Source organism: Curtobacterium sp. 320 (assembly GCF_031455235.1).
Taxonomy (GTDB): Bacteria; Actinomycetota; Actinomycetes; order Actinomycetales; family Microbacteriaceae; genus Curtobacterium.
Map to the genome: position 1 here is coordinate 282,358 of NZ_JAVDSI010000001.1, position 401,244 is coordinate 683,601.

Annotated in this window: 365 protein-coding genes, 7 tRNA genes, 1 other RNA gene, 2 pseudogenes and 1 riboswitch (1 of these 376 only partly in view); of the genes and pseudogenes, 223 read left to right on the top strand and 152 right to left on the bottom strand. The window is 71.9% G+C overall.

What is annotated here, in order from left to right; all coding sequences use genetic code 11:
• Positions 1-895: the 3' portion of an ROK family protein gene (locus tag J2X60_RS01375; protein ID WP_309886281.1), read on the top strand. It extends 272 nt beyond the left edge of the window; 895 of the gene's 1,167 nt are visible here — the last part of the coding sequence; its start codon lies beyond the left edge, outside the window; the stop codon is at positions 893-895.
• Between the two features lie 36 nt (positions 896-931).
• Here the strand turns inward: J2X60_RS01375 and J2X60_RS01380 are convergent, their stop codons facing one another.
• The gene (locus J2X60_RS01380; protein ID WP_309886282.1) at positions 932-1,369 is read right to left on the bottom strand and encodes a hypothetical protein; all 438 of its coding nucleotides are present in this window, start codon (positions 1,367-1,369) and stop codon (positions 932-934) included.
• Between the two features lie 59 nt (positions 1,370-1,428).
• On the opposite strand from J2X60_RS01380, the gene J2X60_RS01385 reads away from it, so the two are divergent.
• A complete protein-coding gene (locus tag J2X60_RS01385; RefSeq protein WP_309886283.1) occupies positions 1,429-1,962 on the top strand; it encodes a hypothetical protein in 534 nt (177 codons plus the stop codon).
• A 147-nt stretch (positions 1,963-2,109) separates the two neighbouring features.
• Here the strand turns inward: J2X60_RS01385 and J2X60_RS01390 are convergent, their stop codons facing one another.
• The 10 genes from J2X60_RS01390 to J2X60_RS01435 all read right to left on the bottom strand — a co-directional run bounded on the left by J2X60_RS01390 (position 2,110) and on the right by J2X60_RS01435 (position 16,911).
• On the bottom strand, positions 2,110-3,303 hold the full coding sequence (locus J2X60_RS01390) for an alpha-hydroxy acid oxidase (protein WP_309886476.1): 1,194 nt from the start codon (positions 3,301-3,303) through the stop codon (positions 2,110-2,112).
• A 128-nt stretch (positions 3,304-3,431) separates the two neighbouring features.
• On the bottom strand, positions 3,432-4,907 hold the full coding sequence (locus J2X60_RS01395; RefSeq protein ID WP_309886284.1) for a rhamnulokinase family protein: 1,476 nt from the start codon (positions 4,905-4,907) through the stop codon (positions 3,432-3,434).
• Between the two features lie 22 nt (positions 4,908-4,929).
• Positions 4,930-7,017, bottom strand: coding sequence for a bifunctional aldolase/short-chain dehydrogenase (locus J2X60_RS01400; RefSeq protein WP_396127770.1), 2,088 nt, complete (start codon positions 7,015-7,017; stop codon positions 4,930-4,932).
• 5 nt (positions 7,018-7,022) lie between these two features.
• Complete coding sequence (gene rhaI, locus J2X60_RS01405) at positions 7,023-8,192, bottom strand: L-rhamnose isomerase (RefSeq protein WP_309886286.1); 1,170 nt, start codon at positions 8,190-8,192, stop codon at positions 7,023-7,025.
• 273 nt (positions 8,193-8,465) lie between these two features.
• Positions 8,466-10,781: a family 78 glycoside hydrolase catalytic domain gene (locus J2X60_RS01410; RefSeq protein ID WP_309886287.1), complete on the bottom strand. Its 2,316-nt coding sequence runs from the start codon at positions 10,779-10,781 to the stop codon at positions 8,466-8,468.
• Positions 10,782-10,901: 120 nt separating this feature from the next.
• Complete coding sequence (locus tag J2X60_RS01415) at positions 10,902-11,768, bottom strand: carbohydrate ABC transporter permease (RefSeq protein ID WP_309886477.1); 867 nt, start codon at positions 11,766-11,768, stop codon at positions 10,902-10,904.
• Between the two features lie 5 nt (positions 11,769-11,773).
• On the bottom strand, positions 11,774-12,703 hold the full coding sequence (locus J2X60_RS01420) for a sugar ABC transporter permease (RefSeq protein ID WP_309886288.1): 930 nt from the start codon (positions 12,701-12,703) through the stop codon (positions 11,774-11,776).
• Positions 12,704-12,707: 4 nt separating this feature from the next.
• Positions 12,708-14,030, bottom strand: a complete 1,323-nt coding sequence (locus J2X60_RS01425) for an extracellular solute-binding protein (RefSeq protein WP_309886289.1) — start codon at positions 14,028-14,030, stop codon at positions 12,708-12,710.
• 423 nt (positions 14,031-14,453) lie between these two features.
• Positions 14,454-15,548, bottom strand: coding sequence for a LacI family DNA-binding transcriptional regulator (locus J2X60_RS01430; RefSeq protein WP_309886290.1), 1,095 nt, complete (start codon positions 15,546-15,548; stop codon positions 14,454-14,456).
• 352 nt (positions 15,549-15,900) lie between these two features.
• Positions 15,901-16,911: a LacI family DNA-binding transcriptional regulator gene (locus tag J2X60_RS01435; RefSeq protein ID WP_309780148.1), complete on the bottom strand. Its 1,011-nt coding sequence runs from the start codon at positions 16,909-16,911 to the stop codon at positions 15,901-15,903.
• 123 nt (positions 16,912-17,034) lie between these two features.
• Between J2X60_RS01435 and J2X60_RS01440 the strand changes: the two genes are divergently transcribed.
• From J2X60_RS01440 to J2X60_RS01455, 4 genes are all read left to right on the top strand, one after another.
• Complete coding sequence (locus J2X60_RS01440) at positions 17,035-18,396, top strand: MFS transporter (protein ID WP_309886291.1); 1,362 nt, start codon at positions 17,035-17,037, stop codon at positions 18,394-18,396.
• 116 nt (positions 18,397-18,512) lie between these two features.
• Positions 18,513-18,851, top strand: a complete 339-nt coding sequence (locus J2X60_RS01445) for an L-rhamnose mutarotase (protein ID WP_309886292.1) — start codon at positions 18,513-18,515, stop codon at positions 18,849-18,851.
• 50 nt (positions 18,852-18,901) lie between these two features.
• A complete protein-coding gene (locus J2X60_RS01450) occupies positions 18,902-19,816 on the top strand; it encodes a metallophosphoesterase (RefSeq protein ID WP_309886293.1) in 915 nt (304 codons plus the stop codon).
• A 147-nt stretch (positions 19,817-19,963) separates the two neighbouring features.
• Complete coding sequence (locus tag J2X60_RS01455; RefSeq protein ID WP_309886294.1) at positions 19,964-21,025, top strand: NADP-dependent oxidoreductase; 1,062 nt, start codon at positions 19,964-19,966, stop codon at positions 21,023-21,025.
• On the opposite strand, the gene J2X60_RS01460 is transcribed toward J2X60_RS01455, so the two are convergent.
• From J2X60_RS01460 to J2X60_RS01470, 3 genes are read right to left on the bottom strand one after another with little or no spacing between them, the layout of a single operon-like run.
• Positions 21,022-21,912, bottom strand: a complete 891-nt coding sequence (locus J2X60_RS01460) for an ABC transporter permease (RefSeq protein WP_309886295.1) — start codon at positions 21,910-21,912, stop codon at positions 21,022-21,024. The two genes, J2X60_RS01455 and J2X60_RS01460, sit on opposite strands and share 4 nt — an antisense overlap.
• Complete coding sequence (locus J2X60_RS01465) at positions 21,899-22,849, bottom strand: ATP-binding cassette domain-containing protein (RefSeq protein WP_309780143.1); 951 nt, start codon at positions 22,847-22,849, stop codon at positions 21,899-21,901. Before J2X60_RS01465 ends, J2X60_RS01460 begins: the two co-directional genes overlap by 14 nt.
• Positions 22,846-23,916 carry a sigma-E factor regulatory protein RseB domain-containing protein gene (locus J2X60_RS01470; RefSeq protein ID WP_309780142.1) on the bottom strand — a complete coding sequence of 357 codons (1,071 nt, stop codon included), beginning with the start codon at positions 23,914-23,916 and terminating at the stop codon, positions 22,846-22,848. Before J2X60_RS01470 ends, J2X60_RS01465 begins: the two co-directional genes overlap by 4 nt.
• 122 nt (positions 23,917-24,038) lie before the next feature.
• On the opposite strand from J2X60_RS01470, the gene J2X60_RS01475 reads away from it, so the two are divergent.
• Positions 24,039-25,517 (top strand): FGGY family carbohydrate kinase, encoded by a 1,479-nt coding sequence (locus J2X60_RS01475; protein ID WP_309886296.1) that lies wholly within the window; start codon positions 24,039-24,041, stop codon positions 25,515-25,517.
• Positions 25,518-25,600: 83 nt separating this feature from the next.
• Here J2X60_RS01475 and J2X60_RS01480 read toward each other — a convergent pair whose 3' ends face one another.
• The 4 genes from J2X60_RS01480 to J2X60_RS01495 form a co-directional block, all read right to left on the bottom strand.
• Complete coding sequence (locus J2X60_RS01480) at positions 25,601-26,089, bottom strand: ribose-5-phosphate isomerase (protein WP_309886297.1); 489 nt, start codon at positions 26,087-26,089, stop codon at positions 25,601-25,603.
• Positions 26,086-27,828, bottom strand: a complete 1,743-nt coding sequence (locus J2X60_RS01485; RefSeq protein WP_309886298.1) for a dihydroxyacetone kinase family protein — start codon at positions 27,826-27,828, stop codon at positions 26,086-26,088. The genes J2X60_RS01480 and J2X60_RS01485 overlap by 4 nt, the downstream gene beginning before the upstream one ends.
• Positions 27,829-27,899: 71 nt before the next feature.
• A complete protein-coding gene (locus J2X60_RS01490; protein WP_309886299.1) occupies positions 27,900-29,213 on the bottom strand; it encodes an MFS transporter in 1,314 nt (437 codons plus the stop codon).
• Positions 29,214-29,241: 28 nt separating this feature from the next.
• Positions 29,242-30,378, bottom strand: a complete 1,137-nt coding sequence (locus tag J2X60_RS01495) for a zinc-binding dehydrogenase (RefSeq protein WP_309886300.1) — start codon at positions 30,376-30,378, stop codon at positions 29,242-29,244.
• Between the two features lie 105 nt (positions 30,379-30,483).
• Here J2X60_RS01495 and J2X60_RS01500 point away from each other — a divergent pair, with 105 nt between their 5' ends.
• Positions 30,484-31,290, top strand: a complete 807-nt coding sequence (locus tag J2X60_RS01500) for a GolD/DthD family dehydrogenase (RefSeq protein WP_309886301.1) — start codon at positions 30,484-30,486, stop codon at positions 31,288-31,290.
• A 25-nt stretch (positions 31,291-31,315) separates the two neighbouring features.
• On the top strand, positions 31,316-32,278 hold the full coding sequence (locus tag J2X60_RS01505; protein ID WP_070418254.1) for a sugar-binding transcriptional regulator: 963 nt from the start codon (positions 31,316-31,318) through the stop codon (positions 32,276-32,278).
• A gap of 72 nt (positions 32,279-32,350) precedes the next feature.
• Here J2X60_RS01505 and J2X60_RS01510 read toward each other — a convergent pair whose 3' ends face one another.
• On the bottom strand, positions 32,351-32,875 hold the full coding sequence (locus J2X60_RS01510; protein WP_309780133.1) for a DinB family protein: 525 nt from the start codon (positions 32,873-32,875) through the stop codon (positions 32,351-32,353).
• 196 nt (positions 32,876-33,071) lie between these two features.
• Positions 33,072-34,094, bottom strand: coding sequence for a GTP-binding protein (locus J2X60_RS01515; protein ID WP_309886302.1), 1,023 nt, complete (start codon positions 34,092-34,094; stop codon positions 33,072-33,074).
• Positions 34,095-34,155: 61 nt separating this feature from the next.
• On the opposite strand from J2X60_RS01515, the gene ykgO reads away from it, so the two are divergent.
• Together ykgO and J2X60_RS01525 are read left to right on the top strand one after the other, a co-directional pair.
• Positions 34,156-34,278 (top strand): type B 50S ribosomal protein L36, encoded by a 123-nt coding sequence (ykgO, locus tag J2X60_RS01520; protein WP_022905672.1) that lies wholly within the window; start codon positions 34,156-34,158, stop codon positions 34,276-34,278.
• Positions 34,279-34,306: 28 nt separating this feature from the next.
• Complete coding sequence (locus J2X60_RS01525) at positions 34,307-34,963, top strand: histidine phosphatase family protein (protein ID WP_309886303.1); 657 nt, start codon at positions 34,307-34,309, stop codon at positions 34,961-34,963.
• Between the two features lie 73 nt (positions 34,964-35,036).
• Here the strand turns inward: J2X60_RS01525 and J2X60_RS01530 are convergent, their stop codons facing one another.
• Positions 35,037-36,779: a glycerol-3-phosphate dehydrogenase/oxidase gene (locus tag J2X60_RS01530; protein ID WP_309886304.1), complete on the bottom strand. Its 1,743-nt coding sequence runs from the start codon at positions 36,777-36,779 to the stop codon at positions 35,037-35,039.
• 180 nt (positions 36,780-36,959) lie between these two features.
• Between J2X60_RS01530 and J2X60_RS01535 the strand changes: the two genes are divergently transcribed.
• The 4 genes from J2X60_RS01535 (at position 36,960) to ald (ending at position 41,578) form a co-directional block, all read left to right on the top strand.
• Positions 36,960-37,922, top strand: a complete 963-nt coding sequence (locus J2X60_RS01535) for a sugar-binding transcriptional regulator (RefSeq protein ID WP_022905765.1) — start codon at positions 36,960-36,962, stop codon at positions 37,920-37,922.
• Between the two features lie 50 nt (positions 37,923-37,972).
• Positions 37,973-38,959: a helix-turn-helix domain-containing protein gene (locus J2X60_RS01540; protein WP_309886305.1), complete on the top strand. Its 987-nt coding sequence runs from the start codon at positions 37,973-37,975 to the stop codon at positions 38,957-38,959.
• Between the two features lie 9 nt (positions 38,960-38,968).
• Positions 38,969-40,357 (top strand): FAD-linked oxidase C-terminal domain-containing protein, encoded by a 1,389-nt coding sequence (locus tag J2X60_RS01545; RefSeq protein WP_309886306.1) that lies wholly within the window; start codon positions 38,969-38,971, stop codon positions 40,355-40,357.
• Between the two features lie 120 nt (positions 40,358-40,477).
• Complete coding sequence (gene ald / locus J2X60_RS01550; protein ID WP_092386195.1) at positions 40,478-41,578, top strand: alanine dehydrogenase; 1,101 nt, start codon at positions 40,478-40,480, stop codon at positions 41,576-41,578.
• A gap of 149 nt (positions 41,579-41,727) precedes the next feature.
• On the opposite strand, the gene J2X60_RS01555 is transcribed toward ald, so the two are convergent.
• The gene (locus tag J2X60_RS01555; protein WP_309886307.1) at positions 41,728-42,531 is read right to left on the bottom strand and encodes a tryptophan-rich sensory protein; all 804 of its coding nucleotides are present in this window, start codon (positions 42,529-42,531) and stop codon (positions 41,728-41,730) included.
• 189 nt (positions 42,532-42,720) lie between these two features.
• Here J2X60_RS01555 and J2X60_RS01560 point away from each other — a divergent pair, with 189 nt between their 5' ends.
• The 8 genes from J2X60_RS01560 to J2X60_RS01595 all read left to right on the top strand — a co-directional run bounded on the left by J2X60_RS01560 (position 42,721) and on the right by J2X60_RS01595 (position 51,581).
• Complete coding sequence (locus J2X60_RS01560; protein ID WP_309780126.1) at positions 42,721-43,704, top strand: magnesium and cobalt transport protein CorA; 984 nt, start codon at positions 42,721-42,723, stop codon at positions 43,702-43,704.
• A gap of 81 nt (positions 43,705-43,785) precedes the next feature.
• Complete coding sequence (locus tag J2X60_RS01565) at positions 43,786-45,942, top strand: alpha-galactosidase (protein ID WP_309886308.1); 2,157 nt, start codon at positions 43,786-43,788, stop codon at positions 45,940-45,942.
• Positions 45,943-46,040: 98 nt separating this feature from the next.
• A complete protein-coding gene (locus tag J2X60_RS01570; RefSeq protein WP_309780124.1) occupies positions 46,041-47,333 on the top strand; it encodes a chloride channel protein in 1,293 nt (430 codons plus the stop codon).
• Positions 47,334-47,430: 97 nt separating this feature from the next.
• The gene (locus tag J2X60_RS01575) at positions 47,431-47,643 is read left to right on the top strand and encodes an antitoxin (protein ID WP_070418268.1); all 213 of its coding nucleotides are present in this window, start codon (positions 47,431-47,433) and stop codon (positions 47,641-47,643) included.
• Positions 47,644-47,764: 121 nt separating this feature from the next.
• Positions 47,765-49,057: a SufS family cysteine desulfurase gene (locus J2X60_RS01580; protein WP_309886478.1), complete on the top strand. Its 1,293-nt coding sequence runs from the start codon at positions 47,765-47,767 to the stop codon at positions 49,055-49,057.
• A complete protein-coding gene (gene sufU / locus J2X60_RS01585) occupies positions 49,054-49,503 on the top strand; it encodes a Fe-S cluster assembly sulfur transfer protein SufU (RefSeq protein WP_092386206.1) in 450 nt (149 codons plus the stop codon). Before J2X60_RS01580 ends, sufU begins: the two co-directional genes overlap by 4 nt.
• 124 nt (positions 49,504-49,627) lie before the next feature.
• Positions 49,628-51,031: an LLM class flavin-dependent oxidoreductase gene (locus J2X60_RS01590; RefSeq protein WP_071294584.1), complete on the top strand. Its 1,404-nt coding sequence runs from the start codon at positions 49,628-49,630 to the stop codon at positions 51,029-51,031.
• 4 nt (positions 51,032-51,035) lie between these two features.
• Positions 51,036-51,581, top strand: a complete 546-nt coding sequence (locus J2X60_RS01595) for a GNAT family N-acetyltransferase (RefSeq protein ID WP_309886309.1) — start codon at positions 51,036-51,038, stop codon at positions 51,579-51,581.
• Between the two features lie 4 nt (positions 51,582-51,585).
• On the opposite strand, the gene J2X60_RS01600 is transcribed toward J2X60_RS01595, so the two are convergent.
• A complete protein-coding gene (locus tag J2X60_RS01600; RefSeq protein WP_309780121.1) occupies positions 51,586-52,167 on the bottom strand; it encodes a VOC family protein in 582 nt (193 codons plus the stop codon).
• A gap of 179 nt (positions 52,168-52,346) precedes the next feature.
• Here J2X60_RS01600 and J2X60_RS01605 point away from each other — a divergent pair, with 179 nt between their 5' ends.
• The 7 genes from J2X60_RS01605 to J2X60_RS01635 all read left to right on the top strand — a co-directional run bounded on the left by J2X60_RS01605 (position 52,347) and on the right by J2X60_RS01635 (position 60,369).
• Positions 52,347-53,066 (top strand): VIT1/CCC1 transporter family protein, encoded by a 720-nt coding sequence (locus tag J2X60_RS01605; protein ID WP_309886310.1) that lies wholly within the window; start codon positions 52,347-52,349, stop codon positions 53,064-53,066.
• A 167-nt stretch (positions 53,067-53,233) separates the two neighbouring features.
• A complete protein-coding gene (locus J2X60_RS01610; protein WP_309886311.1) occupies positions 53,234-54,793 on the top strand; it encodes an NCS1 family nucleobase:cation symporter-1 in 1,560 nt (519 codons plus the stop codon).
• A 58-nt stretch (positions 54,794-54,851) separates the two neighbouring features.
• Entirely contained in the window at positions 54,852-55,604 is a 753-nt protein-coding gene (locus J2X60_RS01615) for an aspartate/glutamate racemase family protein (RefSeq protein WP_309886312.1), read from the top strand.
• Positions 55,601-56,998: an allantoinase AllB gene (allB, locus tag J2X60_RS01620; RefSeq protein ID WP_309886313.1), complete on the top strand. Its 1,398-nt coding sequence runs from the start codon at positions 55,601-55,603 to the stop codon at positions 56,996-56,998. Before J2X60_RS01615 ends, allB begins: the two co-directional genes overlap by 4 nt.
• 43 nt (positions 56,999-57,041) lie before the next feature.
• Positions 57,042-58,283 carry an alanine--glyoxylate aminotransferase family protein gene (locus tag J2X60_RS01625; protein WP_309886314.1) on the top strand — a complete coding sequence of 414 codons (1,242 nt, stop codon included), beginning with the start codon at positions 57,042-57,044 and terminating at the stop codon, positions 58,281-58,283.
• A complete protein-coding gene (locus J2X60_RS01630; RefSeq protein WP_309886315.1) occupies positions 58,280-59,539 on the top strand; it encodes an allantoate amidohydrolase in 1,260 nt (419 codons plus the stop codon). The genes J2X60_RS01625 and J2X60_RS01630 overlap by 4 nt, the downstream gene beginning before the upstream one ends.
• A complete protein-coding gene (locus J2X60_RS01635) occupies positions 59,536-60,369 on the top strand; it encodes a MurR/RpiR family transcriptional regulator (protein ID WP_070418280.1) in 834 nt (277 codons plus the stop codon). Before J2X60_RS01630 ends, J2X60_RS01635 begins: the two co-directional genes overlap by 4 nt.
• Here the strand turns inward: J2X60_RS01635 and J2X60_RS01640 are convergent.
• Positions 60,336-60,863, bottom strand: a complete 528-nt coding sequence (locus J2X60_RS01640; RefSeq protein ID WP_309886316.1) for an SRPBCC family protein — start codon at positions 60,861-60,863, stop codon at positions 60,336-60,338. The genes J2X60_RS01635 and J2X60_RS01640 overlap by 34 nt on opposite strands.
• On the bottom strand, positions 60,860-61,435 hold the full coding sequence (locus J2X60_RS01645) for a GNAT family protein (protein ID WP_309886317.1): 576 nt from the start codon (positions 61,433-61,435) through the stop codon (positions 60,860-60,862). The genes J2X60_RS01640 and J2X60_RS01645 overlap by 4 nt, the downstream gene beginning before the upstream one ends.
• Before the next feature lie 44 nt (positions 61,436-61,479).
• On the opposite strand from J2X60_RS01645, the gene J2X60_RS01650 reads away from it, so the two are divergent.
• Positions 61,480-62,517 carry a dipeptidase gene (locus tag J2X60_RS01650; RefSeq protein WP_309886318.1) on the top strand — a complete coding sequence of 346 codons (1,038 nt, stop codon included), beginning with the start codon at positions 61,480-61,482 and terminating at the stop codon, positions 62,515-62,517.
• A gap of 12 nt (positions 62,518-62,529) precedes the next feature.
• Here the strand turns inward: J2X60_RS01650 and J2X60_RS01655 are convergent, their stop codons facing one another.
• Positions 62,530-63,201: a DUF899 family protein gene (locus J2X60_RS01655; protein ID WP_309780111.1), complete on the bottom strand. Its 672-nt coding sequence runs from the start codon at positions 63,199-63,201 to the stop codon at positions 62,530-62,532.
• 194 nt (positions 63,202-63,395) lie between these two features.
• Between J2X60_RS01655 and cysK the strand changes: the two genes are divergently transcribed.
• Together cysK and epsC are read left to right on the top strand one after the other, a co-directional pair.
• Entirely contained in the window at positions 63,396-64,334 is a 939-nt protein-coding gene (gene cysK, locus J2X60_RS01660; protein ID WP_071294571.1) for a cysteine synthase A, read from the top strand.
• Complete coding sequence (epsC, locus tag J2X60_RS01665) at positions 64,331-64,915, top strand: serine O-acetyltransferase EpsC (protein WP_229086908.1); 585 nt, start codon at positions 64,331-64,333, stop codon at positions 64,913-64,915. The genes cysK and epsC overlap by 4 nt, the downstream gene beginning before the upstream one ends.
• A gap of 9 nt (positions 64,916-64,924) precedes the next feature.
• On the opposite strand, the gene J2X60_RS01670 is transcribed toward epsC, so the two are convergent.
• Positions 64,925-65,224: an excalibur calcium-binding domain-containing protein gene (locus tag J2X60_RS01670; protein ID WP_139201839.1), complete on the bottom strand. Its 300-nt coding sequence runs from the start codon at positions 65,222-65,224 to the stop codon at positions 64,925-64,927.
• A gap of 83 nt (positions 65,225-65,307) precedes the next feature.
• Here J2X60_RS01670 and J2X60_RS01675 point away from each other — a divergent pair, with 83 nt between their 5' ends.
• Positions 65,308-65,691, top strand: a complete 384-nt coding sequence (locus J2X60_RS01675; RefSeq protein ID WP_309886319.1) for an MmcQ/YjbR family DNA-binding protein — start codon at positions 65,308-65,310, stop codon at positions 65,689-65,691.
• Positions 65,692-65,716: 25 nt separating this feature from the next.
• Here the strand turns inward: J2X60_RS01675 and J2X60_RS01680 are convergent, their stop codons facing one another.
• Positions 65,717-66,382 carry an MOSC domain-containing protein gene (locus J2X60_RS01680; RefSeq protein ID WP_309886320.1) on the bottom strand — a complete coding sequence of 222 codons (666 nt, stop codon included), beginning with the start codon at positions 66,380-66,382 and terminating at the stop codon, positions 65,717-65,719.
• 96 nt (positions 66,383-66,478) lie between these two features.
• Here J2X60_RS01680 and J2X60_RS01685 point away from each other — a divergent pair, with 96 nt between their 5' ends.
• Genes J2X60_RS01685 through J2X60_RS01700 form a run of 4 tightly spaced genes read left to right on the top strand, consistent with a single transcriptional unit; the run spans position 66,479 to position 68,185 of the window.
• Positions 66,479-66,640 (top strand): hypothetical protein, encoded by a 162-nt coding sequence (locus tag J2X60_RS01685; RefSeq protein WP_175473682.1) that lies wholly within the window; start codon positions 66,479-66,481, stop codon positions 66,638-66,640.
• 56 nt (positions 66,641-66,696) lie between these two features.
• Complete coding sequence (locus J2X60_RS01690) at positions 66,697-67,251, top strand: sigma-70 family RNA polymerase sigma factor (RefSeq protein WP_309780108.1); 555 nt, start codon at positions 66,697-66,699, stop codon at positions 67,249-67,251.
• A complete protein-coding gene (locus tag J2X60_RS01695) occupies positions 67,248-67,880 on the top strand; it encodes a hypothetical protein (RefSeq protein WP_309886321.1) in 633 nt (210 codons plus the stop codon). Before J2X60_RS01690 ends, J2X60_RS01695 begins: the two co-directional genes overlap by 4 nt.
• Complete coding sequence (locus J2X60_RS01700) at positions 67,877-68,185, top strand: hypothetical protein (RefSeq protein ID WP_309780106.1); 309 nt, start codon at positions 67,877-67,879, stop codon at positions 68,183-68,185. Before J2X60_RS01695 ends, J2X60_RS01700 begins: the two co-directional genes overlap by 4 nt.
• A 101-nt stretch (positions 68,186-68,286) precedes the next feature.
• On the opposite strand, the gene J2X60_RS01705 is transcribed toward J2X60_RS01700, so the two are convergent.
• The 8 genes from J2X60_RS01705 to J2X60_RS01740 form a co-directional block, all read right to left on the bottom strand.
• The gene (locus J2X60_RS01705; protein ID WP_309886322.1) at positions 68,287-69,435 is read right to left on the bottom strand and encodes a low temperature requirement protein A; all 1,149 of its coding nucleotides are present in this window, start codon (positions 69,433-69,435) and stop codon (positions 68,287-68,289) included.
• A gap of 74 nt (positions 69,436-69,509) precedes the next feature.
• Entirely contained in the window at positions 69,510-70,373 is an 864-nt protein-coding gene (locus tag J2X60_RS01710; RefSeq protein WP_229086898.1) for a phospholipase, read from the bottom strand.
• Between the two features lie 284 nt (positions 70,374-70,657).
• Positions 70,658-71,119, bottom strand: coding sequence for a MarR family winged helix-turn-helix transcriptional regulator (locus J2X60_RS01715; protein ID WP_070418288.1), 462 nt, complete (start codon positions 71,117-71,119; stop codon positions 70,658-70,660).
• 175 nt (positions 71,120-71,294) lie between these two features.
• On the bottom strand, positions 71,295-71,945 hold the full coding sequence (locus J2X60_RS01720; protein ID WP_071294568.1) for a GntR family transcriptional regulator: 651 nt from the start codon (positions 71,943-71,945) through the stop codon (positions 71,295-71,297).
• A 108-nt stretch (positions 71,946-72,053) separates the two neighbouring features.
• Positions 72,054-72,518, bottom strand: coding sequence for a DUF1810 domain-containing protein (locus tag J2X60_RS01725; protein WP_309886323.1), 465 nt, complete (start codon positions 72,516-72,518; stop codon positions 72,054-72,056).
• Positions 72,515-73,360: a DUF2071 domain-containing protein gene (locus J2X60_RS01730; protein WP_309886324.1), complete on the bottom strand. Its 846-nt coding sequence runs from the start codon at positions 73,358-73,360 to the stop codon at positions 72,515-72,517. The genes J2X60_RS01725 and J2X60_RS01730 overlap by 4 nt, the downstream gene beginning before the upstream one ends.
• Positions 73,357-73,755: a hypothetical protein gene (locus J2X60_RS01735; protein ID WP_071294565.1), complete on the bottom strand. Its 399-nt coding sequence runs from the start codon at positions 73,753-73,755 to the stop codon at positions 73,357-73,359. The genes J2X60_RS01730 and J2X60_RS01735 overlap by 4 nt, the downstream gene beginning before the upstream one ends.
• Positions 73,756-73,819: 64 nt before the next feature.
• A complete protein-coding gene (locus J2X60_RS01740; RefSeq protein ID WP_309886479.1) occupies positions 73,820-75,166 on the bottom strand; it encodes a bifunctional phosphopantothenoylcysteine decarboxylase/phosphopantothenate synthase in 1,347 nt (448 codons plus the stop codon).
• A 65-nt stretch (positions 75,167-75,231) separates the two neighbouring features.
• Here J2X60_RS01740 and J2X60_RS01745 point away from each other — a divergent pair, with 65 nt between their 5' ends.
• Both J2X60_RS01745 and J2X60_RS01750 read left to right on the top strand, forming a co-directional pair.
• On the top strand, positions 75,232-76,020 hold the full coding sequence (locus J2X60_RS01745) for an NRDE family protein (RefSeq protein ID WP_309886325.1): 789 nt from the start codon (positions 75,232-75,234) through the stop codon (positions 76,018-76,020).
• Between the two features lie 101 nt (positions 76,021-76,121).
• Complete coding sequence (locus J2X60_RS01750) at positions 76,122-76,832, top strand: SGNH/GDSL hydrolase family protein (RefSeq protein WP_309886326.1); 711 nt, start codon at positions 76,122-76,124, stop codon at positions 76,830-76,832.
• A 48-nt stretch (positions 76,833-76,880) separates the two neighbouring features.
• On the opposite strand, the gene J2X60_RS01755 is transcribed toward J2X60_RS01750, so the two are convergent.
• Entirely contained in the window at positions 76,881-77,789 is a 909-nt protein-coding gene (locus J2X60_RS01755; RefSeq protein ID WP_309886327.1) for an SDR family oxidoreductase, read from the bottom strand.
• 110 nt (positions 77,790-77,899) lie between these two features.
• Here J2X60_RS01755 and J2X60_RS01760 point away from each other — a divergent pair, with 110 nt between their 5' ends.
• The 3 genes from J2X60_RS01760 (at position 77,900) to J2X60_RS01770 (ending at position 80,605) form a co-directional block, all read left to right on the top strand.
• Positions 77,900-79,009, top strand: coding sequence for an LLM class flavin-dependent oxidoreductase (locus tag J2X60_RS01760; RefSeq protein WP_083295248.1), 1,110 nt, complete (start codon positions 77,900-77,902; stop codon positions 79,007-79,009).
• A gap of 144 nt (positions 79,010-79,153) precedes the next feature.
• Positions 79,154-79,777, top strand: coding sequence for a hypothetical protein (locus tag J2X60_RS01765; RefSeq protein ID WP_309886328.1), 624 nt, complete (start codon positions 79,154-79,156; stop codon positions 79,775-79,777).
• A gap of 336 nt (positions 79,778-80,113) precedes the next feature.
• Positions 80,114-80,605, top strand: a complete 492-nt coding sequence (locus tag J2X60_RS01770; protein ID WP_070418296.1) for a pyridoxamine 5'-phosphate oxidase family protein — start codon at positions 80,114-80,116, stop codon at positions 80,603-80,605.
• A gap of 70 nt (positions 80,606-80,675) precedes the next feature.
• Here J2X60_RS01770 and J2X60_RS01775 read toward each other — a convergent pair whose 3' ends face one another.
• Positions 80,676-81,920 carry a hypothetical protein gene (locus J2X60_RS01775; RefSeq protein WP_309886329.1) on the bottom strand — a complete coding sequence of 415 codons (1,245 nt, stop codon included), beginning with the start codon at positions 81,918-81,920 and terminating at the stop codon, positions 80,676-80,678.
• Between the two features lie 249 nt (positions 81,921-82,169).
• Between J2X60_RS01775 and J2X60_RS01780 the strand changes: the two genes are divergently transcribed.
• A complete protein-coding gene (locus J2X60_RS01780; protein WP_070418297.1) occupies positions 82,170-82,559 on the top strand; it encodes a RidA family protein in 390 nt (129 codons plus the stop codon).
• 48 nt (positions 82,560-82,607) lie between these two features.
• On the opposite strand, the gene J2X60_RS01785 is transcribed toward J2X60_RS01780, so the two are convergent.
• From J2X60_RS01785 to J2X60_RS01805, 5 genes are read right to left on the bottom strand one after another with little or no spacing between them, the layout of a single operon-like run.
• On the bottom strand, positions 82,608-84,221 hold the full coding sequence (locus J2X60_RS01785; protein ID WP_309886330.1) for an amidohydrolase family protein: 1,614 nt from the start codon (positions 84,219-84,221) through the stop codon (positions 82,608-82,610).
• Complete coding sequence (locus tag J2X60_RS01790; protein ID WP_309886331.1) at positions 84,218-84,880, bottom strand: bifunctional 4-hydroxy-2-oxoglutarate aldolase/2-dehydro-3-deoxy-phosphogluconate aldolase; 663 nt, start codon at positions 84,878-84,880, stop codon at positions 84,218-84,220. Before J2X60_RS01790 ends, J2X60_RS01785 begins: the two co-directional genes overlap by 4 nt.
• 17 nt (positions 84,881-84,897) lie before the next feature.
• Positions 84,898-85,875, bottom strand: coding sequence for a sugar kinase (locus J2X60_RS01795; protein WP_309886332.1), 978 nt, complete (start codon positions 85,873-85,875; stop codon positions 84,898-84,900).
• Positions 85,872-86,714, bottom strand: a complete 843-nt coding sequence (locus J2X60_RS01800) for an IclR family transcriptional regulator (protein ID WP_071294560.1) — start codon at positions 86,712-86,714, stop codon at positions 85,872-85,874. Before J2X60_RS01800 ends, J2X60_RS01795 begins: the two co-directional genes overlap by 4 nt.
• Positions 86,714-87,937 carry an alanine racemase gene (locus J2X60_RS01805; RefSeq protein WP_309886333.1) on the bottom strand — a complete coding sequence of 408 codons (1,224 nt, stop codon included), beginning with the start codon at positions 87,935-87,937 and terminating at the stop codon, positions 86,714-86,716. The genes J2X60_RS01800 and J2X60_RS01805 overlap by 1 nt, the downstream gene beginning before the upstream one ends.
• A 156-nt stretch (positions 87,938-88,093) precedes the next feature.
• On the opposite strand from J2X60_RS01805, the gene J2X60_RS01810 reads away from it, so the two are divergent.
• Positions 88,094-89,497, top strand: coding sequence for an MFS transporter (locus J2X60_RS01810; RefSeq protein WP_071294558.1), 1,404 nt, complete (start codon positions 88,094-88,096; stop codon positions 89,495-89,497).
• Between the two features lie 134 nt (positions 89,498-89,631).
• Positions 89,632-90,408 carry an endonuclease/exonuclease/phosphatase family protein gene (locus J2X60_RS01815; protein ID WP_083403156.1) on the top strand — a complete coding sequence of 259 codons (777 nt, stop codon included), beginning with the start codon at positions 89,632-89,634 and terminating at the stop codon, positions 90,406-90,408.
• A gap of 591 nt (positions 90,409-90,999) precedes the next feature.
• Here the strand turns inward: J2X60_RS01815 and J2X60_RS01820 are convergent.
• The 3 genes from J2X60_RS01820 to J2X60_RS01830 are packed head-to-tail and all read right to left on the bottom strand — an operon-like array spanning position 91,000 to position 93,658.
• Positions 91,000-91,671: a methionine ABC transporter permease gene (locus J2X60_RS01820; RefSeq protein WP_217642545.1), complete on the bottom strand. Its 672-nt coding sequence runs from the start codon at positions 91,669-91,671 to the stop codon at positions 91,000-91,002.
• Complete coding sequence (locus J2X60_RS01825; RefSeq protein WP_071302673.1) at positions 91,668-92,708, bottom strand: methionine ABC transporter ATP-binding protein; 1,041 nt, start codon at positions 92,706-92,708, stop codon at positions 91,668-91,670. The genes J2X60_RS01820 and J2X60_RS01825 overlap by 4 nt, the downstream gene beginning before the upstream one ends.
• Complete coding sequence (locus J2X60_RS01830) at positions 92,708-93,658, bottom strand: MetQ/NlpA family ABC transporter substrate-binding protein (RefSeq protein ID WP_309886334.1); 951 nt, start codon at positions 93,656-93,658, stop codon at positions 92,708-92,710. Before J2X60_RS01830 ends, J2X60_RS01825 begins: the two co-directional genes overlap by 1 nt.
• A 143-nt stretch (positions 93,659-93,801) precedes the next feature.
• Here J2X60_RS01830 and J2X60_RS01835 point away from each other — a divergent pair, with 143 nt between their 5' ends.
• Complete coding sequence (locus tag J2X60_RS01835) at positions 93,802-94,290, top strand: 2'-5' RNA ligase family protein (protein WP_309780086.1); 489 nt, start codon at positions 93,802-93,804, stop codon at positions 94,288-94,290.
• A gap of 50 nt (positions 94,291-94,340) precedes the next feature.
• Here the strand turns inward: J2X60_RS01835 and J2X60_RS01840 are convergent, their stop codons facing one another.
• The 3 genes from J2X60_RS01840 to J2X60_RS01850 all read right to left on the bottom strand — a co-directional run bounded on the left by J2X60_RS01840 (position 94,341) and on the right by J2X60_RS01850 (position 97,502).
• Complete coding sequence (locus tag J2X60_RS01840; protein WP_309780085.1) at positions 94,341-95,588, bottom strand: D-arabinono-1,4-lactone oxidase; 1,248 nt, start codon at positions 95,586-95,588, stop codon at positions 94,341-94,343.
• Positions 95,589-95,631: 43 nt separating this feature from the next.
• Positions 95,632-97,110 carry an MDR family MFS transporter gene (locus J2X60_RS01845; protein ID WP_309886335.1) on the bottom strand — a complete coding sequence of 493 codons (1,479 nt, stop codon included), beginning with the start codon at positions 97,108-97,110 and terminating at the stop codon, positions 95,632-95,634.
• A 128-nt stretch (positions 97,111-97,238) separates the two neighbouring features.
• The gene (locus J2X60_RS01850) at positions 97,239-97,502 is read right to left on the bottom strand and encodes an acylphosphatase (protein WP_083403155.1); all 264 of its coding nucleotides are present in this window, start codon (positions 97,500-97,502) and stop codon (positions 97,239-97,241) included.
• Positions 97,503-97,624: 122 nt separating this feature from the next.
• Here J2X60_RS01850 and J2X60_RS01855 point away from each other — a divergent pair, with 122 nt between their 5' ends.
• The 7 genes from J2X60_RS01855 (at position 97,625) to J2X60_RS01885 (ending at position 104,148) form a co-directional block, all read left to right on the top strand.
• On the top strand, positions 97,625-98,323 hold the full coding sequence (locus J2X60_RS01855) for an NrtR DNA-binding winged helix domain-containing protein (RefSeq protein ID WP_070418308.1): 699 nt from the start codon (positions 97,625-97,627) through the stop codon (positions 98,321-98,323).
• A gap of 16 nt (positions 98,324-98,339) precedes the next feature.
• Entirely contained in the window at positions 98,340-99,611 is a 1,272-nt protein-coding gene (nadA, locus tag J2X60_RS01860) for a quinolinate synthase NadA (protein WP_071294552.1), read from the top strand.
• A gap of 2 nt (positions 99,612-99,613) precedes the next feature.
• Positions 99,614-101,233 carry an L-aspartate oxidase gene (gene nadB / locus J2X60_RS01865; protein WP_309886336.1) on the top strand — a complete coding sequence of 540 codons (1,620 nt, stop codon included), beginning with the start codon at positions 99,614-99,616 and terminating at the stop codon, positions 101,231-101,233.
• Positions 101,230-102,114, top strand: a complete 885-nt coding sequence (gene nadC, locus J2X60_RS01870; protein ID WP_309886337.1) for a carboxylating nicotinate-nucleotide diphosphorylase — start codon at positions 101,230-101,232, stop codon at positions 102,112-102,114. Before nadB ends, nadC begins: the two co-directional genes overlap by 4 nt.
• Before the next feature lies 1 nt (position 102,115).
• Positions 102,116-103,255 carry a cysteine desulfurase family protein gene (locus tag J2X60_RS01875; protein ID WP_309886338.1) on the top strand — a complete coding sequence of 380 codons (1,140 nt, stop codon included), beginning with the start codon at positions 102,116-102,118 and terminating at the stop codon, positions 103,253-103,255.
• A gap of 90 nt (positions 103,256-103,345) precedes the next feature.
• A complete protein-coding gene (locus tag J2X60_RS01880) occupies positions 103,346-103,612 on the top strand; it encodes a hypothetical protein (RefSeq protein ID WP_070418313.1) in 267 nt (88 codons plus the stop codon).
• 245 nt (positions 103,613-103,857) lie between these two features.
• Positions 103,858-104,148 carry a hypothetical protein gene (locus tag J2X60_RS01885; RefSeq protein ID WP_309886339.1) on the top strand — a complete coding sequence of 97 codons (291 nt, stop codon included), beginning with the start codon at positions 103,858-103,860 and terminating at the stop codon, positions 104,146-104,148.
• A 21-nt stretch (positions 104,149-104,169) separates the two neighbouring features.
• Here J2X60_RS01885 and J2X60_RS01890 read toward each other — a convergent pair whose 3' ends face one another.
• Positions 104,170-104,631: an MSMEG_6728 family protein gene (locus J2X60_RS01890; protein ID WP_261647219.1), complete on the bottom strand. Its 462-nt coding sequence runs from the start codon at positions 104,629-104,631 to the stop codon at positions 104,170-104,172.
• 88 nt (positions 104,632-104,719) lie between these two features.
• Between J2X60_RS01890 and J2X60_RS01895 the strand changes: the two genes are divergently transcribed.
• Entirely contained in the window at positions 104,720-105,316 is a 597-nt protein-coding gene (locus J2X60_RS01895) for an NAD(P)H-dependent oxidoreductase (RefSeq protein WP_309886340.1), read from the top strand.
• Positions 105,317-105,483: 167 nt separating this feature from the next.
• On the opposite strand, the gene aroQ is transcribed toward J2X60_RS01895, so the two are convergent.
• Positions 105,484-105,927, bottom strand: a complete 444-nt coding sequence (gene aroQ / locus J2X60_RS01900) for a type II 3-dehydroquinate dehydratase (protein ID WP_070418316.1) — start codon at positions 105,925-105,927, stop codon at positions 105,484-105,486.
• A gap of 139 nt (positions 105,928-106,066) precedes the next feature.
• Between aroQ and J2X60_RS01905 the strand changes: the two genes are divergently transcribed.
• Positions 106,067-107,737 carry a sodium:solute symporter family protein gene (locus J2X60_RS01905; protein ID WP_071294544.1) on the top strand — a complete coding sequence of 557 codons (1,671 nt, stop codon included), beginning with the start codon at positions 106,067-106,069 and terminating at the stop codon, positions 107,735-107,737.
• Positions 107,738-107,767: 30 nt separating this feature from the next.
• Entirely contained in the window at positions 107,768-108,097 is a 330-nt protein-coding gene (locus tag J2X60_RS01910; protein ID WP_309886341.1) for a hypothetical protein, read from the top strand.
• A gap of 215 nt (positions 108,098-108,312) precedes the next feature.
• Here the strand turns inward: J2X60_RS01910 and J2X60_RS01915 are convergent, their stop codons facing one another.
• The gene (locus J2X60_RS01915; RefSeq protein WP_309886342.1) at positions 108,313-108,846 is read right to left on the bottom strand and encodes a DUF3800 domain-containing protein; all 534 of its coding nucleotides are present in this window, start codon (positions 108,844-108,846) and stop codon (positions 108,313-108,315) included.
• 96 nt (positions 108,847-108,942) lie between these two features.
• On the opposite strand from J2X60_RS01915, the gene J2X60_RS01920 reads away from it, so the two are divergent.
• The 3 genes from J2X60_RS01920 to J2X60_RS01930 are packed head-to-tail and all read left to right on the top strand — an operon-like array spanning position 108,943 to position 110,864.
• Positions 108,943-109,359, top strand: coding sequence for a VOC family protein (locus J2X60_RS01920; protein WP_309780072.1), 417 nt, complete (start codon positions 108,943-108,945; stop codon positions 109,357-109,359).
• Between the two features lie 39 nt (positions 109,360-109,398).
• The gene (locus J2X60_RS01925; protein WP_309780071.1) at positions 109,399-110,016 is read left to right on the top strand and encodes a DNA-3-methyladenine glycosylase I; all 618 of its coding nucleotides are present in this window, start codon (positions 109,399-109,401) and stop codon (positions 110,014-110,016) included.
• 38 nt (positions 110,017-110,054) lie between these two features.
• Positions 110,055-110,864 carry a DJ-1/PfpI family protein gene (locus J2X60_RS01930; protein WP_229086308.1) on the top strand — a complete coding sequence of 270 codons (810 nt, stop codon included), beginning with the start codon at positions 110,055-110,057 and terminating at the stop codon, positions 110,862-110,864.
• Between the two features lies 1 nt (position 110,865).
• Here J2X60_RS01930 and J2X60_RS01935 read toward each other — a convergent pair whose 3' ends face one another.
• Both J2X60_RS01935 and J2X60_RS01940 read right to left on the bottom strand, forming a co-directional pair.
• Positions 110,866-111,336, bottom strand: a complete 471-nt coding sequence (locus tag J2X60_RS01935) for a GNAT family N-acetyltransferase (protein WP_309780070.1) — start codon at positions 111,334-111,336, stop codon at positions 110,866-110,868.
• Complete coding sequence (locus J2X60_RS01940; protein WP_309886343.1) at positions 111,333-112,094, bottom strand: LysR family transcriptional regulator substrate-binding protein; 762 nt, start codon at positions 112,092-112,094, stop codon at positions 111,333-111,335. Before J2X60_RS01940 ends, J2X60_RS01935 begins: the two co-directional genes overlap by 4 nt.
• A gap of 33 nt (positions 112,095-112,127) precedes the next feature.
• Between J2X60_RS01940 and J2X60_RS01945 the strand changes: the two genes are divergently transcribed.
• Positions 112,128-112,517, top strand: a complete 390-nt coding sequence (locus J2X60_RS01945; protein ID WP_070418322.1) for a DUF5997 family protein — start codon at positions 112,128-112,130, stop codon at positions 112,515-112,517.
• A 36-nt stretch (positions 112,518-112,553) separates the two neighbouring features.
• Positions 112,554-113,060, top strand: a complete 507-nt coding sequence (locus tag J2X60_RS01950; RefSeq protein ID WP_309780068.1) for a hypothetical protein — start codon at positions 112,554-112,556, stop codon at positions 113,058-113,060.
• Here J2X60_RS01950 and J2X60_RS01955 read toward each other — a convergent pair whose 3' ends face one another.
• A complete protein-coding gene (locus tag J2X60_RS01955) occupies positions 113,061-113,471 on the bottom strand; it encodes a phage holin family protein (RefSeq protein WP_309886344.1) in 411 nt (136 codons plus the stop codon).
• A gap of 376 nt (positions 113,472-113,847) precedes the next feature.
• Between J2X60_RS01955 and J2X60_RS01960 the strand changes: the two genes are divergently transcribed.
• Positions 113,848-114,375: an Lrp/AsnC family transcriptional regulator gene (locus J2X60_RS01960; protein WP_309886345.1), complete on the top strand. Its 528-nt coding sequence runs from the start codon at positions 113,848-113,850 to the stop codon at positions 114,373-114,375.
• A gap of 1 nt (position 114,376) precedes the next feature.
• On the opposite strand, the gene J2X60_RS01965 is transcribed toward J2X60_RS01960, so the two are convergent.
• A complete protein-coding gene (locus J2X60_RS01965) occupies positions 114,377-114,808 on the bottom strand; it encodes a GNAT family N-acetyltransferase (RefSeq protein ID WP_070418328.1) in 432 nt (143 codons plus the stop codon).
• Between the two features lie 111 nt (positions 114,809-114,919).
• On the opposite strand from J2X60_RS01965, the gene J2X60_RS01970 reads away from it, so the two are divergent.
• The 7 genes from J2X60_RS01970 to ribH all read left to right on the top strand — a co-directional run bounded on the left by J2X60_RS01970 (position 114,920) and on the right by ribH (position 124,290).
• Positions 114,920-116,275, top strand: a complete 1,356-nt coding sequence (locus tag J2X60_RS01970; RefSeq protein ID WP_309886346.1) for a hypothetical protein — start codon at positions 114,920-114,922, stop codon at positions 116,273-116,275.
• A 90-nt stretch (positions 116,276-116,365) separates the two neighbouring features.
• On the top strand, positions 116,366-118,012 hold the full coding sequence (locus tag J2X60_RS01975; RefSeq protein WP_309886347.1) for a chaplin family protein: 1,647 nt from the start codon (positions 116,366-116,368) through the stop codon (positions 118,010-118,012).
• A 173-nt stretch (positions 118,013-118,185) separates the two neighbouring features.
• Positions 118,186-119,499 (top strand): alpha/beta hydrolase-fold protein, encoded by a 1,314-nt coding sequence (locus tag J2X60_RS01980; RefSeq protein ID WP_309886348.1) that lies wholly within the window; start codon positions 118,186-118,188, stop codon positions 119,497-119,499.
• Positions 119,496-121,919, top strand: a complete 2,424-nt coding sequence (locus J2X60_RS01985; protein WP_309886349.1) for a DUF2156 domain-containing protein — start codon at positions 119,496-119,498, stop codon at positions 121,917-121,919. The genes J2X60_RS01980 and J2X60_RS01985 overlap by 4 nt, the downstream gene beginning before the upstream one ends.
• A gap of 197 nt (positions 121,920-122,116) precedes the next feature.
• Positions 122,117-122,251: riboswitch (FMN riboswitch) on the top strand.
• Positions 122,252-122,342: 91 nt separating this feature from the next.
• A complete protein-coding gene (locus J2X60_RS01990) occupies positions 122,343-123,044 on the top strand; it encodes a riboflavin synthase (RefSeq protein ID WP_309886350.1) in 702 nt (233 codons plus the stop codon).
• The gene (gene ribB / locus J2X60_RS01995; protein WP_309886351.1) at positions 123,044-123,814 is read left to right on the top strand and encodes a 3,4-dihydroxy-2-butanone-4-phosphate synthase; all 771 of its coding nucleotides are present in this window, start codon (positions 123,044-123,046) and stop codon (positions 123,812-123,814) included. The genes J2X60_RS01990 and ribB overlap by 1 nt, the downstream gene beginning before the upstream one ends.
• Entirely contained in the window at positions 123,811-124,290 is a 480-nt protein-coding gene (gene ribH / locus J2X60_RS02000; RefSeq protein WP_070418333.1) for a 6,7-dimethyl-8-ribityllumazine synthase, read from the top strand. The genes ribB and ribH overlap by 4 nt, the downstream gene beginning before the upstream one ends.
• A 164-nt stretch (positions 124,291-124,454) precedes the next feature.
• Here the strand turns inward: ribH and J2X60_RS02005 are convergent, their stop codons facing one another.
• The 5 genes from J2X60_RS02005 to J2X60_RS02025 form a co-directional block, all read right to left on the bottom strand.
• A complete protein-coding gene (locus tag J2X60_RS02005) occupies positions 124,455-124,625 on the bottom strand; it encodes a hypothetical protein (protein ID WP_156794867.1) in 171 nt (56 codons plus the stop codon).
• A gap of 65 nt (positions 124,626-124,690) precedes the next feature.
• Complete coding sequence (locus J2X60_RS02010) at positions 124,691-125,239, bottom strand: TetR/AcrR family transcriptional regulator (RefSeq protein WP_070418334.1); 549 nt, start codon at positions 125,237-125,239, stop codon at positions 124,691-124,693.
• A 103-nt stretch (positions 125,240-125,342) separates the two neighbouring features.
• Positions 125,343-126,266, bottom strand: coding sequence for a carbohydrate ABC transporter permease (locus tag J2X60_RS02015; RefSeq protein WP_309886352.1), 924 nt, complete (start codon positions 126,264-126,266; stop codon positions 125,343-125,345).
• Positions 126,263-127,303, bottom strand: a complete 1,041-nt coding sequence (locus J2X60_RS02020; RefSeq protein ID WP_309886353.1) for a sugar ABC transporter permease — start codon at positions 127,301-127,303, stop codon at positions 126,263-126,265. Before J2X60_RS02020 ends, J2X60_RS02015 begins: the two co-directional genes overlap by 4 nt.
• The gene (locus J2X60_RS02025) at positions 127,300-128,601 is read right to left on the bottom strand and encodes an ABC transporter substrate-binding protein (RefSeq protein WP_309886354.1); all 1,302 of its coding nucleotides are present in this window, start codon (positions 128,599-128,601) and stop codon (positions 127,300-127,302) included. The genes J2X60_RS02020 and J2X60_RS02025 overlap by 4 nt, the downstream gene beginning before the upstream one ends.
• 183 nt (positions 128,602-128,784) lie before the next feature.
• Between J2X60_RS02025 and J2X60_RS02030 the strand changes: the two genes are divergently transcribed.
• The 5 genes from J2X60_RS02030 to J2X60_RS02050 all read left to right on the top strand — a co-directional run bounded on the left by J2X60_RS02030 (position 128,785) and on the right by J2X60_RS02050 (position 134,913).
• On the top strand, positions 128,785-130,845 hold the full coding sequence (locus tag J2X60_RS02030; RefSeq protein ID WP_309886355.1) for an aldo/keto reductase: 2,061 nt from the start codon (positions 128,785-128,787) through the stop codon (positions 130,843-130,845).
• Positions 130,824-131,846, top strand: coding sequence for a LacI family DNA-binding transcriptional regulator (locus tag J2X60_RS02035; protein WP_071296384.1), 1,023 nt, complete (start codon positions 130,824-130,826; stop codon positions 131,844-131,846). Before J2X60_RS02030 ends, J2X60_RS02035 begins: the two co-directional genes overlap by 22 nt.
• Positions 131,847-132,066: 220 nt before the next feature.
• Positions 132,067-133,590, top strand: coding sequence for an MFS transporter (locus tag J2X60_RS02040; protein ID WP_070418338.1), 1,524 nt, complete (start codon positions 132,067-132,069; stop codon positions 133,588-133,590).
• A gap of 154 nt (positions 133,591-133,744) precedes the next feature.
• Positions 133,745-134,254, top strand: coding sequence for a flavin reductase family protein (locus tag J2X60_RS02045; RefSeq protein WP_070418339.1), 510 nt, complete (start codon positions 133,745-133,747; stop codon positions 134,252-134,254).
• A gap of 44 nt (positions 134,255-134,298) precedes the next feature.
• Positions 134,299-134,913, top strand: a complete 615-nt coding sequence (locus J2X60_RS02050) for a superoxide dismutase (protein ID WP_070418340.1) — start codon at positions 134,299-134,301, stop codon at positions 134,911-134,913.
• Positions 134,914-135,013: 100 nt separating this feature from the next.
• On the opposite strand, the gene J2X60_RS02055 is transcribed toward J2X60_RS02050, so the two are convergent.
• Positions 135,014-135,589: a TetR/AcrR family transcriptional regulator gene (locus J2X60_RS02055; protein WP_309780054.1), complete on the bottom strand. Its 576-nt coding sequence runs from the start codon at positions 135,587-135,589 to the stop codon at positions 135,014-135,016.
• A gap of 161 nt (positions 135,590-135,750) precedes the next feature.
• Between J2X60_RS02055 and J2X60_RS02060 the strand changes: the two genes are divergently transcribed.
• Positions 135,751-136,725 (top strand): PfkB family carbohydrate kinase, encoded by a 975-nt coding sequence (locus J2X60_RS02060; protein ID WP_309780053.1) that lies wholly within the window; start codon positions 135,751-135,753, stop codon positions 136,723-136,725.
• A gap of 51 nt (positions 136,726-136,776) precedes the next feature.
• Here J2X60_RS02060 and J2X60_RS02065 read toward each other — a convergent pair whose 3' ends face one another.
• From J2X60_RS02065 to upp, 5 genes are all read right to left on the bottom strand, one after another.
• A complete protein-coding gene (locus J2X60_RS02065) occupies positions 136,777-138,222 on the bottom strand; it encodes a serine hydrolase domain-containing protein (protein WP_309886356.1) in 1,446 nt (481 codons plus the stop codon).
• Positions 138,219-139,568 (bottom strand): deoxyribodipyrimidine photo-lyase, encoded by a 1,350-nt coding sequence (locus J2X60_RS02070; RefSeq protein ID WP_309780051.1) that lies wholly within the window; start codon positions 139,566-139,568, stop codon positions 138,219-138,221. Before J2X60_RS02070 ends, J2X60_RS02065 begins: the two co-directional genes overlap by 4 nt.
• Positions 139,565-140,077, bottom strand: a complete 513-nt coding sequence (locus J2X60_RS02075; RefSeq protein WP_309780050.1) for a MarR family winged helix-turn-helix transcriptional regulator — start codon at positions 140,075-140,077, stop codon at positions 139,565-139,567. Before J2X60_RS02075 ends, J2X60_RS02070 begins: the two co-directional genes overlap by 4 nt.
• A 282-nt stretch (positions 140,078-140,359) precedes the next feature.
• Positions 140,360-141,130 carry a winged helix-turn-helix domain-containing protein gene (locus tag J2X60_RS02080; RefSeq protein ID WP_070418345.1) on the bottom strand — a complete coding sequence of 257 codons (771 nt, stop codon included), beginning with the start codon at positions 141,128-141,130 and terminating at the stop codon, positions 140,360-140,362.
• A 587-nt stretch (positions 141,131-141,717) separates the two neighbouring features.
• Positions 141,718-142,353 carry a uracil phosphoribosyltransferase gene (gene upp, locus J2X60_RS02085; RefSeq protein WP_070418346.1) on the bottom strand — a complete coding sequence of 212 codons (636 nt, stop codon included), beginning with the start codon at positions 142,351-142,353 and terminating at the stop codon, positions 141,718-141,720.
• A 76-nt stretch (positions 142,354-142,429) separates the two neighbouring features.
• Between upp and J2X60_RS02090 the strand changes: the two genes are divergently transcribed.
• Complete coding sequence (locus J2X60_RS02090; RefSeq protein WP_229086398.1) at positions 142,430-142,861, top strand: nucleoside deaminase; 432 nt, start codon at positions 142,430-142,432, stop codon at positions 142,859-142,861.
• A 10-nt stretch (positions 142,862-142,871) separates the two neighbouring features.
• Here J2X60_RS02090 and J2X60_RS02095 read toward each other — a convergent pair whose 3' ends face one another.
• The gene (locus tag J2X60_RS02095) at positions 142,872-143,249 is read right to left on the bottom strand and encodes a hypothetical protein (RefSeq protein WP_071296693.1); all 378 of its coding nucleotides are present in this window, start codon (positions 143,247-143,249) and stop codon (positions 142,872-142,874) included.
• Positions 143,250-143,309: 60 nt separating this feature from the next.
• Positions 143,310-144,266: a cation diffusion facilitator family transporter gene (locus tag J2X60_RS02100; protein ID WP_309780047.1), complete on the bottom strand. Its 957-nt coding sequence runs from the start codon at positions 144,264-144,266 to the stop codon at positions 143,310-143,312.
• Positions 144,267-144,330: 64 nt separating this feature from the next.
• Here J2X60_RS02100 and proC point away from each other — a divergent pair, with 64 nt between their 5' ends.
• Positions 144,331-145,161, top strand: a complete 831-nt coding sequence (proC, locus tag J2X60_RS02105) for a pyrroline-5-carboxylate reductase (RefSeq protein WP_309886357.1) — start codon at positions 144,331-144,333, stop codon at positions 145,159-145,161.
• 196 nt (positions 145,162-145,357) lie between these two features.
• Here proC and J2X60_RS02110 read toward each other — a convergent pair.
• Positions 145,358-146,593: pseudogene (locus J2X60_RS02110) on the bottom strand (MFS transporter); the annotation flags it as partial.
• A gap of 51 nt (positions 146,594-146,644) precedes the next feature.
• Between J2X60_RS02110 and J2X60_RS02115 the strand changes: the two are divergent.
• Positions 146,645-147,232 carry a TetR/AcrR family transcriptional regulator gene (locus tag J2X60_RS02115; RefSeq protein ID WP_309886358.1) on the top strand — a complete coding sequence of 196 codons (588 nt, stop codon included), beginning with the start codon at positions 146,645-146,647 and terminating at the stop codon, positions 147,230-147,232.
• Between the two features lie 60 nt (positions 147,233-147,292).
• Here J2X60_RS02115 and J2X60_RS02120 read toward each other — a convergent pair whose 3' ends face one another.
• Entirely contained in the window at positions 147,293-147,985 is a 693-nt protein-coding gene (locus J2X60_RS02120; protein WP_175473676.1) for a TrkA family potassium uptake protein, read from the bottom strand.
• Positions 147,978-149,411: a potassium transporter TrkG gene (locus tag J2X60_RS02125; protein WP_309886359.1), complete on the bottom strand. Its 1,434-nt coding sequence runs from the start codon at positions 149,409-149,411 to the stop codon at positions 147,978-147,980. Before J2X60_RS02125 ends, J2X60_RS02120 begins: the two co-directional genes overlap by 8 nt.
• Positions 149,412-149,483: 72 nt before the next feature.
• On the opposite strand from J2X60_RS02125, the gene J2X60_RS02130 reads away from it, so the two are divergent.
• The 5 genes from J2X60_RS02130 (at position 149,484) to J2X60_RS02150 (ending at position 151,110) form a co-directional block, all read left to right on the top strand.
• Entirely contained in the window at positions 149,484-149,999 is a 516-nt protein-coding gene (locus J2X60_RS02130) for a metalloregulator ArsR/SmtB family transcription factor (protein WP_309886360.1), read from the top strand.
• Between the two features lie 82 nt (positions 150,000-150,081).
• On the top strand, positions 150,082-150,276 hold the full coding sequence (locus J2X60_RS02135) for a helix-turn-helix domain-containing protein (protein WP_022902482.1): 195 nt from the start codon (positions 150,082-150,084) through the stop codon (positions 150,274-150,276).
• A gap of 118 nt (positions 150,277-150,394) precedes the next feature.
• The gene (locus J2X60_RS02140; protein ID WP_003792170.1) at positions 150,395-150,493 is read left to right on the top strand and encodes a 30S ribosomal protein bS22; all 99 of its coding nucleotides are present in this window, start codon (positions 150,395-150,397) and stop codon (positions 150,491-150,493) included.
• Between the two features lie 72 nt (positions 150,494-150,565).
• Positions 150,566-150,820 carry a glutaredoxin family protein gene (locus tag J2X60_RS02145; protein ID WP_071296698.1) on the top strand — a complete coding sequence of 85 codons (255 nt, stop codon included), beginning with the start codon at positions 150,566-150,568 and terminating at the stop codon, positions 150,818-150,820.
• Positions 150,817-151,110, top strand: a complete 294-nt coding sequence (locus J2X60_RS02150; protein ID WP_071296699.1) for a Dabb family protein — start codon at positions 150,817-150,819, stop codon at positions 151,108-151,110. Before J2X60_RS02145 ends, J2X60_RS02150 begins: the two co-directional genes overlap by 4 nt.
• Positions 151,111-151,189: 79 nt before the next feature.
• Here the strand turns inward: J2X60_RS02150 and aspS are convergent, their stop codons facing one another.
• Positions 151,190-152,530 carry an aspartate--tRNA(Asn) ligase gene (gene aspS, locus J2X60_RS02155; RefSeq protein WP_309780043.1) on the bottom strand — a complete coding sequence of 447 codons (1,341 nt, stop codon included), beginning with the start codon at positions 152,528-152,530 and terminating at the stop codon, positions 151,190-151,192.
• A gap of 227 nt (positions 152,531-152,757) precedes the next feature.
• On the bottom strand, positions 152,758-153,132 hold the full coding sequence (locus tag J2X60_RS02160; RefSeq protein ID WP_261647099.1) for a MerR family transcriptional regulator: 375 nt from the start codon (positions 153,130-153,132) through the stop codon (positions 152,758-152,760).
• 53 nt (positions 153,133-153,185) lie between these two features.
• On the opposite strand from J2X60_RS02160, the gene J2X60_RS02165 reads away from it, so the two are divergent.
• The 6 genes from J2X60_RS02165 (at position 153,186) to ccsB (ending at position 159,426) form a co-directional block, all read left to right on the top strand.
• A complete protein-coding gene (locus J2X60_RS02165; RefSeq protein ID WP_309886361.1) occupies positions 153,186-154,676 on the top strand; it encodes a SulP family inorganic anion transporter in 1,491 nt (496 codons plus the stop codon).
• Positions 154,677-154,744: 68 nt separating this feature from the next.
• A complete protein-coding gene (locus J2X60_RS02170) occupies positions 154,745-155,401 on the top strand; it encodes a histidine phosphatase family protein (RefSeq protein WP_309886362.1) in 657 nt (218 codons plus the stop codon).
• Complete coding sequence (locus tag J2X60_RS02175; RefSeq protein ID WP_083413893.1) at positions 155,398-156,015, top strand: TlpA disulfide reductase family protein; 618 nt, start codon at positions 155,398-155,400, stop codon at positions 156,013-156,015. Before J2X60_RS02170 ends, J2X60_RS02175 begins: the two co-directional genes overlap by 4 nt.
• Before the next feature lie 45 nt (positions 156,016-156,060).
• Entirely contained in the window at positions 156,061-156,759 is a 699-nt protein-coding gene (locus J2X60_RS02180) for a cytochrome c biogenesis protein CcdA (protein WP_309886480.1), read from the top strand.
• Positions 156,743-158,434, top strand: coding sequence for a cytochrome c biogenesis protein ResB (locus tag J2X60_RS02185; protein WP_261647093.1), 1,692 nt, complete (start codon positions 156,743-156,745; stop codon positions 158,432-158,434). Before J2X60_RS02180 ends, J2X60_RS02185 begins: the two co-directional genes overlap by 17 nt.
• Before the next feature lie 5 nt (positions 158,435-158,439).
• The gene (gene ccsB, locus J2X60_RS02190; RefSeq protein ID WP_309780458.1) at positions 158,440-159,426 is read left to right on the top strand and encodes a c-type cytochrome biogenesis protein CcsB; all 987 of its coding nucleotides are present in this window, start codon (positions 158,440-158,442) and stop codon (positions 159,424-159,426) included.
• 256 nt (positions 159,427-159,682) lie between these two features.
• Here the strand turns inward: ccsB and J2X60_RS02195 are convergent, their stop codons facing one another.
• Positions 159,683-160,660, bottom strand: a complete 978-nt coding sequence (locus J2X60_RS02195; RefSeq protein ID WP_309886363.1) for an o-succinylbenzoate synthase — start codon at positions 160,658-160,660, stop codon at positions 159,683-159,685.
• A 162-nt stretch (positions 160,661-160,822) separates the two neighbouring features.
• Here J2X60_RS02195 and J2X60_RS02200 point away from each other — a divergent pair, with 162 nt between their 5' ends.
• From J2X60_RS02200 to J2X60_RS02215, 4 genes are all read left to right on the top strand, one after another.
• Entirely contained in the window at positions 160,823-161,344 is a 522-nt protein-coding gene (locus J2X60_RS02200; protein WP_309886364.1) for a hypothetical protein, read from the top strand.
• Positions 161,345-161,366: 22 nt separating this feature from the next.
• Positions 161,367-162,296: a 1,4-dihydroxy-2-naphthoyl-CoA synthase gene (locus J2X60_RS02205; protein ID WP_309886365.1), complete on the top strand. Its 930-nt coding sequence runs from the start codon at positions 161,367-161,369 to the stop codon at positions 162,294-162,296.
• On the top strand, positions 162,296-163,432 hold the full coding sequence (locus tag J2X60_RS02210) for an AMP-binding protein (RefSeq protein ID WP_309886366.1): 1,137 nt from the start codon (positions 162,296-162,298) through the stop codon (positions 163,430-163,432). Before J2X60_RS02205 ends, J2X60_RS02210 begins: the two co-directional genes overlap by 1 nt.
• Before the next feature lie 86 nt (positions 163,433-163,518).
• On the top strand, positions 163,519-164,514 hold the full coding sequence (locus J2X60_RS02215) for a 1,4-dihydroxy-2-naphthoate polyprenyltransferase (RefSeq protein ID WP_254790973.1): 996 nt from the start codon (positions 163,519-163,521) through the stop codon (positions 164,512-164,514).
• 9 nt (positions 164,515-164,523) lie between these two features.
• Here J2X60_RS02215 and J2X60_RS02220 read toward each other — a convergent pair whose 3' ends face one another.
• Positions 164,524-164,850, bottom strand: a complete 327-nt coding sequence (locus J2X60_RS02220; protein WP_309886367.1) for a DUF4229 domain-containing protein — start codon at positions 164,848-164,850, stop codon at positions 164,524-164,526.
• A 65-nt stretch (positions 164,851-164,915) separates the two neighbouring features.
• On the opposite strand from J2X60_RS02220, the gene J2X60_RS02225 reads away from it, so the two are divergent.
• On the top strand, positions 164,916-165,314 hold the full coding sequence (locus J2X60_RS02225) for a PLDc N-terminal domain-containing protein (RefSeq protein WP_309886368.1): 399 nt from the start codon (positions 164,916-164,918) through the stop codon (positions 165,312-165,314).
• Complete coding sequence (menD, locus tag J2X60_RS02230; RefSeq protein ID WP_309886481.1) at positions 165,307-167,055, top strand: 2-succinyl-5-enolpyruvyl-6-hydroxy-3-cyclohexene-1-carboxylic-acid synthase; 1,749 nt, start codon at positions 165,307-165,309, stop codon at positions 167,053-167,055. The genes J2X60_RS02225 and menD overlap by 8 nt, the downstream gene beginning before the upstream one ends.
• Positions 167,056-167,111: 56 nt before the next feature.
• On the opposite strand, the gene J2X60_RS02235 is transcribed toward menD, so the two are convergent.
• The gene (locus J2X60_RS02235; RefSeq protein WP_309886369.1) at positions 167,112-168,371 is read right to left on the bottom strand and encodes an isochorismate synthase; all 1,260 of its coding nucleotides are present in this window, start codon (positions 168,369-168,371) and stop codon (positions 167,112-167,114) included.
• A gap of 59 nt (positions 168,372-168,430) precedes the next feature.
• Here J2X60_RS02235 and J2X60_RS02240 point away from each other — a divergent pair, with 59 nt between their 5' ends.
• The 4 genes from J2X60_RS02240 (at position 168,431) to J2X60_RS02255 (ending at position 172,938) form a co-directional block, all read left to right on the top strand.
• On the top strand, positions 168,431-169,222 hold the full coding sequence (locus tag J2X60_RS02240; RefSeq protein ID WP_070419487.1) for a demethylmenaquinone methyltransferase: 792 nt from the start codon (positions 168,431-168,433) through the stop codon (positions 169,220-169,222).
• Between the two features lie 33 nt (positions 169,223-169,255).
• The gene (locus tag J2X60_RS02245) at positions 169,256-170,335 is read left to right on the top strand and encodes a polyprenyl synthetase family protein (RefSeq protein ID WP_070418365.1); all 1,080 of its coding nucleotides are present in this window, start codon (positions 169,256-169,258) and stop codon (positions 170,333-170,335) included.
• Positions 170,336-170,417: 82 nt separating this feature from the next.
• Complete coding sequence (locus tag J2X60_RS02250; RefSeq protein WP_309886370.1) at positions 170,418-171,800, top strand: FAD-dependent oxidoreductase; 1,383 nt, start codon at positions 170,418-170,420, stop codon at positions 171,798-171,800.
• 19 nt (positions 171,801-171,819) lie between these two features.
• Positions 171,820-172,938, top strand: a complete 1,119-nt coding sequence (locus J2X60_RS02255; RefSeq protein WP_309886371.1) for a heparan-alpha-glucosaminide N-acetyltransferase domain-containing protein — start codon at positions 171,820-171,822, stop codon at positions 172,936-172,938.
• A gap of 143 nt (positions 172,939-173,081) precedes the next feature.
• Here the strand turns inward: J2X60_RS02255 and cls are convergent, their stop codons facing one another.
• Positions 173,082-174,542, bottom strand: a complete 1,461-nt coding sequence (cls, locus tag J2X60_RS02260; RefSeq protein ID WP_070418368.1) for a cardiolipin synthase — start codon at positions 174,540-174,542, stop codon at positions 173,082-173,084.
• 16 nt (positions 174,543-174,558) lie between these two features.
• Positions 174,559-175,047, bottom strand: coding sequence for a YajQ family cyclic di-GMP-binding protein (locus tag J2X60_RS02265; protein WP_069712130.1), 489 nt, complete (start codon positions 175,045-175,047; stop codon positions 174,559-174,561).
• A gap of 139 nt (positions 175,048-175,186) precedes the next feature.
• Between J2X60_RS02265 and J2X60_RS02270 the strand changes: the two genes are divergently transcribed.
• The 5 genes from J2X60_RS02270 (at position 175,187) to J2X60_RS02290 (ending at position 177,786) form a co-directional block, all read left to right on the top strand.
• Positions 175,187-175,271, top strand: a tRNA-Tyr gene (locus J2X60_RS02270).
• Between the two features lie 57 nt (positions 175,272-175,328).
• Positions 175,329-176,150 (top strand): inositol monophosphatase family protein, encoded by an 822-nt coding sequence (locus tag J2X60_RS02275; protein ID WP_309886372.1) that lies wholly within the window; start codon positions 175,329-175,331, stop codon positions 176,148-176,150.
• A 113-nt stretch (positions 176,151-176,263) separates the two neighbouring features.
• A complete protein-coding gene (locus J2X60_RS02280; protein WP_309886373.1) occupies positions 176,264-177,517 on the top strand; it encodes a M23 family metallopeptidase in 1,254 nt (417 codons plus the stop codon).
• 91 nt (positions 177,518-177,608) lie between these two features.
• Positions 177,609-177,680: transfer RNA gene (locus J2X60_RS02285), tRNA-Thr, on the top strand.
• 32 nt (positions 177,681-177,712) lie between these two features.
• A tRNA-Met gene (locus J2X60_RS02290) sits at positions 177,713-177,786 on the top strand.
• Between the two features lie 735 nt (positions 177,787-178,521).
• On the opposite strand, the gene J2X60_RS02295 is transcribed toward J2X60_RS02290, so the two are convergent.
• Positions 178,522-178,893: a hypothetical protein gene (locus J2X60_RS02295; RefSeq protein WP_309886374.1), complete on the bottom strand. Its 372-nt coding sequence runs from the start codon at positions 178,891-178,893 to the stop codon at positions 178,522-178,524.
• 116 nt (positions 178,894-179,009) lie between these two features.
• On the opposite strand from J2X60_RS02295, the gene J2X60_RS02300 reads away from it, so the two are divergent.
• From J2X60_RS02300 to J2X60_RS02310, 3 genes are read left to right on the top strand one after another with little or no spacing between them, the layout of a single operon-like run.
• Entirely contained in the window at positions 179,010-179,459 is a 450-nt protein-coding gene (locus J2X60_RS02300; protein ID WP_083295268.1) for a MaoC family dehydratase N-terminal domain-containing protein, read from the top strand.
• Positions 179,456-179,881: a MaoC/PaaZ C-terminal domain-containing protein gene (locus tag J2X60_RS02305; protein WP_309780028.1), complete on the top strand. Its 426-nt coding sequence runs from the start codon at positions 179,456-179,458 to the stop codon at positions 179,879-179,881. Before J2X60_RS02300 ends, J2X60_RS02305 begins: the two co-directional genes overlap by 4 nt.
• A 2-nt stretch (positions 179,882-179,883) precedes the next feature.
• On the top strand, positions 179,884-180,912 hold the full coding sequence (locus J2X60_RS02310) for a UDP-N-acetylmuramate dehydrogenase (RefSeq protein ID WP_309886375.1): 1,029 nt from the start codon (positions 179,884-179,886) through the stop codon (positions 180,910-180,912).
• 76 nt (positions 180,913-180,988) lie between these two features.
• Here J2X60_RS02310 and J2X60_RS02315 read toward each other — a convergent pair whose 3' ends face one another.
• The gene (locus J2X60_RS02315; RefSeq protein WP_309886482.1) at positions 180,989-182,170 is read right to left on the bottom strand and encodes a pyridoxal phosphate-dependent aminotransferase; all 1,182 of its coding nucleotides are present in this window, start codon (positions 182,168-182,170) and stop codon (positions 180,989-180,991) included.
• 181 nt (positions 182,171-182,351) lie between these two features.
• Here J2X60_RS02315 and J2X60_RS02320 point away from each other — a divergent pair.
• From J2X60_RS02320 to J2X60_RS02345, 6 genes are all read left to right on the top strand, one after another.
• Positions 182,352-182,424 (top strand) — tRNA-Trp (locus tag J2X60_RS02320).
• 35 nt (positions 182,425-182,459) lie between these two features.
• Entirely contained in the window at positions 182,460-182,723 is a 264-nt protein-coding gene (secE, locus tag J2X60_RS02325; RefSeq protein WP_370871658.1) for a preprotein translocase subunit SecE, read from the top strand.
• A 119-nt stretch (positions 182,724-182,842) separates the two neighbouring features.
• Positions 182,843-183,892: a transcription termination/antitermination protein NusG gene (nusG, locus tag J2X60_RS02330; protein WP_309886376.1), complete on the top strand. Its 1,050-nt coding sequence runs from the start codon at positions 182,843-182,845 to the stop codon at positions 183,890-183,892.
• A 142-nt stretch (positions 183,893-184,034) separates the two neighbouring features.
• Positions 184,035-184,466, top strand: a complete 432-nt coding sequence (rplK, locus tag J2X60_RS02335; RefSeq protein ID WP_022906459.1) for a 50S ribosomal protein L11 — start codon at positions 184,035-184,037, stop codon at positions 184,464-184,466.
• An 88-nt stretch (positions 184,467-184,554) separates the two neighbouring features.
• Positions 184,555-185,244 (top strand): 50S ribosomal protein L1, encoded by a 690-nt coding sequence (rplA, locus tag J2X60_RS02340; RefSeq protein WP_070418374.1) that lies wholly within the window; start codon positions 184,555-184,557, stop codon positions 185,242-185,244.
• A 74-nt stretch (positions 185,245-185,318) separates the two neighbouring features.
• Positions 185,319-185,927 carry a Pr6Pr family membrane protein gene (locus tag J2X60_RS02345; protein WP_156794870.1) on the top strand — a complete coding sequence of 203 codons (609 nt, stop codon included), beginning with the start codon at positions 185,319-185,321 and terminating at the stop codon, positions 185,925-185,927.
• Here the strand turns inward: J2X60_RS02345 and J2X60_RS02350 are convergent.
• A complete protein-coding gene (locus J2X60_RS02350) occupies positions 185,924-186,643 on the bottom strand; it encodes a YqaJ viral recombinase family protein (protein WP_396127771.1) in 720 nt (239 codons plus the stop codon). The two genes, J2X60_RS02345 and J2X60_RS02350, sit on opposite strands and share 4 nt — an antisense overlap.
• A 110-nt stretch (positions 186,644-186,753) precedes the next feature.
• A complete protein-coding gene (locus tag J2X60_RS02355) occupies positions 186,754-187,965 on the bottom strand; it encodes an ROK family protein (RefSeq protein WP_309780024.1) in 1,212 nt (403 codons plus the stop codon).
• 145 nt (positions 187,966-188,110) lie between these two features.
• Here J2X60_RS02355 and J2X60_RS02360 point away from each other — a divergent pair, with 145 nt between their 5' ends.
• The 6 genes from J2X60_RS02360 (at position 188,111) to J2X60_RS02385 (ending at position 194,622) form a co-directional block, all read left to right on the top strand.
• Positions 188,111-188,857, top strand: a complete 747-nt coding sequence (locus J2X60_RS02360; RefSeq protein ID WP_309780023.1) for a sugar phosphate isomerase/epimerase — start codon at positions 188,111-188,113, stop codon at positions 188,855-188,857.
• Positions 188,854-190,011: a Gfo/Idh/MocA family oxidoreductase gene (locus J2X60_RS02365; RefSeq protein WP_309780021.1), complete on the top strand. Its 1,158-nt coding sequence runs from the start codon at positions 188,854-188,856 to the stop codon at positions 190,009-190,011. The genes J2X60_RS02360 and J2X60_RS02365 overlap by 4 nt, the downstream gene beginning before the upstream one ends.
• A gap of 92 nt (positions 190,012-190,103) precedes the next feature.
• Positions 190,104-191,405 (top strand): ABC transporter substrate-binding protein, encoded by a 1,302-nt coding sequence (locus J2X60_RS02370; protein ID WP_070418380.1) that lies wholly within the window; start codon positions 190,104-190,106, stop codon positions 191,403-191,405.
• Between the two features lie 263 nt (positions 191,406-191,668).
• A complete protein-coding gene (locus tag J2X60_RS02375) occupies positions 191,669-192,664 on the top strand; it encodes a carbohydrate ABC transporter permease (protein ID WP_092386365.1) in 996 nt (331 codons plus the stop codon).
• The gene (locus J2X60_RS02380) at positions 192,657-193,496 is read left to right on the top strand and encodes a carbohydrate ABC transporter permease (RefSeq protein ID WP_309886377.1); all 840 of its coding nucleotides are present in this window, start codon (positions 192,657-192,659) and stop codon (positions 193,494-193,496) included. The genes J2X60_RS02375 and J2X60_RS02380 overlap by 8 nt, the downstream gene beginning before the upstream one ends.
• Positions 193,497-193,686: 190 nt before the next feature.
• Entirely contained in the window at positions 193,687-194,622 is a 936-nt protein-coding gene (locus J2X60_RS02385; RefSeq protein ID WP_309886378.1) for a biopolymer transporter Tol, read from the top strand.
• A 94-nt stretch (positions 194,623-194,716) separates the two neighbouring features.
• On the opposite strand, the gene J2X60_RS02390 is transcribed toward J2X60_RS02385, so the two are convergent.
• The 5 genes from J2X60_RS02390 to J2X60_RS02410 form a co-directional block, all read right to left on the bottom strand.
• Complete coding sequence (locus J2X60_RS02390) at positions 194,717-195,448, bottom strand: ABC transporter ATP-binding protein (protein WP_309886379.1); 732 nt, start codon at positions 195,446-195,448, stop codon at positions 194,717-194,719.
• An 83-nt stretch (positions 195,449-195,531) separates the two neighbouring features.
• Complete coding sequence (locus tag J2X60_RS02395) at positions 195,532-197,067, bottom strand: FtsX-like permease family protein (protein WP_309886380.1); 1,536 nt, start codon at positions 197,065-197,067, stop codon at positions 195,532-195,534.
• Between the two features lie 87 nt (positions 197,068-197,154).
• Positions 197,155-197,883, bottom strand: coding sequence for a glycosyltransferase (locus J2X60_RS02400; RefSeq protein ID WP_309886381.1), 729 nt, complete (start codon positions 197,881-197,883; stop codon positions 197,155-197,157).
• On the bottom strand, positions 197,880-199,241 hold the full coding sequence (locus tag J2X60_RS02405) for a bifunctional PIG-L family deacetylase/class I SAM-dependent methyltransferase (RefSeq protein ID WP_309886382.1): 1,362 nt from the start codon (positions 199,239-199,241) through the stop codon (positions 197,880-197,882). Before J2X60_RS02405 ends, J2X60_RS02400 begins: the two co-directional genes overlap by 4 nt.
• Entirely contained in the window at positions 199,235-200,311 is a 1,077-nt protein-coding gene (locus tag J2X60_RS02410) for an acyl-CoA dehydrogenase (RefSeq protein WP_309886383.1), read from the bottom strand. Before J2X60_RS02410 ends, J2X60_RS02405 begins: the two co-directional genes overlap by 7 nt.
• Positions 200,312-200,416: 105 nt before the next feature.
• On the opposite strand from J2X60_RS02410, the gene J2X60_RS02415 reads away from it, so the two are divergent.
• The 5 genes from J2X60_RS02415 (at position 200,417) to J2X60_RS02435 (ending at position 205,210) form a co-directional block, all read left to right on the top strand.
• A complete protein-coding gene (locus tag J2X60_RS02415; protein WP_031274250.1) occupies positions 200,417-201,157 on the top strand; it encodes a response regulator transcription factor in 741 nt (246 codons plus the stop codon).
• A gap of 10 nt (positions 201,158-201,167) precedes the next feature.
• Positions 201,168-202,766, top strand: a complete 1,599-nt coding sequence (locus J2X60_RS02420) for an ATP-binding protein (protein ID WP_309886384.1) — start codon at positions 201,168-201,170, stop codon at positions 202,764-202,766.
• A 270-nt stretch (positions 202,767-203,036) separates the two neighbouring features.
• Complete coding sequence (gene rplJ, locus J2X60_RS02425) at positions 203,037-203,552, top strand: 50S ribosomal protein L10 (protein ID WP_070418388.1); 516 nt, start codon at positions 203,037-203,039, stop codon at positions 203,550-203,552.
• Between the two features lie 51 nt (positions 203,553-203,603).
• Positions 203,604-203,987: a 50S ribosomal protein L7/L12 gene (gene rplL, locus J2X60_RS02430; protein WP_022907351.1), complete on the top strand. Its 384-nt coding sequence runs from the start codon at positions 203,604-203,606 to the stop codon at positions 203,985-203,987.
• Between the two features lie 866 nt (positions 203,988-204,853).
• Positions 204,854-205,210, top strand: coding sequence for a hypothetical protein (locus J2X60_RS02435; protein WP_309886385.1), 357 nt, complete (start codon positions 204,854-204,856; stop codon positions 205,208-205,210).
• A gap of 148 nt (positions 205,211-205,358) precedes the next feature.
• Here the strand turns inward: J2X60_RS02435 and J2X60_RS02440 are convergent, their stop codons facing one another.
• Positions 205,359-206,828 (bottom strand): amino acid permease, encoded by a 1,470-nt coding sequence (locus J2X60_RS02440; RefSeq protein ID WP_396127772.1) that lies wholly within the window; start codon positions 206,826-206,828, stop codon positions 205,359-205,361.
• A gap of 92 nt (positions 206,829-206,920) precedes the next feature.
• Here J2X60_RS02440 and J2X60_RS02445 point away from each other — a divergent pair, with 92 nt between their 5' ends.
• The 7 genes from J2X60_RS02445 to J2X60_RS02475 all read left to right on the top strand — a co-directional run bounded on the left by J2X60_RS02445 (position 206,921) and on the right by J2X60_RS02475 (position 217,252).
• Positions 206,921-208,804: an ABC transporter ATP-binding protein gene (locus J2X60_RS02445; protein ID WP_309886484.1), complete on the top strand. Its 1,884-nt coding sequence runs from the start codon at positions 206,921-206,923 to the stop codon at positions 208,802-208,804.
• A gap of 239 nt (positions 208,805-209,043) precedes the next feature.
• Complete coding sequence (locus J2X60_RS02450) at positions 209,044-211,269, top strand: adenylate/guanylate cyclase domain-containing protein (RefSeq protein WP_309886387.1); 2,226 nt, start codon at positions 209,044-209,046, stop codon at positions 211,267-211,269.
• Positions 211,266-212,699, top strand: coding sequence for a mechanosensitive ion channel domain-containing protein (locus tag J2X60_RS02455; RefSeq protein ID WP_309886388.1), 1,434 nt, complete (start codon positions 211,266-211,268; stop codon positions 212,697-212,699). The genes J2X60_RS02450 and J2X60_RS02455 overlap by 4 nt, the downstream gene beginning before the upstream one ends.
• 10 nt (positions 212,700-212,709) lie before the next feature.
• Positions 212,710-214,074: a cystathionine beta-synthase gene (locus J2X60_RS02460; RefSeq protein WP_070418392.1), complete on the top strand. Its 1,365-nt coding sequence runs from the start codon at positions 212,710-212,712 to the stop codon at positions 214,072-214,074.
• A gap of 47 nt (positions 214,075-214,121) precedes the next feature.
• A complete protein-coding gene (locus J2X60_RS02465) occupies positions 214,122-215,267 on the top strand; it encodes a cystathionine gamma-synthase (RefSeq protein ID WP_309886389.1) in 1,146 nt (381 codons plus the stop codon).
• Positions 215,268-215,307: 40 nt separating this feature from the next.
• Positions 215,308-216,696, top strand: a complete 1,389-nt coding sequence (locus J2X60_RS02470) for an MFS transporter (RefSeq protein WP_309886390.1) — start codon at positions 215,308-215,310, stop codon at positions 216,694-216,696.
• Between the two features lie 10 nt (positions 216,697-216,706).
• A complete protein-coding gene (locus J2X60_RS02475) occupies positions 216,707-217,252 on the top strand; it encodes a substrate-binding domain-containing protein (RefSeq protein ID WP_175496048.1) in 546 nt (181 codons plus the stop codon).
• 19 nt (positions 217,253-217,271) lie between these two features.
• On the opposite strand, the gene J2X60_RS02480 is transcribed toward J2X60_RS02475, so the two are convergent.
• The gene (locus J2X60_RS02480; protein ID WP_070418395.1) at positions 217,272-217,853 is read right to left on the bottom strand and encodes a TetR/AcrR family transcriptional regulator; all 582 of its coding nucleotides are present in this window, start codon (positions 217,851-217,853) and stop codon (positions 217,272-217,274) included.
• Between the two features lie 271 nt (positions 217,854-218,124).
• On the opposite strand from J2X60_RS02480, the gene J2X60_RS02485 reads away from it, so the two are divergent.
• Together J2X60_RS02485 and J2X60_RS02490 are read left to right on the top strand one after the other, a co-directional pair.
• Positions 218,125-219,381 carry a multidrug effflux MFS transporter gene (locus J2X60_RS02485; protein WP_070419497.1) on the top strand — a complete coding sequence of 419 codons (1,257 nt, stop codon included), beginning with the start codon at positions 218,125-218,127 and terminating at the stop codon, positions 219,379-219,381.
• Between the two features lie 62 nt (positions 219,382-219,443).
• Positions 219,444-221,417 (top strand): helicase HerA-like domain-containing protein, encoded by a 1,974-nt coding sequence (locus J2X60_RS02490; protein WP_309886391.1) that lies wholly within the window; start codon positions 219,444-219,446, stop codon positions 221,415-221,417.
• A gap of 4 nt (positions 221,418-221,421) precedes the next feature.
• Here the strand turns inward: J2X60_RS02490 and J2X60_RS02495 are convergent, their stop codons facing one another.
• Together J2X60_RS02495 and J2X60_RS02500 are read right to left on the bottom strand one after the other, a co-directional pair.
• A complete protein-coding gene (locus J2X60_RS02495; RefSeq protein WP_070418396.1) occupies positions 221,422-222,063 on the bottom strand; it encodes a hypothetical protein in 642 nt (213 codons plus the stop codon).
• Between the two features lie 300 nt (positions 222,064-222,363).
• Positions 222,364-222,451: transfer RNA gene (locus J2X60_RS02500), tRNA-Ser, on the bottom strand.
• 120 nt (positions 222,452-222,571) lie between these two features.
• Here J2X60_RS02500 and pta point away from each other — a divergent pair.
• Both pta and J2X60_RS02510 read left to right on the top strand, forming a co-directional pair.
• Positions 222,572-224,680, top strand: coding sequence for a phosphate acetyltransferase (gene pta / locus J2X60_RS02505; protein ID WP_309886392.1), 2,109 nt, complete (start codon positions 222,572-222,574; stop codon positions 224,678-224,680).
• Between the two features lie 52 nt (positions 224,681-224,732).
• On the top strand, positions 224,733-225,929 hold the full coding sequence (locus J2X60_RS02510) for an acetate/propionate family kinase (protein ID WP_092386391.1): 1,197 nt from the start codon (positions 224,733-224,735) through the stop codon (positions 225,927-225,929).
• A 168-nt stretch (positions 225,930-226,097) separates the two neighbouring features.
• On the opposite strand, the gene J2X60_RS02515 is transcribed toward J2X60_RS02510, so the two are convergent.
• A complete protein-coding gene (locus J2X60_RS02515) occupies positions 226,098-226,772 on the bottom strand; it encodes an SDR family oxidoreductase (RefSeq protein ID WP_071302619.1) in 675 nt (224 codons plus the stop codon).
• Between the two features lie 37 nt (positions 226,773-226,809).
• Here J2X60_RS02515 and ffs point away from each other — a divergent pair.
• The 13 genes from ffs (at position 226,810) to J2X60_RS02580 (ending at position 248,604) form a co-directional block, all read left to right on the top strand.
• Positions 226,810-226,906, top strand: an RNA gene (gene ffs / locus J2X60_RS02520) — signal recognition particle sRNA small type.
• A gap of 163 nt (positions 226,907-227,069) precedes the next feature.
• Complete coding sequence (locus tag J2X60_RS02525) at positions 227,070-234,620, top strand: choice-of-anchor G family protein (protein WP_309886393.1); 7,551 nt, start codon at positions 227,070-227,072, stop codon at positions 234,618-234,620.
• 142 nt (positions 234,621-234,762) lie between these two features.
• On the top strand, positions 234,763-237,630 hold the full coding sequence (locus J2X60_RS02530) for a DNA polymerase III subunit gamma and tau (RefSeq protein ID WP_309886394.1): 2,868 nt from the start codon (positions 234,763-234,765) through the stop codon (positions 237,628-237,630).
• A complete protein-coding gene (recR, locus tag J2X60_RS02535) occupies positions 237,630-238,229 on the top strand; it encodes a recombination mediator RecR (protein WP_070418402.1) in 600 nt (199 codons plus the stop codon). Before J2X60_RS02530 ends, recR begins: the two co-directional genes overlap by 1 nt.
• A 131-nt stretch (positions 238,230-238,360) precedes the next feature.
• Positions 238,361-239,626 carry an aspartate kinase gene (locus J2X60_RS02540; RefSeq protein WP_070418403.1) on the top strand — a complete coding sequence of 422 codons (1,266 nt, stop codon included), beginning with the start codon at positions 238,361-238,363 and terminating at the stop codon, positions 239,624-239,626.
• Positions 239,627-239,643: 17 nt separating this feature from the next.
• Positions 239,644-240,696, top strand: a complete 1,053-nt coding sequence (locus J2X60_RS02545; protein WP_309886395.1) for an aspartate-semialdehyde dehydrogenase — start codon at positions 239,644-239,646, stop codon at positions 240,694-240,696.
• A gap of 93 nt (positions 240,697-240,789) precedes the next feature.
• Positions 240,790-242,277 (top strand): malate:quinone oxidoreductase, encoded by a 1,488-nt coding sequence (locus J2X60_RS02550; RefSeq protein WP_309886396.1) that lies wholly within the window; start codon positions 240,790-240,792, stop codon positions 242,275-242,277.
• 46 nt (positions 242,278-242,323) lie between these two features.
• Entirely contained in the window at positions 242,324-243,487 is a 1,164-nt protein-coding gene (locus J2X60_RS02555; protein WP_309779993.1) for an Rv2578c family radical SAM protein, read from the top strand.
• 170 nt (positions 243,488-243,657) lie between these two features.
• Entirely contained in the window at positions 243,658-244,881 is a 1,224-nt protein-coding gene (locus J2X60_RS02560; RefSeq protein ID WP_309886397.1) for an ATP-binding protein, read from the top strand.
• On the top strand, positions 244,878-246,116 hold the full coding sequence (locus J2X60_RS02565) for a hypothetical protein (protein WP_309886398.1): 1,239 nt from the start codon (positions 244,878-244,880) through the stop codon (positions 246,114-246,116). Before J2X60_RS02560 ends, J2X60_RS02565 begins: the two co-directional genes overlap by 4 nt.
• Complete coding sequence (locus J2X60_RS02570; protein ID WP_229086463.1) at positions 246,103-246,804, top strand: response regulator transcription factor; 702 nt, start codon at positions 246,103-246,105, stop codon at positions 246,802-246,804. The genes J2X60_RS02565 and J2X60_RS02570 overlap by 14 nt, the downstream gene beginning before the upstream one ends.
• Complete coding sequence (locus J2X60_RS02575; RefSeq protein WP_309886399.1) at positions 246,804-247,430, top strand: thymidine kinase; 627 nt, start codon at positions 246,804-246,806, stop codon at positions 247,428-247,430. Before J2X60_RS02570 ends, J2X60_RS02575 begins: the two co-directional genes overlap by 1 nt.
• A 130-nt stretch (positions 247,431-247,560) precedes the next feature.
• Entirely contained in the window at positions 247,561-248,604 is a 1,044-nt protein-coding gene (locus J2X60_RS02580; protein ID WP_309886400.1) for an LLM class flavin-dependent oxidoreductase, read from the top strand.
• 17 nt (positions 248,605-248,621) lie between these two features.
• Here J2X60_RS02580 and J2X60_RS02585 read toward each other — a convergent pair whose 3' ends face one another.
• The 6 genes from J2X60_RS02585 to J2X60_RS02610 all read right to left on the bottom strand — a co-directional run bounded on the left by J2X60_RS02585 (position 248,622) and on the right by J2X60_RS02610 (position 254,499).
• Complete coding sequence (locus J2X60_RS02585) at positions 248,622-249,245, bottom strand: response regulator transcription factor (protein ID WP_309886401.1); 624 nt, start codon at positions 249,243-249,245, stop codon at positions 248,622-248,624.
• The gene (locus J2X60_RS02590) at positions 249,242-250,270 is read right to left on the bottom strand and encodes an ATP-binding protein (RefSeq protein WP_309886402.1); all 1,029 of its coding nucleotides are present in this window, start codon (positions 250,268-250,270) and stop codon (positions 249,242-249,244) included. The genes J2X60_RS02585 and J2X60_RS02590 overlap by 4 nt, the downstream gene beginning before the upstream one ends.
• A 114-nt stretch (positions 250,271-250,384) precedes the next feature.
• Positions 250,385-250,870: a hypothetical protein gene (locus J2X60_RS02595; RefSeq protein WP_309886403.1), complete on the bottom strand. Its 486-nt coding sequence runs from the start codon at positions 250,868-250,870 to the stop codon at positions 250,385-250,387.
• A 5-nt stretch (positions 250,871-250,875) separates the two neighbouring features.
• Positions 250,876-253,200 carry a glycoside hydrolase domain-containing protein gene (locus J2X60_RS02600; protein WP_309886404.1) on the bottom strand — a complete coding sequence of 775 codons (2,325 nt, stop codon included), beginning with the start codon at positions 253,198-253,200 and terminating at the stop codon, positions 250,876-250,878.
• Positions 253,200-254,186, bottom strand: coding sequence for a hypothetical protein (locus tag J2X60_RS02605; RefSeq protein WP_309886405.1), 987 nt, complete (start codon positions 254,184-254,186; stop codon positions 253,200-253,202). The genes J2X60_RS02600 and J2X60_RS02605 overlap by 1 nt, the downstream gene beginning before the upstream one ends.
• A 239-nt stretch (positions 254,187-254,425) precedes the next feature.
• Positions 254,426-254,499 (bottom strand) — tRNA-Pro (locus tag J2X60_RS02610).
• A 307-nt stretch (positions 254,500-254,806) separates the two neighbouring features.
• Between J2X60_RS02610 and J2X60_RS02615 the strand changes: the two genes are divergently transcribed.
• A complete protein-coding gene (locus J2X60_RS02615; RefSeq protein ID WP_309886406.1) occupies positions 254,807-255,196 on the top strand; it encodes a hypothetical protein in 390 nt (129 codons plus the stop codon).
• A gap of 106 nt (positions 255,197-255,302) precedes the next feature.
• On the opposite strand, the gene J2X60_RS02620 is transcribed toward J2X60_RS02615, so the two are convergent.
• Together J2X60_RS02620 and J2X60_RS02625 are read right to left on the bottom strand one after the other, a co-directional pair.
• A complete protein-coding gene (locus J2X60_RS02620; protein ID WP_309886407.1) occupies positions 255,303-256,256 on the bottom strand; it encodes a metallophosphoesterase in 954 nt (317 codons plus the stop codon).
• The gene (locus J2X60_RS02625) at positions 256,253-258,811 is read right to left on the bottom strand and encodes a transglycosylase domain-containing protein (RefSeq protein WP_309779982.1); all 2,559 of its coding nucleotides are present in this window, start codon (positions 258,809-258,811) and stop codon (positions 256,253-256,255) included. The genes J2X60_RS02620 and J2X60_RS02625 overlap by 4 nt, the downstream gene beginning before the upstream one ends.
• A 50-nt stretch (positions 258,812-258,861) precedes the next feature.
• On the opposite strand from J2X60_RS02625, the gene J2X60_RS02630 reads away from it, so the two are divergent.
• Positions 258,862-259,020: a hypothetical protein gene (locus tag J2X60_RS02630; RefSeq protein WP_022907077.1), complete on the top strand. Its 159-nt coding sequence runs from the start codon at positions 258,862-258,864 to the stop codon at positions 259,018-259,020.
• Complete coding sequence (locus tag J2X60_RS02635; protein WP_309886408.1) at positions 259,017-259,478, top strand: RidA family protein; 462 nt, start codon at positions 259,017-259,019, stop codon at positions 259,476-259,478. Before J2X60_RS02630 ends, J2X60_RS02635 begins: the two co-directional genes overlap by 4 nt.
• A gap of 78 nt (positions 259,479-259,556) precedes the next feature.
• On the opposite strand, the gene acs is transcribed toward J2X60_RS02635, so the two are convergent.
• Positions 259,557-261,545, bottom strand: coding sequence for an acetate--CoA ligase (gene acs, locus J2X60_RS02640; protein ID WP_309886409.1), 1,989 nt, complete (start codon positions 261,543-261,545; stop codon positions 259,557-259,559).
• A gap of 604 nt (positions 261,546-262,149) precedes the next feature.
• Here acs and J2X60_RS02645 point away from each other — a divergent pair.
• From J2X60_RS02645 to J2X60_RS02685, 9 genes are all read left to right on the top strand, one after another.
• Positions 262,150-263,148, top strand: a complete 999-nt coding sequence (locus J2X60_RS02645; protein ID WP_309886410.1) for a TadA family conjugal transfer-associated ATPase — start codon at positions 262,150-262,152, stop codon at positions 263,146-263,148.
• A gap of 14 nt (positions 263,149-263,162) precedes the next feature.
• Complete coding sequence (locus J2X60_RS02650; RefSeq protein ID WP_309886411.1) at positions 263,163-263,999, top strand: hypothetical protein; 837 nt, start codon at positions 263,163-263,165, stop codon at positions 263,997-263,999.
• A 101-nt stretch (positions 264,000-264,100) separates the two neighbouring features.
• On the top strand, positions 264,101-264,307 hold the full coding sequence (locus tag J2X60_RS02655; protein WP_309886412.1) for a DUF4244 domain-containing protein: 207 nt from the start codon (positions 264,101-264,103) through the stop codon (positions 264,305-264,307).
• 34 nt (positions 264,308-264,341) lie between these two features.
• Positions 264,342-264,647 carry a TadE family type IV pilus minor pilin gene (locus J2X60_RS02660; RefSeq protein WP_309779978.1) on the top strand — a complete coding sequence of 102 codons (306 nt, stop codon included), beginning with the start codon at positions 264,342-264,344 and terminating at the stop codon, positions 264,645-264,647.
• A 440-nt stretch (positions 264,648-265,087) separates the two neighbouring features.
• On the top strand, positions 265,088-267,880 hold the full coding sequence (gene topA / locus J2X60_RS02665; protein ID WP_309886485.1) for a type I DNA topoisomerase: 2,793 nt from the start codon (positions 265,088-265,090) through the stop codon (positions 267,878-267,880).
• Positions 267,877-268,512, top strand: coding sequence for a dTMP kinase (tmk, locus tag J2X60_RS02670; protein ID WP_309886413.1), 636 nt, complete (start codon positions 267,877-267,879; stop codon positions 268,510-268,512). The genes topA and tmk overlap by 4 nt, the downstream gene beginning before the upstream one ends.
• A gap of 25 nt (positions 268,513-268,537) precedes the next feature.
• The gene (locus J2X60_RS02675) at positions 268,538-269,680 is read left to right on the top strand and encodes a DNA polymerase III subunit delta' (RefSeq protein WP_071302639.1); all 1,143 of its coding nucleotides are present in this window, start codon (positions 268,538-268,540) and stop codon (positions 269,678-269,680) included.
• A 134-nt stretch (positions 269,681-269,814) separates the two neighbouring features.
• Positions 269,815-270,459 (top strand): helix-turn-helix domain-containing protein, encoded by a 645-nt coding sequence (locus J2X60_RS02680; RefSeq protein ID WP_309886414.1) that lies wholly within the window; start codon positions 269,815-269,817, stop codon positions 270,457-270,459.
• A gap of 44 nt (positions 270,460-270,503) precedes the next feature.
• Positions 270,504-270,576: transfer RNA gene (locus tag J2X60_RS02685), tRNA-Thr, on the top strand.
• A gap of 205 nt (positions 270,577-270,781) precedes the next feature.
• On the opposite strand, the gene J2X60_RS02690 is transcribed toward J2X60_RS02685, so the two are convergent.
• Complete coding sequence (locus J2X60_RS02690) at positions 270,782-272,461, bottom strand: HAD family acid phosphatase (RefSeq protein WP_309886415.1); 1,680 nt, start codon at positions 272,459-272,461, stop codon at positions 270,782-270,784.
• A 168-nt stretch (positions 272,462-272,629) separates the two neighbouring features.
• On the opposite strand from J2X60_RS02690, the gene J2X60_RS02695 reads away from it, so the two are divergent.
• From J2X60_RS02695 to J2X60_RS02705, 3 genes are all read left to right on the top strand, one after another.
• Positions 272,630-273,610: a Gfo/Idh/MocA family oxidoreductase gene (locus J2X60_RS02695; protein ID WP_309886416.1), complete on the top strand. Its 981-nt coding sequence runs from the start codon at positions 272,630-272,632 to the stop codon at positions 273,608-273,610.
• 95 nt (positions 273,611-273,705) lie between these two features.
• Entirely contained in the window at positions 273,706-275,199 is a 1,494-nt protein-coding gene (gene dacB, locus J2X60_RS02700) for a D-alanyl-D-alanine carboxypeptidase/D-alanyl-D-alanine-endopeptidase (protein ID WP_309886417.1), read from the top strand.
• A gap of 23 nt (positions 275,200-275,222) precedes the next feature.
• Positions 275,223-275,843 carry an isochorismatase family protein gene (locus tag J2X60_RS02705; RefSeq protein WP_309886418.1) on the top strand — a complete coding sequence of 207 codons (621 nt, stop codon included), beginning with the start codon at positions 275,223-275,225 and terminating at the stop codon, positions 275,841-275,843.
• Positions 275,844-275,880: 37 nt separating this feature from the next.
• Here J2X60_RS02705 and J2X60_RS02710 read toward each other — a convergent pair whose 3' ends face one another.
• The 8 genes and pseudogenes from J2X60_RS02710 to J2X60_RS02745 form a co-directional block, all read right to left on the bottom strand.
• Complete coding sequence (locus J2X60_RS02710; RefSeq protein WP_309886419.1) at positions 275,881-277,701, bottom strand: ABC transporter ATP-binding protein; 1,821 nt, start codon at positions 277,699-277,701, stop codon at positions 275,881-275,883.
• Positions 277,702-277,708: 7 nt separating this feature from the next.
• A complete protein-coding gene (locus J2X60_RS02715) occupies positions 277,709-277,924 on the bottom strand; it encodes a hypothetical protein (RefSeq protein ID WP_022907338.1) in 216 nt (71 codons plus the stop codon).
• A 108-nt stretch (positions 277,925-278,032) separates the two neighbouring features.
• On the bottom strand, positions 278,033-279,445 hold the full coding sequence (locus J2X60_RS02720) for an MFS transporter (protein WP_070418423.1): 1,413 nt from the start codon (positions 279,443-279,445) through the stop codon (positions 278,033-278,035).
• A 218-nt stretch (positions 279,446-279,663) separates the two neighbouring features.
• Positions 279,664-280,290: pseudogene (gene ribA / locus J2X60_RS02725) on the bottom strand (GTP cyclohydrolase II); the annotation flags it as partial.
• A 29-nt stretch (positions 280,291-280,319) separates the two neighbouring features.
• On the bottom strand, positions 280,320-281,372 hold the full coding sequence (gene ribD / locus J2X60_RS02730) for a bifunctional diaminohydroxyphosphoribosylaminopyrimidine deaminase/5-amino-6-(5-phosphoribosylamino)uracil reductase RibD (RefSeq protein WP_309886486.1): 1,053 nt from the start codon (positions 281,370-281,372) through the stop codon (positions 280,320-280,322).
• A 90-nt stretch (positions 281,373-281,462) separates the two neighbouring features.
• On the bottom strand, positions 281,463-282,062 hold the full coding sequence (locus tag J2X60_RS02735) for a GNAT family N-acetyltransferase (RefSeq protein ID WP_175496049.1): 600 nt from the start codon (positions 282,060-282,062) through the stop codon (positions 281,463-281,465).
• 2 nt (positions 282,063-282,064) lie between these two features.
• Positions 282,065-283,075: a tryptophan--tRNA ligase gene (gene trpS, locus J2X60_RS02740; RefSeq protein ID WP_309886420.1), complete on the bottom strand. Its 1,011-nt coding sequence runs from the start codon at positions 283,073-283,075 to the stop codon at positions 282,065-282,067.
• A gap of 37 nt (positions 283,076-283,112) precedes the next feature.
• Positions 283,113-283,955 carry an exodeoxyribonuclease III gene (locus tag J2X60_RS02745; protein ID WP_071296540.1) on the bottom strand — a complete coding sequence of 281 codons (843 nt, stop codon included), beginning with the start codon at positions 283,953-283,955 and terminating at the stop codon, positions 283,113-283,115.
• A 56-nt stretch (positions 283,956-284,011) separates the two neighbouring features.
• Between J2X60_RS02745 and J2X60_RS02750 the strand changes: the two genes are divergently transcribed.
• A complete protein-coding gene (locus J2X60_RS02750; protein ID WP_309886421.1) occupies positions 284,012-284,341 on the top strand; it encodes a hypothetical protein in 330 nt (109 codons plus the stop codon).
• A 66-nt stretch (positions 284,342-284,407) separates the two neighbouring features.
• On the opposite strand, the gene J2X60_RS02755 is transcribed toward J2X60_RS02750, so the two are convergent.
• Together J2X60_RS02755 and J2X60_RS02760 are read right to left on the bottom strand one after the other, a co-directional pair.
• Complete coding sequence (locus tag J2X60_RS02755) at positions 284,408-284,680, bottom strand: HPr family phosphocarrier protein (protein ID WP_070418429.1); 273 nt, start codon at positions 284,678-284,680, stop codon at positions 284,408-284,410.
• A 76-nt stretch (positions 284,681-284,756) separates the two neighbouring features.
• Positions 284,757-285,527 (bottom strand): DeoR/GlpR family DNA-binding transcription regulator, encoded by a 771-nt coding sequence (locus tag J2X60_RS02760; protein WP_071303090.1) that lies wholly within the window; start codon positions 285,525-285,527, stop codon positions 284,757-284,759.
• A gap of 266 nt (positions 285,528-285,793) precedes the next feature.
• Here J2X60_RS02760 and ptsP point away from each other — a divergent pair, with 266 nt between their 5' ends.
• The 4 genes from ptsP to J2X60_RS02780 all read left to right on the top strand — a co-directional run bounded on the left by ptsP (position 285,794) and on the right by J2X60_RS02780 (position 290,748).
• The gene (gene ptsP / locus J2X60_RS02765; RefSeq protein ID WP_083295279.1) at positions 285,794-287,449 is read left to right on the top strand and encodes a phosphoenolpyruvate--protein phosphotransferase; all 1,656 of its coding nucleotides are present in this window, start codon (positions 285,794-285,796) and stop codon (positions 287,447-287,449) included.
• A 65-nt stretch (positions 287,450-287,514) separates the two neighbouring features.
• Positions 287,515-289,071: a PTS mannitol transporter subunit IICB gene (locus tag J2X60_RS02770; protein ID WP_309779970.1), complete on the top strand. Its 1,557-nt coding sequence runs from the start codon at positions 287,515-287,517 to the stop codon at positions 289,069-289,071.
• 85 nt (positions 289,072-289,156) lie between these two features.
• The gene (locus J2X60_RS02775) at positions 289,157-289,594 is read left to right on the top strand and encodes a PTS sugar transporter subunit IIA (RefSeq protein ID WP_022907882.1); all 438 of its coding nucleotides are present in this window, start codon (positions 289,157-289,159) and stop codon (positions 289,592-289,594) included.
• Entirely contained in the window at positions 289,591-290,748 is a 1,158-nt protein-coding gene (locus tag J2X60_RS02780; RefSeq protein WP_071294737.1) for a mannitol-1-phosphate 5-dehydrogenase, read from the top strand. The genes J2X60_RS02775 and J2X60_RS02780 overlap by 4 nt, the downstream gene beginning before the upstream one ends.
• A 92-nt stretch (positions 290,749-290,840) precedes the next feature.
• Here J2X60_RS02780 and J2X60_RS02785 read toward each other — a convergent pair whose 3' ends face one another.
• Positions 290,841-291,839: a diacylglycerol kinase family protein gene (locus J2X60_RS02785; RefSeq protein WP_309886422.1), complete on the bottom strand. Its 999-nt coding sequence runs from the start codon at positions 291,837-291,839 to the stop codon at positions 290,841-290,843.
• Between the two features lie 186 nt (positions 291,840-292,025).
• Between J2X60_RS02785 and J2X60_RS02790 the strand changes: the two genes are divergently transcribed.
• From J2X60_RS02790 to J2X60_RS02805, 4 genes are all read left to right on the top strand, one after another.
• Positions 292,026-293,288, top strand: a complete 1,263-nt coding sequence (locus tag J2X60_RS02790) for an ice-binding family protein (protein WP_309886423.1) — start codon at positions 292,026-292,028, stop codon at positions 293,286-293,288.
• Between the two features lie 10 nt (positions 293,289-293,298).
• Positions 293,299-294,243 carry an NADP-dependent oxidoreductase gene (locus J2X60_RS02795; RefSeq protein WP_229086425.1) on the top strand — a complete coding sequence of 315 codons (945 nt, stop codon included), beginning with the start codon at positions 293,299-293,301 and terminating at the stop codon, positions 294,241-294,243.
• A gap of 72 nt (positions 294,244-294,315) precedes the next feature.
• A complete protein-coding gene (locus J2X60_RS02800; protein ID WP_309886424.1) occupies positions 294,316-294,840 on the top strand; it encodes a DUF805 domain-containing protein in 525 nt (174 codons plus the stop codon).
• On the top strand, positions 294,837-295,502 hold the full coding sequence (locus tag J2X60_RS02805; protein ID WP_309886425.1) for a DUF805 domain-containing protein: 666 nt from the start codon (positions 294,837-294,839) through the stop codon (positions 295,500-295,502). The genes J2X60_RS02800 and J2X60_RS02805 overlap by 4 nt, the downstream gene beginning before the upstream one ends.
• Positions 295,503-295,576: 74 nt before the next feature.
• On the opposite strand, the gene J2X60_RS02810 is transcribed toward J2X60_RS02805, so the two are convergent.
• The 6 genes from J2X60_RS02810 to J2X60_RS02835 all read right to left on the bottom strand — a co-directional run bounded on the left by J2X60_RS02810 (position 295,577) and on the right by J2X60_RS02835 (position 301,160).
• A complete protein-coding gene (locus J2X60_RS02810; RefSeq protein WP_070418435.1) occupies positions 295,577-296,221 on the bottom strand; it encodes a TNT domain-containing protein in 645 nt (214 codons plus the stop codon).
• A gap of 75 nt (positions 296,222-296,296) precedes the next feature.
• Entirely contained in the window at positions 296,297-297,070 is a 774-nt protein-coding gene (locus J2X60_RS02815) for a succinate dehydrogenase iron-sulfur subunit (RefSeq protein WP_071295792.1), read from the bottom strand.
• Position 297,071: 1 nt separating this feature from the next.
• Positions 297,072-298,865 carry a succinate dehydrogenase flavoprotein subunit gene (sdhA, locus tag J2X60_RS02820; protein WP_070418437.1) on the bottom strand — a complete coding sequence of 598 codons (1,794 nt, stop codon included), beginning with the start codon at positions 298,863-298,865 and terminating at the stop codon, positions 297,072-297,074.
• A 70-nt stretch (positions 298,866-298,935) separates the two neighbouring features.
• Positions 298,936-299,382, bottom strand: coding sequence for a succinate dehydrogenase, hydrophobic membrane anchor protein (gene sdhD / locus J2X60_RS02825; protein ID WP_070418438.1), 447 nt, complete (start codon positions 299,380-299,382; stop codon positions 298,936-298,938).
• Between the two features lie 11 nt (positions 299,383-299,393).
• Positions 299,394-299,843 carry a succinate dehydrogenase, cytochrome b556 subunit gene (gene sdhC / locus J2X60_RS02830; protein ID WP_083414140.1) on the bottom strand — a complete coding sequence of 150 codons (450 nt, stop codon included), beginning with the start codon at positions 299,841-299,843 and terminating at the stop codon, positions 299,394-299,396.
• Between the two features lie 78 nt (positions 299,844-299,921).
• Positions 299,922-301,160 carry a glycosyltransferase family 1 protein gene (locus tag J2X60_RS02835; RefSeq protein WP_309886426.1) on the bottom strand — a complete coding sequence of 413 codons (1,239 nt, stop codon included), beginning with the start codon at positions 301,158-301,160 and terminating at the stop codon, positions 299,922-299,924.
• 256 nt (positions 301,161-301,416) lie between these two features.
• Between J2X60_RS02835 and J2X60_RS02840 the strand changes: the two genes are divergently transcribed.
• The 13 genes from J2X60_RS02840 to J2X60_RS02900 all read left to right on the top strand — a co-directional run bounded on the left by J2X60_RS02840 (position 301,417) and on the right by J2X60_RS02900 (position 315,564).
• Positions 301,417-302,532, top strand: a complete 1,116-nt coding sequence (locus J2X60_RS02840) for a mannose-1-phosphate guanylyltransferase (RefSeq protein WP_070418440.1) — start codon at positions 301,417-301,419, stop codon at positions 302,530-302,532.
• 209 nt (positions 302,533-302,741) lie between these two features.
• Positions 302,742-303,818, top strand: coding sequence for a BMP family protein (locus tag J2X60_RS02845; RefSeq protein ID WP_070418441.1), 1,077 nt, complete (start codon positions 302,742-302,744; stop codon positions 303,816-303,818).
• 75 nt (positions 303,819-303,893) lie between these two features.
• Positions 303,894-305,414 carry an ABC transporter ATP-binding protein gene (locus J2X60_RS02850; protein WP_309886427.1) on the top strand — a complete coding sequence of 507 codons (1,521 nt, stop codon included), beginning with the start codon at positions 303,894-303,896 and terminating at the stop codon, positions 305,412-305,414.
• Entirely contained in the window at positions 305,411-306,769 is a 1,359-nt protein-coding gene (locus tag J2X60_RS02855; protein WP_396127773.1) for an ABC transporter permease, read from the top strand. Before J2X60_RS02850 ends, J2X60_RS02855 begins: the two co-directional genes overlap by 4 nt.
• Positions 306,766-308,055: an ABC transporter permease gene (locus J2X60_RS02860; RefSeq protein WP_070418443.1), complete on the top strand. Its 1,290-nt coding sequence runs from the start codon at positions 306,766-306,768 to the stop codon at positions 308,053-308,055. Before J2X60_RS02855 ends, J2X60_RS02860 begins: the two co-directional genes overlap by 4 nt.
• 163 nt (positions 308,056-308,218) lie before the next feature.
• Positions 308,219-308,617: a cytidine deaminase gene (locus J2X60_RS02865; protein WP_070419511.1), complete on the top strand. Its 399-nt coding sequence runs from the start codon at positions 308,219-308,221 to the stop codon at positions 308,615-308,617.
• Between the two features lie 5 nt (positions 308,618-308,622).
• Positions 308,623-309,912: a thymidine phosphorylase gene (locus J2X60_RS02870; protein ID WP_309886428.1), complete on the top strand. Its 1,290-nt coding sequence runs from the start codon at positions 308,623-308,625 to the stop codon at positions 309,910-309,912.
• 132 nt (positions 309,913-310,044) lie between these two features.
• A complete protein-coding gene (locus J2X60_RS02875; protein ID WP_309886429.1) occupies positions 310,045-311,157 on the top strand; it encodes an adenosine deaminase in 1,113 nt (370 codons plus the stop codon).
• Positions 311,158-311,160: 3 nt separating this feature from the next.
• A complete protein-coding gene (locus tag J2X60_RS02880) occupies positions 311,161-311,607 on the top strand; it encodes a PTS sugar transporter subunit IIA (protein ID WP_070418446.1) in 447 nt (148 codons plus the stop codon).
• Positions 311,604-311,882, top strand: a complete 279-nt coding sequence (locus J2X60_RS02885; RefSeq protein WP_070418447.1) for a PTS sugar transporter subunit IIB — start codon at positions 311,604-311,606, stop codon at positions 311,880-311,882. The genes J2X60_RS02880 and J2X60_RS02885 overlap by 4 nt, the downstream gene beginning before the upstream one ends.
• Positions 311,883-311,912: 30 nt before the next feature.
• Entirely contained in the window at positions 311,913-312,752 is an 840-nt protein-coding gene (locus J2X60_RS02890) for a purine-nucleoside phosphorylase (protein WP_309886430.1), read from the top strand.
• Positions 312,749-314,413: a phospho-sugar mutase gene (locus tag J2X60_RS02895; RefSeq protein WP_309886431.1), complete on the top strand. Its 1,665-nt coding sequence runs from the start codon at positions 312,749-312,751 to the stop codon at positions 314,411-314,413. Before J2X60_RS02890 ends, J2X60_RS02895 begins: the two co-directional genes overlap by 4 nt.
• Positions 314,414-314,610: 197 nt before the next feature.
• Positions 314,611-315,564, top strand: a complete 954-nt coding sequence (locus J2X60_RS02900) for a hypothetical protein (protein ID WP_309886432.1) — start codon at positions 314,611-314,613, stop codon at positions 315,562-315,564.
• A 120-nt stretch (positions 315,565-315,684) separates the two neighbouring features.
• Here the strand turns inward: J2X60_RS02900 and J2X60_RS02905 are convergent, their stop codons facing one another.
• Together J2X60_RS02905 and J2X60_RS02910 are read right to left on the bottom strand one after the other, a co-directional pair.
• Positions 315,685-317,463, bottom strand: coding sequence for a biotin carboxylase N-terminal domain-containing protein (locus tag J2X60_RS02905; RefSeq protein WP_309886433.1), 1,779 nt, complete (start codon positions 317,461-317,463; stop codon positions 315,685-315,687).
• Positions 317,464-317,542: 79 nt separating this feature from the next.
• The gene (locus J2X60_RS02910) at positions 317,543-318,370 is read right to left on the bottom strand and encodes a Maf family protein (RefSeq protein WP_309779953.1); all 828 of its coding nucleotides are present in this window, start codon (positions 318,368-318,370) and stop codon (positions 317,543-317,545) included.
• A gap of 14 nt (positions 318,371-318,384) precedes the next feature.
• Between J2X60_RS02910 and J2X60_RS02915 the strand changes: the two genes are divergently transcribed.
• From J2X60_RS02915 to J2X60_RS02930, 4 genes are all read left to right on the top strand, one after another.
• Complete coding sequence (locus tag J2X60_RS02915) at positions 318,385-319,644, top strand: class I SAM-dependent RNA methyltransferase (protein WP_070418453.1); 1,260 nt, start codon at positions 318,385-318,387, stop codon at positions 319,642-319,644.
• Positions 319,645-319,816: 172 nt separating this feature from the next.
• Complete coding sequence (locus J2X60_RS02920; RefSeq protein WP_374115184.1) at positions 319,817-320,581, top strand: response regulator; 765 nt, start codon at positions 319,817-319,819, stop codon at positions 320,579-320,581.
• A gap of 5 nt (positions 320,582-320,586) precedes the next feature.
• A complete protein-coding gene (locus J2X60_RS02925; protein ID WP_309886434.1) occupies positions 320,587-321,897 on the top strand; it encodes an ATP-binding protein in 1,311 nt (436 codons plus the stop codon).
• A complete protein-coding gene (locus J2X60_RS02930; RefSeq protein ID WP_309886435.1) occupies positions 321,894-322,943 on the top strand; it encodes a hypothetical protein in 1,050 nt (349 codons plus the stop codon). Before J2X60_RS02925 ends, J2X60_RS02930 begins: the two co-directional genes overlap by 4 nt.
• 410 nt (positions 322,944-323,353) lie before the next feature.
• Here J2X60_RS02930 and J2X60_RS02935 read toward each other — a convergent pair whose 3' ends face one another.
• Positions 323,354-323,620: an acyl-CoA carboxylase subunit epsilon gene (locus J2X60_RS02935; RefSeq protein ID WP_309779949.1), complete on the bottom strand. Its 267-nt coding sequence runs from the start codon at positions 323,618-323,620 to the stop codon at positions 323,354-323,356.
• Positions 323,621-323,633: 13 nt separating this feature from the next.
• Entirely contained in the window at positions 323,634-325,229 is a 1,596-nt protein-coding gene (locus tag J2X60_RS02940) for an acyl-CoA carboxylase subunit beta (RefSeq protein WP_070418456.1), read from the bottom strand.
• Positions 325,230-325,302: 73 nt separating this feature from the next.
• On the opposite strand from J2X60_RS02940, the gene J2X60_RS02945 reads away from it, so the two are divergent.
• The 4 genes from J2X60_RS02945 (at position 325,303) to J2X60_RS02960 (ending at position 329,924) form a co-directional block, all read left to right on the top strand.
• Complete coding sequence (locus J2X60_RS02945) at positions 325,303-326,103, top strand: biotin--[acetyl-CoA-carboxylase] ligase (RefSeq protein ID WP_309886436.1); 801 nt, start codon at positions 325,303-325,305, stop codon at positions 326,101-326,103.
• A gap of 4 nt (positions 326,104-326,107) precedes the next feature.
• Positions 326,108-326,656: a PH domain-containing protein gene (locus J2X60_RS02950; protein WP_309886437.1), complete on the top strand. Its 549-nt coding sequence runs from the start codon at positions 326,108-326,110 to the stop codon at positions 326,654-326,656.
• A gap of 62 nt (positions 326,657-326,718) precedes the next feature.
• Positions 326,719-328,026 carry a UDP-glucose/GDP-mannose dehydrogenase family protein gene (locus J2X60_RS02955; RefSeq protein WP_309886438.1) on the top strand — a complete coding sequence of 436 codons (1,308 nt, stop codon included), beginning with the start codon at positions 326,719-326,721 and terminating at the stop codon, positions 328,024-328,026.
• Between the two features lie 20 nt (positions 328,027-328,046).
• Positions 328,047-329,924 carry a hypothetical protein gene (locus J2X60_RS02960; protein WP_070418459.1) on the top strand — a complete coding sequence of 626 codons (1,878 nt, stop codon included), beginning with the start codon at positions 328,047-328,049 and terminating at the stop codon, positions 329,922-329,924.
• Here J2X60_RS02960 and J2X60_RS02965 read toward each other — a convergent pair.
• Together J2X60_RS02965 and J2X60_RS02970 are read right to left on the bottom strand one after the other, a co-directional pair.
• Entirely contained in the window at positions 329,905-331,452 is a 1,548-nt protein-coding gene (locus J2X60_RS02965) for a DUF2142 domain-containing protein (protein WP_309886439.1), read from the bottom strand. The genes J2X60_RS02960 and J2X60_RS02965 overlap by 20 nt on opposite strands.
• A 52-nt stretch (positions 331,453-331,504) precedes the next feature.
• Positions 331,505-331,987, bottom strand: coding sequence for a GtrA family protein (locus tag J2X60_RS02970; RefSeq protein ID WP_254789528.1), 483 nt, complete (start codon positions 331,985-331,987; stop codon positions 331,505-331,507).
• Between the two features lie 153 nt (positions 331,988-332,140).
• Between J2X60_RS02970 and J2X60_RS02975 the strand changes: the two genes are divergently transcribed.
• From J2X60_RS02975 to purE, 4 genes are all read left to right on the top strand, one after another.
• Entirely contained in the window at positions 332,141-333,277 is a 1,137-nt protein-coding gene (locus tag J2X60_RS02975; RefSeq protein ID WP_070418462.1) for a 5-(carboxyamino)imidazole ribonucleotide synthase, read from the top strand.
• A 147-nt stretch (positions 333,278-333,424) separates the two neighbouring features.
• Positions 333,425-334,789, top strand: coding sequence for a glycoside hydrolase family 6 protein (locus tag J2X60_RS02980; RefSeq protein ID WP_309886440.1), 1,365 nt, complete (start codon positions 333,425-333,427; stop codon positions 334,787-334,789).
• A gap of 28 nt (positions 334,790-334,817) precedes the next feature.
• The gene (locus tag J2X60_RS02985; RefSeq protein ID WP_309886441.1) at positions 334,818-335,930 is read left to right on the top strand and encodes a hypothetical protein; all 1,113 of its coding nucleotides are present in this window, start codon (positions 334,818-334,820) and stop codon (positions 335,928-335,930) included.
• A 9-nt stretch (positions 335,931-335,939) separates the two neighbouring features.
• Positions 335,940-336,452 (top strand): 5-(carboxyamino)imidazole ribonucleotide mutase, encoded by a 513-nt coding sequence (gene purE / locus J2X60_RS02990; protein WP_309886442.1) that lies wholly within the window; start codon positions 335,940-335,942, stop codon positions 336,450-336,452.
• Between the two features lie 31 nt (positions 336,453-336,483).
• Here the strand turns inward: purE and J2X60_RS02995 are convergent, their stop codons facing one another.
• Together J2X60_RS02995 and J2X60_RS03000 are read right to left on the bottom strand one after the other, a co-directional pair.
• The gene (locus tag J2X60_RS02995) at positions 336,484-337,626 is read right to left on the bottom strand and encodes a glycosyltransferase family 1 protein (protein ID WP_071303777.1); all 1,143 of its coding nucleotides are present in this window, start codon (positions 337,624-337,626) and stop codon (positions 336,484-336,486) included.
• Between the two features lie 57 nt (positions 337,627-337,683).
• Positions 337,684-338,739, bottom strand: a complete 1,056-nt coding sequence (locus J2X60_RS03000) for a YbhN family protein (RefSeq protein ID WP_083295289.1) — start codon at positions 338,737-338,739, stop codon at positions 337,684-337,686.
• Positions 338,740-338,768: 29 nt separating this feature from the next.
• Between J2X60_RS03000 and J2X60_RS03005 the strand changes: the two genes are divergently transcribed.
• Positions 338,769-339,947, top strand: a complete 1,179-nt coding sequence (locus tag J2X60_RS03005; RefSeq protein ID WP_309886443.1) for a glycosyltransferase — start codon at positions 338,769-338,771, stop codon at positions 339,945-339,947.
• 124 nt (positions 339,948-340,071) lie between these two features.
• Here the strand turns inward: J2X60_RS03005 and J2X60_RS03010 are convergent, their stop codons facing one another.
• The 6 genes from J2X60_RS03010 to J2X60_RS03035 are packed head-to-tail and all read right to left on the bottom strand — an operon-like array spanning position 340,072 to position 347,559.
• Positions 340,072-342,201 (bottom strand): acyltransferase family protein, encoded by a 2,130-nt coding sequence (locus J2X60_RS03010; RefSeq protein ID WP_309886444.1) that lies wholly within the window; start codon positions 342,199-342,201, stop codon positions 340,072-340,074.
• A gap of 59 nt (positions 342,202-342,260) precedes the next feature.
• On the bottom strand, positions 342,261-343,199 hold the full coding sequence (locus J2X60_RS03015) for an NAD-dependent epimerase/dehydratase family protein (RefSeq protein ID WP_309886445.1): 939 nt from the start codon (positions 343,197-343,199) through the stop codon (positions 342,261-342,263).
• On the bottom strand, positions 343,196-344,047 hold the full coding sequence (gene rfbD / locus J2X60_RS03020) for a dTDP-4-dehydrorhamnose reductase (protein WP_071303781.1): 852 nt from the start codon (positions 344,045-344,047) through the stop codon (positions 343,196-343,198). The genes J2X60_RS03015 and rfbD overlap by 4 nt, the downstream gene beginning before the upstream one ends.
• Positions 344,048-344,061: 14 nt before the next feature.
• Positions 344,062-345,048, bottom strand: a complete 987-nt coding sequence (rfbB, locus tag J2X60_RS03025; RefSeq protein ID WP_070418472.1) for a dTDP-glucose 4,6-dehydratase — start codon at positions 345,046-345,048, stop codon at positions 344,062-344,064.
• Positions 345,045-346,628, bottom strand: a complete 1,584-nt coding sequence (locus J2X60_RS03030; RefSeq protein WP_309886446.1) for a DUF2142 domain-containing protein — start codon at positions 346,626-346,628, stop codon at positions 345,045-345,047. Before J2X60_RS03030 ends, rfbB begins: the two co-directional genes overlap by 4 nt.
• Positions 346,618-347,559: a glycosyltransferase family 2 protein gene (locus tag J2X60_RS03035; protein WP_070418474.1), complete on the bottom strand. Its 942-nt coding sequence runs from the start codon at positions 347,557-347,559 to the stop codon at positions 346,618-346,620. Before J2X60_RS03035 ends, J2X60_RS03030 begins: the two co-directional genes overlap by 11 nt.
• An 85-nt stretch (positions 347,560-347,644) precedes the next feature.
• Between J2X60_RS03035 and J2X60_RS03040 the strand changes: the two genes are divergently transcribed.
• The 3 genes from J2X60_RS03040 (at position 347,645) to J2X60_RS03050 (ending at position 351,012) form a co-directional block, all read left to right on the top strand.
• On the top strand, positions 347,645-348,253 hold the full coding sequence (locus J2X60_RS03040; RefSeq protein WP_070418475.1) for a dTDP-4-dehydrorhamnose 3,5-epimerase family protein: 609 nt from the start codon (positions 347,645-347,647) through the stop codon (positions 348,251-348,253).
• Positions 348,254-348,272: 19 nt separating this feature from the next.
• Entirely contained in the window at positions 348,273-349,136 is an 864-nt protein-coding gene (gene rfbA / locus J2X60_RS03045; protein WP_071295765.1) for a glucose-1-phosphate thymidylyltransferase RfbA, read from the top strand.
• Positions 349,137-349,260: 124 nt separating this feature from the next.
• On the top strand, positions 349,261-351,012 hold the full coding sequence (locus J2X60_RS03050) for a glycosyltransferase (RefSeq protein ID WP_309886447.1): 1,752 nt from the start codon (positions 349,261-349,263) through the stop codon (positions 351,010-351,012).
• Positions 351,013-351,472: 460 nt separating this feature from the next.
• Here the strand turns inward: J2X60_RS03050 and J2X60_RS03055 are convergent, their stop codons facing one another.
• The 5 genes from J2X60_RS03055 to J2X60_RS03075 all read right to left on the bottom strand — a co-directional run bounded on the left by J2X60_RS03055 (position 351,473) and on the right by J2X60_RS03075 (position 356,741).
• Positions 351,473-352,327, bottom strand: a complete 855-nt coding sequence (locus J2X60_RS03055; RefSeq protein WP_309886448.1) for a glycosyltransferase family 2 protein — start codon at positions 352,325-352,327, stop codon at positions 351,473-351,475.
• Positions 352,324-353,499: a glycosyltransferase family 1 protein gene (locus J2X60_RS03060; RefSeq protein ID WP_309886449.1), complete on the bottom strand. Its 1,176-nt coding sequence runs from the start codon at positions 353,497-353,499 to the stop codon at positions 352,324-352,326. Before J2X60_RS03060 ends, J2X60_RS03055 begins: the two co-directional genes overlap by 4 nt.
• 74 nt (positions 353,500-353,573) lie before the next feature.
• The gene (locus J2X60_RS03065) at positions 353,574-354,686 is read right to left on the bottom strand and encodes a glycosyltransferase family 2 protein (RefSeq protein ID WP_309886450.1); all 1,113 of its coding nucleotides are present in this window, start codon (positions 354,684-354,686) and stop codon (positions 353,574-353,576) included.
• Positions 354,605-355,834, bottom strand: coding sequence for an ABC transporter ATP-binding protein (locus J2X60_RS03070; protein ID WP_309886451.1), 1,230 nt, complete (start codon positions 355,832-355,834; stop codon positions 354,605-354,607). The genes J2X60_RS03065 and J2X60_RS03070 overlap by 82 nt, the downstream gene beginning before the upstream one ends.
• Positions 355,835-355,838: 4 nt before the next feature.
• Positions 355,839-356,741 carry an ABC transporter permease gene (locus J2X60_RS03075; protein ID WP_070418482.1) on the bottom strand — a complete coding sequence of 301 codons (903 nt, stop codon included), beginning with the start codon at positions 356,739-356,741 and terminating at the stop codon, positions 355,839-355,841.
• Positions 356,742-356,947: 206 nt separating this feature from the next.
• Here J2X60_RS03075 and J2X60_RS03080 point away from each other — a divergent pair, with 206 nt between their 5' ends.
• Both J2X60_RS03080 and J2X60_RS03085 read left to right on the top strand, forming a co-directional pair.
• Complete coding sequence (locus J2X60_RS03080; protein WP_071295758.1) at positions 356,948-357,511, top strand: hypothetical protein; 564 nt, start codon at positions 356,948-356,950, stop codon at positions 357,509-357,511.
• Positions 357,511-359,949, top strand: coding sequence for a hypothetical protein (locus J2X60_RS03085; protein ID WP_309886452.1), 2,439 nt, complete (start codon positions 357,511-357,513; stop codon positions 359,947-359,949). Before J2X60_RS03080 ends, J2X60_RS03085 begins: the two co-directional genes overlap by 1 nt.
• Before the next feature lie 86 nt (positions 359,950-360,035).
• Here the strand turns inward: J2X60_RS03085 and J2X60_RS03090 are convergent, their stop codons facing one another.
• Positions 360,036-361,334, bottom strand: coding sequence for a glycosyltransferase (locus J2X60_RS03090; protein WP_092386509.1), 1,299 nt, complete (start codon positions 361,332-361,334; stop codon positions 360,036-360,038).
• Between the two features lie 136 nt (positions 361,335-361,470).
• Between J2X60_RS03090 and J2X60_RS03095 the strand changes: the two genes are divergently transcribed.
• Positions 361,471-363,960 carry a glycosyltransferase gene (locus J2X60_RS03095; protein WP_309886453.1) on the top strand — a complete coding sequence of 830 codons (2,490 nt, stop codon included), beginning with the start codon at positions 361,471-361,473 and terminating at the stop codon, positions 363,958-363,960.
• Positions 363,957-364,706 (top strand): polyprenol monophosphomannose synthase, encoded by a 750-nt coding sequence (locus J2X60_RS03100; RefSeq protein WP_309779920.1) that lies wholly within the window; start codon positions 363,957-363,959, stop codon positions 364,704-364,706. Before J2X60_RS03095 ends, J2X60_RS03100 begins: the two co-directional genes overlap by 4 nt.
• Before the next feature lie 376 nt (positions 364,707-365,082).
• On the opposite strand, the gene J2X60_RS03105 is transcribed toward J2X60_RS03100, so the two are convergent.
• Both J2X60_RS03105 and J2X60_RS03110 read right to left on the bottom strand, forming a co-directional pair.
• The gene (locus tag J2X60_RS03105) at positions 365,083-366,951 is read right to left on the bottom strand and encodes a hypothetical protein (RefSeq protein WP_309886454.1); all 1,869 of its coding nucleotides are present in this window, start codon (positions 366,949-366,951) and stop codon (positions 365,083-365,085) included.
• A 112-nt stretch (positions 366,952-367,063) separates the two neighbouring features.
• Positions 367,064-368,350 (bottom strand): exopolysaccharide production protein, encoded by a 1,287-nt coding sequence (locus J2X60_RS03110; RefSeq protein WP_309779917.1) that lies wholly within the window; start codon positions 368,348-368,350, stop codon positions 367,064-367,066.
• A 175-nt stretch (positions 368,351-368,525) separates the two neighbouring features.
• Here J2X60_RS03110 and J2X60_RS03115 point away from each other — a divergent pair, with 175 nt between their 5' ends.
• Positions 368,526-369,917: a hypothetical protein gene (locus J2X60_RS03115; RefSeq protein ID WP_309886455.1), complete on the top strand. Its 1,392-nt coding sequence runs from the start codon at positions 368,526-368,528 to the stop codon at positions 369,915-369,917.
• 37 nt (positions 369,918-369,954) lie between these two features.
• On the opposite strand, the gene J2X60_RS03120 is transcribed toward J2X60_RS03115, so the two are convergent.
• Positions 369,955-371,334: an O-antigen ligase family protein gene (locus tag J2X60_RS03120; RefSeq protein WP_309886456.1), complete on the bottom strand. Its 1,380-nt coding sequence runs from the start codon at positions 371,332-371,334 to the stop codon at positions 369,955-369,957.
• A gap of 51 nt (positions 371,335-371,385) precedes the next feature.
• Here J2X60_RS03120 and manA point away from each other — a divergent pair, with 51 nt between their 5' ends.
• From manA to J2X60_RS03145, 5 genes are all read left to right on the top strand, one after another.
• Positions 371,386-372,594, top strand: coding sequence for a mannose-6-phosphate isomerase, class I (gene manA, locus J2X60_RS03125; RefSeq protein WP_309886457.1), 1,209 nt, complete (start codon positions 371,386-371,388; stop codon positions 372,592-372,594).
• 53 nt (positions 372,595-372,647) lie between these two features.
• Entirely contained in the window at positions 372,648-373,610 is a 963-nt protein-coding gene (gene galE, locus J2X60_RS03130; protein ID WP_309779913.1) for a UDP-glucose 4-epimerase GalE, read from the top strand.
• 202 nt (positions 373,611-373,812) lie between these two features.
• Positions 373,813-374,145 carry a WhiB family transcriptional regulator gene (locus J2X60_RS03135; protein WP_083295294.1) on the top strand — a complete coding sequence of 111 codons (333 nt, stop codon included), beginning with the start codon at positions 373,813-373,815 and terminating at the stop codon, positions 374,143-374,145.
• 133 nt (positions 374,146-374,278) lie between these two features.
• Positions 374,279-377,116: a glycosyltransferase family 2 protein gene (locus J2X60_RS03140; protein ID WP_071303825.1), complete on the top strand. Its 2,838-nt coding sequence runs from the start codon at positions 374,279-374,281 to the stop codon at positions 377,114-377,116.
• A complete protein-coding gene (locus J2X60_RS03145; protein WP_070418492.1) occupies positions 377,113-378,516 on the top strand; it encodes a DUF5719 family protein in 1,404 nt (467 codons plus the stop codon). The genes J2X60_RS03140 and J2X60_RS03145 overlap by 4 nt, the downstream gene beginning before the upstream one ends.
• A gap of 16 nt (positions 378,517-378,532) precedes the next feature.
• Here J2X60_RS03145 and J2X60_RS03150 read toward each other — a convergent pair whose 3' ends face one another.
• Positions 378,533-378,892 carry a metallopeptidase family protein gene (locus J2X60_RS03150; RefSeq protein WP_254789530.1) on the bottom strand — a complete coding sequence of 120 codons (360 nt, stop codon included), beginning with the start codon at positions 378,890-378,892 and terminating at the stop codon, positions 378,533-378,535.
• A 139-nt stretch (positions 378,893-379,031) separates the two neighbouring features.
• On the opposite strand from J2X60_RS03150, the gene J2X60_RS03155 reads away from it, so the two are divergent.
• Together J2X60_RS03155 and ahcY are read left to right on the top strand one after the other, a co-directional pair.
• Entirely contained in the window at positions 379,032-379,247 is a 216-nt protein-coding gene (locus J2X60_RS03155; RefSeq protein WP_309886458.1) for a DUF3499 family protein, read from the top strand.
• 103 nt (positions 379,248-379,350) lie between these two features.
• Positions 379,351-380,829, top strand: coding sequence for an adenosylhomocysteinase (gene ahcY, locus J2X60_RS03160; protein ID WP_309886459.1), 1,479 nt, complete (start codon positions 379,351-379,353; stop codon positions 380,827-380,829).
• Between the two features lie 267 nt (positions 380,830-381,096).
• On the opposite strand, the gene J2X60_RS03165 is transcribed toward ahcY, so the two are convergent.
• Positions 381,097-381,966, bottom strand: coding sequence for an RDD family protein (locus J2X60_RS03165; protein WP_309886460.1), 870 nt, complete (start codon positions 381,964-381,966; stop codon positions 381,097-381,099).
• Positions 381,967-382,046: 80 nt separating this feature from the next.
• On the opposite strand from J2X60_RS03165, the gene J2X60_RS03170 reads away from it, so the two are divergent.
• Positions 382,047-383,042, top strand: a complete 996-nt coding sequence (locus J2X60_RS03170; RefSeq protein WP_309886461.1) for a stage II sporulation protein M — start codon at positions 382,047-382,049, stop codon at positions 383,040-383,042.
• 7 nt (positions 383,043-383,049) lie between these two features.
• Here the strand turns inward: J2X60_RS03170 and J2X60_RS03175 are convergent, their stop codons facing one another.
• The 5 genes from J2X60_RS03175 to J2X60_RS03195 are packed head-to-tail and all read right to left on the bottom strand — an operon-like array spanning position 383,050 to position 388,718.
• Positions 383,050-384,402: a DUF58 domain-containing protein gene (locus tag J2X60_RS03175; protein ID WP_309886462.1), complete on the bottom strand. Its 1,353-nt coding sequence runs from the start codon at positions 384,400-384,402 to the stop codon at positions 383,050-383,052.
• Positions 384,402-385,397, bottom strand: a complete 996-nt coding sequence (locus J2X60_RS03180) for an AAA family ATPase (RefSeq protein ID WP_396127774.1) — start codon at positions 385,395-385,397, stop codon at positions 384,402-384,404. The genes J2X60_RS03175 and J2X60_RS03180 overlap by 1 nt, the downstream gene beginning before the upstream one ends.
• On the bottom strand, positions 385,394-386,638 hold the full coding sequence (locus J2X60_RS03185) for a DUF4350 domain-containing protein (RefSeq protein WP_309886463.1): 1,245 nt from the start codon (positions 386,636-386,638) through the stop codon (positions 385,394-385,396). The genes J2X60_RS03180 and J2X60_RS03185 overlap by 4 nt, the downstream gene beginning before the upstream one ends.
• The gene (locus J2X60_RS03190; protein WP_309886464.1) at positions 386,635-387,273 is read right to left on the bottom strand and encodes a DUF4129 domain-containing protein; all 639 of its coding nucleotides are present in this window, start codon (positions 387,271-387,273) and stop codon (positions 386,635-386,637) included. The genes J2X60_RS03185 and J2X60_RS03190 overlap by 4 nt, the downstream gene beginning before the upstream one ends.
• The gene (locus tag J2X60_RS03195; protein ID WP_309886465.1) at positions 387,270-388,718 is read right to left on the bottom strand and encodes a glycerophosphoryl diester phosphodiesterase membrane domain-containing protein; all 1,449 of its coding nucleotides are present in this window, start codon (positions 388,716-388,718) and stop codon (positions 387,270-387,272) included. Before J2X60_RS03195 ends, J2X60_RS03190 begins: the two co-directional genes overlap by 4 nt.
• Positions 388,719-388,866: 148 nt before the next feature.
• Between J2X60_RS03195 and mtrA the strand changes: the two genes are divergently transcribed.
• From mtrA to secA, 6 genes are all read left to right on the top strand, one after another.
• Positions 388,867-389,541, top strand: a complete 675-nt coding sequence (mtrA, locus tag J2X60_RS03200; RefSeq protein ID WP_070418502.1) for an MtrAB system response regulator MtrA — start codon at positions 388,867-388,869, stop codon at positions 389,539-389,541.
• A gap of 5 nt (positions 389,542-389,546) precedes the next feature.
• Positions 389,547-391,229, top strand: coding sequence for an MtrAB system histidine kinase MtrB (gene mtrB, locus J2X60_RS03205; RefSeq protein ID WP_309886466.1), 1,683 nt, complete (start codon positions 389,547-389,549; stop codon positions 391,227-391,229).
• Complete coding sequence (locus J2X60_RS03210; RefSeq protein ID WP_071294916.1) at positions 391,229-392,911, top strand: LpqB family beta-propeller domain-containing protein; 1,683 nt, start codon at positions 391,229-391,231, stop codon at positions 392,909-392,911. Before mtrB ends, J2X60_RS03210 begins: the two co-directional genes overlap by 1 nt.
• Positions 392,912-393,006: 95 nt before the next feature.
• Positions 393,007-393,741 carry a phosphoribosyltransferase family protein gene (locus J2X60_RS03215; RefSeq protein WP_309886467.1) on the top strand — a complete coding sequence of 245 codons (735 nt, stop codon included), beginning with the start codon at positions 393,007-393,009 and terminating at the stop codon, positions 393,739-393,741.
• A gap of 184 nt (positions 393,742-393,925) precedes the next feature.
• On the top strand, positions 393,926-394,633 hold the full coding sequence (hpf, locus tag J2X60_RS03220; protein ID WP_070418505.1) for a ribosome hibernation-promoting factor, HPF/YfiA family: 708 nt from the start codon (positions 393,926-393,928) through the stop codon (positions 394,631-394,633).
• Between the two features lie 158 nt (positions 394,634-394,791).
• A complete protein-coding gene (secA, locus tag J2X60_RS03225) occupies positions 394,792-397,572 on the top strand; it encodes a preprotein translocase subunit SecA (protein WP_071294918.1) in 2,781 nt (926 codons plus the stop codon).
• Positions 397,573-397,650: 78 nt separating this feature from the next.
• On the opposite strand, the gene J2X60_RS03230 is transcribed toward secA, so the two are convergent.
• Positions 397,651-398,064, bottom strand: coding sequence for an Rv3235 family protein (locus J2X60_RS03230; protein ID WP_309886468.1), 414 nt, complete (start codon positions 398,062-398,064; stop codon positions 397,651-397,653).
• Between the two features lie 117 nt (positions 398,065-398,181).
• Between J2X60_RS03230 and J2X60_RS03235 the strand changes: the two genes are divergently transcribed.
• Positions 398,182-399,690, top strand: coding sequence for a histidine kinase N-terminal domain-containing protein (locus tag J2X60_RS03235; RefSeq protein WP_309886469.1), 1,509 nt, complete (start codon positions 398,182-398,184; stop codon positions 399,688-399,690).
• A gap of 489 nt (positions 399,691-400,179) precedes the next feature.
• On the opposite strand, the gene J2X60_RS03240 is transcribed toward J2X60_RS03235, so the two are convergent.
• On the bottom strand, positions 400,180-400,428 hold the full coding sequence (locus tag J2X60_RS03240) for a WhiB family transcriptional regulator (protein WP_022904217.1): 249 nt from the start codon (positions 400,426-400,428) through the stop codon (positions 400,180-400,182).
• Positions 400,429-400,688: 260 nt separating this feature from the next.
• Between J2X60_RS03240 and J2X60_RS03245 the strand changes: the two genes are divergently transcribed.
• Complete coding sequence (locus J2X60_RS03245; RefSeq protein WP_309886470.1) at positions 400,689-401,111, top strand: hypothetical protein; 423 nt, start codon at positions 400,689-400,691, stop codon at positions 401,109-401,111.
• Positions 401,112-401,244: the final 133 nt, after the last annotated feature.

Sequence of the window (401,244 nt, forward strand, 5' to 3'; positions counted from 1 at the left end):
GACCGTGCTCGTCGCCGATCTGCGCGGCACCGTGCTCGGCCGCGCCGAAGGGGCACTCGGCGACTCCGGTCTCGACGTCCCGGTCCGGCTCGGGGTCGTCGGCGAGACCGTCGCCGCCGCACTGCTCGACGCCGGGGTCGACCCGCTGCGGGTGCTCGTCTCCGTCGTCGGCATCCCCGCCCCCGTGGACGCCGGCGGCGCGTCACCCGGCGACGGCGGGTTCTGGGACCGGATGAACCCGGGCTTCGCCGACGCCGTTCCGGGGCACCGGGTCGTGGTCGAGAACGACGCCAACCTCGCCGCGCTCGCCGAACGGCCGTCCTCGGGTGATGCCTCGTTCGCAGCCCTGCTCTCCGGCGAGCGGTTCGGCAGCGGGCTCGTCGTCGACGGGGTCCTGCTCCGGGGCGCCCACGGCGGCGCGGGGGAGATGCGCGTGCTCGACCTCGTCGAGGGCGTCGGGTCGTCCGACGGCATCGGTGCCACCGCCCGCCGGCTCGTCGCCGAGGCGCTCGCCGCGGGCGACGTCCCGCCGGACAGCCCCCTCGCCGCGGACGCCGACGCCTCCGTCCTGTTCCGCGCGGCGCACGACGGGGACCCGGTCGCCCTCGGCATCGTCGACCGCCTGGGGGACCGGTTGGCCCGCGTCTGCGTCCTGCTCGTCAGCCTGCTCGACATCGACCGCGTGGTCGTCGCGGGGGCCATCGCCGAGCCCGCCGGTGCCGTGATCGACCGGGCCCGCGCGTGGCTCGACGGCGCGGGGTTCGACCCGGTGCCCGAGATCGTCGCGTCGACGCTGGGTGCCGACGTCGTCGTGCTCGGTGCGGTCGCGCACGCGGTCGACGCGGTCCGGGCGGCGCCGCTGTCCTTCTCCGTCCGCCCCGCCCTCGCGTCGTGACCGCGGGCGGGCGCTGCGCGGAGCAGTGCTGACAGGTCAGCTGGCGCCGTCCGCACTGATCGTCACCGGCAGGGTCGCGCCGGACCCGTCGCCGTCATGGCTGGTCACCGCGAGGACGGCGTCGCCCACCGGCAGGTCGTCGGGCAGGTCGAAGCGCCCGGCGACGGTGAACTGCTCGCCCTGCGGGGTCGGCCGCCCGAGCAGCACCGGGTCACCGGTCGACGCGGGCGTGATGGTCACCGTGACGTCGTCGGACGCGCGGAACGTGCCGCCGGTGTCCTCGCAGTCGCGGTAGAGCCAGTCGACGTGCAGGTCGACCGTGCCGCCGGGGCGCAGGTCCGAGTCGCCGAGGTCGATCGAGGTTCCGGCGCAGGACGCGGCGGCTCCGCTCTGCACGCCGCAACCCGAGAGCACCCCGCCGACCAGCAGCACCACGACCATCCCCGTCACCGCACGACCCTGTCCCCACCGCATGACGGCATTCCACCACCTCCGAGCGGTCCATCGGGTCACGATCTCGGTACGTTCGGAGCGTGGGGAACGAACGATCAGCTGACCAGACCGAGCCGGAGCACGACCCGTACGCCCGGCGCCCGGGCTACGTCACCGCCATCGACGGCCGGACCGACCGGGTCACGACTGCGGCGGCGGTCGGCGTGGGCGTCGGCCTCGTCACGTCCTGGGTGCTCGGCTTCTTCCAAGCGCCCGAATGGGTCGTGTGGGCGGGGGCCATCGCCGTCGGTGTGACGACGTGGCTGCTGCTGCGCGCTCGACAACGTCGCCGCGACCGAAGTGAAGGCCGCGCGCCCGGCGCGGTCGCCCGTGCCCGCGACCGTGCCATCGCCGACGCGAACGGCGGCCGACGCTTCTTCGTCGCCCCGAACCCGGTCATCCTGATCGTGATGGGCGGGATCTTCATCGCGCTCGCCGTCGGCACGCTCGGGCTCGGGAGCATGTCGGTCCTCACCGTGATCCGGACGATCGTCCTGGTCGGCGGTGGCGCGTACTTCGTCGTCCAGGGCATCGGGACCCTCGTCGTGCGCCGCCGCCCGCCCGACCCTCGCTGACCCGCGCCGCCGCGTCCGCGCCGAACCACGAATCCGACATCGAACCAGCGGCGCTGCCTGGTTCGACGTCGGATTCGTGGTTCGACGTCCACATCGGCCACGTCGGCCACGTCGGACCGTCGGACCGCCGGCGTGACCGCGCGCCGGTCAGCCCCGCGCGACCGGCGTCAACCGCTGCAACTGCGTCACGTGCCCCGGCTCGAGCTCGTCGAGCGAGGCCACCCCGAGCAGCCGCATCGTCCGCTCGATCTGCTCGGACAGGATCTGGATCATCCGGTCGACGCCGGCCTCGCCACCCGCCATCAGGCCGTACAGGTACGCCCGACCGACCATCGTGAACTTCGCGCCGAGCGCCACGGCGGCGACGATGTCGGCGCCGGACATGATGCCCGTGTCGAGGTGCACCTCGGTGTCCTTGCCGACCTCGCGGACGACGGAGGGGAGCAGGTGGAACGGGACGGGAGCGCGGTCGAGCTGCCGGCCGCCGTGGTTCGACAGCGTGATCCCGTCGACGCCCATGTCCGCCAGACGCTTCGCGTCCGCCAGTGACTGCACGCCCTTGACGACGACCTTGCCCTTCCACTGCGACCGGATCCACTCGAGGTCCTCGTAGGTGACGGTCGGGTCGAACATGTGGTCGAGGAGCTCGCCGACGGTGCCGGACCAGCGGTCGAGCGACGCGAACGCCAACGGTTCGGTGGTGAGGAAGTCGAACCACCACCAGGGCCGCGGGATCGCGTTCAGCACGGTGCGGGCGCTCAGCTGCGGCGGGATGGAGAACCCGTTGCGCTTGTCACGCAGCCGGGCACCGGCGACGGGCACGTCCACGGTGACGAGCAGCGTGTCGAACCCGGCCTTCTCGGCGCGGGAGACGAGCGCCATCGACTTCTCGCGGTCCTTCCACATGTAGAGCTGGAACCAGTTGCGGCCCGACGGGTTGGCGTCGCGGACGTCCTCGATCGCGGTGGTCCCCATCGTCGAGAGCGAGAACGGGATGCCGGCACGGCCCGCTGCCCGGGCTCCGGCGCGCTCGCCCTCGGTCTGCATCATGCGCGTGAACCCGGTCGGGGCGATGCCGAACGGGTACGCGACGGGCGCGCCGAGCACGTCGCGCGACGTGTCGACCTTGGAGACGTCCCGCAGGATCGCGGGCGTGAACTCGATGTCCTCGAACGCCTGACGGGCGCGGGCGAGGGAGATCTCGGCCTCGGCGGCGCCCTCGGTGTAGTCGAACGCGGCCTTCGGCGTGCGCCGGGCGGCGATGTCGCGCAGGTCCCAGATCGTCAGCGCCGACTCGAGACGCTGTCGCCGACCCGGCAGCGACGGCTTCTTGAACTGCATGAGCGGCGCGAGGTCGCGCACGGTCGGCAGCTGCCGCTTGATCGGTGTGCGCCGGGCCGACGGCGCCCCGGGGGTCGCTGCCGGAGCGCCCGTCGCGGGGTCGACGCGGTGCTGGTCGTCGGTCGAGGTCATACAGACATCCTACGTCTCGGGGTGGATCGATGGGTGGAGTGATCGGCTCGAGGGGTGTAGCGAACAGGCTCGACGGAACGGGCGATCGTCGAGCGCAGGGCCTCGAGCGAGGCGCCACCGAGACCGCCGAGCCCGACGGCCCGCGCCTGCGCGAGGACGTTGCCGAGCGCGGTCGCCTCGACCGGCCCGGCGAGCACGGGGAGCCCGGTGCGGTCGGCGGTGAGCTGGCAGAGGAGCCGGTTCTGCGATCCTCCGCCGACGACGTGCACCTGTCGGACGTCTCGGCCCGTGACGGCGATGATCGTCTCGAGGGTCGAGGCGTACGCCGAGGCGAGCGACTCGAGGATCGACCGCACGGTCTCGGCCCGCGACGCCGGGGCGGCGAGTCCGTGCGCACCGCACCAGGCGGCGATCCGTGCCGGCATGTCACCCGGCGCGGTGAACGTGTCGTCCGCGACGTCGAAGACGGGGACCGGGGCGGTGACGTCCGCTGCGGAGGCGAGCAGCGCCTCCAGGTCGACGCGCTCGCCACCGCGCTCCCAGGTGCGGACGCTCTCGGAGAGCAGCCACAGTCCGGACACGTTCTTCAGGAACCGGACGCGTCCGTCGACGCCGCCCTCGTTGGTGCAGTTGGCCTCGCGAGCCGCGTCCGACAGGACGGGTGCGTCGAGCTCGACGCCGACGAGCGACCAGGTGCCGGACGAGATGTACGCGAAGTCCGGGTCGGTGGCCGGTACCGCCACCACGGCCGAGGCCGTGTCGTGGGAGCCGACGAGCGTGACCGGCGCGGTGCCGCCGACCGCCTCGGCGACGGCGGGCAGCAGGGGACCGAGTCGGTCGCCCGGGTCGCGCAGGGTGGGCAGGAGTCCGCTCGGGAGGCGCGCAGCAGCCCGCAACGCCGGGTCCCACCCGCGGGTGGTCGCGTTCAGGACCCCGGTCGTCGAGGCGTTCGTGCGCTCGGCCGCCTCGACGCCGGTCAGCCAGTAGCCGAGCAGGTCGGGCACGAGGAGCGCTCGTTGCGCGAGCTGCAGGGACGGGTCGGCGGCGAACTGGAACAGGGTGTTGAACGGCAGGTGCTGCAGGCCGTTCCGGGCGTACAGCTCGGCGGCGGAGAGTCGCTCGTGCACGGTCGCGACGCCGCCTTCGTGTCGTGCGTCGCGGTAGTGGGACGGCAGCCCGAGCAGCCGCCCGCCACGGAGCAGCCCGTAGTCGACCGCCCACGAGTCGATGCCGAGGCTGGCGATGTCCGGGTTCCGGGCGAAGGCGTCGCCGAGGCCCGCGGTGACCTGCCGGTACAGCTCGACGACGTCCCAGTGCAGGGCTTCGCGGTCGCCCTCGTGGAGCGCGACCGGGCCGTTGGGGAACCGGGCGACGTGCTCCATCCGGACGCCGTCGGTGTCGACGTGGCCGACGATCACCCGCCCGCTCGTGGCGCCGAGGTCGACGGCGGCGACGCTGCCGCTGTTCGTCACGCTGCTGCCCCTGTCCCGGACATCAGCGCAGGAACGCTGCCGCGACCCCGGCGTCCACGGGGACGTGCAGGCCGGTCGTGTGCGAGAAGTCGTCGGTGCAGATGGCGTACACGGCGTTGGCGACGTTCTCGGGCACGACCTCGCGCTTGAGGATCGTGCGCTGGGCGTAGAACTTGCCGAGGTCCTGCTCCTCGATGCCGTACGTCTTCGCCCGGTTCGCACCCCAGCCGGACGCGAAGATGCCCGAGCCACGGACCACGCCGTCGGGGTTGATGCCGTTGACGCGCACCCCGTGCTCACCGAGTTCGGCCGCCAGCAGTCGGACCTGGTGCGCCTGGTCGGCCTTGGTCGCCGAGTACGCGATGTTGTTCGGGCCGGCGAACACCGAGTTCTTCGACGAGATGTACACGATGTCGCCGCCGAGGCCCTGCTCGATGAGGACCTTCGCGGCCGCCTTCGACACCAGGAACGAGCCCTTCGCCATGACGTCGTGCTGCAGGTCCCAGTCCTGCTCGGTGGTCTCGAGCAGGCTCTTGCTGAGGCTCAGCCCGGCGTTGTTCACGACGAGGTCGAGGCCGCCGAAGTGCAGGAGCGTCTGCTGGACCGCGTGGTCGATCGCGTCGGCGTCCGTCACGTTCGCGGCGACGCCGATCGCCGTGTCGGTGTTCCCGATCTCGGCCGCGGCCTCCTGCGCCTTGGCGAGGTCGAGGTCCGCGATGACGACCGCGGCGCCCTCGGCCGCCAGGCGCTTCGCGATGGCCTTGCCGATGCCGCTCGCGGCTCCCGTGACGAGGGCGATGCGCGTGGCGAGCTTCTTCGGTGCGGGCATCCGCTGGAGCTTCGCCTCCTCGAGGGCCCAGTACTCGATGCGGAACTTCTCGGCCTCGTCGATGGGGGCGTAGGTGCTGAGGGACTCCGCGCCGCGCATGACGTTGATGGCGTTCACGTAGAACTCGCCGGCGACGCGGGCGGTCTGGGCGTCCTTGCCGTAGGAGAACATCCCGATGCCCGGGACGAGCACGATGAGCGGGTCGGCGCCGCGGATCGCCGGGCTCGTCTCGTCGGCGTGCCGGTCGTAGTACGCCTGGTAGTCGACGCGGTACTGCTCGTGGAGCTCGTGCAGGCGCGCGGTCTGGTCCTCGACCGTCGCCGTGGCGGGCAGGTCGAGGATGAGCGGCTTCACCTTGGTGCGGAGGAAGTGGTCCGGGCAGCTCGTCCCGAGGGCCGCGAGCTCCTCTGCCCGTGCCGACGCGAGGAAGTCGAGCACGACGTCGCTGTCGGTGAAGTGACCCACCACCGGCTTGTCGTGCCCGGCGATGCCCCGGATCGTCGGGGCGAGGGCTGCGGCGCGCGCGCGGCGTTCGTCCGTCGGCAGCGCCTCGAAGCCGCGGCGGACGGGGCCGAACGGCTGGTCCTTCCCGTGCTCGGCGATGAAGGCCTCTGCCGTGTCGATGATCCAGCGGGAGTTCGCCTCGGCCTCGGCGCTGGTGTCGCCCCAGGCGGTGATGCCGTGGCCGCCGAGGATCGTGCCGATCGCCGCGGGGTGGTCCCGCTTGACCGCCGCGATGTCGAGCCCGAGCTGGAACCCCGGTCGGCGCCACGGCACCCAGACCACCTTGTCGCCGAAGACCTGCTCGGTCAGGGCCGGACCGTCGGCGGCGGTCGCGATGGCGATGCCGGCGTCCGGGTGCAGGTGGTCGACGTGCGCGGTGTCGACGAGGGCGTGCATCGCGGTGTCGATGGAGGGTGCTGCGCCACCGCGACCGAACAGGGTGTGGTCGAACGCGGCGACCATCTCGTCCTCGCGCTCCACGCCGGGGTAGACGTCCTGCAGTGCGCGGACGCGGTCGACGCGCAGGACTGCGAGGCCCGCCGGGGTGAGGGTACCGAGGTCGCCCCCGGAGCCCTTCACCCAGAGCAGCTCTACCGGTTCGCCCGTGACCGGGTCGGTGTCGGTGCCCTTGGCGGAGGTGTTGCCGCCCGCGTAGTTCGTGATCCGCGGATCCGAGCCGAGCGCGTTCGAACGTGCGATGAGCGCACTGATCGTCGTGTCTGCGTCGGTGCCGTGCGTTGCGGGGTCCACCCGTGCCTCCAGTCCTGTGCTTGTCATGATGTCTACGCGCCCCAGCCGGCCTGGACGCCGCCGACCCGGTCCTCGGCGATCTGCCGCTGGTAACCGGAGTCGAGGTAAGCGCGCATCGGGTTCACGGGGAGACCGCGGGATTCGCGCCAGGCGGCGAGGTCGGCGCGGACGTCGGTCTGGTACGCGTCCATGAAGATCTCGTTCGCGCCGAGGACGTCGTGCGCTTCCTGTGCGGCGGTCAGTGCGACGCGGTCGAGGAGCAGTGCTCGGGCCGTCATCTCCTGGACGTTGAGCACCGAGCGGATCTGCCCGGGGATCTTGTCCTCGATGTTGTGGCACTGGTCGAGCATGAACGCGACGTCGGGGTTGTCGTAGCCGCCGCCGCGGATGACCTCGACGAGGATGCGGAACAGCTGGAACGGGTCGGCGGCGCCCACGATCAGGTCGTCGTCGGCGTAGAAGCGCGAGTTGAAGTCGAAGCTGCCGAGCTTGCCGAGGCGCAGGAGCTGCATGACGATGAACTCGATGTTCGTGCCGGGAGCGTGGTGGCCGGTGTCGAGGCAGACCATCGCCTTGTCGCCGAGCGCGGCCGTCTGCACGTAGCTCGTGCCCCAGTCCGGGACGTCCGTGTGGTAGAACGACGGCTCGAAGAACTTGTACTCGAGCACGAGGCGCTGGTCCGGGCCGAGGCGGTCGTAGATCGTGGTCAGCGAGTCGTGGAGGCGGTCCTGGCGGGAGCGCATGTCCTCCTGCCCGGGGTAGTTCGAGCCCTCTGCGAGCCAGATCTTCAGGTCACGGGAACCGGTGGCGTCCATCACGTCGATGCAGCGCAGGTGGTGGTCGATCGCCTTCTGCCGGATCGTCTCGTCGACGTGGGTCAGGGCGCCGAACTTGTAGTCGTCGTCCTGGAAGGTGTTCGAGTTGACGGTGCCGAGGGAGACGCCGTGCTCCTCCGCGTGGCGCTTCAGGTCGGCGAAGTCGTCGACGAGGTCCCACGGGATGTGGAGCGCGACGGTCGGAGCGAGCCCGGTGTACCGGTGGACCTGGGCGGCGTCGGCGATCTTCTCGTAGGGGTCGCGCGGGGTGCCGGGGGTCCCGAACACCTTGAAGCGGGTGCCGGAGTTGCCGAACGCCCAGCTCGGGAGCTCGATCGCCTGCCGGGCCAGCTGGCCGGCGACGGAGCTGAAGCTCGCTGATGTCATCGTGTCACTTCCTCGTGTCGATTGAATCGTTTCATACGGTACGTGCTGCGCGGGGTTCGCGCAAGCCGGGGTCTGGTCGCGCTCCGTGGTGGCGGTTCGGGGCGGTGCTGCACAACCACAGTGCGTTCGAACCGCGCGATCGCGCGGCGCAACGTGACTTTGGTTGTGCGCCGCCGCGGCCGCCGCGGCCGCCGCGGCGGGAGCGGGCGGCGGAGCCGGCCGGGAGCGGGCCGGGCGGCGGGCGGTGGCGCCCGCCGCCGCGCGCCGCCGCCGCTACCCCGCGGGGACCGCGGCCGGCGCGCGCAGCTCGTGCGTGCCTCCCGACACGCGCTGCTCCGCAGCACCCGGCAGCCGCACCACCGCGGTGACGCCCTCGGGCACGGTCACCCCAACGAGCAGCTCCCCGTCGACGAGCTCCCACCGCACGGCGACGTGCCCGTGCACGGTGTCGAGCGAGGTCGACGCCCACGTGAGACCGCCTCCGGGCTGCGGCGCCACGAGCACCGACTCGTACCCGGGCGTCAACGGCGCGAGACCACCGACCACGCGGTGCATCCAGTCCGCCACGGCACCGAGCGCGTAGTGGTTGAACGACGTCATCTGGCCCGGGTTGATCGTGCCGTCCGGCAGCATCGAGTCCCACCGCTCCCACACCGTCGTCGCGCCCATCGTCACCGGGTACAGCCACGACGGGCACTCGGTCTGCAGCAGCAGCCGGTACGCGTCCTCGAGGTGTCCGGTCTGCGTCAGCGCATCCGTGATGAACGGCGTCCCGGCGAAGCCCGTCGAGATCCGGTACCCGGACTGCTCGACGAGCTCCGCCAGACGGTCGCCGGCCGTGGCCCGCTCCGCCTCGGACAGGATCCCGAACACGATCGCGAGCGTGTACACGGTCGTGCAGTCGGACAGGATCCGACCGTCGTCCTGCAGGTAGTGGGTCCGGAAGCCGGCCTGGAGGCGCGACGCGAGTTCCCGGAACTCGCTCGCTTCCGCCTCGTGGCCGCCCAACAGCTCGGCCGCGTCCGCCGCGATGGTGGCGGACCGGTACGCGCAGATCGTCGCGACGACGCCCTTGTCGGCCTTCGCCGCCGCGGGGTCCTCCGGCGGGGCGTCCGGGTCCAGCCAGTCGCCGAACTGGAACACGGTGTCCCACAGGTCCTCGGGGGAGAGGTGGTCGCGGACCCGCCGGAGGTGCGCGGCCATGGACGGGAACTGCTCCTCGAGCACCGCGGTGTCGCCGTACGCCTGGTAGAGCGTCCAGGGCACCCACACCCCGGCGTCCGACCAGACTGCGGTGGCGTCGGGCTTGCCGAAGTCCTCGGCGGGGGAGTACTTCAGCACGTCCGGCACGACGAAGGGGATGACGCCGTCGGCGTGCTGCTGCTCGAGCCACACGTCGCGGAGCCAGTCGCCGAGGAACGCCCGCGTGTCGAACAGGTACGAGGCCGTCGGTGCGAACGCCGCGATGTCGCCGGTCCACCCGAGTCGTTCGTCGCGCTGGGGGCAGTCGGTCGGCACGCTGAGGAAGTTCCCCTGCATGCCCCGCACCACGTTGTCGTGGAAGGTGTTCAGCAGCTCGTGGCTCGACTCGAACGTGCCGGTGCGGGGGAGGTCCGACCCGACCTGCACCGCGGTGAGGGCGGTGCGGAGCTCGTCGAGCGTGCCGGGCCACCCGTCGACCTGGGCGTACCGGAAGCCGTGGAACGTGAAGCGCGGCTCGAAGACGTCCTGGCCGTCCCCGCTGAGGGTGAAGTGGTCGGTGGCCTTCGCGGTGCGCAGGGGGCGCGTGCCGAGCTCGTCGTGCTCGAGGACCTCGGCGTGCTGCAGGGTCAGGGCCGTCCCCGCCGGGCCGGACGCGGTCACCCGGATCCAGCCGACGAGGTTCACGCCGAAGTCGACCAGCGTGGCGCCGGCGGGGCTCGTCCAGACCTCGACCGGGGCGATCTCGGCGAGCGGTCGGACGGGCGGCACGGTGTCGGCGACGAGCTCGCGCTCCCCGAGGTCCACCGTGTGCACCGTGCTCGTGCGGCCCTCGTGTCCGTCCACGCTCGGCACCGTCACGTTACCGGGCGTGAGGAAGGATCCGTCGCGCAGGCGGGCGTCGACGTCCTCGCCGTCGTAGAGCTGGTCGGCCGTGATCGCGCTCGACAGCGCCTGCCAGTCGGTGTCGGTCGCGACGAGCTGTTCGTGGCCGTCGGCGAACGTGAGGCGGAGTTCGGCGAACCCGGCGACCTCGTCGGCGTACCAGCCGCCACCGCCGCCCCATGCGAGGCGTCCGGCGGCCCAGCCCTTGCCGAGGACGAGCGCGAGGACGGCGGCGCCAGCCGGCTCGGCATCGGTGAGGTGTGCCGTGACGTCGTGCGAGACGACGCGGACGCGCCACTCGTAGCTCGTCCACCCCGGTTCCAGCAGGTGGTCGGAGACGCGCTGCCCGCCGAGCCAGGCCTCGACGACGCCGAGGGCGCTGACGTCGAGGGTCGCGCTCGTCACGGCGCCGTGGCCGTCGTCGAGGGTGAACTCCCGGCGCAGGATCGGTGCGCTCCCGAGGTCGGCGTCGCTCGCGATGAACGGTGCTGTCCAGGCGGTCATGTGGTGTGTCCTTTCACGCGACCGGTCGTCGTCGACCGGTGCGGGGTCGTGGGCCCGGCCACCCGCCCGCGGGGGCGGGGTGGTGGAGGCGGGTCGCGCCTCCAGGCCGTGGATCGGGCGTCAGCCCTTGACGGCGCCGCTCGTCATGCCGGCGACGATCTGACGGTTGAAGAAGATGTAGAGGATCAGCGGCGGGATCGTGATGAGCAGCACGTCCGTGAACAGCAGGTTCAGCTGGCTGACCGACTGGCTCTGGAACGTGTACAGCGTCTGCTGCACCGTCGCGTTCTCGGAACCAGGCAGGAAGTACAGCGGGTTCGTGAAGTCGTTGAACACCGTCACCGACTGCACGAGCACGACCGTGATGATGACCGGTTTGAGCAGCGGCAGGACGACCCCGAAGAACAGGCGGATCGGACCGGCGCCGTCGAGGACGGCTGCCTCGTCAAGCTCCTTGGGGATCGTCGCGACGAACGCCCGGAAGAGCAGGATGCAGAACGAGAGGCCGAAGGTCGCCTCGATGAGGATCATCCCGCCCATGGTCTTGAACAGGTTGAGCCCCTGCAGCACCCAGATCGTCGGGACGATCGCGGGCGGGACGATGAGGCCGGCCAGGACGAAGAAGTTGATCAGGCCGTTCCACTTGCTCGGCCGCCGTTGCAGGACGTAGCCGACCATCGCGGAGAACACCACCATGATGATGACGCTCCCCACGGTGAGCACGGCGCTGTTCAGGAACGAGCGCAGGATCCCGCCGTCGCCGGTCTGCATGACCACCACGAGGTTCTGCCACAGCTGCCACTGGGTCGGCAGGCTGAAGCCGAGCTGGTTGGCCTCGGCCGGGCTCTTCGCGGCCTGCAGCAGGACGAAGACGAACGGCACGAGGAAGACCACGAAGCTGACGACGATCGCGACGATGCCGATGACCCACTTGCGTGCGGTGTTGCGGCTCCGGGCTCGTGTGGGGGTCAGCCGCTGGCTGGTGATCGCGGTCACAGGTCCGCCTCCTTGCGGTTGATGAGCCAGGAGATGGGGACCATGATCGCCGTCACCACGATGAACAACACGACGTTGCCGGCGGTCGACAGCCCGTAGAACCCGGCCTGGTACTGCTTGTAGATCACGCTCGCGATGACGTCGCTCGTGAAGCCGGGTCCGCCGCCGGTCATCGCCCAGATGAGGTCGAACGACCGCAGGCCGCCGATGAGCGACAGGATGATGACCGTCCCCATCGCCGGGCGGGACAGCGGCAGTGTGATGTTCTTGAAGATCGTCCACGCGCTGGCGCCGTCGACCCGGGCGGCCTCGAAGTACTCCTGCGGGATCGCCACGATGCCGGCGATGAAGATGAGCGTCGCGATGCCGACGCCCTTCCAGACGTCCACCGCGGCGACGCTCCAGAGGGCGAGGGCCGGGTCGGTCAGCCACCCCGGAGTGGGGAGGCCGACCGCCCCGAGGGCGCCGTTGATGATCCCGTGGAAGGGGTCCATCAGCGCCTTGAACGTGATGCCGATGCCGATGGTCGACACCAGCACGGGGAAGAACACCACCGCTCGGAGGTACCCGCGCCCGAGCACGGGGCTCGTGAGGAGCAGGGCGAGGGCGAGTCCGAGGACCACCTTCGCCGCGCTCGTCACGAACCCGTACTCGAACGTGTGCACGAACCCGGAGACGAGCTGCGGGTCCTGGAAGAACCGGACGAAGTTGTCGAAGCCGATGAAGGTCTGGTCGAACAGCGTCCAGCGGGTGAGCGAGAAGTAGAACCCCGCGAAGGTCGGGACCGCGAAGAACACGACGTAGAGCGCGATCGCCGGGATGAAGAACCAAGCCGGGTAGAACGAACGCATCCGCCTGCGGGCCGGGCCGGGGCCCGTCTTCGTGGTCTGCGGCGGGGCCACCGCCGTCGTGAGTGTCGCGGTCACCGGATCACCAGCCCTTGATGCCGAGCTGCTGGGCCTGCTGGACGACGTCGTCGTCGTACTGGTCAGCGCCCTTCGCCGCGTTCGTGATGCCCGAGCCGACCTGCACGCAGATCTTCTCGAGGTTCGGGCCCTTGATCGGGGAGAGGAACTCGAGTGCCGGGCTCGCCTTGCCGTCGTCGAGGTACTTCTGCAGGTCGCCGATCATCGGCGGGACGGAATCGGGCAGGGTGCAGGTCGAGATCACGTACGGGCCGCCGGGGGTGCCGGTGTCGTTCTGCACCTTGCAGCCCTCGGACGAGTTCGCGAAGGCGACGAACTTCTTGGCGGCCGCGAGCTTGTCACCCGTGGTCGTCTTCGGGATGTAGAGGCCGTTCGGCTCCCAGATGGTGAGGTTCGTGTCGTCCGCGTTCTCCGCCGGCAACGCGAAGGCACCGATGTCGTTCACCGCGTCGGGCGAATCCTGCTGGATCGCCGAGATCGCGTTGGTCAGCATCGGGTACTGGGCACCCTTGCCCTCGGCGAGCATCTTCAGGCCGTTCGCCTGCGTGGCCGAGGCGTAGTCCTCGTTGTAGAGGTCCTTGTCCTTGCCCTCCTGGAGGTGCTGGAACCCGGCGAGTGCGGGCTGCTCCGCATAGGACTCCTTGTGCTTCGTGTACTGCGTCGCCCAGTTCTTCTGCTGCGCGGTGATGTTCGCGAAGTCGCCGAGGACGAACAGCTGGCTGGTCCAGGTGTCGCCGTACGTCTGGATGATCGGCGCGATGCCGACGTCCTTGATCTTCTCGCTGTTGCTGATGAACTCCGACCACGTGGTCGGGACGCTCAGCCCGAGCTTCTCGTAGACCTTCTTGTTGTAGAGGACCGCGCCGCCGAAGCTGGTGCCGAACGGGGCGCCGTACATGCCCTTGTCGGTGCTGACGACCTTGGTGAACTGCGGGTCGACGTCTTTCGCCCAGCTCTCCTTCGAGAGGTCGACGAGGGTGTTGTCCGGGTTGAGCGCCTGCATGAGCGAGCCGGAGTTGTAGTTGAAGACGTCGGCCATCTCGCCGGTCGACAGCCGGGTCTTCACCAGATTGTCGCCGTCGGTGCCCTGCGGCTTCGTGTCGAACTTGACGGTGATGTCGGGGTTCGCCTTCTCGAACGCGGCGATGAGCGGCTTCGCGGTGGCGGCGGTGGCCTCGGCGTTGTCGGCGAGGTACGTGATCGTGACCTTGCCGCCGCCGCTGCCGGTGTCGGCGGAGCCGCCCGACGAGCACGCGGCCAGGCTGCCGATGAGGACCGCGGCGCCGCCGATGGCGAGCAACCTGGTGGTCAGGGGACGAGCTGACATTCCTTACCTCCTCGTAAGGCCCGGGACTGGGGGAACCCGGGTGAAACGGACCCGGTCACCGCGCCGATGCGGTTCCCGGTGGTGCTGTTTAGAACGTTTCAATCGGAATGGAACCATGCGGATTGAAGCGTGTCAATCACCGATTCTGATTCGTTACGCAAGTGCGCGGTCCCGCCGCCCGCGGGAGCCGGGAGGCGCGGGGCGGGCCCCGGCGGGCGGGGCGCGCTGGGCGGGCGGTCGCGAGGTTTCGCGCTGGCCGACAGTTCACGGGGCCGGCGGCGCGTGAGGTGTCGCACAGCGCGAAACCTCACGCGCCCGGACGGCCGCGCGAGACTCGCCCCGGCGGACACTTTCGCGGCTCCGCGCCCGCGAAAGTGTCCGCCGAGGCGAGACTCGGGAACGCCGAGCGCCGCGCGCGCCGCGTCAGGCCTCGGTACGCCTCGGGTCGCTCGGCGCCGTCCGGGCCGCCGCCTCGGCCGCCCCCGCCCGCCCGAGCGTGCTCTCGCGCGGCACGAGTTCGCTCCCGAGCACCACCGTCCGGTGCACGTGCTCCGCGGGGTCCTCGTCGAGCTCGGCCAGCAGGAGGTCGACCGCCACCGAGCCCATCTCCGACCCGTGCATCGTCACCGAGGTCAGCGGCACGGCACCACCCCAGGCGATCGAGTTGTGGTCGCAGCCCGTGACCGGGATGTCCTCCGGCACGCGCAACCCCGCCGCCCGCAGCTCCGTCACCACCGCCATCGCGAGGAGGTCCGTCACCCCGAGCACCCCGTCCGGCCGCGACTCCGCCGACATCGCCGCGATCCGGGCGCCGGCGTCGGTGCCTCCCGGCGGGTCGATGTCACCGGCGTCGACGTCCACGAGTTCGACCCCCGGGTGCTCCGCGATCGCCCGCAGCAGCCCCTGCCGTCGACGCGCCACGGGCTGGAGGTCCGGACGAGCACTCACGAACCCGATCCGCCGGCACCCCTGCTCGATGAGGTGCGTCGTCGCGACGTACCCTGCCTGCTCGTTGTCGACCACGACCGAGCAGGCGTCGACCTCGGCGGGTTCGTAGTTGACGTACACGACGGGCAGCCCGTGCTTGCGGACGGTCTCGACCTGTTCCTTCGAGGTCGTCATCGACGCCAGCAGGATCCCCGACACCCGTGTGCTCTCCAGGAACGCGAGGTGTTCTGCCTGCGCGTCGAGGTCGTTGTCGCTGTTCGTCACGAGCAGGGTGTTGCCCCGCGCCCGCGCCGTTGTCTGCGCCCCGCTCACCATGTCCGTGAAGAGCGAGTTCCGCAGCGAGGTCACGACGAGCCCGATCGCCCGCGTGCTCCCCGAGACGAGTGCCCGCGCGTTGCGGTTCGGCGTGTACCCGAGGTCGGTGATCGCGGCACGGACCCGTGCTGCGGTCGCGTCGGCCACGCGTTCCGGGTGGTTCAGCACGTTCGAGACCGTCGCGAGCGAGACGCCCGCCCGAGCGGCGACGTGGTGCACGCTCGGCGGTCCGTCGCGCCGGGGGACATGCACCATGCTCCGATCGTAGGCGGACCGGCGCTCCCTCCCGGCCATCCGCCGGACAGGCCGGCGCACCGACGCGTCCACCCGGCCATCCGTCGGACGGGAGGTGGGCCCCACCAGCCGGTTCCGGCGCACCGCGCCAGCGGGGCGACGGCCGTGACTGGAGGGACGGTGCGGCGCCGACCCGCGCCTCCCGTCCGACGCGGCTCGCCGCCCCGTTCGCGAAAGCGACGGTGTGCCGCGAACGGTTGCCGGGGGTCTGTCGCTCTGCCGTCACGGACGCCACGGCATGCCTGTGTCCTGTCGCTCCGGCGGCACGGTCACGGGCACGACCACGGACGCGCGGCGAAGCGCGCAGCGCCCCTCAGCGCTCGGCGACGGTGGACTGCCGCACGACGAGCTCGGGCGTGAACTCCACGTGCAGCTGGTCCGTGCCCAGCCCCTGGTCCACCTGGGCGAGCAGCAGTTCGATCGCTCGCCGCCCGAGGTCCTGCGCCGGCTGCCGCACCGAGGTGAGCGGGACGACCGCGGCCTCGGCGAACGCGATGTCGTCGTACCCGACGATCGCGATCTCCTCCGGCACGCGGATCGACCCGCGCATGATGAACGCCTGTTCGAGGCCGACGGCGAGCAGGTCGTTCGCCGCGAACACCGCGTCCGGGCGTTCGGCGGCCGGGCGGGCCTGGATCTCCTCGCCGACGCGCCGGCCCTCGAGGACCGAGAGCGACGTGGTCGGGATCACCTCGAGTGCCGCACCCGCCGCCCCGGCCGCGGCGACCGCGCCGGTGTGGCGGTCGGTGACCTGCCGGATGCCGAACGGGCCGCCGACGAAGGCGATCCGCCGGCGTCCGATCGCGGTGAGGTGTGCGACGGCGATGCGGCCTCCGGCGACGTCGTCGACGGAGACGGACGCGAAGTGCTCGTCGTCGGCGCGGCGGTCCACCAGGACCACGGCGGTGCCCTGGTCGCGGAGTCGCTCGAGGCGGCCGAGGTCGTCCCCGGCGGGGGAGATGAGGAGTCCGGCGACGCGGCGCTCCTCGAAGAGGTCGACGTAGGTGTGCTCGCGGTCGACCGACTCGTCGGAGTTCCCGACGAGGACGGCCAGGCCCTTCTGCATCGCCGCGTCCTCGGCGCCGCGGGCGACGTCGGTGAAGAACGGGTTGCCGCCGTCGAGCACGATGAGCCCGACGGTCGAACTGCGGCCGGCGCGGAGCTGGCGGGCGGAGTCGTTGCGGACGAACCCGAGTTCGGCGATCGCGGACTGCACGCGTTCGACGGTCCCCGGTGCCACCTTGTCGGGACGGTTCAGCACGTTCGAGACGGTGCCGAGTGACACGCCAGCGAGCGCTGCGACGTCCCGAACGCTCACTGCCATGGGGTCATCCTGACATCGGGGTGGCCGTTCCGGTGGAGCGACTTGCCCTCCGGCCGAACGACGAGTACCGTCTCCGCAGCACCGTTGAAACGATTCACAGTCGAACACGCGAACGGAGGACCAATGGCGGTCCGTATCGGAGCCCGCAACACCACGGGCTGGAAGGCGACGATCTCGGTCGCCATGTCGAACTACATCGAGTCGGGGTCGATCATCGCGATCGCCACGAGCCTCAGCCTCTGGCAGGCGCAGTTCCACGTCGGGGACCTGCAGGTCGGGCTCCTCGCCAGCCTGTCCGCGAACGCGTTCGGCGCAGCGGCCGGCGCCATCATCGGCGGCCCCCTGTGCGACCGCTACGGCCGGAAGTTCATCTACACCTACGACCTGCTGCTGTACATGCTCGGGATCCTGCTCGCGGTGTTCGCCGGCAGCTACGGCATGCTCCTCGTCGGGTTCATCCTCACCGGCATCGCGGTCGGCGCGGGCGTCCCCGCGAGCTGGACCTACATCGCCGAACAGGCCCCGGCCGACAAGCGCGCGGCCCACGTCGGCACCGCGCAGCTCGCCTGGTCGATCGGCCCCATGGTCGGCTTCGCCCTGGCCATCGCCGCCGCGCCGCTCGGGCTCCTCGGCAGCCGCCTGATCTTCGCGCACCTGTTCGTCGTCGCCGCGATCGTGTGGTGGCTGCGACGCGGCCTGCCCGAGTCCACGATCTGGAAGGACGAGCGCGCGGCCACCGGCTCCGCGAACTTCTTCCACGGCTTCACCCAGCTGTTCAGCCGCCGCAAGAACCTCACCGCGATGCTGTTCCTGTTCGGCGTCTACGCGCTCTGGAACACCGTGGCCGGGCAGGCCGGCATCTTCCAGCCCCGCGTCTACTCCGCCACCGGCGTGACGAGCGTCACCGAGCAGTACGGGTTGCAGATCCTCGTGTGGGGCTGCACCGTCGCCGCGACGTACTTCGGGTTCATGCGCTTCGCCGACCGGATGAGCCGGAGGCTGCTCTACGCGATCGGCGCCGCGCTCGCGGTCGTCGCCTGGGCCGTCCTCATCTACGCGCCCGCGAACCTCGGCACGCTGCTGTTCTTCGCGATCGCGTGGGGCATCTCGTCGGGCATCGGCGCGCAGGCGTTCTACGGGCTCTGGACGAGCGAGCTGTTCGCGACCCGGTACCGGGCGAGCGCGCAGGGCGTCCTGTTCCTCGCCGCGCGGGTCATGGTCGGCCTGCTGAGCATCTGGTTCCCGCTCCTGCTCTCCGACATCGGGCTCCGTGCACTCGGCGGGCTCATCCTCGGCCTGCTCGCGCTGTCGTTCCTGGTCGGGACGATCTGGGCGCCGCGGACGCAGGGCAAGACCCTCGAGGAGATCGAGGCCGAACGCTACGGCACCGTCACCAGCGCGACCGGCACGGTCCGCACGCCCGAGGAGCACGCCGCGCGTCAACAGACGCTGCGGGGTGCGCGAGACGAGCGGACGCCACGGTGAGCGACGCGGACCAGCGTGATGCGCGCCTCTCCCCACCGGCACGGCCGGAACGCCGCTGGCGCGTCGTCCCGGAACCGGCGGCGTGGGCCCTGGACGGCACTGGAGGCGCGGATCACGTGACCCGCGTCTGCTTCCGCCTGCAGGTGGGGACCGAGCACCTCGACGCCTACCGCGAGCGGCACGCCGCGGTCTGGCCGGCGATGCTGCGGGCGATAGCGGCCGCGGGACGTCGGAACTACTCGCTGTTCCTCGACGACGACGGCCTGCTCATCGGGTACTACGAGACGGACTCGGTGGCGGATGCCGACGCGTCGCTCGCCGCGTCCGAGGTGGCCGCCGCGTGGGAGGCACACATGCAGGACCTGTTCGACGGCGCGACCGGGCGGGCGGACCAGGCGGCGCGTGTACTGCCGGAGGTCTTCAACCTCGACGACCAGCTCGCCGCCGCGACCTGACCCGCCCGCGGGCACCGGGGACTGCAAGGCACCCTCGCTACCGTGGGGCCATGCAGCAGCCCGCAGCCGGGACCCTCCGCGTCCTCCACCTGTCCGACACCCACCTCACGGGCGACGGTGCCCTGCACCAGGGATCCGTCGACACGACCGCCGCGCTCGAGGGTGTGCTCGCCCGGGTCGACGGCGTCCCGGGGATCGGGCTCGTGGTGGTGTCCGGCGACGTCTCCGAGGACGGCTCCCCGGAGTCCTACGCCGCGGTGCTCGAGCGCGTCGGCGGCTGGGCGGAACGCCACGGTGCGGCGCTCGTCACCGTCCCGGGCAACCACGACCTCCGCGAGGGGTTCCGCCAGGTGCTCGCGAACGGCCACGTCCTCGGCGAGGGCGGCCGGCCGCTCATGCACACCATGGAGTACCACCCGCCGACCGTGCCGGTCTGGGGGCAGTCGATCGTCGCGGGTCGGCGGATCGTCACGGTCGACACGAGCGTCCCCGGGGTCGGCTACGGCGAGATCGCCGAGGCGTCGCTCGAACGACTCCGCGCCGCGCTCGCCGGCGACCACGCGCCGCACGGCACCGTCGTCGTGCTGCACCACCCGCCGTTGCCGGCACCGACCGCGCTGCACGAAGCCCTGCGACTCCGCAACCCGGAGGCGCTCGCCGACGCGATCCGCGGCTCCGACGTCCGGGTCGTGCTCGCGGGGCACTACCACCACCACTTCGCCGGGACCCTCGCGGGCGTGCCCGTGCTCGTCGCGCCCGGTGTCGCGAACGACACCGACGTCACCGGCGCCTACGAGGAGGAGTCCGCGTACGTCGACTCCGGAGCGCTCGTCGTCGACGTCGCCGAGGACGGCTCGGTCTGGTCGACACCGGTCCGCGTGCCGCGGCCGGACGCGGATCCGCTCGCGTTCGCGCTCGACGCGGACACCGTGGCGCGCGTCATCGAGGCGTCCACCGGGCAGTAGACGCACCGTTCGTTGAACGGGAGGGACGGTGCGGGCCCGCACCGTCCCTCCCGTCCGTCGTGTGCGGACGCCGGTACCCCGCGCGTTCGGGTTGCAGTCGGGAACTCCGAGTAGGCCGGTGGCACACCTGGAGCGAAGGAGCACCCCATGCGGATCGGCAGTGCAGTGCAGTACGACCGGTACGGCGACTTCGACGTCGTCGAGCTCGTCCCGCAGGAACGCCCGGAAGCGGGTCCCGGCGAGATCGTCGTCGAGATCGTCGCGGCGGGGCTCAACCACATCGAACGGTTCCTGCGGGAGGGCAAGCTCCAGGACCACATCGAGCTCACGTTCCCGGCTCGTCAGGGCGTCGACTTCGCCGGCATCGTCCGGGCACGCGGCGACGGGGTCAAGGACCTGCGCGTCGGCGACGAGGTGATGGGGCACGCACCGAACGGCGGGTCGCACGCCACCTGGCTCGTCGTGCCGCGCGCTGCCGTCATCAAGAAGCCGGAGCACGTCGGCTGGGAGGTCGCCGGCGGCCTCTACCTGGCCGGGTGCACCGCGGTGTCGGTCGTCCGCAGCCTCAAGCTCGGACCGGAGGACACCGTCGTCATCACCGCCGCGGCCGGCGGCGTCGGGCACATCGAGTGCCAGCTCGCGCACGACGCCGGGGCGACCGTCATCGCGCTCGGCAGTGCGCGCAACCACGACTACCTCCGCCAGATCGGCACCCTGCCCGTCGTGTACGGCGAGGGCGAGGAGGAACGCATCCGTGCTATCGCGGACGGTCGCCCGATCACCGCGTTCATCGACAACCACGGGGAGAGCCGGGCCGAGGAACTCGCGGAACGCCTCGGCGTCGCATCGGGGCGGTTCGTGTCGTCCGAGGCGCGGCGCGACATCGAGATCCGGTTCCTGCGGGCGCCCGCGGAGGACGAGGAGACCCGGGAGCTCCTGACCCTCCTGGCGAAGGCCGTGCAGGACCGTCGGGTGCAGGTGCTCATCTCCGGGTTCTACCCGTTCGAGTACATCGTCGAGGCGTACGAGGACCTCGCCGAGATGAAGTCCCGCGGCAAGGTCGTGATCGGGATGCAGACCGTCGAGACCGGTGCACGGATGGACTGGTACCGCTCGGAGAAGGCCCGTGACCTGCGCGACCGGTACGCCGACGCGCGGGGGACCGATTCCGAGACGATGGCGGGCGGGTCGGCGAGTCCGAGCGCCTAGCTCAGGACGTCCTTCGTGGTGAACCGGCTGTACGCCAGCGCGCCGAAGACGACGACGTAGCCGAGCTGGAGCACGGCGTTCGACCCGAACGAGTCGAACGCGATCGGGTCGCGGAGCAGATCACCGAACCCGAGCCACTGGTGCGAGAACAGGTACGGGTGCAACCAGTCGAGCTGCGGCAGCTGGTCGAGCACCTGGGACGCCCCGGCGAGCACCACCGTCGCGGCCATCGCACCGACCGGCACGCTCGTCAGGGTCGAGGCGAACAGCCCGATCGCCGACAGCCCGAGCATCGACAGCGTCACGTAGAGCGCGAGCAGCACGGCCCGGCCGGCGTAGGACCAGCCGTCGACTTGCGTGCCCGAGAGCAGGGTCACCGGGCCGATCGGGAACAGCACGGCACCGATCGCGGCCCCGACCAGGACGATGAGGAGCGTCGCGGCGAGGCAGAACGCCACCGCCCCCGCGTACTTGACGAGGATGAACCGCACGCGCCCGGTCGGGGCCACGAGCAGGTAGCGGATGGTGCCGTGGCTGGCCTCGCCCGCGACGGTGTCACCCGCGACCACGCCCACGGTGAGCGGCAGGAACAGCGGGATCGACACGGTCAGCGCGGTGAACGCCACGAACAGCCCGTTGTTCGTGATGTCGCCGAGGAACGCGGGGCCGCCGGAGTCGTCGCCGGTCGTCAGCCGGACGGCGACGGCGATGAGGATCGGCACGAGGGCGAGCGCCCCGAGCATCGCCCACGTGCGGCGGCGTCGGAAGACGAGGGCGAGCTCGGAGCCGAGGAGTGCGAAGGGGCGCTGGCGGGGACGCGGGGAGGCGCGGACGTCGTGCGACTGCGGGTCGTCCGTCGGCACGGTGGCGGCGTCAGGCTGCGACATCGAAGCCCTCTCCGGTGAGGGCGACGAAGAGGTCTTCGAGGGTGCCGCCGCCGACGGTGAGCCCGCGCACCCGGACGTCGGCGCGGACGAGCTCGGTCGTGATGGTCTCGGGCAGGACCTCTGGTGGCAGGTCGGCCACGAGGACGTCGGCGCCGCCCTCGTGCCGCGGGGTCAGACCGAGACGGCTCAGCACGGTGCCGGCCTGCCCGAGGTCGGGCGTCCGGACCGTGACCGTCCGGGCACCGGCGGCGCGGAGCTCGTCGAGCGGCCCCTGCGCGACGAGCTTGCCGGTCCGCATCACGGCGGCGTGCGTGCACACCTGCTCGATCTCGGCGAGCAGGTGGCTCGAGACGAACACCGTGGTGCCGTCGTCGGCGAGGGAGCGGATGAGGTTGCGGACCTCGCGCGTGCCCTGGGGGTCGAGGCCGTTCGTCGGTTCGTCGAGCACGAGGAGGTCCCGCGGGGCGAGCAGGGCGTTCGCGAGCCCGAGCCGCTGCTTCATGCCGAGCGAGTACGCGTGCGCCTTCTTGTCGGCCGCGTGCGCGAGCCCGACGCGGTCGAGGGCGCTCGCCACCCGGGTCTTGCGGGTCCGTGGGTCGGAGGTGGGGTCGGCGGCGTCGAACCGGAACAGGTTCGCGCGGCCGGAGAGGTACGGGTAGAACGCCGGACCCTCGACGAGTGCACCGACGCGCGGCAGCACGTCGTGGAGGGCCTTCGGCATCGGTTCGCCGAGCACCTCGATCGTGCCGCCCGTCGCGCTGGAGAGCCCGAGGAGCATGCGGATCGTCGTCGTCTTGCCGGAGCCGTTCGGACCGAGGAAGCCGAACACCGCGCCGCGCGGGACGGCGAGGTCGATCCCGTCGACCGCGCGCTGCTTGCGGAATACCTTCGCCAGTCCGGTGGTGCGGATCGCGAGGGCTGCGTCGGGCGTGCTCACTCGGCTGCGGCGACCAGCGCCGACACCGGGACCGCGCCCGCGAGGACCCGGCCGTCGTCGGTGAGGTAGACCGAGACGAGCGAGGTCTGCACCGCACGGCCGCCGTCGACCGAACGGGTCAGCTGGTCGAGCAGTCCACTGGCGTCGTCGCCGAGCGCGGTCTGGTCGACCGAGCCCTTCGGCAGTTCGGCGATGGTGCTCCAGCCCGTCCCCGTGAACGTCGGCTCGTCGCCGGCGCGTCCGTGTCGGTGCTGCGCGTCGCCCGCGCCGTGGGCTGCCGCGTCGGAGAGGTCCTTCGCCTCGACCGTCGCGCCCGTGGGCGGCGTGAAGTCGAACAGGCGTGCGGCCGGCGCTCCGTACTGCAGGCTCGTGAAGCCGACCTCGACGGCGGGGTCGGACTGGCCCTTCGCCGCGATCGTGGCGCGCAGCGGCAGGCCGGTCTGCTGGTCGACCGCCAGGCGCACGGACCCGACGAGCGTGCCCGTCGACTTCGGCGTGAGGGTGATCTGCCAGGCGTCGTGGCCGGCGACCCGGACGTCCTCCGGCTTCGACACCGTGGTGCTCGGCGTGATCGCGTCGATCGCCTGCTTGGCGATGTCGGACGGCGTCGCGGCGCCGGACTCCGGCGTCCGGGCGTCCTTCGGGAGGGTGACGTGCGTCGCCGTGCGCTCCTTCGAGTCCCAGGTCCAGACGTCGGACCCGTTCCGGACGAGGTCCTGCTCGGCGAGCTGCTGCGTCAGCTGGACGCGCTGCTTGTCGGGGCCGTCGACGTAGACGCGGGCGGTGTGCGACGAGGTGAGGAGGCCGAGCGCGTCCGAGGCGTCGCCCTCGAGCGAGGAGCCGCCGGACCCGGTCGGGAGCTCCGGCAGGCCGAGGTCGCTCGTCTGCACGAGCTTGCCGGAGTACTTCGCGTCGGACGACCCCGCGATGCTGGCGATGACGTCCGCCGCGCTCGGGTTCGTCCCCGCGACCGGGTCGCTCGACGCGTTCGCGATCATCGGCGCTGCGACGGCGCCGGCGACGACGACCGGTGCGATGACGGCGGGCAGCCAGGCTGACTTCTTCATCGGTTTCCCCTCGGTGGAGCATTCGGAGTCGGCAGTACGGTACGTCGGCCCGCCGACAGTGGGCTGGGCGTTCGTAGACTCGGGGGCGACCGACGCGGGTCGGCGGCGGCGAAGGAGGCGGCATGCGGGCGGTGCTCGGTCTGGACATCGGGACGTCGAGCACGAAGGCGCTGCTCGCGCGGTTCGACGGCACGGTGATCGCCGAGGTCGGACGACGGCACGAGGTCGACCGGCCGGAGCAGGGGCTCGTCGAGATGGACGCCGCGGTGTGGTGGGACGAGTTCACCGCCCTGACCCGTGAGCTGCTCGAGCGGGTGCCGGACGCCGAGGTCGAGGCCGTCGGCGTGAGCGGCATCGGCCCGTGCGTGCTCCTCACCGACGACGCCGGGGAACCGCTGCGGCCCGCGATCCTGTACGGCGTCGACACCCGGACGGCCGAGATGCTCCCCGCCGTGACGGCCGAGCTCGGCGGCGAGGACGCGGTCCGTTCCCGGTGCGGCTCCGCCCTCAGCACGCAGGCGGCTGGGGTGAAGCTCGCCTGGGTCGCCCGGCACGAACCCGACGTGTGGGCGCGTGCGGCGCGGTTCACGATGCCGTCGTCACGCGTGGTGGAGCTGCTGACGGGGGAGTACGTCCTCGACCACCACTCGGCGAGCCAGTGCACACCGCTCTACGACGTGCACGAGGACACGTGGATCGACGCGTGGTGCGAACGGCTCGCACCGGGGCTCGCCATGCCGCGACTGGTCTGGTCGGGTGACCGGGCCGGCGCCGTGACGGCCGCTGCGGCCGCGGCCACGGGCCTCCCGGTCGGCATCCCCGTGACGGCCGGGACCATCGACGCCTGGGCCGAGGGCGTGAGCGTCGGAGCCGCGGTACCCGGTCGGATGTTCCTGCAGTACGGGACGACGATGTTCATGATCGCGCCGACCGACGAGCCGGTCTCGGTGCCCGGGATGTGGACCACCGTCGGCACCCGTCCGGGGCAGCCGAGCGTCGCCGGTGGGATGGCGACCTCCGGGGCGATCACCGACTGGCTCCGGCGGCTCGTCGACGGCGAGTGGTCGACGATGCTCGAGGAGGCTCGCTGCGCCGGCATCGGTGCGCACGGCCTGCTGATGCTGCCGTACTTCGCGGGGGAGCGGACCCCGATCGCGGACCCGGACGCACGCGGGGTGATCGCGGGCCTCACGGTGCGGCACACCCGCGGTGACCTGTACCGGGCGACGCTCGAGGCGACGGCCTACGCGGTGCGGCACAACGTCGAGGTGCTGCGCGAGGCCGGGGTGGAGGTCCACGAGCTCGTCGGCGCCGGCGGCGGACTGCTCGGACGGCTCTGGCCGACGATCGTCTCGGACGTCACCGGGCTGCCGCAGACGGTCCCGAGCGTGACGATCGGTGCGTGCTACGGGTCGGCGTTCCTCGCAGCCGGGCTCGTCGAGGACGTGGACGTCACCGCGTGGAACCCCCCGGCCGCGCGCATCGATCCCGATCCCGCGGCGACGGCGGCGTACGAGCCGGGCTACCGCGACTACCGCGAGCTGTACGAGGCGACGAAGGCCGTCGTGCACCGGTTGGCCGCGCGCGGTCGCTCGCACTGACGAACCACGAATCCGACATCGAACCAGGCTCGGCGGCAGGTTCGATGTCGGATTCGTGGTTCGGAGCGCCCTACGCGAGCGCCCTACGCGGAAGCGGACGCGTCCACGCCCGCCGGCGCGGAGCCGTCGTACTCGCAGATCGCCTGCACCTTCGACGCGCTCGCGGACGAGCGGTCGAACTCGTAGCCCAACCACTCGCGAGCCATGCGCCGGGCGACCTCGACGCCGACGACCCGCTGGCCCATGCAGAGGACCTGGGCGTCGTTCGACAGGATCGAGCGCTCGACGCTGAACGAGTCGTGCGCCGTGACGGCCCGGATGCCGGGGACCTTGTTCGCGCTGATCGCGACGCCGAGTCCGGTGCCGCAGATCAGGATCGCCCGGTCCGCGTCACCGTTCGCGACGAGCCGTGCGGCGTCGACGGCGACGTGCGGGTAGGCGGTGTGCCCGTCCGCGTCGACCCCCACGTCCACCACGGACTCCACCCGTGGATCGGCGAGCAGGTCGGCCTTGATGATCTCCTTGTAGTCGAACCCTGCGTCGTCCGAACCGACCACGAGACGGTACGTCATGCGTGTGTCCCTTCCTTGTCTGCTGCACGGGTGGCGAGGACCTCGCCGACCCGCGTGAGGATCATCCCCATCGAGGTGGCACCCGCGTCGGGTGTCCCCAGGCTCTTCTCCGCCAGCGGTCGGGCACGCCCGACCTTCGGCTTGAGGTCTGCGGTCGCAGCGGCTTCCGTGACCGCGACCTGCGCGGCAGCCTGCCACGCCTCGGTGAGCGGCGTGCCAGCCTCGACGCCGCTCCGCAGCTCGTCGACGAACGGGAGCAGCGCGTCGAGCAGCGTCTTGTCCCCGCGGGACGCCCCGCCGAGGTGCACGATCGAGTCCGCGAACGCCTGCGCCGCCTCGACGACGTCGGACGTCTCGTACGCGGAACGGTCGTCGCGGAGCGACCGGCCGAACGCCTCGAGCGCCGCACCCCACAGGACCCCGGAGGTGCCGCCCGCGAACTCGGCCCACGCGTCACCGGCGCGTCCGAGGACGAAGGCGACCCCTGCCTCCTGGCCCGCCCGGTCGACCGCCTTGCGGGCCGCACCGATCCCCTTCACCATGCCGCGTCCGTGGTCGCCGTCCCCGGCGACCGCGTCGATGCGGCCGAGCTCCTCCTCGTGCTCCCGCAGGAGCGCGTCGACCGCCTCGATCGCGGCGCGTGCCGTCTGCGCGGCCTGCCTGGAGGCACCACTCGCGTCCGGCACGACCGTCGCCTCGTCCTCGGCTGCGTCCACGGCGTCGGCCGGCACGAGTGCCGCGACCGGCGCCGCCACCTTGCGGTACGCGGGCGTGTACGCGTCGGCCCTCCACAGCGTCTCGAGCTCGTCGTCGAGCCACTGCAGGGTGAGCGAGCAGCCGCCCATGTCGAGGCTCGTGACGAGTTCACCGACCTCGGGCTCGACGACCTCGATCCCGGCGTCCTGCAGGAGCGGGAGCACACGGCCCCAGAGCAGGAAGAGCTCCTCGTACTTGGTGTCGCCGAGACCGTTCAGGATCGGCGCGACCCGGGTGCCGGCGGCGTCCGGGCGGTCCGCGAGCAGCCGCTCGACGAGGAGCGACGCGAGTTCGGTCGCACGGAGGAGCGGGACGTCCTCGATGCCCGGCTCGCCGTGGATGCCGAGCCCGAGGCCGAGGTGGCCCTCGGGGACGGTGAAGAGCGGCTCGGTCGCGCCGGGCATCGTGCAGCCGGAGAACGCGACGCCGATGGTGCGCGTAGCCCGGTTGGATGCGGTGCCGATGCGCTCGACCTCGTCGAGGTCGGCTCCGGCGGCCGCCGCGGCACCCATGGCCTTGAAGACCGAGAAGTCACCGGCGATGCCGCGGCGCTTCGACTCCTCGTCGGCGCTGGCGATGTCGTCGGTGACGACCACGATGCGGGTGTCGATGCCCTCGGCGTTGAGCCGCTCGGCCGCGAGCCCGAAGTTCATCGTGTCGCCGGCGTAGTTGCCGAACGACAGCACGACGCCCTTCCCCTGGTCCGCCGCCTTGGCGACCGAGTAGACCTGCGCCGTGGACGGCGACGTGAAGATGTTGCCGACGACGGCCCCGGTGGCGAACCCCGGCCCGACCACGCCGCAGAACGCGGGGTAGTGGCCGGAACCGCCGCCGACGACGACCGCGACCTGCGGCTCGGCCCCCTCCGTCGGCAGGGCGACGACGCCGCCGTGGACGCCGCGGACCCGGTCGGCGTAGAGGGCGAGCCAGCCCGCGAGCTGGTCCTCGGCGAACTCCTCCGGGTCGTCGTGGATCGTGGTCATGGTGCTTGTCCTTCGCATCGAGTGGGGGTGGTGCACCGGGCGACGGCGGGACGGCCGCCGTCGCCCGGGGTTCAGTGTCCTCGGTCTCCCTGCGGGACCTTGAGGAAGTGGATCATCACGAACGCGCAGGCGTACAGGCCGACGAACGTCCAGGTCACGGCCTGGCCGCCACCGCCCAGGGCGAGGACCGCGGCGACGACGCCCGTGCCGAGGAACGCGGCGCCGCCGGCGGCCGTGGTGTACATCGCCATCGCGGCACCCTTGTGCTCGGGGGCGAGCGCCGGCATGATCGCGCCCATCGGGACGAAGCCCGCGAGCAGGCAGCCGAACACGCAGCCGGCGACGACGGAGAGCACGTAGCCCCAGTCGGACCCGGCGGGGACGAGCTGCGGGACGTACCACCAGGCGATGAGCCCGAGGGCGGACCCGACGATGCCGAACCACTTGACGGTGCGCTGCCAGCCGATCTTGTCGCCGACCCAGCCGAACAGGGCGTTCACGAGGATGTTCGTCGCGTAGACGCACACCGTCATGAGCAGCCACCGGCTCTGGCCCCAGCCGCGCTCGTTCGCGATCACGGCCGGGAGGATGACGAACATGCCGAACTCCGGCGCGGTGTTGATCAGACGGACGAGGAAGCCCATCAGGATCTTCGGTCGCGTGGCCGTCAGGCGGATGCCGCTCGTCAGCACGCGCCAGGCGCTCTCGCCCTCCGGTGCGATGCGGGAGAACCCGTTCGGCAGGCGCACCCCGAACAGCAGGATGAGGAACCCGATCACGACGAGGCCGATCGAGGCGATCATCGCGCCGGTCTCACCCACCGTGCCGCCGCCGAACACCGGGATGGCGCCGATCGCGAACAGCGAGCCGAGCGTGGGCAGGCCGCCGGTGAAGGCGACGTAGAACCAGCCGACGGCCGAGCCGTTGCGCTCCACGGGCGTCGTGATGTTCACCCAGACCAGGAACGCGAAGGCGAACAGCGGGTACCCGAAGCCGCGGATCGCGTAGGCGACGGCGGCGAACGGCACGCTGCCGAGTCCGAGGGCGATGAGGAACAGGACCTCGAACACGACCCAGACGGCGAACCCCAGGATCATCACCCGTCGCGGACCGATCAGGTCGGCGAGTGCGCCGGAGACGTAGCTCCCCACCAGGGCGGCGAGGCTGTAGAACGTGACGATCGTCGCGACCGTGGCCTCGGGGGAGCCGAGGACCGCGACCATGTGCGGCGTGATGAAGTTCGACTCGACGCCGTTGCCGGTCATGAAGACCAGGACGGCGAGGAAGCCGAGGGCGAGCGGGCGGGGGATGCCCATCTTGTCGAGCCGGCCCTCGGTACGGGGCATCGTCGGCGCACCGGTGGTGCGCTGTGTCGTCGTTGACATGCTTGCTGACTCCTGTGGTGGCTGCGGCTCAGGCCTGCAGGGACGGGATGATCGAGACCTTGACGCTCGCGCCCGCGGAGTCGCCGACGAGGTCGAGGGCCTCCTGGAAGCGCTCGAGCGGGAACTGGTGCGTGCAGATCTCCGACATCGGCAGGGTCTCGGCCTCGAGCAGCTTGATCGCCGCCGGCCAGGTGTGCGGGCCGAGGTGGGCACCGCGGACGTCGAGCTCCTTGTCGTCCGAGATGATCGACCAGTCGACGGACACGTTGTCCTTGAAGACCGAGTACTCGACGAACGTGCCGAGCTTGCGGAGCAGGTTGAGTCCCTGCGGGACCGCGGACGGGTGCCCGGTCGCCTCGATGTAGACGTCGGCGCCGTACCCGTCGGTGAGTTCCTTGACCCGGGCGACCGCGTCGTCCTGGGCGATGTTGATCGTGATGTCGGCACCGACCTTGCGGGCGAGTTCGAGCTTGTCCTCGACGACGTCGAGCGCGATGATCCGCAGCGGGTTCTTCTGGCGGGCACCGGCGATCGCGGAGAGCCCGATCGGCCCGGCGCCCGCGATGACCACCGTGTCGCCGAACTTGATGTCGCCCCGCTCGACGGCGTGGAACGCGCACGAGAGCGGCTCGGCGAAGGCGGCTACCTGCCCGGGGAGGGCGCTCGACACCGGGTGGGTCAGGGCCTTCGCCGGCACCAGGACGTACTCGGCCATCGCGCCGTCGTAGCCCTTGAAGCCGAACATGTCGTGCACGTTGCACATCCAGTACGCGCCCTCGAGGCAGTAGCGGCACTCCCAGCACGGCACGATCTGCTCGCAGGCGATCCGGTCGCCCACGGACACCCCGCGCTTGGCGAGGGCAGCGTCGTCACCGGCGACGATCGTGCCGACGAACTCGTGGCCGGGGATCCGGTCGGTGTCGGCCCAGGCGGGGCGGTTCTCGTCGCCCCAGAACTTCGCGGCGCCGTGGTAGCACTTCAGGTCGCTCGCGCAGATGCCGACGGCGTCGGTGCGGAGCAGGAGTTCGCCGGGTCCGGGGGTCGGCACGGGGCGGGTCTCGAGGCGGTAGTCCTCTGGGCCGTGGACCACGACGGCGCGCATCGTGGTCGGGATCTCGGTGGGCGTCGCGGCCGTGGTGGTCGCGTTCTCGGTCGTCGTCGACATGAGCTGCTCCTTCGTCGGGGTGCTTCGGCGACGACTGTACACCTCACGGAACGTTTGTCCAGAACACAATTTCTGGTACGGTCGGCGCAACGCAAGGGAGCGAACATGACCACCGACTTCGCCGCAGCCCTCCGACCGGGCCCGGACACGATCGACCTGACGAACGACTTCAGCGGCCGCACGGCGGTGGTCACGGGCGGGGCGTCCGGCATCGGCAACGCGATCTCCGTGGCCCTCGCGTCCCGCGGCGCCCGGGTCGCCATCGTCGACGTGCGGGCGGACGGCGCAGCAGCCGCCGCGGCAGCGCTGCCGACCGCCGGCGCACCGGCCCACCTCGGCCTCGGCTGCGACGTCACGGACGAGACGTCGGTGGCCCGCGCGGTCGCCGCCGTCACCGGTGCCGCCGGCAGGATCGACGTCCTCGTGAACTGCGCCGGCGTCGCGCTGCTCGCCCCCGCCGAGGACCTCGACCCCGGCGCCTGGGCCACGACCATCGACGTCAACCTCACCGGCACCCACCGTGTCGCCCAGGCCGTCGGGCGGCACATGCTCGCCGCCGGGTACGGCCGGATCGTGAACATCGCCTCGCAGGCAGCGCACGTCGGCATCGACGGCCACGCGGCGTACTGCGCGTCGAAGGCCGGCGTCATCGGGCTCACCCGCGTGCTCGCGCTCGAGTGGGGCGGACGGGGCGTCACCGTCAACACCGTGTCACCGACGGTCGTGCTGACCGACCTCGGCCGCGGGGCGTGGGCGAACGAGAAGGGCCTGCGCCACCAGGACGAGATCCCCAGCGGACGGTTCGCGACACCCGACGAGATCGCCGCCGCCGTCCTGTTCCTCGCCGGGGAGTCGAGCGCCATGGTGAACGGCGCCGACCTCCGCGTGGACGGCGGGTTCACGATCCGCTGACGCGTGCCAGGGCTACGATCGCCCCATGTCCGCCGAGAACCCCGCCGCCGAGGGTGCCCGGACCCGCTTCCCGCTCGACACCGTCTACCAGGCCGCGCGGATGTACTACCTCGAGGACGCCACCCAGGTCGAGATCGCCTCGCGCCTCGGGGTGTCCCGTCCGACGGTCAGCCGGCTCGTCGCCGAGGCGCGGAAGGCCGGCCTGGTCCGGATCGAGGTCGTCGACCCGTTCCAGGACGAGACCGTCGCGCTCGCCGAACGGCTGCAGGTGGTGCTCGGACTCCGTGCCGTCCACCTCGCCGCGGTGACGCACACCGCCACGCTCGGCGCCGACCTCGCCGCCCCGCTCGCCGCCGCGGTCGAGGGGATGGGGCTCGTGCCGGGTGACGCCGTGCTCATGTCGTCGGGTCGGACGGTGTACGACGTCGCGCACGCCGGCATGCCGCAGCTGCCGGGCGTGCAGCTCGTCCCGACGGTCGGCGGGCAGGCCGACCCGATGCCGTGGTTCCAGACGAACGAGATCACCCGCGCCGCCGCCGAGCACTCCGGCGCGATCCCGGCGTTCCTGTTCGCGCAGGCCCTGCCGTCACCGGCGATGCGGTCCTCGCTCGACGAGGACCCCGCGTTCCAGCACGTCGTCGGCCTGTGGGGTCGGGCGAAGGGCGCCATCCTCGGCATCGGCGCGCCGACCCCGACCCGGGACGCACTCGCGCGGGGCGTCCCGGTCGAGGACGCCGTCTTCGACCAGGCGGCGGGTGACGTCTGCCTCAACTTCTACGCCGCGGACGGCTCGGCGATCGAGTTCCCGGGCAGCGACCGGATGGTGCGCACCTCCCGCGAGGTCCTCTCCGCCGTCCCGCACGCGATCGGCGTCGCGGTCGGTGCCGCGAAGGTGTCGAGCATCGTCGGGGCCGTCCGCGGGCGTCTCGTCAACGAGTTGGTCACCGACGCGGCCACGGCGCGCGCCCTGCTGGACGCGCTCGCCTGAGCGGTTCCCACCTGTGGGCCCGGAGGCGCGGTGCCAGCCCGCACCGCGCCTCCAGGCCCACAGGTGGTGCGTCTACTGCGTGCGCCGCACGTCCCACAGATGGTGCACCGGGTCGTGCGCGTAGTAGGTGGCGAGCGTGGCGACGGTGAACGCGCTGCCGTCCGACCGGAGGCCGGTGCGTCCCAGCTGGTCCTCCCGGACGTCGTCGAATGCCCGGGCAGCACGGTGCGCGGCCTCGCCGAGCTCCCGCACGACGGTGGCGGGGTCCTGCTCGCCGTAGCGGTCCTCGACAGCCGTGGCGTCCTGGTCCCAGTTCGGGAAGGTCGGGGCGTCCTCGGTGAGCATGAGCGTCAACCGCTCCGCCATCTTCCGGTGGACGTCACGCACGTGCGCGGCGTACTCGAGCGGTGACCAGGTGTGGTCGTCGGGGCGGTCACGCACGTCCGCACGGTCGAGGACCGCCGGCCACGCCGAGGTGTTCGCGTCGATGATCCCCGGGACGTCGCGGATCGTGACCGTGCTGCCGTCGTAGCCGCACTCGGGGCACGCGGACTCGATGACCCACGTCCAGTTCTTCGTCTCGGGTTCGATCGCCATGACTGGATCGTACGGCCTGGTCGCGGTCCGTCTTGATCCGCGTCCCCGCGTCCGTCGACGCGGAACGACGAGGTCGATGTCGTACGACGTCGACCTCGTCGTTCGTTGCACGCGCCGGTCGTTGCACGGAGGTGGGAACGACATCGCGGTCGTCGTACGACGTCGAGGATGTCGTTCGGGGTCGGACGCAGCGGCGTCACTCGTGCCGGTGCTCCTCCGACGGGTCGAGCGCCGGCCACACCGGGAACGGGTCGGCCCACGTGCGCCACACCTCCGGCCCCGCGAGCAGCTCGTCCGGCGTGAGGAGCGCCCCGTCCAGCGCCCGCTCGATCGCCGGCACGTCCAACCGCTCGCCGACGAACCAGAGCGCCTGACCGATCGGCGCGTCCGCGTCCCACGACGGGTTCGCCGTCGGGTCGAGCGCCAGCATCGCCCCGAAGCTCGACCACGACCCGACGTGGTCCGGCCGGGAGGCGAGCCGGAAGAACCCCCGGGACCGCAGCACCCGGCCGTTCCGCCCCGCGGCCAGCTCCCGCTCGATCACCGACGCCAGGCGGCCGGGGTGGAAGGGCAGCGGCTCCCGGTAGCGCAGCGCGACCAGGCCGTCCCGCGGGTCCCGTCCGACCGAGCCCGAGAGCGCCCGCATCCATCCCGCTCCCTGGGCGAGGACCCGCGCCGCCCCGCCGTTCGACGCGGGCAGGTCGGCCGCGCTCCGGATCGACGAGAGCGCCACGACGACCGCCTGCGGGGCCAACCGGTGGAGCAGCGCGAGCAGACCGCGGCGGCGCTCCAGCGGCACCGGGCCGACCCGGTCGAGGACGATCACCGTGGCGTACTCGACGAGCGACGCCACGCGGTCGGCCGCGACGAACGCGTCGTCGACCTCGGACCAGAGCAGGTGCGCCACGTCGTCGGCGCGCAGCACGCTCACCACGTGGCGGAGCACCCGGTCGTCGCCCGTCTCCGCGCGCGCGGCGTTGGCGAGCATCATCCCCACCGCCCGGGTGTCGGCGCCCGGCGGGAGCGTGACGACGAGTCCGTGGTCGGCATCCGGCCCGCAGACCCGGTCGAGGTGCTCGGCGCGGTCGGCGACGGCCCGGACCGCGGCGACGGCGTTCGCGGGCGCGTGCATCCGGTGACCGGTCGTGAGCCGGACGGCCACGCGGTCGGCGTCGACGTCGTGCAGGGCGGAGACGAGGGTGATGGCGGCGGGACGCATGTCGGCTAATGTACATGATCATCGTTCTCAACAATGAGGACACTGACGCAGGAGGTCGCTCGTGAAGGTCCGCAACTCGCTCAAGGCGCTCAAGAAGATCCCGGGGTCGCAGGTGGTCCGCCGCCGCGGCCGTGTCTACGTCATCAACAAGCAGAACCCCCGGTGGAACACCCGGCAGGGGTGACGTCACCGGCGTTCCGTAGGGTGGCTCCATGCGACTGCTGCTCATCCGCCACGGCCAGACCCCAGCGAACGTGAACGGCGTGCTCGACGCCGTCGTCCCCGGACCGGGCCTGACCGAACTCGGGCAGCAGCAGGCCGATGCCCTGCCGGCAGCGCTCGCCGACCGGGGGATCGAGCGGCTGTTCGTCTCGACGATGGTCCGCACGCAGATCACCGCGGCGCCCCTCGCCACGTCGCTCGGCCTCGAGCCGGTTGTGCTGCCGGGCCTCCGCGAGATCGAGGCCGGCGACACCCAGGGCAAGCGCGACCAGGTGTCCGTGCAGACGTACATCTCGACCGTGCACGGCTGGTCGCTCGGGGACCGCACCACCCGGATGCCCGGAGCCGAGAGCGGGACCGAGTTCTTCGCGCGCTACGACGACGCGGTCCGGCAGATCCTCGAGACCGGTGTCGACGTGGCGGCCGCGGTCAGCCACGGAGCCGCCATCCGGACGTGGGCGAGTGCCGCGGCCCACAACACGCCGGACCACTTCGGCACGAAGCGCCACCTCGAGAACACCGGGATCGTCGAGCTCGAGGGGTCGTTCGACGACGGCTGGCGCCTCGTCGACTGGGAGGGCGAGCCCGTCGGCGGCGAGCAGCTCATCGACCGGACGGCGCAGGACCCGACCGGCGAGCGGTTCTGACGCGACCAGCAGACAGACGGGAGGCGCGGTGCCAGCTGGCACCGCGCCTCCCGTCCGTGGTCGGTCGCGCGGACTACGCGAGCTGCGAGGCGGACGTCAGCGGCACGATCACCCGGTGCGCTTCGCGCAGGACGTCGAGCGTCTGCTGGACCTCGTCCGCACGCTCCTCGGGCGTCCAGCCGAGCGACCCGGCGAGCACGTCGGCCAGCTCGTCGAGCAGGTCGATCGTGACGCCGCCCACGAACGCGAGGTTCGTGCGGCGCAGCACCACGTCGACCAGGTGCACGGCCTGCTCGTGCTCCGCGAAGTACGCGACCTCGGCGCGGGTCAGCGCCGGGTCCGACTCGAGGGGCTCGACCGGTCCGTCGACCAGGACGTCGACGACCTCGGCGGCACGGGTGCCGTAGCGCTCGAGCAGTCCCTCGACGACGGATGCGTCGAGACCGTCGCGGTGCGATTTGATCCAGAGGGCGCGCTGGGCGTCCGTGGTCGGGAAGTCCTTGCCGCCGCCGATCGCCATGCCGGTCGTGTCGACCGTCCGGGTGATGCCGAGCTTCGTCGTGACGTCGGTGGAGAGGTGCGCGGCGAGGGCGCGGAACGTGGTCCACTTGCCGCCGACGAGCGACAGCACCGTGGTCCGCGGCAGCCCGGCGATCGGGGTGTCCACGATCCGGTAGTCACGCGAGACGAAGCCGGGGGCGGTGTCCTCGTGCCGGGGGAGCGGGCGGATGCCGGAGTAGCTGTAGACGATGTGGTCGCGGGTGAGCGCGATCTGCGGGAAGACGTGCGCCACCAGGCCGAAGAAGTAGTCGATCTCCTCGTCGGTGGTGGTGACGGGCTTCGCCGGGTCGGCGTCGATGTCCGTCGTGCCGATGAGCACCCGGCCCTTGAGCGGGTAGATGAGCACGATGCGGCCGTCGTTGTTCTCGAAGAACAGCTCGCGGCCCTTCGTCGCCTCGAGCAGCTCGGGGTTGTCGACGACGATGTGGGAGCCCTTCGTGCCGCCCATGAACTTCGTCTCGCCGCCGAACGCCTGGTTCGTGAGGTCGGTCCAGGGGCCGGACGCGTTCACGACGACGTCCGCCGTGAAGACGAACTCCTCGCCGGTCTCACGGTCGCGGAGCAGGACGCCACCGTCGCGGGTCCCGGCGGCCTCGACGTAGTTCACCGCACGGGCGGTCGACGCCGCGCCCTCGCCCGTCCCCGCGGCGAGGCCGTCCTTGAGCACGTCGAGCGCCAGGCGCTCCGGCTCGTGCACCGAGGCGTCGTAGTACGTGCCCGTGTACTTGAGGTCCTTGTTGAGCGCCGGCATGTCCGCGAGTGCGGCCTTCTTCGTGAGGAAGCGGTGCTTCGGGACCGAACCGCCGTCGCGCGAGAAGGAGTCGTAGATCGTCATGCCGATCTTGATGAGCGCGGCACCGCGCTCCTTCGTCGAGCGCTGCTTGTGCGTGAGCATCCGCAGCGGGGCGTTCATGATGCCCGAGAACGTCGAGAAGATCGGCATCGTGGTCTGCAGCGGCTTGACGTAGTGCGGGGCGATGCGGATGAGGCCGTTGCGCTCCTGCACGCTCTCGCGGACGAGGCGGAACTCGCCGTTCTCGAGGTACCGGATGCCGCCGTGGATCATGTGGCTCGACGCGGCGGACGCGCCCGAGGCGTAGTCGCCGCGCTCGACGAGGGCCACGTCGACCCCCTGCAGGGCGAGGTCGCGGAAGGTGGCGATGCCGTTGATGCCGCCACCGACCACGAGGACCTGTGCATTCGGGCGCTCCGTGAGCGCGTTCACCGTGTTCCGGGGCTGCGTCTTCTTCGACATTGCTGCGTCGCTTCCTTCGTGGGTTCCGTGGTGGTTCGACATCGATCGTGCGCCTCCGTGAGAAGGCGGGCAACTCGCGTGCACGAACGTGCAGCACACGTGTCCGGCCGGGCCGATCGAGGGTCGGGAGGCGCGACAGGGGTTGCAGAGGCCGTGCACGTCCGTGCATGCTCGGTTCCCATGAGTGACGCAGCGCAGCCCATGCGCACGCAGCAGGCGCTGCGCGCCGCGCATCTGTACTACCTGCAGGACCTGACGATGGACGCGATCGCCGACGAACTCGGCACCTCGCGGTCGTCGGTCTCCCGCCTGCTGAAGTACGCGCGGGACACCGGACTCGTCGACATCCAGATCCGCTCGCCCCTCGACCAGGCCGCGGCGCTCAGCCGGAGCATCCGATCCCGCTTCGGGGTGCACGCGCACGTCGTGCCGGTGCCGGACCACACGAGTGACGTCGACCGACTCGAACGCGTCGCCCTGTCCGCTGCGCGCATCCTGACGCAGTACGTCGAGTCGAACATGGTGATCGGGATCTCGTGGGGCTCGACCGTCAGCGCGGTGAGCCGTTACCTCGTGCCGAAGACCACGCACGGCTCCACGGTGGTGCAGATCAACGGCGCCGCGAACACCCGGACGACGGGCATCGTCTACGCGTCCGAGATCTTGCGGCGGTTCGGCGAGGCGTACGGCGCGTTCGTGCAGCAGTTCCCGGTCCCGGCGTTCTTCGACGACCCGGCCACGAAGCAGGCGCTCTTCCGGGAGCGTTCGATCCGCCGGGTGCTCGACCTGCACGAGCGCATGGACCTCGTCGTGTTCGGTGTCGGAGCGCCCCAGGCCCCGGTCCCCTCGCACGTGTACTCCGGCGGGTACCTCGACCCGTCCGACCGCGACGAGCTGACCAAGGCCCAGGTCGTCGGTGACGTCTCGACGGTGTTCTACCGCGCGGACGGCTCGTGGAAGGACATCGGGGTGAACGCCCGCGCCGGGGCTCCGGACCTCGACACGATCAAGCGTGCGCCGCGCCGGGTCTGCGTCGTGGCAGGACGCTCGAAGGCCGCGTCGCTGAAGGGCGCCCTCGCCGCCGGGTTGATCACCGACCTCATCCTCGACGAGAGCGTCGGGCAGGCGATCCTGCAGCCCTGACCCCGGGGGCGCGGTCCGGTTTGTCGGTGGTGCCCCGTAGGTTCTCGACCATGGTTGCCACGATGGACACCCGCCACTCCGGTGACGCCTGCAGCGTCGGGGACACGCGGTACTCGCGGCGGATCGCCGGCACCGACGTCGACCAGGCGCTCGCCTTCTTCACCGGGGACTACGACTTCCGCTCGCCCGCGGTCCGACGGACCCACCGCGACACCCGCTGGGACTTCGCCGGAGTGGGCGACGAGCTGTTGTCACTCCGGTCCTCGCGCTTCCTGGTCGACCTGCGGAGCGACAGCCGTGTCGACGACGCGTTCCTGGTCGCCTGGATGCGCAGCGGGTCGAGCACGATCACGTACGGCGGGAGCTCCCACGAGCTCGAACCGGGCGTCCCGGTCGTGCTGCCCTTCGCCGACACGTACGAACTGCACCACCGCGACATCGGCCTCAACCTGGTGCACCTCGACGCCGCGTTCGTGCGCTCGATCGTCGGCGAGGACGACTTCGCCTTCGAAGCGCTCCGCCGACCGACCGCCGACGGCATGCGGGCGTGGCAGTCGGTGGTTCGGGCGCACTCGTCGACCTGGCTGGACGTCGGGCACGAGCTCAGTGCGGTGACGCAGCGTGACATCGCCGAGGCGTTCGCGAAAGCGGCGGTCGCGGCCTTCCCCGAGCGGAGCCGCTGGCGCACGACGGTCACCGGCAGCGGGCCCGAGCACGAGCGGGTCCGCCGTGCGCTCGAGTACGTCCACGAGCACGCGCGCGACGCGATCGGGACGCCGGAGATCGCCGCGGCGGCGGGGCTCAGCCCGCGTGGTCTGCAGCAGTCCCTCCGCCGGCACCTCGACCAGACGCCGGGCGACCTGCTCCGCAGCGTCCGGCTCGACGGTGCCCGTGCCGACCTGCTTCGTGGCGATCGCGACGACACCTCGGTGGCCGACATCGCCCGGGCGTGGGGCTTCGGGCACCTCGGGCGCTTCTCGGCCACGTACCGGGCGCGGTTCGGGGAACTGCCGAGCGAGTCCCTCCGCGCTCGGTAGCGTGGCGGGATGGACACCGTCGTCACCGCCCTCCGTTCCGCGCTCGCCGACCCGGACGGCGTGCTCGTCCGGACGGAGCGCGGTGTGCTCGACGCGGCACGGACGGACAAGTCCGGCTGGATCGCCCCGGGTGGCCCCGTCGCCGTGGTCGAGGCCCGGACGGTCGAGCACGTGCAGGCGACCCTCCGGACGTGTTCCGGGCTCGGCGTCCCGGTCGTCCCGCGTGGCGCCGGCACCGGGCTCGCAGGCGGGGCGAACGGCACCGAGGGCACCGTCGTCCTGAGCGTGGCGCGCATGGACCGCATCGTCGCGGTCTCGACGGAGGACGAGTACGCCGTGGTGGAGCCCGGCGTGCTGAACGGCGACCTGAACGCAGCCGTCGCCGAACACGGCCTGCGGTTCGCTCCGGACCCGGCGAGTGCGGCCATCGCGAGCGTCGGCGGGAACATCGCCACGAACGCCGGCGGCCTGCGGTGCGTGAAGTACGGCGTCACGAGAGAGGCAGTGCTCGGCCTCGACGTCGTCCTCGCGGACGGGCGGCTCGTCGCCACCGGGCACCGCACCGTCAAGGGCGTCACCGGCCTCGACCTCACGGCGCTGCTCGTCGGGTCGGAGGGCACGCTCGGGGTGATCGTCGGCGCGACCGTCCGGCTCGTGCCGATCCCGGCGGGGGAGCCGGCCACCCTCGGCGCCGTGTACCCGACCGTCCAGGCCGCCGCCCGCGCCGCGGCGTCCGTCGTCGCCGGGGCAGAGCGTCCGTCGACTGTCGAGCTGCTCGACGCCGCAGCACTCGAGGGGATCGCGGCCCACCTCGGGCCGCAGGTGATCGCCGAGACGGTGGGGAGCACCGCGGCGGGCGGGGTGTTCCTCCTCGTGGAGTACGACGGGCCGGGTGCGACGGAGGCGGCGCTCGGAGCCGTGCCGCGCCTCCAGGCCGAGGGCGGGACCGTGCACCTGGCCGGGTCGGCGGCGGAACGCGACCGCCTGCTGACGATCCGCCGGTCGTTCCACCCGGCCATGGAGGCGCGTGGCCGGGTCCTCATCGAGGACGTCGCGGTGCCACGCAGTCGGCTCGCCGAGATGTTCGCGCGCGTCGAGGCCATCGGGGAGCAGTACGGCATCGCGATCCCCACCGTCGCGCACGCCGGTGACGGCAACCTGCACCCGAACTTCGTGTTCGAGGGCGACGAGGTGCCGCAGCACGTGTGGGACGCGGCCGACGCGATGTTCCGGGCGGCGATCGAGCTCGGCGGGACGCTGACGGGGGAGCACGGCGTGGGGGTGCTCAAGCGGCGGTGGATCGGCGACGAGCTCGGCGACGACGTGCTCGAGCTGCAGCGGGGGATCCGACGGGTGTTCGACCCCGCGGGGATCCTCAACCCGGGCAAGGTGTTCTGACGCCGAATCTCGGCGCACGGAACCGGGTCACATTGCTCAGATGTTCGGCCGAAACAGTCCTGTAACGAACCTCGGCGCATCGTGGGTGTCGAACGCGCACCGCCCACGAAGGAGTCAGTGATGCTGATCGGCGTCCCCACCGAAGTCAAGAACAACGAGTTCCGCGTCGCCGCGACACCCGCCGGTGTCGCCGAGCTGGCGCTGCACGGACACGAGGTGCTCGTGCAGTCTGGAGCCGGTGACGGGTCGTCCTTCCCGGACGCCGAGTACGCCGCGGCCGGGGCCACCATCGTCCCGACGGCCGCCGAGGTCTGGGCGCGCGCCGAGATGATCCTGAAGGTCAAGGAGCCGGTCGCCGCCGAGTACGCCTCGATCCGACCCGGGCAGGTCCTGTTCACCTACCTGCACCTCGCCGCGGACCGGCCGCTGACCGATGCGCTCGTCGAGTCCGGAGCGACGGCGATCGCGTACGAGACCGTGCAGCTGCCGGACCGGTCGCTGCCCCTGCTGTCGCCGATGTCCGAGATCGCCGGGCGGTTGTCGGCGCAGGTCGGCGCGAACCACCTGATGCGGGCGAACGGCGGGCGCGGGCTCCTGCTCGGCGGCGTGCCCGGCACCCCGAAGGGCCGCGTCGTCGTGATCGGCGGCGGGGTCGCGGGCGAGCACGCGGCGACGATGGCGCTCGGCCTCGGCGCCGAGGTCACCGTGTTCGACATCAGCCTGCCGCGCCTGCGCGCGCTGGACGCCCGGTTCGACGGACGCATCACGACGCTGCGGTCCTCGGCGCACGCGATCGCCTCGGCCCTGCGCGAGGCCGACCTCGTCATCGGGTCGGTGCTCATCCCCGGGGCCTCGGCGCCGAAGCTCGTGACCGACGCCATGGTGGCGGACATGCAGCCGGGGTCGGTGCTCGTCGACATCGCGATCGACCAGGGCGGGTGCTTCGAGGGCTCGCACCCGACCACGCACGACGACCCGACGTTCGCCGTGCACGACACCGTCTTCTACTGCGTGGCGAACATGCCGGGAGCGGTGCCTCGCACCTCGACGATCTCGCTGACGAACGCGACGCTGCCCTACGCCGTGGCGATCGCGAACCAGGGGTGGGAGGCGGCGACCGCTGCCGACCCGGCCCTGGCGCTCGGGGTGAACGTGCACGCGGGGCAGGTCGTGAACGCCGCCGTGGCGGCGGCGCACGGCCTGGCGGCCGCCGCGCGCTGAGCGCGGGCGCGCCGCCGCGCCGCGCGCCGCGCGCGGCGCGCCGCTCCGCCGAGACTCGGCCCGACGGACGGTTTCGCGGCGCCCAGCCCGCGAAGGTGTCCGCCCAGCCGAGTCTCGGCTGCCCCCGCGCGGCCCGCGCGGCGCGCCGCTCAGGCGGCCGCGACGCGCGCCGGCGCAGCCGCGCCGCGCCACCCCGCGCGAGCCCGCACCACGAGCGTCACGACGACCGCCGCAGCCGCGGCCACCACCGCCGCGACCGCGGTCGGCGTCGACACGAGCGGCCCGTCGAGCCGAGCGACCGCGACCCACGCCAACCCCCACGCGAGCGACGCCGTCGGCGCCAGGCGTCCCCGGTCCCACACCGCGAGGAGCACCCCGACGAGCCCGGCCACGAGCGCGATCACCACGCCCCAGACGTCCAGCGACAGCCCGAAGCCCCGGAAGCCCGCGGCCGTCAGCACCGCGGCCGTGTTCGCCGCCGTCGCGACGCACACCCACCCCAGGTAGAGCCCGAACGTGCCGTCGGTGACGATCGCCTCGACGATCCCGGACGGCGTCGACCGCCGCAGCAGCACGAACGTCCACACCAGCACGGCGAGCAGCGCGACGATGATCGGCTCGCTCGACCACAGGAACCCGAACTGCACGCTCAGGATCCACGCCGCGTTGAGCAGGAGCGAGAGCACCGCCGGCACGGTCAGCCGCGCGTGCCGGTCGTCGTCGGCGGTGCGGAAGCACTGGCGGATCGCGTAGGCGAGCAGCCCGACGTAGATGACGCTCCAGATCGAGAAGGCCGGCCCGTCCGGCGCGATCGCCGTCGACGAGGCCGAGAGTGCTCCGCCGGCAGCGTCCTGGATCGGCGTCCCGCCGGCAGCTCCCGAGCCGACGAACGCGCCGACCACCGCGACGACCGCGCTCACCGCGACTGCGATCCGCTTCCAGATCCTCTTCATGTCAGCCCCTTTCGTCAGCATGCTGATGACCTGCACCGTAGGCGCGTGGCCGGGCCCGGCGCGCAGCGCACGTCCAGCAGACGGGGGACGGGCCGGACTGGAGGCGCGGTGCGGGCCCGACCCGCGCCTCCTGGCCCGCACCTCGGTCGCGTCCGTCCCCCGCACGCTCGCCCTGCGTACGGTGGTGACGTGTCTGTCGAACTGAACACCGTCTACGTCGACCGGATCGCCCCGATCCCGAGTCCCTCGCTCGACGACACCTTCCGCATGCTCGAGGACCAGGGAGCGAGCGCGTGCATCGTGCTCCACCAGCCCGACGCCGAGGAGCTCGGCGACGTCGCGGTCGCCCTCGGCCTGCACGAACTCGCGGTCGAGGACTCCGCCGAGGGGCACCAGCGCCCGAAGCTCGAGCGCTACGGCTCGACGCTCTTCGTGGTCCTCAAGCCCGCGCTGTACAACGACCAGCAGGAGGAGGTCGCGTTCGGCGAGGTGCACGCCTTCGTCGGGGAGGACTTCTTCCTCGTGGTCGTGAAGGCCGACCCCCGTGGCAAGCAGACCGTCCCGCGGGCACTCCAGCGGATGAGCGGCAAGCCGGGACTCGTGACGGTGGGCCCGCAGGCGCAGCTCTGGGCCCTGATGGACTCGATCGTCGACGGGTACGTGCCGGTGATCGACGGCCTCGAGGAGGACATCAACCAGATCGAGGACCAGCTCTTCGCGGGCGAGGCCGGGGTCTCCCGTCGCATCTACGAGCTGTTCGGCGAGGTCGTGGACTTCCAGCGCGCCGCCCGACCGCTCATCCACATCATCGAGAACCTGCACCGCGGGGCGGAGAAGTACCACCTCCCGGTGGAGATGCAGCGCCGGTTCCGCGACGTGCTCGACCACGCGATCCGCACGGTGGAGCGCCTCGACACGTTCCGGCAGCTGCTGCAGAACGCGCTGACGGTCGACTCGACCCTCGCGGCGCAGAAGCAGAACGACGACACGAAGAAGATCTCGGGCTGGGCGGCGATCCTCTTCGCCCCGACGCTCATCGCGGCGATCTACGGCATGAACTTCACGCACATGCCCGAGCTCTCCTGGACGTGGGGGTACCCGCTGTCGATCGTGGCGATGATCGTGTTCGCGGCGGTCCTGTGGGTGGTGTTCAAGGTCAAGCGCTGGTTCTGACGTGTTCGACCGCGCGCCCCGGCTTGCGGACGGACACCCGGACCCGCCAGGCTCGGGACGTCCCCGCCGACTGGAGCACCGATGCCGCACGACCTCGTCCACCTGACCGCCGGGGGCGTCTCCCTCGTCCTCGACTGCCGCGACCGTGCCCTGCCCGCGGTTGTGCACTGGGGCGCGGCGCTCGGTCCGCTCGACGACGCGGAGCTCGCTGCCCTGGCCGAGGCGGACGTGGCACCGGTCGCGCCGAACGAGGCGGACGTGCCGGTCCGGTTGGCGATCCTGCCCGAGCCGCACCGGGGGTGGACCGGGCGACCGGGGCTGTCCGGGCACCGGGACGGGCGCGACTGGTCCCCGGCGTTCACGGTCACCGAGCTCGAGGTGACCGCCGCCGCCGGCACCGCGGGCACCGCCGACACGGGCACCCCCGCCCCCGGCACCGTCACCGCCCACGCCGTGGACGCCACCGCCGGCCTCGCCCTGCGCCTCACCGTCGAGATGCTCCCCTCGGGCCTCGTCCGCACCCGCGCCGCCGTCACCAACACGGCCGCCGGCACCTACACCGTCGACGACCTCACCCCGGCCCTCCCGGTCCCGTCGCACGCCCGCGAGGTCCTCGACTTCGCCGGCCGCTGGGGCAAGGAACGCACCCCGCAGCGCCGCGAGCTCGTCGTCGGCACCCACGAGCGCGAGGGCCGGAAGGGCCGGACGGGCGCCGACGCCGCCACGGTCCTGAGCGTCGGCGTCCCCGGGTTCGGCTTCGCCCACGGCGAGGTCTGGGGCGTGCACACGGCGTGGAGCGGCAACCACCGGCACCTCGCGGAACGCCTCGCCACCGGCCGCCAGGTCGTCGGGGGCGGCGAACTCCTGCTCCCCGGCGAGGTGCGCCTCGGCACCGGGGACAGCTACGAGGGGCCGTGGGTGTACGCCGCGTACGGGGACGGCCTCGACGATCAGGCCCGCCGATTCCACCGGTGGCTCCGCAGCCGCCCGCAGCACCCGAGGACGCCCCGCCCGGTGACGCTCAACGTCTGGGAGGCGGTCTACTTCGACCACGACCTCGCCCGACTGACCGACCTCGCCGAGCGCGCCGCACGGCTCGGGGTCGAGCGGTACGTGCTCGACGACGGGTGGTTCCGGCACCGTCGTGACGACCACGCCGGCCTCGGAGACTGGTACGTCGACGAGGACGTCTGGCCGGACGGCCTCGGTCCGATCGTCGACCGGGTGCGGGCGCTCGGCATGCAGTTCGGCCTGTGGTTCGAGCCCGAGATGGTCAACGAGGACAGCGACCTCGCCCGAGCCCACCCGGAGTGGATCCTGCAGGCGGACGGTCGCCTGCCGGTGCGGTCCCGGGACCAGCAGGTGCTGAACCTCGCGATCCCCGAGGCGTTCGCGTACCTGCTCGAGCGGATGACCGCGGTCATCGGCGAGTACGGCGTCGACTACGTCAAGTGGGACCACAACCGCGACCTCGTCGAGGCGGGCCACCCCGGCGGCGGCGCAGCGGTCCACGAGCAGACCCTGGCGGCGTACCGGCTCATGGCGACGCTGAAGGAGCGGTTCCCGGCGCTCGAGATCGAGTCGTGCTCGTCGGGTGGCGCCCGCGTGGACCTCGGCGTGATCGAGCACACCGACCGCGTCTGGGTGTCGGACGACATCGACCCGCTCGAGCGCCAGCAGATGCACCGGTGGACGCAGCAGCTCCTGCCCCCGGAACTGCTCGGCTCCCACGTCGCGAGCGGCCGGAACCACACGACCGGCCGGGTGCACGACCTGGCGTTCCGTGCCGGGACCGCGATCGTCGGGCACTTCGGCATCGAGTGGGACCTCGCGCAGGCGACGGACGCCGAGGAGACGGCGCTCGCCGAGTGGATCGCGCTCCACAAGGAGTGGCGGGGCCTGCTGCACGGCGGCGACCTCGTGCGCGTCGACGAGGTCGACGAGACCCGGCTCGTGTCCGGCACGGTCGCCGCCGACAAGCAGCAGGCGCTGTTCTTCTTCGTCAGCACCGGCCGGTCCGAGGTGTCGGGAACCGGCCGCGTCACCTTCCGCGACCTCGACCCGGACACCGCGTACCGGGTCGACCCGGTCGTGGTCGGCGACGGGCACGGCATCGTGCCGCCCCCGTGGTGGTCGGGGGACCGGCTGTTCCGCGGGCGCGCGCTCGAGACGGTCGGCCTGCAGCCGCCGCTCGTGCCGGCCGACTGCGTGGTGCCGTACCGGCTCACGGCCGTCTGACGGCAGCGGGTGCGGCCACCGCCCAGGAGGCGCGGCTCGGCCCGGCAGCGTCCGCCCGGTCGCGGGGGCGGTGCCGGTGTGCCGATAGGCTTCCGGTCATGCCGCACCCTGGACACGCGACACGTGCGACCCCGGTCTGGGCACTCAAGCTCGCCGTCGTCACCGGACTGGTGGGGGTGGCAGGCGGCATCGCCGGCATCTCGGTGTGGCTCGCGCTGCAGCTCATCCAGTTCGTCGCGTTCGGGTACCCGTTCGGCGGCCACCTCGAGGCCGCGGACGCACCGAGTGCCCTGAACCGCTTCCTCGCCCTCGTCGCCGCCGGCCTCCTGACCGGCGTCGCCTGGTGGGCGCTCCGACGCTGGGGCCGCCCGGTCGTCTCCGTGCCCGCAGCCGTCGGCGGGAAGCGGATGCCCGCCCTCGCGACGGTGGCGAACGCGGGCGTGCAGATCCTGGCCGTGGGGCTCGGCGCCTCGATCGGCAAGGAGGTGGCGCCGCGCGAGATCGGGGCGTGGCTGTCCCAGCTCGTGACGGCACGGGCCGGCCTGACCGCCCGCGAGACGAAGATCCTCGTCGCCTGCGGTGCCGCCGCCGGTCTGGCCGCGGTCTACGACGTCCCGCTCGGGGGCGCCCTGTTCGCGGTCGAGGTGCTGCTCGGCGAGCTCACCTTCGCGACCGCGCTGCCGGCCTTCGCGACGAGTGCGGTCGCGGCGTTCGTCGCACGCCTCGTGATCCCGGACGAGGTGCTCTACCACGTGCCGGCGATGCACCTCTCGTCGTCGCTGCTCGTCTGGGCGGTGATCGTCGGGCCGGTCCTCGGGTTCGCGGGCGTCGGCTTCGTGAAGCTCACGAACCGGCTGCAGGGCCTCGCGCCGAAGGGGTGGCGGCTCATCGTCGTGCTGCCCGTCGTCTTCGCCATGGTCGGGCTCATCGCCGTGCCCTTCCCCGAGATCCTCGGCAACGGGCGGGCGCTCGGTGTCCTCGCGATGAACGCCTCGCTCGAGGACGGCTCCGTCGCCGGGCTCTCGCCGATCCTGTTCCTGCTCGCGCTCGGTGTCATCCGCACGATCACGACCTCGGCCACGATCGGTGCCGGGGCCGTCGGCGGCACGCTCACCCCGTCGATCGCGATCGGCTCCGCGGTCGGCGGTGGACTCGGTGGCCTCTGGCTGCTGCTCTGGCCGACCGACGGGCCGAGCCTCACGGCGTTCGCGTTCATCGGCGCCGCAGCCTTCCTCGCGACGACGATGCGGGCGCCCTTCACGGCCCTCGTGCTCGTCGTCGAGTTCACCCAGCAGGGGACCGACATCCTCATCCCCTCGCTCCTGGCGGTGTCCGGGTCGGTCGCCGTCGGCTACGTGCTCGCCCGCCGACGCAGCGCGCAGATGGTGTGAACACTTCGTCACGATCCGGCACACCCGGCGTGCCACCGGCCTACGATCGGCCGCACGACGGGGCACCGGGCCCCGTACCGGCGACGAGGAGCAACCGATGGCGGGGTTCGACGACATCACGAAGAAGGCCCAGGACTTCCTGCAGGACAACAAGGTCCAGGACGCCCTGAAGAGCGAGAAGGCCGAGGACATCAGCGACAAGGTGCTCGGCGGTGTCGCCGACGCCGTCAAGAAGGCCACGGGCGGCAAGTACGACGACAAGATCGACGGCGCCCGTGACGCCGCGGACAAGCAGATCGGCAACGAGTGACGCGGTTCCCGCGCACCGTACGGACGGCCCCGGACCACGTGTCCGGGGCCGTTCGCCGTCAGCGGTACCCGTCCGACTGGACTCCGGGCCGCGAGCAGACCACCATTGTGTGGTGACTGTCGTGGCGCCCAACCAACCGCTCACCGAGTCCGAGGTCGAGGCGATCAAACGGGACTTCCCGATCCTCCAGCAGGAGGTGAACGGGTTCCCCCTCGCCTACCTCGACTCCGGGGCCACCGCCGAACGACCCCGCCAGGTGCTCGACGCCGAGCGACGCTTCCTCGAGCACGACAACGCCGCCGTGCACCGCGGCGCGCACACCCTCGCCGCGCTGAGCACCGACGCGTACGAGGACGCCCGTGCCACCGTCGCCGGGTTCGTCGGGGCCGCGTCACCGTCCGAGGTCGTGTGGACCGCGAACGCCACCGACGCCCTCAACCTCGTGGCGTACGGCATCGCGAACGCCAGCCGCGGCCGTGGGGGACCGGACGCCGAGCGCTTCCGCATCGGACCCGGCGACGAGGTCCTCGTCACCGAGGCCGAGCACCACGCCAACCTCGTCCCGTGGCAGGAGCTCGCCGCGCTGACCGGTGCGACGCTCCGCTGGGTCCCCGTCGCGGACGACGGCACCTGGACGGCCGAGGACGCCGTCGCCCTGGTCTCCGACCGCACGAAGGTCGTCGCCTTCGCCCACGTCTCGAACGCCACCGGCATGGTCGCCCCGGTGTCCGCCGTCGTCGCGGCCGCCCACGCGCACGGTGCCCTCGTCGTCCTCGACGCCTGCCAGTCCGCACCGCACCGGCCGCTCGACGTGCAGGCGCTCGGCGTCGACTTCGCGGCGTTCTCCGGGCACAAGATGCTCGGGCCGAACGGCATCGGCGTGCTCTGGGGCCGCCACGAACTGCTCGACGCCCTGCCTCCGTTCCGGACCGGCGGCTCGATGATCACCACGGTGACGATGGAGCACACCGACTTCATGCCGGCACCCGAGCGGTTCGAGGCCGGCACCCAGCCCGTGTCGCAGGCCGTGGCGCTCGCCGAGGCGGTCCGTTACCTGCAGGGCATCGGCATGGAGCGGGTCCGTGCGCACGAGGAGCACCTGGCCGAGCGCATGCTCACCGGACTCGCCGCGATCCCGGGCGTCCACGTCGTCGGTCCGCCCGCCGGCGTGCCGCGGTCCGGTCTCGTGTCGTTCGACGTCGACGGCGTGCACGCCCACGACGTCTCGCAGTACCTCGACGCGCAGGGCATCGCGGTGCGCTCCGGCCACCACTGCGCCCAACCGCTGCACCGTCGGCTCGGCCTCGTCGCCACCAGCCGCGCGAGCACGTACGTCTACACGACCGAGCAGGACGTCGACCGGTTCCTCACGGCCGTCGGCGAGGTCCGCGACTACTTCGGAGCGATCGCATGAGCGCCCTCGACTCCCTCTACCAGCAGGTCATCCTCGACCACGCGAAGGCCCGGCACGGCGACGGCGAGCTGCCCGACGCCGACGCCGAGCACTTCGAGCGCAACCCCACCTGCGGCGACGAGATCACCGTGCGCGTGCGCCTCGAGCCCGGCACCGACCGCATCGCCGGTCTCGCGTGGCAGGGCGACGGTTGCTCGATCTCGATGGCGTCGGCGTCGGTCCTCACGGACATGGCGGTCGGTCGCACGGTGCCCGAGCTGCTCGCGCTCACCGAGGAGTTCCGCACGATGATGCGGTCCCGCGGCGCCGGCGAACCCGACGAGGACGTGCTCGAGGACCTCGTCGCGTTCCACGGCGTCTCGAAGTTCGTCATGCGGGTCAAGTGCGGGATGCTCGCGTGGGTCGCGGCCGAGGCGGCCGCGCGCGAGGCGACCACGCGCTCCTGACGCGACCGGTCTGCGGTCCCGGAGGCGCGGTGCGGGCCCGCACCGTCCCTCCCGGCCCGCAGTCCCACGTCACGGTTCGTCACCTTGCGCCGTCCGCCCCGGGACGGCACGTACCGTCACGCTCGTGAGCACGAGCAGCGAGCACCGTCAGATCCGGTTCAACGCCTTCGACATGAACTGCGTGGCGCACCAGTCCTCCGGGCTCTGGCGGCATCCGCGGGACCGGTCCCGGCACTACAACGACCTGTCGTACTGGACCGACCTCGCGCAGCTGCTCGAGCGGGGCAACTTCGACGGGATCTTCATCGCCGACGTGCTCGGGACCTACGACGTCTACGGCGACTCGAACGAGGCCGCGCTCCGCACCGGGTCGCAGGTCCCCGTGAACGACCCGATCCTGCTGGTGTCCGCGATGGCGTCGGTGACCGAGCACCTCGGCTTCGGGATCACGGCGGGGACCGCGTACGAGCACCCGTACCCGTTCGCCCGGCGCATCTCGACGCTCGACCACCTCACGAAGGGCCGCATCGGCTGGAACGTCGTGACCGGGTACCTGCCGAGTGCCGCGCGGAACATGGGGCAGACCGACCAGCTCTCGCACGACGACCGGTACGACGTCGCCGACGAGTACCTCGAGGTCCTCTACAAGCTGTGGGAGGGCTCGTGGGAGGACGACGCCGTGGTCGAGGACCGCGAGACCGGCGTCTTCACCGACCCCGCGAAGGTCCACCCGATCGAGCACCACGGCACGCACTTCGACGTCCCGGGCATCCACCTGTCCGAGCCGTCGGTCCAGCGGTCGCCCGTGATCTACCAGGCCGGGGCCTCGCCGCGCGGCATCCGGTTCGCGGCCGAGAACGCCGAGGCGGTGTTCGTGGGCGCACCGACCGTCGAGCAGCTCGCGTCGACCGTCCGGAAGGTCCGTGACGCCCTGGAGGCTGCTGGTCGCGACCGGTACGCCGCCCGGGTCTACACGTTGCTCACCGTCATCACCGACGCCACCGACGAGCTCGCCCAGGCCAAGTACGAGGACTACCTGTCCTACGCCTCGGAGCTCGGCGCGCTCGTGCTCAACTCCGGCTGGATGGGCGTCGACCTGTCGCAGTGGGACCTCGACGAGCCGCTCGGCGACGTCGAGTCGAACGCGATCCAGTCCGCGGCGGCGAACATCGCGGCGGCCACCGGGTCCGACGGGTCGAAGTGGACGATCCGGGACCTCGCGCGGCACACGGCGATCGGCGGCCTCGGCCCGGTCGCGGTCGGCGGCGGGGCGACCATCGCCGACCGGCTCGTCGAGATCCAGGAGCAGACGGACGTCGACGGGTTCAACCTCGCCTACGCGGTGACCCCGGGGACGTGGGAGGACGTCATCGAGTTCGTCGTGCCGGAGCTCCGTGCCCGCGGCGTCTACCCCGAGGGCTACGAGCCCGGATCGCTGCGGCACAAGCTCCACGGCCGCGGTGACCGGCTGCCGGCGGAGCACCGCGGGGCGTCGTTCCGGGTGGGGCAGTCCGCAGCCGTACGCTGAACGGGTGATCGGGTCCTCGTTCGTCGTGCGAGCCGCCGTCGAGGACGAGGCCACCGCGTGCGTCGACCTGTGGACGCGCGCCGTCGCGACCCGTGACGGCGTGCCCGAGTCGGACGCGGTGCGGGAACGCGCCCGGTCGAAGTTCGCGGTGCCCCGCGTCGCGCTCGTCGTGGCGTCGACGGAGCCGGTCCGTGGTGCGGCCGCGGCGATCGCCGGGTTCGCGCTCGTCACCGCTCCGGGGACGGGGCGTCCGGGGGACCCGGAGGACGCGGCCTACCTCTCGCTCCTCGCCGTCGACCCGCGGGCCCAGGGGCACGGACTCGGACGGTCCCTGCTGCTGGGAGCCGTCGCCGAGGCCGGAGCCGCGGGCCACCGCCGAGCCCTGCTGCACGCGCTGGACGACAACGCGCCGGCGCTCCGGCTGTACCGCAGCGCGGGGTTCCGTCCCGTGGGCGACCCCTTCGCGCACGCACTGAGCGGTCGGCCGACCCGGGTCTGGGTCGCCGACGGCGTCGACGCTGCCGAGGGTGTCGTCGCTGCCGACGACTGACCCGTCAGGACGGCTGGGGCTCCGGCTCCGGCTCCGGCTGGGGAACGGGCAGCGCGTCCGCCGCGCTCGGCCACGGCGCCCACTTTGCCCGTGGTGCGACGAGCAGGTACGGCTGCGGCGTCGGGTAGGAGACGAGTTCGAGCGTCGAGCCCCACGGGGTCCGGGTGTACACGAACCGGTTCCCCTCGCCGACCTCGAGGCCGCGGAGGTCCCGAGGATCCGAGTTGCGGGTGCCCCCGGCCGCCTCGATGCGGGCGAGCGTGCCGTCGAGGTCGTCCGTGTACATCGCGAGGTGCTGCCACCCGAGGTCCGCGGGGTGCACGGGACGGTGCTGGTCCGGTCCGTGGTACTCGAACAGCTCGAGACCCGGTCCGTCCGGCAGTGCGAGCATCCGCATCGCGCCCTGTGCCATCGTCGACGGGATCCCCAGGTAGCGGTGCGCCTCGGCCGTCGCGTTCGGTTCTTCGGTGCGGCAGCGCATGTCGTACAGCACGACGGCGTCGAACGCCGCCTCGAAGAACGCCGTGGCGGCATCGATGTCCGGCACCGTGACGCCCACGTGGTCGATCCTGATTCCCGCGCTCATGGGCCGATCCTGACATCCGGGCGCCCGCACGTTCCGCCCGGGTGTCGAGGGTGCGGTGCCGATGCGGCTTCCCGCACGCCGCAGACCGGTGAGGTGAGGCTGCCCTCATCCGAAAACCCCTGATCAGGATAGCCTCACCATGCTGGCGCCGACCCGCGCCGAGTGGCATCCTGACTCGCATGTCGACCGCTGCGGACCTCGTCCTGCCCTCCACGGACCACGACGCCACGAGCGCCGCCCGGCTCAACTGGCTGCGCGCCGGCCTGCTCGGGGCCAACGACGGCATCGTCTCGGTCGCGGCGGTGCTCGTCGGCGTCGCGGGAGCCGGCGCGGGGACCGGTCCGGTCATCGCGGCGGGCACCGCGGCCCTCGTCGGCGGTGCGGTCTCGATGGCCCTCGGCGAGTACGTGTCCGTCAGCGGTGCCCGTGACGCCCAGCGCACCGGCCAGGCCGCCCACCAGGCCGAGCTCGAGGCGGAGTCGGAGGACGCCGGCACGATCGCCGCCCACTACCGGAGCCTCGGCGTCGACCCGGCCGTCGCGAGCGCCGTCGCCGACGAGCTCGTCCGACCCGAGGTGCGCCGTCGACGGGCAGCGGTCGCGCTCCGCGATGCCGAGGACGAGGTGGTGAGCCCGTGGCGTGCCGCGTGGGTGTCGGCGGCGACCTTCACGACCGGTGCCGCGCTGCCGTTCCTCGCGATGCTCCTCAGCCCCGAGCCGGCCCGCGTGGCGGTGACGGTCGTCGCGGTGCTCGTCGCGCTCGCCGCCACCGGGACGACCGGTGCCACGCTCGGTGGTGCGCCGCGCGCGCGGGCGACGATCCGTGTCGTGACTGGTGGAGCGCTGGCCCTGGCCGCGACGTACGCGGCCGGGGCGGTCCTCGGGGCGCACGCGCTCTGAGCGGGCGGACGGCGATCGGTGTCGGTGTCCGTGTCGGAACGATCGTTCCAGGACGGACGTCACGACACACGACCGTTACACGGGGGTAACGGGCCGGGCGCAGTGTCTCCGTAGCGTCGTGGCAGAGGCGGGCACCGCTCGCCCTTCCCACTCCTTCGGAGGACGCCATGGCAACAGAGATCCAGCCCCCGGTCGCCGCGCCCCACGCCCCCCGCACGACACCAGCACCCGCCGGTGCCGGCGTCGTCCGCCCCGGGTACGACCCGGCGCTCACCAACGAGGACCTCGCTCCGCTCCGCAAGCAGACCTGGACGAGCTACAACATCTTCGCGTTCTGGATGTCGGACGTGCACTCGGTCGGCGGCTACGTCACCGCCGGGTCGCTCTTCGCCCTGGGCATCGCCAGCTGGCAGGTGCTCATCGCCCTGGTGGTCGGCATCCTCATCGTGCAGGTGTTCGCGAACCTCGTCGCCAAGCCGTCCCAGCGCACCGGTGTGCCGTACCCGGTGATCAACCGCGCGATGTTCGGCGTGCTCGGGGCGAACGTGCCCGCCATCATCCGCGGGCTCATCGCGATGGCCTGGTACGGCGTGCAGACCTTCCTCGCCGCCCAGTCGCTCAACATCGTCTTCCTCAAGTTCATCCCCGCCTCGGCGGGACTCCTCGAGCACTCGTTCCTCGGGCTCTCCGCGCTCGGCTGGATCTCGTACGCCATCCTGTGGGTCGCACAGGGCGCCCTCTTCTGGATGGGCATGGACGCGATCCGGCGGTTCATCGACTGGGCCGGCCCCGCGGTCTACGTCATCATGATCGCCCTCGCGATCTACCTCGTCAGCCGTGCCGGCATCGGGAACATCTCGTTCACACTGTCCGCCGGTGCGCCGCTGTCGTTCGGCGCGAGCATCCCGGTGATGCTGTCCGCGATCGCCCTCGTGGTGAGCTACTTCTCCGGCCCGATGCTGAACTTCGGCGACTTCTCCCGCTACGCGAAGTCGTTCGACGCGGTGAAGCGCGGCAACCTCTGGGGCCTGCCGATCAACTTCCTGTTCTTCTCGGTGCTCACCGTCCTCTGCGCCAGCGCCACGGTGCCGGTGTTCGGCAAGCTCATCACCGACCCGATCGAGACCGTGCAGGCGATCGGGGCGCCGTTCGCGATCCTCCTCGGCGGGTTGACCTTCGTCACCGCGACCGTCGGCATCAACATCGTCGCGAACTTCATCAGCCCCGCGTTCGACTTCTCGAACGTGGCCCCGCGGAAGATCAGCTGGCGGGCGGGCGGCATGATCGCGGCCGTCGGCTCCGTCCTCCTCACCCCGTGGAACTGGTACGGCAACGACCAGGCGATCCTGTACACGCTGGGGGTCCTCGGCGCCCTGATCGGCCCGCTGTTCGGGATCCTCATCGCCGGCTACTACATCGTCGCGAAGCAGCGCATCGCGGTCGACGACATGTACACGAAGGACCCCGCGGCCCGGTACTGGTACGTCAAGGGCTTCAACCCGAACGCCATCTGGACGCTCGTCGTCACCGGTGCGGTGTCGGTCGCCAGTGCGGTCCTGCCGTCGGCGCTCGGCGTCGTCCCGTGGCTGTCGAACTACAGCTGGTTCATCGGGTGCGCCCTCGGCCTCGTCGTCTTCGTCGGGATGGAGCGCCTGCGTCCGAGCATGCCCGTGCTGGCCGCCGACGACCCGTCCGTCGACGACGGCGCCGCGGTCGGCCGGGCCTGACCGACCGAGCCGCACCACCCGCACCACCCGCACCACCCGCACCACCGGAAGGAACTCGATGCGCATCCGCGTCGTCAACCCCAACACCACCTCCTCGATGACCGCGGCGATCGGCAGCGCCGCCGCCGCGGTCGCCGGGCCCGGGACGATCGTCGAGGCCGTCAACCCCACCATGGGGCCGGCGTCGATCGAGAGCCACTACGAGGAGGCGCTGGCCGTCCCCGGGCTCCTCGAGCAGATCGCGCTCGGCGAGCAGGACGGTGTCGACGCGTACGTGGTCGCGTGCTTCGGGGACCCCGGGCTCGACGCGGCACGCGAGGTCGCGTCCGGACCCGTCATCGGCATCGCGGAGGCGGCCTTCCACGCCGCCGCGATGCTCGGGCGCCGGTTCGGCGTGGTGACCACCCTGAGCCGGACCACCGGCCGGGCGCACGAGCTCGCCGAACGGTACGGGTTCGCGTCGCTCGTGACCGAGGTCCGGGCGTGCGAGGTCCCCGTGCTCCGCCTGGAGGACCCGGACTCCGACGCCCGGGCACTCGTCGTGGAGGAGTGCCGGGCCGTGCTCGCCGGCGGCGCCGACGCCGTGGTGCTCGGCTGCGCCGGCATGGCGGACTTCTGCGCCGAGGTGTCCCGGGCCGTCGGGGCGCCGGTCGTGGACGGTGTCGCTGCGGCCACCGTGCTCGCCGAGTCGCTCGTGCGCCTCGGGCTCACGACCGGGCGACGCGGCGAGTACGCGCCACCCCCGGCCAAGCCGATGGCGGGACTGCTCTCGGGGTTCGAACGCCGGCCGATGGTCGGGGCGGGCGCATGACGCGCCTCCAGGGCCCCGCCGGCGACACGACGGCCGCACCCGCGCCCGCTGACCTGGTCCTGCGCGCCGGCCGCGCCTGGATCGACGGCGCCTTCCGACCCGCAGCCGTCGTCGTCCGCGACGGGCGGGTCGACGCCGTCGTGGCCGTGGACGAGCCCATCGACGCCGTCGAGGACCGCGCCGTGCCCGATGCGCACGTCCTGCTCCCGGGCCTGGTCGACACGCACGTGCACGTGAACGAGCCCGGCCGCACCGAGTGGGAGGGCTTCGCCTCGGCGACCCGTGCAGCCGCACTCGGTGGCGTCACCACGATCATCGACATGCCGCTCAACTCGATCCCCGCGACGACGACCGTCGAGGCGCTCGAGGTCAAGCGCGCGAGCGCCGCGGGCCGCGTCGCCGTCGACGTCGGGTTCTGGGGCGGTGCCGTCCCGGCGAACCTCGGGTCGCTCGACGGTCTGCACGACGCCGGCGTGTTCGGCTTCAAGTGCTTCACCGCGCCGTCCGGGGTCGACGAGTTCCCGCACCTCGACGCACCGCAGCTGCGCGCGGCGATCGAGGAGGTCGCCCGCATCGACGCCCTGCTCATCGTGCACGCCGAGGACCCCGAGTTCCTGGTCGACCACGCGGCGCTCGGCGGACGCTACGAGGACTTCCTCGCCACCCGCCCGGTCGACGCCGAGCGGTCCGCGATCGCCCGAGTGGTCGAGGGTGCCCGCGAGACGGGCGCTCGCGTGCACGTCCTGCACCTGTCGGACGCCGGCGCGCTGCCGATGATCCGCGCCGCGAAGGACGACGGCGTGCGGATCACGGTCGAGACCTGCCCGCACTACCTCGCCTTCGAGGCCGGCACGATCCCCGACGGGGCGACCGAGTTCAAGTGCTGCCCGCCGATCCGCGACGACGCCAACCGCGACGCGCTCTGGGCCGGGGTCCTGGACGGGACGATCGACATGATCGTGTCCGACCACTCGCCCTCCACCGCGGACCTCAAGACCGACGACTGGGGGACCGCCTGGGGCGGGATCGCCGGACTGCAGGTCGGCTTCCGTGCCGTGTGGACGGAGGCCCAGCGCCGCGGTGTCGCGTTCGAGCAGCTGCTGCCGCACTTCACGACCGGCCCGGCGGGGCTCGCCGGCTTCGCCGACCGCGGGCGCATCGCGCCGGGCGCACTCGCGCACTTCGCGGTGTTCGACCCGACCGCCTCGGCGGTCGTCGACGCGGCCGGGCTCGCGCACCGCAACCCCGTCTCGGCGTTCGCCGGCCTGGAGGCGCGGGGCAGCGTCACCGAGACCTGGTTGCGCGGGCGGCTGGTCGCGACCGCGGACGGCGGCGTCACGTCCGTCAGCGGGGCGCTCGTCGACCGACCCGTGCTCGCGGGAACACCACTGTAACGATCGTTCCGATACGATCTCCACCGGAACGAGAGGACCGAACATGCTCCCTGTGAACCCGCCCGCCCGTCTACTCATGGGACCGGGGCCGATCACCGCCGACCCGCGGGTGCTCCGTGCCCTGTCGACACCGCTCGTCGGGCAGTACGACCCGTGGATGACCACCACGATGAACGAGACGCAGGAGCTGTACCGGCGGGTGTTCGGCACCACGAACGAGGCGACCGTCCTCGTCGACGGGACCTCCCGCGCCGGCATCGAGGCGGCGCTCGTGTCCCTGCTCGCCCCGGGGGACCGCGTGCTCGTGCCGGTGTTCGGGCGCTTCGGGCACCTGCTCGCCGAGATCGCCGGGCGTGCCGGGGCCGAGGTCCACACGATCGAGACCGAGTGGGGGCAGGTGTTCACCCCGTCGGCGATCGAGGACGCGATCGCGCAGGTGCGCCCGAAGGTCCTGGCGATCGTGCAGGGCGACACCTCGACCACGATGAACCAGCCGCTCGACGAGCTCGGAGCGATCTGCGAACGGTACGGCGTGCTGTTCTACACCGACGCGACCGCCACCGTCGGGGGCAACCCGCTCGAGGTCGACGCATGGGGCATCGACGCCGTGAGCGCGGGGCTGCAGAAGTGCCTGGGCGGACCGTCCGGCAGCGCGCCGCTCACCGTCTCGCCGCGGGCCGTCGCCGTGCTCGACCAGCGGCGCAGCGTCGAGGCGGGCATCCGCGAACCCGGGGACGAGGTCGCCGACGAACCCATCCGGTCGAACTACCTCGACCTCGCGATGATCCTCGACTACTGGGGCCCGCGACGGCTCAACCACCACACCGAGGCCGCGTCGATGCTCTACGCCGCGAACGAGTGCGCCCGGATCCTGCTGGAGGAGGGCCGCGACGCCGTGGTCGCACGCCACGAGACCGCCGGCCGCGCGATGACCGCCGGGGTGCAGGCACTCGGGCTCGGCGTCTTCGGCGACCTCGGGCACAAGATGCACAACGTCGTCGCGGTCGAGATCCCGTCGGACGTCGTCGGCGACCAGGTCCGTGCCGCGATGCTCGACGACCACGGCATCGAGATCGGCACGTCGTTCGGGCCGCTGCACGGACGGGTCTGGCGGATCGGCACCATGGGCTACAACGCGCGCAAGGACACCGTCGTGACGACCCTCGCCGCGCTCGAGCACGCCCTGCGCCGGGCCGGGCACGCGGTGCCGTCCGGCGGTGGCGTGGACGCGGCGCTCGACGTCTACGCCGGCGCAGGCGTCGTCGCTGCCGGGGTGTCGGCGTGAGCGCGCCGTCCGCGGTCCGGGCCTCCGCGACCGCCACCGCCGACGCGACGCTGATCGCCGGGTGGTGCGACGAACTCGCGACCGTCACCGAGGAGCCCGGCCGGATCACCCGCGTCTACCTCTCGCCGGAGCACGCACGGGTCAACGCGATCGTCGCCGGCTGGATGCGCGACGCCGGCCTCAGCACCTGGCAGGACGCGGCGGGCAACCTGCACGGCCGCGTCGACGGTACGACCCCCGACGCCCCCGTGCTGCTGCTCGGGTCGCACCTCGACACCGTGGTGGACGCCGGCCGGTACGACGGGATCGTCGGGGTCCTCATGGCCATCCGGACGGTGGCGCGGGTGACCGCCGACGGCCCGCTCCCCGTCGCGCTCGAGGTCATCGCGTTCTCCGACGAGGAGGGCACCCGCTTCGGCAAGGCGCTGCTCGGGTCCTCCGCGGTCGCCGGTGTCTGGGACGAGTCCTGGTGGGACCTCGCCGACGGCGACGGGGTCACCCTCCGCGACGCCTTCACCCGCTTCGGGCTCGACCCGTCGCGCGTGCACGAGGCCGCGGTCGAACCGTCGGCGCTCGCCGGCTACCTCGAGGCGCACATCGAGCAGGGGCCGTACCTCGAACAGGCCGGTCAGGCGCTCGGCGTCGTCACGAGCATCGCGAGCGCGCGGCGGTTCACCGTCGAGGCCGTCGGCGAGGCGCGGCACGCCGGCGGCACCCCCTACGACCGACGGCACGACGCCCTGCTCGCCGCCGCAGAGGCCGCCCTCGCCGTCGAACGGATCTGCCGGGCATCGCAGCACGTCGGCACGGTCGGCACCATGACCGTCGAACCCGGCGCGGTGAACGTCGTCCCGGGGCTGGCACGGTTCTCGGTCGACCTGCGCGGGGAGTTCGACGAGGGACGCGACGCCGTGTGGGACGAGATCACGAAGGCGTTCGCGCTCATCGGGGAGCGCCGTGGCGTCAGCGTCGAGCCGACCGAGGTCCACCGTGCGCCGGCGGTGTTCTGCGCACCGCGGCTGATGGACGCCGTCCGGGCGGGCATCGAGTCGACGGGGGAGCCCCGTCCGATCGAGCTGTTCTCCCGCGCGGGACACGACGCCATGTCGCTCGGGCTCGTGACCGACGTCGCGATGCTCTTCCTCCGCAACCCGGACGGCATCAGCCACCACCCCGACGAGTTCGTCTCCACCGAGGACATCGCCCTCGGGCTCGACGCGCTCGCGGTCGCGGTCGGACGGGTGGCCGTAGCGTGAGCACCGCGGGCCCCGACGTCCGGGCGCGCATCGACTCGGTGTGGGAGCAGCTGTCCCCGGCCGAGCGCCGCGTCGCCGCGATGGTGCGCCACGACCCCGAACTCCTGCTCGTCGGGACCTCGGCCGAGCTCGCCGCCGAGTCGGGCACCTCGAAGGCCACGGTCTCCCGGCTCGTCCGGTCGCTCGGCTTCCAGGACGCCGCCGAGGTCCGGCAGAACCTGATGTCGGCGCGGGGCTCCGGCCTGCCGTGGGCCGCCGAGGACGCGGCGCACGTCGACCAGCGCGCCGTCGAGTCGCGCAACCTCGACGCCGCGTTCGCCTCGCTCGCCCGGGCCGACCGTCCCCGTCTCGCCCGTCGGATCGTCCGCGCCCGCCGGGTGCTCGTGGCGGGGGAGCGCGGGGCGTACCCGATCGCCCTCCAACTGCGCGCCCAGCTCGCGCAGGTCCGACCGGACGTCCGCATCGGCCCGGCCCCGGGACAGCGCCTCGGCGAAGAGGTGGCCGACCTCGACCGACGCGACCTCGTCATCATCGTCACGGTGCGCCGGCACGCCGCCGGCATCGGCAAGCTCGTGCGGCACTGCGTCGCCAGCGGCGCGGACGTCGTCGTCCTGGGCGACCCGACCGCGGCGGTCATCGCGGCCCCGGCGGCCACGGCGATCCTCTGCCCGGTGGACTCCCCGTCGGCGTTCGACTCGATGGCGGCGCTGTTCGCCGTCGTCGCCGCGGTCGCGAACGACGTGTACGAGGCATCCGGCCCGGGCGGACGCGCACGGGTGGACGCGGTGGCGCAGGCCTACGACGCGCTGGGGGAGCTCGCCGCGCCCTGACCCGTGCCGTCGCCGCGCTCGTCGTCGCCGGCACCGCCGCGCTCGCCGGCGAGTTCGGCCGCCAGCGAGGCGTTGCGCTCCCGGATCAGCCGCGGCAGGTACCGAGCCAGCGCGAGCCGTTCGGCGACGACCCCGAGCACCCCGAGCGGTGCACGGAACTCGATCTCGTCGACCATCTGCGTGCCGCCGGCCGACGGTTCGAACCGGTGCTCGTGCCGGAACCGGGCGAACGGTCCACGCACCTGTTCGTCGACGAACCGGTGGGGCGCCTCCAGGGCCGTGATCCGACTCGTCATCCGCCACACGATCCCGAAGTGCCGCGCGCGCCACGTGACGGACTCACCGAGCCCGATCGTGCCGGCCGTGGTGCCCGCGACCGCTCGCTCGTCCGTGGCGGCCATGGACCGCTCGTGCGCGCCGATGTCGAGCGACAGCGCGAATGCGCGCTCCGGCGGGGCGGCGAGGTCGGTGACGACCCGGAACGCGACGGTCACGACGTCGGCCAGTCCGGTCGGACGGATCGGTCGTCGTCGCGCAGGACGGCTGCCAGCAGCTGGTCGTGGCGGCGGCCGTGCTGGAGCACCGAGGACCGCTGACGCCCTTCGTACCGCATGCCGAGCCGCTGCGCGACGGCGATAGACGCGAGGTTCTCCGCCATCGCCCGCCACTGCACGCGCGCGAGCCCGAGCCCGTCGGGAGCCGGCGCGAACGCCCACTGCAGCACGCGGTCCGCCGCCTCGGTCACGAAGCCGTGCCCGCGGGCGTCCGGGTGGGTCGCGTACCCGATCTCCGCGCCGCCGCCGGCGAACCCGAAGAGCCCGACGGTACCGAGCAGCCGTGGGTCGTCGGCACGGCGGAGGGCGAACTCGTAGCGGGTGTCCGACGCCCAGCCGTCCTGCACCACGGCCGTGAGCCAGTGGCGGGCCTCGGCGTGACCGTACGGTTCGGGCATCGGGATGAACGCCACCACGTCGGGATCGGTCGCGTAGGCGACGACGTCGTCGGCATCGGTGAGCTCGGGGACCGAGAGGACCAGCCGCTCGGTCCGCAGCGTGACGGGGTCCATGGGGCGAGCCTAGCGACGGCGGTCGTCGCGGTAGCGTCGGTGGCATGACGATCGACGCGCTCCCGTTCCCGGTCATCGACGGACACAACGACCTGCCCTGGGAGCGGCGCGAGACCCACGACTCCGGGGTCGAGGGCATCGACTCCGAGCAGGGGTCCCTGCACACCGACCTGCCGAAGCTCCGTGCCGGCGGGGTGGTCGGGCAGTTCTGGTCGGTGTTCGTCCCCACCGACGTCCCCGATCCCGTCCGCGCGACGCTGCAGCAGGTCGACCTCGCACACCGGATCATCGAGCGGTACCCGGAGTCGCTCACCCTCGCCCGTACCGCGGCCGAGGTCGTCGCGGCCGTCGACGCCGGGCGGACCGCGTCGCTCCTCGGTGCCGAGGGCGGCCACTCGATCGGCGACGACCTGGCGGTGCTCCGCGACCTCGCCCGGCTCGGGGTCCGGTACATGACCCTCACGCACAACGACGACACACCCTGGGCCGACTCGGCCACCGGCTCCCACCCGCACGGCGGGCTGACCGACCGCGGGCGCGAGGTCGTGGCCGAGATGGAGCGGATCGGGATGCTCGTCGACCTGTCGCACACATCGCCGGAGACCATGCGTGACACCCTCGACGTCGCCACGCAGCCGGTGGTGTTCAGCCACTCGTCGACGATCGCGGTGAACGACCACCCGCGGAACGTCCCGGACGACGTGCTCGCCCGCCTGCGCGACAACGGCGGTGTGGTGATGATCACCTTCGTGCCGAAGTTCGTGTCCCGGGCGTGGGCCGAGTGGGAGGACGCCGGTTCGGTGGGGGAGCCCCCGCTCGTCACGGTGTCGGACGTGGCGGACCACGTCGAGCACGCGCGCGAGGTGGTCGGTGCGGCGCACATCGGGCTCGGCGGCGACTACGACGGGACGCCCGTGCTGCCGCCGGACCTGCGGGACGTGTCGCGGTACCCGGTGCTGGCGGCGGAACTGCAGCGTCGTGGCTGGGGCCCGGAGGACCTGCGTGCCCTGGCCGGGGGCAACGTGCTGCGGGTGCTCGCGGCGACGGACGAGCGGTTCGCGCGGACGGCGCACGTGCGCTGACCGGCGGCCCGGTCAGCCGTAGGTGGGGTACTGCGGCCAGCCCTCGGGACTGTCCTCCCAGTCCTGCTGCCGCCCGTACACCGTGCGGTCCATGATGTGCGGCACCGGCAGGATCGCCTCCGTCCCGCGCGCACCGGTCGCGTAGGTCAGGTACGGCACACCGTCGCGCAGCAGGTAGTACGAGTACCCGGGCACCGGGCCGTCCCAGTCGTCGCTGTGCACGGTCCAGCCCCAGTCGTCGTGGTAGCTCGTCGCGCCGGACGACACCCACGTGTGCGGCCACCCGTGCTGCTGCCGCCAGGCCTCGAGCCGCTCGATCGGCCCCTCGGAGACCATCGCGAACGCGATCCCCTCGTCGTCGAGCCGGCCCATGTCGGCGGGCAGGTTGTCGACGGCCCACGTGCAGCTCGGGCAGCCGGCGTCCCAGTCCCGTCCGTACATGACGTTCTGCACGAGGAGCAGGTACTTCCCGGCGAACAGCTCCGTCAGTCGCAGGGGACCGTCGGGACCCGTGAACTCGTAGTCGTCGACGCGGACCATCGGGAGCCGTCGCCGCGCGGCCGAGACGCGGTCGCCGTGGCGGGTGAGTTCCTTCTCGTCGCGCACCTGCGCGGCGAGCGCCGTGTCGAACGCTGCGCGGTCGACGACCGGTGGCGTGGCGTCGGGTTGCTGCTCCTTGGACATGGCGACCTCCTCGTCGTTGCGGCGCACGGTACGCGCGTCCCGGTCGCGGCGTGACGGACGGGAGGCGCGGCGAGCGCCCGGTGCGCAGCACGCGTCACGAGGCAGCACCATCCGGGGTCGGATCGCTAGGATCGCAGCGCACGCCGTGCCTCCAGGGCGGAGGCACGCGACCTGACCCGAAGAGGACGGTACCGATGAGCGGCACGATCCACGACAACATCTCGCAGGCGTTCGGGAACACGCCGCTGGTCCGGCTGAACCGCCTCCCGAAGGAGGGGGGCGCCGAGGTCCTGGCGAAGCTCGAGTTCTACAACCCGGGTGCGAGCGTGAAGGACCGGCTCGGCGTCGCGATCATCGACGCTGCCGAGGAGTCCGGCGAGCTGCAGGCCGGCGGGACGATCGTCGAGGGGTCCTCCGGCAACACGGGCATCGCGCTCGCACTGGTCGGTGCGGCTCGCGGGTACCGGGTCGTCATCACGATGCCCGAGACGATGAGCGTCGAGCGTCGTGCCCTCATCCGCGCCTACGGTGCCGAGATCGTCCTCACCCCTGGGCCGGAGGGCATGAAGGGCGCGGTGTCGAAGGCGGAGCAGATCGTCGCCGAGACGCCCGGCGCGATCCTGGCCCACCAGTTCGAGACGCCGGCGAACGCGGCCATCCACCGGAAGACGACGGCGGAGGAGATCCTCCGCGACACCGAGGAGCACGTCGACGTGTTCGTCGCGGGCGTCGGTACGGGCGGCACGATCACCGGTGTCGGCCAGGTCCTCAAGGAGCGCGTGCCCGGTGTGCAGATCGTCGCGGTCGAGCCGAAGGACTCGCCGCTGCTGACCGAGGGCAAGGCGGGTCCGCACAAGATCCAGGGCATCGGCGCGAACTTCATCCCCGAGGTCCTCGACCAGTCCGTCATCGACGAGGTGTTCGACGTCGAGCTGGACGACGCGCTCCGGGTCGCCCGCGACCTCGGCACGCAGGAGGGCATCCTCGCGGGCATCTCGTCCGGCGCGATCATCCACGCCGCGATCGAGATCGCCGCGCGTCCGGAGAACGCGGGCAAGCGGGTCGTCGCGATCGTGTGCGACACCGGTGAGCGCTACCTGTCGACGGTCCTCTTCGAGGGACTCACTGCGTGAGTCGTCCCGCCCGACGAGGCGTGCTGCGGACCGTCCGGGAGGACCTGGCCGCAGCACGCCGCGGTGACCCCGCGTCCCGTGGCGACCTCGAGAACGCGATCGTCTACTCGGGGCTGCACGCCGTCTGGACCCACCGACTGACGCACCGGCTCTGGATCGCCGAGGGGTTGCCGGGGTCGCGGTTCGCTGCCCGGGTCCTCGCGCAGGTCGCCCGGTCGGTCACCGGCATCGAGATCCACCCCGGTGCCCGCATCGGCCGCCGGTTCTTCATCGACCACGGCATGGGGGTCGTCATCGGGGAGACCGCTGTGGTCGGCGACGACGTCGTGCTCTTCCACGGGGTGACCCTCGGCGGCCGCGGGGGCGACCACGGGCCCGGAGCTCGTCGGCACCCGGCGGTCGGGGACCGCGTCGTGCTCGGTGCCGGGTCGTCGCTCATCGGCGCGATCACGGTCGGCGCGGACTCCGTCGTCGGCGCGAACACGGTGGTGACGAAGGACGTCCCACCGGGGTCGGTCGTGACGGGTGTCGCCGGGACGGCGCGCCCGCGCTCGGGACACGAGGGCGTCCCGCCCCTCTGACCAGTCGGGTCAGCTCTTCTCGCAGGCGATCCCGTCGCCGTCGGCGTCCATCTTCTTGTTCGCCGCGTACAGCGCGTCGTCCTTCTTCACCGTGCCCTTGAGCGCCCGGTACGTGACCTTGCCCTTCGAGGTGACGCGGTTCTTCGTGACGGACTTCTTCGCGATCCCGCCCGAGTACACCTTCTGCACGGCGGTGCAGTTCTTGTAGACGGTCGGGGCGGCCTGCGCGGTCGAGGCGCCTCCGACGACGGCGGTGGCGGCGAGCACGGCGGTGGCGGCGGCGATGCTGAGGGTTCGGGTGATGTGCACGGCCTGAGGATAGTTCGGAACCGGGGTCCGCACGCACCCCAGAACGAGGTGCACCGTCGGCGGTCCGGTGCATGCTGGAGCACATGGACGGCGAGACGCTGCACGAGGTCGCGATCCGCACCGCGATGGCCCTGCCCGCGGTGGCGGAGACCCAGCCCTTCGGCGACGGCGCGTTCGTCTACAAGGTCGTCGGCAAGATGTTCGTGATGACCTCCGAGCTCCGTGGCGTGCCGATCGTGAACCTCAAGTGCGCGCCGCCCCACGGTGCCGCCCTGGTGCGCGACCACGCCGAGATCACCCCGGGCTGGCACATGAACAAGCAGCACTGGATCACGCTGTCACCCGGGGACGGCATCGACGAGACCCTGGTCGAGGACCTCGTCGGCAACGCCTACGACCTCGTCGTCGCGAAGCTGCCGCAGGCGAAGCGCCCGATCGACCCCGTGCGCCGGACGCAGCCGGACTGACCACGGCCCGGCGGAGCGCCCGCACTCAGGCGGTCGCGCGCGCCAGGACCTTCGACACGTCCCGGACGACCTTCGGCGCGAGCCCGCCCGTCCCCGGGCCGCCGGGACCCGTCCCGCGCCCCGACGACAGCACGGCCCGCGCCTGCTCGGGCGTCAGGCCCGCGAAGAGCTGGCCGATCGTGACGCCGTGGTCCGGTCGGTGGGTGACGACGACCGGGTCGCCGGCGGACACGGGCCCGGACCGCACCACGCGGAGGTAGGCGCCGGGGCGGCCCTCCTCCGTGAACCGCTTGACCCACTTGTCCACCCGCATCCGGCGGGCGAAGGTGCCGCAGGGGATCCGCGGGATCGTGACCTCGAGCTCGAGGGTCTCACCGATCCGCCAGCGTTCCCCCGTCACGGCCCCGGTGACGTCGACGCCCGTCGTGCGCAGGTTCTCGCCGAACAACCCCGGCGGGACGTCCCGGTCGAGCAGGTCCGCGAAGTACGTCGCGTCCTCGTCCGCGTAGGCGTACACCGCCTGGTCCTCGCCGCCGTGGTGCTTCCGGTCCGCCTGCACGTCGGCGTACAGCCCGAGCGGACGGACCCGGACGGGGCCGTCGACGGGGCGCTTGTCGATCGCGGTGACCCCGATGGTGCCGGAGTCGGGCAGCAGGCGGTCGACGCGGCAGACGGCGGTGACGAGGGACATGCCCCCAGCCTGCCGCAGAACCCGCGCACGCAGAAGTGTGACGATCCGGCTGTTCGTTCCGTCCCATCGGTGAGCACCCCGATGGAGGACCCCGTCATGACCGACACCGCACCCGCAGCACACCTCGCGACCACCGCGCTCGTCCGCGTCGGGCACGAGCACGTCCTGGCGCAGGCACGCGTCCGGTCGCTGTCCGCGCGGCCCGTCGGCCCGATGAAGGTCCGCCGCACGCACGGACACCCGGCCCACACGGCCTAGCGGCACGACGGCACCGCACTCAGGAACCCCCGACCCCACACCAGTAGAAGGAAAGCGTGCACCACCAGCCCCTCACCGACCTCGACGACGCCGTCCTCGCTGGTCGATCGTCCGACGGCGACGTCCGGGCGTTCGAGGTCCTCATCCGGCGCCACACCCCCCTGCTCCGTGCCTACGCGCGCCGGACCCTCGGCTCGACCGACGAACTCGACGACGTCGTGCAGGAGACGTTCATCACCGCCTGGAACCAGCTCGACACGCTCCAGGACGGCGCCCGGGTCAAGGCGTGGCTCATGCGCATCCTCAGCCGGAAGTGCATCGACCGCATCCGGGCCCGGCGGTTCCACGACGACGTCACCGAGCTCGAGGTCGAGGCACCGGCGGACGACGCACCCGAACGCGTCGCCGAGGCCCGCTCCCGCGAGGAAGCGGTCGAGACGGCGCTCGCGGAACTGCCCGAGGCGCAGCGCCGCACGTGGGTGATGAAGGAAGTGCTCGAGTACTCGTACGAGGCCATCGCGGAGGAACTGGACCTCCCGCCCTCGACCGTCCGGGGACTGCTGTCCCGGGCGCGAAAGAACATGATCCGTCTCATGGAGGGATGGCGATGACCGAACCCGATCCCGTCCGGCTCGACTCCCTCGAACCCGACGACCTCGACGGCCACACGATCGACGAGCTGGCCGACTACCTCGACGCCGGCATGCAGCCGGCCGACCCGAGCATCGACCACTCTGCCGCGTGCCAGAACGCCCTGGCCGCCATCGTGCGGCTCCGGCAGTCCTCGCTCGGCTCGCTCGAGGCCGCTGCCGAACAGGAAGCACCCGCCGACGAGTCGTGGATCAGCGGCGTGCTCGCGAACATCTCGCTCGAGGCACGCGCCGGCCGTGACGTCCCGCTCCGCCCGGCGGCGCCCACCGAACGCCCGGTGATGACCGAGGGCGCCATCCGCTCGCTCGTCCGGACCGCCGGCGACGCGGTGCCCGACGCCCTCATCGCACGGTGCACGCTCGAGGGCGACGTCACCGAGCTCGGTGCCCCGGTGCGCATCGTCGTCGAGATCGCCGTCCGCGTCGGGTCGACGATCCAGCGCGTGGCGTCGGACATCCGCGAGACCGTCGCCGAGGTCCTCGCGACCGAGACCGACCTGCTCGTCGAGTCCGTGGACGTCGTGGTGCGCGACCTGCTGCCACCGTCCGACGACGAGCCGGACCCCGACGCCGAGGAGGAACGAGCATGAGCAGCCACGACGAGACCTTCGCCGCGATCGAGGCAGCGGTCGTCGCGGTCCCCGGGGTCGCGGAGCTCTACCGGGCACGCCCGACGCTCGGCAGCGCGGTCGGTGCCGCCAAGAACCTCGCGACCCGCACCGCGGTCGCGCGCGTGGTGCTCGACGACGACGTCCTCCGCATCGTGATCGGGACCGACGGTTCCGTCCCGGCACCCGAGACGGCACGCGCGGCGCACCTCGCGGCGCTCGCCGCAGCGACCGAGCACGGCCTGCCGCTCAGCCGGGTCGACGTGCGGATCGCGCGCGTCGGCTGACGCACCCGCCTGCGGTTCGGGAGGGACGTCGCGGGCCCGCACCGCGCCTCCCGTCCGTCAGCCGGTCACCGTCACGGGCCCCGCTCACGTCCGCCCGCGGGTCACGGTCGTCGGTCGGCGACCTCCAGCACGACGACCACGGCGGCGACGAGCAGTGCCGTCGCCACGAGGGACACCGACGGCACGGCGATGCTCGCGAGCCCCGCGAGCGCGAGCGCCACGACGACGACGTTCCAGCCGAGGCTGAGGGACGGCCGGAGCGCCAGCGCCCAGATCGACAGCACGAACAACGCGACCGGCACGGCGATCGTGGCGGCGACGGTCGCGTGCGACAGGTCGGCCTCGCCCGCGTCGGCGCTCACCGCGACCTCGATCCCCGCAGGGAGCGCACCGGCGGCGGCGAAGACGAGGTAGTGACCGTAGCCGAACAGGAGCGCGGTCGGCAGGGACCGGATGTGGTCGTGCTGCTCGCGGGAGAAGTAGATCCACCACAGTCCGGCGACGATCACGAGCCCGCACGCCGCCAGCACGAGGAGCGACCCGAGGTGGTCGGCGTGCGCGATGCCGTCGATGACCGCGTTCGCCGAGGCCACGAGCCCCTCGCCGAGGACGATCAGCGTGAAGAGGGAGTACCGCTCCGCGATGTGCCGGGTGTGCCACGGGGTGGTCTGCGTGCCGGCCTCGGCGAACGGCGGGACGAGGACCTCGAGCAGGATGAGCACCGGGATCACACCCCACGAGACGCCGTCCGGCAGCAGGAGCGCGAGCACCCAGAGCACCTGCACGACGACGATGCCGCCGGCGTACCGGAGTGCGGTCCGCCGGTACTCCGACGACGACGCGACGACCCGGAGCCACTGCCCGACGAGGGCGAGCCGCATGATGACGTAGCCGAGCACGACGACCGTGGTCGACCCCTCGACCATCGCGGCGTGCACCCCGGCGGCGAGCACGAGCACCCCCGCCATCTGCACGAAGGTCATCACGCGGTAGAGCCAGTCGTCGGTGTCGAACGAGGTGGCGAACCAGGTGAAGTTGATCCACGCCCACCAGATCGCGAAGAAGACGAAGGCGTACGCGAGGACGGCCGACGAGACGTGCCCCTCGACCTCGATCTCGTGCAGGTTCGTCGCGGCGAACCCGACGGCGACCACGAAGACGAGGTCGAAGAGGAGCTCGAGGGGGCTGGCGGCGCGGTGTCCCTCGGTGGGGTCGCGGGGTGCCATGCGGCGGAGTCCGATGGTGGTCACCTGCGTATGCCTACACGATGAACGACCCCGGGTGCAGGACCCGGGGTCGTTCATCGTGCGTGCCTGGCGTCGGCTCAGTAGAAGTTCGACGCCTGCGAGTGCGACCACGCGGCGCACGGGGTGCCGTACGCGTCGCTGATGTACTGCAGGCCCCAGGTGATCTGGGTGGTCGCGTTCGTCCGCCAGTCGGACGCGATCGTGGCCATCTTCGACCCGGGGAGCGCCTGCGGGATGCCGGTCGCGCCGCCGTTCGCGTTGACGGCCTGGTAGTTCCAGCCGGACTCCTTGGTCCACAGGTTGTCGAGGCACTGGAACTGGTCGGAACCCCAGCCGTACTTCGACGAGGCGAGCGAGCTCGCGGTCGCCTTGGCGCCCTCGACCGTGTTGGCGGCGGCCTGCTTGCGCGCGGCCTCGGCGGCTGCTGCCCGTTCGGCCGCGGCGCGCTTCGCTGCGGCGGCCGCGGCGGCCTTCGCGTCGGCGTCCTGCTTGTCCTGCGCGGCGCTGGCGTCCGCGACCGCCGTCGTGGCGTCGACCGTCGAGGAAATCCTCGAGGTCAGCGCCGCGCCGGAGAGCTTCCGGTAGTCGTCGAGCGCGTCGATGCGGCGCTCGAGGACGCCGGTGTCGGTCTTCTCGTTCGCCGAGTCGGCGATCGTCTCAGCCGTGGCGATGGTCGCCGCGGCCTGGGCCCGGTCGAGCGCGGTCCCGGCGAGTGCCGGTGCCGCGGTCGCACTGGCGGTCGGCATGCCGAGGGCCTCGCCGATCGCGGGCTGCGTGCCGACGGTGGCGATGCCTCCGGCGACGGCGAGGACTGCGGCCCCGCCCACGATGAGCGTGGTGGGGCGGCGGAGCGCGCGGCGGAGGCGCCGGTTGGGGGAGTTCAGGGCCTCACGTCGGGTCGAGGCGGTGGTGGTCGGGAGGTCGGTGTTGCGTCCTGTCATCGATTCCGGTGGTCGGCCGGCTCGTGGTGCGTGACTCGTGACGCTGCACGCGGGGTGGGGGAGCGCGCAGGGGTGCGGATGAACGAGACGTCCGTCGTCAGGAGTTCGCGAGCCGGGGGAGGACCGGACGGTGGTGTGGGGCCCGTCCGTCCGCCGACGGGCGACCGTGGGGTGGCCGCCGCTGGGCGAAGCCGCCACGATGACCGGTGTTGCTGGGTGCACCGTCCAGTTTGTCTGGCAGAACCGTCCGTCTACCCGTTGGTAACGGTTCGGTAACGGCCCGATCAGGCCCGGGAGGTGTGAGCTTCCTGGGTGCGCTCGCCCTGTGCGACGCGTTCGAGGGCGTCGAGCGCGGCGGCGATGGCGTCGACGTCGGTGTCGGGCAGTTCGGCGATGAGCTCGGCGACGATGCCGGTGCGGGTGGAACGGGCTCGCTCGACCGCTGCGATGCCCTCGGGGGTGGCCGTCACCATGAACGCCCGACCGTCTCGGGGGTCCGCCTCGCGCTCGATGAACCCGCGCTGCTCGAGCTCGGTCAGGATGCGGGTCATCGTCGGCTTCGTGACGACCTCGATCCGCGACAGGTCGCCCGGGCGCAGGGGTCCCTCGCGCTGGATCGTCGCCAGCGCCGAGACGATGCCGTACCCGAGCGAGGCCGAGTCCGTGCGGGCCCGCCGGTTGATCCGGCCGACCGCCGCGGCGAGGCGCGCGGCGATCTCGGTACGGTCCGGCTGGCGGTGGCTCATACGGTGCTCCGGGTCGCTCGACGGGGTGGTCGGGGCGATGCTACCGGCTCGTCGAACGGTGTGACTGGGAGCGTCGCGCGGGTCGCCGTGGTGTCGCCGACCGCCGTGGCGGACGGAGCACGCCCGCCTCGCGAGGGCGAGACGGGCGTGTTCCTGTACGGGCGCTCAGGTGGGGTCAGCGCTTCTCGCCGGGGAGCAGGTGGATCGCCTCGGTCGCGAGCTCCGCCTCGATGTTGTCCCCGGACGCGGTGGCCTCACGCAGACGGCGGAAGTCGGCCGTCATCTGGTCCCAGTCGACGAGTTCGTCGAGGTTCGGGAGCCGCAGTCGGAACGCGAGGCCGTCCATGGTGTCCCGGCAGACGCGCTGGAGGTTCTCGTTGCCGCACTCCTCGACGTAGCGGGCGAACACGGCGAGGGCGTCACGGTTCACCGCGGCGACGTCGTGCGACTCGTAGTCCGCGATGGTGGCGTCGAGCTGGGCGAGGATCTTCTTCTTCGCGCTCGCACCGAGGCGCGGCACCGCCAGCCGCACGACCCCGCCGAACAGGACGCCCAGGGTCTGCAGCGCCTCGACCACCTCGGTCGGGTCCGGCGTGGTGACCCGCGTGTAGCGGTTCGGCGCCATCTCGATCAGGCCGGCGCGTGCGAGCTGGCTCAGTGCTTCGCGGATCGGGGTGCGGGAGACACCGAGCCAGGCGATGAGCTCGTCGTCGTTGAGCCGCTCGCCGGGCTCGAGCGTGCCGTCCATGATCGCGGCGTGGATCTTGAGCCGGACGGTGTCGCGGAGCAGCTGGTGCTCGGTCGGTGCACTGCTGGGGACCGGCATGCGGGTTCCTCCGGGATCGTGGCGTCGGCGGGCGTCCCACCGGTCGGTGCGGACGCACGGTTCACCGTACCTGATATGTGAACGGTGTCCCTGTCGGCTCGGAGCGTGTCAGTCGTGAGGGTGGAGCAGCCGGAGGGTCACCGGGTCCTCGGTGCCGTCGTACCAGCGGTCGAGGACGGCCCGGAACGGCTCCGGGTCGGCGGCGGCCGCGGCGAACAGGGTCATGGACGACCGGAGCTTCAGCGCGTCGATGCCCCCGAGCAGGTCGTCGGCGGTCCGGGCCGGGGCGGACTCCGCCGCACGGGTCGCCTCGAGCAGCCGCGGGCCGAGGACGGGGTGGTCGAGGTACGCCCGGGTCTCGTCGAGGCCGTCGAGTGCGTACCGCTGCGCGGTGGGCGAGCGGCCGAGCCCGGCGAGCTGGGGGAACACGAACCACATCCAGTGCGACGACTTCCGGCCACGCCGCAGCTCGGCGAGCGCGGTGTCGTGCACACCCTGCTGCGCGCGGACGAACCGGTCGAGGTCGAACCGGTCCGTGCCGTCCTGGTCGGTGTCGTGCGGATCGACGCTCACCGGACCACGTCCCCCCAGGCGTAGCGGACGGTCGTGCCGTCCACGACGAGCAGCGAGTCGGGTTCGCGGTCGAGGAGCCCGGGCATCCCGACGGCGTCGGGCAGGTCGCCGCCGAGCCGCTCGAGCCGTGCCGACCGGATCGTCAGCGGCGGGTGCTGGCGCTGCCAGAACAGCGTCTGCGCGAGGTGCCGGGCGTGGATGCCCTGTCGGGTGGTGAGGTCCGTCGCCAGCCGGTCGTCGACGACGTCACCGGCCACGACCCGGACGGTGGCGTCGTGGCGGGGTCGCACCGCGCCTCCTGGCCCACCCGTGCTGCCCGGCCAGACCGGACCGCCGGGCCACGCCGCGCCGGACCCGGTGCCGCCCCGGCGTCCGCGGAGCCAGCGGACCGGGTGGAGGGAGCGTGCCGGGTGCCGCACCGACCGGTAGGACAGCGTGTCCCCACGACGTCGCGCCCGCGCGTGCGCGAACGTGTACGGCACCCCGAGCAGGGCATGCGCCGCCACGATCGCGGGCACGTTCGCGGTGTCGACCGTGCGGTAGGCGACCCCGCGGCGACCGCGGTCGTCGACGGTGAGCACCTCGATCGTCACCTCGGTCATCGAGCCGAGGCGTCCCGACGGCGGGAACGGCGGCACCCGGGTCTCGCGGAAGACGTACGCCGTCAGACCGGCCCACGCGCTCCCGTCGACGACGTCGGGGCGGGTGCCGCGCGGCACCAGACGCGCGAGCGACTCGGGGTCGTGGCGCCAGTGCGCGAAGACGACGTCCTCCCAGGCGTGCACCGTCACCGGTCGGTGCAGCAGGGGGACCGCGGCTCGGTCCCGCGCGGGCTCGGTCACCGTCGTGGCGCGTGCCGGCCGACGCGCACGGCCCAGGCGACGAGGGGTGCCTGCAGGGGCAGGCGGAGCACCGACACGAGCCGCATCGCCCGCGTCGACCGCGGGCTGTCGAGCAGGTCGTTCGCCATCTTCACGTTCGCGGGGAAGACGGCGAGGAACAGCGCGGCGGCAGCCCAGCCCGCGGCACGACGGGTGGCCGGGATCGCCAGGCCGGTCGCGATGCCGAGCTCGGCGGCGCCGGACGCCAGGGTGGTCAGGCGCGGCGGGAGGGCGTCCGGGACGATCCGGTCGTAGCCCCTCGGCCGCAGGAAGTGGGTGACGCCGGCCCCGCCCAGCACGACGGCGAGGAGGGTGGCGGTCCGGGTGGCGCGTCGTGCGCGCTCGCGTCGTCGCATGCGTCCATGGTGCCCGCGGCGCGCTCGGGACGCACGGAGAGTCCCCAGGTCGGCTCAGCTCGGCTCAGGTCAGTGCGGTCGCGACGAGGTCGAGGACGACCGTCGCGACATCGGCCTTGCTGCCGGAGGCCTCGCGGACCACCTCGCCGCCGGGGACGAGCACCTCGACGGCGTTCTCCTCGCGTTCGAACCCCGCGGACCAGCCGACGTGGTTCACGACGAGCATGTCCGCCGGCTTGCGGGCGATCTTGGCGCGGCCGAGCTCGATGCGCGCGGCACGGTCGGGTTCGGTCTCCGCCGCGAAGCCGACGATGATCTGGCCGGTCCGGCGGGACGCGACGAGGTCGGCGAGGACGTCGGGGTTCCGCACCAGCTCCAGCGTCATGGTGTCGCCCTGCGCCTCCTTCTTGAGCTTGTCAGCACGCACCTCGGCGGGCCGGTAGTCGGCCACGGCCGCGGTCATCACGACGACGTCGGCATCGGCTGCTGCGGCGTGGACGGCGTCGGCGAGCTCCAGGGCGGAACCGACCGGCACGACGGTCGCGTCGAGTCCGGCGGTCAGCGACGCGTCCACGTTCGCGCTGACGAGCGTCACGGCCGCGCCGCGTCGGGCCGCGTCGGCGGCGATCGCGACGCCCTGACGACCGCTCGAACGGTTGCCGACGAACCGGACCGGGTCGAAGGGCTCGCGCGTGCCGCCGGCGCTCACGACGACGCGGACGCCGGCGAGGTCGCCGAGCTCACCGCGGGCGCCGGTGGTCCCCGCCTTCTCGGCGGCGGCTGCGGTCGGCGGGAAGGCGGTGTCGGTCGGGGGGCGCGGGTCGTCCCCGTCGCCACGACCCGCGTCCGTCGGGTGGTCCGCGCCGGTCCGGCCGGCCGGTGCCGGGTCGTCCAGCACCGCCAGGGCGCCGGCGACGATGTCCTCGGGCTCCGCCATCCGGCCGATCCCCGCGTCGTCGCCCGTCAGGGCCCCGACCACCGGGCCGACGAACCGGACGCCGCGCTCCCGCAGGGTCTCGACGTTCGCCCGGGTCGCCGGGTGCTCCCACATCTGCGGGTGCATCGCGGGAGCAACGACGACGGGCGCCTCGGTCGCGAGCAGCGTCGTGCCGAGCAGGTCCCCGGCGAGCCCCGCGGTCATCCGGGCGAGCGCGTCCGCGGTGGCGGGGGCGACGACCACGAGGTCCGCCCGGCGTCCGAGCGAGACGTGGCGCACCTCGGCGACGTCCTCGAACACGCTCGTGGTGACGGGGTTGCGGCTGAGCGCCTCGAGGGTCGGCAGCCCGACGAAGCGGAGCGCGCCCTCGGTCGGGACGACGTGCACGTCGTGTCCCCGCTTGACGAGGTCGCGCACCACGCCGACGGCCTTGTACGCGGCGATGCCCCCGGTGATCCCGACGACGACGGTCAGACGGCGCTCTGCTGCTGCGTTCACACCGGTCACGCTACCCGGCACGTCGTGCGAGGATCGATCCCATGTGCACCGTCGTCGTCCGCGTCGACCCCGGGTCCGAGTGGCCCGTCACGATGCTCGCCATGCGCGACGAGTCGCCGGAGCGGCCGTGGGACCCGCCGGCAGCCTGGTGGCCCGAGCGCGACCCGTCGATCCGCGGCGTCCGCGACCGTTGGGCGGGCGGGGCGTGGCTCGCGGCGTCGGACGGTGCCGGGCTCGCGGTCGTGCTCAACCGGGGCGAACCGGTGCCGAGCGACGACGGCACGTGGACCACCCGCGGGGTCGTCCCGCTCGACGCGGTCACCGGGGAGCTCCCGGGCCACGACGGCACCCTGCCCACGACGCGCGCGTTCAACCTCGTGCGGGCGACGGCCGACGGCGCCGAGGTCACGACGTGGGACGGCACCGAGGTCCGGACGACCGCGCTCGGCCCCGGCGTGCACATGGTCACGCACGGCGAACCGGACGACCCCGCGGCGCCGCGCATCGGGCGGTGGCTCGACGCCTTCCGTGCCGTCGACGCTCCGGTCGGGCCGCCGGTGCTCGGCCCCTTCGACGAGCTGCGGGCGGCCGACGCCGGTGCCGACGCCGGCGACGGGTGGGGCGGCTGGTTCGGACTGCTCGCCGAGTCGGCGTCGCTGCCGGCGGACGAACCGGACGCGATCCTCCGGGACGCGCACGAGCCGGACGGGCACTTCGCGACGCTGTCGATCGTCGCCGCGGCGGTCGCCCCCGGACGTACCGTCCTGCAGCACGCGCGGCTGACCGAACCGGGCCGGTTGGACGGTTCGGTCGAGCTGCACCGCGCCTGAGCGCGGTCCTCGCAGAGCCGAACCGCGCCGCACCGCGCCTGAGCGCACCCGCAGCGCGCACCCGCGGCCGGGCATGGCCGGAGCGCGTACCTTCACCGTTCGTGACCACCGCAACCCGGAGCGTGCTCGCCGTCCTCACGGCGGTCGTCGTGGCCGTCTCCCTCGGGGCGTGCGCCTCGAACCCGCCGGCCGCTGCCGACGCGACGCCCCACCCGACGGCGACGACCCGCCCCTGGGACGACGCCGCGGGTGTCGGCGTGGTGGTCGTCGGCGACTCGATCAGCGGCGGGCACGGCCTCACCACCGCCGAGGCGTGGCCGGCCATCGTCGCGGACGCCCAGGGCTGGTCGCTCACGAACCTGTCGTGCGACGGTGCCGGTGTGGCTGCCCTCGGCGACGACGACGACTGCGCGAGCGACTACGCGACCATCGTCGGGCGCGCGGTCGACCTCAGACCCGAGGTCGTCCTCGTGCAGGCGAGCTCGAACGACCTCGGACTCGACACCGCCGAGGTCCGGAGCGCCACCGACCAGGTCGTCGACGAGGTGCACCGTCGGCTGCCGCACGCGCGGCTCATCGGCCTCAGTGCCATCTGGAACCAGGACGCCCCGCCCGCGCAGCTCGTGTCCATCTCGGGGGCGCTCCGGCACGCCCTCGCCCGCGAGGGCGGCACCTACGTCGACATCGGCGAGCCGCTGCGGGGGCACCCGACGTGGATGCAGTCCGACGACGTGCACCCGACCGTGCGCGGACAGCGGGCCATCGCGGCGGCGGTGACGGCCGCGTTCGAACGCGACCACGTGCGGTTCTGACGGCGGACGGGCGGGGATGAGGCGCGCCTCCTGGACCGTCCGGCCGACTCAGACGGGCGGGGTGGTCCCGGTGAGGTCCTCGGCGACCGCCCAGAGGGAACGCGCCAGGTCGGCCTTCCGTGCCGAACCGGGGATCGTCACGGTCGTGGTCGGCCCGACGAGCCCGAACGGCCCCGACGGTCCGTAGTACGCCCCGCCGACCGCGTTCGGCCCGACCGCGGCGTACAGCAGCGGCTCGGAGCCCTGCTCGACGTCCTGCGTGAAGGGCAGTGCGCGGTTCGAGGACCGGACGGGCTTCGACCGACCGAGCGACCGCCCCGCCGACTGCAGGTTCGTCCGGGTGTAACCGGGGTGCGCGGCGGTGCTCACGAGCGGCCAGTCGAGCTCGACCGACAGCCGGTGCAGGTGCAGCGCCAGCAGCAGGTCGGCGAGCTTCGACTGCGCGTACGCCCGCCAGCCGTTGTAGCCGCGCTCCCACTGCAGGTCGTCGAAGCGGATCCGGCCGGGGATCGCCGCGAGGCTCGACATCGTGGCGACCCGGGCGTCCGGCGAGCGCAGCAGCGTCGGGAGCAGCAGGTTCGTCAGGGCGAACGGGCCGAGGAAGTTCGTGCCGAACTGCAGCTCGAAGCCGTCGACCGTCTCGAACCGCTTCGGCGGCGCCATCACCCCGGCGTTGTTGACGAGGACATCGAGCGTCCGGTCGTCCGCGGCGATGCCCGCGGCGAACCGGCGCACGCTCGCGAGGTCGGCGAGGTCGAGCTCCCGCACCTCGACGTCGGCGCCGGGGTGCGCGGCACGGATGTCGGCTGCGGCCTGGTCGCCCTTCGCGGTCGTGCGGACGGCGAGGACGACGGACGCGCCGGCTGCGGCGAGGCGGGTGGCGGTCTCCTTGCCGGTTCCGCTGTTCGCGCCGGTGACGACGATGCGGCGGCCGGTCTGGTCGGGGATCTGCGGCATGGGCGTGACCGTACTCCGCCGGGGGTGCGGATCCGGTGCGAGGGTGCTAGATTGATGCGAACGCATGAACATGCAGATGCATGGACGTGCGGTCGGGAGGACAGGACACCATGAGCAACGCATTCGGCACCGACCGCCCCTCGGACGTGCCACCGCCCGCACCCGAACGGATCGGCCCCGTCCAGCTCGGCCTCGACACCTTCGGCGACGTCACCGAGCTGCCCGACGGCAGCGTCAAGTCGGACGCCCAGAGCATCCGCGACGTCGTCGACCAGGCAGTCCTCGCCGACCAGGTCGGCCTCGACTTCATCGGCGTCGGCGAGCACCACCGCGCCGACTTCATCGTGAGCGCCCCCGAGGTCGTCCTCGCCGCGATCGCCGCCCGTACCTCCTCGATCCGGATCGGGTCCGCCGTCACCGTGCTCTCGTCCGACGACCCGGTGCGGGTGTACGAGCGCTTCGCCACCGTCGACGCGATCTCCGACGGCCGTGCCGAGGTCATCCTCGGCCGCGGGTCCTTCACCGAGTCCTTCCCGCTCTTCGGGTACGAGCTCTCCGACTACGAGGTCCTCTTCGAGGAGAAGCTCCAGCTCTGGGCGGCCCTCCGCGGCGGCGACGCGGTCACCTGGTCCGGCACGAAGCGCGCCTCGCTCGTCGACCAGGACGTCTACCCGAAGCTCGAGCACGGTCCCATCCCGACGTGGATCGGCGTCGGCGGGTCCCCGCAGTCCGTCATCCGTGCGGCGTCGTACGGTCTGCCGCTGTTCCTCGCGATCATCGGCGGACAGCCCGCGCAGTTCGCGCCGTTCTCGCGCCTGTACCGCCAGGCGCTCACGCAGCTCGACCTGCCGCAGCAGCCGATCGCGATGCACTCGCCCGGGTTCGTCGCCGCCACCGACGAAGAGGCGGCCGAGCGCTACTGGCCGTACCACAAGGCCGTCACCGACCAGCTCGGTCGGGAGCGCGGCTGGCCGCCCCTGGACGTCGCCGGCTACCGTGCCGGGCTGTCCGCGGGCGGGTCGCTCTACGTCGGGTCGCCGGAGACGGTCGCCCGGAAGATCGCGCGGAACATGCGGATCCTCGGCGTCTCGCGGTTCGACATGCGGTACGCGACGGGGCGTCTGCCGCACGAGGACATGATGCGGTCGATCGAGCTCTACGGCACGCAGGTCGCGCCGCGGGTGCGCGAGCTGCTCGCGGCGCCGGTGCCGGTCGCGTAGGCGCCGGGTCGACCGCGGCGGGTCGGCCGCGGCCGCGGCGGCGCGGCCGGGTCGGCCGGGTCCGTCCGGGTCCGTCCGGCGGGCCTGGAGGCGCGGCTCGGCCCGTCCGCGCCGCTCACGGGGTCGCCGGGTACGGTCCAGGGCATGTCGTCACGCCCCGCTGCACTCGAACGTCGATTCCGTGGTCGGATCATGGGCGTCGGCACGACCTCGGGCATCCGCATCGTGGTCGGCATGTGGGAGCGCTCGCCGTTCGGTTCCTTCACGGACGTCTTCCTCGAGCTGCCGGACGGCTCGTCGGTGCTCCTCGCACCCGACGAGATCGTGGCCGCGTACGTCTCCGGGACCTACCGGTTCGACACGGTGTCGGTCGTCGACGTCTCGGCTCGCCGGACCGCCAGGGGACTCGAGCTGTCGGCGGGCGCCCTCGAGGCCTCCATCGACGTCGGCACGATCTCCCCGCTGGGGAGGGTGCTCCGCATCGTCCCCGAGCAGATCGCCCGCGACCCCCGGTGGCTCGCCGCGATCGACCCGGTCGCACGGCTCGTCGCTCCCGGGTCGGGGACCGCGGGGTCGGCGGGCAACGGGCGTCGCGAGTACTACGGCGTGACCGGGGCACACGACGTCACGGGCGTGCGGGGGACCTGGGCGGGGGAGTCGCTCGGGTCGTTGGCGCCGCTCGACCCGCCGGTGGCGTTCGGGTTCGCCTCGATGCCGCGGATCCCGCAGGTCGTCGACGTCGAGACGACCATCCGCGAGCCGGTCTGAGGCGCGGCGGGCGTCCGGGCGGGCGGGCGGTCGGGGCGAGCCGGAACGACATCGTCGCCGTCGTACGACGTCGGTGTTGTCGCTCCGTGCGGGCGCAACAGTTGCACGCGCGCGGCGGCGACATCGTCGAGGTCGTACGACATCGGTGTTGTCGCACACTCCCGCACACTCCTGCACACTCCCGCCCACTCCCGCCCGCGACCGCGCCCGCACGGCCCCGGAGCCCCGTCCGCCGGACGCGCTCAGCGTCGAGGGGCAGACTGGCCGGAACGGACAGCGCCCCGAGGGCCGGCCGCACGTCGAGCACAACGGGGCGCACGACGCGAGAGGAGCACCATGACCGACACAGAGGCAGACCAGCGCGCAGCCATCTCGGACATCGTCCACGGAGCCCACACGGCTCTGCTGACGACCGTGAGCGAGGACGGCCAGCTCCACGCACGGCCCCTCGCCGTGCAGGACAAGGCGTTCCACGGCACACTCCGCTTCCTCGTGCAGGACGGGAGCGAGAAGGTCGAGGACATCGCCCGGAACCCGCACGTCAACGTCGCGATCGAGTCGCAGGGCGGGTACCTGTCGATCGCCGGGACCGCGACGGTCAGCCAGGACGACTCCGTCATCGACGAGCTGTGGTCCCCGTTCGCCGAAGCCTGGTTCCCGGACGGCCGCGAGGACCCCTCGATCCGACTCCTCACCGTCGAGGGCGACTCGGTCGAGTACTGGACGCAGGACACCGGCCCGGTCGGCAGCCTCGTGCAGACCCTCAAGGCAGCCATCGGCAAGCAGAGTCAGCCGGACACCGGCGACCACGGCACGATCGAGCTCTAGCGCCGAAGACGCACGCCCGGCACCGCGCCCGGTCCCCGCACACCGCGGGTGCCGGGCGTCATCCGTCCGGTCACGGCGGGCCGAGCAGCCAGAGCACGGCGACGAGCACCGGCTGCCCGAGGACCGCGCAGACCACCAGGGTCCACCGCATCCACGGCTTCGCCACGAGCTCCGGCGACCCGAACAGCGGCGCGAGCGGCATCAGGAGCCGGGGCGTCGAGGCCATCGGCAACGACACCGCGAGGACGTAGAGCGCGTACGAGGCCGAGAAGACCACGGTCGTGAACCCGAGGCGCCGGGTCGATCGACGCAGCAGCCAGACCGGGTACGACACGAGCAGGAACACCACGATGAGGATCCCGCCCACGCCCAACCACCGGCCGGCGATGAGGAACCACGGCGTGAGCGGCATGAAGTCCACCCGCCCGATGAAGTTCACCCACCAGGACATCTCGGTCTCGAGGTAGGCGTTCGGCGACCCGGTCACGTGCGCGGCGATGAGCGGCCACGCGAACCCGGCGACCACCATCACGACGCCGGCGGCAACGACCCGCACGCGCTCCGCCACGGGGAACGCGTCGAGCGACCGGACCCCCTCGGTCCGACGCGCCCGGATCCACCGCACCAGCGCGATGACCCCGAGGACGAGCGGGATCGCGAGGGCTCCGGGCCGGGTGAACGCAGCGACGACCCCGAGCACCGTGAGGAGCCCGTACCGCCGACGGTCGAGCGCGAGGAGCGCCCCGAACACGAGGGCGAGGAACATGCTCTCGGCGTACCCGACCTGCAGCAGGAACGACAGCGGACCGCACGTGAAGAAGAAGACCGCCCACATGGCCGCCGCCGACCCCGCACGGTCGCGGACGAGCCGGTGCAGCAGGTAGGTGGCGAGGAGTCCGGCGAGGAGTGCGATCGCCGGTGCGCCCACGTCGAACGGGACACCGGTCGACGCGGTCAGCATCCGGATCGTGAAGGGGAACGCCGGGAGGAACGCCCACGCGTTCTGCGCGACGTGGCCCGCGGCGTCGAGCGGCAGGGTCGTCGGGTACCCGTGCACCGAGATCTGCTCGTAGTACTGCCCGTCCCACGCCGTCAGGAAGTTGAGGAAGCCGTGGTCGTTGCCCCAGATCGCGTTCTCCGGCAGGGCGCGCCCGATGAGCGGGAACGCGAGCGCCAACCAGAACGTCGACACGATGCGCCCGCCGGTCCACACCAGGAGCACGGCGGCCCACGCCGGCAGGGCGGTCGCGAGGTCGAGGACACGGCGGCGTCCGCTCGCGATCGACTCCGTCAGGGTCCCGTCCAGGCGGCTCACCGCGGCGCTCCGCGGTGTTCGGGCATGGCAGAGGGCACGGTACGAGCGTAGACGGCGATTGCCTGGGTGTTCCTCACGGCTCGGCTCGGGAGGCGCGACTCGCGTTCTGCAGACCGGAACGAGCTCGGCGGGCGAGCGGGTCCGGCGCGGGGCGCTCACCTAGCCTGGGAGCGTCGTCATCCGGCCGCGACGGCGCGGTCGGTGCCGTGGGCGACGTCCGACCGACCCCGATCGACACCGAGGAGCACCGTGCCGAACAAGACCGCCATCGTGACCGACAACGCGCCGAAGCCCGCCGGCCCGTACAGCCAGGGGATCGTCGCGAACGGCTTCCTCTACACCGCCGGCTTCGGCCCGCAGGACCCGGCCACGGGCGAGATCGCCGACGACGTCGCCGGTCAGACCGCCCAGGTGCTCGCGAACGTCGCCGCCGTCCTGGCCGAGCACGGCGCCACGCTCGACGACGTCGTGAAGTCGACCGTCCACCTCGAGCACTCCGACCGCGACTTCCCCGCCTTCAACGAGGAGTACGCCAAGCACTTCTCGCAGCCGTACCCGGTCCGCACCACGGTGCAGTCGCACCTGGCGAACATCCTCGTCGAGATCGACGTCGTGGCGGTGCTCCCGACGGCGGAGTGACCCGGCCGGCCCCGGCGTGATCGCTCGGCGTGCTCGCTGAGCGAAGCCTCATCGACCCCCGGTGCGCGCACCGCCGGGACGGCTCGACGTCGTCCGGCGGATGCCGGCACCGGGGGTCGCGTGCGTCAGGGCGCCGTCGGTGAGCACCGGCACGCCCGCGACGAGGACGTCGTCGACGCCCTCGGCCAGCAGCATCGGCTCGGCGTACGTCGATCGGGCTCGGACGCGCTCGGGGTCGACGACGACGAGGTCGGCGATCCACCCGGGCGCGACGGCGCCGCGGTGCCCGAGTCCGAAGCGCTCGGCGGGCAGGGTCGACAGGTGCTGCTGGGCCTCCCACCACGTGAGCAGCCCGGGCCGTGCGTAGTCCCCGAGGTACCGTGCGAAGGTGCCGAACGCACGGGGGTGCGGGTGCGTCCCGACGAAGATGCCGTCGGACCCGCCGGTGTGGCCGCCGGACCGGAACAGCTCCGCCAGCTGCTCGGGCGTCCGCGGGTGCGGCACCCGCATCACGACCGTGACCTGCAGGTCCGAGTCGACCAGGACGTCGAGCGCGAGGTCGACCGCGTCCGTCCCGGTGGCTGTGGCGGCCTCGGCGAGGGTGCGGCCCTGCAGCGCGTGGAACTCGGGCGCGGGGACGTGCGAGAGCGTGATCTGCTCGGCCCAGCCCGGTCCGAGGTCGGCGCGCCCGAGGACCCGTTCGAGCACCGCGGCGCGGACGGCAGCGCGCCCGCCGTCCACTGCGAGCGCCCGGGCGAGGTCGTCGGTGCCCGGCCGGGCCAGGCCCGCGGGCAGGAGCAGCATCGACAGGATCGTGCAGCCGCGCGAGTACGGGTAGGCGTCGAACGACAGCGGGGCGCCCTGGGCCTCGGCGTGGGCGAGCTCCGCCAGCGCGATGTCGACGGGAGCGTGGAGGTGCGAGACGTGGGCACGGCCGCCGCCGGCGCGCACGATCCGGACGACCTCCTCGATGCCGGCGCCGGCGTTCGTCTCGTAGCCGCCGCGCATGTGGGTCACGTAGGTGCCGCCGGCGGCCGCGGACTCGGCGGCGAGGGCGGCGATCTCCGCGGTGCCGGCGTGGAGTCCGGGGACGTAGTCGAGGCCGGTCGCGAGCCCCACGGCGCCGTCCGTCATGCCCTGCCGAACGAGGGCGCGCATGGCGTCGAGCTGACCGGGGTCGGCCGGGGCCGGGTCGTCGCCCGTGACCTCGTGCCGGACGGTGCCGGCCGGCACGAGGGTGGCGACGTTCAGCGCGGTCGTGCCGTCGTACGTCGCGAGCAGCCCCGCGATGCCGCCGCCGCGGTACGTCGGGTGGGGGCCGTCGATCGCCGCGAAGTACCGTGCGGCGTAGGAGCCGTCGCCCGGTGCCGGACCGACGCCGTCCTGTCCGGTGACGATCGTCGTGACGCCCTGCCGGAGGAGGGCGAGCTGTACGGTCTCGTCGAACACGAGGGACCCGGCGTGGGAGTGCGCATCGACGAACCCGGGCATGACGAGCCGCCCGGTGCAGTCGACCACCGTTGCGTCGGCCACGGCCCGGAGGCGCTCGCCCGGACCGCCTCGCTCGGCGACCAGTCCGTCGCGGACGAGGACGTCCGACCGGTGGGCCGAGCCGTCGGTGTCGACGACGGAGCCGCCGGTGAGCAGGACCTCGGACGTCACCGTGCGAGCCCCGCGACGAGTCGCTCGGCGCGGGTGCGGAGGCCGTCCAGGTCGCCGGTCGTCAGGGCGTCACCGACGAGCGGCGACCCCAGGCCGACGGCGACGGCGCCGGCCGCCAGGTACTCGGACGCGTCCTCGACGCCGATGCCGCCCGTGGGGATGACGTCGACGAAGTCGAGCGGGGCGAGGACCTGCTTGAGGAACGCGGGGCCGCCGAGCTGTGCGGCCGGGAACACCTTGACCGCGCGCGCCCCGAGCTGCCAGGCGCGGACGATCTCGGTCGGGGTGGCGGCACCCGGGTACCAGCCCAGACCACGCTCGTGCGCCCGTTCCCCGATGCCCGCGTCGAGGTGCGGGCTCACCGCGAACACGGCACCCGCGGCGGCGGCCTCGTCGAGCTGTCGTGGTTCGAGGACCGTGCCGACGCCGATCGACGCGCCCGTGTCGTAGCGCTCGACGGCCCAGGCGATGCCCTCCCGCCAGCGGGGCGTGTTGGTCGTGATCTCGATCGCCCGGACCCCGGCCTCGACCAGTGTCGCGACGACGTCCTCGACGTGCTCACCCGTCCCGCCGCGCAGGATCGCGATCGCGGGGCCGGCGGCGTGCCGGTGGCGGACCCGGGGAGCGGCGGACGGGTCGGTGCTGGTGGTGTTCGTCATGGTCTTCGTTCCTCGCCTCAGCGGTCGACGCGGTCGTGGACGGCGTGGTCGACGTCCGTGGGGGTGGTCGGGTCGTGCAGCGCGGCCGGGTCCGGACGGCGCCAGTCGCTCTCGACCGTGCAGGCGAGCGCACCGGCGTCGGCGGCACGGTCGAGCGCCTCGGCCGTCGTGGCTCCGCCGAGGGTCGCCGCGAGCCAGCCCGCGACGAAGGCGTCACCGGCACCGACGGGGTCGACGACGCGCACCGGGGTCGCCGGGCGCCGCAGGAACGCACCGTCCACCGACGCCACCGCGCCCCGGGATCCGAGCTTGACGACGGCACGACCCCGGCCGAGGGCGGCGAGCTCGTGCGCGAGCGTCTCGTCGGTGCCCTCGTCGTCGCCGAGTCCGAGCACGAGTCGGGCCTCGTCGTCGCCGGCGAACACGATCGACGACCGTGCGGCGACGGTCCGGTAGCGGGCGCGGGCGGTCTCGGCGTCGATGAGCTTGGGCCGGTGGTTCACGTCGAAGGACACCGGGACCCCGGCGGCGTCCGCGCGGTCGAGCGCGGCCTCGACGGTGGCCCTGGCGTCCTCGGAGAGGGCGAGGGTGATGCCCGTGACGTGCAGGAGCGCTGCGCGTTCGACGGCGCTCGCCGGCAGGTCGCTCGCCCGCAGCGCCGACCCCGCCGAACCCCGGCGGTGGTAGGTCACCCGCGTGCGTCCGTCGGCCAGGCGCTCCTTCATCATGATGCCCGTCGAGCGGTCCGGGTCCGGCACCGCGACGACGTCGACGCCCGCGCTCCGGACGTCGCGCGTCACGCGGTCCCCGGCGGGGTCGGTGCCGACGCGGCCGATCCACGTCGTCGGGACACCGGCGCGCACGAGGCCGATCGCGACGTTGCTCTCGGCTCCGCCGGTGTCGACCAGCATGTGCTCGAGGTCGGGGACCGCACCCGTGTCCCCGCCGGTGAGGAGCAGCATCGTCTCCCCGAAGGTCAGGACGCGGCCGGTCACCGGGTGCCCTTCGCCAGGGCGAGCTGGGCGGAGGAGGAGCCGAGCGCGACCGAGATCTCCAGCGCGGTCCGGACGACGCCGTCGCCGAGTTCGCGGACGGCCGCGGCGGGGAACCGGGAGGCGAGCCCCGAGATGCTCATCGCGCCGACGACCTGGTTCGCGTGGTCGAGCACGGGCGCGGCGACGCAGCGGATGTCGGGCTCGTTCTCGCGGTCGTCGATGCCGTAGCCGCGGCCGTGCGTCCGGTCGATCTCGGCGCGCCAGCGGTCGTCGTCCACGATGGAGTGCTCGGTCATCGCCGTGGCCGGTTCCGCGAGCACCCGGTCGAGCAGCTCCGGCTCGCCGAACGCCACCATCGCCTTGCCCGAGGCCGTGTTCCGCATCGGCAGTCGGTTGCCGATCCGCGACCCCATCCGGACGGTGCCCCGCGTCTCGACCTTGTCGACGTAGACGATGTCGGTGCCGTCCGGGACGACGAGGTGGCAGGTGAGCCCCGTGCGTTCCGCGGTCCGCCGGAGGAACGGCGCTGCGGCGGCGCGGAGGTCGATGCCCTCGAGGTAGCTCTGCCCGAGCAGCAGCGCTCCGAGCCCGAGGGTGAAGCCGGCGTCCGGGGTGCGGCGCAGCAGGTCGTTCTCGAGCATCGGGGCGGTCAGCCGGAGCACGGTCGACTTCGAGGTGCCGAGCTCCGCGGCGAGCACCGTCAGCGACACCGACGGCTCGCCGTTCCGGGTGCGGTCGGCGATGCGGTCGAGCAGCCGGAGTCCGCGTCGGAGCGACAGGGCGGCGTTCCGTGCCGGAGCGTCCTCGGTGGAGGGGGCGACGGGGGTGGTGGCGCGCATCAGAACCACGTCGCGATCGTGTCGAGGACGGTCTCGTCGTCGTCGATGACGGTCACCTGGCGCCACTTGTCGAAGACGGTGCACGGGTGCGAGATGCCGAACACGACGACGTCGCCGGGCGTGAGCTCGGGTGCCCCGTCCGCCAGCGCGAGGTAGCAGTGCTGGTCGTCGAGGCGGGTGACGGTGACCGCCTCGGGGTCGTGTGCCACGGGGACGACGCCAGCCGCGCCTCCTGGGCCGACGTGCCGGACGGAACGGACGGAACGGACCACCGGCAGGCCCTCGTCGAAGGAGATGTCCCGCTTGCCGACCGCGACGAGCGCGAGCCCGGGCTCGGGGCACGACGTGACGCGTCCCCAGACCTCGATCGCGGCCAGGAGCGAGCCCTCGTCGGGGTGGCGACCGAAGGGGGTGCGCTCGGCGTAGAAGCCGTCGTCGTGCGTGAGGGACGCGCCGGACCGGAGCAGCACGTCGAGGTCGTCGGGGCGGGTGGCGACCGCGTCGACCACGCCGTCGAACCAGGCGCTGCCGCCCATGCTGAGCAGGGCGCGCGGGGCCTCGACCAGCGGGCGGACGGCTGCCGCGACGGCGAGCACCCCCTCGACGTAGGCGCGGGCGGCGTGCACGTCGGGCAGGCCGCCCTCGTACCCGGCGACGCCTCGGAGCGAGAGCCCCCGGTCGTGGGCGAGCTGTGCGAGGTCCCGTGCCTGCTGTGCGGTGCGGACGCCGGTGCGACCGCCGGGGAACCCGACCTCGACGACCACGTGCAGGTCGCCGTCGACCGCGTCCTGTGCCGCGCGGCCGGCCTCGACCCCGGCGGGGGAGTCGACCCAGCAGAGGAAGTCGGCGTCCGGGTCGGCGGCGCGGCGGGAGGCGAGCCAGGCGAGACCGGTGGGGTCGAGGACCTCGTTCGCGACGACGATCCGGTGGATGCCGTGCTCCCACGCGACCATCGCCTGCTGGACCGAGGCGACGGTGACGCCCCAGGCGCCGGCAGCGATCTGTCGTGCGGCCAGTGCCGGTGCCATGTGCGTCTTCATGTGCGGCGCGAAGAGCAGACCGTGCCGCTCGACGTACGCCTGCATCACGGCGGTGTTGTTCGCCAGTGCCGACTCGCGGAGGGTCATCACCGGCAGGTACGCGTGCTCGAGGACGTGCCGGCGCGCCGGTGCTGCCGGGTCGGGCGCGCCCTTCGTGGTGACCGTGCCGGGTGTGGTCGTCATCGATCCTCCTGTGCGTCTGCGGTGCCTCCACGGTCCCGGTGGGCGGGTGTCGGGGGCAACGCGCTCGTCCTCCTCATTCTGCGGTGCAGAACACCATCGCGTCAGCGCCGTCCCCGGACGTCACGGAAGCCGATCGGGCATAGCATTCGTCCTGCCATGACGACGACGATGACGACACGACGACGGGGGAGCACCGCGGTGGCCGTGCTCGTCGCAGGGACCTTCTTCATGGAGCTCCTCGACGGCACCATCCTGGCCACGGCCGCTCCTGCGATGGGTCGGGACCTCGGCGTCGACTCGGCGGCCATCGGCGTGGCGATCACGGCGTACCTGGTCACCCTCGCGGTGTTCATCCCCGTGAGCGGATGGTTGACCGACCGGATCGGCTCGCGGACGGTCTTCGCCGGCGCGATCGTCCTGTTCACCGTGGCGTCGGGGCTGTGCGCCCTCTCCACCGGGCTCGTCGACCTGACGATCTGGCGCATCGTGCAGGGGCTCGGCGGCGCGCTGATGGTCCCCGTCGGGCGGCTCGTCGTCCTGCGGAGCGCCGGACGCGAGCAGCTCGTCACGGCCATCGCGATCCTGACCTGGCCGGCCCTCGCCGCGCCGATCATCGCGCCGTTCGTGGGCGGCGTGCTCGTCGACACCCTGACGTGGCACTGGATCTTCCTCATCAACATCCCGCTCGGGGTCATCGCGTTCGTCGCCGCGCTCGTCCTCGTGCCGCAGGAGCGGGCGTCCGAGCGGGTGCCGTTCGACTGGTTCGGGTCGCTGCTCGCCTGCTTCGGCCTCGGGTCGCTCGTGGTCATGGCGTCCCTGCTCGCCCTCGATCGCGTGCCCGTCCTGGCGGTCGTGCTCTCCGGCGTCGTCGGGGCGGTCGGCTGCTGGCTGGCGATCTGGCACTTCCGCCGGGCACCGCACCCGATCATGGGGCTCGACTCGTTCCGGCTCGAGACCTTCCGGGTGTCGCACGCCGGCGGCAGCCTGTTCCGCCTGGCCGTCTCCGCCGTGCCGTTCGTCCTGCCGCTGCTGTTCCAGGACGCGTGGGGGTGGAGCGCCGTGCTCGCCGGGTCCGCCGTGCTGTGGGTCTTCGTCGGCAACCTCGGCATCAAGCCCATGACGACGCCGTTCCTCCGCTGGTTCGGGTACCGGCCGGTGATCATCGTGTCGAGCGCGGTCGCGGCGCTGAGCGTCGTCGCGATGGTGTTCATGACCGAGGACACCCCGTTCTGGCTCCTCGCCGTGCTCCTCGTCGTCAGCGGTGCGGCGCGGTCGGTGGGCTTCACGGCCTACAACACGATCGCGTTCGCCGACGTCGAGCAGGCGGACATGACCCCGGCGAACACGCTCTCGTCGACCCTGCAGCAGACCGCCGCCGGGTTCGGTGTCGCGGTCGGCGCCGTGGTCATCCGGGCCGCGTCGGGCCTCGGCGGATCCGGTCCGTACGACGCCGCGTTCTGGGTCATCGCCGCCCTGCTCGTCGTCGCCTGCGTCGAGGGCGTCCTGATGAGCCGTACAGCCGGTGAGACCGTCCGCCCCGCCCGTCGCGTCCGGGCCTGAGCGCGCATCGTCCGTTTTCCCCGCGGTCACACGCACGAAACCGAGGCCGCGCTACAGTCTCAGCAACAGTCCGCGAACGCCGAGTACGGTTGCCGCGGCAGGGCGACCGGAAACGCCCGGAACAGGAAGGCAGCATGGCCGCGCCAGAGCAGCAGGGGACGATCACAGCCGAGACGGCCGTGGAACCGACCGGGTTGCGCGTCGTCAGCTACAACCTCCGCGAGCACACCGCGAACGGCGAGCTCGCCTCCCTGGCTGAAGCGTCCCAGGCCGACGTCATCTGCGTGCAGGAGTGCGACAGCAACGACCTCGCCCCCTCGATCGCCGGCCTCTCCCTCGCCGCGTCGACCAAGGCGAACCGGCTCGGCCTCGCGATCTACAAGCGCGACGACCGGTTCGAGGTCGAGGACTTCAGCATCCACTCCCTGCAGAAGTCGCTGCACGACCGGGTCCTCGCGCCCGCGCACGAGCGCCTGATCGCGATGCACCTGCGCGACAAGGAGGTCGACGCCGAGGTCATCGTGGCGTCCTTCCACGCCTCACCCCTCACCGCCACGAACTCGCTGCGCCGCAAGCAGATCGAGGCCGCGCACCAGTTCGTCCGCGAGCTCTCGAACGACGCCCCGGCGATCATGGTCGGCGACTTCAACTACCCCTGGTTCCAGACGAACCTGCGCCGGAAGATCGAGCAGCACGGGTTCGCGCTGTCGCTCTCCGACCAGCCGACGTACCTGCGCTACCGCAAGTTCACGGGGCACTTCGACTTCGCCACGAGCGTGGGGCTGCACATCGCCGGCGTGGAGACCCTGCCCGCGGGCATCTCCGACCACCGGCCGATCCTGGTGCGTGCGCACTACGAGCACCCGGGCGCGACGGGCACCGTCGCCACCGTGGAGTCCCCGGCCGCCTGACGCGCCCGCCGAGGTGGTGCGACACGCCGCACGTGGGTCGCCGAGGTCTCACGAACTGCCGCGCGCTCGATGCAGGGACGGCAGGACGTGCGACCTCGGCCCGCGCGGTGACGGACGCACGCACAGGAGGCGCGGGGGGGGGGGCGGGGGGCCCCGCCGCCCCCCCCCCCCCGCGGGGGGGGCGGGGGGGGGGGCGGGGGCGGACGCGCCCCACCCCCCCGGAAACCCGCCCCGGGTGCGGGGCGGACCTCCCCCCCGCCCCCGCCGGCCGGGGGCGGGCGGGGGGGGGGGGGGGCCCCCCCCCCCCGGGGGGGGCCCCCCCCCCCCCCGGGGGGGGGGGGGGGGGCGGGGGCGCCCCCCCCCCCCGCCTCCAGGCCGTCGCGGTCGCAGGACATGCCGCCAGCGTGACGCCGAGGTCGCACGACGTGCCGCTGCGCGGTGCGGACGGCGGCACTTCGTGCGACCTCGGCCCCGCCGGGCGCGGCGCGCGCGCCGGGCGCCCGGGGCCCGCGCCGGGCGCCCGCGCGGGCCCGCGCGCGGGCGCGCGCGGGGCGCGCGGGGCGCGCGGGGCGCGCGCCGGGCGCCCTCGCGTCAGCGACGCAGGGTCGCCCGCGCCAGCCGGTTGCCGATGAACTGGCCGAGCTGCACGATGATGACGATCGCCGCCACCGACACGTACACGATCCACCAGTCGTACCGCTGCGACCCGTACGTGATCGCGTACTCGCCGAGCCCCCCGCCACCGATCAACGCTCCCTGCGCCGTCATGTCGACGATGCCGATGTAGATGAACGTGTAGCCGAGGATGAGCGGCCCGAGGCCCTCGGGGATGAGGACCGTGAGCAGGATCGACAGCGGGTGCGCTCCCGATGCCCGAGCCGCCTCGACGACGCCGGGGTCCACCGACAGCAGGTTCTGCTCGACGATCCGGGACACCGCGAACGACGCCGCGAGTGAGATCGCGAAGGTCACCGCGGGGACGCCGATCGTGGTCTGCACGACCACGCGGGAGAGCGGGGCGATCGCCGCCAGGAAGATCACGAACGGGATCGGCCGGACGAGGTTCACGACCACGTTGATGATCGTGTACGCGGCCCGGTTGCCGAGCAGGTTGCCCGGGCGGGTGGCGTACAGCGCGAGGCCGAGCGCCAGGCCGATGATGCCGGCGATGACGAGCGACACCAGGGACATCACGATCGTGTCGCGGATGGACGCGACGAAGACGTCGAACGTGTCGATCACGCTCTGGAACGAGTTGTTCACGCTGCGCCCTCCTCGTCGGTGGTGATGCGCGCGGCACGGAGGGCCGCGACGGCCGCGTCGATCTCGGACGGACCGGCCGCGGTCAGCTCGTAGGTGAGCGACCCGATCCGGCGTTCCCGGATCTCGCCGACCCCGCCGTAGACGAGCTCGGCGGTCACCCCGGCGGAGCGGAAGACCTGGTCGATGCGGTTCTGCAGCCCGGCCTCGTCGGTGATCTGGACCGTGACGAGGCGACCGGGGTGCCGTTCGCGCAGCCGTGCGACGGTCTCCGCCGAGGGCCGGTCGTGCAGGGCGGTCCGGACGAAGCGCTGGGCCGCGCCGGTCTGCGGGTTCGCGAACACGTCGTAGACGTCCCCGACCTCGACGACGCGCCCCTGCTCCATGACGGCGACGCGGTCGGCGATCTGTCGGACGGCGTCCATCTCGTGCGTGATGACGATGATCGTGACGCCGAGCTCCTTGTTCACCCGGCGGAGGAGCCCGAGGACCTCGGACGTGGTCTCGGGGTCGAGCGCGCTGGTCGCCTCGTCGGCGAGGAGCAGGTCGGGCGACGCCGCGAGCGCCCGGGCGATCCCGACGCGCTGCTTCTGCCCGCCGGAGAGCTGTTCGGGGTAGGCGTAGGCGCGGTCGAGGAGCCCGACGAAGTCGAGCAGCTCGGCGACCCGGCGGTCCCGTTCCTCCTTCGGCACGCCCGCGACCTTGAGCGGGTACGCGACGTTGCCGGCGATGGTGCGGGACCGGAAGAGGTTGAACTGCTGGAAGATCATCCCGATGTTGCGCCGTGCCGTCCGGCGGTCCCGCTCGGGCAGCGCCGTGAGCTCGTTGCCGGCGACCGTCACCGACCCGGACGAGGGCAGCTCGAGTGCGTTGACGAGCCGGACGAGCGTGGACTTGCCGGCACCGGAGTACCCGATGACGCCGAGGACCTCTCCCTGGTGCACGTCCAGGGAGACGTCCTCGACGGCCACCACGGTCTCGCCGGTGTCGGCGCGGCGGTAGTGCTTCGAGACGCCGCGGAGTTCGACGAGGACCGGCACTACTGCTTGGCCGCCTTCGCGTCCTGCTCGACCTTCGCGAGTTCCTCTTGCAAGGAGGACGCGCTCTCGTCGCGGCTGACCGCCTCGGGCAGGTCCTTCTTGAAGACCTTCTGCACGGACTCGTCCTGGAAGAGCTTCGCGAGGTCGAGGTAGGTCGTGTTGTCCTTGTCGGCGTTGCGCACGGCGAAGACGTTGACGTACGGTGCCGCGCTCGCGCTCGAGGGGTCGTCCTGGTAGATCGCGTCGGAGATCGGCAGGCCGGCGGCGGTGGCGTAGTTGTTGTTCACCACGGCGGCCGCGACCGAGCCCTGCTGCAGGGCGTTCGCCGTCTGCGAGGCGTTGAGCGGCTGGACGTCGACCTTCGACGACTCGATGTCGGTGGTCGTCGAGAAGGCCGACCCGCCGTCCTTGAGCGTGACGAGCTTCGCTGCCTGCAGGATGAGCAGCGCGCGGGCCTGGTTGATCGAGTCGTCCGGGATCGCGACCTTGGCGCCCTCGGGCAGGTCGGCGACGTCGTCGTACTTCGTCGCGTAGAGCGGCAGCGGGTAGACGGCCGTCGAGCCGATCGGCTGCAGGTCGTCGTTCGAGGTGACGTTGTAGTCGGCCAGGTACTGGATGTGCTGGAACTGGTTGATGTCCAGCTGCTTGTCCTTGAGCGCCGGGTTCGGCAGCGAGTAGTCGGAGAAGTTCGTCAGCTTGACCGTCACGTTGAGCTTCGACTTCGCCAGCTTCGTGTACGTGCTCCAGTAGGAGAGCGACTTGTCTGCGACACCGATCGTGACGGTCTTCGGCGAACCACCGGCGGCAGCGCCGTCGTCGGACGCGCCGGAGCGGACGGCGCCGACGATGAGGGCGACGACGATCGCGACGACGACCACCGCGGCGGCGATGATCCAGCCGATCGGGCGCTTGCCCTTCGGCTTCTCGGGCAGAGCGGGTGCAGCGGACATGTCGGAGCTCCTCGTGGGCAGTGCTGTGGGGGTCCGCGGTGGTCCGCGGCGTGCAGTCGAGTGTGACGGGCCGCCCGGCACGGTGCGAGTTCCGTTCCGCCGTGTTACATCGCTGTCACACGGTTCATTGGTTCACTCGGTACGTGCGCAGTCTCGAACTCGTCCTCGATCCGTCGTCGGACGCCGCCGTGCGCGCCGCGTGGGACGCGCTGGTCCGTGCGGACCTGCCGAGCCTCGGACGGTCGGACACCAACAGCCCCCACGTCACGCTGGCCGCCGGCGACGACCTCCGGATCCCGAGCGGGTTCGACGTGCCGGTGCCGTCGCGGCTCCGGCTCGGTGGCGTCCTGCTGTTCCCCGCGGGACCCGGGCGCTCGGTGCTCGCCCGCGCGGTGGTCGTCGGCCGTGCGCTCGCCGCGTTCCACGAGGCGGTGCACCGGGCGTCCCCGGGAGGGATCGAGACCACGTCGCCGGGGGCGTGGTCACCGCACCTGACGTTCGCGCGACGGGTCCGGGACGAGGACCTCGGTGCGGCCGTCGCGGCGCTCCGCGGGACCCCGCTCCCCGATCTCGTGGTCGGTGGCGTGCGGTTCTGGGACGGAGGGTCCAGGACGGTCACGCCGGTCGGGTGACGCGGGTTCGGCTCACGTCCGCGTCGTGACGATGGTCCAGGAGGCGCGGCTCACGTCCCCAGGACCCGCTCGCCGAACGACGACGCGAACGTCCGCTCCGGGTCGGCCGCCGCGACGAGGTCGCGGAAGTCGGCCAGCCGCGGGTACAGCCCGGCGATGGCGGCCGCGTCGAGGGAGCTCATCTTGCCCCAGTGCGGTCGTCCGTCGAACGGTGCGAGGAGCGCCTCGAGGTCCGGGAGCAACGCGGCCACCTCGGCCGGGTGCTTCTGCCACGTGAACGCGATGCAGAGCACGTCCTCGCCCTGCGTCGGGCTCAACCAGAACGGGTCCGCCGCCATCGTGCGGAGCTCGCAGACGTGCAGGTGCGGCTGGATGCGGGCGGCCATGGTCCGGACGGCGTCGAGTGCCGCACCCGCGTGCCGGAGGGGGACGAAGTGCTCGCTCTGCACCTCGGAGCCGTGGCTCGGCACGGAGTCGATCGGGAAGTGCGGCAGCCGGTCCCACCACGGCCCGACCGAGCCGTCCCGGGCGGTGTGGTGTCCGTCGCCGGGCGAGCCGGGCAGCCGGGGCGCGCCGAACAGCTCGTCCGGGACGGCCACGTCGTCGTCGCCGTCCGGCACGCGCGACTTCAGCAGGACCTCGCTCACCGTCTCGCCGAACACCGTGTACGAGCAGACGGACGTCGCGGCGGCGTGGACCTCGGCGACGTGGGCGGTGAAGGTGTCCCACGGGATCGGTCCGTAGGTGTCCTGGCGCATCCGGTAGCTCGGCTGGACGTCGAGCGTGACCCGGGTGAGGACGCCGAGCAGGCCGAGGTGGAGCACGGCGCCGTCGAACGCCGGGTCGTCGCGGTCGATCGTCCGTGCGGACCCGTCGGGCCCGAGCACCTCGAACGACCGGACCGCGGTGCTCAGCGACCCGAGTGCGGTGCCGGAACCGTGCGTGCCGGTCGCGATGGCGCCGGCGATCGAGATGTGGGGGAGCGACCCCGTGTTGTGCAGCGCGAACCCGGCGCGGTCGATCTCGGGCGCGACGACGCCGTAGCGGGTGCCGGCGCCCATCGTGACCGTCCGTCGCTCGGCGTCGACTGCGAGGTCGGTCGGGATCCCGGTGAGGTCGAGCAGCACGCCGGGGGCGTCCGGCGCGTCGTTGAACGAGTGCCGGGTACCGAGGCCGTGCACCCGGGGCGACCGGGCGACGATCTCGGCGGCCTCGTCGATCGACGACGGGCGGAGGACCCGTTCGGCCGTGTAGGTGACCGTGCCGGACCAGTTCAGCTCGCTCGTCGTCGACCGCATGACGCCCACGATGCCACGCGCACCCCGGCGCGTGCAGTTCCCGTCAGTGCATCGACGGTGCGGGGGTACCGTCCGGGGTCGCCGGGCGACGCACGAGGGAGCACATCACGATCCCGAACAGCGAGATCACCGCGCCGACGAGGAACGCCGTCCGCACGCCGGAGGCCGTGGCCTCGGCGAGGCCCGCGGCGCCGCTGCCGGCCTCCGCACCCGAGGCACCGATGGTGAGGAGCGTGACGAACAGCGCCGTGCCGGCGGCTCCGGCCAGCTGCTGCGCCGTGCCGAGGACCGCGCTGCCGTGCGAGTAGAGCTTCGGGGGCAGCCCGCCGAGCGCCGCGGTGAACAGCGGCGTGAAGGTGAGGGCGAGCCCGATGCTCAGGACGACGTGGGCGCCGAGGACGAACCACACGCTGGTGTCGACGCCGACGGTCGAGAGCGCCCAGAGGACGGCGCTGACGATGATCGAGCCCGGGATGAGCAGCACCCGCGGACCACGGCGGTCGTAGACGCGACCGACGATCGGGGACAGCAGACCCATGATGAGGCCGCCGGGCAGCAGGAGCAGGCCGACGTTCAGGACGTCGAGCCCGAGGACCCGCTCGAGGTAGATCGGCAGCAGGATCAGCGTGCCGAACATCGCCATGAAGCTCAGGCCCATCGCGACGATCGGGACGGTGAAGCCCTTCGTCTGGAAGGTGCGGAGGTCGAGCAGGGCGCGGTCGCCACGCTGCAGCCGGGTCTGCCGGAACACGAACAGGGCGAGGGCGAGGGCGCCGACGACGAGGGAGACGATCGGCACGAGCGGCCCGGTGGTGCCGGCCTCGCCGATGCTCGAGAGGCCGTAGACGATGCCGCCGAACGCGAAGGCGGACAGCACGACCGAGAGCACGTCGAGCGGGGCCTTGCGGGGCGTCGACACGTTGCGGACCTTGACCATGCCGAGGATCAGCGCGGCGAGGGCGATGGGCAGCACGAATCCGAAGAGCCAACGCCACGAGAAGGCGTTGAGGATGAGCCCGGAGATGGTCGGGCCGATCGCCGGGGCGACGGAGATGACGATCGAGATGTTGCCCATCACGCGGCCGCGGTGCGCCGGTTCGATGAGCGTGAGCACCGTCGTCATGAGCAGCGGCATCATGATCGCGGTCCCGCTGGCCTGCACGATGCGCCCGAGCAGCAGCATCGAGAACCCGGGCGCGAGCAGCGCGATCAGGGTGCCGGCCGAGAACAGGCTCATCGCCCAGACGAACACCGGCCGGGTGTTGAAGCGCTGCAGCAGGAACCCGGTGATCGGGATGACGACCGCCATGGTGAGCAGGAAGCCCGTGGTGAGCCACTGCCCGGTCGCGGCGCTGATGTCGAGGTCGTCCATGAGCCGCGGGAGCGCGACACCCATGATCGTCTCGTTGAGGATCACGACGAACGCCGAGACGAGCAGCAGCCCGATCACGAGTCGGGTCTCGCCGGCGGAGGGCTGCGCGACGCTCCCGGTGCGGGGTGCGGAATCGACGGCCTGGGTCATGCGGGGCTCCTGGTGGATCACGACTGGTGGAACGAGGGGGCGCCATGGGCGCAGACAGGGCAACCGCCTGAGTGGATTCGATTATTCCGCTTCGGTCCGACATCCGTCGACGTCGGGCGGCGACCGGGTCAGTGCAGGATCGCGAAGCCGTCGACGTCGCCGTGCGGCACCACCGCGCGGCAGGTCACGTCGGTGACCTCGGCGGACGGCGGGCCGGTCCGGATGAACGTCATCAGGGCGTCGACCGCGGGGGCCGGACCCTCGGCCTCGACCTCGACCGTGCCGTCGAACAGGTTGCGGGCGTACCCGGCGAGTTCGAGCCCGTCGGCCTTCCGTGCGGTCCAGTACCGGAAACCGACCCCCTGGACCGTCCCCGACACGACGGCGTGCATCCTCGTCACCGTAGTCATGCGGCTCAATGTAGGCGCGCGGTCCGACCAGGAGTTTTCGACGCTGTTTCCGTCTCGTGAAACCCGGTGATAGTGTCATCCCAACCCGAACACTTCGAGTCATCATGACACTTACTCCCGAGCTCCCCATCCGCGTCGCGGTCTCCACCGTGATCGTGGCGCTGCGCCCGCACCCGGACACCGGGGCGCCGGCGCTGTGGATGCCGCTCGTGCGTCGGGTGGCCGAGCCGTACGAGGGCGCGTGGGCGCTCCCCGGCGGTTGGGTACGGCCGGACGAAGGGCTCGAGGACTCCGCCGCGGCCCGTCTCCGCGAGACCACGAACGTCCAGCCGCGCTACCTCGAGCAGCTCTACGCCTTCGGCGACGTCGACCGCTCGCCGAGCCGCGTCGTGTCGATCGTGTACTGGGCCCTCGTCCACCCGGACGAGGCGAGTTCGGTCCCCGACGACTGGAACGTGCGGTGGTTCCTCGCCGACGAACACCCGCCGCTCGCCTTCGACCACGACCGGATCGTCGCGTACGCGCTCTGGCGGCTCCGCAACAAGATGTCGTACTCCCGGATCGCCCAGGCGTTCCTGGGGGACCGGTTCACCCTCGCCGAACTCCGCGGGGTGTACGAGGCGGTGCTCGGGCGTGCGCTCGACCCCGCGAACTTCCGTCGCCAGGTCGAGAAGACCGACGCGATCCTGCCGACGGACGAGACCACGAGCGGGGACCGGCACCGTCCGGCCCGGCTGTACCGCTCGAACCCCGACCTGGCCTACGCGGACAACGGTCCGCTGCAGCAGGGCAAGAAGCCGTAGAACCGAAGGAACACCCGTGTCCATCGCCACCACCATCGAACTGATCTCCAACGGTCAGGCCGCCGGCAGCACCTGCACGCCCGACCTGGCGATGCCGACGTGGGACTTCGACTCCCGGCCCGGCTACGGCCCCGGCTCGTCGATGTCGGACGTCATCCCGACCTCTGCACCCCGGCAGGGCGTCATCCCGGACGAGTACCGGAACGCCCCGGACGACGAGCTGCACGAACGCATCGAGCGGGCGAAGGCCACCCTCGGCGACCGCGTCGTGGTCCTCGGGCACTTCTACCAGCGCGACGAGGTCGTGCGGCACGCGGACTTCCTCGGCGACTCGTTCCAGCTCGCGAACGCCGCGCTGACGAAGCCCGACGCCGAGGCCATCGTGTTCTGCGGCGTGCACTTCATGGCCGAGACCGCGGACATCCTCGCCCGCGACGACCAGCGCGTGATCCTGCCGAACCTCGCCGCGGGCTGCTCGATGGCCGACATGGCCGACATCGACAGCGTCGAGGCGGCGTGGGCCGAGCTCGAGCAGGTCTACGGCACCGAGCCCGACGCCGACGGCCGCGTGCCGGTCATCCCCGTCACGTACATGAACTCCGCCGCGGACCTCAAGGCGTTCTGCGGGCGGCACGGCGGCATCGTGTGCACGTCGTCGAACGCCGCGACCGTCCTCGAGTGGGCGTTCGAGCGCGGGCAGCGCGTGCTCTTCTTCCCCGACCAGCACCTCGGCCGGAACACCGCCAAGGCGATGGGCATCAGCACGGACCTCATGCCGATGTGGAACCCGCGGAAGCCCCTCGGCGGCAACGACGAGCAGACCCTGCAGGACGCCAGGGTCGTCCTCTGGCACGGCTTCTGCTCGGTGCACCGCCGCTTCACCGTCGACCAGATCGACCAGGCCCGCCGCGAGCACCCCGGCGTGCAGGTCATCGTGCACCCCGAGTGCCCGATGGCCGTCGTCGACGCCGCCGACCACGCCGGCAGCACCGACCTCATCCGGAAGACCGTCGCAGCCGCCACCGAACCGACCACCTTCGCGATCGGCACCGAGATCAACATGGTGAACCGGCTCGCCGCCGAGTACCCGCAGCACACGATCTTCTGCCTCGACCCGGTGGTGTGCCCCTGCTCGACGATGTACCGCATCCACCCCGGCTACCTCGCCTGGGTCCTCGAGGCGCTCGTGCGCGGCGAGGTCCTCAACGAGATCGTCGTGCCGGCGGACGTCCAGGCCGACGCCAAGGTCGCACTCGAGCGCATGCTCGCCGCCCGACCCACGGTCTGACCGTGCACGTCGTCATCGTCGGCTCCGGCATCGCCGGACTCACCGCAGCGATCCGCGCGAGTGCCCGTCACGACGTCACGCTGGTGACGAAGGGCGCGCTCGCCGACGGCGCGACGGCGTACGCGCAGGGAGGCGTCGCCGTCGCGCTCGGCGCCGACGACTCCGCGTCGCTCCACCAGGCGGACACCCACGTGGCGGCAGCGGGCAGCGCCGACGCCCGCGCCGTCGAGGTGCTCTGCACCGACGGCCCCGCGCGGGTGCGGGACCTGCTGTCGCTCGGCGTCCCGTTCGACCGCACCACCGACCCGACGAGCCTCGACCGGTACGGCGACGACCTGGCCCGCGGGCGCGAGGCAGCGCACGGCCGGTGGCGCGTCGTGCACGCGGACGGCGACGCGACCGGGGCCGCCATCGAGCGCACCCTCATCGCCGCCCTGCACCGCCGGCACGTCACCATCCTCGAACGGACCTGCCTCGTCGACCTCGTGGTCCGGGACGGCTCGGTCGTCGGGGTCGACGTCCTCGACCTCCTCGGCGAGCCCCGGCGGATCGACGCGGACGCCGTCGTGCTCGCGTCCGGCGGCGCCGGGCACCTGTTCCGCGAGACCACCAACCCGCTCGTCGCGACGGGCGACGGGCAGGCAGCCGCCTGGCGTGCCGGTGCCGTGCTGGCCGACCTCGAGTTCGTGCAGTTCCACCCGACCCGCCTCGCGGTCCCCGGCGGCGGGCTCGTCTCCGAGGCGGTCCGTGGCGAGGGAGCGGTGCTCCGTGACGCACGAGGGCACCGCTTCATGGTGGACGTCCACCCCGACGCCGAGCTCGCCCCCCGCGACGTCGTCGCCCGGGGCATCGCGGCCGCCGTCCGGGAGCAGGACGGAGGGCCCGTGCTCCTCGACGCGACCGGCATCGACCCCGCCTTCCTCGTCCGGCGCTTCCCCGGGCTCACCCGTGCGACCCGGTCCGCCGGCTTCGACTGGACCCGCGAGGGCGTCCCCGTCTCCCCGGCCGCGCACTACTCGATGGGCGGGGTCGCCACCGACGCCGAGGGACGGACGAGCCTGCCCGGCCTCCTCGCGATCGGCGAGGTCGCCTGCACGGGCGTCCACGGCGCCAACCGGCTCGCGTCGAACTCGCTGCTCGAAGGACTCGTCTTCGCGGTCCGCGCAGCGGACGCGCTCGACGTGCCGCGACCCGGCAGACTCCGCCTGCGCGGCGACGCGGGTCTCCCCGTCACCAGCGTGCCGGGTGCGACCGACGTGATCCGCGCCTCCCGTCCCCTGCTCCCAGGAGGCGCGGCTCGACCCACCGACGCCGCCGACGTCCGCCAGGCGGTCCAGTCCGTCATGACGGACCGGGTCGGGCTCCTCCGCGACGCGAGCGGTCTCGCGAGCGCACGACGCGACCTGGCCGCCCTCGTCGCGCCCGAGCCGACCGGCGTCCGTGACCTCGAGGACCGGGCACTGCTCGACCTCGCCCGGGTCACGGTGCTCGCCGCCGAGGCCCGGACCGAGTCCCGTGGGGCCCACGCCCGCACTGACCACCCCGACACCGATCCCGCAGCCCCCGCGTCGACCGCGTGGGTCGCCCAGCACACCGCCGTCCCGCAGGAGGTACCCGCATGACCGTCGACCCCGGCACGATACCCCCGCACGCCCTCCGACGCGTCATCGACACCGCGCTCGAGGAGGACGCCCCCTGGGGCGACGTCACGAGCGAGACGCTCATCCCCGCAGACGCCACGGCGACCGCGACCCTGGCGGCGCGCGAGCCCGGCGTCCTCAGTGGGGGCGACGTGTTCGTCACCGTGATGCACGCGGTCGACCCGACGATCGACGCGGTCCTGCACGTGCCGGACGGCAGCCGGTTCACCGCGGGCGACGTCCTCGCGACCGTGAGCGGTCCCGCCCGGTCGGTCCTCCGTGCCGAGCGCGTCGCACTGAACCTCGCGCAGCGGATGTCCGGCATCGCCACGGCGACCGCGACCTACGTGGCGGCCGTGGCCGGCACCCGTGCCCGGATCGTCGACACCCGCAAGACGACGCCCGGTCTGCGGGCCCTGGAGCGGTACGCCGTGCGGTGCGGCGGCGGGCACAACCACCGGACCTCGCTGTCCGACGCCGTGCTCGCGAAGGACAACCACCTCGCCGTGCTCCTCGCCGGCGGGATCGGCATCGGGGACGCGATCGCCGCGGCCCGCGAGCGGCTCGGGCACACCGTCCACCTCGAGGTCGAGGTGGACCGCATCGACCAGATCGAGCCCGTCGTGGCGGCCGGCGTCGACACGATCATGCTCGACAACTTCACCACCGACCAGCTCGAGGCCGGGATCCAGGTCGTCGCCGGGCGAGCCCTCGTCGAGGCCTCCGGCGGAGTGTCCCTCGACACCGTCGCCGCGATCGCCGCCACCGGGGTCGACGTGATCTCCGTCGGGGCGCTCACCCACTCGGCGCGGGCACTCGACCTCGGGCTCGACGTCGACGTGGCCGTCGGCACCGGCGTCTGACGTGTTCTACCTGGACCGCGCGGCCACGTCGCCCGTGCGCCGCGAGGTGCTCGAGGCGATGTGGCCGTACCTCACCGGGACGTTCGGCAATCCGTCCTCCACGCACGGGGTCGGCGATGCCGCAGCCCGGGGTCTCGCCGACGCCCGCGCCACCGTCGCCGCGGTCCTCGGGTGCCGCCCGGCCGAGATCGTGTTCACCACCGGCGGGACCGAGGGTGCGAACACCGCGGTGAAGGGCATCGCCCTGGCGTCCCCCCGCGGTCGCCACGTCGTCACCAGCGCGATCGAGCACGAGGCGGTGCTCGAGAGCTGCCGGTACCTCGAACGGTTCCACGGGTTCGACGTCACGGTCCTGCCGGTCGACCGCGACGGGGTCGTCGACCCGCACGTCCTCGCGGCAGCGCTCCGCCCCGACACCACCCTCGTCTCGATCGCGCACGCCGACAACGAGATCGGCACGGTGCAGGACGTGCCGGCGCTCGCCGCGGTCGCCCACGCGGTCGGGGCCCGGTTCCACACCGACGCCGTCCAGTCGGCGCCGTGGCTCCCGGTCGGGCTCGACGTGCTCGGCGTCGACGCGGTGTCGGTGTCCGGGCACAAGCTCGGCGCACCGAAGGGCACCGGCGTGCTCGCCGTCCGGTCCGGCGTGGCGCTCGAACCGTTGCTGCACGGTGGGGGACAGGAGCGGGGGAGACGCTCCGGCACCGAGGACGTCGCGGGTGCCGTCGGCGTCGCCACGGCCTTCGCGCTCGTCGCCGCGGGCCGGGACGACGCGGCCCGGACCGCGACCGCCACCCGGGACGCCGTGCTCGACGGGGTGCTCCGGTCGGTGCCCGGGGCGTTCGTCACCGGGTCGCGGACGTCGCGGCTGCCCGGCCACGCGTCGTTCTGCTTCCCCGGGGTGAACGGCGAGACGGTCCTGCTCGAGCTCGAGGAGCGCGACGTCGTGTCGTCGTCCGGGAGCGCCTGCGCTGCCGGCAGCACCGAGGCCTCGCACGTGCTCACGGCGCTCGGCCTGTCCGACGAGGTCGCCCGGACGGCGCTGCGCCTGACGTTCGACGCCGGCCTGACCGCGGCGGACGTCCCGGTGGTCGTCGATGCCATCGCCGCAGCTGTCGCGACCGTCCGCGCGCTCGCCTGACACCTGACGAGGGTGTACTAGACGTTCTACTCCATGAGTGGGGTCGTGTCCCCCCTTTTGCGGACCGGCGAAGTGCGCCAGAGTGTTCACATGGCAAACGCGATGACGACTCGGGTCCGGCAGGAGGACCACTTCCGGGCGGTCCAGCTCCTCCCCGCACCCGCGACCGTCCTCGCGCTCGTCCTGGCCGCGCAGCACGACCTCGGCACCGCCCCGCTCGGGCTCATCGCCGTCGTCGGAGCACTGGCGACCATCGGGAGTGCCCTGCTCCCCATGGTCCGGCCCGCCGCGGCCCGACGGTCGATGCCCGCACCGACCGAGACGGACCGGTACCGAGAGGACACCGAACACCCTTGAGGACCAGCACCGTCGAGTCCGACCCCTGCGGACTCGCCGGTGCGACGAGCCGGACCAGGTTCCCTGACCTGCGTCCGGCGCGGGGCACGACACCCCCTGATCCGTCGTGCTCCGCAGCACCTGTGACCCGTCGTGGGCGCGGGCGTCGCTTCCCCTGTGCGATGCCCGAACCCCCTGTGCCCACGGCGGGTCCCGGTGCGCTGCTCCGCGCCCACGAGCCCGGGCGCTCGCACTAGCGTGGGACCGTGCCCTCCTACCGTGTGACCCTCGCCGTCGGAGCGCTCGCACCCGGCACCGCCCCGGACGCCGTGCTCCCCGAGGCCGCCCGGCTCGTCGCCGAGCTCGTGGTGGTCGAGGCGCGGGACGTCCGACTGCTCGGCGGTGTCCCGTGCGCAGTGGTCCGGTTCGAGTCGCCGTCGGACGACGTGGCCGGAGCCGTCGCCGAGCACGCGGCCACCGGGCTGCGAGCGACAGCCGAGGTGCGGTCCGTCGCGGTCACCCGCCGTGACGGCGGTCGCTGGACCCCGATCGCCTGAGGCGACGAGGAGGACGCGTCGTCAGCGCGGCACCGGCGCGACCGTCCCCGGCCAGACGTAGTCGAGGTCGTCCGGCACGTCGGGGAACAGCGGCCGGTAGTGCTCCGGCGCCTTCTGCACGAGCTTCGACCGGTGCGAGCGGTGCACGGCGGGGTCCGCGTTCCACGACGGCACCGGGTAGTCGGCCCGCTCGTACGCGTCGAGGTCCTCGGGGACGAGCGCGAGGTCGGCGAGCGTCTTCTCCAGGCAGGTGTCGGCGTACCCGCGCTCGGTCCAGGCGCGGCACGTGGCCTGCTGGTACGCCATCAGTGCCGGTCGGTACCCGCGCCACATCGCCACGACGGGGTGGTGCTGCCAGCCGTAGTCCGGCAGCGTCAGTGCCCGCATCACCTGCAGCGTCTCGACCCGTTGCTTGCCGAGCCGCCGGTCGTCGAGCACCTCGGCCGAGGCGCGGAAGTCCGGGTACGGCAAGAACGTCTGCATGGCGCGGACGGTACGCGGCGGCGCTGGAACCCGACACATGCCGTCACACGCCGACCGACGGGCGTCCAGGCGTGTGAGCATCGAGCACATGAGCGGAGAACTCGTCGTCGGCGTCAGTGGCAGCCCCTCGGACCCCTCGCGGACGTCCACCCTGGTGGCTGCGACGGTGGCGCGCCTCGGACAGGAGATCGACGACGCCCGCACCGAGACCGTCGAGATCGGGCCGCTGCTCGCCGACCTCGGCGCGGCACCGTCCCGCGAGGCGATGTCGGACCGCACGCGACGCGCGCTCGAGACGGTCGAGGCGGCGGACGTCCTCGTCGTCGGCAGCCCGGCGTTCCGCGCCGCGTACTCCGGTGCGTTCAAGCTCTTCTTCGACTGGATCGGGCAGTACGACCTCGTCGACACCCCGGTGCTGCTCACCGCGACCGGCGGGAGCGATCGGCACGCCCTGCTCGTCGAGCACCAGATGCGGCCGCTGTTCGGCTTCTTCCAGTCGACGACGCTGCCGATCGGCGTCTTCGGCAACGAGCGGGACTTCGCCAAGCGCGAGGGCGGCTACGACATCGCGAACGTCGACCTCGAGCTCCGCATCGACCAGGCCGTGCAGCGGGCGCTCCCGATCATCCGCGGGGGCTTCGCCACCGCTGCCACCACCGAGGTCCGGCGCCCCGCCGACTTCTGACCGGGACCCGTCGCGCGGCGAGTCTCGGCTCCGCGGACACTTCCGTGGTCCGTCGACCGCGAAAGTGTCCGCGGGCGCGAGACTCGGCGCACGCCGGCCGGGCGCGCGCGCGGGCGCGTAGGACGGGAGGCGCGGTGCGGGCCCGACCCGCGCCTCCTGGAACTGACTCAGCCGAGCAGCGACGCGACGTGCGCGACCGCCAGGCGGTAGCCGTCCGCGCCGGCGCCGGCGATGACGGCCGTCGCGGCCGTCGCGACGTGGTCGACGTGCCGGAACGGCTCCCGCTTCCACGTGTTCGAGAGGTGCACCTCGACGACCGGTACCGACAGCGCCTCGACCGCGTCGTGCAGCGCGACCGAGGTGTGCGCGTAGGCGGCGGGGTTGATCACCACGCCCACGAAGTCGTCGAGTGCCTCGTGCAGCCACTCGACGAGCTCGCCCTCGCGGTTCGTCTGCCGGAAGTCCGCCTCGAGCTCGTGCACCGCGGCCTCGGTGTGCACGATCGCCTCGATCTCGGCGAGCGTCACCGTGCCGTACTGGTCCGGGTCGCGCCGTCCGAGGATGTCGAGGTTCGGGCCGTTGAGGACGAGGATGCGCGGCTGCTCGGTCATGCCAGGAGCCTACCGAGCGCCCGCAGTCGCATTGCGGGTGCGATGCATACCTCGGCTATGTGAACGGTCACAATTCGGTGTAACGTTCCCGTCCGGGTCGGCGGAGTTGTCGATCGCAACACACTGACGTGGAGTTTGAATGGTTCTCGCTGCAGCGAACAACGGGATCCGGCTCGATCTGGGCTGGGTCGACTACCTGATGATCATCGTGTACTTCGCGGTCGTCATCGGGATCGGTTTCACCGCCCGGAAGCAGGTCCGGACGAGCATGGACTTCTTCCTGTCGGGCCGCTCGATGCCCGCGTGGATCACGGGCCTCGCGTTCGTGTCCGCGAACCTCGGCGCGACCGAGATCCTCGGCATGGCCGCCAACGGTGCCCAGATCGGCATGGCGACCCTGCACTACTACCTGGTCGGTGCCGTGCCGGCCATGGTGTTCCTCGGGCTCGTGATGATGCCCTTCTACTACGGGTCGAAGGTCCGGAGCGTGCCGGAGTTCATGCTCCGCCGCTTCGGCAAGGCCCCGCACCTGGTGAACTCGATCGCGTTCGCGGTGTCGAACGTGCTCATCGCCGGCATCAACCTCTACGCCATGGCCATCGTCATCGAGGCGATGCTCGGCTGGCCGGAGTGGCTCGCGATCATCGTGTCCGCGGGCTTCGTCCTCGTCTACATCACCCTCGGCGGGCTCTCCAGCGCGATCTACAACGAGGTCATGCAGTTCTTCGTGATCATCGCCGGCCTCATCCCGCTGACGATCGTCGGTCTGCACCGTGTCGGTGGCTGGAGCGGCCTCTCGAAGGCCATCACCGAGACCCAGGGCGTGCAGCACCTGCAGGCGTGGGCCGGCACCGGCTTCGGCGACGTCACGAACCCGATCGGTGCGAACTGGCTCGCGATCGTGCTCGGCCTCGGGTTCGTCCTCGGCTTCGGCTACTGGACGACGAACTTCACCGAGGTGCAGCGCGCGTTCTCGGCGAAGAACATGTCCGCCGCCCGCCGCACCCCGCTCATCGCCGCGATCCCGAAGCTCTTCATCCCCGCGATCGTCGTCATCCCCGGCCTCATCGCCGCGGCCGTCGTGGGCAACCAGTTCGCCTCGGGCGCCCTCGACTACAACGACGCGATCCCGAAGCTCATCCAGATGTACCTGCCGACCGGTGTGCTCGGCGTCGCGGTCACGGGCCTCCTCGCCTCGTTCATGGCCGGTATGGCGGCGAACGTGTCGTCGTTCAACACCGTCTTCACGTACGACATCTGGCAGCGCTACATCAAGCCGAACATGCCCGACGTGCACTACCTGAAGACCGGGCGCTGGGTCACCGTCGTCGGCGTGCTCGTCGGCATCGCGACCGCGTTCATCGCAGCGCAGGCGTCGAACATCATGACGTACATGCAGACGCTGTTCTCGTTCTTCAACGCGCCGCTGTTCGCCGTGTTCATCCTCGGGCTGCTCTGGAAGCGGATGACCACCGCCGGTGCGCTGTGGGGCTACATCCTCGGCATCGTGACGCCGACGATCACGTGGATCGCGTACCTCGTCAACCCGGACCTGTTCGCCACCGCGACCGCCGAGACCCTCTACGGCGCGATCATCTCGTTCGTCACCGTGCTCGTCGTCGGGTTCGTCGTGTCGATGGTCACGAAGCCGAAGGACGAGAAGGAGCTCGGCGGGCTGGTGTACGGCGTCGGCAAGATCGACCTGCACAGCGACTCCGTCGCGACCGACACCGCCTGGTACCGCTCCCCGGCGCTGCTCGGCACCGTCGCACTGATCCTGTGCGTCGTCCTGTACCTCCCGTTCCTCTAGGCCCGCGAAGAACCGCGAAGGAGATCTCCCATGAGCGACAACAACACCGCCATGACCGAGGAGCAGAAGGCCGCCCTCGTCCGCTCCACCCGCCGACTCGACCTGCGTCGCATCCTCGGTGGCCTGTTCGTCCTGTACGGCGTCATCGTGACCATCGTCGGCATCGTGCACTGGAACACCGACCCCGAGAAGACCGGTGGCATCCACATCAACCTGTGGGTCGGGCTGTCGATGCTCGTCGGCGGGCTGCTCTTCTTCCTCTGGGACCGGCTGAACCCCGTCCCGGCGGAGGACATCATCGGCCAGGCCGAGGCCGAAGAGCACCAGAAGGCGGCCGGCGAGGGCCGCGACCTCGCGTGACCAGCTGAACTGACCGACGGACGGGAGGCGCGGTGCCGGCTGGCATCGCGCCTCCCGTCCGTCTCGGTGCCGGTTGACGGCAGTTCGGCGGCGGTCCTAGTATTGATATGTCGATCGGGTGCTGCTCGATCGGAAGTGAGCCCCGGAGCATCCTGCAGTCAGCGCGGGACCGGGGTTTTGCGCCGTCGGGGCCAGGTTTCGACGGACGCGGCCGGTCAGCTGACGGCGATGACCGTGTGCGGCGTCGCAGCGGGGATCATCCCGTGCAGGTGAGCGCCACACGCTGTGTCTGCAAGCCCGAGCAGCGGTTCGTCGGCGCCGCGAACGTGCTCGTACCGCAAGGTGTGCCCGACTCCTCGGGCACGAAGTGATTCGAGCATCGACGCGTCGCTCGAGTCGCGCGCCGACCCCCGAGACTCGAGCACGAGGACGTGCACCTCGCGGCGTTCGAGTCCCCACACCAGGCGTTCGAGGCATCGCCGGCGGCGTCGCTCTGCGCGTGCTGGTGCGCCGTCGTAGAGCACCACGACGAGTGCGGCGGTGTGCACGAGCAACCCGATCCAGGTGAGGCGCTGTCCGTCTGTGGCTTCGTACCAGTGCAACTTCCGCATGCGTTTCGGGGTGGCGGCACGAACTGCGTCCCGCGCGGGATCTGCGTGGCGATCATCGACGACCGCGGCGGCCATCACGTACGCGGTGTGGTCGCGACCGCCGCCCGGCTCGGACTCGTCGACGTACGCGCGGTGCATCGAGCCAGTATATTGCGTACCGGTTGCTTCGCCGGTGAAACGGTTGCGCTCCGACCCCGGGCGCGCCAGGTTGAGCACGACGAAAGGATCCTCCCCATGGACACGATGGTCTTCATCAACCTGCCCGTCGTCGACCTCGAGCGCTCGAAGGCGTTCTACGAGGCCCTCGGCTACTCGATCAACCCGGCGTTCAGCGACGACACCGCGGCGTGCGTCGTGGTGAGCGACACGATCTACGTCATGGTGCTCACCCACGCCAAGTTCGCGGAGTTCACCACGAAGACCATCGCCGACGCCGACACGATCGAGGTCATCAACTCGCTCAGCGCCGACTCCAAGGACGAGGTGCACCGGATCGTCGACGCAGCGGTCGCCGCCGGCGGCTCCGAGGACCGCCCCGAGATGGACCTCGGGTTCATGTACCAGCGGAGCTTCGTCGACCCCGACGGGCACCGCTGGGAGTACGTGTGGATGGACCCGCAGGCAGCGCAGGACGGTCCGCCCGCCGAGTGAGCGACGACGGGTGTCGGCGGCGACGGCCAGGATGGTGCCATGAGCTCCGAGTCCGTCGCCGCTGCCCCGTCCGACCTCGTCGTGGGTGACGACGGCCTCGCCCGGCCCGTGTGGGCATCGAGTGACGAGCTGTTGCGCGACTACTACGACACAGAGTGGGGCATGCCCGTGCGCGACGAGCGCGGAGTGTTCGAACGCCTGTCGCTCGAGGCGTTCCAGTCCGGGCTGTCGTGGCGGACGATCCTCGCGAAGCGTCCGGCGTTCCGGGCAGCGTTCGCGGACTTCGACGCCGACACGGTCGCGGCGTTCGGCGAGGACGACGTCGCACGGCTCATGGCCGACGCCGGCATCGTGCGGAACCGGGCGAAGATCCTCGCGACGATCACCAACGCGAACGCCACGATCGCCCTGCGCGAGGACGGCGGCCTGTCCGACTTCGTGTGGTCGTTCCGGCCGGCGACGACGCCCGAGCCGGTCACGTACGCCGACGTCCCGACGAAGTCGGATGAGTCCGTCGCACTGTCGAAGGCACTCCGGAAGCGGGGCTTCGCCTTCGTCGGGCCCACCACGATGTACGCGCTGATGGAGGCGCTCGGCATCGTCGACACGCACCTCGTCGGCAGCCACCGCCGGGGGACCTCCGGCGTCTGGAGCTGACCCCGACGGTGCCGACGGTGCAGGGCTAGGGTCGCGGCATGAGCTCCGAGAACCCACGCGTCCGCCCCGTCCACCCGGTCGAGGCCGAGGTGGTGGAGGTGCCCCTCGACGCCGAGGTGCCGACGCCCGAGCCGTCCGACGACCCCGGTGCCGGCACTCCCGAGCACGACCCGGCCGAGATCCGGATCGCGTTCCTGTTGTTCCCCGGCCTGACGCAGCTCGACCTGACCGGGCCGGCGCAGGTGCTGTCCCGCGTCCCGGGAGCCCGCGTCGAGTACGTCGCGGCGACGCTCGACCCGGTACCGAGCGACTGCGGGCTGTCCCTCGTGCCGACCACCACCATCGCGGACGCCAGCCCGGCCGACGTGCTCGTCGTCCCCGGCGGCGACGGCGCCTTCGACGCGATGCTCGACCCCGCGGTGATCGCGTTCGTCCGGCGCGAGGCCGAGCGCGCCACCTGGGTGACCTCCGTGTGCACCGGCGCGTTCGTCATCGGCGCGGCGGGGTTGCTCGCCGGCAAGCGCGCGACGACGCACTGGGCGTCGAAGCCGATGCTCGCGGCGTTCGGCGCGCAGCCGGTCGACGACCGTGTCGTGGACGACGGGGCCGTCGTCACCGCGGCCGGGGTGAGCGCCGGCATCGACATGGCGCTCTGGCTCGCGGCCGAGCTGGCGGGGCAGCCTGCAGCCGAGGCGATCCAGCTCCAGATCGAGTACGACCCGCAGCCGCCGTTCGACGCGGGTTCGGCCGTCCGGGCGGACACCCGGATCGTGACCGAGGCGCGTGCCGCAGCGGAAGCGGCACGTGGTGACCGGGTGGCGCGGGCGGCCGCGGCCGTGATGCGCTGAGTCAGACGAGCGGAAGCTGCATCTGCGTCGCGGTGACGCCGTAGCCGAGTCGCTCGTAGAGGTCCTGCGCGCCCGTGTTGTACCCGAACACGTTCAGACCGATGGTCCGGGCGCCGTTCGCTCGGGCGACCTCGTGCGCCTGCTCGAGTGCTCGGCGGGCGTGCCCCCTGCGTCGGTGCGGCTCGTCGATCTCGACGTCGAACACCCACCAGTCGGTGCTGCCCGGTGCGAACGGGCCGATCCAGAGGTACCCGACCACGGCGTCGGCACCGTCGAGGACGTCCCAGACGAAGTGCTCGGGCAGCGGCGTGCCGTCGGGGAACCACTTGTCGAGGGACTGCTGCTTGTTCGCCTCGGCGCGCTCCCGCGTCTCGCCCGCCCGGATGCGTGACTCGACGTACTCCGCCATCGTGCGGTCGAGCCACCCGGGCAGTCGCTCGGCCGGCATCGCGACGAGGTGCGTGTCCGTCACCGGTTGCCCTTCGACCCGCGCTTCGGCTTGCCCTTCATGCCGCGCTGCACACGCCCGCGACCGGTCGAGTTCTTCCCGCCGCCGCTCTTGCCTCCGGTGCCCTTGGTGGCGCCGCGCTTGGCGACCGTCTTCGCGTTCGACGGTGCGGCCTTGCCGCCGCCCTTCGCCGGACGCGACCCGTCCTTCGGGTCGGGAGCCGCGCCTCCTGGCTGGTCCTGGTCGCCCCGCGAACTGTTCGCGGTGCGCCCGCGGACCACGCCGATGAACTCCTCGGTGGTCTCGGTGGCGTCCTCGGAACGCCAGACGAGCACGATCCGGGTGCCGGGCCAGCCGGCGAGCGTGCGGCTGACGAGCTCCTTGCGGCTCGCGGCACGGAAGAGGGACTGGGGGAGGACGGCCACGCCGACGTTCGCCTCGACCAGGTCGAGCGTGGCGTCGACGTCGTCCGGGACCGGGCCGGGGTCGACGACGTGCACGTCCGTCGCGGCGAGGTCGACCTCGGCGAGGTCCGCGAGCGGGGAGTCCTTCGGCATCGCGACGACGGCGGTCTCGGTCCAGAGCGGGATGGCGTTGTGCGCGTCGGAGACGGGGACCCGGGCGAACACCATGTCGGCCTCGCCGGCGAGTGCGTCGTCGACCTCGTCCGCTCCGATCGGGCGGAGTCGGAGCTCGGTCGTGGGGAAGCGCTCGCGCCAGACGCGGGCCCACTTCGCGGGGGACACCCCCGGCACGAAGGCGATGGTGAGTGCCGCGGTCATGCAACCGAGCATAGGGGCCGTACCCTTGTGTCCATGGCGCAGGAACAGACCATGAAGCCCGAGACGGCCGCGAAGAAGCTCGGCATCCTGCTGGCGGCCGCCCCGGAGACCTTCCGGGACGCGCCGATCAGCCGGACCGCGTTCGACGAACTCCGCACGGAACCCCCGACCTGGCTCGAGGACCTCCGTCGCGACGGACCGCACCCGCGACCCGTCGTGGCGCAGAAGCTCGGCGTGTCGATCTCGGGGCTGACCCGTGCGGGCATCGACGAACCGCTCACCACGGCGGAGATCAAGACGCTGCTCGAGCAGAAGCCCGAGTGGCTCGTCCGCGAGCGCGCGACCCAGGCCGCGGTGCACGCCGAGAACGCCCGCGTGAAGCAGGAGCGTGCCGCGAAGGCCGCTGGCCGCACCGAGGACTGACCCGACCCGCACCACCCCGCCGCCCGAGGACACCCCGTGCACGAGACCGTCGCCGACGCCATGCTCGTCGTGCCGCAGTTCGCGTCGGTGTGCTGCATCGTGGGGGACCGGTACCGGCCTCGCCCGGGCGTGATCGTCCCCGCGGCGGTGATGCTCGTCGCGATGCTCATGCCCGTCGTGCACGCCGGAGCGGTGTGGACGCTCTTCGCCGCCACCGTGCTCCTGCTCCTCGCGCCGCTGCCCGTCATGCGGCGGCGCCGCGCCGACGGTCGCCGCGCTGAGCCGATGGACGTCCACCGGGCGCTGTCCGCGGTCGTGATGTCCGGGATGCTCCTGATGGGGCACGCCACGGGCATCGCCGACGGACACGCCGGCCACGGCATCGCCCTGACCGCGGTGCTCGGCGCCGGAGTGATCGGCTACGCCGCGTTCAGCGGGTGGCTGCTCCGCCACGAGTGGGCACGAGAGGACCGGCGTGCCGTCCGGAGCGGCGAGGTCTTCGCGATGACGGTCGCCGTCGTCGGCATGACGCTCGCGATGTAGTCAGCGGTTCGCCACGCGCTCCTGCACCTCGTGGATCGTGTCGGACGGCACCGGCGGCACACCCCGACGGATGCCGGCGATGCCGACGGCCGCGAGGACCGCGGTGACGACGCCGAACACGACGAGCGTGATGCCGGTCGCGGCCCAGAGCGGGAGCGCGAGCGCGAGCAGCACCACCACGAACCCGGCGAGCAGGACGAGGGTCGTCAACGCGAACGCCACCGCGACGCCGGTGAGCACGAGGCCCGTCTTCGCGCCGTTGACGCGGTCGCCGATCTCGCGTCGTGCCGATGCGACCTCGTCGCGGACGGCGCGGAGCACCGGCTCGAGCGCCTTCTGCACGAGCCCGGCGGTGACGGTGTCACGGAAGGACGGCTTGCCGGTCGTGGTGTCGTCGTGGTCGGTGCTCATGGTGTCTCCTGTTCCTCGGGCGCGGTCGTCCGCACCCACCAGGGTGACGCGTCGGGGACAGGAGTCGTCACGCCTGCGACGCGCATGCTCGGCGGGTTCCCAGGACCCGCGGTGACGAGGAGGTTCCGTCCGGCGCGTGACCGTCCTGGTTCGCGGATGCCGGGGATCGTGAACCGGAACGGTCACGCGCCCAGAAGAACACGGCTTCGGCGCGTCCGCCGCGCGGACGAGCGGGCGGCGGACTGGAGGCCCGGCTCGCGTCGACGACGCGGGCCGGGCCTCCGGAGACGGTCGGGTCTCCACCGCCGTGGTGCGTTCGGACGCGCTCACCGGGGTCCTGCGGCAGCTCCTCGCCGGGCCGCGGTAGCGTCGAGCCGTGTCCGATCGCCACGTCCGTCGCCCCGATCCCGCGCCGCGCCTCGACGAGGTCGACGAGCGGATCCTCTGGACCCTCGCCGCCGACGCCCGGATCCCGAACAACCGCCTCGCCGCTGCGGTCGGCATCGCCCCGTCGACGTGCCTGACGCGCGTCCGTGCACTCGAGGACGCCGGGGTCATCCGTGGCTACCGGGCCGACGTGGACGTCGCACGGCTCGGCTTCGCGATCGAGGCGATGGTCTCGGTCCGGGTGCACGCCGCAGCACGCCACGAGCTCCGCGACTTCGCGAAGCGGCTGCTCCGGGTGCCCGTCGTGCAGGACGTGTCGTTCCTGGCCGGCGACAAGGACTTCCTCGTGCACATCGCGTGCACGTCCACCGAGCAGCTCCGAGACTTCGTGGCCGACGAGCTCAGCGGCGATCCCTCGGTGGCGACGACGCAGACGAACATCGTGTTCGAACGGCTCGTCGCCGACCGTGGACAGCAGGGGCGGTCGTTCGACGAGCTCCGGCGCTGGCGGGCCTGACTCAGCGCGTACGGGTCATCGGGAGGTGGGGGATCCCGTCCTCGTTGAAGTCCTCGCCCGAACGCACGAACCCGAACCGGGCGTACCACTGCTCGAGGTGCGCCTGCGCGTCGATCGCGATGCGCGGGGAGCGTGCCTCGGCGATCGCGGCCTCCATCAGCAGCGACGAGAGTCCCTGGCCCCTGGCGGCCTTCGCGGTGGCGACGCGGCCGATGCGCTCGGTGCCGTCGTCCTCGCGGAGGAGCCGGAGCGTGGCGTCGACCGAACCCTGCCCCGCCCAGAACTGCAGCGTGCCGGGCTCGAGGTCGCGCCCGTCGATGTCCGGGTAGGCGGCTGCCTGCTCGACCACGAACACGTCCTGCCGGAGTCGCAGGATCTCGTGCAGGGTGACGACGTCCAGGTTGCGCGTCGGGGCGTTGAAGATCGAGACCAAGACCGGCCTTTCCTGACGATTTCTTCCGAAACAGGGTGCGTTCCGGAACGGAGCGGCGTACATTGCCGGACAACCACTCTACGTGCGCAGCCGAGATCAGGAGGTGAGCGCATGGACCAGCCGTTGCGCGCACCCTGGCGCGCGATGATCCGGTACGTCGTGTTCGGCGTCGGCATCGCCGCTGCCCTCGTGCTGCTCTCGTTGGTGCTCGGCGCTCGTCCGGCCGCGGCGGCCCCCGCGCCCGCCCAGCAGACGCTGCAGAACCACCCGTCGCAGCAGCGCGGGCTGGTCGGCGGGGTCGTCGACGGCCTCGGCGACACCGTCCAGGGCGTCGCCGGTGGGGTCGGGCACGTCGTCGACGGCGTCGTCGCCCCGGTCCGGAAGGCCGTCGTCCCCGCCGCTCCGGCGGCCCCGGCCGTGCCCACACCGAGCGCCCCGGCAGCGCACCCGGCACCCGCGGCCCCGGCGGTACCGGCCCCCACAGCTCCGGCACCGACCCGCCCGTCGAGCGCCGCTCCGGCCCACACGCAGCCGTCGAGCCCCGCTCCGGCACCGTCCACACCGGCACACTCCGCGCCCGCCCCGGCTGCACCTGCAGCACCGGCAGCGCAGCCCGCACCGGCCGCAAGCGCCCCCGCGGCGGCACCCGCAGCGACCAGCGCGACCCCCGCAGCACCGCAGGCCGGACCGGCGGAGGCGAGCAGCGCCTCCAGGCCCGTCACCGGCACGGTCGCGACCGTCCTCCGTCCCGTCACCGGAGCCGTCCAGACCCTCACCGACGCTCGCCCCGTGACCACCGTCGTGCACACGCTCGACCAGGTGGTCGGCGGCCTCCCGGTCGTCGGCACGGCCCTCGGCGACGACATCCTCGGAACCGTGACCGACCCGGTCAGCGGGCTGGTGGACGACACCCTCGGCGGCGTCGGCACGGTCGTCGGATCGGTGCCGGACGTGCTCACCGGCCTGCCGCCGACGGTCGGCGGCGTCCTGCCAGGAGGCACGGATCCCGTCGTCGGCCTCCCCACCGCTCCGGTGGGCGGCACGTCCACGGCCCCGGTCGCGTCGACACCGTCGCTCACGTCCCCGAGCGCTGCCAGCGCGGTCGCGCCGGCAGCCGTGGCGCAGGGGAGCGCTGCCGAGCGGACGGACGCCGTCTCCACCGAGCGGGCCTCCGTGCTCGCCGGAGGCGCGAGCGCCGCCGCTGCAACGGGCGTGCAGGACGCGACGTTCGGCGATCGGGCCCTCCTCGTCCCCGAGGGCCACGGCGTCACGTTCGGCGGCCCCGCGGACGGTTCCGCCACCGGTTCCCTCGGCGGCAGCGCTGCCGGTTCCGCCGGGTCGGCAGCAGCCGTCGGCATCGTCGGTTCCGACGACCAGGTCTCCCTCGCCGCGGGGTCACGCGGCACCATCGCCGACGACGCGGTCCCCGCGTCCATCGTCGGCGAGCACGACGTCGCCCCTGACTGAGACCGGTGCGCCTGTCCGACACGGCAGGCACGCACCGTCGGCCGCCATCGCGGTCGGTCCACATCTCATCTCGATCAGGGAGCAACGATCATGAACAAGTACGTCTCGAGAGGGCTCTGGTTCGCCCTCTTCGTCGGCGGTCTGACGCTCGGGGGTGCGGTCGCGGCGAACGCGGCGACGACCTCCGGAGCGGACGGCACCGCCTCGGGCACACAGGTCGCGCCGTCGATCGACGCGCCGGTGTCCGCGACCGGCAACGCACTCGGGGTCCTCGGCGACGCGGTGTCGTCGGTCACCCGTCCGGCAGCGCCCGCGGCCCCGGCCGCACCGTCGTCCTCGGCTCCGGCCGCGACACCGTCCACGTCGGGCGCCGACGGCATCGCCTCGGGGACGCAGGTCGTACCCGACGTCGCGGCGCCCGTGCAGGTCTCGGGCAACGCGATCGCGGTCGGTGGCGACGCTGCCGCGGCATCCGCACCGGCCGCGGCTCCGGCTGCTCCGGCGGCCCCTGCTGCTGCGCCCGCTGCGGCGCCGACGACCTCCGGGTCGGACGGCATCGCCTCGGGGACGCAGGTCGCCGGTGCGGTGACCGCGCCGGTCTCCGCGACGGGCAACGCGGTGGCGGTCGGCGGCGACGCCGTGTCCGCTGCCGCCACTCCTGCCGCGTCGGCGCCCGCCGCCTCGACGCCTGCTGCTCCGGCTGCTGCGCCGACGACCTCGGGGTCGGACGGCACGGCCTCGGGGACGCAGGTCGCGCCCGTGGTGTCCGTCCCGGTGACGGTGTCGGGCAACGGCATCGGGCTGCTCGGTGACGGCACCTCGGCGGGGGCAGCTGCCCCGGCGGCCGGCACCACGACGCCGGCCGCGGGCGGTTCGACCTCCGGCAGTGACGGACTCCTCTCGGGGACGCAGGTCCTCGGTGCGGTCTCCGTCCCGGTGACGGTGTCCGGCAACGGCATCGGGCTGCTCGGTGACGGTGCCAGCTCGGGGTCGACGGCCCCGGCGGCCGGCACCACGACGCCGGCCGCGGGTGGTTCGACCTCCGGGTGGGACGGCACGGCCTCGGGCACGCAGGTGTCCCCGGTGGTGTCGGTTCCGGTGACGATCGGTGGGAACGGCATCGGCCTCGTCGGGGACGGCACGAGCACCGGTTCCACGGCCCCGGCGACCGGGACCACGACGCCCACCACGGGCGGCTCCACCTCGGGTGACGGGGGACTGCTCTCGGGCAGCCAGATCACACCCGTGATCAGCCTCCCGATCACCATCGGCGGCAACGGGATCGGCATCGTCGGCGACGGCACCAGCTCGACGACGACGCCCGGTGGCGGCACCACTCCCGGTGACGGCACCGACCCCGGTGACGGCACGGACCCGGGCGACGGCACCACCCCTGGTGACGGCACGGACCCCGGAGACGGCACCACCCCTGGTGACGGCACCGACCCCGGCGACGGGAACGGCGCCGGCGACGGCACCACGCCCGTCTCGGTGACCACCCCGGCCACCGGGGCCGGTGCAGTCGTGGCGACCAGCGCCTCCCGGCCCGCGACGGTCGTCGCGACGACCGCCGGTGCCTCGACGGTCGTCCAGGCCGCCGTCCGCACGGTGGCTGCGTCGAGCAGCCAGCCGGCCCTCGCCTACACGGGAGCGTCCTCGCCGGTCGTCCCCGCCGGCATCGCCCTGCTGCTGCTCCTCGCCGGAGCGGGGACCCTGGTGCTGCGCAAGCGGCACTGACGTCCGACGGGCTCGAGGGGCACCGCACCGCGGTGCCCCTCGCACCCGTGCCCACTGTCCGCCGTCCGCTGGACGAACGCCGAAGACTCTCTGGGAGCCGACCATGGCGAACCTGTGCGGAGCAGAAGCGCCTCCGAGGCCGCCCGGCAGCGGGGCAGCGCCACGATGAGAGCGTGCTCCACGACCTCCTGCGCATCCCCATCACGGGCTCGACCGTCCTCGTACCGGTCGACGTGCTCGCCGCCGTCCTCGTCGTGTGGGCGCTCCTCGCCCGGCCGCGGTCGCTCGGCCGCGTCCTCGTCCGGATCGCCGCCCTCGGCGTCGGTGCGGTCGCCGGGCTGGCGCTCGTCTGGTGGTTCGGCGACGTCCAGGACGCGTTCGGTGTCGCGTTCACCTCGGTGACCCGGATGTGGGTCGCCCTGGCGTGCGCCGGGATCCTGCTGCTGGTCGTGCTGCTCGTGCAGGGCGGCTGGACGGGCCGGGTGGTCGCCGGGGCCGCCGCCGCGAGCCTGCTGCTCGCAGCGGGACTCGGCATCAACGTCGACTTCGGCCTCTACAAGAACGTCGAGCAGGCCATCGCCACGAACCCCTACAAGACGCGGACCCTGGCGGAACGGGACCCCGCGGTCGAGCGGCTCGTCGACCTGCACGACTGGCACGCCCCGGCGGACATGCCGAAGAAGGGGGAGACGTTCAGCGTGACGATCCCCGGCACGATCTCGCACTTCCACGCCCGGAAGGCCGTGGTGTGGCTCCCGCCGGCCGCGCAGGTCCGGAACGTTCCGGCGCTGCCCGTGCTCGTCGCACTCTCCGGGCAACCCGGCGAACCGGCCGACCTCTTCCAGACCGGCGACATCGGCCACTACCTTGACCGGTATGCAGCAGCGCACGACGGCCTCGCCCCGATCGTCGTCGCCCCGGACCAGCTCGGCGCGCCGAACCGCAACCCGATGTGCGTGGACTCCCGGCGGCTCGGGCGCAGCGAGACCTACGTCATGACGGACACCGTCGACTGGATCCGGAAGCACCTCGCGGTCGCCACGGCACCGACGGGCTGGGGCGTGGTCGGTTTCTCCGAGGGGGCCACCTGCGCGATGCAGTTCTCGTCCGCCCACCCCGACGTCTTCGGGTCCGCGCTGGCGATCTCGAGCGAGATCGCACCGAAGAACGGCAGCCTGCAGCACACCATCGCCGTCGGCTTCGGCGGTTCTCGCTCCGCCTACGACGCCGCGACGCCGGTCGCCGAGATGCGCGCCCACGGTCGGTACGCCGACCACCTCGTCGTGTTCGGGGTGGGCGGGGACGACGCCCCGTACAAGGCGTCCACCGCCACGCTCCGTGTGGCGGCCGAGCGGGAGGGCATCGCCACGCAGCTGGTCGTCTCCCCGGGGTCGGCGCACGACTGGAACACCGTCCGCTACGTGCTCGCACACGGCCTCCCACCGGTGCTCGACCACCTCGGGCTCCCCGCGAGCGGACCGCTGTGAGCGGCGTCGCATCGGCACTGGCGACCGTCCGCCGGGTCGTCGTCACCCGCCCGGTCACCACGGCGATCGTCGTGCTCGTGCTGGCGACCTCGACGCTCGCGTTCGTCCTCCGGCTGGAGCACGGAGCGCACGCGACCGTGTTCGGTCCGTTCCGGGTCTTCGCGGCGTCCACCGGCGTGCTCGCCCTGCTGCTGACGCTCGCCGGGGTGGTCGTGCTCGTCGGGGCGTCGGAGCGGCTCATGGGGTCCTGGCGCACGGCACTGGCGTTCGTGGTCACGACCGTCGTCGGTACGGGCATCGCCGCGTTCGCCGTGCTCGTCGACCTCGACGGCAAGGGCGCCGTGCCGATGGTGCTCGGCCGGGCGACGAGCTTCGACCCCTGGACCGCCATCGTCGGCACGGTCGTCACCGCCAGCGCCTTCGCGGGGACGCTGTGGCGGCGACGGATCCGGGTGAACGCCCTCGCCGTGGTCGCCGCCCTCCTGCTCTACGCCGGGCACGTCTCCGACCTGTCCGCCGTCCTCGCCGCGGCCGCCGGGTGGTTGCTCGGCGAACTCCTGCGCCGCACGCCGAAGCGGCAGGGCTGGGTGCGCAGCTCGCACCGCGAGATCCGGGTGCTGCTCGGCACCGCGGTGCTGGTGTCCGCCGTCGGCCCCGTCATCGCGCTGGTGTCCCGCGCGCGGGTGGGACTCCTCGCACCGATCGCCGCGGTCGTCGGCGCCGGCCCCGTCACCCCGGTGCGGGGCTGCCGTGCGGACGCGGTCGCGGGGGAGTGCCTCCGCGGGCTCCTGTCCTTCCGTGCGACCGACCCGTGGACCCTCGTGCTCGCCGTCGCGCCCCTGCTCGTGCTCGTCGTCGGTGGACTCGGACTCTTCCGCGGCAGTCGCTTCGCGGTGTGGCTCGTGGTCGTCGTCGACACGGTGACGGCGATCGCCGCCGCGATCACCTACGGCCTCGTCCCGGGGCGCGTCGTCGCGCAGCACGGCCTCGAGGACCAGTTCGTCACGGACGTGTCCATCGTCGCGTCGATCGTCGTGCCGCTCGGGACCGCGGTCGTCCTCGTCGTGCTGCGTCGGTCCTTCACGGTGCTCACCAGCCGGCGCCGCGTCGTCGCCTTCGCGGTCACCGTCGGTGCGGCCGCGGTCGGCATCGTCGTCGTGGTGCTGGTCGTCGCCGCGTCCTCGGCGCACCACGTCGAGGACCCCCTGCGGCTGGCGCTCGCCGCGCTGGGCCCGCTCGCACCGGTGAGCTTCTGGGACCGGCTCCCGTCGCTCGACCACGCGCTCCGGCTCGTGCTCGGGCTGAGCGGGCCGGTGCTCTGGCTGGTCGTGGCGATCGCCGCCGTCCGGCCGACCGGGGCCGTCGAACCCGACACCGACGCCGACGCTGCGCACGCCGACCGCGAGCGCGCCCGGGCCCTGCTCGTCGCCGGCGGCGGGGACGCGTTCGGCTGGATGACGACCTGGCAGGGCAACGCCTACTGGTTCGCCGAGGACGGTCGCGCCGGCGTCGCCTTCCGCCGCAACGGCCGCGTCGCGGTGACGGTCGGCGGGCCCTTCGGCTGGCCCGATGCCCGCACGGCGGCGATGACCGCGTTCGCCCGGTGGTGCGACGACAACGGCTGGACGGCGGTCTTCTACGGCATCGGCGCGGAGACCGCCGGGGTGCTCACCGCGCAGGGCTGGGCGACGCTCCCGGTGGCCGAGGACGCCGACTTCGATCCCCGGACGTGGACGACGAGCGGGAAGAAGAAGCAGGACGTCCGGACCTCGGTGAACAAGGCGGCGCGCGAGGGCCTCACCGCGACCTGGTCGAGCTGGCAGCAGCTGCCCGCGTCCACCACCCGGCAGATCGAGGCGATCTCCGAGGAGTGGGTCGCCGAGCGCGAGCTGCCCGAGATGGGGTTCACCCTGGGCGGGGTCGACGAGATGCGCGACCCCGCGGTGCGCACCCTCGTCGCGCAGGACCCCGAGGGCACGGTGCTCGCGGTCACCAGCTGGTTGCCGGGGTACCGGGACGGTCGGGTCGTCGCCTGGACGCTCGACGTCATGCGACGCACACCCGCGGCACCGAACGGCGTGATGGAGTTCCTCGTCGCGAGTGCGGCCGACCGGATGCGCGAGGACGGCGTCGAGCGACTCAGCCTGTCCGCGGCCCCGCTCGCGCAGGCCGCCGAGGGCCCGCAGGCGAACGACGGCGTGCAGAGCCTGCTGGACCTGGTCGGCGGGGTCCTCGAGCCGGTGTACGGGTTCCGGTCGCTGCTGCGGTTCAAGCAGAAGTTCGGCCCCGAGCTGCACCCGCTGGTGCTCGCCTACCCGGACCCGGTCGCGCTGCCGGCGATCGGGATCGCGGTGGTGCGCGCGTACCTGCCGGACCTGTCGCTCCGGCAGGCGGTGGCGTTGGCGCGCGGGCGCGGCTGAGCAGACGGACCGACGGACGGTTCGGGAGGCGCGGCGCACCTCCGCCCCGCGGCCAGCGGGACCGGGTGGCGGACGCGGGTCGCGGGGTCGGCCGCACCGCGCCTCCTGGACCGCAGTGCGGTCACGCGACGTCCGGTTACGCCCACGGAACCGGCGCAACGTGTCCGTCACCTGCGTGGGGTATCGTTCCCGGTACGCAAGCGCTCCGGGGTCGGTGCAAGTCCGAACCGGTGGTGACAGTCCACGAACTGATGACGGGTGCGAACCCGGCAGAGGTTGACCCGGTGGAAATCCGGGACCGACGGTGAAAGTCCGGATGGGAGGCGCGCTGGCGGACGAGACGTCCCACGATCCGTGGGTGCGACCCGTCCGTCGATGCCGACGATCGTCGAACGCCCCCGGAGTCCCGTTGAGAGGACACCAGTGTTCACCGGCATCATCGAGGAACTCGGCACCGTCACCGCCGTCGAGCAGCACGGCGACTCCGTCGCGCTCACCGTCCGCGGGCCCGTCGTCGTGCAGGACGCCCGGCACGGCGACTCCATCGCGACGAGCGGCGTCTGCCTGACCGTCGTCGAGCAGACCCCGGAGACCTTCACGGCCTTCGTCATGAAGCAGACGCTCGACATGAGCGCGCACGGGTCGCTCGCGGTCGGCGACCGGCTCAACCTCGAACGCGCGGCCTCGGTCGGCGACCGGCTCGGCGGGCACATCGTCCAGGGCCACGTCGACGGCACCGCCACCGTGCTCGAGACCGCGGACGGCGACGGCTGGCGGCGCGTCCGGTTCTCGCTCGCGCCGGACCTCAGCCCCCTGGTCGTCGACAAGGGCTCGATCGCGATCGACGGCGTCTCGCTGACGGTCAGCGCCGTGTCCTCCGAGGACACCCCGACCGCGGACGCCTGGTTCGAGGTGAGCCTCATCCCCGAGACGCTCGAGGCCACCACGCTCGGCGCCCGCGTGCCCGGGGACCGGGTGAACATCGAGACCGACGTCCTGGCCCGGCACGTCCGGCGGATGCTGCGGCTCGACGCGGCGGTGCGGCCGCTCGAGGGTGCCACGGGACCGCTCGAGGGCGACGCGCGTCCGCTCGAGGGTGCCACGCTCGGCCAGGAGGCACGGTGATGGTCGCCGGGGCACGCCCCGCCGCGCAGGCGGGTGCCTCTGGTGCGGTCGCCGGGTCCGGTGCGGTCGCCGGGGTCGGGGCCGGGGTCGCGGAGGCGTCCGGCGGGCCCGGCGCGCTCGGGTTGTCGAGCGTCGACGAGGCCATCGCCGCCATCGCCGCCGGCCGCCCGGTGATCGTCGCCGACGACGAGGACCGCGAGAACGAGGGCGACGTCATCCTCTCCGCCGAGCTCGCCACCCCCGAGTGGATCGCCTGGACCGTGGCGCACTCGTCGGGGTTCATCTGCGCCCCGGTGAGCGTCGAGATCGCCGACGCACTCGACCTCCCGCCGATGGTCGCCCACAACGAGGACGTCCGCGGGACGGCCTACACCGTGACCGTCGACGCCGCCGTCGGGGTCACCACCGGCATCAGCGCCCACGACCGAGCGCACACGTTGCGGGTCCTCGCCGACCCGGCGTCCGTGCGCGACGACCTGCACCGGCCCGGACACGTCGTGCCCCTGCGCGCCCGTCCGGGCGGGGTCCGCGAGCGTGCGGGCCACACCGAAGCCGCGATCGACCTGGTCACCGCCGCCGGGCTCAGGCCCGCCGCGGCGATCTGCGAGATCGTCGACGAGGACGGCGGCATGATGCGTCTGCCGGGACTCCTCGGACTCGGGGCACGCGCCGGCGTGCCCGTCATCACCATCGCCGCGCTCGCCGACTGGCTCGACGCGGCAGACCGGGCAGCGGCGGAGTCCGCGCCCACGGAAGGAACGGCACGATGAGCGGAGCAGGCGCGGCGGACCGCGACCACGTCGACGGCAGCGGCATCCGGGTGGCGATCGTCGCCGGGCAGTGGCACGACGAGATCGCCGGGGGCCTCCTCGCCGGGGCGCAGCGCGAGGTCGAGCGGCTCGGTGCCACGGCGGAGGTCATCCCCGTCCCCGGGAGCTTCGAGCTGCCCGTGGTTGCGAAGGCCGCGCTCGAGGCCGGGTTCGACGCGGCGGTCGCCCTCGGCGTGATCATCCGCGGTGGGACCCCGCACTTCGAGTACGTCTCGGACGCGGCGACGAGCGGCCTCACCCGGGTCGCGATCGACGCCGGCAAGCCCGTCGGCTTCGGCGTGCTCACCCTGGACGACGAGCAGCAGGGCCTCGACCGTGCCGGGCTGCCCGGTTCGAAGGAGGACAAGGGGGCCGAGGCCGTGCACGCCGCCGTGTCGACCGTGGTGACCCTGCGTCGGCTGCGCGTGCTCGCTTAGGCGACCCGCGCCTCCTGGGCCGCCGCGCGTCAGCGCGTCGCTCCTGCGTTCGCACAACCGAAATCACCCCGCGCCACGCGATCACGTGGTGCGGGGTGACTTCCGTTGTGCGAACGGCCCCGCACCTCTTCAGGTGCGGGGCCGTTCGTGTGCGGTGGTGCTGACTACCGCTTGCCGAACACGTGGATCGGCAGGAAGAAGGAGAGGCACATGAGCACGAGACCGCCCATGAAGATGAACGCCTGACCCGAGCTCACCTGGAACGCGAAGCCGAACAGGTACATCGAAACCAGCAGCAGCAGGATCGAGAAAACAGCGGCGATGACGCGGCCCACAGTGGTACCTCCGGAATCAGGCGGGTGATCGGACCCAGTCTATCCCCAGGAGCGACGAACTCGGTTCACGCTCCGGGCCGGGTGGCGATCAGCCGGTCGACCACGGCGAGGAGCGGCTCCATGTCGACCGAGGCGCGGTCCGGCCGGACCTCGCTGGCCGCGCCGAGGGACGCCGCGTGGTACAGCCCGTCGCCCATGAGCTTGATCGCCTGCGCCGTGGGGACGTCTCCGAGCGAGTCGACGAGCGTGGCCAGCCAGGCGTTCTCGGTCTCGTCGAGGGTGCGGCCCGCCTCTTCGTAGCCGGCCTGCTGCAGTCGGCTCGCGGCGAGGAGGGCGAGGTCGAGCTCGCTGCCCACGAACTGGCAGTTCCGCACGAAGTAGCGGGCGGCGCCGTCCTCGGCGTCACGCATGCGCTCGACGTCGATGGCGGAGAGGTCGGACAGGCGCTCGCAGAGTCCCTCGACCAGGGCGGCCTTCGAGCCGAAGTGGTAGAGCAGTCCGCCCTTGGACACCCCGGCCCGAGCGGCCACGGCGTCGAGGGTCGCCGGACGCTCTCCTTCCTCGCACACGATGGCGACGAAGCTGTCCAGGACACGATCGCGGGCGCTTGCCATGCCGGAAGTCTGCCATGCGACGCGGGCGTGCCGCGTCCGGCGGGCGCTCGGCGGGCGCAGCGCAGGCGCCGTGGGCCATCCTCCACGGCGCCTGCGGGTCCGGTCAGCCCTTCAGCGCCCCCGCCGCGATGTTCGCGATGAAGTGCCTCGAGCCGATGATGAACACCCCGATGAGCGGGAACACGCTGATCACGGCACCGGCCATCACCGAGCCGAGGTCGGTCGCGTTCACCGAGCTGAGCGAGGCGAGTGCCACCTGGAGCGTCTGTCCCTTCGGGTCGATCAGCACGATCAACGGCCACACGTAGTCGTTCCACGCCGTGATGAAGGTGAAGATGCCGAGGAACGCGAGGCCTCCGCGGAGCATCGGGACCGCGATCGACCACCAGGTGCGGAAGAACCCGGCGCCGTCCACGCGCGCGGAGTCGATGACCTCGTTCGGGATCGACCCGGTGGCGAACTGCCGCAGGAGGAAGATGCCGAACGCGTTCGCCGCCCCGGGGACGATGAGCGCCTGGAGTCCACCGATCCAGCCGAGGTGCGCCATGAGCACGAAGCTCGGCACGAGCGACAGGCTGCCGGGGACGAGGAACGTCGCCAGCATGACGGTGAACAGCGAGCGCTTGAACGGGAACTCGTACTTCGCGAAGGCGAACGCTGCCAGCGAGTCGAACAGCATGACCAGGACCGCGGTGCCGCCGGCGACGATGACGGTGTTGCCGAGCGCCCGCAGCATGTCGACGCTGCTGAACACCGTGGCGAGGTTCTGCATGGTGTGGTCGCTGAACCACAGCGACGGCGGGTAGCCGAAGATCTGCGCGTTCGACGACGTCGACATGACGAGCAGCCAGTAGAACGGGAAGATCGACAGCACGACGCCGACGATGAGGCACAGGTGCGTGACGAGCCGTCCGACCCAGCCGTGCCTGAACCCCCGGCGGTGGTCGTCGGCCCCGTCGGTGACGGCGTTCGGCCGTCCGAGGGCGGCGGCGGTGTTCGTGGTGCGGGGTGCGGTGTCGGCGCTCATGCGCGGGGTCCCTTCGCGCTGGTCGTGACGGTGCGCGGGGTGCGCAGTCGCCGTGGGGTCTTGAGCCCGTCGCGCTCGCTGAGCAGTCGCCAGTTGATGATCGCGAAGACCACGGAGAAGAAGAACAGCACCCAGGCGATCGCCGAGCCGTACCCGAAGTCGAACTGGTTGAACGCCTGGTCGTACTGGTAGAGCACGATCGTCATGCCGGCCTCGTCGGGGCCACCGACCGCCTGCCCGTTGAACAGGATCTGCGGCTCGGTGAAGAGCCCGAGGCCACCGATGGTCGACGTGATGACGGTGAACAGGATGACCGGCCGCAGCATCGGGATCGTGATCCGCGTGAAGATCTGCCAGGTGTTCGCGCCGTCCACCTTCGCCGCGTCGTACAGCTCGGTCGAGATCGACTGCAGGCCAGCGAGGTAGATGATCGCGTTGTACCCGGTCCAGCGCCAGATGACCATCACCGCGATCGTGACCTTGATGCCCCAGTACGACGAGAGCCAGCCGACCGGGTCGGCACCGACGGCTCGGAGCGCGGCGTTGACGAGCCCGAACCCGTCCGAGAACACCGAGCCGAACACGATGGCCATCGCGACCATGCTCGTCACGTTCGGGATGAAGAACGCGACCCGGTAGAACCCCTTCGCCCGGATGTTGCCGTGCAGCAGGAACGCGAGCACGAGGGCGAGGAACAGCATCGGGACGGTCGAGATGATCCAGATGATGAAGGTGTTCGAGACGGCGTTCCAGAACCGCGGGTCGGTCAGCAGGTACTGGTACTGCGCGAGGCCGACGAACGCGGGGGAGCCGACACCGTCCCAGTCGGTGAACGACAGCATGATCGAGAAGACGATCGGGAACAGCCCGAACACGAGGAACAGCACGTAGAACGGCGCGATCGCCACGTACTGCGGCCAGAACCGGCGGAGGCTGAAGCGGTGCCCGGTCGCCGCGGTGGAGATCGACGCGGTGGGGACGCCCCCGACGACGGGGTTCGCGGTGGTGGCGGTCTTCTCGCGGATCGGCGCGCTCATGCCGACACCCCGCGCTTCGCCAGGACGCGGTCGGTCTGGTCGATGGCGTCCTGCCAGGCGCGCTCCGGGTCCTTGCCGCCGGACTCCACGTTCGTGATCTCGGTCGCGAAGGCGCCGATGAACCGCTCCGAGTTCGAGATGTACGTCACGGGGACCTCCGGTGCGGCCTTGCTGAAGAAGTCGAGCGGGTTCTGGTCCCCGAAGAAGTCGCCGGGGTTGCGCATGATGCCGTTCTCGAACGACGCGGGTGTCGACGGGAAGAGCTGGATGTCGTTGTAGGTGTGGGACTGCACGTCCGCGCCGGTGATCCACTTGGCGAACGCCACCGCGGCCTCCGGGTCCTTCGACGTCTTGGGCACCGCCAGGAACGAGCCGCCGCTGTTGCCCGGTCGCTCGGGCTGCCGGGCGATCCGCCACTTCCCGGACAGGTCCGGGGCCGTGTCGTGGATGATCTGCGTCCACCACGCCCCCTCGATCTGCCCGGCGACCCGACCCGCGACCCACCCGGCGTTCTGGTCGGTCCCGGACTGCAGGTTCCCGGTGATGCCGGCGTGGATCGACTCGACCGCGTTCTCCCAGGCCTTCCGGATCGAGCTGTCGTCGTCGTGGTAGAGCGGCTGGTCGTCACGGTCGAAGTACCGGGTGGGGCTCGCGGAGACGAACTGGTTGAAGAGCTGCGTCGCGGTGATGATCGTCGCGGCACCGGTCTTCTGCTTGATCTGCTTGCCGAAGGTCCGGAAGTCCGCCCAGGTCTGGATCGCCGCGCTCACCTCGTCCGGATCGGTGGGGAGGTCGGCCTTCTGCAGGACGTCCTGGTTGTAGAAGAAGCCGGTGGGGCCGGTGTCGACGGGCCAGAAGCACTGCCGCCCGGACGGGGTCCGGCCGAGCGAGAGCTTCCAGTCGTAGTAGGCGGACTTCTCGGTGGCGGAGGGATCGAAGTCGGTGAAGAGGTCCTCGTCGGGGAAGTAGAGCCAGCAGTTCGAGTTCACCATGAGGACGTCGGGGATGAACGCGTTCCCGGCGAGGGCGGTCCGGAACTTGGTGTCGTACGACGCCCCGCCGATGAGGTCGGGCCGCAGCCGCATCGGTTCGTGGCCGCTGATGCCCCCGGCCGCCTGCTTCAGGAACTTCGGGTCGAGGGACCGGTTCCAGTACCAGAGGACGAGTTCGTCCGGGTCCTTGGAGATCGCGGTGCCGGTGGAACACCCGGCGAGGAGGGCCGTGGTGGCGAGTGCGCCGAGGGCGCCTGCGCCGGCGAGGAACCCCCGCCGGCTGAGACTGTGCGTTGCTGCTGTCACTGGAGTGCCTGCTCTCGTCGTTGAGATGCGGAACCGTTGAGCGCTCGACCGTGAACGCTCACGAAGTGGTCAGAGCATGCCCCGGCCGACACGCCGTGTCAAGCATCTGCATCGTTGCAGGTGCGGAGACGGACGGGTACGGTCGTCGGGACCGTGAAGGTTCACGACACGATAGGGATCCGCATGTCAGCGCAGACCGCGACCACCGCCAGCAGCACCTCCTCGACGGGGCACGACACCCCCGGCTGGGCCGTCCTCGGCCCCGGTGGGATCGCCCGCCGCTTCCTCTCCCAGCTGCCCTCGAGCGGCGTCGGGGCCACCCTCGTCGCGGCCGGCAGCTCGTCGGCGGCGCGAGCGGGGGCGTTCGCTGCCGAGGCGGCCGAGCACGGGTTCGCCGACGTCGCCGCGGCCACCTACGACGAGGTGCTCGCCGACCCGCGCGTCGACGCTGTCTACGTCTCAACGGTCCACACCGGGCACGCGGCGCTCGTCCTCGCGGCGCTCGCGGCGGGCAAGGCGGTCCTGTGCGAGAAGCCGCTCTCGCCGAACCACGGCACGTCCATGGCGCTCGCCGATGCCGCACGCCAGGCCGGCCTGCCCCTCGTCGAGGCGTACATGTACCGCTTCCACCCGCAGACCGCGGCCCTGCTCGACCTCGTCCGGCAGGGTGCCATCGGTACCGTCACGCACGTCGACGCCTCGTTCGCGTTCCGGGCGGGCAGCCGCTCCGGCCGACTCTTCGACGTCGACACGGCCGGCGGCGGGATCCTCGACGTGGGCGGCTACCCGGTGACCATGACGGCCGCGATCGTGCAGGCCGCGACCGGCGTGGCCGTCGCCGAGCCCACCGAGCTCACCGCCACCGGGACCGTCGGCCCGACGGGCGTCGACGAGTGGACGGTGGCACAGCTCAGCTACACCGGCGGGATCACCGCGAACCTCCGGACCGGCGTCCGCGTGCAGGACGACAACGCCGTGGTCGTCCACGGCACCACGGGGAAGATCACGCTCACCGACCCGTGGACCCTCGGCGACGACCCCACGATCGAGATCAGCACGGTCGACGAGGACCCGCGCACGCTGTCCTTCGCCGGCGCGCACCCCTACGCCCTCGAGGCCGACGCCACCACGGCGGCCCTCGCGGCCGGTCGTGTCGACGCCCCCGAGTTCACCCTCGACGAGTCGCTCGCCACCGCCCGGACGCTCGACAAGTGGCGTGCCGCGATCGGTCTGCGCTTCCCGTTCGAGGCCGAGACCGCCGACATCCCGACCGTCAGCGGCCGACCCCTCACGGTCGCCGCGCACGAGCCGGACCGTGCCGACAACCCGATGCGTTACGGCGAGGTCGCCGGTGTGGGCAAGCGCATGTCCCGACTGGTGATGGGCGTCGACAACCAGCCCGACCTGGCGCACGCGAGCGCGATCTTCGACCTGTTCGTGGAGCAGGGCGGCAACGTGTTCGACACCGGCTACATCTACGGCGGGGGCGTGCTCGAGGGCCGGCTCGGCAAGTGGATCCAGAACCGCGGCGTCCGCGAGGACGTGGTCGTGATCACGAAGGGCGCACACACGCCGTACTGCGACCCGGAGTCCCTCACCCGGCAGCTGCTCGAGAGCCTCGAGCGCCAGGGCACCGACTACGCGGACATCTACATGATGCACCGCGACAACACGGACATCCCGGTGGGGGAGTTCGTCGACGTCCTCGACGAGCACCGTCGTGCCGGCCGCATCCGCGTGTACGGCGGCTCGAACTGGACCCCTGCCCGGTTCGACGAGGCGAACGCCTACGCCCGCGCGAACGGCAAGCACGAGTTCGAGGTGCTGAGCAACCACTTCGGGCTGGCCGAGGCGTACGACGTGCCGTGGGCCGGCTGCGAGCACGCCACCGACGCGGCGTCGAAGCAGTGGCTCGAGGAGCGCCAGGTGCCCCTGCTGCCCTGGTCCTCGCAGGCGCGTGGGTTCTTCACCGGCCGCGCCAAGCCGGAGGACACGAGCGACGCCGAACTCGTGCGCTGCTACTACAGCGACGAGAACTTCGAGCGGCTGCGCCGTGCGTCGGAGCTCGGCGAGCGGTTCGGCGTCCCCGCGACGGCGATCGCCCTGGCCTTCGTGCTGCACCAGCCGTTCCCGACGTTCCCGCTCTTCGGACCGCGTACGATCGCGGAAGCCCGGTCGTCCATGACCGGCCTCTCCGTCGACCTCACTCCGGAACAGGTGGCATGGCTGGACCTCCGCGACTGACCGAACCCGTTCCCGCACCCGGCGGCCGGGCGACGATCATCGACGTCGCCGCGGCCGCCGGGGTGTCCCGGCAGACCGTGACCCGGGCGATGAACGGCATGTCCGGCATCAGCGCGGCGACGAAGGAACGGGTCCTCGCCGCCGCGGAGCGCCTCGACTACCGGCCGTCGCGCTTCGGCCGCGGGCTCGTCACGGGTGGCGACCACCAGCTCGGCCTCGTCGTGAACGACCTGCGCAACCCCTACACGCCGCAGCTCGCCTCGGCCGTGTTCCGGCTCGCCGCCGAACAGGGCTGGAACGTCATGCTCGCCGACGTCGACCTGGCGAGCGACGCCGACCGCATGGTGCAGGCGCTCGGGTCGCAGACGGACGTCGTCATCGGGTACCTCGGCTCCCGTCGGGACCGGTGGCGCGAGCTCCTCGGCACCGTGCCGATGGTCGAGCTCGACCCGTACTCGGAGCCACCGACCGCAGCCGTCTGGATCGACCCCGCCGACGCGATCGAGGTCCTCGCCGACCACCTCGTCGCCACCGGGGTCCGGCACCCGGTCGTGCTCGACAACTCCTCGCCGGAGCACACGAGTGTCCGCGGCATCCTCATGATGGACGCCCTCCAGCGGCGCGGGTACCTGCCCGAGCTCGTGCACGCGGAGCACGGCACGGCGGAGTGCGGTGCCGAGGAGACGACACGGATCCTCCGGCGACGCCGACGACAGGACGCGATCCTCGCCTTCAACGACGTGATGGCGCTCGGTGTCCTGCAGGCCTGTCGGCGGGCGGGCGTCGACGTCCCGCGGGAGCTCCGGGTCGTCGGCGTCGACGGCCTGCCGCTCGGCTCGCTCGTCTCGCCGACGCTCACCACGTTGGCGGTGGACCTCGACGAGGTCGCGCGTGAGGCGCTCGACCTCGCCCTCGGCATGCTCGCCGGCGAGCTGCCGCGGCAGGGTGACGCGGTGCAGCGCACGGTGCGGCACCGCCTGCTCCTGCGCGAGTCGGCCTGACGACGCGGCCAACGAGACAGCGCGACCGGAGGACGGACGGGAGGCGCGGTGCGGGCCCGCACCGCGCCTCCCGTCTAACATCAGTTGCATTTGCAACCATTACCGTCCAGACGGTACACTAACGGAGTCCTGACGGGATGCGTGCACACCCCGCGTCCCGTCCGGTCCGTTCGTCAGTTCCGCCGTCGACCTGGTCCGGCTCGAAGTCCCTGGAGTCACCGTGTCCGCCCTGCTCACCAGCCCGATCCCCACTGCCGCCACCGGCAGCCGCGCCCGCCGGTTCGCCGCCCTCGCGGTGCTCATGCTGCCCGTCCTCCTCATCTCGGTGGACAACACCGTCCTGAGCTTCGCGCTGCCGTCGATCTCGCGCGCGCTGAACCCGGACGCCACCACGCAGCTCTGGATCGTCGACGCGTACCCGCTCGTCCTCGCAGGCCTCCTCGTCGTGATGGGCAGCATCGGTGACCGCATCGGCCGCCGTCGGATCCTCGTCGTCGGTGCCACCGGCTTCGCGCTCTTCTCCGTCGCCGCGGCCTTCGCCACCGACGCCTGGATGCTCGTCGCCGCACGGATCGTCATGGGCGTGTTCGGCGCGATGCTCATGCCGGCGACCCTCTCGATCATCCGCAACGTCTTCGTCCACGCGGGGGAGCGGCGGATGGCGCTCGCCGTCTGGTCCACCATGTTCGCGGCGGGCAACGCCCTCGGGCCACTCGTCGGCGGCGTGCTGCTCGCGCACTTCCACTGGGGCGCGGTGTTCCTCGTCGCGGTGCCGATCCTCGTCGTGATGCTCGTCGCCGTGCCGTTCTGCGTTCCGGAGTCCCGCGACCCGAACCCGGGGCCGGTCGACGTGCCGAGCATGTTCCTGTCGCTCGGCGCCCTCGCTCCCATCGCCTGGGCGATCAAGTCCGTCGTGCACCCCGAGGAGCGCGGCTTCGCGATCGCGATGCTCGCCGTCGGCGTCCTGTGCGGCATCGCGTTCGTCCGTCGGCAGCTCCGCTCGCGGACCCCGATGCTCGACCTCCGGCTGTTCCGGAGCACGGCGTTCACCGGCAGCGTGCTCATGAACATGGCGGCGATGTTCTCGCTGACCGGGTTCCTGTTCTTCATCGCACAGCACCTGCAGCTCGTCGCGGGCCTCGACCCCTTCGCGTCCGGCATGGTGCTGGTGCCGGGGTCGATCCTCACGATCGTGGCGGGGCTCGTCGTCGTGCCGATCGTCGCCCGGGTCGCTCCGCGCTGGGTCGTCGCCGTGTCGCTGCTGTTCTCGGCGGCCGCGTACGCGATGGTCGCGGTCCTCGGGCACCACGCCTCGATCGTGGCGCTGGCGTTCGCGTTCGTGCTGCTCGGGATCGGGATCGGCGCCTCGGAGACGGTGACGAACGACCTCATCATCTCGACGGCGCCGGCGGACAAGGCCGGTGCGGCGTCGGCGATGTCCGAGACGGCGTACGAGATCGGTGCCGTGCTGGGGACCGCGGTGCTCGGGACGATCCTGGCCACGGCCTACCGGGCGCACGTCGTGGTGCCGGACGGGCTGTCCTCGTCGGCGCACACCGCTGCCCAGGAGACCCTCGGCGGAGCGGTGTCGGCGGCGTCGTCCCTCGGCGGGTCGGCGGGGCAGGCGCTGCTCGAGTCGGCGCGGGCCGCGTTCGACTCCGGCGTCACGGTGACGGCGGGGGTGGCCGCGCTCCTGATGGTGGTCGCGGCCGCCGGTGCCGTCGTCATGCTCAAGCGCCGGTAGCGCGAGGCTGCACCCGACGTCACTCGGGGTCACACGGCACGCCCGGGATCGACCGAACCTGGGAATCGTTGACCTCAACCATGGTTCAGGTCATACGTTGGGACATGGCCGCGGAGCCGCGGCCCTCCCCATCGAAGGAACGACCACGACTCCCATGCCCGACGCAGCACCGGCGAACATCGCGGACGCCTACAAGGCCGCCTTCCGGGGACACCCGGCCGGTGTCGCCGTCATCACCGCCGAAGGCCCCGACGGTCCGACCGGCCTCACCGCATCGAGCGTCGCGAGCGTCGCGATCGACCCGCCCGTGCTCGTGTTCTCGCTGTCCACGAACTCCGGGTCCGCCGGGGTCGTGCTCGGCGCCCCGATCTTCGTGGTGCACCTCGTCGACTCGCTCGGCGTCGCCCTCGCCCGTCGCTTCGCCTCCACCGGCAGCCCCGCGGCCGACGACCCGATCTGGGGCACCCTGCCGTCGGGTGACCGCTACCTGCCGAGTGCCGCGAGCGCCCTGCGCTGCCGGCCCCTCTCGACCACACCGATCGGCTCGTCGACCGTCGTCGTCGCCGAGGTCCTCGACATCGTCGTCGGCCTCGAGCGGGGCGAGCCGCTGGTCTACCACAACCGGGAATTCCACTCCCTCACCGATCGTTCCCGGCTCTCGTGAGCCGCGGAGCACCATCCGCACACCACTGATCGAAAGGAACTCACATGGCTGAGTACACCCTGCCGGAGCTGCCGTACGACTACGCCGCACTCGAGCCGCACATCAGCGGCAAGATCATGCAGCTGCACCACGACAAGCACCACCAGACCTACGTGACGGGTGCGAACACCGCGCTCGAGCAGCTCGCCGAGGCCCGTGAGTCCGGCAATCTGGCGAACGTCAACAAGCTCGAGAAGGACCTCGCGTTCAACCTCGGTGGCCACGTCAACCACTCGATCTTCTGGACCAACCTCGGCCCGGACACGAAGGTCCCCGAGGGCGAGCTCGCCGCGGCGATCGACGAGTTCTTCGGCTCCTTCGAGAAGTTCCAGGCCCAGTTCACCGCCGTGGCCACGGGCATCCAGGGTTCCGGCTGGTCCGTCCTCGCCTGGGACACCGTCGGCCAGAAGCTGACCACGTTCCAGCTGTTCGACCAGCAGGCCAACGTGCCGTTCGGTCTCGTGCCGATCTTCATGCTCGACATGTGGGAGCACGCCTTCTACCTCGACTACCTCAACGTCAAGGCGGACTACGTCAAGGCCGTGTGGAACATCGTCGACTGGGAGAACGTCGCCGCGCGCTTCGCGAACGCGAAGTCGCAGAGCTTCGTCACCCTCTGAGACGGACGCAGCGTGTCACGGTCGTGACCCGGTGAACGACGGGAGGCGCGGTGCCGGCTGGCACCGCGCCTCCCGTCGTTCGTCGGTGCGCGTCGACCGCTCAGGCCGACTGGACGTGGGCCCCGGCGACCAGCTCGTGCGCGATCGCGCGCAGCGCGGCGTCGGGCGCCGTGCGCTCGCGGTCGACGATCGTGCCCCACTGCACGCCCCGAGCCGCGAGGACGGCACCGCGGGCCGCTCGTTCGGCGTCCACCGCGCCGTAGCCGTGTTCGGCGCACCAGGCGGCGATCGCGCTCACCTGCGCGCGGTGGAAGGTGCGCTCGCGATCACGGCCGTCGAGCGACTCGACCGATCCGAGCTCGAAGGTGAGCCGGGCGGCGAGGGAGCGCTCGGGGTCGTCGAGCCCGCCGAACACCGCGATGAGGTAGTCGGTCAGCCCGAGGTCGTCGGCGCCGGGGTCGAGCGTGACGTCGGAGACGGATTCCGCGAGGTGTTCCACCACGGCGTCGATCAGGGCTTCGCGCGTGCCGAAGTGGTACACGATCGGGTAGGCGCTCGTCCCGAGCACCCGGCCGAGGCTGCGGACGGAGACGTCCTCGAGCTTGGTGTCCTGCAGGTGCTCGGCCACCTTCGCGATGATCGCCGGCTTGAGTGTCGGGTCGGGCTTGCGGGGCATGGCGTCTCCAGCGGGCGTGATGGGAAGTACGCGACCGTTCACATACGATCACAGAGTATATTACTGAAGGTCACCGGGAGACAGCCGGGAATCCATCGCATGTGCGAGCTTTTTCAGCAGCCAAAGCGGAGTTTTACTCGATTCCACGTAGGATGGGCCTGATGTCCATGCCTCCAGAGCGCCCTGTGGCCCCGTCGCGCCCCGAGGCACCCCGTGCCGGGCGGGCGGTCGCAGGACGCCGCCGCGGGGCGGGGAAGCGATTCCTCGTGGTCGGCGACGTCCTCGACGGCGTGCTCGTGCACACCACCGCGGTGTCCATGGGGTCGCACGACCCGGCCGCGGTCATCCGGCACCGACCGGTCGGTGCCGCGGGCAACACCGCGACCTGGCTCGGCTGGCTCGGCGCCGAAGTGGACCTGGTGGGGCGGGTCGGCGTGGACGACGTCTACCGGCACGAGCGATCGCTCGCCGACGCCGGTGTCCGCGCGCACATCCGCTACGACGCCCGGACCGCGACCGGCGCCGTCGTGTCCGTGCGGAACGGGAACGGTCGGACCGCGATGTCCGATCCCGCAGCGAGCGGGGTGCTGTCGGCGGAGGACCTGCCGGTCGACCTCGTGGCGCGCGCGGACATCGTGCACCTGACCGGCTCGGCGATGCTCGGCGGAGGCGGTCCGGACCGCATCGCGGCACTCGTCGCCCAGGCCCGGTCCGGTTCCGCCCGGGTGTCCCTCGACCCCTCGTCCGCCGCGGTGGTGCGTGCGGTCGGTGCGTCGGAGTTCCTCGAGGCGCTCTCCGGCCTCGATGCCCTCTTCCCGAGCGAGGACGAGGCCCTCGCGCTGACCGGAGCACCCACCGTCACGGAGGCGATCGAGTCGCTCGCCGACCGCGTGCCCCTGGTCGTGGTGACCATGGGGACCGAGGGCGTCCTGCTCGGGCGGCGTGGTCGGACGCCGCAGCGGGTGCCGATCACGCCTGCGACGGTGGTGGACACGCTCGGCGCCGGGGACGCGTTCGCGGCGGGGTTCCTCCGTGCGTGGGCGACCGATCCGGTGCGGGTCGCGGCGGCTGCGCGCGAGGGCACGCGGGTCGCGGCGCGGGCGCTCGGGTTCGTGGGCGGGCGTCCGCCGGTCTGACGCTCGCGCGTCAGCGCTCGTTGGGTGCGGCCCGGTCCACTGGTCGCGGCGTCAGCGCTCGCTGGGTTCGGCCCGGACCACCAGGGTCTGCACGAGGCCGGCCGCGAGCGGCGCCAAGCGGATCTCGACCCGCAGACGACCGGCCGTCCCCGGCAGCCACCAGCGCAGGTGCGACGGGGCCAGGGACTCCTCGGCCAACGGTTCCGCCCCGAGGTCGGCACCGACGGCCGCCACCGCTTCCGCGACGGCCCGGCGGCGTCGTTCGTACGGCACGTCCATCGCCACGTTCGGCGTGCAGATCGCATCGGCGAGGTCGTCGTCCCAGAGGGCCAGGAGGCGCGTCACGGCAGCCTGCGCCGCCCGCGTCGCGTCCACGGTCGGCCCGGTGCCGGGTGCACGGACCGCCGCGGCGGTCCCGCGGGCGGTCAGCACGAGGTCGAGCGCCCGGTCCGCCGCCGCCGAGACCTTCGCCTGCGTGGCGTTCTCGAACGCGACGACGCCGAGGCCGTCCCGGACCGACCACCGCATGTGCGCCGAGAACCCCGGGTACCCGCCGGAGTGCGAGACGAGCTCGCCGAACGCCGGGTCCTGCTCGACGAACAGCCCGAAGCCGTAGGCCGTCGCGCGGCTCGAGGTCGGCACCACCGCTCGGGGCACGACCCGCATCGCCTGCTGCATGAGTCGGCGGTCGGCGGGGGAGACCGGTCCGGGTTCGGGCGCCTCGGTGAACGCCGACGCGAGGTGCCGACCCCAGCGGGCCAGGTCGGTGACCGTCGAGAAGAGCCCGCCGATCGACGAGAACGCGCCGGGACCCGACATCGGCAGCGGCTCCCACGTGCCGACGCCCGCCCCGTCAGCGGCGGGGCGCACGCCCGTGACCACGTGACCGCGGGCGTCGTCGGCGCGGAAGACGGTGTCGCGCAGGCCGAGGGGGTCGAGGACGAGCTCGGTCGCGACCTCGGGGAAGGGACCGCCGGCCACGACGGCGATCGCCCTGCCGAGCAACGCGTACCCGGTGTTCGAGTAGGCGAACCGGGTGCCCGGGACCGAGTCGAACAGGAGCCCGGCGCGCAGGACGTCGTCGAACTCGGCGTCGGAGATCGACTCCTGCCGGTCGGCCCACGGATCGTCGGTCGGGAAGCCGCCGGCCATGGTGAGGAGCATGCGCAGCGTCGGCACGGGGGAGTCGGCGGTGGGCAGCACGACGTCCGCGAAGGCGGGCACGAAGTCCGTGATCGGGGCGTCCAGCCGGACACGGTCGTCCGCGACGAGGGCGAGCAGGGTGGCCGCCGTCACGCTCTTCGTGCAGGAGGCGATCCGGTACACGGTGTCGGCGTCGGGAGCGATGCCGTCGCCGCGGTCGCCGTGCCCGCCCGAGGCGACGAGCCCGGTGCGGTCGAACACGCCCCAGACGCTGCTCGGTGCGACGCCGCGTTCGACTCGTTCGCGGAACAGCGCGTCGACGTCCGCGATCACCTGCGGATCGGTGCCGCTCACGACCGGCGCATCCGGTCGTACGCGTCGAGTGCCCGCTGCCGGGTCTCCTTGAGATCGAGCATGGGCTCCGGACGGTCTTCGTCGGCGGGGACCCAGCGGTGCACGTACTCGCGGTGCGGGTCGAACCGCTCGAGCTGCCGGTCCGGGTTGAACACCCGGAAGTACGGCGCCGCGTCGAACCCGGAGCCGGCGACCCACTGCCAGTTCGCCGCGTTGTTGGCGGAGTCGGCGTCGACGAGGGTGTCCCAGAACCACTGCTCGCCCACGCGCCAGTCGACGAGCATGTTCTTCACGAGGAAGCTGGCCGTCGCGAGCCGGACCCGGTTGTGCATCGCACCCGAGTGCCAGAGCTCCCGCATGCCCGCGTCGACGAGGTCGAACCCGGTCGTCCCCGTGCGCCAGCGGTCGACCTCGGCGTCCGGGACGTCCCGCCAGGGGAAGGCGTCGAACTCGCGCCGGACGTTCACCGTGGTGATGTCCTCGCAGTGGAAGTACTCGTTCCAGTTGAACTCGCGCCAGGCCAGCTGCCGGAGGAACGCTGAGGCGTTCCTGCGCTGCTCGGGCTCGAGCTGGCCGTGCAGGCGGTGCCAGACCTGGTACGGGCTGACCTCGCCCCACCGCAGGTGCGGGGAGAGGTCGCTCGTGGCGGCCATCGCGGGTTCGTCGCGCTGGTCGTAGTCCTCGAGCGCATGGTGCACGAAGTGTTCGAGCCGCCGGTGCGCGCCCTGCTCGCCGGGTTCCCAGGCGTCCCGGAGGCCGCCGGCCCAGTCGGGGTGCGTCGGCAGCAGGTCCCAGTCGTCGAGGTCGTCACTCGCGACCCGGGGCGCCGCGGGGAGGTCACGCGGCTTGGGCAGCGGGTGGCGGGGCTCGGGCATCGCCTGGGCGGCACGCCAGAACGGCGTGAACACCTTGTACGGCTCGCCCTGTCCGGTGAGGACGGTCCACGGTTCCCAGAGCAGGCTCGCGGCGAAGCTGTGCGCCTCGGTCCCGCCGTCGGTGAGCGTCGACTTGATGCCGGCGTCGAGGTCCCGCTCGGCTCGGCCGTACCGGCGGTTCCAGAACACCGCGTCGGCGCCGGTGTCGGACACGAGCGCGTCGACGGCCTCGGCAGCTGGCCCGCGGCGGAGGACCAGACGGGACCCGCGCTCGCGGAGTTCACCGTCGAGCGCGGCGAGCGAGTGGTGCAGCCACCACCGGGCCGCAGCCCCGATCGGGCGGATGCCGGGGGACTGCTCGTCGAGGACGTACGCGACCGTGACGTCGCCGCCGTGGTCGATCGCTGCTCGGAGTGCCGGGTTGTCCGCGAGACGAAGGTCGTCGCGGAGCCAGACCAGGGCGCCGGTCACACCGCTGCCGCGTCGACGTCGGACGCCGCCCGGGTCCCGCCACGTCGGGGTGAGGCCGCACCGGCCGCGGTCCGGAGCTTCGTGCAGAGTTCGGTGAGCGTGCGCAGCTCGGCGTCGTCGAGGCCGGCACCGACCTGGTCGGCGATGGTCTGCGCGTGCTGGACGGCGACGGCGCGGTACACGTCGAAGCCGTGCGCGGTGAGGGCCACGATCACGCCGCGGGCGTCGGCGGGGTCCGGCTGCTTCTCGACGATGCCGCGCGCGGAGAGCCGGTCGACCAGGCGGCTGACGCTCGGCTGCGTGAGGAGCAGGTGACCGGTGAGTTCGCGCATCCGGCATCGGCGGCCCGGCTGCGTGGAGAGGTTGAAGCAGACGTCGTACTCGTTGAACGAGATCTCGCCGCCCGGGAAGTCGGCGTTGAGCGCGCGCATCACCGTGACCTGGGCGCGGAAGAGCGCTTCCCAGGCCGCGACGGCGGTCGCCTTCTCGCTGCGGCGTGGCTCGTTCACGATCCCGCTCCCTCTGGTCGTACGGTCATGCCACACTACCGACGGCCTGGGACACGCGATGCTGCTGACGCGCAGCCGTGTCCCCCGGGACGCAACGAGGGCCGGTCATCACTGGGATGACCGGCCCTCTCCCTTGCACCAAGAGTGTCCTGCAATCACATTCCACAGGCGGTGCCACAGCAAACACCGTCTGCACGCACGACTGTATAACGAACGGGTAACGACGCGCTACCGGACGCGGCGGTCGTTCGCTGCGAGTTCACCAAGAACGACCGATCAGGATCAGAAGAGGTCCGGCGACGGCGTCGATGCGTAGCGCACGGCGACGTCCGCGTGGCGGTCGAAGCGGTAGCCGACACCGCGCACGGTGCGGACGATCTCCTCGAACGCGCCGAGCTTCGAGCGGAGGCGACGGACGTGGACGTCGATCGTGCGCTCGTTCGGGGTCTCGTCCTCGCCGTCCGACCACAGGCCGTCGATGATCGCCGAGCGGTCGACGGTCTGGCCCTCGCGGAGGACGAGGAACTGCAGGAGCTCGAACTCCTTGTACGTCAGGGGAGCGGCCTCGCCGTCGAGCGTGACGCGCTTCCGGGAGATGTCGATGACGACCCCGGTCTCCTCCGGCTCGGGCTTCTCCGCCTGCTTGCGGGCGGCCACGGCGGAGCGGTCCTGCAGGGCGAGCCGGACGACGTCGACGTCACGGCCGCCGGAGCCCTCGGCGGCGACGGCCACCGCGGCGTACGTCTCCGAGGTGGGGACGAGCTGCGCGGTCAGGGCCTTGAGCTGCTCGACGACCGCAGCGAGGGTCGTGCCCGCCGCCGCTGCCTTCGCCTCGTCGATGCCGACGTAGAGGGCGAAGCCGCGTGCCTCGGTGCCCTCGGGCAGGGCACGGTTGCGCTGCGGGGCGACGACCGGGCTGGTCGGCACGCCGGTGGCGACGGGCGGCGCGACGGGCTCGCGACGCGGACGGATCGGGGTCACGGTGCCGAGGTCGGTCGGCGCGGGTGCGGCGGTGCGGAGGGCGGTGCGGGGCTGAGCGATGGTGAGCGACATGGCGGTTCTCCGGGCGATGTGGCTGCGGTGTCGAGGTGTGCCGCGGCCGTGTCGAATGCGTCGGTCCGGGTACGGCGAGTGCCGTGGGCTCTGCGGTCCTGCTGCGGACCGGGGCCGACCCGGGGGTACGGGAGACAGACCTCGTGACGTGGTGCGCGTCGTCGACGTGGTCGTCACCCGGGGATCACGCTCGCGCGACGGGGGTGGTGTCGCGGGGGATCCGGCTGGAACGGGTGCCGATCAGGCACACATTCGACAACGCATGACGGCCGTGGCCGGCATCATCATGCCGGCGGTCCCCTGGGCCTCGGAGAGGACGCGGGTGGACACGGTTGCAGTCATGGGACGAGTATCGGTGGGATACCAACGTCGTGTCAACCGTCCGCACGGACGGTGCCGTGCACCGGACGGCAGACGGACAGGAGGCGGGGGGGGCGCCGGGCCCCCCCCCCCCCGCCGGGGGGGGGGGGGGGGGGGGGCCCGGGGGCCCCCCCCCCCGGGGGGGGGGGGCCCCCCCCCCCCCGGGGGCGGGGGGGGGGGGGGCGGGCCCCCCCGCCCCCCCGCCTCCTGTCGGAACGTGGTCGTGTCTACTCGGCGAGACCGTAGAGGCGGTCGCCCGCGTCGCCGAGGCCTGGAACGATGTAGCCGTTCTCGTCGAGCTTCTCGTCGAGCGCACCGAGCACGATCGAGACGTTGCGGTCGCCCACGGCGGCCTCGACCGCGGCGAGCCCCTCGGGCGCGCCGAGGATGCAGACGCACGTGACCTCTTCCGCACCGCGGTCGAACAGGAAGTCGATCGCGGCCGCGAGGGTGCCGCCCGTGGCGAGCATCGGGTCGAGGACGAAGCACTGCCGGCCGGAGAGGTCGTCGGGCAGGCGCTCGGCGTAGGTCTGCGGCTCGAGGGTCTCCTCGTTGCGCGCCATGCCGAGGAAGCCGACCTCGGCCGTGGGGACGAGCTTGACCATGCCCTCGAGCATGCCGAGCCCGGCACGCAGGATCGGCACGACGAGCGGGCGCGGCTTCGCGATCGAGACGCCCATGGTGTGTGCCACCGGGGTGTCGATCGGCGTCGCGGTGACCCGGACGTTGCGCGTGGCCTCGTACGCGAGGAGCGTGACGAGCTCCTCGGTGAGGGCGCGGAACGTGGGGGACGGCGTCGTACGGTCGCGGAGCACCGAGAGCTTGTGGGTGATGAGCGGGTGGTCGGCGACGTGGACTCGCATAGGGTCGAGCCTACCGTGCTGCCGACCGCCAGGAGGTTCCGTGGAAGCACCCGCCGCCCGCCCGTTCGTCCCCGCGATGGAACGCGCGCTCGACGAGGCCCGCGCGTGCCTCGCGACCGGGGACGTCCCGGTGGGGGCGGTCGTCCTCGACCGGGACGGCGCGGTCGTCGCCGTGGGACGGAACGAGCGCGAGGCGCGACAGGACCCCACGGCGCACGCCGAGGTCCTCGCGCTCCGGGCGGCCGCGGCGGCGATCGGCGACTGGCACCTCGAGGAGCACACCCTGGTGGTGACGCTCGAGCCGTGCCCGATGTGCGCCGGTGCGGTCATGGCGGCCCGGGTGCCGCGGATCGTGTTCGGCGCGTGGGACCCGAAGGCCGGCGCGAGCGGGAGCGTCTACGACGTCGCGCGGGACCGCCGGCTGCCGCACCGGTCCGAGGTGATCGGCGGGGTGCTCGAGGGGGAGTGCGCCGCGCTGCTCGACGCGTTCTTCGCCGAGCGTCGCTGACCGGTGGGCGTCACTTCCAGAGGACCGCGACGAACACGTTGACGATCGCGAGCGCCCCGGCCGAGTGGAAGAACGGCAGGGCGGCCTTCGCCGTCGCGGTGCCGGCGTCCGCTCGCTTCTGACGCGCCCGCGCGACGAGCGCCAGCACGAGTGCGACCGCCGCGATGACGAGCTTCACGCCGAGCTTGACGTGGTTCGCGCCGCCGTCCTGCGTCGCGTCGATGATCCCCATCATCCCGAGGCCCGTGACGAGCTGCACGACGAGGCCGGTGATCGGCCAGGAGGTCTGGAAGCCGCCCTTGCGGCGGACCTGCACCAGGAAGGCGCCGATGACGGCAGCGAGACCGAGGAAGTGGAGGACGAGCAGGATGCTGAAGAGCGCCGACATGTGACCATCGTGGATGACCGGCAACGGCGCTCGCCAGCAAGGTTCCCCTGAGTCTGCGGCTCAGTCTGCGGCGCGGATCACGATCGCCTCGGTCGGCGGTCGGGGGCCCGTCCGGAGCACGTCGGGTTCGACGTAGATGACGCGTGCGATCGGCACCGCCTGCCGCACCCGGTGCTCGACCGTGTCGATGCCCGCAGCGACGTCGCCGAGCCGTCGGTCGCCGTCCACCGCGACCTTCACGCCGACCATGAGCTCGTCGGGGCCGAGGTACAGGGTCTTGATGTGGATGATCGAGTCGACCTCGGGCCCGTCGAGCACCGCGTGCTTGATGCGCTCGACGTCGGCCGCGGTGGCACCCTCGCCGACGAGGAGGCTCTTCGTCTCGATGCCGAGCACGACCGCCACGGCGATGAGCAGCGCGGCGATGCAGATCGTGCCGATCGCGTCGAACACGCCGTTGCCCGTGATCGCGGTGAGGCCGACGCCGAACAGGGCGAAGACGAGGCCGAGCAGCGCCGCGGTGTCCTCGAGCATCACGACGGGGAGCTCCGGGGCCTTGGCGCGGCGGACGAACTGCACCCAGCTCTGCCGGCCCTTCTGCGGTCGTGCTTCCTTCAGTGCGGTGCGGAGGGAGAAGCCCTCGAGCCCGATCGCGATGACGAGCACCACGAGCGGCAGCCACCAGTTCTCGAGCGGGTGCGGGTGGGTGAGCTTCTCGATGCCCTCGTAGAGGGAGAACACCCCGCCGACCGAGAAGAGGATGATCGACACGACGAACGCGTACACGTAGCGCTCACGCCCGTAGCCGAACGGGTGCTCCTCGTCGGCGGCACGCCGGGCACGACGGCCGCCGAGGAGCAGGAGGAGCTGGTTGGCGGAGTCGGCGAGCGAGTGGACGCCCTCGGCCAGCATCGACGCGGAACCGCTGATCGCCGCGGCGATGAACTTCACGATCGCGATCCCGACGTTCGCACCGAGTGCGGCGAGGATCGCCCTCGTGCCTCCAGAAGCGCTCACAGCTGTCCCCTTCTCCCGATCTGTTGGACGATCCTAGGCGAGGGCGCTCGGTAGGGTCTGGGGCATGACGATCGAACTGCCCCGCACCGCCCTGCTCGGCGTCGGCTCCATGTCCGGCGCGGTCCTCGACGGCCTGCTCGCCGCCGGTCTCGACCGGGCCACCGTGACCCTGACGACGAAGTCGGAGCAGTCCGCCGCGGCACACCGGGAGCGTGGCCTGGACGCCACCGCCACCGACACCGACCCCGACGCGAACCGGGCAGCGGTGCGCGGCGCGTCGCTCGTCGTGCTCGGGGTGAAGCCCTACGCGATCGGTGACCTGCTCGACGAGGTCTCGGCGGACCTCGAGCCGGGGACCGTCGTCGTGAGCGTCGCCGTGGGGACGACGACCGCGAGCATGGAGGCGAAGGTGCCGGCCGGTGTCCGGGTCGTCCGAGCGCTCCCGAACACGCCGATCGGCGTCGGGCACGGGGTGACCGGGATCAGCGCCGGAGCCTCCGCGGACGCCGACGCCGTCGCGCTCGCGTCCTCCGTGTTCGACGCGTCCGGTGTCGTGATCGAGGTGCCGGAGTCCCAGCTCGACGCGCTCTCCGCCGTCTCGGGCTCCGGGCCCGCCTACGTCTTCCTCCTCGTGGAGCAGTGGCAGCAGGCCGCCGAGATGCTCGGGTTCTCCCACGACCAGGCCGAGGCGATGGTGCAGGGCACGCTCCGCGGTGCCGTCGAACTGCTCGCCGCCTCCGGCAAGGAGCCCGCCGACCTGCGGAGGGCCGTCACGAGTCCGAAGGGGACCACCGAGCGTGCCGTCGCGGTGCTGCAGGACGCCGATCTCGCGGGGACGTTCGAGCGGGCGTCCCGCGCGGCGATCGCCCGCGCCGAGGAACTGGCGAAGGGCTAGCGGTCGTCCCGGCACGTCCGGCCCGGACCATCGCCCAGACGACGAGCACCCCGGCGAGCACGGTGAGCACCGACCCACCGATCGTCACCGCGTGGTCGAACGCCACCCCCTGGGCGTGGGTCCACGGCGTCGCGGTGAGTGACCCGGTGAACACGGCACCGAGCACCGTGCCGGCGATCGCCACCCCGACGGCCGAGGCCACCTCGGACGAGGTGTCCACGAGGGCGGCGCCGATCGTCGTGCGGTCCTCCGGCAGCCCGTGCAGGACGTTCGTGCCGGCGACCACCCCCACGACCCGCATGCCCGCGGCGACGAGCACGAGCGCCAGGGCGATCCACCCGTAGCCGAGCGGCCCGAGCAGCGTGTACACCGCGAGCCCGACGACCACGGCGGCCGCGCTCGACCACGCGGCGTGCCCGAGTCCGACGTGCCGGACGAAGGGTCCGACGAACGCGCTCCCGGCCACGAGCACGGCGACCTGCGGGAGCATGCCGATCGCGGCGAGGGCGGGCGGCCACCCCCAGGCGAGCTGCAGGTGCAGCGTCACCAGGTAGCCGAGGCCCGCGACCGCGAGGCCCGTGGCCGCCTTGTACGCGAGGCCGCTCGAGACCAGCGGCCGGGCGACGAGCGCGAGGTCGAGCAGCGGGTGCTCGACGCGGCGCTGTCGCACGGCGAACCAGACGCCGCCGCCGATCGCGCCGGCCGTGGCCGCCCAGGCCGTCCAGTCGTCGAGCCCACCGCCGGCGAACCGCGTCGGCGCGACGAGGGCGAGGACGATCGTCACGGTCCCCAGTGCCGCTCCGGTCCAGTCCACGGGAGCCCGGTGCAGCCCCGCTGGGTCGTCCGCGGTGACACCGACGCGGATCCCCACGAACGCGAGTGCGGCGATCGGGACGTCGACGAGCAGGAGCACCTGCCAGGGCGCGACGGCGAGGACGAGTCCGCCCACCGTCGGTCCCACCGCGAGCCCGACGAGCCCGACGGTGGAGATCACCGTGATCGCCCGGACCCGCCGCTCGTCGTCGTCGAAGAGCCGGAACGCGAGGGCCATCGACCCGGGGGTCGTCATCGCCGCCGCGATCCCGGTGGTGACCCGGACGGCGATCAGCTGGTCGGCGGTGGTGACGAACGCGGTCGCGAGGCTCGCCAGCCCGAGGAGCACGAGCCCCACGAGCATCACCCGGCGTCGGCCGTACCGGTCCGCGACGGCACCCGCGGCGAGCATGAGCCCGCCGAACACCACCGAGTACGCCGTCGTCACCCACTGCAGCCCGGTCGCACCGACCTGCAGCTCGCGACCGATCGTGGGGAGCGCGACGTTCAGGACGGAGTTGTCGAGCATCTCGAACAGGAAGACCGCGGCGAGCCCGGCGAGGGCGACACGCGATCCGCGCAGGGATCGGGGAGAGTGGGGGGACCGGACGGCGTTCATGCGTCTAGGTTAAGTCAGTAAACTGAGTGAGTCAATCAGCGAGGAGTCCGCATGCCCAGGAGCGCGCCCCGCGGCGGGCCGGAGACCCGTGCGCGGATCGCCGAGACGGCGTCCGGGATGTTCGCCGAGCACGGCTTCGACGGCGTCACCGTCGCGCAGGTCGCGAAGGCCTCCGGGGTCTCGAGCGTCACGGTCTTCAAGCACTTCCCGCGCAAGGAAGACCTGTTCCTCGACCGCTCCGCCGAGACGGTCGCGCTGTTCGTCGCAGCCGTCGACAACGTTCCGCGTGACGAGGCGCTCGACGCGCTCGAGGCGCTCGCACTGCGCCTGGTCGACGAGCGCGCGCCGGTCTCCGGGCTGGCGCCCGGCGCGCACGCGTTCTTCCGGACGGTCGCCGACTCGCCGGCCCTGCAGTCGCGTGCGCTCGAGCTCGTTGCCGGGGCGCAGCGCGCGCTCGGGGACGCCGTCGGCGACCGACTCCTCGCAGCCCTCTTCGTCGCCGGCTACGCCACGGTCTTCGTCGGGACGGCACGGGCCGTCCTCGCGGGGGAGGACGAGGACACCGTCGTCACGGCGCACCGCGCCGGGCTGGAACGGCTCTTCCGTGCACTCCGGGACGGCGTCGCGTCCGCGACGTGACCGGCTGACGGACTGGAGGGACGGTGCGGGCCCGCCCCGCGCCTCCTGTCCGTCCCGTCCTCACTCCAGGGCGGCGAACCGTTCCAACGCGCTCTCGGTCCCCGAGACGATGATGACGTCGTTCTGGCCGATCACGCTCTCCGGCGTCGCCGGGACGAAGGCCTCGCCGGGGGTCTTGATGCCGAGCACGGTCAGGCCGAAGCGGGTGCGGATCACCGTGGTCGCCAGGTCCTTGCCGCGGACCGACGCCGGCGGGAACATCTTGACCACGGCGAAGTCGTCGTCGAACTCGATGAAGTCGAGCATCCGGCCGGACACCAGGTGTGCGGTGCGCTCGCCGGCCTCGCGCTCGGGGTAGACGACGTGGTTCGCGCCGATCCGGGACAGGATCGTGCCGTGCGACCTGCTGATCGCCTTCGCCCAGATCTGCGGGATGCCGAGGTCGACGAGGTTCGCGGTGATGAGCACGCTCGACTCGAGGTCGCTGCCGGTCCCGACGACGGCGATCGGGAAGTCCTGCGCACCGATCTGCCGCAGGGCGTCGATGTCGGTCGCGTCCGCCTGCACCGCGTGCGTGACGCGGTCCGACCACTTCTGCACGAGCCCGGCGTCGGTGTCGACGACGAGGACCTCGCGGTCCTGCCGCTCGAGCTGCCCGGCGGTGGCGGCACCGAACCGTCCGAGGCCGATGACGAGCACCGGAGCATCGTGGCTGACGGCGCCGAGCGGGTGCGGACGGTTGCGGTCAGCCAACGATCGGCCTCTCCTCGGGACGGCGGAACAGTTGCCGGCTCTGGCTGGCGGCCAGTGCAGCGGCGATGGTCACTGTACCGACACGGCCCAGGAACATCGTCGCCGCGAGCACGTACTTGCCGGACTCGGGCAGGTTCGCGGACACCCCGGAGGACAGCCCGCACGTCGCGAACGCCGAGATGACCTCGAACAGCACGCGGTCGAGGGACTCGTGGGTGATCTGCAGGAGCACGACGGTCGCGACGGCCACGATGGTGGCGCCCCAGAGCACGACCGCCACGGCCACGCGCAGGACGTCGCTCGGGATGCGCCGGCCGAACGCCTCCATGCTCTGGCGCCCGCGGGCCTCGGCGACGGCGGCGAGGAACAGGACCGCGAGCGTCGTGACCTTGATGCCGCCGGCGGTCGAGGCCGAGCCGCCGCCGATGAACATGAGCATGTCCGTGACGAGCAGGCTCGACCCGTTCAGCTGGTCGAAGTCGACGAGGGAGAACCCGCCGGACCGGGTCATCGTGGAGAGGAAGAGGGCCTGGAACGCGGTGCGACCAGCGCCCTCCTCACCGAAGGTGGTCGGGTTCGATGCCTCGAGCGCGATGTACACCGCGGCGCCGCCGACGAGCAGGACCGCGCTCGTCGCGAGCGTGAGCTTCACGTGGATCGGCCAGCGGCGCGGCGTCCGGAGCTGCTTCGTCAGGGCACGGATCACCGGGAAGCCGATCGAGCCCAAGACCACGCCGACCATGAGCAGCGAGAGGAACCAGTAGTCGTGCGCGAACGGGGTGAGTCCGCTGGCGTTCGGCGCGAAGCCGGTGTTCGTGAACGCCATCGCCGCGTAGTAGAAGGAGTCCCCGACAGCCGTCCAGAAGGGCATCCCGGCGATGAGCACGGACGGCAGCAGGAGGAGCCCGAGGACGATCTCGATCGACAGGGTGCTCACCGCGACCGTCGCGAGCAGGGTGCCGACCTCACCGAGACGGACGGCCTGGCCCTCGGGCACGGCGCCGTGGTGGGTCCGCAGGGGGTTCGAGTCGCCGGCCGCCATGAGCTTCGCGCGGAGTCCGAGCTTCCGGGTGACGAAGAGGCCGAGGATCGAGGCGAACGTCAGGACGCCCACGGCCCCGATCTGGGTGCCGATCACCACGAGGGTCTTGCCGAACACCGACCAGTGCGTCGCCATGTCCACGGTGGCGAGCCCGGTGACGCAGACCACCGACGCCGCGGTGAAGAGGGCGTCCGCGAAGTGCGTCGAGCGTCCGTCCGCCGCGGCCCACGGCGTCATGAACAGGCTCGTGAAGACGAAGATCAGCGCCACGAAGACGACGATCGCCAAGCGGGACGGCGACGAGCGGAGGGCGGTGCCGAAACGGGACGGCCGTCGACGGGTCGCTCCCGCCGAGCGGGACGGCGGCTCGTGTCGGTCGAGCATCGTATGCCTCCGTGGACATGGGCGGGACGGTTCGTCATGGTACATCCGTGACGCCCCGGCTAGCCTTGCCCCATGGCCGACATCTTCAGCGTCGTGGCGGACCCCACCAGGCGTGAGCTGCTCGGGACGCTCCTGTCCGCGTACGGCTCGGACGTCACCGGCGGCGAGCTCAGCGTCGGCCAGCTCGTGGAACGCCTCGGCGTCAGCCAGCCGACCGTGTCGAAGCACCTGCGCGTGCTCCGCGACATCGGCCTCGTGACGAGCCGCGAAGAGGGGCAGCACCGCTACTACCGCCTCGACCCGGAGCCGCTCCTCGGCATCGAGGAGTGGGTCCTCCCGTTCACCGGCGCGGTGGACGCCGACGGCACCCCGGCCACGACGGCGTGGACGCTCGACGGGCAACCGGTCTCGGTCCGACGCTCCGGCACGGCGGGCAAGGCCACGGTCGAGGTCGGCACCGAGCTCGGCCGCGTGATGGCCGAGGCCTCCTACCGCGCGACCGCGGCGCTGTCCGGCGCGCAGCAGGGCTGGGAACGGGTCGTCGACCGCAGCCGGAAGCGCTTCACGCGTCGGGGCGACGAGGACTGAACGGGACCTGGACACCGGGTCGCACCCGCCCCTACAGTTGCCAGTGACCACACAGGTCACACCGATTTCCCGAAGGCGGACCATGACCGGCAGTTTCGACGACGTGCGCTTCCTCACCGTCGCTGAGGTCGCCGAGATGATGCGCGTCTCCAAGATGACCGTCTACCGCATGGTCCACGCGGGGGAACTCCCCGCCATCCGCTTCGGCCGGTCCTTCCGCGTCCCGGAGTCCGCCGTCGCGGACGTCCTGCGCGGTGGCATCGCCGACGTCGGCTAGGCGGGTCCGAACCGGCCCGTTCGACATCGCGTCAGGCCTCCGCTAGACTCGGCGGGGTTGTTTTTCCGCGGTCTCGTTGGCCCGGTGTCCACACAACATCAGTCCGAGTGAGGTCCGTATGGGTTCTGTCATCAAGAAGCGTCGCAAGCGCATGGCGAAGAAGAAGCACCGCAAGCTGCTTCGCAAGACGCGCCACCAGCGTCGCAACAAGAAGTAGGCCCCGAGCCTGCAGCGTCATGCCCCGGTTCGCCGGGGCTTTCGCGTTTCCGGGGGCGGATATGGTGGTCCCATGCCCGCCGTGACCCTGCTGACCAAGCCCGGCTGCCACCTCTGCGACGACGCCCGACCGGTCGTCGAACGTGTCGTGGCCGAACACCCGGGGACGACGCTGCAGGAGCTGTCCATCCTCGACGACGACGCCCTCCGCCTGGAGTACGCGGAGGACATCCCGGTCGTCCTGGTCGACGGGCGTGTCCACAGCAACTGGCACGTCGACGCCGACCGGCTCCACCGTGCCCTCGAGAAGGCCGAGGCCCGCGCATGATCCACCACGTCGTCTCCTGGACCCTGCGCGAGGACCTCGACCGCGCACAGTCCGTCGAGCGGATCCGCGAGCTCCTCGTCGGGCTGATCGGCACCGTCGACTCGATCCGTTCCCTGCAGGTCGTCGAGAACGTCGCCTACCCGGGGAAGAACCAGGACGTCGCCGTCGTGGCGACCTTCGACGACCTCGCCGGCCTCGACGAGTACCAGGTGCACCCGCAGCACCAGGCCGCGGCAGCGGAGATCCGTGGCCTGGTCACGGGGCGGGCGGCCATCGACTGGGAGAGCTGAGCCGCGCCTCCTGGCCCGCGCCGGCGCACGCAGAACGGCCCCCGTCCTCGGACAGGGGCCGTTCTCGTGCAGCGGGTGACTACGGGGTGAGGCGCGTCGGGCCGCGGAACAGGTACGTGACCTCGCGGATGGACGGCTCGTGCAGCGCGAGCATGAGCACGCGCGCCAGGCCCATGCCGAACCCGCCGTGCGGCGGCACGCCGTAGCGGAAGAAGTCGAGGTACCAGCCGAGCTCCTCGGGGTCGAGGCCCTTCTCGACGGCCTGTGCCGTCAGGGTGTCGACACGGTGCTCGCGCTGTGCACCCGTCGAGATCTCGGCGCCGTTGAACAGCAGGTCGTAGCTGTTCGTGAGCGTCGGGTCGTCGGCGTGACGCATGTGGTAGTAGGGGCGGATCGACGCGTCGTAGTCGGTGACGAAGACGAACTCCGAACCATGCGTCTCCTTCGCCCAGGCGCTCACGCGGCGCTCGCCCTCGGGGTCGAGGTCACCGTCGGCGCGGACGACCTCGTAGCCGCTGTCGGCGACGATCTTCCGGGCCTCGGCCAGGGTCACGCGCGGGAAGGGTGCGGTCGGGACGACGAACTCGAAGCCGAAGACCGCTTCGATCTCGGCGCCGTACTTCTCCTTGACGGCGGTGAAGCCGGCGACGAGGAGCTCCTCGTGCATGGCCATGACGTCCTCGTGCGACTCGACCCATGAGATCTCGGCGTCGACGCTCGTGAACTCGGTCGCGTGGCGGCTCGTGAACGACGGGTCCGCACGGAAGGCGTCGGCGATCTCGAAGACCGCGCCGAAGCCGGCCGGCTGCGCCATCTGCTTGAAGTTCTGCGGCGACTGCGCGAGGTACGCCGTCGTCTCGAAGTACTCGAGCTGGAAGAGCTCGGCACGCGACTCGGACGCCGAGGCCATCAGCTTCGGGGTGTGGATCTCGATGTAGTCACGCTCGACCCAGTACGTGCGGAACGCGTGCTCCATCGTCGTCTGGATGCGGAAGATGAGGTTCTGCTTGCGGTTGCGCAGGTCGAGGAAGCGCCAGTCGAGGCGCTTGTCGAGCGAGGAGTCGTCCGCGATCGGGGTCTCCGGGATGGCGGCGCTGATGACGGTCAGGTCGCCGACCTTGACCTCGAGCCCGCCGAGCTTGACGCGCTCGTCGTGCTTCAGGGTGCCCTGCACGTGCACGAAGGTGCCGTGCGCGAGGCCGGAGATCGCCTCGGTCGTCGCGAGTGCGGCGGCGGAGGCGTCGTCGCCCTCGACCGCTTCGCGCGTGGCGGGGTTGACGAGCTGTGCGGCGCCGGACTCGTCACGGAGGACGACGAACTGCACCTTCTTCTGGTCTCGGACGGTCTCCACCCATCCAGCGACGGAGACGGGGCCGTCGGGGCGTGCGGCGAGGTCGGCGATGCGGGTGCGTTCGATCACGGTGGTCGAGTCTACCGGTTGCGCCTCGGGCGCCGTCGTCGGATGCGTTCGTTCCTCCACAGGTCGGCTGGCGTCCGGCATCGTCCACAGATGGTCCCGGAGGCGCGGGTCGGGTCCGATGTCTCCGTAGCGTTCCTGACGTGGCCGGGTCGCGAGCTGGAGGGAGACCCCGCACGACGGCAGGGGTCGAGGGGCTCGCGGCCCGGCCGCCTGGGGCGGGGGAGCCCTCACGGGAGTGAAGCGCGCAGGCTGCCGAGCGTCCCGATGAACTCCTCGGCCATGCCCGCCCGCTCGATGAGCTTCGCGTGCCGCGCCCGCGCGTCCACGAGGAACTCGTCGAGCCGTGCGGCCAGCGCTGGCGCGTCCCCGGGGTCCTTCGCGGCCAGACCGTCGACGACCCGGAGCAGCTCGGCCATCTCGTCCAGCGTGAACCCGAGCGGCTTCATCCGCCGGATCACGAGCAGCCGTTCGAGGTCCTGTTCCGTGTAGACCCGGAACCCGCCGGTCGTCCGTCCGCTCGGCACGAGCAGCCCGACCTCGTCGTAGTGCCGGATCGTGCGGAGGGACATCCCGGCGCGGTCGGCCAGTTCGCCGATGTGCATCGTGGTGCTCACGGGGACGACTCTACCCTCACGTGAGGGTAGAGTTCAGGGCGATGTCCGTGACCACCCACGCTCCCACCGCTCCGAGCGTCCTCAGCGCCCTGCGTTCGCCCCGCCTCCTCACGCGCGAGGTCCTCGCCGGGATCGTCACCGCGCTCGCCCTCATCCCCGAGGCGATCTCCTTCTCGGTCGTCGCCGGGGTCGACCCGGCGGTGGGGCTCTTCTCGAGCGTCGTCATCGCCGTCGTGATCTCGATCGTGGGCGGCCGTCCGGCGATGATCTCCGCCGCTGCCGGGTCCGTGGCGCTCGTGATCGCCCCGCTCGTGCGCGACCACGGGATCGCGTACCTCGTCCCGACGATCGTCCTCGGCGGCCTCATCCAGATCGTGCTCGGCTTCCTCGGGGTCGCCCGGCTGATGCGGTTCATCCCGCGCAGCGTGAACGTCGCGTTCGTGAACGCCCTCGCCATCCTGATCTTCACCGCGCAGCTGCCGAACCTGTTCGGTCCGGACGTGCCGGCGGTGGTCTGGGCGCTGACGGCACTCGGCGTCGCCGTCATCATCGGGTTCCCGTTCGTCACGAAGGCGGTCCCGGCACCGCTCGTCGCCGTCGTCGTGATCACCGCGATCACGATCCTGTTCGGCGTCGCCGTGCCAACGGTCGGCGACGAGGGCGCGCTGCCGAGCGCGCTGCCCGGGTTCAGCGGCATCACCACGCCGTTCTCGCTGGGCACGCTGCAGACCATCGCGCCGTACGCGTTCGGCGTCGCGATCGTCGGGCTCATCGAGACGCTGCTCACCGCGCAGCTCGTCGACTCGATCACCGAGACCGGTTCGAGCAAGTGGCGTGAGTCGTGGGGCCAGGGCATCGCGAACGTCGCGTCGGCCTTCTTCGGTGGCACCGGCGGCTGCGCGATGATCGGCCAGACCGTCATCAACGTGAAGACGGCCGGGGCCCGGACGCGCATCTCCACGTTCGCCGCCGGAGCGTCGGTGCTCGTGCTGACGATCGTCCTGCACGACCTCGTGGCCGAGATCCCGATGGCCGCGCTCACCGCCGTGATGATCATGGTCTGCGTCGCCACCTTCGACTGGCACAGCATCCGACCCCGCACGCTCCGGCGGATGCCCCTCGGCGAGACCGCGGTGATGGTGATCACCGTCGTGGTCGTCGTCGCGACGGACAACCTCGCGACCGGCGTGCTCGTCGGGGTGGTCGTCGCCGCGCTCGTCTTCGCCCGCCGAGCCGCCCACGTGGTGACCGTCGCGCGTGAGGTCGTCGACGAGCACACGGTCCGCTACCGGGTCCGCGGGGCGCTGTTCTTCGCCTCGTCGAACGACCTCGTCACCCGCTTCTCCTACGCCGAGGACCCCGAGCACGTCGTCATCGACATGTCCGACGCGCACGTGTTCGACGCCAGCACGGTCGCGGCCCTCGACGGGGTCGAGCAGCGATTCGCCAAGCACGGGTCGACGGTCGAGGTGGTGCACCTCAACACCGGGTCCACGGCGCTCCACGGGCGGCTCTCCGGCGAACTGGGCTGAGTGGTTCCGCATCCGGTGAATCCCCTGTGCGGGCGGTGGGAACCCCTGAGCGACCTACACTGGAACCCATGCCCGCGTCCCGAATCCACCTCGTCCGTCACGGCGAGGTGCACAACCCGGACCGTGTCCTCTACGGGCGGCTCCCCGGCTTCGGGTTGAGCGACCTCGGCAAGCAGATGGCCCTCGCCTCCGCGACCGCGTGGAAGGACGCCGGCGTCGACGTCCGGCGGATCGTGGCCTCGCCGTTGCAGCGCACGCAGGAGTCCGCCGCGCCCTGGTCCGAGGCCTTCGGGCTCGACGTCGCCCTCGACGAGCGGCTCATCGAGCCCACCAACCGGTACGAGGGACAGCCCCCGGGCTTCACCAAGCGTTCGCTCGGACGCCCGGCCGAGTGGCCCTGGATCGCGAACCCGTTCCGGCCGAGCTGGGGCGAGGCGTACGAGTCCATCGCGAACCGGATGCTCGCAGCCGTAGCCACCGCGTGGGAGAGCGTCGACGACGGTGACGTCGTCCTCGTCAGCCACCAGCTGCCGATCTGGATGGTGCACCGCCGTCTCGCCGGCGAACAGCTCTGGCACGACCCGCGCAAGCGACGCTGCGACCTCTCCAGCATCACCACCGTCGAGCGTGTACCCGCCACCTCGTCCGGTCGGTTCACCGAAGTCGGGTACGCGGACCCGGCGCAGGCCCTGCGCGCGACCGCCATCGACGAAGGAGCAGTGTGATCACCAGCAGGAGCAAGCGGTTCGCGGTGCTCGCGGCGACGGCGGTGACCGCCGCCCTCGTCCTGACGGGGTGCTCGTCCGACAACGACTCGCTGTCGAAGCAGTACGGCAGCGGCACGACCCAGAACTACATCTCCGGTGACGGCGCCGTGACCGAGGTCGCCGCCGACAAGCGCACCGACGCGGTCGACTTCGAGGCGAAGGACATCGACGGCGAGACCCTGTCGTCGAAGGAGCTCAAGGGCAAGGTCGTCGTCCTCAACTTCTGGTACGCCGGCTGCCCGCCGTGCCGTGCCGAGGCGAAGTACCTCAACAAGGTCCACGACCAGTTCGCCGACGACGACGTCCAGTTCATCGGCGTCAACGTCCGTGACGAGCAGGCCACGGCCGAGGCGTTCGAGCGCACCTTCAAGGTCGACTACCCGACGGTGCTCGACCAGAAGACCGGCGCGATGCAGCTCGCGCTCTCCGGGCAGATCGCCCCGAACGCCGTGCCCGCCACGATCGTGCTCGACAAGCAGGGCCGCGTCGCCGCCCGCGTCCTCGGTGCGGTCGACGGCCCGGGCATCCTGAACACGCTCGTCTCCGACGAGTTGTCGGGCAAGGCTTCCTGACCCGTGTCCAGCAACCCCTTCGCCGACGCGATCCTCAGCGGGCAGATGGCCGTGGCGCTCCCCGTCGCGGCACTCGCCGGGCTCGTGTCGTTCCTGTCCCCGTGCGTGCTGCCCCTCGTGCCGGGCTACCTCGGCTACGTCGGCGGCGTCGCCGAGGGCGGACAGCGCCGCAGTCGCGTGGTGCTCGGGGTGCTGCTGTTCATCCTCGGCTTCACCGCGGTGTTCGTGGCGTACACGACGGTCTTCGGCGCGCTCGGGTTCTGGCTCGTCCGGTGGCGCGACCTCATCACGCAGATCCTCGGCGTCGTCGTCATCGCGATGGGTCTCGTCTTCGTCGGCCGCTTCACCTTCCTGCAGCGCACGATCAAGCCCGGGTGGACGCCCGCAACCGGCCTGGTCGGTGCGCCCCTGCTGGGCATCGTGTTCGGGCTCGGCTGGACGCCCTGCCTCGGCCCGACCCTCGCGGCGATCAACCTGCTCAGCGTCCAGTCCGGCAGCGCATGGCAGGGCATGTGGCTCGGTGTCGCGTACTGCCTCGGCCTCGGCATCCCGTTCGTCCTCGTCGCGCTCGGCGCCGGCTGGGCCACGGGCGCGATCCGCGCCGTGAAGCGCCACATGCGCATCGTCAACATCATCGGAGGAGCGATCCTGATCGTCATCGGTCTGCTCATGGTCACCGGCATCTGGTCGGCCGTCATGTCGAGCGTCGGGGCGGTGATCCAGACCTTTGTCCCCGCAGTCTGACCCCGACATCGACTCCACCGACACCTCGGCGGACCCGCAGCGACCGTCGGACCACGTCGACGGATCCGGCCCGGAGACGGCTGCAGGCGGGTCGGGCGACTCCGGCGTCAACCAGCCGAAGCTCGGGGCCGTCGGGTACCTCCGCTTCTTCTGGCGGCAGCTCACGAGCATGCGCACGGCGCTGTTCCTCCTCATGCTGCTGGCGCTCGCGGCGATCCCGGGGTCCCTGGTCCCGCAGCGCACGGCCGACCCGAACGGCGTCGTCCAGTACAAGGCCGACCACCCGCAGCTCTTCCCGGTCCTCGACAAGCTGCAGGTCTTCGACACCTACACGTCGGTGTGGTTCTCGGCGATCTACCTGCTGCTCTTCGTCTCCCTGATCGGCTGCATCGTCCCGCGCACGAAGCACCACTGGCAGGCGCTGCGCACCCGACCCCCGAAGACCCCGGTCCGCCTGAGCCGTCTGGCCGGCTACCGCTCGGTCGCCGTCGACGGCGAGGGCGTCACGCCGGAGCACGCCGTCACCCGCGCGATGGCGATCCTCAAGCGCTCCGGCTACCGCGTCGAACGCTTCGGCGACTCGGTGAGCGCCGAGCGCGGCTACCTGCGCGAGACCGGCAACCTGGTGTTCCACGCGGCGCTCGTGGGTGTGCTGCTCGCGGTCGGTGTCGGCGGCGGGTTCGGGTACACCGGCCAGCGGCTCCTCGTCGAGGGCCAGACGTTCTCGAACGTGCTCGGCTCGTACGACTCGTTCAACCCCGGCCGCTGGTTCCAGCAGAGCGACCTCAAGGGCTACAACTTCACGCTCGACAAGTTCGTCACCAAGTACGAGGAGCGCAACCTCGACGCCCTCGGCCAGGCGCTCGACTACTCGGCGACGGTGACGACGCAGGAGAAGGGCGGCTCCAAGCAGACGAGCCGCCTCGGCGTCAACGACCCGGTGAGCGTCGGCGGCACCAACGTCTACCTCCTCGGCAACGGTTACGCGATGGACGTCACCGTGCGCGACGGCGACGGCAACGTGGCGTTCCAGGACACCGTGCCGTTCCTCCCCGAGGACGCGAACTACACGTCGACCGGTGTCATCAAGGTGCCGGACGCGCTGCCGGACCAGCTCGGCATGGTCGGGTTCTTCTACCCGACGGCGTCGAAGCTCTCGACCGGCGCGTACGCCAGCGCCTACCCGGACGACCAGAACCCGCTGCTGACCCTGCAGGTCTACACGGGTGACCTCGGGCTCGACGACGGCGTCCCGCAGAGCGTCTACACGCTCGACACCAGCGGGCTGCAGCAGATCGCGGGCCGCCAGTCTAAGACCGCCAGTGTCGAGCTGAAGCCCGGGCAGACCAAGACGCTGCCGGACGGCGCCGGGTCGATCACGTTCGACGGGGTGAAGCGCTACGTCTCGCTCGACGTCCACCACGACCCGTCGCAGCTGTGGGTCGGCGGCTTCGCCGTGCTGTCCGTCCTCGGGCTCCTCACGTCGCTCTTCGTCCCGCGCCGTCGCGTCTGGGTGAAGGTCGTGCCGCGCCGCGACGGCAGCGCCGACGCCGAGCCGGGCTACGACCTCGAGTACGCGGGCCTCGCACGCGGCGAGGACCCGAACCTCGAACGGGCCGTGGCGGACATCGCCAAGCGCCACACGTCGGACCTCGGAGTTAGGATGCCCCAGTGAACGACATGACCACGAACCTCGCGACCTACTCGGTCGTGCTGACGTACTCCGCCATGGCGGTCTACGTCATCGCGTTCATCGCGTTCGCCCTCGACATGGCGAAGCGGGCCGGCGACGTGACGGCTGCGTCCGACGCCGCTGCGGCGCCCGCCGCCGGCGCGGAGCGGACCGTCGCGACCGTCCAGGGCGGCACCGTCGTCCTCGAGCAGGTCGCCGTCACCGACGAACGAGCCGGGCGCCGCGGGACGAAGTTCGAGCGGGTCGGCATGGCGATGACGATCCTCGCGCTCGTGCTGCACGTCGCGTCCGTCGTCCTGCGCGGGATCGCGGCCGACCGCGTGCCGTGGGGCAACATGTTCGAGTTCTCGCTGACCGGCACGGCGCTGATCACCCTGATCTTCCTGCTCGTGCAGTTCTGGCAGAACCTGAAGTTCCTCGGCGTCTTCATCACCGGCCTGACGATCATCCTGCTCGGCATCGCGACCGTGAACTACTGGGTGCCCGTCGTGCCGCTGCAGCCCGCGCTGCAGTCGTACTGGCTCGTCATCCACGTCTTCGTCGCCATCGCCGGCACGGGCTTCTTCGCCCTCGGCGCCGGACTCGCCGTGGCGCAGCTCGTGCAGACCTACCGCCAGGGTCGGACCGCCTCGGGCAAGCTCCGCTTCATGGAGACGCTGCCGGACGCCGACCGGCTCGAGGTCCTCACCTACCGCGTCCTGCTCGTCGGGTTCGTCCTCTGGACCTTCACGCTCATCGCCGGTGCGATCTGGGCCGAGCGCGCCTGGGGTCGCTACTGGGGGTGGGACACCAAGGAGGTCTGGACCTTCATCATCTGGGTGGTCTACGCCGGGTACATCCACGCGCGTGCGACCCGCGGGTGGCGTGGCGCGCGGTCGTCGTGGCTGGCCCTCATCGGCTTCGCCGCGGTGATGTTCAACTTCTCGGTCGTGAACGTGTTCTTCAAGGGCCTGCACAGCTACTCCGGACTCTGAGCCGGACGGGTCGCTGATGCGGCCCTGGTCGCGACCACGGCCGGACGGGAGGCGCGGTGCCAGCTGGCACCGCGCCTCCCGTCCGTCGTCGGCGCGAGTCCGAGGCCCGAGCCCGGACGCGAGCGCGAGGTCGCGCAATCCGTCGCTCGGCGCGCGTCGGAGCGACCGAACGTGCGACCTCGGTGAACGTGAGCGGCAGGTCGTGCGACCGGGCAGACCCGGGCGGCCGAGCCGACCGGGGCGGCCGGGCGGGCGGTCAGCCGGCGAGGAGCGCGTGCACCCGCTCGAGCCGCGCGAGCCACCACGCGGTACGCTCCGGCCACGCGGCGTTCCGCTCCAGCAGGTCCCGGTCGACCTCGACCCGCCGCACCGGCACCCGCCCGTCCACCGGCAGCAGCGGTGCCGCCGACACGTCCGACGTGAACATCGCCGCGGTGCCGAGCCCCGCGGCGTACCCGGGCGACATCGCCTCGGCCGCGAGGAACGCCCCCATCCCCAGCCCGACCGACGTGTCGAGCGCACTCGAGACCACGCAGGGGAGCCCGGCGTCGGCGACGACCGCACGCGCGGCGGTGATGCCGCCGAGGGGCTGCGCCTTCACGACGAGGACGTCGGCGGCACCGGCCCGGGCGACGGCGAGCGGGTCCGAGGCCTTGCGGACGCTCTCGTCCGCGGCGATCGGCACGCCGAGTCCGGCGATCCGCTGCCGGAGCTCGGCGAGTTCCGGCACCGTGCGGCACGGCTGCTCGGCGTACTGCAGGTCGAACGGGGCGAGGCGCTCGAGGGCCTCTGCGGCGGAGTCGACGCTCCAGAGCCCGTTCGCGTCCACCCGGACCGCAGCGGAGGGGCCCATCACCCGTCGGACCTCGGCGACGCGGGCCACGTCGTCGTCGATGATGGTGCCTGGTTCGGCGACCTTGACCTTGGCGGTCGTGCAGCCCGGGTACCGCGCGAGGAGGTCCGCGACGCCGTCCGGAGCGATCGCCGGCACGGTGGCGTTCACGGGGACGCTGTCCGCGGCGGGCTCGTGCGTCGTCCAGCCGAAGTCGACCGCAGCCCGGAGCCACGCGGCGGCCTCGGCGTCGTCGTACTCGACGAACGGGGAGAACTCGGTCCACCCGGCCGGACCGCGCAGGACGAGGGCCTCGCGCACCGTGATGCCGCGGAACCGCACCCGCATGGGCAGCGCCACGACGTGCGCGTCGGAGAGGAGGTCGTCGAGGTCGGGGAGCACCTGGCCATCATCCCAGGAGCACCCAGGGCACCCCACGGTTCCTCGGAGCGGACCGCCAGGGCAGCGCACTAGTCTGCATCGGTCGGCCACGGTCGGCACCCCAGCACGAACGTCGGCCACGGTCGGCACTCCAGCACCAGCACCGAGGACGAGGGAGGACCTGTGGCGCCGGAACCGCAGCAGCGCGCGTCGCAGCGATCCGCAGCACCGTCCTCGGCGCGTGCGCAGGCCCCGGGCGCGCGTGCGCAGTCTCCGAGTGCGCGTGCGCAGGCCCCCGGTCGCGACACCGGCGAGTTCGCCCGGCTCATGCAGCGGAACACCGTCGACGTCCGGCAGGAAGCCCAGAAGGGGCGCAAGAAGCGCAACCCGATGGTCGGCAAGATCGCCCTGGGGCTCGCGGTCGTCTCCGCCGCGGTCGACGCCAGCGCCTTCGCCGTGTTCATGGGCGGCGACACCGACTTCGCCTTCGGCATCTGCTTCGTGGTGGTCTTCCTCACGCTCATCGCCGCGGTGCTCGGGTTCGTCGCCGCTGTGGGCTCGTTCGGCCGCTGGTACGGCGCCGTCGGGGTCGTCGTGGCGTTCTTCGCGAACCCGGTGATCCTCATCGTGCTGCTCGTGATCGTCGCCCCCGAGCTGCTGACCGACATGGGTGGTTCGGCCGCGACGGACGGCGCGGGGCTGTAGCACGCGGCGGTAGCGTTGGAGCATGGCTGCTCCCGTCTCCGACCTGTTCGACCCCGACGTCTGGACCGCGGTTCCGATCGCGGAGCAGTTCACCGACATCACGTACCACAAGCACGTCTCCCACGGGATCGTCCGGGTCGCGTTCGACCGGCCCGAGGTGCGGAACGCCTTCCGTCCGCGCACCGTCGACGAGCTGTACCGCGCCCTCGACGACGCCCGGCAGGACCCGCGTGTCGGCGTCGTGCTCCTCACCGGGAACGGCCCGAGCCCGAAGGACGGCGGGTGGGCGTTCTGCTCCGGCGGCGACCAGCGCATCCGCGGCCGGAGCGGCTACCAGTACGTCGGTGACGAGGGTGCGCCGCCCGAGGGTGTCGACCCGGCAGCGGCGCAGGCGTCGATGGGGCGGCTGCACATCCTCGAGGTCCAGCGGCTCATCCGGATGATGCCCAAGGTCGTCATCGCCGTCGTCCCGGGGTGGGCGGCGGGTGGGGGCCACTCGCTGCACGCGATCTGCGACCTCACCATCGCGAGCGCCGAGCACGGCAGGTTCAAGCAGACCGACGCCGACGTGGGGTCGTTCGACGGCGGGTACGGCAGCGCCTACTACGCCAAGCAGATCGGCCAGAAGTTCGCGCGCGAGGTCTTCTTCCTCGCGCAGGAGTACTCGGCGCAGCGCGCGTACGAGATGGGCGCCGTGAACGCCGTCGTCCCGCACGAGGACCTCGAGCGCGAGGCGATCCGCTGGGGCGAGATCGTGCTCGGCAAGTCCCCGACGGCGATCCGGATGCTCAAGTACGCCTTCAACGCGGTCGACGACGGCATGGTCGGCCAGCAGGTGTTCGCCGGTGAGGCCACGCGGCTCGCCTACGGCACCGACGAGGCGGTCGAGGGTCGCGACTCCTTCCTCGAGAAGCGCGCGCCCGAGTGGACGTCCTTCCCCTGGCACTACTGATGGCCCGTCCGCTGGACGCGACCGGCACGTCGGACGCGTCGGTCGTGCTGCGGGGCCTGGAGGCGGCACTCGCCGGCGGCCCCGCCCTGCTCCCGGTCGCGGACGGCGCCCCGGCGCTGCCGACACCCGCTCCGGCCACCGTCCCGCAGCGGGTCGCCCTGGTCGTCGAGACGAGCGGGTCCACCGGCACCGGCAAGCGCGTGGCGCTCTCGTCGGAGGCGCTGCTCGCCGGTGCCGCTGCGGCGGACGCGGCACTCGGGGGCCCCGGCGGCTGGGTGCTCGCGTTGCCGACGCACTACATCGCGGGGCTCAACGTCCTGACCCGGTCGATCACCGCGGGGACTGCGCCCGTCGTCGTCGCTCCCGGGCACTTCGACGCGGGTGCGTTCGCCGACGCGGCCGACCGGCTCGTCACCGGTCCCGGGGCACCGCGGCGCTACACCTCGCTCGTCCCGGTGCAGCTCGCCCGCGTGCTCGACGACGAGCGGGCCACCCGTGCCCTCGCCGGGTTCGACGCCGTGCTCGTCGGCGGGCAGGCGACCCCGGCGCCCCTCCGTGACCGGGCCCGCGCCGCCGGCGTCCGGATCGTGACGACCTACGGCGCGAGCGAGACGAGCGGCGGGTGCGTCTACGACGGTGTCCCGTTCGGTACCGTCCGCACCGAGCTCGTGGACGGCGAGCTGTTCCTGTCCGGGCCGATGCTCGCCGAGGGCTACCTGGACGACCCCGACCGCACGGCGGCGACCTTCACCGAGCGCGACGGACACCGCTGGTACCGCACGGGCGACGCCGCCGAGGTCGTCGACGGTGTCGTGCGGGTGCTCGGCCGGCTCGACGACGTCGTGATCTCGGGCGGCGAGAAGGTCCCGCTCGGCGCCGTCGAACGGATCGTCCGCGGGCTCGACGGGCAGGAGGGCGCGGTGGTCACGCGCCGGGCGTCGGGGGAGTGGGGCGAGGTCCCCGTCGTCGTGACCGAGCGGCCGCTCGACCTCGAGGTGGTCCGCGCCGCGGTGGGCGACGCCCTCGGGCGGGCCGCACGGCCCGCCGACGTGGTCGTCGTCGAGCGGCTCCCGATGCTCGCCACCGGCAAGCCGGACCGCCGGGCGATCCGCGCGATCGCTGACCCGACCGCCTGACGGACGCGGGTCGACCGCCGACGGTGATCCGTTCCTCCTGTGCCGGCGTCCCGGACGCACGGCGGACGCGGATACGATGGACGGTCGTGGCACGCACGAAGAACACGAACCGGTCCAGGAACCGCTCCGGCAACCCGGCCAAGGCCGCGGCACCGCAGCGCACGAAGCGCCGCGCGACCGCGGGCGACTGGATCGGCGGGGCGCGCCTGCGCACCCTGACGCTCGGCGTCGTCCCCGTCGTGATGGGCACGACGGTCGGGTTCGTGGACAGCGGTGAGGCCGGTGACTTCGGCGACTGGCTCGCGAAGGGCCACCACCTGCCCATCGCGATCCTGGCGCTGCTCGTCGCGCTGTTCCTGCAGATCGGCGTGAACTACAGCAACGACTACTCCGACGGGGTGCGCGGCACGGACGAGTTCCGCGTCGGGCCGGCCCGTCTCACCGGAGCCGGACTCGCGAAGCCCCGCACCGTGCTGACCGTCGCGCTGACGTTCTTCGGGCTCGCCGCCGTCGCCGGCATCGTCATCGTGGTGCTCACCCAGCTGTGGTGGCTCCTGCTCGTGGGCGCTGCCGCCATCGTCGCGGCGTGGTTCTACACCGGCGGCAAGAAGCCGTACGGGTACAACGCGCTCGGCGAGGTCTTCGTGTTCGTGTTCTTCGGACTCGTCGCCGTCCTCGGCACGCAGTTCGTCCTCATCGACCGGGTGACCCCGAGCGGGTGGGCCGCTGCGATCGCGGCCGGGTTCTTCGCCTGTGCGGTGCTGATGGTGAACAACATCCGCGACATCGACGAGGACCGGCTCGCGGGCAAGCGCACCCTCGCGGTCGTGGTCGGACGCCCGGTCGCCCGGGTGCTCTACGGCCTGTTCCTGATGCTGCCGTACGTGGTGCTGCTCTGGTTCGTGCTGCTCTACTTCCGCACCGGGTTCACGTACTTCTCGCTGCTGCTGGCGCTGCCGGCACTCGCGATCGGCGTCTCGTCGCGGAAGCCGCGGGAGCTCATCACGGCGCTCCAGCTGTCGTCGTTCGCGTCGCTCGTGTTCGGCGTGGTGCTCGGCATCACGCTCGCCGTCCAGCCGTAACCAGGCGGGTCAATCGTCGCGGTGCTCGCGGCGCGCTGCGTGGCGGTCGGCGTCGGAGACCGGCTGCTCGACCGGGGAGTCGCTGTCGGCCGCGTCGACGAAGTCGTCCTCGAAGTCGGTGTCGACGTCGTGCTCCGGCGCCGGTCGACGGTTCGCCAGGCTCTCGGTGACGCGACCGCGCAGCTTCGGCAGGGCGATGTACGAGATGAGCAGCGCCACGAGCGCGGCGACGATCGTCGCCCAGGAGCCGGGCATCGGCGTCAGGAGCAGGAGCAGTGCCAGCGCCGCGGCGAAGATGCCGAGGCGGGCGAGGGTGTACACGAGCCACGCTTTCACCTGCGCAAGTCTACGGATGCGCAACCGGCAGGGACCCCACAGGCTGCCGACCTAGACTCCCGGCCATGATCCGACTGTGGCTGATCGTCGTCGTGGCCGCCGTGGCGTTCACGGTCTACGCGGCCATCGACGCCGCCACGATGCCCCGCGAGCGTGTCCGTTCCCTCAGCCGCGGCGTGTGGGTCCTCCTCGTGATCGTGCTCCCCGTGCTCGGCGGCGTCCTCTGGTTCGTCCTCGGCCGGGCACCGGCGATCCGTCCCGGCGGTGGCTCCGGGTACCGTGGTCCCGAAGACGACCCGGACTTCCTCGGCGGCCCCAGCGGCCCCGAGCAGCACCGCACGGACAAGGACCAGGACGACGAGACCCTCCGAGACCTCGAACAGCAGTTCCGCGAACGAGAACGCCGCGCCGACCGAGACCGCCGCGACCAGCACCGCGACGACGACGGCCGCACCGATCGCTGACGGTCCGGCCGGTTCCGGCAGCCCGGCGACCGACTTCGCCGTCGCGCTCCTGACCGAGCTCGCCCGGGCCGGTGTGACCGACGTCGTGGTGAGCCCCGGCTCCCGATCGCAGGCGCTCGCCCTCGCTGCCGTCGCCGTCGAGCGCGCGGGCGGCATCAGCGTGCACGTCCGGCTCGACGAGCGCACCGCCGGCTTCTTCGCGCTCGGGCTCGCCGTCGAGTCCGGTCGGCCCGCCGCGGTCGTGACCACCTCGGGCACCGCGGTCGCCAACCTGCACCCCGCCGTGCTCGAAGCGCACCACTCCGGTGTGCCGATGATCGTCGTCAGCGCGGACCGCCCCGACGAGCTCCGCGGCATCGGCAGCAACCAGACCACGGTGCAGCCCGGGCTCTTCGGGCCGGCCGTCGCCGTCGTCCGCGACGTCGAGGCGCCCACCGCGCACGGTGTCGACGCCGACACCGCCGACACCGTCCGGGTACTCGTGCGCGAAGTCGTCGCCGCTGCCGCCGGCCACACGGGGCAGCCCGGTCCGGTCCAGCTCAACGTCGCCTTCCGCGAACCGCTGTCGGCCGGGCTCGGCGAGGGGACGGTCCAGCCGGTGCCCGACGACGAGGTCGACCTCGCGTTCGCCACCCGGCGCGTGCACTCCGGTCTGCCGGTCGTCGACCTCGCGCCGGACGACGAGCCCGCGACGGTCGTCATCGCGGGACACGACGCGGGGGCGGACGCCGAGCGGATCGCCTGGGAGCTCGGTGCGCCGTTGCTCGCCGAGGTGTCGAGTGGTGCGCGGTTCGGGCGGAACCTGGTCGTCACCTACCGGGAGCTCCTGCGCGACCCGGACTTCGGCGGCGCGGTCCGCCGCGCCGTCGTGCTCGGCCACCCGACCCTCAGCCGCGAGGTCCCCGCCCTGCTCCAGCGCGCCGACGTCGAGACGATCGTGGTCCGCGGACCGGGAGTCGATCCCTACGACCCGGCCCGCGCCTCCCGGCCCGACGCCGCGACCACCTTCGTGTCGGACGTCCGCGTGACGGGCCGCACCCGGCCGGAGCACCGCGCCTGGGTCGGCCGGTGGGTCGCCACGAGCCGCGCGCTGCTCGGCGGTGGCGACGCCGGCCCCGACCTCGATGCGAAGCGCTCCAGCGACCGCGCCGAGCGCAACAAGTTCCTCCGCGACGAGGTGGCGCTCCGCCGCCGCGCCGTCGACCGCACGATGCTCGCGGACGCCGTCTGGGGTGCGACCTGGCCGCACGACCGCCTCGTGCTCGGCGCCTCGCAGATCATCCGGGTGGCCGACGGGCACGTCGCGGGCAAGGCGATCCGCGTGCACGCGAACCGCGGGCTCGCGGGCATCGACGGGACGATCTCGACCGCGCTCGGGATCGCCGCCGCGCTCGAGCGTTCCACGGCCTCGGTCGGCACGACACGCGTCCTGCTCGGCGACCTCACGTTCCTGCACGACCTCGGGGCGCTCGTGGCCGGCACCGAGGAGCACCCGCACCGCGTGCAGGTCATCGTCGGGAACGACGGCGGGGGAGCGATCTTCCGGGGGCTCGAGGTCGCGGCGACGACACCGGAGGCCGACATGCGCCGCATGATGACGACGCCGCAGCACGTCGACGTCCAGCCGGTGGTGACCGGGCTCGGCTGGGAGTACCGGCGCGCGGCGACCTGGGGCGACCTCGAGCGGGTCCTGACGGACCCGGCCGAGCGCGTCGTCATCGAGGTGCCGCTGGCCGACTGAGCGGCACCGGGCCGCTGCCGGCGCGCCGGGCCGGCACCGCGCCTCCTGGCCGTCGACTAGGCGAGCGCGTCGGTGACCGGACGGAACTTCAGGGCGGTCTCGGCGACCTCGCGCGCCGGGTCGGACCCGGCCACGATGCCCGCGCCGGCCCACGCCCGCACGGTGCCGTCGTCGGTGATCCGCGCGCTCCGCAACGCGAGCATCCACTCACCGTCCCCGTTCGCCCCGAGCCACCCGACCGGCCCGGCGTAGCGCCCGCGGTCGACGCCCTCGAGCTCGGAGACGAGCCGGACGGCGACGTCGGTCGGGGTCCCCGCGACCGCGGCGGTCGGGTGCAGGGCGTCGGCGACGTCGAGCGAGGTCGTGCCGACGGGCAGCGTCGCCTGGACGTCGGTCGCGAGGTGCCACAGGTTCGGCAGCTGCAACCGGAACGGCTCCGGGTCGGCGCGGAGGTCGGACGCGATCGGGGCGAGCGCGGCCAGCAGGCTCTGGATGGCGAAGCCGTGCTCCTCGACGTCCTTCGCGCTCGCGGCGAGGGCCTCGGCGGCGGCGCGGTCGGACACCGGGTCGGTCCCGCGCGCCGCACTGCCCGCGAGCACGCGCGCCGAGAGCCGGGTGCCGTCGGTCCGGGCGAGGGTCTCCGGCGTCGCCCCGACGATCCCGTCGACGGCGAACGTGACGCACTGCGGGTACGCCTCGGCGAGGTCGAGCAGGATCGCTCGCTGGTCGGCGCCGTCGGGGAGGGTCCCGACGAGGTCCCGCGCGAGCACCACCTTCTCGGCGTCGCCGGCGGTGATCCGCCGGACGGCGTCGGCGACCGTGGCGGCGTAGGCGTCCTCGTCGATGGCACCGGGACGGAGCGCGACGGACACGTGCGGACCGACGCGCGGCACCGGGACCGACGTGCGCGTGAAGGTGAGGGGTTCGGGGTCGAGCGTGGTGTCGACGGCGGTGAGCCAGGCCTTCCCGCGGCGGCGGCCGATCACGACGCGCGGGACGATCAGCACGCTCGTCTCGGTCGAGTCGTCGGCGAACGCGAACGAGCCGAACGCGACGAGCCCGGTGCCGCGCAGCTGCACGGGGTCGTCGACCACGGCGTCGCGGACCAGGGACCGCCAGGCCGCCGAGGCCTCGCGCATCCGGTCCGGGCCGGTGAACGTCCACCGGACGGCCTCGCCGATGCCGACGATCCCGTCGCCGTTCCGCACGAACGCGAGCGGGCTGTCCCGGAGGGTGTGGCGGAGGACGGCGCCCGGGTCGTCGAGGATCCGGGTCGAGACCGTCAGCGATGGGGCCGCCGTGGTGGTTCGGGTCACCCCACAGATCGTACGCGCCGCGCGGGGAACGTCCGGGCACGACCTCTAGGATGTTGTGGGTGAGCAGAGCGGACCTGAACAAGCGGCCGGACGAGGTGGCGGCCATGTTCGACGACGTCGCCGCGAAGTACGACCTCACGAACGACATCCTCTCGGCGGGCAACGCTCCGCTGTGGCGTGTCGCGACGGTCCGCGCGGTCGACCCCCAGCCCGGCGAGAAGGTGTTGGACATCGCCGCGGGGACGGGCACGAGCGCGGCGGCCTTCGCGAAGAAGGGTGCCGAGGTCACGGCGCTCGACCTCTCCGCGGGCATGATCGCCGTCGGCCGGGAACGCCACCCCGAGATCACCTTCGTCGAGGGCGACGCCGAGCAGCTGCCCTTCGACGACGACACCTTCGACGCCGTCTCGATCTCGTTCGGGCTGCGCAACGTGAACGACCCGATGCAGGCGCTCGGCGAGATGCTCCGGGTCCTCAAGCCCGGCGGTCGTGTCGTCATCTGCGAGTTCTCCACGCCGCCGCTCGCCCTGCTCCGCTTCGGGTACGGCACGTACCTCAAGCGCGTGCTCCCGGGCGTGGCACGGCTGTCCAGCAGCAACCCGGCGGCCTACCGCTACCTCGCCGAGTCGATCGAGGCGTGGCCCGACCAGCAGGTCCTCAGCCAGTGGCTGCGCGGCGTCGGGTTCTCGGTCGTCGCCTACCGCAACCTCACGGCGGGTATCGTCGCACTGCACCGCGGTCGCAAGCCCGTCGCGGGCGAGGTCCGCGAGTCCGTCGCCCGGCGTGCCAAGGCCCGTCGCGAGCACCAGCACACCGGTGAGCAGCCGAGCGTCGACCCCACCGACGCCTGACCGGTCCCTCCACCCCCGAACACGGAGCAGCACTTGAATCCGAGCGTCCCGGTCGCACGTCGCGCACCGAGTCTCCGCGCATCGCTGGGCATCGGCGAGCGACTGTTCGCCACGCCCGCGGAACGCCGGTTCATCGCCGCGGTCGACGACGGCCTCGAGCTCGTCGAGCAGGGGCTCGAGGAAGCCATGCGCTCCACCGACACCCTCGCCGACACGACGAGCCGGTACCTGCTGTCGGCCGGGGGCAAGCGGATCCGGCCGACGCTCACGCTCCTCATCGCGCAGCTCGGTGACGGGGTGACCGATGCGGTCGTGAAGGCCGCCGTGAGCATCGAGACGACCCACCTGGCGTCGCTCTACCACGACGACGTGATGGACGAAGCGCCCGTCCGACGCGGTGTCCCCGCGGCCCACGTGACCTACGGCAACAACGTGGCGATCCTCACCGGCGACCTGCTGTTCGCGCGTGCCAGCCTCATCACGGCCGACCTCGGCACCGAGGGCATCCGGATGCAGGCGGAGACCTTCCAGCGGCTCTGCATGGGGCAGCTCCACGAGACGACGGGCCCCCAGCCCGAGGACGACCCGGTCGAGCACTACATCCAGGTGCTCAGCGACAAGACCGGCTCGCTCATCGCGACGGCTGCCCGTGCCGGCGTGATGTTCTCGGGCGCCGACCGCACGTACCTCGACGCCGTCGGCACGTTCGGCGAGAAGGTCGGCGTGGCCTTCCAGCTCGTCGACGACGTGATCGACCTCGCCCCCGCGAAGGCCAAGACCGGCAAGATCGCCGGCAACGACCTGCGCGCCGGCGTCGACACCCTGCCGCTGCTGCAGCTCAAGCGCCTCGCCGCGACCGGTGCCCCCGACGCGGTGGACCTGCTCGGGCGCATCGAGCGCGACGTGAACGCCGCACCGGACGACGTCGTCGACTCGGCGCCGTACCAGTCCGCCGTGGCCGCCCTGCGCGAGCACGAGGCGACCGCCGCGACCCGTGCCGTCGCGGTCCGCTGGGCGACGGACGCCGTCGACGCCCTCGCACCCCTGCCGGACGGCACCGTCAAGCGGGCACTCGTCCGCTTCGCCGAGTCCGTCGTCGAACGCAGCCGCTAGCGCCGGACCGCCGCGGAGACCGACGGTCCCGCCCCTCGAACCCCCTCGGGAGCACCCCACCCGAACGAACTGGAGACGATCAGTGCCCACCCTCCGAGTCGCCATCGTCGGCGCAGGCCCCGCCGGCATCTACGCCGCCGACATCCTGCTGCGCGAGGCCCACGGCCACGACGTGTCGATCGACCTGTTCGAGCAGCTGCCCGCCCCCTACGGCCTGGTCCGCTACGGCGTCGCCCCGGACCACCCGCGCATCAAGGGCATCGTCAACGCGCTGCGCGACGTGCTCGACCGCGGTGTCGTGCGGCTGTTCGGCAACGTCCGCTTCGGCGAGGACATCACCCTCGACGACCTCCGGCAGCACTACCACGCGGTCGTGTTCTCGACGGGTGCGATCAAGGACGCCGACCTCGACGTCCCCGGTGTCGAGCTCGACGGGTCGTACGGCGCCGCCGAGTTCGTCAGCTGGTTCGACGGCCACCCCGACGTCCCGCGCACGTGGCCGCTCGAGGCCGAGAGCGTCGCGGTGATCGGCAACGGCAACGTCGCCCTCGACGTCTCGCGCATCCTCGCGAAGCACGCCGACGACCTGCTGCCGACCGAGATCCCCGCGAACGTGTACGAGGGGCTCAAGGCGTCCCCGGTCACCGACGTGCACGTGTTCGGCCGCCGCGGCCCGGCGCAGGTGAAGTTCACCCCGCTCGAGCTCCGCGAGCTCGGCGAGCTCCGCGACGTCGACATGATCGTCTACGACGAGGACTTCGACCACGACGAGGCCTCGAAGACCGCCATCGCCACGAACAAGCAGGTCATGGTGATGAACCGCGTCCTCGAGCAGTGGCGCACCCGTGAGACCGGCCAGGCGAGCCGCCGACTGCACCTGCACTTCTACGCGAAGCCCCTCGAGTTCGTCGGCGAGGACGGCAAGCTCACCGCCATCCGGTACGAGCGCACGCGGCCGAACGGCCAGGGCGGCGTCGAGGGCACGGGCGAGGTCCGCGAGATCCCGATCCAGGCCGCCTACCGCGCGGTCGGGTACTTCGGCTCGCCGTTGCCCGGCGTCCCGTTCGACGAGCGCCACGGCGTCATCCCGAACCACGAGGGCCAGGTCCTCGACGACGACAACCAGCAGATCCCGGGCGTCTACGCGACGGGCTGGATCAAGCGCGGCCCCGTCGGGCTCATCGGCCACACCAAGTCCGACGCGATGGAGACCGTCCAGCACATCGTGAACGACCAGGCGAGCTGGTGGACCCCGGCCGACCCGTCCGAGGGGGCGATCCCGGCCCTGCTCGCCGAGCGCGGGGTCGAGTACACCGACCTCGACGGTTGGCACAACCTCGACACCCACGAGCTCGCCCTCGGCGAGGCCGAGGGCCGCGAGCGCATCAAGGTCGTCCCGCGCGAGGACATGGTCGACGTGTCCCTCGGCCGGGTCGACGCCCGCACGGGCTCGGCGACGAGCTGACCGGCAGCCCGCGAACGCCATGACGACCGCACGCCCCGCACCGCCCACCGCGCTGCGGGGCGTGTCCGTCTCCGGGGTCCGGCTCGAGGGCGTCGACGTCGCCCGTGCGCTGGCGTTGCTCGGCATGATGGCGACCCACGTCGGGGGCATCGCCGACCAGGTCGACTGGTCCGATCCCGGCACCTGGGCCGCCGTCGCCCACGGCCGGTCGTCGTCGCTCTTCGCGGTGCTCGCCGGCGTCTCGATCGGTCTGACGAGCGGCCGGAGGTCGCCGCCCGGCCCGCCGCGGATCGGCCGGGTCCGTGGCCGGCTCGCGATCCGCGCGCTCGTCGTGGTCGCGGTCGGCTTGCTGCTCATGGCGCTGCAGACCCCGGTCTACGTCATCCTCCCGACGTACGGCGTGCTGTTCCTGCTGGCGATCCCGGTGCTCCGGGTCCGTGCGCGCTGGCTGCTGGTCCTCGCTGCGGCGTGCGCCGTGCTGTCGCCCGTCGTCGCCCTCGGCATCGTCCCGCTCTACGCGGACGCCGGCATGTGGGAGGTCCAGCTCGGCCTCGTCTACCCCGTGGTCACCTTCCTGGCGTACGTGCTGGTCGGTCTCGCGGTCGCCCGTGTCGGACTGGAGGCGCGGCGCACCCAGGTGGTCCTCCTCTCGTCCGGCGCGGTGGTCGCCGCCCTCGCCTACCTCGTCGGCAACGCCGTCGCGCCGGTGCCCGCCGACGCCGGGTTCGCGTTCCCCGGCGTGCCGAACGCGGGCGAGGGGAGCACCGCCGTCGAGGCCACCGCGCAGCTGTTCCTGTCGCCGCGGGACCACTCCTCGTCGATCGTCGACGTCGTGGGGACCGCGGGGGTGGCCGTCGCCGTCATCGCGCTCTGCACGCTGGTGTTCGACGGGCGGGGCGAGGTCGTCCGACGCATCGGGTACCCGTTGGCCGCCGTGGGGTCGATGCCGCTCACGGTCTACGCGGGGCACCTCGTCGTGCTCGCGGCGCTGCCGACGTACCCGGACTCGGCGGCCGCGTGGGGCTGGTTCGCGCTGGGGTCGATCGCGTTCGCGATGCTCTGGCGGCGGTTCCTCGGGCGGGGACCGCTCGAGCGCGTGACGGCCCGGCTCACCCGCCTGGTGCCGGACCCGCGCTGACCGCCGCCGCCGCGCACCCGCGCACGCGCACCCGTGCCCGCGCACCCGCGCGCGCGGCACCGCCGTCGCGCACCCGCGCCCGCGCGACCACCCGCCGCCCGCACCTGCCCGCCGGTCGCGACCCGCGCCTCCTGGGCCGGCCGCTACTGCAGCGCCGCCGTGAGCCGCGCGACGTTGTCGAGCACCTGCGATCGACGCGGCCGCTCCACCCACGCGTCGAGCGTCAACTCGAAGCTGTGCTCCTTGTAGGCGTCCTGGACCTCGCGCAGCGCATCGACGAAGCGGCTGCCGCGGACCATCACGGAGACCTCGAGGTTGAGGCTGAACGACCGCATGTCCATGTTGCTCGACCCGATCACCGCCACGTCGTCGTCGATCGTGAAGTGCTTCGCGTGCAGGATCGTCGGCGCCCGGTACAGCCAGATCTTCACGCCGGCCCGGAGCAGCCCCTCGTAGTAGGAGCGCTGCGCGTGCCACGTCATCGCGTGGTCGCCCATCTCGCCGACGAACAGCTCGACCTCGACCCCGCGCTGCGCCGTGGTCGTGATGGCGTAGAGCATGGAGTCGTCGGGGACGAAGTACGGCGAGGTGATCGACACCTTCTGCTGGGCCGAGTAGAGCAGGGCGTTGAAGAGGCGCAGGTTGTTCTCGCCGTCGAACCCGGGGCCGGACGGGACGACCTGGCAGTCCAGTGCGTCACCGCGGTCGGCCCGCTGGACGGGGTCGCTCTCGCGGAGGAGCAGCTCGTCGGTCTCGCTGTACCAGTCGGTCACGAACAGGGCGTTGAGGCCGGCGACGACGGGACCCTCGAACCGTGCGAAGAGGTCCTTGTACTGCATGCCCTTGTCGATGTGGGACTTCAGGTCGTAGGACTTGTCGATGAGGTTCTGCGACCCGGTGAACGCGATCGACCCGTCGATGACCACGATCTTCCGGTGGTTGCGGAGGTCCGGGCGCTGGAACTTCCCCTGCAGCGGCAGCAGCGGGAGCATGAGGTGCCACTCGATGCCCGCGCGGTCCATGAACGCGAGGGTGTCCTTGTAGCCCGGGTAGCCGCGGCTCGCCCAGTGGTCGAGCAGGACCCGGACGGTGACCCCGCGGGCCTGGGCGCGGGCGAGCGCCTCGAAGAACGGCCGCGTGGTGTCGTCGAGGGTCGCGATGTAGAACTCGACGTGCACGAACCGCCGCGAGCCGTCGATCGCGCGGGTCATCTCGGCGATCGACTCGTCGTAGTCGGGGTAGAGCTCCGCGGAGTTGCCGCCCACCAGGGGCATGGCGCCGAGTTCGCGGTTCAGGCGGGTGATGCTGTCCAGCCACGCCGGCCACGGGTGGTCGCGACGGACGCGCTCGATCCCCTCGGTCTGCTCGAGGATGTACGCGTTGATCTCGGTCTGCTTCTCACGCCGGGCGTGCGGGAGCTTCGTCGACCCGATGACGAGGAAGACGATGAACCCGATGTAGGGGATGAGGAAGATCGCCAGCAGCCAGGCCGTCGCGGTCTGCGGCTTCCGGTTGATCGGGACGTAGATGATCGAGAAGACGCGGATCGCCAGGTCCAGCAGGACCAGGAAGACCGTGATCGCGACGGTGAGCCAGTGCTCCACAGCGGCGGGCGGCGCGTCAGCGGAAGTTGATGAACTGCAGCGGCACGTCGAACTCTTCACCCTTGAGGAGCTGGATCGTGTTCTGCAGGTCGTCGCGGCTCTTCGAGGAGACGCGCAGTTCGTCGCCCTGGATCTGGTTCTTCACGGTCTTCGGGGCGTTGGCCCGGAGGAACGCGCCGATCTTCTTCGCCACGTCCTGCTCGATGCCGTTCTTGAACTTCACCTCGATGCGGTACTCCTTGCCCGACGGGTACGGGTCGCCCGCGTCGAGGCTCTTGAGGCTGATGTTCCGCTTGATCGCCTTGCTCTGCAGGACGTCGAGGACGGCCTTCGCGCGCTCTTCCGAGTTCGCCTTGATGAGGACGTCCTCACCGCTGAACGCGATCGATGCGTCGGCGCCCTTGAAGTCGTACCGCTGCTCGATCTCCTTGGCGGCCTGGTTGAGGGCGTTCTCCGCCTCCATCTTGTCGACCTTGCTGACCACGTCGAAGGAACTGTCTGCCATGCGGGACAGCCTAACGGCGGACGGGAGGCGCGGTTCGGCACCCGTGGATCGGCCCACGGTGGTCACGAGCACCGTCTCGGATCGGCTATGCTTTCATGCGCGCCTTCGGTTGGTGACTACACGAGCCGGGTGCGCACATGGCAAGTTACCCAAGCGGCCAAAGGGATCTGACTGTAAATCAGCCGGCGTAGCCTTCGGGGGTTCGAATCCCTCACTTGCCACCATCGGAACGGCCCCGTCCTCATCGGACGGGGCCGTTCCGTTTCCGCGAGGATGGACGCATGCCCTCCGACCTCACCGCCGTCCAGTTCGCCGACCTCGCCGAGTCCATCGCCCGAGAGGCAGCAGCGCTCGCCGCACGCCGACGGGTCGAGGGGGTCGAGGTCGCCGACCGGAAGTCGAGCATCGTCGACGTGGTCACGGCTGCCGACCGCGAGGTCGAGGCACTCGTCCGGGCCCGGATCGCCGAGGCCCGGCCGGACGACGCGTTCTTCGGTGAGGAGTCCGGCACCGGCGCGGGGACCTCGGGCATCACGTGGGTGGTCGACCCGATCGACGGCACGGTCAACTACCTCTACGGCAGCGCCGAGTACGGCGTGAGCATCGGCGTGGTGCGCGGCCCGGCCGACCCGACCTCGTGGGAGCCGATCGCCGGCGTGGTCGTCCAGCCCGCGACCGGCGTCGTGTTCCGCGCGGCCGCCGGCGAGGGTGCCACGCGCGACGGGGTGCCGCTGCACGTCGGGACGCCGGCCTCGCTCGCCGAGACGCTCGTCGCCACCGGCTTCGGGTACACCGCCGAGCGCCGCCGGCAGCAGGTCGCGGTGCTCACCGGACTCATCGGTGAGGTCCGCGACATCCGCCGTGGGGGAGCGGCCTCGCTGGACTGCTGCGCGGTGGGGGTCGGCACCGTGGACGCCTACTACGAGCGCGGGATCAACCCGTGGGACATGGCCGCCGGGTCGATCGTCGCCCGTGAGGCCGGCGCCGAGACCCGGATCTGGGAGGCCGGCGGCACGCGGTCGTTCCTCTTCGCCGCACCCGCGGTCGCGGACGAGCTCGCGGACCTGCTGCGGCGCCTCGAGGAGTCTGTGCTCGCCGGGTGAGGACATCCCGAGGACTGGCGTCTCCCGGACGCTCCTGCTAGCGTGCTCGGGTCCCGTTATCTGCTCGTTACCAACGAGCGCGTCTCGCCCCGATCAGGATCCACGCCGAACACATGCCCCACGCTCCCCTCACGCCCGTGCACACCGACGGCTCCGCGGACGCTCCCGCACCGGTCGTCCACCTGACCCGACGGGCCCGCATCGAGGCGGAACGCGCGGCGGCGACGGCGTCCTCCGGGGGAGCGCCGGAGCGCGTCGAGCACGCGACGGCCGTGGCGGAGCCGAGCCGCGCCTCCCAGCCCGCCCTCGGTGGCGCGACCTTCGACGACCTGGTGAGCCCGGGGACACCCGCGACCCCGGCCGCACCCGTGTCGCCCATCGACCTCGCGCCGGCCTCGCCCGCGATGCCCGCGGCGACCGCATCGCCCGTGACGCCGCCGGCGCCCTCGTCGCCGGTCGTCGCTGCTGCCCCGGCGGTCACGGCCCCCACGTCGGCCGCGCCGTCCGTGCGCCGTGTCCTCGGGCAGGTGCCGGCGTCCCGTCGGACCGGGCGTGCCGTCACCGCCCCCGTGCAGGCCGACCGGGCCACGCGCCACATCGCTCGCACGGCTCCCGCTGCAGCGACTCCGGTCGCCGCGGTCGCGCCGCGTGCCGCGCGGGGGTCGCAGGGTGCGTCGTTCCGTCGGGCGGCCTCGCGGGTGACGGCCGTCGGCGCGCTGCTGTTCGTCGCGGGGCTCGTCGTGTCGACCTCGCTGCCCGCACAGGCGCTGTACACCCCCGAGCCCGGCTCGACGTCGGCGCGGGCGACGGCCTCGGGTGACACGCAGTCCCTCAGCGTCGGTGCCGGCGCGACCGACGCCGAGACGAACCGCGACCAGTACTCGGTGTCCTCGGCGACGCAGTACAAGAACGTCGACTCCTCGAGCTTCACGAACGACCCGAACGGCACGATCCAGTGGCCGTTCCTGACCGGTGTGCCGATCACCTCCGGGTTCGGCGGACGCCAGGTCGAGGGATGCTCCTTCTGCTCGACGAACCACATGGGCGTCGACTTCGCTCCGGGTGAGGGCACGCCGATCCGGGTCATCGCCGCCGGCACCGTCCTCAAGGTGCAGGCGAACGACGGCGGCTTCGGCAACGACGTCTGGGTCGAGCACGACGTCGACGGCAAGCAGTTCGTCAGCGTCTACGGCCACATGGAGGACAACTCCTTCAAGGTCGTCAAGGGCCAGCAGGTCGAGGTCGGCGACGAGCTCGGTCTGGTCGGCAGCACCGGCAACTCGACCGGTCCGCACCTGCACCTCGAGGTGCACGTCGACGGTGTCCCGGTGGACCCGCTGGCGTGGCTCGAGGCCAACGCGAACTAGCGGTTCCACGCGGCACGCCCGGGCGTCACGGCCGGTTCCTGACCACCGTCGCGGGTCTGCTATCCTCGTGTGGTGCCGCCGAGCGGCACATGCCCCGATAGCTCAGTGGTAGAGCACTTCCATGGTAAGGAAGGGGTCGTCAGTTCAATCCTGACTCGGGGCTCCGACCCGGTGCGGTAGTCGTGCCGGATCCTTGGCGGGGTAGCTCAGTTGGTTAGAGCACACGACTCATAATCGTGGGGTCGCGGGTTCAAGTCCCGCCCTCGCTACCGCAAGCCCGGCGATCCGTTCGCCGGGCTTTCGTCGTTCTCGGGCGGTGTCGTGCGCGCGTCTTGCGTGTGCGTCGGCGCGTCGGCGTCGGTGCCTCGGTGTGGGCTGCGGCGTCGAACCACGTTCCCGACGTCGAACCGGGCCCGCGACCTGGTTCCGTGTCGTTCCCGTGGTTCGTCCCTGCGCCCGCGCACGCGCCGCCCCGCCCGCGCGTGGCGGGGTGCGCCGCGGCGCCGGCCCGCCCCGCCCGCGGCGTCGGGTGCCTGCGCACAACGCAAGTCGCCCCGAACCTGGGGAGTGCGCGGTTCGCCGTGCCTTGCGTTGTGCGGCGCGCGTGCCGGCGCGGGTGACCGCTCGCCGTCGCGGTCCGCGGGCTGCGTCGAACCACGTTCCCGACGTCGAACCGGCCCCAGGACCTGGTTCCGTGTCGTTTCCGTGGTTCGTTCCCGGCCGCCGCGCGCCGCGCGCCGGGCGCCGGCAGCGCCGGGCGCCGGCAGCGCCGGGCGCCGGCAGCGCCGGGTGCGTGCGCACAACGCAAGTCCCGCCGAACCGTGCGAAGACGCGGTTCGCAGCGACTTGCGTTGTGCGGCCAGCGCCCGCGCCCGGCGACGCGCCCGCGCCCGGCCGCAGGCGCCCGCCGGCCCGGCGGCCCGGCCCGCCCGGCCCGCGGCGCGTCCCGCGGCGCGTCCCGCGCCCGCGCCCGCCCCCGCGCAGCCCGCGCCGCCCGCGCGGCGCTACCGCGCGCTGAGCACGCCCGCCTGACGGAGCGCCCGCTCGATCACCGCGGCCGTGCTGCGCCAAGCATCGTGCCGCCGCTTCGCACCGATCTCCCCGCCCGACACCGCGGTGCCGTGCCCGGAGTGCCGCAGTGTGATCGTGGTCGACGTCCCCGTGACGGTCGTCGAGAGCTCGTACCGCCGGAACTCCCGCGACGGGTGCACGAGCGCGCCGAGCAGGATCGTGAGCACTCGGTTGCCGGTCGTCGCGGTGAGCGTCCCGCCCGTCGACTCGACGTGGTGCCCCGCCCGCTGCAGTGCGGCGCCGGCGGCCTCCATCGCGGTGCAGCGGTCGCCCGTGTGCACGGCGAACTCGGTCGTGTGGTCCATCGTTCCTCCCCATCCCCGGAGATCGGTGTCGGTTCCCCCGAACCGCGTCGGGTCAGCATAGCCGATGCATACTCATGGACACAGGCCCCCGAGCGGGCGTCGCTAGACTGCCGGACGTGTCTGTGAACCCCGAGCTCGTCGGCAGGACGTTCCCGCCGGCCCAGCCCTACCTGGTCGGTCGTGAGAAGGTGCGCGAGTTCTCCCGCGCCGTGTTCGCGACGAACCCGATCCACCACGAGCCCGAGGCCGCCCGCGCCGCCGGCTACGACGACGTCGTCGCCCCGCCGACCTTCGCGGTCGTCGTGCAAGAGGCCACGCTCGCCCAGCTCCTCGCCGAGCCCGACGCCGGCATCGACTTCTCCCGTGTGGTCCACGGCGAGCAGGCCTTCGCCTACGAGCGCCCGATCGTCGCCGGGGACGAGCTCACCGCGACCCTGACCGTGACGAGCGTGAAGACCCTCGGCGGCAACGCCATGGTCACCGCCGAGAGCACGATGAACGACGCCGCGGGGGAGCACGTCGTCACGGCGACATCCACCCTCGTGGTCCGAGGAGACGACGCATGACCACCGCACCCGTGACCGCGCTCGAGGTCGGCACCGTCGTCGCCGAGCGCGAGGTCCACCTCACCCGCGACTCGCTCGTCCGCTACGCCGGCGCGTCCGGCGACTTCAACCCGATCCACTACCGCGACGACGTCGCCGCCTCCGTCGGGCTGCCCGGTGTCCTGGCGCACGGCATGCTCACGATGGGACTCGCTGTGCAGCCGGTCTCCGAGTGGCTCGGCGACCGCGGCTGGGTGGTCCGCTACGGCGTCCGGTTCACCCGCCCCGTGGTCGTCGACCCGGAGCAGGGCGCCACCGTCGGCGTCGTCGCCAAGGTCGGCACCGTCGACGACGACGGCCGTCCGCAGCGCATCGACCTCACCGTGACCGCCGCCGGGCAGACCGTGCTCGGCAAGGCGCAGGTCACGGTGGCGTTCCGCTGACCGTGACGGAGTCGGTGCTCGCCGACCTCACGACGCTGCGCGTCGGTGGTCCCGCGGCGCGGCTGCTCACGGCGTCGACCACCGATGAGCTCGTCGCGCACGTGACGTCGGCGTGGGACGACGACGAGTGGCTGGTCCTCGGTGGCGGCAGCAACCTGCTCGTCGCCGACGACGGCTTCGACGGCACCGTCGTGCTCGTGCGCACGACGGGCATCGAGCACGACGCGGACGACGACGGCGTCACCGTCCGCGTCGCGGCCGGCGAGCCGTGGGACGCGTTCGTCGCCACGACGGTCGAGAACGGTTGGACGGGCCTGGAGGCGCTGAGCGGCATCCCGGGCACGGTCGGCGCCGCCCCCGTGCAGAACATCGGCGCCTACGGGGTCGAGCTGTCCGACGTGCTCACCCGGATCGAGTTCCTCGACGCGTCGACGGGGGAGCGCGCGTGGGTACCAGCGGCCGAGCTGGCGCTCGGCTACCGCACCTCGACCCTCAAGCACGGACGGCGCGGTGCCGTGCTGACGGTCGAGTTCCGGCTCGGCACCGTCCGCGGCGCCGGGGTGCCGGTCCGCTACGCCCAGCTCGCCGGGTCGCTCGGTGTCGAGCTCGGGGCGTCCGTCGAGCCGGCGACGGTGCGGTCCGAGGTCCTGCGGCTCCGAGGGTCGAAGGGGATGGTCCTCGACGCGAACGACCACGACACGTGGAGCGCGGGGTCGTTCTTCACGAACCCGATCGTGTCCGCCGCCTTCGCCGAGACCCTGCCGGCCGAGGCGCCGCGCTGGCCGGCGGGCGACGACGTCAAGCTCAGCGCCGCGTGGCTCATCGAGCACGCCGGCGTCCACCGCGGGTACGCCGTCCCCGGGTCCCGCGCCGCGATCTCGTCGAAGCACACGCTCGCGCTGACGAACCGCGGGGGAGCGACCGCCGCCCAGGTGGCCGAACTCGCCCGCTACGTCCAGGTGACCGTCCTGAACCGCTTCGGTGTCTCGCTCGTGCCGGAACCCGTCGTGGTGGGCGACCTGCTCGCCTGAGCCGAGCCGCGCCTCCTGGCCCGCAACGCGGAACGGCCCACCTCGACGAGGTGGGCCGTTCTGCGTCAACGGGTGACTACGCGAAGAACTTCGCGAGCCGCGCAACGCCCTCGGCGATGTCGTCGTCACCGAGCGCGTACGACAGGCGGAGGTAGCCGGAGGGGCCGAACGCCTCACCGGGGACGACTGCGACCTCGGCGTGCTCGAGGATGAGGTCGGCGAGTTCGAGCGTCGTGGTCGGAGTCGAGCCGGCCCACTCCCGGCCGAGGAGCGCCGTGACGTCCGGGTAGACGTAGAAGGCGCCGTGCGGGGTCGGCGTGACGAAGCCCGGGATCGCGTTCAGTCCCGCGACGATCGCCTGACGACGGCGGTCGAAGGCCTCGCGCATGGCCGTGACGGGTTCCTGCGGTCCGGTCAGCGCGGCGATCGCGGCGCGCTGCGACACGTTCGACACGTTGCTCGACAGGTGCGACTGGAGGTTCGACGCCGCCTTGACCGCGTCGGACGGGCCGATGAACCACCCGACACGCCACCCGGTCATCGCGTACGTCTTCGCGACACCGTTGACGAGGATCGTCGTGTCGGCGAGGGCCGGGACCGCCTCGAGGATGCCGGTGAACCGCACGCCGTCGTACACGAGGTCCTGGTAGATCTCGTCGCTGATGACCCAGATGCCGTGCTCGAGCGCCCACTCGCCGATGGCCTTCGTCTGCTCGGCGGTGTACACCGAGCCGGTCGGGTTCGACGGCGAGCAGAACAGCAGTGCCTTGGTCTTCGGGGTGCGGGCTGCCTCGAGCTGGTCGACCGTGACGAGGTAGTCCTGGTCGCTGCCGGCGAAGACGTCGACGGGGACGCCCCCGGCGAGCCGGATGGCCTCGGGGTAGGTGGTCCAGTACGGCGCCGGCAGGAGGACCTCGTCGCCGTCGTCCACGATCGTCTGGAACGCCTGGTAGACGGCCTGCTTGCCGCCGTTCGTGACGATCACCCGGGCGGGGTCGACGGTGATGCCGGACTCGCGGGCGGTCTTCTCGGCGATCGCCTGCTTGAGCTCGGGCAGGCCGGTCGCGGGCGTGTACCGGTGGTTCTTCGGGTCCTGCGCTGCCTGCACGGCGGCGTCGACGACGTGCTGCGGCGTGGCGAAGTCCGGCTCGCCCGCGGCGAACGAGACGACCGGGCGGCCGGCGGCCTTGAGCGCCTTGGCCTTCGCATCGACCTTGAGCGTCGCGGACTCGGCGATCGCGGCGATGCGGGACGCGATGCGCGGCCGATCGGTGGTCGCGGCAGCGGGGTGGGCGGTGGACTCGGGGCCTGGGGCTTCGGTGCTCACGGGGCCCAGCCTACCGGCGCGGCACGCCGGAGCATCCGTCAAGTGGACACCGTGTGACGGACTCCCGTACACTCGACCACCGGAACACGGATCGGTGACGAACCGTGTCCGAAGGGCGGTGGCTCAATTGGTAGAGCAGCGGTCTCCAAAACCGCAGGTTGCAGGTTCGAGTCCTGTCCGCCCTGCACATCTGGAAGGGTAGAAGTTGGCGAGCAAAGACATGGAGACGACGGCGGATGACGTCGTCGCCAAGGCGAAGCAGGACCGGGCCGAGCGCCGTGGTCCGTTCGCTGCCATCGTGCTCTTCATCCGTCAGGTCCTCGGCGAGCTCCGCAAGGTGGTCACGCCGACCCGCAAGGAGCTCTTCAGCTACACGGGCGTCGTCCTGGTCTTCGTCGTCGTGATGATGATCCTGGTGTCGGTCCTCGACTTCGTGTTCGGACTCGGCGTCGGGTACGTGTTCGGCAACGGGCCGACGGCCTGAGCCGGACGCCGGCTGTCCTGACCGCTCGCGGACAGGAGTACGGTCGCCCGAGACGGCGCCGGTCGTGAACCGATCCGCCCGCCAACCCGATCCGCATCACCGAACGGAAAGATTCGACAGTGTCTGACAACTCCCGCGACGACATCGACCTCGCCACGGCTGCCGAGCAGTCCTCCGAAGTCGAGGAGAACCAGGAAGGCGACGTCGAGACCGGCGAGGAGCGTTCGGCCGAGTCCGCCGAAGAGCGAGCCATCGAGATCGAGGACGACAACGACGAGTCCCTCGGCCTGAGCGACGAGCCCGACGACGGCACCGTCGACGCCGGCATCGACGAGGCGCTCACCGCGCTGGCCGAGTCGCGCGACCCCGAGGCCGACGCCGTCGTGGACGACGCGCTCGAGATCGACACCGCCGACGAGGCCGAGGCCGCCGTCGAGGCAGTCGAGGACGAAGAAGAGGTCGAGCTGGAAGAGGAGACCGCGGCCGAGGCCAACGCGACCCTCGCCGCCGACGAGGCCCTCGACGCTGAAGAAGCCGAAGAAGAGGCCGAGGTCGACCCGTACGAGGCCTTCAAGGCTGAGCTGCGGATGAAGCCGGGCAAGTGGTACGTCATCCACTCCTACGCGGGCTTCGAGCGCCGCGTGAAGTCGAACATCGAGAACCGCATGGTCTCGATGTCGATGGAGGACTACATCTACCAGGTCGAGGTCCCGATGGAGGACGTCGTCGAGATCAAGAACGGGCAGCGCAAGCTGGTCACCCGCGTCCGGATCCCCTCGTACGTGCTCGTCCGCATGGACCTCAACGAGGACTCGTGGTCCGTCGTCCGGCACACCCCGGGTGTCACCGGCTTCGTCGGCAACGCCCACAACCCGACGCCGCTCCGCTTCGACGAGGCGTTCGGCATGCTGAAGTCCCTGGTCCAGGTGGCCGAGGCCGCTCCGACCAAGGGCGGCGCGAAGGGCTCCGGCGGCGCACAGTCCCAGCCGGCGGCCGAGGTCGACTTCGAGATCGGCGAGACGATCACCATCAAGGAAGGTTCGTTCGCGGGTCTCCCGGGGTCGATCTCCGAGATCAAGCCGGAGAGCGGCAAGCTCACGGTCCTCGTCTCGCTGTTCGAGCGCGAGACCCCGGTCGAGCTCAGCTTCGACCAGGTCACCAAGCTGTAGTCCAACCCGATCATCGGGTAGACTCAACGAGTTTGGCCCCGCACGCTTCGTGCGTGCGGGGCTTCACCGCGGTCCGGAACGGCCGGGCCAGCGGGAGAGTGCACGGATCCCCGTGCGTTCGATTCCAGGAGGAAGACAAGTCATGGCACCGAAGAAGAAGGTCACGGGCCTGATCAAGCTGCAGATCAACGCGGGCGCCGCCAACCCGGCCCCGCCGATCGGTCCGGCGCTCGGTCAGCACGGCGTCAACATCATGGAGTTCTGCAAGGCGTACAACGCGGCGACCGAGTCGCAGCGTGGCAACGTCGTGCCGGTCGAGATCACCGTCTACGAGGACCGTTCGTTCACGTTCGTCCTCAAGACCCCGCCGGCGGCAGAGCTGATCAAGAAGGCCGCGGGTGTGCAGAAGGGTTCCGCGACCCCGCACACGGTCAAGGTCGCGAAGATCTCGATGGACCAGGTCCGTCAGATCGCCGAGACCAAGCAGGCCGACCTGAACGCCAACGACATCGAGCAGGCCGCGAAGATCATCGCCGGCACCGCTCGCTCGATGGGCATCACGGTCGAGGCGTAAGCCCCACCTGCTCAGGCACACAACCGAACACCCTTCCGTGGGAGAGCCGCGCCGGCTCGTCAACCACGTAGCTCCCAAGGAGAACACCATGGCGAAGAAGTCCAAGGCCTACCAGGCCGCGGCCGCGAAGATCGAGGCCGACAAGTTCTACACCCCCACCGAGGCAGTCGCCCTCGCGAAGGAGACCGGTTCCACCAAGACCGACTCCACCGTCGAGGTCGCGCTCAAGCTCGGTGTCGACCCGCGCAAGGCGGACCAGATGGTCCGTGGCACGGTCATCCTGCCGCACGGCACGGGCAAGACCGCCCGCGTCATCGTCTTCGCGGTCGGCGCAGCGGCTGAGGCCGCCATCGCCGCCGGCGCCGACGAGGTCGGTGGCGACGAGCTCATCGCGAAGGTCGCCGAGGGCTACACCGCCTTCGACTCCGCCGTCGCGACGCCGGAGCTCATGGGCAAGGTCGGTCGTCTCGGTAAGGTGCTCGGCCCGCGTGGCCTCATGCCGAACCCGAAGACCGGCACCGTGACCCCGAACGTGGCGCAGGCCGTCAACGACATCAAGGGCGGCAAGATCGAGTTCCGTGTCGACAAGCACGCCAACGTGCACTTCGTCGTCGGCAAGGCCTCGTTCACGCCGGAGCAGCTCGACGAGAACATCTCGACCGCGCTCGAGGAGATCAACCGCCTCAAGCCGAGCGCCTCGAAGGGCCGCTACATCATGAAGGGCGCCGTCTCGACGACCTTCGGCCCGGGCATCCCGCTCGACGTCAACAGCATCTGATCCACTGATCAGTCTCGGAAGGACCCGCACCGCTCCCGGTGCGGGTCCTTCCGCGTTCCCGGTAACGTGGCGTGGTGCGCACCCTCGTGAACTCGCTCCGGCTGCTCGCGGTCATCGCCGTCGTGGCCGCCATCGTCGGGCAGTGGCTGGTCAGCTCGAAGCTCCCGAGCTACAACCCGTGGAACTTCTTCGGCTACTTCACGATCCAGTCGAACATCATCATCGCGTTGGCCTTCGCCGTGACCCTCGTCGCGGCGGCTCGCCGGAAGCGCGGGGACCTGCGCGTGAGTCTGTTCCGCGGCGCGGCGACGGTGTACATCGCGACGACGGGGATCGTCTACAACACCCTGCTCACCGGGGTCGACGTGTCGGCGAACGTGCAGTGGTCGAACGACATCCTGCACAAGGTCCTCCCCGCGTACGCGGTGCTGGACTGGCTGCTGTTCTCCGACCGGTCGAAGCTCCTGCTCCGCCACGTGTGGTGGTTCCTCATCTACCCGGCCGTCTGGACGATCGTGGTGCTGGTCCGCGGCGCGACGGACGGATGGGTGCCGTACCCGTTCCTGAACCCCGACCTGGGCTACGGCGTCGTGGCGCTGTACTGCCTCGGGGTGGCGGTGTCGATCGTCCTGCTCGGCGTGCTCGTCATCGGGATGAGTCGCCTGCGGATCGTGAAGGTCTAGCGCCGGAAGTCGCGCAGCCGGTCGAGCACGAGGTCGGCGAGCTGGATCAGCCCGCGGATCTGGTCGTCGTCGCGGTCGACCCATCGGCACTCGGGCTCGTCGGCGACGGGCACGAAGCCGTCGTGGCGTTCCCAGACGAACAGGGTGCGGTCGGCACCGAGCACGTACTGCTGCCACCAGATCTGGCGGAGGTAGTGCCGGGGGATGCTCCGCCACCCCTTGCCGGTGGTCTTGATCTCGGCGAGGACGACCCGTGACGAACCGTCGACGCCGACGCCGTCCGGGGTCGCGAGGTGGGCGCGGTTGGTTGCGGCGTGGAACAGGTGCGCGGACGGCTGGATGCCGTGCGTCGCGGCGACCCAGGCAGCGATGACCGGTTCGCGTTCCTTGCCGTGCTCCGTGAACGAGTTGCCGGAGAACCGCGAGCCGTACCGCTTGTCGGTGACGACCGCGTCGACGGCGCGCAGCGAGGCGAGCCGGGCGACGTCGGTGGCGGTGATGCCCATGGCGCGGGCGCGGAGCCAAGCGACGCGGTCGGAGGAGTGCGCGACGATGCGCTCGGTGTGCCCGCGGAGCGCGGTGAACGCGTCGTGCGCGACGGGGCCCGATGCCGTGGAGCCGGCCACGGATGCGCCCGACACCGGCGTGCCGGGGGCGGGTTGCGCCTCCAGGCCGGGTTCCAGGTCGCCCCACAGGGTGGGCTGCACGATCGTCACCCGTCGATTCTCTCCCCGAGCACCGACGAGACGAAACCGACGCACCGGCGGACCCACGGACGCGACGCACCGGCGGACGCACCGGCGGACGCACGGACGCGACGCACCGGTCAGGAGACCAGCTGGCGCCCCTCGGCGAACGTCACCAGCTCGTCGACCCCCGCGGGGGAGAGCGCGTACCCGATGGCGAGCGCCGCCGCTCCCTGGAGCGCCGCGAGCGACCCGGCCCGCGACTGCGCGATCACCAGGTGTTCCGTGGCGAGGGGCATGGAGCGGGAGTAGACGACCTCGCGGACCCCGGCGAGGAGGTGCTCCCCGGCCTGGGTGATCGATCCGCCGAGCGCGATGACCGACGGGTTCATGAGCGAGACGCACGTGGCGAGGACCTCGCCGATGTCACGTCCGGCCTGGCGCACCGCCTGGATGGCGTCGAGGTCCGACCGGTTGACGAGTTCGAGGACGTCCGCGCTGGAGTGCACGTCGTGCCCCTTCGCGCGGAGACGTCGGGCGATGGCCGGACCGGAGGCGACGGCCTCGAGGCACCCGGTGTTCCCGCAGTGGCACGGCACGTCGCCGGCGCTCGAGACCCGGACGTGACCGATGTCACCCGCGGTGCCCTGCGCGCCGCGCTGGAGCTCGCCGTCCGAGACGATCCCGGAGCCGATGCCGGTGGCGACCTTGACGAAGAGCAGGTGGTCGACGCCGGGCCAGCCGTGCTCGCGCTCCCCGAGGGCCGCGATGTTCACGTCGTTGTCGAGCAGGACGTGGGCGGCGATGTGCGCGCGCAGCCATCCGGGCACGTCGAAGCCGTCCCAACCCGGCATGATCGGCGGGTTCGCGGGGCGTCCGGTGGAGAACTCGACCGGCCCCGGGACGCCGATGCCGATCGCGATGACGTCCTCCCGGGCGCGGCCGACCTCGTCGAGGAGCGCGTCGATCGTCTCGACGAGCCACGTCAGGGTGGGGACCGGGCCGGCAGCGATGTCGATGCGTGCCTCGCGGGTGGCGAGCGGCTCGGCGACGAGGTCGGTGACGGCGACGCGGCCGTGCGAGGCCCCGAGGTCGGCGGCGATGACCAGGCGTGCGCGGGGCATGAGCGCCACCTGCGCGGGCGGGCGTCCGCCCGTGGACGCCGCGGTGTCCACGGGTCCGACGAGCCCGACCTCGATGAGGGCATCGAGGCGCACGCCGATCGTGGAGCGCGCGAGTCCCGTCAGGCTGGCGAGCTCGGCCCGGGTCCGCGGCACGCCGTCGCGGAGGATCTGGAAGAGCTCGCTCGTCCCGACCGGAGGCGACGCTGCCGTCCGGTTCAAGTCGACCATGTGGGGGAGTGAAGCACACATCGAACGCGCCACGCAACGAAGTTCGTCGAAGAACCACGAACTTCTGCTTGACCGCCGACAAAAGTGGTCATAGTGTGACGCTCGGTCGACGTCGACCACACCATCTCGACGAGGAGAACCCCTGGTGACCCAACCGCTCTCGGTCCAGCTCTACACAGTCCGCGACGCCCTCGCTGCCGATCTGCCCGGCACACTGCAGCGCATCGCCGACATCGGCTACACGAACGTCGAGGCCTTCGGCTTCGTCGACCGCGCCGAGGCGCTGCGCGATGCCCTCGCCGCGGCCGGACTGCAGAGCCCGAGCGGCCACGCCCGGCTCCTCGACGCCGGCGAGCAGGACCTCGAGCAGATCTTCCACGCGAGCGTCACCGTCGGCCTCACGACCCTCATCGACCCGCACATCGACGAGGCCCGCTGGACCACCCGCGAGGACGTCGAGGCCATCGCCCGCGAGCTGAGCGCCCTCGCTCCCCGTGCCGCGGACCACGGTCTCACTCTCGGCTACCACAACCACGCGTTCGAGTTCTCGAACCGCATCGACGGCGTCTCCGCCTACGAGGTCTTCGCCGACGCGCTGTCCGACGACGTCGTGCTCGAACTCGACACCTACTGGGTGAAGGTCGGCGGCGACGACCCGGTGGCGATCATCGACAAGTACGGCGACAAGGTCCAGTTCCTGCACGTCAAGGACGGCGACGGTTCGCACGACGACAAGAAGCAGGTCGCCGTGGGCAACGGTGTCATGCCGATCCGCGAGATCATCGCCGCGGCGCCGGACGCGCTGCACGTCGTCGAGCTCGACGACCACGAGGGCGACGTCTTCCAGGCCGTCACCGACTCCTACACGTTCCTCGAGGGGGCCCGCGCATGACCGACACCACCACCGCGACCGACACGCAGGTCGACGCCACCGAGACCACCCGCACCGGCCCGGTCGGCGTCGGCGTCATCGGAGCCGGGGTCATCTCGGACCAGTACCTCTCGAACCTCACGGTCTTCCCCGACGTGACGGTCCACTTCATCGCCGACATCGACCTGCCCCGCGCAGCGGCCCAGGCGGAGAAGTGGGGCGTCGCCGGATCCGGCACGGTCGAGGAGCTCCTCGCGAACGACGACATCGAGATCGTCGTCAACCTGACGATCCCGGCCGCCCACGTCGAGGTCGCCCTGCAGGCCCTCGCCGCCGGCAAGCACGTCTGGGGCGAGAAGCCCTACGCCCTCGACCGTGCGAGCGCCGCCGAACTGCGCGACGCCGCCCGTGCCGCCGGCAAGACCGTCAGCGTCGCCCCGGACACGTTCCTCGGTGCCGGGCTCCAGACCGCGCTGCGCACCATCCGCGACGGTCGCATCGGCACCCCGCTCAACGGCCTGACGCTCTTCCAGAGCCCCGGCCCGGAGTCGTGGCACCCGAGCCCCGAGTTCCTCTTCGCGTACGGCGCCGGCCCGCTGTTCGACATCGGCCCGTACTACATCACGACCCTCGTGCAGGCGTTCGGCCCGGTGAAGAAGGTCACCGCGACCGCGTCGAAGTCCCGCGCGACCCGCACCATCGGCTCCGGCCCGAAGGCGGGCACCGAGTTCCCGGTCGAGGTCCCGACGAACCACTCGGCCCTCATCGAGTTCGAGAACGGTGGCAGCGCGCAGAGCGTCTTCTCGTTCGAGTCCGACCGCGGCCGCACCGGCTTCGTCGAGATCGCGGGCGAGACCGGCACGGTCGTGTTCCCCGACCCGAACAACTTCGACGGCGACACCGAGCTGTACGCACTCGGTTCCGAGGAACCCGAGACGATCCCCGCCGTGGGGTCCACCTACTCGCGCGGCACCGGCGTGGTCGACCTGGCCCGCTCGCTCCGCGCAGGAGCGGAGAACCGGGTCCCCGGTGCCCTCGCCTTCCACGTCCTCGACGTGATGGTCTCCATCGCCGAGGCAGCCGAACGTGGTGAGGCGGTGCTCGTGGAGAGCACCGTCGCACCCTCCCCGACCCTCCCCGAGGGCTGGGACCCCGCGGCGTCGACCCTGGCCTGACCGGCCGGAGCGGCACCGCACACACAGCAGCACCCGACAGCACGAACAGCACCACCCCCTGCACCATCTCAACGACGAGAAAGTAGAGAGTCATGCGCACTGCCATCCGCGCACTGGCCATCACCGCGGCCGCGGCACTCACCGTGACCGGCCTCGCAGCCTGCTCCTCCGGAGGCTCCGGTTCGTCCGGCGACTCCAAGACGCTCACCTACTGGGCGTCCAACCAGGGTACGTCGCTCCAGAACGACAAGGAGGTGCTGACCCCCGTCCTCAAGAAGTTCACCAAGGAGACCGGGATCAAGGTCGACCTCCAGGTCATCGGCTGGAACGACCTGCAGAACAAGATCCAGACCGCCGTCACCTCGGGCCAGGGCCCGGACGTCGTCAACATCGGCAACACCTGGGCGACCTCGCTCCAGGCCACCGGCGCCTTCCAGGAGTTCGGTGACTCGGAGATGAAGGCGATCGGCGGGTCCGACAAGTTCGGCAAGGTCGCGCTCTCGACCGGTGGCGCGCCCGGCAAGACCGTCACGAGCGTCCCGCTCTACGGCCTCGCCTACGGCCTGTACTACAACAAGAAGATGTTCTCGGACGCCGGCATCGAAGCGCCGACCACGTGGGAGGACCTCACCGCCGACGCGAAGAAGCTCACCTCGGGTGACAAGTACGGTTTCACCATCGCCGGTGGCTCGTACACCGAGAACTCGCACTTCGCGTTCATCACCTCCGCCCAGAACGGCGGCGAGTGGTTCGACAAGGACGGCAAGCCGACCTTCACCCAGAAGGCGAACGTCGACGGCATCAAGCGCTACCTCGACCTGATGCAGTCCGACAAGGTCGTCAACCCGTCGAACGCGCAGTACGACAACGGCACCCAGGCCGTCTCGGACTTCGCGAACGGCAAGGCCGCGATGATGCTCACGCAGAACAACGCGAACGCGACCATCACGTCGCAGGGCATGAAGACGGACGAGTTCGGCGTCGTGCCGTTCCCGACCACCGCTGACGGTCAGGACATCGCGTCCTTCCCGGCCGGCATCAACCTGTCGATCTTCAAGAACACGAAGAACAAGGACGGCGCGCTCAAGTTCGTCAAGTACATGACGAGCGCGGACACGCAGACGACGCTCGACAAGCCGTACTCGGCGCTGCCGGTGCTCGCCGCGGCTGCTGACTCGGTCACCGACGAGCAGACGAAGACGTTCCTCGACATCTACAACAACAAGGCGAAGCCGCTCCCGCTGGTGCCCGCCGAGGACCAGTTCGAGTCCACGGTCGGCAAGGCGATGAACGACATGTTCGCCAAGATCGCGACCGGTTCCACCGTCTCGGACAGCGACATCAAGTCGGCGCTCCAGACCGCCCAGGACCAGGTGTCCCAGGCCGCTGGTTGATCCGCCCAGGAGGCCCGGGTCGCGTCCGAAAGGACGCGCCCCGGGCCTCCACCCCTCAGGTCTACGGCCCCTCCCGCTCCGGGACGGTCGTTTCCAGCCCCCTCAGGTCCACGGCCCCGCCCACGTCGAGCCCGCGACCTGCGGTTCCGCACCCGGCCACACGCCGGGGGTGAGCCGATCGGCTCACGCATGCCGCGCCTCCCGACCGCTGCCACGGTCCGCGCGAAGCACCCGATCCCCCTCCTGCCGAAAGGCCCCCGCTCATGTCCACCTCGGTCCTGCCCGACTCCGAGCGCATCGACCTGACCCACACGAAGGGCCCGACCACGTCGGGCCGTCCGCCCGGTCGGAAGCGCAAGGGACACTGGCTGCCCTACGCGCTCGTCGCGCCCGCCATCCTCTTCGAGCTGCTGATCCACATCGTGCCGATGCTCACCGGCATCTGGATCTCGTTCATCCAGCTCACCAAGTACTTCATCGCCAACTGGGGTGCCGCACCGTTCGCGGGGCTGCGCAACTACTCGGTCGTCATCGACTTCGACCAGGCGATCGGCAAGGGCGTCCTGAACTCGTTCCTCATCACGTGCGGCTTCACGGTCCTCGTGGTCGGGCTCTCGTGGACCTTCGGCATGGCCGCCGCGGTCGCGCTGCAGAAGCCGTTCAAGGGTCGCGGCCTGTTCCGCACGCTCTTCCTCGTGCCGTACGCGCTGCCGATGTACGCCGGCATCATCACCTGGAAGTTCATGTTCCAGCGTGACTCGGGTGCGATCAACCACATCCTCGTGGACCAGCTGCACCTGTTCAACGGCACCGGCCCGTTCTGGCTGATCGGCTCGAACGCCTTCGTCTCGGTCGTCGTCGTGGCGATCTGGAAGACCTGGCCGTTCGCGTTCCTCATGCTCATGGCCGGCCTGCAGTCGGTGCCGAACGACGTGTACGAGGCGGCCTCGGTCGACGGCGCGAAGCCCTTCCGGCAGTGGCGCTCGATCACCCTGCCGATGGTGCGCCCGGTCAACGTGACGCTCGTGCTCGTGATGTTCCTCTGGACGTTCAACGACTTCAACACACCGTTCGTGCTGTTCGGTTCGACCGCCCAGCCCCCGGCGGCGGACCTGTTGAGCTTCCACATCTACAACGCGTCCTTCATCACCTGGAACTTCGGCTCCGGTGCCGCGATGAGCGTCCTGCTCCTCATCTTCCTGCTCATCGTCACCGGCATCTACCTCGCCGTGACCAACCGGAGGTCCGTCCGTGCGTGAGACATTCGGCGCCAAGTCCTTCAAGATCGTGACCCTGGTCGTCCTGACCCTGTTCACGGTCGTCCCGCTCTACGTGATGATCACGACGGCCATCAAGCCGCTCGGTGACGTGCAGAACGACTTCACGTGGATCCCGACGAACATCACCATCCAGCCGTTCATCGACATGTGGTCGACGGTCCCGCTCGGCAAGTACTTCATCAACTCACTCGTGGTCTGCACGGTCGCGACGGTGTTCTCGCTGATCATCGCGACCTTCGCCGCCTACGGTGTCTCGCGCTGGAACTTCAAGGGCAAGAGCACCTTCACCACCGCGGTGCTCTCCACCCAGATGTTCCCCGGTGTGCTGTTCCTGCTCCCGCTGTTCCTCATCTTCACGAACCTCGGAAACGCGCTCGGCATCCAGCTCGTCGGCAGCTGGACCGGCCTGATCATCACCTACCTGACGTTCACGCTCCCGTTCTCGATCTGGATGCTCGCGGGCTACTTCGAGACCATCCCGCGTGAACTCGACGAGGCCGCGATGGTCGACGGCTCCGGCCCGATGGGTGCCCTGTTCCGGGTCATCCTGCCCTCGGCGCGTCCGGGTCTGGTCGCGGTCGGCATCTACTCGTTCATGACGGCCTGGGGCGAGGTGCTCTTCGCCTCGGTCATGACGAACGGTGACGGGCAGACGCTGGCGGTCGGTCTGCAGCAGTACTCGACGCAGACGAACGTGTACTGGAACCAGATCATGGCGGCGTCCCTCGTCGTCTCGATCCCGGTCGTGATCGCGTTCCTCATCGTGCAGCGGCAGTTCGTGGCCGGCCTGACGGCCGGTGCGGTGAAGTAGGCAGGACCGCCTGACGGGAGGCGCGGTGCGGGTCCGACCCGCACCGCGCCTCCCGTCCGTGCGTGCGCTGGTGCGCGGGTGCGTGCGCTGGCAGCGAGACTCGGCCGGGCGGACGCTTTCGCGTCCCCGAGGCCACGAAGGTGTCCGCCGGGGCGAGACTCGGCGGACGGAATCCAGACAGGATGGGACCATGAGCGAGCCACGCGGGCGGCAACTGCTGCCGGGACAGACCAGCCGGGTGCACGTGTACGACGTCGAGAGTCGGACGAGCCGGCTCGTCTTCGAGTCGAGCTCGGTGCTCGTCGAGGCGCCGAACGTGCTGCGGGATGGCACCCTCGTGCTGAACGGGGACGGCGATCTCTGGCTGCTGCGCCCCCCTGCCGACGGCGACGCCGTGCTCGACGAGACCGCCCTCGTGCGCGTCCCGATGCCCGGCGTCCCCGAGATCAACAACGACCACGTGCTCGACCCCTCGGGCAACTCCGTCGTGGTGAGCGCCCGCGACGGGGACCTGTACCGGGTGCCGGTGCCGGCCGGGGGAGCGGCGGCGACCCTCACCGACGTCACCACCGCGCTGCCGGTCGTCCGGAAGTTCTACCTGCACGGCATCGCGCCCGACGGCGAGACCCTCGCGGCGATCGTCGGGGAGCGCACCGAGGAGGGCGTCTGGACCACCGACGTCGCCCTCGTCGACCCGGCCACCGGGGACCCGACGTTCCTGACCCGCGACGAGCACCCCGACGACGGCGTCTCGTTCGCGGGCGAGATGCTCGTGTGGAACTCGGAGCGGTTCACGCCGGGCACCGCGCAGCTCGTCGCCCTCTGGCCCGGTGCGACCGACCCGGTCCGGATCACGAACGACGACCGGGTGAACTGGTTCCCGCACGTCTCGCCGGACGGTGCCCACCTGCTCTACCTGTCGTACGAACCCGGCGTGCAGGGCCACCCCGCTGACCACCGCGTGGAGCTCCGGCTCCTGCCCGGCCCGCTCGTGCGCGGCGCCCGGATCGCCGTCCAGCCCGAGACCCTCGTCACGCTCGAGGGCGGGCAGGGGACCGTGAACGTGCCGCCGTGGTCGCCGGACTCGCGCTGGTTCGCGTACTGCGACTACCCGGCGGGCGGCTGAGGGGCGCGAGACTCGCCGCCGCGGACACTTTCGTGGGTCGAGTGCCACGAAAGTGTCCGCATAGCCGAGACTCGGCCCCGGCGGCCCGGCCTGCCTACACCTCGCGCACCTGGCCCTGCTTGATGTGCAGGCGGCGCTCGGCCCGCTTCGCCACCCACGAGTCGTGCGTGACGATGACCACGGTGAGCCCGCGCTCCTTCCACTGCTTCTCGATGAGGCCCATGATCTCGTCACGGGTCGCCTCGTCGAGCGCACCGGTCGGCTCGTCCGCCAGCAGCACGCTCGGGTTCTTGACCAGCGCCCGCGCGATGGCCACGCGCTGCTGCTGCCCGCCGGACAGCTCTGCGGGCAGGTGGTCGAGCCGTTCGCCGAGGCCGACCTCCCGGAGCGCCGCGGTCGCCCGGTCGCGGATCTCCGACCGCGACCGGTTCGCGAGGGACCCGGCGAACGCGGTCTCGACGTTCTCCAGCGCCGTCAACGTCGGGATGAGGTTGAAGCTCTGGAAGACGAACCCGATCTCGGTCGCCCGCAGGTTCGTCAGCGCCCCGTCCCCGAGCTCCGCCACGTCCTGGTCACCGAGGAGCACGCTGCCGGCACTCGGACGGTCGAGCGCGCCGAGCATCTGCAGCAGGGTCGACTTGCCGCCGCCGGTCGGCCCCTGGATCGCGACGAGCTGCCCCTGCGGGATGGTCAGGTCGACGTTCGTCAGCGCGGTGACGGTCCGGTTCTTCTGCTTGTACGTCTTGCTCACGTTCTTCAGGGCGTAGATCGGCCTGGAGGCGCGGCTCGCCTCCGCAGCGGAGGGCGCGGTGTCGATGCTGGTCACGGGGGCTCCTGTCGGTTCCGGTGTCGATGCGGTGCTGTCGGGGCCGGCGACGACGGGGGTCGTGCCGGTGGTCGGCCCGGGCATCAGGCCACACTCCGCAGTGCCTCGGCCGGACGGAGCCGGCTCGCCCGCCAGCCGCCGAGTGCGCCGGCGATGAGGCCGCCGAGCACGGCGAGGCCGATCGCGAGCAGGATCACCTCGACGGTGACGGGGGCGTGCAGGACGACGTCGGTCGTCGAGGCCGTGCTCGCACCGCCGCCACCGAACCCACCGGCGGGGGCGCCACCGGTCGTACCGCTGCCGGCCGCCGCCGTCGCCGCGCCGCCGGGCATCCCGCCGCCGCCCATGCCGCCGCGGTTCGTCGCGGACGAGGCGCTCGCCGAGATCGTCGGGGAGATGACGTTCACGACGAGGATGCCGATGAGACCAGCGGCCGCGCCGATCACGCCGCCGATGATGCCCTGCACGAGGGACTCGCCGGCGACCTGGCGCGTGATGCGGCCGTTCGACCAGCCGATCGCCTTGAGGGTGCCGAACTCCCGCGTGCGTCGGGTGACGCCGGAGATCGTGAAGAGGATGGCGATGAGGAACGCCGCCGCGAGGACGACGATCGACAGCCAGGTGCCGAGGTTCGAGACGAGGCTCGAGGCGGTGCTCAGCGAGCCGGAGACGCTCGACGCGAGGTCGGCCTCGGTCGAGACGGTGGCGCCGGTGAGCTGCTTCTGCAGCGCGGACTTGATCGTGCCGACGTCCGACGAGGACGACGCGGAGACGTAGATCGAGGTGACCTTGCCGTCCAGGTCGGCCAGTGCCTGCGCGGTGTCCAGCGGGATGTACGTGTTCGAACCGGTGGTCGACGACGAACCGGTGGACGACACGATGCCGATGACCGAGAAGTCCTTCCCGCCGATGGAGACGGTGTCGCCGACGGCCTTCGACTCGCTCTTCGCGTAGGCGGCGTCGAGCACGACGACGTCCTTGCCCGCGTCCGCTGACGTGAACGCGCGACCCTTCGTGAGCTCGGTGCTCGTCAGCGGCCCGACGGTGTCACCGGACACCGGGATGCCCGTGACGGTGAACGAGTCGACGCTGAACGACCCGCCGCCGAAGCCGCCGCCCTCGCCGCCGCTCGGCGGACCCTGCTGGGTCCCGGTGCCGCTGCTGTCGCTCGAGCTGCTGCTGCTGTCCGACTGCTGCTGCACCTGGCCCGAGAACGTGCTGTTCTCGAGGGTCAGGACACCGGTCGCGGCCTTCACTCCGCTCGTGCTCGTGACGGTCTGCACGTCCGACGCGCTGAGCGTGCTGGACCCGCGGGAGACGGCGAGCCGGGACTGCGAGAGGTCGGTCGAACCACTGCCGCTGCCGGAGCTGCCCTGGCTGCCGAAGTCGAAGCTCGGACGCCCGGTGGCGGAGCCGGTCGGGGTCTCGGTCTTCGTCACGGTGATGTCGGTACCGACGCCGTAGACGGACTGCAGCACGCTCGCCTGCGCGGCCTTCACGCCGCCCGCGATCGAGGACACGATGACCACGAGGGCGATGGCGAGCGCCATGCCGATCGCGATGATGACGGTCTGCTTCTTGCGGTTCGTGAGTTCGCGCCTGAGGTAGGTCAGGAACATGGTTCTCCTCGGTGTTGGGGTCGAGGAGACCGTAGGGAGGCAGTCGATGAGCGGCGCTGCGGGATCCCAAGAACTTCCGATGAAGCCTCAGCTGGCGTCGCCGTAGGTCCGGCGGAGGTGCTCGGCGTAGCCGCCCGGTGTCCGACCGTCGAACCGGCCGCTCGTCACCACGGGGAGGTCCGTCGTCGCGCGCACGTCGAACCCGAGGGCTCGTGCACGCTCGACGAGCCGGACGTCCTCGTGCTCGGGCACCGGGTCGAAGCCGCCGATCGCCAGGCACACGTCCCCCCGCAGCCCGAGGTTCGCACCGTGCACGTGGCCGAGCGTCGACCCCGGCGGGTGCGCGTGCGTCCACCGGGCGAGGACCACGGGGTCGAGGTCGTCCGGGTCCGGGACCACGGCCCCCACCAGGACGTGCGCGCCGTCGGCGTGGGCCTCGACCTGCTGCACGAGCCAGCCCGGGTCGACGCGGGAGTCGGCGTCCGTGTGGGCCGTCCACCGCTCGGACGGCTCCGGGCCCGTCGCGAGGGCACGGGTGGTCCCGACGGCCCGTGCTCGTCCGACGCCGAGGTGCGCGGTCTCGACGACCTCGAGAGGGACCTCGGTCCAGAGCGGGTCCGCGGCCGCCGCCGACCGGAGGACGAACGCCGTCCGGTCCGTGCACCCGTCCAGGACGACCACGACCGACACCTCGACGGTGGGGTGCGCTCGCCGCAGGACCCGGACCGCTTCGGCGAGGGCCTCGACGCAGCCGCCGATGCCGTCCTCCTCGTCGTGCGCTGGCACGACGACGTCGACGCGTGCGGGGAGCGTCACGGGGTCAGCCCTTCCGTCGTCGCGACGGAGACCACCGCCGGACCGGGGAAGACGCTCAGGACGAAGTCCTCCTCGACGTGCCGGACGAGCGCGGGCCGCGGCCACCGCTCGGCGATCCGGGCGTCCACGGCGTCGCCCGAGGTCACGGCGTCGTCGTCGGGGTGCCGCCAGTGACAGGCGACGAGGACACCGTCGTCGTCGAGGGAACCGAGCACCCGGTCGATCGTGGCGTCGAGGTCCGCCGGCGACAGGTAGTACCCGACCTCGGACACCACGACGAGGTCCCATCGACCGTCCGGCCACTCCGACGGCAGCTCGGCCTGGACGAACCGGGCGGCCGGCGCACGCAGCCGGGCACGTTCCAGTGGTGCCGCGGCGATGTCGGTCCCGAGCACGGCGTCGGCGCGCTCGGTCAACGCGGCCGTCAGCACCCCCGTCGCGCAGCCGAGCTCGAGCGCGGACCGGTACCGCTCGCGGGGGAGCGCCGCCAGGGTCACGGCACGCTTCCGCCGTTCGTACCAGGAGCCCTCGAAGTCCCAGCCCTCCGGCTTCCGCTCGTAGTGGGCGTCGAAGGACTCCCGGGAGCGGGACGACTGCACCGCGGACACCGCGAAGAACCACTCGGTCGGCCGCAGGTGGTGCGCGGCGTGCCGGGCGTCGACGATCGCCTCGTCGCCCGGGGCCGGCGAGAGCGGCCGGGTCTGCGAGGGGTAGGCGTCGAGTGCGGCGCGCTTCCGGTCGAGGACCGCCGACGACAGCGCCAGCGACCGGGCCCGGTCCCATGGTGCCGCGGGGTCGGACGGGTCGTCCCAGTGCCACGCCCAGATCGGGTACTCGAGCAGCTCCGCCCCCGGAGTGCCCGCGACGACGTCCGCGGCGACCTCGCCCGCGATGCGGTGGTCCCGGTGCCCGTCCCCACGCCACGGCGCGACGACGAGCACGGGACCGTCGACCGGCCCGACCCGCCCGGTGAGCGCCGCCCGGAGCACGTCCGGGTGCTCGCGGAGCCCACCGTCCGGGACGTCCAGGACCGTCGCGCTCGCCGCGGGGGCGAGTGCCGCCAGCGCCGCCCGGAACTCGGCGTCCCGGATCACCCGGAGCCGCTCGGGGGAGGTGGTCGGCGAGTCCGGGTGCGAGCCCTCGCCGCGGGTCACGAGCAGCACGTGCACGGGGACACCGGCGTCCGCGGCGGACGCGATCAGCCCGCCGGCGCCGAGGGTCTCGTCGTCGGGGTGCGGTGCGACGACCACGACCGCGGCGACCCCGTCGAGCCGCACCGGCAGCGAGGGCACCGACCGCAGGAAGGGCGTCCAGTCGGCGGGGTCGGTGCCCGGCTCGCGGTGGTCGAAGCTCACCACGCGACACCGCCTCGCTCGACGACGAAGCGACCGGCGCGGGCGAGGTCCCGCTCGCCGTGGTCCTGCAGCACGTAGAGCTCGAGGTCGGCGACGCGCGCGGCGACCGCCGGGTCCGAAGCCAGAGGAGCGGGGCCGATCGTCCGCACGACCCGCTCCCGGACGGCGTCGACCGCCCGACGGACCCGGGAGCGCACGACCTGGGCGAGCAGCGACCAGTCGTCGTCGGAGATCGGGGCGGCTGCGGCGCCGGAGTCGGTGCCCGCGCCGTCGATCCGGGCCGCGGCGTCGGCGAGGGCGTCCTCGGCGTCGGCGAGGTCGGCGACCGTCGCGCCGAGGGCGGCCTGCAGCAGCTCGGACCCGGGCCGGGACGCCACCAGGGAGCGGAGGACCCGGGCGAGTCCGACCGCGCCGCCCCACCAGCACGCCGCGACACCGATCCCGCCCCAGGCGAACCCCGGACGTGTGAGGTACCAGCCGGGAGCGCCGACGGGCGTCGCGTGCACCCCGTCGAAGTCGACCGGGCCGCTCGGCACGTCCGGCATGCCACGGGCGACCCAGGCCTCGTCGTGCACCGTCACACCGTCCTGCCGGAGGTCCACCGCGAACAGCTGCCGCTCGTCCCCGACGTGGGCGGTGACGAGCGCGTTCGAGAGGCTCGACGCGAGGGAGCACCACGGCTTCGTGCCGTCGAGCGCGAACGAGCCGCCCGAGCCGCCCGACGTCGCCGTGAGCCGCAGCCCCGTGCCCTCGGCGGCGAACACGCCCCACGTCGACCCCTCCGGAGCGTCCACCCCGGCCTGCGCGAGGATGCCGAGCGCGTCGAGGTGCGGCTCGACCGTGCGCGCGAGGGCGACGTCCGCGGCCGCGACGGCAGCGAGCGCGGCGAAGGACCCGCCGGCCGTCCCCGCGGACAGCAGCGGGGCCGTGGAGGCGACCGACCGCGCGAACGCGAGCCGGTCAGCCGCGGTCGCGCCGCGCCTCCCGGGACCGCCTGCGATCCGGGCGGGCTCCTCGATGCGCGCGGTGTCGACGGATCGGGCGGAGGCCGGCCAGGCCGAGGATCGGAGCATGGCACTCACGCTACGGAGCAGGCGCCGTGCGCCGGCTCGGGAATCCACAGAGCGCGGAGGGGCGCCCCACAGACCGCTCATAGGAAACTCTCGATACTCGAAGACGTGACCATCTCCCAGCCTGCAGCAGCCCCGCGCCTCACGCGTGCCGACGGAACCCCGTTGCGCATCCTCGTCGTCGACGACGAGGCCAGCCTCACCGACCTCCTGTCCATGGCGCTCCGCTACGAGGGCTGGGACGTCAAGAGCGCGAACGGCGGCCAAGACGCGCTGAGCACGGCACGCGAGTGGAAGCCGGACGCGATGGTGCTCGATGTGATGATGCCGGACCTCGACGGTCTGCAGGTGCTCAGCCGGCTGCGGCAGAACAACGACGACACCCCGGTGCTGTTCCTCACCGCCAAGGACTCCGTGGAGGACCGCGTCACCGGTCTCACCGCGGGCGGCGACGACTACGTCACGAAGCCCTTCTCCCTCGAAGAGGTCGTGGCGAGGCTCCGCGGGCTCATCCGTCGCTCCCAGATCTCGATCTCCGAGGCCGGCGACTCGCGCATCGTCGTGGGCGACCTGGTGCTCGACGAGGAGTCGTACGAGGTGTCCCGCGCCGGTCGGCCGATCGAACTGACCGCGACCGAGTTCGAGCTCCTCCGCTTCCTGATGCGCAACCCGCGCCGCGTGCTGTCGAAGGCGCAGATCCTCGACCGCGTGTGGTCCTACGACTTCGGGGGCAAGTCCTCCGTCGTCGAGATCTACATCTCCTACCTGCGCAAGAAGATCGACGCGGGCGAGACCCCGATGATCCACACCGTGCGCGGCGTCGGGTACGTCATCAAGCCCACGTCCTGAGGTCGGTGCAGTGACCCTCCGTCGTCGGCTCGTCCTGAGCATCGTCGCGCTCGTCGTCGCCGTCAGCGCGGTCATCGGTGCCGGGAGCATCATCGCGCTCGCGTCCATCCAGACGGGCACGATCGACAGCCAGCTCTCGAAGGCGACCGACCGTGCGAGCACGAAGTTCGGCGAGGGACAGCAGAACCCGAACGGGCAGCGCCCGAACGACGACGCCCTGCAACCCCTCGGCCAGGCGGCCGGCACCCTCACCGCGTACTACTTCTCCGGAGGCGGTGCGGGCGGGATCGTCCTGACCGACAACAGCTCGCGGCTCCAGCTCACGACGACGCAGCTCGACCGCCTGGGCAACGTCAAGGTCGGCGTCGACCCGGCAACGATGGACCTCGGCGGTTCGCTCGGCCGCTACCGCGTGGCCGCCGTGCAGGTCGACAACCCGGTGCTCGGCAACGCCGTCCTCGTGGTCGGACTCCCGATGTCGCCCGTGTACGAGAGCGTCCGGTCGCTGCTGCTCGTCGTCATCATCGTCGTCGCGGCAGCGCTCGTCGCCGCGTCCGTCGTCGCCGCGGTCGTCGTCCGCCGGTCCCTGCGGCCGCTCGAGCGGGTCGCCGAGACCGCCTCGACCGTCGCCCGCATGCCACTCGAGCGCAGCGACGCCCTGCAGGACGTCCGCGTGCCCGACACCGACCCCCGCACCGAGGTCGGCCGCGTCGGCAGCGCCTTCAACCGGATGCTCGGCCACATCGCCGGCGCCATGCAGGCCCGCGAGCGCTCGGAGCAGAAGGTCCGCCAGTTCGTCGCCGACGCGTCGCACGAACTGCGGACGCCCCTGGCGTCGGTGCGCGGGTACGCCGAGCTCACCCGTCGCATGGGTGCGGACCTGCCGAAGGACGTCGTGTACGCGATGAGCCGGATCGAGTCCGAGTCGAAGCGCATGACGAGCATGGTCGAGGACCTGCTGCTGCTCGCCCGACTCGACGAGGGCCGCGAGATCCAGTTCGACGACGTGGACCTCACCGGGCTCGTGCTCGACGCGGTGAACGACGCGCACGCGGCCTCGCCGGACCACCCGATCGAGGTGGACATCCCGTCGACCCCGGTGACGGTGGTGGGCGACGCCGCGCGCCTGCACCAGGTGATCGTCAACCTCGTCACCAACGCCCGGACCCACACCCCGGACGGCACCCGCATCACCGTGGGGCTCGCGCCGTCGGCCTCGGGCACCGGCGTGGACCTGACGGTGCGGGACACCGGGCAGGGCATCGACCCGGAGTTCCTGCCGAAGCTGTTCGAGCGGTTCGCCCGCGCCGACAGCTCCCGCTCGCGCACCGCGGGCTCGACGGGGCTCGGGCTCGCCATCGTGGACGCGGTCGTGCAGGCGCACGGCGGGTCCGTGGACGTGACGAGCGAGCCGGGGGACACCGTGTTCACGGTGCACCTGCCGTCGGAGCGGCCGGCGGCCGACGCGGCGTCGGCCGCGTCTGGCGGTGCGTCGGCAGCGGCCGCTGGGCCTGCTGCGTCGTCCGCGTCCGCGTCCGCGTCCGCTTCCTCGTCCGGGGACGCGACCGACGACTGGTCGGCGACCCCGGTCCCGTCCGCCACCGACTGACGGACGGGAGGCGCGGTGCGGGCCGGCACCGCGCCTCCCGTCCGGTGGTTGGTCGCGACCGACGTGCCGTGCTACAGTTCTCGAAGCCAAAGACCGCCGGTTGTCGTGCTGCTCGCAGCGCGAACGAAGGTCCTCACTCATGAGGCAGCCCGCGCAGGTGTTCCGAACCTCTCCTTCCGTTCGCGGGGGAGCAGCTCCGAGCCTCTGCGCCGGAGCTTTTTTTCATGTGGTGGAGTCCTGGGGCTGCCGGCAAGAACCCCAAGGAGAACCATGGCGAACAAGGAAGCTGCGGTCGCCGAGCTCACGGAGTCCTTCCGTAGCTCGAACGCCGTTCTGCTCACCGAGTACCGCGGTCTCACGGTCGCGCAGCTCAAGGAGCTCCGCAACTCGATCCGTGAGCACGCCACGTACGCCGTGGTGAAGAACACGCTGACCAAGATCGCGGCGAACAACGCCGGCATCTCGTCGTTCGACGACGAGCTCGCCGGTCCGTCCGCTCTCGCCTTCGTCCACGGTGACACCGTCGCCGTCGCGAAGTCGCTGCGTGCATTCGCCAAGGCGAACCCCGAGCTCGTGGTGAAGGGTGGTTACTTCGACGGTAACCCGCTCTCCGCGACCGAGGTGGACAAGCTCGCCGACCTCGAGTCCCGTGAAGTCCTGCTCGGCAAGCTCGCCGGCGCCTTCAAGGCCTCGCTGTTCGGTGCTGCGTACCTGTTCCAGGCCCCCCTCTCGCAGGCCGTCCGCACCGTGGACGCCCTTCGCGAGAAGCAGGAGTCCGCGGCCTGATCAGGCTCGCGTTCCACAACCACACGATCTAGCTAGTAGTAGGAGAAAATCATGGCGAAGCTTTCGCAGGACGAGCTCATCGAGGCCTTCAAGGAGCTCACGCTCATCGAGCTCTCGGACTTCGTGAAGAAGTTCGAAGAGGTCTTCGAGGTCACCGCGGCCGCCCCGGTCGCCGCTGCCGCTCCGGCCGCCGCCGGTGCCCCGGCCGAGGCCGCTGAGGAGAAGTCGGAGTTCGACGTCGTCCTCAAGTCCGCTGGTGACAAGAAGATCCAGGTCATCAAGGAGGTCCGTGGCCTGACGTCGCTCGGCCTCGGTGAGGCCAAGGCGCTCGTCGAGACCGCCGACGCCAAGATCCTCGAGGGTGTCAACAAGGAGACGGCCGACAAGGCGAAGGAGGCCCTCGAGGCCGCCGGCGCCACGATCGAGCTCGCGTAGTCTCGACCGTTCGGTCACGAAGGCCGCTGCCCCTCGGGGCGGCGGCCTTCCTCGCGTGCGGGGGGGGGGGGGCGGCCGGCGGTCCGGCGTGCGGGCCGGCGGCGGGGCTGCGGGGCGCTTCCGCGAAAGCGACACTCTGCCTTCGGATGCATGCGCCAATGTGTCGCTTCGGCGGCACCCTCGTAGCGACTCAGCTGTGAAGTGTCGCTATGGGCGCACGAGCGGGGCAGGCCAGGAGGCACGGCACATGTCCACAGATCGGCGCAGGACCGCCTCCACGCGCGTCCAAGACGACAAGGTGCCGTCATGCACCCTGCGAACGCGATCGAACTGTTCCGTACGACCCGGCTCGACCGAGCGGCCGGGCGACACCTCCAACGTCGGCGCGCCGCGGACGAGCTGGTGTAGGTCCGCCACGGTGTGTACGTCGAACGGGCTGCGTGGGACGCGCTCGACGGTCGGTCACGGCACCTCGTCCGCATGCGCTCGGCCATCCCGTTGCTCCGCCCGGGCGCCGTGTTCGCCTTCGAGTCAGCGGCCGCCGTGCACGGTCTGCCGAGGATCGACCCGTGGACCACCCGCGTCCGAGCGGTGGTGCCGTCGCTCGACCACGATGTGCACCGCGTCGACCTGACGCTGCGCGCCGGCACCGCGCTGCGGTCCGGACGTCTGTTCTGGGGTGTCCCGTACGCCTCGCTCGCGGCGAACACGATCGAGATCGCCCGTAGCGGTTCACTCTCCGCCGCCGTCGTGGCCATCGACGACGCGCTCCGTCGGGGGAGCAGCTCGTCGAGCTGCAACGCCTCGCGTCGGAAGCCGGACCGTGGGGATCCACGCGTCTCGAGCATGCCTTCGCGATCGCCGACGTGCGCCACGAGTCGGTCGGGGAGTCCTACTTCGCGGCCCGCGCCGCAGAGCTCGGGTGTCCCGACCTCGAACCGCAGCACGAGTTCGTCCACGCAGACGGAACGGTGGATCGGGTCGACTTCTGGCTTCCGCGGCAGGGCATCGTGATCGAGTTCGACGGGCGCCAGAAGTACGAGGACCCGCGCATGCTCGGCGGTCGGGACCCGCACGATGTCCTGTGGGCCGAGAAGCGCCGCGAAGATCGCATCCGGTCCCGACGCGAGGTGCACGGCGTCGTCCGCGCGGACTGGTCACACCTGGTCGACCCGGAGCGCTTGCGGGCGCTGTTCCGCACGCACGGCGTTCCGTGTCGATGACCGCGACGCCTGTGATCACCCGCCGAAGCGACACGCTGCCGCCGAGGCTCGACGTCTGTGCGGCGAGAGCGACACGTTCTCGCCGAAGCCCGGCGCGAACCTGTCGCTTTCGCGGAAGAGGCGGGCCGGCGGGCGGCAGCGCCGCGCGTCAGCGCAGCGTGCTGTGGCGGCGGCCGTAGGCCAGGTAGAGCGCGGCGCCGGCGACCATCCAGATGCCGAACGCGATCCAGGTGCCGACGCCGAGGAACACCGCGAGCAGCACGCAGCAGAGCGCGCCGACGATCGGCACGACGGGGAACAGCGGCACGCGGTAGGACCGCTCGAGCGACGGCTGGGTCCGACGGAGCACGATGACCGACACGTTCACGAGGGCGAACGCCACGAGCGTGCCGATGCTCGTCGCGTCCGCGAGCTCCCCGAGCGGCACCAGTGCGGCGACGATCGTCACGACGACCCCGATGATGAGGGTGTTCCAGACGGGGGTGCCGGTGCGGTGCGACACCCGGCCGAACACCTTCGGTACGAGTCCGTCGCGGGCCATCGTGAGCAGGATGCGGGTCTGCCCGTAGAGCACGGTGAGCACGACGCTCGCGATCGCGATGACGGCGCCGATCGAGAACACCAGGGCGACCCACGGCGCTCCGGTGACGTCGACGACGATGCGCACGAGCGAGGCCTCGGTCGACGAGAAGGACGTCCACGAGCGGGCGCCGATGGCCGCGATCGCGACGAGGATGTACAGCGCCGTGATGAGCGCGATCGACCCGATGATCGCGCGGGGGAGGTCCCGCCGCGGGTTCTTCGCCTCTTCCCCGGCGGTCGACGCGGCGTCGAACCCGATGTACGAGAAGAACAGCCGGGACGCGGCCGCGGTGACCCCGGCGGCACCCATCGGTGCGAGCGGCTCGAAGTTCTGCGCCTGGAACGCCGAGAACGCCACGATGACGAAGAACACGAGCAGGGCGATCTTCACGATGACCATGAGCGTGTTCACCCAGGCGCTCTCGCGCGCACCCGGGAGCAGGATCGCCGTGGCGAGCAGCACCAGGCCGGCGGCCGGCAGGTTGACCACGCCGCCCTCGCCCGGAGGCGCCGACAGTGCGGTCGGCAGGTGCAGCCCGAACACCCGCAGGGTCTCGTCGACGTACTCGCTCGCGCCGACCGCGACGGCGGCCACGGAGACGGCGTACTCGAGCACGAGGCACCAGCCGCACACCCAGGCGATTCCCTCGCCCATGGTGGCGTAGGTGTACGAGTAGCTCGACCCGGACGTCGGCACGGCACCCGCCATCTCGGCGTACGACAGCGCCGAGAGGAGGGCGGCGACACCGGCGACGACGAAGGAGATCCAGACCGCGGGACCGGCGAGCGGAACGGCGGTCCCGAGGACGACGAGGATGCCGGTGCCGAGCGTGGCGCCGACACTGATCATCGTGAGGTGCCAGACCCCGAGCGACCGCCGGAGCGGCTCGCCGTCCACCCCCGCCGAGGCCTCGGCCTGCAGCTGCTCGATCGGCTTCCGTCGGGCGAGCTGTGCGCGGAGGGACGTGGGGCGGGTGGGCGCGGACGTCAATGGGACCTCGAGTGGTGCGGGGAAGGGGACGGGAAATGGTCGCATGCCCCCTGAACGGGGTCAAATGAGCCACGGCGGCCCGATGTCCCACCCCGGGGCTAGGTTTGCAGCATGGATCGGGGTGACGCGTCGTGAGCATGCACGGCGGGATGCGCGGCGGCGGTGGTGGCGGTCGCGGTGGCGGCCGGATCTCCAGCGGCGACTTCGAGGCGCAGAAGGCCGCCAACGCCGAGGCGCCCAAGATCCCGAACCTCCTCAAGCGCATCGCCGGGCTGTTCGTGCCGCACCGGAACGCGATCATCCTGACCGTCGTGCTGGTGCTGATCGGCGCCGCGATCTCCGTCGTCCCACCGCTCCTCACCCAGCGAGCGTTCGACGAGGGACTCTTCCCGAAGGGCGGCGGCGGGCCGGACCTGCCCGTGCTGTACGTCCTCGTCGGTGCCATGGTGGTGCTCTGGATCGCGAGCGCGGGGATCGGCGTCTGGCAGACCTACCTCACCGCGACGGTCGGCAACAAGGTCATGGGCGCGATGCGCATGCGGCTGTTCGGACACCTCCAGCGCATGGAGCTCGCGTTCTTCACCCGCACGAAGACCGGTGTCATCCAGTCCCGCCTGCAGAACGACGTCGGTGGCGTCGCGAGCGTGCTCAACAACACGATCTCGTCGATCCTCGGCAACACGGTGACGGTGATCGCCGCCGTCGTCGCGATGCTGCTCCTCAGCTGGCAGATGACCCTCGTCGCGGTCGTCCTGCTGCCCCTCCTCGTGATCGCCCAGCGACGGGTCGGCCAGGTCCGGGCCAAGATCGCCGCGGAGACGCAGGAGTCGCTGTCGGACATGACCGCGATCACGCAGGAGGCACTGAGCGTCTCCGGCATCCTGCTCGCGAAGAGCTTCAACCAGCAGCGTGCGGAGACGCAGCGGTACGGCAACGAGAACCGCAACCAGATCCGCCTTCAGGTCCGGCAGCAGATGTCCGGTCAGTGGTTCTTCGCGATCGTGTCGATCTTCCTGTCCATCATCCCGGCGATCATCTACGTCGTCGCCGCGTACCTCATCATCGGCGACGTCCCGATCACGGCCGGCACGATCGTGGCCTTCACCACCGTGCAGTCCCGGTTGCTGTTCCCGACCGTCGGCCTGCTCCGGGTCGTCCTCGACCTGCAGACCTCCGGCGCGCTGTTCGCCCGCATCTTCGAGTACCTCGACCTCAAGCCCGCGATCACGGACCCGCCCACGGCGAAGCCCGTCGACGAGTCCCGGGTGGGGCACGTCGCCTTCGACGACGTGACGTTCACCTACCCGGACGGCGAGGCGGACAAGCCGACCCTCCGCGGGGTGTCGTTCGAGCTCCAGCCCGGCCAGTTCGCCGCGTTCGTGGGGCCGTCGGGTGCGGGGAAGACGACCGTGTCGTACCTCGTGCCCCGGCTGTACGAGGCGACCGCCGGCTCGGTCCGGTTCGCCGGACAGGACGTCCGCGAGCTGGCGCACGAGGACCTCATGCGCCACGTCGGCATCGTCAGCCAGGAGACCTACCTCTTCCACGCCACCATCGGCGACAACCTGCGGTACGCCAAGCCGGACGCGACCGACGACGAGATCGAGCAGGCCGCGCGGGCGGCGAACATCCACGAGACGATCGCCTCGTTCCCGGACGGCTACGAGACGGTCGTCGGGGAGCGCGGCTACCGGCTGTCCGGCGGCGAGAAGCAGCGGATCGCGATCGCGCGGGTGCTGCTCAAGGACCCACCGGTGCTCGTGCTCGACGAAGCGACGAGCGCCCTCGACTCGATCTCCGAGCGCGTCGTGCAGACGGCGCTCGACAACGCCGCGGCCGGCCGGACGACGATCTCGATCGCGCACCGGCTCTCGACGATCCGCGACGCCGACGTCATCTTCGTGCTCGACCACGGGCGGATCGTCGAGCAGGGTACGCACGAGGAGCTCCTCGAACGGGACGGCACCTACGCGACGCTGCACCACCAGCAGAACGCCCCCGCCGACGCCGTCGGCAGCTGACGCACCAGGCGAGCGCGCACCAGGCGAGCGCGCACCAGGCGAGCGCGCACCAGCCGAGCGCGCACCAGGCGCACCGCAGGCGGGACGGGAGGCGCGGTGCGGGCCCGCACCGCGCCTCCCGTCCGACGCCTGGTCGCGACCACGGCGTTTTCCGGTCGACCCGACGGACACGAACGATGCTCGCGTGGTAGCTGTGAAGGAACCACACAAGCGCACCGTGCCCCTGAGCGGAGTCCGAAGTGACAGCTGTCCCACCGACGTCCGACCCCATCCCGCCGACGGGCCCGATCGCCCCCGATGCACCACGCGTCGTCGAGGACGCGCCCCGCAAGAAGGGGAAGTTCCGCGCGTTCCTCACGAGCGGCTCCCTCGACATCCAGTCCAAGCTCCTCGTGATGCTCCTCGCGGTGAGCATCGTGGCGGCGCTGGTCGTCGGTGTCGTCGGCTACCTGAACGGCCGGAGCTCGCTCGAGGCCGCGGCGTTCAACCAGGTGACCTCGTTGCGCGAGGCGAGGATCACCGAACTGCAGCGCTCGTTCGGCCAGTTCACCCAGACGGTCGTCGCGCAGACCCGCAACGAGAGCGTCATCGGCGCGACGAAGGCGTTCGAGTCGGGGTGGAACGACCTGCAGTCGCGGCCGGTGTCCGACGACGACCACACGCAGGTCGAGGACTGGTACCGGGACTCCTTCGTCCCGCAGCTCGACGACCGAAGCGGCGGCACCGCCAACCCGGACCAGTTCACGCCGACCGAGGACCCGCAGGCCTACCTGCAGGCGCGGTACACGGCGCCGTTCACCGACTACGACGAGGCCATCGGCCAGGACGACGCCGGTGACGGCAGCGCGTGGTCAGCGGCGCACGCCGAGTACCAGCCGTACTTCAAGCAGGCCGTCGAGGCCGCCGGGTACGAGGACCTCCTGCTCATGGACACCGACGGGGACGTCGTGTACTCGGCGTACTCCGGCGCGGACCTCGGCACGGACCTCGAGAGCGGGCCCTACCGCGACTCGAACCTCGCGACCGGGTACCAGCAGGCCCTGCAGCTGACGAGCTCGGACGACTTCGTGGTGACGGACTTCGCGCGGTACGTGCCGAGCCTCAACGTCCCGACGCTCTGGGTGATGTCGCCGGTGGGGGAGGACGGCAAGATCATCGGGGTGATGGCCGTCCAGGTGCCGGTCGACCTCATCACGCAGGTCATGACGGGCAACGAGCAGTGGAAGGACGACGGCCTCGGGGACACCGGGGAGTCGTACCTCGTCGGTGCCGACCACCTCATGCGGTCGTACCCGCGCCAGCTCATCGAGCACCCGAAGCAGTACCAGCGCGACGTCGTCGCTGCCGGGACGGCGCCGTCGACCGCGGCCCGCCAGGTCGCGGTGAAGGGATCCGTGCTCCTGCAGGAGGTGAACACCACCCCGGTGACACGGGCGCTGCAGGGGAAGTCCGGGACGGTGATCTCGACGGACTACCGCGGGAAGGAAGTACTCGCGGCGTACGCGCCACTCGAGGTCGACGGGCTCCGCTGGGTCGTCGTCGCGCAGATGGACACGGCCGAGGCGTTCGCCCCGGTGAACGACTTCGCCCGGAACATCGGCCTCGCGCTCGTCGGCATCATCGTCCTCGTCAGCCTGCTGTCGCTGCTGCTGGCCCAGGTGTTCGTCCGGCCCATCCGGCGGTTGCAGACGGCGGTGAACCGGGTGTCGTCCGGCGACCTCGGCGTCGAGGTGCAGACGAAGGCCGGCGACGAGATCGGCGACCTCGGTCTCGCGTTCAACGACATGAGCCGCAGCCTGCAGGTGAAGCAGGACCTGCTCGACGAGCAGCGGCGACAGAACGACACCCTGCTGCTGACGCTCATGCCGGAGGAGGTCGCCCGTCGGTACAAGCAGGGCGACGAGACGATCGCGGCCGACCACCAGGACGTCGCCGTCGTCTACGCGGACATCATCGGGTTCGACGAGTTCGCCGCCGGCCTCACCGCCGAGGAGTCCCTGTCCCTCGTCAACGACGTCTGGCGTTCCCTCGACGAGGCGGCCACCCGACACGGCGTCGAGCGGGTGCGCACGACCCGGAGCGGGTACCTCGCCAGCTGCGGCCTGAGCGTCCCGCGCGTGGACAACGTCCGCCGTGTCGTCGACTGGGCGGAGGAGGCGCAGGGCGTGCTCGAGCGCTTCAACGCGCAGCACGGGTCGAAGATCGGCCTGCGCGCCGGCATCGACACCGGCCAGGTCACGAGCGGGCTCGTCGGGCGCTCGAGCATCGTCTACGACATGTGGGGCGACGCCGTCAGCCTGGCGTACCGGGTGCAGGGGATCGCCCCGGCGCCGGGCGTGTACGCGACGCAGCGCGTGGTCGACAAGCTCGGCGACCGCGGGGGCGTGCAGGACGCCGGCGAGGTGCAGACGCAGGCCGGCCCGCAGCGGGTCTGGAAGCTCGAGCGCACCGGAGCGGCGTCGTGACCGCGTTCTGGGAGCAGCCGTGGTTCTGGCCGGCGATCAGCGTCATCGTCGGCCTGCCGCTGCTGCTGCTCGTCCTGACCGAGCTGCAGTCGAACCTCGAGCGACGCGGCAACTCGCTGCACAAGGTGGTCGGACTGCTGCGGAACGCCGTGGTGCCGGTCATCGCGATCCTCGTCCTGTCCGTCCAGGTCACCGACGCGGTCGACCCGGGCAAGCCCGTGGTGAACCAGATCATCGGCACCGTGCTCGGGTTCCTCGTGATCGTGTTCGTCCTGAACGGGCTGAACATAGTCCTGTTCACGAACGCCCGGAAGGGCACCTGGCGCGAGAAGATCCCGTCGATCTTCGTGGACATCGCCCGCATCGTGCTCATCGCGCTCGGGCTGGCGCTGGTGTTCAAGATCGTCTGGGGTGCGGACGTCGGCGGGATCTTCACCGCGCTCGGTGTCGGCTCGCTCGTCATCGGCCTCGCGCTGCAGTCCGCCGTCGGTCCGGTGATCGCCGGGCTGTTCCTGCTGTTCGAGCAGCCGTTCCGGCTGGGGGACTGGCTCGACGCCGGTGGCGTGCGCGGCCGGGTGGTCGAGGTGAACTGGCGGTCGGTGCACATCGACACGGGCGCCGGGATCCTCATCATGCCGAACTCCTCGTTGGCGGGGGCGTCGTTCACGAACCTCAGCCGGACAGGAGGCACGTTCCCGGTCGCCACGGACGTCACGTTCACGACGGACGACCCTCCGGCAGCGGTGGTCGCCCTGCTGCAGCGGGTCGCGTCCGGCCTGCCCCAGCGGTACCCCGGCACGCAGCCGGTGGCGGTGCCGACCGGCGGATCGTCGTACACCGTGTCCTTCGAGGTGCGCGGACCGTCGCAGGAGGGCGACGCGCTCGCCCAGTTCCGGATGTGGCTCTGGTACGCCGCCCGGCGCGCAGGGCTCGGCCTCGACGGCGACACGACCGACGACTTCGTCACCGACGAGCGTCGGGACGCCGCCCTGGCGTCGATCGCTCCCACGCTGTACCTGACGGGCGACGACGGGGCCGCGCTGGCACCGCTCGTCCGGCTCGAGCGGTACGCCGCCGGCGAGACGATCGTCACGGCCGGCACGGTGCCGGACGCGGTCCGGTTCGTCCTGTCCGGCAGCGTCGACCTGCGCGTCCCGTTCGAGGACGCCGAGTTGCCGGCGACCCGCGTCGAGGCCGGCGACTACCTCGGGCAGACGGCGTTGACCCGGGAGGCGCTGCTCACCACCGCCGTCGCGCTCACCGAGGTCGCGGTGCTGGTCGTGCCCGCCACCGCGCTCGACCAGATCGTGCGCGGCACGCCGGCGCTCGCCCGGGACATGGGGGAGGTCATCGACCGCCGCCGGCAGGAGGTCTCCGCGGCGGTGTCCGCCCACGTCGCATCCCAGCGGAAGACGGTGTCCGCCGCCTAGACTCGACCGCGTGCGTTACGCGAACTCCGTGGTCGACCTCGTCGGCGACACCCCGCTCGTCAAGCTCAACCGGGTGACCGAGGGGGTGCGCGCGACCGTCCTCGTGAAGGTCGAGTACCTCAACCCCGGTGGGTCGTCGAAGGACCGGATCGCCACCAGGATCATCGACGCGGCCGAGGCCTCCGGCGACCTGGGCCCCGGTGGCACGATCGTCGAGCCGACCTCCGGCAACACCGGTGTCGGCCTCGCGCTCGTCGCCCAGCAGCGCGGCTACCGCTGCGTGTTCGTCCTGCCCGACAAGGTCGGCGAGGACAAGCGGAACGTGCTCACCGCGTACGGCGCCGAGATCGTCGTCACGCCGACGGCCGTCCCGCCCGAGCACCCGGAGTCGTACTACTCGGTGTCCGACCGGCTGGTGCGCGAGATCCCCGGCGCCTACAAGCCGAACCAGTACGCGAACCCGAACGGCCCGCGCAGCCACTACGAGACCACCGGTCCGGAGATCTGGCGCGACACCGAGCAGCGCATCACGCACTTCGTCGCGGGTGTCGGCACCGGCGGCACCATCTCCGGTACCGGACGCTTCCTGAAGGAGGCCTCGGACGGCCGTGTCCGCATCGTCGGCGCCGACCCCGAGGGCTCCGTCTACTCGGGCGGCACCGGTCGCCCCTACCTGGTCGAGGGCGTCGGCGAGGACTTCTGGCCGACCGCGTACGACCCCGGGGTCCCCGACGAGATCATCGCCGTGTCGGACGCCGACTCGTTCGCGATGACCCGTCGGCTCGCCCGTGAAGAGGGCCTGCTCGTCGGTGGCTCGAGCGGCATGGCGGTCGTCGCCGCGCTCCGCGCCGCCCGCGACCTCACCGAGGACGACGTGGTCGTGGTGCTCCTGCCGGACGGCGGCCGCGGCTACCTCGGCAAGATCTTCAACGACCGGTGGATGCGCTCCTACGGCTTCGCCGAGACCGACGACGAGCGCACCGTGGGGTCGCTCATCGCGGGCAAGGACGGCCGGCTGCCCGACCTCGTCCACGCCCACCCGGCGGACACCGTGCGCGAGGTCGTCGACATCATGACGAAGTACGGCGTCTCGCAGATGCCCGTGCTCAGCGCCGAACCGCCCGTCGTCATCGGCGAGGTCGTCGGCGCGGTGGCGGAGAAGGACCTGCTCGAGCAGGTCTTCACGGGCGCCGCGAAGATGACGGACGCGCTGTCCGGGTTCGTGGGCGACCCGCTCCCGCTCATCGGCGTCGGCGAGTCGGTCTCGTCGGCGCGACGTGCGCTCGAGTCGGCGGACGCCCTGCTCGTCGTCGAGGACGGCAAGCCCGTCACCGTGCTGACCCGCCACGACCTGCTCGCCTACCTGTCCGAGTGACCCGCGTCCCGCGTGACGCCCCCGACCCAACGAGGAACGAAGCCCGCATGACCGAGTTCAGCACCCGCGCCGTCCACGCCGGCCAGGAGCCCGACGGCCCCACCGGCGCCGTCATCCCGCCGATCCACCTCACGTCGACGTACGTGCAGGACGGTGTCGGCGGCATGCGGAACGGCTACGAGTACTCCCGCGCCGGCAACCCGACGCGCGACTCGCTGCAGACCCTCCTGGCGGACCTCGACGGCGGCGTCGCGGCGTACTCGTTCGCGTCCGGGCTCGCCGCCGAGGACGCCCTGCTGCGCGCAACGCTCGTCCCCGGTGCCCGCGTGGTGATGGGCAACGACGTGTACGGCGGGACCCACCGCCTGGTCAGCCGGTTGCACGTGCCGTGGGGCGTCGAGCTCGTGGTCGTCGAAATGAGCGACACCGACCGCGTCCGTGCCGCGCTCGAGGGTGCTCCGGCGCAGACCGTCCTCTGGGTCGAGACCCCGACGAACCCGCTCATGAAGATCGCCGACATCGCCGCGCTCGCCGAGATCGGCCACGCGGCCGGTGCCGTGGTCGTCGTCGACAACACCTTCGCGTCGCCGTACCTGCAGCAGCCGCTGTCGCTCGGCGCCGACGTCGTCGTCTACTCGACGACGAAGTACCTCGGCGGCCACTCCGACGTCGTCGGCGGCGCCGTGGTGCTCGCCGACGAGGAGCTCGCCGCGAAGGTGCAGTTCCTGCAGTTCGGCGCCGGGGCGATCTCGTCGCCGTTCGACGCGTTCCTCACCACGCGCGGCATCAAGACCCTCGCGGTCCGGATGGAGCGGCACTCGCGGAACGCCCAGGCGGTGGCCGAGGCACTGGTCGGTGCTCCGGGGGTCGAGCGCGTGTACTACCCGGGGCTCACCGAGCACCCCGGCCACGAGGTCGCGGCACGCCAGATGCGCGGCTTCGGGGGCATGCTCTCGGTCGCGCTGAGCGGTGGACCCGAGGCAGCGCGCCGTTTCGCGGAGTCGACCGAGGTGTTCGCGCTCGCCGAGTCGCTCGGCGGGGTCGAGTCGCTCATCGGGTACCCGTCCGAGATGACGCACGCGTCGGTGAAGGGCACGGAGCTGGCGGTGCCGGAGAACGTCGTGCGCCTGTCCGTCGGCATCGAGGACGCCGGCGACCTCGTGGCGGACCTCCAGCAGGCGCTCGCGCGCTGACGCACCGCGGGCCGTCGGTGGGCGGCCCTACGATGATCGGGTGAGCACCGCGGCGACGAGGACCAGCCTGTTCGGCGGACCGTACGCCCTCGCCACCGTCGGCATGGTCGCGATCGTCGCGGTCGCGGCGTTCCAGAACCTGGCGATGACCACCGTCATGCCGGAGATCAGCCGCGACCTCGACGGCGAGACCCTCTACGCGCTGGCCTTCGCCGCACCCCTGGCGGCCGGCGTGCCGGGCATGGTCCTCGCGGGCAACTGGACCGACCGCGCGGGTGGACGCATCGTGGCGTGGGTGTCGGCCGGCCTCTTCGCCGTCGGCACCGCCGTCGTCATGCTGGCCCCGACGATGGAGGTCTTCCTCGTCGGCCGGCTCGTCGAGGGCTTCGGCGCCGGCGCGATCGACGTCGTGCTCTACGTCCTCGTCGCCCGGATCTTCCCCGCCGACCTGCACGGCCCGGTGTTCGCCGGGTTCGCCGCCGCGTGGGTGGTGCCGGCGCTCGTCGGTCCGGCGCTCGCGGGCATCGTCACCGACGTCTGGAACTGGCACTGGGTGTTCGCCGGTGCACTCGTCATCGCGGTCGGCGCGTTCTCCCTGCTCGTCCCGACCCTCGGCCGGCTGCACCCACCGGCACCCGAGCTCCGTCCGGCGTGGCAGCGGTCCCGGATCGGCTGGTCGGTCGCCGCCGCGGTGGCGATCCTGCTGCTCAACGTCGCCCCGGACCTCGGCGCGTGGCCGCGGGTCGCCGCCGTGCTCGTCGGCCTCGTCGGGACGTGGTTCGCACTCCGCCCGCTGCTGCCCGCCGGCACCTTCCGCGCCGCCCCCGGGCTGCCGTCGGTGATCCTGCTGCGGGGGCTCGTCGCCGCCTCGTTCTTCGGCAGCGAGGCGTACGTGCCGTTCCTGCTGCAGGCGAAGGACGGCCTGTCCGCCTCGGCAGCGGGACTCGCGCTGACGGTCGCGGCGCTCAGCTGGGCCGGGTCGAGCTGGCTGCACGGACGGCTGGGCGAGGAACGGCTCACCGCGACCCGGACCTTCGCGATCGGGCTCGCGCTCGTGCTCGTCAGCCTGCTCACGGCGCTGACGGTCGCCACGTTCGGCCTGCCGTGGTGGCTGCTCGTGGTCGGGTGGTTCGTCGGCGGCGCGGGCATGGGGGCGATCTACCCGCGCACCTCGATGCTGACGCTGCGCTTCTCCGGCGAGGGCGACGACGGGTTCGCGAGCTCGGCCCTGACCATCGCCGACGCCTCGGGCAGCGTGATCGGGCTCGCCGTCACCGGGCTGCTGTTCATCGGGACGGGCGGTGCCGACGCCGCGGTGTCGTTCCCGCTCGTCTTCGGCGGCATGACCCTGATCGCGGTCCTCGCCGTCGCCGCGGTCCGTCGCCTCGGCCCTGTCCCGGCACCGTCCGTCGTCGCGGTGGGCGGGTAGCGTGGCGGTCGTGCTCCTCCGCGTCGTCACCGCCACCGTCGTCATCGGTGCGGCCCTCGCCCTGGCCGGCTGCCAGGGCACGACGTCGGCCGCGCCCACGCCGGTGCAGAGCACGGACCTGACCAGCTCCGACGGCGGGTTCGACCGGCACGCGGTCATCGGCGTGGTCCTCGAACCCGGGCAGGACACGCTCGGCGCAGACCTGCGGGCCGGACTGACCGACGCCGGCTTCGCCCCGGACGTCCGCGTCGCACCGGCCGACGGGTCCGCCGCCGCGCAGCGCACCGCGGTGGACCAGCTCGTGCGCACGGGCGCGAAGGCGTTGCTCGTGCGGGCGGTCGACGCCTCGGCGCTGACCGGGGTCATCCAGACGGCGCACGACGCCGGTGTCGTCGTGGTGTCGCTGGGGGACCCGCTGCCGACGAGTGGCACGGGTGGCGACGGCGTCTCCGCGGACTACCGCGTGCCGGCCGGCGACGACCAGGCCGACCTCGTCAGCGGGGCCGTCGACGTGGTCGAGTCGCTCCAGCGCGGCGAGAAGCCCACGACCGACTGACGTCCGTCGGGCAGGGCGGTCAGCGCCACCACGACGGGAACGACAGCACGATCGTGTCGACCAGTGCCTTCCGCGACCGTCGCGGTCCGGCGAGCCAGGCCTCGATCGCGCCGACGAAGCCCTGCGCCACGAAGCCCGCGGCGACGTCGTCGAGGAGTTCCGGCCGGTGCTCGCGCTCGAGCGTCCGGATGTGCTGCTCGCTCGACACCGTGAAGTGCTCCACGAGGAGACGGTGCAGCGACGCGTCGTTCGGGTCCGGCAGCGCCTTGCCGTAGATCTCGCGGTGCGCGACGACGTGCTCGACGACGGCGTTGATGCCGCGTCGGGTGATCGTCGCGAACTCGTCGACGCCGGCACCCCGGGCGAACGCCGCGCGTCGGACCTCGGCGTCGTCCTCGCGGATGCGGTCGAGCTCCGGCGTGAGGACGTCGGCGAGCAACGACCCGGGGGAGACCGCGTGCGAGTAGAACGTGGCGCGGTTGATGCCGGCCGCCCGGGTGACGTCGGCGACCGTGATCTCGGACACCGGCCGGTCGGCGGCCAGTCGCAGGATCGCCTCGCGCAGGGCAGCGGTCGTGTGCAGGATGCGGGCATCCACCATGACGCCACCCCCTTCTGATCCGGTTCCGTCCCGCCGGTGTTCCGGCGGAACGGGCGGGACGACGTCCGCCGGCGGTCGACCGGCGGCGAGCAGTCCGACGGTACCGCATGTGCCGCGTCCGAGCGGGGCGGGAGCCGTGGCAACACGCGGGAGAACGCCCCGGACTGCTGCGGTGGCGCTCGGGGGACCCGTAGGATGGTTCCGCGGACGAATCGATTCGATCGACGCCGCGATCACTTCCCCACCCCTCACCGTCGAAGGACTCCTGCTCGTGACCGCGCCCGCCACCACCGGTTCGCTCCGTGTCGTCCTGCACCCGGGAGACGCGCTCTCCCGCCGGCAGCGACTCGTCTACGTCTTCGTCCTGGGCGCCCTCACCGCGCTCGGACCGTTCACGATCGACCTCTACCTGCCGGCGTTCCCGTCGCTCAAGGACGAGTTCGGCATCACCGACGGGGCGGTGCAGCTCACCCTCACCGCGACGACGCTCGGCTTCGCGGCCGGACAGCTGCTGGTCGGCCCGTGGAGCGACAAGGTCGGTCGCCGGCTCCCGCTCATCATCGCGACGAGCCTGCACGTCGCAGCATCGCTCGGAGCCGCACTGGCGCCGAACGTCGAGGTGCTGGCGCTCTTCCGCGTCCTGCAGGGCATGGGTGCAGCGGCCGGTGGCGTCGTGGCGATGGCGACCGTGCGCGACCTGTTCGGCGGCAAGCCGCTCGTGCGGATGCTGTCCCGCCTCGCGATGGTGAACGGCCTGGCGCCCATCCTCGCCCCGCTCATCGGCTCGCAGATGCTCCGGTTCGTGAGCTGGCACGGGATCTTCGTCTTCCTCGCCTGCTACGGCGCCGCTGTCGTGCTCGCCGCGGTCCTGCTCATCGTCGAGACGCTCCCGCCGGCACGTCGGCACGAGGCCGGGCACTCCACCATCGGGCAGCGGTACCGGGCACTCTTCTCCGACCGCGTCTTCGTGGGGGTGGCGCTCATCGGGGCGATGGTCTTCAGCGGGCTCTTCTCGTACCTCAGCGCGTCACCGTTCCTGTTCCAGGGCCTGTACGGGCTCGACGCGCAGCAGTACGGCCTGCTCTTCGCGGTGAACTCGGTCGGCGTCGTCGTCGGCGTGCAGGTCTCCGCGCGGTTGGCGCAGCGCGTCGGACCGCAGTGGATCCTCGCGTGCTCGACCGCGACCCTGTTCCTCGCCGCCGTCGCGATCATGGTGCTCGACCAGCTCGGCGCCGGACTCGTCGGGGTGCTCGTGCCGCTCTGGTTCTTCATCGCCGCGTGCGGCTTCTCGTTCCCGCTCGTCCAGGTGATCGGACTCGCCGCCCACGGCAAGGAGGCCGGCACCGCCGCCTCGCTCCTCGGCGCGCTGAACTTCGGCGTGGCGGGGATCATCTCGCCCGTGGTCGGGTGGATCGGCATCACCACGGCGACCCCGATGGCAGTGGTGATGGCGTGCACGTCGGCCGTCGCGATCGTGCTGCTCTGGGCGGTCGTCCGACCGAGGACGGTCCCGGCGCTCACGCACTGACCGTCGCACGGTGCCACGGCACGCGCCGGACAGGAGCGTCCGGCCGTTCGTATGCTGTGGACATGAGCGACGTGGTGGCGCAGGCACGGGCAGCGGCCGAGGCAGCGAAGCAGGCGGCCGACGAGGCCCGGCGCCTCGCGGACGAGGCGGTGCAGCGGGCGGAGGAGCTCGCCGCCGCGGTGGCGCAGGGCCAGGAGGCGCGGCTCGAGCCCGACGCGGAGCCGGCGGTCGTCGACTCCCCGGCCCCGGCGGTGGACGCGACCGCCCCGGCGGGCGAGCCGACGTCGACGACCGGCACCGTGCCTCCCGAGCCGACCACCATCGAGGGGCCGCCACTCGGCGCGGACGCCGTCGCGGCGATCCGCGCCGGCTACGAGGTCGAGGGCAGCGCGCTGCAGCTCGGTGCCCTCGTGAACGGCGCCGCGGTGCCCGACGTGCAGGTCCGGATCCCGCTCGGCATGCTCAACCGACACGGTCTCGTCGCGGGCGCGACCGGCACGGGCAAGACGCGCACGCTGCAGGTCCTCGCCGAGCAGATCGCCGCGAACGGGGTGCCCGTCTTCGCCGCCGACATCAAGGGCGACCTGTCCGGGCTGGCGGTCGCGGGCACGCCGAACGACAAGCTCCTCGCGCGCACCGCCGGGATCGGCCAGGAGTGGCGCGCGGTGGCGAGCGAGGCGGAGCTCTACTCGCTCGGCGGGCAGGGGACCGGCGTGCCGATCCGTGCGACCGTGTCCGGGTTCGGGCCGCTCCTGCTGTCGAAGGTGCTCGGGCTGAACGACACGCAGGAGTCCTCCCTCGGGCTCGTGTTCCACTACGCCGAGCGGGCCGGGCTGCCGCTCGTCGACCTGTCCGACCTGCGGAGCGTGCTGACCTTCCTCGTGAGCGACCAGGGCAAGGCGGAGCTCGCCGAGCTCGGCGGGCTGTCGAAGCAGACCGCCGGGGTGATCCTCCGCGAGCTGATCACCTTCGCCGACAAGGGCGCCGACCAGTTCTTCGGCGAGACGGAGATCGACACGACCGTGTTCCTCCGCACCGCCGCCGACGGCCGGGGGATCGTCAGCCTGCTCGAGGTGCCCGGCGTGCAGGACCAGCCCGAGGTCTTCTCGACGTTCCTGATGTGGCTCCTCGCCGACCTCTTCAACGAGCTCCCCGAGGTGGGCGACCAGGACAAGCCGAAGCTCGTGTTCTTCTTCGACGAGGCGCACCTGCTCTTCAGCGGGGCGTCGGCGGACTTCCTCGAGCAGATCGTCCGCACGGTCCGGCTCATCCGCTCGAAGGGCGTCGGGATCTTCTTCGTCACGCAGACCCCGAAGGACGTCCCGAACGACGTGCTCGCCCAGCTCGGCTCGCGGATCCAGCACCAGCTGCGGGCGCACACCCCCGACGACGCGAAGGCGCTGCGGGCGACGGTGTCGACCTACCCGACGAGCGACTACGACCTCGGGGAGGTGCTGACCTCGCTCGCCACCGGTGAGGCGATCGTCACCGTGATGAACGAGAAGGGCGCGCCGACGCCGGTGGCCTGGACGCGCCTCCGCGCCCCCGAGGGCTCGATGGACCCGATGCCCGCGGCCGAGAAGACGGCGCGGGTGCAGGCATCGCCGCTCCTGCCCACCTACGGCACGCGGCTCGACCCCGACTCGGCGTACGAGATCCTCGCCCGCCGGATGGAGGCCGCCGCTGCGGACGCGGCTGCCGCGGACGCCGAGAAGGCCGCGGCGACCGCTGCCGCCGAGGCGGAGAAGGAGGCGGCCCGCGCCGCTGCCGCCGCGGCGAAGGAGGCGGCGGCGAAGGAGAAGACCGAGGCGCGCGAACGGGCGGCGGCGCAGAAGGAGTACGAGCGGGCGCAGCGGGAGTTCGAGCGAGCCGAACGGGCGGCCGATGCGCGGCGGTCGAGGCGCACGTCGTCCCGGACGACGACGTCACGGAAGGTGGACGACCCGCTGTCGGACCTGCTCGGGTCCGGGCTGGGCAGGACGATCGCCAAGGAGGTCGTGCAGGGGATCTTCTCGACCCTGCGCCGCCGTCGCTGAGGGGTCAGCCGAGGAGGCCGGTGGTCTCGACCACGAGCAGCCCGGCGACCGCGAGGACCGCCACCGCACCGACGGCGACGTACGCTCCGCGCTGCTCGTACCAGGACCGGCTCGCCGGGTAGCGCCGCACGAACTCGCGGATCGACATCGGCCGGGTCTCGTCGGTGACCTGCACGCCGAGGGCGTCCACGATGCTGTCGATGCCGGCGTCGCTCCAGGTGTCGGCGCGGAGGCGGAACAGGTGGGCGCCGGCGGCGTCGAGCGCGATGAGCTCGCGCGTCGTGCGCTCGACCGCGCTGCCGTACGTGGTGGCGAGGACCAGGCTGTGGACGCGGTCGCGGTCCACCCGACGGTTCTGCGTGAGGACGCCGCGCACCGTGATCGCCACCGGGTCGATACCGATGAACGCGGTGCCGAGGCGAACGAAGACGACGGCGACGGCGGCCGCGAGCAGGATGACCGCACCCGTGACGACCGGCCAGAGGCGCATCGGGAGGGAGACCCAGACGAGGGCGACGGCGAGGGGGACGGCCGAGAACACGACGCTCAGGATCGTCGAGCGCACGAGCGAGCGACGCGGCCGGAGGACCACGTCGTACACGGTCGCGCTCGGCCGAGCTGCTGCCGGCGCCGTCAGGTCCCCCACGTGGACTCCTCGTCCCTCGGGTGCCCGGGCAGCGTTCGACGCTCGCCCGGGGAGCGCGCCCCTGCCGCTCCGTGCACCGTGTCCGACCCGTCCCGGGGTCGTCCGTCTGGGCAGTCTAGGCGACCGACGGGTATCGGGGACAGCCCGTTCCACCCCTCGGCATCGTTTCCCGGCCAGTCCATGGCGAACGGGGTTCGGCGGGGTCCGCCGGGTGGGGGACCGTCCTGTCCGGAGTGCGCTGGAGCGCCCCGGACGACGGAAGCCCCGGGAACCGATCGGTTCCCGGGGCTTCCGGGCTGGTGGCGGAGAATGGGGGATTCGAACCCCCGAGGGCTTGCACCCAACACGCTTTCCAAGCGTGCGCCATAGGCCACTAGGCGAATTCTCCTGGCGCCGTCTTCCGACGACGACACCCAATGGTACAGGTTCTCCGGAGTGCTCACGACCGCGTGTCGGAAGTGCCGGGGCTCCCAGATGTCGTGCCGTGTGCGCCGACTACCCTGGACGCGTGTCGACCCGCATCTACATCACGTCAGCAGAAGGACACACGGGCAAGAGCACCGTCGCCCTCGGTGTCCTCGAGACCCTCGCACGCTCGGTCGGACGGGTCGGGGTGTTCCGACCGGTCGCCCGCTCCGTCGACGAGCCGGACTACGTGCTCGAACTCCTGCTGCAGCACACCGCGGTCGGCATCTCCTACGACGACGCGGTCGGCGTCACCTACGACGACGTGCACGCCGACCCGGACGCGGCGCTCGCGACGATCGTCACCCGCTTCGCCCAGGTCGAGCGGCAGTGCGACGCGGTCGTGGTGCTCGGGTCGGACTACACCGACGTCGGCAGCCCGACGGAGCTGTCGTTCAACGCCAAGGTCGCGGCCAACCTGGGCGCTCCGGTGCTGCTCGTGCTCGGTGGCCGCGACGCCGCCGAACGCGGTGCCCGCACCCCAGAGGACATGGCACAGGTCGCCGACGTCACGACGAGCGAGCTCCGCGCCGCGCACGCCCAGCTGTTCGGCATCGTCGTGAACCGCGCCGACCCCGATGCCCTGCCGTCGGTCGTGTCGAGCGTCCGGCAGGCCGTCAGCGACGACCACCCCGACCTGCCCGTGTGGGCCATCCCCGAGGACCGCGTCCTCGTCGCCCCGACCGTCCGCGCCCTGCTCGAGGCCACCGGGGCGACCCTGGTGCGCGGCGACGAAGCGCTGCTCGACCGCGAGGCCCTCGGCACCGTCGTCGCCGGCATGAGCATGGAGAACGTCCTGCCGCGCCTGATCGAGGGCGGGATCGTCGTCGTCCCGGGGGACCGCAGCGACGTCCTCATCGCGACGCTCCTCGCGAACCAGTCCGAGACGTTCCCGAGCCTCGCCGGGGTGATCCTCAACGGCGGGTTCGAGACGGCGCCGCAGATCTCCCGCCTGCTCGAGGGGCTGTCGAGCTCGCTGCCGATCGCGCAGAACGACCTCGGCACCTACGACACCGCGCTCCGCATCACCCAGACCCGCGGACGGCTCGCGGCGGACTCGCCCCGCAAGGCCGACCTCGCGCTCGCGCTGTTCGAGCAGCACGTCGACGCCGACGCCCTGCGCGATCGCCTGCAGCTCACGCCCTCCGGGGTCGTGACGCCGCTCATGTTCGAGCACGGCCTGCTCGACCGGGCCCGCGGGTACGGCAAGCGCATCGTCCTGCCCGAGGGCGAGGACGACCGCATCCTCCGCGCAGCGTCCACACTGCTGCAGCGCCAGGTGTGCGAGCTCACGATCCTCGGCGACCCCGCCGCGATCCGGACCCGGGCGACCGAGCTCGGCCTCGACCTCGACGCCGCGCAGCTCGTCTCCCCGTTCGACCCCGAGCTCCGTGAGCGTTTCGCCGAGGAGTACACCCGCCTCCGGGCGCACAAGGGCATGTCGATCGAGCTCGCCCGCGACACCGTGACCGACGTGTCCTACTTCGGCACGATGATGGTGCAGCTCGGGCTCGCCGACGGCATGGTCTCCGGCGCGAAGCACACCACGGCGCACACGATCCGGCCGTCGTTCGAGATCATCAAGACCCGGCCGGACACCTCGATCGTGTCGAGCGTCTTCCTGATGGCCCTCGCCGACCGGGTCCTCGTCTACGGCGACTGCGCGGTCATCCCCGACCCGACGAGCGAGCAGCTCGCGGACATCGCGATCTCGTCCGCCGAGACCGCGACGCAGTTCGGCATCGACCCGCGCGTGGCGATGCTCAGCTACTCGACGGGCGACAGCGGCTCGGGAGCGGACGTCGACAAGGTCCGCGCCGGTACCGCCTTCGTGCGCGAGCGCCGCCCGGACCTGCTCGTCGAGGGGCCGATCCAGTACGACGCCGCCGCCGACCCGACGGTCGCCTCGACGAAGATGCCGGACTCGCCCGTCGCGGGTCGGGCCACGGTGTTCATCTTCCCCGACCTCAACACGGGCAACAACACGTACAAGGCCGTGCAGCGCTCGGCCGGTGCCGTGGCGATCGGCCCGGTCCTGCAGGGCCTGCGCAAGCCGATCAACGACCTCTCCCGCGGTGCGCTCGTCGGCGACATCGTCAACACCGTCGCGATCACCGCGATCCAGGCCGGCACCGCGACCGACGCGGGCTGACCCGCGCGACCCGCACCGCGCCTCCCGTCCGACCGAGAAAGTGACCCATCCCGTGACCGCAGCCCTCGTCGTGAACTCCGGATCGAGTTCGTTCAAGTACCAGCTCATCGAGCTCGAGGGGGAGCGGACGCTCGCCTCCGGCCTCGTCGAACGCATCGGCGAGTCGACGGGTGCGTGGAAGCACACCAACGCGCTCACGGGGGAGTCCTCGTCGAACGACTCGACCCCGGTGGCCGACCACGCGGCCGGCTTCCAGGCCATGATCGACGCCTTCGCGAAGGTCGGGCCGTCCTTCGACGAGCACCCGCCCGCCGTGGTCGGCCACCGCGTCGTGCACGGCGGCACCACCTTCGACCGGGCCACCGTGGTGACGGACGAGGTCGAGCGGCAGATCGAGGAGCTGAACAGCCTCGCGCCGCTGCACAACCCGGCGAACCTCGAGGGCATCCGCGCCGCGAAGCAGGTCTTCTCGGACGTGCCGCAGGTCGCCGTGTTCGACACCGCGTTCCACCAGACGATGCCGCCGCACGCCTACACGTACGCGATCCCGGCCGACCTCGCCGCGAAGTACGCGATCCGCCGCTACGGCATGCACGGGACGAGCCACAAGTACGTGTCCGAGCAGGCGGCAGAGTTCCTCGGCCGTCCGCTCGCCGAGCTCAAGACGATCGTGCTGCACCTCGGCAACGGGGCGTCCGCCGCGGCGATCGACGGTGGACGCTCGATCGAGACCTCGATGGGGCTCACCCCGCTCGAGGGCCTCGTGATGGGCACCCGCTCCGGAGACCTCGACCCCGCGGTCCTCATCCACCTCCACCGCGAGGCCGGGCTCTCCTTCGACGAGCTCGACACCATGCTCAACAAGGAGTCCGGGCTGCTCGGCCTGACCGGCAACGGGGACATGCGCGACGTGCAGGACGCGGCGCTGCACGGCGACGAGGTCGCCGAGGCGGCGCTCGCCGTGTACCGGCACCGGATCCGTCGGTACGTCGGCGCCTACACGGCGCAGCTCGGCGGGCTGGACGCGGTGGTGTTCACCGCGGGTGTCGGCGAGAACAACGCGCTGCTGCGCCGGCGCGTGCTCGCCGGGCTCGAGCACCTGGGCATCGAGATCGACGCGGACCGCAACGAGTTGGCATCTCGGGAGGCGCGGCTCATCTCCACGGACACGTCGCGCGTCGCGGTGCTCGTGATCCCGACGAACGAGGAACTGGAGATCGCCCGGCAGTCGGCTGCGGTCGCGCTCTGACGCGGCGGGCGGCGCGCGCGGCGGGCGGCGCGCTTGCGGCGGGCGCGGCGGGCGGCGCGTTTGCGGCGGGCGCGGCACCGCGATCGAACCACGAATCCGACGTCGAACCAGCGTCGTCGCCCGGTTCGATGTCGGATCCGTGGTTCGACGCCGCTGCCGTGGTTGTCGTCAGCCGAGCGACGCGACCGCCGCGGGGATCGGGGTGTCGCCGCTCGTGACCTCGAACTGCACGCCGACCGCGGTGTCGTCGAGGAGCGCGTGGAGCACCACCGCCGCGACGTCCGAGCGTGGGATCGTGCCGCGGGGGACCGTGGCGCCGACGTCGACCGTGCCCTGGGGCGGCGTGTCGAGCAGGCCCCCGGGGCGGACGATCGTCCAGCGGAGGCTCCGCGCCCGCAGGTTCGCGTCCGCCTCGGCCTTCGCGCGGAGGTACACCTGGAAGACATCGGCCTCGGACCGGGCGGGCACGACCGCACGCTCCGGGTCGTACGAGTCCGCCGCCATCGCCGAGATCATCACGTAGCGGCGGATGCCGGCGCGCTCGGCCGCGTCCGCCAGGAGGATCGCCCCGTCCCGGTCGACCGAGAGCTTCCGCTCGGCGCCGCTCCCCGGACCGGCCCCGGCGGCGAACACCACCGCGTCGACCCCGCGCAGCCGGAGCCCGAGTTCGTCGTCGTCGAGCTGCTCGAGGTCGGCGACGATCGCCCGTCCGCCCTGCTGCTCCACGTCGGTGACGTGCGCGGGGTTGCGGACGATGGCGACGGCGTCGTGGCCGGCGTCGGTGATCTGGCGGGCGAGGAGGAGGGCGATCTGGCCGTGGCCTCCGGCGATGGCGATCTTCATGTGTCCGATCTTGCCCGTCGCGTCCGGTAGACTTCTCGGCGGCTCCTCACGTGACGCCATCCAGGCCAACTCCCCCAGGGCGGAAACGCAGCAAGGGTAACCGGGCTCTGGCGGGTGCGTGAGGAGTCTTTTCGTGCGCCCGGTGTCTCTTTCGTAACGGGTTGCGGACAGCAACCTGATCGTGTGCAAAGATCGCCCTCAGGAACCCCCAACCAGGGCTCCTGACCCTCCACCGCCTCACCAGCGGGGGAGTTCCGGATCAGGTGGCGAGCGCGCTCGCCAGGAAAAGAGACACGCATGCGCAGGCACGTGTCGCTGCGGGGTACCCGTGTACCCACGACGGCGGGCGACTGGACACGACGGATCTTCGGTGCTGGCGGCCGAGCTCGACGACGAGCATCGGACGATCGGCGTCTCCTCCTGCGCGGCGGCGTCATCGCCACGGTGGCGGCGCTCCTCGCCGCCACCGTGGCGATCCAACCCGCTGCGGCTGCACAGACCGACGTCTCCGAGGCCGAGGGGCTCCTGCTCAGCGGCTCGGGCATCGTGGACGTCGACGGCATCGCCCAGCTCGGCGGCGCCTACTCCGCACGCGGTGCGACGACCGGCGGCGGGACGACGAACCAGCCGCTCAACGTCGAGGCCCTGAACACCGTGGGGGTGGACCTCGGCAACGACATCGACCTGCTCGGGGCGAACGGCATCCTCACCCTCGGGGTGGCCGGCCAGTACGCGACGACCTCGGCGAACGGTGCGACGGCGTCCTCCGGCCTCCTGACGAACGACGGGGGCATCGGCGTCGGTACCGGGATCGGCACCGGGGCGTCGACGCTCGACCTCGACCCGCTCTTCAGCCGGGTCGGCGCCGACACGACCGTGCTGTCGGACGCGCGGCTGCGGGTCGGAGCGCTCGCGTCGACCCTCACCGCGACGCGCGGCACGACGGTCGGCACGACAAGCGACTACCGGATCGCCGGGGCCGACCTGACGCTGACGAGCCCGGCCGTGCAGGGCCTGACGACGTCGCTCCGCGACCAGCTGCGCACCGTCTCCGGTCAGGTGAACGGCGTCTTCGGCACCGGGGGAGCGCTGCAGGGCACCACCGCGACGGTGACCAGCCAGATCCAGACCCTCCTGCGCCAGGCGTTGCTCGGCACGGTGAACGTGAGCGGCACCACCATCACGTCGAACGTGGACCTCAACCTCGACGGCACGCTCACCCAGGTGCTCCAGCAACCGATCACCGACGGCGCCGTGACGATCGTCCCCGCGACCGGCACGATCACGGTCGACCTGGACAAGCTCACGGCCCTCAACGGTCAGCCCGCGAACACCCCGGTGCTCACGACCGCCGCGGTGAACTCGATCAACCAGAGCATCACCACGATCCTCGGCACGCAACTGCCCACGACGCTGCAGACCGCCGTGGTCAACACGATCAACTCGACCGCGGTGCGCGTGGACATCGCCACGAACGCGACCGTCGTCGGACAGCCCTCCGCTGCGATCGGTCTCCGGATCGACACCACCCTCGGAGCGCTCGCCGGTACGGCGACCGCGAACCCGACGGTCACCACCTCGGGGAGCCTCGTCGGCCTGCCGCTGCCCCTCGGCACCGTGCTCGCACCGGTCGTGAGCGGAACCGTCGTCCCCGCGCTGCAGAACGCGCTCCGACCGATCATCGGTGGGACCGCCCTGGCACAGCTCGGCACCGCCCTGACGAACACGACCACTGCCGTCGCGACCCTGCTGTCCCCTGTCGTTATGCTCCTCCGCCAGGTCATCGACCTGACCGTCAACGCGCAGGACACCACGACCGGGTTCCGCGACGGCCGAGGGTACGACCCGGGATCGCGCAGCGTGCACGCCCTGCGGCTGTCGATCCTGCCGGGGGCGAACGTCGCCACCGTCGACCTCGCCACGTCGACCGTGCGGGCCACGGCCTTCGTCGCGCCGACCATCACGGCACCCGCCGCGAACCAGGTGTTCAGCGTGCCGACGGCGTCCTCCACCCGAACCGTCACCGTGAGCGGCACGGGCGAACCCGGTGCCACGATCGGTGTGAGCCTCGGTGGCGGCCGGACGGGCACGGCGACGGTCGCGGCCAACGGGACCTGGACGACGACCGTGGCGAACGTGCCGACCGGCTCTTACACGGCGAGCGCGACCCAGACCGTGGGGGGAGCGGCGGCGGGCTCGGCCACGCAGCAGTTCTCGGTCGTCGCGCAGCAGGCCCTGACCATCTCGACGCCGACCGCGGGGCAGACCTTCACGACCACCGGCACCACCGCGCCGGTGACCCTGACCGGCACCGCGACCGCGAACGCCCGCATCGACGTCGACCTCGGCGGCGGCCTCACCGCGACCGGCACGGCGAACGCGAGCGGCGCGTGGAGCATCACGGTGCCGAACGTCCCGATCGGCGAACCGACCGCGAGCGTGACGCAGACCGTCGGGGACACCACCTCGGCGCCCGTGACGCGGGCCTTCCGGGTCGTCGCCGCAGCCGGCCTCACGGTCGACAGCCCGACGGCCGGCCAGGACTTCCCGCTCGCCGGGACCACCCGCGACGTGCCGTTCTCCGGTTCGGCGCAGCCCGGCGCCCGGGTCGACGTCGACCTCGGTGGCGGCCGCACGGCCACGACCACGGCGAACGCCGGCGGTACCTGGTCGACGACGGTGACGGGTGTCCCCGCGGGGTCGTACTCCGCCCAGGTGACGCAGACCGTCGGGTCCTCGACGAGTGCCCCCGTGACACGTGCCTTCACGGTCACGGCCGCCCCGGCGCTGACGATCGACGCACCCGAGGACGGCAGCACGATCACCGTCGCGGACCCGACCTCGACCACGCCCGTCACGGTGTCCGGCACCGCCGCACCGAACGCGCAGGTCACGGTCGGCATCGGCGGGTCCTTCACCGCGACGGTGACCGCGAACGGCGACGGCGACTGGGAGGCGACCTTCCAGGGCGTCCCGGTCGGCGACCGCACCGCGACCGCTCGGCAGACCGTGGGCGGGACGACCTCCGGCCCCGTGACGAGCGACTTCACCGTCGCCGCCGGTGACCCGATCGCGATCACCGCCCCGGCACCCGGTGCCACCGTCACCGTGCTCAACGCGGACACGACGACCGACCTCGACGTGACCGGCACCGCCGAGCCCGGGGCCGACGTCGCGATCTCGCTCGGCGGCGGGCTGACCGCCACCGCGACCGCGAACGGCGACGGGGACTGGACCGCCACGGTCCAGGACGTCCCGGTCGGCCGGTACACGATCCAGGCGACGCAGACCGTGGGCGGGACCACCTCGCCGGCGGTCCGCCAGGTCGTGACGGTCGTCGCCGGCGCGGCGCTCGCCGTGACCTCGCCGACCCAGGACGGCACGACCGACGTCGCGACCGACGACTCGACGATCGACGTCGTCGTCTCGGGCACCGCGCAGCCGAGCGCCGGCATCAGCGTCGTCCTCGACGGGACGGGCGACCCGGTCACCACGACCGCTGGTGACGACGGTGCGTGGTCGGTGACGCTGCCGGACGTCGGCACGGGCGACCACACCGCGAGCGTCACGCAGACGGTCGGCGGGCAGACGTCCGCAGCCGTCGAGCGGGACTTCGCGATCGCCGTCGCCGACGACCTGGTGATCGAGTCGCCGACGGACGCGCAGGAGGTCCCCGCGGGAGCGGGCGGCCAGATCGGCGTCGTCGTGCGCGGTACCGCCGAGCCGGGTGCGAGCGTGCGCGTCACGGTCGACGACGGCGACCCGGTCGACGTGGTCGCCGACGGCTCCGGCAACTGGGCGACCGACCCGACGCAGCTCGGCATCGGCGACCACACCGTCACCGCCGTGCAGACCGTGAACGGCACGACCGGACCCACGGTGACGCGCGACTTCACCGTCGTGCCGGGGACCGCCGTCGCGATCGACTCGCCGGCCGTCGGTTCGCGCTTCGTCGTCGTCGACGGCGACGCGACCGCGACCGTCCCGATCTCCGGCACCTCGGAGCCGGACGCGGACATCACGGTCTCACTCGGCCCGGACACGCAGTTCACCACCACGGCCGACGGCGACGGCGTGTGGAGCGTCGACGCCACCGGTCTCGCACCCACCGGCACGTACACGGTGAACGCGAGCCAGAGCGTCGAGGGCGTGGTCACCACCGCGATCCCGACCACGTTCCAGGTCGTCACGGCCGCGCAGCTCGCGATCACCACCCCCGGCACGGCGCCGATCACGGTCGCGGGCGACGACGTCCGACGTGACGTGACGGTCTCCGGCACCGGCCAGCCCGGCGCCGCGGTGACCGCGGGCACGACCGGCGAGGACGACCAGCGGACGACGGTCGCCCCGGACGGCACCTGGTCGGTGACCTTCCCGGACCTCGCGGTCGGCGAGCACCCGGTGTCGGTGACGCAGACGCTGCCCGGGACGGTCTCGTCCCCGGCGGTCTCCGACCCGGCGACGCGCACCGTCACGATCGAGGCCGCGGACGCGGTCACGGTGACGACCCCGGCCGCCGACGCCGTGCTGCTCGTCCCGGACGCCGACGCGACGCGTGACGTCACGGTCACCGGGACGGCCGAGCCGAACGCTCCGGTCACGGTGCGACTCGGCGACGACGAGGCGACCACCACCGCGGACGGCGACGGCGACTGGACGGTCACGTTCGGCGGGGTCGGTGTCGGTGACCCGACGCTCACCGCGACCCAGACGGTCGGCGGGACCAGCGCCTCCAGTCCCGCACAGACCGTCACCGTCCGTGCCGGGACCGCGCTCTCCCTGACCGCTCCGACGAACGGCGCCGTCCTGACGGTCGCCGACGCGGCCGGCACGGCCGACGTGCGGGCCGCGGGACGGGCCCAGGGCGGGGCCACGGTCACGGTGACGCTGTCGAACGGCGACTCCGACGAGGTGACCGCCGCTGCCGACGGCGCCTGGGAGACGACGTTCGCGGACGTCCCGGTCGGCGACTACACGGTCCGCGCGACGCAGGTCGTCGGCGGGCAGACGTCGGCACCCGTCACCGCGGCGGTGTCGGTCCGCGCCGGTGCGCCGCTCACGGTGACGACCCCGGCCCGGGCCACCTCCGTGACGGTGGCCGACGACGACGCGACGACCGACGTGCGGTTCGCCGGCACCGGCCAGCCCGGGGCGACCGTCACGGTCGACCTCGGTGACGGCGGGACCGCGACGGCACGGGTCGGCGACGACGGGGACTGGGCCACGACGGTCGAGGACGTGCCCACCGGTTCGTGGACGGCCGAGGTCACCCAGGCCGTGAACGGGACGACGAGCGCGGCGGTCGCACGACCGGTGTCCGTCGTCGCCGCGGCCGACCTGACCGTCCGCCAGCCCGGCGAGGACCCGATCACCGTCGCGGACGGCGACGCCACCACCACGGTGACGATTGCCGGTGACGCCCAGCCGGGCGCCACCGTCACGGTCACCGTCGACGACCGCGACCCCGTCGAGGTCACCGCCGGTGACGACGGCGCGTGGAGCGTCGACGTGCCGGACCTCGGCGTCGGCACGCACGACGTCAGCGTCACGCAGACGGTCGACGGGTCCACGTCCACCACCCCGGTCGAGTCGGCCTTCGAGATCGAGGCCGGAGCCCCGGTCGAGATCGCCGAACCGACGGCAGGCCAGGAGTACACCGTCGCCGGCGAGGGCGCGACCACCACGGTCGACGTCAGCGGGACGGCGGAGCCCGGTGCGACCGTCGTGGTCGACCTCGGCGGCGGACGCAGCGAGTCCACCACCGCGGACACCGACGGCAACTGGAGCGTCTCGGTGCCCGACGTGCCCGCCGGCACCCCGACGGTCAGCGTCACGCAGCGGATCGGTGACACCGTCTCCGCCCCGGTCACCGTCGGCATCCGGGTGCTCGTCGCGGACCCGATCACGATCGCCACCCCGGCGAACGGATCGACCGTGCGCGTCGCGCAGCAGGACTCGATCGCGACCGTGACCGCGAACGGCGCCGCCGAGCCGCTGGCGACCGTCCGGGTGGCGGTCGACGGGGGCGACCCCCGGACCGTGACGGCGACCGCCGCCGGCACCTGGTCCGTCGACCTCGAGGGCCTCGGCACCGGCGAGCACACCGTCCGTGCCACCCAGACGGTCGAGGGATCGACCTCGGCGCCGGTCTCGACGACCTTCACGGTCGCCGCGGGTGCAGCGCTGACGGTCGACACGCCGGCGGACGGCGACACCGTGACCGTGCCGGCCGGCACCACGACCGCGAGCGTCCCGGTCAGCGGCCAGGGGCAGCCCGGCGGCACCGTGCGGATCGTGACCGACGACGGCGTCCCCGTCCAGGTCCCGGTCGGCCCGGACGGTCGCTGGTCGACCGAGCTCACCGGTCTCGACGCCGGCGACCACACGATCGTCGTCACGCAGGTCGTGAACGGCACGACGTCGTCGCCGATCGAGCGCGACCTGACGGTGGAGGTCGCCGCGGTGGACGCGATCGTCGTCACCTCCCCGGAGAACGGCACCGCCTACCGCGTGCTCGGCGGCACCACGGACGTCCGGGTCTCCGGTGTCTCCGCCCCGAACGCGGCCGTCTCGGTCCGCGTCGACGGCGGGACCCCGGTCACGACGACGGCGGACGGCGACGGCGAGTGGGCCGTCACCGTGCCGGACGTCGGCACCGGCCCGCACACGATCGCCGCCGCGCAGACGGTCGGTGGGACGACGACGAACGCCCCGCAGGTCGGGTTCTCCGTCGCCGCGGCCGCACCGGTCCGGGTCACCAGCCCGACCGACGGCCAGGTCGTCCCGACCACCGGTGCCACGACGTCGATCCCGGTCAGCGGTACCGCCGAGCCGGGCGCCACGGTCTCCGTCGACATCGACGGCCGGACCGCGACGACGACCGCGGGTGGTGACGGTTCGTGGACCGTCACCGTCACCCGGGTCCCGCCGGGCACCCACACCGTGTCGGTCACCGAGACCGTCGGCGGCGTGACCTCCGACCCGGTGACGAGCACCGTGCGGGTCGTGGTCGCCCAGCCGACCGACGTGACCATCACGAGCCCGGTCCCCGGCCAGCTCATCCCCGCGACGGGCACCGGCGACACCGGCAGCTTCACGGTGACCGGGCACGCCACACCGGGAGCGCTCGTCACGGTGCGCCTGTCGAACGGGCAGGTCCGCACCACGACCGCGGACGCCGACGGCGACTGGAGCGTCACGTTCGACCGCGTCCCCGAGGGGGAGTGGACCATCGAGGCGTCGCAGTCCGTGAACGGCACGACGACGGTCTCGCAGCCGGTCCCGATCGTGGTCGACGCGGTGGAGCCGCTCGCGGTCACCTCGCCCACGCCGGGCGCGCACCAGACGGCCTCGGCCGCCGGGACCGTCGACTGGCGGGTCACCGGGACCGCCGAGCCGGGAGCGACCGTCACCGTCGTCGCCGACGACGGCACGCCCGTCACGACGACGGCGGCCGAGGACGGCACCTGGTCGGTCGTCCTGCGACTGGCGGTCGGGCAGCACACCATCCGCGTGACGCAGACGGTGGCGGGTGCGACGTCGGCCGTGCAGTCGGTCGCGGTCGTGGTCGACGCAGCGGTGCCGGGCGGCCCTGGCACGCCCGGCACGCCCGGGACGCCCGGTGCGCCCGGTGCGCCCGGTGCGCCTGGAACGCCGGGTGCGCCCGGGACCGGCGGCAACGGGTCCGGGAGCGGGAGCGGGACAGGTTCCGGGTCCGGTGCGCTCGCGTTCACCGGTGCCGACGTGGCCCCGCTCGCCGGGGCAGCGGGTGGCCTGGTGGTGCTCGGCTTCCTCCTGATCGGTCTGTCGCGGCTCGCCCGCGGCCTCCGCCGCCGCGGACGCGTCTGAGTCCGTCGCACGCACGAACCGCGCCTCCCGTCCCGTCGTCTGCACGGACGGGAGGCGCGGTTCGTCAAGCGCCCGCCGCCCACTTCCCACAGGCGGTCCGGTCCGACCATCGGGTGTCGGTCGTCCCGGCTACCCTTGGGGCGTGGTCACCGCCCTGTATCGCCGTTACCGGCCCGAGAACTTCGCCGAGCTGATCGGACAGTCGCAGGTCACCGATCCCCTCCGGACGGCCCTGCGCACGAACCGGGTCAACCACGCCTACCTGTTCAGCGGCCCGCGCGGCTGCGGCAAGACGACGTCCGCGCGCATCCTCGCGCGCTGCCTGAACTGCGCCGAGGGCCCCACCGACACCCCGTGCGGCGTCTGCCCGAGCTGCGTCGAACTGGCACGCGGCGGCGGGGGATCGCTCGACGTGATCGAGATCGACGCCGCCAGCCACAACGGTGTCGACGACGCCCGTGACCTGCGCGACCGCGCCGTGTTCGCCCCGGCGCGCGACCGCTACAAGATCTTCATCCTCGACGAGGCGCACATGGTGACGCCGCAGGGCTTCAACGCGCTGCTCAAGCTGGTCGAGGAACCGCCGGAGCACGTCAAGTTCATCTTCGCGACGACCGAGCCCGAGAAGGTCATCGGCACCATCCGGTCGCGCACCCACCACTACCCGTTCCGCCTCGTCCCACCGGCCGCGATGCTCGAGTACGTCGAGCAGCTCTGCCAGCAGGAGTCGGTCTCGGTCGCGCCCGGCGTGCTGCCCCTGGTCGTCCGCGCCGGCGGCGGTTCCGTCCGTGACACCCTGTCGCTGCTCGACCAGCTCATGGCCGGCAGCGAGGACGGGGCGATCGCGTACGAGCGGGCCGTCGCGCTCCTCGGCTACACCGACGCCGCACTGCTCGACGACGTGGTCGACGCGCTCGCCGTGGCCGATCCGGCATCGGCGTTCGCCGCCATCGACCGGGTCGTGCAGACCGGGCAGGACCCTCGTCGCTTCGTCGAGGACCTCCTCGAGCGCCTCCGTGACCTCATCGTCGTGGCCGCGACCAACGAGAGCGCCGCGGCCGTCCTCCGGGGCGTCTCGCCGGAAGAGCTCGACACGATGACCCGGCAGGCCGGTGTCTTCGGTGCGACCGGGCTCTCGCGTGCTGCGGACATCGCGAACCGGGCGCTGACGGACATGACCGGGGCGACCTCGCCGCGGCTGCACCTCGAACTCATGACCGCGCGGATGCTCGTGCCCGAGGCCGACGACACCCAGCGCGGTGCCCTCGCCCGGGTCGAGCGACTCGAGCGACGCATCGGTGTCGGGGACGCCGGCGGCCACCAGGCCGGGCCGGAGTCGCTCCCGGCCGCGGGGTCGACCACCGCCCCCGCGCCGAGCACGCAGCCGGCCGCACCCGCTCCTCGGGCGGCCCAGGCCCCCGCGGCTCCCGCCCAGACCCAGGCCCAGACGCCGGCTCCAGCTCCGGTCGCCGCCGAACCGGCCGCCACCCCGGCCCCGACGTCGACCGACCCCGGGGCCACCGCTCGGGATGCCGCTGCCTCGTGGGCCGCCGCGGTGCCGAGCGCACCCGAGGCGCCGTCGAGCGGACCCGGGTCGACGCCGGCCCCCGGTGCGGCACCGACGCCCGCCGCGGGCGCTGCCAACGCGTCCTCCACGGGTCAGGGCACGACTGCGGGTGACGAGCCGGCCGTGCGTCCCATCGGCGCCGTCGGGTTCCAGCAACTCCGCGACTCCTGGCCGCAGATCGTCGAGCACGTCCAGCGGCAGAAGCGTTCTGCGTGGTCCGTGGTCGTCACGGCGCAGGTCACGGCGCTGCGCGACGACGTCCTCACCCTCACGTTCCCGAGCCAGCAGGACGTCGCCTCGTTCAAGGAGATGTCCGACCCGAACGCCAGCGTCAGCGAGCTCCTGCGGGCCGCGATCGTCGACGTGCTCGGGCTGCGTGTGAAGTTCGTCGCCCGTGGTCCCGGTGGGCCGGGGCAGCAGCGACCGCCGCAGCAGCCCGGGGCCCAGCCGCCGCAGGGGGCCGCGCAGCCGGTGCCGAGTGCCGCGCCTGCCGGTGCCGCTGCTGCGGGTGCTGCGCGACCCGGTGCCGACCAGGCCGCCGAGACAGCTCCGGCCGCTCCCGCGCGTCCGGAGCCGACGACGTCCGAGCCGCACGGGTCCGCCGAGCAGCCGGCGGCGGGGGAGTCCGCCGACCGATCCGCTGCCCAGGGGTCCGGTGGGGGCGCATCCGCCACCGGAGCGTCCTCGGCGCCGGAGCCCGCCGCGCGCGAGACGGCAGCGTCGGAGCACGCGGCACCAGCACCGTCGCCGGCACCGGCACCGGCACCGGCATCGGCATCGGCATCGGCATCGGCACGGCCGGACGCGGCGCCCACCCCCGCCCCGGAGCCCACCGGCGCCCCGGTCACCGAGTGGGCCGTCGCCACGATCCCCGCCGCGGATCCCACCGCCGGGGCCGAGCGCTCGTGGTCGGCACCGTTCGGCACCACCGACACCGGTGAGCCCGTCGCTCCCGTCCCGACCACGTCCGACCCGACGGCGGACGCGGCCCTCGCGGCACAGCTGCGCCCCGCGTCCTCGCTGGGCGCCCCCGCACCGCAGGCGACCCCGTCGACGCAGGCCGCGCCTCCCGGCAGTCCGGACACCGACGCCGACCGTGGCCCGGGCGCCGCGGCGTCCACCGGTCCGGCCACCGCACCGTCCGGCGGTCCGTCCGCCGCACCGGGCGGCAGCCCGGACGTCCCCGACGACGACTACCCGCTCGACGACGACCCGTACGGCGACGGCGACCCCTACCCCGACGCGCAGCAGTCCGCCGCACCGCAGCAGCCCGCCGCCCCCGCGCCGAGCCAGCAGCGCCCGGCACCGGCGCAGCGCCCCGCCGCACCCGCACCGCAAGTCCGCCGGACCCCCGTCGCGGGCCGCTACGGCGAGGCCGTCGTCCGTGAGATCCTGAACGCCCAGTTCATCGAGGAGACCTCCCTCCACGAGGAAGGCGCCTGATGTACGACGGCATCGTGCAGGACCTCATCGACGAGTTCGGCCGCCTCCCCGGCATCGGACCGAAGTCGGCGCAGCGCATCGCGTTCCACATCCTCCAGACCGAGTCGTTCGACCCCACCCGGCTGTCCGAACTCCTGGCGGACGTCAAGGAGCGGGTCCGCTTCTGCGAGATCTGCGGCAACGTCACCGAGAACGTGCAGTGCAGCATCTGCCGTGACCCGCGTCGGTCGCCGGCGGTCATCTGCGTCGTCGAAGAGGCGAAGGACGTCGCCGCGATCGAACGGACGCGCGAGTTCCGCGGGCTGTACCACGTGCTCGGCGGCGCGATCAGCCCGATCGACGGCATCGGCCCGGACGACCTGCGCATCCAGCAGCTCATGACGCGGCTGGCGGACGGCACGGTGGACGAGGTCATCATCGCCACCGACCCCAACCTCGAGGGCGAGGCCACGGCGACGTACCTCAGCCGGCTGCTCGTCCCGATGGGCATCCGCACGACCCGCCTGGCGTCCGGGCTGCCCGTCGGCGGCGACCTCGAGTACGCCGACGAGGTCACGCTCGGCCGCGCGTTCGAGGGCCGTCGGGTCGTCGGCGGCTGACCTGCCGGAGCCGAGCAGCGCGCAGGATCCTTGCGTCTGCACCGGCTCTGACGCAACATCCTCGAAACACCGACTACCATCATGAGACCGCGTGACAGTCGCGGAACCGTCGTCCCCGGGAGTACCAACCAGTGGCCTTGATCGTGCAGAAGTTCGGTGGATCGTCCGTCGCGGACGCCGAGAGCATCAAGCGCGTGGCGAAGCGGATCGTCCAGACGAAGAAGGCCGGCAACGACGTCGTCGTGGCAGTCTCGGCGATGGGCGACACCACCGACGAGCTCGTCGACCTCGCGCACTCCGTGACGCCGATCCCCGCCGGACGTGAACTCGACATGCTCCTCACCGCGGGGGAGCGCATCTCGATGGCGCTCCTGGCGATGGCGATCAAGAGCCTCGGGGTCGAGGCGTCGTCGTACACGGGCAGCCAGGCCGGCATGCTCACCGACGCCCAGCACGGCAAGGCCCGCATCGTCGACGTCACCCCGAAGCGCGTGCGCGAGGCACTCGACGCCGGGCACGTCGCGATCGTCGCCGGGTTCCAGGGCTTCAACCGCACGACCGGCGAGATCACCACGCTCGGTCGCGGCGGTTCCGACACGACGGCCGTCGCCCTCGCCGCGGCGCTCGACGCCGACATCTGCGAGATCTACACCGACGTGGACGGCATCTTCACCGCCGACCCGCGCGTGGTGCCGAAGGCCAAGAAGGTCGACCGCATCACCAGCGAGGAGATGCTCGAACTCGCAGCGTCCGGTGCGAAGGTCCTCTACATCCGTGCCGTCGAGTACGCCCGTCGGCACGGCGTCACCCTGCACGTCCGCTCCTCCTTCAGCAACGCCGAGGGAACCATCGTCTACAACCCTGCAGAGGGGGAAACCGTGGAAGAACCGATCATCACCGGCATCGCCGGAGACCTCTCCGAGGGCAAGATCACCGTCGTCGGCGTGCCCGACACCCCGGGCAAGGCGGCGGAGATCTTCACGATCGTCGCCCGCGCCGGCGCGAACATCGACATGATCGTGCAGAACGTGTCCGAGGCCGTCACCGGGCGGACCGACATCTCGTTCACGCTGCCGAAGGACCAGGGCCAGGGCGTCCTGACCGCGCTCGAGGTCGCGAAGGCCGACATCGGCTACGAGGGCATCCAGTACGACGACCAGATCGGCAAGCTCGCCCTGGTCGGCGCCGGCATGCGCACGAACGCGGGCGTCTCCGCGGCGCTCTTCCGCGCCCTGCACGAGGCGTCGATCAACATCGAGATGATCTCCACGTCGGAGATCCGCATCTCGGTCGTCACCCGTGCCGACACCCTCAACGAGGCCATGCGCGTGGTGCACAACGCGTTCGGCCTCGACGCCGACTCCGAGGCCGTCGTCTACGCCGGCACCGGCCGCTGACCCGCCAGGAGCACCGCATGAGCACCCTCACCGTCGCCGTCGTCGGCGCCACCGGCCAGGTCGGCGCCGTGATGCGCCGCCTGCTCGAGGAGCGCGCGTTCCCGGCCGACCACGTCCGGTTCTTCGCGAGCGCCCGGTCCGCCGGCACCACGCTGCCGTTCCGCGGCGAGCAGATCGTCGTCGAGGACTCCGAGACCGCCGACCCGTCGGGCATCGACATCGCGCTGTTCTCGGCCGGCGCCACCGCCTCGCGGGCACTTGCGCCGAAGTTCGCCGCCGCGGGCGCCCTCGTCGTCGACAACTCCAGCGCCTGGCGCATGGACCCGGACGTCCCGCTCGTCGTGAGCGAGGTGAACCCGCACGCCATCGACGATGCGCCGAAGGGCATCATCGCGAACCCGAACTGCACGACGATGGCGATCATGCCGGTCCTCAAGGTGCTCGACACCGAGGCCGGCCTCCGTCGCCTCGTCGCCACGACCTACCAGGCGGTCTCGGGTTCCGGGCTCGCCGGCGTCGAGGAGTTGCTCGGCCAGGCGCGGGCAGCGCTCGAGCAGGACACCGCGGCGCTCACGCACGACGGCTCCGCCGTGACGTTCCCCGACCCGGTCAAGTACGTCCGCCCGATCGCGTTCGACGTCATCCCGCTCGCGGGCAGCATCGTCGACGACGGACTGGGCGAGACCGACGAGGAGAAGAAGCTCCGCAACGAGAGCCGCAAGATCCTCGAGCTCCCCGACCTGCTCGTCGCCGGGACCTGCGTCCGCGTGCCCGTCTTCACGGGCCACTCCATCTCGGTCAACGCCGAGTTCGAGCGCCCGCTGTCGCCCGAGCGTGCGACCGAGATCCTCGCCGACGCGCCCGGGGTCGAGCTCGCCGACGTCCCGACGCCGCTGCAGGCCGCCGGGCAGGACCCGTCCTTCGTCGGCCGCATCCGTGCGGACCAGTCCGCACCCGAGGGACACGGCCTCGCGCTCTTCGTCAGCAACGACAACCTCCGCAAGGGCGCCGCGCTGAACGCGGTGCAGATCGCCGAGGCGATCGTCGCGCGCCGGACGGTCGCTGCGTAACCCTGTGCGAGCCAGGAGGCGCGGTGCCGGCTGGCACCGCGCCTCCTGGCGTTCCCGGCCCGGCTTGTCAGCCGACGCCGCTAGCATTGTCGGGTGGCAGTGAAGCAGGTGGACCCCATCGACGTCGTCCTGGTCGGGGGAGGGATCATGAGCGCCACCCTCGGCGCCATCATCCACCGGCTCGAACCCACCTGGAAGATCCGCGTCTACGAGCGCCTCGGCACCGTCGCGCAGGAGAGCTCGAACCCGTGGAACAACGCCGGGACGGGCCACTCCGCGCTCTGCGAGCTGAACTACACGCCGGAACTGTCGGACGGCCGTGTCGACATCAGCAAGGCCGTGACCGTCAACGAGCAGTTCCAGGTCTCGCGCCAGTTCTGGGCCCACCTCGTCGAGATCGGTGACCTGCCGGAACCGTCGAACTTCATCAACCCCACGCCGCACATCTCGTTCGTCTGGGGCGCCGACAACGTCGAGTACATGCGCAAGCGGTACGAGGCCATGAAGGACCACCCGCTCTTCGCCGGGCTCGAGTTCTCCGACGACCCGCAGCAGATCCGGAAGTGGGCGCCCGCGCTCATCCCGGGCCGGAAGAAGGACCAGCCGATCGCGGCGACGTACTCCGCCGCCGGCTCCGACGTGGACTTCGGGTCGCTCACCCGGCAGCTCTTCGACCAGCTCGAGATCGACGGTGTCGAGTTCGAGCCGTCGCACCAGGTCACGAAGCTCACGCGTTCGACCGTCAGCGAGGGCTGGGTGCTCGACGTCCGCAACGAGATCGGTCGGTCGACCCAGCGCATCGCGGCGAAGTTCGTCTTCGTCGGCGCCGGGGGCGGGGCCCTCCACCTGCTGCAGAAGTCCGGCATCCCGGAGATCCGCGGGTACGGCGGGTTCCCGGTCTCCGGCGAGTTCCTCCGCACCGACGACCCCGAGGTGGTGCAGAAGCACTCGGCGAAGGTCTACGGCAAGGCCAGCGTCGGTGCACCGCCGATGTCCGTCCCGCACCTCGACACCCGGATCGTCGACGGCAACGCCTCGCTCATGTTCGGGCCGTACGCGGGCTTCAGCCCGAAGTTCCTCAAGCAGGGCTCGCTGTTCGACCTCGTGAAGTCGATCCGGCCGCACAACCTCCGGCCGATGCTGAGCGTCGCGTTCTCCAACTTCGACCTGGTGCGCTACCTGATCGGGCAGCTCCTCGCCTCGAAGCAGACGAAGTTCGACGCCCTGCGCGACTTCATGCCGAGCGCCGAGCCGGGCAACTGGCACCGGATCACCGCCGGACAGCGCGTGCAGGTCATCAAGCCCGACAAGGACAAGGGCGGCGTCCTGCAGTTCGGCACCGAGGTCATCACCTCGGCCGACGGCTCGATCGCCGGCCTGCTCGGTGCGAGCCCGGGGGCGTCCACCGCGGTGCCGATCATGCTCGGCCTGCTCCGGAAGTGCTTCCCGGACCGTTGGGACCGCTGGGAAGCCGCGGTCCGCGTGATGGTGCCCACCTACGGGCAGGACCTCGGGTCCGACGCCGAGCTCGCCGACGCGACGCTCGAGCGCACGGCGAAGGTGCTCGGACTCCACCACTGAGCCGGCCCTGCTTGCATGTCGTTCGAACGTGTGTTCGAATGACTGCATGCGGTGGAGTGGGCAGGCGATCGATGCCTCGCGGAGCGATGCGCTCCCCGGGCTCGAGTCGAACAGCGGGTTCGTCCGGAGCGTGACGACGCCGGAGTTCGCGGGTGTCACCTTCCACGAGGTCCTGGCCAAGAGCGCGCTGAACCGTGTCCCGAGCGCGGACGGCAGTGGGACGTACGGGTGGACGATCAACCCGTACCGGGGCTGCAGCCACGCGTGCGTGTACTGCTTCGCCCGCCCGACGCACACCTACCTCGAGTTCGACGGGGGAGCGGACTTCGACCAGCAGATCGTCGTGAAGACCAACGTGGCCGACGTCCTGCACCGCGAGCTCACGAAGCCGAGCTGGGACCGCCACCCGGTCGCGCTCGGCACGAACACCGACCCGTACCAGCGGGCCGAGGGCAAGTACCGGCTGATGCCCGGCGTGATCCGTGCCTTGGCCGACTCGGGCACGCCGTTCAGCATCCTGACGAAGGGCACCCTGCTGCGCCGCGACATCCCGTTGCTGGTCGAGGCCGCGCGGTCGGTGCCGGTCGACCTGGCGATGTCGATCGCGGTCTACGACGACGAACTGCAGCAGCAGGTCGAGCCGGGCACCCCGACGACGGCGGCGCGCCTGGCGACGGTCCGGGCCATCCGTGACGCGGGCCTGACGTGCTCCGTGTTCCTCATGCCCGTCCTGCCGTACATCACCGACACCCGGGCCCACCTCGACGACGCCGTCGGGCGAGCCGCGGCCGCCGGGGCGTCGAGCGTCATGTACTCCGCACTCCACCTGCGTCCCGGCGTGAAGCCCTGGTGGTTCGCGTGGCTCCAGCGCACGCGGCCGGACCTCGTCGAGCGGTACCGGTCGATGTACCTCGACAACACCTACGCGCCGAAGGACTACCGGCGCTGGTTGTCGGAGCGGGTCCGTCCGATCCTGCGCGCGCACGGCATGGGGCTCGGCCACGTCGATCCGGCGACCGGCTCGATGGGGTTCTCGAACCGGCTGAGCGACCCGGGGGCAGCGCCCGCGACGCCGGCGGGAGCGATCTCCGGACCGTCGCCGTTCGAGGAGCAGTCCCGTCCGACGTCCTCGCCGCTCAAGCGCGCCGATCCGGGGTTCGACCAGCGCCTGGTCCCACGCGCTGCACCGGTCGTGCCGACGCTCTTCTGACGGGCCTCGGGCACGAGGGCGTCGGTCCGCGTTCGGGGGACACCGGGAACACCCGTGTGCCGGTATCATCGAGCGGGTCGCCGATCACTCCGACAATCGGGGTACACGGTCGCACCAACCGTGGTTGGATCGTGGGCGGCGTTCCCCCACGTCCGGAAGGACCCCCACCCGTGCTCGGCATCCCCACGCACCTCGCTCCGCGAGTGAACGCGTGGTCGACCGTGCGGGCCTTCCACGCAGCGGCGATCGGCTCGCTCGCGGCCGCCGCGATCGCCCTGGTGCTCTACCGCCTGGCCGAACCGGACGTCCGGGTGATCGGTGCCGTGCTGGCGCTGGTCCCGATGCTCGGCATGATCGCCGTCCACGTGCAGTTCGGCACGTGGCGGTCGGCCGTCGCGTTCCTCGTCGTCGGCGGGGTGTGCGCGTGGTGGTTCGCCGTGGTCGTGCAACGCGAGGTCCCCGCCGGGTGGGTCGCCTCGTACCTGCTCTCCCTGTCGATCATCCCGCTCGTGCTGGTGGGCGGTGCCGGCGCGGTCGCCGGCCGGGTGGCGCTGTGGTCGATCGCCGGGTTCCTGGTCGGTCGGGTCGCGACGTCGATCGCGATCGCGCAGGAAGGCGGCCCTTCGCACCCTCTCGCACTCGCGTGGGTGACGCTCGCGTTCGTCATCGCCCTCGTGCTCATCACGAGCCGCAACACCGCCCGCTCCGAGCGTGTGCAGCCCGAGCTGCTCCGTTCCGCGCGTGAGGAGCACGTCTCCGCGTACCGCGCCGGGGTCGAGGCCGAGGCGGCGGCCATCCTGCACGACACGGTCCTCAACCACCTCGGCGCGATCGCCCTCGCGCCCGACGGCCCGATGGACCCGCAGCTCGCCCGCACGGTCGAGACGGACGTCGCGATGCTCACGGGCAAGGAGTGGCTCGCACCCGGGGCCCGCCCGGCGCGAGCCGAACCCGGTGCCGCGGTGCGCGCGTTCGAGCAGATGGTCGACGACCACCGTGCGCTCGGACTCACGGTGACCGTCACCGGTGACCCCGCGGCCCTCGTCCGGTTGGACCAGGCGGCGATGACGGCGATCCTCCGTGCCGTCGGCCAGTGCCTGGCGAACGTCCGGAAGCACGCGGGTACCGACGCGGCCGAGGTGAGCGTGTTCGACGACGGGGTGGCGTGCACGGTCATGGTGGTCGACGACGGGCGCGGTTTCGACGAGTCCACGACGAGCCCCGACCGGATGGGCCTGCGCGGATCCGTGCGGGAGCGGATCGGCCGGGTCGGCGGCGACGTGCAGGTGTGGTCGTCGCCGGGCTCGGGGACGAGCGTCATGATGTCCGTGCCGTACGGTGCGGTCACCGGGACGACCCCGGTGCCGAACGCCGGGTCCGAGGTCGGTCGGTGACGCGCTCCGGTCCCGCCCGCGACGCCGGCCGCACCGCGCAGCAGTACGACCCGCTCGGCGCGATGGGGTCCCGCCCGCTGGCGATCGTGCTCGGCGCCTGCGGCGTGCTGTGGGCGCTGTTCGTGTCCGTCTTCGACCGGGACGTCGTCGGCAGCCCCACCCTGAGCGCCCTCACCGTGCTGCTCGTCGCGGCGTCCGGAGCGGTCGTGTTCGTCGCGTCGAGTCCGTTCCGCGCGCCGTTCCCGCGCTGGGCGTTCGTGGTGCACGTGCTGCTCCTCGCCGCGGCGACGATCACGAGCGTCGCCGCCCAGTGGGGCCCGGACCGCAGCGCACTGAACGACTTCATGTCCCTGCTCGCCGCGACCGGCATCGTGATGACGGCGCCGTACCGACCCTGGACGGACCTGGCACTGGGCGGCCTGCTGCTCGCGGTCGTCACCGGGGTCTCGTGGGGCATCGTGGCGTGGGCGTTCCCGCACCACGTCCCGATCGGGGTCGCGGCGTTCCTGGCGGCAGCGCCGACGCTCGTGCTCACCGCGGCCTCGGCGGTGTTCGCGTGGACGTTTGCCGGGCTCGCCGAGCGCGTGCAGATCCGGGCCGGGTCCTACTCGGTCGAGCGTGCGGAGCGCGACGGCATCGACGCCAGCGTGCAGCAGGACCGCTCGACGATCCTCGCCCGCGACGTCGCACCCTTCTTCGCCGAGCTCCGCACGCGCGAGGTCATCACCGACGCCGACCGCGCCCGGGCCCGGTCGATCGCCGACGGCATCCGGCGCTCGATGGTGGCCGACGCCGACCGGACCTGGTTCGAGCAGGCCGTCCGCACCGACGGCGGCACCGACGCCGTCGTCGACGACCCCGACGGGCTCATCGCCACCCTCGACGCCGACCAGCGCACCGTCGTCCGGACGTTCCTGCGGGCCGCACTGCGTGCCTCCACGGTCGACCCCGCCGGGTTCCGCGCCACGATCCGACGGACGGGGACGGACGACGGGGCGACCGGCGACGCGGACGGAGGCGCAGGCGGCGACGAGCGGACCACCGGCACCGCGCAGCCGCCCGCGACCGGCCGCGGCGTGACGGTCGCGATCGACCTCGCCGTCGCCGATTCCGACGTCGGCATCCACCGCACCTTCGACCCGTACTTCGCGGTCCTCCGCGTGACGTTCCCCGATCTGGACGTCGCGGTCCGACCCTCCGCCCTCGCACTAAGGTTCTCGTATGACCAGCACTGACCCGAGCCGGATCACGGATGGTGCGCCCGCCGTCCCGAACCCGGGGACACGACGCGTGCGGCTGGCGATCCTCGACGACCACGAGGTGCTGTTGGACAGCCTGTCGAGCTGGATCGCGGTGAACGCGTTCGACTTCGACCTCGCGCTGACGGCCCACACGTGGCTCGAGATGGTGCACAGCGAGAACTTCCCGACCGACCTGGTGTTCCTCGACTTCCAGCTCAAGGAACCGGTCTCGATCGAGGCCCGCGTGCGCACCTGCCGTGCCGCCGGGGCCAAGGTCATCGTCCTGTCGAGTGTCGACAGCCGAGAGTCCCGCGACCGTGCACTCGCCGCCGGCGCCGCCGCCTTCCTGTCGAAGTCGCTGCCCATGCGCGAGGTCATGGACGTCGCGCGCGAGATCATGGGCGTCGCGCGGGACACCCCGCCGCAGCGCGACTGGCGGCCGCTGCCGACCGGGGCGAACGCGCACCAGCGGCCGAAGCTCAGCCACGGCGAAGAGGAAGCGCTGCGCCTGTACGTGTCGGGCTACTCGACGAACGAGGTCGCCGCGCAGATGAACGTGCAGTACGAGACCGCGAAGACCTACCTGCGCCGCGTCCGCGAGAAGTACAGCAAGGTCGGCCGGCCCGCGTCCAAGAAGTCCGACCTCATCCGTCGTGCGGCCGAGGACGGGTTCCTCGCGTAGTGGCGAAGCTCTACTTCCGCTACGGCGCCATGAACAGCGGCAAGAGCACCGGGCTCCTGCAGGCGGCCTACAACTACGAGGAACGCGGTCACCGGGTGCTCCTCGCGAAGCCGTCGGTCGACACCAAGGGCGACCGTGAGATCGTCTCGCGCCTCGGGGTGACCCGCACCGTCGACATCGTGTTCACGCCCGACGCCGACGTCCGCGCGGCCGTCACCGAGGCCGGTGCCACCGACCCCGAGTCGAACCGGCTCGACGGGATGGTCCGGCCGGTCAGCTGCGTGCTCGTCGACGAGGCGCAGTTCCTCACGCCCCGCCAGGTCGACGACCTGCTGCGCATCGCCGTCCTCGACGAGGTGCCGGTCATCGCGTACGGCATCCGGACGGACTTCCGCACCGAGGCGTTCCCCGGCAGCGCCCGGCTGCTCGAGGTCGCGCACTCGCTCGAGGAACTCAAGACGATCTGCCGTTGCGGCCGCAAGGCGGTCTTCAACGCCCGCAAGGTCGACGGACGGTTCGTCTTCGACGGATCGCAGGTCGCGATCGACGGCGTGGACGTCACCTACGAGTCGCTCTGCGCCAACTGCTACCTCACGGAGTCCGGCGGACGCCTCGACGGCGACTGACGGGTCCGCCGGCCCACCTCGTGCAGACGCGACCGTCTGCCGGACTGGAGGCGCGGGTCGGCGCCGACCCGCGCCTCCAGGCCCGCACACGGTGCGGAATGCACGTCGGCCGGGTGGCGTTGGCGACTGCATGAGCGACGCATCCGTGCACCTGTCCGTCCTCGACCTGGCGACCCGCGAGTACGGCCAGTCCAACACCGAAGCCCTGCAGGGCTCCATCGACATGGCGGTGCACGCCGAGAAGCTCGGCTACGAGCGCTTCTGGGTCGCCGAGCACCACGGCATGCCGGGGATCACCTCCTCCGCACCGGCGGTGCTGCTCAGCGCCGTGGGTGCCGCGACGTCCACCATCCGGATCGGTTCCGGCGGTGTCATGCTGCCGAACCACGCGCCGCTCGTCATCGCCGAGCAGTTCGGCACGCTCCGCGCGCTCTACGGCGACCGGGTCGACCTCGGCCTCGGGCGTGCCCCGGGCACCGACGGCGCGACCGCGATGGCGCTGCGCCGCACCGACCGGCTCGACGTCGACGACTTCCCCGACCGGCTGGCCGACCTGATCGGCTTCTTCACCGGGATGGACCCCTCGAACCCCCTCGCCAGGATCCAAGCGGTGCCGGGCTACGGAGACGTGCCGGAGTTCTGGCTGCTCGGGTCCTCCGGGTACAGCGCGCAGGTCGCCGGTGCCCTCGGCGTCTCGTTCGCCTTCGCGCACCACTTCGCGTCGGACAACACCGAGGCCGCGCTCGCGCTCTACCGTGACTCCTTCCGGCCGTCGCGCTTCCGGCAGACCCCGAACGCGCTGATCGGCGTGCAGGTCGTCACCGACGAGGACCCCGCCGTGATCGACGAGCAGAGTGCCCCGGGCATGATCTCGTTCATCCGGATGCGGCAGGGCGCGAAGCCCGAGCCGGTGTCCATGGAGGAGGCCCGCGCGTACGAGTTCAGCGACCTCGAGCGGCGGTTCATCCAGGCACGGACCGAGCGTCAGGCGTACGGCACCGCGGACGAGGTCGCGGCGAAGATCAACGCCCTCGTGTCCTCGACCGGGGCGAACGGCGTGATCGTCGCTCCTGGCGCAGCCCAAGCGCGGTACCGGCACCAGGTACTCGACGTGGTGGCGGGGCTGCACGCGGAGGGGCGGCTCGTGGCTGCGGGGGAGGGCGCGTCGGTCTAGCCCGTCCGAGCGGGCGCTCAGTCGAGCAGGCCGAGCCGTGTCGCGGCGGAGATCGCGGCGACGCGGGAGCTGACCTCGAGCTTGCGGAAGACGTTGTAGACGTGTCGTTTGACCGTCCCGATGGCGAGGCCGAGTTCGGCGGCGATCTCGGCGTTGGTACGGGCGCGCGTGACGAGCCGGAGGACCTCGAGCTCCCGGTCGCTCAACAGGGCGGCCGTCCCCGTGTCGGACTGCGTCTCCGCCGTCGACGACGTGGGCGGACGGTCGGACGCCGCCCGGATGATCCGCTCGACGAGTTCACTGCTCGGCGTGGTCTTGGTGAGGAAGTCGGTCGCACCCGCCGCGAGGAGCGTACGGCGGAGGACCGCGTCGCGGTGCATCGTCAGCACGATGACCGCGATGTCCGGACGCGTCCGGCGCAGTGATGCGATCGTGGTCCGAGCGGGCGGCCCGTCGAGTTCGACGTCGAGGAGCAGTACGTCGATGGCCACGGCCTCCGTCGTGGCGAGGACGTCCGCCGGGCGAGCGCCGTGCGCCACGACCCGCAACCCGGACCGTGCGCCGAGGATAGCCGCGAGGCCTTCGCGGAACAGGTCGTGGTCGTCGACGATCGCGACGTGGACCACACCGAAGCCGGTCACACGCCGCCGATCGGGACGATGAGCGCGACGGTGGTCCCGTCGCCCGGTCGGCTCGTGATCGCGAACCGGGCGCCGATCAACCCGGCTCGCTCCTGCATCGTCCGGCGCCCCAACCGGCCCCTGCGCTCCTCGGTGTCGTCGAAGCCCGGTCCGTCGTCCGAGACGGTGACGGTGACGGCGGTGTCGGACCACTCGAAGTGGACGGTCGCGGTCGAGTCCCGCGCGTGCTTCCGCCAGTTCGTCAGCGCCTCCAGCAGGATCGTCAGGGCCTCCTCGGACTTCCAGCTCGGCATCGCCACGGGTGTCCCGTGCGAGCTGATCGAGATCGATGCGTCCTCGGGGAAGAGGTCCGCCGCGTGGCGTGCCAGCGCGGAGTCGAGGAGGTCGTCACCGACCCGGGCGTGCAGGGCGACCGCGAGGTCCTGCACTTCGCCGAGCGCGTCGCGGAGGAGTCGTGCCGCATCCTCGAGGTGTCCGACCCTCGTCGGCGCCGGCGGATCCGTGAAGAGGACGAGGTCGACCCGCTGCACCCCGGCGATGATCGCGTGGGCGATCCGGTCGTGGAGGTCTCGGGCGATCTGCGTCCGTGAGTCCAGGTGCGCGCTGCTCGCCCGCTGCCGGAGCGCTTCGGTGTAGGCGATGGCGCCGGCGGGGAACCGGTTCCAGATGCCCGCGTGGAGCGCGCGGGTGGCTCGCAGGACGTCGGGGACGTCGACGGCACCGACTTCCTCGACGAAGACCGGCAGGTACGCGTCGAAGAGCATCTCCGCTGCGAGCATCGCTCCGGCGGGGTGCTGCGACTGCTCGGCGTGCAGGGTGCCCGTCGCGAGGTGCTCGGGGTCGAGGAACGCATCGCTCACGATGCTGGAACCGTCGCCCGCGGCGTAGCGGGCGTAGGCCTCGTGGATCATCGAGGTGACGTTGTCCTCGAGGCTCTGCGCCAGGTCCGGGTCCGTGGCCAGTTCGGGGAAACGCGCCTCGATCTGTTCGGCTATCGCGGTGAGGGGGTCGCTCGGATGTTGCATGACACGGTCAGGTTACCCCAACCCAGCAGTGGCACGAGCCGGAGATCGGACAGTGGAAGATCTGGAGGGTGTCGCCCCGCTCCTGGCTCCACTGTTTTGACGCAGCGCTTCCCGTCAAGCAGCGAGACCATGACTGAGGACAGCGATGCGCAGGGACGCGACAGCTACCGGCAGGAACGCGGTGACCAAGCCGAGCGGAATGAAGACCGCACTAGGAACTCGCTGCGTCCCCAGTGCTATGACGCCCACGACGGACGCGGCCGACCATGCGGCAGCGAACGTGCCCGTCGCAGCAAGGAGCAACCCTTCGAGCAGGGGGTGCCCGTGCATCGCGACGAAGCTGATGAAACCGAAAACGGCCACGGTGCAAGCCAGCACCACGGCTGCACCGATCAGAGCGGGCCGACGATACTGCTGCATGGAAGGACGACGGAGGACGGCTGCCATCACGAACCCGGCTCCGGCCAGCACGGCGATCTGCGCGACCAGACCCAGCCAGCTGGGCGCAAGTAGATTCGCGCGGGCGGAGAAGTTCGTGGCCAGCCCGCTCAGCACAGCTGAGTACCCCGCGGCGGCGGCGAATGCGATGGACCCGGACAATCGTCTCACCCGAGGCCCGCCTTGTCGTAGAGCTGCTTCACAGCGCTAGCGGCGAAGGTCTCGAGCTCGGAGTCCGTCGGGAATGCCTTGAAATCGACGAATGCAAATACGCTGGCGAAGTTCGTGAACGAAGCAGAGCGGAAAACATCCTTGACGGCAGCGACCGCGACAGCACGGCTTCCGAAGCGCGCGTTCAAGAAGGCTGCTAAACGGTCCTCCGCCCGGGCGTTCGCCACGTAGACCGCACGGAAAGCGTCGTCCGCAGCTAGTCCGCCCCTCGTTGCGTGGCCAACAAGCCAGCCGTCTGCATCGCCGAACAGGTCGCTTTCACCGAAGGTGTTCTCGTCGTCTTTGACTCCAAGGTGTGCCGACACGAAGCTCTCGATGTCTGGATTTCCTGCTGCCCTGTACTTGCCCCAGAACGTCGCGAGATCAAGGGCCCAGCCTCCCAGATCGCCCTTTCCGAGCAAGCTCGAATGTGCGTGGTCTCCCCAGTGCAGGACGCCCTGTGCTGTCGCGGCCATGTGCGCCGGATCATGTGGCATGTTCGCAAGGACCGCCGTTACGTCCGGGAATGTACTGTCTATCTCCCCACGTACCCGTGAGTGCGCCAGCCCCAGATCACCCGGAGCATTCTGGAGCCGAGGCAAATAGGCATTGAATGCCGCGGCAAACGACTTGCCTACTTGCGCCGAATCGTAATAGCGTTGCATCAGGAATCCCAGCGTGTGGATGCTTGCAACATCTTCCGCCGGCTCCAAAGCTTCTCGGGAAGCGACCTTCGCGGCCACGTATTGAATCTTCGACACGTCGAACTGGGCCGACCAAATCTCCTCAGAGTATGCGGGAGAAAGCGACACGTCGGCGCGCGTCGCTGGAGCCGCAGAACTGGATACCGCATTCCGATCGATGTTCTGGCTCTTGTCTTCCTTTATCTGGTTGTACCACCAACCCCGAGGCATCGGGTAGCCGAGGTTGCCTGAGTACCCCGTCGACATACCGCTCACCCAGATGGCGTCGGCAAGGCCCATAGACGCAACCTCCGCTGCGACGTTCCTCGTAGCGTAGACCCCGATGCGATACGGCCGTACTGACGCTTTGAGTCCGTTTCGGAAGCCCACGAAGTACGGCCGGATGCGGGTCTGAATTTCGGCGCCGAACGCGTCGTAGTCCACCGCAACGAAGATCACTGTGTTTTCGGTGAAGCCAAGTTGTCGTGCTCTGAGGCTTGCGGCGTAGCCGTCCTCATAGCCGAAGTCCTCACGGAAGAACTCGGCGGCATTGTTCCAGTTCTGCATGACCGGCGAGACCCGAAAGCCAGCACTGAACAAGGTGTCCAGTTCGCCCCTCGCGATGCTCTTGGCGGCAACGGTGAGATAGCGAAGGATGACGTCAAACCCTTGGGTGCGAAGCGAGGCTGCCATCTCCTTGGACACCTTCGTGGTGGTGTCGACTCCTCGCACCGGACGGTCCGGGTTTCCCGTGCTAACGAGTAGCGCAGCCCACGTATCGAAGTCGCCTCGCCCAGTCTGTTCGAGGAGCATGAAGCTCTGGTACTTCCGAACTGAGGCCTCCAGTGTGCTGTTGAACGAACCGGTTCGCGTCACGCTTTCGCCATTGAACAGCAATGCCAACTGGAAGAGCGAGACAAACTTTTTTGCGCCATCCGCTGACCCAGGGCCCACATTCGCTTGATTTCGAAGCCCAGACTGGGTGCTTGGGCCGAAGTTCCCGTTCGCAGCGCTGTCCGAGATGCCGATCTCGTATTGAATACCGAGCATGAAACCGAACTGAACGTCGCGGCTGTAGATCCCATCGCAAGGGACAAGTCGATAACCCGAGTGGGACGAATAGCGTCCATTGAGCCACTGCTGTGCTTGGCGCACCGCCGCGCTTCCGCCGGACAGCATGGTGTAGGCGTCCAGCGTCAAGAGAGACCGCATAAGTTTCACGTCGACGTCAGTACCGCTGGTTACGCCGAGGCGAGCGCGGATCGTCGACACCGACGACGATGTTGCGTCCGCCCATGTGCCGAAGGTTGCTCCCGCTGCATACCCTTTACACCAGAGAGCGCATTGCAGCAGCCCGATCACGTTCTTGTACTTCGAGGAAGACGAGAGCTTGTTGATCTTGGAGACGTATGCAGAAGCGGTGCCTTCTCCGAAGTTGTTGGACAACGCGCTGATCCCGAGCTCGTGCTGGAGACCCTTCGTGATCGCGTACATCGTTGCCCATCCCGGGATGCCGTCCGCGGATATTACCTCGTACCCCTTGATGGACCGGTAGCGGGTGTTCAACCAGTTCTGCGCGGCCTGCACTTGCGCATCCATCAGTTGACTCCTTGAAGTCGAGGAGCAGTTGTCGAAAGTCCGCCACTCGTTCGTGAGGTCTCTGTCATGCTCGCTGCCGGTCGGATTCGCGCGAAGTGCTCGCTCGTGAGTTGGAGTGAGACCGCGGCATATTGAGGTGCGTGCCCCTGTACAAGGTCAGTCGCGAAGGTCAGCTCGGCGGACACCGAGTGGCCCGGCAACAGGTCGTGGATCAGGCGAAGACTGAGGCTTCCGGGCCCGGATGAGTCGAGTTCCAAATCGAGTGCAGTCTGCCCCTGGGACGGGACGGATGGATCCACTACTCGAGATAACGAGCACGCTCTGACTATCTCAGGGTCATAGCTCACCGCGATGAGCGCGCCGACAGGGAGCGCTCCTGGACCTTCATTGAGTACCGTGATGACCGAAGGAAGATCGTACTCGCCATCAGTCAGACGAATCGACGTCCATCCGACCGACAGGATGGGGCGGAACGCGGGTGCGGGAAGTTCGACCGAGGCCGGACGGTCGACAGGTGTGCGCGTCGTGCCTGTGCTTGTCTCGATCAACATCGCTGACGGCCTGAGAGCGCCGATGCCGTCATTCATCAGAGGTCCTACGCTGGCGAGGGGGAGGGCGAGTGCGCCTCCACGCTCCGCGTCACTGATTTCCTGGGGAAGAGTGACTGTCACGCTTCCGGCCTGACGACGGGTAGGGCAGGCGATCGTGCTCTTCCCGAACGACAGCATGGCGTCGTCGAGGGTGTCCGAGAAGCCCCGCTCGTCGAAGGTCAAGGTGAAGGAGGCCCCAGCCAACGCGGCGATAGCGGGTACGGTGACCACGATTGGGGCGGTATTTTCGTAACGGATGCGGTGCGCCGTGTCGAACGTGGAGGTGGTCGTTACCGCGACGTCGAATGGCGGCACGACGGTTCCTGCTTGCGCTGGAGAGGTCTCGAGAGAAGCGACCACCCATGCCGACGCGACTGCACCGCTCGTTGCGATCATGGATCGCCGGCTCATGCCTCGCCGTTTCGGGACGTCCGTACCTGTGGAGTGATGCACTCTCGGAAAGCTAGCGAGCTCAGGCGGACGATCAGGCAAGGGATCTGGCAGATGTGTCTGGAGACGCATCGGCGCTCCTAGCGAACTGTCCTCTGGACAGCTTCAGTTGCGCGACGAGACGACGGAAGCCTGGCGTCCATCGACGCCAGGCTTCCGGTGTTACTTACTGTCTCAACACAGTGTCGGGGTGACAGGATTTGAACCTGCGACCTCCTCGTCCCGAACGAGGCGCGCTACCAAGCTGCGCCACACCCCGCGGTGTGTTCGCTTCTCTCGAAGCGACGGATCGAGTCTACACGACCGGATGGGTGGTCTTGACCACGCACGTGGCGGCACTGTGTCCTGCGATGCATTGCGGGTTGTCGACTTGCACCGGCGGGTCTCTGCTGCCAGCTTCGACCCGGGGCGGCGATCATCATTCGTAGGGGGAGTCGCCTCGTCGTACAGAGCTCAGCGCGTCACATGACGCATGAAGCCCTACCAGCTTGGTGGGGAAGGAAGGGTGTGCACCCATGGAAACGAAGAAGCGTTTTGCCCTGATTGCGGCTTCGGCAGCGGTTGCGATGGGACTCGTGATCGGTCCGGCCGCGTCGGCCTCGGCTGCGACGACTTCGACGATCGAAGGAAGCGTCCCGAAGAACGGCGGCAACGCGTTCTTCGAGCGGGGGCGATCCCACAGCTCGGGTCCGATCAAGGTGTCGATGTCCTCGTACAACGGGTGCGGTAGCCAACTCGTCATGGCCCTCCGCAACGGCCCGAGCGCCGGCGCGACGCGTGTCACGAACGTCGTTCAGTTCAAGAAGCTGAACACGACGTACACGTTCACGAAGAAGGGTTCGACCTCGACGACCATCCCGAGCGGGACGTATTACATCACGGCGGCGCTGGTCGAGCCCGGCGCTGGCTGCCCCGGGCAGAACCAGCTGCCGTTCTCCGGCAAGATCACCATCTGAGTCGGACACGAACTGGCGACGCGATCCGGGAGGGCAGCAGATCGTCCCCTGGAGCACTCGAGTGGCCCCGCTGCACTGGTAGCGGGGCCACTTCCAGCTTGGCCGGTCAGGCTCGGGCGGTCAGGGTGACCACGACGGCCTCGGGTCGGCAGGCGAAGCGGACCGGCGCGTAGATCGACGTGCCCAGGCCCGCAGAGACCTCGAGCCACGACCAGTGCCCACGGTGCTGCCACTTGTGCAGCCCGCTGACGTACCGACGCGGCAGGTCGCAGTTCGTGACGAGGGCACCCACGCCGGGGACCTGGACCTGTCCGCCGTGGGTGTGCCCGGCGAAGATGACGTCGGCGCCCTGGGTGACGAAGGCGTCGAGCACCCGGCGGTACGGCGCGTGGGTGATGCCGAGGGCGACGGGGGAGGGGCCGTCCTCGTCCTCCGACCAGGGCACGTCGCCGCGCATCTCGTCGACGTTGGTCGGCAGCAGGTCGAGCCGGTCCCAGTCGCGGTGGGCGTCCGACGTCCCGAAGAGCTCGAACCGCGACCCGCGGAGTTCGATGGCGTGTGCCTGGTCGTTCACGTCCAGCCAGCCGAGGGACTCGAAGAACGCCGTCTGCCGGTCGATGTCGAGCTCGACCGGACGGGTGCCGTGCTTGTGGGTGCTCGGACCGCCGAAGTACTTGAGCGGGTTGCGCGGCGTCGGCCCGTAGAAGTCGTTCGACCCGTACGCGAACGCCCCGGGGACGCCGCGGAACGGCTCGAGCGCGTACTCCACCGCAGCGTTGGCCGTGGGGTGCCCGAGGTTGTCGCCGGTGTTGACGATGAAGTCGGGCTCGACGAGGCTCAGGTCACGCAGCCACTGCTGCTTGTCGGCCTGCCACGGCGCCATGTGGATGTCGGACAGGTGCAGCACGGTGACGTCGCGCGACCCCGGCGGGAGCACCGGGATGGTCTCCCACCGGATACCGAACCGACGTCGCTCGACGAGCGTGCCCCAGGCCGCCGACGCGGCACCGACGGCCGCGCCCGCTGCGATGACCCCCAGCGCAGCGCGACCGCGACTCACTTGCAGTCCTTGGGCGCCTTGCCGTTCTTGTCGCCGTAGAGGGTCAGCGTCACCGCGGAGTCCTTGCTCGCCGCGGCGTGCACGCCCGGGTCGACCGAGGCCACACGGCACGTCTTGCCGGCGCCGCCCTTCTCGTAGGAGCCTGAGATGTTCACGTTCGTGAAGCCGAGCTGGTTGAGCTTGGAGCGGGCGGTGTCGAGCGTTGCGCCGGCGATGGCGGGCATGACGATCTGCGATCCGTCGGAGGTGTACACCGTGACGCTCGCGCCCTTCGACAGGAACGAACCGCTCGCGGGGGAGGTCGCCTTCACGGTGCCGGCCTTCTCGGAACCCGGCTGCGAGCCGCCGTCGACGTACGTGAACCCAGCGCCCGCAATTGCTGAACGGGCTTCCTCGACGGTCTTCCCCGCGACGTCGGGGATTTGGATGCTGTTCCCGCGGATCGATGACGACGACGGATCAGTGAAGGCGCCCCCCGGGTACGCGGCGTTCACCGGGGTCTGCGCCTGGCGCCAGACGTCGGCACGGACGCCGGCGTACGTGCCGTTCACACCATTGCTGAAGTGACGGAGGTTGATCTTCTTGCCGTCGGTGTTGCCCTGCCAGTACGCGGTCGCGACGCGGGTGCTCGCGCCGACGAGCCAGATCTGCTCAGCCTCGTCCGTGGTACCGGTCTTGGCGAACATCTGCGTGCCGTCGTAGGTCTGCGCGCCGCGAGCGGTACCGCTCGTGATCGTCCGCTTCATCGCGTACACCGCGGTCTGCGCGACCGCGGGGTCGATGGCCTGCTTGCAGTCCTTCGGCTGTCCGCCGAGCTGCTTACCGTCGGCGTTCGTGATCTGCTCTACCGCCACCGGGGCGCAGAAGAGGCCGTTGTTCGCGATACCGGCGTAGGCGGCGGCCATCGTGAGCGGCGCGATCTCGTTCGTACCGAGGATGAAGGACGGATTCGTGGTCAGCTCGCCGCCGTCGGCACGGTGCACGCCGAAGTTCTGCGCAACGCTCTTGATCTCGCAGAGATCGAGCTTCTGTGCCATTGAGGCGAATGCGCCGTTGATCGAACCAGCGGTGGCTCCGATGACGCTGTAGTTTCCGTTCTCGCCAGGCGAGTCGTTCGAGACGTCGAACTGCGTGTAGTCGGTTTGACCACAGATATTCCACGGCGACACCACCCGCGCCGTGCCGTTCACCGTTTCGTTGAGCCCGTGCCCGGCCTTGATCCAGTCGAGCAGTGTGAACGCCTTGAAGGTCGAACCCGTCTGGAAGCCGTTCGAGTTGCCGTACTTCTTGTCGACGCTGTAGTTCAGCGAGGTCGCGGTGGGCGGGGACTGCAGGGACTGGTCGTAGTCCTTGTTCTGCGCCATCGTCAGGATGCGTCCGGTGCCGACCTCGACCGAGTCGAGCGTGGCTCCGAGCGCGATCCGGGTCTCCGCCTTGTTGTCGTACGTGTTCAGGATCTGCTTCTGCTGCGCGTTCAGGTCGATGTCCAGCGTTGTCTGGATCTTGTACCCGCCGTTGCGCCATGCAGCATCGCGGTCCTTCTGGGTGGCGCCGAGCTGCGACATCTCCTTGACGACCTTGACCGCGTAGTCGCAGAAGAACTGCGAGCCGTCGCCGACCGAGGCGCGGCATCCCTGGGACGGCTGCGTCAGGTGGACGTAGTCCTTCGGGTTCGACTTGACGGCTTCGTCGTACTCGGCCTTCGTCAGGTGCTTCTGCGCGTACATCGACTTGAGGATGACGTTGCGGCGAGCGACGTTGGCGTCGTAGTACTTCGGGTTCGACAGGTTGCGCGTGTTCGGCGACTGCACGATCGCGAGGATCGAGGCGGCCTCGGCCGGGGTCAGGTCGGTCGCGCTCTTGTTGTAGTAGTGCTGCGCGGCGGCCTGCACGCCGTAGGTCTGGTCGCCGAAGTACGCGATGTTGAGGTACCCGGTGAGGATCTCCTTGTGGGTGTACTTCTTGGCGAGCCCGATCGCGAGCTTCATCTCCTCGAGCTTGCGGGGGATGGAGGTCTCGGTCGCTTCTTGGTAGGCCTTGAGCTGCTCTTCCTTCGTCGGGAGCTCGAGCGCCTGGTTCATCTTGATGTTGCGGACGAGCTGCATGGTCAGCGTCGACCCACCGCCCGACTCGCCGAGGCCGCCCGCGAGGGAGCCGACGCCCGCACGGACGAGCGAGGTCATGTCGACGCCGCCGTGGTCGTAGAAGCGCTTGTCCTCGCCGTCGATCGCCGCGTTCTTCAGCTGGTCGCTGATCTGGTCGAACTTCAGCTCCTGACGGTTCTGGTCGTAGACCGTCGCGAAGTGCACGCTCTTGCCGCCCTGGTACGCGTACAGCTCGTTGCGCTGCGGGAGGTCACCGATCTCGATGTACTCCGGCAGGGACTCGAACACGCCGATCGTCGACGTCGTCGTGACACCGGCGACCGCGATGGCCGGGGTGACACCGATCGTGACGAGCAGACCGGCGAGCACGCTGAAACCGACGAAACCGACGAAGGCGCCGACTGCAGAGACGGGCTTGGTCCGCGAGGCAGACGTCTTCTGGGCAGACATAGGATGCAGCCTAAACGACACCGCCGACTGAAAGGCTGGCAAGGATCTCCATGACTCGCTGGGAATACCTCACGACCCCGTTGATCATCCACAACACCACCGCCATCCTCAACAACTTCGGTGACGAGGGGTGGGAACTCGTCCAGGTCGTCACCGGCCCCGAGGGCGGACTCGTCGCCTACCTGAAGCGCCCGAAGGCCGACGCATGACCGTCGCCGACCGGCTCGCCGAGCTCGGGCTGACCCTGCCGGCGGTCGCGGCCCCCGTCGCGGCCTACGTGCCCGCCGTCGTCACCGGCCGGTACGTCTACACGGCCGGTCAGCTGCCGTTCGTGGACGGTTCGCTGCCGGTCACCGGCAAGGTGGGCGGCGCGGTCGACGCCGAGACCGCCACGGCCCAGGCGCGTGTGGCGGCACTCAACGCCCTCGCCGCCGTCGAGTCGGTCGCCGGTTCGCTCGACCGGGTCGCGCGCGTCGTCAAGGTGACGGTGTTCGTCGCGTCCGACGCGTCCTTCACCGGGCAGCCGGGCGTCGCGAACGGCGCGTCGACCCTCGTCGGCGACGTGTTCGGCGACGCCGGCGTCCACGCGCGGAGCGCGGTGGGCGTCGCCGTGCTCCCGCTGGACGCGCCGGTCGAGGTCGAGCTGGTGGTGGAACTCACCGACTGACGGACCGGCAGCAGCGCACGTCACGCGAGCCGCGCCTCCAGTCCGATCGGACAGGAGGCGCGGCTCGCGTCGTTCCTGCTACATGAGTTCCGAGATGGTCGCCATGATCGTCGGGTCGGCCAGCGTGGTCGTGTCGCCGATGCGACGGCCCTCGGCCGCGTCGCGGAGCAGGCGACGCATGATCTTGCCGGAGCGCGTCTTCGGCAGCTCGGGCACGATCACCACCTGCCGGGGCTTCGCGATGGCGCCGATCCGCTTGCCCACCCAGTTCCGGAGCTCCGCGGCGGCGGACTCACGGTCGACGTCGGCCGCCGCCTCCGACGTGAGGATGACGTAGGCGACGACCGCCTGCCCGGTCGTCTCGTCGGCGGCACCGACGACCGCGGCCTCGGCCACGCCCTCGTGCCCGACGAGGGCCGACTCGATCTCGGCCGTCGACAGGCGGTGTCCCGACACGTTCATGACGTCGTCGACCCGACCCTGGATCCAGATGTCGCCCTGGCCGTCGAGTCGGGCGCCGTCGCCCGCGAAGTACCGACCGGGGAAGCGTGACCAGTAGGTCTCGACGAAGCGGTCCGGGTCGCCCCAGATGCCGCGCGCCATCGACGGCCACGGCTCGGTGATGGTGAGGTAGCCGCTCTCGCCGGGGTCGGCGCGGTGGCCGTCGTCGTCGACGATCTCGGCGACGATGCCGGGCAACGGTGTCTGGGCGGCTCCGGGCTTGAGCTTCGTGACGCCGGGGAGCGCGGAGATCATGATCGCGCCGGTCTCGGTCTGCCACCACGTGTCGACGATGGGCGTGCGGTCGTGGCCGATGACCTGGCGGTACCAGTTCCACGCCTCGGGGTTGATCGGTTCGCCGACGCTGCCGAGCAGGCGGAGGGTCTCGAGGCTCCGGGCCTCCGGGACCGCTCGGCCAGCCTTCATCGCCGCGCGGACCGCGGTCGGCGCGGTGTAGAGGACCGTGACGCCGTACGCGTCGACGATGTCCCACCAGCGGCCGGGCTTCGGCTCGTCCGGGGTGCCCTCGTAGAGCACCTGCGTGACGCCGTTCGCGAGGGGACCGTAGACGACGTAGGAGTGCCCGGTGATCCAGCCGATGTCGGCGGTGCACCAGTAGACGTCCTTCTCCGGGTGCATGTCGAACACGTTCTTGTGCGTGTACGCCGCCTGGGTCAGGTAGCCGCCGGAGGTGTGCACGATGCCCTTCGGCTTCCCGGTCGTGCCCGAGGTGTAGAGGATGAAGAGGGGCGTCTCGGCGGGGAAGGCCTGCGCCTCGTGGGTGGGGTCCGCCTTCGCCAGTTCGTCGTGCCACCAGAGGTCGCGCTCGTTCCAGGCGATGTCGTTGCCGCCGCGCTTGACGACGAGGACGTGCTCGACGCTGTCGGTGCCCTCGCCCTCGAGTGCCTCGTCGACCGCGGGCTTGAGTGCTGAGACCGCGCCACGGCGCCAGCCGCCGTCGGCCGTGACGACGAGCTTCGCGCCGGCGTCCTCGATGCGGGCGCGGAGGCTTTCGGCGCTGAAGCCACCGAACACGACCGAGTGCACGGCGCCGATGCGGGCGACGGCGAGCATTGCGACGACGGCCTCGGGGATGAGGGGGAGGTAGACGACGACGCGGTCGCCCTGCTCGACGCCGAGGTCGGTGAGCATGTTCGCGGCGCGCTGCACGTCGGCGGTCAGCTCGGCGTAGGTGATGCGTCGGGTGTCCCCGGGAGCGCCCTCGAAGTGGATCGCCACCCGGTCGCCGTTGCCCGCGCGGACGTGCCGGTCGAGGCAGTTCTCGGCGACGTTGAGCGTGCCGTCGGCGAACCACTTCGCGAACGGGGCTCCGGACCAGTCGAGGGTCTGGGTGAACGGCGTCCGCCAGTCGAGGAGCGCGCGGGACTGGTCCGCCCAGAACGCCTCGCGGTCGGCGGAGGCGGCCTCGTGCAGGTCCTCGTGTGCGACGGCGTCGGCGACGAACTCCGGCGACGGGGGGAACGTGGCGTCTCGGCCGGCGTTCGGGGTGTCCGGGCTGCCGGGGGCTCCGTCGTTGCGGGGGTCGGTCTGGGTCGGAGCGGACATCGATGTCCTTTCGCGTCGTTGCGGCAGGGGTGCAGTCGGAGACTACCCCTCGGCATGGGCGCGGGTCGGCGGGGGCGCGTGCGGCCGTGGCGGTCCTGTTCGCTCTGGGCGTGCAGCGCGGCACGCCGAGAAGTCGATCCGGGGGTTGCTTCCGGAGGCCGATCATGGGGTACAGTAGTTCCCGCTGGACTCGTTTCCGGCGGCAACGGTTCGGATTCCCCCCAATCCACCGATGTCAAGGCGGCACCTGTTCCCCCCAACCGGTGCCGCCTCTTCTCGTTTCCGGGCCGGTTCGTGCCACGGTCGACCGCGCTCGGGGTCGGCGACACGCGTCGATCCGCGCGGGCAAGCCGAAGCGTGGACAGACCTGTCCATGCTCCTGCATCGAACCGCGCTGTGGGTTGTTCGACACGTGTTGCACAATCGAACTCGGTACCGCTGGGCGGGTGGTGGTGTCCGGGCGTTCCAGCACTGGGACACCGACTGGGGTACGGCATTGCGTGCCGGGGTACAAAACGGTCCGTTGCTCGCCGAGCGGGCAGCTCTCCACAGGAGGTGGAGTGGACCTCCGAGCGGCGACGGCCGCTCCCTACTCTCTGGTCGCATGCACCGACACCGTGCCGACGCCCCGTTCCTGCCCGGCGCCACGCGACCGATCCGGAGTCGGGACGTCGTCGCCGCCGAGTTCGAGGAGCTCGCCGCGCTCGTCGGCGACGCGGGCGTCACCGACGTGCTCGTGGTCGGCGGCCGCGGGACGTGGGTCGACCGGGGGCGCGGGCTCGAACGAGCCGGACCCGAGCTGCCCGAACGGCGGGTGCGGGAACTCGCGACCGAACTCGTGGCACGGGGCGGGCGGCACGTCGACGAGACCACGCCCTGCGTCGACGTCCGGCACGGCGACGGCATCCGCGTGCACGTCGTGCTCGCACCCGTGTCCGTCGGCGGGACCGCGGTCTCGATCCGACTGCCCGCACCGACCCGGCCGACCCTGCAGTCGCTCGAGGCGCTCGGAGCGTTCGCGCGCGTCCCTCGATCGGTCCTCGAGCGAGCGGTCGACGAGCGCCGCAACGTGCTCGTCACCGGCGCGACCGGGAGCGGCAAGACCACCATGCTCGCCGCGATGCTGGCGGCCGTCCCGCCCGACGAGCGGATCGTCACCGTCGAGGACGTCGCCGAACTCCGGATCGACCACCCGCACGTCGTCACGCTCGAGGCCCGGCAGGCGAACGCCGAGGGCGCCGGTGCGCTCGGCCTCGACCGGCTCGTCCGCGAAGCGCTCCGCATGCGACCCGACCGCATCGTCGTCGGGGAGTGCCGGGGCGCCGAGGTCCGAGAGCTCCTCTCCGCCCTGAACACCGGGCACGACGGGGGAGCGGGGACGGTGCACGCCAACGGGATCGCCGACGTGGCGGCGCGGCTCGAGGCTCTCGGTGCGCTCGCCGGGCTCGGGCCGGAGGCGCTCGCCCGGCAGACGGTCAGCGCGCTCGACCTGGTGGTGCACGTCGAGCGGCACGCGGGTCGGCGGCGGCTGGGTGCGGTGGGTGCGTTCCGTGTCGGTCCGGACGGGAGGCTCGTGGTCCGTCCGGTGGACCGGTCGCGGTGAGGGTGAGACGGTCGGTGCGCCCACGGCGCGTGGCGCTCGACCCAGCGGCGGCGGCCCGGACGCTGGACCGGGTCGCGACGCTCGTCGCCGCCGGCGTCCCGCCCACCCGGGCGTGGGCACTGGTGGGCGGCTTCCCGCAGGACGCCGGCCCCGCGTGGCAGGACGTCGCCGCCGTGCTCCGCGTCGCCGAACACACCGGGGCGCCGTCGGCGGGCACCGTCCGCGCGCTCGCCGGAGCGCTCCGGCGGTCGGCGGCGTCGGACCGCGCCGTCCTCGTGGCACTCGCCGGTCCACGAGCGAGCGCCCGGGTGGTGCTCGCGTTGCCGCTGCTCGGCCTCGCGCTCGGGTCGACCTGGGGATCGGGGGCCGTCCAGGTGCTCGTGGCGTCGCCGGTCGGCTGGACCTGCGTCGTCCTCTCCACCGCGCTCGTCCTGCTGGGGCGGGCGTGGACCGCGCGCCTCGTCCGTGCGGCGACGCCCGACGGGCACCTGCCGGGCGTGCTGCTCGACGCGTGGGCGGTCGCGGTGTCCGGTGGTGGGTCGTGGGTGGACGGGGGAGCGGCCGTGCGGACCGCCTTCGCCGACCGACCGTGCCGTGCCGCGGACGGCGAACACCTCCGAGAGGTCCTCGCACTCGCGCAGCGTGCCGGGGTCCCGGCGGCGTCGCTCCTCCGCGCGGCTGCCGAGGACGTCCGCGACGACGTCGCTGCCGCGGGCCTCGCCGCCGCGGAACGACTCGCGGTCCGGCTCGTCCTGCCGCTCGGGGTGTGCGTCCTCCCCGCCTTCGTGCTCGTCGGGGTCGTCCCGGTGGTGGTCGGGGTCCTCTCCTCCACCGTCGTCGACGTCGGCTGATCCTCCACAGATCCGGTGACCGGTCCCGTGCCGAGGGCCGCCCGCGGCGAGGCTGGTCGCATCGCATCGCATCGCATCGCACCACCAGGAAGGACAGTCACATGATCAACACACCCAGCACGCACCGCCAGCACCTCGGCGCCCGACTCCGGCGACGACTCGACGACGACCGGGGATCGGCGACGGCCGAGTACGCGGTGGTGATCCTCGCCGCCGTCGCGTTCGCCGGGGTCCTCGTCGCCGTGATGCGCTCCGGAGAAGTGCAGAGCATCCTCACGGAACTCGTCCGTGGTGCCCTGTCCCTCTGACCCGCGCCCGGCGGCGGACGGGGAGCGCGGCACCGTGAGCGTCGAGTTCGCGGTCGTGCTGCCCGTCGTGGCCCTCGTCCTGACCTCGCTCGTCGCCGCGGTGCTCGTCGTCGACGGCCTCGGACGCCTCCAGCTCGCGGCGGCCACGGCGGCACGAGCGTTCGGTCGCGGGGACGACGACGCCGGGCGCGCCGCCCTCGAGCACCTCGCACCAGGGGCCGGCATGACGGTGCACCGCGACGGAGGCGTCGTCTGCGTCCGGGCAGCACGAGGGGCCGCGGGGCCGTTCGAGGCCGTCCCGCTCCGTGCCACGGGCTGCGCTGCGGAGGACGGACGGTGAACGAGCGCGGGTCAGCCGCGGTCCTCCTCTCGGCGGTCGTCGGCGTCGTCCTCGTCGTCCTGACGGCGGCGCTCGCCGGAGCCGGACTGCGCGTGGCCACGATCCGCGCCCAGGCCGCTGCCGACGCCTCGGCGCTCGCCGCCGCGGCGGGCCTCGTCGGGCTCGTCCCGGGCGAACCCTGCTCCGTCGCGACGCGCGTGGCAGCGCGGAACCAGGCAGCCGTCGACACCTGCGGGACGGCTGCCTCCGCCGCGCGGGTCCGGGTCGTGGTCGGCGGCGGACCGTTCGCCGTGGGCGCAGTCGCAGTCGCCGGTCCGGCGGACGACCAGCCCGAACACTATGTGTATGGTGTGCCTGTCGGCCCCCGGTCATCGGTGCCCCGGTCGACCCGGACGCGCTCGTCGTCCAGGGCCGACGCGCACCATCGATCAAGGAGACACGTGCCAGGCACGAAGAAGCTCGTCATCGTCGAGAGCCCCGCGAAGGCCAAGACGATCGCGCAATACCTCGGTGACGGATACGAGGTCCAGGCGTCCGTCGGACACATCCGGGACCTCGTCGAGCCCAAGAACCTGCCGGCGGAGCTCAAGAAGGGCTCGCTCGGCAAGTTCTCGGTGGACGTCGACAACGGCTTCGAGCCCTACTACGTCGTCTCGGACGCGAAGAAGAAGACCGTCTCCGAGCTGAAGCGTGCGCTCAAGGAAGCCGACGAGCTCTACCTCGCAACTGATGAGGACCGCGAAGGCGAGGCCATCGCGTGGCACCTGCTGCAGGTCCTCAAGCCCAAGGTGCCGGTCAAGCGCATGGTCTTCCACGAGATCACGAAGGAGGCGATCCAGCGCGCGCAGGAAGCCACCCGTGAGCTCGACACCGCCCTCGTCGACGCGCAGGAGACCCGCCGCATCCTCGACCGTCTCTACGGGTACGAGGTCTCGCCCGTGCTGTGGCGCAAGATCGGTCCGGGGCTCTCGGCCGGCCGCGTGCAGTCCGCTGCCACGCGTCTCGTCGTCGACCGTGAGCGCGAACGCCTCGCCTTCGTGTCCGCCAACTACTGGGACCTCAGCGCGCGCTTCGAGAAGGAGGGCGACGCCGCCTTCACCGCTCGACTCGCGCGGGTCCAGGGGACCCGGGTCGCCTCCGGTCGTGACTTCGACGACCGCGGTGCCCTGAAGGGCGAGGCCGTCCGCCTCGACGAAGCCGCCGCGGCCGCGCTCACCACCGTGCTCGAGCGTGCCGGTGACGCCACCGTCCGCAGCGTCGAGTCGAAGCCCTACACGCGCCGCCCGGCAGCACCGTTCACGACGTCGACGATGCAGCAGGAAGCGGCGCGCAAGCTCCGCCTCTCGCCGCGACAGACCGCCCGTGCGGCGCAGACGCTGTACGAGAACGGCTACATCACCTACATCCGTACGGACTCGGTCAACCTGTCGAAGCAGGCGCTCGACGCCGCTCGCAAGCAGGCAGCGGACCTCTACGGCGCCGCGACCGTGCCGGACAAGCCGCGCGTCTACGCGAGCAAGAGCAAGAACGCGCAGGAAGCGCACGAGGCGATCCGCCCCGCCGGCGACACCTTCCGCACCCCGTCGCAGCTCGAGGGGACGCTGACCGGTGTCGAGTGGCGCCTCTACGACCTCATCTGGAAGCGCACCATCGCGTCGCAGATGGCGGACGCCAAGGGCTCCACGGCGTCGATCGTGCTCGGCATCTCCTCCGGGGAGTCCGTCGAGGGCATCCCGGCCACGGCGAACGGCACCGACGCCGAGTTCACGGCGTCCGGCACGGTCATCACCTTCCGCGGGTTCCTCAACGCCTACGAGGAGGGCAAGGACGAGGACCGCCACGAGTCCTCGGACCGCTCGGGCAACGACGTGGCGCTGCCGGACGTCAAGGAAGGCGAGCACCTCGCCGTCGACGACGTCGTCGCGAAGGGGCACGACACCACCCCGCCGCCGCGCTACACCGAGGCGAGCCTCATCAAGACGCTCGAAGACCTCGACATCGGTCGCCCGTCGACCTTCCCGACGATCAGCCCGACGATCATCGACCGCGGCTACGTCTCGCTGCGCGGGACCCAGCTCGTGCCGAACTGGATCGCGTTCAGCGTGGTCCGGCTGCTGGAGGAGTACTTCGGTGACCTCGTGCAGTACCAGTTCACGGCCGACATGGAAGCCGACCTCGACCGGATCGCGAACGGCGACGCCGACCGGGTCGACTGGCTCAAGGAGTTCTACTTCGGTGGTGGTGACCAGCGCGGGCTCCGCACGGTCATCGACAACCTCGGCGAGATCGATGCGCGCGAGATCAACTCCGTCGAACTGGCGCCGGGGCTGACCCTCCGCATCGGTCGCTACGGCCCCTACATCGAGGTGCCGAGCGACGACCCCGAGAAGCCCCGTCGCGTCAACGTGCCCGAGGACCTCGCTCCCGACGAGCTCACCGCCGAGAAGGCCCGCGAGCTCGTGGACGCCCCGGTGCTCGGGGACCGCGTCGTCGGCATCAACCCCGAGACCGGAAAAGAGGTCCTCGCGAAGGACGGCCGGTTCGGTCCGTACGTGACCGAGCGCACCCCGGAGCCGGAACCCGCGGTCGACGCCGCGACGGGCGAGGTGCTCGACGCGCAGGCCACGCCGGCCGCCGCCGAGGCGGAGCCCGCAGCGAAGACCACCGCGAAGGGTGCCGCGAAGAAGGCAACGGCGAAGAAGACCACGAAGAAGCCCGCGGCGCCCAAGGAGCGCACGGCGTCCCTCTTCAAGTCGATGGACCCGCAGACGGTCGACCTCGAGACGGCGCTGAAGCTGCTCGACCTGCCGCGGGTCGTCGGCAAGGACCCCGAGTCCGGCGACGACATCACCGCGCAGAACGGCCGCTACGGTCCGTACCTCAAGAAAGGCACGGACACCCGGACCCTGCCGGGCGAGGACGCGATCTTCGACATCGACCTCCCCGGTGCGCTCGAGCTCTTCGCCCAGCCCAAGTACGGCGGCCGCAGCTCGGCGAGCGCAGCGCTCAAGGAGTTCGACGCCGACCCGGTGTCCGGCAAGCCGATCAAGATGAAGGACGGCCGGTTCGGTCCGTACGTCACGGACGGCGAGACCAACGCGACGATCCCGCGCGGCGAGGACGTCGAGGCCGTCGACCACGCCCGCGCCGTGCAGCTCATCGCGGACAAGCGTGCCAAGGGACCGGTGAAGAAGAAGGCACCGGCGCGGAAGCCGGCGGCCAAGAAGAAGTGACCGGCCGGTTCATCACGCTCGAGGGCGGCGACGGTGCGGGCAAGACGACCCAGGCGGAGCTGCTGACGGCCTGGCTCGAGGAGCACGGCCGGACCGTGGTGCGGACCCGTGAACCGGGCGGCACCGACCTCGGCACGCGGATCCGCGAGATCGTCCTGCACGAGCGCGGCCACGTCGCGCCTCGGGCCGAGGCCCTGCTCTACGCGGCCGATCGCGCGCACCACGTCGAGACCCTCGTCCGCCCTGCCATCGCTCGCGGTGACGTGGTGCTGCAGGACCGGTACATCGACTCCTCGGTGGCGTACCAGGGGGTCGCGCGCGGCCTCGGCGCCGAGCACATCCGTTCGGTGTCGGACTGGGCGTCGGACGGGCTCACGCCGGACCGCACGATCCTGCTCGACCTCGACGTCACCGTCGGGAGTGCGCGGGTGGCCGCGGCGCGCGGAGACACCTTCGACCGACTCGAGTCCGAGGCCGAGACGTTCCACGAGACGGTCCGCCAGGCGTTCCTCGACATGGCCGCCGCCGAGCCCGAGCGCTTCCTCGTGGTGGACGCGTCCGCCCCGGCCGCGGACGTCCAGCGCGCGATCCGTTCCGCGGTCGGTCCACTGGTCGGGATCGTCGAGGGATGACGGTGGCGGCTGGCAGGATGATCCCGTGAGCGTGTGGGACGGCCTGACAGGGCAAGAGGAAGCGGTCGCGTCGCTCCGCAACGCGGCCGAGTCGCCCGACGGCACCGGTGGCATGACGCACTCGTGGCTGATCACCGGGCCTCCCGGCTCCGGCCGGTCGAACGTCGCGTCCGCCTTCGCCGCCGCACTCGTCGGCAACGGTCCGGACGACGACCACACGCTCCAGCAGATCACCGCGAAGACCCACCCCGACGTCTCGGTCCTGACGACGCAGCGCGTCATCATCACCATCGACGAGATCCGGCAGCTCGTCACGTCGTCGCACTACTCGCCCTCCGTCGGCCGGTACCGCGTGGTGATCATCGAGGACGCGGACCGCATGACGGAACGCACGTCGAACCTGCTCCTCAAGGCGCTCGAGGAACCGCCGGAGCGCACCGTGTGGATCCTCTGCGCCCCGAGCGAGGCCGACCTGCTGCCGACGATCCGGTCGCGCGTGCGGTCGGTCCGCCTCCGCGTGCCGGGCATCGAGTCCGTCGCAGACCTGCTCGTCGCGCGGACCGGTGTGGACCGCGTCCTCGCGATGGACGCCGCACGCCAGGCGCAGAGCCACATCGGCATGGCACAGCGTCTCGCCACCAGCGAGGACGCCCGCGATCGTCGACGCCGCACGCTCAGCACGGTGCTCGGCGTCCGGACCGTCGGAGACGCCGTGATGGCCGCCGCCGACCTGCTCGCCGTCGCCGACGAGGACGCCAAGGCGATCACGCAGCAGCGCGACGCCGAGGAACGTGACGCCGCGATGCGCTCGCTCGGCATCGAGCCCGGTGGCACGATCCCGCCGGCACTCCGTTCGCAACTGCGCCTGCTCGAGGAAGACCAGAAGCGTCGGGCGACGCGGAGCCTCCGGGACGGGCTGGACCGGATCCTTGTCGATGTCTCGTCGCTGTACCGTGACCTGTTGCTGCTCGGGCTCGGGGCGCCGGCGGAACCGGTGAACCTCGCGATGCGGGAACAGCTCGACCACGCGCTGCAGTCGGTGACCCCGGCCGCTGCGCTCGAGGTGCTCGACGCCATCGCGCTCGCTCGGCAGCGCATCGCCGCGAACGTGGCGGCCCTCCTCGCGCTCGAGGCGCTGCTCGTCACCATCGCCCGCGCGCGCCGCTGACCCGCGCCCTGGGTGGGACCACCTGCCCGAGGTGCGATGCAGGACGCGCTCGCACCGCGCCTCCGGGCCGTCCCGGACCGCACCCTGTGACGTTCCCCATCCGCCCGCGCCCCCGCGCATGGGACAATCGCCGCATGTCCGACGCAGAACCCGGCCTGCGCGAGCGGAAGCGCCGCGCCACCCGACTCGCGATCCAGCAGGCCGCGCTCCGCATCGCGATCGAGGAGGGGCTCGCGGCGGTGACGGTCGACGAGATCTCGCGGCGTGCGGACGTGTCGCCGCGGACGTTCTTCAACTACTTCCCGAACAAGGAAGGCGCGATCCTCGGCGACGATCCGACACTGCCGGACGACGACACCCTCGTGGACTTCGTGGCCGGTGGGCCGACGGGGGACCTGCTCGCCGACCTCGGGGCGTTGCTCGTGCACTCGACGCGCGAACTCATCGAGGAGCGTGGGCTGATCGAGGAGCGGCAGCAGGTGCTCCGCGCCGCGCCGGAGCTCTTCAGTCGGCGGATGGAGTCGATGAAGGAGTTCCAGGCGGCGATCGAGGGGGCCATCGTGGCGCGCTTCGCGGCGGCTGCGGACGGAGCTCCGGACGCCTCCGGCGAGCCCCCGGAACGGCGTCGGCGGGCGCGGCTGGCGTCCCTCGTGGCGTTGGCTGCGCTGCGGCACGCGTGGTGGGAGTGGTCGGACGCGGGGTCGGACACCCACCTCGTCGACGAGCTCGAACGGTCGTTCGCCGACCTCGACGCGCTCGTTTCGCGTTCGCTCGTCTGAACCTGTATAGTCGTGTCCCGTGCCGCTCCGGCAACGGAGCGTCCGCCGCCTTAGCTCAGTCGGCAGAGCGATTCACTCGTAATGAATAGGTCGTCGGTTCGATTCCGACAGGCGGCTCCGAGAAGCCCCGGTCAGACAGTGTCTGACCGGGGCTTTCTGCTTCGCGGGCCGGGCGCCGGGCGCCGGGCGCCGGGCGCCGGGCCCGAGCCGGGGGGGGGGGGGGCGGGGGGGGGCCCCCCCCCCCCCGGGGGGGGGGGGGGGGGGGGGGGGGGGGGGGGGGGGGGCGGGGGGCCCCCCCCCCCCCCCCCCCCCCGACCCGGCCTCAGGGCAGGTAGTACGTCGGGTTCGGCAGCTTCACGCTCCGGTCCGCCGACCCACCGAGCAGGTCGCTGTACTGGTCGCCGAAGTTCGCCACCACGTCGTACCGCCCACCCGAGCGCGACTCGATGTGCGCTCGGGTCTGCGACTTGTACTCGACGGTGGTGCACTTCGCCGTGGCGCAGGTGATGTACGACGGCTGCTGCGAGGCACCGACGCCGGTCCACTTCGTGTAGTACGTCTGCGTGCCGCGCTGCGTCGCCGCGAACTGCGGGTACCCGACCTTCTGCAGGTTCTCGATCGTGGCGGTCTTCTGGTCGTCGTTGCGCCCGGTGAGCCCGATGATCGTGCAGCCGGAGCGCTGGGCGATCGACACGAGCGAGGTCATCGACGGGGTGGCGGGGAAGCGCTCGTCCTGCACCCACTCGTCCTGGCGGGCGGGATCGAACACGAAGTGCATGTCGGCGACCTCCATGTCGTAGGTCCACAGGGTGGTGTCGTCGGCGTCGAGCACGATGGCGGGGTTGCGGTGGAGCTTCCGGCCGACGGTGCACTGGGCTGCGACGACGGGAGCCTGCTTCCGGACGATGGACCGCATCTCGCGGATGTACGGGGAGTCGGTGCGGTTGGCGAGGCCGGTGCCGGGGTCGCCGTAGTACGTCGCGATGGTCGACTTCACCGAGTCGATGTTCGGGATGCCCTCGCCGCTCTGGGTGGTGCCGGAGGATCCGTCGGCGGCCATGGTGAAGTGCGTGCGGGGGGTCAGCCGCGGCTCGGACACGCCGGGCAGGTCGGCCGAGGGCAGGTAGTAGGTCGGGTTCGGCAGCTTCACCGAGCGGTCGGCGTACCCGCCCTGCAGGTCGCTCCACTGGTCACCGACGTTGAGCGCGATGTCGTAGCCGAGGTCCTGCTCGATGTGCTTCCGCGTGAGCGCCTTGTACTCGACGGTCGTGCACTTCGCCGTGGCGCAGGTGATGTACGACGGCTGCTGGGACGTCCCGACTCCGGTCCACTTCGTGAAGAAGCGGTCCTGGGTGAACGCGGTGTAGCCGACCTTCGACAGGTTCTGGACGGTGGCGGCCTTCTGGTCGTCGTTCCGACCGGTGAGTCCGAAGACCGTGAACCCGAGCGACTGCGCCCGGTTCACGAAGCCGACCATCGACGGCGTCGCGGGGAAGCGCTCGTCCTGCACCCACTCGTCCTGGCGAGCCGGGTCGAACACGAAGTGCATGTCCGCGACCTCCATGTCGTAGGTCCACAGCGTCGTGTCGTCGGCGTCGAGGACGATCGCGGGCTTCTCGCCGCGACGGACCGCGGCGTCGTGGATGCGCTGCAGCTGGGCGCTCTGCCGGTCGACGATGGACCGCATCTCGCGGATGTAGGGGGAGTCGGTGCGGTTCGCGAGTCCGGTGCCGGGGTCGCCGTAGTACGTCGCGATGGTCTTCTTGACCGAGTCGATGTTCGGGATGCCCTCGCCGCCCTGGCTCGCGCCGGAGGAGCCGTCGGCCGCCATCGTGAACTGCGTCCGGGGCTGCAGCCCCGCGTCGGCCGAGTGGCCCGGCGGTGCCCAGCCGTGTCCGGGCGATCCCCAGCCGTGCGCGGTCGCCGGGGTGACACCGACGAGGGTCGAGGTGATGACGATGGCCGCGCTCGTGGCGACGACGGACAGGACGGATCGGCGCATGGAGGACCTGATCGCTTTCTGCTGGGGGAGCGGCCGTCGGACGCGACCGCGGGACCCCCGTTCAGGGGGCGCAGCAGCACGCTAGCTGGCAATCACCAGTGCAGTCCATACCAAAGTGCTGCGGGTGGACAGCGGTGTGCCGAGCACGGCCCCTGGTAGACAGGTCCCATGACGGTTCGCTGGGGAGTCATCGGTACGGGCGGCATCGCACGGTCCTTCGTGGGCGACTGCACGGCCGCGGGGGTCGAGTTCGTCGCGGTCGGCAGCCGGACGCTCGCGAGCGCCGAGACGTTCGCGGCCGAGTTCGGGATCCCGCGGGCGCACGGCTCCTACGAGGACCTCGTCGCCGACGACGGCGTCGACGCCGTGTACGTCGCGACACCGCACTCGCGGCACGCGGCGGACGCACTGCTCGCCATCGAGGCCGGCAAGCACGTCCTCGTCGAGAAGGCCTTCACGATCACGGCGGACGAGGCCCGCCTGGTGGTCGACGCCGCCCGGCGCGCCGACGTCGCCGTCATGGAGGCGATGTGGACGCGCTTCCTCCCGCAGATGTCGATGATCCGCGAGCTCGTGGCCGAGGGCCGCATCGGGCGGGTCCGGCTCGTCGAGGCGACCCACCACCAGGCGCTGCCGTCCGACCCGGCACACCGGTTGAACGACCCGGCGCTCGGCGGTGGCGCGATGCTCGACCTCGGCATCTACCCGATCTCCTTCGCGGTCGACGTCCTCGGCGTCCCCACGTCGGTCGTCGCCGCGGGCACCCTGAGCGAGCAGGGCGTCGACACCCAGATGGGCCTGGTGCTGACGCACGAGGGCGGGACGCAGTCGATGCTCCACTTCGGGCTCGACCTCCGCAGTCCGAACAGCGCCTCGGTCATCGGCGAGGACGGCCGCATCGACCTGGACTCGACGTGGTTCACGCCGACGACCTGGCGGCTCCGCGACCGCGACGGGAACGTCGTCGAGGAGTTCGACGGGCGCGAGGAACTCACCGGCTACGCGCACGAGGTCCGCGCGTTCGAGTCCATGGTCGAGTCCGGCACCCACGAGGGCGGCCCGATGGACCCCGAGGAGACGGTCGCGATCATGGCGCTCATGGACGAGGCCCGCCGACAGGTCGGCGTCCGGTACCCGGCCGACGGCTGACGCGACCGACGGCTGACGCCCGGCAGGGCCCGGAACGTCCGGATCCGGGAAGTGGCCCTGGAGGCTCCTCCCGCAGTTCCGTAGGATCGTTCGCGATGTCCGACCAGCAGCCTTCACCGCGCGGCGTCGCGGACCGCCTCCGCGACGCGCGCACCGCCGTCCGCACCTCGTTCGCCCGCCGCCCGGTGCCGTGGATCGCGGGTGGCCTCGCGACCGTGCTCGTGCTCGGGTCCGGCGGTGCCGTGGCCGTGGCGGCGGCGACGATGCCGACCCCGACGACCACGGCGGCCGCGACGGCGTCCGCCACCGCGTCGAGCAGCCCCGCACCGACGACGGCCGCCCCCACCCCGACACCGACGCCGAGCGGCCGCGCGGTGCCGGACGACGCCGCGGGCCCCTCCGCCCTCCGGACGTGCACGATCACGAACGCCGCCTCGGCGAGCGGCCTCGGCGCGTTCGAGGGGTACGTCATGAACGCGAAGACCGGCGAGGTGCTGTTCTCACGCAACGGTGACGAGGCCGCACAGACCGGCAGCGTGATGAAGACCCTGACGACGGCGACCGCGCTGGCCGTCCTCGGCGGCGACCACCGCATCCCGACCACCGTGACGAAGGAGTCCGGCGGTACGATCGCCCTCGTCGGCCACGGTGACGCCACGCTCTCGGCAGGCGGAGCGACGGTGTACCCGGGCGCCCCGACGCTCGCGCAGCTCGCCCAGCAGGTGAAGGCGAAGCTCGGCAACACCCCGGTGACGACGATCGTCACGGACGACACGTACTGGAACGACGCCGACGCCTGGGACCCCACGTGGCCGGTGAGCGAGCGGACGATCGGCTACCAGCCGAACGTCACGGCGCTCATGGTCGACGGTGACCGCGCGAACCCGGGTGCCCAGACCTCGCCGCGCTCCACCGACCCGGTCGGTCGCGCCGGGGACCTGTTCCGCACGGCCCTCGCGAACGCCGGGGTCGCCGGTGCGGGGAACGCGCAGATCGTCAAGCGTGCCACGACCAGCACGGACACGATCGCCACGGTCTCCTCGCAGCCGGTGTCGACGCTCATCGGGCAGATGATCCCGAACTCGGACAACACCCTCGCCGAGATGCTCGCGCGGATCTCGTCGAAGGAGTCCGGCTCGGACGGCTCCGCAGCCTCGCTGACCGCCGTGTACCAGGCAGCCCTGAAGTCGTACGGCGTCGACCCTGCAGGCATCGTCATCAAGGACGGCTCGGGGGAGAGCGCCGCGAACGCCGTGTCGCCGAACTTCGTCGCGCACCTCATGGTGCAGGTCGCCGCCGGTGCGAAGGGCCTCGGGACGCTCGCGAACGCCCTGCCGGTGTCCGGACAGTCCGGCACGCTGGCCAGTCGGTTCACCGGGGCGAACGCCGTCGCCCGGGGCAAGGTGCACGCGAAGACCGGGTGGATCGACAGTGCGAACACCCTCGGCGGCTACATCGACGCGGCCGACGGCACCCGGCTGACGTTCGCCTTCTACGCGATCGGGTCCTCGCGGGCCGCGGCGCTGCCCGCACTCGACGCGGTGACGGCGGCGACGTACTCGTGCGGGAGCAGGCTCACCGGCTCCTGAGGCCGCGGGTGTTGGATGGACCCATGTCCAGGGCACTCCTCGTCGTCGACGTCCAGAACGACTTCACCGAGGGCGGTGCCCTCGGTGTGACCGGCGGCGACGACCTCGCGCGACGCATCACCGCGTTCCTCGGTCGGCACGCCGACGAGTACGACCTCATCGTCGGCTCCCGCGACTGGCACCACGGCGACGACGACAACGGCGGCCACTTCGCCGGTCCCGAGGGTCCGGACTACGAGACGACCTGGCCGGTGCACTGCGTCGCCGGGACCCCGGGGGCCGAGTACCACCCGCGGCTCGACACCGCTCCGATCGACGTCCATGTCTTCAAGGGGCAGGGCACGCCGGACTACTCGGCGTTCCAGGCGCGCACCGAGGACGGCGTCCCGCTGCCCGAGGTCCTCGCCGATCATCGCGTCGTGACGATCGACGTGGTCGGCATCGCCACCGACCACTGCGTGCGCGCCTCGGCGCTCGACGCCCGGGCTGCGGGATACGACGTCGCGGTCTACGACGACCTCGTGGTCGGGGTGGACGAAGCCCGCAGCGCGCGGGCGCTCGACGAGATCCGCGCCGCAGGCGGGCACGTCGACCACAGCGACATGGACGAGGGACTGGCGAACCCCGGCGGGGCGCTCCTCTGACCTCGGCGTACCGTCGACCAACCGCGGCCGCGCCGGCTCAGACGAGCAGCTGGTGCTTCGCCAGGTCGCGGTAGAGCGGCGTCGACTCGACGAGTTCCGAGTGGGTCCCGACGCCGACGACCCGGCCGTGCTCGAGCACGACGATCACGTCCGAGTCCACCACCGTGGACAGCCGGTGCGCGATCACGAGCAGCGTGCGGTCCTCGGCCACGGCGTCGATCGCGAGGCGCATCTTCTGCTCGTTGACGCCGTCGAGCGACGAGGTGGACTCGTCGAGCAGCAGGATCGGGGGAGCGGCGAGGAGTGCCCGGGCGATCGCGAGCCGCTGCCGTTCACCGCCGGAGAGCATGACGCCGTCCTCGCCGACCTGGGCGTCGAGCCCACGGGGGTCGCGGTGCAGGACCTCGCCGAGGTTGACGGCCTCGAGCACGCGCACGCAGTCGTCCTCGGTGGCGTCCGGTGAACCGAGCAGCAGGTTCGCCCGGATCGTGCCGGCGAGCACCGGAGCGTCCTGTTCGACGTACCCGATCTGCGCGCGGAGCTCGGCGCGGTCGAGGCCACGGACGTCGACGCCGCCGAGCCGGATGACCCCGTCGGTCGGGTCGTAGAACCGCTCGATGAGGGCGAGCGTGGTCGACTTGCCCGCGCCGGACGGACCGACGAGTGCGACCCGTGACCCGCGGGGGACCCGGAAGGACACGTCGTGCAGCACCACGTCGTCGGAGGTGGTGTCGTCGTCGACGGCCGGCTCGGCGCCGTCCGCACCGGAGGCCTGGGCCGGACGCGCGTACCGGAACGACACGTGTTCGAAGGCGATCGCGTCGTCGCTCTCCACCGCTGCGGCGACGCGGACGGCCTGGTCGTCCTGCGCCTCGGTCGGGAGGTGCAGGATCTCCTCGATCCGGCCGAGCGCACCGAGCGCCTGGGCGACGGCGACGGCAGCGCCCATGGCCTGGCCGAGCGGCATGATCATCATGAAGAGCAGCAGGATGAACGTGATGAGCGTCGCGATCGTGATGGTGCCGGCTGCGACCTGCGCACCACCGACGCCGAGGACGGCGATGAACGCGACCTGCATGACGATGCTCGCGACCGGGACGACGAACGCCGACATCCGCGCGATGTCGAGGCCACGACGGTAGGCCTCGGTCGCGTGGCCGTCGACCTCGTGCACCTCGCGCTCGGTGGCACCGGCGGCACGGATCGTGCGGACGGCACCGATGCCGCGTTCGACCGCCGCGGTGAGGTCGCCGACCTTCTCCTGCGCACGCTTCGACGCGACGCGGATGCGGCGGCTGAGCCCGCCGACGACGACGATCGCGACGAGCACGATGACGACGACGATTCCGAGGAGCAGTGGGTCGATGACGGCCATCGCGATGATGGCGCCGATGAACGTCAGGGCGCCGCCGATCGACTCGATGAGGCCCTGCGTCAGCACGGCGCGCAGCAGGGTCGTGTCGCTGCCGACACGGGAGACGAGGTCGCCGGTGCGGCGCGTGTCGAACTCGGAGATCGGCAGGTTGAGGATGCGCGCGATGAGCTTCCGCCGGGTGGACAGGACGACGCCTTCACCCGCGCGCTGCAGCAGGAAGTGCTGCACACCGTTGAGGACGCCCGCGACGATGACGAGTCCGACGAGCAGCCAGACGAGGGTGCTCAGGGTGTTGCCGTGCTGGACGGCGGTGATGACCTGGTTGACGAGCAGCGGCTGCGCGAGGGACGCACCGGCACCGAGGACGCTCAGCACGATGATGACGACCATCGCGGGCTTGTTCTCGAACAGGTAGCTCAGCAGTCGGCCGAACGTGGCGCGGGGACCGTCGGTCTTCTTGGGTCTGGCGAAGGGGGAGCTCATCGTGTTCCTAGTTTCTGCCGTACTTCTTGTGCACTGCCTGGCGGCTGACGCCGAGCAGCGTCGCGATCTCCTGCCACGAGGCGCCGGCGTTCCGGGCACGTCGGGCAGCGAGTTCCTCGGTCCGGTCGAGCTCACGACGGAGTTCGCGCACGCTGGCGAGGGCGGAGAACGGGTCGTCTCCGGCTGCGCCGGCGGCGAGGCTCGTGATGGTCGGTCGATCCACGCGTGTCAACCTACATTGACGTACTGACGGATGTCAACCCGGGTTGACGACGGACGGGAGGCGCGGTGCCAGCCGGCACCGCGCCTCCCGTCTGTGCAGGTGGTCGCGTCAGGCGCGCGCGTCCACCGGTGCTGCGTCCGGTTCACCGGCGGTGTCCGCCGCGTCGAGCGCGGCGCTCTTCGTCTCACGGATGAAGAACAGGGCGACCAGCGTCACGACCGCGGCGATCGTGAGGTACAGCCCGACCAGGAAGATGTTGCCGTCCGGCTGCCACAGCGCGAGCGCGATGGTCGGAGCGAGCGAGGCGCCGAGGATCGACGCGACGTTGTAGGCGATCGCCGAACCCGTGTAGCGGACGTTCGTCGGGAAGAGCTCCGGCAGGAGAGCGCCCATCGGACCGAACGTCAGGCCCATCAGCGACAGTCCCACGATCAGGAACGTCACCACCGTGATCGGACCGGTCGACGCGGCGAACCAGAACTGGAACGTCAGGCCGAAGAGCGCGATGCCGATCGTGGTCGGGATGAGCGTGCGACGACGACCGAACTTGTCGGCGAGGATGCCTGCGATCGGCGTGAAGATGCCGAAGAACACGACGCCGATCATGAGCAGCGTGAGGAACTCGCCACGGGTGTAGCCGAGGCCGATCTTCGGGACGAGGGGGCCGGCCTCGGCTCCGGTGGTGCCGTAGGACAGCGTGAACGTCGTCATGAAGTAGAAGAGGACGTAGGTCGCGACCATGCCGAAGGTCCCGACGATGACGGCGCGCCACGAGGTGCGGAACACCCGGCCGAGCGGGACCTTGGCGACCGAACCGGACTCCTGGACGCCACGGAACACCGTCGACTCGACGAGCTTGAACCGCACGTAGAGGCCCACGATCACCAGGACGGCCGACAGCAGGAACGGGAGTCGCCAGCCCCAGGCCTGGAAGTCCGGGTTCGGGGTGCCGTCGGCGCCGGCGGGCATCGCCGCGTTGATCGCGATGAACAGGCCGTTGGCGAGCAGGAAGCCGATCGGGGCGCCGAGCTGCGGCATCGAGCCGAACACCCCGCGCTTGCCCTTCGGCGCGTTCTCGGTCGCGAGCAGTGCCGCGCCCGACCACTCGCCACCGAGCCCGACGCCCTGCGCGAAGCGCATCACGGCGAGGAGCACCGGAGCCCAGATGCCGATCGAGTCGAACGTCGGCAGGCAGCCGATGAGGAACGTCGCGGTGCCCATCACGAGCAGGGACGCCACGAGGGTCGCCTTGCGGCCGACGCGGTCGCCGAAGTGGCCGAAGATGATCGACCCGACCGGGCGGGCGAAGAACGCGAGGGCGAACGTGACGAACGAGGACAGCTGCGAGGCCGTCGGGTCCTCGTTCGGGAAGAAGAGCGTCGGGAAGACGAGGACCGCGGCGGTCGCGTAGACGTAGAAGTCGTAGAACTCGATGGAGGTGCCGACGAGGCTGGCGATCACGACGCGGGAGCGCGGGTTGCCTGCGGTCTTCGGGGATGCGGGTGCCGGTGCGGCGGACATGGGGTGAGGAGACTCCGTGGATGACGCTCACGGGGGAGCGCAGCGGTGTTCCGGACGGCGGACACCGATCGGTTCGCGCAGGGTGGCGCGGGCACTGATCGGGTGCGTTCGGTTCGGGGTGGTGTACCGCTTGTGACGGGGGACACCATCGTACGACAGATGTCGTGAACCTGCGAATCCGCTGGATCGTGACCGGGCCGGGCCGGGCCGGGGCTCGATCAGGCCAGCGGGCTGCCCGCTTCGAGGTGTGCGGGGAGCTGGTGCCCCATCCGGTCGCGCTTCGTGTCGAGGTACGCCGCGTTCTGCGTGGAGACGCCGACGACCAGCGGCACCAGGCTCTCGACCGTGATGCCGTGCTCCTCGAGCTGGCGACGCTTCTCCGGGTTGTTCGACAGGAGGCGGACGGTGGTGATGCCGAGGTCGGCGAGGATGCCGGCCGCGCCGCCGTACGCCCGCGAGTCGGCGGGGAGACCGAGCGCGAGGTTCGCGTCGAGCGTGTCGAGGCCGTCCTCCTGCAGGCGGTAGGCCTTGAGCTTGTTGATGAGACCGATGCCGCGGCCCTCCTGCCCGCGGAGGTAGATCACGACGCCGCCCTCGGCCGCGATCGTGTCGAGCGCGGCGTCGAGCTGCGGGCCGCACTCGCACTTGAGGGACCCGAACGCCTCGCCCGTCAGGCACTCGGAGTGCACCCGGACGAGGGCGCCGTCGCGCGGTGCTGCACCGTCCGGGCCGGTGGCGATGATCGCGACGTGCTCGGCGCTCGTCACGAGGTCGCGGTACGCCCGCATCTCGAACGTGCCGTGCGTGGTCGGGACGTTCGTCGACACCTCGAACTGGACCGGGCTCCCGGGGGTGGGGGAGGTGAGTGCATCGGTCATGTGGTGCTCCGGTCGTTCTGGGGCCCCGCGATCCCGGGCTCGGCCGCCGCCGGCCGGGGTGCGCGGTGGGGTCGTGCTCGGACCAGCAGGTCGGGGCCGAGGCTGGTGGTCGATAGTACGTCCAACCGCCGACGCTCGCCGATGCTTCCCACGCCGACGTCACCGAGGGCGACACGGGGGCCGCCGAGCAGGACGGGCGCGAGGTAGACGAGGTACTCGTCCACCAGACCGGCCGCGACGAGCGCCGAGGCGACGGTGGGTCCGCCCTCGACGAACACCGAGTGCACGCCGTGGTCCCGCAGCGCGTGGAGCGAGGCGGCGAGGTCGTGGCCGGACAGCGTCAGCAGGGTGCGAGGGTGGCGGCGGACCGCGGCGTCGTCGGGGACCGGCCGGTCGCCGAACACCACCGGGACGGGCTGGTCGGCGAGGAGTTCGCCGGCGTCGCCCCGCGCGGTGAGGCTCGGGTCGTCGGCGAGGACCGTGCCCGTCCCGACGAGGATCGCGTCGTGCGCGGCGCGCTGTTCGTGGACGTGCTGGCGTGCGGCCGCACCGGTGATCCACTGGCTCGTGCCGTCGGCCGCCGCGGCCCGGCCGTCGAGGCTCGATGCCCACTTCACCGTCACCCACGGGCGTCCGAGGCGCACCGAGAGGAGCCAGCGCTCGAGGAAGTCCTCGACCTCGTCGGCGAGGACGCCCGAGACGACGTCGACTCCGCCGGACCGCAGTCGCTCGGCACCCCCGTGGGCCGCCGGCCCGGGGTCGTCGACGGCGTACACGACGCGGCCGATCCCCGCTTCGAGCAGGGCGACGGCGCACGGGCCGGTGCGTCCGGTGTGGTTGCAGGGTTCGAGGGTGACGACGGCGGTCGCGCCGACCAGGTGTGCGGGGTCGACCTTCGCCATCGCGTCGACCTCGGCGTGCGGGGTGCCGGCGCCCTTGTGCCAGCCCTCGGCGAGGACCGCTCCGTCGGGGGAGAGGATCACGGCGCCGACGCGGACGTGGTCACCGACCGCAGGGCCGAGGGCCGCGAGCTCGAGGCCACGGCGCATCGCACGGAGCTCGGCCGGCGAGACCGAGGGGTGCGCTGCGGGGGAGGCCGCGGAGTCCGACGGCCGAGGGGTGACGGTCACGGTCCGAGACTATCCGCGAACGGTCGGTGACGCGTCATCCGGGCGTGCCGTCGTCGTCTCGGCCGGCCACGGCAGGTCGGACGCGGGAGCGCCGTCGGCCCGCCGGAGCCCCTTCCACGCCGTCGTCGGAGCGCCGTCCCGCCCGGGGATGAGCGCGTCGCCGGTGCCGGTGTACGAGAACCCCGCGGCACGGGCGACCGAGGCCGAGGCCGTGTTGCCGACGTAGCACTCCCAGTACACGTCCGGCGCACCCTGCGCGAAGGCCCAGTCGAGCACGAGGCCGACGGCGTCGTGCATCAGCCCGGCCCCGCGTGCGGAGGGTGCGAGCCAGAAGCCGAGGTCGCGCCGCGCAGTGCGGTACCCGATGATCCCCTCGAGCCAGGTGGACCCCGTCCGACGGATCGCCCAGGTGTACTCGCGGTCGGAGGCCCACCCCGGACCGACGAGCGCGTCGACGAAGGTCGTGGCGTCCCGGGCGGTGTACGGCGTGGGGATCGTCGTCCAGCGCACGATGTCCGGGTCCTGGCAGGCCTCGGTGATCGCCGTCGCGTCCGCCCGGGTGGGCACGTCGAGGTGCACCCGGGCGGACGACAGCGTGACGGGGCGCACGGTCAGCGCCGGGTGCGGGGCACGAAGCCGATGCGCTCGTAGACCTTCGCGAGGGTCTCTGCGGCGATGGACTCGGCACGCTCGGCGCCGACGGCGAGGAGCCGGTCGAGCTCGGCCGGGTCGTCGAGCAGCTCGAGCGTGCGGGCGCGCACGGGCTCGAGCTCGGCCACGACGGCGTCGGCGACTTCGCCCTTCAGGTCCCCGTAGCCCTTGCCCTGGAACGACTCCTCGAGCACGGCGACCGGGGTGCCGGTGAACGCCGAGAGGATCGACAGCAGGTTCGTCACGCCCGGCTTCGCCTGACGGTCGGCCCGGATCTCGCGCTCGGTGTCGGTGACCGCCGAGCGGATCTTCTTCGCGGTGCGCTTCGGGTCGTCGAGCAGGCGGATGAGGCCGTTGTCCGACGCGGCCGACTTGCTCATCTTGCTCGTCGGGTCCTGCAGGTCGTAGATCCGCGCCGTGTCGGTGAGGATCCGGGCCTCCGGCACGACGAACGTGTCGCCGAACCGCGAGTTGAAGCGCCCGGCGAGGTCGCGGGTGAGCTCGACGTGCTGCCGCTGGTCGTCACCGACCGGCACGACCTTCGTGTCGTACAGCAGGATGTCCGCCGCCATCAGGATCGGGTACGTGAAGAGGCCGACCGACGCGGCTTCGGTGCCCTGCCGGGCGGACTTGTCCTTGAACTGGGTCATCCGGCTCGCCTCGCCGAAGCCGGTCAGGGTGTTCAGCACCCACGCGAGTTCGGCGTGCGCCGGGACGTGCGACTGCACGAACAGCGTCGCCTTGGTCGGATCGATGCCCGAGGCGATGTACTGCGCGGCCGTCGCCCGGGTGTTCGCGCGGAGCTCGGCCGGGTCCTGCGGGGACGTGATCGCGTGCATGTCGACCACGCAGTAGATGGCGTCGTAGTCGTCGAGCAGCGTCCGCCACTGCATGAGCGCGCCGATGTAGTTGCCGAGGTGGAGGGAACCGGCCGAGGGCTGGATGCCCGAGAAGATGCGCGTCTTGGTCATGGTGCTGTCCTGTGCTGGAGAAGTGTGGGGGTGCGGGTCAGAGTTCGTAGTCGACGACCACGGGGGCGTGGTCGGACCATCGCTGGTCGTACGCGGCAGCGCGGTCGACCGTGTACTGCGTGACCTTCGCGGCGAGCTCCGGGGTCGCCATCTGGTAGTCGATGCGCCAGCCCGTGTCGTTGTCGAACGCCTGGCCGCGCCACGACCACCACGTGTACGGCCCCTCGACGTCGCCGGCCTGGGCGCGACCGACGTCGACCCAGCCGAGACCGGGCCCGGTGGTGCCGTCGGCGCCCTCGACCTCGGCGCCCTGCTCGCCGAAGAACCGCGAGAAGTAGGCACGCTCACGCGGCAGGAAGCCCGCGCGCTTGACGTTGCCCTTCCAGTTCTTGATGTCCCGCTGGTCGTGCCCGACGTTGAGGTCGCCGACGACGACCGCGAGCGGGTTGTGCTCGCGGAGCTTCGGCAGCCGCTCGGTCATCGCGTCGAGGAACTTCCACTTCTCGTCCTGCTTCGGGGTGTCCACCTCGCCCGAGTGCACGTACGTCGAGACGACCGTCACCGTGGTGCCGCCGATCTCGTAGTCGGCCTCGAGCCAGCGCCCGGCGGAGTCGAAGTCGTCCGCACCGAGCGCGACGCGGTGCACGTGCGCGCTGTGGCGGGAGGCGATCGCGACGCCCGCCCGACCCTTCGCGGTGGCGGGGTCGTGCACGATGTCCCACTCGTCGCCGAGGAGCCCGGCGAGGTCGTCGCTCGACGCGCGGACCTCTTGCAGGGCGAGCACGTCGACGTCGCGGGTGGCGAGCCAGTCGCCCATGCCCTTCCGGAACGCGGCACGGATGCCGTTCACGTTGACGGATGCGAGGCGCAGGCGTGTCATGCAGAACACCCTATCGGCGGGTGCCGACACGGCTGCGCCGGTCGTAGGCTCGCGCCGTGACCGTCGTGATGACCGTGGGGGAGCTGCTCGATGCGTTCCGTCCCGTGGCCGAGCAGATGCTGCGCCGGGACGAGTTCCGTGCGGCGGAGTTCTGGGTGTACAGCGACTGGTCCGAACGATTGCGGCGGGTGGTCGACACCGAGGTCGCCGACGAGGGGATGGCGCTCGCCTGGTCGATCGCCGGGGACGACGGCGATTCGTGGCTGTGGCTCCGCGACGGGGAACCGGAGATGCTGCTGAAGATCGCCGACGACTTCCAGGACTTCATCGCCGAGAGCGCCTTCGCCTGGGGCGAGCTGCGCCCGATCCCGCCGCTGGGGCAGTAGGGGCGACCGGACGACGGACAGGAGGCGCGGTGCCAGCTGGCACCGCGCCTCCCGTCCGTCCTGTGGTCAGGCCGCGTCGTGGTCCGTCTTGAGGAACTCGACCAGGCTGTCCGCAGTGGTCTCGGCGTCGTCGCCGTTCACCGTGAGGGTGACCTCGTCGCCGTTCTCGATGCCGAGGCCGAGGAGCGCGAGGATGCTGCCGGCGTTCCCGGACTTGTCGCCCTTCGCGATCGTGACCTGGTGGCCGGACGCGGTCACGGTCTGGACGAAGAGGGAGGCCGGGCGTGCGTGCAGGCCGGACGCGCTGGCGACGGTGACGGTGCGGGTGGCTTCGGACATCGATGTACTCCTGTCGATGGGTGGTTGGCTCATGGTAGCGAGCGCGGGGTGGGCGGTTCCGGGGCGGGACGCAGGGTCAGTCGCGGCCGGGCCAGAAGACCTCGGTGCCGGCGGCCTCGACCTCGCGGACGAGGTCGGCGTTCACGCCGGGGTCGGTGATGATCGTGTCGATCGCGGCGAGCGGGGCAACGCGGCCGAACTCCTCGCGACCGAACTTGGTGTGGTCGGCGAGCAGGATGCTGCGGCGCGCGGACTTGATCATCGCGGACTTCACGGCGGCCTCGGCCATGTTGTGCGTCGTGAGACCGCGCTCGGGCGTGATGCCGTTGATGCTGATGAACGCGACGTCCACGCTGACCATCCCGATGAGCTGGTGCGTCCACGTGCCGACGCCGGCGAGCGAGTCGCTGCGGATGTTGCCGCCGAGCAGGTGCAGGTCGATGCCCGGCCGGTTCGCGACCGCCATCGCCACTGGGAGGGAGTGGGTCACGACGGTGAGGCCACGGTCGGTCGGGAGCATCTCGGCGAGGCAGATCGTCGAGGTGCCGGCGTCGATCATGACCGACCCGTTCTCGGGCAGCTCGCCGAGCGCGGCCTCGGCGATGACCATCTTCTCGGCCTGGTTGATGCCGCCACGGTCGCCGACTCCCGGGTGCAGGGTGATGCGTTCGACGGGGATCGCGCCACCGTGCGCACGTCGGACCAGCCCGCGCCGCTCGAGCGAGGTGAGGTCGCGGCGGATCGTCTCCGGGGTCACCTCGAGCAGCTCGGCGAGGTCCTTGACGTCGACCCGGCCCTGCGCACGCGCCTGTTCGACGATGCGCTGGTGGCGCTCTGGTGCGTACATCGGGGCCTCGTCGTCTCGGAAGCGGTGGGGGAGTCGGAACGGAACGGACACGACCGGGCACGTCTCCGGCGACAGCGACCCGAACGGATCCGCCACCAGACGCAAACGGGCATCTGTTTCTGCATTTTTATCCCCGGATGTGTTTGTTTGTCAACGTGGATCGGGGTATGGTGCTGCTCAGCCGCACCGGCGGGGTCCCGTCTCCGCGCTGCGCGCACCGAACGAACCACCCCACCGCAAGCGCGCGTGAGATGAAGGAGTCTCGAATGTCCGAACTGCTCGGCACCGGCGTCGGCCGTGGCGTCGCCCACGGCCCCGTGCTCCGCATGGCCGACCCGCTCGGCGAACCGTCGAAGGACGCCCTGACCGGTTCGGCGGACGACGCGAAGCAGGCCGTGGCCGCCGCGATCGCAGCGGTGGCGGAGGACCTCAACAAGCGGGGGCAGCTCGCCGGTGGGGACGCCCAGGCCGTGCTCGAGGCGCAGGCGCTCATGGCGCAGGACCCGACCCTGCTCGACGACGTGCACGCCCGCATCGACGGCGGCACCAACGCCGAGCGTGCCGTGTTCGAGGCGTTCGGCCAGTTCCGCGACCTGCTCGTCTCGATGGGCGGCTACATGGGGGAGCGTGCCGCCGACCTCGACGACGTCGCCCAGCGCATCATCGCCAAGCTCCGCGGCGTCCACGCCCCGGGTGTGCCCGAGTCGGACACCCCCTTCGTGCTCGTCGCCCGTGACCTCGCGCCGGCCGACACCGCGCTCCTCGACCTCGACAAGGTGCTCGCCCTCGTCACGCGTGACGGCGGCCCGACCTCGCACACCGCGATCCTCGCCCGTGCCAAGGGCATCACCGCGATCGTCGGCGTGACCGGCGCGGACGACCTGTCCGACGGCACGGTCGTCGTCGTGGACGCCGCCGCCGGCACCGTCGTGACCGACCCGTCGGCCGAACTCGTCGCCGACGTCGAGCAGCGCATCGCCGACCGCCTCGCCGCGGCCGCAGCGCCCCTGACCGCCGGCGCGCTCGCCGACGGGCACACCGTCCCGCTGCTCGCGAACCTCGGCAGCCCCGCCGACGCCGCGGGCGCCGTCGCTCTCGGTGCGGAGGGCGTGGGGCTCTTCCGCACCGAGTTCCTCTTCCTCGACTCGCCGAAGGCGCCGACCGTGGACGAGCAGAAGGACTCCTACAAGCAGCTGCTCGAGGCCTTCCCGGGCAAGAAGGTCGTCGTCCGGGCGCTCGACGCGGGTGCCGACAAGCCCCTGCCGTTCCTCACCGACAAGGACGAGGAGAACCCGGCCCTCGGTCGACGCGGTCTCCGGGCGCTCCGGAACCACCCCGAGGTGCTCCGCGACCAGCTCACCGCGCTCGCCCAGGCCGACGCCGAGACCGAGGCCGACCTCTGGGTGATGGCCCCGATGGTCGCCGACGCCGAGGAGACCGAGTACTTCGTCGACCTCGCCCGCGAGCTCGGGATCCGCACCGCCGGTGTCATGGCCGAGGTCCCCTCGCTCGCGCTGATGGCCGAGCAGGTGTTCACCTCCGCCGACTTCGTGTCGATCGGCACGAACGACCTCACCCAGTACACGATGGCCGCCGACCGCATGCTCGGCACCGTCGCGTCCTACCAGGACCCGTGGCACCCCGCCGTGCTCCGCCTCGTCGCGCAGCTCGGCGCAGCGGGTGCGGACGCCGGCAAGCCCGTCGGCATCTGCGGCGAGGCAGCGGCCGACCCGCTGCTCGCCGTCGTGCTCGTCGGTCTCGGCGCCACGACCCTCTCCATGACCCCCGCGGCCCTGGCCGACGTGCGCGCCGAACTCGGCAAGCACACCCTCGACCAGGCCCGCGAGATGGCCCAGGCGGCACTCGCCGCGAGCACGGCGGCGGCCGCCAAGTCCGCCGCGGCCGCGACGCACGCCGCCTGATCCGAACCCCCAGCACCACCTCCCCTCCACACGCAGCAGCAGCACCTCACAGAAAGTCACCGCACATGACAACGTCGTCCGTTGCAGCGCCCGACGCCCCCGCGAAGTCGCGGGGCGGCGCACGCGTCGCCGTTCAGAAGTTCGGCACGTTCCTCTCCGGCATGGTCATGCCCAACATCGCGATCTTCATCGCGTGGGGCATCATCACCGCCTTCTTCATCGAGACCGGCTGGACGCCCGTGGGCATCCTCGGCGGTTTCGGTGAGACGGGCGGCGTCGCGAACGTCGGCCTCGTCGGCCCGATCCTGACCTACCTCATCCCGCTCGCGATCGCGATCCAGGGTGGCCGGATGGTCTACGAGACCCGTGGTGCGGTGGTCGGTTCGATCATGACCATGGGTGTCATCATCGGCGCCAACGGCACGACGATGATCCTCGGCGCGATGATCTGCGGGCCGCTCGGCGCGTACCTCATCAAGCAGATCGACAAGCTCTGGGACGGCAAGATCCGGCCCGGCTTCGAGATGCTCGTGAACAACTACGCGGCTGGCATCCTCGGCTTCGGGTTGGCCATGGCCGGGTTCTTCTGGCTCGCGCCGCTGTTCAAGCTCATCGCCGAGGGCCTCGGCGACGCGGTGAACTTCCTCGTCCAGCACTCGCTGCTCCCGCTCGCCAGCGTGATCATCGAGCCGGCCAAGGTGTTCTTCCTCAACAACGCCATCAACCACGGTGTGCTCGACCAGCTCGGCGCGCAGCAGGTCCAGGAGTCCGGCAAGAGCATCCTCTTCCTGCTCGAGGCGAACCCCGGCCCGGGTCTCGGCATCCTGCTCGCCTTCACCTTCTTCGGTGTCGGCATCGCCCGCTCGACCGCTCCCGGCGCGATCATCATCCAGTTCCTCGGTGGTATCCACGAGATCTACTTCCCGTACGTGCTGCAGAAGCCGGTCCTGTTCATCGCCGTCATCCTCGGTGGTGCCACGGGCGTCGCGACCAACGTTGCGTTCCACTCCGGTCTCGTCGCCCCGGCGTCGCCCGGATCGATCTTCGCGGTGCTCGGTGCGACGGCGAAGGACAGCTTCCTCGGCGTCATCCTCTCGGTCGTCCTGTCCGCAGCGGTGTCGTTCGCGGTCGCGTCGTTCTTCCTCATCGCGACCCGCAAGCGTGACCTCGCGAACGGTGGCGGCGACATGAGCGCCGCGATGGCGAAGCTCCAGGCGAACAAGGGCCGCGACGTCAACGCCGCGACCTCGGGCCTGCTCGGCAACAACTCCCCGGCGAACGAGGAGGAGGCCGAGGCCTCGCTCGGTGGCGTGGGCTCGGCGACCACCGCGACCGCCACCCGCGTCCAGAACCTCGTGTTCGCCTGCGACGCCGGCATGGGCTCCAGCGCGATGGGCGCCAGCGTCCTCCGCAACAAGATCAAGAAGGCGGGCATCGAAGGGGTCACGGTCTCCAACAAGGCGATCGCGAACCTCTCCGGTGACGAGGACCTGATCATCACGCAGGAGGAGCTGACGGAGCGCGCGAAGCAGAAGAACCCGAACGCACAGCACGTGTCGGTCGGCAACTTCATGAACGCGCCGCAGTACGACCAGGTCGTCGAACAGCTCAAGAACCAGTAACGAAGTGCAGTATCGGAGGGGACGGGCCACGGCTCGTCCCCTCCACACGTCCACGACGCCACGTCACGAAGCAAGGAGAACCCCGATGCCCGTCCTGCAGGAGAGCCAGATCCGGATCCACACCGAGGACACCGCACCGACCAAGTCGGAGGCGATGAAGGAGGCTGCCGAGATCCTCGAGGCTGCAGGCGCGGTCACGGCGGACTACTACCCGGCGATGCTCGAGCGCGAGAAGAGCGTCTCGACCTACATGGGGAACTTCCTCGCCATCCCGCACGGCACGAACGACGCGAAGGACGCCATCAAGTCCTCGGCGCTGTCGTTCATCCGCTACGCGACCCCGATCGACTGGGACGGCAACCCCGTCCGCTTCGTCGTCGGCATCGCCGGCGTCAACAACGAGCACCTCGACATCCTGTCCAAGATCGCGATCGTGTTCAGCGACGAGGACGAGGTCCAGAAGCTGACCGACGCACCGGACACCGCCGCGATCCTGTCGATCCTCGGCGAGGTCAACGAGTGAGCACCCCCACCGCCGTCCACTTCGGCGCGGGCAACATCGGCCGCGGCTTCGTCGGACTGCTCCTGCACGAGGCCGGCTACGAGGTCGTCTTCGCCGACGTCGCCGCGCCCCTCATCGACGCTCTCGCCGCTGCCGACTCGTACACGGTGCACGAGGTCGGTCAGAACGCGCGCGACCACGAGGTCACGAACTTCCGTGCCCTGAACAGCGCCCAGGACGAATCGGCCGTCGTCGCCGAGATCGCCACGGCGTCCATCGTCACCTGCGCCGTCGGACCGAACGTCCTGAAGTTCATCGCGCCGGTCATCGCGAAGGCGCTCCAGCAGCGCGACGCGGACGCCGCGCCGATCGCCGTGATGGCGTGCGAGAACGCCCTCAACGCCACCGACCGCCTGCGCGAGTTCATCGTCGAGGCGCTCCCCGCCGACGTCCGCGACCAGGCCCTCGCCAAGGCGGTCTTCGCGAACACCGCGGTCGACCGCATCGTCCCGGCGCAGCCCGAGGGCGCGGGCCTGGACGTCACTGTCGAGACCTACTTCGAGTGGGCCATCGACCGCACGCCGTTCGGCGGGAACGAGCCGGAGATCCCCGGCGCCCACTACGTCGACGGCCTCGCCGCGTCGATCGAGCGCAAGCTCTTCACGGTGAACACCGGGCACGCGACCGTCGCGTACCACGGCTTCCTCGCCGGGGCGGACAAGATCTCGGACGCCATCGCGATCCCCGCGGTCCGGTCCGAGCTCGAGTCCGTGCTCGCCGAGACGAGCGACCTGCTCGTCCGCCGCCACGAGCTCGACCCCGAGGTGCACCGTGCGTACGTGCAGGCCATCATCGGGCGCTTCGAGAACCCGCACCTGCCCGACACCGTGACCCGCGTCGGCCGACAGCCGCTGCGCAAGCTCTCCCGCGACGAGCGCTTCGTGTCGCCCGCCGCCGCCCTCGCCGAGGACGGCACGGAGCCGACGGCGCTGCTCGACGCCATGGGCGCCGCGCTGCGTTTCGACGTGCCGGACGACGAGCAGAGCGTCGAACTCCAGGCGCTGCTGCGCTCGGACCGGAGCGACGCCGAGGTCGTGACCGAGATCACCGGGCTCGACGAGCAGCACCCGCTGCACGCCGCGTTCGCGGACCGGGTGCGGTCCGCGCGCGCCTAGCGTCCTCGACGCATCCACCTGACGGACGGGAGGCGCGGTGCCGGCTGGCACCGCGCCTCCCGTCCGTCACGCACCAGCGTCGGACCGCCGCGTCAGGCCGTCCGCAGCACGAGACCGCCGTGCTCGACGCGCAGGCTGGCAGCGGCCACCAGGCCGAACGGATCACCGTCCAACTGCAGCTGTTCGGGCTCGTCGAGCACGAGGTCGAGTCGCCGCGCCGTCGTGTAGCCGAGTGTCCGCGACCGCGGCAGGAAGCGCGCGAGCAACCGTCCGAAGCGCGTCCGGTGGTAGAAGCGGTTGAGCGACAGGCCGTAGCCGATCTTCGTCCAGCCGAAGGCGCCACGCGGGCGGAACGCAACGGCGTCGAGGAGCCCGTCGTCCGGCTGCGCTTCGGGGAGGAGCAGCAGGCCCGCCGTGAGGGTCCCGCAGTTGCCCACGATGACGGTGTGCGCCCGCATGCTGTGCTCCTCGCCCTCGTCGAGGCGGTACCGGAGGTCGACCTGGCGGTTGCCGACCACGGACCGCATGATCGGGTCGGAGTAGGCGAGCCAGCCGAAGCGCTTCTTCAGGCCGGCGTTCGTGTCCGCGGCCATCCGGGCGTCGAGACCGATCCCCGCCATCACGAGGAACGCGTGCTCGGTCGTGTCCCCGTCGGCGGTGGTGAGCGCGGCGAATGCGACGTCGACGGCACGGTCAGCGCCGTGGAAGGCCGACCGGACGGCCGCGGTGACGTCACCGATCGGGATGCCGAGGTTCCGTGCGTAGAGGTTGCCGGTGCCCGTCGGGAGCAGGGCGATCGGGATGCCGGACCCGTGCAGCACTTCGGCCGCGACCCGCAGCGTGCCGTCGCCACCGACGACCAGCACGACGTCGGGTGCGCTGTCACGAGCGGCGCGTGCGGCGGCGCGGCCGTCGTCGTCGGCCGCGGTCTCGAACCAGGCGGTGTCGGCCCAGCCGAGCGACCCCTGCTCGGTGGCGACCGCCGAGCGGAGGGCGGCGAGGTCGACCGCGGAGGGGTTCACGACGACGGCGGCGTGCTGCGGGCCGGCCGGCCGGTGCGTGCGGTCGGGGGCTGCGGGAGTGGAGGGCACCAGTCGACGGTACCGCCGGACGCGAGGCGATCGCGCCGCGGACCGGTGTGTCCGATCTCCGCGGATCCACCGAACCTGGCAATCGGGACCCTCACGCACAGGTACGCGAGCGAGACTCGCGGCACGGCGAGTGCCGGGTGACTTCGACACCTGTGCGGTACCTCTCCTGAACAGGCAGGGGCCGTCATGGCCAGCACGCCCATCGTCCGCTCACTCACCCTCATCGGCACCGGGATCGGACTGGCGGCAGCGCTGGCGCTCGCGTCCTCCGGTCCCGCCTCGGCCGCGACCGTCATCGACGGTCCGATCGGGCTCGGCACGGCCGCGACGTACGGCGTCCTCGGCGCCTCGACCGTCACGAACACCGGACCCACCACCGTCCAGGGCGACCTCGGCCTCTCCCCGGGGACCTCGATCACCGGGTTCGGCGGACCCGGCAACGGGATCGTGAACGGCACGGTGCACCAGACCGACGCGGCAGCGACCCAGGCCCAGGCCGACACCACGACCGCGTACAACGTGGCGGCGTCGCTGACCCCGACGCAGACCGGCGTCTCGGAGCTGAACGGCCTCAGCCTGTCGCCCGGTGTCTACACCGGCGACGCACTGCGACTCGCGGACACCGGGACGCTGACGCTCGCGGGCAGCGCCGACTCCGTGTGGGTGTTCCAGGCCGCGTCGACGCTGACGATCGGATCGGGCACGCGCATCCTCACCACGGGTGGCGCGAGCTCCTGCAACGTCTTCTGGCAGGTCGGCAGCTCGGCCACGATCGGCAGCGCCGCGCAGTTCCAGGGCACGGTCCTCGCGGACCAGTCCGTCACGGCCACCACGGGTGCGACCGTCGTCGGGCGTCTGCTCGCGCGCACCGCGGCTGTGACGCTCGACACGAACACGATCACCGCGCCGACCGGGTGCCCGGCCCCCGGCACCCCCTCCGAGACGGTGGCTCCGACGATCACGTCCGGCACCCCCACGGCCGCGACCGCCGGTACGCCCTACTCGTTCCCGGTGACGGCGACGGGAACGCCCGCGCCCACGTACTCGGACGGCGGGACCCTGCCGCCCGGGCTCACGATCAACCCGATGACCGGCGTCATCTCCGGCACACCGACGACGCCCGGCACCACGACGGTGACGATCACGGCGGACAACGGCACGGCCCCGGCCGACACTGAGACGTACGTCCTCACCGTCCGCGCTCCCGCGGTGGTCCCGACGCCGACCCCCACTCCCTCGGCACCGACGTCGAGCGCTCCGGCCGTGCCGGTCGCTGCGGGCTCGGGCAGCGGTGGTTCCGGGAACTCCCCGGCGGAACTCGCCTTCACCGGCAGCGACCCGACGGTGCCGCTCACGATCGCCGGAGCACTCCTCGTCGCCGGCTCCGCACTGCTCGTGCTGCGGTCCCGTACCCTGCGTGCCCGACGACGTCCGGCACCGCGCGCGTAGCGTCGGGAGCATGACGAAGCACTGGGTGGCCCCGCGGTTCGGCGGCAGCGAAGTCCTCGAGTACGTCGAGACCGAGGTGCCGGCCCCGGGCCCCGGCGAGGTGACGATCGACGTCCGCGCCGCGGGCATGAACCCCGCCGACACGAAGCACACCCGGCAGGGCGACCCGTCGGACCTGCCGATCGCGATCGGCTACGAGGTTGCGGGCGTCCTGAGCGCCGTCGGCCCGGACACCGAGATCGCGTCCGGCGGGGGAGCGGTCGGTGACGAGGTCCTCGCGTTCCGGGTCGCTGGTGGCTGGGCCGAGCGACTCACGGTGCCGGCACGGGACGTGTTCGCCAAGCCCGCGGCCCTCGGCTTCCCCGAGGCCGCGAACCTCCTGCTCGCCGGCACCACCGCCGCGGACATGCTCCGGGTGACCCGGGCCTCGGGGAACGACACGGTCCTCGTGCACGGTGCCGCCGGTGCCGTCGGGGTCAGCCTCCTGCAGCAGCTCCGCCTCCTCGGGGCGCGGGTCATCGGCACCGCCTCCGAGCGCAACGCCGACACCGTCGCGGACTTCGGCGGTGAGTGGATCGCCTACGGCGACGGACTCGAGGACCGGGTCCGGGCACTCGTGGCCGACGGCACGGGCGACGGCGTCGACGTGGCGCTCGACTGCGTCGGGACCGACGAGGCCGTCGACGTCTCGCTCGCGCTCGTCGCGGACCGGTCGCGCATCGTCACGATCGCCGCGTTCGGTCGAGCGGGGGCCGACGGCATCCGTGCGATCGGCGGAGCCCAGCCGGAGAGCAAGGCGTTCCGAGACTCGGTGCGGCAGCGACTCATCGACCTCGCGGGCGACGGGCAACTCGCCGTCCCCGTCGCGCGGACGTTCCCGCTCGCCGAGGCGAAGGCCGCGGCCGAGGTGCTCGAGTCGCAGCACCCCGGCGGGAAGCTCGCCCTCGTCCCCTGACCCGGCGCGGACGTGGCCGGGGCGTTCTGGTTGAATCGCACTCGTACTTCAGCCAACACCCGAGGGGGACCCATGACCGACCAGTACCCGCCGCAGAACCCGTACGGCCAGCAGCCCGCACCGACCGGGCCCGGGGGCGAACCGCCGATCTGGGCGCCCTGGTACGGCATCTCGTTCGGCAAGGCGTTCTCGCGCTTCTTCAAGAAGTACGCGACGTTCAGCGGCCGCGCGAGCCGCAGCGAGTACTGGTGGTGGTACCTCTGGAGCGCCATCATCGGCACGGTGGCGTCGATCATCACGGGCATCCTGACGGCGGCCACCGGCACGACGACCACCACGACCTCCTCGACGTACGTGGGCTTCTCGACGATGTCGACCAACCCGCTCGCCGGGACGGCCTTCTGGATCGTCGGACTCGCGCTCGTCATCCCGACGCTGGCACTCATCGTGCGACGCCTCCACGACGCGAACATCAGCGGGCTCTTCGCGCTGCTGCTGCTCATCCCGTTCCTCGGTGCGGTCGCGGTGTTCATCATGATGTTCCTGCCGTCGAACCCGCAGGGCGCCCGGTTCGACCGACCGACCGGTTCGCGATGACGACCGGCGGCGAACCCGGGTGGGGACAGCCGGACGGGCAGCAGCCGCCGGCCGGGCAGCCGAACGGCCAGCCCTCCGCGCCCTCCGGCCAGCCCTCGGCGCCGTACGGGCAACAGAACGGCCAGCAGTACGGCCAGACGTTCCCGCCCTACGGTCAGCCGTACGCGCAGCTCCAGCCCCCGATCCCGGTCGGGCCGGACGGCACGCCCCCGCTCTGGGCACCCTGGTACGGCATCGGCTTCCTCGACGCCGCCACGCGCTTCTTCAAGAAGTACGCGCGGTTCGACGGGCGCGCCAGCCGGAGCGAGTTCTGGTTCTGGGCGCTCGCCAACGGGCTGGTCAACCTCGTCTTCCTCGGCGCCTACCTCGTCGCGCTGTTCACGTGGATCGCGGCGAACACCTCGACCGACGCGTACGGCGTGGCACGGTCCGACGCCGTGGGGCCGCCCGTCGTCGCGCTGCTGATCGGCGGGGTGTGGGGGCTCTGGTGGCTCGCGACGATCGTGCCGAGCCTGGCCCTGGGGTGGCGCCGGGTGCACGACGCGAACCTGGCCGGACCGTTCTGGCTCATCGCGCTGTTCGTCGGGATCGCCGGGATCGTCTTCGGCGCCCTCGAGTCGAACCCGGCCGGTGCGCAGTACGACCGCCCCGACCTCGGGTAGCGCGACGACCACGACGAAGCGGCCCGCCCCGGCAGGGGGCGGGCCGCTTCGTCGTGCTGCGGTCGGGGCGCGGGTCAGACCACCCGGAGCCGCGAGAGCGAACCGTCCACGACCAGGTCGCGCACCGTGACGGACGGATCCGCCGTCTGGAAGCGCAACGCGCCTCCGGGCTGGTCGAACCAGGGCTGGACGAACCGGACCGTCACCAGGAACGGCCGTTCGACCAGGTAGCGGTGCGTCTCGGGCGCCGACGCGACGTGCGGCGGCAGCGAGCGCTGCGGCAGCGGGGTGTCGAGCGGGTGCAGCAGGTAGCCGTCCGGGCCACCGACGCGGTCCACCGGCACGCCGGCCGGCACCTGGATCGTGAGGCCCTGCTCGCCTGCCTGCGCCACCTGCTGCGCGAGCTGCGGGTACGTCGACGCCGCCCGGTCGCGAAGCCCGTCGAGCTCGTACCGGGGGATGTCCTTCGGCGCCGGGAACGGCCGGTTGAGGAAGCGACGGAGCATCTCGACCGCGTCCGCCTCGCCCCGGGCGGTCGCGAGACGCCGTGCGGTCCCGTAGTCGACGACCTCGAGCGCGAAGTCGCCCGTGCCCTCGACCGCGACGACTCGCAGCGCGCCCTCGACCGGGGGCTCGTGCAGGGTCTCTCCGGGGAGCTGCACGTAGCGGATCGTGTAGCCGAGCTGGTCGAGGATGGGGCGCGTGTCCGCGAAGGTCATGGAGCGGAGCCTATCGGTGGCGCCCCTGACGTGCCTTGGACGGAGCCGAGCGTCGGCCCCGTCCCGGCGACGTCGTCAGGCCCGGCCCCGCATGACGGCCTGCTTGACCTCGGAGATCGCCTTCGTGACCTGGATGCCGCGCGGGCAGGCGTCGGTGCAGTTGAAGGTCGTGCGGCAGCGCCACACGCCCTCCTTGTCGTTGAGGATGTCGAGCCGGACGTCGGCCGCGTCGTCGCGCGAGTCGAAGATGAACCGGTGCGCGTTCACGATGGCGGCGGGGCCGAAGTACTGGCCGTCCGTCCAGAACACCGGGCAGGACGACGTGCACGCGGCGCAGAGGATGCACTTCGTGGTGTCGTCGAAGCGCGCACGGTCGGCCACCGACTGGATGCGCTCCTTGCCCGGGGTGGGGGCGGTCGCGGGCTGCAGGAACGGCTGGACCTCTCGGAAGGACTTGAAGAACGGCTCCATGTCGACGACGAGGTCCTTCTCGAGCGGCAGGCCCTTGATCGCCTCGACGTAGATCGGCTTCGACACGTCGAGGTCCTTGATCAGCGTCTTGCACGCCAGCCGGTTGCGTCCGTTGATGCGCATCGCGTCGGAGCCGCAGACGCCGTGCGCGCAGGAGCGCCGGAAGGTCAGGGAGCCGTCCTGGTCCCACTTGATCTTGTGGAGCGCGTCGAGGATGCGGTCGGTCGGCAGCATCATGACGTCGAAGTCCTGCCAGCGCGGCTCGTCGTCGACGTCCGGGTCGAACCGGCGGATGATGAGCGTCACCGGGAACGATCCGGGAGGGGCGTCCTGCACGGTGTCGGTGCGGGGTGCGTCGGAGACCAGGGTGTCGGTCATCTCAGTACTTCCTCTCCATCGGCTGGTACCGCGTCACGACGACTGGCTTCCAGTCGAGGGTGATGTGGTCGTCGGCGAGTGACGAGTGCGGGTCGCCCGTCAGGTACGCCATGGTGTGCTGCATGTAGTTCTCGTCGTCGCGCTTCGGGTAGTCGTCGCGCATGTGGCCGCCGCGGGACTCCTTGCGGTTCCGGGCGGAGTACACGACGACCTCGGCGAGGTCGAGCAGGAACCCGAGCTCGACGGCCTCGAGCAGGTCGGTGTTGAACCGCTTGCCCTTGTCCTGCACGGAGACCTGCAGGAAGCGGTTCCGGAGCGTGTGGATGGTCTCGGTGACGCGGGCGAGCGACTCGTCGGTGCGGAACACCTGCGCGTTCTTGTCCATCTCGTCCTGCAGTTCCTTGCGGAGCACGGCGATGCGCTCGGTGCCGGTCGAGGCACGGAGCTGCGCGAGCATGTCGCGGACGCCGGCGGCCGGGTCCTCGGGCAGGGGGAGGAACTCGGCGGTCTTGACCCACTCGGCCGCGTTGTTGCCCGAGCGCTTGCCGAAGACGTTGATGTCGAGCAGCGAGTTGGTGCCGAGGCGGTTCGAACCGTGGACGGACACGCAGGCGCACTCGCCGGCGGCGTAGAGCCCGGGGACGACCGTGGTGTTGTCGTACAGGACCTCGGCGTCGGTGTTGGTCGGGATGCCGCCCATCGCGTAGTGCGCCGTCGGCATGACGGGCACCGGCTCGACGACCGGGTCGACACCGAGGTAGGTGCGCGCGAACTCGGTGATGTCGGGGAGCTTGGTCTCGAGCACCTCTGCCCCGAGGTGCGTGCAGTCGAGCAGCACGTAGTCCTTGTTCGGCCCCGCGCCACGGCCCTCGGCGACCTCTTGCACCATGCACCGGGCGACGATGTCACGCGGGGCGAGGTCCTTGATGGTGGGGGCGTAGCGCTCCATGAACCGCTCACCCGAGGCGTTGCGGAGGATCGCGCCCTCACCGCGGGCGCCCTCGGTGAGGAGGATGCCGAGGCCGGCGAGCCCGGTCGGGTGGAACTGGAAGAACTCCATGTCCTCGAGCGGGAGGCCGGTGCGCCAGACGATCCCGACGCCGTCGCCGGTCAGGGTGTGCGCGTTCGAGGTGGTCTTGTACATCTTGCCGAAGCCACCGGTGGCGAAGATCATCGCCTTGGCGTGGAAGACGTGGAGGTCACCGGTCGCGAGCTCGTACGCCACCACACCGGCGGGCTGCTTGCGGGTGACGCCGTCCTCGCCGACGACGTCGACCATGATGAGGTCGAGCGCGTAGAACTCGTTGAAGAAGTTCACGCCGAGCTTCACGCAGTTCTGGAACAGCGTCTGCAGGATCATGTGGCCCGTGCGGTCCGCGGCGTAGCAGGCCCGGCGGACGGGGGACTTGCCGTGGTCGCGGGTGTGACCGCCGAAGCGCCGCTGGTCGATCTTGCCCTCGGGCGTGCGGTTGAACGGCAGCCCCATGTTCTCGAGGTCGATGACCGCGTCGATGGCTTCCTTCGCGAGGATCTCGGCGGCGTCCTGGTCGACCAGGTAGTCGCCGCCCTTGATCGTGTCGAAGGTGTGCCACTCCCACGAGTCCTCTTCGACGTTCGCGAGCGCCGCGGCCATCCCGCCCTGCGCCGCACCGGTGTGCGAACGCGTCGGGTACAGCTTCGAGATGACGGCCGTCTTCGCCTTCGGGCCGGCCTCGATGGCGGCACGCATGCCGGCACCGCCCGCGCCGATGATGACGATGTCGAACTGGTGGTGGTGAACGGTGGTCTCGGTCACTGGGGCCTTTCCGGAGTGGTGCCGCGCCGGCAGGGGCATGCGGCGGCGAGGTCGAGGACGCGTGCTGCGGCTACTGGGCCGGGCAGAACGACGGCAGGTCCGCGGCGGCTGCGCCGGCGGGGCACGGGTCGAACGTCCAGCACACGAGCAGGCCGAGCACGATGAGCACGACGCAGGCGATGAGGATCGCGACGAGCAGGGTCTTGCGGATGCCCGGCTTCGACACGTAGTCGTTGACGATCGTCCGCATGCCGTTCGAACCGTGGATCAGCGCGAGGACGAGCATGAGCGAGTCCCACACCTGCCAGAACGGCGACGCCCACTTGCCGGCGACGAACGCGAAGTCGATCTGCTTGACGCCCTCGCCCGCCACCATGTTGACGAAGAGGTGCCCGAAGATCAGCACGACGAGCAGGACGCCCGAGCCGCGCATGTAGATCCAGCCCCACTTCTCCCAGTTGGTGGAGCGGCGGGCTGCTGCTGCCGAGCGCGGGGGCTCGATGGTCTGCGTGGTCATCCGGATGCCCCCTAGTTGAAGTCCGCGACGAGGTTCATGAGCTGGCGCGGCAGGAAGCCGGCGATGGCGATCGCCCAGAGGACGATCACGATCCAGAACATCGCCCGCTGGTACTTCGGGCCCTTCGACCAGAAGTCGATGAGGATGATCCGGAGCCCGTTGAACGCGTGGAAGACGATGGCCATCACGAGCGCGATCTCACCGAGGTTCATGATCGGCGTCTTGTACGTGCCGATGACCGCGTTGTACGCCTCGGGGGAGAGCCGCACGAGGGCGGTGTCGAGGATGTGCACGAGCAGGAAGAAGTAGATCGCCACACCGGTGATGCGGTGCAGGACCCAGGACCACATGCCGGTGGACCCCCGGTAGAGCGTTCCCTGCGGTGTCCGAGAAGCGCGCGGCGCCTCGATCGTCACCTGGGGTGCGGCGGTCGCCGTACCCCCTGCGGTCTGCTCGGCCATGAGCTCGTCCTCCCATAGGACGGGCTCGCCCGATCGGCGAGCCCTTGCCGTTCGTGTTCGTGTGGAACACGACCCATCCTATGCGCGTGCGCTGACCTTCTCGTGCCAACCGGTCCGGGCACCCCGCGTCGTGGCGGGCGGCGCGCCGATCGTGCGGGCCGTGTCGTGGTGGTCGAGCAGTTCGTCGCCGATCGCCTCCCACGTCGTCCCCTCGACCCGGAGCCGCCCGGCGGAGCCCATCCGCTCGGCCAGGGCGCGGTCGTGGTGCAGGGCGAGGACGGCTCGACGCAGGGCCTGTGGCTCGTCCGGGTCGTACAGCTCGCCGTCGAGTCCCGGCGCGACGAGGTCGAGCGGCCCGCCGGCGCTCGGCGCGACGACCGGCAGCCCGCTGGCGTGCGCCTCCTGCAGGGTCTGGCCGAAGGTCTCCGCCGGTCCCGTGTGGACGAACAGGTCCAGGGCCGCGTAGGCGTCCGCGAGCGCGTCCCCGCGGAGCGGACCGGTGAACGTGACGTCCAGGTGGCGGAGGCGCCGTTCGAGCGCGGCCCGGGAGGGACCGCCGCCCGCGACCACGATCCGGATCCCGGGGATGCCGCCGAGCTCCGCGAGCCGCTCGACCTCCTTCTCGGGCGCCAGCCGCCCGACGTACCCGACGATGGTCTCGCCGCGCGGGGCGATCCGCCGCCGGAGCGCCCGCACGTGCGCCGACGAGCGGCGCGCGGGGTGGAACAGCTCGGTGTCGACGCCGCGGCCCCAGCGCGCGACGCGGGGGACGCCGTCCTCGGCGAGCATCGCCGCGGTCGCGCTCGACGGCGCGAGCGTCAGCGAGGCGCCGGCGTGGATGCGTCCGAGGATCCTCCGCACCAACGGGACGGTCGCGGTCAGGCCGTTGCGGCGGGCGAACCCGGCCACGTCGGTCTGGAAGACGGCGACGGAGGGGATGCCGAGCCTCCCGGCCGCCGTGATCGCGCGCCCACCCAGCAGGAACGGACTCGCGGCGTGGAGCACGTCGGCGCCGGAGGCGGCGAGGATCGTGTCGAGCACCGGGTGGGGGAGCGCGACCGGGAACTGGCGGTACGCGACGGCCGGGACCCGGTGCACGTCGAAGGAGCGGTATCGCTCCACCGCGGTGCGCGAGCGGAACTGCGCGATGCCGGGGGTGTCCGGCGCGATGACGACCGCGCGGTGACCGCGGCGTTCCAGGTGGTCCAGCACCGCGAGGACGCTGGTGGTGACGCCGTTGAGGGTGGGCAGGAAGCTCTCGGTCACGACGGCGACGGTCCGTTGGGACGTGCCGCGCTCCACGCTGCGTGCGTTCATGGCGGTGTCCATGCTCCGCGCGCGGCGTGTCCCCGCGGGGCCGTCGACGTGAACGCCCGGCACGCAGGCGGTGAACAGCCGCGTCCGCGTGCGGTGAACGGTCGCGTCCGCGCGTGGTGGACGACCGGACTGGAGGCGCGGCGCACGACCGGCGGGCCGGCTGCGGTGGCCGTGTGCGGACTCCCGCACCGCGTGCGTGCGGGAAGCGTGCGGGAACCACCCAGGTCGCGCCCGGCCGCACCGGTACGGTGAGCACGTGGCAGACGCACTCGAGGACTTCTACGCGATCATCCCCGCCGGGGGCATCGGATCGCGGCTCTGGCCGTTGTCGCGTGCCGACGCGCCCAAGTTCCTGCACGACCTGACCGGGTCCGGCACCTCGCTGCTCCGGCAGACGTGGGACCGTCTCGCGCCCCTGGCCGGCGAGCAGCGGATCATGGTCGTCACCGGCCGTGCGCACCGTGTCGCCGTCGAGTCGCAGCTCCCCGGCGTCGAGGACCACAACGTCGTGCTCGAGAGCGAGCCGAAGGACTCCACGGCGGCCATCGGCCTCGCCGCGGCGATCCTGCGCCGCCGCGAGCCGGACGTCGTCATCGGCTCCTTCGCGGCGGACCACGTCATCGGTGACGCCCGGGGCTTCCGCAGGTCGGTCCGCGAAGCGGTCGTCGCCGCACGCGCCGGCTACATCACGACGATCGGCATCACGCCGACCGAGCCGGCGATCGGCTTCGGGTACATCCACGCGCACGACGACCCGATCGGCATCGAGGGCGCCCCGACCGCCCACGCGGTGCGCTCCTTCGTCGAGAAGCCCGACCTCGACACCGCGCGCTCGTACGTCGAGCAGGGCACCTACCTCTGGAACGCGGGCATGTTCATCGCCCGCGCGGACGTGCTGCTCGCCGAGATCGGCCGGACGAAACCCGAGCTGCTCGCCGGCATCGAGGAGCTCGCCGACGCGTGGGACACCTCGGCCCGTGGTGCCGTCGTGGACGCGGTGTGGCCGAACCTCGAGAAGATCGCCATCGACTACACGGTCGCCGAGCCCGCCGCCGCCGCAGGGCGCATGGCGGTCATCCCCGGCGACTTCGACTGGGACGACGTCGGCGACTTCGCCTCGCTCGCGAAGCTGCAGTCCGGCGGCCGCGCGAACAACCTCGCGGTGCTCGGGGACGGCGCTCGCATCCTCGCGGACTCGTCGAGCGGCATCGTCGTCTCGCACAGCCAGCGGCTCATCTCGCTCATCGGCGTCGAGGACATCGTCGTCGTGGACACCCCCGACGCCCTGCTCGTGACCACCAGCGCGAACGCGCAGCGCGTCAAGGGTGTGGTGGATGCACTGAAGATCAGCGGCCGCGGCGACGTCCTGTAGCGCTCCATCACGAAAAGCGCTTGACGTCCCCCGAACTGGGGGCAGAACCGTGACTTCGCGTTACGGGCGCGTTTCGGCGCGGTCGCGATCCCGTAACTGATCCCAGGAGTCCCTCAGGGGCGTTCTGTACCGGCCGGGCGGTCGTGTACTGTCGCCACGATCGCCCGGAACGCACGTGGTCCGGGCACGCTCCCCGGAGGAACCCACCCGTGACATCTCGTACCCGTCAGGTCCTGCTGAGCTCCCTCGCGCTCGCCGGTACCGTCGCCGTCCTCGCCGGTTGCTCGGCCGCCCCGTCCGACACCGCGTCCGGCGACAACAAGACCAGCTTCCGCCCCTGCATGGTCTCCGACGCCGGTGGCTTCGACGACAAGTCGTTCAACCAGCTCGGGTTCGAGGGCATGAAGGACGCCGCGTCCGACCTCGGTGCCACCTACAAGTCGGCCGAGTCCAAGGACGCCACCGTCTACGACTCGAACATCGAGCAGCTCATCGGCCAGAACTGCAACCTCATCGTCACCGTCGGCTTCAACCTCGCCGACGCCACGAAGAAGCAGGCCGCGGCGAACCCCGACACCGACTTCGCGATCATCGACGACAACTCGATCGACGCGAAGAACGTCAAGCCGATCACCTTCGACACCTCGCAGGCGGCGTTCCTCGCCGGCTACGCGGCCGCCTCGTACTCGAAGAGCGGCGTCGTCGGCACCTTCGGCGGCATGCAGATCCCGACCGTCACGATCTTCATGGACGGCTTCGCGGACGGCGTGAAGTACTACAACGAGCAGAAGTCGAAGGACGTCAAGGTCGTCGGCTGGGACGTCGACAGCCAGAAGGGTTCCTTCACGGGCGGCTTCGAGGCCGGCACGCAGGCCAAGGCCGTCGCGCAGACCCTGATCGACCAGGACGCCGACGTGATCCTGCCCGTCGGTGGCCCGATCTACCAGTCGGCAGCCGAGGCCATCAAGGACGCGAACAACGGCTCCGTCCTGATCGGTGCGGACAGCGACCTCTACGAGGCCGACCCGCGCTACAAGGACATCGCGTTCACGTCCGTCGAGAAGGGCATGCGCCCCGCCGTCAAGGACGTCGTCGAGCAGGCCGCCGACAAGAAGTACTCCAACGAGCCGTACGTCGGCACGCTGAAGAACGACGGCGTCGGCATCGCGCCGTTCCACGACTACGCCGACAAGGTCGACAGCGGCCTCGAGAAGGAGCTCGACACCATCAAGTCGGGCATCATCGACGGCTCGATCAAGGTCGAGACCAAGGCGACCGTCAAGTAGTCCGGTGAACGCGGGCGGGGGAACCTCCCTCGCCCGCGTTTCCGTGCGTCGATCACAGAAACAGACCCAGAGAACATGAAGCTCGAACTCCGCGGCATCACGAAGCGGTTCGGCCCCCTCGTCGCCAACGACCACATCTCGCTCACCGTCGAGCCCGGTGAGGTCCACTGTCTCCTCGGGGAGAACGGCGCCGGCAAGTCGACCCTGATGAACGTCCTGTACGGCCTGTACCAGGCGGACGAGGGCGAGATCCTCCTCGACGACGTCGTCCAGGACTTCGACGGACCCGGTGACGCCATGCGTTCCGGCATCGGCATGGTGCACCAGCACTTCATGCTCGTCCCCGTCTTCACCGTCGCCGAGAACGTCATGCTCGGCCAGGAGCAGACCGCGTTCGGCGGCCGGCTCGACCTCGCCGGCGCCCGCAAGCGCGTGCGGGAGATCTCCGAGCGCTTCGGGTTCGACGTCGACCCGGACGCCAAGGTCGAGGACCTCCCCGTCGGTGTCCAGCAGCGGGTCGAGATCATCAAGGCGCTGTCCCGCGACGCCTCGGTCCTGGTGTTCGACGAGCCGACGGCCGTCCTCACCCCGCAGGAGACCGACGAGCTGATGGGCATCATGCGGCAGCTCCGTGCGGCCGGCACAGCGATCGTGTTCATCACCCACAAGCTCCGCGAGGTCCGCGAGGTCGCCGACCGCATCACCGTGATCCGCCTCGGCAAGGTCGTCGGCGAGGCATCGCCCACCGCGACGAACAACGAGCTCGCGGCGCTCATGGTCGGCCGTGCCGTCTCCCTCGTCGTCGACAAGACACCAGCCACCGGTGGTGAGGACGCCCTCGTCGTCGAGGGGCTGACCGTCACCGACCCGTCCGGCATCGTCCTCGTCGACGACGTCTCGTTCACGGTCCGGCGCGGCGAGGTCCTCGCCATCGCCGGGGTGCAGGGCAACGGGCAGACCGAGCTGACCGAGGCGATCCTCGGCCTCGAGCCGGTGCACGCCGGCCGCGTCACGCTCGACGGGCGCGAGCTCACCGGCCGCACCGTCAAGCAGATCCTCGACGCCGGCGTCGGCTTCGTCCCGGAGGACCGGAAGGAAGACGGGCTCGTCGGCGAGTTCACCATCGCCGAGAACCTCATGCTCGACCGTGCCGACCACGCCGAGTTCGTCCGCGCCGGCACGATCCGATCGGCGGAGCGCGACGCGTTCGCCGACGAGAAGATCGCCGAGTTCGACATCCGCACGCCGAGCCGCACCACCGCGGCCGGTCGGCTGTCCGGCGGCAACCAGCAGAAGATCGTCCTCGCCCGCGAGCTGAGCCGTGACCTGCGCCTCTTCGTCGCGGCACAGCCGACCCGCGGCATCGACGTCGGGTCGATCGAGTTCGTGCACAAGCGCATCGTCGCCACGCGCGACACCGGTGTCCCGGTCATCGTCGTCTCCACGGAGCTCGACGAGGTCGTGGCACTCGCCGACCGGATCGCCGTGATGTACCGCGGCGGGATCGTCGGCATCGTCCCCGCGGACACCCCGCGCGACGTCCTCGGCCTGATGATGGCCGGGGAACTCCCAGAAGGAACGGAGCTGGCAGCGTGAGCAACACGCCAGACAACACGCAGCCGGATGCCCAGCCGACGGCCGACACGCAGCCGGACGCACCGCTGACCGACGACCGCCTGCAGGACGTCGAGTCCACCCCGCACCTCATGACGGACTCCGCCGAGGACACCGAGCGACGCCAGGGCGGCGACCGCTGGCAGGCCGCACTGCAGGGCATCGTCAACGGCTCCGCGCTCGTCACGGTCCTCGCCGTCGTGCTCGCCCTCGTCGCGTGCGGCATCCTCATCGCCATCACCGACGAGAACGTCCGCTCGGCCGCCGGGTACTTCTTCGCCCGTCCGGCCGACACCTTCCGGGCGATCGGCACCGCGGTCGGCGGCGCGTACGCGTCGCTGTTCGAGGGGTCCGTCGTCAACTTCGGCGCGTCGAGCTTCCAGCAGGCCATCGTGCCGCTGACCCGCTCGATCGACTACGCCGTGCCGCTCATCGCGGCCGGTCTCGGCATCGCGCTGTCGTTCCGCGCCGGCCTGTTCAACATCGGCGGCCAGGGCCAGATCCTGATGGGCGCCGCGGCGGCCGGCTGGGTCGGCTTCTCGTTCGACGGCCCCGCGGCGATCCACATCCCGCTCACGATCATCGCCGGCATCGTCGGCGGTGCGGTGTGGGCCGGGATCGTCGGCGTCCTCAAGGCGCGGACGGGTGCCAACGAGGTCGTCCTCACGATCATGCTCAACTACGTCGCGCTGTACCTCGTGAGCTACCTGCTCCGCACGCCGGGCCTGCTGCAGGCGCCGGGCAGCCCGAACCCGATCTCGCCCGCGACGAAGGACAGCGCGGTGCTCCCGCCGCTGTTCGGGGCGCGCTACGGCGTGGACCTCGGCTTCGTCGTGGCGATCATCGCGGTCGTCGTCGTGTGGTGGCTCGTGAACAAGTCCTCGCTCGGCTTCCGCTTCCGCACCATCGGTGAGAACCCGCGTGCCGCCCGCGTGGCCGGCATGAGCGTGCCGTCCCTGACCATCTGGGTCCTCGTCATCTCCGGTGCCCTCGTCGGCATCGCCGGCGCGTACCAGGTGCAGGGCGCGGTCACGACCGGGTTCACCTCCGGCATCGACGCCGGCATCGGGTTCGACGCCATCACCGTGGCGCTGCTCGGCCGGTCGAAGCCGTGGGGCGTGTTCTGGGCCGCGATCCTGTTCGGCGTGCTGAAGAACGGCGGCTACGCCATGCAGGCCGCCAACGGCATCCCGATCGACATCGTGGGCGTCATCCAGGCCCTCATCGTCCTCTTCATCGCGGCGCCGCCGCTCGTCCGCGCGATCTTCCGGATCCCGCAGCCGGGTGCTCGTCGACGCGTCTCCACGAAGAACAGCAAGAAGGCGGTCGCCGCGTGAGCACCCTCAGCCCCACCGCGCCCAGCGCGTCGCCGGTCGCCGGCCGTCCGGTCGAGACCACCCGCAGCTGGAAGCTCGCGATCGGGTACGGCGTCTTCACGCTGATCGCCCTCGTGCTCTTCGCGCTGCTGCCCCGCACCGGGACGACCACGTTCCGCCTCGCCAACAGCGGCGACTTCTTCGCCCTGCCCGACGTGCCGCTGCCGGCCGTGGGCACCGGGATCGTCGTGGTCGTGCTGCTCGCGATCCTCACCGTCTACGCGGTCGTCGAGACCCGTGCGGTGCGCCGCGTGCCGATGTGGGTCACCGCGGTGTTCGCCGTGGTGTTCGTCATCGGGTTCCTGACGTGGGCGGCCGCCGGCAAGTCCCTGCCGATCCCCGGCCTGCTGCTCGGCGCGCTGAGCCTCAGCGTCCCGCTGGTGTTCGGTGCCCTCGGCGGCGTCATCTCCGAGCGCGTCGGTGTCGTGAACATCGCGATCGAGGGACAGTTCCTCGCCGGTGCGTTCAGCTCCGCCATGGTCGCGTCCATCACCGGCTCGCCCTGGGTCGGCCTCGTCGCGGCGCTCGTCGCGGGCACGCTCGTGTCGTTCATCCTCGCGGCGTTCAGCATCAAGTACCTCGTCGACCAGGTGATCGTCGGTGTCGTCATCAACGCCTTCATCTCCGGTCTGACCGGCTTCCTGTACTCGCAGGTGCTCTCGCCGAACGAGACCACGCTCAACGTCGGCGTCCGGTTCCCGATCATCCCGATCCCGGTCCTGCACCAGATCCCGGTCATCGGTCCGGTGTTCTTCGAGCAGCGGGTCACGGTCTACCTGGCCTACGTGGCGGTCGCGGTCGTGACGTTCGGGCTCTTCAAGACCCGCTGGGGCCTGCGCCTCCGCGCGGTCGGCGAGCACCCGCAGGCGGCGGACACGGTGGGCATCAACGTCACCGGGACCCGGTTCTGGAACGTGTCCCTCGCCGGAGCGATCGCGGGCCTCGGCGGCGCGTACTTCACGCTCGACGCGGTCGGCCCGTTCACCAAGGACATGACCGCCGGCGCGGGCTACATCGCGCTCGCGGCGGTCATCTTCGGTCGCTGGGACCCGATCAAGGCGACGTTCGCGGCGCTGCTGTTCGGCTTCGCGTCGAACCTGCAGAACACCCTCGGCGCGATCAACTCGCCCGTGCCGAGCGAGTTCCTGCTCATGCTCCCGTACGTGGTGACGATCTTCGCGGTGGCCGGCCTGGTCGGGCAGTCGCGTGGGCCGGCCGCGTCCGGCAAGCCGTACATCAAGAGCTGACGGCCAGGAGGCACGGCACATGACCGACACGCACGCTGCGGGCGACGACCAGATCGCGTCCACCGACGCGACCGCCTGGGTGGACCCGGCCACGGCCCTGGACGGGCGCGGCGGCCGGACCGCCGGCGACGGGACGGGGGCCGAGCCGCGCCTCCCGTCCGACGTGGACTGGACCGCCCTGCGGACCGCCGCGACGGCCGCGATGGGCCACGCCTACGCGCCGTACTCGTCGTTCCCGGTGGGCGCCGCGGCGCTCACCGACGACGGCCGGATCGTCTCCGGCTGCAACGTCGAGAACGCGTCCTACGGGGTGACGCTCTGCGCGGAGTGCTCTCTCGTCTCGCAGCTGCACATGACCGGCGGCGGCAAGCTCGTCGCATTCACGTGCGTCGACGGCGACGGGGCGACCCTGATGCCGTGCGGCCGGTGCCGTCAGCTGCTCTTCGAGCACTCCACCGAGGGCATGCTGCTCGAGACCGTCTCCGGCATCCGCACCATCGACGAGGTCCTGCCGGACGCCTTCGGGCCGCGGACCCTCGCCACCTACCAGCAGGAGCACTGATCCACATGGCCGTCGAGCCGTTCGACACCGTCGACCTCATCCGCACGAAGCGCTCCGGGGGCGCCCTGAGCACCGCCGAGGTCGACTGGCTCGTCGACGCCTACACGCGCGGCTACGTCGAGGACCCGCAGATGGCGGCGATGGCGATGGCGATCTTCCTGAACGGGATGGAGCGCCGCGAGATCAAGGACCTCACCCTCGCGATGATCGCGTCGGGGGAGCGGATGTCGTTCTCGTCGCTCGGCAAGACGACGGTCGACAAGCACTCGACCGGTGGCGTCGGCGACAAGATCACGCTGCCGTTGGCGCCCCTCGTGGCGTCGTTCGGGGTCGCGGTACCCCAGCTGTCGGGCCGCGGGCTCGGGCACACCGGCGGCACGCTCGACAAGCTCGAGTCCATCCCCGGGTGGCAGGCGGCGCTGTCGAACGACCGTCTCCTCGAGGTGCTGACCGACGTGGGTGCGGTCATCTGCGCCGCCGGTACCGGCCTGGCTCCGGCCGACAAGAAGCTCTACGCCCTGCGGGACATCACCGGCACCGTCGAGAGCATCCCACTCATCGCGTCGAGCATCATGTCGAAGAAGATCGCCGAGGGCACAGGTGCGCTCGTGCTCGACGTGAAGTTCGGGTCGGGGGCGTTCATGCCCTCGTACGAGTCGTCGCGCGAGCTCGCGCAGACGATGGTCGACCTCGGGAACGACGCCGGGGTGAAGACCTCGGCGCTGCTGACCGACATGGAGGTCCCGCTCGGGCTGACGATCGGCAACGCGCTCGAGGTGCGGGAGTCGGTCGACGTGTTGGCGGGCGGGGGTCCAGCCGACGTCGTCGCGCTGACCGTGGCGCTGGCGACCGAGATGCTCACGCTGGCCGGGCTGCCGGACGCCGACCCGGCCGCCGCACTGGCCGACGGCCGCGCGATGGACACCTGGCGGCGGATGATCTCCGCGCAGGGCGGGGACCCCGCAGCCGCGTTGCCGGTCGCCCGCGAGCAGCACGTCGTCACCGCGCCGTCGTCGGGCGTGCTCGCGCAGCAGGACGCCCTGCCGTTCGGCGTCTCGGCCTGGCGCCTGGGTGCCGGCCGTGCGCGCGCGCAGGACCCGGTGCAGGCCGGGGCGGGCATCGAGCTGCACGTCAAGCCCGGTGACACCGTCGCCGCGGGGCAGCCGCTCTGGACGCTGCACACCGACGACGCGTCGCGGATCCCGCGGGCGCTCGAGTCGCTCGAGGGTGCGTGGTCGATCGGCACCGAGGCGCCTCGGCGTGGGCCGATCGTGCGCGAGCGCATCGCTGGCTGAACCCGGGCCGTGGGACCGGCCACCGGCCGGGCTGCGGCTGCCTGCCCGGCTGTGGAGAGCCTCCAGTGGGTCCCGTCGTCTGTTGTGCACAGGTGCCTGCGCGGGGTCGGTGACCACCGATAGCCTGGGTGCATGAGCTCCGACGCCACGACCTACCGCCTGCCCGACGCCGGAGCGGTCATCAACGACCTGCCGAAGGTCTCGCTGCACGACCACCTCGACGGTGGCCTGCGCCCGGCGACGATCGTCGAGCTGGCTGCCGAGGCCGCCGTGGCGCTGCCGACCACCGACGCCGTGGCGCTCGGTGCGTGGTTCGCGGACCAGTCGAACTCGGGCTCGCTCGTCGAGTACCTGAAGACCTTCGACGTGACCACCTCGGTGATGCAGACGGCGCCGCAGCTGCACCGCATCGCGAAGGAGTTCGTCGAGGACCTGGTCGCCGACGGCGTCGTCTACGGCGAGGTCCGGTGGGCGCCCGAGCAGCACCTGCAGGGCGGGCTCACGCTCGACCAGGCGGTCGAGGCCGTGCAGGCCGGCATCGAGGAAGCGGTCGACGCCGCCGGCGGCAGCATCCGCGTCGGCCAGCTCGTCACGGCGATGCGCCACGCCGACCGCGCCCTCGAGATCGCCGAGCTCGCCGTCCGGCACCGCGACGCCGGCGTCGTCGGCTTCGACATCGCCGGTGCCGAAGCCGGGTTCCCGCCCTCGAACCACCGTGCGGCGTTCGACTACCTCGCGTCCGAGCTCTTCCCCGTGACGGTGCACGCGGGCGAGGCCGACGGGCTCGCCTCGATCCGCTCCGCGCTCGTCGACGGGCGGGCACTGCGCCTCGGCCACGGCGTCCGCATCTTCGAGGACGTCGTCCTGTCCGACGCCGGTGACGGCTCGACGCTCGCCTCCCTCGGCGAGGTCGCCTCGTGGGTGCGCGACCGTGAGATCCCGCTCGAGGTCTCGCCGTCGTCGAACCTGCAGACCGGGGCCGTCGCGGCGTGGGGCGACGACCTCGCCGACCACCCCTTCGACGTGCTCTACCAGCTCGGCTTCCGGGTCACGGTGAACACCGACAACCGCCTGATGAGCGACACCTCGCTCTCGAAGGAGCTCGCACTGCTGGCGGGCACGTTCGGTTACGACCTCGACGACCTCGCGGCGTTCCAGATCAACGCGGCCCTCGGCTCGTTCCTGCCGCTCGAGGACCGCGAAGAGATCATCGCCACCATCACGGCCGGTCACCAGGAGGCCTGACGCATGCCACTGCCGCCGCTGCCGGACTCCGCCGTCGTGCTCGGGGCGACCGCGTCCTCGTGGCGCGACGCGCTCCGGCTGGCCGGCGGTGCCCTCGTGTCGTCGGGAGCGGCCACCGAGCCGTACACCGACGCCATGATCGGCCTGGTCGAGGAACACGGGCCGTACATCGTCATCTCGCCCGGGCTGGCGTTCGCGCACGCCCGGCCGGGGCCCGCGGTGCTGCGTGACGGGCTGTCCGTCGTGACGCTCGACGCGCCGGTGTCGTTCGGGCACCCGCACAACGACCCCGTGCGTGTGGTGCTCGGGCTCGCGGTCGCCGGTGTCGGCACCCACCTCGAGTCGATCGGGGAGATCGCGAACCTGTTCAACGACGCTTCGGTGACCGGTCGGATCGCCGATGCCGCCACCGCGGACGAGGTCCGCGCGATCATGGGGGTCACGGCATGAAGATCGTCACCATCTGCGGCGCGGGCATCGGTTCCAGCGCGATCCTCAAGGTGAACGCCGAGAAGGCCCTCGCGGCGCTCGGGCTGACCGCGTCCGTCGTGGCGGCCGACGTCGCGTCCGTGCAGAAGGTGTCCGACGACGCGAACGTGATCCTCACCAGCCAGGAGTTCGTCGAGGCGATCGGGTCCACCTACGCCGAGGTCATCGTGATCCGGAACCACTTCGACCAGGCCGAGATCACGGCCGCGGTGGACCGGGCGCTCGGCGAACACTGACGCCGGTTCCGTGGCCTCTAGAGTTGGGGCATGAGCACGGAGAACCCGCTGAACGACCCCGCCGCCGACCCGTTCGAGGTCGCGCGTGACGCCGCCGAGGTCATCGCCTCGAAGTCCGGCATCGAGCGCCACGACATCGCCCTGACCCTCGGGTCCGGGTGGGGGAAGGCCGCAGACCTCATCGGCGAGACCGTGTCCGAGATCCCCGCGTCCGAGGTCCCCGGCTTCAGCGCCTCGGCCGTCCCCGGACACTCCGGTACGGTCCGCTCGATCCGTCTCGCCGACGGCCGGCACGCGCTGGTCATCGGGGCGCGCACGCACTACTACGAGGGCCACGGGGTCCGTCGGGTCGTACACAGCGTCCGGACCGCGGCGGCGACCGGCGCCTCGATCATGGTCCTGACGAACGGGGCCGGGGGCATCAAGGGGCACTGGACGCCCGGCACGCCCGTCCTCATCAGCGACCACATCAACCTCACCGCGGACAGCCCGCTCGAGGGCGCGACGTTCGTCGACCTCACCGACCTGTACTCGGCGCGGCTCCGGTCGGTCGCTCGCGGCGTGGACCCCTCGCTCGACGAGGGCGTCTACACCCAGTTCCGCGGTCCGCACTACGAGACGCCGGCCGAGGTCCAGATGGCGAAGAGCATCGGCGGGCACATCGTCGGCATGTCCACCGCGCTCGAGGCCATCGCGGCGCGGCAGGCCGGCATGGAGGTCCTCGGCTTCTCGCTCATCACGAACCTCGCCGCCGGCATCCAGAAGACGCCGCTGTCGCACGCCGAGGTGCTCGAGGCCGGGCGCGAGGCCGAGCCGGTGATCGCCGACCTGCTCGCCCGCGTGGTGACCGCGCTGGGCTCCGCGTCGTGAAGCTCGACGTCGACGGCGTGCTCGCTGCTGCTCGTGCCTGGAGCGCGCAGGACCCGGACCCCGAGACCCGTTCCTCGCTCGATGTGGCGATCGACGCGGCGGCGACCGGCGACGGTCCCGCCGTGCAGGACCTCGCCGCGCGGTTCGCCGGGCGTCTGGCGTTCGGCACCGCCGGCCTCCGCGCCGAGCTCGGGTACGGACCGGTCCGGATGAACCGGGTCGTCGTGACCCAGGCCGCCGCGGGACTCGCGCGCTTCCTCATCGACACCGGGCGTCGACGCAGCGTCGTCATCGGGTACGACGGTCGGGTGAACTCGGACGTCTTCGCCCGCGACTCCGCCGAGGTCATGCGCGGCCTCGGGCTCGAGGTCACCCTGCTGCCGTCGGCGCTCCCCACGCCCGTGCTGGCGTTCGCCGTGCGGCACCTCGACGTCGGTGCCGGGGTGATGGTGACCGCGAGCCACAACCCGCCGCGGGACAACGGCTACAAGGTCTACCTCGGCGAGGACGACGAGGGGTCGCAGATCGTCCCGCCCGTCGACGCCGACATCGCCGCCGCGATCGACGCCGTCGCCGCGGGCTCGATCGCGGACCTGCCCCGTGCCACCGACTACACCGTCGCCACGTCCGAGCTGCTCGACGCCTACGTGTCCGACACCGCGGCGACGGTGGCAGCGCCCGGGCTCGCTCCGGACGCGCAGCCGAAGGTCGTCTACACGGCCATGCACGGCGTCGGGTGGGAGACCGCCCGCGCGGTGTTCGAGGCGGCCGGGTTCGCCGTGCCGGTGACCGTGCCCGAGCAGATCGAGCCGGACGGGGCGTTCCCGACGGTGTCGTTCCCGAACCCTGAGGAACCGGGGGCGATGGACCTGTCGATCGCCCGCGGGGTCGCGGTCGGTGCGGACCTCGTCATCGCGAACGACCCGGACGCCGATCGGCTGGCGCTGGCGATCCCGGACGGCGACGGTTCCTTCCGCAGGCTCTCGGGCAACGAGGTCGGCTGGCTCCTCGGGTGGCGCGCTGCAGCCCGGGCGTCCGACGACGGTGTGCGGGGAACGCTCGCGGCGTCGATCGTGTCCTCGCCGGCGCTCGCACGGGTCGCGGCGCGGCACGGGCTGGAGTACCGCGACACCCTCACCGGCTTCAAGTGGGTCTCCCGCGTCCCCGGGCTGCTGTTCGGGTACGAGGAAGCGCTCGGCTACCTGGTCGACCCGGAGGTCGTCCGCGACAAGGACGGCATCTCGGCGGCGCTGTCCCTGCTGTCCCTCGCCGCGGACCTGGCCGCCCAGGGCTCGTCGATCGCCGGGCAGCTCGACGCCTTCGCGGCCGAGTTCGGGGCGTTCGCGTCCGGGCAGGTGGCGACCCGGGTGGACGACCTGTCCCGCATCGGTTCGATCATGGCGTCCCTGCGGTCGACGCCGCCGACGACGCTCGGCGGGCTGTCGGTGCTGTCGGTGACGGACTACGCCGGTGGTGTCGAGGGCTTCCCGCCGTCGGACATCCTCCGCTACGACCTGACGGGTGACGCCCGCGTGATCGTCCGCCCGAGCGGGACCGAGCCGAAGGTGAAGGTCTACATCGACACCGTCGCGGCGACCCCCGCCGAGGCGCAGTCGCTCGTCGACGCCCTCGCCGCCGACATCCGCCCGCTGGTGTCGTAGGCGCGGCCGCGCCGGCGGCCGGGCTTGCCCGCCGCGCGTCGAAAGTCGCTTCGAACCGGGATTCCCCGCGGTTCGGAGCGACTTTCGTTGTGCAGCGGCGAACGACGCCGTCCTCCACAGGACCCCGGGATCGCCGTGCGGTCCACAGAAGCGGGCGCAGACGTCGGTTCGCAGCGATCGAGCGCGATCCTCGTTCGATGGCACGACTCACGATCATCCACGGTGGCACCGCAGACCCCTCCGGCCGCAGGGGACGAGCACTCCAGCGCGCTGCCGACGCAGGGGACCTCGTACGGCTCGTCCCCGGCCGGTTCGTCGACGCCGGGGAGTGGCGGCGCGCGACGCCTGGTGAACGGCACATCGCGCGGATCAAGGCGGTGCACGATCGGCTCGCTCCGCGACTCGTCGTCTCTCACGCGTCGGCGGCCGCGTTGCACGGCCTCCCGTGGGCCGGAGAATTCCCCGAGACCGTCGACGTGCTCGATCCCCGACGGACGACGTCGCAGGGGCTCGCACACGTCCGGAAGCGACCTGGTGCCGGCCGGACGTTCCGGACCCAGACGATGGTGGCGAAGGACCGTCTGCTCACCGACCTCGTGAGCACGGCGGCCGACCTCGCGATCTCCTGCGAACTCCGCATCTCCGTGCCGGCACTGGACTCTGCCCTGCGGCGGGGCGCAGCCCGAGCGGACATCCGGGCAGAGGTCGACGCCCGGAACGCCGTGCACGGGCGGCATCGCGCGATCACCGCGATCGAGCTGGCCGATGCGGCGAGTGGCTCACCGGGGGAGTCCGTCGGGCGCGTGGCGCTCGACGAGGTGGGCGCTCCTCGCCCCGTGCTGCAACAGGAGTTCCGCGATGCAGACGGCTTCATCGGGCGCGTGGACTTCTGGTTCCCCGACCAGGGCGTGATCCTGGAGTTCGACGGCAAGGCGAAGTACGTGGACCCTGCTCTCCGAGCAGCCGGTACGACCGCGGCCGACGTGGTCGTGTCGGAGAAGCGACGGGAGGATCGACTCCGCCGGCATCGGGACGTGCGGGCCGTCGGACGGTTCGGCTGGCCGGAGGCGCACGATGCTGAGGCGCTCCGAGCGCTGCTCCAGGGGGTGGGAGTCCGGACGACGCCGCGCTCGTTCACGCTGCTGCGGTGACGACGCTGGCGGCTCGGGGTGCCTGCGCACAACCAAAGTCCCTTCGAACTGCGCCGATGCGCGGTTCGAAGGGACTTTGGTTGTGCGAAGCGCAGCGGCGCAGCAGCGCGGCGCAGCCGCCTACGCGAGCTCGAGCAGCACGTGGCCGGACGAGATCGTCTGGCCGACGGGGGCGTTCAGCCCCGTGACGACGCCGTCACGCGGGGCAGCGACGGGCTGCTCCATCTTCATGGCCTCGAGCACGACGAGCAGGTCGCCCTTCACCACGGTGTCACCCTCGGCGACCGCGAGCTTCACCACGGTGGCCTGCATCGGGGACGTCACGGAGCCGGACGACGCCAGGCCGCCACGGACCCCGGACGACCGGCGCTTCGGCGGAGCGGACGGCCCGGCCGGACGACGGCCGGCAGCACCGGCGGCGCCACCGGCGACGATCGACGGCATGGTGACCTCGATGCGCTTGCCCTGCACCTCGACGACCACGCTCTCGCGGGCTGCCGGTGCGGGGAGCTCCTCGGGGGAGCCGCTCCACGCCGGGATCTCGTTGACGAAGTCGGTCTCGATCCACTGCGTGTAGATGCTGAACGGGGTCTCGTCGGGCGTCGCGAACGCCGGGTCCGACACGACCGCACGGTGGAACGGCAGCACGGTCGGCAGGCCGGTGACCTCGAACTCGGCGAGGGCTCGCCGCGACCGCTCCAGCGCCTCGGCGCGCGTGGAGCCGGTGACGATGAGCTTCGCGAGCATCGAGTCGAACGAGCCGGAGACGACGTCGCCGGAGACGACGCCGGAGTCGACGCGGACACCGGGGCCGGACGGCGCGTGGAACGCGTGCACGGGGCCCGGCGCCGGGAAGAAGTTGCGACCCGGGTCCTCGCCGTTGATGCGGAACTCGAACGAGTGCCCGCGCGCGACCGGGTCGGAGTAGTCGAGCACGCCGCCCTCGGCGATGCGGAACTGCTCGCGGACGAGGTCGATGCCGGTGACCTCTTCGGAGACGCAGTGTTCGACCTGCAGGCGGGTGTTCACCTCGAGGAACGAGACGGTGCCGTCGGCGCCGATGAGGAACTCGCACGTGCCGGCACCGACGTAGCCGACCTCGCGGAGGATCGCCTTCGACGACTCGTACAGCCGTTCCTCCTGCGACGCCGTCAGGTACGGCGCGGGCGCTTCCTCGACGAGCTTCTGGTGCCGACGCTGCAGCGAGCAGTCGCGCGTCGAGACGATGACGACGTTGCCGTGCTCGTCGGCGAGGCACTGCGTCTCGACGTGGCGCGGCTTGTCGAGGTACTTCTCGACGAAGCACTCGCCGCGGCCGAACGCCGCGATGGCCTCGCGCGTCGCCGACTCGAAGAGCTCTTCCACCTGGTCGCGCGAGCGGACCACCTTGAGACCACGGCCGCCACCGCCGAACGCCGCCTTGATCGCGACGGGCAGTCCGACCTGGTCGACGAAGTCGAAGACCTCGGACACGTCCTGCACGGGCTCGATCGTGCCCGGCGCGAGCGGCGCACCGACCTTCTCGGCCACGTGCCGCGCGGAGACCTTGTCGCCCAGGCGCTCGATCGACTCCGGCGGGGGGCCGATCCAGGTCAGCCCGGCGTCGATGACGGCGCGGGCGAAGTCGGCGTTCTCGGCGAGGAACCCGTAACCCGGGTGCACGGCGTCGGCGCCGGAGCGTCGGGCGACCGAGATGATCTTGTCGATGACGAGGTAGGTGTCGGCGCTCGTGGTGCCGTTCAGCGCGTAGGCCTCGTCGGCGAGGCGTGCGTGGAGGGCGTCACGGTCCTGGTCGGCGTAGACCGCGACGGATGCCTTGCCTGCGTCGCGGGCCGCGCGGATGATGCGGACGGCGATCTCGCCGCGGTTCGCGATGAGGACCTTGCTGATACGGGGCATGGTAAGTCAGCGTATTCGTGCGGCAGAGGCGCGAATTGACTGGCACCCACAAAGAACCGGCGCGAAGAAGTGTGGATGTCTACAGTGCCCAGAGGTCGTGCCACGCGATGCCGAACCCCCGCAGCAGCATCGAGCGCAGCACCGGGAGCGAGAGCCCGACCACCGCGGACGGTGCGCCGTCGATCCGGGTGATGTACGCGGCGGCCCGACCGTCGATGGTGAACGCCCCGGCGACCTCGAGCGGTTCGCCGGTGGCGACGTACGCGTCGATCTCCGCGGGCGACATGTCGTCGGCGAAGGTGAGCACGGCGCTGTCGACCGCCACCACCTGGTCGCCGTCGGCCACCATCGCCGACCCGCCGGGCGCGACGCCCGCGACGAAGGCAGCAGCGCCGAGCGGCCCGCCGCCCGACGCGTCCACGGTGCGGACGGGAGGCACGGTGCCTGCCCGACCCGCGCCTCCAGGCCCCGGATCGGGTGCGTCCAGGGCGTCGGGTGCGTCCACGACGTCGGGCGCGTCCGCGGCGCGGCGCCGGTCCACGACGCAGTGCCCGCTCCAGAGCGTGCCGCCGCCGGCGGCGAGCATCTGCCGCCACCGCTCCCGCGCGACCTCCGGCTCGTGGGGCTTGCCGTACAGCACGCCGTCGACCTCGAACGCGGAGTCCCCGCCGAACACGAAGCCGTCGACCGGTGAGCCGTCGACCGGGGCGTCCGCGACGGCCGAGGCCTTGGCGACCGCGAGCATCGCCACCAGCTCCGGCCCGGTCAGGTCGCGGCCCAGGGACGCGGCGGCCGCGGCGACCGCGGCGTCCTCGTCGACCCCCGGCGCGACGAGCACCGGCTCGATCCCGGTCTGGGCGAGCAGGGCGCGGCGGGCGGGGGAGGTACTCGCGAGGTACAGACGCATGGGAACATCGAACCATGGGTGAATCTGTCGGAACGCTGCTCGACCTCGACGTCACCGGGATCGCCCACGGCGGCATCTCGGTGGCACGGCACGAGGGGCGGGTGGTGTTCGTGTCGGACGCGATCCCCGGCGAACGGGTGACCGCCCGCGTGACCGAGGACCGGAAGAAGTCGTTCTGGCGTGCCGACACCGTGTCGGTCGAGACGCCGAGCGAACACCGCGTCGACCACGTCTGGCCCGAGGCCGCCCTCGACCGCGACCCGGCCGTCCGCGCCGGCGGTGCCGAGTTCGGGCACATCGCCCTCGGCCACCAGCGCACGCTGAAGCACGACGTCCTCGTCGACTCCTTCGCGCGCTTCGCCCGCACGGACCTCGCTGCCGTGCTCGGCCACGACGTCGTGGTCGAGGCAGCCCCCGGCGACGACGAGTCGAACGGCACCGGCTGGCGCACCCGCGTCCGCCTGCACGTCGACGAGGACGGCACCGCCGGCCCCTTCGCGGCCCGGTCGCACACCGTCGTGCCCGTCGCGTCCCTCCCGCTCGCGAGCCGGGTCGTGCAGGAGAGCGCACCGCTCGGCCGCGGCGCGATGCCCGGCGCGTCCGTCGTCGACGTCCTCGCGCCGAGCGGCTCCGAGGGTGCGCGACTCGTGATCGACGAGCAGAAGCCGACCGTCGTGACCGAGGTCGTGGGGGAGCGTTCGTTCTCGGTCGACGACAACGGCTTCTGGCAGGTCCACCGTGCGGCTCCGGCCGTGCTGACCGCCGCCGTGCAGGACCTCGTCGACCGCGACCGGCTCGACCCCGAGGGGCAGCACCTCGATCTCTACGGCGGTGTCGGCCTGCTCGGCGCCGCGCTCGGCGACCTCGTCGGGCCGCGCGCCAAGCTCACCAGCGTCGAGAGCTCGGAGCGCGCCACCGAGCACGCGCAGGAGAACCTCTCCGAGTGGATCGGCGCCCGCGCCGAGACCGGCCGCGTCGACCGCTGGCTGCAGCGCACCGTCTCGACCCTGTCCGCCGGCGAGCGGCAGCGGCACCGCGCCGGGACGATCGTGCTCGACCCGCCGCGCTCGGGTGCCGGGCGCGAGGTCGTCGTGCAGATCGCGGCCCTCCAGCCGGCGCAGGTCGTCTACGTCGCCTGCGACCCGGTCGCGTTGGCGCGCGACGTCGCGACGTTCGCGGACCTCGGGTACCGCCTGGAGGCACTGCGCGCCTTCGACCTCTTCCCGCACACCCACCACCTCGAGGCCGTGGCGCGCCTGGTGCCCGTCGCCTGACGTCGATCGCGGGTCGCCTCCAGGGCGGCGGGCGCGTGCTCGACGGCGGTCGCGCGGGTGCCACGCCGACCTGGCCGATTTGCGCGACGCATGTCCGAGCGCACGACGACCGGCCGTGTCTCGACCGCGTCGCGCCGCTGCCTGAGTCCGACCTGGGTATCCTTGGTCGTTGATGGCGAACCGGTTTCAGGGGCCGGGGAGCGCATCGACCAGAGAGGCCACCGTGGCAACAGACACGACCACAACCGGAACGACCGGACTGGCGACCAAGCCCGTCCGTGTCGCGATCGTCGACGACCACGAGTCCGTGCGGCTCGGGATCCAGGCAGCCTGCCAGAACGAGGGGTTCGAGGTGGTGCTGACCGCCGCGAGCGTGCCCGAGTACATCGAGAACCTCGGTGGGCGTGAGGTCGACGTCGTCGTCCTCGACCTGTCCCTCGGCGACGGCTCGACCGTGACCGCGAACGTGAAGGGTGTGCAGGGCACCGGTTCCGCCGTGCTCGTGCACTCGATCGCCGACCGCGTCGCGAACGTCCGCGAGGCACTGGCCGCAGGGGCGGCCGGCGTCATCCCGAAGTCCTCGGCGACGAAGACCGTGATGGCCGCCGTCGCCACCGTCGCTCGCGGGGACGTGCTCAACAACCTCGAGTGGGCCAGCGCGATCGACGCCGACCGGGACTTCGCGAAGGCGCAGCTCGGCCGCCGCGAGCGCGAGATCCTGCACCTCTACGCCTCGGGCCTGCCGCTCAAGCTCGCCGCGCAGCAGCTCGGCATCGGCTACTCCACCGCCCGCGAGTACCTCGACCGCATCCGTGTGAAGTACGTCGAGGTCGGTCGACCGGCACCGACGAAGGTCGACCTCCTCCGCCGTGCGGTCGAGGACGGCATCCTGCCGGGGCTCGACTCGGGCATCGACCCCGACGGCGACGGCCGCTGAGCAGCATGACGGCGGCTGACGCTGCGCCCGGGCCCGGGCCCGGGCCCGGGGCCGGGGCCGGGGCCGGAGCTGCGGCCGCCCGGACCGCGGCCGGGCGGATCGAACCCGCGCCGTTCGGGGCCGATCCCGCGCGGAGCGTCCGCGCGTCCATCACCCAGGCGTCGGTCGAGCGCGCGTTCGCGATCCTCCTCGCCGTGGCCGCACTCGGCTTCGGCGCGACGACCGTGCCCGCGGTGCTGTCGCAGCTGCCGTACCTCGACCCGGTGTGGGGTCCCGTCGTCGCGTTGGCGCTCGCCGCGTCGTTCCTCTTCGTCGGGGCGTCCGTCTTCGCGAGGCGCCTGGCGCAGATCGCGCAGATCGTGTGCGCCCTGGTGTTCCTCGTCGCCCTCGTCACCTGGCCGTTGACCGTGCAGGAGCCGATCCCGTCCGACCAGGCACCGTGGCCCTGGTGGCTCTGCACCGTGGGGTCGACCGCGGCCGCGATGGGCTTCGCCCCGTGGCGGGCGTCCGTCTACACCGCGCTCGTGCCAGCCGTGTACGTGGCCATCCGGTTCACCCCGCTGGGCGGCGACGCGGGTGTCGGGGCGTTGCTCAACGGCTTCTACACGGCGATCCTCAGCGGGGCCGCCCTCATCATCGTGATCGTGCTCCGCCGTGCGGCAGCCGCCGTCGACGCCGCGCAGGCCACGGCCGTCCGGCGGTACTCGCACGCGATCCGCGAGCACGCCACCGAGGTCGAGCGGGTCCAGGTCGATGCGATCGTCCACGACAGCGTGCTCACGACGCTCCTCTCCGCCGCCCGGGCCGACACCAGCGACGCCGAGATGCTCGCCGCGCGGATGGCCCGGAACGCCATCGACCACCTCGAGGCCGCGGCGGCGGACGGCCCAGTGGACGCACCCCCGGTTTCCCTCGTCGACCTGCGGACCCGCATCTCCGACGCCGTCGGTGCGCTCGCGGCGCCGGTCCGGGTCGACCGTGGGCACGTCGGGTCGATCCGAGTGCCCGCGATCGTCGCGGACGCCGTCGCCTCGGCGGCCGTCCAGGCCGCGGTGAACAGCGTGCAGCACGCCGGTCCGGCCGAGGTCGACCGGTGGATCGTCGTCGAGCAACGCGGCGCCGGCGTCCACGTCGAGGTCGGGGACGACGGTGCCGGCTTCGACATCGCGGGGATCCCCGCCGAGCGACTCGGCGTCCGTCGTTCGATCGTGGAGCGGGTGGTCGCTGCCGGGGGCACCGCCGAGATCGTCACCGCGCCGGGAGCGGGCACCCGTGTGCTGCTCGACTGGGCGCCGGCGGCGGGGGAGCACCGGTGAAGGCCTCACTCCCGGCCGGGGTCGCGATCGGGCTCGCGACGCTCTTCTCCGTGTACCACCTCGTCCTCGCGGCGACGACGCTCCCCGGAGCCGCCCAGATCGGGCCGGTCGTCGCGTGCATGGTCCTCTACGCTGCGGCGACCGGTGTGGCGGTGTTCGTGCCCGGCCGGCCGCTCCCGGTCTGGGCGACGTGCTTCGCGCTCGCGACTGCCGTGGTGCTGCCCGTCGTCGCCTCGCCCACGGTCGACCTGACCGCCGGCCCGGGGAACGGCACGTGGTGGATCGCCGCGGTCGGCACGCTGATGGTCGTCCTCGTCGTGCGCGTGCGCGTCGCGTTCGCCTGGGTCGGTGTCGGGTTCCTCACCGTGCACGCCGTCGCGTGGGCCGGACTCGGGGCGCTCGGCTCGCTCGGCGTGCTGGGCAGTGTGGTGTGGGTCGTGATCGCCACCGGCCTCACGGCCGCGATGAGTCGGGCCACCCGTGTCACGCGTGACTTCGTCCGGGCCGAGCAGGAGACCGCCGACTGGCAGGCGGCGCAGGACGCCCACGTCTTCGAGCGGCAGTTCCGGCTCAGCCAGACGACGCGCATGGCGCTGCCGATGCTCCAGCGGATCATCGAGACCGGCGGTGACCTGGACGACGCCGAGCGTGCCGAGTGCCTGCACCTCGAACAGGCCATCCGCGACGAGATCCGGGGCCGGTCGCTGCTGTCGGAGGACGTCCGCGACGAGGTCATGCGCCTCCGTCGTCGTGGCGCCACGGTGCAGCTGCACGACGACGGCGGTCTCGACGACCTCGAGATCGACGACCTGCGCCGGGTGCACGCCCGCATCGCCGAGGCCCTGCGCCAGGCGCGCGAGGCCGACAACGTGATCATCCGGACCGTCCCCGAGGGATCCGAGTCCGCCGTGACCGTCGTGGGGCTGCGGCTCGACCTCGCGGCGAGCGAGTCGGCGGCGCTCGGGGCGGGGATGGACGACGAGGACGGCGACGAGGACGAGTCGGTCGTCGTGTGGCTCGAGATCCCGCGGCACGAGACCGTCTGAGGCGGACCGACACCGAACGTCGTCGGCGCCCGCGCGGACGACAGCGCCCGGAAACGGGGAACGGGCCGGTCGGATACCGACCGGCCCGTTCACGACCCGAGTCTGAGCGACAACCCGAATATCGCCCTGACTCGTAGCTGGTAGGTGGCTTCGTACCCTAGTCGGCCACCGACCTGCGATGTTCTTCGTTGAAGGACACCGAACACGAACTACTATGCCCGCAGCCGAACGCTCTGTCAGTCGTCATTATGGGGGACAAAATCGGCCATTTCCGCCGCCCTCGGCCCCTGCTGTCCCCCGTCTGCGGGGAGACCGACCGGGAATCCCGCGGTCGGGGCGCCGAAACCGCCCGGTACCCAGGGGTACATGGTCGCCCGCACCGTGCGGCACGCGCAAGCCCCCGGAGCGGCTCAGCGGAGCGATCGGCTCCAGGCGCCGGCACCGTGCTCGAGCGGTCGACGGAGGCCCCGGGCGGACACGTCCCACCCCGAGCGCGGCGACACGGTGACCTCGGGACGGCCGAGCGACGCCGCCTCGTCCGCCTGACGCTGCAGGACGGCGATGACGGCGGCGAGCTCCTCCGGCGTGGGCTCCCCGGAGACGACACGGACGTCGGCGGCCGCCGCGACCGCCTGCTCGACGGGGACCGCGGGGACCACGGCTGCGTGGCGGCCCATCAGCGTGCGCCCGTCACAGCGGGATGTTCCCGTGCTTCTTGGGCGGCAGCGTCGCGCGCTTGCCACGGAGGGCCCGCAGCGCCTTGACGACCGAGACGCGCGTCGCGTGCGGCTGGATGATCCCGTCGAGCTCGCCGCGCTCGGCGGCGAGGTACGGGGACGCGACGTTGTACGTGTACTCGTTCGCGAGCTTCGCACGGACGGCCGCGACGTCCTCGCCGGACTCCTCGGCGCGCTTGATCTCGGCGCGGTAGAGGATGTTGACGGCGCCCTGGCCACCCATCACGGCGATCTCGGCGGTCGGCCACGCGAGGTTGATGTCGGCACCGAGCTGCTTCGAGCCCATGACGATGTACGCGCCGCCGTACGCCTTGCGGGTGATGACGGTGACGAGCGGCACGGTGGCCTCGGCGTAGGCGTACAGGAGCTTGGCGCCGCGGCGGATGACACCGGTCCACTCCTGGTCGGTGCCGGGCAGGTAGCCGGGGACGTCGACGAGGGTCAGGATCGGGATGCCGAACGCGTCGCAGAAGCGGACGAAGCGCGCGGCCTTCTCGCCGGCGTCGATGTTCAGCGTGCCGGCCATCGCCTGCGGCTGGTTCGCGATGATGCCGACCGTGCGGCCCTCGACCCGACCGAAGCCGATGAGGATGTTCGGGGCGAAGAGCGGCTGGACCTCGAGGAACTCGCCGTCGTCGACGATGTGCTCGATGATCGTCGTCACGTCGTACGGCTGGTTCGTGGAGTCCGGGATGACCACGTCGAGCTCGCGGTCGGCGTCGGTCGTCTCGAGCTCGGGCGCGACGTCGTAGGCCGGCGCGTCGGACAGGTTGTTGTCCGGCAGGAAGCCGATGAGCGAGCGGGCGTAGTCGAGCGCGTCGGACTCGTCCTCGGCGAGGTAGTGGGCGACGCCGGAGATCGCGTTGTGCGTCTGCGCGCCGCCGAGCTCCTCGAAGCCGACGTCCTCGCCGGTGACGGTCTTGATGACGTCGGGGCCGGTGACGAACATGTGGCTGGTCTTGTCGACCATGATCACGAAGTCCGTGAGGGCGGGGGAGTACACCGCACCGCCCGCTGCCGGGCCCATCACGATCGAGATCTGCGGGATGACGCCGGAGGCCTGGGTGTTGAGGCGGAAGATCTCGCCGTACTTGCCGAGGGCGACGACGCCTTCCTGGATGCGGGCGCCACCGGAGTCGAGGATGCCGATGATCGGCACGCCGGTCTTCAGCGCGTGCTCCATCACCTTGATGATCTTCTCGCCGGCGACCTCGCCGAGGGAGCCGCCGAAGACGGTGAAGTCCTGCGCGTACACGGCGACGTTGCGGCCGTGGATGGTGCCGAAGCCGGTGACGACCGCGTCGCCGTAGGGCCGCTTCGACTCCATGCCGAAGGCGTGGGTGCGGTGGCGGACGAACTCGTCGAGCTCCACGAAGGAGTTCTCGTCGAGCAGCTGCTCGATGCGTTCGCGCGCCGTGGTCTTGCCCTTGGCGTGCTGCTTCGCGATGGCGGCCTCGCCCGCGGCGGTCACTGCTTCGTGGTACCGCTCGCGGAGGTCGGCGAGCCGGCCGGCCGTCGTCGAGAGATCGGGGGTGTCTCCTGGGGTCACCCGCTCACCCTACCGGCGGCGACGGCGGGGTCGGTTGGAGGACCCCCACGGTTCCTGCCCGTAGATTTGCTGCATGTCCACACCTGCGTCGTCGACGTTCCCGCTGAGCCGAACCGTCGTCGAGGCCGCGGGCGCGGAGCTCACCGAGCCGGTGACGACCGGGTCGACGAACGCCGACCTGCTCGCCCTCGCGACGACGCAGCCGCACGGCAGCGTCGTGGCGACGCTCGACCAGACCGCGGGTCGCGGCCGCCTCGACCGGACCTGGTCGGCGCCCGCCGGCCAGACGCTCGCGGCGAGCGTGCTCGTCCGCGCGGACCTCGACGACCGCGACCGCGGGTGGCTGCCGCTCGTCGCCGGCGCCGCGATGCGCGACGCGATCGTCGCCGTGCTGCACGGTCCGGAGCGTGTCGCGGTGAAGTGGCCCAACGACGTCCAGATCGACGGCCGCAAGGTCTGCGGCATCCTCTGCCAGGTCGCCGCCGACGGCAGCGTCGTCGTCGGCGCCGGCGTGAACCTGACCATCCCCGCCGACCGGCTGCCGACGCCGACGGCGACCTCGCTCGCGGTCGCGGGCGTGACGGGCTCGGCACCGGACCTCGCCGACCGTGTGCTGTCCGCGTTCCTCCGCGCGGTCCAGGAGGCCGTGGTCGCCCTGGTCGCCGGCGGTGCGGCCGCGGACGGGGTCCGGTCCCACGTCCGGTCGGCCTGCGGCACGATCGGGCAGCGGGTCCGCCTCGAGCTGCCGGACGGCACCACCTCGGAGGGGGATGCGACCGGCATCGACGACGACGGCCGGATCACGATCCGGGATCGAGCGGGTGTCTCCAGGGGCGTCGCCGTGGGGGACGTCACCCACCTGCGGTATGCATGACGGCATGACCGACGAGCCGCCGCCCGAACGCGTGGTCGCGCGGCTGCGCCCGCACGCTCGCCGGCTCGTGCGCCCCGCGGTGTTCGTGGTGCTCGTCATGCTCGCCGGCGGGTTCGGCTTCGGGGTGTTCCGGGCGCAGCTCTCCTGGCTGAACGCGGTCGTCGCCGGTCTCGTGGTGGTCCTCGTGTTCCTCGGCGGCGCGATGCCGCTGTTCCGCTGGATGTCGGAGCGCTACGTGGTGACCACCAGGCGCCTCGTCGTCGTGCACGGACTCGGCACGCGTACCCGGCGGGAGCTCCTGCACTCGCGGGGCTACGACGTGACGGTGCGTCGCCGCGGCCTGCAGGGGGTGTTCCGGTCCGGCGACGTCCTCGTGTTCCCCGGCGACGAGCCGGCCCTGGTGCTCGGCGACGTGCCGCACGCGGACCTCGTCGTGGCGGTCCTGCACGACCTCGTCGAGGCGCACGAGGCCCGGCGACGGCACCGCGAACCCGACTGGGACGAGATCGTCGGCGGGGCGGATCGACCGCGATGGGGCGACGTCAGACCCTGACGATGTCTCGACAGCGGGCGGTGCGGACGAGAACTGCGCCGAGGTTCCGGTACCGTCTTCCCGTGCGTATCTCTGTCATCGGCTGCGGTTACCTCGGTGCCGTGCACGCCGCCTCCATGGCCAAGCTCGGGCACGAAGTCGTCGCAGTCGACGTCGACCCGGTCAAGATCGAGCGGCTCGCCGCGGGTGAGGCTCCCTTCTTCGAGCCCGGTCTCCCCGAGATCCTGAGCGAGGCGCTGGCCTCCGGCCGCATCCGCTTCACCACCGACATGGCCGAGGTCGCCGGTGCGCGCGTGCACTTCCTCGCCGTCGGCACGCCGCAGGGGCCGACCGGCGCCGCGGACCTCTCCTACGTCGACGCCGCCGTCGCCGCGCTCACGCCGCACCTCGCCGCCGGCGAGTTCGTCGTCGGCAAGTCGACGGTCCCCGTCGGCACGGCCGCGCGCCTCGCAGCCGAGGTGTCCGAGGCGGTCCCCGGTGCGACGCTCGTCTGGAACCCCGAGTTCCTCCGCGAGGGCTTCGCGGTGCAGGACACGATCAGCCCGGACCGCTTCGTCTACGGCGTGCCCGACGGCGACGCCGGACAGGCCGCGGTCGAGGCCCTCGACGAGGTCTACGCCGAGGCCCTGGCGAGCGGCACGCCCCGGCTCGTGGTCAACCTGCCCACGGCCGAGCTCGTGAAGATCAGCGCGAACGCGTTCCTCGCGACGAAGATCTCGTTCATCAACTCGATGGCCGAGATCGCCGAGGTCGCCGGTGCCGACGTCACGGCGCTCGCCGACGCGATCGGCCACGACGCCCGCATCGGCCGCAAGTTCCTCAACGCCGGCCTCGGCTTCGGCGGCGGCTGCCTGCCGAAGGACATCCGGGCGTTCCAGGCGCGGGCGGACGAGCTCGGCGTCGGGGAGTCCCTGGCCTTCCTGGCCGACGTCGACGCCACGAACCTCCGTCGCCGCGCGCACGTCGTCGAGCTCGCGCAGGAGCTCCTCGGCGGGGCCGTCGCGGGCAAGCGCGTCGCCGTGCTCGGTCTGGCCTTCAAGCCGAACTCCGACGACGTCCGTGACTCGCCGGCACTCGACATCGCCGCCCGGCTGCTGGGCCTCGGTGCCTCGGTCGCCGCGTACGACCCGGAAGCCGTCGTCACGGCGCGCCGCGTGCACCCCGAGCTCGACTACACCGAGAGCGCGACCGATGCCCTGCGTGACGCCGACCTCGTGCTCGTCCTCACCGAGTGGACCGAGTTCCGCGAGCTCGACCCGGCTGTGGCCGCCTCGCTCGTGGCGACGCCCGTCGTGATCGACGGGCGCAACTGCCTCGACCGCGACGCCTGGACGGCTGCCGGCTTCACCTACCGCGGCATGGGCCGCTGAACACCGCGCGGGGGAGCAGCATGACGATCGACGACGCCGTGACGACCGAGGACCCGGTCGTCGACGCTCCCGTGGAGCACCGACGCCGCTTCGGGGCCTTCCACGAGGGACGGCGCCCGTCGCGGGTGTCCCTGCTCGCGAACGGTGCACTGCTCCTCGTCGCCTCGCTGCTCGTCGCCGTGATCGCGTTCCGCACGCGGCTCGAGATGACGAACATCGACGGCATCTCGTACATGTCGATCGCGAAGCAGTACGCCGAGTGGCACTGGGCGGATGCCGTGAACGGCTACTGGTCGCCGATGGTGTCCTGGCTGATGGCGCCGTTCATCGCCGTCGGCGTCGGGCAGACCACGGCCTTCGCGATCGTGAACACGCTGTCCTGCGTCGCCGTGATGGCGATGGGGGCGTGGCTGCTGCTCCGGACGACCGGCAACGGCTGGACCGCCGCGTGGTCGATCGCCGCGACGGCTCCGCTCCTGATGGCGAACGTCAGCCTGCAGACCCCGGACACCCTCGTGCTCGTGTGGTGCCTCGGGTTCCTCTGGGCCCTGCTCGCTGCCGACCGCGCCTGGCACGGCTCGGTGCGACGGATCGTGCTCACCGCGGTGCTGCTCGGGGCCGTGTGCGCGTTCGGGTACTTCACGAAGGCGTTCCTCGTCCCGGTGTTCCTCGTGGTGGTGCCGGTGTGGGCGGTCGTCCGCTGGTTCCAGGACCGCCCCGAGGCCCGCGAGCGCCGGTCCGTCCTGCTGCCCGTCGTCGCCCTCGTCGCCGTGGTCCTCGTCTCCGCGCCGTGGGTCATCGCCCTGTCGGTGAAGTTCGGCGGCATCGAGGTCGGCTCGTCGCTGACCGTGAACGTCTCCGGCAAGTTCAGCGACACGTCGAGCACCGACGGCGACGAGTACCGCATCGCGACGCCGCCGAACGCCCGTGCCGTGTCGCCGAACGAGGACCGCACGCCGTCGATCTACGACGCCGGGATCCTCGAGGCCGAGCGCACGCTGCCAGCGGTGCCGCAGCCGGGCGCCGAGGCCGCTCCGACCGAGAGCCACACCACGACCCTCGTCGGCAAGGTGCGGTACTACGTCGAGCAGCGGCTCGAGGCGTTGCCCTACTACTTCAACCGCATCGGGTCGTTCGCGCCGTTCGCGCTCGCGATCGGCGTCGTCTTCGTCGGCGCGGTCGTGGCGGGCGTCGTGCACTACCGCCGGTTCGTCTTCGCGAGCATCGTCGGCATCTTCTCCGGGGTGTACCTGCTCGGGTACGCGGGGATCGCGACGGTGGACACGCAGGGCGGCAACGCGCGCTACTACCTCCCGCTCTTCATCGGGTCGGTCCTGATCGCCGGTGCGCTCCTGCCCGCGTTCTGGCGGGCGGCTCGTCGGGGACGTCGTGTGCGGCAGGTCGTCGCCGTGGCCGCGTGTGCCGTCCTGGTCGTCGCCGCGTACAGCCAGAACGTCAACGGCGTGAAGGCGCCCTTCTCGACGATGGGCACGCGCCCGTCGGGCATCCCCGTCGGGCAGGTGTTCGGCGGGGTCATCACCCCGGACGAACCGCTCTCGGACCTGCTGCTGGCCAACCACACGCTGCCCGCCGGCAGCACGATCCTCGGGACGAACACCCGGGACGCCACGCTCGTCGCGTTCCGCACCGGCACGCAGATGTACGGCGAACCGGGCCAGGAGTACGACTACCAGGACCCGTCGTTCGTCGCACTGCTCAAGAAGTCGGGCGTGCAGTACTTCCTGAACTACACGAACGCCCTCATCCCGAAGGACCGCGACTACTCGGCGATCGGCACGCTCGAGGACAGCTTCACCGTCCAGCAGACGTGCCAGGACATCCGGTCCGCGCCGGTCCAGGCCTGCCGGGTCGACGTCGTCAAGGTGTCGGGGAACTGACCTCGGTCGGCGTGCTGCGGGTCGGGGTGACCCACACCCGCAGCACGCCGCCGGTCAGCCCGACCGCGACGAGCACCGCGACGACCGCGACCACGGCGAACGGCACCGGGCCCCACGACTCGTAGCGGGCGATGCTCGCGGCCGAGAGCGGTCCGGTCGCGGCGTTCCAGAACCACCCGGCGGCGACCGCGAGGCCCCAGAGCCCGATGGCCGGGAGCGCCACGGCCAACATCCGGGGCAGCACGGCCGTCCCGCGTCCGGGCAGGGGCAGCCGCCGCCACGCCACGGCGCTCAGCACGACGAGGCAGAGCAGCGCCGGGAACAGGTAGCGGCCCTGCGTGCCCGCGACCTCGGTCGTGTCGAGGTACGCCTTCGCGCTGCTCGCGGTCTGCAGGAGCAGCAGGAGCGCGGGGAACACCGCGAGTGTCCAGGCGGTGCGCCGGGTCCGGCCACGGCGGAACGCCCAGCCGACGAGCACGACGAGCGCGACGAGCGTCAGGACCGCCGTGAGGAGGTCGCCGATGCTCACCTGCGCGCGCTGCCCCGGGGAGCCCCAGAAGGTCCGGGCGAGGGTGCCCCAGCTGACGTCGAGGAAGTGCCACACCGAGGGCCCCTGGCCGTCGGGGAACGGGCGGTCCGGTCGGATCGCGGCGTAGCCGTCCGGCTGCAGGGTGCGGAACAGCCAGAGGTTGCGCAGCCACCACCACGCGCCGATCACCGCGGCGACGCCGAGGGCGACTGCGGCGCGGAGGACGCGACGGCGGAACGGGACGACACCCGCACCGGCGACGAGGGCCACGACGGCGACGAACGGCACCGCCGGCAGCCCCGTGCCCTTCGTCCAGACGAGCAGCCCGAGCGCGACCCCGAGCCCGACGAGCGTCCGGCGTCGCAGGTCTCCGGTGAGGAGCCGCGTCGCGAGCCACACCACGACGCCGCCGAGCAGGAACGTCAGGGCGTCGTTCGTCACGGAGGCCCCGATCGACGCCAGCTGCGGCGTCGCGAACAGCGCGAGTGCGCCCATCAGGCCCGCCCGCGGCGACCGGGTGACCCGCCGGACCGAAGCCCACGCGAGGAGCGCGAGCGGCGTCACGAGCAGCGCGTCCACGAGCCGGAGCGCGACGAGGGCGTGGTCCCAGCGGAGCGAGCCGTAGTGCAGCACGCGGAGCACGACGGCGTCCACCACGTAGGCCGTCGGCGGGTGCTGCGTCATCTGGTCGACCGTCGTGGAGTCGCCGGGATGCGCCGCGAGCAGCTCGCTCACGGTCGACCACGTCGAGGAGTCCCCGGCGACCTGTTCCCGTTGCGCGGCCTGCACGGCGTTCGACACGTGCAGCGTGCCCGGTGCCGGCCAACCGGACCCGGTGGCGACGTGCACGGCGGCGTCGAGGTGCGCGGGCTCGTCCGGTGCCTGGAACGCCGGCACGACGATCGCCCAGAGCACCAGCCAGAGCCCGAACACCGCCGTCAGGACGGCGACCCACAGCCCCTCGCTCCGCGAGACGACGGGGTGCGGTTCGGACTGCATCGAGCGGACTCCCGGGGTCGGCGACGCCACCCGTGTCGGTGGCGCGTCGAGCCTACTGGCCCACGACCTCGGAACCCGCGGTGGAACCAGTCGTCTCGGCGGCGGGTACGGCCCGGTCGTGTCCGCGCTCGGGGTGGTACACCCACACCTTGTAGAGCCAGAAGCGGAACACCGTGCCGAGCACGAGTCCGATCACGTTGCCCGAGATGTTGTCCGCCAACGCCGAGGTCAGCCCGAGCACGTAGTGCGAGATGCCCAGGCAGCCGAGCGAGATGACCATGCCGCCGAGCGACACGACGACGAACTCGATGCCCTCACGCGTGGCCACCGCCCGCCGCTGCTCGCGGAAGGTCCAGTAGCGGTTGCCCATCCAGTTGACGAAGATGGCCACGATCGTCGAGACGACCTTCGCCCAGAACGGCCCGGAGTGGACCTCGTCCGGGCTGAGCACCGTCGCCCGCAGCACGTTGAAGATGCCGGTGTCGACGACGAACCCCACCGCGCCGACGACGCCGAAGCGTGCCAGTTGGGCCACCAGTCGCCGCACGGTCTCTCCCGGGTCCGTAGAGTTGTCGCTGGTCGTGCTCACGAGGGCCGACCCGCAGGTCGCACAGGACGGCGACCCGAACAGCGATTCTAGACAGCGCGTTCTCGCCGGACGGTGTGAACGACGGAAGGAACACACAGCATGGCGTTGCGCGTCGGGGTCATCGGTGGGGGACAGCTGGCACGGATGATGGTGCCGGCCGCGGTCGAGCTCGGTCTCGACATCCGGGTGCTGGCCGAGGGCCCGGGCATGTCGGCGGCCATCGCGGCCACCGCCGAGGGGGACTACCACGACGCCGCGACCGTGCTCGCCTTCGCGCGGGACGTCGACGTCGTCACCTTCGACCACGAGCACGTGCCGCAGGACGTCCTCCGTGCCCTCGTCGACGCCGGCGTCGCCGTGCACCCCGGCCCGGAGCCGCTCGCCGTCGCGCAGGACAAGATCACCATGCGCACGCGCCTGTCCGAGCTCGGGCTGCCGGTGCCGGACTGGGCCGCCGTGCACGACCCCGACGAGCTGCAGGCGTTCCTCGACGACCACGGTGGACGTGCCGTCGTGAAGACCGCGCGTGGCGGGTACGACGGCAAGGGCGTCCGGGTGGTCACCGACCCGGCCGACGTCGCCGACTGGTTCATCGCCGTCGCCGAGGCCGGCGGCGAGCAGGCGCTCCTCGTCGAGGAACTCGTGCCGTTCACCCGCGAGCTCGCCCAGTCCGTCGCCCGACGCCCCTCCGGCGAGGTCGTCGCATGGCCGCTCGTCGAGACCGTGCAGCGCGACGGCGTCTGCGCCGAGGTCTTCGCCCCCGCCCCCGACAGCGCCGGACGCATCGCCGACATGGCCGAGGACATCGCCGTGCGGATCGCGACGGAGCTCGGCGTAACGGGTGTCCTCGCGGTGGAGCTGTTCCAGACCGACGACGAGCGCATCCTCATCAACGAGCTCGCGATGCGCCCCCACAACACCGGTCACTGGACGATCGACGGCGCCACGACGAGCCAGTTCGAGCAGCACCTGCGTGCCGTGCTCGACCTGCCGCTCGGCGCCACCGGGTCGTTCGCCCCGGCCGCGGTCATGATCAACGTGCTCGGCGGTCCGGCGGACGGCGACCTCGCGGCGCGGTACCCGGGTGCGCTCGAGGCGTTCCCCGAGGCCAAGTACCACTTCTACGGAAAGGCTCCCCGGCCGGGTCGCAAGATCGGGCACGTGACCGTCATCGGCGACGACCTCGACGACGTCACGTACCGCGCCCGGTCCGCAGCGGCCCACTTCGACGACTGAGGCCGCGGTCCGCGCGGACGGTGCGCTCGGACGGTCCGCAGAAGGGCGGACACCCGCTCGGGTGGCACCCGATCTGGCGTGTGTACCCCCGCGCGTCGGCGTGCTCCCATGGACGGGACAGGGTCCACCGTCCACAGGGAGTACGTCATGCGCCGCGCCAGTGTGTTCGCCACCACGGGAGCGGTGAGCGCCTTCGTGGCGCTCGCCGCGGGAGCGCTCACGCCGACCACCGCCGTCGCGGCGACGAGCGCCGCCACGATCCGTGCGGCCGCTGCGTCGTCCCTCTACGCCTCCGGTCCCTACCGTTCCGACACGAGCGAGGCGGCGAAGCAGGCGACCGCCCTCGCGACGACCGACCCGAGCGGCGCGGCCGCGGCGAAGACCATCGCGCAGTACCCGGTCGCGATCTGGCTCGGGGACTGGACGCAGGGGGCGACCCTGACGCGGACGATCGACGCCGCGATCGCGGGTGCCGAGCGCACCGGCACGACCGCGGTCTTCGTGACCTACGCCATCCCGCAGCGTGACTGCGGCGGGTACTCCGCCGGCGGCTTCGACGAGGCGACCTACGACGCGTGGGTCGACCAGATCGTCGCCCGGGTCGCCGGGCACCGGGCGGCCGTGATCGTCGAGCCGGACTCCCTCGCGATGCTCAGCAACAGCGCGTGCAGCGAGACCCTCGACGCCCAGCGGTACCGCATCCTCGCCCGCGAGGTCGCTGCCTTCACGGCGGCGGGCGTGCCGGCCTACCTCGACGCGGGGAACTCGAACTGGGTCCCGCCGGCGGTGATGGCGTCCCGGCTGAACAGCGCCGGGGTCCAGCGCGCGCGGGGCTTCTTCACGAACGTCGCGAACTACTACCCGACCGCGCAGGAGCAGGCCTACGCTGAGAAGGTCTCCGCGGCCACGGGCGGGTCCCACTACGTGATCGACACCTCCCGGAACGGCCAGGGCTGGCGCGGCACCTGGTGCAACGGTCCCGGCTCCGGGCTCGGCACCTCACCGCGGGTGGTGTCGGACGGTTCGGCCCTCGACGCGCTGCTGTGGGTGAAGACCCCCGGTGCGAGCGACGGCACGTGCAACGGCGGACCGGCGGCGGGGAAGTGGTGGTCGTCCTTCGCGAAGTCCCTCGTGGCGAACGCGCGGCTCGGGACGCCGGTCGCCACGGCTGCTCCGGCTCGGACCGCTCCGTCCGTCGCGCCGACCGCGCACCGGGACTCGGTCGCGTCGGCCGCGAAGCGGCGCGTCACGGTGTCGGGGTGGACGTTCGACCGCGACGACCTCACGAAGCCGGTCACCGTGCGCGTCACGGTCGGCGGGAAGGTGGTGGGGACCGCCACTGCGGACGCCTCGCGGCCGGACGTCGACCGGGTGCACCGGGCCGGGCGGAACCACGGGTTCCGGGCGACCGTGGCGGTGTCGAGCGGGAAGCGGAGCGTGTGCCTGACGGCGGTCGGGATCGGCCGGGGCGGGGACACCGCGATGGGGTGCACGACCGTCACGGTCCGCTGACGCCACCGGATCGCGGGAGGATGGGCGCATGCCGCGTGATCTCGTCCGCCGTGCCGCCCGTCGACTCCGTCGCTCCCTGACCGGGGCGCGGTCGGCCCCGGCCACGGAACCCGTGCGACTGCCGGTCCTCGGCTACGTCGTGGCCGGGGGCGGTGGGGCGCACCCCGCCTCGGCGCACGTGCGGGTCGTCCGCCGCACCGAGCACCTCGCGCGCACCGGTGCGGCCGAGGTCCGGCAGGTCGACCCCGCCGCGTTCGTCGACGGGACCGACACGACCGACTACCGGGCCGTCCTCGTGCAGCGGGACGCCCTGCCGCGGGACCTCGTGGCACCCTTCCTGGCCGCTGCCGCCGAGCGGGGGACCCGGACCGCTGCCGAGGTCGACGACGACTTCTTCACGGACTCCGGCCGCGACCGTCTGGCCCGGGCCGAGTACGACCCGGACCGGCTGGCCTCGATCGACGCCCTCGTGCGCGGCGCCGACCTCGCGGTCGTCAGCACCGAGGAGCTCGCAGCGCTCGTGCGGCCGCTCGCGCACCGGGTCGTGGTGGTCCGGAACGCCCTGGACCCGACGATCTGGACCCCGGGCGAGCCGGCCGCCGACGACGTTCGCCCCGCCGACGAGCACCGGGTGCTCTACATGGGGACGCTCACGCACGGCGCCGACCTCGAGCTGCTCCGGGACGTCTTCACCGACCTGACCGCACCCGACGGCACGCCGATCCGCCTCGAGGTGATCGGCGTGACCGAGGACGCCGACGATCCCGGCTGGTACCGCCGCGTCGAGGTGCCGGACGGCCACTACCCGGCGTTCGCCCGCTGGCTCGTCGACCACCGGCAGCGCTGGCGCGCAGGCGTCGCTCCGCTGCGGGACGAGGAGTTCAACCGGGCGAAGAGCGACCTCAAGGCGCTCGAGTACACCGCGCTCGGGCTCCCCGCGGTCGTCTCCGACCGGCCGTCCTACCGGGACGCGCGCGGGCACGGCGTCGTGGCCGTGCCGGACGACGTCGGTGCCTGGCGCGACGCGGTCCGGAGCGCCGTCGCCTCCGGGTCCGCCGACGCCGTGGCCGCCCGCTGGGTCCGCGACGAACGGACGATCGGCGACGACGGGGACGCCTGGCGGTCCGCTCTGCTCGACTAGGCTCGTCGCGTGACCGACACCGCAGCCCCCGCCCAGCCGCTCGTCTCGATCATCATGGGGTCGGACTCCGACTGGCCGACGATGCGCGCCGCGGCGGACATGCTGACCGAACTCGGCATCCCGTTCGAGGCCGACGTCGTGTCCGCCCACCGCACGCCCGACAAGATGACGCGGTTCGCCCGCGGCGCCGCTGCCCGGGGCATCCGCGTGGTCATCGCCGGCGCCGGTGGGGCGGCGCACCTGCCGGGCATGGTGGCCTCGATGACGACGCTCCCGGTGATCGGCGTGCCCGTGCAGCTCGCGCGCCTCGACGGACTCGACTCGCTGCTGTCCATCGTGCAGATGCCCGCCGGCATCCCGGTGGCGACGATGGCGATCAACGGAGCGGCGAACGCCGGGCTCCTCGCCGCGCGCATCATCGGCTCGGCCGACCCCGCGATCGCGGCGCGCCTCGGCGAGTACGCCGAGGGGCTCGAGCAGCTCGTCGAGGAGAAGGCGCAGCGCCTGCGCGACTCGCTCTAGCCGGCGGCACCCCGGCAGCAGGGACCGACCGCTAGAGGTCGGCGTGCAGCTGCCAGGTCTCGGCAGCCGAGTCCTTCCAGTCGTACATGCGCGCCCGGTCCGGACCCGCGACGGCCAGCTGCCCGGCGAGCAGCGGGTCGTTGACGACCTGGTAGACCGCCTGCGCCAGGCGTTCGGGGTAGGAGTCGCGGGGATCGCGGGCGACCGTCACACCGGCGTCCGAGGCGACCTCGCGCACGGCGTCGTCGTCCGAGTGCACGACGGGCGTGCCGAAGCTCATCGCCTCGATCACGGGGAGCCCGAACCCCTCGGCGAGGCTCGGGAACACGAACACCGTCGCCCGGTCATACGCCACGGCGAGGTCCTGGTCGTCGATCCGGCCGAGCACCTTCACGCGGTCGCGGGACAGCCCTGCGCGCTCCGCGGTGCCGTACACGTCGACGTCGCCCCAGCCGTCCGGGCCGGCGATCACGAGCGGGACGTCGGCGGGGGCGTCCGGGTGTGCCATCGCCTCGATCAGGTACTGCAGGCCCTTCCGGGGTTCGAGCGTGCCGACCGCGAGCACGTAGCGCTCCGGCAGGCCGAGCCGCTCGGCACGGAGGTCGGCGTCGACGGGGGTCCGCAGCCGCCCGCTCGGCGCCCCGCCGATGACCCGGAGCCGTTCGTCGAAGCGGTGGATGCCGTTCAGCGTCGCCGCGACCGCGTGGGTCGGCACGACGACGGCGTCGGCGTGCTTCCACGCACGCTTCACCATCGCCCGGTGGAAGTGGACGCCGCGGGGTGTGAGGGTCTCGGGGTGGGTCCACGGCACGGTGTCGTGCACGGTGACCACCGTCTGCCGGCCCGGATCGCTGAACCGGTCGTGCTTGACGAGGGGCGCGAGCACGCTCGGCGAGTGCACCATGCCGCGTCCGACGCCGCCGACGAAGCCGCCCTGCCACGCGAGCGAGAGCTCACGGCGGGGGAGCGCCAGGCGGTCGAGGTCGCCGAGACCGGGGAGCAGCGTGCGGATGTGCGCGAGCTCGTCCTTGCCGACCGCCGAGACGATGCCGGCGACGTCGGCACCCTCCGGGGCACCCGCGATGAGGTGCCGTGTCAGTTCTTCGGCGTACCGACCGATGCCGCCGGGGACGGGGGCGACGATCTGGTCCACGACGACGTGGAGTGTTGTCATGCGGTGCGCCTCCTCGTGGTGCTGTGGTGCGCACTGCGCGGCCGGAAGCCGACCATATCAGTCCGCGCGGGGAGGGACCGGGGCGCCGGATCGGGGCGTGGCGGCGGCGGTCACGCGGCGGTGCCGGGCGGCGAGGGCGGCCCCGACACCGGCGAGCACGACGTCGCCGATCGTCATGAAGACCCGGCTGATGACGGCGAGCGCGAGGGGGGCGGAACCCCCGGCGACGCTGCCGAGCAGGAGCACGAGGATGCCCTCACGGGGGCCGATGCCGGCGGGGGCGATGACCACGATGAAGCCGACGAGCCAGGCGACGGCGTACGCACCCACGGCCACCGGGAACAGGGTCGGGGAGTCGGCGCCGAAGACCCGGAGCACGACCGTGGCCTGCACGCCGTACGCGATCCACATGACGAGCGACCAGACGAGCGACATGACCGTGCCGGACCAGGTCAGCGTGGTGTCCTGCGGCGGGCGGCGGAGCACCCGGAAGGCGATCGCGATGAGCCGACCGAGCACGGGCGGGGTGAGGCACACCAGGCCGACGACGATCACCGGGATGAGCCACCAGAAGGTCGCGAACCCGGTCGACGAGGCGAGCAGGACGGCGACGATCCCGACGACCGCGGCCGTGACCATGCTGACGAGCATCGAGGCCAGCGCCGCGACCGCGCTGCCGGTGCGCTGCAGTCCGTGCGCACGCCCGAGCTCGGCCTGGGCGGCGATCGACCACACACCGCCGGGGATGTACTTGCCGAGCTGCCCGACGAAGAAGATCGAGGACGCCGCGGCCAGGCGCACCCGGTACCCGCTGGCGGCCATCATCGCGCGCCAGGACAGCATGTTCGCGACGAGGGCGACGATGGTGAAGACGATGCCGACGACCACCGTGAGGGCGTCGAGCCGCACGAAGTCACGGGCGATGTCGTCCCACTGCTTCGCGATGCTCCACACCAGGAACACGACGGCCACGACCGCTGCAGCCCACTTCACGACGGTCAGCACGCGAGCGCGCCGACCGGTCGTCGGCACCGCGCCCGTGGCGACGTCGGAGGAGGTGTCGAGCGGGTCCGGTGACCCTGCGGCCGACCCCGTAGGCTGTTGTGCGTCCATCGACCGACAACTCTAAGGGAGCGCGCTGGATGCGACCCGATCCGGATCCCCGTCCGACCCTCCTCGTCGCCGCGTCGACCTTCCCGGCCGAGGCCGGCGACGGCACGCCCGGCTTCGTCCTCGACCTCGCGACCGCCCTCTCGGACGAGTACCGCGTCGTCGTCGTCGCCCCGATGACGAAGGGCGCCCGCGCGCACCAGCGGATCGGTGACGTCGAGGTCCGTCGGTACGGGTACTTCCCGGCCCGGTGGCGCGACCTGGCGGACGGCGCGATCGTCGACAACCTCAAGGCGAAGAAGTCCCGCTGGCTCCAGGTCCCGTTCTTCTTCGGCTCGATGGCCGCCGCGCTCCGCCGGGAACGCCGGCGCTCGCAGCCCGACGTCGCCCTGCTGCACTGGATCATCCCGCAGGGTGCCGTCGGCCAGCTCGTGCTCGGTGACCTGCCCCGCGTGGTGACCACGCTGGGCGGCGACCTGTACGCCCTGCGCAACCCGGTCCTCCAGCGGGTCAAGCGCTCCGTGATCCGCAGCGCCGCGTCGGTCACCTGCATGAGCACGGACATGGCGCGCGAACTCGGCAAGCTCGGCGCCCGCGACGACCAGGTGCACGTCGTGCCGATGGGCGTCGACCTCGAGCCGATCACCCGCGCGGTCGCGCGCGAGACCCGCGTCCCCGGCCGGGTGCTCTTCGTCGGCCGGCTCGTCGAGAAGAAGGGCGCGATCGTGCTGCTCGACGCCCTCGACCGGATGGCCGAGCAGCCGGCCGAGGTCGCCGTCGTCGGCGACGGTCCGCTCCGCGCGCAGCTCGAGGCCCGTGCCGGGTCCGCCGTCACGTTCCTCGGCGCCCGCAGCAAGGAGGACCTCGCGTCCGAGTACGCCAAGGCCCGCATCGCGCTCTACCCGTCCGTGCCCGCCGCGAACGGCGACCGCGACGGCCTGCCCGTCGCCCTGCTCGAGGCGATGTCCGCCGGCTGCGCGATCGTCGCGTCGGCCGTGCCCGGCATCGTCGACGTCATCGAGGACGGCGTGAACGGCCTGCTCGTCGAGCCCGGCGACGCTGCGGCGCTCGCAGCGGCGGTGGACCGCCTGCTCGCCGACCCCGAGCTCGCCGAGCGGCTCGGCCGTGCCGCGGCCGAGACGGCGGCCGCGCACACCGTGGACGCCGTCGGTGACCGGTACCGCGGACTGCTGGCGGCCGCGCGCCGCTGACGCGCGTCCCTGCGGGTCAGGAGGGGGCCCCACCAGCCGGTACCGGCGCACCGCGCCAGCGGGGTGACGGCCGTGTCTGGAGGGACGGTGCGTGCCCGCACCGCGCCTCCTGGACCGCATCAGGTCACCGTGAGAACGACGCGAGCTTCCGCTTGAGCTGCTGGTCGATGTACGGCTCCAGCGACTTCGCCCAGGTACCCGTGATGTGGCTCGTGTCGCGGTAGACGAGCACACCGCCGATCACGGCCGGGCAGGTGGTGTCCGTGCAGTAGTACTTCGTCAGGTCGAGCACGCTGCCCGTGCCTCCGGCGGCGGTGAACGCCGCCATGGCCTCGGCCGACGAGTCGGTCTGGGCGAGGGCCACGGACCGCGGGTTGTCGCAGGACGAGTCGGTCGGGCCGGTCATCCGGCTCACGCACGCCACGACGTCGCGTCGGGGGACCGGGTTGTCGCGGACCGCGATCACGGGGAGGTCGTCGCCCGCAGCCTGCTGCCAGGCGTCGAGGAGACCGGCGCGGGTGGCGTCGTCGCGCTGCTGGCCCTCGGGGGCGTCCACCGGCATCTGGGTCGTCGAGTGCGCGACGATCAGGGCGTCGGCGTCCCGGTGCTGCTCGACGAACGCGATCGCCTGCTGCTTCCAGCGGTCGCAACCGCGACCCGAGGCCGGGCTCAGGGACTGCTGGTGCGCGGTCGTCAGGTAGCACCCGCCGATGCCGGCGAGGTCGATCCGCCAGTCGTTCTTCGCGGCCAGGTCGCGGTAGACGCCCAGCAGGGTGTTGCTGTGCGAGTCGCCGATGACGAGGAGGTGCTTCGAGTAGCCGGTGGTCTTGCCGAGCACGCAGGTCTCGAAGCGCCCGCTCCAGCACTTCTTGATGTTCGGGTCCGGCTCGTCGGGTGACGGGTTCGGGTCGTCCTCCTTGGCGGCGGACGGCGCCGGGACACGGACGTCGGCGAGCTTCGGGTCCACGCACGGCTTCGCTGCGCTGATCTGCGCCGCAGCCCCGAAGCACGAGACCTCGCCGTCCTGCAGGCGCTTCGTGAAGGTCGCGGCCTGGACCTCCTGGACGTGCACGGCGGTCAGCGTCGAGACGCCGAGTGCCGCGACGACCACGGTGCAGACGACGCCGAGGACGGCGACGCGACGCGGGCGCAGGGTGCGCACCCAGCCGGAGAAGCGGAGCGGCTCCTCGAACCACACCGTCGTGACCGCCGCGAGGACGAGCGAGACCACCAGGACCGCGAGCTTGCTCTTCCAGCCGAGCGGGTGGTCGAGCCAGATCGGCACGATGACGACGAGCGGCCAGTGCCACAGGTACAGCGAGTACGAGATGCGCCCGACGAACGCGATGGGGCGGACCGCGCCGAGGAGCTCGAAGAGCGTGCCGGCACCGAACGTCACCATCAGGGTCGCGCCGACGACCGGGAGCGCGGCGGCGATGCCGGGGAACGGCGTCGTCGGGGTGATCACGACGAGCGAGGCGAGGAGCGCGAGCGCGCCGACGATCGCGGCACCCGAGCGGACGAACCGGGCCACGACCGTGTGCGGTGCGGGGAGCGCGACGGTCGCCGCCAGCCCGCCGAGCGCGAACTCCCACGCGCGGGTGGCCGTCGAGAAGTAGGCGACGCCGGGGTTCGTGTTCGTCTGCACGATGCACCAGACGAGCGAGACCACGACGACGGTGCCGAGCAGGATCCGTGCCGTGGTGGTGGGGGAGACGCGCTTCCGCACGACGAGCGTGAGCAGGAGCAGCAGGAGGGGCAGCGCGATGTAGAACTGCTCCTCGACCGAGAGCGACCAGAAGTGCTGGAACGGCGAGGCCTGGTTGTCGGCGTCGAGGTAGTCGACCGAACTGGCCGCCAGCTCCCAGTTCTGCGCGTAGACCGTCGAGGCGATCAGCTCGCGGCCGTACTGCGACCAGAGGGCGCTCGGGACGACGAGGAGCACCGCGGCGCCCGTCGCGAGGATCGTCAGGAACGCGCCGGGCAGCAGCCGCTTCGCCCGCCGGGACCAGAACTGCCCGAGTCGGATCCGGCCGGTGGAGAGCTGCTCGCGCAGCAGGTGGCCGGTGATGAGGTAGCCCGAGATGACGAAGAAGACGTCGACGCCGACGAACCCGCCGTGCAGCCGGTTCGGCCACAGGTGGTAGACGACGACGGCGAGGACTGCGAACGCCCGGAGCCCCTGGATGTCCCAGCGGGTAGTGTCCCGAGCGCGGTGTGCGGGTCCGCGCGGGTCCTCGGTTGCAGTGGTCACTGACGAAATCCTACGAGTTGTCGTGCGATCCTCGGAAACGGACGCGGCTTCGGGGACGTTCAGATCCGGGCGGCACGCAGGGCGTCGACGGTGTTGCGGACGCCCTGGCCGAAGTCGGTGAAGTCGCGGGCGTCCACGGTCGGCAGCACCCGGGAGGCGAACCGGAGGTCGAGGCCCTGGTAGGTCGCCGAGGGGTCGGCACCGTGGCGGACGTCGAGGGGTTCCCCGAAGGCGTCCTCGACCGCGGCGACGACCTCGGTGATGGTGGCGCTGCGGCCGGAGGCGAAGATCTTGGTGACGGCGGTGCCGGCGGCGGTCGACCGTTCGGTGGTGTCCAGCGCGTCCAGCACCATCGCCGCCGCGTCGTCGATGTAGAGGTAGTCCCGCGTCGTCTCCGTCGGGACGTAGATCGACGACGGCCGGCCCTCGAGGTGCGCGAGCGCCAGCTGCGACACGAGCCCCTGCGCCTTGCCGAGGTTCGCCCCCGGCCCGTACAGGTTCGAGAACCGTCCGATGAGCAGCCGCGCACCGGTCGACCCGGCCCAGGTGCGGAACCGCGCTTCCGACGCGAGCTTCGACCGGCCGTACGGCGCGAGCGGAGCCGGCTCGGAGTCCTCGTCGAAGGGGGCCGGCGAGGAACCCGCGTAGACGGCACCCGCCGAGGACGCGAAGAAGAGCGTGCCCGGAGCGGCCTCGTCGCCCGCGAGGGTCTCGAGCACCCGCCCGATGAGCTGCTGCTCGGCCTCGAACACCTCCGCACCGGTCGCGACGACCCCCGTCCCGGCGCACCAGACGACGCGCCAGGGGGAGTCCGGCGTGCGGACGCCCCGGATCGCCGTCACGAGCGCCTCGACCGCGGCGTCCTGGTCGTCCCAGGGCACCGAGGCCGCGCGGACGTCGGTCCCCGGTGCCGCCTCGGCCGCCGCACGACGGACCGCGCGCCCGAGGAAGCCTCCGGAGCCGACGACGAGCGTCGCCGGGGTCGACGAGGCCGTCACGCTGCGAAGACCCCGGCGGCCGTCGCCGCGTGCAGCGCCTCGCGCCAGTCGCGCATCGGCGCCAGGCCCGCGCGGGACCAGCCGTCGTGCCCGAGCACGCTGTACGCCGGACGCGGCGCGGGACGCACGAAGGCGGCGCTGTCGGTCGGGAGGACGCGGTCCGGGTCGAGCCCGTTCTCGGCGAAGATCGCCTTGGTGAAGTCGTACCAGGACCCCTGGCCCGAGTTCGTGCCGTGGTAGGTGCCAGCCGGGGCATCCGCGTCGACGAGCTCGACGATGCGCGCCGCGAGGTCACCCGTCCACGTCGGCTGCCCGACCTGGTCGGTCACGACGGACACCGTGTCGTGCGTCTGCGCGAGCCGGAGCATCGTCGCCGCGAAGTTCGGCCCGTGCGCGCCGTAGATCCACGCGGTCCGCACGATGTACGACGAGTCCGGAGCGATCCGGCGGACGTGTGCCTCGCCCTCGGCCTTGGTCCGGCCGTAGGCGTTCAGCGGGTCCGTCGGGGCGTCCTCGGCGTAGGGCGCGGTGCCGTTGCCGTCGAACACGTAGTCCGTCGAGATCGTCACGAGCTTCGCGCCGTGCCGGACGGCCGCCTCGGCGAGGAGCCTCGGGCCCGTCGCGTTGACCGCTGCGGCGTCGGACTCGTGCGTCTCGGCGTCGTCGACCTTGGTGTACGCGGCCGAGTTGATCACGACGTCGTGGCCGGCGACGGCGGCGTCGACCGCGTCGGGGTCCGTGATGTCGAGGTCGGCGCGACCGAGCGCGGTGACGTCACGACCCTGCAGCGCGAGCTGCAGGTCGCGACCGAGCATGCCGGCGGCGCCGGTGATCAGGGTGCGGGTCATCGTGACGTCCGGGCTCAGGCGAGCGCCGCGCGCTCCTTGAGGGGCTCCCACCACGCGCGGTTGTCGCGGTACCACTGGACGACGTCGGCGAGACCCTGCTCGAACGGCACCTGCGGCTCGTAGCCGAGCTCCGCCTGGATCTTCGAGATGTCGACCGAGTAGCGGAGGTCGTGGCCGAGGCGGTCGGCGACGCGGTCGACGTACGACCAGTCCTTGCCGGTCGCGTCGAGCAGCAGCTGGGTGAGCTCCTTGTTGGTGAGCTCGGTGCCGCCGCCGATGTTGTAGATCTCGCCCGCGCGGCCCTTGGTGAGCACCAGCGCGATGCCACGGGTGTGGTCGTCGACGTGCAGCCAGTCGCGGATGTTGTTGCCCTCGCCGTAGAGCGGGACGTGCTTGTCGTCGATGAGGTTCGTGACGAACAGCGGGATGACCTTCTCGGGGAAGTGGTACGGCCCGTAGTTGTTCGAGCAGCGCGTGATCGAGAGGTTCAGCCCGTGCGTGCGGTGGTAGCTGCGGGCGAGCAGGTCGCTGCCGGCCTTCGACGCCGAGTACGGCGAGTTCGGCTCGAGCGGACGCTCCTCGTCCCACGAGCCCTCGCTGATGGAGCCGTAGACCTCGTCGGTGGAGACGTGCACGAAGCGCTCGGTGCCGTGTCGGAGCGCGGCGTCGAGCAGCCGCTGGGTGCCGACGACGTTCGTCTCGACGAAGATGCCGGAGTCGCGGACCGAGCGGTCGACGTGGGACTCGGCGGCGAAGTGCACGATGGCGTCGATGCCGGGGATGACCTCGTCGAGCTTGGCCGCGTCGCGGATGTCGCCCTGCACGAAGGTGTAGCGCGGCGAGTCCGCGACGGGGGCGAGGTTCTCGAGGTTGCCCGAGTAGGTCAGGGCGTCGTAGACGACGACCTCGGCGCCCTCGAGTCCGGGGTACGCGTCCTGCAGGGTGCGACGGACGAAGTTCGAGCCGATGAAGCCGGCTCCGCCGGTGACGAGGATCTTCACGAGGTCAGGTTCCTTTTCGGAGTCGGTGACGTTGGATCGATGGACGAGTGTAGCGGGGCGTCCCGGAGCACCAGGTTCCGGCGGGCCTCGACGAACGCCCAGACCACCGCGACGGCGGCGAGGAGCAGCACCACGACGAAGCCGTACCGGCCGGCGGGCGTCAGGTTCACGAGTCGACCGAGACCGGCGACCGTGACCTGCAGGTGGGTGTTCTCGTAGAAGCCGCGGTAGGCGACCGTCAGGCCGTAGAGCCCGATCACGGGGAAGCCCCACAGCGCGAAGGAAGCGACACGGCCGCGTTCCGGTGCGCTCGTCACGAGGTTCCGCCACGCGATCGCGCTGACGGCGATGAGCGGGACGAGCCCGATGAACAGGTAGCGGCCCTGTGCACCGGCGATGAGCTGCGTGTCGTCGTAGGAGGAGAAGTTGTTCTGCAGCTGGATCACGAGCGTCAGCGCCGGCAGGACGAGCAGCACGATCGCCGTGCTGCGCTGCGCGGTGCGACGGAACGCCCACCCGACGATCACGGCGAGGGCGATCACGGTCAGGGAGTCCGTGAGGATCTGCGTCATCGGGTAGCGGAGCGCACCGAACTGGCCCCAGAACGACGAGGTGAGGCGGTCCCACTCGACGTTCATGAACTCGCCGAAGTTGGCGCTCGTCTCGCGGCCCCACGGCTTGTCCTGGCGGACGGCGCTCACGCCGTCGGGCTGGAGCGTGCCGAAGAGGACCAGGTTGCGGATCCACCACCACGAGCCGGCCGCGGCGACGATCGCGCCGGCGACGGCGGTCCGGCCGATGCGGGCACCCCACGACAGGGTCCCGTGGCCGGCGACGAGCAGGGCGATCGCGACGAACGGCACCGTCGGCAGCCCGGTGCCCTTCACCGAGCACACCGCGGCGACGGCCACCCCGAGCCACACGACGATGCGCCACCGGTGGTCGCCGGTGAGGGCCCGGGCGGCGAGCCACGAGATCACGGCACCGAGCACGATGACGGGCGCGTCGTTCGTGACGGACGAGCCGATCTGCGCCAGCTGCGGCACGGCGAACAGGGCGAGGACGCCCACGATCGCGGTGCGCGGCGAGCGGGTGACCCGCCGGACGGTCGCCCACGTCAGGAACGGCAGCGGGAGCAGCATCACGACGTCCATCAGGCGCAGGGCCATGACGCCGATGTCCCAGCGCAGGTGGAAGAACCCGATCGCCTTGAGGACGACCGCACCGACGCCGTAGTACGTCGGCGGGTGCTGCGACATCTGGTTGACGAAGTCGTGGTTGCCCGGGTTCTCCGCGGTGAGTTGCGCGACGGTCTCACGGTCCGCCGCGGCGACGTTCGTGGACTGCCCCTGCTCGACGTACGTCGTCTTGAGCAGGTCCATGTCGCCCGGCGCCGGCCACCCCTTGCCGAGCGCGAGCTGTTCGGCGGCGTCGAAGTGCGCTGCCTCGTCCGGGGCCGCGAACATCGGCGTCAGGAAGGCCCACAGCGTGAGCAGCAGCGCGAACGCAGCCGTCAGTGCGATGACGGCGCGTCGTTCCCCCCGGGTCACCGGCAGAGCGGCGGTGACCTCAGTCGCCATAGCGCTGGAGTTTCTGCAGGTCGAGCTGTTCCTCGGCCAGCGTGCGGTTGAGCCGCGTGAGGTCGGCGACGACGCCGATCACGATGCTGAGCACCGCGGTGATGAGCAGGACCACCCCGAGGATGATCGACTGCAGGTGGTTGCCGCCGGTGTGCATCGCGAGGAGCACGAGGTACCGGACGAGCGGCCACGCCCCGAGCGCGCCGAGGATCGCCGCGACCCAGAGGAAGAGCGCCATCGGGCGGTACATCAGGTACACGCGGGCGATCGCCGACCCGGACTGGAACATGTGCTGCCAGATGTTCTTGAACAGGCGGGACTCGCGCGTCTTCGGGTTCGTCGTGATCGGGATCGACGCGATCGCCAGGCGCTTGTACCCGGCCTGCACGATCGTCTCCATGCAGTAGCTGAAGCGCGTCACGATGTTGAGGCGGATGAGCGAGTACTTCGAGTACGCGCGGAACCCGCTCGCGGCGTCCGGCAGGTCGAGACCCGCCGCGCGCGAGGCGACCCACGAGCCGAAGCGCTGCATGAGCTTCTTGAACCCGGAGAAGTGCTCGATCGTCCGGGTCTGGCGGTCGCCGATCACGATCTCGGCTTCCTTGCGGAGGATCGGCTGGACCAGCTCGGCGATGTGCGCCTGCGGGTACTGGTTGTCACCGTCGGTGTTCACGACGATGTCGGCACCGTGGAGCAGCGCGTAGTCGACGCCGTCCCGGAACGACCGGGCGAGGCCCATGTTCGTGGTGTGGTGCACGAAGTGCCGGACACCGTGCTCCTTGGCGACCTCGACCGTGCGGTCGGTGCTGCCGTCGTTGATGACCAGGATCTCGATCTCGTCGATGCCGTCGATCTGCTTCGGGATCGAGTCGATGACGCTGGCGAGGGTGTTCTCCTCGTTGAGGCAGGGGATCTGGACGAATAGCTTCACGGGCTCGCTTGGTCTCGTTTCGGGAGTCGGCAGTGCGCAGAACCATGACAGCCTATGCGAACTCGCGCCTTGCTAGGCTTCCCCGGTGCAGATCCGCGAACTGAAGATCCCCGGCGCGTGGGAGTTCACGCCCGTCCAGCACGGCGACGCACGAGGAGCATTCCTCGAGGCGTACCGGGCCGACGTCCTCGAGGAGACGGTCGGCCACCCGCTCGACCTGCGGCAGGTGAACATGTCGATCTCGGCGGCCGGCGTCGCACGGGGCATCCACTACGCCCTCGTCGCACCGAGCCAGGCGAAGTACGTCACCGCCGTCCGCGGGGCGTTCATCGACTACATCGTCGACATCCGCGTCGGCTCCCCGACGTTCGGGCAGTGGGACTCGGTCCGCATCGACGACGTCGACCGCAAGGCGGTGTACCTGTCCGAGGGGCTCGGGCACGCGATCGTCGCGCTCGAGGACCAGTCGACGGTGAACTACCTGGTCAGCGCGCACTACAACCCCGAGCGCGAGAAGGGGATCACGATCCTCGACCCGACCGTGGGGCTCACCCTGCCGGACGGGCTCGGCGAGCCGGTCCTCTCCGAGAAGGACACCAGCGCACCGACCCTCGAGCAGGCTGCCGCCGCAGGGCTGCTCCCCACCTACGAGGAGTGCTTGGCCTACACCGAGTCCCTCCGTACGACGAAGTAACGAAGCAAAGGACGCACCCGTGAAGGGCATCATCCTCGCCGGGGGTTCCGGCACCCGTCTCTGGCCGATCACCAAGGGCATCAGCAAGCAGCTCATGCCGATCTACGACAAGCCGATGGTCTACTACCCGCTGTCGACGCTGATGATGGCCGGCATCCGCGAGGTGTTGGTCATCACGACGCCGGAGTACAACGACCAGTTCCGCGCGCTCCTCGGCGACGGCTCGGCCCTCGGCATGGACATCCAGTACGCCGTGCAGCCGAGCCCGGACGGCCTCGCGCAGGCCTTCGTCATCGGCGAGGACTTCATCGGCGACGACAGCGTCGCGCTGGTCCTCGGCGACAACATCTTCCACGGCACGGGCCTCGGCACGAACCTCCGCAAGAACACCGAGGTCGAGGGCGCGACGATCTTCGCCTACCACGTGGCCGACCCGAAGGCGTACGGCGTCGTCGAGTTCGACGACAGCTTCACCGCGGTCTCCATCGAGGAGAAGCCGACCGAGCCGAAGTCGAACTACGCCGTCCCCGGCCTGTACTTCTACGACAACAAGGTCATCGAGATCGCGAAGACGATCGAGCCGAGCGCCCGCGGGGAGCTCGAGATCTCGACCGTGAACGAGCGCTACCTCGACGCCGGCGAGCTCGGCGTGCAGGTCCTCGACCGCGGCACGGCCTGGCTCGACACCGGCACGTTCGAGTCGATGATGCAGGCGTCCGAGTACGTCAAGGTGATCGAGGACCGTCAGGGCTTCAAGATCGGCTGCATCGAGGAGATCGCCTGGCGCAACGGCTGGATCGACGACGCACAGCTCGCCGACCTCGCCGCCCCGCTCGTCAAGGGCGGCTACGGCGTCTACCTCCAGCGGCTCCTCTCCGCCTAGTCACCCCGTGGCGCCCGGCTCTGGTTGGTTCGGTCGACGCCGCCGTCGCGACGCGACGCCCTCCGGCCCCGATGCGGTCCAGGAGGCGCGACACCCGTCCGCGACGGCGGCGCAGCCCGAGCGGGTGGCCGGGTTCGACGGCCCGGCGCAGGTCCGGCAGACCGGCGTCACCGTGCTCCTCGTCAGCCGGTCCGACCGGCACGACCGGTTGCCCGCGATGGTCATCGCTGCCCGGACCGCCTTCGGTCCCGAGGTGGACGTCCGTGCCGTGGCCTACGTCGCGGACGCCTCCCCGGTCCTGCCGTCGCCCCGGGGCGTGCCGTGGGTGCGGCCGGACGCCGTCGACGGCATCGGATCGGCCGTGAACGCCGGGGTCGTCGGTGGGGTGCGGGGCGTGCTCGTCGTGGTGGACTCGACGGTGGGCGTCACCGACCAGGACCTCCAGGTGCTCGCCGAGGCCGGTGCGCACGGTGTGGCGCAGGCCCGGGTCTGGCTCGCCGACGGCTCCGCACGCCACGGGGCCCGGCTCCTCCGGCCGGGGGCGCTGCCCTGGAGCGACGACTCCGCGTCGGTCGTCCCCGGCGACGACGGACTCCGGTCGACGATCCTCACCGCACGCGACACCGCAGCCGCTGCGACCGTCTTCGCCGCGGACCAACCCGCACTGGCGATGCCCGGACGTGCGCTGGTACCGGCACCGTGCCTCCCGGACGAACGCACCACGCTGTCGGCCTGGAGCCGCGCGGTCGCGGACCGCACCGATCGTGACGTCGCGCTCGTCTGGGCGCTCGAGCGCTCGGACGAGGCGGGGCGCACCGTCGATGCGGCGACCGTCGACGCCGTCTCGGCGTGGCGCGACCGCGCCGTCGACGGGACCGGCTCGGTCGTGGCCGGGCCACCGGTGCCGCCGTGGGGCGCTCGGCCGGTGGCACCCGTGGCCCCGACGGTGTCGGCCACCGAGCAGCTCGCGTGGTCGCTGAAGATCGCCGCGCCCGCCGGACCCGAGGGCGACGGCTGGGGCGATGTGCACTTCGCCGCCGAGCTCGCCGCCGCGCTCGAGCGGCTCGGACAGCGGGTCCGCGTCGACCGCCGCGACGCCCACGTGCGGGACGACGACGGCGCGGACGACGTGACGCTCGTCGTGCGGGGGCTCGACCGGGTGCCGCCGAACCCGGCGTCCGTGAACCTGCTCTGGGTGATCAGCCACCCGGACGACGTCGCGGACACCGAACTGCGGTCGTTCGACCGGGCGTTCGCGGCGGGTCCGGCATGGGCCGCCGCGGCGAGTGCGCGGGCGGGCGTGCCGGTCCGGACACTGCTGCAGGCGACCGATCCGGCGGTGTTCCGGCCGGGCGTGTCGTCCGGGCCCGACGCCGGCCGCGTCGTCTTCGTCGGCTCCACCCGCGGCGCCGCTCGCCCCGTCGTCGCGGACGCGGTCGCACTCGGTGCCGACCTGCGCGTGCACGGGCCCGGGTGGGAGGACGTCGTGCCGGAGTCGTCCCTCGGGGCGCCGTCGTTGTCCCGGGCCGAGGTTGCCCGTGCCTACGCGTCCGCCCGTGTCGTGCTGAACGACCACTGGCCGGACATGGCCGCCGGGGGGTTCGTGTCGAACCGGGTGTTCGACGTCCTGGCCGCCGGGGGAGTCGTGGTGACCGACCCCGTCGTCGGGCTCGGCGAGGTGCTCGACGTGCCGACGCTGGCGGTGGCGGGGTCGCGGGAGGACCTCGCGGCGTTGCTCGACTCGGCGTACCCGTGGCCCGCCGAGGCCTCGCGTGCCGAGGTGGCCGCGCGCATCGCCGCCGAGCACTCCTTCGATGCCCGTGCCCGCGTGCTGCTCGACGCCGCGCGCGCCGAGCGCGGGCGCCTGCGGCGCTGAGCGCGCCGCGCGCCTGCGGCGGCGCGCCGCCGGCTGCGCGGCCGCGGCGGCAGCCGCGGCTGCCGCCGCGCCGCGTCGAACCACGTTCGCGACGTCGAACCAGCCCGCGCGCCCGGTTCGACGTCGGATTCGTGGTTCGACGCGGGCGCGCCTGCGCCGCCGCACAACCAAAGCCGCGCCGAACAGCGGGAAGGCGCGGCGCGAATTGGTTTCGGTTGTGCGCCGCCGCACGCTGCGCCGCCGAGCGCGCGGCGCGGTGCGCCGCGGCGGCGTCGAACCACGTTCGCGACGTCGAACCAGGCTGCGCGCCCGGTTCGACGTCGGAATCGTGGTTCGACGCGGGGGCGGGCGCGCTGCCGCACAACCAAAGCCGCGCCGAACCGCGGGAAGGCGCGGCGCGAAGTGGTTTTGGTTGTGCGCAGCCGCAGCCGCAGCCGCAGCCGCAGCTGCGCCGCGCGCGCTACTTGCGCGTCACCCAGCGCGCCCGGACGGCGAGTCCGACGCGCAGCACCGCCCGCAGCGGCCACAGCCACCACGCCCGGTACTTCCGCGACAGGAACCGGTAGGCGCTCCGGTGGTGCTCGATCTCCATGCGGCGCCGGTTCGACGAGGTCGAGTGCGCCCCGGTGTGCGTGACCACGGCGGTCGGCACGTACACGTTCGCCCGCCCGGCGAGCCCCACGCGCTGCCCGAGGTCGACGTCCTCGAAGTACATGAAGTACGACTCGTCGAAGCCCCCGAGCTCGCGGAACAACGACGTCCGGATGAGGAAGCACGCGCCGGACAGCCAGCCGGCCTCGCGCTCGACGACCTGGGTGGTGGACCAGTACCGCTGGCTCCACGGGTTCGCCGGCCAGAAGCGCGAGAACGCCGCGTGTCCGAGGCCGGTCCGGAGCGACGGGAGCTGGCGCGCCGAGGGGTAGGTGTCGCCCTGCTCGTCGAGGATCCGCGGACCGAACGACCCGCCGGACGGCAGCCGGTCGGCGGCGGCCACGAGCTCGTCGACGGAACCGGGGGCCAGAACCACGTCGGGGTTCGTGACGAGCAGGAACTCCGGCCGGACGTCGGGGAGCACGTCGTCGAGTGCGCTGAGGGCCGCGTCGATCCCGCCGCCGTAGCCACGGTTGCCCCCGGAGGACACGACGACGGCGCCGTACGACTCGCCGATCGCCCGCAGTGCGTCGAGGTCGGCCGAGCCGTTGTCCGCGATCACCACGGCCACGGGGTCACTGGACGCCGCAGCGATGCTCGCGAGGAACGGCCGGATCGTCTCACCGGTGTTGTACGTGACGGTGAGCACCGCGACCCGGGTCATCGTGTTCCCCCGGCGACGGCCCCGGCGACGGTCCCGGCGACGGCGGCGTACGCGTCGACGTGCACGGCGGCCGTGGCCTCCCACGTGAACGAGGAGGCCCGGCGGAGTGCGGCGGCGCGGTGCGATGCGACGCGTGCGGGGTCGTCGAGCAGTGCGGCCATCGCCGCCCCCAGCGCCGACGTGTCGGGCTCGGTGTAGGCGGCGGCGTCGCCCCCGACCTCCGGCAGCGACAGCCGCCGGGTGGTGAGCACGCACGCGCCGGTCGCCATCGCCTCGACCACCGGGAGGCCGAAGCCCTCGCCGAGGGACGGGTACACGACGAACTCGGCGCCGCCGAGGAAGCCGGAGAGGTCCTCGAGCGGGAGGTACCCGGCCTCGATGACGTGGTCGGCGTCCTGCAGCGCGTCGAGCCGGGCTATCGCGGCCTCGTCCCAGCCGCGGGCACCGGAGAGCACCAGCCAGGGCGTGTCCGACCCCGTGACCGCGCGGGCGTCGCGGACCGCGGCGTAGGCGTCGAGCAGTGCGGTGACGTTCTTGCGCGGCTCGATCGTGCCGAGGAACGCGATCCACGACGCGTCGTCGGGGAGCGTCGCGGCGATGCGGGCGTCCTCGACCTCGGCGGTGGACGGCTCGTGGAACACGGTCCGGTCGACCCCGAGCGGGGCGACCCGGACGTCCGCACGGATGCCGGACACCACGCGTGCGGCCTCGGTCGCGGTGGCGGCGCTCGGCACGATGACGACCGGACGGGTCCGGAGCGATCGGCGGCTCCACCAGGTGAAGAACGTGCGCTTCAGGCGGGAGTGCCACTCGGGGTTCGAGAAGAACGTGGCGTCGTGCAGCGTCACCACGGAGCCGCGGCGCCACGAGAACGGGAAGGTGTAGTGCGGGGAGTGCAGCACCGCCGCGCCGATCCGCCTGCCGAGCGCCGGCAGCCCGGTCTGCTCCCAGAGGAAGCGCAGCGGCACGGAGTCGGTCCACGCCGGTGCCGTGTGCAGCGTCACGTGCGGTGCGACGTCGCGGAAGTGCGCGGCGTGCGTGGGCCGGACGACGAGGTGCACGTCGAGCGACGGGTCGGTGAGGTGCGACGCGACCCCCTCGACGTAACGTCCGACACCGCCGAGGTTGCGCGGTACCGCGGTCCCGTCGATGAGGACGGTGAGCTGCGGCACGCGAGGTTCCTTCCGGCCGGGGACGCCGCGGCCGGGACCGTCGACGGGGGAGTTCCCAGGATAGCCCGCTCCGCTCATGCGTCCGGGTCCACGGCGCTCCGCGGGACGGACGCGACCCGCGTCTCACGGAGCCGCCGCGCGAGGTGCGCGGGGAGGTGCCCCGTCACGTCGGCCAGCGCTGCCAGGACGAGCCGCGCCTCCCGTCGGGTGCGACCGGAACGCAGTCCGAACAGGCCGCGCGCGGTCGTCCGGACCGCAGCCCGCACGACCGTCGGCCACGGCGCGTGCCACAGGGCGACGACCAGCCGGTTGCGGGCGTTGCGGAAGACGAACAGGTCGCTCTGCACGCCGGACGACGCCGAGTGGTCGTGCTCGACGACCGCGTCGGCCGCGTACTCGACGCGCCACCCGCGGCGGCGGAGCCGCCAGGCGAGCTCGGTGTCCTCGTAGTACATGAACAGCGACTCGTCGAGGAGTCCGACGTCGTCGAGCGCGGCCTTCCGGAGCGCGGAGGCGCCGCCCGAGAACCCGAACACGTCGCGAACCGCCGCCTGGTCGGCCGCGCCGAACCAGTCGCGGTCCATGCCGTTGCCGTCGCGGTCGACCCGCACGCCGGTCGAGTTGAGGCGGACCTCGCCGTCCGCGTCGGGCACCCACAGGTGGCCGGTGTGGTCGCGCAACGCCCGTCCGGCGGGGGCCGGGGCACCGGCCTGGAGGCGCGACCAGCGCCCGGCGAGCACGATGCGGCCCGTCACTGCCGCCACGGCCGCAGGGGCGGCGTCGAGGTGGTCGCGGAGGGCCGCGACGAAGCCCGGAGCCGGCTCGGCGTCGTTGTTGAGCAGGACGACGACGTCGGCGTCCGCGTGCCGGATGCCCGTGTTCGCGCCCGCGGCGAACCCGCCGTTGGTGTCGCGGACCAGCACCGTCGCCTCGGGCAGCGCGCGGCGGAGCACGGCGACGGAGTCGTCCGACGACCCGTTGTCGACCACGATGACCTGGTCGGCCGCGCCGTCGTCGAGCACGGCGCGGGCGGCCCGGGTCGTGAGGTCCGCACGGTTCCAGTTGACGACGACGACCGCGGTGCGGGAGGCGCCGTCGGTGGGCGTCAGCCGAGCTCCTCGATGGAGGGCTTCGCGTAGACGCTGCCGACGGCGTCGCCGAACGACGGGACCTCGAACGAGTCGCACTCCGGCAGGTCGTGCAGGTGCCGCCCGGCGGAGTCCATCATCGACACGTTGATGAAGTACTTGCCGGTGCCGAATTTCGTGTCCGTGATCCGGAGGCGGAGCTTCCGGCGCCCGTGCAGCGGCTGGAGCGTGACGCCCATGATGCCGGTGGTGGTGCCGTAGACGACCTGACCGGCGGTGTTGTTGATCTGGACGGCGGCCTCCCAGTCGGCGACGCCGTCGAGGTGCTCGAACTCCATGTCCACGACGAGGTCGTCACCGGGCGTGACGGGTGCCCGGTGCTCCTTGCCGTCGGCGTGCACGGTCGCCCCGAGGACGGTGCCGCGACCCACGGCGACGTCGGCGCTGAGCTCGCCGGACCGGCGCTCCTCGAGCACGTCACGGAACTTGCTGACCGCCTGGACGGCGTCCCCGTCGTGCAGGACCTTGCCCTTGTTGAGCAGCACGACCCGGTCGCACATCTCCTGCACCTGGCTGAGCGAGTGCGTGACGATGATGATCGTCTTGCCCTGCTCCTGGAACGAGCGGATGCGGTCGAGGCACTTGCGCTGGAACGCCTCGTCGCCGACGGCGAGGACCTCGTCGACGAGCAGCACGTCGGGGTCGGTGTGCACGGCCACGGCGAACGCGAGTCGCACGTACATGCCGGAGCTGTAGAACTTCACCTGGGTGTCGATGAAGTCGCCGATGCCGGAGAACGCGAGGATGTCGTCGAACCGCGCCTCGGTCTCCTTGCGGCTCAGACCGAGCAGCGCCGCGTTGAGGTAGACGTTCTCGCGGCCGGACAGGTCCGGGTGGAAGCCGGCGCCGAGCTCGAGCAGCGCGGCCAGCCGCCCCCGGCGCGAGACGGTGCCGGACGTCGGCTGGATGATCCCGCCGATGGCCTTGAGCAGCGTCGACTTGCCGGAGCCGTTCTGGCCGATGAGGCCGACGGTGGTCCCTGCCTGGATCGACACGGTGACGTCGTCGAGCGCCCAGAAGTCCTGGCGGTGCTTGCGGCCGGCGCGGCCGAGCGTGACGATCCGCTCGCGGATGGTGTTGTCCTTGCGGACGGTGAAGCGCTTCCGGACGTGGTCGATGACGATGACGTCGGGGCGCTCGTCGCCGCGCTGCTGGGCGGTGGGTGCGACGGGGGTGCTGATGGCCATGGGTCTAGAGCTCCTGCGCGAAGTTGCCCTGCAGGCGTGAGAACACGCGCTGCGCGCCGATGAGGCAGAACAGGCCGATGACGAACGCGATGCCGAGTCGGAGCATGAGGTGGTCGGGGTAGACGACCTTCGCCGGGTCGTGCAGCCAGATGGCGTTCTGCATCCCGAGGACGGACAGCGTGAGGGGGTTGTTCGTGTACACCGCGAGGATCCAGTCGACCTTCAGCCGCTGGACGACCATCGAGTACGAGTAGACGATGGGGGACGCCCAGAGCAGGACCATGAGGCCCACGTCGATGAGGAACTGCACGTCGCGCAGGTAGACGTTGAGGGCCGCGAGCACGAGCCCGATCGCGGCGCCGTACACGAGGATGACGAGCAGCGAGGGGATCAGGTAGACGAGTCCCTCGTGCCAGGGGAACACCCCGATGACGAGGGTCGCGGCGATGAGGATGGCGAACTGGATGACGTAGTTCACGAGCGCGGCACCGACGCTCGCGAGCGGGAAGACCTCGCGCGGGACGTAGACCTTCTTGATGAGCCCGCTGTTGCCCACGATCGAGCTGGTGGAACCCGCGACGATCTCGCTGAAGAGCGTGTAGGCGCTCAGGCCGGTGAAGACGTAGATCGCGAAGTTGTCGATGCCCTTGGCCGCGCCGAGGATCTGCCCCATCACGAAGTAGTAGATGAGGAGCTGGGTCAGCGGGCGCACCAGCGTCCACACGAACCCGAGCGCCGAGTCCTTGTACCGCGCCTTGAGGTCGCGGCGCACGAGCATGCCGAGCATCTCGCGCTGCCGGAAGACGTCGCGCAGTTCTCGCCAGGTTCCTCGGATGGCACTCGTCGGAGCGCCGACCACGACCAGGGGCTCCTTCGCGAGCGCGGCCATGCGGGCTTGATCGACCATGTGTCTCTTCGTTCGTGGGGGCAGGACCGGAACAGCATACTCACCGCATCACCCAGGACGCCGGTGCGCGCTGCGGACCGGGCGACACCTGTCGTCCGCCCCCGTGCGGGGGTGAATGTGCGCGGATTGAACCCTCAACCTTCACTTTGGGGTTACCGTTGACGCAACCCGGACCCTTGTCAACATCCACAGGACGGCCCGTCAGCATGCACTTCGCGTCACGGCCGATCGCTGCGTTCGCGGTGGTCGGTGTTCTCAGTCTCCTCGCGGCGGGTTGTTCCGCCACGAGTGACGACGACCCCACCGCGTCGCCCACGCGGTCCGCCTCACCGACTCCGACCGCATCGGCGACCGCGACGTCCGGCCCCTCGTCGACCCCGTCGCCGAGCAGCTCCGACGACGCGGACGACAGCCCCTCGGCGTTCCCGGGCTCCGGCCAGACGACCGAGCCCGACGACGACCCGTCGGACTTCCCGGCCACCGCCGTCGTCACGTACGCCGGGTGGGACACGGGCAGCCGGACGCTCCAGGCCGGTGGACTCGTGTCCGGCACGACGAACACGTCGGGCACGTGCACGTTCACCGCGACGAAGAGCGGTGTCACCCGGACCCTGACCAGCACGGCGGAGGCGAGCGCGTCCTCCGTGAACTGCGCGCAGGTGTCCTTCCCGGCGGCCCAGGTGTCCAGCGGCACCTGGTCCATCACCCTCGACTACCGGGTCGGCGCGCAGTCGACCACGTCCGACCCGATGACGGCGGAGGTGCCGTGATGCGATCCATCCGAACCGACGGGCGACGACGCCCGCTGCGGTCGTCCCTCGCCCTCGTGGCCGCCCTCGCGGTCGCCGTGAGCGGCCTGACCTTCGGCACGGTGCTGTCCGAGCAGACGACGACGGCGTCCGCCTCGGCCGCGACCGCCGCGTCGTTCGACCCGGGCAACATCATCAGCGACGTGAACTTCTACAACGGGTCGGCGATGAGCTCGTCGTCCGTGCAGTCGTTCCTCAACAGCGTCGCGCCGAACTGCAAGCAGGCATCGGGCGGCCCGGCGTGCCTCAAGAACTTCTCGCAGAACATGAGCGGCATCGCCGCCGTGTCCGGTCGGTGCTCCGCGATCAACGGCGGCGTGAAGTCGGCGGCCACGGTCATCGCGCAGGTCGGCGCCGCGTGCGGCATCAGCCAGAAGGTCCTGCTCGTGCTCCTGCAGAAGGAGCAGGGCATCGTCACGACGAACAGCCCGACGAGCTACATGTACCTGCACGCCACCGGCTTCGCGTGCCCGGACACCGCGCCGTGCGACCCGAAGTACTACGGCTTCGGCCAGCAGGTGTACGCCGCCGCGCTGCAGTTCAAGCGCTACCAGGCCTCGCCGACGTCGTGGGCGTACCAGGCCGGCCGCAACAACTCGATCCTCTACAACCCGAACGCCGCGTGCGGTCGGAAGACGGTCTACATCAAGAACCAGGCGACCGCCGGGCTGTACATCTACACGCCGTACACCCCGAACGCCGCCGCGATGTCGAACCTCTACGGCACGGGTGACAGCTGCTCGGCGTACGGCAACCGGAACTTCTGGCGCATGTACACCGACTGGTTCGGCTCGCCCACCGGTGGCAGCTCGCCCGCCGGGCACGTCGACTCCGCGACCGCCGGGTTCCGCCAGGTCACGGTGGGCGGCTGGGCGTACGACCCCGACGTCGCGACGAGCCCGATCCGGGTGGCGTTCTACGTGGACGGCGTCGGCAAGAAGACCATCACGGCCGACGGGGCGCGTTCCGACCTGGGCAGCCAGCTCGGCGCCGGCAACACCAGCCACGGGTTCTCGACGACCCTGACCGGGATCTCCGGCGGCAGCCACAACGTCTGCGTGTTCGGCATCAACCAGGGCGCCGGTGCCAACGCGCTGCTCGGCTGCCAGCAGGTGACCGTCCGGACCGGGGCACCGTTCGGCAAGCTCGACCAGGCCACCCTCGCGGCGGACAAGCTCAGCGTCCGCGGCTGGGCGATCGACCCGGACACGAAGTCCTCGATCCCCGTGCAGCTCCGCGTGGACGGCGTGGCGAAGAAGGCCTGGACCGCCAGCGCCTCGCGCGCCGACGTCGGGAAGATCTACCCGGGCTGGGGCGACGCGCACGGCTACTCGGCGACGATCAGCGGTATCGGTGCCGGGAAGCACACGATCAGCACGTGGGCGAAGGACACCTCCACGGGCAAGTGGACGCAGCTCGGGGCGAAGACCGTGACGAAGGCGAGCGGTTCGCCGTGGATCGTCATCGACGAGGCATCGTCGACCGCTCCCGGCAAGCTCAAGATCCGCGGCTGGACGGCCGACCCGGACACGATCGCCCCGCTGCGCGTGCACCTGTACCTGGACGGCAATGCCCTGACCTCGTTCACGGCCGACCAGACCAAGGCGGGCCTCGACAAGGCGCTGCCCGGCTACGGTGACGACCACGCGATCCTGTTCACCCGCAGCAGCGTCCCGGCCGGGAAGCACCAGCTCTGCATCATCGCGATCAACGTGGGACCCGGCGGCAACAGCAACGTCTGCACGACGTTCCAGACGCCGACCGGCCCGCCGAAGGTGAAGATCGAGTCCGGTTCGTCGCCGACGCTCGGCTCGCTGCAGGTCAGCGGCTACGCGGTCGACCCCGACACGGTGCAGCCGATCGGTGTGACGTACACGGTCGACGGCAAGAAGGTCACCACGGGCACGGCCGACCAGGCCAGCGCCACCGCGGCGAAGGCGTACCCCGGGTACTACTCGAAGCACGGCTTCCAGGCCACCCTCACCGGCATCGGCCCGGGCAAGCACACCGTGTGCGTCGTCGGGACGAACGTCGGGGGCGGGAAGGACGCCAGCGCCTGCAGCACGGTCGCGATGACCTCCGGCAACCCGGTCCTGCTGCTCGACGAGGTCTCCTCGCCCGCGGCCGGCCAGGTCAAGGTGCGCGGCTGGACGATCGACCCGGACACCGCGTCCCCGATCCAGGTGCACGTGTACGTGAACGGCGCCGGCGCGAAGTCGATCACCGCGAACGAGGCGAAGGCGTCGATCGCCACCACCTACGGCGGGTACGGCGCGAACCACTCGTTCTCGACGACCGTGTCCGGCTACAAGGCGGGCAGCACGCAGGTCTGCGTGTACGCGATGAACACCGGTGCGGGAGCGAACACCACGCTGTGCCGGACGATCACGGTGAAGTAGTGCGCTGACAGCCTGACGGACCACGATGCGAGACGGGAGGCGCCCCACCGGCCGGTGGGGCGCCTCCCGTCTCGTCCGTGGTCGGCTCAGCCGCGTCCGGTGCCGCGGCGCACGGCGCGCGCCAGACCGCCGAAGCGGTGCAGCAGGCGGTACTCGGCCGACCGGGTGAGCTCGTCGTACCGCAGGGCGATCGTGTCGCGCTCCTCCTCCGCACGCCGACGCGCGGCGTCGAACGAGGCCACCGCCTGCTCGGCCACGACGAGCCGCTCGTTGATGTCGCGGACGCCCTGCAGGTGCACGTCGCGCTCGAGCTCGGCGACCCGCAGGACCTCGCGCTCGTTCGTCGCCCAGCGGAGGAACGGGGAGCGGCTGCCGGTGCGGGACCGGGCGTGCTCGATGGCCGCCTCGAGGACCGGGCGCACCTGTTCCGCACGCGCCGCGAAGGAGTGTCGCTCGACCACGACGGCGCGCAGCCGTTCGACCAGCGCCGTCCGCTCGTCGGCGGGCATCGCGAGCGCCCGCTCGAGGGACGCGGCGTCCTCGAACACAGGGACCTCGCCGAGGCCGAGCTCGTCGAGTCCGAGCGCGCAGTCCGTCACGGGGAGCGCCCCGGACGCGAGCGACTCGTAGAGGCGGGAGTTCAACGTGCCGTACTCGGCGGCGGGCGCGATGACGTCGTCGACGACGAAGGCCGCCGACCGGTAGACCTCGGGGAGCGCGAAGTAGGGGACCATCGGCCGCAGCTCGACGCCGGGGGACGGGTCGACGTGCTCGGCGTTCGCGGCGAACCAGACGATCGGCTCGGCCGGACGGACGTCGTCGAGGACGTCCTGCACGTGGCGGCGGACGCCCCAGAAGTTCACGGTCGCCACCGCACGGTCGCTCCGCGGGGTACCCGGGTCGGTCGTGAAGAGCTCGAGGTCGACGCCGATCGGCACGACCTCGACCGGGCCGTCGTAGTGCGCGGCGACGGCGTCGCGCGCGGTGCTCGACGACGTCCAGATCGCCTCGAACTCGTCGAGGTACGGCAGGGCCGCCCACTTCGCGGTCCAGTTGCGCACCCAGGCAACGAGGGCGGTGGACGGCGGCACCCGGCCCGGCACGAAGGACTCGATCATCACGACCACGACGGCGGTGTCGTCCGGGACCGGGTCGGCCCAGCGGGTGATCGGCCACATCGCGACGCCCCACCCGGCGTCCCGCAGCGCCCGGGCCAGCCCGAGCGCGACGTAGAGGTCGCCCTTGCCCTCGGCCGGGTCGTCCGTCGACACCGCGAACCGGACGGTCCCGCGCGGCCCCTCGGCGTGGTCGCCCGCGGCGATCGCGGCGTAGTCCGCGGCGAGGGGGGAAGACGTGGGAGCGGTCGGGATGCTGGTCGCGGTCACCGAGCCATTCTGCACGAATCGGCGCTGATCACAGGGGAGCGCGGGCGCGCGCCTTGTAGGGTGTCATCGGCCGTCGGCACCCCGCGGCCGACCCGTCGACCCGCGCCAGGTGCGCGGCAGCTGCTGGAGGAACCGCGTGACAGAGCGCAAGCCGGGAGTCGTGTCCGTCATCCTCGTGAACTACAAGGGCACGGACGACACCCTGACGAGCATCGCGGAGCTCCGCAAGCAGGACTGGCCGCAGGACCGGCTCGAGGTCATCGTCGTCGAGAACGGTTCCGGCCCCGAGCACCTCGGTCGGCTGAAGGCGTCGGAGCTCGACTTCACGCTCGTCGACGCCGGTGCGAACCTCGGCTTCACGGGCGGCTGCAACCTCGGCGTCGAGAAGTCCTCCGGCGAGATCGTGGCGTTCCTCAACAACGACGCCCGACCCGACACCGGCTGGGTGCGCGAGGCCATGGCGACGTTCGCCTCCGGCGCGGACATCGGTGCCGTGGCGTCGAAGGTCCTCGACTGGGAAGGCGTCAACGTCGACTTCACCGAGGCCGCGATGACCTGGTACGGCATGGGCTACAAGCCGTTCGCGGGCTCGCCGGACACCGGGCGCTGGGAGTCCGAGACCGACGTGCTGTTCGGCACCGGCGCGGCGATGTTCATCCGGGCGGAGCTCTTCGAGCAGCTCGACGGCTTCGACGACCGCTACTTCATGTTCTACGAGGACGTCGACCTCGGCTGGCGGCTCAACCTGCTCGGCTGGCGCTTCCGGTACCAGCCGAAGTCCGTCGCGTTCCACAAGCACCACGCGTCGATGAACAAGTTCGGCGACTTCCGCGAGACCTACCTCCTCGAGCGGAACGCCCTCTTCACGCTCTACAAGAACCTCGGTGACGAGCAGCTCGCAGCGGCCCTGCCCGGGTCGCTCGCGCTCGTCGTCCGTCGCGCCGTCGGTCGTGGCGAACTCGACTCGACCGAGCTCGACCTCCGCAACCCCGGCGACGACAGCGTCCCGACGATCCCCGTGCCGAAGACGGCGATGGCGGGCGTCTACGGCGTCGACCAGTTCGTCGAGCAGCTGCCGTCGATGACCGAGTCGCGTCGGCAGATCCAGGCGACCCGCGTGCGCAGCGACCGCGAGCTCCTGCGCCTCTTCGGCAACCGCGACGAGCCGGCGTACCCGATCGAGAACTACCTGGCCGGCTACGACAAGATCGTGCACTCCCTCGGCGTGCTCGAGGTGGGTACCCGGCGTCGCGTCCTCATCATCACGGGCGACTCCATCGGCGAGAAGATGGCCGGTCCGGCGATCCGTGCGACCCAGATGGCGAAGCAGCTCGCCGGCGAGCACGACGTCCGGGTCATCAGCCTCACGCGCTCGTCGCAGATCGACCCCTCGTACGAGGTCGTCACGGTGCCGCACCGCCACCCGCGCCAGATGGTCGAGCACGAGGCCTGGGCCGACGTCATCATCGTGCAGGGCCACGCCCTCCGCCTGTTCCCGGTGCTCGAGTCGACGAGCAAGATCCTCGTCGTCGACGTCTACGACCCGCTGCACCTCGAGCAGCTCGAGCAGGGCCGCAGCGACGACGTCGACCAGTGGAACCGGCAGATCCTCGACGCGTCGGACACCCTGAACCACCAGCTCGAACTCGGCGACTACTTCATCTGCGCCTCCGAGCGGCAGCGCATGTTCTGGCTCGGCCAGCTCGCCGGCTCGGGTCGTGTGAACGCCCGGACGTACTCGCGCGACCCCGACCTCCGCTCGCTCATCGGCGTCGTGCCGTTCGGCCTGTCGTCGACGCCGCCGGTGCACGACCAGCAGCGGGTCAAGGGCGTCGTCCCCGGCATCGGGAAGAACGACAAGCTCGTCGTCTGGGGCGGTGGCATCTACGACTGGTTCGACCCGATCACGCTCGTCCGCGCCATCGGCCGGCTCGCCGCGAAGAAGCCGAGCGTGAAGCTCTTCTTCATGGGCGTGCAGCACCCGAACCCGGACGTGCCCGAGATGGACATCGTCGCCAAGGTGCGCGCCGAGGCCGATGCGCTCGGGCTGACCGGCAAGAACGTGTTCTTCAACGACGCGTGGATCCCGTACGAGGAACGCGGCGCCTACCTGCTCGAGGCCGACGCCGGCGTCTCGACGCACTACGAGCACCTCGAGACCACGTTCTCGTTCCGCACCCGGATCCTCGACTACCTGTGGGCACGCCTGCCGATCGTCACGACCGCCGGTGACTCCTTCGGTGACCTCGTCGCCGAGGAGAAGCTCGGCATCGCCGTGCACGAGCAGGACGTCGACGGCCTGGCCGCAGCGCTCGAGACGGCGCTCTTCGACAAGAAGGCCCGCGCCGAGTTCATCGGCAACGTCGACCGCGTGCGCGAGCAGTTCACGTGGGAGAACGTCCTCGCCCCGCTCGTCGAGTTCTGCCGGAACCCGATCCGCGCGGCCGACAAGAGCGTCCGCGACACCTCGTCGACGATCCAGCCGCACGCCATGCGCGTGCGCGTCCCGGACCGCAAGAAGCTCTACGGCGTCCGCCACGACCTCGGTCGCGCCGTGCACTACTTCCGGACCGAGGGCCCGCGGAGCGTCGCGGGCAAGATCAAGCGTCGGCTGCAGAACCGGTGACCGCGGGCGCCACGGCGCTCGTCATCGTCCCGACCTACAACGAGGCCGAGAACGTCCGCACGATCGCCGCAGCCGTCCTGGGCGCGCTGCCGGACGCACACCTGCTCGTCGTCGACGACGCCAGCCCCGACGGCACGGGTGACCTCGTGCGGCAGCTCGCCGCCGCGGACGAGCGGGTGCACCTGCTCGAGCGTTCCGGCAAGCTCGGCCTCGGGACGGCCTACGTCGCCGGCTTCCGGTGGGGGCTCGAACGCGGGTACCCGTTGCTCGTCGAGATGGACGCAGACGGCTCGCACCCGGCCGACCGGCTCCCGGCTCTCGTGGCCGCGGTCGACGGCGCCGACGACGTCCTGCTCGCGATCGGGTCGCGGTGGGTCCCCGGGGGATCGGTGGTCGACTGGCCGCTCCACCGCGAGGTCCTCAGCCGCGGGGCGAACACCTACGCCCGGTTCGTGCTCGGCATCGGCGTGCGGGACGTCACCGCCGGCTTCCGGGTCTACCGCGCCGACGCGATCGCCCGGATGGACCTCGACTCGATCGACTCGAAGGGGTACTGCTTCCAGGTCGACATGACGTTGCGGGTGGACGACCTCGGCGGCCGCATCGTCGAGGTCCCGATCCGGTTCCGCGACCGCGTGCACGGCGTCTCGAAGATGAGTCGTTCCATCGTGCTCGAGGCGATGCTCCGCACCACCCAGTGGGGCCTGCAGCGGCGCTTCGGTCGCCGACGCGGCGCACGTCGCTGACGCGCCCCGCGCCTGGCACCTGGTGCTTTCGCGCGTACCTGCTGGAAAGTTCTGACCCGGTACGCCCGTTCCTGCAAGGGATCGCACCTGATCTGGGAAGAACGGAGCTACGGACAGACGGGAGGCGGGGGGGCCCCGGGGCCCCCCCCCCCCCCCCCGGGGGGGGGGGGGGGGGGGGCGCCCCGCACCGTGTGGGACAGGGTACCCCCCCCCGAATGGGGGCCACCCCCCAGGCGCGCCCCCGGGGGGGCGCGCCCCTGGCGGGGCGGGGCCCCCCCCCCCGCCGGGGGGGGGGGGGCCCCCCCCCCCCCCCCCCCCGGGGGGGGGGGGGGGGCCCGGGGGCCCCCGCGCCTCCCGTCCGTGAAGGGGATGCGTCTCAGACGCAGCTCACGTTGTAGTCCTGGTTCCCCACGACGTACTGGGCCATCCGCACCTGGCTGCCCGCGGTGAGGCCGCCGGCCGAGCACGCCTTCTGTGCCGCCGCGACGCCGTCGTTGCCCACCGCGATCCAGCTCGGCAGCCCGCGGAGCGTCGAGGTCGACGGGACGGTCCCCACGATCTGCCCGAACTGGTACCCCGTCGAGTAGATGCCGATCGTCGACACGCCCGCGGCCTTGAGCGCGGCGACCATGCCCTCGATGTCGGCGCGGTTCTGCGTCTGGTAGTCCTTCGCGTCGGAGGCCCCGAGCCACGAGAGGCCCGTCTCGACGTCGATCCACCAGCGGTACGACGAGGGGTTCGGGACACCGCGGGTGTTCGCGGCCTCGTAGGCGCGGGTGTAGCCGTACATGTACGAGCAGGCGCTGGTGTACGCCTTCGCCGTGCAGGTGCCGTACGGGTTCGACACGGTCGTGCCCGACGGGTCCCGGTTGGACGACGGCCAGACCGAGGCGGCCTTGCCCGGGTTCGCGGCGAGCGCGTAGAGCTGCGCCTTCGGCTGCGACGTGCCGCCGGCCGACCCCGCGGCCCACGCGAGCTGCGGGGCGAGGGACTCGTTGGTCTGGTTCGGCAGCGAGCCGTTCACGCCCACGACGCCGAACGCCTGGTTCGACGGGTAGTTCGACGAGGACCCGCCCTGCGGCCACGAGACGTCGGCCCCGAAGCCGGAACCGCTCGACCCGTCGAGGAAGTACCCCGCGACGTCGAGGTGCAGCTGCGCGGACCCCTTCGACACCTTCGCCTGCACCCGGCGGTCGACGCTCGACCCGGTGACCTTCGCGACGACGAGGTTCGCGACCGAGGTGCCGGCGTCGAACACCTGCGTCGCGACCTGGGGGTCCTGGCCCGCGGGCGTCACGCGGAGGTACGCGGCCGCGGTGGGCTTCGTCGTCTCGGCGTTCGCGACGACGGCCGTGGCGGTCCCGGGGACGCCGGCGACGCCGGACAGTCGGATGGTCCCCGCGGTCGCGGACACCGAGCCGGCGAACGCACGGGTGGTGTCGATCGGGACGAACACCGAGCCGGTGGACGAGTTCGAGTAGTAGCCGGCGACGTCCATGTAGACCGTGCCCGAGCCCTTCGAGAGCTTCACCTGGGCAGCACCTTCGTCGGAGAGCTTCACGATCGCGAGGTTCGACAGCGCCTGACCAGCCGAGTAGAGCTGCGTCACGACCGAGGGGTCCTGCCCGGCCGTGGTGACGCGGACGTACCCGGCGACCGTCGGGTTGCTGACCTGCACGTTCACGGCGACGGCGGTCGCGTCGGCGGGGATCCCGGCGCGGCCGGCGAGGGGCACCTGCGTCGGCGTGGTGCCCACGGTGGCGCCGAACACCCGCGCGGCGTCGAGCGGGGTGTAGGTGGCACCGGAGCCGTCGGCGTAGTACCCGGCGACGTCGAAGTACCCGCTCGCCGTGCCCTTCGAGAGCTTCGCCTGGATCGAGCCGTTCACGAGCCGCACGGTGACGAGGTTCGCGATCGTCTGGCCGGCGGCGAAGTCCTGCGTCGCGACGGTGGCGTCCTTGCCCGCGGGGGTGACGCGGACGTAGCCGGCCGCGGTGGGCTTGGCGACCTCGACGTTGACGACGACGGCCGTGGCGTTCGCGGGGACCCCCGCGTTCCCGGCGATCTTCACCACCTTCGGCGACGTCGTCAAGGCGCCCGACCAGACGCGGGTCGTGTCGATCGGCGTGTACCGGCCGGTCGTCGGCGCCGCGGCCTGCGCGGTCGAGACCGGTGCGACGACGGCGACGGCGGTGGCGACGAGCGCGGTGGTCAGGGCGAGTGCGAGGCGTCGGTGCAGGCGCATGTGGTTCTTCCCCAGGTTCGTGGACCGCCCCCTGACGGTCTCCGGCAGTCTAGGTGCACGATGCAACGGATCGGGGATCGCGGAGCACACCTGTGCACTCCGACACAGTCGCTCAGCCGCGCGGCAGGTGCCGCCGCCACGACCGCCGCCGTGCGGCGATCACGAGGACGGCGACGAACACCATCAGCCCGGCCCCGTGCAGCAGGTAGCTCTCCGCCGCACTCGTGACGCCCAGCAGCACCAGCACCGCCGCCGGCCACACGTAGGCGACCCCCGGGAACGTCGTCGCCGTGACCCAGGCCCGCGCGAACGCGAGCAGCGCCGTCACCGCGAGGATGATCGTGCCCGCGAGCCCGATCTGCAGCCAGGCGTCGACGAACGCGTTGAGGCCCGACGTGAACCGCTGCCCGGCCGGGTCGATGAACGTCACGTAGGGCACCACGGCCTCGTGCGGCCACGTGCCGACCCAGCCCCAGCCCTGGATCGGGAACTGGCTCACGAACACGCGGATCTGCGCCCAGAGGTCCACCCGCGTCGCCGTGCCCCCGGCCGCACCGATCTCGGCGAGGACCCGGTGCCGGGCGACGATGCCGAGGCCGATCATGAGCAGGACCGCCCCGCCGAGCACGCCGTTCACCACCGGTCGCGTCGTCGGTCGGGCGTGCCGGAGCGACCACAGCGCGAGGGCGGTCACGGCCAGGGCGATCATCGCGAGCCCGGTGATGGGGGACTGCACGAGCATCAGGGCGATGACGGCGAGGGCGGTCGAGCCGATCGCCCGCCACATCGTCACCGAGCGGGTGAGGAACTCCACCACGAACGTCACCAGCGCCATCGCGGCGATGAAGCCCATGAAGTTGCGGGTCCCGCCGATGCCCTGGATCGGGCCGCCGTACGCGATGTTGCCCTGGATGCCGAACGCCGGGATCGGGGTGTCGAGGACGAGGCCGGACAGGACCTCGAGGCCGAGCGCGACCACGAGCAGGATCCGGAAGGCGTCGCCGGAGGCCCGGATGACCTGCACCAGGTCGCGGCCGAGCGCGAGGTAGAGCCCGAGCCCGATGAAGCAGACGGTGCCGACCAGCCCCCGGAGCGCCACCCACGAGTACTCGCTCCAGAGGACGCTCAACGCGCAGTACCCGACGAACGCCAAGAGCGAGAGGGGGAGCACCCCGTGCCACTCGATCCGGTAGCGCTGCCCGAGCAGGCTCAGGCCGGCGAGGACGAACAGCGTGACGAGCACGGCCCACACACCGGCGCGACCGACGAGCGCGGTCACCGTGGGTTGCGCGAACGCGAAGAGCACGATCACGGTCGCGAGTGCCTGGCTGAACCGGCCGCCCGCGGAGAACCCGATCCACGCCGACAGGTACCGTCGCGCGAGCACGCGTCTGGTCACCCGGCCGTCCGTCACCTCACCATCTTGGCCCATCCGGCCTCGTCGGCAGGTGGACGCCCCGGCGTCGCGCCCGGCGGCGGCCCCGATCGGCGTGCCCCGGACGTCCGCGACACGACGGGTGCGCCCCCGCGCGGATATCCACGATCCGCGATGTCGGCGGTACGATCGCGGCACCATGGCGCGCGGGTGGCGGCTGTACGGCGCACCGACGGTCGCTGCGGTCGTCGGTGGGTCCGCCACGGCCGTGGCCTGGTGGCGGCTCGGCCCGGTGACCCGCGGGACGGTGTGGGCCGAGGACGGCGGGGTGTTCCTCCGCGAGCGGCTCGCACTCGGCCCCGGCGCCGTCCTGGAGCCGTACGCCGGGTACCGCCACCTCGTCCCGCGCGTCGTCGTCGACCTCGCCTGGCTCCTGCCCGTCGAGCGGTACGCGGTCGCGGTGTCGGGCATGTCCTGCCTGGTCGTCGGGGTCGTCTGCGCGCTCGTGTTCCTGCTGTCCGGCGACGTCGTCCGGCCGTGGCCGCTCCGGGTCCTGCTCGCCGCGGTCCCCGTCGTCCTGCCGCTCGCCCCCGTCGAGATCAGCGGCACCGCGGCGAACCTGCACTGGTACGTGCTCGTCCTGGTGCCGTGGCTGTACACGAACCGTGCCCGGACGTGGTGGGGAGCGGTGGCGCTCGCCGTGGTCACGGCCCTCGGCGTGCTGAGCGAGGTCCAGGCGACGCTGTTCCTCCCGCTCCTGCTGGTCGCCTGGCTCCCGCTGCGACGCACGGCGACGGGACGGGTGGACCTCCGCCCGCTGCCGGTCACCCTGGCGGCGGTGGTGGCCGGCGCGGTGCAGGTCGCGACGGCGCTCACGGACCCGCGAGCGTCCCGGCCGGGCGACCCGGGCGCCTCCGACGTGCTCGCCGGGTACCTGCTGCAGCCGCTCGGGGGCGCGTGGGACCGTCGGGTCGGTGTCGTCGCGGAGACGGTGCACGCGCACGGGTGGGGCGTGGTCGTCCTGCCGACCGTGCTGCTGGTGGTCGTGCTCGTGACGGCCGTGGTGCTCGGCCGGGGGCGTGCGCGGTGGGTCGTGGTCGCCCTCGCCGGAGGCTCCGTCGTGGTGTGGTGGGCAGCGCTGGTGGCGAACGGGTCGGCGGTGCAGGACTGGGTGGGTCTCGGGCCGGCCGCGCTGGCGGCGGGGCCGCAGCGGTACGCGGCAGCGTCCGGGTTGCTGCTCGTGTCGGGAGCGGTGGTGGCGGCGTCCGTGGTCATCGGGTCGGTGGGGCTGCCAGGAGGCGCGGGTCGAGCCGGTGCGGGTCGGTCCGGTCCGGCAGTCGGCCGGTCGGCGGCCGCGGGTCGGCTGGTGGCGGTCGTGCTCGCGTGGTGCGTGGTCGCCGCGGTGGTCGTCGCCGCCGCCTGGAACGCCGCTCCGGGGGCGACCCGGCGGAGCGCCGGCCCGGTCTGGTCCGCGCAGGTCCCCGCGGCCGCCGAGGCCTGTCGCGCCGACCCGACGCTGCCGTCCGTCGTGCTCCGGACCGCGCCGTGGCGGGCCGCGGTGCCGTGCGACCGTCTGGTCGAGTGGCCGTGACGACGGGACCGGTGCCGGAGGCCGGGGCGGGCTCGGGTCAGCGGCGCGCGGGCGTCCGGAACTCGCGGCGGGCCGGGGGCGTGCGGGGACCGTCACCGGCGGACACCGGCTCCTCGCCGACGAGCACGATCCGGGTCTTGATCGCGATGAGGGCGAACAGGACCCAGTTGCCCTGGTAGAGCAGTCGGGACTCGGCGACCGACTGCACGAGCAGCGCCACGACGACGAGCAGCGGCAGGAGCGACACCGGGTCGAACGGACGGGGGGAGAGCGACGCGTCGTAGCCGATCCGGGTCGCCGAGGCCCAGGACCGGCTGAGGGTCGTGACCACGTAGACCAAGAAGATCGCCAGGCCGATGACACCGGTCTGCATCCACACGTCGAGGTAGGCGTCGTGCGCCTGCAGGTAGGTCACGCCCTTGCGGTGCGCGAGGTCCGCGAGGGTCGGGATGCCCGGCCACCAGTAGCCGATCCAGCCCCAGCCGACGACGGTGTGCTCCTGGATGAGCCCGATGACCCGCTCCCAGATCACGCCGCGGCCGGTCGCGTCCGAACCCTTGCCGAGCAGCTCGGACACCTGGCCGCGGGCGAGGAACCCGAGCACGGCGACGACCACCGCCCCGACGGCGACGGCGAGGTAGCGCGGTGTCCGTCGTTCGGTCGGGACCCGGCGGATCCAGAGCGCGACGGCGAGCGCGACGAGAACGACGAGCCCGGCGGCCAGCACGGTCGAGGATCGGGTGAGTGCGAGGACGACGAGGGCCACGACGGTCCAGCCGATCGCGCGGTTGCGTCGGAGTCGCCCCTCGGCGTACTGGACGGCGACGGCGATCACGGCGAGGAGCGCGACCATCGCGAGCAGGTTCGCGTTGCCGGGGAGGCCCTGGATGCGCCCGCCGGTGAAGAGCTCGGCGCGTGAGAAGTAGAAGGCGTCCGGGATCTTCCGGTCGCCGTAGTCCGTCCACGCCGGTGCGATCGGGTGTCGGAGGACGACCGCGACGAAGGCCTCGAAGAGCAGCGACCCCATCAGGACCCAGCGCAGCGCGAGGCTCAGCGCGTCGGTGATCCGCCGCCACGTCAGGGTCGAGGCGATCGCGAAGGCCGCGCCCGCGCAGATGACCTGGACCGCGAGGCTCGAGATCGTCGCGAACCGCCAGTGCGACCACACGACGGACACCAGGCACCAGGCGAGGAAGAGCCAGAGCGCACGCGGTGTCCGGGTGAGCGGCGGGCGGGCCCGGACGATGATCGTCGTGGCCCAGACCCCGGCGGCCGCCCAGAGCAGTCCCGCCCCGACCCACGTGAGCGTGTTCGGCACGGCGTCACCGGCGAAGAGCACGAACAGGATCGTCGCGCCGAATGCGAACGCCTCGCGCTCGGGCACGGATCCGCGCGCCAACGGCCAGGTGTTCGTCACGACGCCAGGGTACCCGGGGAGCGCACGTCGACCGCCGATAGGCTCGTGCGCATGTTCCTCGGCATCACGAACACGCCCCGCGACTACGCCTGGGGATCCGTCACGGCCATCCCCGAGCTCCTCGGCCGGACCGTCACCGGCGCACCGCAGGCCGAACTCTGGCTCGGCGCGCACCCGGGCAGCCCGAGCGTCGTCGTGAACCCGGCGATGGTCGGCGGCGCGGACACGCTGCTCGACTGGATCACCGCGGAGCCCCGGGACGCCCTCGGACCGGACCGCACGGGCCTCCCGTTCCTGCTGAAGGTCCTCGCGGCCGCCGCCCCGCTCTCGCTGCAGGCGCACCCGACACCCGAGCAGGCGCGCGAGGGGTTCGAGCGCGAGGAAGCGGCGGGTGTCCCGATCGACGACCCGGCCCGCAACTACAAGGACCCGTTCCCGAAGCCCGAGCTCGTCGTGGCGCTCAGCGAACGCTTCGAGGCGCTGAGCGGCTTCCGCCCGGTGGCCGAGACGCTCGCCGACGTCGAGACGCTCGACGCCGGGTCCGGTCGGCTCGGCCCCCTGGTCGTGCACCTGCAGCACGGGCTCGAGGACACGGTGCGGTGGCTCGAGACCGGCGAATCCTCGGCGCAGGCCGTCGTACAGGCCGTGAGCGACCTCGCCGCCGCGCTGCCCGACGACGCCGTCACCCCGAACACCGCGACCGTGCGCGACCTCGGCACGAGCTACCCGGGCGACCCCGGCATCGTGGTGTCCCTGCTCATGCACCGCGTGACGCTCGCCGCGGGTGAGGCGATGTACCTGCCGGCCGGCAACATCCACGCCTACCTCGACGGGCTCGGCATCGAGCTCATGGCCCCCTCCGACAACGTCCTGCGCGGCGGCCTCACGCCGAAGCACGTCGACGTCCCGGAGCTGCTGCACGTCCTCGACTTCACCGCGTACCCGGCACCCGTCCTGGCCCCCGAGTCGGTCGCCGCCGGCGTCGAGCGCTTCGCGCCGGACGGCGTCGGGTTCGCGCTGCTCCGCGTCACGGGGGACGGACGCCCGGTCGGCCTGGCCTCCGGCGGGGTCGCGCCGCTGCGCGGCCCCTCGATCGCGATCTGCACGGCGGGTGCGGTGACGCTCGTCGGGGCGCAGTCCGCGACGCTGCTGCGCCAGGGGGAGTCCTGCTACATCACCCCCGACGAGGGCGACGTCACGGTCGAGGCCGACAACGGCAGCGGTCTGGCGTCGACGGTCTTCATCGCGACGGGTGCGTGAACCCGCAGCGCGTGGCGGTCTGACGCCGCGCCGGTTCCGCTAGCGTGGCCAGCATGAGTTGGCTGGTCACCGGCGGCGCCGGGTACATCGGGTCCCACGTCGTCCGAGCACTGCGTGCGGCGGGCATCGACACCGTCGCGTTCGACGACCTCTCGAGCGGCTTCCGGGCGTTCGTGCCCGAGGACGTGCCGTTCGTCGAGGGCACGATCCTCGACGGTGCGCTGGTGGCCCGGACGCTGCGCGAGCACGCCGTCACCGGTGTGGTGCACGTCGCGGGCTTCAAGTACGCGGGGGTGTCGGTCGAGCGACCGCTGCACACCTACGAGCAGAACGTCACCGGCATGGCGACGCTCCTCCGGGCGATGGCGGAGAACGGCGTCACCAAGGCGGTGTTCTCGTCGAGCGCCGCCGTCTACGGCACGCCGGACGTCGACACCGTGGTCGAGGACACCCCGAAGGCGCCGGAGTCGCCCTACGGCGAGTCGAAGCTCATCGGTGAGTGGCTGCTGCGCGACATGGAGGTCGCCGCGGGCTTCACCACGACGTCGCTGCGCTACTTCAACGTCGTCGGGTCGGGGGAGCCGGACCTGTACGACGCCAGCCCGCACAACCTCTTCCCGCTCGTCTTCGACGCCCTGCTCGCCGGTCGCACGCCGCGGATCAACGGCGACGACTACGCCACGCCCGACGGCACCTGCGTGCGGGACTACATCCACGTCGCCGACCTCGCGCACTCGCACGCGGTCGCCGCGCAGAAGCTCGAGGCGGGCCAGACCCTCGAGCGCGCGTACAACCTCGGCAGCGGCGACGGGGTCAGCGTCCGGCAGATCATGGACGCCATGGCGAAGGGCACCGGCATCGCGTTCGAGCCCGAGATCGCGCCGCGACGCGCCGGTGACCCCGCGCGGATCGTCGCGACGGGCGAAGCGGCTGCGCGTGACCTCGACTGGGCGATGCGCCACACGCTCGACGAGATGGTCACGAGCGCCTGGGAAGCCCGGCGCCGCATCGGCTGACGGGCCGTCGCGGCCGGCTGAGGGGGCGTCAGTTGTCCCCCGAAACCCCGACAGACCGGCCGCGACACGCCCGTACGGGGGACATGACACGCCGGAACCGTCAGTGCCTTCTATGATCCGCGACTTGACTCTCGCGAATGACACCGCTGTAATTACAGGCAACGACAGCGATCGTTGTGGTCCCGTTATCGAGACGTCAGGGGTGATCAGGGTGAACGGTTCCGACTTCCACGCCGGAGTACCGGAGGACTGGCACGTCGACCCCGTGTCGCTCGGCGTCCCGGGTGTCCGGCGTCCGGAGACCGACGACGAGGAGAACCCGCTCGCCTGGCAGGTGGACTCGCTCTGCGCGCAGACCGACCCCGAGGCGTTCTTCCCCGAGAAGGGCGGGTCGACGCGCGAGGCCAAGAAGATCTGCACCTCGTGCGAGGTCCGGGCGCAGTGCCTCGAGTACGCGCTCGAGAACGACGAGCGATTCGGCATCTGGGGCGGCCTGTCCGAGCGCGAGCGCCGCAAGCTCCGCAAGCGGGCGTAGCCGCGCACCTGGCCGGTCCAGGAGGCACGGTGCGCGTCCGACGCGCACCGGTCGTTGATGGCTCCCACAGGTTCACGGCGCGCCGCCGTCCGCAGGCCGCGCCGCGCCTCCAGACCGTAGAGTGACGCCCGTCATGCAGCCCAGAGTCACCGCGATCCTCGTCGCCGCCAACGGGGCGGACCACCTCGACCGGACCCTGGACGCGCTCGCCGCCCAGACCCGTCACCCCGAGAACCTCGTCGTCGTCGACCTCGGGTCGACCGACGGTTCGACCACCGACCTCTCGTTCGGCGGCTCCGCCGAACTCCTGCGCCTGCCCGCCGGTCGCCCCTTCGGCGAGGCGGTCGCCCGCGGCGAACGCGAGGCGCCGCCCGCGGTCGCGGACGAACCCGTCGACGAGTGGCTCTGGCTGCTCGGCCACGACAACGCGCCGGCGCCCACCGCCCTCGCCGACCTCCTGTCCGCGGTCGAGATCGCGCCGAGCGTGGTCGTCGCGGGGCCGAAGCTCGTCGACGTCGACGACCCGTCGCGGCTCCGGGCGTTCGGCGAGAGCATGACCCGCTTCGGCCGGTCGATCGTCCTCGTGCAGGACGAGCTCGACCAGGGCCAGCACGACCGGAACACCGACGTGATGGCGGTCGCCGCCGGCGGGATGCTCGTCCGACGCTCGGTGTGGAACGAACTCGGCGGCTTCGACCCCGCCCTGCCGAACGTGGACGCCGCACTCGACTTCTGCGTGCGCGTGCGCCTCGCCGGACACCGGGTCGCCGTCGTGCCCGAGGCCCGCGTGACGAGCGCCGGGCCCATCGAGGAGTTCGGGCGCAAGCGGGTCTCCGAGGGGCGGCGCGTCCGGATGCACCGGCAGGCGCAGCTGCACCGCCGGATGACCTACGCGTCCGCCGGGGTCCTCTGGATCCACTGGCTCACGCTCGTGCCGTTCGCGATCGGCCGCGCGATCGGGCACCTCGTCGCCAAGCACCCGGCCGCGGTCGGGGCCGAGCTCGCCGCGGCGTTCTCGGTCGCCTTCGGCGGCGGGACCGGACGCTCGCGCCGGGTCCTCGCACGCGGCAAGAAGCTCGGGTGGGCGGCGGTCGAGCCGCTCCGCGTCAGCTGGCGCCGGGTGCACGAACGGCGGACCACGTCGCGCGACGTCGAGCTCGCCCGGGTCGAGGACGCACCGATCGCCCGGGCGTCGTTCCTCGGCGACGGCGGCATCTGGGTCGTCCTCGCCGCGGCGGTCCTGAGCGTCGTGACCCTGTACCCGCTGCTCGGCTCGCCGGCGCTGACCGGTGGCGGGCTCCTGCCGCTGAGCACCGACGTCGCCCGGCTGTGGCAGAACGTCGGCTACGGCTGGCACTCGATCGGCACCGGGTTCACGGGGCCGAGCGACCCGTTCGCCGCGGTCGTCGCCGTGCTCGGCTCGATCACGTTCTGGTCGCCGTCGACCTCGGTCGTGCTCGTGATGCTCGTCGCGTTCCCGCTCGCCGCGCTCGGCGCCTGGTTCGCGGTGCGGAAGCTGACCACCCGCACCTGGGTCCCGGTGATCGGCGCGGCGCTGTACACGATCGCCCCGACGCTCGTCGGTGCCGTCACGAGCGGGCACCTCGGCGCCGTGATCGCGCACGTCCTCCTGCCCTGGCTGTTCCTCGCCGTGCTCGAGGCGCACCGCTCGTGGGCCTGGGCCTCGGGCGCGTCCCTGCTCTTCGCCGTCATCGCGGCCTCGGCGCCGTCGCTGCTGCCGGTGCTGCTGCTCGGCTGGCTCGTGTCGCTCGCCGTCGGGTGGCGCCGTGCGCACCGTCGGGTGTTCATCCCGGTGCCGGCAGCCGTGCTCTTCCTGCCGCTCGTGCTCGCGCAGGTCGCCCGCGGCAACGTGCTCGCCGTCTTCGCGGACCCGGGCGTGCCCTCGGCCACCCGTGCACCCTCGGCCTTCCAGCTCGCCATCGGCCAGCCGGTGCCGGACTGGAGCGGCTGGCTGCCCACCACGTCCGGGCTCGCGCTCGCCGCCTGGATCCTGCCGGTCCTCATGGCGGTGCTCGCGCTCCCGGTTGCCGTCGCCGCCATCGGCGCGATGCTCGGCCACCGCTGGGCCGTCGCGGGAGCCACGCTCCTCATCGCGCTGGCCGGCTTCGCCACCGCGTTCGCCGCCACCCACGTCACCGTCACCGGGGTCGGGTCCACGACCACGATCATCTGGCCGGGCAGCGGGCTGAGCGTGTACTGGTTCGGCATCGTCGCCGCCGCCTGCATCGGGATCGACGTGCTGCCGCGGATCGCCCCGGTCGCGGGACTCGTGACGACCGTGGTCGCCGCCGTCACCGTGGCACCGGCGTTCGGGGCGTTCTACCTCGGCAACGCGGTGATCCAGCCGACCTCCGGCCGGGTGCTCAGCGCGTACGTGAACGCCGAGGCGCAGGCCAACCCCGACGTCGGCACGCTCGTCGTCGACCCACAGGACGACGGCTCGCTCGCGGTGTCGCTCGAACGCGGGCAGGGTTCGACGCTCGACGACCAGACCACCCTCGACTCGACGGCGCTCACGCTCAGCCGTTCCGGTGCGCAGCTCGCGACCCTCGCCGGCAACCTGGCGAGCCGGAGCGGGTACGACCCCGAGCCCGCACTGCGGCAGCTCGGCGTGAGCTTCGTCCTGCTCGACGACGCCCCCGACGGTTCCTCCGCGCAGGCGGTCCACGACCGTGCAGCCGGGGCGATCGGTCAGAACGCGCTGTTCACGAGCATCGGCGAGACGACGAGCGGGCAGCTGTTCCACTACGAGGGCGACGTCGACCGCCCGTCCACCGGGTCGGCCGGGGCACAGGCGACGCACGTGCTCTACCTCGTGGTCCTCGGGGTCGTGTTCGGCGCCGCGGCACTGCTGGCGGTGCCCACCGCGCCCCGTCGACGCCGTGCCACCTCGAACGTCATCGAGGCCGAGGAACCCGCCACCACCTTCGACGAGGAGCGCGACGAATGAGCCGTACCCCCGCCTCCGTCCGCCGCTGGGTCGTCCGCGGCACGGCGACCGCGATCGCCGTCGTGGTCGCCGCCGGAGCCGTCACCGCGGCGCACGCCCTCGGGACCGACACCGACCCGGGTCGTCCCGCGGGCAAGACGGTGACACCCGTCCCGGCCGACGCCGAGCGCGTCTGCGCGGGCAACGCGCTCCGGCTCTCGGACGACGCCGGCAACGACGCGACGAAGGCGAGCACCGTCGGCTCGGCCACCGTCGCCACCGCGACCACCGGGTCGAGCGTCGAGCGCTCCGGCCTCGACGACTCCGCGACCGGCGGGAGCAAGCCGCGCCTCCTGACCGCTCCGGCGGGGGACACCACCCCGCAGGTCGCCGGCAGCAGCTACCAGAGCGTCGCGAGCGGGGACGTCGTCGGCGTCGGTGCCGCGTCGTGCGACGACCCGAGCCAGTCCACCTGGCTGGTCGGCGGGTCCACCGAGACCGGCCGCACGAGCCTCGTCACGCTGTCGAACCCGACCGACGTGAACGCGACCGTCGACCTGTCGATCTACGACGGTTCGGGCACGGTCAGCGCTCCCGGCACGACCGGCATCGTCGTCGCGCCGAACACCCAGAAGGTCGTCCCGCTGTCCGGGTTCGTGTCCGACCAGGGCTCGACCGTCGTGCACGTCGAGTCCTCCGGGGGCCAGATCGTCGCCCACATGCAGGAGTCCATCGTCCGCACCCTCACCCCCGGTGGGTTCGACATCATCTCCGGCGGTGCGGCGCCCTCGACGTCGCAGATCATCCCGGGCGTCGTCCTCGACGGTGCCCAAGAGGCCCAGCGCGGCGACGACACGGCCGACGCCGCGCCCATCGTCCGGCTGTTCGTGCCCGGCACGAAGGCGGCCCGCGTGACCCTCGGCATCACCACCGCCGACGGGGGCGGGTCCACCGTGAACGCCACCGCCGAGCCCGGTGTCGTCACCGACGTCACGCTCGACGACTTCCCGGACGGTCGCTACGCCTTCACCGTCACGTCGACCGAGCCGCTCGTCGCCGGCGCCCGCACGACCACGCCCACCTACGACGGGCGCACGGACGTCGGGTGGTTCGCCTCCGCCGACCCGCTCGGCGAGTCCACCATCACGGCGGTGGCGCCCGGTGAGAACCAGCGCCTCACGCTCGTCAACCCGACGCGCTCCGACGCCGACGTCACGATCCGCTCCGGCGACGAGACGCAGGACGTGCAGGTCGTCGCCGGTGGTGTGCGCACCGTGGTCGTCCCGGTCGCGAAGCAGCTCGAGCTGCAGGGGACCGAGGGGCTCGTCGCCGGGGTGACCTACATGGGCGACGACGGCATCGCCGGGTTCCCGGTGCGGGCGGCGACCGAGGTCTCGACGCCGGTCCGGGTCTACCCCTGAGCCGTGGCGCGCTGCGTCACCAGTGGCGGTAGCGGTCCGGCGCCAGGTCCCACGGGTCCTTGTCGATCAGCTCGCCCACCGCACGGAACACCGCGGTCTCGATGATGATGCGCTTGTCGGTGTCGTCCTTCTCGGGACTGCGGGTGACCCGCTCCACCGGGACGCGGAACACGGTCACGCGGCGCTGCTCGCGGTCCACCCGCCAGCGGGGCATGTGGTCCGGCAGGGTCGAGTCCGTCGGCATGTCCGCGACCTGGAACACGACGCCCTCGAGCTCGGCCGGCCAGAGCCCGAGCAGGTAGTGCGCGGTGTCGCCGACGATGCGGTCGAACGTCTCGGCGCGGGTGATGATCGGCGCGAGGTCCGGACCGGTCACGCTGGACCGTCCGCCGCGTCCGTGCCGGGACCGACCGCGGCCCCGGTCGACGGGTGTGACGAGACGAGTCCTGCGACGCATCCCCACATCGTACGCGGCGCGGGCGGTGCCGCCCTGCTCCGATAGGGTCGGTGGCGGTATGGACGTGAGGATCTGCAGCAAGGTCGCCTGTGGCGCGAGCGCCTCGGCGACCCTGACGTACGACTACGGGGACTCCATGGTCGTCGTCGGCCCCCTCTCCACCCGCATCGAGCCCCACGGCTACGACCTCTGCGCCCGCCACGCGGCGCAGCTGCGCGTCCCGCGCGGGTGGCAGGTGGTGCGGCGCGAGCCGCTCCGTCGCGACGCGGACTGACGCGGTCGGGGCCGGTCCTCCACAGGGGGATCCCCGGAGGCGCGGCTCACGGTACCGACGTCGGCTGACGACCCGCGCCTCCCGGCGTGGAAGACTGGGCGGCATGCCCACCGAAGCCCGTACCGCAGCACCGTTCCGCGTCGCCGACCTCGCCCTCGCCGAGGCGGGGCGCCACCAGATCCGCCTCGCCGAGAACGAGATGCCGGGGCTCATGTCCCTGCGCGAGGAGTTCGGCGCGTCGCAGCCGCTCGCCGGCGCGCGCATCGCGGGTTCGCTGCACATGACGGTGCAGACTGCCGTCCTCATCGAGACGCTCGTCGCGCTCGGGGCGCAGGTCCGGTGGGCGAGCTGCAACATCTTCTCCACGCAGGACGAAGCCGCCGCGGCCATCGCCGTCGGCCCGACCGGCACGCCTGAGTCGCCGGCCGGCGTCCCCGTGTTCGCGTGGAAGGGCGAGACGCTCGAGGAGTACTGGTGGTGCACCAGCCGGATCTTCGATTGGTCGGCCGAGGCCGCAGCCGCCGGCGCCGACTGGATCGGCCCGAACCTCATCCTCGACGACGGCGGCGACGCCACGATGCTCGTGCACACCGGCGCCGATGCCGAAGCCGCCGGCCGTGTGCCCGATGCCGGGGCCGACGCGAGCACCGAGTGGAAGATCGTCCTCGACACCGTCGCCGCCTCACTGCAGGGGTCGTCGGACCGCTGGACCCGCATCGCGGCCGACATCGAGGGCGTGACCGAGGAGACCACCACCGGCGTGCACCGCCTCTACGAGCTGTCGCGCACCGGCGAGCTGAAGTTCCCGGCGATCAACGTCAACGACTCCGTCACGAAGTCGAAGTTCGACAACAAGTACGGCATCCGGCACTCGCTGCCCGACGGGCTCAACCGGGCGACCGACGTGCTGATCGGCGGCAAGGTCGCGTTCGTCGTGGGCTACGGCGACGTCGGCAAGGGCGCGGCCGAGGCGCTCCGCGGGCAGGGCGCCCGCGTGATCGTGTCCGAGGTCGACCCGATCTGCGCGCTCCAGGCCGCGATGGACGGGTACCAGGTGGCGCGCCTCGCGGACGTCGCCGACCAGGTCGACCTGGTCGTCACGTGCACGGGCAACCTGGGGGTCGTCGGTGTCGACGAGATGCTGGCACTGAAGCACCTCGCGATCGTCGCGAACGTGGGGCACTTCGACAACGAGATCGACATGGCGGGCCTCGAGTCCCTGCCGGGCGTCGAGAAGGTCGAGATCAAGCCGCAGGTGCACGAGTGGCGTCTGCCGACCGGCCGGTCGATCCTCGTACTCTCCGAGGGGCGGCTCATGAACCTCGGCAACGCCACAGGGCACCCGTCCTTCGTGATGAGCAACTCCTTCACGAACCAGGTCCTCGCCCAGATCGAGCTGCACACCCGCCGCGCCGAGTACCCGACGGGGGTGTACGTGCTGCCGAAGCACCTCGACGAGAAGGTGGCGCGGCTGCACCTCGACGCGCTCGGGGTCGCGCTGACCGAGCTCCGGCCGGAGCAGGCGGCGTACATCGGTGTCCCGGTCGAGGGCCCCTACAAGCCCGAGCACTACCGGTACTGACGCGGGGCGCGCGCCGCGGGCACCGCGGGCGCGCGCACCGCGGGCGCGCCGGCGCGGGCGCGCTGCCGCCCCGCGGCAGGCGCGCTGCCGCACCGCACAACCAAAGTCGCCCGGAACCACGCATCCGCGCGGCTCCGCGTGCTTTTGGTTGTGCGGCGAACTACGTTTCCGACAACGAACCAGGCAGCCGCGCTGGTTCGACGTCGGAAACCTGGTTCGAAAGCCTGAAGCCCGCGCGCCAGCGGCGCCGCGGCGCGCGACAGCGCGTCAGCGCGGGAACCCCGGCGGCCGCGCCGTCGCCACCGCCGACGCCCGGTCGAGCACCGCCGCCCGACCCCGCAACGCGCGCAGGTCCCGCTCCCGCCGCAGCACGACCACCCCGGCGAGGAACACCTCGGGGTGGACCGCCGGCACCGGGTGCGCGTACTCGGCGACCGCTGCCGCGAGGGACCGTGCCGCCGCCTCCCGGAGCTCGGGGCGGAGGTCGGCAGCACCGCGGAAGAACGCCCCGAGCCGGTTCTCGAGCCGCTGCGGGAGCGCCGAGACGTCCGCGACCCCGGCCCAGGCCACGAGCTCCGCGGGCATGAGGACCTCGGGGGACCGCTGCTTCGCCGCCCGCTCGTGCTGCACGAACGTCCCGGCGAGCAGGTCCCCGAGCCGCCGCGGGCGGGATCCGAACAGCGCCACGAGCAGCGCCACGGACCCGAACGTCATCCACAGCTCGAACAGCCCGACGAGGGCACGGGTGAACGCGTGCCGGAACCCGATCGCCCCGCCGTCGAGCCGGACGACCCGGGTGCCGGTGGCGTACCGGCCGACGCTCTTGCCCCGGGTGACGGTCTCGAGCGCCGCCGGGACGAGCACGAGCACGACGACGAGCACGCCGATGCTGAGCGCCGCTGCCCAGGCCTCGTCGAGGTCGCTCGGCCAGACCCGCGACAGGCCGATCATGAGCATGACGTACAGCCCGAGCAGGCAGACACCGTCGAGGAGCGCCGCCGCGAGCCGCAACGCGATGCCGGCGGGCTGCACGTCGAGTGCGACGGCCTCGCCGACGACGAGCTCGTCGTGGGTGTCGTCGAGCGCGACGACGAACCGACCGTCGGCGAGGTCACGCGGCACGCGGGTCTTCGGCATGGGATCATTCTGTCGGAGACGCACGCCCGCCGCCCGGACGGCACGGACGCGCGAACACCGGAACGAGCGGGGGAGACGCTGTGGACCTGGACGCCTACACCGAGGTGCACCGCGACCGGTGGCAGGAACTCGACCGGCTCGCCCGCACCCGCCACGCCTCCGGTGCCGACGTCGACCGCCTCGTCTCCGGCTACCAGGCGGCAGCGACCGACCTCGCCCGCATCCGCGGCGCCGCCCCGCGCACCGCCGTCGGCGACCGGCTCTCGCTGACGCTGTTCCGTGCCCGACTCCGGTTCACCGGCACCCCGGTCGACCCGCTCGCGGCGCTGACGTCCTTCTTCGTCCTGCAGCTCCCCGCCGCCCTGTACCGGATCCGCTGGGTCACGATCTGGGTGGCGGCCGCCACGGCGGCGATCGCCGCGATCACGGCGGTCTGGATCACGACCACCCCGGGCGCCGTCGACACGTTCGGCACTCCCGAAGCACTCCGGCAGTACGCGACCCGGGACTTCCAGGCGTACTACTCCGACCACGGTCTCGGTGCCTTCACGGCGCAGGTGTGGACGAACAACGCGTACATCGCCGCCACCATGGTCGCGTTCGGGATCACCGGCCTCTTCGTGCCGTTCTCGATCGGCCAGAACGGGATCAGCCTCGGCGTCTCGGCGGCCATCCTGCACGACCAGGGCCGCCTCGGTGACTTCTTCCTCTACATCGCCCCGCACGGGCAGCTCGAGCTGTACTCGATCTTCCTCGCGGCCGCCGCCGGCCTGATGATCTTCTGGTCGTGGGTCGCCCCCGGTGCCCGCACCCGCGGACAGGCCCTCGCCGAGGACGGCCGGGCACTCATCACGATCGCCGTCGGCCTCGCCCTGACGCTCCTGCTGTCCGGTCTCGTCGAGGGCACGGTGACCCGGCAGGACTGGCCGTGGCCCGTCAAGATCGGGATCGGCACCGTCGCCCTCGCGGCCGTGCTCTGGTACCAGTGGATCCTCGGCGGTCGGGCGTACCGCGCGGGGCAGCGTGGCGACCTCGAGGAGTTCGAGCGCGGCTCGTCCGCGCTCGTCGCCGACTGACGGACGCCTAGAGCCGCCCGGTCGCCTTCGCGCGGATGTACGCGTCCGCGACGAGCGGCGGCACCTGCTCGGGTGCGGCCCGGACGACCTCGGCCCCGGCGCGGCGCGCCACGTCCGCCACGCCGTCGGCATCGAGGAGCGTGCGTTCGGCGGCAGCGCGTCGGTACACGTCGCGCTCGGCACGGCCCTGGAGGGACGGCGCACGTCCGCCCCGCCGCCCCGGTCCCGAGACCGCCGGGTCCACCGCCCCGCTCGCCATCCGCTCGACGGCCGGGTCCGTCACGCTGGTGACGACGACCGCGTGCCGTCGCGTCAGGCGGGGGAGCACGGTGAGGAGGTCACCCGACGCGCCGACCGAGTCGAGGCTCGACACGAGCACCACGAGGGCCCTGGAGGTGGTGATCGAGTCGACGAGCCTGGGCACCGCCGACCAGTCGGTGGCCGCGATCCCGGGTTCCGTGAGCGCGAGCGTCTCCCCGAACCGCTGCACGACGTCGGTGCGCGTGGCACCGTGGACGCGACCCCGGACGGCGTCGTCCAGCACGGCGAGGTCCACCCGGTCGCCCGCGGCCGCCGCGAGTGCGCCGAGGAGCAGCGCGGACTCGATGAACGTGTCGAGCCGCGGTTCGTCGTCGACCCGTCCGGCACCGGCACGCCCGGCGTCGACGACGACGATCACCCGACGGTCCCGCTCCGGACGCCAGGTGCGCACCACGAGGTCCTGGCGGCGGGCGGTCGCACGCCAGTCGATCGACCGCACGTCGTCGCCGCGCACGTAGTCCCGCAGCGAGTCGAACTCGGTGCCGTGGCCCCGCAGTTGGAGGGTGGTCTCGCCGTCGAGTTCCCGCAGCCGCGCGAGCCGCGAGGGCAGGTGCCGACGCGACCGGAACGGCGGCGTGACGACCAGCTCGGCAGGCGCCACGAGGACGCGTTGGCGTGCGGCGAGCCCGAGCGGCCCGAACGCACGCACGGCGACGCCCGCGGAGGCCCGGCGGCCGCGACGGAACGGGGCGAACCGCATTCGCGCGGTCCGTCGCTCCCCGGCAGGTACCTGCAGGTCGATGCGGCGCGGGGCCTGCCCGGCGGACGGCTCCCACATGTCGCGCACCACACCGCGGAGCGTCCGGCGGCCGTCGTTGGCGAGCACGAGGGTGCCGTCGGCGGTGGTGTCCCGGCGGGCGAGCCGGGGCATCCGCCGCTCGACGCGCACGGCCGTGAGGTCGGCGGCGAGCAGCACGTCGAGCAGGGCCGCCAGCACGACCACGCCCGCCCAGGCCACACCAGCCCATCCCGTGCCGAGCAGCACGGTGGGCACGATCGCGACGGCGAGGAGCGCGACGAACCGGCCGGAGATCGCCACTAGATCGGCACCCGGACCTGCTCGAGCACCTGCTGCAGCACCCCGTCGGCTCCGACGCCCTCGAGCTCGGCGTCGGCGGCCACCCGCAGCCGGTGCCGCCACACCGGCAGGAGCATGGCCTGGACGTGGTCCGGCGTGATCGCGTCGTAGCCGGTGAGCCAGGCCCAGGCCTTCGCGGCGGCGAGCAGGGCGGTCGCACCGCGCGGGCTGACCCCGACCCGGACGGACGGCGCCTGCCGGGTGGCGCGGGCGAGGTCGACGATGTACGCGAGGACGTCGTCCCGCGCCCCGACCCCGCGGACCGCGCGCTGTGCGGCGAGGACCTCGTCGACCCCGAGGACCGGTGCGATCCCGGCCGACCGGACGTCCCGCGGCACGAAGCCGTCCGCGTGCCGACGGAGCACCTGCCACTCGACGTCCCGCGGCGGGACGTCGAGCGTGAGCTTCATGAGGAAGCGGTCGAGCTGGGCCTCCGGGAGCGTGTACGTGCCCTCGAACTCGATCGGGTTCATCGTCGCCGCGACGAAGAAGGGGGCGGGCAGCACCCGGGCGTCGCCGTCGACGCTGACCTGGCGTTCCTCCATGGCCTCGAGGAGTGCGGACTGCGTCTTCGGCGGCGTCCGGTTCACCTCGTCGGCGAGGAGCACGTTCGTGAACACCGGTCCCTGGCGGAACGGGAAGGTGCCCGTCGAGGCGTCGTACACGAGCGAGCCGGTGACGTCGCCGGGCATCAGGTCCGGCGTGAACTGGATCCGCTTCGTGTCGAGCGACATCGCGGCGGCGAGGCTCCGGACCAGCAGGGTCTTCGCGACGCCGGGGACGCCTTCGAGCAGGACGTGCCCCTGCGCGAGGATGCCGACGATCATGCCCGAGACGGCGCCCTCCTGCCCGACGACGGCCTTGCCGACCTCGGCGCGCAGCCGTCCGAACACGTCGCGCAACGGATCACCAGCGGGGGTCGCCTGCGGGGTCTGGGTGGTGGACGGATCGGTCACGGTCGTGCTCCTCGGTGGTCTCGGTCGGTCTGCTGGGCGCCGGTGGTCGCGGCGAGGACGGCACGCTCGAGGTCGTCGAGCGCCGCTGCCCCGGCGGTGAGGGCCCGGTCGTCGGTGGCCGGGCCGCCGACGAGGACCGCCCCGACGCGCCGGTCGGGGATCCCGGTGGCGCGTGCTGCGGCCCGGACGACCTCGTCGACGTGGGCCGACCGGGGGAGCCCGAGCCGGCGTGCCGTGCGGCGGAGGGCCGCGATCCGGAGCGTGTCGAGCGCGTGGGTCCGGTCGCCGGTGCGTGCGGCGAGCCGGGCACGGCCCTCGGTGGTCTCGGCGGCACGGACGACGACCGGCATCCGCTCGACCACGAGCGGGCCCAGCCGGCGGCCGCGCCAGACCGCGGCGGCGACGGCGACGAGTCCGAGCAGCACGAGTGCGCTCGGCACCCACGGCGGTGCGAGCGACCCGAGGGTCGGTGCCGCGTCCGACGTGCCGGGGGTCGGCGTGTACCAGGTGAGCGTCGCGTCGTCGCCGAGCAGGCCGAGGGCGAGGGCGGCGTTGCCGGCGGTGGTGATCGTGTCGTTCCGGAACGCCGCCGTGGTCCCGACGAGCGTGACGTCACCGGCCGGGGTCGCCGTCCGGACGAGGCCGTAGGCCCGGTCGCCGCCCGAGCCGAACGGTGCGCAGAGGTCGGTGCCGGTCGGGGCCCGGCCGCCGTCCGGCACGGCGTACCCGGTGCCGCCGAGGGTGACCCGCTCGGCACCGGCAGCGGCCGGGATCGCGCACGAGGCGGTGGACACGGTGTCGTCCCCGCCGACCTGCGTGGCCGGCTCGACGTCGAGCCCGAACGCCTCGAGCGTCGCGGGGGTCGACGACACGAGGACGACGTGGTCCGCCTGCCGAGCGATCCGCCGCGCGACGCCTCGGTCGAGGACGCCCTGCTCGTCGTCGACGAACACGGTGCCGTCCCCGATCCGGTCGGCGCGGTCGACGATCCGCACGTCGGTGCCCTGCTGCTCGAGGACCCGCACGAGTGCCTTCGCGCCGCTCGCCGTCGCGGAGGTCGGGTCGAGCGGTGCCTGCCCCGGGCCGGTCCGCCCGACGACGGCCGTGAGCACCGCGAGCACCGTGCCGACCAGGACGATGGCGACCCAGAAACCGACGCGGAGCCCACGGCCCGCGCGGCGCGGCGCGGTCGAGGTCGAGGCCTCGCCCGACGGTGCGGACGGGGTGGCGGTCGCGGTCACGCGGGGACCGCCGGGGTCGTCGTCCGTGCGGGGCGTGCCGTCCGGACCGCGTGCTCGGTGTCCAGGACGTCGCGGGCGCTCCGCTCGGTCGCGTCGGCGCCGAGGTACCGCACCTCGTCGAAGGTGGCCGCGGCGCGCTCGAGCCGCGCGGCCTCGTCCGGGAAGACCACGGCCGCCCGGCCGGCGATGGCACGCGCGGTGGCACCGGGGACGTCGGGGACGAGGTCGCGCTCCCCGAGCCCACGGGCGAGGGCACGGTACCCGTCGAGCACGGCGCGGGACCAGTCACCCGCGCGCAGGGCTGCTCGGGCGTCCTCGGCGATGGCACCGGCGGGACGCAGGTCGTCGTCGTCGAACACCCCGCCGACCTGCCCGTCCGCGAGCCGAGCGCGACGCCGGGGGAGTCCGCGGGCGACGACCACGAGGACGACCACCGCGACGAGCACGACGACGGCCGTCCAGAGCAGGGTGTGCGCGACCGCGGGGGAGCCGAGGCCGTCCGCTCGGAGCGAGCCGAGCCAGTCGAGGACCGCGCGCGAGGCGCGGTCCCACCACGTCACGTGGGCACCGTCGTACTCCGACCGCTCGAGCTCGCGTTCGAGGAGCCGTCGTGCGTCGTCGGGGTCGATCGTCATGCGCGGCCGTCCGGCGGGTACCGTCCGGGTTCGCCGCCCCACTGCGGCGGCGTCGGGCCGCCCGGCTGCTGGCCGCCCGCGCCCGGCTGCCCCGGCTCCGGCTGGCCCTGCCACGGCTGCTGCGGACCCGGACCGCCACCGGGCCAGGTCGGCCCCGGCCACGGCTGCTGCGGCCCCGGACCGGCACCCGGCCACCCCTGCTCCTGCCCCGGCCACGCCGGCCGGTCCACCCGCGGCGACGGTGCGAACGGGTCTCCCGGCTGTCCGGTCTCGAGGTGCGACGCGATCCGCTGGTCGAGCGCCTCGGTCCGGATGCGGCGGTCGATCGCCAGGAAGGTCACGACTGACGCGGAGAGCACGTCGGTGATGCACTGCACCGCGATCCCGAGCAGGCTCCCCACGACGATCGCCACGAGCCCGCCGACCCCGGCTCCCGACCCCGCATCGGTCTGTCCGAGCGGGTCGAACGTGCCGCCGACGAGCGTCGCACCGATCGTGAGCGGGACCGAGGCGATCGACACCGCGAAGGCGAACATGACCTGCACGAGCAGGATGATGCCGAAGGTGCGCCAGAAGGCTCCGCGGGTGAGCCGCCACGACTGCGCCGCGGCCTGGAACACGGGGCGTCCCTCGAGCGCGATGGTCGGGACGGTGAACGCGAACTTCGTCCCGAGCCAGACGAGCACGACCGTGAAACCGAGGCCGAGCACGAAGAAGGTGAGCAGGAGGCCGCCGATGCCCGACCCGTTGCCGGAGAGCCCGGCGGCGGCGCCGACCAGCACGAGCACGAAGACGATCCCGATGACGGCACCGGCTGCGAGCTGCAGGAGGATCCAGGCGACCACCGACCAGCGTCGTCCGGCGAGGAGCGCCCAGAGCCCGCGGAAGGTGGCGCGCCGTCCGAGGATGCGTTGTCCGGTGTCCGCGGCGACCGGGGCGACCAGGAAGCCGCGCCCGAGGTAGGCCAGGAACGGGAGCCCGATCGACAGCACCAGCCAGAGCGTCACCGAGCCGGCGAGGATCGACGTCTGGCCGTCCACGTCGCCGTCGACCGCCGAGAACATGCGGGACTGGATCGCACGCTGGCCGAACGCGCTCGCGATGGTGGAGAGCAGCCCGAGGACCCCGCTGAGGAGCACGCTCCAGAGCAGGAGCACCCGCGCGTTGCGGCGGAACACGGTGAAGGCGCCGCTCAGGACGTCACCGAGCCCGAGCGGTCGCAGCGGGATGACCGGCCGCGACCCGGCCGGCGGCGGCCCCGGGGGCCGACCCGGCCCACCGGCGGAAGGCCCGCTGCCGTACGGTCCACCGGCGGACGGACCACCGGACTGGCCCGGCCACGGGGCGGACGGCTGCTGCCCCGGGGGCCGAGCCGCGCCTCCTGGGCCGTTCCCCCGACCGTCCTGCGGACCGCCGGGCGCCCCCGGTACCTGCCAATCGGACATCGCCGCCCCCTCGTGGTCCCGACCGAGCACGCGGAAGGCGCGGTCGACACCCATCCTGTCGGAAAACGCCGTCGCACGGGGCCTCGGCTATCGTGAGTGGTCAGGTGCCGACCGGGTACCGCTGCACGTCACACGGAGTCCCCATCACATGACACCGCGCATCCTCGTCGTCGACGACGACCAGGCCCTCGCCGAGATGATCGGCATCGTCCTCCGCTCCGAGGGCTACGAACCCGAGTTCAGCGCCGACGGCAACGACGCCATCGATGCGTTCCACGGGACGAAGCCCGACCTGGTGCTGCTCGACGTGATGCTCCCGGGCATCGACGGCATCGAGGTCTGCAAGCGCATCCGCGCCGAGAGCGGCACGCCGATCATCATGCTCACCGCCAAGGGCGACACGTCCGACGTCGTCGCCGGGCTCGAGAACGGCGCCGACGACTACGTCGTGAAGCCCTTCAACCCGAAGGAGCTCGTCGCCCGCATCCGCACCCGGCTCCGCCCGACGGCCGCCGACGCGACGGTGCTGCACGTCGGCGACCTCACCGTCGACGTCGCCGGGCACGAGGTCCGTCGCGGCGACGCCGTCATCGCGCTGACCCCGCTCGAGTTCGACCTCCTGCGGGCGCTGTCCGAGAAGCCGAACCAGGTGTTCACCCGCGAGATGCTGCTCGAACAGGTCTGGGGCTACCACTACAAGGCGGACACCCGCCTGGTGAACGTCCACGTGCAGCGCCTCCGCGCGAAGATCGAGCACGACCCCGACAACCCGAAGATCGTCACCACGGTGCGCGGCGTCGGGTACCGGGCCGGAGGAGCCTGAGCACCGTGCCGTCCGCAGCGTCGACCGGCGGCGTCGCCGTGCAGGGCAGGCTCGCCCGCGCCGGCCGTCGCCTTCGACGGTGGGTCCGGCGCGGCTGGCGCGCCGCGGCGTACCTGTGGCGTCGTTCCCTGATGTTCCGGTCGGTCGCGATCACGGTGATGACCACCGGCCTCGCGGTCGCGATCATCGGCACGGCCGTCATGATCAGCATCTCGAACAACGTCTACTCGCAGCGCCGCGACCAGATCGAGTCCGAGTCGGCGCGCGCGACGATCGTCGCGCAGGGCATCTTCGACGCGGCCACCGCGGGCGAGGACAACAACCAGAGCGAGCTCGAGACCCTGCAGAGCGAGGCGCAGCAGGCGATCCTGTCGAACACCACGAGCCCCGGCGGCACGAGCATCGCCATCGAGCGGAGTCCCGACCAGCCCGGGCCGCAGACGGTGCAGAACGTCGCGAGCCAGGGCTTCCCGGACGCCGTGATCACCGACGCCCTCCGCAAGCAGGTCGGCAAGAACACCGGCACGCTCAGCCTGCAGCCCGTGCGCCTCGACGACGACGGCCGCCACCAGCCCGGCCTCGCCGTCGGGTCGACCCTGCAGATCCCGAGTGCCGGTCAGTACGAGCTGTACCTCGTCTACGACCTGTCGGACGCCCAGCAGACCCTCGACTTCGTCTCGCAGACGCTCTCGATCGGCGGTGTCGCGCTCATGGTGCTCATCGCCCTCGTGACCTCGCTCGTCGTCCGTCTCGTGGTCGTGCCGATCCGGGGCGCGGCCGAGACGAGCCGGAAGATCGCCGCCGGCCGGCTCGACGAACGCATCCCCGTGCGGGGCAACGACGACATCGCCACCCTCGCCCGCAGCTTCAACGGCATGGCCGACGCGGTGAGCCGGCAGATCACCCAGCTCGCCGAGCTCTCCCGCGTGCAGCAGCGGTTCGTCTCCGACGTCTCCCACGAGCTCCGGACCCCGCTCACGACCATCCGGCTCGCCGGCGACATGCTGTTCGACTCCCGTCACGCCTTCGAGCCGTCGGTCGGTCGGTCCGCCGAGCTCCTGCACGCCCAGGTGGAGCGGTTCGAGCTCCTGCTCGCCGACCTCCTCGAGATCTCGCGGTTCGACGCGCAGGCGGTGCACCTCGATCCCGAGCCCGTCATCCCCGCGGCCCTGGCGACCGACATCGTCGACGAGTTCCGGCCGCTCGCCGAACGCGCCGGCATCGACCTGCAGCTCGCCACACCCGGCGGGCACACCACCATGCAGCTCGACGCGAAGCGCATCCGCCGCGTGCTCCGCAACCTCGTCGGCAACGCGATCGAGCACGGCGACGCGAAGCCCGTGCAGGTCGTCGTCGACAGCGACGCCCGCTCGGTCGCGATCGCCGTGCGCGACCAGGGCGTCGGCATGCCGCCGGAGGACGCCGCCCGCGTGTTCGACCGGTTCTGGCGCGCCGACCCGAGCCGCAAGCGGACGATCGGCGGGACCGGCCTCGGACTCGCGATCTCGCTCGGCGACGCGAACCTGCACGGCGGCCGCATCGACGTGTGGTCCCGCCCCGGCGAGGGTTCCACCTTCGTGCTCACGCTGCCGCGCAACGACCGCGTCACCGTGACGACCTCGGCGATCCCGCTGCCGGACCTCGACGAGTCGTACGACGGCCCCCGCGCCGTCAGGGAGGACGACTGATGCGCACCCGCTTCCGCACCCTGGTCGCCACGGCGCTCGCCGCGGTGACGATCGTCGCCGTGTCCGCCTGCGCCGCGATCCCCACCGACGGCGCGGTGCGCTCCGGCGGCGTGATCAAGGACCAGTCGGTGTCCGGCGTCGACTACCGGCCCGGCAAGCCCGTGCCCGGCGCCGACCAGACGACGATCCTCCGCGGCTTCATCGCGGCCGGCACCGGTGCGGCGGACGACTACGCCGTGGCCCGGGAGTTCCTCGCCTCGAACTTCTCGACGAAGTGGAACCCCCGGCGCTCGGTGACGATCCAGCCCGGCAACCCGGCGATCGAGCGGGTCGGCGAACGCGAGCTGACCTACACCCTCACCGCCAGCGCCTCGGTGGACGCCGACGGCGAGTACACGCAGGCGGTCCGACCGACCTCGTCCACGCTGACGTTCCAGTTCACCCGCGAGGACGGCGAGTGGCGCATCGCCTACGCCCCCGACGGCATCATCCTGTCGCCGGTGAACTTCGAGTCGGTGTTCCAGCAGCACGCGCTCTACTTCTACGACCCGACGTACAAGTTCCTCGTGCCCGACGAGCGCTGGTTCCTCGCCAGGTCGTCGACGAGCACCCGCATCGCGAGCGCGCTGCTCGCCGGACCCGCGAGCTGGCTCAAGGGGGCCGTGGTCACCGCCTTCCCCGAGGGCACGCAGCTCTCCCTGAACGCGGTCACGATCCAGAGCGGGACCGCCCTCGTCGACCTGTCCAGCGACGCCCTGCGCGCCAGCAGTCAGGACCGGATCCGGATGCGCGAGCAGCTGAGCAAGTCGCTCGCCTCGGTCGCCACGGTGTCCTCCGTCGACATCACGGCCGAGGGCACGACCTTCGCCGTCCCCGACGGCAGCGGGTCCGACGCGCAGCAGAACCCCGACGTCGATGCCCGCCCGCTCGTCGACCAGGACGGCACCGTGGGCTACTCGGCCCTCGGCGGCGGGAAGATCGCACCGCTCGGCAACGGCATGGGCGCGGAGATCGGCGACCTCGGGCCGTCCTCGTTCGCGTTGTCCGCGTCCGGTACCGCTGCGGTCGTCGGGAACGGCGACGGCGTGACGGTCGTGCGCGGACGCTCGCACCTGCGCATCGACGCGACCGACGGCCTGGTCCCGCCGTCCATCGACGACCTCGGCTTCGTCTGGGTCGCGTCCGAGAAGAACACCCGCCGGGTCACGGCCTACGGTCTCGGCGGCGATCCGCACGCGGTGAACACGACGCTCCCGGCCGGCGACCTCGTGTCGTTCCAGGTCTCGCGCGACTCGACCAGGGCCCTCGCGCTCATCCAGACGAACGACGGACCGAGCCTGTACGTGATGGCCATCGTCCGCGGCGCCGACCGCACCCCGACCGCGCTCGGCTCCCCGGTGCGCGTGCAGGCCGCCACGGGCAACGCCGTCGGGGCCGCCTGGATCAGCGACTCCGACGTCGCCTCGGTCGGGCAGACGTCCTCCGGCCCGGACGTCGTCCGCTCCACGATCGGTGGGCAGTCGAGCACCCTGCCGAAGCCCGACGGGCGGGCGACCGAGATCGTCGGCGGGAGCGGCGGTTCGATGCTCCTGCGGATGTCCGACGGGTCGGTCCTGCAGTCGACCGGCGGTGGCTGGGTCACGACCGGGATCAGCGCGGACGTGCTCGGCGTCCAGCGCTGAGGTCGCTCCTCCACAGGGCGGCGGTCCAGGAGGCGCGTCCCCAGTCCCACGGATCGGCGCGCGCCCGGTGGTGGGTGGCGGTCAGGATCGTCGGCATGACGACACGGGACAGCCTGCGGCCGTGGCTCGACGCGGCCGTCGCGGTGCTCGGGCTCTTCCTGCCGGTGGACTGCGTCGGGTGCGGCCGGCCCGACCGGGCACTCTGCGCCGCGTGCCGACACGCGCTCGACGCGATGCCCCGCCGGGTGCGTCTCGTCGCCGGGGTCCGGCTGGACGCGGCGTTCGAGTACACGGGACTCGTGCGGACGATGCTCCTCGAGCTCAAGCTGCGCGGGCGCGTGGACCTCGCTCGGCCCCTCGGCGCCCGGTTCGGTGGGCTCGTGCGGGCGGCGCTCGCCGACGCCGGTCCCGGGGCCGTGCTGCTGCGGGTGCCGCCCTCGCGGCAGGGTGCTCGGCGGCGGGGGTTCGACCCCGTCGTGCTGCTGGCGGCGCGCGGGGGAGTGCGGCGGTCGCGGGCGATGTCGAGGTTGCGGGCAGGAGGGCTGGCGCGGCGCCGCGCCGGCGCCGGCGTCGGTGCTGGTGCTGGTGCAGGTGCCGGCGTCGGCATCGGTGCCGGCGCAGTGCACGGCGGGCAGAAGGAACGCAGCGCGGTGGAGCGGGTGGCCGCGACGGTCGGCACCCTCTCGGTCACCGGCGTCACCGGTCGAGCCGTCGTCGTGGTGGACGACGTCGTGACCACCGGCGTCACGATGGCCGAGGCCGTCCGCGCCGTGCGTGCGGCCGGTGGTCGGGTCGTGCGGTGCGTCGCCGTCGCGAGCGTCGACGACTGAGGCGCGCCCGCCCGGAGCCCTCGGCGCATCGGTGAACGCTCGGTGGCCACTGTGTGTCCGGTGGGTGTCCTGGCGACTCACCGACATCGCGTGACGCCGGAGCGCCACCGGGTCTAGCCTCGCGACAAGGCGTTCAGGATCGCCGGATGGAGGCGACGCGCTGAGTCTGGATGGGAGCCGCCACATGGACGTGACGATCACGGGCCGGAACATCGGGGTCACCGACCGATTCCGCACCTACGTCGAACAGAAGTCCGAGAAGATCGACGTGCTCGCCGACCGCGCCCTCGCATTCGAGGTGCGCATCAGCCGCCACAACGAGAAATCGGGCGGTTCCCAGGGCGAGGACCGCGTCGAGCTGACATTGATCGGCCCCGGCCCCCTCGTGCGGGCGGAGTCCGCCGCGTCGGACAAGTACGCCGCCTTCGATCTGGCCTTCGCCCGGATCATGGAACGACTCCGCCGAGCACGCGATCGCCGCAAGGTGCACCGCGGCCGCCACCGTCCGACCTCCGTGTCCGAGGCGTCCGGCACCGCGTTCGAGCGCATGGGTGTCGTCCCGGCCGACGGCAAGCTCATCGAGGACGTCGCGACGGGTGCCGTCCCGGTGGTCGACGCGAACGCCGAGGACGACGAGAACGAGGTCTACAGCCCCGTCGTGATCCGGCACAAGGTCTTCGAAGCCGGTCCCATGACGGTCGACGACGCCCTGTACTTCATGGAGCTCGTCGGGCACGACTTCTACCTGTTCGTCGACGCGGAGACGCACCGGCCGAGCGTGGTCTACCGCCGCAAGGGCTGGGACTACGGCGTGATCGGCATCGACGACCCGTCCACCGAGCACGCTCCGGCAGCGGCGTCGGAGTCCGAGCCGGCGGTCGCGATCGCCTGACGATCGCTCAGTACGGCAGACCGAACCCGGGTGTGCGCGGACCGTTCGCGGGCCGCGCACACCCGCGCTGTTCACAGCGGCCGGAGTCGACGGGTTGCTAGCATGACTGGCTGTTCGCATCGCGCAGGTCGCGCGTGACGATCTCGTAAGGAGCTCACGTGGCAAACGTGCTGGAGAAGGTCCTCCGCATCGGCGAAGGACGCACCCTCCGACGGCTGAAGGCGTACGCCTCGGCCATCAACGACCTCGAGGACGACTTCGCGAGCCTCACCGACGAGGAACTCCAGGACGAGACCAAGGAGCTCCGCGAGCGCTACGCGAACGGCGAGACCCTCGACGACCTGCTGCCCGAGGCGTTCGCCGCCGTGCGGGAAGCAGCGAAGCGCACCCTCGGCATGCGGCACTTCGACGTGCAGCTCATGGGCGGTGCCGCGCTGCACCTCGGCAACATCGCCGAGATGAAGACCGGTGAAGGCAAGACCCTCGTCGCCACGACGGCCGCGTACCTCAACGCCATCCCGTCGCGCGGCGTGCACGTCATCACCGTCAACGACTTCCTCGCGTCGTACCAGTCCGAGCTCATGGGCCGCGTGTTCCGTGCGCTCGGCATGACGACCGGCTGCATCATCGCGAACCAGTCCCCGGCGGAGCGGCGCGAGCAGTACGCCGCCGACATCACCTACGGCACGAACAACGAGTTCGGCTTCGACTACCTCCGCGACAACATGGCGTGGCAGGCATCCGACATGGTGCAGCGCGGCCACTTCTTCGCGATCGTGGACGAGGTCGACTCGATCCTCATCGACGAGGCCCGCACGCCGCTCATCATCTCCGGTCCCTCCTCGGGCGAGGCGAACCGCTGGTTCACCGAGTTCGCGTCGATCGCGACCCGCCTCACCCCGGGCGAGGACTACGAGGTCGACGAGAAGAAGCGCACCGTCGGCGTGCTCGAGCCCGGCATCGAGAAGGTCGAGGACTACCTCGGCATCGACAACCTGTACGAGTCGGCGAACACCCCGCTCATCTCGTTCCTGAACAACTCGATCAAGGCCGTCGCCCTCTTCAAGCGGGACAAGGACTACGTCGTGATGAACGGCGAGGTGCTCATCGTCGACGAGCACACCGGCCGCATCCTGATGGGCCGCCGCTACAACGAGGGCATCCACCAGGCGATCGAGGCGAAGGAGAAGGTCGAGGTCAAGGCCGAGAACCAGACCCTCGCCACGGTCACGCTGCAGAACTACTTCCGCCTCTACCAGAAGCTGTCCGGCATGACGGGTACGGCCGAGACCGAGGCCGCCGAGTTCATGTCGACGTACAAGCTCGGCGTGGTCCCCATCCCGACGAACAAGCCGATGCAGCGCATCGACCAGACCGACCTCGTCTACAAGAACGAGAAGGCGAAGTTCGAGCAGGTCGCCGAGGACATCGCCGAGCGCCACGAGAAGGGCCAGCCGGTCCTCGTCGGCACCACGAGCGTCGAGAAGTCCGAGTACCTGTCGAAGCTCCTCGCGAAGAAGGGCGTCAAGCACGAGGTCCTCAACGCGAAGAACCACGCGCGTGAGGCCGCGATCGTCGCCCAGGCCGGTCGACTCGGCGCCGTGACGGTCGCGACGAACATGGCCGGTCGCGGTACCGACATCATGCTCGGCGGCAACTCGGAGTTCCTCGCCGTGCAGGAGATGCACGCCAAGGGGCTGTCCCCGACGGAGACGCCGGAAGAGTACGAGGCCGCGTGGGACGACGTGTTCGACCGCGTCAAGGCCGAGATCAAGGACGAGGCCGACAAGGTGCGCGAGGTCGGCGGCCTCTACGTCCTCGGCACCGAGCGCCACGAGTCCCGTCGCATCGACAACCAGCTGCGCGGTCGGTCCGGCCGTCAGGGCGACCCGGGCGAGAGCCGCTTCTACCTGTCGCTCACCGACGACCTCATGCGCCTGTTCAACTCCGGTGCCGCCGAGAGCCTGATGGGCCGCTCGAACGTCCCGGACGACCTCGCGATCGAGAACAAGCTCGTCGGCCGTGCGATCCGGTCGGCCCAGGCGCAGGTCGAGGGCCGCAACGCCGAGATCCGCAAGAACGTCCTGAAGTACGACGACGTCCTCAACCGCCAGCGCGAAGCGATCTACAGCGACCGCCGCCACATCCTCGAGGGCGACGACATCCACGACCGTGCGCAGTCGTTCCTCAAGAGCGTCGTGGACGACGTGATCGACTCCCACACCGCCGAGGGCAACGCGGACGACTGGGACCTCGACGCCATGTGGACCGAGCTCGGGACCCTGTACCCGATCTCGATCTCCATTGACGAGGTCATCACCGAGGCCGGCTCGAAGGGCAAGGCCTCGCGCGAGTTCCTCGGCCGCGAGATCCTCTCCGACGCCAAGCTCGCCTACCAGCAGCGCGAGGAACTCCTCGGCGACGAGGCCATGCGTGAGCTCGAGCGCCGCGTCGTCCTCTCGGTGATCGACCGCCGCTGGCGCGACCACCTCTACGAGATGGACTACCTCAAGGACGGCATCGGCCTCCGTGCGATGGCACAGCGCGACCCGCTGGTCGAGTACCAGCGCGAGGGCTACGCGCTCTTCCAGAGCATGATGGGCCAGATCCGCGAAGAGTCGGTCGGCTACCTCTTCAACCTCGAGGTGCAGGTCCAGTCCGACGGCGAGAACGCCGTCATCGAGGCCAAGGGCCTCGGTGAGGACGAGGTCTCCGGTCTCGAGTACTCCGCTCCGTCGATCGACGGCGAGGTCGAGGTCCGCGACGAGCGCGGTCGCCTCGAGCAGGCCGCGACCGCGCGGGCGCAGAAGGCGCAGGCTGAGGCCGAGGCGGCCGCCGGGCCGGAGCAGGGCTCCGCGTTCGGCAACGCCGCGACCGCGTCCGGCCAGGCTGCCGCGGGCAACCGCGCCGAGCGTCGTCAGGCCGCCAAGAAGGGCTGACGCGACCACGTCCGGACAGGAGGCGCGGTGCCGGCTGGCACCGCGCCTCCTGTCCGTCTCCCGGTCACATCACGGGCGTCACAAGACCCCGACGGCCGTCGCGCGCCAGCGACCCTGCCGTCCCTCCAGGCGCATCGCGACCGCACGGGCGTGACTGCGCGTGTGCACGACGACCGTCGCCTCGGCGACCCCGTCGGCGGGGCAGCACACGATCACGCTGCCGACCCGGAGCAGCGCCCGTCCGCGCGACCGGCTGCCGACTTGCCGGGCCCGCGCCGCCATCGCCGCCCGCTGTTGCAGGTGCCGGTGCACCTCGTCGGTGATCCACCGGGCGATGCTGTCGACCTCGCGTGACCCCGTCAGGATCTCGGCGACGCAGAGGCCGAGCGCGCGAGCGGTGTCCTCGACGTCGGTCGGTGGCGGTACCGCGCTGAGTCGCGGGACGTTCTCCATCGGCTCTGCGTCATCGATCCGGCGTGCTTCCTCGGCCACCCCTGCCCCTTTCGTCGGGGCTGAGCGTAGAGCGAGTACAACATGAGAAATATGACTGCCCTCGAGCCTGTGGAGAGAGCGGAGTTGTCCACAGTGGTGCGCACCTAGACTGGGCGGGTGTCGACCCTCAGTGACCTCGTCCTCGCACAAGGCCGTTCCTCCGAAGCCGACGTGGAGTGGCTCCACCTGCTCGTCGGGGACTGGCAGTTGCTCGCCGACCTGTCCTTCGCGGACATGGTCCTCTGGGTCCCGACCGCCGAGGACGGCTCGTTCGTGGCGGTGGCGCACGCTCGCCCGAGTTCCGCGGCGACGCTCTTCTACCGCGACATCGTCGGGCAGGAGATCCGCGAGGAGTGGCGCGAACAGGTCACCGAGAGCTTCGTCGGCGCGAGGGTCGTCGACTCCGCCGAGCCGGACTGGTACGAGGACACCCCGACGCGCGTCCGGGCGATCCCGGTGCTCCGGCGGCTGAGCGCGAACAGCGCCGAGACGACCGAGCGCCCGATCGCGGTCGTGACGCGGCACTCGAACCAGGACGAGATGCGCACCCCGAGCCGCCAGGAGCTCAACTTCACCGCGAGCGCGAACGACCTGTTCGGCATGATCGCCACGGGTGACTTCCCCGACATCGGTGCGCCGGCCGGACCCCGACGCGGTGCACCGCGCGCCAGCGACGGCCTGCTCCGCCTCGACACGAACGGGATCGTCACGTTCGCCAGCCCGAACGGCCTCAGCGCCTTCAACCGGATGGGCTTCGAGGGCGAGCTCGAGCGGAAGTCCCTCGCCGAGGTCACGACCGAGCTCATCGGTGCGCAGCTCGACGTCGACGAGTCGCTGCCCCTGGTCGTCACCGGCCGTGCCCCGTGGCGTGCCGACGTCGAGTCGAAGGGCGTCACGGTCTCGCTGCGGTCGATCCCGCTCCGCGACCACGGCGAGCGGATCGGTGCGATCGTCCTCTGCCGCGACGTCACCGAGCTGCGGCACCAGGAGCGCGAGCTCATCACCAAGGACGCCACGATCCGCGAGATCCACCACCGCGTGAAGAACAACCTGCAGACCGTGGCCTCGCTCCTGCGCATCCAGGCACGCCGCACCCACTCGGACGAGGCCCGGACGTCGCTGCAGAACGCGATGCGCCGCGTGGCCGCGATCGCCGTCGTGCATGACACCCTGTCGACCGGCCTCAGCCAGAACGTCGACTTCGACGAGGTCTTCGACTCCGTGCTGAAGCTCGTGACCGAAGTCGCGGCGTCGCACAACACGACCGTCCGCCCGAAGAAGACCGGGGAGTTCGGGGTGCTGCCCTCCGAGGCCGCGACCCCGCTCGCGCTCGGGCTCACCGAGCTCGTCACGAACGCCGTCGAGCACGGGCTGGACGGCCGCGACGGCGAGGTCGAGATCGTGGCGGAGCGCTTCGACGACCACCTCGACATCCAGGTCCGCGACAACGGGCGGGGCCTGCCCGAGGGCAAGGTCGGGTCGGGCCTCGGGACGCAGATCGTCCGCACGCTGTTCCAGGGCGAGCTCGGCGGCACCATCGACTGGCACACCCTGACCGGCAGCGGTACCGAGGTCACCATCACGATCCCGTTCCGCTGGCTGACGGCGACGCCGGGCGCCGCGTAGCGCGCTCCGCGCCCGCGCCGCGCGTCGCCTGGAGGCGCGGCGCGCGCCCGCCAGTCCTGCGTGGAACCACGTTCCCGACGTCGAACCGCCGTCCGGCCCTGGTTCGACGTCGGTCCCGTGGTTCGTCGCGCGGCCGCACAACGAAAGCACGTCCGAACCGCGCGGTGCCGCGGCGTCGCGTGCTTTCCGTGGTGCGGAGGCACGTGCAGCGGCCTGGAGTCGCGGCGTGCGCCCGCCAGGCCCGCGTCGAACCACGTTCCCGACGTCGAACCGCCGTCCGGCCCTGGTTCGACGTCGGTTCCGTGGTTCGTCGCGCGGCGCGTCGGGCGGCCGCACAACGGAAGTGCGTCCGAACCGCGCGATGGTGCGGCGTCGCGTGCTTTCCGTTGTGCGCAGGCATGTGCAATCGCCTGCAGCCGCGCCCCGCGCACGACGACGCCCGCCGGCCCAGTGGGGGCGGCGGGCGTCAGGCGCGCAGCAGGCGCCGGGTCAGGAAGCGCGGCGAGCGCGGGCGGCGCGACGCTTCAGCGCGCGGCGCTCGTCCTCGCTCAGGCCACCCCAGACACCGGAGTCCTGGTTGTTCTCGAGGGCGTACTGCAGGCACATCTCGGTGACCGTGCAGCGAGCGCAGACCGACTTGGCCTTCTCGATCTGATCGACGGCCGGTCCGGTGTTCCCGACGGGGAAGAAGAGCTCGGGGTCCGCGGTGAGGCAGGCTGCCTGGTCACGCCAGTCCATGTGTGGTGCTCCTTGAAATCGATGCTCGAACGGCAGGCCGGGGCCGTGGTTCGGGGATCGGAACGCTGAGCATGCGCGAGGCACGAGGGGACACCCGTGGGGGAGGAGTCCGCTGGAAGCGAGTCTGACGCCCGCAGAACGCTCGGGGGAGGAGCGTCGAACCACGGGAGACGCACACCACATCGTGCCGTCCAAACGACCTCGAATATCGTTCCATACTGGTAGGGCCAAATCAAGGGTTCCGACGCTGGAGGAATGCTGTGCCCGACACCACCCCGACCGAGCCCGACCACGTCGAGCGGCGGTCGCCTGCCCTCCTGGCGCTCCTCGTCGTCGTCGGACTCGAGTTCGCCGCCCTCGTCGTCGTGACTATCGTCCTCATCGTCGAACTCATCGTCGCGCCGGCCACGAGCATCGCGTCCGGGATCGCGCTGACGGTCCTCGCGGCCATCGCGGCGCTCTGGCTCGGCTCCCTGTGCATCGGCCTCCGCAACCGTCGTCCGTGGGTGCGGTCCGGGATCATCGTCTGGCAGGTCCTGCAGGGTGCGCTCGCGATCGGGGCGTTCCAGGGCGTGTTCCGCGTGCCCGCCGTCGGCTGGTTCCTGCTCATCCCCGCGCTGCTGGGCATCACGCTGGTGCTGTCGCGACCGGTGACGGACGCGCTCGCCCGTCCGGTCGAGTAGACGGTCCCGATCCACGGACTGGAGGCGGGGGGGCCGGGGGGCCCCCCCCCCCCCGCCGGGGGGGGGGGGGGGGGCAACACCCGGCCCGGGTGTTGCGCCGGCGCGCCCCCGGCCCCCGCGCCCGGGTGGAGTT

What these genes read in the sequence shown, in the direction of transcription:
- J2X60_RS01380 (WP_309886282.1), bottom strand. Translation starts at nt 1,369, where the DNA reads ATGCGGTGGGGACAGGGTCGTGCGGTGACGGGGATGGTCGTGGTGCTG.
- J2X60_RS01390 (WP_309886476.1), bottom strand. Translation starts at nt 3,303, where the DNA reads ATGCAGTTCAAGAAGCCGTCGCTGCCGGGTCGGCGACAGCGTCTCGAG.
- J2X60_RS01400 (WP_396127770.1), bottom strand. Translation starts at nt 7,017, where the DNA reads ATGACAAGCACAGGACTGGAGGCACGGGTGGACCCCGCAACGCACGGC.
- rhaI (WP_309886286.1), bottom strand. Translation starts at nt 8,192, where the DNA reads ATGACATCAGCGAGCTTCAGCTCCGTCGCCGGCCAGCTGGCCCGGCAG.
- J2X60_RS01410 (WP_309886287.1), bottom strand. Translation starts at nt 10,781, where the DNA reads ATGACCGCCTGGACAGCACCGTTCATCGCGAGCGACGCCGACCTCGGG.
- J2X60_RS01425 (WP_309886289.1), bottom strand. Translation starts at nt 14,030, where the DNA reads ATGTCAGCTCGTCCCCTGACCACCAGGTTGCTCGCCATCGGCGGCGCC.
- J2X60_RS01430 (WP_309886290.1), bottom strand. Translation starts at nt 15,548, where the DNA reads ATGGTGCATGTCCCCCGGCGCGACGGACCGCCGAGCGTGCACCACGTC.
- J2X60_RS01435 (WP_309780148.1), bottom strand. Translation starts at nt 16,911, where the DNA reads ATGGCAGTGAGCGTTCGGGACGTCGCAGCGCTCGCTGGCGTGTCACTC.
- J2X60_RS01440 (WP_309886291.1), top strand. Translation starts at nt 17,035, where the DNA reads ATGGCGGTCCGTATCGGAGCCCGCAACACCACGGGCTGGAAGGCGACG.
- J2X60_RS01450 (WP_309886293.1), top strand. Translation starts at nt 18,902, where the DNA reads ATGCAGCAGCCCGCAGCCGGGACCCTCCGCGTCCTCCACCTGTCCGAC.
- J2X60_RS01455 (WP_309886294.1), top strand. Translation starts at nt 19,964, where the DNA reads ATGCGGATCGGCAGTGCAGTGCAGTACGACCGGTACGGCGACTTCGAC.
- J2X60_RS01460 (WP_309886295.1), bottom strand. Translation starts at nt 21,912, where the DNA reads ATGTCGCAGCCTGACGCCGCCACCGTGCCGACGGACGACCCGCAGTCG.
- J2X60_RS01470 (WP_309780142.1), bottom strand. Translation starts at nt 23,916, where the DNA reads ATGAAGAAGTCAGCCTGGCTGCCCGCCGTCATCGCACCGGTCGTCGTC.
- J2X60_RS01475 (WP_309886296.1), top strand. Translation starts at nt 24,039, where the DNA reads ATGCGGGCGGTGCTCGGTCTGGACATCGGGACGTCGAGCACGAAGGCG.
- J2X60_RS01480 (WP_309886297.1), bottom strand. Translation starts at nt 26,089, where the DNA reads ATGACGTACCGTCTCGTGGTCGGTTCGGACGACGCAGGGTTCGACTAC.
- J2X60_RS01485 (WP_309886298.1), bottom strand. Translation starts at nt 27,828, where the DNA reads ATGACCACGATCCACGACGACCCGGAGGAGTTCGCCGAGGACCAGCTC.
- J2X60_RS01490 (WP_309886299.1), bottom strand. Translation starts at nt 29,213, where the DNA reads ATGTCAACGACGACACAGCGCACCACCGGTGCGCCGACGATGCCCCGT.
- J2X60_RS01495 (WP_309886300.1), bottom strand. Translation starts at nt 30,378, where the DNA reads ATGTCGACGACGACCGAGAACGCGACCACCACGGCCGCGACGCCCACC.
- J2X60_RS01500 (WP_309886301.1), top strand. Translation starts at nt 30,484, where the DNA reads ATGACCACCGACTTCGCCGCAGCCCTCCGACCGGGCCCGGACACGATC.
- J2X60_RS01505 (WP_070418254.1), top strand. Translation starts at nt 31,316, where the DNA reads ATGTCCGCCGAGAACCCCGCCGCCGAGGGTGCCCGGACCCGCTTCCCG.
- J2X60_RS01510 (WP_309780133.1), bottom strand. Translation starts at nt 32,875, where the DNA reads ATGGCGATCGAACCCGAGACGAAGAACTGGACGTGGGTCATCGAGTCC.
- J2X60_RS01515 (WP_309886302.1), bottom strand. Translation starts at nt 34,094, where the DNA reads ATGCGTCCCGCCGCCATCACCCTCGTCTCCGCCCTGCACGACGTCGAC.
- J2X60_RS01525 (WP_309886303.1), top strand. Translation starts at nt 34,307, where the DNA reads ATGCGACTGCTGCTCATCCGCCACGGCCAGACCCCAGCGAACGTGAAC.
- J2X60_RS01530 (WP_309886304.1), bottom strand. Translation starts at nt 36,779, where the DNA reads ATGTCGAAGAAGACGCAGCCCCGGAACACGGTGAACGCGCTCACGGAG.
- J2X60_RS01535 (WP_022905765.1), top strand. Translation starts at nt 36,960, where the DNA reads ATGAGTGACGCAGCGCAGCCCATGCGCACGCAGCAGGCGCTGCGCGCC.
- J2X60_RS01540 (WP_309886305.1), top strand. Translation starts at nt 37,973, where the DNA reads ATGGTTGCCACGATGGACACCCGCCACTCCGGTGACGCCTGCAGCGTC.
- J2X60_RS01545 (WP_309886306.1), top strand. Translation starts at nt 38,969, where the DNA reads ATGGACACCGTCGTCACCGCCCTCCGTTCCGCGCTCGCCGACCCGGAC.
- ald (WP_092386195.1), top strand. Translation starts at nt 40,478, where the DNA reads ATGCTGATCGGCGTCCCCACCGAAGTCAAGAACAACGAGTTCCGCGTC.
- J2X60_RS01555 (WP_309886307.1), bottom strand. Translation starts at nt 42,531, where the DNA reads ATGAAGAGGATCTGGAAGCGGATCGCAGTCGCGGTGAGCGCGGTCGTC.
- J2X60_RS01565 (WP_309886308.1), top strand. Translation starts at nt 43,786, where the DNA reads ATGCCGCACGACCTCGTCCACCTGACCGCCGGGGGCGTCTCCCTCGTC.
- J2X60_RS01570 (WP_309780124.1), top strand. Translation starts at nt 46,041, where the DNA reads ATGCCGCACCCTGGACACGCGACACGTGCGACCCCGGTCTGGGCACTC.
- J2X60_RS01575 (WP_070418268.1), top strand. Translation starts at nt 47,431, where the DNA reads ATGGCGGGGTTCGACGACATCACGAAGAAGGCCCAGGACTTCCTGCAG.
- sufU (WP_092386206.1), top strand. Translation starts at nt 49,054, where the DNA reads ATGAGCGCCCTCGACTCCCTCTACCAGCAGGTCATCCTCGACCACGCG.
- J2X60_RS01600 (WP_309780121.1), bottom strand. Translation starts at nt 52,167, where the DNA reads ATGAGCGCGGGAATCAGGATCGACCACGTGGGCGTCACGGTGCCGGAC.
- J2X60_RS01605 (WP_309886310.1), top strand. Translation starts at nt 52,347, where the DNA reads ATGTCGACCGCTGCGGACCTCGTCCTGCCCTCCACGGACCACGACGCC.
- J2X60_RS01610 (WP_309886311.1), top strand. Translation starts at nt 53,234, where the DNA reads ATGGCAACAGAGATCCAGCCCCCGGTCGCCGCGCCCCACGCCCCCCGC.
- J2X60_RS01615 (WP_309886312.1), top strand. Translation starts at nt 54,852, where the DNA reads ATGCGCATCCGCGTCGTCAACCCCAACACCACCTCCTCGATGACCGCG.
- allB (WP_309886313.1), top strand. Translation starts at nt 55,601, where the DNA reads ATGACGCGCCTCCAGGGCCCCGCCGGCGACACGACGGCCGCACCCGCG.
- J2X60_RS01625 (WP_309886314.1), top strand. Translation starts at nt 57,042, where the DNA reads ATGCTCCCTGTGAACCCGCCCGCCCGTCTACTCATGGGACCGGGGCCG.
- J2X60_RS01645 (WP_309886317.1), bottom strand. Translation starts at nt 61,435, where the DNA reads ATGGACCCCGTCACGCTGCGGACCGAGCGGCTGGTCCTCTCGGTCCCC.
- J2X60_RS01650 (WP_309886318.1), top strand. Translation starts at nt 61,480, where the DNA reads ATGACGATCGACGCGCTCCCGTTCCCGGTCATCGACGGACACAACGAC.
- J2X60_RS01655 (WP_309780111.1), bottom strand. Translation starts at nt 63,201, where the DNA reads ATGTCCAAGGAGCAGCAACCCGACGCCACGCCACCGGTCGTCGACCGC.
- cysK (WP_071294571.1), top strand. Translation starts at nt 63,396, where the DNA reads ATGAGCGGCACGATCCACGACAACATCTCGCAGGCGTTCGGGAACACG.
- J2X60_RS01675 (WP_309886319.1), top strand. Translation starts at nt 65,308, where the DNA reads ATGGACGGCGAGACGCTGCACGAGGTCGCGATCCGCACCGCGATGGCC.
- J2X60_RS01680 (WP_309886320.1), bottom strand. Translation starts at nt 66,382, where the DNA reads ATGTCCCTCGTCACCGCCGTCTGCCGCGTCGACCGCCTGCTGCCCGAC.
- J2X60_RS01685 (WP_175473682.1), top strand. Translation starts at nt 66,479, where the DNA reads ATGACCGACACCGCACCCGCAGCACACCTCGCGACCACCGCGCTCGTC.
- J2X60_RS01695 (WP_309886321.1), top strand. Translation starts at nt 67,248, where the DNA reads ATGACCGAACCCGATCCCGTCCGGCTCGACTCCCTCGAACCCGACGAC.
- J2X60_RS01700 (WP_309780106.1), top strand. Translation starts at nt 67,877, where the DNA reads ATGAGCAGCCACGACGAGACCTTCGCCGCGATCGAGGCAGCGGTCGTC.
- J2X60_RS01710 (WP_229086898.1), bottom strand. Translation starts at nt 70,373, where the DNA reads ATGACAGGACGCAACACCGACCTCCCGACCACCACCGCCTCGACCCGA.
- J2X60_RS01715 (WP_070418288.1), bottom strand. Translation starts at nt 71,119, where the DNA reads ATGAGCCACCGCCAGCCGGACCGTACCGAGATCGCCGCGCGCCTCGCC.
- J2X60_RS01720 (WP_071294568.1), bottom strand. Translation starts at nt 71,945, where the DNA reads ATGCCGGTCCCCAGCAGTGCACCGACCGAGCACCAGCTGCTCCGCGAC.
- J2X60_RS01735 (WP_071294565.1), bottom strand. Translation starts at nt 73,755, where the DNA reads ATGCGACGACGCGAGCGCGCACGACGCGCCACCCGGACCGCCACCCTC.
- J2X60_RS01745 (WP_309886325.1), top strand. Translation starts at nt 75,232, where the DNA reads ATGTGCACCGTCGTCGTCCGCGTCGACCCCGGGTCCGAGTGGCCCGTC.
- J2X60_RS01755 (WP_309886327.1), bottom strand. Translation starts at nt 77,789, where the DNA reads ATGCCGCAGATCCCCGACCAGACCGGCCGCCGCATCGTCGTCACCGGC.
- J2X60_RS01760 (WP_083295248.1), top strand. Translation starts at nt 77,900, where the DNA reads ATGAGCAACGCATTCGGCACCGACCGCCCCTCGGACGTGCCACCGCCC.
- J2X60_RS01765 (WP_309886328.1), top strand. Translation starts at nt 79,154, where the DNA reads ATGTCGTCACGCCCCGCTGCACTCGAACGTCGATTCCGTGGTCGGATC.
- J2X60_RS01770 (WP_070418296.1), top strand. Translation starts at nt 80,114, where the DNA reads ATGACCGACACAGAGGCAGACCAGCGCGCAGCCATCTCGGACATCGTC.
- J2X60_RS01790 (WP_309886331.1), bottom strand. Translation starts at nt 84,880, where the DNA reads ATGACGAACACCACCAGCACCGACCCGTCCGCCGCTCCCCGGGTCCGC.
- J2X60_RS01800 (WP_071294560.1), bottom strand. Translation starts at nt 86,714, where the DNA reads ATGCGCGCCACCACCCCCGTCGCCCCCTCCACCGAGGACGCTCCGGCA.
- J2X60_RS01805 (WP_309886333.1), bottom strand. Translation starts at nt 87,937, where the DNA reads ATGACGACCACACCCGGCACGGTCACCACGAAGGGCGCGCCCGACCCG.
- J2X60_RS01810 (WP_071294558.1), top strand. Translation starts at nt 88,094, where the DNA reads ATGACGACGACGATGACGACACGACGACGGGGGAGCACCGCGGTGGCC.
- J2X60_RS01815 (WP_083403156.1), top strand. Translation starts at nt 89,632, where the DNA reads ATGGCCGCGCCAGAGCAGCAGGGGACGATCACAGCCGAGACGGCCGTG.
- J2X60_RS01830 (WP_309886334.1), bottom strand. Translation starts at nt 93,658, where the DNA reads ATGTCCGCTGCACCCGCTCTGCCCGAGAAGCCGAAGGGCAAGCGCCCG.
- J2X60_RS01840 (WP_309780085.1), bottom strand. Translation starts at nt 95,588, where the DNA reads ATGCGGTCGACGACGAGCGAGCTGAACTGGTCCGGCACGGTCACCTAC.
- J2X60_RS01845 (WP_309886335.1), bottom strand. Translation starts at nt 97,110, where the DNA reads ATGACCCAGGCCGTCGATTCCGCACCCCGCACCGGGAGCGTCGCGCAG.
- J2X60_RS01850 (WP_083403155.1), bottom strand. Translation starts at nt 97,502, where the DNA reads ATGCACGCCGTCGTGTCGGGGACGGTCCAGGGGGTCGGTTTCCGGTAC.
- J2X60_RS01855 (WP_070418308.1), top strand. Translation starts at nt 97,625, where the DNA reads ATGACACTTACTCCCGAGCTCCCCATCCGCGTCGCGGTCTCCACCGTG.
- nadC (WP_309886337.1), top strand. Translation starts at nt 101,230, where the DNA reads ATGACCGTCGACCCCGGCACGATACCCCCGCACGCCCTCCGACGCGTC.
- J2X60_RS01880 (WP_070418313.1), top strand. Translation starts at nt 103,346, where the DNA reads ATGGCAAACGCGATGACGACTCGGGTCCGGCAGGAGGACCACTTCCGG.
- J2X60_RS01890 (WP_261647219.1), bottom strand. Translation starts at nt 104,631, where the DNA reads ATGCAGACGTTCTTGCCGTACCCGGACTTCCGCGCCTCGGCCGAGGTG.
- J2X60_RS01895 (WP_309886340.1), top strand. Translation starts at nt 104,720, where the DNA reads ATGAGCGGAGAACTCGTCGTCGGCGTCAGTGGCAGCCCCTCGGACCCC.
- aroQ (WP_070418316.1), bottom strand. Translation starts at nt 105,927, where the DNA reads ATGACCGAGCAGCCGCGCATCCTCGTCCTCAACGGCCCGAACCTCGAC.
- J2X60_RS01905 (WP_071294544.1), top strand. Translation starts at nt 106,067, where the DNA reads ATGGTTCTCGCTGCAGCGAACAACGGGATCCGGCTCGATCTGGGCTGG.
- J2X60_RS01910 (WP_309886341.1), top strand. Translation starts at nt 107,768, where the DNA reads ATGAGCGACAACAACACCGCCATGACCGAGGAGCAGAAGGCCGCCCTC.
- J2X60_RS01915 (WP_309886342.1), bottom strand. Translation starts at nt 108,846, where the DNA reads ATGCACCGCGCGTACGTCGACGAGTCCGAGCCGGGCGGCGGTCGCGAC.
- J2X60_RS01920 (WP_309780072.1), top strand. Translation starts at nt 108,943, where the DNA reads ATGGACACGATGGTCTTCATCAACCTGCCCGTCGTCGACCTCGAGCGC.
- J2X60_RS01925 (WP_309780071.1), top strand. Translation starts at nt 109,399, where the DNA reads ATGAGCTCCGAGTCCGTCGCCGCTGCCCCGTCCGACCTCGTCGTGGGT.
- J2X60_RS01930 (WP_229086308.1), top strand. Translation starts at nt 110,055, where the DNA reads ATGAGCTCCGAGAACCCACGCGTCCGCCCCGTCCACCCGGTCGAGGCC.
- J2X60_RS01940 (WP_309886343.1), bottom strand. Translation starts at nt 112,094, where the DNA reads ATGACCGCGGCACTCACCATCGCCTTCGTGCCGGGGGTGTCCCCCGCG.
- J2X60_RS01945 (WP_070418322.1), top strand. Translation starts at nt 112,128, where the DNA reads ATGGCGCAGGAACAGACCATGAAGCCCGAGACGGCCGCGAAGAAGCTC.
- J2X60_RS01955 (WP_309886344.1), bottom strand. Translation starts at nt 113,471, where the DNA reads ATGAGCACCGACCACGACGACACCACGACCGGCAAGCCGTCCTTCCGT.
- J2X60_RS01970 (WP_309886346.1), top strand. Translation starts at nt 114,920, where the DNA reads ATGGACCAGCCGTTGCGCGCACCCTGGCGCGCGATGATCCGGTACGTC.
- J2X60_RS01975 (WP_309886347.1), top strand. Translation starts at nt 116,366, where the DNA reads ATGAACAAGTACGTCTCGAGAGGGCTCTGGTTCGCCCTCTTCGTCGGC.
- ribB (WP_309886351.1), top strand. Translation starts at nt 123,044, where the DNA reads ATGGTCGCCGGGGCACGCCCCGCCGCGCAGGCGGGTGCCTCTGGTGCG.
- ribH (WP_070418333.1), top strand. Translation starts at nt 123,811, where the DNA reads ATGAGCGGAGCAGGCGCGGCGGACCGCGACCACGTCGACGGCAGCGGC.
- J2X60_RS02010 (WP_070418334.1), bottom strand. Translation starts at nt 125,239, where the DNA reads ATGGCAAGCGCCCGCGATCGTGTCCTGGACAGCTTCGTCGCCATCGTG.
- J2X60_RS02015 (WP_309886352.1), bottom strand. Translation starts at nt 126,266, where the DNA reads ATGAGCGCCGACACCGCACCCCGCACCACGAACACCGCCGCCGCCCTC.
- J2X60_RS02020 (WP_309886353.1), bottom strand. Translation starts at nt 127,303, where the DNA reads ATGAGCGCGCCGATCCGCGAGAAGACCGCCACCACCGCGAACCCCGTC.
- J2X60_RS02030 (WP_309886355.1), top strand. Translation starts at nt 128,785, where the DNA reads ATGTCAGCGCAGACCGCGACCACCGCCAGCAGCACCTCCTCGACGGGG.
- J2X60_RS02035 (WP_071296384.1), top strand. Translation starts at nt 130,824, where the DNA reads ATGGCTGGACCTCCGCGACTGACCGAACCCGTTCCCGCACCCGGCGGC.
- J2X60_RS02045 (WP_070418339.1), top strand. Translation starts at nt 133,745, where the DNA reads ATGCCCGACGCAGCACCGGCGAACATCGCGGACGCCTACAAGGCCGCC.
- J2X60_RS02050 (WP_070418340.1), top strand. Translation starts at nt 134,299, where the DNA reads ATGGCTGAGTACACCCTGCCGGAGCTGCCGTACGACTACGCCGCACTC.
- J2X60_RS02055 (WP_309780054.1), bottom strand. Translation starts at nt 135,589, where the DNA reads ATGCCCCGCAAGCCCGACCCGACACTCAAGCCGGCGATCATCGCGAAG.
- J2X60_RS02060 (WP_309780053.1), top strand. Translation starts at nt 135,751, where the DNA reads ATGTCCATGCCTCCAGAGCGCCCTGTGGCCCCGTCGCGCCCCGAGGCA.
- J2X60_RS02080 (WP_070418345.1), bottom strand. Translation starts at nt 141,130, where the DNA reads ATGTCGCTCACCATCGCTCAGCCCCGCACCGCCCTCCGCACCGCCGCA.
- upp (WP_070418346.1), bottom strand. Translation starts at nt 142,353, where the DNA reads ATGCGAGTCCACGTCGCCGACCACCCGCTCATCACCCACAAGCTCTCG.
- J2X60_RS02090 (WP_229086398.1), top strand. Translation starts at nt 142,430, where the DNA reads ATGGAACGCGCGCTCGACGAGGCCCGCGCGTGCCTCGCGACCGGGGAC.
- J2X60_RS02095 (WP_071296693.1), bottom strand. Translation starts at nt 143,249, where the DNA reads ATGTCGGCGCTCTTCAGCATCCTGCTCGTCCTCCACTTCCTCGGTCTC.
- proC (WP_309886357.1), top strand. Translation starts at nt 144,331, where the DNA reads ATGACGATCGAACTGCCCCGCACCGCCCTGCTCGGCGTCGGCTCCATG.
- J2X60_RS02115 (WP_309886358.1), top strand. Translation starts at nt 146,645, where the DNA reads ATGCCCAGGAGCGCGCCCCGCGGCGGGCCGGAGACCCGTGCGCGGATC.
- J2X60_RS02125 (WP_309886359.1), bottom strand. Translation starts at nt 149,411, where the DNA reads ATGCTCGACCGACACGAGCCGCCGTCCCGCTCGGCGGGAGCGACCCGT.
- J2X60_RS02130 (WP_309886360.1), top strand. Translation starts at nt 149,484, where the DNA reads ATGGCCGACATCTTCAGCGTCGTGGCGGACCCCACCAGGCGTGAGCTG.
- J2X60_RS02135 (WP_022902482.1), top strand. Translation starts at nt 150,082, where the DNA reads ATGACCGGCAGTTTCGACGACGTGCGCTTCCTCACCGTCGCTGAGGTC.
- J2X60_RS02140 (WP_003792170.1), top strand. Translation starts at nt 150,395, where the DNA reads ATGGGTTCTGTCATCAAGAAGCGTCGCAAGCGCATGGCGAAGAAGAAG.
- J2X60_RS02145 (WP_071296698.1), top strand. Translation starts at nt 150,566, where the DNA reads ATGCCCGCCGTGACCCTGCTGACCAAGCCCGGCTGCCACCTCTGCGAC.
- J2X60_RS02150 (WP_071296699.1), top strand. Translation starts at nt 150,817, where the DNA reads ATGATCCACCACGTCGTCTCCTGGACCCTGCGCGAGGACCTCGACCGC.
- J2X60_RS02160 (WP_261647099.1), bottom strand. Translation starts at nt 153,132, where the DNA reads ATGCACATCGGCGAACTGGCCGACCGCGCCGGGATGTCCCTCCGCACG.
- J2X60_RS02165 (WP_309886361.1), top strand. Translation starts at nt 153,186, where the DNA reads ATGTCCGTGACCACCCACGCTCCCACCGCTCCGAGCGTCCTCAGCGCC.
- J2X60_RS02170 (WP_309886362.1), top strand. Translation starts at nt 154,745, where the DNA reads ATGCCCGCGTCCCGAATCCACCTCGTCCGTCACGGCGAGGTGCACAAC.
- J2X60_RS02180 (WP_309886480.1), top strand. Translation starts at nt 156,061, where the DNA reads ATGGCCGTGGCGCTCCCCGTCGCGGCACTCGCCGGGCTCGTGTCGTTC.
- ccsB (WP_309780458.1), top strand. Translation starts at nt 158,440, where the DNA reads ATGACCACGAACCTCGCGACCTACTCGGTCGTGCTGACGTACTCCGCC.
- J2X60_RS02205 (WP_309886365.1), top strand. Translation starts at nt 161,367, where the DNA reads ATGGCTGCTCCCGTCTCCGACCTGTTCGACCCCGACGTCTGGACCGCG.
- J2X60_RS02210 (WP_309886366.1), top strand. Translation starts at nt 162,296, where the DNA reads ATGGCCCGTCCGCTGGACGCGACCGGCACGTCGGACGCGTCGGTCGTG.
- J2X60_RS02225 (WP_309886368.1), top strand. Translation starts at nt 164,916, where the DNA reads ATGATCCGACTGTGGCTGATCGTCGTCGTGGCCGCCGTGGCGTTCACG.
- J2X60_RS02255 (WP_309886371.1), top strand. Translation starts at nt 171,820, where the DNA reads ATGACGACCGCACGCCCCGCACCGCCCACCGCGCTGCGGGGCGTGTCC.
- J2X60_RS02265 (WP_069712130.1), bottom strand. Translation starts at nt 175,047, where the DNA reads ATGGCAGACAGTTCCTTCGACGTGGTCAGCAAGGTCGACAAGATGGAG.
- J2X60_RS02275 (WP_309886372.1), top strand. Translation starts at nt 175,329, where the DNA reads ATGCCCTCCGACCTCACCGCCGTCCAGTTCGCCGACCTCGCCGAGTCC.
- J2X60_RS02280 (WP_309886373.1), top strand. Translation starts at nt 176,264, where the DNA reads ATGCCCCACGCTCCCCTCACGCCCGTGCACACCGACGGCTCCGCGGAC.
- J2X60_RS02295 (WP_309886374.1), bottom strand. Translation starts at nt 178,893, where the DNA reads ATGGACCACACGACCGAGTTCGCCGTGCACACGGGCGACCGCTGCACC.
- J2X60_RS02305 (WP_309780028.1), top strand. Translation starts at nt 179,456, where the DNA reads ATGACCACCGCACCCGTGACCGCGCTCGAGGTCGGCACCGTCGTCGCC.
- secE (WP_370871658.1), top strand. Translation starts at nt 182,460, where the DNA reads ATGGAGACGACGGCGGATGACGTCGTCGCCAAGGCGAAGCAGGACCGG.
- rplK (WP_022906459.1), top strand. Translation starts at nt 184,035, where the DNA reads ATGGCACCGAAGAAGAAGGTCACGGGCCTGATCAAGCTGCAGATCAAC.
- rplA (WP_070418374.1), top strand. Translation starts at nt 184,555, where the DNA reads ATGGCGAAGAAGTCCAAGGCCTACCAGGCCGCGGCCGCGAAGATCGAG.
- J2X60_RS02355 (WP_309780024.1), bottom strand. Translation starts at nt 187,965, where the DNA reads ATGGTCGACTTGAACCGGACGGCAGCGTCGCCTCCGGTCGGGACGAGC.
- J2X60_RS02365 (WP_309780021.1), top strand. Translation starts at nt 188,854, where the DNA reads ATGACCGACACCACCACCGCGACCGACACGCAGGTCGACGCCACCGAG.
- J2X60_RS02370 (WP_070418380.1), top strand. Translation starts at nt 190,104, where the DNA reads ATGCGCACTGCCATCCGCGCACTGGCCATCACCGCGGCCGCGGCACTC.
- J2X60_RS02375 (WP_092386365.1), top strand. Translation starts at nt 191,669, where the DNA reads ATGTCCACCTCGGTCCTGCCCGACTCCGAGCGCATCGACCTGACCCAC.
- J2X60_RS02385 (WP_309886378.1), top strand. Translation starts at nt 193,687, where the DNA reads ATGAGCGAGCCACGCGGGCGGCAACTGCTGCCGGGACAGACCAGCCGG.
- J2X60_RS02395 (WP_309886380.1), bottom strand. Translation starts at nt 197,067, where the DNA reads ATGTTCCTGACCTACCTCAGGCGCGAACTCACGAACCGCAAGAAGCAG.
- J2X60_RS02410 (WP_309886383.1), bottom strand. Translation starts at nt 200,311, where the DNA reads ATGCTCCGATCCTCGGCCTGGCCGGCCTCCGCCCGATCCGTCGACACC.
- rplJ (WP_070418388.1), top strand. Translation starts at nt 203,037, where the DNA reads ATGGCGAACAAGGAAGCTGCGGTCGCCGAGCTCACGGAGTCCTTCCGT.
- rplL (WP_022907351.1), top strand. Translation starts at nt 203,604, where the DNA reads ATGGCGAAGCTTTCGCAGGACGAGCTCATCGAGGCCTTCAAGGAGCTC.
- J2X60_RS02440 (WP_396127772.1), bottom strand. Translation starts at nt 206,828, where the DNA reads ATGCGACCATTTCCCGTCCCCTTCCCCGCACCACTCGAGGTCCCATTG.
- J2X60_RS02445 (WP_309886484.1), top strand. Translation starts at nt 206,921, where the DNA reads ATGCACGGCGGGATGCGCGGCGGCGGTGGTGGCGGTCGCGGTGGCGGC.
- J2X60_RS02465 (WP_309886389.1), top strand. Translation starts at nt 214,122, where the DNA reads ATGACCGAGTTCAGCACCCGCGCCGTCCACGCCGGCCAGGAGCCCGAC.
- J2X60_RS02480 (WP_070418395.1), bottom strand. Translation starts at nt 217,853, where the DNA reads ATGGTGGATGCCCGCATCCTGCACACGACCGCTGCCCTGCGCGAGGCG.
- J2X60_RS02490 (WP_309886391.1), top strand. Translation starts at nt 219,444, where the DNA reads ATGAGCGACGTGGTGGCGCAGGCACGGGCAGCGGCCGAGGCAGCGAAG.
- J2X60_RS02515 (WP_071302619.1), bottom strand. Translation starts at nt 226,772, where the DNA reads ATGAAGATCGCCATCGCCGGAGGCCACGGCCAGATCGCCCTCCTCCTC.
- J2X60_RS02525 (WP_309886393.1), top strand. Translation starts at nt 227,070, where the DNA reads ATGCGCAGGCACGTGTCGCTGCGGGGTACCCGTGTACCCACGACGGCG.
- recR (WP_070418402.1), top strand. Translation starts at nt 237,630, where the DNA reads ATGTACGACGGCATCGTGCAGGACCTCATCGACGAGTTCGGCCGCCTC.
- J2X60_RS02545 (WP_309886395.1), top strand. Translation starts at nt 239,644, where the DNA reads ATGAGCACCCTCACCGTCGCCGTCGTCGGCGCCACCGGCCAGGTCGGC.
- J2X60_RS02555 (WP_309779993.1), top strand. Translation starts at nt 242,324, where the DNA reads ATGCGGTGGAGTGGGCAGGCGATCGATGCCTCGCGGAGCGATGCGCTC.
- J2X60_RS02570 (WP_229086463.1), top strand. Translation starts at nt 246,103, where the DNA reads ATGACCAGCACTGACCCGAGCCGGATCACGGATGGTGCGCCCGCCGTC.
- J2X60_RS02580 (WP_309886400.1), top strand. Translation starts at nt 247,561, where the DNA reads ATGAGCGACGCATCCGTGCACCTGTCCGTCCTCGACCTGGCGACCCGC.
- J2X60_RS02590 (WP_309886402.1), bottom strand. Translation starts at nt 250,270, where the DNA reads ATGCAACATCCGAGCGACCCCCTCACCGCGATAGCCGAACAGATCGAG.
- J2X60_RS02600 (WP_309886404.1), bottom strand. Translation starts at nt 253,200, where the DNA reads ATGGATGCGCAAGTGCAGGCCGCGCAGAACTGGTTGAACACCCGCTAC.
- J2X60_RS02605 (WP_309886405.1), bottom strand. Translation starts at nt 254,186, where the DNA reads ATGATCGCAACGAGCGGTGCAGTCGCGTCGGCATGGGTGGTCGCTTCT.
- J2X60_RS02615 (WP_309886406.1), top strand. Translation starts at nt 254,807, where the DNA reads ATGGGACTCGTGATCGGTCCGGCCGCGTCGGCCTCGGCTGCGACGACT.
- J2X60_RS02625 (WP_309779982.1), bottom strand. Translation starts at nt 258,811, where the DNA reads ATGTCTGCCCAGAAGACGTCTGCCTCGCGGACCAAGCCCGTCTCTGCA.
- J2X60_RS02630 (WP_022907077.1), top strand. Translation starts at nt 258,862, where the DNA reads ATGACTCGCTGGGAATACCTCACGACCCCGTTGATCATCCACAACACC.
- J2X60_RS02635 (WP_309886408.1), top strand. Translation starts at nt 259,017, where the DNA reads ATGACCGTCGCCGACCGGCTCGCCGAGCTCGGGCTGACCCTGCCGGCG.
- acs (WP_309886409.1), bottom strand. Translation starts at nt 261,545, where the DNA reads ATGTCCGCTCCGACCCAGACCGACCCCCGCAACGACGGAGCCCCCGGC.
- J2X60_RS02645 (WP_309886410.1), top strand. Translation starts at nt 262,150, where the DNA reads ATGCACCGACACCGTGCCGACGCCCCGTTCCTGCCCGGCGCCACGCGA.
- J2X60_RS02655 (WP_309886412.1), top strand. Translation starts at nt 264,101, where the DNA reads ATGATCAACACACCCAGCACGCACCGCCAGCACCTCGGCGCCCGACTC.
- J2X60_RS02680 (WP_309886414.1), top strand. Translation starts at nt 269,815, where the DNA reads ATGTCCGACGCAGAACCCGGCCTGCGCGAGCGGAAGCGCCGCGCCACC.
- J2X60_RS02690 (WP_309886415.1), bottom strand. Translation starts at nt 272,461, where the DNA reads ATGCGCCGATCCGTCCTGTCCGTCGTCGCCACGAGCGCGGCCATCGTC.
- J2X60_RS02695 (WP_309886416.1), top strand. Translation starts at nt 272,630, where the DNA reads ATGACGGTTCGCTGGGGAGTCATCGGTACGGGCGGCATCGCACGGTCC.
- dacB (WP_309886417.1), top strand. Translation starts at nt 273,706, where the DNA reads ATGTCCGACCAGCAGCCTTCACCGCGCGGCGTCGCGGACCGCCTCCGC.
- J2X60_RS02705 (WP_309886418.1), top strand. Translation starts at nt 275,223, where the DNA reads ATGTCCAGGGCACTCCTCGTCGTCGACGTCCAGAACGACTTCACCGAG.
- J2X60_RS02710 (WP_309886419.1), bottom strand. Translation starts at nt 277,701, where the DNA reads ATGAGCTCCCCCTTCGCCAGACCCAAGAAGACCGACGGTCCCCGCGCC.
- J2X60_RS02720 (WP_070418423.1), bottom strand. Translation starts at nt 279,445, where the DNA reads ATGTCCGCCGCACCGGCACCCGCATCCCCGAAGACCGCAGGCAACCCG.
- ribD (WP_309886486.1), bottom strand. Translation starts at nt 281,372, where the DNA reads ATGCGCCGTGGCCTCGAGCTCGCGGCCCTCGGCCCTGCGGTCGGTGAC.
- trpS (WP_309886420.1), bottom strand. Translation starts at nt 283,075, where the DNA reads ATGACCAAGACGCGCATCTTCTCGGGCATCCAGCCCTCGGCCGGTTCC.
- J2X60_RS02745 (WP_071296540.1), bottom strand. Translation starts at nt 283,955, where the DNA reads ATGACACGCCTGCGCCTCGCATCCGTCAACGTGAACGGCATCCGTGCC.
- J2X60_RS02755 (WP_070418429.1), bottom strand. Translation starts at nt 284,680, where the DNA reads ATGTCCGAAGCCACCCGCACCGTCACCGTCGCCAGCGCGTCCGGCCTG.
- J2X60_RS02760 (WP_071303090.1), bottom strand. Translation starts at nt 285,527, where the DNA reads ATGTACGCACCAGAGCGCCACCAGCGCATCGTCGAACAGGCGCGTGCG.
- ptsP (WP_083295279.1), top strand. Translation starts at nt 285,794, where the DNA reads ATGTCCGAACTGCTCGGCACCGGCGTCGGCCGTGGCGTCGCCCACGGC.
- J2X60_RS02770 (WP_309779970.1), top strand. Translation starts at nt 287,515, where the DNA reads ATGACAACGTCGTCCGTTGCAGCGCCCGACGCCCCCGCGAAGTCGCGG.
- J2X60_RS02775 (WP_022907882.1), top strand. Translation starts at nt 289,157, where the DNA reads ATGCCCGTCCTGCAGGAGAGCCAGATCCGGATCCACACCGAGGACACC.
- J2X60_RS02790 (WP_309886423.1), top strand. Translation starts at nt 292,026, where the DNA reads ATGGCCAGCACGCCCATCGTCCGCTCACTCACCCTCATCGGCACCGGG.
- J2X60_RS02795 (WP_229086425.1), top strand. Translation starts at nt 293,299, where the DNA reads ATGACGAAGCACTGGGTGGCCCCGCGGTTCGGCGGCAGCGAAGTCCTC.
- J2X60_RS02800 (WP_309886424.1), top strand. Translation starts at nt 294,316, where the DNA reads ATGACCGACCAGTACCCGCCGCAGAACCCGTACGGCCAGCAGCCCGCA.
- J2X60_RS02805 (WP_309886425.1), top strand. Translation starts at nt 294,837, where the DNA reads ATGACGACCGGCGGCGAACCCGGGTGGGGACAGCCGGACGGGCAGCAG.
- J2X60_RS02810 (WP_070418435.1), bottom strand. Translation starts at nt 296,221, where the DNA reads ATGACCTTCGCGGACACGCGCCCCATCCTCGACCAGCTCGGCTACACG.
- J2X60_RS02815 (WP_071295792.1), bottom strand. Translation starts at nt 297,070, where the DNA reads ATGACCGACACCCTGGTCTCCGACGCACCCCGCACCGACACCGTGCAG.
- sdhD (WP_070418438.1), bottom strand. Translation starts at nt 299,382, where the DNA reads ATGACCACGCAGACCATCGAGCCCCCGCGCTCGGCAGCAGCAGCCCGC.
- sdhC (WP_083414140.1), bottom strand. Translation starts at nt 299,843, where the DNA reads ATGGCCGAGCAGACCGCAGGGGGTACGGCGACCGCCGCACCCCAGGTG.
- J2X60_RS02835 (WP_309886426.1), bottom strand. Translation starts at nt 301,160, where the DNA reads ATGAACGCACGCAGCGTGGAGCGCGGCACGTCCCAACGGACCGTCGCC.
- J2X60_RS02850 (WP_309886427.1), top strand. Translation starts at nt 303,894, where the DNA reads ATGAAGCTCGAACTCCGCGGCATCACGAAGCGGTTCGGCCCCCTCGTC.
- J2X60_RS02870 (WP_309886428.1), top strand. Translation starts at nt 308,623, where the DNA reads ATGGCCGTCGAGCCGTTCGACACCGTCGACCTCATCCGCACGAAGCGC.
- J2X60_RS02875 (WP_309886429.1), top strand. Translation starts at nt 310,045, where the DNA reads ATGAGCTCCGACGCCACGACCTACCGCCTGCCCGACGCCGGAGCGGTC.
- J2X60_RS02880 (WP_070418446.1), top strand. Translation starts at nt 311,161, where the DNA reads ATGCCACTGCCGCCGCTGCCGGACTCCGCCGTCGTGCTCGGGGCGACC.
- J2X60_RS02885 (WP_070418447.1), top strand. Translation starts at nt 311,604, where the DNA reads ATGAAGATCGTCACCATCTGCGGCGCGGGCATCGGTTCCAGCGCGATC.
- J2X60_RS02890 (WP_309886430.1), top strand. Translation starts at nt 311,913, where the DNA reads ATGAGCACGGAGAACCCGCTGAACGACCCCGCCGCCGACCCGTTCGAG.
- J2X60_RS02900 (WP_309886432.1), top strand. Translation starts at nt 314,611, where the DNA reads ATGGCACGACTCACGATCATCCACGGTGGCACCGCAGACCCCTCCGGC.
- J2X60_RS02905 (WP_309886433.1), bottom strand. Translation starts at nt 317,463, where the DNA reads ATGCCCCGTATCAGCAAGGTCCTCATCGCGAACCGCGGCGAGATCGCC.
- J2X60_RS02910 (WP_309779953.1), bottom strand. Translation starts at nt 318,370, where the DNA reads ATGCGTCTGTACCTCGCGAGTACCTCCCCCGCCCGCCGCGCCCTGCTC.
- J2X60_RS02915 (WP_070418453.1), top strand. Translation starts at nt 318,385, where the DNA reads ATGGGTGAATCTGTCGGAACGCTGCTCGACCTCGACGTCACCGGGATC.
- J2X60_RS02920 (WP_374115184.1), top strand. Translation starts at nt 319,817, where the DNA reads ATGGCGAACCGGTTTCAGGGGCCGGGGAGCGCATCGACCAGAGAGGCC.
- J2X60_RS02925 (WP_309886434.1), top strand. Translation starts at nt 320,587, where the DNA reads ATGACGGCGGCTGACGCTGCGCCCGGGCCCGGGCCCGGGCCCGGGGCC.
- J2X60_RS02935 (WP_309779949.1), bottom strand. Translation starts at nt 323,620, where the DNA reads ATGGGCCGCCACGCAGCCGTGGTCCCCGCGGTCCCCGTCGAGCAGGCG.
- J2X60_RS02945 (WP_309886436.1), top strand. Translation starts at nt 325,303, where the DNA reads ATGTCCACACCTGCGTCGTCGACGTTCCCGCTGAGCCGAACCGTCGTC.
- J2X60_RS02950 (WP_309886437.1), top strand. Translation starts at nt 326,108, where the DNA reads ATGACCGACGAGCCGCCGCCCGAACGCGTGGTCGCGCGGCTGCGCCCG.
- J2X60_RS02960 (WP_070418459.1), top strand. Translation starts at nt 328,047, where the DNA reads ATGACGATCGACGACGCCGTGACGACCGAGGACCCGGTCGTCGACGCT.
- J2X60_RS02965 (WP_309886439.1), bottom strand. Translation starts at nt 331,452, where the DNA reads ATGCAGTCCGAACCGCACCCCGTCGTCTCGCGGAGCGAGGGGCTGTGG.
- J2X60_RS02975 (WP_070418462.1), top strand. Translation starts at nt 332,141, where the DNA reads ATGGCGTTGCGCGTCGGGGTCATCGGTGGGGGACAGCTGGCACGGATG.
- J2X60_RS02980 (WP_309886440.1), top strand. Translation starts at nt 333,425, where the DNA reads ATGCGCCGCGCCAGTGTGTTCGCCACCACGGGAGCGGTGAGCGCCTTC.
- J2X60_RS02985 (WP_309886441.1), top strand. Translation starts at nt 334,818, where the DNA reads ATGCCGCGTGATCTCGTCCGCCGTGCCGCCCGTCGACTCCGTCGCTCC.
- J2X60_RS02995 (WP_071303777.1), bottom strand. Translation starts at nt 337,626, where the DNA reads ATGACAACACTCCACGTCGTCGTGGACCAGATCGTCGCCCCCGTCCCC.
- J2X60_RS03000 (WP_083295289.1), bottom strand. Translation starts at nt 338,739, where the DNA reads ATGGACGCACAACAGCCTACGGGGTCGGCCGCAGGGTCACCGGACCCG.
- J2X60_RS03005 (WP_309886443.1), top strand. Translation starts at nt 338,769, where the DNA reads ATGCGACCCGATCCGGATCCCCGTCCGACCCTCCTCGTCGCCGCGTCG.
- rfbD (WP_071303781.1), bottom strand. Translation starts at nt 344,047, where the DNA reads ATGACCCGCACCCTGATCACCGGCGCCGCCGGCATGCTCGGTCGCGAC.
- J2X60_RS03030 (WP_309886446.1), bottom strand. Translation starts at nt 346,628, where the DNA reads ATGGCGACTGAGGTCACCGCCGCTCTGCCGGTGACCCGGGGGGAACGA.
- J2X60_RS03055 (WP_309886448.1), bottom strand. Translation starts at nt 352,327, where the DNA reads ATGACCCGGGTCGCGGTGCTCACCGTCACGTACAACACCGGTGAGACG.
- J2X60_RS03070 (WP_309886451.1), bottom strand. Translation starts at nt 355,834, where the DNA reads ATGGCCATCAGCACCCCCGTCGCACCCACCGCCCAGCAGCGCGGCGAC.
- J2X60_RS03075 (WP_070418482.1), bottom strand. Translation starts at nt 356,741, where the DNA reads ATGGTCGATCAAGCCCGCATGGCCGCGCTCGCGAAGGAGCCCCTGGTC.
- J2X60_RS03080 (WP_071295758.1), top strand. Translation starts at nt 356,948, where the DNA reads ATGCACTTCGCGTCACGGCCGATCGCTGCGTTCGCGGTGGTCGGTGTT.
- J2X60_RS03085 (WP_309886452.1), top strand. Translation starts at nt 357,511, where the DNA reads ATGCGATCCATCCGAACCGACGGGCGACGACGCCCGCTGCGGTCGTCC.
- J2X60_RS03105 (WP_309886454.1), bottom strand. Translation starts at nt 366,951, where the DNA reads ATGCGCCTGCACCGACGCCTCGCACTCGCCCTGACCACCGCGCTCGTC.
- J2X60_RS03115 (WP_309886455.1), top strand. Translation starts at nt 368,526, where the DNA reads ATGGCGCGCGGGTGGCGGCTGTACGGCGCACCGACGGTCGCTGCGGTC.
- manA (WP_309886457.1), top strand. Translation starts at nt 371,386, where the DNA reads ATGTTCCTCGGCATCACGAACACGCCCCGCGACTACGCCTGGGGATCC.
- galE (WP_309779913.1), top strand. Translation starts at nt 372,648, where the DNA reads ATGAGTTGGCTGGTCACCGGCGGCGCCGGGTACATCGGGTCCCACGTC.
- J2X60_RS03140 (WP_071303825.1), top strand. Translation starts at nt 374,279, where the DNA reads ATGCAGCCCAGAGTCACCGCGATCCTCGTCGCCGCCAACGGGGCGGAC.
- J2X60_RS03145 (WP_070418492.1), top strand. Translation starts at nt 377,113, where the DNA reads ATGAGCCGTACCCCCGCCTCCGTCCGCCGCTGGGTCGTCCGCGGCACG.
- J2X60_RS03155 (WP_309886458.1), top strand. Translation starts at nt 379,032, where the DNA reads ATGGACGTGAGGATCTGCAGCAAGGTCGCCTGTGGCGCGAGCGCCTCG.
- ahcY (WP_309886459.1), top strand. Translation starts at nt 379,351, where the DNA reads ATGCCCACCGAAGCCCGTACCGCAGCACCGTTCCGCGTCGCCGACCTC.
- J2X60_RS03165 (WP_309886460.1), bottom strand. Translation starts at nt 381,966, where the DNA reads ATGCCGAAGACCCGCGTGCCGCGTGACCTCGCCGACGGTCGGTTCGTC.
- J2X60_RS03190 (WP_309886464.1), bottom strand. Translation starts at nt 387,273, where the DNA reads ATGACGATCGACCCCGACGACGCACGACGGCTCCTCGAACGCGAGCTC.
- J2X60_RS03195 (WP_309886465.1), bottom strand. Translation starts at nt 388,718, where the DNA reads ATGTCCGATTGGCAGGTACCGGGGGCGCCCGGCGGTCCGCAGGACGGT.
- mtrA (WP_070418502.1), top strand. Translation starts at nt 388,867, where the DNA reads ATGACACCGCGCATCCTCGTCGTCGACGACGACCAGGCCCTCGCCGAG.
- J2X60_RS03210 (WP_071294916.1), top strand. Translation starts at nt 391,229, where the DNA reads ATGCGCACCCGCTTCCGCACCCTGGTCGCCACGGCGCTCGCCGCGGTG.
- J2X60_RS03215 (WP_309886467.1), top strand. Translation starts at nt 393,007, where the DNA reads ATGACGACACGGGACAGCCTGCGGCCGTGGCTCGACGCGGCCGTCGCG.
- hpf (WP_070418505.1), top strand. Translation starts at nt 393,926, where the DNA reads ATGGACGTGACGATCACGGGCCGGAACATCGGGGTCACCGACCGATTC.
- J2X60_RS03240 (WP_022904217.1), bottom strand. Translation starts at nt 400,428, where the DNA reads ATGGACTGGCGTGACCAGGCAGCCTGCCTCACCGCGGACCCCGAGCTC.